We start from the raw sequence: 374,027 nt of genomic DNA, 5'->3' as shown, positions 1-374,027 counted from the left end.
GTGCTGGTATTGGGGCTGGGGGGCGGCCTGCTGTCGGTGTCCGGCGGGGCGTTTATCGGCGCGCTGGGTGCATTTGCGCTGGTGATGTTGCTGGCCGGGCGTTCGCTGCAGGGGGAGTCCACGCTGTTTATTCTGGCCGGGGTGGCGGTGACGCAGCTGCTTTCTGCGTTGACTTCGCTGATCACCCTCTGGCAGGCGGACGCCAACGCCACGCGCGGCGTGATGTTCTGGCTGCTGGGATCGTTCAGCGACGCGCGCTGGCCGCAGGTCGGGCTGTGCGGGCTGGCGCTGGCGGCGACGCTGCTGCTTTGCTGGCTGCGGGCGGGTGAGCTGGACGCGCTGGCGTTCGGCGGCGTGACCGCCGCTTCGCTGGGGGTGGCGGTGGCCCCGCTGAAGCTGCTGCTGTATGTGGCGACCACCGCGCTAACGGCGGCGATCGTCGCGTTCAGCGGCGCGGTGGGGTTTATCGGGTTGACGGTGCCGCACGTCGCCCGGCGGCTGGTCGGCTCGCGGCATCGTCAGCTGTTGCCGGCCAGCGCGCTGTGCGGCGCTTTGTTCGCCGTGGCGGCGGACACGCTGGCCAGAACGCTGTTTGCCCCGCGCGAACTGCCGGTCGGCGTGTTGACGGCGCTATTGGGAGTGCCGGTATTCCTGCTGTTGCTGTATCGGAAGGTCAATGCATGACGGTTGAAAAAACGCAATCCGGTCTGTGCGCCGAGGGGGTAAGTTGGCGAGTGGGCGCGCGCACGGTGCTGGAAAACCTCAGTTTCTGCGCCTTGCCCGGTGAGATCACCGGCGTGCTCGGCGTCAACGGCAGCGGTAAATCCACGCTGCTCAAGCTGTTGGCCGGGCTGCAGCCCGCCGGCGGCGGCCGCGTTTGGCTGGAAGGGCGCGAGATCGCCGCGTTTACCGGGCGGGAACGCGCCAGGCGCATCGCTTTTCTCGAGCAATCCGCCCCCGGCACCTTCGCGCTGCCGGTGAAGGAGGCGGTATTGTTGGGGCGTCTGGCCCATATCGGCCGCTGGCGCGGTTTTGGTACCGAGGATCGCCGCCTCGCCGGGCAGGCGATGGAGCAGGTGGGCATCAGCCACCTGGCCGATCGCGATTGGCAGCGGCTGTCCGGCGGTGAACAGCAGCGGGTGCACCTGGCGCGCGCGCTGGCGCAGCAAACGCCGTGGCTGCTGCTGGACGAACCCGCCAACCACCTGGATATCGCTCATCAGCAGCAGTTTATGGCATTGCTGCGGCGGCTGAAGCTCAGCGTGGTGGTGACGCTGCACGATCTGAATCTGGCGGCCTGTTATTGCGATCGGGTCGCGCTGCTGCAGCGGGGCGGGATCTGTGCGGCGGGCACGCCGCAGCAGGCGCTGACGCCGGAGCACATTCGCGCGGTATACGGGGTGGAGGCCCGGCTGGCGGCGCCCGCCGGCTATGCGCCGCCGCTGATCTATTACCCCGCGGCGGGATGAGATCGGTCAAAAGGGCACGTTTGGCCGATCACAATTTCGCCTCGCTGGCTAAAATAACTCCGGTTTTAGCGATTTTTTTGGGTTAGAATAACCCGATATGCGGTGAAAGGCATTTGCCGCTCAATGGGCAGTTAAGCGAGGCTATCATGTTGGAATTATTGAAAAGTCTGTTATTCGCCGTGGTGATGGTGCCGGTGGTCATGGCGCTCATTCTCGGTCTGATCTACGGTTTTGGCGAAGTGTTCAACGTCTTCTCCAAAGTGGGCCGTTCGAAAGAAAACCGCACCCAGCACTGACCGTTCCCTATCCCGATACCCGTCGGCATCGCCCGGCGGGCATTCCTCAAGTTATCTCACGCTTTGCCGATAAACCGCATGACAAGCTTTCGCGCCGCGTTATATTATTTTTTATATAACGAAGAGTGATAATGCACGTTAACTTGCGGAGAAAAACAATGAAACAGCAATGGACCCAATGGGTTGGCGGGATCGTGTTGGCATCGGGCCTGGTGGCTCAGGCCTCGGCGGCGGAAAAGATCACCGTGTTCGCCGCCGCGTCGCTGACCAACGCGCTGCAGGACATCGCCACCCAATATCAAAAAGGCAAGGACGTGCAGGTGGTTTCCTCCTTCGCGTCGTCTTCTACGCTGGCGCGCCAAATTGAGCAGGGCGCCCCGGCCGATCTGTTCATCTCCGCCGATCAGCAGTGGATGGATTACGCCATCGACAAGCAGCAGATGGTGAAAGACACCCGTTACACGCTGCTGGGCAACGAGCTGGTGCTGATCGCCGCCAAGAGCGATAAACAAGACAAGATCGCCATCGACAAGCAGACCGACTGGGCCAAGTTGCTCAGCGGCGGCCGCCTGGCGGTGGGCGATCCGGATCACGTGCCGGCCGGCATCTACGCCAAAGAGGCGCTGGAGCATCTGGGCGCCTGGCGCACGCTGGAGCCGAAACTGGCGCGCGCCAACAACGTGCGCAGCGCGATGGCGCTGGTGGAGCGCGGTGAAGCGCCGCTCGGCATCGTCTACGGCTCCGACGCGGTCGCCAGCGACAAGGTGAAAGTGGTAGGCGTGTTCCCGGAAGACAGCCACAAACCGGTTGAATATCCGATGGCGATGGTGAAAGATCGTCAAAATCCGACGGTCAGCGCTTTCTATACCTATCTGAAGGGCCCGGAAGCGGCCGCTATTTTTGAACATTATGGATTCACCCCGCGTAAATGATCCTGAGTGAGTACGAGTGGCAGGCGGTTGAGCTGAGCCTGAAAGTCTCCGGTTTGGCGGTGGTCTGCAGCCTGCCGTTCGGCATTCTGATGGCCTGGGTGCTGGTGCGTTGCCGCTTTCCCGGCAAGGCGCTGCTGGACGGCGTCATTCACCTGCCCCTGGTGCTGCCGCCGGTGGTGGTCGGCTATTTGCTGCTGATCGCCATGGGGCGGCGCGGCGTCATCGGCGAGTGGCTGTACGACTGGTTCGGCTTCAGCTTCAGCTTTAGCTGGCGCGGCGCCGCGCTGGCATCGGCGGTGGTGGCGTTTCCGCTGATGGTGCGTGCCATCCGGCTGGCGCTGGAGGCGGTGGATACCCGGCTGGAGCAGGCGGCGCGCACGCTGGGCGCCAACCCGTGGCGGGTGTTTTTCACCATCACGCTGCCGCTGTCGCTGCCCGGCGTCATTGTCGGCGTGGTGCTGGCCTTTGCCCGTTCGCTGGGGGAGTTCGGCGCCACCATCACCTTTGTCTCCAACATTCCCGGTGAAACCCGCACCATTCCGCTGGCGATGTATACGCTGATCGAAACGCCGGGGGCGGAAGCCGCCGCCGCGCGTCTGTGCGTGATCGCCATCGTGCTGTCGCTGGCTTCCCTGATGGTGTCCGAATGGCTGGCCCGCTGGGGCCGCAAACGGATGGGGGTGTAAATGCTGGAGCTGGATTTCTCGCAGCAGCTGGGCGACCTTAATCTCAACGTCCGCGCCGATTTGCCGGCGCAGGGCATCACCGCGATTTTCGGCCTGTCCGGCGCGGGTAAAACTTCATTGATCAACGCCATCGGCGGCCTGACCCGTTTGCAACAGGGGCGTATCGCGCTCAATGGCCGCACGCTGGTGGATACCGCCACCGGTCTCTGCCTGCCGCCGGAAAAGCGCCGTATCGGCTATGTATTTCAGGATGCGCGCCTGTTCCCGCATTATCGGGTGCGCGGCAACCTGCAGTACGGCATGGCGGCCGGCATGCGCGCGCAGTTCAATACCATTGTCGAGCTGTTGGGCATCGGGCCGCTGCTCAATCGGCTGCCGCTGACGCTCTCCGGCGGTGAAAAACAGCGGGTGGCGATCGGCCGCGCGCTGCTGACCGCGCCGGAACTGCTGCTGATGGACGAACCGCTGGCCTCGCTCGATCTGCCGCGCAAACGCGAGCTGCTGCCGTATCTGGAGCGGCTGGCGCAGGACGTCAACATCCCTATCCTCTACGTCAGCCACAGCCTGGACGAGATCCTGCGTCTGGCCGAGCAGGTGATGGTGCTGGATCGCGGCGAGGTGCGCGCGTTCGGCGGGCTGGAAGCCGTCTGGGCCAGCAGCGCGCTGCGGCCGTGGCTGCAGCGTGAAGATCAGAGCAGCGTGCTGCGCGTCAGCGTGATTGAGCATCATCAACGCTATGCTATGACCGCGCTGGCGCTCGGCGATCAGCGGCTGTGGGTCAGCGGCATCGACGCCGAACTGGGCACTCAGCTGCGCATTCGTATCAACGCCGCCGACGTCTCGCTGGTGCTGCAACCGCCGGTCAACAGCAGCATTCGCAACGTTTTGCCGGCCAAGGTCAGCGAGTGTCTGGACGTGGGCGGGCAGGTGGAAGTGAAGCTGGCGGTCGGGGAACACGTGCTGTGGGCGCGCATCACGCCGTGGGCGCGAGACGAACTGGCGATCCGCCCCGGGCAGTGGCTGTACGCGCAGGTGAAGAGCGTGTCGATCAGCCGCGAGAGCCGCTAAGACAGGCCCTCCCGGCGGGAGGGCGAAAAGACTAGAGTACGCGGGTGCGGATCACCTCGGCGATGCCCGGCTGCAGGTTATCGGCGATCACCAGATCGGCGCGTTCCTTGATCGCGTCATCGGCGTTGCCCATCGCCACGCCCAAACCGACCGCTTCCAGCATGCTGATATCATTGTAGTTGTCGCCGAACGCCACCACCTGATCCATGCTCAGTCCCTGCGATTCCACCCATTGGCGCAGGCGCTTGCCTTTGCTGTTGCCGCCTTTGGCGATATCCACCTGATCGTGCCAGGACCATTCGCACGCTAGCCCCAGCTCTTTCTCCACCGTGTCGGCAAACTCGCGCAGCGCCGGAATATCGGCGTGCGAGGTGGCGAATTTCCAGATCGCCTGCGCGTCGTCGGCCGCCTGCGCCAGGCTGCCGACCTGCAGCAGCGTTGGGCGCTGTGCCGCCGGCAGGGTTTCGGCCCAGGCCAGCGAGCGGGTCACGTGGCCGCTCGGTTCCTGATACAGCATGGCGTCGTCAACGTACATCAGCCCGTGAATGTCGGTCTGTTTGAGCATCTGCAGCACCTGTTTGGCCTGATCTTTCGCCAGCGGATCGGCGGCCAGCACCTTTTTCTGCTGAAAATCATACAGGTAGGTGCCGTTGCAGCAGATGGCCGGCGTGTCTATCTGCAGCGCCTGGTAGAACGGATGGATGGCGACGTGATGGCGGCCGGTGACCACCACCACCTGGACGCCGGCGGCGCGCGCCTGCGCCAGCGCTTCCAGCGACTGCGGTAAGATGCGTTTTTGATTGTCCAGCAGGGTGCCGTCAAGATCGAGGGCGATGACGCGGTAGCTCATAGGGTTCTCGTTATCGTTAGCCATAAAATTAATCCGATGGTACACCGGATAGCCAACGGAGAAAACCGCGTGAACATCCGGTGCTAAGCAGGGTTGCCATGCGACGGATGTGCGGTAAGCTAGGAGCAATCGAACGGCCTGAAACCGGTTCCTCTTTTACCCTTTGCAAGGAGAACACATGAAGCAAATCGTTTATGTCGCCAGCCCGGAGAGCCAGCAGATCCACGTCTGGCAGTTGGACGACGCCGGCGCGCTGGCGCTGCTGCAAACCGTTGACGTGCCGGGCCAGGTGCAGCCGATGACCCTTCATCCGGACAAGACCCACCTGTACGTCGGCGTGCGTCCGGCGTTCGGCATCGTCAGCTACCGTATCGAGGCGGACGGCACGCTGCAGCAGGCGGGCATGGCGCCGTTGCCGGGCAGCCCGACCCATATCTCCACCGATCTGCAGGGGCGTTACCTGTTCTCCGCCTCCTACAGCGGCAACTGCGCCAGCATCAGCCCGATCGGCCACGACGGCGTGGTGACGGCGCCTATTCAGCAGATTGACGGCCTGAACGCGCCGCACTCGGCGAACATCGACCCGACCAACCAACTGGTGCTGGTGCCGTGTCTGAAAGAGGACCGCATCCGCCTGTTCAACCTGAGCCTGGCGGGCCAGCTGACGCCGCACGTGCAGGAGGCGGTGGATATCGCCGCCGGCGCCGGTCCGCGCCATATGGCATTCCACCACAACGACAAGTTCGCCTACTGTGTCAATGAGCTGAACGGCACGGTGGACGTGCTGGCCATTTCGGAAAACGGCGGCAAATACACCGTGACGCAGACGCTGGATATCATGCCGGCCGACTTCGACGGCACCCGCTGGGCGGCGGACATTCATATCACGCCGAACGGCCGTTTCCTGTACACCAGCGATCGTACCGCCAGCATTCTGACCCTCTTCAGCGTTTCCGAAGACGGCGGCACGCTGAGCGTGGTCGGCTATTATCCGACCGAAACGCAGCCGCGCGGTTTCAATATCGATCACAGCGGCCGCTTTGTGATTTCGTCCGGCCAGAAGTCCGATCACATCGCGGTGCATGAAATTGACCAGGCCAGCGGCGAGCTGACCACGCTGGCACGTTATCCGGTGGGCAAAGGCCCGATGTGGGTCAGCGTGCTGGCGAAGTAATTCGGCGGTCAGACGAGTATGGAAAAAGCGCGGTTCGGTTGAGCCGCGCTTTTTTATGGGTGGGAGATCAGTTGAACATCACTGTCAGCGTGGCGCTGCCGAGGCTGTGGAAATGCACGTTAAAGCCCACCAGCGCGCCGCTGGAACCTTCATCCACCTCAATGCTTTCTACGTCCAGCGCATGCACGGTGAACTGATAGCGGTGGCTTTCGCCATTCGGCGGCGCTGCGCCGCCGTAACCGGTCGAGCCGAAGTCGGTACGGGTTTGCAGCGCGGCGCTCGGCAGCGGCGCTTTACCGGAGCCTGCGCCCTGCGGCAGCTCACGCACGTCGGCCGGAATATTGGCCACCACCCAGTGCCACCAGCCAGAGCCGGTCGGGGCATCGGGATCGTACAGGGTGACGACGAAGCTCTTGGTGCCGGCGGGCACGCCGTCCCAGGCCAGGTGCGGCGACAGGTTATCGCCGTGGTAGCCCATGCCGTTGAAGACCTGCGTCTGCGGCATTGTGCCGCCGTCCTGCAGATCGTTGCTGTACAAACGAAAAGCCATAATGACTCCCAGTTGTCGATAAACGCGGACCCTTAAGCTAGATCTTTTCGGTGGAACAATACAACCCCTTGCGCCAACGGCGGACGGTTGATCTCGACAGTGACATGCACCAGTTCGGGATGCGTGGCCAACAGTTGGCGCACCCGATCGGCGGTGAGGGCGCGATCGGCGCTGCTCAGGGCGAGGACGCAATGATATTTTCCTTTGCCGATGCGGCCTACATGCAGATCGGTCAGCGTGAGCGCGTGGCCGGAAGCGGCCAGGGCCTGGCGGATGTCTTGCGCCACGGGGGCGTCCATTTCGGCATCCAGCAAAATCTTTCCGCTATCGCGCATCAGGCTATAGGCCCAGGCGGCCACCATCACCGCGCCGACGATGCCCATCAGCGGATCGAGCCAGGCGGCGCCCCAAAGCTTACCGCCGAACAGCGCGATGAGCGCCAGTACCGAGGTGGCGGCGTCGGCGAGCACGTGAACATAGGCGGAACGCAGGTTGAGGTCATGATGAGTGTCGTCGTGGTCATCCCCGTGATGATGATGATGGCCGCCACCGCGCAACAGCCAGGCGCAGAGCAGGTTGACGGCCAGCCCGATCGCGCCGATGGCGATGGCTTCGTTGTAATGAATCGGGCTGGGATTCAGCAGCCGCTGCCCAGACTGAAACAGCATCAGCGCCGCCACCAGCACCAACAACACCGCGCTGGTGTAACCGGCCAGCACTTCGATCTTCCAGGTGCCGAGGCTAAAGCGGCGATCTTTGGCCAGCCGGCGTGCGGCGCCGTAAGCCAGCACCGACAGGCCCAGCGCCAGCGCGTGCGAACTCATGTGCCAGCCGTCGGCCAGCAGCGCCATCGAGTTAAACAGCCAGCCGCCGGCGATCTCGATAGCCATCATACTGGCGGTGAGTATCACCGCCCATCTGGTGTTTCTTTCGGCCAATGGGTTACCATCGTCAAAAACGTGGCTGTGTTCGCGGTGCAAAACGGGCGCGTGAGACGTCATGGTGAAGTTCCTCAGCAAAAGATAGTGTGCTGAAATATACTATACCCCAGTATAGTAAATAACAATCAGGCGGAAATGATGAGCCATACCCACAGAGATCAAAAGAAGCTGTTGGCGCGGGTGCGCCGCATTAAAGGGCAGGCCGAAGCGCTGGAACGCGCGCTGGAGAGCGGCGGCGAATGTTCGGCTGTTCTGCAGCAGATCGCGGCGGTGCGCGGCGCGGTCAACGGTTTGATGGCGCAGGTGCTGGAAGGGCATGTGCGCGAACATCTGGCTGCCGCGGACGCTACGCCGCAGCAGCGCGAGCAGGACATCGAGCAATTGATGACCGTTTTACGTTCTTATATGAAGTAATCATGATTTCACTGAAAAAACGCACGCCGTGGTTCGGCTGGCTGCGCCGTTGGGCCAAAGGCATCAAGCGCGATATTTACGCGCTGTGGCTGGCCGCCCGTGATAAGCGCACCCCGTGGTACGCCAAGCTGATCGCGCTGCTGGTGGCCGGCTATGCGATCTCGCCGATCGATTTGATCCCGGATTTTATTCCGGTGTTGGGCTATCTGGACGATGTGATCATCGTGCCGTTGGGCATCATGCTGGCGGTTCGCCTGATCCCCAAGCCGCTGATGGCCGAGCTGCGCGAGAAGGCGCAAAAACGCGTCGACAACCCCACCGGCCGCATGGCGGCGGCGATGATCATTTTACTCTGGCTGCTGTGCCTGGGGTTGCTGGCCCGCTATCTGGACCAGCATTGGTAAGGCATTAACGCGCGGCGGCGGCCACGGCGGCGGTCAGGCGGCTGAGCTGTTCCGCTTCGATGATGTAAGGCGGCATCAGGTAAATCAGCTTGCCGAACGGCCGGATCCATACCCCGCGCTCGACGAACCCGCGCTGTAGCTCGGCGACATTCACCGGTTCGCGCATCTCCACCACGCCAATCGCCCCCAGCACCCGCACGTCCGCCACCTTCGGCAGCGCCGCCAACGGCAGCAGTTCCTGTTTCAGCTGGGCTTCGATGGCGCTCACCTGCGCCTGCCAGCGATTTTCCGCCAGCAGCGCCATGCTGGCGTCCGCCACCGCGCAGGCCAACGGATTGCCCATAAAGGTCGGGCCGTGCATAAAACAGCCGGCCGCGCCGTTGCTGATGGTCTCCGCCACATGGCGGGTGGTCAGGGTGGCGGACAGGGTCATGTAACCGCCGGTCAGCGCCTTGCCCAGGCAGAGAATGTCCGGCACCACCTGCGCGTGCTCGCAGGCGAACAGCTTGCCGGTGCGGCCGAAGCCGGTGGCGATCTCGTCGGCGATCAGTAGCACCCGATGGCGATCGCACAGCTCGCGCACCCGCTTGAGGTAGGTTGGGTGGTAGATGCGCATGCCGCCGGCGCCTTGCACCACCGGTTCCAGGATCACCGCCGCCACTTCACCGGCGTGCTGCTCCAGCAGCGCGGCGAACGGTGCAATATCTTCTTCACGCCATTCTTCGTCGAAGCGGCACTGCGGCGCGGTCGCGAACAGGTGCGGCGCCAGATAGCCCTGATAGAGGCTGTGCATCGAGTTGTCCGGATCGCAGACCGACATCGCGCCGAAGGTATCGCCGTGATAGCCGTGGCGCAGCGTCAGGATGCGCTGCCGGCGCTCGCCGCGCGCCTGCCAGTACTGCAGCGCCATCTTCAACGACACTTCCACCGCCACCGAACCGGAGTCCGCCAGGAACACGCACTGCAGCGCCTCTGGCGTCATTTCCACCAGCCGACGGCACAACGAGATGGCGGACGGATGGGTAATACCGCCGAACATCACGTGTGACATCTTCTCCAACTGCTGGCTGGCGGCCTGATTCAGGTGCGGATGGTTGTAACCGTGGATCGCCGCCCACCAGGAGGACATGCCGTCCACCAGACGCCGGCCGTCCGCCAGCTGCAGTTCGACGCCGCTGGCCGATTCGATCGGGTAACAGGGTAACGGGCGGCTCATGGAGGTGTAGGGGTGCCAGATATGGCGTTGGTCAAACGCCAGGTCGGAAGCGGTCACAGACATACTTGTAAACCAAATTGAATTAAGATTGGTTGACAGTATATCCACAATATTTAAACTGGCGACACTTTTTCGTTTTGGAGACGCCATGATGGCTGACCGCATTCACTGGACAGTAGGGCAAGCCCAGGCCCTGTTTGATAAACCGCTGCTGGAACTGCTGTTCGAAGCGCAAACCGTACACCGCCAGCACTTCGACCCGCGTCAGGTGCAGGTCAGCACGCTGCTGTCGATCAAGACCGGCGCTTGCCCGGAAGACTGTAAATACTGCCCGCAGAGCTCACGCTACAAGACCGGCCTGGAGTCGGAGCGGTTGATGCAGGTCGAGCAGGTGCTGGAATCGGCACGCAAGGCCAAAGCGAACGGCTCGACCCGTTTTTGCATGGGCGCGGCGTGGAAGAACCCGCACGAGCGCGATATGCCTTATCTGCAGCAGATGGTGCAGGGCGTGAAAGCGATGGGCATGGAAACCTGCATGACGCTGGGCACGCTGGACGGCACTCAGGCCGAACGGCTGGCGGAAGCCGGGCTGGATTATTACAACCATAACCTCGACACCTCGCCGGAGTTCTACGGCAGCATCATCACTACCCGCAGCTACCAGGAACGCCTGGATACGCTCGACAAGGTGCGCGACGCCGGCATCAAAGTGTGCTCCGGCGGCATCGTCGGGCTGGGGGAAACGGTGCGCGATCGCGCCGGGCTGCTGGTGCAGCTGGCTAACCTGCCGAAACCGCCGGAGAGCGTGCCGATCAACATGTTGGTGAAGGTAAAAGGCACGCCGCTGGCGGATAACGACGACGTCGATCCGTTCGATTTCATCCGCACCATCGCGGTAGCGCGCATCATGATGCCGTCCTCTTATGTCCGCCTTTCCGCCGGCCGTGAACAGATGAACGAACAGACGCAGGCGATGTGCTTTATGGCCGGCGCCAACTCGATCTTCTACGGTTGCAAGCTGCTGACCACGCCGAACCCGGAAGAAGACAAGGATCTGCAGCTGTTCCGCAAGCTGGGGCTGAACCCGCAGCAGACCGCCACCGAACATGGCGACAACCAGCAACAGCAGGTGCTGGCTAAGCAGCTGCTGAACGCCGATACCGCCGAGTTTTACAACGCGGCGCTGTGATGAGCTGGCAACAACGTATCGAACAGGCGCTGGCAGAACGGCGTCTCAACGCCGCCTACCGTCGGCGACAGACCACCGAGGGCGGCAACGGCCGCCAGATCCGGCTCGGCGATCGTCTCTATCTGAACTTCTCGGGCAACGACTACCTGGGGCTGAGCCAGGATGCGCGGGTGATCGCCGCCTGGCAGCAGGGCGCGCAGCGTTACGGCGTCGGCAGCGGCGGGTCGGGCCACGTCACCGGCTTTAGCGTGGCGCATCAGGCGCTGGAAGAGCAACTGGCGGCGTGGCTCGGCTATCCGCGCGCGCTGCTGTTCATCTCCGGCTATGCCGCCAATCAGGCGGTGCTGGCGGCGTTGATGCAGAAGGGCGATCGCATTTTGGCCGATCGCCTCAGCCACGCCTCGCTGCTGGAGGCGGCGGCGCAGTCGCCGGCCGAGCTGCGCCGGTTCCAGCACAATCAGCCGCAGGCCTTGGCGGATCTGCTGGCCAAACCCTGCGACGGGCAGCGGCTGGCGGTGACCGAAGGGGTGTTCAGCATGGACGGCGACGGCGCACCGTTGGCGGAGCTGCATCGCTTAACCCGTGCGGCGGGCGCCTGGCTGATGGTGGACGATGCCCACGGCGTCGGCGTGCGCGGTGAGCAAGGCCGCGGCAGCTGCTGGCAGCAGGGCGTGCGCCCTGAACTGCTGGTGGCGACCTTCGGCAAGGCGTTCGGCGTCAGCGGCGCGGCGGTGCTGTGCGATGAGGCGACCGCCGAGTATCTGCTGCAGTTCGCCCGCCATCTAATCTACAGCACCGCAATGCCGCCGGCGCAAGCCTGCGCGCTGCAGGCGGCGCTGGCCTGCATTCGCGAGGGCGATGAACTGCGTGCCCGGCTGCAGGACAACATTCGGCGTTTCCGTCAGGGCGCGGCGCCGCTGGCGCTGACCCTGACGGATTCCGACACCGCCATCCAGCCGCTGCTGGTGGGGGATAATCAGCGCGCGCTCGATCTGGCGACCCGCCTGCGCGAGTGCGGACTGTGGGTGAGCGCCATTCGCCCGCCGACGGTGCCGCCGGGCGGCGCGCGGCTACGCATTACCCTGACGGCGGCGCATCAGCCGCAGGATATCGATCGCCTGCTGGAGGTGCTGAATGACGTCAGCCAATGACACGGTGAACAAACAGGCGGTCGCCTCGGCCTTCAGCCGCGCGGCCGGCAGCTACGACGCCGCCGCCGCGCTGCAGCGTGATGTTGGCGAGCGCTTACTGGGGATGGGGAGTCCCCATCCGGGCGAGCAGCTGCTGGATGCCGGCTGCGGCACCGGCTATTTCAGCCGCCTGTGGCGCGAGCGCGGCAAGCAGGTGACCGCGCTCGATTTGGCGCCGGGCATGCTGGAGGTCGCCCGCCAACGGCAGGCGGCGCACCATTATCTGCTGGGCGATATCGAACAGGTACCGCTGCCCGATGCGGCGATGGACATCTGTTTCAGCAGCCTGGTGGTGCAGTGGTGCAGCGATCTGCCCGCCGCGCTGGCGGAGCTGTATCGCGTGACCCGCCCCGGCGGCGTGATCCTGTTTTCCACGTTGGCGGCGGGATCGCTGCAGGAATTGGGGGACGCCTGGCAACAGGTGGACGGCGAGCGCCACGTGAACGCCTTCCTGCCGCTGGCGCAGATCCACGCCGCCTGTGCTGAATACCGGCACGAGCTGGTCACGGAGTTACGCACCCTGAACTACCCGGACGTGATGACGCTGATGCGTTCGCTCAAGGGCATCGGGGCGACGCATCTGCATCAGGGGCGCGAGGGCGGCCTGATGTCGCGAGGCCGTCTCGCCGCGTTGCAGGCGGCTTACCCGTGCCGGCAGGGGCAGTTCCCCCTCAGCTATCATCTGGCTTATGGAGTGATTTATCGTGATTAAACGTTGGTTCGTGACCGGCACCGACACCGAAGTGGGGAAGACCGTTGCCAGCAGCGCCTTGCTGCAGGCCGCCAACCGGGCGGGCTACCGCAGCGCCGGCTATAAGCCGGTGGCCTCCGGCAGCGAGATGACCGCCGAGGGGCTGCGCAACGGCGACGCGCTGGCGCTGCAGGCCAACAGCGGCGTGGCGCTCCGTTACGACGAAGTGAACCCTTACGTTTTTGCCGAACCGACCTCGCCGCATATCGTCAGCGCCGATGAAGGTCGGCCGATCGACGCGGCGCGGCTGTCCGACGGCCTGCGCCGGCTGGAGCAGCGCGCCGACTGGGTGCTGGTCGAAGGCGCAGGTGGGTGGTTTACCCCGCTGTCGGCGGAGTACACCTTCGCCGACTGGGTGCAGCAGGAACAATTGCCGGTGATCCTGGTGGTGGGCATTAAACTGGGCTGCATCAACCACGCAGTGCTGACGGCGCTGGCGGTGCAACAGGCGGGGTTGACGCTGGCCGGTTGGATCGCCAACGACGTGGCGCCCCCGGGGCGGCGGCATCAGGAATACCTGGCCACGCTGCGCCGCATGCTGCCCGCGCCGCTGCTGGGTGAAATACCACACCTGCCGCAGGCCGAACGGGCGCCGCTGGGGGAGTATCTGGATATCAGCCTGCTATAAACGCTCAATGAGGGGGGGGCTCTCCCTCATCCTTCTTCTTGCCCTGCCAGCCCGGCGCCGATCAGCGCCTCATCCAGCTGCGCCAGCGCGCCGTGCGCCACGGTGCGCCCGCTATCGAGCAGACAAAAACGATCCGCCACCCGGCGCACGAACGGCAGCTGATGCTCTACCAGTAAAATGGTCATGCCCAACTCATAGTTGAGCCTGCGGATCACGTTGCCGATGTCGGCGGCGATTGAAGGGGGCACGCCCGTCGTCGGTTCGTCGAGGATCAGCAGCGCCGGCTCCTGCGCCAGCGCACGACCGATCGCCAACTGGCGTTGAGCGCCTTCGCACAGATCGCCGGCGCGGCGGGTACGCATCTGGCGCAAATTGGGAAACAGGCTGTAGATCAGCGGCGGAATGCGGCGAGGGGCACCGCGCCCGGCCATCTGCGCCACCTGCAGATTCTCCTCCACGCTCAGCTGCGAGAAGAGTTGCCGCCCTTGCGGGACGAGGCTGATGCCGAGTGCGGCGCGGCGCTCCATCGGTTGCAGCAGCAGATTTTGCGGCGGCTGATCCGCGGGCTGCCAGGTCATGCTGCCGCTCACCACCGGCACATGCCCCATGATGCAATTGACCAGCGTGGTCTTGCCCACGCCGTTGCGCCCAAGCAGCACGGTACACTGGCCGCGCGGCAGCTCCAGGTTGATGTCCCACAGGGTATGATTTTGCCCGTAAAATTGATTGACCGATCTCAGGCTCAGCATTTGGCATTCTCCTCATAGACACAGGCGCCCATCCACTCGTTGGTGGGGTGCAACAAAGGCCGCATTGGCGGTTGATTTCCCGAGTGTGGCAATGTCTGGAACAAAATGCCGTCCATCCGATTCACCTGAGCAATGTCTGCGGTGGACGGAAAGACAGTCAGTATGTCGTGAAAAACGACGTTTATGACGACTTGGTGTCGTTCTCGCGCTTTTACGAGGGGTAGCCAGGCGGCGGTTGCACGCCGCATTCGGCAGCGCATTATGCTGTCGCGCCTCGTTCGCACGCTGAAAGATAAAGCAACTCCCAGGCCAGTTTTGCTACTGGCCGAAAAGGGGGGATGTTATCGCTTTGTTAACCCTCTGCCAGGCCTGACGCGCTCTGCCGCGGTGGCCTGAAAATACGCCGAGAAGTTAACCCGGACGTTTTTTGCACTCTTGTGGTGCCCTTTGGTGAGGACATGGTGCAAGGCATTGTGCCGCCGTCAAGAGCGATCCGCGAGAAAGGGGCCGATGCGATTTTGGCAATGGGGATTTTTAGTATTAATCGGCATAAACAAAGCGATATTTTTATGAAAAAATAACTAAAAAAGCCATTTTAGCGGGTGTAAAGGGCGAAAAGCTTTCTTTCCGTAACTCCCGCCCCGGGCGGGACGGTGAGAGTTATCCACTATTCCTGTGGATAACCTTGTGTATTAGATTTAGAAAAACGCTGTAAAGCGAGAGCGGACGCGGGTTCTGTTCGCTTTGCCCGCATTCTCGTCTTTTTATTAAAACTTTTATATATCAATATATTAACTAAAATCAAGACGCAGGGGTATTGATCAGGTCTCTATGTATGATTTTTCGACGCGGTGCTATCAATAAGTTAATTCGCGGCAAGTTCTGGGGATAAATCTGTTATTGACAATAAAAATGTCACCCGGCTGTAACGTCACGGTGCAATGACATTGCCGCAGTGCCGGGTGCAGCGACGAATCCGCTTGAAGCTGGTTTTATATCCAGTATCATGGGCACTGGCGCAAATCGCCGACACTTTCCATAATTAGGGGCCATATCCGGCGCAGAGCCGGCTGGCCGCCTGAGCGCGCGCATCTCCACAGGGTAGCCGAGCAATGAGTAAACTTTTCAAACTGCATTCCGAGTTCAAACCGGCCGGCGATCAGCCGGAAGCCATCCGCAAGCTGGAAGAGGGGCTGGAAGACGGCCTGGCGCACCAGACGCTGCTGGGGGTTACCGGTTCGGGCAAGACGTTCACTATCGCCAACGTGATAGCCGATCTGAATCGGCCGACCATGGTACTGGCGCCGAACAAGACGCTGGCGGCGCAGCTGTACGGTGAAATGAAAGCGTTTTTCCCGGAGAATGCGGTGGAGTACTTCGTCTCCTACTACGACTACTACCAGCCGGAAGCCTACGTGCCCAGCTCCGACACCTTCATTGAAAAAGATGCTTCGGTGAACGAGCACATCGAGCAGATGCGTCTTTCCGCCACCAAGGCGCTGCTGGAGCGGCGCGACGTGGTGGTGGTGGCGTCGGTGTCGGCGATCTACGGCCTGGGCGATCCGGATCTTTACCTGAAGATGATGCTGCACCTGACTCAGGGCATGATCATCGATCAGCGATCCATTTTGCGCCGCCTGGCGGAGCTGCAGTATTCCCGCAACGATCAGGCTTTCCAGCGCGCCACCTTCCGCGTGCGCGGCGAGGTGATCGATATCTTCCCGGCGGAATCAGACGAGCTGGCGCTGCGCGTCGAACTGTTCGATGAAGAAGTGGAACGGCTGTCGCTGTTCGATCCGCTGACCGGGCAGATTGAGCAGGTGGTGCCGCGTTTTACCATCTACCCGAAATCGCACTACGTGACGCCGCGTGAGCGGATCATGCAGGCGATGGAAGAGATCAAGGTTGATCTGGCGGACCGCCGCAAGGTGCTGCTGGCCAACAGCAAGCTGCTGGAAGAGCAGCGCCTGACGCAGCGCACCCAGTTCGATCTGGAGATGATGAACGAGCTGGGTTACTGCTCGGGCATCGAAAACTACTCGCGCTATCTGTCCGGGCGCGCCGAGGGCGAGCCGCCGCCGACGCTGTTCGACTACCTGCCGGCGGACGGCCTGCTGGTGGTCGACGAATCCCACGTCACCATTCCGCAGATCGGCGCGATGTTCAAGGGCGACCGCGCGCGCAAGGAAACGCTGGTGGAGTACGGCTTCCGTTTGCCGTCGGCGCTGGACAACCGCCCGCTGCGCTTTGAGGAGTTTGAGGCGCTGGCGCCGCAGACCATCTATGTTTCCGCGACGCCGGGCAAATATGAGCTGGAGAAATCCGGCGGCGATCTGATCGATCAGGTGGTGCGGCCGACCGGGTTGCTGGATCCGATCGTGGAAGTGCGGCCGGTCGCCACCCAGGTGGACGATCTGCTCTCCGAGATCCGCAAGCGCGCGACGATCAACGAGCGCGTGCTGGTGACCACCCTGACCAAACGCATGGCGGAAGACCTGACCGAATACCTGGAAGAGCATGGCGAGCGCGTGCGCTACCTGCACTCGGACATCGATACCGTGGAACGGGTCGAAATCATCCGTGACCTGCGTCTGGGCGAGTTCGACGTGCTGGTGGGCATCAACCTGTTGCGTGAGGGGCTCGACATGCCTGAGGTGTCGCTGGTGGCGATTCTGGACGCCGACAAGGAAGGCTTCCTGCGTTCCGAGCGTTCGCTGATCCAGACCATCGGCCGCGCGGCACGTAACCTGAACGGCAAGGCGATCCTGTATGGCGATCGCATCACCGATTCGATGGCCAAGGCGATCGGTGAAACCGAGCGGCGCCGCGCCAAGCAGCAGGCCTACAACGAAGCCAACGGCATCGTGCCGCAGGGGCTGAACAAGAAGATCGGCGACATTCTGCAGATCGGCCAACCGGTCAACCGCACCAAGAGCAAAGGCAAGGGCAAGGCGGTGGAGGGCGGCGCTCAGCTGCAGAACCTCACGCCGAAAGCGCTGGATCAGAAAATTCGCGATCTGGAAGCGCAGATGTACACCCACGCGCAAAACCTGGAGTTCGAGCAGGCGGCTGCGCTGCGCGACGAAATCCACCAGCTGCGCGAGCAGTTCATCGCGATTTCCTGACCGTTGGACGGCGCCCGCGCCATGGGCGTCAAAATTCCTTGTCGGCCGCGCCAAAGCTGTTATGGTGTGCGGCCCGATTTGACCACGAAGAGTACCGAACATGAGCCAACACCAGTCTAAAGACCCGCTGCACGGCGTAACGCTGGAGCAACTGCTGAATAAACTGGTGGATCACTACGGTTGGTCCGAACTGGGCGCGCGCATTCGCATCAACTGCTTCCGTAGCGATCCGAGCATCAAGTCCAGCCTGAAGTTTTTGCGTCGCACGCCCTGGGCGCGCAAAGAGGTGGAAGATCTGTATATCGATATGGTCAGCCATCCCGCCCCAGCCAGCGATAATCCCTGGCTGCGCGGGCGAGACGGTTAAATTCGGTCAGCGGCGCGCGGCCAGCCCCACCAGCGCGTGATCCAGCGCCTGGCGCAGCAGCTGGCGATCGTGGCGGTAGGGGATGTCGCTCGCTTCCAGCGGTTGCTGAATCACCACCCGATCCTGCACTTCACTGGCATCCACCGCCGGGCCGACGATCAGCGCATCGATCATCCGGCGGCCGATCTTCTCTTCCATCAGCGTCAGCTTATCCTTTAACGACAGCGCCGCGGCGGCCACGCTCAGCTCGCGGCCGAGGTTGCCGATATAGATCATGCTGGCGCTGCTGCGGCGCAGCGCCTGGGTGAGATCGTCCAGCAGCAGCAGCGGCATCAGGCTGGTGAGGAAGCTGCCCGGCCCGATCAGGATCACGTCGGCCTGTGCGATGGCGTCCAGCGCTTCGCGCGTGGCGTTGACCGGGGGCGACAGCATCAGCTCCTGCGGCATGTGGGCCAGTTGATCGACATTCACTTCACCGTAAACGTGATTGCCTTCGTGATCGTGCGCCATCAAATCCACCGGCTGCTCCGACATCGGGATCAGCGCCGCGTCCACCTTCAGCAAGCTGCGCACCAGATTGATCGCTTCCAGCGGGCGCACGCTCAGGTGATCCAGCGCTTTCAGCATCAGGTTGCCCAGGTTATGGCCGGCCAGTTCGCCGTTGCCGCTGAAACGGTATTCGAACATCGCCGAGGCGACGCTCGGTTCGGTGATCAGCTGGTTGAGACAGTTGCGGGTATCGCCCCAGGCAATGCCGCCTTCCGAACGGCGGATGCGGCCGGTGGAACCGCCGTTGTCGGTGGTGGTGACGATGCCGGTCAGGCGGGAGCCTAAGGACGACAGGGCCGACATCACACGGCCCAGGCCGTGTCCGCCGCCCAACGCCACCACGCGGTCGAGATCGGCCAGGGTACGATTACGCATAAATTTCCTTACAAAGGGTCTGAACTGCCCGCATAAGGTAGCGGATCCGGCATAAAAACGCGATAAAGAGTGTCATTTGCGTGATTCTGGTCAATTCGTCCACGCAAGCGATGTTTATCATGGTTTACCCGAATAGGCGGCGTCTAAAAACGCTGTATAGACAATTATATAGCGAATTAACGCGTTGGCTATCGTTGCCGATTAGCGCTAGAATTCTGCTGAAAACCACGGTTTCATTCCGGCTACTCAAGGTAGCAGGAAGAGAAATCAAACTCCTAGCCCCTGCGCCTACGTTGTTCATCCGGAACGATATGGCGCCTGGGCCGTGGCGAAGTTAGCCACCAAGGTGCAGAGGGGAAACGCTCGCATCTCCCGACTTTGGAAAGGTGTTATGGTACCGCAACTCATTGATGCTTATGAGCGCAAGTTCTATTACCTGCGTTTGTCGATCACCGACGTGTGCAACTTTCGTTGCACCTATTGTCTGCCCGACGGCTACAAGCCGAGCGGCAGCCCGAAAAGCTTCCTGTCGCTGGATGAAATCCGCCGCGTCAGCCGCGCGTTTGCCGAACTGGGCACCGAAAAGGTGCGCCTGACCGGCGGCGAGCCTTCGCTGCGCCGCGATTTTACCGAGATCATCGCCGCCGTGCGGGAAAACCCGGCCATCCGTACCCTGGCGGTCACCACTAACGGCTACCGTCTGGCGCGCGACGTCGCCGCCTGGCGTGACGCCGGTCTGACGGCGATCAACGTCAGCGTCGACAGCCTGGATCCCCGCCAGTTTCACGCCATCACCGGCCAGGACAAGTTCCGCCAGGTGATGGACGGCATCGACGCCGCCTTCAGCGCCGGTTTCAGCAAGGTCAAGGTCAACGCGGTGCTGATGCGCGACGTCAACCACCAGCAACTTGGCGCCTTTCTCGCCTGGATCAAGGATCGGCCGATCCAGCTGCGCTTTATCGAACTGATGGAAACCGGCGAGGGCGGCGAGCTGTTTCGCAAACACCACGTTTCCGGCGAAGTGATTCGCCGGCAGTTGGAGCAGCAGGGCTGGCAGCGCCAGGCGCGCGGCCGCAGCGACGGCCCGGCGCAGGTGTTCAGCCACCCGGACTACCAGGGTGAGGTGGGTCTTATCATGCCGTATGAAAAAGATTTCTGCGCCAGCTGCAACCGGCTGCGCGTTTCTTCCATCGGCAATCTGCACCTGTGTCTGTTCGGCGAGCAGGGGGTGCCTCTGCGCGATCTGCTGGCGGATGACGGCCAGCTCGACGCGCTGAAGGCGCGCATCCAGAGTGGGCTGCTGAGCAAGAAGCAGACCCATTTCCTGCATCAGGGCAACAGCGGGATCACCCAGAACCTGTCGTTTATCGGCGGCTGACAGCCAATAGGAGCTTATTGAACCATGAGCCATGCGAGCAGCGAGTTTATTCCGGCGCATATCGCCATCCTGACCGTGTCCGACAGCCGCGGCGCGGCGGAAGACACCTCCGGCCAATATCTGCAGGACGCGGCGCAGGAAGCCGGCCATCAGGTGGTGGATCGCGCCATCGTCAAAGATGACATTTACCAGATCCGCGCACGGGTTTCCGCGTGGATCGCCGATGACAACGTGCAGGCGGTGCTGATCACCGGCGGCACTGGTTTTACCGCGCGCGACAACACGCCGGAAGCGCTGTTGCCGCTGTTCGACAGAGAGGTGGAAGGGTTCGGCGAACTGTTCCGCATGGTGTCGTACGAAGAGATCGGCACCGCGACGATCCAGTCGCGCGCGCTGGCCGGCCTGGCGAACCGCACGGTGATTTTCGCCATGCCGGGCTCCACCCGCGCCTGCCGCACCGCCTGGGAGCGGATTATCGAAGAGCAGTTGGACGCGCGCCATCGCCCGTGCAACTTCCAACCCCATTTGAAGAAGCCCTGAGTCATGACACAGCTAACCCACATTAACGCCGCCGGCGAAGCCCATATGGTCGACGTATCCGCCAAGGCCGAAACGGTGCGCGAGGCGCGCGCCGAAGCCTTCGTCGACATGCTGCCCGCCACGCTGGCGATGATCGTCGACGGCAGCCATCACAAGGGCGACGTGTTCGCCACGGCGCGCATCGCCGGCATTCAGGCGGCCAAACGCACCTGGGAACTGATCCCGCTGTGCCACCCGCTGATGTTGAGCAAAGTCGAAGTGCAGCTAGAGGCGCAAACGGAGCACAGCCGGGTACGCATCGAAACCTGCTGCCGGCTGACCGGCAAAACCGGCGTCGAGATGGAAGCGCTGACCGCCGCCTCGGTGGCGGCATTGACCATCTATGACATGTGCAAAGCGGTACAGAAAGACATGGTGATCGGCCCGGTGCGCCTGCTGGCGAAAAGCGGCGGCAAATCCGGTGATTTTAAGGTGAACGCATGATCGATATTCTTTTCTTCGCGCAGGTGCGCGAACTGGTGGGCACCGGCGCGCTGTCGATGCCGGCGGATTACCCGACCGTCGAGGCGCTGCGCCAGGCGCTGTGTGCGCGCGGCGATCGCTGGGCGCTGGCGCTGGAATCCGGCAAGCTGTTGGCGGCGGTCAATCAGTCGCTGGTGGCGGCGGATCACCCGCTGCGTGCCGGCGATGAAGTGGCCTTCTTCCCGCCGGTTACCGGGGGGTAAGCATGGAAAATACCCGCATTCGCGTGGGCGAAGCGCCGTTCAACGTCGGCGATGAGTACCAGTGGCTGGCGCAGTGCGACGCCGATGGCGCGGTGGTGACCTTCACCGGCAAGGTGCGCAACCATAACCTTGGGGACGACGTCAGCGCGCTGACGCTGGAACACTACCCCGGCATGACCGAGAAGGCGCTGGCGGAGATCGTGGCCGAGGCGCGCAGCCGTTGGCCGCTGCAGCGCGTGACGGTGATCCACCGCGTCGGTGCGCTGTATCCCGGCGACGAGATCGTGTTCGTCGGCGTGACCGGCGCACACCGCAGCATGGCGTTCGCCGCTAGCGAATTCATCATGGACTATCTGAAGACCCGCGCCCCGTTCTGGAAGCGCGAAGCCACGGGCCAGGGTGATCGTTGGGTGGACGCTCGCGACAGCGATCGCGAGGCCGCGCAACGCTGGCACGACGCGGCTAAATAACGCGTCAACAGCGGAAACAAATCAAGACCTTTGCCGCTTTCGCGCGGCCTATTCTGTGGTACGCTTATAGCAGGCGAAGCCCCGTTCGCGGGGCTTCGGAATCTTGTTTATAACGCAAAAGGTAACCGTCATGGACCGATATCCACGCTCTAATGGTTCAATCGTCGAACGTGCCAACAGCGGCATTCAGGCCTACATGGCGCAGGTTTACGGCTGGATGACCTGCGGTCTGCTGCTGACGGCGTTCGTTTCCTGGTATGCGGCCAACACGCCCGCGATCCTCAACTTCATCTTCTCCAGCCAGATCACCTTCTTCGGTCTGATCATCGCCCAATTGGCGCTGGTGTTCGTGATTTCCGGCATGGTCAACCGCCTGAGCGGCGCGGTGGCCACCTCGCTGTTCATGCTGTACTCGGCGCTGACCGGGCTGACGCTGTCGAGCATTTTCATCGCCTACACCTACAGCTCGATCGCCAGCACCTTTGTGGTCACCGCCGGCATGTTCGGTGCCATGAGCCTGTACGGCTACACCACCAAGCGCGATCTGAGCGGCTTCGGCAGCATGCTTTTCATGGCGCTGATCGGCATCGTGCTGGCCTCGCTGGTGAACATCTGGCTGAAAAGCACCGCGCTGATGTGGGCGATTACCTACATCGGGGTGGTGGTGTTCGTCGGTCTGACCGCCTACGACACGCAAAAACTCAAGGCGATGGGTGAGCAGCTGAACGCCGATGATAAAGACAGCTTCCGCAAGTACGCCATCGTCGGCGCGCTGACGCTGTATCTCGACTTCATCAACCTGTTCCTGATGTTGCTGCGCATTTTCGGCAACCGCCGCTAAATCCCTTGTCTTTCAAGCCTTAGGGTATCTGGCGATCAAAAAGCTCTGCATGTGACATGCAGAGCTTTTTTTATGCGATCTTGCGGCGGAACAGCGCGTAGGCGGCGCTGCCGGTGGTGGCGGTGATCACCAGCAGTGGCCACAGGCTGCGCCAGATAATGCTGAAGCTGGCGTCCTTCAGGTAGATCTGCTTGGTGATGTCGGTGAAGTGGCGTATCGGGTTCACCCAGGTCAGATCCTGCAGCCACACCGGCATATTCTCCACCGGCGAGACATACCCCGAGAGCAGGATCGCCGGCATCATGAACACGAACACGCCGATAAACGCCTGCTGCTGAGTGGCGCACAGCGACGAGATCAGCAGGCCGAAACCGACCAGCGACAGCCCGTAGATCAACATGGTGGCGTAGAACAGCAGCAGCGATCCAGCGAACGGGATCTGATACAGGAAGATGCCGATCAACAGCACGATGCTGGCCTGGAAGCTGGCGACGATCAGCGCCGGCACCGCCTTGCCGATAAAGATCTGCCAGGTGGTGAGCGGCGAGACCAGCAGCTGTTCCAGCGTGCCTTGTTCGCGTTCGCGCGCCACCGACAGCGAGGTGACGATCAGCACGCCGATGGTGGTGATCATGGCGATCAGCGACGGCACCACGAACCATTTGTAGTCCAGATTCGGGTTATACCAGTTGCGCACCACCAGTTCGCTGTTGTTGGGTTTGGCGCGGTTGCCGAGCAGCTCCTTCTGATATTCCTGCACGATCTGCTGTACGTAGTTAGCGGCGATCTGCGCGCTGTTGGAGTTGCGCCCGTCGAGCAGCAGCTGCAGCGGCGCGATGTTGCCGGTGGCGATATCGCGCGAGAACTGCGCCGGGAAGCGGATCAGCAGCAGCGCCCTTTGGTTATCGATGGTGGTCTTTATCTCCTGCGGGCTGCGCAGCAGCAGCACGTGTTGAAAGGCCTTGGCCTTGGCGAAGCGCTGGGTCAACTCCACCGAGGCCTGGCCGCTGTCTTCGCTGTAGACCGCGATGGTGGCGTTGGTGACTTCCAGCGTCGCGGCGAACGGGAACAGCAGCACCTGCAGGATCACCGGCATGATTAAAATGGCACGGGTTTGCGGATCGCGCAGCAGCGCCTGCATTTCCTTGATGATGAGCGTCAACAGACGATGAAACATCGCTCTTTCTCCTCAATCCAGCCGGCGCTGGGTTTTCCAGGCCGTCAGGCCGATGAACACCACGGCGGAAGCAATCAGGAACAACAGATTGATCACCAGCACGGTGCCGACGTTACCCGCCAGGAACAGCGTTTGCAGCGTGCTGACGAAGTAGCGCGCCGGAATGATGTAGGTCACCGCGCGCACGATGGCTGGCATGCTGTCGATCTGGAAGATGAAGCCGGACAGCATGATCGACGGCAGGAAGGCGGCGTTCAGCGCCACCATCGCCGCATTGAACTGGTTGCGGGTGAGGGTGGAGATCAGCAGGCCCATGCCGAGGGTGCTGGCGAGGAACAGGCTGCTGATCAGCAGCAGGATCGGCAGCGAACCGCGATAGGGCACGCCGAGCACCCACACCGCCACCGCCATGCACAGCGCCATGGCGATCATGCCGAGGAAGTAATATGGGATCAGCTTGGAGAGCAGCAGCTCGCTGCGCGTCACCTGGGTGGACAGCAGGGCTTCCATGGTGCCGCGCTCCCATTCGCGGGCGATCACCAGCGAGGTGAGAATGGCGCCGATCACCGTCATGATGATGGTGATGGCGCCGGGGATGATGTAGTGCCGGCTGATGGCCGCCGGGTTGAACCAGTAGCGCATCTGCACGTCAATCAGCGGCTTGTCGCTGCTCCCCCGATCGGCGGCGCGCTGCTGCTGCCAAACTTGCCATACGCCCTGGGCATAGCCCTGCACGAAATTGGCGGTGTTCGGCTCGCTGCCGTCGGTGATCACCTGGACAGGGGCGCTGTCGTGTGGGCGCGCCATGCGCTGGTCGAAATCCACCGGGATCACCACCAGGCCGCGTATCGTGCCGGCCTGCATCTGCTGGATCAGCTGTTGGCGGTTGTCGCTGATGGTCGGTTCGATATAGGGCGAGCCGGCGAACGCCTGGGCCAGATCGCGCGCGTCTTCGCTCTGTTGCTCCATCAGAATGCCCAGATGCAGCTTGCTGGAGTCCAGGTTGATGCCGTAGCCGAAGATGAACAGCAGCATCAGCGGGATAACGAAGGCGATCAGGCCGCTGCTGGGATCGCGCAGTATTTGCCGCGTCTCCTTCAGGCACAGTGCGCGCAGTCGGCGCCAGGAGAAGCCGCCGTCGTCGATTGGGGCTCGGTTGTCGCTCACCGTGGTTCCTCCTCGTCGTAGCCCTGCACCAGTTCGATAAACGCCTGTTCCATCGAGGGGTTGGGGTTGTCGTCGCGCGCTACCTGTTGTTTGAGATCGTCCGGCGTGCCGGCGGCGATGATCTTGCCGCGATACACCAGACCGATGCGGTCGCAGTATTCCGCCTCGTCCATAAAGTGGGTGGTCACCATCACCGTGACGCCCTTGTCGACCATGCCGTTGATGTGTAGCCAGAACTCGCGCCGCGTCAGCGGATCGACGCCGGAAGTCGGTTCGTCGAGGAACAGAATATCTGGTTCGTGCATCAGCGCGCAGGCCAGCGCCAGGCGTTGCTTGAAGCCGAGCGGCAGCGCGTCCGGCGTCTGATCGAGGATCGGCGCGAAGTTGAAGGCGTGGGACATCTCGTCGATTTTTTTGCGCTGCGCCTTGCCGCTCAGGCCGTAGACGCCGGAGAAGAACTTCAGGTTCTGCGCCACCGTCAGGTTGCCGTACAGCGAGAATTTTTGCGCCATGTAGCCGAGGCGTTGGCGCGCTTTGCCGGAACTGGTTTTCAGATCCATGCCCAACACCAGCGCCTTGCCGCCGGATGGCACCAGCAGGCCGCACATCATTTTGAAGGTGGTGGACTTGCCGGCGCCGTTCGGGCCGAGCAGGCCGAAAATTTCGCCGCGCCGCACCTGAAAATCGACGTGATCGGTGGCGGCAAAATCGCCGAATTTCTTGGTCAACTGCACCGCTTCGATCACCGTTTCACCACTTTCTCCGTCAACGGTCGGCATGATCTCCGCCAGCGCCGAGCGATGGTTGGGGCCGCCGCCGAGCAGATCGATAAACGCATCCTCGAAGCGCGGATCCGCTTCGTTCAGTTCGGCGTCCGGCAGATCCAGCGCCTGCAGTAGCTGCCGGTGATCTTCGCCTTCTTTCAGGATCAGGCGCAGGTACTTGCCCTGGATCACGCCGTCGGTGACCACCGGCAGGCAGATCGCCCGCTGCAGCAACGATCGATGGCTGCCGGGGGGCGCGGCGATCAACACCGTGCGCCCGGCCATACGGCGGGTCAGCGCCTGCGGCGCGCCGCTGAACAGCAGCTCGCCCTCGTTGAGCAGCAGCACTTCGCGGCACTGCTCGGCCTCATCGAGGTAAGAGGTGCTCCACAAGATCAACATGCCGTCGTTGGCCAGCTCGTGCACCATGCGCCACAGCTCGCGGCGCGAGATCGGATCGACGCCGACGCCCGGTTCATCCAGCAACAGCACCTGAGGTTCGCCCACCAGCGTGCAGGCCAGGCCGAGTTTCTGCTTCATGCCGCCGGACAGCTTGCCCGCCAGGCGCTCGGTGAAGCGGGTCAGATCGGTGAATTTCAGCAGCCGTTCGAAGGTCTGGCGGCGAAGATCGCCGGTGACGCCGCGCAGATCGGCGTACAGCGTCAGGTTCTCCATCACCGTCAGATCCTCATACAGCCCGAACTTCTGCGGCATATAGCCGAGGATCGCGTGCAGTTGACGATCCTGGGCGATCGGATCCAGCCCGGCGACCCGCAGCTTGCCGCTGCTGGGCTGCAGCAGCCCGGCCAGCATGCGCAGCAGAGTAGTTTTACCGGCGCCGTCCGGGCCGACCAGCCCAATGACCGCGCCGCTGCGCAGGGTGGTGGTCAGGCTGGCGACCGCCGGTTTCTCAAGTGACGGGAAGCGCTTTTCCAGCCCTTCCAACTCGATGGTGTGCGCCTGTTCCATGGCCGGCCTCAGGGTTTGGCGAAGCGCAGGGTGACCGGCATGCCCTGGCGCAGCGCGTCGTCGGCGTCGGTGACGATCACCCGCAGGCGGTATACCAGATCGGTGCGCAGGTCCGGCGTTTCAACGCTTTTCGGCGTGAATTCCGCGGTCGGCGAGACGAAACCGATCTTGCCGTGGTAAGGCTTGCCGGGGCGACCGTCGGTGTAGATCTCCAGCTCGGTGCCGGGCACCGCTTGGTTCAGGCTGGTTTCGTTGACGTAGGCGCGCACCCACACCGGCCGGGTCAGCGACAGGGTGAACACCGTGCCGCCGGCGCCGAGCATGGTGCCCGGCTCCACCGCGCGGGTCAGCACCGTGCCGGCGGAAGGGGAGATCAGCGTGGTGTCTTGCAGGTTCAACTGCGCCTGCGCCAGCGCCGCTTCGCTTTGCGCCACATCGGCCTTGGCCTGTTCAATCTCTTGCGGGCGGTTGCCGCTGCGGTATTGCGACAGCTTGTCCTTCGCCGCCTGCAGGTTGGCCTGCGCCTGATTGCGGGCGGTGCGCGCATCCTCCAGCGCGTCGGCGGAGGTGGCGTTTTTCGCCCACAGCCCCTGCTGGCGTTTCAGGAAGCTGTCGGCATAGGTGAAGGCGGACTGGCGCTGCGCCATTTCTGACTGCACCTGGGCTATCTCTTCGCTGCGGTAGCCGGCCTGCAGCAGCGACAGTTTGGCGCGCGCGCTGCCGACGTTGGCTTCGGCCTGCTGCAGTGCGTTGCGGTAGGGGGCATCGTCCAGCTTGCCAAGCAGCTGGCCCGGCTGAACGGTATCGCCTTCATCCACCGTCAGCGACGCCAGGCGCCCGTCGACGCGAAAGCCGAGGTTGACCGTGCGAATATCGACGTTGCCGTACAGCGTCAGCGGCCGATCCTGCTGCTGTTGGTAATGCCAAACCCCGTATGCGACGGCCGCGATCAGCAGAATTAACAACACGATCAAGGCACTGCGTTTTTTGTTCATAACACTCCCTGCCTGAATTTACGCGCCATGACGTTGGCGCAGCCCAGTAACCAGAATCTCAATATGTTCGCTCAGTACCGCCGCGATTTGCGCCGCTTCGCCCTCGCCAATGTCTTGCCAACCTGCCTGACGGCGGATAGTTTCGCGCGCCACGCGGAACGACAGCACCTCGCCGATCAGCGCATGGGTATGCAATACGAGGCGGGGGGCGTGTTCGTCGATGCCGGTGGCGGCCGACAGCAGGCGGCACAGCCGCTCGTGCATCGGCGCGATCACCTGGCTGTGGATCAGCGGATAGGCCTCGGTCGGGGCGAGCTGTTCGCGCGACATGATTTTGCTCAGGTTCAGCGTGTGCGGTTGGGTCATCAGCTCGCTGAAGGCCAGCAGGCCACGTTGCAACAAGCGCAGCGCCGCGTCAGATGACCGTTGTGCGGCTGGTTCTTGCCGGAAGCGATCGACTTCCGCGACCAGCGGGGCGAACGCCTGCTGAATGAAATCGGCGAGCGACTGCGCCACGGCCAGGTACAGCCCCTCTTTGGAGCTGAAGTAGTAGGTGATGGCGGCGATATTCTGGCCGGCGCGCTGGGCGATGTCGCGCGTGGTGGCGCCTTCCAGGCCATATTCACCGAACAGTTCGGTCGCCGCGGCGAGCAGTTGCCGGCGCGTTTGCTCGCCGCGCGCCCGGCCGGCGGCCTGATGAGGGACGGAAGCTGACATGGGTCACGCTCGAAGTTAATCAATCATATGATTAACTTTATGCCAGATTGTCTAAAACGCAACCGCTAACCACAATGAGTTATGTGATCGGCTTCAGACAATGCTGAATTTACGGCAGATTGTGCTCTAGGTGCGTAAAAGTGCTTTTTATTGCGCGACTTCTGTTACAATCGGCGCCTGGTGCACTGCAGTTTGTGCCAATCCCTCGTGGTCATGCTTAATGCCCCGTCTGATCATCCTCCCAGGAAACTGCACCGAACACCGTTAGGTTAGGGGGGATCTGGAGTTTTTCTCTTTATGTCATTTGAAACCCTCGGCTTAAGTGCTGAAATTGTGCGCGCTGTTGAAGAACAGGGCTATCGCGAACCGACGCCAATCCAGCGTCAGGCTATCCCTGTCGTGCTGGAAGGTCGTGACCTGATGGCCAGCGCCCAGACCGGCACCGGTAAAACCGCCGGTTTTACCCTGCCGCTGTTGCAGCTGCTGAGCAAGCATGACCATCCGGTCAAAGGCCGTCGCCCGGTGCGCGCGCTGATCCTGACGCCAACCCGTGAGCTGGCGGCGCAGATCGGCGAAAACGTCGAGGCCTACAGCAAACACCTGCGCCTGCGTTCGCTGGTGGTGTTTGGCGGCGTGAGCATCAACCCGCAGATGATGAAGCTGCGCGGCGGCGTCGATATCCTGGTGGCGACGCCGGGCCGTCTGCTGGATCTGGAACATCAGAACGCGGTTGACCTGTCCAAAATCGAAATTCTGGTGCTGGACGAAGCGGACCGCATGCTGGACATGGGCTTTATCCACGACATCCGTCGCGTGCTGGCCAAGCTGCCGGCCAAGCGCCAGAACCTGCTGTTCTCCGCCACCTTCTCCGACGACATCAAGGCGCTGGCCAACAAACTGCTGCATAACCCGGCCTCGGTGGAAGTGGCGCGCCGCAATACCGCGTCCGAGCAGATCGAGCAGAGCGTGCACTTCGTCGACAAGAAGCGTAAGCGGGAACTGCTGTCGCAGATGATCGGCGAAGGCGACTGGAAACAGGTGCTGGTCTTTACCCGCACCAAGCATGGCGCCAACCACCTGGCGGAACAGCTGAACAAAGACGGCATCACCGCTGCGGCGATCCACGGCAACAAGAGCCAGGGTGCCCGTACCCGTGCGCTGGCCGATTTTAAAGACGGCCGCATCCGCGTGCTGGTGGCGACCGACATTGCGGCGCGCGGTCTGGATATCGACCAGCTGCCGCACGTGGTGAACTACGAGCTGCCTAACGTGCCGGAAGACTACGTGCATCGCATCGGCCGCACCGGCCGCGCGGAACGCACCGGTGAAGCTATCTCGCTGGTGTGCGTGGATGAACACAAGCTGCTGCGCGACATCGAGCGTCTGCTGAAGCGTGAAATTCCGCGCATTGCGCTGCCGGGCTACGAGCCGGATCCGACCATCAAGGCCGAGCCGATCATCAACGGCCGCCAGGGCGGCGGACGCGGCGCGCCGCGCGGCAACGGCGGTGGCCAGCGTTCCGGTAACGGCGGCGGTCAGCGCAGCGGTAACGCGAACGGCGGCCAGCGTGAAAACCGTGGCAACGGTAACGGTAACGCTCGCCCGCAGGGTGACGGTCAACGCCGTTCCGGCGCGCCGGCCTCGCGTCGTCCACGTAGTCGCAAACCGGCCGAATAAGCCTGATTGCTCAAAGAGTAAGCCGCCGATACGGGCGGCTTTTTTTTTGCCTGGCGGAACGGCATTTTCGTACTAGGCTGGACGGTGGCTAACCCTACATTCCAGGAGACGGAGATGAAATTGAAGTGCGCAATTCTCGATGATTACCAGCAGGTGGCGCTCAAGATGGCGGACTGGTCGGCGCTGGCCGATCGGGTGGAGGTGTCCGCCATCAGCGCGCACTTTACCGATGAGACGGAGCTGGCGGTGCATCTGCAGGAGTGCGACATTCTGGTCATCATGCGCGAACGCACGCCGATGACTGCCTCGCTGCTGGCGCGGCTACCGAAGCTGAAGCTGCTGATCACCTCCGGCATGCGCAACGCGTCTATCGATTTGGCCGCCGCCGCCGAGCGCGGCGTGGTGGTATGCGGCACCAGCAGCGGATCGGCGGCGCCGATGGAGCTGACCTGGGCGCTGCTGCTCGGGTTGGCGAAGCATATCGTGCCGGAAAGCGTCGGGCTGCAAAACAACGGTCCGTGGCAACGGGATCTCGGCGTCACCCTGCAGGGCAAGACGCTGGGGCTGCTGGGGTTGGGCAAGATCGGCGGCCAAATGGCCAAGGTGGCACAGGCGTTCGGCATGCGGGTGTTGGCCTGGAGCCAGAACCTGACGGCGGAACGGGCGGCGCAGGAGGGCGCCCTGCTGGCGCCGTCCAAGCGGGCGCTGTTTGAGCAGAGCGATTTTGTCTCCATTCACCTGGTGCTGAGCGATCGCAGCCGCGGGTTGGTGGGGCGCGACGAATTGATGGCGATGAAGCCCACTGCTTACCTGATCAACACCGCGCGCGCGGGGATCGTCGATCGGGTGGCGCTGGTGGACGTGCTGCAACAGCGGAAGATTGCCGGCGCCGGGCTGGACGTGTTCGAGACGGAGCCGCTGCCGGCCGACGATGCATTCCGTCAATTGCCCAACGTGCTGGCGACGCCGCATGTGGGTTACGTGGCGGACGACAACTATCGCGCCTACTTCACCGAGGCGGTCGAGGACATAGCGGCGTTCCTCGCGGGTCAACCGATTCGCCGGCTAGGCTGACGGCATTTTTAATGCCCGCAGAGGCTTGTCTGGCGCGGGCATTCACCCGTATCATTGCGGGTCTTTTTTTAGCTGGGATTGGTCATGCGCGTATTATTGGCTCCGATGGAGGGCGTTCTCGACTCTTTGGTGCGTGAGTTGCTCACCGAAGTGAACGACTACGATCTGTGCATCACCGAATTTTTGCGCGTGGTCGATCAGCTGCTGCCGGCCAAGTCGTTCTACCGGCTGTGCCCGGAGCTGCGTCACGCCAGCCGCACGCCGTCGGGCACGCAGGTGCGGGTACAGCTGCTGGGGCAGTACCCACAGTGGCTGGCGGAGAACGCCGCGCGTGCGGTAGAGCTGGGCTCTTACGGCGTCGATCTCAACTGCGGCTGCCCGTCCAAGCTGGTGAACGGCAGCGGCGGCGGGGCGACGCTGCTCAAAGATCCGGAATTGATCTACCAGGGCGCCAAGGCGATGCGCGCGGCGGTGCCGGCCCATCTGCCGGTCACGGTGAAGGTGCGTCTGGGCTGGGATTCCTCCAGCCGCAGCTTTGAAATCGCCGATGCGGTGCAGCAGGCGGGCGCCAGCGAACTGACGGTGCACGGCCGCACCAAAGAGGACGGTTACAAGGCGGATCGCATCAACTGGGCGGCGATCGGTGAGATCCGTCAGCGGCTGAGCATCCCGGTTGTCGCCAACGGCGAGATCTGGGATTACCAGAGCGCGCAGGATTGCCTGCAGGCGACCGGCTGTGACGCCATCATGCTGGGGCGCGGCGCGCTCAACGTGCCGAACCTGAGCCGGGTGGTGAAGTATAACGAACCGCGTATGCCCTGGCCGCAGGTGGTTGAGCTGCTGCAAAAATACGTCCATCTGGAAAAGCAGGGCGACACCGGCCTGTATCACGTGGCGCGCATCAAACAGTGGCTGGGCTATTTGCGTAAAGAATATGATGAAGCAACTGAACTGTTCAGCGAAATACGCGCGCTGACGACGTCAGGGGATATTGCGCGCGTCATCTGCCGCAGCTAAAAATAAACCCGCGCGCGGCGGGTTTATTTAAATATGTATTATCAGGCGGCTTTATCAAGACGATTTAATTCTATCTCGATATCCTGAATGGTTTTTTCAAGCCCTTCCAGGCAGGCGCCCTGTTTATTCAACAGGTCGTTAATGGCTTCGGCGAACGCCTTATTTTTGCATTCCCCCTGATCGAAGGCCAGCCAGTGTGCGGAGAGCGTCTCGGTATTCGCCTGCGCATAGTGGCGCATTTCCTTCAGCTGGGAAGCGACGTTGCGTAAATTATCCAGCTGCGCCTGTGCGTTTGCATTGTTGCTCATGAATTTCTCCTTGAGTTGGCCGTTAAATAATTTCGACTGCGGGATTAAGCTTACCCTATCCAAATAAAAATATCACCCTCGGTGGCCTTATTGGTTATTTTTTAATGAATGCGGATGTATTTATTTCTCGGCTGAACAAGGACTTGGGCGGAATTGTAAAAATAGATAAATACGGTTTTTTTTGGCAATTATTTCCGGTCATTCCATACGGAATGACCGTTATTCTAACGCTTAAGGGTGATGCTTATTATGCCGCGTCCGCCAGCATAAACATGCCGTAGGGATGAATTTCCAGATAATAGTGCTCGCCGACGTTCGGCTGCAGGCGGGTGGCGTTAACCTGCAGCAAAATCTGCTGCCCGTGCCATGCCACCGTCACCTCATACTGCGGCCCCATGTAGGCGACATGCTGGATCACGCAGCGCTGGCTTTCATCGCCATGCTCACTCAACGTGATCGCCTCCGGTCGCACGCCCACCGTGCCGGCGCCTTGGGCGGCAAAGTGGGCGGGGCGCGGCAGGCGATAGCCGCTGATATCGACATGATCGACGCTGAAGCCGGCCGGGAACAGGTTGGCGTCCCCCATAAAGCTCGCCATAAAGCGCGAAGCGGGCTGCCGATAGAGATCCTGCGGCGAACCCATCTGCATGATATGCCCCTTGTTCATTACCAGCACGGTGTCGGAGACCGCAAAGGCCTCACTCTGATCGTGGGTGACGTACAGCGAAGTGATATCAAACTGCTTTTGCAGTTCGCGGATCTTTTCGCGCATGCTGCGGCGCAGGTTGGCGTCGAGGTTGCTTAACGGCTCGTCGAACAGCAGCACTTTCGGCTTGAGGATCAGCGCGCGCGCCAGCGCCACGCGCTGCTGTTGGCCGCCGGAGATCTGATCGACATAGCGATCGTCGAACCCCGCCAAATCCACCATCGCCAGCGCTTCCTGCACGCGCGCTTTCACTTCGGCGCGCGGAATGCCGAGCATCTTCAGCCCATAGCCGACGTTTTCTCCCAGCGACATATGCGGGAACAGGGCATAAGACTGAAACACCATGCAGATGTCACGCTGCTGGATGGAACGATGGGTCACGTCTTCACCATCAATGAATATCTGCCCGTCGCTCGGTTTCTCCAGCCCGGCGACCAGGCGCAAAATGGTGGTCTTGCCACAGCCGGAAGGGCCGAGCAGCGTCACCATTTGCCCCCGTGGGATGGTGAGCGTGATGTTATCGATCACCGTGTTGCTGCCGAACCGTTTGGAGACGTTACGCAGTTCAACGAAATTTTTCTGGCTCATCATGGGCTCCATTACGCCTGGTTTTTGGCTTTTGAACGGGAGATGCGTGCCTCACCGATCAGCCAGTCAAAGAGGAAAATAATCGCCAGCATCACCACGATCAGAATTGAACCGTAGGCGATCGCCACGCCGTATTCGCCGTCTTCCACGCGGTTGAGGATGTAGGCGGTGGCCACGCGGGTATCGGGGGTGACCAGGAAGACGATGGCGCTGACGGTAGTGATGGCGCGCACGAAGCTGTAGATCAGCGCCGACAGGATCGCCGGGCGCAGCAGCGGCAGCAGGATGTGCGTGATGGTGCGCAGCGAGCCGGCGCGCAGGCTGAGCGAGGCTTCGTCCAGTGATTTGTCTATCTGGCCCAGCCCGGCGATCCCGGCGCGAATGCCCACCGGCACGTTGCGCATCACCATCGAGATAATCACGATGGCGGCCGTCCCGGTGAGGTACACCGGCGCGCTGTTGAAGGCGAGAATGTAAGAGACGCCCGCCACGGTGCCCGGCACCGCAAAGCACAGCATGGTGGTGAATTCGATGGTCTTTTTGCCCTTGAACTGCTGACGCACCACGATCCAGGCGATCAGCAGACCGAACGCGGCGGTGATCGGCGCGGCGATCCCGGCGTACAGCAGCGTGTCGAGCAGCGAAGGCCACGCGCCGTCGCTCATGCCCTGGCCGAACAGCTTGATGAAGTTATCCAGCGTCAGCGTGTAGTCCACTCCCCAGTTGACGGTGAAGCTGCCGTAGAAAATGCTGCCGTAAAGCAGGGCATTAAAGGCTACCCACACCGCCAGCAGCGCGATCACGCCCCATACCAGCGTGACCGGCAGCGGCTGTACGTCGCCGCGGTAGGATTTGCCGGACACGGTGACGTAGGAACGCTTGCCGATCCACAGGTACTGGATGCAGAACACCAGCAGCGAGAACAGCAGCAGGAAGGCGCCGAGAGTGCTGGCGGCCTGATAGTCGAGCTGCGAGCCGGTGATGTAGAAATAGATTTGCGTCGCCAGCACGTCGAAGTTGCCGCCGAGCACCAGTGGGTTGCTGAAGTCGGCCAGCGATTGCACCACCACGATCAGAAACGCGTTGGCCAGCGCCGGTTTCAGCAGCGGCACGAACACGCCGTTAAAGGTTTGCCAACGGCTGGCGCGCAGGGTGTAGGAGGCCTCTTCCAGCGAAGGATGAATGGTCTTGATCGCGCCGTCGAGGATCATGAACGCCATCGGCGTGAACGCCAGCACCTGCGCCAGCCAGATGCCGGTAAAACCGTACAGCCAGTTGGTGTTGGTCAGGCCGAACCAGGCCACCATCCACTCGGTGATGTAGCCGGAACGCCCCATCATCAGCGTGACGCCCAGGCCGACGACGAACGGCGGCGTGACGATGGGCAGGATGGAGAAGATGCGGCCGATAATGGCGCTGCGCTTGGCGATGCGGGTGGTGTAAATCGCCAGCACCAGGCCGAAGAAGGTGCAGCCGGCACCCACCGCGATCGACAGGGCGATGGAGTTGAGGATCACTTGAACGATATGCGCCTGCGACAGCACGTTCATAAACGCCAGCGGCGCGAATGCCCCCGTCTGGTCGGTGAACATCGGAATGAAAATCGCGATGCTCGGCCAGACGATGAAGACGCCGATCAGCGCCACGATGGTGACCAGCGCACCGATAACGAAACGGTCGCCACCCAGCCAGTCGAGGCGGGTCAGCGCCAGCGTCATGATGGCGCCCAGCGAGGTCAATTGCACCAGGGGGGCGTAGCCTAAACCGCGTCCTGCCACCGTGGCGCTGACGACGATAAAGGCCATGCACAGCAGTGCCCAGCCGGCATCGAACGCGTGGCGGCGCCGCTGCTCACGGCCCGCCGCAGCGTAAGGACGCAGCAGCAGCAGGCTCGGCAGCAGGCACCAAAGCCAGCTGATATTGCGGTGTGACCAGCCGTAGGCCGCGAGGATTTCATCGCCGGTGGACTCCAGCAGGCCGTAATCCAGGCTCCAGCTCGGCAGCAGGGCGAACGCCAGCCAGCCAAGCAAAACCCAAAGGAATATCGCATCTCGTTTTTTCACGAGATGGAGTGCATGTGTATGTGACATAAGTTTCCCGGATGTTCAGGCCGGGTAAGGCGTGAAGCTTACCCGGCAACAGGCGCAGAATGTGGGTTTATTTACCCATCTTGACTTCGCTGACCCATTTATTGATCAGCGCCTTGCGGACCTCGGTCGAGCCGTACTTGTCCATGTCGTAGTTGATCAGTTTCAGATCGTCGAGCTTCAGCGAGTTCGGCGAGGTATCGGCGGTGGTGTTGGTCAGGATCTGATAGGATTTGCCTTTCTTCCACGCCAGCTCCTGCGCCTCTTTCGACAGCACCCAGTCCACGAACAGTTTGGCGTTATCGAGGTTGCGCGCGCCTTTGAGGATGCTGACGCCGCCGATTTCGTAGCCGGTGCCTTCACACGGCGAGATCAGCTCAAGCGGCGCGCCCTGTTCTTTTTCGAGCGAGTAGTCATGCAGGAAACCGATGCCGATCGCCGTTTCGCCGCGGGCGGCGTTGCGCGCCGGGGCAATGCCGGACTTGGTGTACTGCGAAACGTTGGCGTTCAGCTGCTTGAGGTAATCGAACGCCTGATCGTCTCCCCACAGTTGGGCAAAGGTCGCCAGCGCGGTGTAGGCGGTGCCGGAACTTTGCGGATCGGCGATTTGAATCTCGCCTTTGTATTCCGGTTTGGTCAGGTCTTTCCAGCACTTGGGCACCGGCAGGTTTTTCTCTTTCAGGCGCTGGGTATTGACGCCAAAGCCGAGAATGCCGACGTAGACCGCCGAGGAGTAGTTGCCTTTCAGCTTGGCTGGATCGCGGAATTGCGTCATGACTTGTTCGAGGTTGGGCGATTTGTACGGTTGCAGCAGCCCCATTTCACCGGCCTGGGATTGCGGATCGAGCGTGCCGCCGTACCAGACGTCCGCCTGCGGGTTCTTCTTCTCGGCGTCCACTTTTGCCAGCGTGCTGCCGGAACCGTTGCGGATAAACGCGGTTTTCACGTCATATTTCTCGCCGAAGGCTTTGGTTTCCGCTTCGCACATTTCATTGGTGGCGCTGCAGTAAACCACCAGGCGGCCCTTGGCGTGCGCGGCGCCGCTCAGCGTGGCCAGTGCGATGCCGGATGCTATCAGGGTAGTGACCCACGTTTTTTTCATTGTTTTATCCTTCTCTCGGTAGAGGTGGTAACGCTCGCCATCAGCAGCGGCATCAGCAATAAACCCATAAGAACGGCGGCGATCGACAGCAAACTGAACATGCCTGACCAGCCATAGCCTTCGATAACCCGCGACAGCGGCCAGCCCGCCAGCGCCGCCCCCAGATAGGCGAACAGGCCGAGAAAGCCGGTGATGGAGCCCGCGGCGCCTTTGTGCCCGCATTCCACGGCGGCGAGGCCAATCAGCATCTGTGGGCCGAAGACAAAGAAGCCCACCGCGAAAAAACAGCCCGCCAGCAGCGCGTAGTGATGCACCGGCGCCAGCCACAGCGCGGCGACGGAAACCATCAGCCCGAGCGTGAACAGCAAAATCATCGGCGCGCGCTGCCCGCCGAACAGCACATCCGAACCCCAGCCGGCGAACAGCGCACCGAGCAGGCCGCCTATCTCGAACAGCATCACCGTCGCATTGGCGCTGAGCAGGTTGACGCCGTGGCTTTCCGTCAGCCACAGGTTGCCCCAGTCGTTCAACGCGATGCGGATCAGGTAGACCAGCACGTAAGAGACGCCGAGCAGCCAGATCATCGGGTTCTTCAGCATCGTGGTGCGCAACATCTGCCACAGCCCCATCGGCGGGCTTTGCTGTTCCTGGCGCAGCTCCAGCGGATCGTGGCGCCACTGGCCGACCGACGGCAGGCCTTCTTCCTGCGGCGTGCCTGTCAGCTGCCGCGTGAGCCAGATGCCCAGCACCATGCTGACGGCCCCCGGGATCAACATCGCCGCCTGCCAGCCCCAGCGCTGGGCGGCGAAGGCGCTGATCAACGGCACGATCGCGCCGCCGAGGTTGATCGACATATTCCAGCAGCCCCACCAGAAGCCACGCTCATTGCGCGAATACCAGTGGGTCAGCAGCCGCGCGCAGGGCGGCCAGCCCCAGCCCTGAAAGAAGCCGTTCAGCGCCCAGACCGCCAGCAGCAGCGTCAGCGATTCGCCGAAGGCGAACGCCACATTCAGCAAACCGGTGGCGAACAGGCCGATCCCCATAAACCCGCGCTGCCCATGGCCGTCGTGCCACAACCCGGCGGCGAATTTCGACAGGCCGTAGCTCAGATAAAACAGCGAGCCGAGCAGGCCGATGTCCCCTTTATCCAGCCCCAAATCCGTTTGCAGCGCCGGCAGCACGTAATTCACGCTTTTGCGCGTCAGGTAAAAGGCGGCGTACCCGATGACCATATACAGCAGCAGTCGCGGACGCAGCGCGCGGTAACGATGATCGATTTCAGATGCCGAGCGTGCTTGCATAGCCGCCTCCCTGGTGCTGACTATAAGAAGGTGAAAGGGAAAGGGGATGAGAGAAAGTCCGGAGTGGCTAAGACTTTTTCCTAGTTAGTCGGCGGTTTGTTGCAAATTTGTGGGCAGGTTAACAATTACCCGGGTGCCGCGCTGCGTTTCCAGCGTCAGTTCGCCGCCGAGTGCGCTGACCCGTTCGCGCATCCCCTGAATGCCGAAGCCAGGCACCTTGTCCGCACGGATGCCGATGCCGTTGTCCCGCACCTCGAGGTGCAAAAGCTCACCCTGTTGATACAAGACGATGGCGACTTCGCTGGCTTCGGCGTGTTTGCACACGTTGTTGAGCAGCTCTTGCAGCAGCCGGTAGAGGGTGAAGCGCACCGTCTCGCCGGCGGGCGTGTCGATGAGTCGGTAGTCGAAATGGCAACGGATGCCCCGTTCGCTAAAGGCGAATTCATTCAGCAGGTGGTGAAGCGCGTCTTTGAACGCCAGCTCGTCCAGCGCGGGCGGGCGAAGCTGGCGCAGCAGCTGGCGCGTGGAGTGATGAATGCGCCGGGCGAGATCGGCTATCTGGTTCGCGGCGGCCTGGGTTTGCGCCGGATCGCGCGCCCGCTTGACTAGCTGCGACTGGATTTGAATCGCGGTGATGTTCTGGCCGATTTCATCGTGCAGCTCGCGCGCCAGGTTTTTTCGCGTGTCTTCTTCGGTGTGGATCAGTTTTTCGGTCAGCGCCCGCCGCGCCGCCAGCTCTTCTTCCAGGCGTCGGCGATAATGGTGCAGGTTTTGCGCCAGGTGTTGCTGGCGGCTGATGGCGATGCCCAGGCCGATGCCGAGCAGCGCCTGCGTCGCCAGAAAGATTTCCAGCTCGACCAGATTGCCGAACCCCACGCCGACCTGCCGGGCGAGGGTGATCATCATGCTGCCGAGCAGGCCGGACAACACGCCGCCCTGCCAACCGAACTTCCACGCCATCACCACGTTCGGCAAAAACACCACGATCAGCAGCAGGCGCTCGATTTCCGGCGATAGCACCATCTGCGTACCGATGCCGATAACGAAAAACAGGCTGCACCAGATGATTAAGGAGGCGCGCAGCGGCGGATTGGTGGTGTCCAGCCCCAGCAGGTGGTAACGGTGCTGTTGGCGCAGAAATTCAAAGATCAGGTAGACGAACGGGGTCAGCAAAACGCCGCCGGTAAACGACGCCAGGCCGAGCAACATCGCCGGGCTGTGCGCGAAAGGCGACAGCAGGGCGGTATTGAGCAGCGAGGCGGCGGTCACGGTAGCCAGCAGCAGCGTCAGCCGCTGCCAGTAGAGCGGAAAACGGCGCCAGAATCGCTGCGCGAGCGCGGCCGGGAGCAGGGTGATGAACGGCGCGGCCAGCAGGCCGTAGCCGCTCAGCAGGCGTTCGCCGTGCAGCCAGAACAGCAGCAGCACCGGCGGTATTATCAGAGCGGGCCAATAGCGGCGCGCCAGCAAGATCAGCAGCGCGAGATAGGCGCCGTGAGACAGAAACAGCGCTGCCTGATTGCCGTTGTGGGTCAGATAGAAGCCGAGCGTCCACAGCATCAGCCAGCCACTGCCCCAGGCCAACAGGATAAACAGCGAGATAACCCAGCGCCGTGAGCGGAGTGACATCAATGCCCCGCCAGCAGCTGATGTTCGAGGGCGAAATGCACCAGCTCAATGGTGCTGTTGCACTGCAGCTTGCCCAGGACGTTGGCGCGATGTACGTGTACCGTTTTATGGCTGAGATCGAGCTTGAAAGCGATCTCCTTTACGCTATCACCTCTGACCAGCAGATCGAATATTTCACGCTCGCGCGGGGTCAGCACTTCCAGCGCCGTGGCCGGCTGCTCGCCGCCGCGCAGCGCCCGCAGCGCGTCGGCGCACAGGTAATGGCCGCCCATCTCGACGGAGCGCACCGCCTGCACCAGTTCTTCCGGCCCGCAGCGTTTGGTCAGATAGCCGCTGGCGCCGGCGTCCAGCGCACTCTGCACGAAGGTGGGTGAGTCATAGATGCTGAGGATGATTGCGCGGAACTGCGGCTTCTGCGCCCGCAGGCGTTTCAACAGGCTCAGGCCGTTTTCATCCGGCATGGCGATGTCCATCACCGCGACGCTGACGTCGTCGCGCAGCAATGCCGGCCAGGCCGCCGCCGCGCTGCTGTATTGCCCCACCACGTCGATATCGTCCTCGAGGCTGAGCAATTGCGCAAAGCCGGAGCGCACCACCACATGGTCATCCACCAGTATCACACGGATCATTTTTCGCACTCTGTTGCCGAATCATGACCCTATGATGCCTGCCGCCGCGGTGCTGGCAATCAGCCAAGCGCGGTTATGCAATCGATGTAACATAATCGTAATAAAAGGGCGCCGCCCGCGTCGTCAACGATCCAAATCGATGGCGAAATGCTGCCACAGCGCGGCGCGGCGTTCCTCTTCCGAATGCAGCGTCGTTTCGTGGCGCTGGTGATCTTCGGTCACGATCAGCTTCATGTCGCTGAGGGTCACCCGGCCGTGCTCCGTCGGCCGTGAGCACACCAGGCGTTGGGTGAAATGCGACTGCGGCGAAGTGCTGTGGAAGTGGCACATCTCGTCGAACTCAGGCAATTCACGCGGCTGAACGGTAAAGCGATACAGGGTTTTGGCATGCGAGCGTTGGTCGCCGTTGCGGCGCTCCAGCAGGTAATACTCGCCTTCCTGCTCCAGGTGGAAGGTGCCGCTGGCCTGCGGTTGCGGCTCGGCGGCGACGATTTTGAGCGGCGTCAGGAAGGAATCGCCGAAACCGACATCCACCAGCCAGGCCTGGCCCGCCAGATCCACCCGCAGCGCCAGATGGTCGTAGGGCGGGCCGAAATGGCCGTCGCGCGCGCGGATCTCGCCGGAGATGAAGCTCACCTTGAAACCGATCTCCCGCAGCAGCAGGGCAAACAGCGTGTTCAGTTCATAACAGAAACCGCCGCGGTTACGCTCGACCACCTTGCTGAACAGCGCCTCCGGCGACAGCTGAATACCCTGATGATAAATAATGCTCAGGTTCTCGAACGGGACGCTCAGCATGTGGCGATGGTGCAGCTGTTGCAACGTGGGGAGGTCAGGGCGGGCGCCGCCGGTAAAGCCGATATGCTGCAGGTAGCGTTGGGTATCCACAGGGTGTCTCGCATGAGAAAAAGTAGGCATAAAATAGCGGGCTTTGCGGCGTTTGTGAGCGCATTACGTGCTGCGTTGTCGGCATAACTCATAACCAAATCGACTCAGATGTGCAGCATTGCTGCCGTACACTGAATCGAAATGGATAAGGAGTAAGTATGGATTTAACCTTGAAAGCGCAGCGATTTGCCAATGAAGCTCACCATGCCTGCAATCAGCGGCGCAAGTTCACCGGGGAGCCGTATATCGTGCATCCTGCAGCGGTGGTGGTTCTGCTGCAGCGAGCCAAGCCGACGCCAGAAATGGTCGCCGCTGCCTGGCTGCATGATACGGTAGAAGATACGGCGGTGACCCTGGCGGATATCCGGCGAGAATTCGGCCCGACGGTCGAGCGTTATGTGGAAATGTTGACCGACGTGCAGCCTCGCAGCTATGGCGGTGAGCGTCTGCACCGTAAAAATGCCAATCTGCAGCACAGCGCGCAGGCCTGCGCGGAAGCGCAGACCATCAAACTGTGCGACTTGATTGACAACAGCAGGAGCATTACCGATTACGATGTCTCCTTTGCCCGTCACTATCTGGTGGAAATGGCGCGTTTATTGGCCGTTTTATCGGCGGGCGAGGCCGGCCTGTTGGCCCTGGCCCGCCGACAGTGCGCAGAAGCTGTCGAACGCCTCAACCGTCGTTATGGAAACGACGGCTGGTTCGACACGTTGTGGCAGAGGTATGAGGCCCATCTTAAGCTGGATGAGCTGAAAACTGGGTCAGCAGCAAAATAACAGGAATGGTGACCGCCGCCAGTAGCGTTTGAATCGTGATGATGCCGGCCGACAAGCGATAATCGCCGCCCAGCAGTTTCGCCATGATGTAGGCGGAAGGTGTACAGGGTAAGGCGTTAAACAGGACGATAGTCGCCAACACCGGGCCGGAGATGCCCAGGGCGATGCCGATTCCCAGCGTCAATAGCGGTACCAGCAACAACTTGACGAAGGTCGATTGTAGGACGGGGCCCTGCGCCGTACGCGCCGCCTGTATATCCAGCCCTGCGCCGACCGCCAGCAACCCCAATGGCAGAGAGGCGCCGCCGAGAATAGTGAGAATGTTCTCCAGCGCCGCGCCAAGCGACAAGTCACTGGCGTTGAAGGCCAGACCGGCCAAGACCGAAAGGATCACCGGGTTTTTCCCCAGCGCTTTGGCGATCTGTTTGCCGCCGGGGCGGGTACCCTGGCCGTAATGCATCAGTACGACAATCGAGGCCACGTTCAACAGCGGGATGGCGACGGCGATGCTGATGGAGGTCACCGTCAGGCCGGTGTGGCCGAAAGTCGCCGCCGCTGCGGCAACCCCGATGTAGGTATTGGGGCGCAGAGCGCCCTGTATGACCGAAGAGAAAACCGGCCCGGGCTGTTTTAGCCAGATTCGCCAGAGGTACAATGACAAGGCGCCAATCAAGACGGCGCCCAGCACAGACAGGGCAATCGGCCGCACTGGAAACTGGCTGAGGTCGGCTTTGCCGACCTGGATAAACATCAGCGCCGGGAAGAGATAAAAGTAATTCAGCTTTTCGCAGGGCAGCCAGAAAGCCAGATCGATCAGGTTCTTGTGCCGTAGTGTGAATCCCATTGCGATTAAAAATATCACCGGAATCAGAGAAAAGAGAGTCGTCGCCATGGTGATCCTATAAATAGCCTTTAGTGAGGACGACCACGCCATAGAAGGCAATAAAGCCGGTCACCATTTTTTCATAAACGGGAGCGCTGGCTCTCTTGAACAGCAGATTGCCGACGACCAGATACACAAGCAGAGCCAGCGGTGCCGCGGTGAAACCGTCGAGGCTCAGAGCTTGCCATTTAATGCTGGCCAGCGTGGCCAATTGAATTAAACCGAACATCAGGTAGTAACGGGAGACGGTGGTTCTTATCTCCAGTTTCTCTCGATGGCTGGCGGCAGCGTAGAGTGCCAGCAAGGCGCCACCCATGTTGGTGACGCCATGTATCAGGCCCATGATCGCGATATAAGCGCGCTGATGTTTGCCGAGGTAACGTTTCAATGTTTCTTGCAGTGACAGGCGAAAGCGCATCAAGGCGGAAAACAGCAGGATAGCCCCCACCAGCAGATCGACATTCACTTTCACCGTCGAATGCAAAACCAGGCTCAGCGCCAGAATGACGAAAATGGCGCAAATCAGCATATTGATCTTTTCACGAGCGGGAAAAGCAATGCGGCGGGCACCAAGCGTCTGCGTCAGAGAGATCAGCACCGACGACGGCAGCAGCAGCCCAAGTACAGAGGAGAAATCAACGCCCAGCATCAAGAGCGTCGGCGTACCGAACACCAATATGCCCATGCCGAAAACCGATTGGATTACGGCAAATAGCGCAATCACCAGATAGAACAACGCATGATTATCCATCATGCCACCTCTTCGTTCCGGTGAAGCTCCTGCGCCGCGTCAGAGTGCAGGTAGGCCTCGGCGCTGAGCGTGCGCAAGATATTACCGCTGATATGCTGATTGTCTTGCTGGGCGCTGACCAGCAGCAAAACATCATGCCGATTTATCAATCCATTGTCTGACAGGACGTTCAGTGCCAAACGTTCGGTTGCCGGTTGTGTCAGATCGATCCGAGGCAATGTCAGGCCGGTGATACCCGGCAGCATATTCCAACTGCGCACCGTCGCCGCATCGTTGCCGAATGCGACGATTGGGATGCCGATGTTGGCCATGGCGGCGATGCGCACGCTGTAACCCGTGCGAGAAAAAACCACCACCCGGGAGATCGGCAAGGCGCGGGTAAGGGCGCCGATAGCCTGTCGAATATCGTCGGCCTGTGCAGGGGGAGATGAGTGGGGGGCATGCGCCAAATGCTGTTCCGCCAACTGGGCTACGCTGGCGATGCGGGCAACGGCCTCCAGCGGATAACGTCCTACGGCGGTCTCACCGGAAAGCATCACCGCCGCGGCGCCGTCCAGCACCGCGTTGGTGATGTCGCTGACCTCCGCTTTGGTTGGCAGCGGGTTCTCTATCATGCTGTGCAGCAATTCCGTCGCCACGATGGTGGGTTTGCCCGCGTGGGAGGCGGCACGGAGGATCTGTTTTTGGTAGAGGGAAACGTGGTCGATCGAGGTTTCCACCGCCAGATCGCCGCGATCGATCATGATAACGTCGGCGGCGGCGATGACTTCCTCCAGATGTTCTATGCCGCCGCTGTTTTCCACTTTCGCCACGATGCGGGGCGTATCGCTTCCGATCAGCGCTCTGATTGCGTTGATATGTGCGGCGCTTTCGACGAAGCTGATGCCGATGTAGTCCACTTGATGCGCTTTGGCGAAGGCGATCATGTCGCGGTCTTTCTCCGTTATCAGCGCCTGCCCGAGATCGATGCCAGGCACATTGATACCTTTGCGGCTTTTTAGTTGGCCGTCCATGTCGGCCTGCAGATGGATGTCCCGATCGATGATGTTGACGACCTGGAACGAGAGGGTGCCATCATCGGCGAAAACCTTATCTCCCACCGTCAGCCGTTCATGCAACCGGCCATACCCCACCGGGACTTTTTCCTCCCCGTTATGCGAAGTATCGGTCGTGAGGATCAACGTTTGCCCTTTAGTGAACGAGGGTTCGTGTTTCAATTGCAATGTGCGGATTTTTCTACCGGGAATGTCCAGCAGCACCGGCGTATCCGGCAACGTTTTACGCAGCAGCGCGATGGTTTCCGCATGCCAGTCGAGCGTGTTGTGCGAACCGTTCAATCGGGCGACGGACATGCCAGCTTTTTCCAGCGCTGCCAAGGTGTTTATGTGGCGAGAAGCGGGGCCGATGGTAGCGATAATGCGAGTCTTTGCCATGATAAATGCTCCGATAAGTTAAGATGCATTTATCTATGACAGTTTTATGACAGCGAGGAAAATAGGGGTTTAATCTAACTAATATATAAAAAGTTATAATGGGTTTCGTCGTCATGGCTGGCGCGCTTTCCACATTTAATGATGAAAATAAAATGGTTATGCAATTTATTTCCATCGTATATCTAAAATATTGATAATGGTTATACCTTTACTTCTCGTCGTGTTGGACATCGCTGCTGCCGCAAACTGTCACTTGCCGGCGCTAGCCTGTTCCCCTGAGTTCAACGTTACAGGAGAACGGCTATGCAAGATTTCAAACATCGGGTGGCGCTGGTGACCGGCGCGTCCACCGGCATTGGCGAAGCGATCGCCGGCGAGCTGTTTCGGCGCGGCGCCACGGTGGTGATGACCGGCCGCCACGCAGTGCCTCTCGCCGCCGCCGCCGCGCGGCTCGATCCCGACGGCCGACGGGTGATGACGTTGCGGATGGACGTGCGCGATGCGCCGTCGGTGCGGCAGGGTATTGAAGAGATCGTGCGGCGCTGCGGCGCGCTGCATCTGCTGGTCAACAACGCCGGGATCACCGGCCCGCACGAGGTGGATATCGATCGGTACGCGGTCGACGATTGGCATGAGGTGATCGCCACCTGCCTGAGCGGCACGTTTTTCGGCATGAAGTACGGCCTGCCGGCGAGCGTCGCCGGCGGCGGCGGGGCGGTGGTGAACCTCTCTTCCGCCAACGGCGTGGTGGGCATTGCCGGGATCGCACCTTATACCGCCGCCAAGCATGGCGTGCTGGGCCTGACGCGCTCGGCGGCGCTGGAATTCGCCACGCGCGGCGTGCGCGTTAATGCCGTCGGGCCGGGCTATGTGGATACGCCAGCGATGGGGAAACTGCCAGCGTCGGCGCGGGCGCAGATGGCCGCTTCGCACCCGATGGGGAGGATGGCGACGCGGGAAGAGGTGGCGAAAACGGTGGCTTTCCTGCTTTCGGACGACAGCAGTTTCACCACCGGCGCGTTTTACAGCATCGACGGCGGTTATACCGCGCGTTAATGGCAAACAGGCCCCTGACGGGGCCCGTTCGGTTACCAGGATTTACGCGGGTTGCGGGAGACGATGTCGATCTTTTGACACAACAGTTGGGTGATGTCCACCGAGGTGGGCTGAGCGGCGCTGCCGACAAAGTTTTTCAGCACGATGGCGATGCGGGCATAATTGACATAGCCCTCAGGCAACGGCAAATATTCCGACGAGTTAAGCGCAGTGATGCGATCCGAGGTCATCGTTGCCGAAGCGGCCGGCGTTACCGTGCCGGTGCGCCCCCACTGGCAAGCTTTTTCAAGTAGGGTAGTGACGCCGGCATCGCCATTCAGGACATACTTGCCTTGGTAAGTGCCGATGGTGACATCAAGGCTGCTCTGGCCTTTCAGGTTTGCCAGCGTGGCGCGCCACAGTACCAGATCGTTTTTCGCGATTGGGAAGTAGATCTCGACGCGTTTGTCCGTTGTCGTCGCCGTTTTGGTGGTGGCGGTCAGCACGCCGTTTTGCAGCGTCACCGCCAGATCGGCGGTCTCCGTTTGCGAGAGGCGTGTGCCGCCGAAGGCATAGACGTTATTCAATGCCAGCGCGCCGCTCTCTTTCCAGCTCGGCTCCGGCAGATGGTTGACGCCATCGCCCAGATAGAGCAGGCGCCACATGTTGATGTAGCCGGGCGCGACGATCTTTTTCATCTCAATATGGTTGTTGGACCAGCCTTTTTTAATGTCGGCGTTCACCAGATCGAAACCGTCGATATAACATTTTCCGCTCAGATCGCTGGACTTATCGAAGAAGAAATACTCGACGTATTGGTAGGGCACGTTGCTGCCGGCATCGGTGTTGTTGGTCATCACGCTGTGCCATTGGCTGTCTTTGATTTTTACCGTACCGCCGTTGTTGCTGGTAAAGACCGGCCGGTAGTTGCGGCAATTGGCGTTGCCCCATTCGAAGTGGCAATTTTTGAAGTCCAGCGTGCCGCCCTTAAGGTCGAACAAACCATAGTCGGTATTGGCCAACTGTTCGGTTTCATTGCTAAAGCCGCTGTAGTCGAATGAACAATCGCGGAAGGCCAAGGCATGCACCCCCTGATAATAGTTTCTGCTGTCGCCGAACAGGCATTTGTAGAAGACGATTTTTTCGCCGGCGTTAGCGGTGGTTTCAGACCAGATCGGCCAGAAGCAGCCGCGCACCATGATGCTATGCCAGCTCTGAATATAGGCGTTATTGCCAAAGACGATGCCTTTATACAGGTTGGTCAGCCAGACGTTTTGCACCAGCAGTTGGCAGGCCGGCAGGCCGTGCATGTTTGAGGCATCGCTGTAGACGCACAGGCCGCGCAGGTTGGCCGCCGCGCCAGGGGCACCCACGATGCGCAGGTTATAAATCGCCGGCGCTCCCAGCGAATATTGCACGCGTACGCACTCGATGTTGGTGGCGCCGCTGAAGTCCAGAATGGTGCCCTTAAAATCGACGGCGTTTTTCCACAGCTTCAGGTTCGCGGTGGTTTTACAAGAGCGAACGCCGCCGGGGCCAACCAGAGTAATCCCCGCCGGGGTCGTTGGGATAGGCAACTGCCACCACTCTTCGCCTTTGACCTGCAAGAAGTTGCACGCGCGGGTAATGGTCAGCGAGTAATCCAGTTCATCGCCCGGCAGGTGCCACCAATCGATGCTGTAATCGCCGTCATTGATGATGCGCTTCCAGCGGCGGTTTTGCGCGTCGACGAGCAGGGTGACGCCGTTGTCCTGGCTGGTGGTATCCGCATCGTCTCGGGTAAATACGCCGTGATGGTAGCGGTTTTCGAGCATCACCGCGGTTTCGCTACCGGCATAGCTGCGCAGGTTGGCGTAATCATTTAATGAAATCATGGAATAGCCCTCGTTTTGGACAATAAGAGGCCGATGCAATATGGCGATTGCAGGGGCGGCGGCATAGGGAAATGACATTGTGGCCGAAGGGCGAATCGGTTCGCGATCCCGGTCGGCAGAGATAAATTAACAGGCTGAGGTGAGAGGCTTAAGCGTTCAGGGTTGTGCCTGACGCCAGCAAACATCGCCGCCGGGGTTCAGGTTTGGTCTGTAGATACGAGGGTTTGCAACCAGGCCAGAAACGCCGCTGCGCCGGGTTTTTCCAGCGTGCGCGGCGGGTAAACTACGTAGTAGGGTTTGCTGAGCCGCAGCGCCGGTTCGGCCAGGGTGACCAGCTGGCCTTCCGCCAGTTCACGGGCGATCAGCCGCCGCTGGCCGAGCAGCACCCCGCGCCCTTGCACGGCGGCGTCGATGGCCAGCGAGGTCAGGTTATAGGTTAGCCCGCGCCGCGGCGGCGGCGGCCGATCGGCGCCGGTGAACCACTCGTGCCAGCCCGGCAAAAACTGGCTCTCCTTGCCCCAGTCGACGTGGATCAGCGGCAGCTGCGTCCAGTCGCCGCACTCGCGCAGCGCCGGGCTGCACACCGGCTGCACCCAATCCTGAAACAGCTGCACCTTTTCCAGCAGCGGGTAATCCTGATCGCCGAAGCACAGGGCGAAATCCGCCGCCGAATGGGCGAAATCGACCGCCGCATGGGTGGCGTGCAGCCGCAAATCGCCGTCGGGGCACTGCGCCAGCCAGTCGCCCAGCGCCGGATTCAGCCATTTAGACGCCAGCGCCGGCAGGGCGAACACCGTCAGCGCCTGTTTGCCGCGCTGGCGTTCGACGTGCTGCTGCGCCACGCGCAGCGTTTCGAACGCCTCCTGCACGTAGGCCAGGTAGTCCGCGCCCTGTTCGGTCAGCGTGACGCCGCTTTTGGCGCGAATGAACAGCGTGATGCCCAGATGCTGTTCGAGCTGGCGGATTTGCTGGCTGACGGCGGCGGCGGTCAGCGCCAGCACATCCGCCGCACGGGCCAGGCTGCCGGTGCGAGCGGCGGTTTCGAACGCCAGAATGGCGCTCAGCTTGGGCAGGCGAGCACGGGACGGTGGCGGCATGGGCAGGACTATCGCTAAGAATTCGTTAGCTTATCCATAACGTATTTTTGTTATGGCGGCAATGCGCCATTCGCTACAGTGAGAAGCATCCGGCTATCGCACACGAGGGGAACGTCATGCCGCAACTTGCCGATATTATCGATCTGTCCGCCCATCCCATCGACGACGCCGCATTCCGCGACCGTTGCAGGCAAACGCTGGCGCGCGCCGGCGCGCTGGTGCTGCCGGGATTTCTGCGCCCCGCCGCGCTGGCGACGGTAAGGCTGGAAGGTGCCGAACAGCACCACGCGGCGTTTTACACCAGCAGCAAACACAACGTGTATCTACGGCCGCAGGACGACGCGCTGCCGGCCGACCATGCGCGCAACCGGCTGGTGGTGTCATCCAAGGGCTGCATTACCGACGAGGATATCCCATCGCAGTCGCCGCTGCGTGCGCTGTACGATGCTCCGGCGTTTCGCGAGTTTCTCTGCGCGGTGTTGGATGAGGCGCAGCTGTATCCCTACGCCGATCGGCTGTCGTCGATCAACCTGCATTACGCCCACACCGGTCAGGAACTGGGCTGGCATTTTGACAACTCCTCATTCGCCATCACGCTGCTGATCCAGAAACCGCAGGGGGGCGGCCGTTTCGAATACGTGGAGAACCTGCGCGACGCCGACCGCGGCGAGATGAACTATGCCGGGGTCACGCAGGTGCTGGACGGTGAGCGGGCGGTCAAACAGCTGGCGATGGAGGAGGGGGATTTAGTGCTGTTTCGCGGGCGCAACGCCATGCACCGGGTGACGCCGACCGAAGGCGACACCACGCGCATGCTGGTGGTGCTGGCCTACAATGCGCAGCCGGATGTCATGCTGTCGGAAAGCGCCAGAATGACGTTTTACGGCCGGTTATAGCGGATAAAAAAACCGCCCCGGAGGGCGGTTTGTCGATTCAGTGCGGGTTCTGCTCTTCGTGAGCCTGCTGCTCCCGCTTCACTTCCTGCGCGCGCTTGCGCAGGCCGAACCAGCCCAGCGTCAGCAGCACCGCCAGCACCGGAATGGTGGCGATGGTCCAGGTGCCGTTCGGATAATCGAACGCCATCATCACCACGACGACCAGCAGGAACGCCAGCGTCAGCCAGGAGGTGAACGGCGCGCCCGGCATTCTGAACGATACCGGCTGCGCACGGCCTTCGCGCACGGCTTTGCGCAGGCGCATCTGGCAAACGATGATAAACGCCCAGGAGGCGATGATGCCCAGCGAAGCGATGTTTAGCACGATCTCGAAAACCCGCGACGGCACCAGGTAGTTGAGCACCACGCCGATCACGTAGATGCCGCAGGTAACCAGGATGCCGGCGTAAGGCACCTGCTGGCTGCTCATTTTAGCCATCAGCTTCGGCGCGGAGCCGCCCATCGCCAGTGAACGTAGGATGCGGCCGGTGGAATAGAGGCCGGAGTTGAGGCTGGACAGCGCGGCGGTCAACACCACGATGTTCATGATGGTGCCGATGTAAGGCACGCCCAGCTTGCTGAAGAAGGTCACGAACGGGCTTTGGCCGGCCTGATAGGCGTTCCACGGCAGCAGCAGCACCAGCAGCACCACGGAGCCGACGTAGAACAGACCGATACGCCAGATCACGCTGTTGATCGCTTTGGGCATCATTTTAGCCGGATCTTTACACTCGCCGGCGGCGGTGCCGATAAGCTCGATGCCGGCGAAGGCGAAGATCACCCCTTGCACCAGCACCAGCGCCGGCAGCAGGCCGTGCGGGAACATGCCGCCGTTTTCGGTGATCAGGTGCATGCCGGTGGTGTGGCCGGCGACCGGGGTGCCGGTGCCGAGGAAGACGACGCCGACAATCAGGAACAGCGCGATAGCGACGACCTTGATCAGCGCGAACCAGAACTCCATCTCGGCGAACCACTTCACGCCGATCATGTTCATGGTGGCGACGATGCCGAGCGCGCCGAGGGCAAACAGCCACTGCGGCACGTCGGCAAAGGTGCCCCAGTAGTGCATATATAGCGCCACCGCGGTGATGTCGACGATGCCGGTCATCGCCCAGTTGAGGAAATACATCCAGCCGGCGACGTAAGAGGCTTTCTCACCGAGAAACTCGCGGGCGTAAGAAACGAAGCTGCCGCTGGAAGGGCGATGCAGCACCAGTTCGCCCAGCGCGCGCAGGATGAAGAAAGAGAAAATCCCGCACACCAGGTAGACCAGCGCCAGCGCCGGCCCGGCCAACTCGAGACGGCCGCCGGTACCGAGGAACAAGCCGGTACCGATGGAGCCACCGATGGCGATCATTTGGATTTGCCGGTTGCCCATGCTTTTGTGATAACCGGATTCATGAGAGTCTAGCCAGCGTCTTCTGGCGGCGTGTTTGTCATCCGCCGACTTTTTTTGTGAGTGCATTATCCGTCCTGTTTACCTGTCTATGATGAACTCCGCTCTGAGCTGCAGAGCAAACGATTGCCATTAACAATCGTAATGAGAATGAGGTCGTGGCATCATTCCGCTGTTTATTGTGTATACAGCCGCCATTAAATAACGGCGTGGCATGCTACCGTTTCCCGATAAATGTGGCAAAAAAACCTGCGTACAAAGTGTGAACAATGGTGTGTATTTTTTAAACTGAAAACAAAAGCGCATATTATTCAGTAAGATGAGTCTCATTATCAACACGGAAATATCGAACGATAAAAGTGATTGAAATCACAGAATAATAATTACCGTGCAAATTAAAGGGATTTGGAGGTTATTTCGCGTGAGGGGGGAAGGCGGGCGGAAAATAAAGCGATGGCGCCTGCGCGGCAATGAGCGTGCGCAGGCGAATCGGACGAGGAGCAGGCTTAGGCGGATTCACCGGCCGGCAGAGCCGAAGCCGGCAGGCCGAACAGCTTGTCGAACGCCCAGTTAAACAGGAAGGTGTAGCAAGGAATGATGACGATCAGCGCCATATCCAGCAGCAGCGCCTGCCACAGCGTGATGCCCATCCACCAGGCGATCAGCGGGATCAGATACACCACCAGCGTCAGCTGAAAGCCGACGGCGTGCAAAATGCGGCGTTTGAGCGTGCGGGTGCGCGACACCTGGCGGCTTTCCCACCACTCGAATAAATAGTTGTAAATAAAGTTCCAGCTTACCGCGATGGTGGTGATCACCACCGCCAGCGGCCCGGTGCTGCTTGGCGCATGGCCCGACAGCAGCGCCAGCCCCAGCGCCGAGATCGCCATGCCGATGATTTCATAAGCGGTGACATACACCAGTTTGCGTTTGACGCCTTGCATCGTTTTCTCCCGATCTGTTTTTAGTTGCCTCTGTGGCGACGGCGGCTAAGATAACGTCAATCACATTGATAGAAAAAGTCAGGAGCTGTCAGTTTTTCTGACAGGTTGAGCGATGAATTTTTCCAGCGACAACATCGAACTGTTTTTGGCGGTGCTCGACCGCGGCTCATTTTCCGCCGCCGCCCGCGCGTTGCGGCGCGTACCGTCTGCGGTCAGCATGGGCATCGCCAACATGGAGGCGGAGCTCGGTTTCGCCTTGTTCGACCGTTCTCACCGCGAACCGACGCCGACCGCGCTGGCGCTGGCCCTGGCGCCGCACGCCCGCCTGATCGCCGGGCAGCTCAAGCAGCTGCAGGTGCACGCCATCGAGCTATCCCAGGGGCTGGAGAGCCGGCTTTCGATCGGCGTGGCGTCGGATATTAACGGCGCCGGCCTGCTGGCGGCGGTGAAAACGCTGTCGCAGCGTTATCCGCTGCTGAACATTGAAGTGCTCAGCGCGCCGCAGGACGACGTGCTGCACATGCTGCATCAGGAGCGCATCGGCGTTTGTCTGGCGTTCGGCGGGCTGAACGTCAACAGCGCGGAACAGTTTCACTTCGTCGGCGCGGAATCGCTGGTGGCGATGCTGTCGCCGCAGCATCCGGCGCTGGACGGCGCGGCGGGTGAGCTGTTTCTCGAAGATCTGGTCAACGTGCGGCAGATCATGGTGGCCAGCCGCGATCTGCCGATCGGCGATCTGCGTCCGCAGGTGGCGGAGGCGTATTGGCGCACCGACAGCCTACCGATGGCGCTGAACATGGTGGAGGCGGGGCTGGGGTGGGGAAATTTCCCGCTGTCGCTGGCCGAGCCGCTGCTGGCGCAGGGGCGGCTGGTGCGGCTGAAATTCAAAAATACCAAGAACGAACTGCGCTTGCCGATGCATTTGATCTGGCTGAAGAACCGCCCGTTGGACAAGGCGGCGCGCGAGCTGGTCGAGCTGATGCGCACGGCGCCGCAGGAAAGCTGACGCCCGCTGCGTTTGCTTACTCCGGGTGGCGTTTACGCCACCAGAAACGCACCAGCAGGATGGCGGCGATCGCCAGCGCGACAAACAGCAGGCCGGAGAGTTTTTTGTCGAAGCCGGTAACGAAGCGTTCGATCGCCTGGCCACCAAAATAACCGAGCATGACGAAGATCGTCGCCCATAAAATAGCGCCGAGGATATTGAGCGGTACGAAGCGCGACGGCGGCAGGCGGCTGGCGCCGATCAGCACCGGGCCGATGATGCGGAAACCGTACATAAAGCGCACCCCGATAACGAACAGCATCGGGTGGCGAGCGATCAGCCTTCTGGCGCGCGCGATGCGCTTTTCCTGTCCCTTGAGCCGCGAGATGACGCGGCCTTCAAACCGGCGGCCGGCGAAGTACAGCAACTGGTCTCCCATCATGCCGCCCAGCGCCACCACCGCGATCACCCACGGCCAGTGCAGCAGCCCTTCGTGGGCGGCGATGCCGCCCAGCAGCGTGATGGTCTCCCCTTCCGCCAGGCAGCCGATAAACAACGCCCAGTAACCGTAGTCCGTAATGTAGTGGGCCAAATCGGTCATTCCTTACTCCTTATGTGGCTGACGCATAAGGGCAAGTATACGCCCGATCGCTAGCCTTGGGCGATTTGGGCCACCAACGCTCTGCGCCGCGCCAGGCTTTCCGCCATTTGTGCCTGTACCTTGGCGTAAATGTGCGGCGGGGCCAGTTCCGGCGTGCCGCCCTCGAACGGCGGGGCCGGGGCGTATTCCAGATAAAGTTGGATCGTCTGTGCGGTGTCTTCGCCGTGCAGTTCGGCGATCAGCGCCAGCGCGAAATCGATGCCGGCGGTGACGCCGCCGCCGCTGATTACGTTGCCGTCGCGTTCTACGCGAGCAGCGCTGGGTATGGCGCCGAACAGCTTCAGGCTATCGCGCATAGACCAGTGGCAGGCGGCGCGTTTACCCAGCAATAGCCCGGCGGCGGCTAGGATCAGCGAACCGGTACACACCGAGGTCAGGTAGCGAGCATCGGTGCCCAACCGACGGATTTGCCGCATGAATGCTTCATCCTGTAATGCCTGGGTGCAGCCGCTGCCGCCCGGCACGCACAGCACGTCGCAGCGCGCGATCTCCGGCAGCGGGCGCAGCTGAGTGAAGTGCAAGCCTTCCGATTCGACATCCGCGCCGTCTACCGAAGCGACGATGATTTCCGCGCCCGGCATGCGGCGCAGAAACTGCAGCGGGCCGGTGAAGTCGAGTTGGGTGACGCCTTGATAGATGGGAAATACAATCACGAGTGGTTCAGACATGACATTCGCCTCATTTTTATCGTTGGACCTGGGCCATAATAGCCGCCCTGTTTTTGGCTGATATGACAGATAACCCTCAAAAAGCGCCATCATGAAAACGATCGGTTTTGTGGTCTTTCCCGGTTTCAACCTGCTGGACTTTGCCGGCCCGCTGGCGGCGTTCGATAACGTCAACCAGTTTACCGATCCGCCGGCCTACCGCTGCGTGGCGATTTCGCCGCAGGGTGGCATGGTCGCCAGCTCGGCCGGGGTGGAGATCGCCACGCAGCCATGCGGCGACGAGCGTTTCGATACGCTGGTGGTGGCTGGCGGCAGCGGCAACGTGATGGCGGCGCAGTCACCGGCGCTGACGGGGTTCCTGACAACCCACAGCCGGCGTGCGCGCCGCATCGCCAGCGTGTGCACCGGCGCGTTTATTCTGGCGGCCTGCGGCTTGCTGGACGGCAAGCGCGCCACCACCCACTGGTATCACGCGGCGCGATTGCAGCAGAGTTATCCGCGTATCCGTGTCGACAGCAACCGCATTTTCATTCGCGATGGCGATATCTGGACCTCGGCCGGCATCAGTGCCGGCATCGATCTGGCGTTGGCGCTGATCGAAGACGATCTGGGCGCCACCCTGGCGGCGGCCGTGGCGCGGCAACTGGTGGTCTACCACCGGCGCCCCGGCGGGCAGTCGCAGTACTCGCTGCTGCTGGCGCTGAATCCGTCGTCGGATCGCATGCGTGCAGCGCTGTCGTTCGCGCGCGAACATTTGCACTTGCCGCTGTCGGTAGCGGATCTGGCTGACGCCGCCTGCCTGAGCGAGCGTCAGTTCGGCCGGCTGTTCCGCGCCGAAACCGGGCAGACGCCGGCCAAGGTGATCGAGCAGCTGCGGGTAGAGGCGGCCAGGGTACGCGTCGAAGAGAGCGCCGAGTCGCTGGAGGCGATCGCCCGTTCGGTGGGGTTCAGCGATCCAGAACGCATGAGACGGGCGTTTATCCGCGTCTTTGGCCTGTCGCCGCAGGCGATCCGCCGGCTCGGCCGCGCGGGATAATTTTTTGCCACGCCTGGCGGCGGGGCACATCAGAGGAGCAACGGATGTATCAGGACTTTGAGAGCGAATTGAGCTGGGCGACGCGTCATATGCCGCGCACCCGGGCGGCGATGGCGGCGTTGCCGGACCTGCACGGGGTGCGGCTGGCGTGCAACATGCACCTGGATTTGAAAATGGCGCCGCTGGTGGCCGGCCTGCTGGACAAGGGCGCGGCGATCTTCCTGACCACCTGCAATCCCACCACGGTGCAGGACGATGTGGTGGCCTGGCTGGAACGGCGGGGCGCGCAGGCCTATGCCTGGCGTGACATGAGCGCCGGCGAATGGTCGGAATCTTTCGACCGCGCGCTGGCCTGGCGGCCGACCCACCTGTGCGAAATGGGGGCGGATCTGACCACCCGTCTGCACCAGTCGCCGGGTGGCCCGCAGATCGTCGCCGGGCTGGAGGCCACCGGCTCGGGCATCAGCCGGTTGAACGGCGTGGCGCCGCGCTATCCGATCTTCAACTGGGACGATCTGCCGGTGAAAGAAGGGCTGCACAATCGGCATATGGTTGGGCTGACCGCCTGGCATACCTTCTTCCAGACCACCCATTTGACGCTGCACGAGAAGCGCGTGCTGGTGATCGGTTACGGCCTGGTCGGGCAGGGGACGGCAGCGGCGGCCAGGGCCTACGGCGGCCAGGTGATGGTGGCGGAAATCGATCCGGCGCGCGCGCTGCAGGCGCGTTATGACGGCTGGCAGGTGGTGGATCTGGCGAGCGCGATCGCGCAGGCGGACGTGATCGCCACCGCGACCGGCGCGAAAAACGTGCTCTCGGCGCAGCATCTGCAACAGGCGCAGGACGGCGTGTTTATCCTCAACGTCGGCCACGTGGCGGAAGAGATCGACGTCGGCTTCCTCAAGGGCTTGCCGCACCACGAGCCGATGCCTTATGTGAACGCTTACCAACTGAATGAAAAGACGGTCTATTTGCTGGCCAATGGCTCGATGTTCAACCTGACCGCCGGCTATGGCGACAGCCTCAACGCCTTCGACGTGACGCTGGCGGTGATGGCGGCCGGCATCGGCCATATCGTCGGCGCCGGGGCGCGGCAAACGCCGGGGCTGTACCTGCTGCCTCAGTCGGCCTGGCAGCCGGCGCTGTAACTTTTTCTACGCGGGCGTTCATCCCAGAGCGCCCGCGGGCTGCGTCGTTTTTCGGCCGACAGAATTTGTCACAAATCCGCCATACAATCCCAGTGCCAAGCGCTGAACCCTCACATATAATTCGCTGAGTTCAAGCCCCCATTTCAGAGTAATGCCTGTGAAAATACGTGTTTTGGTTCTGACCCTGCTCGCTTTGCAGGCGGGCGCAGGCTTTGCGCCGCGCGCGCTGGCCAGCGACAACGCCGCCGCCGTACACGCCACCCAGCCGGAGCTGGCCTCCGGCAGCGCGATGGTTGTCGATATGCAAACCCATAAGGTGATGTACGCGCGCAACCCGGATGAAGTGGTGCCGATCGCCTCGATCACCAAGCTGATGACCGCCATGGTCACGCTGGACGCGCACCTGCCGCTCGACGAGATGCTGTCAGTGGACATCCACCAGACGCCGGAGATGAAAGGGGTGTATTCGCGGGTACGGCTGAACAGCGAAATCAGCCGCAAGGACATGCTGCTGCTCGCGCTGATGTCGTCGGAAAACCGCGCGGCCGCCAGCCTGGCGCACCACTATCCGGGGGGCTACAACGCCTTCATCAAAGCGATGAACGCCAAGGCCAGGGCGCTCGGCATGACCAATACCCATTATGTGGAACCGACCGGGCTCTCTATTCATAACGTGTCGACGGCGCGCGATCTGACCAAGCTGCTGATCGCCACCAAACAATACCCGTTGATCGGCCAGCTCAGTACCACCACCGAACGCATGGCCAGCTTCAAGGATCCCAACTACACGCTGCCGTTCCGCAACACCAACCACCTGGTGTACAACCCGAAATGGAACATTCAGCTGACCAAGACCGGCTTCACCAACCAGGCGGGGCACTGCCTGGCGATGCGCACCATGATCGGTAACCGCTCGGTGTCGCTGGTGGTGCTGGACGCCTTCGGCAAATATACCCACTTCGCCGACGCCAACCGTCTGCGCAGCTGGATCGAAACCGGCAAGGTGACGCCGATCCCGGCCGCCGCCCGCGACTATCGTCGCCAAAAAGACGCCAGCCTGGCGAAAAACGCCACCGAATGACCCGCCTGGCGGCCTGCTCATTTGCAGCAGGCCGCTATCGGCCCTCGGGCCGCCTGATGACAAATCCCCGCTCGCGATCGCCGTCGAAACCTGCTTTGAGATAAAGCTGGTGCGCGCCGGTGCGTTGCTGCCCCGACAGCAGCATCACCTTGTAACAGCCCTTGCGCCAGGCCAGCTGCAGCGCGTATTCGATCATCGCGAGCGCCACGCCGTGGCCGCGATAGGGCTCCGCCGTCACCACATGCTCAATAACACCGAACGGCTGCGCCTGGTGTGCCAGCCCCGGGATCAGCGCCAGCATGCAGGTGGCGATCGGTTGTTCCTCGTCCGCTGCCACCACCAGACGGATCGCCGGATCGTCCAGCAGACGTTGCAGGGTGCGGCGCGCATCGTCGGCGCGCAGCGGCGCGTCCTGCGGGCGCAGCTCGCGATACAAGGCTAACAGGCCGTTGAGATCGTCCGGCTGCGCCAGGCGATGAATGATGCTCATGGTTGCTCCTTTCCGCCGCTTCAACGGTAATCCGCTATCCTCCATTAATACCACAACGTTTGCCGGAGGGGATGTTATGAGTCAGGTTTCGACCTTTGTCATGTTCCAGGGAGAGGCGCAGCGGGCGATCGATCTCTTCAGCCAGGTGTTCGAGCGTTTTCGGCTCATGCAGGTACAGCATTACGACCCGACGCCGGACGGCCGGCGATTGATCAAGCATGCTGCCATCGATTTCGATCGGCAGAACCTGGTGTTTATCGACAGCCCGATCAGCCATGACTTTAGCTTCACCCCGGCGGTGTCGCTGTTCATCAACCTGCCTAACGAAGAAGCGTTGGAGCGGGCGTTCCACCGGCTGGCGGAGGGCGGCAAGGTGCTGATGCCGCTCGATGACTACGGCTTCAGCGCCCGTTTCGGCTGGCTCAACGATCGTTTCGGCCTTTCCTGGCAGCTCAATGTGCCGGCGGGCGATCTGCCCTGACGCTAAGGGAGAATGTGCAAAAGAATGGTAATTACTGCTGTTATTTCATATTGTTATAACCATTTTGGCGAGGAGCTTTGCCGTAGGAAATACCGACAATATTCATGGAAAGGTGCGCTTTGATTGATTTTGACCGCTATGTTGAGCAAGCGAAGTCTTACGGTGAGTGGCCGGGCGGGCATGTGGACATGTCGTCTGGTCGTATAGATGGGTTGAGCTATCGTCTGTATCGGCACACTGCCGAGAGTGAAGACGTGATCCTGGTCTATCACGGCGGCGGGGTTAACAGCGCCGCCGGGTATGACGTCCTTGCGCGCCAGCTGGCCGCCGAGCCGACGCTCGCGGTGTGTCTGGTCGATATTCGCGGACATGGCGATTCCACGGGAGAGCGGGGGACGGTTGAGCGGCCTGAGCGTATTTGGCGCGATGTCGATATCATCCTGGCAGAAATGCGCCGCCGGTTTCCGCTGGCGCGCAGACACCTGCTTGGCCATTCGAGCGGCGCCGGCATGTTGCTCAACTACTTGACCCGTTACCCTGGCGAACAGCAGGCGGACAGCCTGATCATGCTGGCGCCCGAGCTGGGTCCATTTTCCGGGATGGCCCGCGATCTGGCGGCGGCGGCCCGTTTTGCTAAGGTGCGACAATGGCCGTTTGTCGCCAATGCGCTCAGCGGCGGGCGCTGGTTTGGGCAATCCCGGGCGGTCAGCCTGAATTTTCCCCCGGCTGTGCTGGCCGCCGCCCCCGATTTTGTCTGCCAATACAGCGTCAATATGGCTAACGCGTTGACGCCACGCACCCCGGCAAAGCAACTGGCGGCGCTGCGATTGCCGACCTTGCTGCTGGCGGCAGCGCAGGATGAGCTGTTCAATGCGCAAGCGATGCAGCGCTTCGTCGAACAGCATGGCAGTGCGCATGTTGCCTTTGGCTTGCTTGAGGGCAGTACGCATTTATCGTGCGTTTTTGAGGCCCACGGTCATGTCCTGCGCTATCTCGTGGGCGTATTCGCTATCGCATCCGATTGAGACGTATGCGCGTAGCTGTTTGTTTATTAATCACTTCTTCTCCACTGCTAACTGGACGGAGGAGTGGTGATTAAGATCACGAAATTAGTTAATAAATCTTTATGGATTTGATTGCATAATGTTAACATCCTGCCGCTTTCATTAGGCTTGCTAATGATATTCTTATTGTCAAGGAATGCTCAGGATGGATTACCAAAACGTCTTTCAATTGACGGATCAGGAAAGAAACGAGTTATTTTCGGCATTAGATAAAATTGCTTACGATCCCGCCGGCGGTGACGCGTATATTCACGCTATACGTTCGGCCATGATCACCCACTTACCCCACAGATTAAGCGCTGCATTAAGCCAGCAAAAGGCGTCAATCAAACCACGGCCTTATCTTATTTTAAAAAATGTGCCGGTGGATAAAGAAGTGTTCTTTTCCCCTTGCCCGAACCAATATACGCCTTCGGCCAAATCAGGGAATATCAGTGAAAACCTGTTGGTCGGCATCTCTTCGCTAATTGGTGAACCCTATTCGATGTATTTCGAAGGGAAAGAACTGATTAATAATCTGATCCCCAAACGCGAAGCCAAAAAAGAATATACCGGTCTGGGGTTCGATGTTGAATTGGATTTCCATATTGAAAATGCGGCCCTGAAACACCTGGAGCAGTTCAACGTCTCGCCGATGGGGTTGCTGTTAGCCGGCGTGCGCCGCGATCCGCACAGCCCGATGACGCGTATCTCCGATTCGCGTTTGGCTATCGCTCAACTGAGCCGCGAGGACGTCGAAACGCTGGCCAGCCCGCTGTACAGCATCAAGCTGCCATACCGTTGGCGCCAGTCCACGCAGGCCGGGCGCGAAGAAACCGCGCTGGTGCCGCTGATTTCGCAAAACCATGTTCTGCCGGATGTGAGCGCCGTTTTCTATCCCGGCATGATTGCCGCCAGCACGCCGCGAGCGGAAGCCGCGCTGGAGCGTTTCTACGGGCTGGTGAAAGAAAATGCCATCGGCATCGATATTTGCCCGGGCGATTTGGTGTATATCGATAACCGTTTTGCGCTGCATTCACGCGATAAATTCACGCCATCTTTCGATGAAAGAGATACGCCGTTGCGCTGGGTACAACGCGTCTTCATTTCGGCAAGCTTGTGGAATCACCGCAACCTCAATCAGGTTGAAGAGCGCATTTTCTCGATTTAAGGTTATTATTCATGCTGAACGTTTTTCTTTCTATATTGCCGATTTTTTTGTTAATCGTGCTGGGCTATTTGTCAAAACTCTATGTTAAAGACGTTGCCGTATTTTGGGGCTTTTCAGACAAATTCGTTTATTACCTGTTTTTTCCGGCGCTGTTGATATTGGATATCAGCGAGGCGGATTTTAGCGGCGCGGACAGCTTTTATCCCGTTGTGGCGACCATAGTTTCCACGCTGGCCATCGCGTTGATTATTTTCGTTGGCAAACTGTTTTTCAATACGTCGGCCGATCTGTTTACCTCCATTTTTCAGGGCGGAGTCAGATATAACTCTTATGTATTCATCGCGCTGTCGCAATCGCTGTTCGGCAGCGAGGGGGTGGCGCTGTCCGGTTTCTTCGTGGCCTATATGATCATTCTGACCAACATCATGAGCGTGTTGGTGATGAACCATTACGGCACCGGCAGCAAGAAAAGCCTGAGCGGCGCGCTGCTGGCGCTGACGAAAAACCCGCTGATCATCGGCGCGTTGTTCGGGGTGCTGATGAACCTGTGCAACCTGCACATCACCGGCGCGCTTAAACAGCTGTTCGTTTATCTCTCCAACGCCGCCACGCCGCTGAGCCTGATGTCGGTCGGCGCAGGGTTGATCGTCAGCATGCATATTCGCAAGCTGGTTTCCATCTCTTATGCGACCGTGCTGAAACTGGTGGCCATGCCGCTGATTACCATTGCGCTGGTGCACTATTTCGGCGCCACCGGCGTGCCGGCCAGCATCGCCATTCTCTACTCCGCCGTGCCTTGCGCCGGCAACGCCTATATCCTGGCGCGGCAAATGGGGGGCGATCATGAAGCGATGGCCTCCATCATCACCTGGACGACGCTGCTGTCGGTGATTACCGTCACTTTCATCCTGGGCAGCGTAGCGCTTTAACGCCGGCGCCGGGCGGCAATCGCCCGCCCGGCATTTTCCGAGATCCTCCCATATCCTTTCATGATGTTTTACCGCTATGCTAAACATAGAATGGCCCGTGAATATGAAAAGGATGAATTATTTTGGCAGGAAGTAGCTTACTTACCCTCATCGACGACATTGCCTCGTTGCTGGACGATGTCTCGTTAATGAGCAAGATGGCGGCGAAAAAAACCGCCGGGGTGCTGGGGGACGATCTGGCGCTCAACGCGCAGCAGGTCACCGGCGTTAAAGCCGACCGCGAGCTGCCGGTGGTGTGGAGCGTCGCCAAAGGCTCACTGATCAACAAGGCGATCCTGGTGCCGCTGGCGCTGCTGATCAGCGCCTTCGCGCCCTGGGCGATTACGCCGCTGCTGATGGTGGGCGGCGCCTATCTGTGTTACGAAGGGTTCGAAAAGGTGTTTCACAGCCTGAGCCACGGCAAGGCGGCGCAGGAGGAAAAATCGGACGGGCCCGGCGCCAATGAGGACGCCGCGGCCTATGAGAAGCGCAAGGTGAAGGGGGCAATACGCACCGACTTCGTGCTGTCCGCCGAGATTATCGCCATTACCTTGGGCACCGTCGCCGGCGCCACCTTTAGCCAGCAGGTGATCGTCTTGTGCGGCATCGCCGTTGTGATGACGCTCGGCGTGTACGGCATCGTCGCCGGCATCGTTCGGCTGGACGATCTGGGGCTGTATCTGAGCCGCAAAGGCAGCGCGTTGGCGCGCGCCATCGGCAGCGGCATCGTGCGCGCCGCGCCTTATCTGATGAAAACGCTGTCGATCGTCGGCACTGTCGCCATGTTTATGGTCGGCGGCGGCATCCTGACCCACGGCCTGCCGCCGGTGCATCACCTGTTCGAAGACTGGGCCTCGTACACCACCGTGGTGCCGACGTTTGGCCATCTTTTGCAGGGTGTGGTTCCGGCACTGCTGAACGTGGCGTTCGGGCTGGTGGCCGGCGGCGTGGTGCTGGCGGTGGTGTCGGCGCTGGGCGCGGTACGCGCGCGTTTCAAGGCATGATGAAAAGTCTCGCCCCGGAAGGGGCGGGACGTATGAGACGGATTAAAAGATCAGTTTGAGAACGCCGGTAATCGTCAACAAACCCACGATGAAGATGATGGCGACAATCCACAGAATAATTTTCATTCACTTCTCCCTTACCGGTTAAATGGCGCGCGCGATTGGCGCTAACTCAATGAAATCCCTCTTCACTATAGACGCTAACTTCCTATCGTGCGTCGCCATGCATTCAAGGATGCCGATTGTCGCCGTCACCCAGCGCGCGCTGCATAATCTGCGTGTCACGCCATTCCCCCAGTTTGAACCCCACGGCCTTTAACGTTCCGGCGCTGGTAAAGCCGAGCGACTGGTGTAGCGCCAGCGAGCCGTGGTTGGCGGCGGAATCGCCGACGATCGCCAGCATCTGGCGCCAGGGGCCTTGCTCGCAGCGGGCGATCAGCGCGCTCAGCAGCGCCTTGCCGACGCCTTTCCCCTGTTGCCCTTCGGCGATATACACCGAGTCTTCTACGGTAAAGCGATAGGCCGGCCGGGGGCGATATGGCGTGGCATAGCAGTAGCCCATAACACGGCCTTCGCTTTTCGCCACCAGCCAGGGCAACCCGGCTTCCCGCACCTTGCCTAGCCGCAGCTGCATTTCCGCCAAGGTCGGCGGCTGTTCTTCAAACGAGGCGGCACCGTACAGCACGTGGTGAGTGTAAATTTGCAGCACGGCGGCCATATCGTCCGGCGTGGCATCGAGGAGGCTGAGTACGGGAGCGGAGAGCGTCATGGTAATGCCTGTTTACCTTGGAAATCAGCAGATAAACGCCATTATGCGCGCCGCTCGCCGCCGGGATAAATCGGGTTTTCTTATGGTGAGATAAGAAAAACCTATGGGGTTGTCAGCCGCACAATGCGGCGATCTGTGCCAACTGCTGGTCCAACATGGCGATCTACTGCTCAATCACCGCCGGAAGCGCCGGCCCTGAACGCGCCAGAATTGCCCCCGACTTCCGCCAGTGAAACGCCCATCCGGCGCGCCAGTTCGCCGACTTTCAATAACATATGTAGCTCCTCCCTTGTGCGTGCCGGGATACTAAAGCCTGACGCCACGTAAGGGTCAAGAGCGGGAAGAAAAGATGACGTTTTAAAAATCGGTAGGCGCCAGAGAGGCAAAAGCCCAGCTGGATGGCTGGGCTTCGCAGGTCCCTGAAAGGGAGGGTATAGCATAAGGGCCTTTATCGGCTACGGCGACAATTTCACCTGATTTGTCTGTTTTGTCAACAACAGCGTACTGGTCAGAACAGCATATTTTTGGCATTGATCGACTTAATGACGGCGCGTTGTATGTCAGCAACAAGCTCGCGCGACAGACACTGGGTAAGAAAGCCTCTCTCTTTACGGGCTCTGTTCAGCCGTTGGCGGCTGACTTGCTGCACCAGATCGCCCTTTGCCCAGCGCGTTTGCGGATGAAAGAATCTCATATCTTCGATGAGTTCACGCGTAATTTCGATGTGCAATCCCCGTTCGATCTTGTTCGAATCTCTGGTGGTCGACAGCGGTACGATAATGCAGGCGTTGCCGTTAATTTTGCCGTTTAACACAACAACTAAACGGTTCTTCACCATTTCCGGTGGAATGTGGCCATCATAAAAGCTGGCTTCATGCGGTTGGCAGACTGATAGGGGATAGTTGCCATAGTTGCACTCGAGAATTTCCCCGACCTTGGGGGCAAATTTGATCGGCATCGATACACTCCTTTGTTGTGAACAATCCGTGTTATGGAGGAATGAGCATGCGGGCGTTTTGCTTTTAGAGAAAGGTGTGGCGTAAGGAAACGGGGAATGAAAGTGAAATATTGCGGATTCGTGCGCAGAATCCGCCTTGATGGTGGCCGAATTTACCAGCCTTTCACCGCGCCGCCGTTGAAGATTTTCTCGGCGGCTTTGGCGACTTCGTCCGACTCATAGGCCTTGATGAAGTTCTGTACGTTTGGCGCGTCCTTGTTGTCTTCGCGGGTGACGATGATGTTGGTGTACGGCGAGTCCTTATCCTCGATGAAGATGCCGTTTTTGGTCGGCGACAGGCCGGTCTGGTTGATGTAGGTGGTGCTGATGACGGCGACGGTGACTTTCGGATCGTCTAACACGTGCGGCAGCTGCGCACCTTCCAGCTCCATGATCTGGTAATGATGCGGGTTGGCGCTGATATCCAGCGCGGTGGGCAGCAACCCTTTGCCAGGCTTCAGGCTAATCAGCCCGGTTTTTTCCAGCAGCAGCAGGGCGCGCCCCAGGTTGGTCGGATCGAGCGGGATGGCGATCACCGCGCCGTCCGGCAGCTCTTTCAGCGATTTTATCTTTTTGGAGTAGCCGGCCATCGGGAACACGAAGGTATTGCCGACCGCCACCAGCTTATAGCCGTGATCTTTGTTTTGCTGTTCGAGGAACGGGCGGTGCTGAAACACGTTGGCGTCCAGTTCGCCTTTGTCGGTGGCGTCGTTCGGCAGCAGCGAACCGCTGAAGCCGACCAGCTCGACCTCCAGCCCGTATTTCTCTTTCGCCACCTGCCTGGCGACTTCCGCCACGTCCTGTTCCGCGCCGTTGATGACGCCGACTTTGATATGGTTTTGGTCGGTTTTTTGATCGCAGCCCTGAAGCGCCAATACGGCGGCGAAGGCCGCCGCCAGAGGGGTGATACGCCAGCGTAAGGTCATCGAAGTCTCCCTGAAAAAAACAATAAAATCAGTTGGTTTTTGTCCTTACAGCTAAGCCTGAACCGCCGGTGAAGTCAAACGCTCGTTCAGCATAAACGGCTATAGCTTATAGCCGTTATGCGGCGGTGATTATCGGCTGAGCGAACGCAGCACCACGATGCCCGGCGTAGCCATCACGTAATCCATAAAGGGTGAGTCGACGACCTGCATGTTGGCCTTGCGCGAGGAGGCGTTGCGCAGCACCGGGCCATGGTCGGTCATCACGAAGATGCCGGTGTGGGTCACGTCCAGCCCGGCGAGGTTGGTGTAAATACCGATGTAGTCGCCGGTGCGCAGCTGGGCCAGCACCTTGTCGTCGACGTTGTCGCTGGGAATGTAGGTGACGCTGCGCTGCACGTTGGGCAAGCCGGGCAGGTAGCTGCTGCCGTCCGCCTTTTGATTGAGGTTTTTCACGAGGCTGACGGCGTGCGGGCTGAGCTGGGCGGTGATGTCTTCGGCCACTTTTTTCGGCCGCTGCGCCCAGTCGGTGAAGAAGTGTTTGCGCTGCGGGAAGGCGATGTTGCCGTCGACGTAGCGAATGTCTACCAGGCGCTGAACGAACTCGGCTTCGCTGCGGGCGGTGCTGAGCGCTTCCACATAATCGATGTAGGTGAAGCAATCCAGTCCGCGGAAGTCGATCACCAGCTGCTCGGGCGTGTTCTGCGAACCGATCAGACGGTTGGCGAGATACGGCGTGCCGAGAAACTCGCGCGAAATCAAATCGACGGTGCGACCATGCGGCTGCGCGGCGGGCCAACCGGCGCGCAGCGCGAGGATCTCACGCAGCTTGCTGCGGGTGCTGGCGTCCATCTCCGGCTGCACGCCCGGCGGCGAAACGGTGACGTCGGTCGGCGGCGTCGCGGGGGAGACGGCGGTGGGGCGTTCGGCGCATCCGCTCATAGCGATAGCTAACATCAGTAAAACAGCCTTGTTCTTGTTCATACGGCCCTCCATGGGTGTCGCTGGCTTATCAGAGTAAGTGATAACAGTTCTCATCCGATGGTAGGGGTTAAAAAGTAAACATCACCTCAATGGCAATCGATAAATCAGTAACCGATTTCGCTATTGAACGGCAAATACCAGAACAGCGCGATTTCGTGATCGGCGATCTCCGGTTCGGCGCGGTACAGCAAACGGTCGATGCCGCCGAGGATAAACCCGTAATGCTGGTAACAGCGGCAGGCCGCCAGATTGTTGTTCTGCGTTTCGAGCATCATACCTGAGGTTTCCTGCTGCCGCGCCCACCGTTTGGCGCAGTCCAGCAGTGCCCCGGCGATGCCCTGACGGCGCGCATGAGCGCTGACGGCGATCTCGTCGATCAGGGTGTAACCGTTCCAGTTTTTGCTCAGCGTGATATGGCCAACGGCGTCGTTCTGACGATACGCCAGGAAGGTCACGCTGTCTTCGTTGGCGAACGGCGCCAGCGGATACCGTTTGCGAAATGGCGCCACCGGGCGGGTTGGCCAGCTGTCCACCGGGCTGTCGAACTGCGGCAGGGCGTAACAGGCGATGGTGAAGCTGAAATCGCCGCGGGCCAGATAATCGTCGGGCAACGCCTCAATGGCCGCGATGCGGATGGCCGGGTTCATTACGGCAGCTCCCGCAGCAGACGCGCCGGGTTGCCGGCGTAGATCCCCTTGCGGGTGATATCGCGGGTCACCACCGCCCCGGCGCCGATCACCGCGTCGTTGCAGATCTCTACCGCCAGGATCGTGGCGCCGGAGCCGATGGACACCCGATCGCCGATGCGCGTGCGCCCCCAACTGGCCGGATCGGCGTTGGGCGCGCCGTCCCGGAACAGATCGTTGGCGAAGGTAACGCCGTGGCCGACAAAGCACGCTTCGCCGAGGGTGACGTATTCGCAGATAAAGCTGTGCGACTGAATTTTACTGCGCGCGCCGATGCTGACGTGGCGCTGGATCTCGACGAACGGGCCGACGAAGACATCGTCGCCGAGCCGGCAGCCGTAAAGATTGCAGGGCTCGACAACGGTAACGTTGCGCCCGGCGTCGACGTCGACGATCCCCGCCTGACGGGTGGTGATTACGGATGACATGACCTTCCTCGCAGCCTGGTTTTTATGGTGGGAGTATAAGACAAAGCGCTGCGGCGTTGCGCTTTCCGCACGTTTTTTCGCCGAAAGACTATAATTAGTACAGGGGAGAGAGCCCCGTGGCCGCAATCCTCGCACGGGTAGCAGTCCGTCGGAGGTGTGAAATTCGTTCGCCGATCGCGGCCTACGGCGAGATAGGAGGTGTCTCATGGTCAGTCATGTTTGGGGACTTCTGGCGCATCCCAGCGCCGAGTTCGAACAGATCAAAAGCGAGAATGAAAGCGTCTCGCACCTATACACCCATCACGTGTTGCTCTTGGCAGCCATCCCGGTGGTCTGCGCCTTTATCGGCACCACCCAGTTGGGCTGGCTCTCCGGCGAGGGACATGCCATCAGGCTCGACATGTTTACCGCGTTTTATACCGCCGTGGCGTTCTACCTGCTGATGCTGGCGGGCGTAGCGGCCATGGGGAAAGTCATTCACTGGATGGCGCGGCGTTATGAATCGCGCCCCAGCCTGCACCGCTGCATGGTGTTCGCCGGCTACGTGGCGACCCCGATGTTCCTCAGCGGGGTAGTGGCGCTCTATCCGGTCGTCTGGCTGTGTCTGTTTGTCGGCATTATCGGCCTGTGCTATTCGGGCTATCTGCTGAATCTGGGGATCCCGCACTTCCTGAATATCGACAGTAAGGAAGGGTTCATCTTCTCCAGCTCGACCTTCGCCATCGGCATTCTGTTGCTCGAGCTGCTGCTTGGGGTGACGGTGCTGCTGTGGGGGTACGGTTCCTGGTTGTTCTGAGTTAACGGCTGTTGTTGCCCCCGCGCCGGTGGAACGGCGCGGGGGCTTTTGCTTTTATGCGCGGCGGAAAACCAGCATCACGCCGAGCACGATGCCCGCCATGCCCAGCAGGCTCAGCGCGGCTAGCGCGTGGCCGAGCAGCAGGTAATCCAGCAGGGCGGTGACCGCCGGGATCAGGTAGAACAGGCTGGTCACCTGCACCAGATTGCCGCGCTGGATAAGGCGATACAGCAAGAACGTCGCCAGCACCGAGATCACCACCGCCATCCACAGCAGCGGCAGCACGAACGCCGGCCGCCATTCGACCCGCAGCGGCTCAAACGGCAGTGCCAGCGTACACATCAATAATCCGACGGCATACTGCAGCGGCAAGACCGCCAGCGGCGGCTGCGTCATGCCTTTTTGCAGCAGGGTGCCGGCGGTCATGCAGCCCAGCGCGATAAAGGCGAACAGCATGCCGCTCAGCGAGAAGTGGGCCACCATCAGGCTTTGGTACACCACCAGCGTCAGCCCGACCATCGCCAGCGCCAGGCCGAGTGCCCGCAGCCCGGTGCAACGCCGCTCGGTGATGAACTGGGTGAGGATCGGCTGTACGCCGAGCAGCGTCGCCAGCACGCCGGGCGTAATACCTTGTTCCAGCGCCAGCAGATAGCAGATTTGATAGCTGCCGATCATCAGCACGCCGATCAGCACGACGCGCCAGCGGGTGCCGGGGGCGGGGAGACACTGGCGCTGCCACAGGCCGATGACCAACAGCACCGCCAGCGCGATGGCGCAGCGGAAGAACAGAAAAGCGAAGGCGGAGGCGTGCTCCAACCCCCAACGGGAGAAGATCGCGCCGCTGCTCCAAAGCAGGACGAACAGCGTAGCCAGGCCGGCATTGGCCCAGAGAGAAGGGAATCGCATATCAATTTCACCTGACGTGAAAATTACAGGCTCCGGCGCGCGCGGCGGTCTACGCCTGAACGCAACAGATCAATAAGCCGGAGGTAAAAGTCGGTGTGGCTTAGCGCACAACCACAATGCGTGGCGGGTAAGCGGCAACCGCTGAAACGACAGAGGAAACGGCGGGTGGGGCAGAGGAAGCACACAGCAAAACGACGGCCGGAACGGTCGCGTTTGTCGGATCTGTGCTGTGCGCCAACGGAGTCATAGGGGGTCCTGCAAACCGGGAATAAAACTTATCGCTTCAAACATAGCCAAGTTCAGAGGGGCGTGCAATCGGAAATCACAATGATTTAAATGATAATGTAAATCATTATCATTAATTAAAAGGTATGCTATGTTGCTTTTGCCGCGCAGTGTTGAAGCAGGGGGGCGCGGCTTGCTCCCTACCTCAGTTCACGCAGCGCGTGCGGCAAAAGAGGTTGCGATTCGCTTTTGCAGAAGGCGCGGAATCGTGGTAAAAATATTGATATGTTATAATATAACAATTGACGCATAATGAATTCAGTTCACGACATCCTCCGCGTTGATGGCGTTAGCCTGACCGGCCACGGCGGGGCATTGATACTCGACAACATCCATTTCGCGCTCCGTTCCAGTGAAAAGCTGGCGGTGATCGGCCCTAACGGCAGCGGCAAGTCCAGCCTGTTGCGCGCCCTGATCGGCGAAACGCGGCCGGACAGCGGCGGCATTTACTGGCGAGGGCGCGCCTTGTCCGAGTGGCCGGCGGCGGAACGCGCCAGAAGCATCGCCTTTCTGGCACAAAACGATCTGCCGGATTTGCGGCTGTCGGTTGAGGACTACGTGGCGTTGGGCCGTTTACCGCATGGCGAACGCTCTGCGACGGGAAAGCGCATTGTTGACGAGGCCATCGGGGAAACCGGGCTGGCGCCGCTCAGGCACCGCCCGTTGGGGCGGCTCTCGGGCGGTCAGCGTCAGCGTGCTGCACTGGCCCGGGCGTTGGCGCAGTCTCCCGATCTGTTGTTGCTGGATGAACCGACCAATCACCTCGATCCGCCCGGGCGCTCGGCGCTGCTGTCGTTAGTGAAAAATAAAGACATTGCCGTGATTGCAGTGCTGCACGATTTGCCCGTGGCAGAGGCGTTTGCCGATCGGATCCTGGTGCTCAACGAAAGCCGCCAGGTAGCCTGTGGTACGCCCGAGGCGGTGTTGCAGACCCCGGTGATTTTGCCGGTGTTCGGCATGAACAGTTTCAAGGTGGCGCACCCCGTCAGCGGGAAAACGCTGCGTATTTTTGACGTTCCCCATTGCGCTTGATAAACCAGAGAGAAACATGAACACACGCGTATTCCCCCTGCTCCTGCTGCTGGCCGGCGGGGCGGCGGCGGCCGAAAAATTTCCCGTCACCGTAGAAAGCTGCGGTACGCCGGTCACCTTCAACCAGGCGCCGCAACGCGCCGTCATCAACGACATCAATATGGCCGAGATGGCCTTTGCGCTCCATTTGCAGGATCGCATTGTCGGGCTGACCGGCATCACCGGCTGGTACAAACTGACGCCCGACTTCAAGGCCGCGATGGGCGCCATTCCCGAACTGGCGCCGAAATATCCTGCTCTGGAAACGCTGCTGGCAGCGCAGCCGGATTTCTTCTTCGCCGGCTGGAATTACGGCATGAAGATCGGCGGTGACGTCACACCGGAGACGCTCGCCCCGTTCGGCATCAAAACGCTGGTGCTGAGCGAGAGCTGCGTACAGGCCGGAGGGCGGCCGCAAAAGGCCGATATGAACCTGCTGTATGACGATGAGCTGAAGCTCGGCAAGATTTTCGGCAAGCAGCAAGAGGCCACCGCGTTGGTTACGGGCTGGCAGCGCCGGTTGGCTGCGCTTCCCGCCAGACCGGCGGGCCAGCCACCGCTCAAGGTGTTCGTCTATGACTCGGGGGAGGAGAAGCCTTTCACCAGCGGCAGATACGCTATGCCGACGGCGATCGTCGAAGCGGCGGGCGGCCGCAACGTGATGGACGATTTGCCGGCGAGCTGGACGACGGCGTCCTGGGAAACGGTGGCGGCGGCCGAGCCCGACTTCATTATTCTGCTGGATTACCAGACCGGGTCAGGCGCCGATGCGCTGCGGCGCTTCCTCGAGTCTCACCCGTTGATGAAATTGACCCCCGCCGTACGGCACCACCGTTATCTGAAACTGCAGTATGCGGAGCTGACGCCGGGGCCGGCCAACATCGGCGCGGTGGAAAAGCTGGCGCGGGCGCTGTACGCGCCGGAGGCTGAATGAATTCGCCGACCCGGCGGTTTATGCTGCTCGCACCGCTGGCGCTGTCGGTATTGTGCGGGTTAATGATCTGGAGCCTGCAGCTGGGCAGCGTCGCGTTGTCATGGCGGCAGGCGTTTGCGGCGTTAGGGCTCGGTTCGGCGCCGCTTTCCGGCATGCTGGACACCATCGTCGTGCAACTGCGGGTGCCCAGGGCCTTGTTGGCGGCGTTAACCGGCGCCGGGCTGGCGATGACCGGCGCGCTGCTGCAGACCACCACCCGCAATGAGCTGGCCGATCCTTTTTTGTTTGGGCTCTCCTCCGGCGCCTCCGCCGGCGCGGTGCTGGTCATCACGCGCTTTGGCGATGCGCTGGGCGCGCTGACGTTGCCGCTGTCCGCTTTCGCCGGCGGTATTTTGTCGGCGATGGCGGTGATGATCCTGTTTCGCGTCAGCCGGGTCAGGCGCGCCGAGCAACTGATCGTCTGCGGGCTGGCGGTCTCGTTTTTGTTCAGCGCGCTCACCAGCTACCTGGTGTTTTCCGGCGATCAGCGGGCGGCCGGTTCGGTGTTGTTCTGGTCGCTGGGCGGGCTGGGGTTGGCGCGTTGGGATAATCTGTTCATTCCGCTGGCGAGTTTTGTGCTGCTGGCCGGGTTTACGGCGCTGCGTTGGCGGGCGCTGGATGCGCTGCTGGCGGGCGAGCAAACCGCCCATTCGATGGGGGTCAATGTGGCGCGCCTGCGCACCGAGACCTTTCTGTGTTGCGCACTGTCCACGGCGTTTCTCGTTTCGTTGACGGGCGTGATTGGGTTTGTCGGGCTGATGGTGCCTTATCTGGCCCGGCGCCTGGTGGGCGTGCGCCATCGCTTGTCCGTACCGATGTGCGGCCTGCTGGGGGCGATGCTGCTGACCGGCGGCGACATGCTCAGCCGCAGCCTGATCCCCCATCAGGAGCTGCCCATCGGCATCATTACGGCGGGGCTGGGGGGCGCGTTCATCGTTTCCTTGCTGCTGCGCGCGGAGCGGTGAACACCGCCCTGTCTCAATAGAGTTCCAGGTGCAGGCGCTGCTGCTCGATCAGCGTCTGCCACAGGTTTTCCGCCCCGCAGGCTTGCTCCAGCGCCGTCGCCACGGCATGTTCCAGATACTGACGATTGCCGCACAGGTAGACATGCGCGCCCCGCTGCAGCAGGCCGCTGACGACATCGGCGCGATCGTCGATGGCGTGTTGCACGTAATACTTGTCGGCGGCGTCGCGCGAGAATGCCGTGATGAGCCGTGTGAGTACGCCCGTCGCGTTCAGCGTGACCAACTCCTCGCCATACAGGAAGTCTTCATCGCGCCTTTTCTCACCGAAGATCAGGACGGTTTCACGCCGTTCGCCCTGGGCAGCCATTTCGCGCAGCAAGCCAATCAACGGTGCGATGCCGGTACCGGTACCGATAAGCAGCACCGGCAAGGCGGTGTCGCGCGGCAGGTAAAAGCCGGGGTTGGCGCGGCAGAAAAGACGGAAAGGACCGGGATGCTTGAGCAGCCAGCCGGTTGCCGTGCCGCGCCGTGTGCGGTCGCCGCGTTCATAACGCACGTCGCGAACGCACAGATCGAGGCTCTCTTCCCGCGTTGCCGAAGCGATGGAGTAGGCGCGCGGTAGGCAAACGGGCAGCAGCGCCAACAGGTTCTCCAGCGTGATCGCGTGCGGCGGGCAAAAATCGTGCAGCACGTCCAGCAGATCGGCGCCGTACAGATAACTCTCCAGGGCTTTGCGCTGACGGATCTTCAGCAGGCCTTTGAGCTCTTCGCTGTCGGCCAACTGCGCCAGCTCGCGCAGCGTCGTTTTGCTGAGCTGGCGCAGCTCCCGGCGCCGCAGCGCGTCGACGGCCTCCGGCCTGCCGAGCCAGTCTGCCAGCCGGGACAATAATCCTTCGTCGTTCTCCGGCAACAGATAGACGGTATCTCCCGCCCGGTAAACGATGCCGCTTCCGGCGATATTCAGCCGCAGATGCCAGGCTTGCGGCGTGCGAGCGCTGAGCGGCCGTCGTTCGAGGAGGGCGGCGCTGAACGCATGGTCTTCACCGTAGGCGGTCACGCGCAGATGCAAGTCGCGACCCGCCTGGGCATCGCCGGCCAGCACCTTACCCAGCGTCGTCAGCCAGGTGGTGAAGAACGGTTCGAAGTTAACGTCGGCGTCGACGCGATTGACGATGGCGCGGGCGCCGTATTGCGTTAGGCGCGCATCCAGCGCCTGCGTGAAGCCGCAGAAATGCGGGTACGCGGTGTCGCCGAGACCAAAGATGGCGTAGCGCAACCGGGGGGGATCCGGCCATTGCGCCAGCGCGTCGGAAAAACGCTCGGCGTTGGCGGGCGGTTCGCCGTCGCCAAATGAGCTCGAGACGATCAACAGGATGTCACGCTCGCCCACATCGGCGGGCTGGGTGGCGTTGAGTTCTTTAACCATGGGGCGGTAGGGTTGCAGGCTGCTTTGCTCGCCCAGGCGCATCGCCAGCGCCCGGGCGTTGCCCGACTCCGAACCGTAACCAATCAGGATGCGTTCGATGATGTCGGCCATAGCGGTTACTTGTCGTAGTGGTTGTCGAACTGTTCTTTGGCGAATTCCACCGATTCGAAGTCGGTCATCAGATCGTTGATCACGCGGCGGATGCTGATATAGGCCTCGATATTGCCCTGGGCGTCATACAGCGGCTGCACCGTGGTGTCGACCACGTACAGCACGCCGCCCTTGCCGACGTTCGGAATGATGCCGGTCCAGATACCGCCCGCCTTGATGGTGTCCCACATCGCTTTGTAAACGGCTTTCGGCACGGAAGGGTGGCGCACGATGCTGTGGGGCTGGCCCACCAGCTCTTCCCGGGAAAAGCCGGTCAGCTGACAAAAAAGATCGTTGACGTAGGTGATGGTGCCCTGCAGATCGGTGGTGGAGATCACCATCACTTTATCGAGCGCGGCCAGCAGCTGGGCGGAATCGAGGGTTTGACTCATGGTAGGTTCCTTCTCATTAACTTCGCGGTGAATGCCACGGCGGATGTCATGTATCCGTCATGACAGCTTTGTAATTAATTCTCATTTGCGATGATGGGGTGAATGGTAATCGGGAATTTTATAAGTTGCAATAAAAATGCATCTTTAAAGGCGCAGAAAGATCGCGATGAGGCAGGTAGGGCAGAGGAGGCCCGCGCCGGGTGCGGCGGCGGGCCGATCGTGCGGCGTTTAGCGGGGGTCTTCGGCCCAGCCTTTGCGTTTGCTGGTTTTGCCGATGCCAGGGTTGAAGCTGTTGGTTGGATCGGCGGTGCGGTAGAACGTTTGCAGATCCGGTTTGGCGTGGTACAGGTGGCCAACGTTATGCTCCGCCGGGTACTCGGCGCCGCGCCGGTTGAGGATCTCGAGCATCTTTTCTTTCAGCGCATGGCTGTCCACGCCTTTTTTCACCACGTAGTCCTGATGGAAGACGTGGCACATAAAGTGGCCGTAATACAGCTTATGCACCAGTTGGCTGTCGATTTCCGGCGGCAGCGTTTCAAACCAGTCGGTGTCGTTGCGGCGCAGGGCGATATCCAGCGCCAGAATATCCTCCACCTTGTCGGCGTGCACCGCGTGGTAGCGCACGGCGGCACCGGCGGCGGCGAAGCGGTGCAGGAAGGCCTTTTTGCCTTCGTCAGGCGTGCAGGCGAAGAAGGCGCCTTCGGCCTGGGCGAAATAGTCGGTCAGATAGCGCTGTGCTTCGTCTACGCCGGGGCCGGCCATCTTCAGCAGCAGGTGGTGTTCGAAACGTTCGCGGTATTCCTTCATGCGCTTCGGCAGGTGGCTCGGTGCCAGATGGCTCAGGCCCTGCATCAGCCGATCGGTCAGGTTGTGCGGCAGCAGCGGCAGCTTGCTGAGGCTGGCATCCATGCGGCCTTTCAGGGTGAAGAAGCGCGGCATCTGATCGGTGCCGAGCTTGTCGATCATCATGAAGGTGTCTTTGCCGTACACCTCGGCGATGTCGAAGATATCGCGGTGCATGTATTCACCGGCCACCGGCAGGTTTTCGAATTTGCTCAGCATGTGGCGGCGCAGTTCGGTCAGCACCGCGGTGTGGTTGGTGCCGATATAGAACACCTGCTCTTTGCCTTCTTTCTCGAAGGTGTCGAGCCGCACCGCGAACACCGCCAGCTTGCCGGCGCAGCCGGAAGCTTCGTACAGGCGGCGTTTGTCGGCGTTGAAGCGGGAAGGGGTGTCGGCATCGACGTCGCGCACCCGGCTGGCGTATTCGTTATCCGAGGCGCGCAACTCGCCGTACTCGACGTCTGTCGGGCGATAGTCGCCTTTTTCTAACCGGGTGAGGATCTCTTCCGGCGTGTCGCCAAGCCGGATGCCCAGATGGTTCACCAGGCGCAGCTGGCCGTCTTCCCCTAACTGGGCGTACAGCGCCATTTCGGTATAGGCCGGGCCGCGTTTCACCAGCGAGCCGCCGGAGTTGTTGCATACGCCGCCGATCACCGAGGCGCCGATGCAGGAGGAGCCGATCACCGAATGCGGTTCGCGGCCGTAGGGTTTGAGCAATTTCTCGAGGTGGTGCAGGGTGCTGCCGGGGAAGCCGACCACCTGCTTGCCGTTGTCCAGCACCTGAATATGATCGAGGCGCAGAGTGCTGACGATGACGATGTCGCGGTCATAGTCGTTGCCGCTGGGGGTTGACCCTTCGGTCAGGCCGGTATTGGCGGCCTGCATAATGACGATTTTGTCAGCAGCCACGCAGGCCTGCAAAATGCGCCACAGCTGCAGCAGGCTAGTGGGAAACACCACCGCCAGCGCCTGGCCTTCGCCGGAGCGGAACCCCTTGCGATACCGCTCGGTGTTGCGATCGCCGGTCAACAGCTGCGGGCCGCCGACGATGTCTTTGAGCTGATTGATAAACGTCTGATTGCCTGACTGCATGCTGCCTGTCTCCCTGTCATCTCCGTCGCTTTAACCGCGGCGCCGGAGTGCCGCACATAAGCTAAGAGGTTATCAAGTGAATAACTTATTAAGCCATTAGCTTATTTGGCTAATGGCTTGCGGGTTTAGTAGCGCTCGGCGTAGCCGGCGCGGCGCTCTTCGTCGCGCAGCGTCAGAATCTCCACGCCGTCGGCGGTGACCGCCACGGTATGTTCCCACTGCGCCGACAGTTTTTTGTCGCGCGTCACCACCGTCCAGCCGTCCTTCTTCTGCTTGATGCGGCGGTCGCCCTGGTTGATCATCGGCTCGATGGTGAACACCATGCCCTCTTGCAGCACCAGGCCGCTGCCGGGTTGACCGTAGTGCAATACCGCCGGCTCTTCGTGCATGTCGCGGCCGATGCCGTGGCCGCAATACTCCCGCACGATGCTGTAGCCGGCCTGCTCGGCATGCCGCTGGATGGCGTGGCCGATATCACCCAGGGTGGCGCCCGGTTTCACCGCGCGAATGCCCTGCCACATCGATTCATAGACGTTGTTCACCAGTCGTTTGGCCAGCGGCGTCACCTGGCCGATGCAGTACATCTTGCTGGAGTCGGCGATGTAGCCGCCGTTTTCCAGCGTGATATCTACGTTGACAATCATACCGGAACGCAGGATTTTGCTGGCCGACGGCACCCCGTGGCACACCACGTCGTCGATTGAGGTGTTGAGCACATAGGGGAAATCATACTGCCCCTTGCTGGCCGGGCGCGATTTCAGTTCTTCGACGATAAACGCCTCGGCGCGGTCGTTGATCTCCATGGTGGAGATGCCTTCGACGATGACCTCATCGAGCATAGCAAACACTTTGGCCAGCAGGGCGCCGGAATGGCGCATTTTGGCAATCTCTTCCGGCGTTTTAATCACAATCTCTTTCACCCGACAATCTCCTTCAGCGTCAGCGCGTTATCTTTCATCATTTTTTTTACCAGTTGCGGGTAAGTCAGTTCCGGATGGAACTCCGCCAGCATGCCAATCTTGATCCAGTACTCGGCCTGCGCGTTGATCGAACGCGTCATGGTCAGGCTGGCAAGGCGCAGATCGTCATGCAGCGCGTCCGAAATTTTTACGATGCCCATCGGCGTCTCCATAAGTAAACAATATATGAAGTGTATACGTTTAGGATGGTCGCGATGTGGCATTCCGTGGCGTAAGAAGATTCTGGCAACAACGATTGCCGCCGCCAGGCAATGCGTTTATTGTGATGAACGACTTTTTTGCCATGATTTTTTCAGAAGGATTTAAGGCGTGACTAAACTACGTGTTGGGGTGATTTTTGGCGGTAAATCGGCGGAGCATGAGGTGTCGCTGCAGTCGGCCAAAAACATTGTGGATGCAATCGACAAAGAGAAGTTTGACGTCACGCTGCTGGGGATCGACAAACAGGGGCAGTGGCACATCAACGACGCCTCCAACTACCTGCTCAACGCCGAGAACCCGGCGCTGATCGCGCTGAACCGCTCGAACAAGAACGTGGCGCTGATCCCGGGCCAGGAAAAACAGCAGCTGATCGAAGCGGGCAGCGCCGGTGCGCTGGGCCAGCTCGACGTCATTTTCCCGATCGTACACGGCACGCTGGGGGAAGACGGCTCGCTGCAGGGGCTGCTGCGCATGGCCAATATGCCGTTCGTCGGCGCCGGCGTGCTCGGCTCGGCGGTCAGCATGGATAAAGACGTGACCAAGCGCCTGCTGCGCGACGCCGGGCTGGCGGTGGCGCCTTTCGTCACCCTGACCCGCGCCAACCGCGCCGGGTTCACGTTTGAGCAACTGAGCGAGCGCCTCGGCCTGCCGCTGTTCGTCAAGCCGGCCAACCAGGGCTCGTCGGTCGGGGTCAGCAAGGTGGAAAACCGCGCCGAGTTTGACGCGGCGGTGGCACTGGCCTTCAGCTTCGATCACAAAGTGCTGGTGGAGTCGGCGATCGTCGGCCGCGAGATCGAGTGCGCGGTGCTGGGGAACGACGATCCGCAGGCCAGCGTGTGTGGCGAGATCGTGCTGAGCGATGCTTTCTACTCCTACGACACCAAATACATCAATGAGCAGGGTGCTCAGGTGGTGGTGCCGGCGGCGATCGCGCCGGAAGTGAGCGACCACATCCGTGAGGTGGCGCTGAAGGCGTTCCGCGCGCTGGAGTGCTTCGGGCTGGCGCGGGTGGATGTGTTCCTGACGCCGGATAACCAGGTGGTGATCAACGAGATCAACACGCTGCCGGGCTTCACCAACATCAGCATGTATCCCAAGCTGTGGGCCGCCAGCGGCGTCAGCTACCAGGCGCTGATCACGCGCCTGATCGAATTGGCGCTGGAGCGCCACCAGCAGGATCGCGCGCTGAACAGTTCGGTGTTCGATCGCTAAACGCGGCAGGGGGCGGCGGTGCCGCCCCCGTCCATCACTTCACCGTCACGTCGATATCGCCGAAATACTTCTTCGACAGCGCCGCCACTGTGTCTTGCTGTTTCACTTTGGCGATGGCGGCATCCAGTTTCTTCTTCAGCGCCTCATCCCCTTTACGCAGGCCGAAGGCAATGCCTTCACCGAGGATCTTGTCGTCGCGCACCGCCTCGCCGACGAAGGCGAAGCCCTTGCCGTCCGGCTGCGACAGGAAGCCGCTTTGCCCCGACGGTGCCATCACCAGCGTGGCGTCGAGCCGACCGGCCGCCAGGTCAAGGTAAACCTGATTCTGATCCTGATAAGACACCACGTCCACGCCCGCCGGCGCCCAATGGGTTTTGGCGTAAATCTCCTGAATCGAGCCTTGCAGCACGCCCACGTGTTTGCCCGCCAGCGCTTTGGCGTCCGGCAGCAGGCCGCTGTCGGCCTTGGCGATCAGGCGGTTCGGCACCTGATAGATGGCGTCGGTAAAGGCGATCGCCTGGCGCCGCTGTTCGGTCACGTTCATCGCCGAGTTGATGGCGTCGAACTTGCGCGCCTGCAGCGCCGGGATCAGGCTGTCGAACGAGGTTTCCACCCAGCTGCATTTCAACTGTGCGGCGGCGCACACCGCGTCGCCCAGCTCGATGTCGAACCCTTCCAGTTTGCCGCTGGCGGATTTGGATTCGAACGGCGGATACAGCGCTTCCAGGCCGAAACGCAGGCTGTTTTCCGCCGCCAGAGAAGAGCCGGCGGCCAGCAGGCATCCGGCGGCGAACAGCGTTTTCAAAGCTTTCATAGGCAGTGCCCCTTTCCCATGGTCGGACAAAAAATTACACCTGGCTCAGACGGCGCGCGCCTTCCAGCAGGGTCTCGTTATCTTTGGAAAAACTCAGCCGAATAAGGCCGGTATCGGTGCCGTCGCTGTAGAACGCCGACAGCGGGATCGTCGCTACCTTCGCTTCGCGGATCAAGCGCACGGCGAAATCATTGTCGCTTTCGTGGCTGAAGCCGCTAAAGCGGGCCAGCATGAAGAAGCTGCCGCGGCTGGGCAGCAGCTCAAAGCGCGAATCCTGCAGGGCGCTGGCCAGCAGATCGCGCTTTTGTTGGTAAAACGCCGCCAGCCCCAGGTAGCTCTGCGGATTGGCGAGCGCGGCGGCGAAGGCGTGCTGCATCGGCGTATCGGCGGAGAACACCATGAACTGGTGCACCTTGCGAATCTCGTCCATCAACGCCGCCGGCGCCAGGCAATAGCCAACGCGCCAGCCGGTGACGTGGTAGGTTTTACCGAACGACGACACGATCACGCTGCGTTCCGCCAGCTGCGGATAGCGCGCCATGCTATGGTGAATATCGCCGTCGAACACCACGTGCTCGTAGACCTCGTCGGACAAGATCACGATATCGGTGTCGCGGGTCAGGGCGGTCAGGCGGTCGATATCCTGCGCGTCGAACACCGCGCCGGTCGGGTTGTGCGGCGTGTTGACGATGATCATGCGCGTTTTGCCGTTGATGGCGGCGGCCACTTCGCCCCAGTCGACGCGAAAGTCCTGCAGCGACAGTTTGATCGCCACCGGCGTGGCGCCCTGCAGGCGCACGATCGGCGCATAGCTGTCGAACGCCGGTTCGAAATAGATCACCTCGTCGCCGGGATGCACCAGCGCGCTGATCGCCGAGTACAGCCCTTCGCTGGCGCTGGCGATCACCGTGATTTCTTCGTCGGCGTCATAGCGCGCGCCATACAATCGTTCAGCTTTTTCCGCCAGAGCAGCACGTAATGCCGCCACGCCGCTCATCGGCGCGTATTGGTTATGACCTGCGCGCATGGCTTGTGCCGTTGCCTCGATCAACTGCGGGTCTCCGGCGAAATTGGGCGCGCCCTGCGACAGATTGAGGGCCTGGTGTTCGGCGCTGAGTTGGCCAATGACGGTGAAGATGGTGGTGCCGACGTCCGGCAGCTTCGAGCGGGATGAGCAGGCGCTCTGCATGATGGGCTCCAGGCAAACAGGGAAGTGTTGAGCGATTAAGCATCAGCCGGCGTAGGCGGACAAGGGAAAGTTTGTCATACTTGCCATGCACTACGATCATACCTAATCGAGGCACGCTATGCCGATATCCCTGCCGTCGCTCGACGTATTGAAAACCTTTGTGGTGGTGGCGCAACGCCTCAACTTTACCCATGCCGCCCGGCAGCTGCACCTGACGCAGGGGGCGGTCAGCCGGCAAATTCTCGGGCTGGAACAGCGTCTGGGCTATCCGCTGTTCAGCCGTCAGGCGCGCGGTTTGGCGCTGACGCCGCAGGGCACGCAGCTTCTGGCGCCGGTGCAGCAAGCGCTGGGGCAGTTGGATGAAGCCCTGACGCGGGCCGCCGCCCCGCCGGGGGCGCTGCGCATCAAATGCCCGACCTGCGCCATGCGCTGGGTGCTGCCGCGCATCATTCGCCTGCAAAATGAACGGCCGGACATGCATATCGAGCTGACCGCTTCGGTGTCGCACGGCCTGGATTTCAGTACCGAGCAGTTTGACGCCGCGGTGGTATTCGGCCGGCCGCCGGGTAAAAAGCTGACCGCGCACCTGCTGTTCGATGAAATCCTCACGCCGGTCTGCACGCCGACATTTCTGCCGCCGACGCCTCGGCTGACGGACTTGACGGACAAAACCCTGCTGCACCCGACGCGCGATCGGCGCGACTGGCTGCGCTGGCTGAAGGCGGCGGGCGCCGATGCGTTGCCGTCCGGCAAGGCCCAGCATTTTGATACCCTCGATCTGGCGATGAGCGCCGCGCTGCAGGGGTTTGGCATCGCCATCGGCGATCTGTGCCTGCTGGAGGAGGATATTCAGGCGCAGCGTATCGTGACGCCGTTCCCGCTCTGCGTCAGCAGCGGCGCGGCCTATTATTTGGTCTATCCTGAACGCACGGTGGCGCCGCCGACGTTAACCGCGCTGGTCGATGTTCTGGCGGCGGAGGCCGCCGACAGCCGCGCCCGGCTACAGAATTACCTGCCGATGACCTGTAATGCTTTGTAAACATTAGCGATGCGAATTCCCTTGGCGATGAAACAGAGTGTGGCAAACTGTTTCTTCACTCCGATTAAACCCCGCGGCTTTAGCGGCGGAAACACGCCTGAGATAAAACAAGATGAAATGGCTTTGTGTGGTGAGTATGTTGTCCGGTCTGGCCCTCAGTCCGGCTTTTGCGCAGGAAACGCCGATAACGCAGGGCATTCACGCCCAGCAGCGCGACGCCTTCGTGTCCAATTTGATGAAGCAGATGACGCTGGAAGAGAAGATCGGCCAGCTGCGGCTGATCAGCGTCGGGCCGGATAACCCGAAAGAAGCGATCCGCGAGGGAATTCGCAAAGGGCAGATCGGCGCCATCTTCAATACCGTCACCCGGCCGGATATCCGGGTGATGCAAGATCAGGCGATGCAGCTCAGCCGCCTGAAAATCCCATTGTTCTTCGCCTATGACGTGGTGCACGGTCAGCGCACCGTGTTCCCGATCAGCCTGGGGCTGGCGGCCAGCTTCGATCTGGAAGCCATCGCGCTCAGCGCCCGGGTCGCGGCGCAAGAGGCCAGCGACGACGGCCTGAACATGACCTTCGCGCCGATGGTCGATATCACCCGCGATCCGCGCTGGGGCCGGGTTTCCGAAGGCTTCGGCGAAGACACCTGGCTGGTCTCGAAAATCGCCAAGGTGATGGTCGACGGTTTCCAGAACGGCGATCCGGCCAAACCCGGTTCGGTGATGGCCAGCGTCAAGCACTTTGCATTGTACGGCGCCGTCGAAGGCGGCCGCGATTACAACACCGTCGACATGAGCCCGCTGCGCATGCATCAGGACTATCTGCCGCCTTATAAAGCGGCGGTGGACGCCGGCAGCGGCGGGGTAATGGTGTCGCTCAACGCGATCAACGGCGTGCCGGCCACCGCCAACCCGTGGCTGCTGAAAGATCTGCTGCGCGAGCAGTGGGGCTTTAAAGGCATCACCATCAGCGACCACGGCGCGATCAAAGAGCTGATTAAACACGGCGTGGCCGCCGATGCGCGCGACGCGGTGCGCCTGGCGATCACCTCCGGCGTCGACATGAGCATGAGCGACGAGTTTTACGACAAATACCTGCCGGGCCTGGTGAAAGACGGGCTGGTGTCTGAAAGCGATATCGACCTCGCCTGCCGCGACGTGCTGAACACCAAATACGACATGGGGCTGTTCACCAATCCTTACGTGCATTTGGGCCCGGCGGGTTCCGATCCGCAGGACACCAACGCCGAAAGCCGCCTGCACCGCGCCGAAGCGCGGGTGGTGGCGCGCAAGACGATGGTGCTGCTGAAGAACGATAAGCAGACGCTGCCGCTGAGCAAGCAGGCGACCATCGCGCTGGTCGGGCCGATGGCCGACAGCCAGCGTGACGTGATGGGCAGTTGGTCGGCCGCCGGGGTGGTCAAGCAGTCGGTCACCCTGCGTGAGGGGCTGGAGCGGGCGGTGGGCGACAAGGCGCGCATTCTGTACGCCAAGGGCGCCAACGTCACGCAGGATAAAGGCATCATCGACTATTTGAACGAGTATGAGCCGGCGGTGGCGTTCGATACCCGTTCGCCGCAGCAAATGATCGACGAAGCGGTACAGGCGGCGAACAAGGCCGACGTGGTGGTGGCGGTGGTGGGGGAATCGCAGGGTATGGCGCACGAGGCCTCCAGCCGCGCCGACATCACGATCCCGCAGAGCCAACGCGATCTGATTGCCGCGCTGAAAGCCACCGGCAAGCCGTTGGTGCTGGTGCTGATGAACGGCCGGCCGCTGGCGCTGAGCTGGGAGAGCGAGCAGGCGGACGCGATGCTGGAAACCTGGTACAGCGGCACCGAGGGCGGCAACGCGGTGGCGGACGTGCTGTTCGGCGATTACAACCCGTCGGGCAAGCTGCCGATGACCTTCCCGCGCTCGGTCGGCCAGATCCCAATGTACTACAACCACCTGAACACCGGCCGGCCGTTCGGCAAGGAGAATCCGGGCAAGTACACCTCGCGCTACTTCGATTCGCCGAACGGCCCGCTGTATCCGTTCGGCTACGGCCTGAGCTACACCACCTTCAGCCTGTCGGACCTGAAATTGTCCAGCCCGACGATGGCGCGTAACGGCAAGTTAACCGCCAGCGTCACGCTGAAGAATACCGGCAAGTACGACGGCGCCACGGTGGTGCAGCTGTATCTGCAGGACGTGACCGCCTCGGTCAGCCGCCCGGTGAAAGAGCTGCGCAACTTCAAGAAAGTGACGCTGAAGGCCGGTCAGTCGCAGCAGGTTGAGCTGCCGATTAGCGAAGACGATCTGAAGTTCTACAACGCCAGCCTGAAATGGGGGGCGGAGCCGGGCAAATTCAACGTGTTCGTCGGCCTGGATTCCGACAACGTGCAGGCGCAAAGCTTTACGCTGAAGTAACCTTTTCCCCCTCTTTCACTGCGGTGGGAGAGGGGGCATCCATCCCTTTCCGCTAACGTCACCGGAGCTTGCCTCATGAAACGCTATCTGGACTGCAGCGCCAGCGATCTGGCCGATATCGGCAAAGCCGATCTGCTCTATGCCATCCGCGCCAGCGAAGGGCGCATCTTGGTCAGCGAAACCATCGCGGTCACTCAGCCGCTGCTCAATAACGTCACCAACGCCGAACTGGCGGCCAGCCAGGGCGCCGACCTGCTGCTGTTGAACCTGTTCGACGTCGATCGTCCGCATATCGCGGGCCTGCCCGCCGACGTGTCGCCGCAGGAGGCGCTGCGCACGCTGCAGCGCCTGACCGGGCGGGTGATCGGGGTGAACCTGGAGGCCGTCGATCCGGCTTTCGCCACCGAACATAACGACTTCTGGCAGATGACGGCGGGCCGCGCCGCCACCGCCGAGAATGCCCGCAAGCTGTATCAGCTCGGTGCGCGCATGCTGGTGCTGACCGGCAACCCGAACAACGGCGTCAGCAATCAGGCGATCGCCGCCGCGCTGAAAGCGATTCGTGATGAAGTGGGCGACGAGATGGTGCTGGTGACCGGCAAGATGCACGGCGCCGGCATTGTGCGCGAAAGCGGCAGCCAGCTGATCGGCGAGCAGGACATCGCGCTGTTTGTGGAAAACGGTGCCGACATCGTGCTGTTGCCGGCGCCGGGCACCATTCCCGGCATGTCGCAGGAAAAAGTGGCGGCGCTGATCGCCTATGCCCAGCGGCAGGGAGCGCTGGCGATGACGGCGATCGGCACCTCGCAAGAGGGGGCCGACGTGCAGACCGTGCGGCAGATTGCGCTGATGAGCAAAATGGCCGGCGCGGACCTGCACCATATCGGCGATACCGGCTATCTGGGGCTGGCGCTGCCGGAAAACATCTTCGCCTACAGCGTGGCGATTCGCGGCGTGCGCCACACCTACAGCCGCATGGCGCGTTCGGTGAACCGCTAAGCCTGGGTTTTTTGCGCCGTCACGATGCTGTAGTAGCCGAGCGACGGCAGTAATTGAGCAGGCCCGACGCCGACGTCGAGCAGTTGGTCGGCGATATCCAGCGCCGAGCGAGGGGGGGCAGCGCGGCCAAACGCTGGCCGATCCCACGCTCAGGCTGGGTATGGCGTGGGTAAAACGCCGCATTCTGTCGGCGTCGAGCGTATGCGCTTCGAACAGCTCCTGCTCGTCGTAGATCGGCGAGGTATTTTTTCTGATGGCGTTTTCCAGGTTTTTCAGCGAGAAAATCTCGCTGTTTTCAATCATCAAATCCCAAAAATAACCGAAGTAATGCGGGTTGTTTTTTAACAAAAAGGTTTCCGCTTCCGGCTAGAGAGAGAATGTATCGCCGTCTCTGGCGATCAATTTCAATGCCAATAGCGCCATGGCCAACGTTTCCGCTGGGCGTCTTTCCAGATTGGCCTGAGTGCATATATTGGCCAGGCTGCGGGGGGCTGAGCAATAAACTCAAAGATGCCCAAGCGGTACGCAATAAGCACCGCCGGATAAAGATATAAATTCATCGTGATATCGAGAAGGGTTTTATCGTCGCATTGCGGCGGCCGGACGGAAGGGTTCAAGCGAATCCCCTTCCACTATGGCATGGCGCGTCTTAACAGGCTATGCCACGCCGGGGCGGGTTGGCAAAGTGCGGAACGTGATTGACCGCGGGCCAACGATTTCGTTACGAATAATTCCATGATGAGACTATTTTAAATTTGAATTGAGCGCGGTCAATGTCGAACGTAAAAAACTGACGCCGGGAGGAGGTAATAACCCCACCATGCGTTTTTATTTTATTAGGCGCTAACTTAACCACAGTTATTAACGCGTTAGTGTTGTGTTAATCTAGGCCGCCGTTATATCGTAGCGGTATTCACATTTTTTTGTGAATAATTAAAAATTAACTACTTCATTATTAAAACGAGATAACAATGAAAAAGAGCATTCTGACCGGCATGATTGCCGCGACTCTGGGCCTGTTTAACACCGCCAATGCCGAAGGGATGGATCCTGCCGCGTTGAAGAACGTCTATGACATCACGCGTAATACCGCCGGGCTGATGTCCTACTGCGTCGATAAAGGTTTCCTGAAAGCGGAGAGCATCGACAATGCCAAGAAAATGGTGGCCTACGTGGCGGCTATTCCGGGCGGCGTTGATACCCGCGACGGCGACAAGCGTGAAGCGATGGGGCGTGAAGGCAATGTGCTGAACGACGACGGCAAAGTGGTCGCGTTGGAGAAGGAAGCACCGCAGGGGCTGCAGGCGTGGTGCCAGCAGGCTGACGAAGGGATCCGCCAGGGCCTGACGTCTATCGGCCAATAAGCGCTTTTCACGCGCTCGTTCTGGTGCTCAGGATCTGCCGGCGTTCCGGCGGATCCGTTTCTTTCCCATCGTTATCTCCTCGTTTTTCTTCCTGTATACATGGCATAGGGTTTGATCTCGCTGATTGTTTCGCCATGCTCATCGCTATATTATTAGATATATAACGATAATCAACCGGTCACTGCCATGTTTAGCTTTCTCCCGCGCCTGATGCTGGCGCTCGCGTTGTTCTCTACCGCCGCCCTGGCGGATCGCCAGGTCACCGATCAGCTCAACCGTCAGGTCACGCTGCCCGATCACATTACCCGTGCCGTGGTGTTGCAACACCAGACGCTGAACCTATTGGTGCAGCTTGATGCGATGCCGCAGGTGGTCGGCGTGCTTAGCAGTTGGAAAAAGCAGCTGGGGCCAAACTACCTGCGGCTGGCACCGACGCTGGCAACCCTGCCGATGCCGGGCGATCTGACTTCGGTGAATATTGAAAGCCTGCTCGGCCTGCATCCACAGGTGGTGTTTGTGGCCAACTATGCGCCGCCGGAAATGATTGCACAGATCGAACGGGTGGGCATTCCGGTGGTGGCTATCTCGCTGCGCCGCGAGGCGGCCGATCAGGCGGGCAAAATGAACCCTCAACTGAGCGATGAAGATCGGGCCTATACGCTGGGGCTGCAGGACGGTATTCGGCTGATTGGCGAGGTGATGGAGCGTCAGCCTCAGGCCGAAGCGCTGATTAAGGACGTCACTCAGCAGCGTGCCCTGGTCGCCGAACGGCTGGGCACGCTGCCGGACGATCGGCGGGTGCGGGTGTATATGGCCAACCCCGATCTCACCACCTACGGTGCCGGCAAATATACCGGGTTGATGATGCGGCACGCGGGTGCGCTCAACGTGGCGGCGAAAGAGATCCAGGGGTTTAAACAGGTCTCTATCGAGGATGTCCTGAAGTGGGATCCGGCGGTGATTTTCGTGCAAGAACGCTACCCGGACGTGGTGAAACAGATCCTGACGTCACCGCAGTGGCAGCCGATTGACGCGGTGAAGAATAAGCGGGTCTACCTGATGCCGGAGTACGCCAAGGCCTGGGGATATCCGATGCCGGAGGCGATGGCGTTGGGTGAGTTGTGGATGGCGAAAAAACTTTACCCGCAGCGTTTTGCCGATATCCATCTGCAGCAGCGGGTCGATACTTACTATCAACGCTATTACCGCGCCACCTGTTGCCAGAGCGGGCAATGAAGCTGGGTTGGTTGGCGCTGCTGACGCTGTGCTGCGCGCTGTTTTCGCTCGGTGTTGGCCGCTTTCAGGTGCCGATTACGCACAGCCTGATGATTTTGCTGGAGCCGTTCACCGGGCAGCATTATGCAGGCATCGATGCTGTCCAACGCCAGGTGATCCTGGGGGTGCGCGTGCCGCGGGTGCTGTTGGCGATGGGCGCCGGCGCGGCGCTGGCCCTGTGTGGCGCGGCTTTGCAAGGCGTCTTTCGCAACCCGCTAGTCGATCCGCATATTATCGGCGTGTCTTCCGGCGCGGCCTTTGGCGGTACGCTGGCTATCCTGCTCAGCCTGCCGTTGGCGGCGCTGCTGCTGTCGGCTTTTGTTTTCGGCATGGCGGCGCTGCTGTTGATTTTCACCCTCACCAGCGCCATTGCACGGCGCAATATTCTCTCGTTGGTACTGGCGGGGGTGATCCTCAGCGGTTTTTTCTCCGCCTGCGTCAGCCTGATGCAATATCTGGCGGATACCGAAGAGAAGCTGCCGAGCATTGTATTTTGGCTGCTCGGCAGCTTTGCCACCGCCGATCGGCAAAAGCTGCTGATGCTGTTTTTGCCTTTGCTGTTGGCCGGCGGCTTGCTGCTGGCGCTGCGCTGGCGCATCAATCTGCTGTCGTTAGGCGATGAAGATGCCGGTGCGCTCGGCGTCAACGTTGAGCGCACCCGCTGGCTGATATTGACGCTGTGCGCCGCCATCGTGGCCGCCCAGGTGGCGGTCAGCGGCAGCATCGGGTGGGTCGGCTTGGTGATCCCGCACGTCGCAAGACGGCTGGTGGGGCCGGATCACCGGCGCCTGTTGCCGGCTTCGCTTTGCCTGGGCGCCCTGTACATGCTGTTGATCGACGATTTGGCGCGTACGTTGAGCAGCAGCGAAATCCCGCTGGGCATTTTGACTGCGCTGATTGGCGCGCCATTGTTCGCACTGCTGCTGCGCCGCGCGCAAGTGAGAGGCTGGCATGACTGACACGTTATTGGCCGCCAGGGGCGTGAGTTTTGCCTGGCCTGGCGGGCCCCCGCTGTTCCAACACCTGGAGATTCAGCTGCGGCGCGGCGAAGTGCTGGCGGTATTGGGCCCGAATGGGCGCGGTAAAAGCACGCTGCTGCAACTGCTGTTAGGCAGCCTGACGCCGCAATCCGGCGAGATTGAGCGCTGCGGCGAGATGGGCTTTGTCCCGCAGCACTTTTCGCCGCCGTTTGCCTACCGGGTGCTGGATATCGTGTTGATGGGGCGGGCACGCCATGTCGGCCTGTTCCGTTCACCGTCAGCCAAGGATCATCGGCTGGCCAGAGAAGCGTTGCAGTCGTTGGATTTGCAGCACCTGGCAGAGCGCGAGTTTGGCAGCCTGTCCGGCGGCCAACGCCAGTTGGTGATGATCGCCCGCGCATTGGCAATGCGCTGCGAGGTGTTGATTCTGGATGAACCGACTTCGGCGCTGGATCTGCATTACCAGGATCGGGTGTTGAGCCTGATGGCGCGCCTGGCGCGGGAACAGCAGTTGGCGGTGGTGTTCTCCACGCATCAGCCCAACCATGCACATGCGGTGGCGGATCGGGCTTTGCTGCTGGGCAAGGAAGGGCGCAGCCAGCTCGGTGCCTGCCGCGAGGTGTTAACGGCACATTCCCTGTCACCCTTGTTCGGCCTGGCGATCGAACGGGTGCCGCTGACGGTGGCGGGCCGCCGCTACGCGACGCTGGTGCCGCTGTATCGCAGCCAATTGGAGCGACATGATGAGTGATATCCTGCTGTTTGCCGCCGGCAGCCTGCGGCTGGCGTTTACGCCGCTGCTGTCGGCATTTCAGCGCGACACCGGGCAAAAGGTTTCGGCGGAATTCGGCCCGGCGGGGTTGTTGCGCCAACGGATAGAGAACGGCGAGCGGCCACAGCTGTTCGCCTCGGCCAACGTGGCGCACCCGCAAAGGTTGGCGGATCTCGGGATGGCGGGGGCGGTGCAAGTTTTTGCGCGCAATCGGCTCTGCGTGACGGTTCGCAACGTGCCGGCATTAACCGAGCGTCCGCTTCCTGAGGTATTGTGCGATCCGCGCTGGCGGCTGGCCACTTCGACACCGGGAGCGGATCCTTCCGGCGATTATGCGCTGCAGCTTTTTGAACGCTGCGAGCAATACTGGCCAGGGCAGGGGGAAGCGCTACGCCGCCGGGCGTTACCGTTAGTCGGCGGGATAGATTCTGCCCCGGTGCCGGCAGGCCGACTGGCGGCGGAATATCTGATAGCCGGCGGGCAGGCAGATATTTTTCTCGGCTACGGCAGCTATGCGCCGGCGTTGGCGGCCTACCCGGCGTTGGCGGTGCGGCCGCTGGCACCACCGTTGGATATCGAGGCGGATTATGGTTTATGCCTGTTGGATGACGGTGCGCAGCGGTTGGCCGCATTTATCTTGAGCGAACAAGGGCAGGGCATACTGAGCCGACACGGATTTATGAGGCGTACGGAATGACTCGCCGGGCCTGGCGGCCCGGAGAATCTTACCAGAACAGCGGCGTGGTGTTTTCAGCCAGAAATGCCAGCAGCGTTTCGTTGACCGCCGCCGGTTTTTCCTTGTTACTGATATGCCCGGCGTTGGGGATCAGCACATGTTGGCAGCCGAGAAGATCCGCCATGCGCTGGCCCTCTGCCGGTGGGCGCGGCTTATCCTGTGCGCCGGTAATGACGATGCTGGCGGCGGTGATGTGTTCCAGCAGCGCCAGCTTGTCGGGGCGGCCAAAGATCATCCGGCCCAGCGGTACGATGCTCTCGCGCAGGCGATCGGCAGGCAGGCTCTGGAGCTGACACAACAGCGATTGCAATAAGGCATCGGGGACATCATCGGAATAAAACAGCGACGCGACATGTTCCAGCAGGGGCGACGTGATGGCGCCGGCCTGCTCCACGGCGGCCAACATGCCCATATAGCGCTGCCGCGCTTCTGGGGTTTCGTCGCCCAGGTAGCTGTCCAGCAGCGCCAGCACTTTCACCCGCTCCGGCGCCAGCGCCGCCAGTTCGGCGCCCCACATGCCGCCGACGGACAGGCCGACGATGCCGAACTCTTCGATATCCAAACGATCCATCAGCGCCAAATGGTCGGCGGCGATATCCGACAGGCTGTTTCGCCCGGGCGGCAGCGCCGGTGAATCGCCGTGGCCCCAGAGATCCGGCACGATCAGGCGGTAGCGTTTAGCCAGCGCTTCAAACTGCGGCGCCCACATATTCAGATCGAACAGATAGCTGTGGCCCAGCAGCAACGGAAAGCCCGACCCTACGTCGAGGTAATGGAGGGATTTGCCCATCGTTGGCATCTTATCGGTTCCTTATATAAAGAGAGTCCCGGCTGCTTATATCACACTCATATTCAACCTGCGGTATTAATTTACCTTAAATTACTCAGGTGGAGGCTTATTTTTAATTATCCATTGCTAACAAGACGTCAATGAAAGGTGACATTAAGGATAATATTCTGGTCGATGCCAGAGCCTTGGTTTATGCTGGCGCTCCTTTCGGTATGGAATAGATAAACAGGGCGTCGCGATGAAAAGACTTTTCAGACTATTAATTATTTTGCTTGTCATTTTGCTGCTGGCGGCGGTGCTGTGGTGGTTCTTTGGGCGCGGCAATCCGAATGCGCTGTGGCAAATCGTCAGCCAACAGTGCGTGCCCAATCAGCAGCAAAACCACGATCCGGCGCCCTGCTTAAAGGTTGATTTAACCGAGGGTTATGTGCTGTTTAAGGACAGCAAAGGCCCCTATCACGATCTGGTGATGCCGACCGAAAAGGTCAGCGGCATCGAGAGCCCGATATTGCAAGCGGATCGGACGCCGCCTTATTTCTCCCAGGCCTGGAATAATAGGGAACATATATCCGGCGAGCTGGGTAAACCGTTAAAAGATGCATGGGTTTCTCTGGCGGTCAATTCGAAATATGGCCGCTCTCAAAATCAGCTGCATATTCACGTTGCCTGCTTGCGCCAGGATGTCTATAACGCGCTGGGGGAACAGGCGGAGCAATTAGATCAACAGTGGCGGCCGCTGGCGGTGAAATTAGTCGGCCATCACTATCTGGCCAGAAAATTGGCGGGCACCGATTTAACCCAGGAAGATCCTTTCCGCTTGTTGCAAAACTACGTGGTCGAGCAGGGCGACAGCATAGGCAATTACGGCCTGGCGCTGGCGGTCAGCCCGCAGGGCGAGATGCTGCTGTTGGCAAACCGTTTGAAGTTGACCGATCTCAACCTGGGCTCGGCCGGTGAAATTCAGGACTACCGGTGCAAGGTGGCGGGGAACTGAATTTTTCTTATCGCTCCCCGTCGTGGGGGAGCGTATGCCGTGCGATACGAACTAACCAAGTGTATTAACTCGTTTTTACTTTATTTTCCCTCATCTGCTTGATCCTGTTCTCATGTTCGATCTACTATTTGTTTGCACAAGCAAATAAATAATCGAGAGCAATCCGATATGCCACAACCACGTAAACTCCCTGCTGCGCTGGGCATCCATCTGGATGTGACCAATCGCCTGTGGCGCACGGCGATGGACCAGTCGGTGAAAATGACCAATCTGACGCGCCCGCATTGGCTGGCGCTGAGTGCGATTGCCGACTTGGGGGAGGGCTGCACGTTGAAAGACGTTTCGCAGCATTTGAACGCCGAAGTCTCGACGATGTCGCGCGCGCTGCTGTTTCTGGAAAAAAATCGGCTTATCGCTCGCGATGCTCTGTCCGAAGATAAGCGCGCCAAAGGCGTGAGAATGACCGAGGCCGGGCAGGAGATGCTGGCGCAGTTGGATCATTCCAGCCAACAGGCGCGGCAAAAGCTGCTTAGCGGTATTTCGGCCGACGATCTGGAGGCTTTTTACCGCGTATTGTTTGGCATCAAACATAACGCGATAGCGATGCTCGAACAGGACAATCTGTTGCCGGACGAGTTTGCGCTGTTGGCGGAGGAGCGAGCGGGGGCGATGAAGCCGGAAGGTGAAGCGTGAACGGCCGCTGGCGGAGAGCACAACAGCGGTGCGTTATCGCGTTGGGGATCTTCTCCTGCTCGGTCTTCGCCAGCCAGAATGACCAACAGGTCATCGCACGGGGAAAATACCTGGCTACCGCCGCAGATTGCGCGGCTTGTCACCGCGGCAGCGCCCAACAGGACGCCCCCTATGTCGGCGGTTATGCCATCGCTTCGCCGATGGGCGACATCATCGCCAGTAATATCACGCCCGCCAAAGGAACCGGCATTGGCGACTACAGTGAACCGGAGTTTCGCCGCGCCTTAACGCAGGGCATTCGGCGGGACGGTCAACCCTTGTATCCCGCCATGCCCTATACCGCTTATCAGGGGTTGAGCGATGACGATCTGCACGCGTTGTATCGCTATTTTATGGCCGGGGTCGCACCGGTCGATCGTGCGGTGCCTGAGACCCAACTGAGGTTCCCTTTTTCCTGGCGTTATGCGATCCACGGCTGGAACTGGCTGTTTCTGAAAAAAACGCCCGTCGATGCAGACGAGAAGAAGGCGCGTGGTCGCTATCTGGTGGATGTGTTGGGGCATTGCTCGGCGTGTCACAGCCCACGTAATGGGATGATGGCTGAACGCGACGATCGCTACCTGGCGGGCGGGGAGGCAGGCGGTTGGATCGCGCCGAATATCACCTCGGATCCCGTGAGCGGCATCGGCGGCTGGAGCCGGGAAGAATTGGTGCAGTATCTGCGTACCGGGCGCAATGACAAAGCCCAGGCGGCCGGCGGCATGGCGGAGGCGGTGGAGCATAGCCTGCGTTTCCTGAGTGACGATGATCTCGACGCTATCGCCGATTGGCTTAAACAAACGCCGCCGATCGTCACCGTACAAGGAACGAAAGCGGCCTATCACTATCAGGGAGGCGGCCAAGGCGACCCTGCTGGGCAGGCGCTGTATGCCGCTGCCTGCGCCAGCTGCCATCGCCTGGGCGGCGAGGGGGCTTACGACGGCCATTTCCCTTCTTTGACGCACAACTCCACCGTAGGCAGCGAGCAGGCCAATAACCTGATCATGGTGATGCTGCATGGCGTGCAGCGCCAGGGGGAGACGCTGCAGACCTGGATGCCGGGGTTCGCCGATAGCCTGGATGACCGGCAACTGGCCGAGTTGGGCAATTACGTATTGCAGCAATTCGGCAATCCGGCGGTCAGGATAACGCCGGAGCAAGTGGCTCTGCAGCGGGCGGGCGGTGAAAAACCGTTGTTGATTGCGTCATTGCCTTATGTGTTCTGGGGCGGCGTATTGCTGGTATTGATCGTCATTGGGGCGTGGGTGAAACGTCGGGTGAAGCATTGATCCAAGAGAGGATGGCATGAAGTTCAATTTGAACGGCCAGGCGGTCGAATTTAACGGCGAGCCGGATACGCCGCTGCTGTGGGTGATCCGAGAACATTTTAAGTTAACCGGCACCAAGTTCGGCTGCGGTATTGGCGCCTGTGGCGCCTGTACGGTACATGTCGACGGTAAGGCAGTGCGTTCATGTTGCTATCCGCTGCAATTGGTGCGCGATCGGCAGGTGACCACCATCGAAGGGCTGTCCCTCGATCGCCGTCATCCGGTGCAGCAGGCCTGGATTGCGGAGGATGTGCCGCAGTGCGGCTACTGCCAATCAGGCATGATCATGGCGGTCAGCGCGCTGCTGGCGGAACACCCGAGGCCGGACGATCGGCAGATAGATGCGGGCCTGACCAATCTGTGCCGCTGCGCCACCTACCACCGGATCCGTGCGGCGGTGCACCGCGCCGCGGACAAGGGAGGATCTTGAGTATGGCGATCACCCGCAGAACCTTGATAAAAGGCAGCGCGTTGGCAGTGGCCGCCATGCTGCTGCCGATATCGACGCGCAGCCTGGCGGCCGTGGTTTCACAGGACGTGACGCCACCGGACGGTCAGCATGAATTGAACGATTGGATCTGGATCGATCGCGATGGGCGCATCGTTATCGGCGTGTCGCAATGTGAGGTCGGGCAGGGGATTTACACCGGCCTGGCCGAAGTGGTGGCGGCGGAGATGGATGCCGATTGGGCGCAGGTGACGGTGAAATTCGTCACCGGCCGTGACGCTTATCGTCAGGTTGCCGGGGGCGAGGCTTTCGCACAGTTTGTCGCCGCCTCAACCTCCATGACCAAATTTTATCAGCGTGCCCGGCTGGCCGGCGCACAGGCGAGAGATTTTTTTCTGCGGGCCGGCGCAAAACATTTCGCGCTTTCACCGGCGCAGTGCCGCACGGAGAAAGGCTGGGTGCTTGAGAAAGGCGGGCAGCGCAAGGTCGCCTACGGCGATCTGGTGCGCTATGCCGCCGAGCTGCCGTTGGATCCGCAGCCTGGTTTAAAGAGTGAGGCGCAAGAGCGAGAGAGTGTCATTGGCAAGCCGCTGTTGCGGGTCGATACGCCGGAGAAAGTGGACGGCAGTGCGATTTACGGTATCGATATCGACTTGCCGGAGATGCTGATCGGCGTTCCCTGGATGGTGCCCGATCTCAGCGGAAAGCTGGTCGCCGTGCGCAATGAACGGCAGATTCGGGCCATGCCGGGCGTAGTGGATCTGGTGTTGACCCGGCAGTGGTCGATGAACAACATGGTCGGATTGGATCACGATATGTCGCTCAATACGGTGATCGTGGTGGCGGCGAGCTACTGGCAGGCCAAAAAGGCGGCGGATTTGCTGGAGGTCGACTGGCTGCCGGGCACAGGAAAAGCGCTGACCGATAGTGCGATTGCGGCAGAGAATCTGGCGATGCTGGATGGCGATACGCTGGTGCCGGCGGTCGATCGCGGCGAGGCGTCGGCGTTGATTTGTGGCGCTGAACAAGGTTCACGCTTGCATGAGGCGCGTTACAGCGCACCTTATGTGGCGCACGCCACCCTGGAGCCTTGCAATGCCACCAGCCATTACGGCGAGGGCCGTATCGAAACCTGGGGCCCTTTCCAGGGCCAGGACATGGTACGCAACGTTCTGGCGAAAATGTTCGGGCTGAAGCCGACGGATGTGGTGGTGAATACGACCTATCTGGGGGGCAGCTTTGGGCGCAAATATCTGCCGGATGCCGTGATGCATGCTACCGCCGCCTCCCGGGCGGTGGGGAAACCGGTCAAAGTGATCTATCCGCGCGAGATCGACATGCGGCATGAATACTATCGTCCGGCCTGCATCAGCCATTATCGGGCGCTGTTGGATGAAAACGGCTACCCGCAGGCGCTGTGGGCGCGCTATGCCGGGCAGTCTCTCTTCTGGCAAATGCGGCGCGAAACGGTCAATGAGGCCGGGGGATGGGATGAAAGTATGGTGGAGTGCGTTTACAGCACGCCGTATCGCATCCCACACCTGAAGGTGGAGGCCGGCATCGTCGAACAGCCGATCTCCCTGAGCTATCTGCGCGGTGTCGGCAGCGTCGCCAGTCTGTTCTTTTTGGAAAGCTTTATCAGCGAACTCAGCCATAAGGCCAACCGGGACGAATATTCGTATCGGCGGCATCTGTTGCAGGACAGCCCGGAAGCGTTGCGCGTCCTGGACGCCACCGCGGCGGCGGCCGGTTGGCAGCATGAACCGCCGTCGGGCGTTTATCGCGGTATGGCGTGCAATATTTGGGTCGGCCGCAATAACGCTTTCACCACCTACGTCGGTTTGGTGGTTGAAATCGCCATCCAGGGGGGGCGACTACGGGTGCTGCGCGCGGTATGTGCGATTGACTGTGGCAAGGTGATAAACCCGAACCTGGTGCGTGCCAACGTAGAGGGCGGCATCGGCTTTGCGCTGACCACCTGTCTGCACAGCGAGCTGCATTTTGAACGGGGCGGCGTGGTGGAAGGGAATTTCGATCGCTATCCGCTGCTCGCGATCGCCGAAATGCCCAAGGTGGAGGTCGTGGTGCTCGATAGCGCGCGTGCACCGCAGGGATGCGGGGAAGTATCGACTGCGGTGGTCGCCCCGGCGATAGCCAGCGCGCTGCATAAGGCCACCGGCAAAACCTATCGTACTATGCCGTTCCCACGCGAGTTCTCGTCGGTGTAACGGCAGCCGCCGGTTTGGCCAGCCGGCGGGCCGTGCGGTCAGAGCTTTTTCAGCAGTTCCAGCAGTTGCGCTTCGCTTTTCTCCGCCAATCCGTCGATCGCCAGTTTGATGATGTCGGAACGGGTGATGCGCACGATGCCGTTGCGCGCCGCCTGCACGATCACTTCATCGATAGCCTCAATGTGGTTGTCCGTCAGGCTGACGGAGATCGCCTTATAGGTGCGCTTGCGGCCGGCCGGTTTGGCTTCTGGCGCGGGCGCCGCGACCGGCAGCGTGTGCGAGGTGGCGCTGTTGATGAATTCGTCTTCCGACATGCGGTGGGTGGGGGTGCGTTTTTTCACAGGATCACCTCTTTCACCAGGCATTCAATTTCGCTCTGCGCCTTTTCGTTGTTCGCCTCGTGCACGGTGATGGCTTCACCCCAGGCGTCACGGTAAATCTTGCGGTCGCACAGGCGGTTGCTCACCAGGGTGAACTCCGGGTATTCGCTCAGCACCTGCGCCGCTTCGTTGGCTTCATTAATGAAGATATTGGTCGGGCACATGTTCAATACGATGTAGCCTTTGACCTTCTCGTTGTATTCCTGCGCGGTGGAGAACATCTCCGACAGATAGCCAATGGTGTCGAGATCCATCTGCGAAGGGCGCAGCGGCGAGAGGAACAGATCGGCGGCCAGCAGGCCGGAGCGCAGTTCGGCGCTGTCGCGACCGGCGGTGTCGACGATCACGTAGTCGTAATGGCGATCGAGCTCCAGCAGCGTTTCCTTGATTTTACCCGACGCGGCCACCACCGGAATGTGCGGCAGCCCCTCGACGTTCTGACGGTCGTTGTACCAGGTCATGATCGACTTCTGGTCGTCGGCATCGACGATGATCGCCGTCTTGCCTTGCTTAAGAATCAGATACCCGGCGATGTTCACCGCTTTCGTCGACTTGCCGACGCCGCCTTTTTGCGAGCCAATCAGGACAATCATGCTGCCATCTCTCAAGTTATTAAGCTGATAACTTATTAAGTTAATGTGCTTATTAGGTTGATAATCAAACAGGTTAACAAGAACAACTCGCGAACAATATGCACCAACTGCGGCGGCTTGCCAAGCCAGTATGTTGTTAACTGCGCAGCTTATTTTGCGGTGAATCGGCCGGGTGGGTAAGTAGGAATTCTCTGGGAAGTGGCGGAACGGAAGAGAGTTTTTGTTAATTTAACAGCTTAATAAGTTAGTGGCTCATTAAGCTGTCGATGGCGTTACTTCTTCATCATCGCCTTCAGGTTGGCGAACGGGTTGTGGGTGGCGACGCCGATATCTTTCTGAGCGTCTTCACCGGCCACCACCGTTGAACCGTATTGATCGGCCTCGGTGTATTTCGAGTGCTCGTGGTCGTGACAATACAGGCACAGCATTTCCCAGTTGCTGCCGTCTTCCGGGTTGTTGCTGTGATCGTGATCGATATGGTGCACCGTCAGTTCGCGCAGGTTGGAATAAACGAATTCGCGTGAGCAGCGCCCGCACACCCAGGGGAACAGTTTCAGCGCTTTTTCGCGGTAGCCGGTTTCCAGCTTCGCATAGTTTTTGGGGATATAGGCCATGGTGGTTGTCCGTCGTGAATCGCTATGCGGCAAATAATACCACACTGCGTGCGGCTACAACGTGCGGCTCATCTTGCCGTTGTCAAAAGTCTCCACCGCCCAGTCGATAAACGCCCGCAGCTTGCCGCTGAGGTGGCGATTGGACGGGTAGACCACGTACATTTGCTCCGGCGGCGGCTGCCAATCGTGCAGCAGACTGACCAGCTCGCCGCTGTCGAGGTGCGGCTGCGCCATAAACCGATAGATCTGGATGATGCCCAATCCGGCCAGGCTCGCCGCCAGCAGCGCGTTGCCCTCATTGATGCTGACCGGGGAGCGCTGTTGAATGGCGATCTCTTTGCCGTGTTCGGCATAGCGCTGCGGGTGGATGCGGTCGTTAAGCGGGTGGCGATAGTGCACCATCGGAAAACCCTGTTCCAGATCGCACGGGTGGCGCGGCGTACCGTGAAGCGCCAGGTAGGCTGGGGTGGCGCAGCTGACCCAGTCCAAATCGAACAGGCGCCGGGCGATCAGGCTGGAGTCGGCCAACGGACCGCTGCGGATCACGCAGTCGGTGCTGTCGCTGATCAGATCGATCACGCGGTCGCCGACGCTCAGATCGATCTGTATCTGCGGATAGCGTGCCAGAAAGTCGGGCAGTGCCGGCAGCAGTAAGCGACGTGCGGTGCCACCGCCGGTGTCGATACGCAGCACGCCCTGCGGAGAGCTTTGCGATTCGGTCAGGCAGCCTTCCATCTGCTCCAAATCCGCCAGCCATTTCACCGTATTCTGGTAATAGCATTCACCTTCGCGGGTGACCGACACGCTGCGGGTGGTGCGCTGAAACAGCTTGGTCTGCAGGTGATCCTCCAGATTTTGGATCAGCTTGGTGACCGTCGCTTTCGGCATGCCCAGCGAATCGGCGGCGCGGGTAAAGCCGCCGGTTTCCACCACGCGGTTAAATACCCGGATAGCGAGCAAATGATGGTCCATAGGTTCTCAACACCATGCCCCGGCGGTGGCCGGGGCATGTTTCTGCAGATAGATAATGATTAACACTGTTTAGCGCCAATCGCGCCGGAGCGCAAGCTGAGGCCGAACACCAGCGTGGCGGAGAGGATCAGCGCGCCGCCGAACAGCATCGCGCTGCTGACGCCCTGCCAGTCCACCACTTCACCGCCCAGCAGTGCGCCGGAGGCCAGCGCGATCTGGATGACGCACACCAACAGCGCCTGGCCGGCTTCCGGCGCCTGCGGCACGGCGGCGAACATCCAGTTGGTGGCGCACACCGGGACGGCGCCAAAGGCTAGCCCCCACACCAGCACCATCAGCGTGGCGCCGGCGAGGCCGCTGAGCAGCGGCGAAACGATCAAAATGCCCGCCAGCATGGCGGCGATCAGAATAAAGGTGGCGCGCAGGCTGTATTCCCCCAGACGCTCGCCGAGGAAAGTGCCCAGCAGGCCGATGGCGCCATAGGCCAACAGCTGCAGCGAGATCGCCGACGGGCTGAGCACGAACACCTGTTGCAGCAGCGGCCGCAGGTAGGTGTAGGCGGCGAAGTGGCCGATGAACAGCAGCACGATGGCGATCAGGCCGATGCGCGCCATCGGCAGGCGCAGCGGCAGCACCAGATCGCGCGGCGTGACCGGCCGGGAAGGCGGCACCGAGGTCAGCAAACGCAGCTGCGCCAACAGCACGCCGACCGCCAATGCCGCACCGCCGAAGAAGGCGGCGCGCCAGCCGAACAGATCGCCGATCAGCGCCCCGGCCGGCACGCCGCACACCGCGCCGACCGAGATGCCGCTGAGGATCAGCGCGGTGGCGCGGCCCTGGCTGGCTTCCGGCACCAGATGGCGGCCGTAGTTGGCGGCGAACGACCAGAAACCGCCGACGCAGATGCCCAGCAGCACGCGGCCCAGCAGCATCATCGGGAAGTTGACGGCCAGCGCCGCCACCAGGTTGGACACCATCAGCAGCAGCGACAGCCCCAGCATCAGTAAACGCCGATCCAGACGGCCGGAAATCAGGCTCAATGCGGGAGCGGCCACCGCCGCCACGATGCCGGGCATGGTGACCATCAGCCCGGCGGTGCCGGTGCTGACGCCAAGTGAAGGGGCGATGTTGGTCAGCAGGCCGATCGGCAAGAACTCGGTGGTGACCATGACAAAACAGGCGACCGTCAGCGAAAAGATCGCCGGCCACGGGGATAATGCAGAGTTATCTTTATTATTCAGCATAATGCCGCTCGTCTCAGGTGAATGCGCAGGCCGCGCTCGGGGCGCGGCGTGATCAAAGTCACAATCTACGGCAGGCCGAAGGCGCAGATAAATCCATCTGCGGTGGTTACACTGTTTCTGAAGGGAAACAATCGCGGCGGCGAGTGAAAACGCGGCTCGCGCCGCGCCTAAGAGAAAGGAATAAAACGGCATAAGGTTATGACCGAATGCCGCGTGGCGCTTATAGCCCCGGCGCTTTCCACAGCGAGGTGGTCAGGCCGTTGTCCACCAGCGTCAACTGATCGGCGTAGACCCGCCGCCAGGTTTCTTTCTGTTCCTGATACAGCGCGTGGTGGGTCATGTCCGGCTGATGCTCGCGCTCCCAGCGCACCAATCGCTCGCCGGTTTCGGCCAGCGACTCGTATAACCCGGCGCCGACGCCGGCGGCGATCGCGCAGCCCAGCGCGGTGGCCTCTTTCACCACCGGTACCCGCACCGTCAGCCCGGTGACGTCGCTGAGGATCTGACTCCACAGTTTGCCCTTGGCACCGCCGCCGGCGAACACCAGCGAGCGCGCCTGCACGCCGGAGAAGGCGGCGATCTGCTCCAGATTGCAGGCGGAGACGATGGCGGCATTTTCCTCCAGCGCGCGGAACAGCGTCTGTTTGTTGCAGCGCTCCGGATCGATAGACATGTTGATGAACGACGGCGCCGCGTGATACCAGGTTTTGAAATGCATGGCGTCGGAAAAGATGGGCATCACGCCGTAGGCGCCCGGCGGCACTCTGGCCGCCATCTCTTCCAGCAGGCTATAGGCATCGACGCCCAGCCGCTCCGCCAGCAGTTTCTCTTCGGCGCAGAACGCGTCGCGGAACCAGCGCATGGTCAGGCCGGTAAAGAAGCTGATGGATTCTGCCTGCGCCATGCCGGGAATGACGTGAGGGTTGATGCGGATGTTCATCTCCGGATCGATGGCCGGCTCCGGCAGGTTGACGATTTGCTGCCAGAAGGTGCCGCCGAGCACCGCCGTCTGCCCGGCGCGCACGATGCCAAGCCCCAGGCTGCCGAGCTGCACGTCGCCGCCGCCCATCACCACCGGGGTGCCGCGCAGCAGCCCGCTTTCCTGCGCCGCCTGTTCGGTGACGCACCCCAGCACGCTGCCGGTCTCTTTCACCGGCGACAGAATATCGGCGCGCAGCCCGGCCATATCGAGCAGCGCCGGCCGCCAGTCACGGCTGCTCAGATCCAGCATGCCGGTGGTGCCGGCGTTGGAAGGATCGACCGCCAGCTCGCCGCTCAGCATGTTGGCCAGCCAGTCGCTGATCATGGTCAGCGTCGCCGCCTGGCGATAGATGTCCGGGCGGTGGTGCGCCAGCCATAGCAGGCGCGGCATGGCGCTCAGCGCCAGCGTCTGGCCGGAGTATTGATATACCTCGCGTTCGAAGCCGTGGTTGTGCAGCTCTTTCAGTTCACTGACCTCATGGCTGGCGCGCGCATCGACGTTGGCACAGGCCCAGATCGGCACGCCGTTGCGATCGTACAGAACGATGCCTTCGCGCATCGAGCAGCAGGCCACCGCGCGGATCGCCTGAGCGCTCAATCCAGCGCGTTGCATTGCCTGGCGGATGCACTGGCAGGCCAGCTGCCAGTTGCGGTTGAGGTCAAACTCCATTGAGCCGGGTACGCCCGGCACCGCCAGGTGTTGCCACTCCGCCTGGCCGTGCGCGATCTGGTTACCCGCCAAATCGAAGATCACGGCGCGAATGCTGCCTGTTCCTGCATCCAGCGCCATCAAGTAGTTATCCATAGCCTATGCTCTCAGGGGGAGGAGTGTTAACTATAGATGCCGCCGTCTTCCCTCGCCGGGGGTGGGGTGGGCATCGCCGGTGCGATTTGTGAGCCAGGCGGCAAAATTGCCGTTGCGGCAGGGCAATCGACGGGAATGAACCTATGGTTGGAAAGCGCCATGCTACGGCGCGCCGTTCAAACAAGGAGCTGTCATGCACGTCACATTGGTAGAGATCAACGTTAAACAGGACAAAATCGACGAATTTATCGACGTTTTCCGCGCCAATCATCTGGGGGCGATCGAAGAGCCGGGCAACCTGCGCTTCGACGTGCTGCAGGATGAGCATATTCCGACGCGGTTTTACATCTACGAAGCCTATCGCGACGAGCAGGCGGTGGCGGCGCATAAGCAGACCCCGCATTACCTGCAGTGCGTGGAGAAGCTGGAAGCGCTGATGACCGGCCCGCGCAAGAAAACCACCTTTATCGGCCTGATGCCGGAATAAGCGCCGGCGTTTGCCGGTGTCCATGTCCCCGGTTTGGTTGTAATCTGCAAGGTAAAGCGAATTTTCAATGGGATAAGCGGGGCGAGGATGACATTGCGCGATCGGCTGTTGGCGCTGTTGGTGGTGGTGATCTGGGGTGTGAATTTCGTCGTCATCAAGTTCGGTTTACAGGGCATGCCCCCGTTTCTGCTGGCTGGGATGCGCTTTTTGCTGGTGGCGTTGCCGGCGATCTTCTTTATTCCGCGCCCGACGATCCCGTGGAAATGGCTGTTGCTGTACGGCATGACCATGAGCTTCGCGCAGTTCGCGTTTTTGTTCGTCGCCATCAAGGTGGGCATGCCGGCGGGGCTGGCCTCACTGGTGCTGCAGGCGCAGGTGTTTTTCACCCTGCTGTTGGGTGTCGTGCTGATGGGCGAAAAGCTGCGCGTCAACCATTTCGTCGGCATTGCTATCGCCAGCGGCGGCATGCTGGTGCTGGCGCAGGCCAGCCTGCATAAGCCGGGCAGCGGCGCGGTCCCCCTGGCGGGCCTGCTGCTGACCCTGGCGGCGGCGTTTTCCTGGGCGCTGGGCAACCTGACCAACAAGAAGATCCTGGCCGGTTTCCCGCAGCGCAACATTTTGTCGCTGGTGGTGTGGAGCGCGCCGATCCCGGTCGTGCCGTTCCTGGCCTGCAGCTGGCTGTTCGACGGCCCGCAGGTGGTGCTCGCCAGCCTGAGCCATGTGCAGGTCGGCACCTGGCTGGCAATTGCCTATCTGGCGTTCGCCGCCACGCTGTTCGGTTATTCTGTGTGGGGCAGCCTGCTGGGGCGCTACGAAACCTGGCGCGTCGCGCCGTTGACGCTGCTGGTACCGTTGGTCGGGCTGTTCGCCGCCTGGCTGCTGCTGGACGAAGCGCTGTCGCCGGCGCAGTTCGGCGGCGCATTGCTGGTGCTGGCCGGCATGGCGGTCAACACCTTTGGGCTGCCGCGCCGCCGGGCCGTCGCCGTGCGCTAAATTGAACAGGGCAATTCTGTTCAATACGTTGTCGGCGCGGCCCGGCACTCTGGCACCTGTGAATATTTTCTCAGGTGCCCATCATGAATATCTACTTTTCCATGGCCGCGTTCGCGCTGGCGGCCTCCATCACCCCCGGCCCGGTCAACATCGTCGCATTGAGCGCCGGGGCGCAATTCGGCTTTGGCGCGACCCAGCGTCACGTATTCGGCGCCACGCTGGGGTTTACCCTGTTGCTGTTACTGCTGGGATTGGGCATGCACCAGCTGCTGATCCTGTGGCCGGCGTTGACGCGCTTGATTCAGTGGGCCGGCGTGGCCTTCCTGCTGTTTATGGCCTACCGGCTGGCGTTTGACGACGGCAGGCTGGGCAACGGCGCGGCGCAGGCGCCTTCCTGTTGGTACGGCGCGCTGATGCAATGGCTGAATCCCAAGGCATGGTTGGCGTCGGTGGCCAGCCTCGGCGCTTTTGTCGGCGACGGCGACATCCGGCTGCTGTGGCAATTCGCCGGGCTCTACTTCGTGATTTGCTATGCCTCGGTGGCCTGCTGGGCCTATGTTGGTGCGATGCTGCGCGGCCTGCTCAGGCAGGCGCGCAACGTACAGCGTTTCAACCGCGTGATGGCGGCGTTGCTGGCGGCCAGCGCCTGCTATCTGTTGGCGGAGGGTTTTTGATACTGGCCGGGCGTGGCGGCCAGCAGCTGTTTGAAGGTGCGCTGAAAGTGCGCCTGATCGGCAAAGCCGCTTTCGCTGGCGGCCGCGGCGATCGGCAGGCCGCTTTTCAATAGCCGATGGCCGTGCTGCACGCGGCGATTGACCAGATAAGCGTGCGGCGTCATGCCGTAACGCTGGCGGAAGGCGCGGATCAGGTAAGAGGGCGAGAGCGCGGCGGCGCGGCAAATATCGTCCAGCGTCAGCGGCCGGGTGCAGTGCGCGTCGATAAACGCCGCCGCCGCTTCCAGTCGGGCATGCGGCGGTGTCTCCGGCTGGCGGCCGCTGCCCAGCCCGAGCTGCAGGGCGCTGAAATACTCCACCATGGCGATCTGTTTTTCCAGCGCGCTGCACAGCGGATCCGTCAGCAGCGCATAAAGCCGATTCAGGCCGTGGAACAGCACCGGATCGCGGCTGAGCGGCTGGCTGAACGGAACAAAACGCTCGCCTTCGCCCCCGAGCAGCTCCTGCTGCAGCGCGCCGATCCAGGCGAGATCGAGATAGAACATGATGTATGACCAACGGCGGTCGGCGATCGGATTACAGGCGTGCGCCTGCTGCGGGTTGATGACAACCAGATCGCCGGCGCTAACCTGCATGCGCCGCTCGCCGTTGACATAGGTGCTGACGCCGCCGGTGATGGCACCGATGGAAAAGAATTCGTGGCTGTGCAGGCTGTAACACGCCTGGCGGCCATCCGCGATGGCGCGGGCTTCGACGAACGGCAACTGCGGATCGCGCCAGAACTGCGGCGTTTTTTCACTCATACGCTTTCCTTTTCACTGCGGTGGCATCACAGTGTTATAGCCTGAAAGCGACGAGAGGGGGAATGGCGGATGATGATTTTTAACGTGTTCGGCCGTCTGCTGGGCGTGAAGCGCATCGGGGATGAGTGGCGGCTGTTCCGCGTGACGCTGCCGGAGCGCAAGTATGCCCCCAGCCACGATATCGTGCTGCCGGCCGATCTGCACGAAGAGGAGATCGCCGGCTATCTGGGGGATATTTATCACGAGGCCGCGACGCCGCAGCGGCCGGACGTGTTTCGCGTCGAATAGCGCGGCGCGTTACTCTTCCGCGTTGCGCGCCATGATGCGGCGCTGGTGTTCCTCGCTGGCGGCCTGGATCTCTTCCAGCACCGAGCCGACATCGGCGCACTTCTGGATTTCGCTGAACCGGCCGCTGAGGGCGCTGTCCGGCGTCAGATTGCCTTCCTGATACAGCGCCCAAATCTCTTTGGCGTATTGGCTGTCGCGCAGTTCCGGCGCGAATTGGCCATAATATTCCGCCAAATTGTTGATATCGCGCTCGAACATGCTTTTGGCGTGGTTGTTGGCGGCGGCGTCCACCACCTGCGGCAGATCGATGATCACCGGCCCGTCTTTATCCATCAGCACATTGAATTCCGACAGATCGCCGTGCACCAGCCCGGCGCACAGCATGCGCACCGCGTAGTTCATCATCAGGGCGTGATCGGCCCGCGCCTGTTCCGGCGTCAGGATGACATCGCTCAGGCGCGGCGCCACCAGACCTTCTTCGTCGGTAATTAGCTCCATCAGCAGCACGCCGTCCAGGCAGATATCCGGCTGCGGCACCCGCACCCCGGCCTTGGCCAGCAGATACAGCGCGTCCACTTCGGTGTTTTGCCAGGCTTCTTCCTGCTGCTGGCGGCCGAATTTGGAGCCTTTGCTCATGGCGCGCGCGTCGCGGCTGTTGCGCACCTTGCGCCCTTCCTGATAGTGAACGGCCTGCTTGAAGTTGCGCTTCTCGGCCTCTTTGTACACTTTGGCGCAGCGGATCTCATCGCCGCAGCGCACGATAAACACGTCGGCTTCTTTGCCGCTTTTCAACCGGCGGATGACGTCGTCGATTAACCCGTCATCTACCAGCGGCTGGAGTCGTTTTGGAATTTTCATGCAGCCTTGTACCCTATTTAGGCTCCGGTGTGAATGGCTTGCGCAGTTGATAGCGTAAGTTAGACCCGAAAGGCAAACATTAGTTTTGCCGCCGCGGCATCATTGCACGGCGGCGGGTCCTCACAGGCTGGCGGCCGGCACCCAGACGCTGACGCTGCCGGCGTTGACCGGGAAATGGGCGCTGCCCTGGTCGTCGGTGGTGATTTCCTCCTGACGGTTGCCGAGGAAATCGCGCCAGGCAGTGTGCGCCAAATCGGCGCCCAGCGCGACGGTCTTGCCGCTCTCGCCGCCGTTGGTCAGCACCACCACGCAGCCGGGGGCCTCGGCGGTGCCGGCGCGGCTGAAGGCCACGCAGTGGCTGTCATCGAAGTAGTCGGTTTGCGGGCCGTTGGCGAAACGCTGGCGGGCGGCGATCAGCTTCTCCAGCTCCGGGATCGCCGGCATGTCAATCTGGTACTCGCCGCCGTCGCGCCCCTTGTCGCGGTAGCTGGCGCCATACAGGTCGGGGTAAAACACGCAGGGCACGCCCTGTTCGCGCAGCAGGATCAGCGCGTAGGCCAGCGGTTTGAACCAGGGTTCCACCGGCGCCTCCAGCGATTGCAGCGGCTGGGTATCGTGGTTGGCGACCAGCGTCACCGCGTGGGCCGGATCGGCGGCGGTCAGGGTATCGGTGAAGATCTGCGCCATGTCGAAGCCGTCGCCCTGTTTCGACGCCTGATGAAACTTCAGGTGCAGCGCTACGTCGAACAGCATCACCTTGCCGTCCACCAACTCGATGTATTGTTGCAGCGCGCCGAGATCGTGCGACCAGTATTCGGCAACGATAAACAGGTCGCGCTGCGCGCTGTCGCGCACGTGATCCGCCCACTCTTTGAAGAACCAGGCGGGAATGTGTTTGGCGGCGTCCAGACGGAAGCCGTCGCACGGCAGGCTTTCCAACAGCCAGCGCGCCCAGTATTTGAGCTCCTCCGTCACGGCGGCATTGCGGAACTCCACGTCGGCGCCCATCAGATAGTCGTAGTTGCCTTTTTCGTCGTCGACCTGATCGTTCCAGCCGTCGTCGCCATAGTCGTTGGCGATTTTGAACACCCCTTTGTCGTCCGGCTGCTCAACGTAGTCGACGCCGCTGAAGCATGTGTAATCCCAGATAAACTCGGAATGCACGCCCTGGCGGCCGGGAAAGGTGAAGCGGGTGTAGGCCAGCGCGTCGAAGCCCTGGTCGTCGATGTCGTTGCGGTTGTTGGCGTCCACCTTGAACACGTGTACCTGTTCTTTTTCGTCCGCGCCGAGCTTGTGGTTGAACACCACGTCGTAGAGTACCCCCACGCCGTGTTCGCGCAGTGTCGTGGCGGCGTGTTCGAGCGCCGCTTTGTCGCCGTATTTGGTGGCCACGCTGCCTTTCTGGTCAAATTCGCCCAGATCGAACAGATCGTAAGTATCGTAGCCGACGGAGTAACCGCCGGAAGCGCCCTTGCAGGCAGGGGGCAGCCACAGGTCGGTGATGCCCAGTTCGGCCAGGTGCGGGGCGCGCTCGGCGGCCTCCTGCCACAGTTTGCCGCCGTCGGGGTAGTACCAGTGGAAGAATTGCAGCAGGGTGGTTTTTTTCGTCATGAGCCAGCGTCCCGGTTAGCCAGAAGGAGAGGAGCAGTTAAAGCATGGGCTACTTTTGGCAAAAGGGACAATGGCGCAGGGAGGCGCGCGAAGGCAGGCGTAAATATGTAACCGATATTGACGGGATAGCGATTAAGTTGCTGCTATCAAGTTTTCACGTTTTAGTTTTTATTAACTATTTTTCAAATAGATATTTGCTTTATTTTTTGTTCTGTCAAATTTTGATGTTTTTACTCCCATTTTCATTGGTTTTTTATTTTAATTTTAAATATTAATTTGGATTTAAGTTTTTTAAATAATAAATTAAATGGTTTTAAATTCTGGCTAATGAAATGTTTTGACATATTCAGATGCCCCGTTGGTTATTCATTCGCAATTGTTTATGCGTTATCGTTATGTTCTAAATTAGGTAACACTATCAACCAATAATCCATCCAACGCAGCGTGAAGGTGGAAGTACAGGGGAGCATAACGCCGTGAACATCAGGGATTTCAGAGCATTGGCGCGCAGTTTGGTCAGAGAATTCGGCATGTTGAACAAGCAGAGCAACGGCTCGCGCTTTTCGCCGCTGCAGATCCATCTGATGATCGAAGTCAGCGAGCAGCCGCTGGGCGTCACCGAGCTGGCGGCCCGGCTTTGCATCGACAAGGCCAGCGCCAGCCGGGCGCTGCGCAGCCTGGTCGCCGCCGGCGTGATAGAAACGGTGGATCATCCGGATGACAAGCGGCACAACCTGCATCGGCTGAGTAAACAGGGCGGCAAGGCGCTGGCCGGCATCGAGAGCGACGCCGACGGTTTTATGCAGGCGGCGCTGGCGCAGTTGGATGACGATGAGCTGGCGGGCACCACTGCGGCGATGAAAAAGATGGCCGCGGCGCTGCGCAGCGCGCGCAAACAGCGCGACGCCAACCTGCGGGTGCGGCCGATCGCCGCGCGCGACGATGCGGCGATGGCGGCGATCATTCGCGACGTGTTTCGCGAGTACGGCATGGGCAAGATGGAAGGGGTCAGCCTGCACGATCCGGATCTCGATCGGCTGACCGGCCTGTATCACGACAACGGCGGCCGCTACTGGGTGCTGGAGCGGGACGGGCAGGTGGTGGGGGGCGTCGGCATGGCGCCGCTGGCCGGCGAAGAGCCCGGCTATTGCGAACTGCAAAAACTGTTCTTCAAACCCGGCGCGCGCGGGCTGGGCATGGCGCGCTATATGGTGGTGCAGGCGATGAAGGCGGCGCGGGCGGCAGGGTATCGCTATTGCTATCTGGAAACCACCGAACAGTTGAAAGAGGCGATTGGGCTGTATTACGCGCTGGGTTTCACGCTGTTGACGGAACGGCGCGGCAATACCGGCCACCACGGCTGCAATGTGTGCATGCTGAAAAATCTGCAGAACGACGATATGTGAGCGGTTTCAAGGTTAACGCCTGCGCCTTGTGTCACCCTGTTAACCGTTTGATAACAATCACAACGTTTTATCAGGGAGGAAACTATGTTGGGGGATCCGATGGCGCTGTCCGCGCTGGTCACGCTGGTGGTCATCGCGCTATGGGCCAGCGCCCGCTTGCCGGAGTATTTGGTCGCGCTGCTGTTCTTTGCGGCGGTGATGGTATTGCAGCTGGCGCCCGCCGCGGTGACCTTTTCCGGTTTCGCGTCCTCCGCATTCTGGCTGGTGCTCAGCGGTTTCGTGTTGGGCAGCGCCATCCGCAGCACCGGCTTGGCGGATCGTCTGGCCAACCGGCTCTTGCCGCATCTGGCCGGTTCCTGGCCGCGCCTGGTGGGCGGCGTGGTGGCAATAAGCTACGCGTTGGCGTTTGTCATGCCCTCGAACATGGGGCGGATTACGCTGCTGATGCCGATCGTCATGGCGTTGGCCGAGCGCGCCGGCCTGGCGGAAGGCTCGCGCGGCCGCATCGGTTTGGCGCTGGCGGTGGGGTTCGGCACCTTCCAGCTCTCCGCCAGCATTTTGCCGGCCAACGTGCCCAACCTGGTGATGAGCGGTGCGGCGGAAAGCGCCTACGGCAGCCACTTCGCTTATCTCTCTTATCTGCTGTTGCATGCCCCGGTGCTCGGGGTGGCCAAAGGCGCATTGTTGACGCTGTGCATCTGCGGCCTGTTCCGGGCGCGGCCGCAACCGGTGGTGGCCGAGGCGGGGCAAACGCCGCTCAGTGCCGCCGAGTGGCGACTGATCGCGCTGTTGGGCATTACGGTGCTGCTGTGGATGACCGACAGCTGGCACGGCATCGCCCCCGCCTGGATCGGGTTGGCGGCGGCCTGCGTCTGCCTGCTGCCGCGCCTCGGTTTTCTCAACGGCGAACAGTTCGCCGCCGGCGTTAACGTGCGCACCTGTATTTACGTGGCGGGGATCCTGGGGCTGACCGCGTTGGTCAGCCACTCGGGTCTCGGCGATCGGTTGGGCGGTGCGCTGCTGGCGATGATGCCGGATCTGCACGGCAAGCCGTTTACCGCATTCGGTTCGTTGGTGGGGATCACGGCGTTGCTGAATTTTGTGGTGACCGCCAACGGCGTGCCGGCGCTGTTTACTCCGCTGGCGCAGGCGCTGTCCGCAGGCAGCGGCCTGCCGCTGCTGACGGTGCTGATGACCCAGGTGATCGGTTACGCCACGCCGCTGTTGCCGTATCAGGCCTCGCCGATCGTGGTGGCGATGGGGATGGGCAAAGTGCCGGCGCGTGAAGGGCTAAAGCTGTGCCTGCTGTTGGCCGCGCTTAGCTTCGCACTGCTGGTGCCGTTGGATTATCTGTGGTTCCGGCTGCTGGGGTGGATCCCGTAAACAGCCCCGCACCGCCGGCAAAACAATCTTCGTCCAGCGTCAGGGTGGCGATTTTATGCACCGGCCCGCGCATGCTGACCTGAAAATCGCCGCTGAAGGCGATCTGCAGTTCGCCGCCCGGCATCCGCACGCTAACCCGATCGCCGACTCGTCCCAACTTGCGCATCACGCTGGCGGCTGCGCAGCTGCTGCTGCCGGAGGCAAGGGTAAAGCCGGCGCCGCGCTCCCAGATGCCGATGCGCAGCGTCTGGCGATCGACCACTTCCACCAGTTGTACATTGGTGCGTTTCGGGAACAGCGGATGGCGCTCAATCTGCGGTCCCAGCCGATGCACCTGCGCCAGATCCAGTTTTTCCACCGGCACCACGCAGTGCGGGTTGCCCATCGACACCAGCGAAACGCTTAACGTCTCCTCCCTCAGGGGCAGCGGATAGTTCAGCGCCTCCGGCAGATCGATCAAGGCCGGCAGCGCCGCCGGGCTGAAATTGGCGCGCCCCATCTCTACGGTTATCTGATGCGCGTCTTCCGCCACCTGGCAACGCACGTCGCCGCCGGCGGTGTGCACCAGAAACGGCTGATGCCCTACGCGCTCGCTGTCAAACAGATAGCGCGCGTAGATACGCAGGCCGTTGCCGCTTTTCTCCGCTTCGGAGCCGTCCGGGTTGATGATGCGCAGGGTGGGATTGACGGCGTCACCGCTGTCGATCAGCAGGCCGTCGGAACCGATGCCGTAATGCGGGTGGCACAACAGGCGGATCTGTTCCTGGCTCAGACGATCGGCGACCGAACGGTGACAGACCAGGTAGTCGTTGCCCAGGCCGTGATATTTGTGAAACAGCAGGGGAGTCATGGCGTTGCTCGGCTCAGCAAGAAAAGGTGGCTACAGCTTACAACAGAACGTTGGCGTCAAAACAAACAAAAGGCGGCCTGAGCCGCCCTTTTGCACGATTGCCTATCTGGCCATTAATTGTAGATGATCGCGGTGCCGTGCAGTTTGTTGTCACCGGTGGTGGCGATGATCTGGAAGGATTTGGCGCCCGCCGCGTCGGCTTTGGCCGCCAGTTTGTTTTCCAGGCTGCTCAGGTCGGACGCACCGCTGACGGTGACGACGCCGGCTTTTTGCAGATTGGCAGGTTGGGCGTTCACCAGGTCGGCGGCGAAGCTGCCGAAGGAGACGGAAGCCAGTGCGATGGCTGCGATGGTCATTTTCAGGTTTTTCATGGTCTTATTTCCTATCTTTGTTCTTTACGATGTTTGTTTTGTAAGGTCGTTAAATTGATTAACGATCGATAATTTAATGTTAGATGCCGGTTTGACGGATTGCAAGTATTTTTTTAATGCTCGTTAATTAATTTTTTTACGCCCTGGCGTTGTGAGCAAAAGGACAGGCAATCAGTTGGCTTAATGCTTTGTTATTGATAGATTTCTGCGGTACCATGCAGCTGGTTGTTACCGCCGGCGCCGATGATGCGGAAGGATTTTGCACCGGCCTGATCGGCTTTGGCGGCCAGGCTGTTTTCCAGCGAGGTCAGATCGGATGCGCCGCTGACGGTGATAACGCCCACTTTCTGCTGGTCTGCCGGTTGGTTCTGGACTAAATCGGCGGCGAAGCTGCCGAAGGAAACGCTGGCCAGAGTGAGAGCTGCTAAGGTTAATTTTAAGTTTTTCATGATGTTAATTCCTTTCCGATAACGGTCAATAGAGGGTTTTAATCTGCTTCGTTAAATTATCTTAACGATCGATAACTAAATGCTAATCGGTTCTCGACGAGCGCGCAATATTTTTTTATAATGATCGTTAAGTTATTTGTGCTAAGCCTGCCGTGGAGCGGGATAGGAGAGGAACGATGAGCATCAATGAAGCGGTCTGCGGCAAGAAAAGCCGTGGCAGACCAAAACAATTTGATCGCGACCGGGCGCTGGAAAGCGCGCTCGATCTGTTCTGGCGGCACGGTTATGAAGCCACCTCGCTGGCCGATCTGGTGGAAGTGACCGGCGCCAAGGCGCCGACGCTGTATGCGGAATTCGGCAACAAAGAGGGGATGTTCCGCGCGGCGGTGGAACGCTATCTGCAAAAATACACCACCTGCACCAACCAGCTGTTGGAACAGGATGTGCCGGTGGCCGAGATCGTCGAGGCCTACGTGCGCTCTTCCGTCGAAGTGTTTACCGACCCCGATACGCCGTCAGGCTGTTTTATGGTGTGCGCCTCCGCGGCACTGTCGTCTGCTTCCGACGACGTCGCCCAGATGCTGCGCAAAAAACATCATGCCCAGGAAGCGGCACTGAAAGTCTGCTTCGATCGCAAGGTGCAGCAGGGCGAATTGCTGGCGAAAACCGATACCGCGCTGCTGGCGAAATACGTCATTTGCACCATTGAAGGCATGTCGGTGCAGGCGCGAGAAGGGGCAAGCCGGAGCGAGCTGTTGCGGTTGCTGGAGGCGCTGATGCTGGTGTGGCCGCGGCTCAGCCAGATTGGCAATAAGGTGTAACAACAGGCCCGGTTTTCACCGGGCCGTATAACCTACTACTGATTGACCGGGATCACCGCGCCCTGGTATTTCTCGCGGATAAAGTCCTGAATCGGCTTGGAGTGCAGCACCTTCACCAGCGCCACGATCTCCGGCTTGTTCACGTCGGCTTTGTGCACGGTGATGATGTTGGCGTACGGGTTGTTTTCGCCGCTTTCGACCGCGATTGGATCCTTGGTCGGATTCAGCCCGGCGTCGATGGCGTAGTTGGCGTTGATCACCACCGCGTCACCTTCGTTGTTGTTGTACATCTGCGGCAGCAGCGCGCCTTCAACGTTCGCCTGGAACTTCAGGTGTTTCGGGTTTTCCACCACGTCGGTGATGCGCGCGTCCACCTTGCTCACCCCTGGCTTCAGCTTGATCACGCCTTGCTGTTCAAAGATTGACAGAATGCGGCCTTCTTCCGCCACCGCGTCGCGCATGATGATTTTGCCGTTTTCCGGCAGATCTTTCAGGCTCTTGTACTTCTTCGAGTAGATGCCGATAGGCTCAATATGGATCGCGCCGGCGCTGACGAAGTCGTAGCTCTTGTCGTCGGCGTGGTCTTTCAGCACCGAGTTCAGGTAAGGCACGTGCTGGAAGTAGTTGGCGTCGATGTCGTGGCTGGCCAAGGCGGTGTTCGGCAGAATGTAATCCTGGAAGCGCTTGATCTGCAGATCGATGCCTTCCTTCGCCAGTATCGGTTTGGCCTGTTCGAGGATCTCGGCGTGCGGCACGTTGGAGGCGCCGACCACCAGCTTGGTCGCCGCGGCGGCGCCGTAAGAGGCGAGGGTGGCGACAGAGGCGAAAGCCAACATCAGTAAGTGCTTTTTCATCATCGTTTTCCTTGGTTAATTAACGTTTATCGAGCGTTCTTGTCAGGGTGTCGCCAATGAACTGAATGACGAAAACGATCAGCAGAATCGTCAGCGTCGCCACCAGCGTCACGTCACTGTGGTTGCGTTGGAAGCCTTCCAGATAGGCCAGGTTGCCCAGGCCACCGGCGCCGATCACCCCGGCCATCGCGGTGTAGCTCACCAGCGCGATCAGGGTGACGGTGATGCCGGAAACCAGCGCCGGGGAACTCTCCGGCAGCAATACGCGGAAAATCAGGGTGCGGTTTTTGGCGCCCATCGACCGCGCCGCTTCGATTACCCCTTTGTCGACCTCGCGCAGCGCGATCTCCACCAACCGGGCGTAGAACGGCGCCGCGCCAACGATCAGCGCCGGCAGGGCAGCGTCCGCGCCGAGAATGGTGCCGATCAGCGATTTGGTGAACGGGATCAGCAGCACGATCAGAATGATGAACGGAATGGAGCGGAAGACGTTGACCAGTACGGAGATCAGCGAGTAGACAGCCCGGTTCTGCAGCAGCTGGCCCTTCGAGGTTAAAAACAGCAGCACGCCGAGCACGATGCCCAGCACCAGCGTGGCCAAACCGGCGATGCCGGTCATGTACAGCGTTTCCCAGGTGGCGTCCCACAGTTGGTCCAGACGCAGGTGGGGGAACAGGGATTCAATCATGTTGGATAACCTCGACGGCGATATCTCTTTCGTGCAGCAGGCTGAGCATGTCGGCGACTTGTTGTTCGTTGCCTTCGGCGTGAATGTACAGTTCGCCGAACGAACCGTTGAGGGTGTGGCTGATCTTGCCGTGCAGAATGTTGACGGTCAGGGCGTAGCGCCGGATCACTTCGGAGATCACCGCCTGATGGGTTTGCACGCCCACGAAGGTCAGCTTGAAAATCGCCCCCGGCAGATGAGCGGTGAGCAGTGGATTGAAGCTCTCTTCCGTGTCCGCATACTGCGACACCTGTTTGACGAATTGCCGGGTGATCGGCTGTTGTGGCCGGGTGAACACGTCAAGCACCGGGCCTTCTTCGACGATGCGGCCGTTTTCCATTACCGCCACGCGGTGGCAGATTTTGCGCACCACGTGCATCTCGTGGGTGATCAGCACGATGGTCAATTTCAGCTGGCGATTGATGTCCAGCAGCAGGTCGAGAATGGCGTCGGTGGTTTGCGGATCGAGCGCCGAGGTGGCTTCGTCGCACAGCAGCACGCTCGGGTTATTGGCCAGCGCGCGGGCGATGCCGACGCGCTGTTTCTGGCCGCCGCTGAGCTGCGACGGATAGGCGTTTTCGCGCCCCTGCAGGCCGACCAGCGCGATCAGTTCCGCCACGCGCGGCGCAATCTGCGCCTTGGGCACGCCGGCGATCTGCATGGAAAAAGCGATATTCTGGCTGACGGTGCGCGACCACAGCAGGTTGAAGTGCTGGAACACCATGCTGATTTTCAGGCGTGCCTGGCGCAGATGGCTGCCTTTGGCGCGGGCAATATCGAAACCGCCCACGTCAATGCGGCCGCTGGTGGGCGTTTCCAGGCCGTTGAGCAGGCGGATCAGCGTGCTTTTGCCCGCGCCGCTGTAGCCGATGATGCCGTAAATTTGCCCGGCGTCCACCGCCAGACTGACGTCGTCTACCGCCACGACGCGGCCCTGTGCGCTGTCAAAAGTTTTGCAAACGTTCGAAAGAACGATCATAACGAAGCGGATCCTTATCGATACATCACAGCATTCCGTCCGGAGCGCGTTGCGCCGGACAGGGATCGTTCGGCTTTTCGGCGGGGCACGACCCGGCGGGAAGTGGCGGACGGAACCTCTGTTGCGGGTGAATACCGGGCAATCCTACCGAGGGTTGATAGTGACAGGAAGAATGTAAAATCTATTACTTATTCTGATTTGATATATTAAACGGCGGGCGCCATGGGGGGAGAAAACCGGCCGCTGGGCGGCCGGTGGAGGGCTAGCGTTTTTCCAGCTTCATGTGCAGCAGCGGGAACGGGTTGCCCTGGCCGTCGAGCGGCGAGCGGCCGGTGATGACAAAACCGTAGTGGCGGTAGAAGCCGCTGGCCTGCGGATTTTGCTCGTTCACGTCCAGCTGCAGCTCATCGTGCAGCGTTTCCGCGTGGGTCAGCAGCGCTTTGCCCACCCCTTTGCCGCGCTGATCGGCGTCGATAAACAGCATCTCCACCTTGTTGCCGTTCAGACCGATAAAGCCGCAGGGATGCCCCGGCCGCTCTTCGGCCACCCAAACGTTGACCGCCGGCAGGTAATCGTTCAGCACCAGCGGGAACAGCTGTGCGATGTTGTCTTCGGTTAAAAAGTGGTGAGTGGCGCGCACCGAACGCAGCCAGATATCTGCCAATTGCGCGTTGTCTTCCGCCGCGCGTGCTCTGATGGTAATCATCGAACTCTCTGCTATCTAAGTTGAAGGAAAAGAAACTAGATAGAGGTTTTGTGGGGTTAGTGCCGAATTAACGTGGGTTAACGCCCTGCAAAGCGCCTCTGCAGTGGATCGAATAGGCCCGCCTGGTTGCAAGCGGTATAACAACTGTAATTCAGTAAGTTAATGCTTTCAACCGCCGCAGGGCGCAATGAGGCGCTCGCCGCGTGATACACTGGCCGCTGAATGAGCAAGAGGGCGGCAGGATGGAATCGGTACGTGCAGCGATAGAAAAACAGGTGCTCAGCCTGACCGGGTTGGCGCTCGGCGGCGTCGATTTTGAGAATCCGCCCGGCGATCCGGGGCTGTTCGGCCCGCAGTCGGTCATCTGGCAGGTACACCGCGATTTCACCCCGATGCTGTGCGGCGGCGTCAGCGCCTTGCTGTTGCAAATGCTGCACCCGTTGGCGCTGGCCGGCGTATGGGATCACTCCAACTTCCGCGACGATATGATTGGCCGCCTGCGCCGCACCAGCCAGTTCGTGTCGGTCACCACCTTCGGCCCGACCGCCGAGGCGGAGCGGCTGATCGCCAAAGTCAAAGCCATCCATCTGCGGGTGACCGGCGTCGGCAGCGACGGCACGCCTTATGCCGCCAGCGATCCGGCGCTGCTCACCTGGGTGCACGTGGCGGAGAGCAGCCGTTTTCTGGCCAGCCACCTGCGCTACCGTAACCCGCATCTTTCCCGCGATTTGCAGGATCAATACTACCGCGAAGCGGCGCGCGTGGCCGCCGCGCTGGGGGCGACCGCCATTCCTCAGTCCTGCGCGGAGGTCGAAGAGTACCTGCAGGCGATGCGGCCGCAGCTGGTCTGCGATGAACGCACGCAAGAGGTGGCGCGCATTCTGCTGAAAGCGCCGGCACCTAGCGCATTGGCGCGCCCGCTCGGCGGGGTGGTGATGCAGGCAGGCATCGATCTGTTGCCCGATTGGGCGCAGCGGCAGTTCGGCTTTCATCCGGGCGCACTGCGGCGGCGGCTGGTGCGAACGGGGGCCGCAGGCCTCGGCAAAGTGCTGGGCGCGTCGATGCGCAACGGTTCCTATCAGCGCGCGGTGAGGCGCATTACTCGGCCGTCATGAGCCACAGCCGCTATAATTAGTCTTTGTTTATCTTCGTTTACGGCCGCTTTTGAGACTTTTACGGGTGATCCGGCCAGTAATGCGTTTTACACTTGGGGGCAAAGCCACATTCCATTTTTTGCGCGCAGCCGATTCTGCCGCGCCCTGACCCTATTGAGGTGATATGAACGAGTCATACGTACTTGCTGAAGTCAGCAATGAGAACCAGACGCTGGTCGCGGTGGTTCAGCAAGATCACCGGGCAGCCTATTTTTACATCTATCCCGCCGAAGCCTACAGCGATCGCTATCAGGTGCGCGCCTGCTGGCTGCGCAACCTGGCCGCCGCGCCGCTGCAGGAAGACCGCGCCGCGCTCGAGCAGGGGCAGCCGCCGATGCTGGCGGCGGAATTTTGCCGCAACCTGGAAGGGGAAGCGCCGCTGAACCCGGAAGGGCTGATGGTGGTGTGGAGCGAAAGCGACGACGGCGCGGCCCTGTGGTATTACGGCCAGCTGCTGGCGGTGATCCCCGGCTGGAGCCTGTATATCGACCATTCGGTGTGCTATTCGGCCAGCTGCATCAAGGAGAGCCCGTTGGCCTATCCGCTCGGCTCGGCCTCGACCAACACGCAATATGCGCAGGCGGAAAGCACCCGCCAGTTTTGGCGCAGCTGGCAGCGTGAAGAGGGCAACCCGTGGCCGAAGATGCAGCGCGATTTTCAGGCGCGCTATGAGCCGCATTTCGGCCCGTCGGTAAAATACTACGCCATCGATCAGGGCAAGTGGCCGCCGATGGCCATCACCCAGCATGAGCGCGACGGCATCTATTACTTCCTCACCATGGGCGTCAGCATTCGGCCGATGCCGTGGGTGGAGATTCTGTTCAACGACGAGGCTTCGCGCTATCGCCGCATGGAGATGGCGATCGCCATCGACAGCCAATACATGACCGAAGACAACGCGGTGCAGATGGCCAGCGCGCTGGCCGGTTTCGCGCACGCGCCTTGGGCGCGGCTGACCTGGATCGGCGAAGGGCATACGCTGGAGTCGGACGTGGCGCCGCTGGGCTACGAGGGCTATATTTTATCGTCGTCCTTCTACCCGCATCACGCGCACCTGACTCTGCCGCAGCAGTACGGCGACCCGGTGAACCTGTTTTGGGCCAGCCCGGTGTTTACCGCCGAGCGCCAGCTGGCGCACGCCACGCCGAACGGCGGGCACGATCTGGTGAACCGGTTGCGTGAGCAGGGCGTCGATCATATTTTCCGCCCGCGCCAGCCGGTGTGCTGACGCGGCTTAATCTTCGGGAGCCGCCATGACCACCGCGTTGTTGATTATCGATGTGCAGGAAGGATTGTTTACGCCGCCGCCGGCGGATGCCACGGGCACCGTTACGCGCATTAATCAGCTGAGCGAGCGCGCCCGCCGGGCGGGCGTGCCGGTTGTCGTCATTCAGCACCATACGCCGGACGACGAGCTGCCGCACGGCAGCGCCGCCTGGCAAGTGCTCGCGGCGCTGAAGGTGGCGCCGGGCGACCATCGGGTGGATAAAACCACGCCGGACTCGTTCCTGCGCACTTCGCTTGGCGCGTTGCTGATCGCCAACGGCGTATCGCAGTTGGTGGTTTGCGGTTACTCCACGCCGTTTTGCATCGATACCACGGTGCGCAGCGCCGCGGCGCACGGCTATCCGGTGACGCTGGCGGCGGATGCCCACACCTGCCACGACAAATCCTATGCCGACGGCCTGCTGATCCGTACCCACCATAACGAGACGCTGTCGAATATCGACAGCTTCGGCGTGCCGATCCGCGCCGTGCCCGCAGCGGACATCGTGTTCTGAGAACGGAAAACGGGGGCCAGCGCCCCCGTTCGTTATTTCAGGCCCGCCCGCCGCGCCGCCACCTTGGCCAGCGCGGCCCAGTCCAGATCCGCATCCCCTTGCGCCATCGCGTCGAGGAAGTTGTCCTTCAGCACTCCGGCGAACGGCATCGGCGTATGGCTGTCGGCGCCGGCGGCCAGCGCCAGCCCGACGTCCTTCAGCCCCAGCGCCAGCCGGAATCCGGCGGGTGAATACTTCTCGGCGGCGATCAGCGCACCATAGCCCTGGTAAGCCGGGGCGGCGAAGACGGTGCTGCTCAGCATCTGCAGGTAGTCGGCGCCGGAAACGCCGTAGTTGCGTACCAGTGCGCTGCCTTCCGCCATCGCTTCAATGGCGCTGGCCAGGGTAAAGTTGGTGGCGATTTTGACCACATTGGCCTGCGCCGGGTCGGCGCCGAAGTGCCAGGTTTTCTGGCCGAGGGCATCGAACAGCGGCTGCGCTTGCTTCAGCCGTTCGCTATCGCCGGCCGCCAGAATATTCAGCTTGCCGGCGGCGGCCACGTCGACCCGCCCCAGCACCGGCGCGGCGAGATAGCCGATGCCGTGTTCCGCATGCAGCGTCGTCAAACGCTTGGCGAGTTCGACCGAGATGGTCGCCATATTGATATGCAGCGCGCCCGGTTTCATCCGCTGCAGCAACCCGCTGTCCACCACCACCTGTTGCGTGGCGGCATCGTCGGCCAGCATGGTGATCAGCACGTCGGCATCGGCCAACTGCTCCGGCCGTTCGGCCTGCCGCGCGCCGGCGTTTACCAGCGGCTGCGCCGCCTGCGGCGAGCGGTTCCATACCGTTAAGGTGAAGCCCGCCTGCAACAGGTTGGCCGCCATGGCGCTGCCCATCCCACCCAGTCCGGCAAATCCGATCTTCATCATGCGCTCCTTTTTCAGGTTGAAGGTTTTACCCTAGCGCGCCGTGCCAGGAACGCAAATGCCGGAGTGTAACGCCGTCTTACGCGCCGGCGGCGGGCTATTGACGCGCTGCCGCTGCGGGTATACCTTGATGGCATGAATATATCGATGCACTCCACCCACAATCAGTCATGGTGGCGCCTCTTCTGAGGCGGCACGAGTATTCACATCTCTTTTTAATGCCGCCGGTTTGGCGGCATTATTTTTTGTGGCGTTGATCCGGCGGTCTACAGACCTTCAGGAGCACTGTCATGAGCTACACCATTCTTACCGGCGATCGCGCCACCGGCCCACTGCATTTAGGTCACTTCGTCGGCTCGCTGCGCCAACGCGTCGAACTGCAGCACCAGCATAACCAAACGGTGATGGTGGCGGATCTGCAGGGCCTGACCGACAACGGTAACAACCCGCAAAAAATCAGCGCCAACGTGCTCAACGTCGTGGCCGACTATCTGGCGGTCGGCATCGATCCGCACAAGACTACGATCTGCCTGCAGTCGGCGCTGCCGGCGTTGGCCGAGTTGACGATGTACTACCTCAATCTGGTCAGCGTGGCGCGGCTGGAACGCAACCCGACGGTGAAAAACGAAATCGCCGAGAAGGATTTCGCCCGCAGCCTGCCGGCCGGTTTTCTGATCTATCCGGTCAGCCAGGCGGCGGACATCACCGCCTTCGGCGCCACCCACGTGCCGGTCGGCGAGGATCAGCTGCCGATGCTGGAGCAAACCAACGAGATCGTGCGGCGCTTCAACCACATCGTTGGCCAACCGATATTAACGGAGTGTCAGCCGCTGTTGAGCAACGTCGGGCGTCTGCCGGGGCTGGACGGGCAGGGCAAGATGTCGAAATCGCGCGGCAACGCCATCCAGCTTGGCGCCGGCGCCGACGAGGTTCACAAGGCGGTGATGAGCATGTTCACCGATCCCGGCCATCTCAACGTCAGCGATCCCGGCCGGGTGGAGGGCAACATGGTGTTCACCTATCTGGACGCCTTCTGCGAAGACGCCGCGCTGGTGGCGGACCTGAAGGCGCACTATCGGCGCGGCGGGTTGGGGGACGTGAAAATCAAACGGCTGCTGGAGGATTGCCTGCAGAGCCTGCTCGAGCCGATCCGCACCCGCCGCGCCGAATTCATCGCCGATAAAGGCGAGCTGACGCGCATCCTGCAGCACGGCACCCGCCGCGCGCATCAGGTCAGCCAACAGACGCTGCGGCAGGTCAAGACGGCGCTGGGGCTGGACTTCTTTAGCCTGGAATGATGCGCACGCCGGGGCGGCACGCGTCACGCCCCGGCCATAAAACGATCATCCCACTGTCATAAACTTATCCGTTAATAGGTGCCCATAATGATTAGCCACTGAAACCAGAGAAATCATATGGCTCAGGCACTGTTAAAATTGGCACAGCACGACTTACCAGGGCAGCACGCCGCCGCATCCCGCAAAGTATTATCGGTAAAGGGACTCGGCAAGGCCTACAAAGCGCAGCAGCGCGTGCTGGATGACATCAATTTCGACCTGCACGCCGGCGAATTCGTGGCGGTGATCGGCCGCTCCGGCGCGGGCAAGTCGACGCTGCTGCACACCCTCAACGGCACCATTCCTTCCAGCTGCGGCGAGATGCTGCACTTCGAAGACGATGGCGTGGCGCAGGATATCGCCCAGCTTGCCGGCCGCCAGATGCGCCAGTGGCGCGCACGCTGCGGCATGATCTTCCAGGACTTCTGCCTGGTGCCGCGCTTGGACGTGATGACCAACGTGCTGCTGGGCCGCCTGAGCCACACCTCCACCCTGAAATCCTTCTTCAAACTGTTCGATGACGCCGACCGCGCTCGCGCTATCGAACTGTTGCAGTGGCTTAACATGCTGCCGCACGCGCTGCAGCGCGCCGAGCACCTCTCCGGCGGCCAAATGCAGCGCGTCGCCATCTGCCGCGCGCTGATGCAAAACCCGCAAATCCTGCTGGCCGATGAGCCGGTCGCGTCGCTCGATCCGAAGAACACCCGCCGCATCATGGACGCGCTGCAGAAAATCAGCGAAGACGGCATCGCGGTGATGGTGAACCTGCACTCGGTCGAACTGGTGAAAGAGTATTGCTCGCGGGTGATCGGCATCGCCCACGGGAAGATCGTGTTTGACGGGCATCCTTCGCAACTGAACGAACGGATCCTGCACCAGCTGTATGGCGAAGAAGCCAATCAGATCCATTGAAGCACTTTTGACCTTTACCCTTTACACACAAGGCACACCTAATGAAAAAAGTATTGAGTCTGACCACCCTGATGGCCGGCGCGATGATGGTATTTAATGCTGCCGCAGCGGATGCGCCGAAAGAGCTGAACCTGGGCATTCTCGGTGGCCAGAACGCCACCCAGCAGATCGGCGATAACCAGTGCGTGAAGCAGTTCCTGGACAAGGAGCTGAACGTCGATACCAAGCTGCGCAACTCGTCCGACTATTCCGGTGTGATCCAGGGCCTACTGGGCGGCAAGATTGACCTGGTGCTGAGCATGTCGCCGTCGTCGTTCGCTTCGGTCTACATCAAGGATCCGAAAGCGGTGGACATCGTCGGCATCGCGGTCGACGACGTCGACCAGTCGCGCGGCTACCACTCGGTGGTGGTGGTGAAGGCCGGCAGTCCGTACCAGAAACTGGAAGATCTGAAGGGCAAGGCCATCGGCTTCGCCGATCCGGATTCCACCTCCGGCTTCCTGATCCCGAACCAGGCGTTTAAAAAGCTGTTCGGCGGCACGGTCGACAACAAATACAACAACACCTTCTCCAGCGTCACCTTCTCCGGCGGCCACGAGCAGGACATCCTCGGCGTGCTGAACGGCCAGTTTGAAGGCGCGGTGACCTGGGCGTCGATGATCGGCGACTACAATACCGGTTACACCAGCGGCGCGTTCACCCGCATGATCCGCATGGATCACCCGGACCTGATGAAGCAGATCCGCATCATCTGGCAGTCGCCGCTGATCCCGAACGGCCCGATCCTGGTGAGCAACTCGCTGCCGGCCGACTTTAAGGCCAAAGTGGTCACCGCCATCAAGAAGCTGGATAAAGACGATCACCAGTGCTTTATCAAAGCAATGGGCGGCAAACAGCACATCGGCGACACCACCCTGGCGGAATACCAGAACATCATCGATATGAAGCGCGAGCTGACCAAAGGCGACCGTTAATTCCCGGCTGCCTAGGCCGTCCGAATGAAGGGGTTCAGCGTGCTGAACCCCTTGTTCCATAAAGATGGAAGACCTCTTTTGAATACCGATTTCGCACACTATTACCAACGGATCCGCAGCAAGCAAAAGCGCGAAGCGCTGCTGTGGTCGCTCGGGCTGGTGGTGCTGTACCTGGGCGCCGGCAACCTTGCCGAGTTCAACCTGCACACCGTCTGGGTGTCTATTCCGCATTTCTTCGACTACCTGGCCGAAACCATTCCGACGCTGCATTGGCATTTGCTGTTCGCCGACGGGCGCACCGAGGGCTCGCTGGCCTACTGGGGTTACCGCCTGAATATTCAGCTGCCGCTGATCTGGGAGACCCTGCAGCTGGCGCTGGCGGCGACCATTTTCTCGGTGCTGGTGGCGACCGTGCTGGCGTTTCTGGCGGCCGGCAACACCTATACCCCGGCCTCGGTGCGGCTGGCGATCCGCACGCTGGTGGCGTTTTTGCGCACCATGCCGGAGCTGGCGTGGGCGGTGATGTTCGTGATGGCGTTCGGCATCGGTGCCATTCCCGGCTTCCTGGCGCTGGCGCTGCACACCATCGGCAGCCTGACCAAGCTGTTCTACGAGTCGATCGAAACCGCCTCCAATAAACCGGTGCGCGGGCTGGCGGCCTGCGGCGCCACGCCGCTGCAGCGCATGCGCTTCGGCCTGTGGCCGCAGGTGAAGCCGGTGTTTCTCTCCTACAGCTTCATGCGGCTGGAGATCAACTTCCGTCAGTCGACCATTTTGGGGCTGGTGGGGGCGGGCGGCATCGGCCAGGAGCTGATGACCAACATTAAACTCGACCGCTACGATCAGGTCAGCATGACGCTGCTGCTGATCATCGTGGTGGTTTCCGTGCTCGACTACGTGTCGGGCGAGCTGCGTAAGCGCGTGGTGGAGGGGGCAAAATGATAGCGGGCACTCCGGCATCGGCGGAAACGCTGCGCCAGTTGAAACAGCAGCATCCGGCAATCTTCGCGCAGCAGGGGCGCTACCTGCGCACCGTCGGCCTGATCGCGCTGGCGATCGTGCTGTATTACGTGTTCTTCTTCCTGGTCTTCGGCATTAGCTGGCCGCAGTTTATCAACGGTTGCCAGCAGCTGGGGCGCTATTTCCTGCGCATGTTCGTCTGGCACGACTTCGCCAACTGGCCGTTCATGTACTATTTCCAGCAGATCGGCATTACTATCGCCATCGTGTTCGCCGGCACCATTACCGCGTCGCTGATCGCGCTGCCGCTGTCGTTTTTCGCCGCGCGCAACGTGATGTCGACGCCGCTGCTGCGGCCGATCTCCGTGCTGGTGCGTCGCTTGCTGGACGTGCTGCGCGGTATCGACATGGCGATCTGGGGGCTGATCTTCGTGCGCGCCGTCGGCATGGGGCCGCTGGCCGGGGTGTTGGCGATCGTGATGCAGGACGTCGGGCTGCTGGGCAAACTGTACGCCGAAGGGCACGAGGCGGTGGACAAGTCCCCCAGCCGCGGCCTGACGGCGGTGGGCGCCAACGGGTTGCAGAAGCACCGCTACGGCATCTTCACCCAATCGTTCCCCACCTTCCTGGCGCTCAGCCTGTACCAGATCGAGTCCAACACCCGCTCTGCGGCGGTGCTGGGCTTCGTCGGCGCCGGCGGCATCGGCCTGGTGTACGCGGAGAATATGCGGCTGTGGAACTGGGACGTGGTGATGTTCATCACCCTGATCCTGGTGGTGGTGGTGATGATCATGGACAAGGTCTCGTCGATGCTGCGCAACAAGTACATCATCGGCGAAGACATCCCGCTGTATCAGCAAAAAAGCCAAATCGATTGAGAAACCCCTTGCCGATCCCTATACTGCCGCACATTCAAGGTGTGCGGCCATACCCGTCATACTTGGAGCTGCCTCTTTGTTGGCTGCATTTGCGCGCCCCGGTCACATAGTTAACTATGCTCCGGGGGCTTACAAATTTGCCGCCGCGATGCAACTCCAACTATTTTGGGTATGGGGCATTTTTTTACAATGCGCACGTCCCCGTTAGACAAGTAAAGGCAATGCAATCCCATGATGAACAACGACGTGCTGCGCAGCGTGCGCTATATGCTGAGCATTAACAACGCCAAAATGGTCGAGATTATCAAACTGGACGATTTCGAGGTGGCGGTGTCGGCGATGGACGCTTACGTGATCAAAGAAGGCGAGCCGGGCTATGAAAAGTGCCCGGACGAAGTGATGGCGCACTTCCTCAACGGCCTGGTGTTCTTCAAGCGCGGTAAGGACGACAAGTTCCCGGCGCCGGCGGTTGAGCTGCCAATCACCAATAACCTGGTGCTGAAAAAGCTGCGCGTGGCGTTCGAGCTGAAAGACACTGACATGCACCAGATCTTCACCGCGGTGGACTTCCGCATCTCCAAGCCGGAGCTGAGCGCGCTGTTCCGCAAAGAAGGCACCAAGAACTACCGCCCGTGCGGCGATCAGATGCTGCGCTACTTCCTCAAAGGGTTGGCGCAGCGCGTTCGCGGCGAGTAACGCGCAGCGTTCACCGAGCCTCAGGCGCAATCGCAAGGTTGCGCCTTTTTTATTGCCGCTCTCCCGCCCGCCGTTGTTGTACAGGCCCTCAGCCATTCGCCATCGATGGTGGGCGGGCCGCCCGTCCGGTTACTTTTTCATGGTCAATTCAATCACCCAAACCATGAGGAAAGCAGGATGCCAACCATCACGAAAACCCAATCACTTTACACGTTGACCCGGCCAGTCTGGCTGGATGCGGCAGGCATGAGCAAAGGCATCGATCACGATCGCCAGCACCTGGGCGTCATTCTCGCCGCCGGGCAAGTGCTGCGAGTGCGCCAGACCAACGCGGCGTTTACCGGCAAGTTAACGCTGCGCTTGCTGAATGACGACAGCAAAACGGAGGCGGAATTCAGCGTCGGCGCGAGCTGGGTCGAGGCCCAGGTCAATGCCGTCTCGGTGCCGTTCATCGATACGCCGTATGGGCAGGGCGAGCCGGTGCTGGAGTTCGAGCACCCGGACACGGCGAAAGCGTTGCCGGTTTATCGCCGTGGCGAAAACGAAGCCGCGTTCTTTGCCCGCTGGGACGATCGGGACGCCGAGTTTGCCCTGATCGATGCGGAATACGCGGTGTTGCTGGTGCCGAAAATCAGTAAACCGGCGCTGAAGTCACTGGGCGAAGCGAAAAACATCGACGGACTGATCGCCTACTACGATCGCATTTTCACCTTCTACAATGCGCTGACCGGCGTCTCGTTCGAGGCTGAACACGAATCCGATCGCAATATTCGCAACCGCTACTTTATGAAGGCCGATAAACACGGCGCCGGCGCCGCGTATTACGGCGGCCGCTGGACGGCGGAAACCAGCAGCTCGGTCAGCAGCTTCTGGCTGACGCCGAAAGACAGCAACTGGGGCAGCCTGCATGAGATCGCGCACGGCTATCAGGGGCACTTTATGGGCGACAAATATTTCTCCACCGGTGAGATGTGGAACAATATTTATGCCGCTTGCTATCAGGACGTGATGCTGGGGGAACGTAAATACCAGGAGGGGTGGCTGTATAACTACGGCAACGCGGCCGGCGTCGAGAAGAAAATCATCGATCTGATCGCGCAGGGCACGCCACTCAACCAGTGGGATCTGCGCTCCAAGCTGTTCTTCGCGATGCTGATGGTCGACAAGGCAGGCAAGAACGCCTTCACGCACTTTAATCAGCAGTATCGCCAAAGCTGCAACACGGCGGGTTTCGTGCCGTCGGAACATGCCTTGCTGGATCTGCTGTCGGCAAGCTTCGCCGCAGCCGGCGAGCAAATCGACGTGACGCCGTTCGTCGAGCTGACCGGCGGCGTGATCACCCAAGCGCAGCGCGACCGCAACGCGTTCAGCCACGCCAAGGCGGTGTATCCGCTGTATCAACTGGTGGACGCGCAGAGTCTGCCGGTGGTGCAGGCACAGCTGAAGCTGGATTCCTCGCTGCGGCTGGTCGATTCTTGCCAGCTCAAGGCCAGCGGGCTGAAAGGCGACGTCACCCTGAGTCTGGATATCGATGACTTTGCGCAGATCTACGGTGAAGACCTGATCCTGATGGAAGGGGCGCGCTATGCCCACAAAGTCCGTATCGATGCGCCGACCCTGGCGCTGACTGCGCTGCCGATCGGCGTGTATACCTTGCGGTTGCCGACCGGTAAAGATCGTAAATATCGGCCGACGGCGGGTTACCTGACGGTGAAGCAGGGGAAGAACGCGGTGACGCTTCGCTTCGAGCGCAAAGCCGCTTCGCCGATCGTTTCGCAGGAGATCACTCTGTTGGGCCTGAGCGATGCGGTCTTCGCCACCGTGGTCGTCGATCGCGCCAAAGGAGCGGTGGTGGTTGACGTGACCAGCACCACGCCGCACGCCTACTTCCCCGGTGAAACCTATGCCCGGGTGACGCTGCGCGATCGGCAGGGCGCGGTGCGCTTCAGCAAGGAGATTCAGGGCACTCAGGCTACGTTAAGTCATGACGAGCTGCCGTTTGCCGAGGGCGATGACATCGAGATTTACCATGTGGAGCCGAGCCGGGTGCGTTTGAATCCGGCGGCGGCCGGCGTCATCGATAACAAAAACAAAACCAACGTACTGCGCATCGAAACAAGCGGGCTGAAAAACCCGGCGTTGCCCGGCGATCCCGAACAGGCGCTGCTGGCGCGCCTGGAACAGGCGGCGCAGCGTTTGCGTCGCCTGTTGCCGGCTTACTATGCGCCATCGTCGTCGTTCAAGGACGATATTTATCTGGCGATCGGCGCCTTTGCCGAGCCGCAGCGCGAGTCACTGTTGGCGACCTATCGGGATTGCCTGCCGGCCGACAATACGCCGCCGGGCGCTAACGTCGGCAATGCGTTTACCGTGGCGTGCAAAGGGATTGGCGATCGCCAGTTCCTGACCGGCGCCATCGATCTGGTGAAGAAAACCGTTACCGTCACGCTGGCGGCGGGGATTGCTCACCACTACTTTGCCGACAGCTACGCCTTCCTCAGCGTGACGGATGCGGACGGCAACGTCTTGCTCAGCTACGACGTCATCGGCAGCCAGAATCAACCGGCCAAAACCTGGGTGTTGCCGTTGTCAGGCTACGGCGGTGAAGTGATTCATCTGCGGCATGAAGAGCCGGACAGCCGCCTGGCGATCGTCAACGAAATGCAGCACCTGCGGCTGGCGGAGAAGGGCAAGCAACAGACCTACTGCATTACGCCGGTCGGTTTGAAACGCATCAAGGATTGATCCCCATCGGCCTTCGGGGCGGCGAGTGTCGTCGCCCCGTTTTTTCCTCTGCATCATCCCCTTATTGCACTCTTTTTGTTCTCCCGCTGCGCGCCGCTGGTGCAGGCCGTTCACCTTCGTCGTCATAAGTTTTAATTATAATTTATTGAAATCATGAGATTAAAAATTGGCACGCCGGTTGCTCTGTTGAATCCCATCTTGTGTACCAGATGGAATTCAGTCGATGAGCGAATCTGTTGTAGCGTGCGGTTTTACCCTCAGTGAATGGCAACACCATTACCAAACCCGCCCGGCGGGCGAGCGCCTTGCCTGCGTCAGTGCGACGATCGAAACGCTGGTCGCCGGGCTGAACCCAGACGATAACGCCTGGCTGTATCTCGCCACGCCGGCGCAGCGCGAGCAGCAGTATCGGCAGCTGGCACAGAGGCTCGAGGCGGTCGCTGGCGATCTCAGCCGCCTGCCGCTGTTCGGCGTGCCCTTCGCCATCAAAGACAATATCGACGTCGGCGGCTGGCCGACCAGCGCCGCCTGCCCGGCGTTCACCTATCAGGCCGCGGCGGACGCCACCGTGGTCGCCCGCCTGCGCGCCGCCGGGGCGATCGCCCTCGGTAAAACCAACCTCGACCAGTTCGCTACCGGGTTGGTGGGCACTCGCTCACCGTATGGCGCGGTGGTCAACAGCTTCGACAGCCGCTACGTCAGCGGCGGTTCCAGCTCCGGCTCCGCCTCGGTGGTGGCACGCGGCCTGGTGCCGTTCGCGCTCGGCACCGACACCGCCGGTTCGGGGCGCGTGCCCGCCGGGTTCAACAACATCGTCGGGCTGAAGCCGACCAAGGGGCGGTTGTCCAACCGCGGCGTGGTGCCGGCCTGTCGGTTGAACGATACGGTGTCGGTCTTCGCGCTGACCGTGGCCGACGCCGCGCAGGTGGCGGAGTTGGCGAGCGGGTTTGACGCGGCAGACCCGTATTCCCGCCCCGATCCGCATACCGCGCCGGCGGATATCCCCGCCGCACCGCGTTTCGCCGTTCCCGCCCAGCTGGAGTTTTTCGGCGACGTTCAGGCCGAGCGGGCGTTTCACCGTGCGCTGGCGCAGCTGCAGGCGGGCGGCGCGACGCTGGAACCCCTCGATTTCGCGCCGTTTCGCACTCTGGCGGAACAGCTGTATTACGGCCCCTGGGTGGCGGAGCGCACGGTAGCCATTGAGCAGGTGCTGGAAGCGAGCCCGCAGGCCATCGATCCGGTGGTGCGCGGCATCGTCGGCAACGGCCTCGGCTACAGCGCCTGCGACGCCTACAAGGCGGAATACCTGCGCGCCGAGCTGGCGCGGCAAATCGCCCAGCGGCTGGCGCCGTTCGACGCGCTGGTGGTGCCGACCGCGCCCACTATCCGCACCCTGGCGGAGATGGCGCAGGAGCCGGTGCTGTTCAATTCGCAATTCGGCACTTACACCAATTTCACCAACCTGGCCGATCTGAGCGCGCTGGCGCTGCCGGGGCCGCAGCGCGAAGACGGTCTACCGGCGGGCATCACCCTGATTGCGCCCGCCTGGCATGACCGGGCGTTGGCGGCGTTTGGCCTGCGCTGGCAACGGCAAAGCGCCTTGCCGCTCGGCGCTATCGGCCGGGCATTGCCGCCGCAGCCTGTGCCTGCGCCGTCCACAGGGCACGTGCGTCTGGCGGTAGTGGGCGCTCACCTTAGCGGCATGCCGCTCAACGTCCAGCTGACACAGCGCGACGCGGTGCAGGTGGAGCAAACCGCTACCGCCCCCTGCTATCGCCTGTATGCGCTGGCCGATACCGAGCCGCCGAAGCCGGGGCTGGCGCGCGCGGCGCAGGGGGCGGCGATCCGCGTTGAGCTGTGGGACATCCCGCTGGCCCGTTTCGGCGAGTTTGTGGCGGAAATTCCGGCGCCATTGGGCATCGGCACGCTGCTGCTGGCGGACGGCCGGCGGGTGAAGGGGTTTATCTGCGAAGCCTGGGCGCTGGAAGACGCGACGGATATCACTGAGTTTGGCGGCTGGCGCGACTATCTCGCCAGCGTTAAGGGGGCATGAACATGTTTACTACCGTACTGATCGCTAACCGCGGCGAAATCGCCTGCCGCGCCATTCGCACCCTGAAACGCCTGGGCGTAACCAGCGTGGCGGTCTATTCCGACGCCGACCGCAATGCGCCGCACGTCGCCGAGGCCGACAGGGCGGTGGCGCTTGGCGGCGACAAGGCCGCCGACAGCTACCTGCGCATCGACAAGATCCTCGCGGCGGCCGCGGCCACCGGCGCGCAGGCGATCTACCCCGGCTACGGCTTTTTGTCCGAGAGCGCCGAGTTTGCCGACGCCTGCGAAGCGGCGGGCATCGCCTTTATCGGCCCGACGGCGGCGCAGATGCGCGAGTTCGGCCTCAAGCACCGGGCGCGCGAGCTGGCGGCGTTGGCCGGGGTGCCGATGACGCCGGGCACCGGCTTGCTGGAGAGCGTTGAGCAGGCGGTTGCCGCCGCCGCACGCATCGGCTACCCGGTGATGCTGAAAAGCACCGCCGGCGGCGGCGGCATCGGTCTGACGCGCTGTGACGACGAGGCGGCGCTGCGCGACGCGTACGACAGCGTCAAACGGCTGGGAGAGCAGTTCTTCCGCGACGCCGGCGCCTTTATCGAACGCTTCGTCGATCGGGCGCGCCACGTCGAGGTGCAGATTTTCGGCGACGGCCAGGGGCGGGTGGCGGCGCTCGGCGAGCGCGACTGTTCGCTGCAGCGGCGCAACCAAAAGGTGGTGGAGGAAACCCCGGCGCCGCATCTGCCGGCGGCGACCCGCCAGGCGCTGCACCGGGCGGCGGTGGCGCTGGGCGAGTCGGTGAATTACCGCAGCGCCGGCACCGTAGAATTTATCTATGACGCCGCGCGCGACGAGTTTTATTTCCTGGAAGTGAACACCCGCTTACAGGTCGAGCACCCGGTCACCGAAATGGTCACCGGCCTGGATCTGATCGCATGCATGCTGCAGGTGGCGGCGGGCGACGCGCTGGATTGGGCGGCGTTGCAGCGCGCGCCGCAGGGCGCGGCGATCGAGGTGCGCCTCTACGCCGAAGATCCGCTGAAAAACTTCCAGCCCAGCCCCGGCGTGCTGACCGAGGTGCATTTCCCTGACGACGTGCGCCTCGACGGGTGGGTGGCGACCGGCAGCGAAGTGTCGGCGTTTTACGACCCGATGATCGCCAAGCTGATCGTGCACGGCGCCGATCGGGCGCAGGCGCTGGAAAAATTGCGCGTGGCGTTGGCGGCGACCCGTTTGCACGGCATCGCCACCAACCTCGACTATCTGCGGCAGGTGATCGCCACGCCGCAATTTCAGCGCGGCGACGTCTGGACGCGACTGCTGGACGATGTGCGTTTCCAGCCGCACTGCCTCGAAGTGCTGCAACCCGGTACCTACAGCAGCGTGCAGGATTATCCCGGCCGCCTCGGCTATTGGGACATCGGCGTGCCGCCGTCCGGCCCGATGGACGACTTCGCGTTTCGGCTGGCCAACCGCATCGTCGGCAACCACCCGGCGGCCGCCGGGTTGGAGTTTACCCTGCAGGGGCCGACGCTGCGCTTTCACTGCGACGCCACCCTCGCGCTGACGGGCGCGAGCTGCCCGGCCGATCTGGATGGCGAGGCGGTCGCCTACTGGCGGCCGATCGCGGTGCGGGCCGGGCAGGTATTGACGCTGGGGCGCGCCACGCAAGGCTGCCGCACCTATCTGGCGGTACGCAACGGCTTTGACGTGCCGGTGTATCTCGGCAGCCGCTCCACCTTCGCGCTGGGCCAGTTCGGCGGCCACGCCGGGCGCACCTTGCGGGTGGCGGACATGCTGGCGATCGCCCAACCGGCGCTGGCGGCCAGCACTACGCCGGCGCCGATCGCCGCGCCGCAGGCGATGGACGACAGCCTGATCCCGCACTACGGCGATCAATGGCACATCGGCGTGCTGTACGGGCCGCACGGCGCGCCGGACTTTTTCACCGCTGAATCGATAGAGGCCTTTTTCGCCACCGACTGGCAGGTGCATTACAACTCCAACCGCCTCGGGGTGCGCCTGTCGGGGCCAAAGCCCGAGTGGGCGCGGGAGGACGGCGGCGAGGCCGGTTTGCATCCTTCCAACGTGCACGACTGCGAGTACGCCATCGGCGCCATCAACTTCACCGGCGACTTCCCGGTGATCCTGACCCGCGACGGGCCGAGCCTTGGCGGCTTCGTCTGCCCGGTGACCATCGCCAAGGCCGAACTGTGGAAAGTGGGGCAGGTGAAGCCGGGCGACCGCATCCGTTTCCATCCGATCGGCTTCCGGCAGGCGCAGTCGCTGGAGCAGGCGCAGCTCGGCAGCATCGAAGCGCTGGCGGCGGTGAAGGCCATCACCCTGCCGCCGCCGGATCTGGCCCCGGCGGATAGCGTTTCCGCCGCGGTGCTGGCGGCGCTGCCGGCGGCGGAAGGGCGCCCGGCGGTGGCGTATCGCCAGGCGGGGGACGGCTACATCCTGATGGAGTACGGCGACAACGTGCTCGATCTGGCGCTGCGGCTGCGCATTCATCTGCTGATGCAGTCGCTGCGTGAGGGGGCGATACCGGGCGTGGCGGAGCTGGCGCCGGGCGTGCGTTCGCTGCAGATCCGCTACGACAGCCGGCAGATTAGCCAGGCCGACCTGCTGCAGCGCCTGCTGGCGCGCGAACGGGCGCTGGGGGACGTCAGCCGCCTGAAGGTGCCGACGCGCACCGTGTGGCTGCCGATGGCGTTTGAGGATTCGGCCACGCTGGGGGCGGTGGATCGCTATCAACAGACGGTGCGCGCCTCGGCGCCCTGGCTGCCGAACAACGTCGATTTTATTCAGCGCATCAATGGCCTGAGCCGACGCGAGCAGGTGCGCGACATTCTGTTCGACGCCAGCTACCTGATCCTCGGGCTGGGCGACGTCTACCTCGGCGCGCCCTGCGCGGTGCCGCTCGATCCGCGCCATCGCCTGCTGAGCTCCAAATACAACCCGGCGCGCACCCACACCGCCGAAGGGACGGTCGGCATCGGCGGCATGTACATGTGCATCTACGGCATGGATTCGCCGGGCGGTTACCAGCTGGTGGGGCGCACGCTGCCGATCTGGAACAAATTCCTCAAAAACCCGCAGTTCACCGCCGGTGAGCCCTGGCTGCTGCGCTTCTTCGATCAGGTGCGCTTCTACCCGGTCAGCGAGCAAGAACTGGACGAGCAGCGCGAAGCGTTCCGTGAAGGGCGCATGCAGGTGCGCATCGAAGAGAGCGAATTCGACTTCGCCGCCTACACCCGTTTCCTGGCCGACAACGCCGGGGCGATCGCCGACTTCCAGCATCGCCAGCAGCAGGCGTTCAGCGCCGAAGTGGCGCGCTGGCGCAGCGATGACGACGAGGCCGAGGCGCAGCTGTTGCCGCCGGAGGAAGAAGACGCCATCGACGGTGATCTGGTCAGCGCCGATCTGAACGGCAGCGTGTGGAAGATCCTGGTGGAACCGGGGCAGGCGGTGGCGGCCGGGCAGCCGCTGATCGTGGTCGAGGCGATGAAAATGGAGCTGGCGGTCACCGCACCGCGCGCCGGGATCGTTAAACGCATCAGCTGCCGGCAGGGGCGGCCGGTCGGGCCGGGCGACGCCCTGCTGTGGCTGGAAAAGGCGGTCTGAACGGAGGAGCGATGATGCAAATCACCAACGGAGAGCACAAGGCGCGGCCGGAGGGGCTGGCGGAGCGCATTTATCTGCAGCTCAAGGCCGACATCTTCGAGTTTCGCCTGCTGCCAGGCGATCGCTTCAGCGAAAGCGACGTGGCGCAGCGCATGGCGGCCAGCCGCACGCCGGTGCGCCAGGCGCTGTTTCGACTCGAGCGTGAAGGCTATGTCGAGGTGCTGTTTCGCAGCGGCTGGCAGGTGCGGCCGTTCGACTTCGCCTACTTCGAAGAGCTGTACGACCTGCGCATCGTGTTGGAGCAAGAGGCGGTGAAACGGCTGTGCGAACGCCCGGCCGGGGAAACGCCGGACGCGCTGGCGGCACTGAGCCGTTTTTGGACCGAAGCGCCGCGTCTGGCGGACGGCAAGGCGGTGTCGCAGCACGATGAGCAGTTTCATCAGGCGTTGGTGGCCGCGGCGGGCAACGGCGAAATGGCGCGCATCCACCGCGAGCTGACCGAAAAGATCCGCATCATTCGCCGGCTGGATTTCACCCAGCAGGCGCGGGTGGACGCCACCTACCGCGAGCACGCCGCCATTTTGCAGGCGATCCTGCGGCGGCAAAGCGGGGAGGCGCAAACGCTGCTCGGCGAGCATATCGCCGTCAGCAAGGCAGAAGTGCGAAAAATAACGCTGCACATGTTGCACCAGGCGCGGGCTCAGCAGCCTGCGCGCTCGGCGTAACGATTTTGATTTCACACACATCAGGAGTTTGAACTATGCAACGTCGTCGTTTTATCAAAGCTTTTGCGCTGTCCGCCGCCGCTGTCGGCCTGGGCCTGGCCTGGAGCGCGCAGGCCGCCGACACCATCAAGGTCGGTATTCTGAGTTCGCTCTCTGGCACCATGGCGATTTCCGAGACGCCGCTGAAGGATGTGGCGCTGATGACCATCGACGAGATCAACGCCAAAGGTGGGGTGCTCGGCAAAAAGCTGGAGCCGGTGGTGGTGGATCCGGCCTCCAACTGGCCGCTGTTCGCCGAAAAGGCGCGCCAGTTGCTGAGCCAGGACAAGGTGGCGGCGGTGTTTGGCTGCTGGACTTCGGTGTCGCGCAAGTCGGTGCTGCCGGTGTTTGAGGAGCTGAACGGCCTGCTGTTCTATCCGGTGCAATACGAAGGCGAAGAGATGTCGCCGAACGTGTTCTACACCGGCGCGGCGCCGAACCAGCAGGCGATCCCGGCGGTGGAATACCTGCTGAGCGAGGACGGTGGCGGCGCCAAGCGCTTCTTCCTGTTGGGCACCGATTACGTCTATCCACGCACCACCAACAAGATCCTGCGCGCCTTCCTGCACAGCAAAGGCGTGCAGGACAAGGATATCGAAGAGGTCTATACGCCGTTCGGCTACAGCGATTACCAGACCATCGTCGCCAACATCAAGAAGTTCGCCGCCGGCGGCAATACCGCGGTGATCTCCACCATCAACGGCGATTCCAACGTGCCGTTCTACAAAGAACTCGCCAACCAGGGCGTCAAGGCCACCGACGTGCCGGTGATCGCCTTCTCGGTCGGCGAGGAGGAGCTGCGCGGCATCGACACCAAGCCGCTGGTGGGCAACCTGGCGGCCTGGAACTACTTCGAATCGCTGGATAACCCGACCAACAAACAGTTTGTCAGCCAGTGGAAAGCCTACGCCAAGGCGCACAATCTGCCGAATTACGCCACCGCGGTGACCAACGATCCGATGGAAGCCACCTACATCGGCCTCCACATGTGGGCGCAGGCGGTGGAAAAAGCCGGCACTACCGACGTCGATAAGGTGCGCGCGGCGATGGCCGGGCAAACCTTCGCCGCGCCGTCGGGCTTCACGCTGACCATGGACAAGACCAATCACCACCTGCACAAACCGGTGATGATCGGCGAAATCGAGGGCAACGGGCAGTTCAACGTGGTGTGGCAGACCGAAGCGCCGGTGCGCGCGCAGCCGTGGAGTCCGTATATCGCCGGCAACGACAAAAAACCGGATTATCCGGTGAAAGGCGGCAAGTAACGTCACTCAGCGCCGGCGCGGCTCGACGCGCGCCGGCCCAACAGAAGAGGCAGCTGATGCAATCTCCGTTTTTATCCTCTCTGCGCGCCGGGCTGTGGCTGCTGTGCGCCTGGCCCCTGCTGGCGCAGGCCGGGCCGGCCGATGAGTTCGCGGCGGCCAATCGCGCGCAGCAGGCCAAACTGCTGCAGGCGTGGGCGGCCGAGCCGGACGCCGCGCGCCTGCCGCTGCTGCAGGGGCTGCAGCAGGAAACCGTGGCGATCGACGAGGCGAAGCGCGCCTTTATCCGCCAGGGCGACCGCTATCTGCCGCTTGAAGGTGAGGCGGCCCCGGTTGGCGAGCCGAAGAAAGTGTGGCTGAACAACCGGCTGCGCATTCTGATTGCCAACGCGTTGTCGGCGCAGCGGTTGGTCAGCGCGGACGCGGCGGTGCGGCTGCAGGCGGCGACCGCGCTGCAGCGCGAGGCGCAGGGCGAGCAGTTGCCGCTGTTGACCCGGCGGCTGGCGCAGGAGAAAGACCCGCAGGTACGCGACGCGCTGAGCATTGCGCTGGCGAACCTGCAATTGGCCGACGCCAGCCCGCAGGTGCGCTTCAATGCGGTGCGGCTGCTGGGGGAATCGGGCGAGCCGGAAACCCGCGCGCGGCTGCAGGCGTTGACCGACGCGGCCAATGAGCCGGACGCCGCGGTGCGCGCCGAGGCGCAGCGCAGCCTGCAGCGCGTGCAGCACCGCCTGATGATCGGCGATCTGCTCGGCCAGGCGTTCAGCGGCCTGTCGCTCGGCTCGATCCTGCTGTTGGCGGCGCTCGGCCTGGCGATCACCTACGGCCTGCTCGGCGTCATCAATATGGCGCACGGCGAAATGCTGATGCTCGGCGCCTATTCCGCCTATCTGGTGCAGGGGTTGTTTCAGCAATTTGCGCCGCAGTGGCTGGCGCTCTACCCGCTGGCGGCGCTGCCGGTGGCGTTCGCCATCACCGCCGGGATCGGCATGGCGCTTGAGCGTACGGTGATCCGCCACCTGTACGGCCGGCCGCTGGAAACCCTGCTGGCCACCTGGGGCATCAGCCTGGTGCTGATCCAGCTGGTGCGGGTGCTGTTCGGCGCGCAGAACGTCGAGGTCGCCAACCCGGCGTGGCTGTCGGGCGGGGTGCAGCTGTTGCCGAACCTGGTGCTGCCGTGGAACCGCATCGCGGTGATCGTGTTCGTGCTGCTGGTGCTGGCGTTGACCTGGCTGCTGCTGAACAAAACCCGGCTCGGCATGAACGTGCGCGCGGTGACGCAAAACCGCGCGATGGCGGCCTGCTGCGGCGTGCCCACCGGGCGGGTGGACATGCTGGCCTTCGGGTTGGGATCCGGCATCGCCGGGCTCGGCGGGGTGGCGCTGTCGCAGTTGGGCAACGTTGGGCCGGAGCTGGGGCAAGGTTACATCATTGATTCGTTCCTGGTGGTGGTACTCGGCGGCGTCGGCCAGCTGGCGGGGACGGTGGCGGCGGCCTTCGGCCTCGGCATCGTCAACAAGATCCTCGAGCCGCAGATCGGCGCCGTGTTGGGCAAGATCCTGATCCTGGTGCTGATCGTTCTGTTTATTCAAAAGCGTCCGCAGGGGCTGTTCGCCCTTAAGGGCAGGGTGATTGACTGATGAGCCAACCATTGACCGTAACCGGCGTGCAGAAAGCGCCCCGGCTGGCGTTGAGCATCGGCGGGCTGGCATTGCTGGCGCTGCTGGTGATGCCGTTCATGACGTTGTTGCCGGCGGATCATCCGCTGGCGGTGTCCACCTATACCCTGACGCTGGCGGGCAAGATCCTGTGCTACGCGGTGGTGGCGGTGGCGCTCGATCTGGTGTGGGGCTATGCCGGGCTGCTGTCGCTCGGCCACGGGCTATTCTTCGCGCTCGGCGGCTACGCCATGGGCATGTACCTGATGCGGCAGGCGGCGGGCGACGGGCTGCCGGCGTTTATGGCGTTCCTCTCCTGGAACGAGCTGCCGTGGTTCTGGAGCGGCACCCAGCATTTCGCCTGGGCGCTGTGCCTGATCGTGTTGGTGCCGGGCCTGCTGGCCTTTCTATTCGGCTACTTCGCCTTTCGCTCGAAAATCAAAGGGGTGTACTTCTCGATCATGACCCAGGCGCTGACCTATGCCGGCATGCTGCTGTTCTTTCGCAACGAGACCGGCTTCGGCGGCAATAACGGCTTTACCGGTTTCACTACGCTGCTCGGCTTTCCCATCACCGCCGCCGGCACGCGGGTGGCGCTGTTCCTGGCGACGGTGCTGCTGCTGGCCGCCAGCCTGGCCATCGGCTTTGCCCTGGCGCGCAGCAAGTTCGGCCGGGTGCTGACCGCGGTGCGCGATGCGGAAAACCGCCTGACCTTCTGCGGCTACGATCCGAAGGGCTTCAAGCTGTTCGTCTGGACGCTGTCGGCGGTGCTGTGCGGGCTGGCCGGCGCGCTCTATGTGCCGCAGGTCGGCATCATCAACCCCGGCGAAATGTCGCCGACCAACTCGATCGAGGCTGCCATCTGGGTGGCGCTCGGCGGGCGTGGCACCCTGGTGGGGCCGCTGCTCGGCGCCGGCATCGTCAACGGCGCCAAGAGCTGGTTCACCATGGCCATTCCTGAATACTGGCAGTTTTTCCTCGGCCTGATGTTTATCGTCGTCACGCTGTTTCTCCCGAAAGGAGTGATTGGCCTGCTACGTCGGAGGAAAAGCTCATGAAGGCGATGCAAGTGACCGACGAACTGTTTACTCATCCGCTGCCGGCGGACAAATACCGGCAGCAAACCGATCCGGTGCTGCAGCTCGACAACGTCAACGTCAGCTTCGACGGTTTTCGCGCGCTGACCGATCTGTCGTTGCGCATTGGCGTCGGCGAACTGCGCTGCGTGATCGGCCCCAACGGCGCCGGCAAGACCACGCTGATGGATGTGATCACCGGCAAAACCCGGCCGGACAGCGGCAGGGTGTTTTACGATCAGACCGTCGATCTGACCCGGCTGGCGCCGATGCAGATCGCCCACGCCGGCATCGGCCGCAAGTTTCAAAAACCGACGGTGTTCGAGGCGCTGACGGTGTTCGAAAATCTGGAGATCGCGCAGAAAACCCGCAAGTCGGTGTGGGCCTGCCTGCGCGCCCGCCTAAGCAGCGAGCAGCGCGACCGCATCGACGAGATGCTGAAGACCCTGCGGCTGGGGCATGAGCGCCACCGGCCCGCCGGGCTGCTGTCCCACGGGCAGAAACAGTTTCTCGAGATCGGCATGCTGCTGGTGCAGGAGCCGCACCTGCTGCTGCTCGACGAGCCGGCGGCCGGCATGACCGACGCTGAAACCGACTACACCGCCGAACTGTTCCGCGAGCTGGCGGGCAAGCATTCGCTGATGGTGGTGGAGCACGACATGGGGTTTGTGGAAACCATTGCCGATCGCGTGACGGTGCTGCATCAGGGACAGGTGCTGGCGGAAGGATCGCTGGCGCAGGTGCAGGCCGATGAACGGGTGATTGAGGTATATCTGGGGCGCTGAGGAGGCGTAATCATGCTGCAGGTAGAGGAATTGAATCAGTATTACGGCGGCAGCCACATTTTGCGCGGCCTGTCGTTCGAGGCGCGCATCGGCGAGGTGACCTGCCTGCTGGGGCGCAATGGCGTGGGCAAGACCACGCTGCTGAAATGCCTGATGGGGCTGATCCCGGCGCGCAGCGGCAGCGTCCGTTGGCGGGGCGAAACCATCACCGGTAAAAAGCCGCATCAGCGTGTGCAGGCGGGTATCGCCTATGTGCCGCAGGGGCGGGAGATTTTTCCGCGCCTGACGGTGGAGGAAAATCTGCTGATGGGGCTGGCGCGTTTTTCCGGCGCCGACGCGCGCGCGGTGCCGGATCCGATCTATGAACTGTTTCCGGTGCTGCGGCAGATGAAGGATCGGCGCGGCGGCGATCTCTCCGGCGGGCAGCAACAGCAGCTGGCGATTGGCCGGGCGCTGGCCTGCCGGCCGCAGCTGTTGATCCTCGACGAACCGACGGAAGGGATCCAACCTTCGGTGATCAAGGAGATCGGCGCGGTGATCAAACAGCTGGCGGCGCGGGGCGATATGGCGATCCTGCTGGTGGAGCAGTTCTATGACTTCGCCGCCGACCTGGCGGATAGCTATCTGGTGATGTCGCGCGGCAGCATCGTGCAGCGCGGCGCCGGCAGCGCTATGGAACAGGACGGCGTCCGCGCGCTGGTGGCGATTTAACGTTGGGTCAGCTGAAAAAGGATTGGCTGAGCGGATCGCGGGAATGATGCAGCACTCTGATGATATTCACCTCCCGCCTGTGCTGTCGAAAATAAATCAGGTGGTTGGCGACGGGCAATACCCATAGGCCGGGGCCGATTGCATCGATGTTTCTGCCGAGTTGGTGGTGGCTAAGGTTATCGAAAGCCTGATGCAGGCGGCGCAGATAATCTTCGGCCACCTGCAAGCCAAAGTGCGCCAACCCGTAAAAATAGATCTCTTCCATATCGTCCAACGCTTTTGGACGAACGGTTACTCTCCTGCGCATCCTTTTGCTTTGCTCCGTATTCTTTCCATGAACACATCACGATCCCATTCGACGGCTTCGCCGCTGTTCTCTCCTTCGGCGATCAAGCGCCTAAGCTCTTCCAGTTTTGAGGCGGCGGTACGTTCGCGCAAAGTGCGCACGGATTCGCGGATGACTTCGCTGGGCGTTCGGTAATCGCCGCTGGCCACCAGGTCTTCGACGAAGCTACGCAGTTCGTCACCCAGATCTACCGTTAGTGTTCTGCCCATTGTTCCTCCTCACTTTCGGCTATGCTGCGTCATTGTAAGATTAGTTCTTACATTGTGCACGTCAAACTATCAGGATCTCAATAGCGGTCCCGTCATGAGGACGGGAGCCACCCGTTTATTCATTAAGGATAACCATGAACGAAATCACTGTGTCACGCCTCGGTTGCATCGTCCTGTCTCTGTTTCCGGCTCTGTGGGGGCTGTTCAGCCTGTTGAACAATACGGCGGATTTCGCCGGCACCGCGCGCAATGCAGTGGGGCCGCTGCTTGCCATGCAGGATACTTATCAAACGCCGGGGCTGATGTGGCGCGCGATCCGCGCCGACTGGGCCTGCATGTTGGGGTTGGCGGTCATCACCACGCTGGAAACGCTGGCCGGCCTATTCGCGGCCGCGGGCGTGGTGCTGATGATCGGGCGATTGAAAGGCCCTTACGCCGCCTTCGCCAAGGGCAAAGCCTGGGCGATGCTGGGGGCGCTTTGCGCAATTGCGGTGTGGGGCGTCGGTTTTATGGTGGTCGCCGGCGACTGGTTTATGGCCTGGCAGGCCAAGAAGGATCCGCTGGCGGTGCAGCTGGGGGCGCTGATCTACCTGGCGCCCAATGCGTTTGCCTTGCTGTTCCTGATGCTGCAGCGGGAGCCGCGCTAAACGACGGCGGAGCGGGGCGCGGTTACAGCGCCTTGCTCATATACCAGATGCCTATCGAGCCCTGGGCGCTGGTGTAGCAGGTCTCGCCACAAATGCTCAATCCCTGGCGCTGATAAAAGCGTTGGGCGCCGGTGTTGCGTTGCAGCACCTCCAGCCACAGCGTCTTTTGCCGGCGCTCGATGGCCCGCTGTTGCACCTGTTCGAACAGGCGCTGGCCATAGCCATTGCCGGCATGGCCCGGCAGGAAATAGATTTTCTGCAGCTCTGCGCCACGGGTTTGCGTTGGCGCCAGCAGGCTGTCGACGTTGAGCCGCGCATAGCCGACGAGGGCGTCATTCTCATAGGCCAACAGACAGCACACGTCGGGATCGCGCAGCGTCTGTTCCAGCGCGGAGACGGAAAAATCCTCGGCCAAAAAGGCCTCCAGCTCGTGCGGGTAGTGCCACAGCTCACCGAAGTGGGCGCGGTAGGTGCGGATGCCGATATCGCGCACCAGGGTTAAATCTTCCAGCAATGCCTGACGAACGGTGAACATCAGTGCCCCTTTGAGTAAGAAAAATTACAGCCGTTGTTCCAGATGCCGGTGAGGCACCATCGCCTGATGCAGAATGGCGAGAACGGTGATGCCGGCAGGGCGGTTGCGGTAGTAGATCCTATGGCTGGCGTAAGGAAAACTGCGTATCTCTTCGCCCAGATCGTGGAAGTGAGCTTTACCCGCTTCCGGCATATCTGCCAAATGATGCATGACCTCTCTCAACTGCTCAAGATAGCGGCGAGATTGCGCTTGGCCCCAGTGCTCGATGGTGAAATGACGAATAGCCAGCAGATCTTGTTGGGCCTGCGGGGTGAGGCGAAACGCGGGCATCTCAGTCTGTTTCATCGGTGAGCAGACGGTTGAAGAAGGCATCGCCGTCTACCGCCTTACCGGCGTCTTCCTCGGCGGTAGCCTGCGCGATTTTTTGCTGCAGTGCGCTTAATTTGAGATCTTCCAGCGCCTGGTAATCTTCTACAGACATGACGACGGCGACCGGTTTGCCGTTGCGATTGATTTGCACCGGTTCACGCTGCGCCTTGAGCAGCAAATCGCCGAATTGGGTTTTGGCCTCGTTCGCGGTGAGTGCGTACATTTAATCGCTCCAGTTAATTAAATCGTTCGATTTAACCATTATACGGCGCGATGAAAAAATCACCAATGCTATTCCGGCGGGCAGGTTTCGTTGGACAGATGCCGCGGCGTTTCACGGCGAAAACCCAGGCCGATGATGCGGCCGAACAGGCGCGGCAGCCAGCGGCTGTTGCCGACGCGGGCGATCAAGCGCGAGCCGCCCGCCGCGCGGCGTTCGCCCGGCTTGCGCTGGCTCATTTTGATCTGCAAAAACTGGATGGCGCGAGTGGGGAGTTCGCGCCGGCGCTGCACGCTCAGCAGATGCTTCAGCTGCAGCCGATGCTGGCGCAGCGGCGGGATCAGGGCGTTGGCGGCGGCCACCGCGTCCTGAATCGCCAGGTTGACGCCCACGCCGCCGATCGGCGACATGGCGTGCGCGGCGTCGCCGATGCACAGCACCCCCGGTTTGGCCCAGCGATCCAGACGATCGATGCGAATGCTCAGCAGTTTGACCTGATCCCACTCGACGATCTCCTGCAGGCGATCGTCCTGGAATGGCGTCACCTCGGCGAGGTGCAGTAAAAATTTCTCCAGCCCGCTGTGGCGGATCGCATCGAAGCTGCCTTTGTCGATCGAATAACCGCACTGCCAGTAGTCGCCGCGATCGATCATGATGAAGTTCTGTTTCGGCCCGGTGTGGCCCATCGACCAGGCCGGATCGCCCGGCTGCTTGCTGAGCTTCATCCACACTACGTCGCGCGGCGCGCCGAAGGATCGGCTGCTGAGCGCCGCCTGTTCGCGCACCACCGAGTTGCGGCCGTCGGTGCCGATCACCAACTGGCTGCGCACGCGGATCGGGCCTTCCGGCGTGTCGGCCAGCACGCCGCACACATGGCCGCGGTCGTACAGCAGCTGGTGAACCTGCGTTGAGGTCAGCAGCCTGAAGTTGGGGAAGGCGGCGGCCTGCTGGGCCAAAAAGTTGAGGAACTCCCACTGCGGCATAAAGGCGATAAATTTGCAGCGCGTCGGCAGGCGGGTGAAATCCGCCAGCTTGATGTCGCGCCCGGCGACTTCGGCGTGCAGAGACTCCGCACGCTGGTGCGGCAACGTCAGCAGTTCGTCGAGCAGGCCCAGTTGGTGCATGACTTCCAGCGTCGATGGGTGAATGGTGTCACCGCGAAAATCGCGCAGGAAGTCGGCGTGCTTCTCCAGCACCGTCACGTCGATCCCCGCCCGCGCCAGCAGATAGCCGAGCATCAGCCCGGCGGGGCCGCCCCCCACGATGCAGCAGGTGGTGGCGTAAGGTGTGATTGGTGATGACGACATGACGGTTGACCCCGGAGAGCGGCCCGCATCCCGCGAGCCGCAAATGAATGTTTAATGTTGATAATGATTATCAATATCAAGTTTGGCTGTCAACCCGCGGCGCAGTGTGGTCAAAGGGGGCAGACAGATGGCCGACGCGGAACAGTTGGCCGTTTTGCGGCCCTGCCTGCGGGGGTTCACGCCAGACATCCAGCCGCACTAACCGCCACTCGGCGGGATCGAACGCCACGATGGAGGCTAGCGCACCGGGCGCCACCTGCTGTTGGCGCCGCAGCGCAGGCAGATCGCTGTAGGGGGCGATAACCTGCTCCTGACAGGTCGCCCAGGCGGCCTCGGCCAAATGAGGGCGATCGAAATGCGTCAGCCAGTGATTGACGCGCGGCCAAACGTCGCCAGTACCTGAATCAACATGCACAGGGTAGGCGGCAGCTCGCTTTTTAATCATTAAAGGCAGGGGGTGGCCAGCACCAGCAGATAATTCTTTATAGAATTTTGATAATTTCTGGCTCAGTGCGGAGGGGGGAATGTAAGAACATTTATAAAATATGTCAGATGACCGTATGTTGATTTATGTAGGTTATAAGGAGAACATTGAGATGCATCGAACTTATTAACGTACTACAATAAGATTGTAGCTTATTCTAACGCTAAGCCCCCACAAAAGGAGTTGATATGAAAAGATTTAAGACGAAGTCCTTATTGTTAAGCGTACCTGCATTGTTATTATTAGGCTGCTCAAGTTACAAAGAAAAAGATCAGCTAAAGTATGTAGTTGGGCAGGATAGTTTTACCCTAAGTCATAAATGTGTCGCCACAGCAAAGTTACAAGATAATAAAAAGACTAATCAAACCGGTGTGATTATAAATTTGAGTGACAATGACCAGTGTAAGAAAAAGTTAAACAATTTGATAAACAGCAACGAGGGTAAGGATGTTTCCGTTTATTTTAACGAAACACCAGTAACATCTCCTGTAAGAATTCATTCTAAAATAGATGTTGGCAACGGATATTATCAGTCTGTCACCAACAAAGAACTCGCTATCGACATACTCAGTGCTTACGACCAATAAGGTATAGAATAGCAACCTTATTTATAATAAGGTTGCTTTATGATATCAAGCTAAATTAGTATAAACGTGAACACCTTGTCCCGTCCCGCTAATGCTCTTAAATTTGATTTTATCTTGCCCAGCGCCTCGACAGGCAATTTGAAACGATGCAGGGCCAATAACCGTCACTGTTTTAGGGCCGTTTGGCGCATACCAAATAAATGCCACAAAGGGACCTTCAAGTTGAGAGATAGACTCAAAGTAAACAGTGTATGCTATATCACCAATATGACTTTCAAGATTAACCCAGGGTCCAAAGGCACCTGGCGGTGCCCAGACGTTTTGAGAAATCATAATACCTCCAATTAATTAATGTTCATGTGAGTGCTGTTGCCATTGTTTGTCATTAGATACATCTATAATTGAAACATCGGCACCTTCAAAAGCCTTGAAGAAATAGTCTAGTGCTTGTTCTTTTGTTGCAACAATATCTGACTGGCAACTAATTTCGGTGCCATTCTCATTTTTATAAGAAAAGAGAATGCGTTGTGTTAAAACTGAATTTTCGTTTTCCATAGTACCTCCTGCCTTTAATAGAGGAACTGAATTTAAGATAAATAACTATTGTTATCACCTTATATAGACCTTGTCAGAGATGGCACAACCTGAGCATTACAGGTCGACTCAGAAAGTGTAGTAAAACTTATAAATTAGGTCAGCATAGCATTCTTGATGATTAAGAAGGTCAATCGACTTTTTGGGGTTTCTAACCATGAAACGTAGCGTGACCTATCCGCGGCTGGCGTGAACTAACGATACATAATGTATGAAAATGCCAGTTTCGATGTGTTTTTTAACCTAAAAACCATTTTTCAGGCACATTTATCCAATGCTGACAGCTGCAGTCATCTTTTTTCTCCATCAGATGGCGCTTGTCTGACAACCGGTTGGTGGCATGCACGCCTCGCAGTGGCGCTGCCTTCGCTGCGCTGTGCGTACAAATAGGCTTTGACGATCAGCTGCGGGCAGGCGTCGAGCCGATGGCCGACATCGGCGATGCGGCGGCGGACGATCGCCATGTCGTAATCGGCGGGCAGGGTGAAACGGTATTGCATCGCGAGCATAAGGATTCTCCGGAAAGACATTGACCCGGAGAGCGTGACACGCCATCTTTATCAGTAAAATCGGTATTATTTTGATTGATGGTTCAAAAAATCAGGACGGTCAGCATGGGGCGAATAACGTTCGATCTCGAGGATTTGCGCAGCTTCGTCACCGGCGTCGAGCTGGGCAGCTTCGCCAAGGCGGCTGAACGGCTGGGGCGTTCGACGTCGGCGGTCAGCGCCCACCTGAAAAAGCTGGAACAGCAGGTCGGCGCGCCGATCCTGCGCAAGGCTGGGCGCGGCATGGTGATGACCGAGGCGGGGGAAACCCTGCTCGGCTACGCGCGCCGTCTGCTGGAGCTCAATGACGAAGCCGCCGCCGCGGTGCGCGGGTTGGATCTGCAGGGCACGGTGCGGCTGGGGTTGCAGGAGGATTTCGGCGAGACGTTTCTGCCGCAGGTGTTGGGCAGCTTCGCGCGCGCCAATCCGAAGGTGCGCATCGAGGCGCGCATCGCCCGCAATGCCGAGCTGATCGACTGGGTGCTGAAAGGCCAGCTGGATCTGTCGCTGGCGTGGGATGGCGGTTTGAGCACGCCGTTTCATCAGGCGCTGGGGCAGCGGCAGCTGCACTGGATCGCCTCGCCCGGCTTCGCGCTGGCGCCGTGGCGAGAAGGGGATGAGCCCTTGCCGTTGGTGATGTTCGACGCGCCCTGTCTGATGCGCAGCGCGGCGACGCAGGCGCTGGATCGCGCCGGTATTCCCTGGCGCATCGCCTTTACCAGCCGCAGCCTGAATGGCGTTTGGGCGGCGGTGAGCGCCGGGTTGGGCGTCACGGTGCGCACGGCGGCGGGCTTACCGCCCGGCCTGTCACCGCTGGCCCCCGATCTGCTGCCCGCTCTTGGCCAACTCGGCGTGGTGCTGCACCGCGCCGAGGATCAGCCTTCGGCCGCCGTGCAGCGGCTGGCGCAGATCGTGGTCGAGCGGATCGAAACCTAATCTTGGGCGATTGGCTGCTTGCCGCTCAGCTGGCCCCATTCGCTCCAGGCACCGTCATACAGCTTGACCTGCGGCGCGCCGAGCGACAACAAGCCAAACGCCAGCACCGCCGCCGTCACGCCGGAGCCGCAGCTGGTGATGATCGGGCCGTTGATGTCCACCCCCTTGTCGCTGAAGGTTTGGCGCAGTGCCTCCAGCGATTTGAAACGGCCGTTCTCCAGCAGCTCGCCGTACGGAATGTTGATGCTGCCCGGAATGTGGCCGCGGTGCAGGCCGGGACGCGGCTCCGGCGCTTCGGCATGGAAACGCGGCGCGGCGCGCGCGTCGAGAATTTGCACCGGCGTGCCTAGCGCCTGTTCCACTTGCCGCATATCCACCACCGCGTCGGCGTTGAACCGGGCGTTGAACGTCTGCGGGGCAGGCTGCGCCGGGCCGGTTGCCAGCGCTTGCCCCAGCGCGGTCCAGCCGTTCAGCCCTTCGTCCAGTACGTAAACATGCTCGGCGCCGAAATTGCGGAAGGTCCACCAGCCGCGCGGTGCGGAGAACTGGTTGCCCTCGTCGTAAATCACCAGGGTATCGCGCTCGCTGATGCCCAGTTTGCCCACCGCCGCGCCAAACTCCGCCGCCGTCGGCAGCATGTGCGGCAGCGCGGTGTTTTTGTCCGCCACGTCGTCGATATCAAAATAGACCGCGCCGGGGATATGGCCGCGTTCGAACTCGGCAAGCATGTCCTTTTTCGGCGTTAGCCCCACCGGCGACATCCGAACGTCGATCACCACCAGATTTTCATCGTTGATATGTTGCGCAAGCCATTGGGGAGTCACCAGAAACGGAGAGTTCATCGTTATTGTTCGCCTGTTGTGAAAACGGATTTTCACTATACACCAGGCCGCGCGGGGATGAAGTATGATGTTCGGTCAAAGGCGATGGGCCGGGAGCGGAGAAATCATGACGGACGAGGCGTTTGGCGGGGCCAAGATCGCGCTGCTGTGCGACGATCGCTTGCTGGTTTACCAACGGGACGACAAGCCGGGCATTCCATGGCCCGGTCAATGGGATCTGCCTGGCGGCGGGCGGGAAAACGGCGAAACGCCGCTGCAGTGCGTGCAGCGGGAAACGCAGGAAGAGTTCGGCGTGACGATCGCGGAATGTCAGGTTGTCTGGCGGCGGCGCTACGATGGCGTTCTGCCCGGCTCCCCGCCGACCTGGTTTATGGCCGGCGAGATCGCCCCGGCGCAGATCGCCGCCATTCGCTTTGGCGACGAAGGCCAGCGCTGGCGGATGATGCCGGTGGCGCAGTTTATTGAGCATCCGCAGGGCATCGAGCATCTGCGCCGCCGGGTGGCGGCGTATTGGCGGCGGCGCGGTTGATGACGGTATTTCAGCGCGTCGCCAGTTGATTGATCTGCGGCGGCTCCAGGATGCGCAAGGCGGTTTCCCGGCGCGCCACCGCCAGCATCGCCAGCCCGATTCGTTCGGTGCTGCTCACCTGCGAGGGAAACAGCCGCAATGCGCCGAGCCACAGCGGTTTGAACAGCCGATAAATCAGATCGTATGTACGGACTTTGGAGCGAATGCCGTGCAGTGGCACAATGGCGCCGGGGCGGAACATCACCGCGTGGAACGGCAGCGCCAGCAGCGCGTTTTCGGTGGCGCCCTTGACCCTGGCCCACATGCTGCGGCCGCGTTCGCTGCTGTCGGTGCCGACGCCGGAAACGTAGAGGAAGACCATCGTCGGATTCAGCCTCGCCAGCGGGCGGGCGGCGGCCAGCGTCAGATCGTAAGTCACCGCGCGATACTCGGCTTCGCTCAGGCCGGCGGACGAAATCCCCAGGCAGAAGAAACAGGCGTCGTAGCCGGCGAGCTGCGGCTCCAGCGCCGACAGATCACGCAGATCGGGCACAGAAAGCTGGCGCAGTTTGGCGTGGCTCTGCGCCAACGGGCGCCGGCCGATGCTGAGCACTTCGCTGACCCGCGGATCGCGCAGGCATTCTCGCAGCGCGCCCTGGCCCACCATGCCGCTGGCGCCGAAGATAATCACTTTCATGCTCTGTCCTCCCGATGGTCGGCTGCACGCTGAGTGCGCCAGCGGCTGGGCGTCAGCGCTTCCCACTGAATAAAGGCGCGGCTGAACGAGTTCAGCTCTTCGAATCCCAGCACAAAGGCGATTTCGCCCGGCTCGAGATCGGTATCCGCCAACAAGCGGCAGGCGGTACGATGGCGAGTTTTGTCCAGCAGCTGCTGGTAGCTGTAGCCGTGCCGTTGCAGACGGCGCTGCAGCGTGCGCGGGCTGAGATAGAGCTCCGCGGCCACGCTGTTGACGCTGGGGCGCTGGCCGCGCATGCTGCGGCCGAGGATCGCCATCACCTGCATCGGTAAGTTTTGCTCGGCGCACACCTCGGCCAACTCGGCCTCCAGCTCCGGCAGCAGCTGCGCCAACATGTCCTGGTCGTGGGTGATGAGCGGCTGCTGCATCAGCGCACGGTCAAATACCAGCACGTCCAACGGCGCGTCGAATCGCACCGGGCAGCCGAAGTGGCGCAGCAGCGGTGAGTGGGGATCGCGACGGCGGGTCACCTCAAGCGCCTTGGGCTGCAGCGGTAAACCGGTGCCACGGCGGCACAGGGTGGTGATAGAGGCGAACATGGTGTCTATCAGCAATTCCGGCGTATGGTCCTCGATCATCGTCCAACGCGTATGCAGCCGAACGCTGTCGCCATCTTCCTCCAGCATCAGTTCTTCCGGGCACACCAACCGTTTGTAGCGTGCGACTTTACGCAGCGCTTCGCCCATCGTGGCGGAATGCAGTGCGGCGACTGACGCGATATCGTAATGCTCCGGCGCGACGTCGCCGCCCAGCCGCAGACCAAAGGCGGGATCGTCGCTCAGTTGGGCGAGGGCGCGCCAGACGGCGAAGAACTGGTGGGTGGTCAACCGCACTTTTACGCGCCGCTCGCTGAGCAGCCCGGCGGGCAAACCGGCTAACTGACCGACCCGTTCGAGATCGACGCCTTGCGCCGCGAGGCGCACCGCCAACGCGTTGGAAACCGGAATTTGATCGCTGCTCATGGTTGTTGCCTGCCAGTGATAAGAGAAGGCCTTACTCTAAAACAGCCTGTCCGTGCGCCGATAATCCGATCGCGTCAAGATTTAATCTGATTGCGCCAAACTGCCGTCCGGCATCAGTGCCTGGATGGTGGCGCCGACCCGTTGTACCGCCTGTTCGATCTCCGTCGTCAGCGTCGGCGCATAGTTGATGCGCAGACAGTTGCGGTACTTGCCGGCGGCGGAAAAAATGCTGCCGACGGCGATTTGTACGCCTTGCTGCTCGAGATGGCGGTTTAGCCGCAGGGTATCGAACGCCTCGTCCAATTCGATCCACAGCATAAAACCGCCGCGCGGCCGGCTGACGCGGGTGCCGACCGGGAAGTGTTTCAGGATCAGATCGGTCATGCGATCGCGGTTCTGCTGGTAGCGGGCGCGCATGCGCCGCAGGTGCTGCAGATAGTGCCCGCTGCGGATAAATTCGGCGATCGCCAGCTGCGGCTGGGTGGCGGTGGCGCCGGAGCCGATGAACTTCATGTGTAGCACCCGCTCCAGATAGCGGCCGGGCGCGATCCAGCCCACGCGCAGCCCCGGCGCCAGCGTTTTGGAAAACGAGCTACACAGCAGCACGCGGCCGTCGTCGTCGAACGACTTGATGGTGCGCGGCCGCGGGTAGTGATAGGCGATGTCGCCGTAAACGTCATCCTCGATGATCGCCGCATCGTGGCGTTGCGCCAGCGTCAGCAGCCGCTGTTTATGGGCGTCGGGCATGATGTAGCCCAGCGGGTTGTTGCAGTTGGGCGTCAGCAGAATGGCCTTGATCGGCCACTGTTCAAGGGCCATCTCCAGCGCGGCCAGGCTGACGCCGGTGAGCGGATCGGTGGGGATTTCCAGCGCTTTGATGCCCAATCCCTTCAGCGTTTGCATGGTGCCGTGGAAGCAGGGGGAATCGACCGCCACGATGTCGCCGGGTTGGCAAACGGCGCGCAGCCCGGCGGAGATCGCTTCCTGGCAACCGGTGGTGATCAGCAACTGATCGGCACCGATATGGCAGCCGGAATCCAGCAGCAGACGAGCGACCTGTTCACGCAGCGCGGTCACGCCCTGAATGCTGTCGTAATAAAGGCTGCGCAGGTCGCCGTGGCGGGCGGCGTTGCGCAGGGCGACAATCAGCGGTTTCATCGTCGGCTCGGCGACGTCCGGCATGCCGCGCCCCAGTTGGATCAGGCCTTCGCGCGGCCGGCTGCGCACCAGCTCCAGCACCTGCTCCCATTGCGAAATGTCCACCGGCCGCTGCACCGGCGCCGTCATAGCGGGCAGCTCGGCCTGCGCGCGCCGCGTATGCACGAAGTAGCCCGACTTCGGCCGCGCTTCCACCAGGCGCTGTTCCTCGAGCAGCCGGTAGGCTTGCTGCACCGTGCTGATGCTGACGCCGTGCTCCTGGCTCAATGCGCGCACCGAAGGCAGGCGATGGCCGGCCGGATACAACCCTTGCTGAATGCGTTGGCTGAGAATGGCGGCCAGCGTGGCGTAGCGTGTCATACAGAGGCCTCTCATCGGCGGTAAGAATTAAAAAACCGGTACAGATGCTTTCAAAGTAAACCATTCAGTGGGTTTTTTGGTGCAGCTGTATGAAAAAAATAGCGCCAGCGTGAATCTGTATTGTTTTTCTCTCGGCGAGCATGATGACTGCAACGCGAAAACATCAGGGAGAATAACAAGATGGCTCTGTTTACTGGCGCGCCGCGGCGGCGCTCATTCGGTGGGTCACGCTGGCGTCTGTATCTGCAACGCTACAGGACGCGAAAAGAATTATTATTGCTGGACGATGCGCGGCTGATCGATATTGGTTTGTCGCGTGCAGAAGCGCTGCGTGAAGGATGTAAACCTTTCTGGAAAGAATAGATAAGAGGAAAACCGATGCTGAGAGTCTTGGGCAAGGCTTCATCAATCAACGTGCGCAAAGTGTTATGGACCTGTCAGGAGCTGGGGCTGACGCTGGAACGGGAAGACTGGGGCAGCGGCTTTCGCTCCACGCAGGAGCCGGCGTTTCTGGCGCTGAATCCCAACGGCCTGGTGCCGGTGCTGATTGACGGCGAGCGGGTGCTGTGGGAGTCGAACACCATTTGCCGCTATCTGGTGGGGCGGGAAGGGCGCCGCGATCTGCTGCCGCAGGAACCCGGCGCGCGCGCGGCGGTGGAGATGTGGATGGACTGGCAGGCCACCGATCTGAACGGCGCCTGGCGCTATGTGTTCATGTCGCGCGTGCGCGGGCATGCGGATTACCAGGATGCCGCCAGCCTGGCCGCCGCCGAACGCGAGTGGAATCGGCTGATGGGGCTGCTGGACAGGCGTTTGGCGCAGCACGGCCCTTATGCCGCCGGCGCCACCTTCACGCTGGCGGACGTGGTGCTGGGGCTGTCGCTGAACCGCTGGCTGATGACGCCGTTCGAGCGGCCGAATTATGCGGCGCTGGCGGCCTATCAGCAGCGCCTGCTGCAACGCCCTGGCTACGTGCAACACGGTGCCAACGGTTTGCCGTAATATGAAATAAATGGTTCATTTTATCCCGTCCGGATACGACCAGCCGCGTCCGGGCTTTCCTCATTGCATCATCCCGTCAACGTTTCATGAACGGCATCACGAATATGAACTTTATTTTCCCGCGTGCTTGTTATTGAAATTTATATTCCATATAAACCCGTTATCAATCGGCGCGTTTCATTGAGCCGCGCCTGGTTCTACACAGAATTTCGGTCACGGGAGAAAATGATGAAACAGGTACGCGTTGGGTTAATCGGCACCGGCTATATCGGGCGTTGTCACGCTATCGCCTATGCGCAGGCCCCCACGGTCTTTCCCCTTAAAGGGGATCTGGTGCTGGAGATGCTGGCGGAGGTGACGCCCGAGCTGGCGGCGCAGCGCGCGGCCGAGTTCGGCTTTGCGCGTTCGACCGGCGACTGGCGGCAGCTGGTGGCCGATCCGGCGATCGACGTGGTAGACATCTGCGCCCCTAATTTCTTGCACAAAGAGATGGCGCTGGCGGCGATCCGCCACGGCAAGCACGTATATTCGGAAAAACCGCTGGCGCTGGACGCCGCCGACGCGGCGGAGATGGTGCAGGCCGCCCGCGCCAAGGGCGTGAAAACGCTGGTCGGTTTCAACTACATGAAGAACCCGACCAGCCAGCTGGCGCGCGAGATCATCGCCAACGGCGAAATCGGCGAGGTGGTGCATTTTTACGGCACCCACAATGAGGATTACCTGGCCGACCCGCGCACGCCGATCGACTGGCACTGCCGCCGCGCCAGCGCCGGACTGGGCGCGTTGGGGGATCTGGCGGCGCATATCGTCAATATGGCGCACTACCTGGTGGGCGATATCGTGGCGGTCTCTGGCGATATGCAGACCGTGATCAAGCAGCGCCCGGACCCGCAAGACCCGGCGCGCCTGCTGCCGGTGGAAAACGAAGATCAGGCCAGTGCACTGCTGCGTTTCGCCGGCGGGGCGATGGGCACGATCGAAACGTCGCGCATCGCCTGCGGGCGCAAGATGGGGCTGACCTATGTGGTCACCGGCACTAAAGGCACGCTGAGCTATACCCAGGAACGGATGGCGGAGCTGAAGCTGTATCGGCACGATGAACCGGTGGAGCGGCAGGGGTTCAAGACGCTGCTGGTGGGGCCGAAGCACCCGGACTATGCGGCGTTTTGCATCAGCGCCGGGCACGGCATCGGTTTTAACGATCAGAAGACGGTGGAGATCCGCGATCTGGTCAACGGCATCGCCGCGGGCGATCGCATGTGGCCGGACTTTGAAGAAGGCTGGAAGGTGTCTTGCGTGCTGGATGCGATAGCCGCCTCCGCCGAGCAGCGGCGCTGGCTGGAGATCAACCGCGATTGACAATAAAATGGCGCTCTCCGCGGACAGCGCCATTAATTTGCTACTTTACTAACTTAGTATCTTATTAAGCTAGTTACGTAATAAGTTGCTGGGCTGGCAACTTAGAACGAGAAGCACGAACAGCCGAACGCGCCCCAGAAGGCATTCTCGTCCGACACCGGGATGCTGGAGCGGCGCGCAATGTCATGCTGATGCGCGTGTACACCGCACGGGCCGCAGCATTGGTGCGCCTGGCTCACGACCCCGACGCGAGCTGCCGCCGACGGCGGCGCGGAGCGGTAGTGGCCCGGCACTTGGGTGACCGGTGACCACTCCGGCAGCACCGGCAGCGGCGGTGGCGCCAGCGGCGAGAAGCTGCCAGCGGCGTAGACCACTTTGCCATCCACCATCGTCATCACCGACTCGATGCCTTTGATCTGCTCTTCCGGCACGCTGAAATAGTCCTGCGACAGCACCGCCATATCCGCCAACTGACCGACCTTGATCTGGCCTTTCTTGCCCTGTTCGGTGGAGAACCAGGCGCTCCCTTGCGTCCACAGCATCAGCGCCGTTTCGCGATCCAGCCGGGCGCTGTCGTCGTACATCGCCATGCCGCCGACGGTGCGGCCGGAGACCAGCCAGTACAGCGCCGTCCACGGGTTGTAGCTGGCGACGCGGGTGGCGTCGGTGCCCAGCCCGACCGGCAGCTCAGCCGCCAGCATTTTCGCTACCGGCGGCGTATGTTTGGTGGCTTCGATGCCGTAGCGATCGGCGAAATATTCGCCCTGGAACGCCATGCGATGCTGCACCGCAATGCCGCCGCCCAGCGCCTTGACCCGTTCGATATTGCGTTCGGTAATGGTTTCGGCGTGGTCGAATAGCCAGTGCAGCCCGTTGAACGGAATGTCGCGGTTCACCTTCTCGAACACGTCCAGCATGCGGCTGATGGACTCGTCATAGGTGGCGTGCAGGCGGAACGGCCAGCGGTGCTCGACCAAATGGCGCACCACCCGCTCCAGCTCGTCTTCGGTGCCCGGCGGCAGATCCGGGCGCGGCTGCAGGAAGTCTTCGAAGTCGGCGGCGGAAAACACTAGCATCTCGCCGGCGCCGTTGTGGCGATAGAAATCGGTGCCCTGGCCTGGCTTGAGCATATCAGTCCACAGCTCGAAGTCTTCCAGTTCCTGCTTCGGCCGCTGGGTGAACAGGTTATAGGCGATACGGATGGTCAGCTGCTTTTTCTCGTGCAGCTCGGCGATCACCTGATAATCCTCCGGGTAGTTCTGGAAACCGCCGCCGGCGTCGATGGCGCTGGTGAGGCCGAGGCGGTTCAGCTCACGCATGAACTGGCGGGTGGAGTTGACCTGCTGTTCCAGCGGCAGCTTCGGCCCTTTCGCCAGCGTGGCGTACAGGATCATGGCGTTGGGTTTGGCGATCAGCATGCCGGTCGGGTTGCCGTTGGCGTCGCGCTGGATCTCGCCGCCCGGTGGGTTCGGCGTGTCTTTGGTGTAGCCGACTACCTTCAGCGCCGCGCGGTTGAGCAGCGCGCGATCGTAGAGATGCAGAATAAATACCGGCGTGTCCGGCGCCGCCTGGTTGATTTCGTCCAGTGTCGGCATGCGGCGTTCGGCAAACTGGAATTCGGTCCAGCCGCCGACCACCCGCACCCATTGCGGGCTCGGCGTGCGCAGCGCCTGCTCTTTCAACATGCGCAGCGCGTCGGCCAGCGAAGGCACGCCTTCCCAGCGCAGCTCCAGGTTGTAGTTCAGGCCGCCGCGGATCAGGTGCAGGTGCGAGTCGTTCAGGCCCGGAATGGCGGTGTGGCCGTGCAGATCGATCACCTGGGTTTCCGGCCCGGCGTGCTGCATGACTTCGCCTTCGCTGCCGACCGCCAGAAACTTGCCGTCGCGGATGGCGACCGCCTGTGCGGTAGGATTTTGGCGATCGACGGTGTGAAACTTGCCGTTGGTGATGATCAATGAAGCGTGGTGGTTCATAACATTCTCCCGGCGAACCGCCTAGCGGCGGGTCAGCCATTGATGAAAAACGCGAGTCACGATGGGCATCCACAGGTACACCACCAGGGCGACCACGGTGGCGTCATTGAGAAAATGGCCGAGCAGCGTGCCGTTCAACTGCGGCAGCGCCAGCCCCCAAAACCATGGCACCAGATTGGTGGAAGGGAAGATCACCAGCAGGGTGATGATGAACTGCTTCCACTGGGGCGGCTGGCGCACGTTGGGGTTGGGTGGGGTAAACCAGAACTCCGCGCCGGGGCGGATCTCGATATGGTCGTTCTCCAGCAACAACGGAGTGACTTCTTCGATGTATTGCTTGCGCAGCGGCGAGTTGAGCCAGCGGTAGAGATTGTCGACATTGTCGAAGCGGACCAGCACCGTATAGGCCTGTTCGCTGTCGGATGGGCGGATGACGTTGACGCCCAGATGGCCGGTGAAGCCCGCGGCGTCCGGCATGATGCGGTTCAGCCAGGCCTCATAGGCCTGCTCGTTCCCCGGCGCCAAACGGTGGGTGATCACCAGCGTGACATGCTGCGGATGGGCCATAAAACCGACTCCTGAAAATACCCCGGCGCGGGGCCGGGGCAGGGGGAATTATTTCACCGTGCGGGCCGGTGCGTGGTGCACCATAGTGTAAGCGTAGTCGACGCCCATGCCGTACGCGCCGCTGTGTTCGCGCACCAGCGCCATCACCGCGTCGTAGGTGTCTTTGCGTGCCCAGTCGCGTTGGTACTCCAGCAGCACCTGTTGCCAGGTCACCGGTACGGCGCCGGCCTGCACCATGCGATCGATCGAGCGTTCGTGCGCATCGACGGAGGTGCCGCCGGAGGTGTCGGTCACCACATACACTTCATAGCCGGCTTCCAGCGCCATCAGCGCTGGGAAGGTCAAGCAAACTTCGGTCCACAGCGCGGAGATCACCAGCTTTTTGCGGCCGGTGGCTTCCACGGCTTTAACGAAGGCCGCGTCTTCCCAGGAGTTCATCGAGGTACGTTCAATCGGGGTGATTTCAGGGTGTACCGCCAGCAGTTCCGGCCAGATATAGCCGCTGAAGCTTTCGGTTTCGACCGAGGTGAAAAGGGTGGGGACGTTGAAAATTTTGCCTGCCTTCGCCAAACCAACAACGTTGTTTTTCAGTTGCTGACGATCAATATTAGCCACGCCGAAGGCCATTTGTGGTTGATGATCGATAAAAATCAGTGCGGAGTTGTCTTTATCAAGCAGTTGAAACTTGGACATAATTTACCTTCCCAGTGATATTTCGGTTGAACATCTGATGAGTGTAACGCCGATAAAACCCATGGTAGGCAGAGGGCGATTTCAAAGATACCGCAGAATTTTTGCCGACTTGTTGAGTTTTTTTATACACGGGAGAAAGCATGAGATTAAACCTGGAAGCGCTGCTGATTTTGGACGCGCTGGACCGGCACGGATCTTTCGCCGCCGCGGCCGCCGCACTGTTTAAAACCCCTTCGGCACTGAGCTATATGGTGCAAAAGCTCGAGAACGATCTTGACATCACCCTGCTCGATCGCTCCGGCCATCGGGCGAAGTTCACCGATACCGGCAAGCTGATGCTGGAAAAAGGGCGGGTGTTGCTGCGCGCGGCGCAGGATCTGGAACAGCAGGCGCGCTACGTGGAGAACGGCTGGGAAAGCGAGATCACGCTCGGGATCGACGCCTCCTTCCCGTTTGCCCGCCTGTTGCCGCTGATCGACGAGTTCTATCGGCAGCATCACCATACCCGGCTGCGCTTCAGCCACGAGGTGCTGGCCGGTTCCTGGGAGTCGCTGGTTTACGGCTGCGCCGACATTATCATCGGTGCCATTTGCGAGCCGCCGTCGCGGGTGGGCTATGCGTTCAGCCGCCTGGGGCAGCTGGATTACGTGTTCGCCGTCGCGCCGCAGCATCCGCTGGCGGCGCTGCCGGAACCGTTGCCGAAGGATGAGATCCGTCAGCACCGGGCGGTGGTGGTGCGCGATACCTCGCGCGTCAACGCGCCGCAGAGCCTGAACCTGCTGGAAGAACAGGATACGCTGACGGTCTTCGGCTTTGACGCCAAACTGCAGGCGCAGTTGGCCGGGCTGGGCTGTGGCTATCTGCCGCGCTCTCTGGCGGAACCTTACCTGAACAGCGGCGAACTGGTGGCGAAACGCGTTGAATCTGAGCGCTGCAGCGACGCTGCCTATTTCGGCTGGCGTGAAAGCGCCAGCGGCCTGGCGGCCAAGTGGTGGCGCGAGCGCCTGCAGCGTTACGCGGATGACGGTGAGGCTTACCCAGCGGCGCAGTAAGGGCGCTCGATAAAGATTAATCCCCAATAAGGACATCGGGAATGAAAAAGACACTAGGCCTGTTGGCGCTGTTACTGTTGAGCGGCTGCGGCGCGGGCGCCGGGCGTCAGGCCGGCACCCCCTTGCCGTCGCCGCAGGCCGAGGCGCAGACTGCGATGCCGCTCAGCTATCCGGTGCGGGTGCATAACGCGGTGAGCCGCGAGCTGCGTTTGCCGGAACACGCGCGCGGCCAACGCTGCACCATCAGCATACGGCTGCAGCCGGACGGCAAGCTGGTGAGCAGCAAGATCGTGAGGGGCGATGCGCCCCTGTGTGCGGCGGCCAGCGCGGCGGTGCAGCACGCGCAGTTTCCGCCGATGGCCAACGCCACCGAGTACGCGCTGTTCAACGCCGTGGTGCTCGATTTCGTTCCCTGAAGGGATGTGACCGACGGGCCGCCTGCGCGGCCCGTTTTTTCTCGTTTCGCCGTTTGCGTATTCACGCTTTTCCGCCAATAGTGTTCTCCGGGCATGCACCCAGACAATTTTTCATTGGCCGGCCAACGGGAGCAAAAGACATGAAAGGCGAGCATCATTATCAGGTCTCGGTGACCTGGCAGGGGAATCTGGGCGCAGGCACGGAAGATTATCGCGCTTATGGACGCGATCACCTGATCGGCGCCGTGGGCAAGGCAGATATCGCCGGCTCAGCCGATCCGGCCTTCCGCGGTGACGCGACGCGCTGGAATCCGGAGGATTTGCTGGTGGCATCGCTCAGCGCTTGCCACAAATTATGGTATCTGCATCTGTGCGCCACCTCGGGGATTTCGGTGCTGGCCTATCAGGACGATGCCGTGGGCGTGATGTGCGAAGACGCCGCGCGCGGCGGCTTTTTCACCTCGGTGACGCTGCGGCCGCAGGTCACGGTGCGCGATGGCGACGATCTGCAGCTGGCGCAACAGCTTCACGAGAAGGCGCATCACCTGTGCTTTATCGCCAACTCGGTGAATTTCCCGGTGGCGTGTGAGCCGCATGCCGCGTACGCAACCCGCTGAATTTTAACTTAGCTTTGCCATTTTCGTTATTTTGAACGCCGCAACGGCTCACGGATACTGAGAGAAAATCTCTTACCGCGAGCCGCAGCATGTCCCACGCCCACTATTTGCACCCCGAACAGCGCGAACGAATCAGGCAGCTTTATCGGCGCCGGCATTGGCGGCTGGAGCTGCCCACCTGGGGGATCATGGCGGCGGTGTACGGCGGCTGGTTCGGCGTGGCGTATTCTTGGCAGGCGCTGGGCCCGTGGCTTGGCGCACCGCTGCTGATCCTCCTGACCACCTGGTACCTGTCGTTGCAACACGAGCTGATCCACGGCCACCCGACGCGCTGGCCGCGCGTCAATCAGCTGTTCGGCCTGTTGCCGCTGGCGGTGTGGTATCCCTATGGGCTGTATCGCGATTCGCATCTGCGCCACCACCGCAACGACCACCTGACCGATCCGCACGAAGATCCCGAAAGCTATTACTTCAGCGCCGCGCAGTGGCGGCGTTATCCCCGCCTGTTGCCGCTGTTGGCCGCCGTGCGCAATACGCTGATCGGCCGGGTGCTCCTCGGCCCGGCGCTGGATATCGCCGCGACCCTGGCCGGGGCGGTGAAAGCGCTCGCCGGAGGGGAGCGGCGCGCCTGGGCGAGGTGGTTGGTGCACCTGTCGCTGTTGGCGGTGCTGCTGCACTGGCTGCAGATGCAGGGTATCGGCACGGCGTTTTACCTGTTGGCCATCAGCTACCCGGCGCTGGCGCTGACCAAGGTGAGATCGTTTTTTGAGCATCGCGCCGTGGACGCACCGCAGGCACGTTCTATTATTAATGAGGCGGGCTGGCCGTGGCGGCTGTTGTTTCTCAATTTGAACTACCATTTAGTGCATCACGATCTGCCCGGCCTGCCCTGGTATGGTTTACGCGACGTCTATCTGGCGGAGCGCGAGGCGTATCAGCGGCGCAGTCAGGGATTTGTCACGCAAGGCTACGGCGAGTGGCTGCGCGATTACGCCCTGACGCCGATCGACGTTGGCGTGCATCCGTTGCACGCCGATGAACCGCAGGGGGAAGGCGATGCCCTGCCGACGGAAAAATTTATTGCGCGCTGGAAGCGCGTTTCTCAGGATTTTCCAACCTAACTGGCCCATGAGCCGGAAAACATATAACCAGAGGAAAAGTATGGCAATCACCTTATCACGCGGACGTTCCTTTGCCGTCGCGCTGGCCCTGCTGGCCACCGGCGGCCTGGCGCAGGCGGCCGACTCGGTGCGCGTCGGCTCCAAGATCGATACCGAAGGTTCGCTGCTCGGCAACATCATCGTGCAGGTGCTGGAAGCCAACGGCATCAAGACCACCAACAAGCTGCAGCTCGGCACCACCAAGGTGCTGCGCGGCGCCATCACCTCCGGTGAGATCGACATCTACCCGGAGTACACCGGCAACGGCGCGTTTTTCTTCTCCGATGAGAAAGATCCGGCGTGGAAGAACGCCCAGGCCGGCTTCGAGAAAGTGAAACAGCTCGACTACGACAAAAACAAAATCGTCTGGCTGGACGCGGCGCCGGCCAACAACACCTGGACCATCGCTATTCGCCAGGACGTGGCGGAGGCCAATCATCTGAAAACGCTGTCGGATCTCGGCAAGTGGATCAACGGTGGCGGCAAGTTCAAGCTGGCGGCCTCGGCGGAATTTATCGAACGGCCGGATGCGCTGCCGGCGTTCCAGAGTGCCTACGGTTTCAAACTGAATCAGGATCAGCTGCTGTCCCTGGCCGGCGGTGATACGGCGGTGACCATCAAGGCGGCGGCGGAGCAGACCTCCGGCGTCAACGCGGCGATGGCCTACGGCACCGATGGCCCGGTAGCGGCGCTGGGGTTGCAGACCTTGGCGGACCCGAAAGGCGTACAGCCGATCTACGCGCCGGCGCCGATCGTGCGCGAAGCGGCGCTGAAAGCGCACGCCAATCTACCTGAGCTGCTGAAGCCGGTGTTCGCCTCGCTGGACGGGCCGACGCTGCAAAAACTCAACGCCCAGATCGCCGTGGAAGGCCAGGACGCCAAACAGGTGGCGGCCGCTTACCTGAAAGAGAAAGGGTTTGTTAAGGGATAATGCCGAGGTGCCCCCTCTGCCGTCGGGAGAGGGGGTTAACCGAGGGAGCCGGAGCGTTTCTTTGACTATCGCCGTAAAACATCGCGTCTTGTTGACGCTGTTCATGCTGTTGCTGCTGGCCGCGTTCGGCCTGCCGTTCCTCAGTTATGCCCCCAATCGCCTGTTGTCGGGCAAAAGCCTCTCCTTGTTCTCCCTGCTGCACGGCCCGGCGCTGTGGCTGCTGTTGCCGCTGGCGGCATTGGCGAGCCTCAGCCTGTTGCCGCCGACGCGGGGGCGGGCGCTGCTGGCGGCGCTGGCCGCCTGCGGGGTGTTGACGCTGGCCTTCTGGATCAGTGGGCAGGCCGCCGAACGCCTGGCGCAGGAGGGGTCGCGCCTGGCGCGCACCTCTTGGGGCAGCGGCTGCTGGCTGACGATGGCGCTGAGCCTGCTGATCGCGGCCGACGCCATGGCGCGCCTCACCGCGTCGCACCTGTGGCGCATGCTGGGCAACGCGCTGGTGCTGGTGCCGCCGGCGCTGCTGCTGTTCGGGCATCAGCTCGATCAGCTGTCGCTGCTGAAGGAGTACCACAATCGTCAGGAGGTGTTTGACGCCGCGCTGTTGCAGCACCTGACCATTCTGCTGGCGACGATGGCCCCGGCGCTGGCGATCGGCGTGCCGCTCGGGGTGCTGTGTTTTCGCTCCGAGCGCTGGCAGAGGCCGATTTTTTCCGCGCTGAACATTATCCAGACCGTGCCTTCCATCGCGCTGTTCGGCCTGCTGATTGCGCCGCTGGCGGGGCTGGCGGCGGCGGTGCCCTGGCTGGCGGAGCACGGCGTCAGCGGCATCGGCATGGCGCCGGCGATCGTGGCGCTGGTGCTGTACGCGCTGTTGCCGCTGGTGCGCAGCGTGGTGGCGGGGCTGCAGAGCGTGCCGGCCGGGGTGATCGAATCCGCCACCGGCATGGGGTTGACGCGCGGGCAGATTTTCCTGCGCGTGCAGCTGCCGTTGGCGTTGCCGCTGTTCCTGACCGGCGTGCGCATCCTGGCGGTGCAAACCGTCGGCATGGCGGTGGTAGCGGCGCTGATTGGCGCCGGCGGCTTTGGCGCCATCGTGTTCCAGGGGCTGCTCAGCAGCGCGCTGGATCTGGTTTTGCTGGGGGTGATCCCGGTGGTCATGATGGCGGTCATCGTCGATTCGCTGTTTAAATTTTGGGTTTCAATCCTGGACGTATCGCGCCGATGATTCACTTTGAGCAAGTCAGCAAAATTTTTCAGGGCAAGCCGGCGGTCGACGATCTCACGCTGCACATCGCCGAGGGCGAATTCACCGTGTTGATTGGCACCTCGGGTTCTGGCAAGTCCACGACGTTAAAAATGATCAATCGCCTGATCGAACACGATCGGGGCAAGATCCTCTTTGCCGGCGAAGAGATCCAGTCGTTCAAACCGCAGGATCTGCGGCGACGCATGGGCTATGCGATCCAGTCGATCGGCCTGTTCCCGCACTGGACGGTGGAGGAGAACATCGCCACCGTGCCGCAACTGCTGAAATGGCCGCGTGCGCGCATCCGCGATCGGGTTACCGAGTTGCTGGAGCTGTTGCATCTGGAGCCGGATCTGTTTCGCCGTCGCTACCCGCACCAGCTTTCCGGCGGGCAGCAGCAGCGGGTCGGAGTGGCGCGCGCGCTCGCCGCCGATCCCGAGGTGTTGTTGATGGACGAACCGTTCGGCGCGTTGGATCCGGTCACCCGCGCGGCGCTGCAGGCGGAGATCGCCCGTATTCATCAGATCTCGGGCCGCACCATTGTGCTGGTGACGCACGACATCGACGAGGCGTTGAGCCTGGCGGATCGCCTGGTGCTGCTCGATCAGGGGCGGGTGGTGCAACAGGGCACGCCGCTGACGCTGTTGACCGCCCCGGCCAACGATTTCGTGCGCGATTTCTTCGGGCGCAGCGATCGCGGCATCAAGCTGCTGTCGCTGGGTACGGTGGCGGAGCGGGTGCGGCCCGGCGTCGCTGGGGGCGAGCCGATCGCCGCCGCCATGAGCCTACGCGAGGCGCTGTCGGTGTTCGTGGCGCGCGGCAGCGACTGCCTGCCGGTGGTGGATGAACGGGGCGAAGCGTTGGGGGTGTTGCATTTCAACGATCTGATCGCCGGGCAGGCGCTGTCATGAGCGGGCGCATCGGGCGCCTGCTGCGCGATCCGCTGCCCTGGACGCTGGCGCTGCTGTTGGCACTGGTGTTCGACATGGATCATCTGCGCGGCCTGTTCGCCGCCTGGTTCCCTGATTTGGAGCGGCCCATTTATCAGCAGGACAGCTTTATCGCGCTGGTGGGGGCGCACCTGTCGCTGGTGGCGATCTCCAGCCTGATCGCGGTGGTAATCGGCGTGGCGGCGGGCGTCGCTGTGACCCGACGCAGCGGCCGGGAGTTTCGTTCGCTGGTGGAAACGGTAGTGGCGGTGGGGCAGACCTTCCCGCCGGTGGCGGTGCTGGCGGTAGCGGTACCGGTGATGGGCTTCAGCGAGCAGCCGGCGATCATTGCGTTGGTGCTGTACGGCCTGCTGCCGATCCTGCAGGGCACGCTGGCGGGCATCGAATCGGTACCGCCCGCCACGCGCGAGATCGCCCGCGGCGTGGGGATGAGCGCCTGGCAAATTCTGTGGCGGGTTGAACTGCCGCTGGCGGCGCCGGTGATTGTCGCCGGGATCCGCACGTCGGTGATCATTAACATCGGTACGGCGGCCATCGCTTCCACCGTCGGCACCAAGACGCTCGGCTCGCCGATCATCATCGGCCTGAGCGGGTTTAACACCGCCTATGTGATCCAGGGCGCGGCGGTCGTGGCGTTGTTGGCTATTATCACCGATATGCTGTTCGAACGTTGGGTGCGTTATCTCACCGCCTGGCGCCAGCAGACGCTGGCGACCACTCCGGCGGGGTAAGGGGGAAATGATGCAGGTGTCTCTACCGATGTACGGCGTTGGCCGGGAGCAGGCCGAATCCTTCTGGCAGGTCTTGCGCGGCAAGCTGCTGCGGCTGGGGTTGCCGGCGGCGCCGGAACGGCTTAGCTGGCCGGACGATCTGGCGCAGCATTGGCGGCGCGAGGATCTGCTGCTCAGCCAAACCTGCGGTTATCCGTTGGTCAGCAGCCTGCCGCAGGTGCAGCTGATCGGAACCTATCATTATCGGGTGGAAGGGTGCGACGGGCCAAATTACCGCAGCTGGCTGGTGGTGCGCGCGGGCGACTCCGGCGAACGGCTGGCGGATTTTCGCGGCCGGACGGTGGCGTATAACAGCACCGATTCCCAGTCCGGCTACAACGGCTTGCGCGCGCTGATCGCGCCGCTGGCGCAGGACGGGAAATTCTTCGGTGCGGCTATCGCCTCCGGGGCGCATTACCAGTCGCTGAAGCTGATCCGCAGCGGGCAGGCGGATATCGCCGCCATCGATTCCATCAGCATGGAACTGCTGCGCCGCGCGCAGCCACAGGCGCTGGAGGGGCTGAAAATCATCGGCCGCACGGCGGCGGTGCCCGGTTTGCCGCTGATCACCGCAGCCGGCACGCCACCGGAACAGGTGGACATCCTGCGCGCCGGCGCCCGAGCGATGCTGGATGAGGCGGTCAGCCACCGCCTGCTGATCGGCGATTTCAGCCTGGTGCCGCGCTCGGCTTACCAGATTATCACCGTGCTGGAGCAGCAGGCCGCCGCACAGGGCGTGACGGCGCTCTAGCCGCCGTTACAGCAGGCCGCCGCCGTCGATGTCGATCACGCTGCCGGTGACGAAACCGTTCTCCATCGCCAGCAGGTAACCCGCCGCGACGTCGGCCGCCTGGCCGATCCGGCCGACCGGCAGGCTGCCGCTTACGCGCTCGAACAGCGCCTGACGCTGCGCGGCGCTCATGCCGTCGTAGGCTTCGGTGGCGGTGATGCCGGGGCTGACCACGTTCACCCGCCGCGGCGCCAGCTCCTTCGCCAACTGTTTGCCGACCGCTTCCAGCGCGGCGTTGATGCCGGTTTTGATCAACTGACCGCCAAGGTATTTACGCGACAGTTGGCCGGAGGTCAGGGTGATCGAGCCCTGCGGCGCCAGCGTCGGCAGCGCCGCCTGCACCGCGCGCAAGCTGCCCCAGAATTTGACGTTGAAGTCGGCCTGCGCCTGCTCAAAGGCAGTCTCCGCCAGCGGTTTCGCGTCCACCAACGGCCCGGCGGTGATCACCAGATGGTCGAAAGCGCCGACGGCGGCAAACAGCGCATGCAGTGATGCTTCATCGGTCAGGTCGGCCTGCATCAGATGCAGCGCGTCGTTTTTCTCCCCGGCGTGGGGAAGGCGACGTGAAGCCAGCACCACTTCAGCGCCGCGCGCCGCCGCCGCGTAGGCCACCGCGGCGCCAATGCCGCTGGTGCCGCCCAGGATCACCAGCTTTTGTCGTTTCAGGGGGGAGTCGGGAATCGTCATGTTAAGGCCTCTTTTTAGGTAAGTTTCAACGGGATCTATCTTTCCTGATTGAAAATGAGGAAAAAAGCCCGCCTAATAGCAAACACTTGTAAATTAATATTAATAATTGATTGGGCTAAAAAGAGGGGAAATACATGACCTCATTTGTCGATCTCGAGGTGTTTGTCCGCACGGTGGACGGCGGCAGTTTTTCCGCCGCGGCGCGCGCGCTGGACATGACGCCGGCGGCGGCCAGCATCGCGGTGAAAAGGCTGGAGCAGCAGCTGGGCGCGCGGCTGCTGGTGCGTTCCACCCGCAGCCTGAGGTTGACGGAGGAGGGCGCCCGCTATCTCGACAGCGCGCGCCTGGCGCTGGGCGCGTTGGCCGAAGGAGAGCAGGCGATCCGCGAGAAGCATCAGGGGCTGTCCGGGGTACTGCAGATTTCCGCGCCGTCGGATTTTGGCCGCAATTTGCTGCTCTGCTGGCTGGATGAGTTCCGCCTGCAGCACCCGCATATTCAGCTGCAGCTCCTGATCAACGATCGGCAGGCCGATCTGTTTCGCGAACCGGTGGACGTGGCGCTCCGTTTCGGGCCGTTGGCCGACTCTTCGCTGGTGGCGCTGCCCATTTTGCCGCAGCACCGGCGGCTGATCTGCGCCAGCCCGGATTACCTGCGGCGGCATGGCGCGCCGCAAACGCCGGCCGATCTGGTTCGGCACAGCATTCTGGTGTATCAGCCCAGCGGCAAACGACAGGTGGAATGGCGGCTATGGCGCGGTGAGGAACTGATCGAAGTGCCGTTGAACGGCAGCTATTTTACCGATGACGGCGAGGTGGCGCGGCGCTGGGCGCTGGCCGGGCACGGGGTGGTGCGCAAGTCGGCGATCGACGTGGTGGCCGACATTCGCGCCGGGCGGCTGGTGCAGCTGTTGCCGGAATGGCGCAGCGACGCGGTGCCGATCAATCTGGTCTGCCCGCATCGCTCGCAGGTGTCGGAACGCGTCAGGCAGCTGCAGCGCTTTTTACAGCAGCGCTGTCAGCGTTGGATGGACGATCACTTGGCCTGAAGGGTTTCGGTTTGCGCCGGCGTGGCGGCGCTATCCCCGGCAGGCGCGCTTTCTTCATGCGGGGTGGTGGAACGGGTGTAGATGTTCAACCCGGCGAGGAATACGCCGCCCAGAGAACCGAAGGCGCACAGGGCGATGACGATGAGGAACGCTTTTTTCAGCATAGGAATAATTTCGCAGGTTGCTTGGAACAGCGGGAATTATAGCCCCTTCGCCGGGTGAAACAAGAATCGTTTTTAACGGCGGCCCGCTGACCGCCCTTTGCGATCGCTACCGTTCGCTGTCGATGGCCTGCACGCGGGCCGGGCGGGCGAACAGGTATTTTCCCAGCGTCACCAGCACCACCGCCGCCACGATGATCACCAGCGCCAGCCACTCGCGCGGCGCCAGTGATTCGCCGGCAAAGCCGATGCCGAGCAGCACCGCCACCACCGGGTTGACGTAGGCGTAGCTGGTGGCGACCGCCGGGCGCACATTCTTCAACAAGAACATATAGGCGCTGATCGCCAGCATCGAGCCGAAGACAATCAAGTACCCGAGCGCCAGAAAGCCGCCGGTGCTCGGCATCTGAGCCAGGTGCTCGCCGCTCAGCCGGCTGGCGACCAATAACACCACGCCGGCGACCAGCATCTCCGCCGCGCCGGCCATCGGCCCGGCCGGCAGCGAGATGCGCGATCCCAATACCGAGCCAAAGGCCCAACTGGCCGACGCCAGCAAGATCAACAGCGCGCCGGTCGGGTTGCCCACCAGGTTGTTGCCGGTGTTGAGCAGCACGATGCCCACTAACCCGAGCGCAATACCGGCCCATTCCAGTTTGGTGTTGCGCATGCCCCACAGCAGGCTGAAGCAGAGGGTGAACAGCGGCACCGTCGCCACCATCACCGCGGCGATGCCGGACGGCACATGTTGGTGTTCCGCCACCGTCACCAGGCCGTTGCCTACCGCCAGCAACAGAATGCCAATGGCGCCGGCGGCCAGCCACTGCTTCGGCGTCGGCAGCGCGTGGCCGCGCCAGGCCAGGAAACTGAACAGCACGATGCCGGCAATCAGAAAGCGAATCCCGGCCATCATCAGCGGCGGCCACTGCGCGACGCCGAGGCGAATGACGAAATAGGTGGAACCCCAAACGATATATAACGTGAACAACGCCCCGATCAACGGCAGGACGCTACGGCTTTGTTGGCTAAGCATAGGGATGTGTTTTTGCAGGGATGATTATTATTAGAACGCTCAGTAAACCCGATTGGGCAACCGATAAGCAATGGCTTTCGGCATTATTTTTCCCGACTGCCGCAAGCCGTTCAGCTGTTCCGCCGCTTCCACTGCAGCCAACTGACGGCCGGCAGGTAAATCGACCAGCCGACGGCCAGCAACAGCAGCATGAACTCCGGCGGCACGCCGGGCAGTAACACGCCCAGCTTCCAGGAGACGGCGTAGGCGAAAGGACCGACGGCGGCGCCCAGCACCGCCAGCGGCCAGGGCGCCGCTCTGACCACGTCCAGCAGCCAATACCACCAGCAGCCGAAGCCGATCCACAGCGCGAGGGTCCAGAGCGGCAGGCCGTGTTGCCCGCTGTAGTGCAGCACGCCGCTGTAGCTCCATAGCCCATCCATGCCGATACCGCCCAGGGCAGCCAGAGCCGCGCCCTTACGGCGGGTGGCAGGGGTAAAGATCAGCGCCAGCGCCGCGCCGGCCAGCAGTAGGCCGTTGAGCCGATCGCGAGTCAGCAGCGCCAGCAGCCAGCAAACGCCCAGTCCCAGCGTCGCCAGCCAGAATCCGGCATGCGGCTTCTTCATCGTTCAACTCCCGTGGGGTTACTCTGCCGCTGCGCGCTTAGCGCCGACGGATTTGCCAAGCGGGCGCGAGGCCCGCTGTTTGCCTGAATGTTCGTTAATTCAACCTTAGAAGGGAAGGTGTGGGGTGCACAAGCAGAATAATCTGTACCGGTTGAAAACGTGGGCAAAAACCGGTGTTACAGGAGCGAAATCCGGTAGGCGCAGCGGCGCGAGCCGGCCAGAATGTGTTCGGCGCGCTCCACCTGCGCCTGCAGCACTTCGGTGAAGATACTCAGCTCCGCCCGGCAGAAGCCCTGGCAGACGGTGGCAGCGGCGCAGATCGGGCAGTGGTTTTCCACCAGCAGATAGGCACCGTCCTCCTCCTGGCGCCATTCGGCCATATACCCTTCGCGACAGCGGATCTCGGTCAGGCGCGCCACGCGCTCCTGCAGATCGGCGGCGCCAATCATCGCCTGCTTGTAGTTGATGCGGTTTTCCTGCTCGCGGGTTTCGATCAGCACGTCGAGCGCCTGTTCGCCCAGCTTGTCGCGCACGGTGCGCAGCAGCTGAACCGTCAGGTCCGCATGGGTATCGGGAAAGCGCGCATTGCCGGCCGAGGTCAAATGCCACAGCTGTACCGGGCGGCCTACGCCGCGCGTTTCCGCCACCGCTTCGACCAGCCCCTCTTTCGCCAGCTTGACGAACTGCTGGCGGGCCGCCTCACCGGTGGTGCCGAGCACCTTTCCTGCGTCAGAAGCTTGCTGCGGGCCGCGGGTTTTCAATAGCGTCAGCAAGCGGTCACTGACCGATTGTGCGGTCTTTCCGCTATTTTCCAAGTTTATTCTTGACATATTTCTCCGCCTCGCCCTAACTTATTCCAAGATAACTCTTGTTAAATTTAACGCAATCTTATGATCAACTCAATGCCATTCCTCTGAAAACAGGACGACAACCGTGATAACCCATGACGATAGCCGCTGGAGCGACCTTTTCTCTGGCAAAAATGCGGCCAGTGCGATCGCGCTCTCGCTCGGCGTGGCGCTGCATGCCATCAATATTCTGGTCGCCACCACCATCTTGCCCTCGGTGGTGCAGGATATCGGCGGGCTGGATCTCTATGCCTGGAACACCACGCTGTTCGTGGTGGCGTCTATCCTCGGCTCCGCGCTGTCGGCCCGCTTGCTCAGCGGCTACGGTGCGCGCAGCGCCTATCTGGTGGCTTCGCTGTTCTTCATCGCCGGGGCGGCGCTGTGCGCGCTGGCGCCGAGCATGCCGGTGATGCTGATCGGCCGCACGGTGCAGGGCTTTGGTGGCGGGCTGATCTTTGCGCTCTCCTACGCGATGATCAATCTGGTATTCGAGCAGCGGCTGTGGCCGCGCGCCATGGCGCTCATCTCGGCGATGTGGGGCATCGCCACCCTGGTGGGGCCGGCGGTAGGTGGTATTTTCGCCGAACTGAACGCCTGGCGCTGGGCCTTCGGCATTCTGCTGCCGATCATGGCGCTGTACGCCGCGTTTACCTTCCTGATCCTGCCCAAGGGCAAAGCGCAGCAGGCGGCCGCACCGTTGCCGACCGCACAGCTGCTGTTGCTGACCGTGGCGGTGCTGGTGGTGTCCGCCGGCAGCCTGGCGCACAGTGCCTGGATCAACCTGGCGGGCATCGCGCTCTCGCTGGTGCTGATGGCCTGGTTGCTGAAGCGCGAAGCGCACTCGCGCGCCCGCCTGTTGCCGCACGGCGCACTGCGGCGCGGCTCATCGCTGGCGGCGTTGTACATCACGACCGCGTTGCTGGTGATAGGCATGACCAGCGAAATCTTCGTGCCTTATTTCCTGCAGCTGCTGCACGGCCAGTCGCCGCTGATCTCCGGCTATATCGCCGCCGCTATGGCCGCCGGTTGGACGTTGTCCGAGATCCTCAGCTCCGGCTGGCGCGGAGCGGGCATTCGCCGGGCGATCGTCAGCGGGCCGCTGTTCGTGCTGGTGGGCTTGCTGGCGCTGGCGATCCTGATGCCGATGCCGTCCGGCGGCCACTGGCAGGCGTTGGCGCCGATCGTCATTGCGCTGTTGCTGGTGGGATTCGGCATCGGCTTCGGTTGGCCGCACCTGCTGACGCGCATTTTGCAGGTGGCACCTGAAGCGGACAAAGATATCGCCGGCGCTTCAATTACCACGGTGCAGCTGTTCGCCACCGCATTCGGTGCGGCGCTGGCCGGGATGATCGCCAACCTGGCGGGGCTGAACGATCCGGGTGGCGCGACGGGCGCGGCATCGGCGGCGCGTTGGCTGTTCCTGGCGTTCGCGCTGGCGCCGCTGCTGGCGGTATTCAGCGCCTGGCGCTGCGCGGCGATCGCGCCGCCGGGGGCCGAGACGGGCAATTTTGTACAAAACCCGCCCTCGCGCGAGTGCTAGAATGCCTCTCATTCAGCGGAGGTAGGCAAGATGAAGGCGGAAGGCATAGCGCGCAAAGCATCCCGGGAGCAGGCTCATTTTATGCACGTCGACGATCTTGGCGGGCTGGAAGTGCTGCAGGCCACCTACCGCCGCCAAACCTTCTCGCGCCACAGCCATGAAGGCTTCTGCGTGGGCGTCATCGACGATGGCGCCCAGCGCTTCTACCGCACCGGCGGCGAACACGTGGCGCCGCTGGGCAGCATCATTCTGGTCAACGCCGACGATATTCATACTGGCAGTTCCGCCACCGAAGAGGGCTGGTCGTATCAGGCGATGTACCCGGCGCCGGAGCTACTGGCCTTTTTATCGCGCGATCTGAAAACCGGCGCCGGCGCGACGCCTTATTTTCCCAACCCGGTGGTGCACGACGTCGGCCTGGCTGGCCAGTTGCGCATGGCGTTCAGCCTGCTGCGCAGCGATGAGAACCGGCTGATGAAGGAGACCATGGTGTTCTCGGCGCTGACCTGGCTGATGCTGCGGCACGGCAAAAGCCGTATCGATCCTGCGCCGCAGAGCCGGGCGCAAAGCCAAGTGGCGCGGGTGAAAGCCTTTCTCGACGATTTCCCCGAGGCGGACATTTCGCTGCTGGAGCTGGCGGATCGCGTGGCGCTCAGTCCTTATTACCTGCTGCGGCAGTTTCAGCAGGCCACCGGCCTGCCGCCGCACGCCTATCAAATTCAGGCGCGGCTGCGCAAGGCGCGCGGCATGCTGAAGGCCGGCAACAGCGTGCTGGACAGTGCGTTGAGCTGCGGCTTTCACGATCAAAGCCATTTCCACCGCCATTTTCGCAAGTCGATGGGCGTCACGCCGGGCGACTACGTCAAATCGCTGAAATAGCCGGGCAATCGGGTGCAATACCCGTGTACGCCTGCGCCGTAAGCTGGCTTCTTCAACTCAAGGAGAAGCCCATGACTGATTCAATCCCCCTCATCACGCCGCCCTCCGCCCGCCTGCGCCCCGCGCTGCAGGGCGGGGTGGCTATCTTGCCGCTGTGCCTGGCGGTGGTGCCGTGGGGAGTACTGGCGGGCTCGATGGCCCTGCAAAGCGGCCTGACGCCGGCGCAGGGGCTGGGCATGTCGGCTATCGTGTTCGCCGGGGCGTCGCAGCTGGTGGCGATGGGCATGATCAAGGGCGGTGCCGGGCTGCTGGCGATCCTGCTGTCGACCTTTTTCGTTACCGCCCAGCACTTTCTTTACGCGCTGCGGCTGCGGGAGCGCATCGCGCCGCTGCCGTTGCGCTGGCGGCTGGCGCTGGGATTCTTGCTCACCGATGAACTGTTCGCGCTGACCGGCGAACAGACGCCGGCGCGTTTCAACCGTTGGTATGCGCTGGGCGCCGGGCTGACTTTTTACCTGTGCTGGTTTCTCTCCACGCTGCTCGGCATCGTAGCCGCCGGCAGCGCCGGGGATCTGGACGGTTACGGGTTGGATTTCTCCATCGCCGCCACCTTTATCGCCATCGTGGTGCCGCTGGTGCGCAACCTGCCGGTGTTGGCCTGCGTGCTGACCGCGCTGCTGCTTTCCATCGTGTTGCACCATTTCCAGACGCCGGGCGCATTGGTGATCGCCACCGTGGCGGCGATGCTGGTCGGGCTGCTGTGCAGCGGGGGGCGCCGATGATCTGGCTGACGATCGTTTTGATGGGGCTGGTGGTGTTTTTCAACCGCTACTGTTTTCTGGCGCCCGGGTTGCCGCTGCGTCTGTCGCCGCGCGTTAAAACCCTGCTGAGCTTTTCCGTGCCGGCGGTGCTGACGGCGATCTGCGGGCCGATTGTCGCCTTCAGCGGCGACCAGCTGCGTGCCGCGCCGGATAACCCTTACCTGTGGGGGGCGGTGTTTGCGGTGATACTGGCGTTCTTTCTACGCAATATGCTGGCGGTGGTGTTGCTGAGCATGCTGATTTTCATCGCGCTGCGCGGCATTTTTTAAAATTCGCTTGCCATATCTCTAATTTGAGATTATTTCTCTTATATGGGATTTTTAAGCGGAGTATGAACGATGGATAACGGTTTGGAGATGGCCGACCTGAGGTTGGCGCAGCGGCTGGCGGATTTGCGCCAGCAGCGGGCGTGGTCGCTGGAGGAGTTGGCGCGGCGCACCGGCCTTAGCCGGGCGACGCTCTCGCGGGTGGAGCGCGCCGAGACCAGCCCGACGGCATCGTTGCTGAACCGGCTGTGCGCCGCCTACGGGTTAACCATGTCGCGCCTGTTGAGCGAAATCGAAGACGAACCGCCGGAGCTGCTGCGGCCGCCGCAACAGCCGGTGTGGGTCGATCGCGCCAGCGGTTTTCACCGTCGCTCCGTTTCCCCGCCTGCTGCGCTGTATAAGGCCGAGTTTATCGAAGCCCGGCTGGATGCCGGCGCGCAGATCGATTATGACCTGCCGTCGATTCCGGCGCTGGAACATCACCTTTGGTTGCTGTCCGGGCAGTTGGAATTGACGCTGGAAGGGCGCGTTTTCCGGCTGTCGCCCGGCGACTGCCTGCGCTACCGCCTGTTCGGCGCCTCCCGTTTCCATGTCCCCGGCGATGAGCCGGCCCATTACACGCTCGTTATTAGCAGGCCATAGCCATGATTGAATTGCAACAGTGGGACGCCGATGCGGCGCAAAGTGCCATGGCCGAGTTGGCCGAGATGCTGCACGCCAGCGTGGCGCACGGCGCCAGCATCGGTTTTGTCATGCCTTTTACGGTGGAGCAGGCGCAGGCGTTTTGGCAGGGGCTGCTGCCGGCCCTGGCGCGGGGAGAGCGTGCGATGCTGGTGGCGCTCGAGAACGGTCGGCCGGTCGGCACCGTGCAGCTGCTGTTGGCGATGCCGGACAACGGTCGCCACCGGGCGGAAGTGGTCAAGCTGATGGTGCATCCGCAGGCGCGGCGGCAGGGCATCGCCCGGCTGTTGATGCAGGAAGTGCAGGCGCTGGCGGCGCGTCATCGGCGCAGCCTGTTGGTGCTGGATACCCTGAGCGGCAGCGCGGCGCAGGGATTGTACCGTCAATTGGGGTTCGAGGCGGCAGGCGATATCCCGCAATACGCCCGCGCCAGCGATGGCGGGGCGTTGGAGGCCACCTGCTATATGTACAAACTGCTGTGAGGCTTAGCGCCCGCGCCAGGCTTTGATCGCCTGTTGGCGCACCTGCAGCTTCTGCTGTGGCGTCAGCTTGTTGTAGTCGCGGGCCAGGCCGCTTTCCCAATCGCCGTACAGCGGGTTGGGCAGCACGATGAATTCGGTGCCGAACTTGTTCTGGTTCTCGCTGACGAACGCCCGGCGCTGCGCATTATCCTGGTGGTAAGTCGCGGCGCCGAAGTCGTTCAGGTTGTCGCCCGCGTACACCACGATGTCATAGCCGGCTTGTTTGATGGCGTCGAAGCGCGCCTGCTTATTGGAAGTGTCGGTACTGAGCAAGACGGTCTTTTCCGACATGCCGGTGAAGCCGAGCTTCTGCATGTTGGCCACCGTGGCAGCGTATTCGCTCTGCTTGCGGTTCGAGACGTAGAACATTGTTCCCTGATGAGCGTTAACGTAGCGGGCGAACGACACGGCACCCGGCACCGCGCCGGCCTGTTCGGCCTGCGTCCACTGGGCCCAGGTGGTGCCGTCGTACGGCTGGCCCTGCTGCGCCTGCCAGCCGGAGTAGGCGCTGTTGTCCAGCAGGGTTTCATCCAGATCGACCACCACCGCCTTTTTGCGGCCCGGTGCGGCCTTGGCCTGATCGAAGGCGCGCTGCGCGCTGTTGAACGCCTGATGCGCCAGCGCCTGGTATTCACCGGACTGTTGGAACCAGTTCACCGCCAGCACCGACTGATCCGCCAGCCGCTGCTGGGCCTGAGCGTCGGTATGCGGCGGCTGCGCGCAACCGGCCAGCGTCAGCAGCGCGACGCCAACTGCCGCGCCAAGGGTGAGTTTCCTTGCCTGTTTTCCTGCCATCGTTCTCTCTCTCGGTTTTAGTCTTGTGGGCTGTCCAGCAGCATATCCATCTCGAACTGGCGCAGGGGCTCCTGACGCCAGCCAAGATGCGTAAAGAAGGGGGCGGCCACCTCGGGCACAAAGACGTTGGCGGTCAGCGGCAAAGGGGCGAACTGCGCTTGCAGGGCGGCCAGCAAGGCGCGGGCATGCCCCTGACCGCGGTGCTGCGGGGGCACGTAGATCAGGCGCAGCCAGCAGTGCTCGGCGCCGGGCATCACCACGGCGTAGGCCTGACGATTGAGCGTATAGGCTCGCGGTGTGCCCGGCAGCTTGAACAGCGATTCGGGGGCAATCAGCCAGGGCAGGTCGGTGGCGCCTTCCGCCGTCAGGCGATGGCTGACGGTCAACGTATCGACCGCCTGCAGCACCGCCGTGCCTGGCGGCACTTCCGCCGGCGCCTGGTGGCCGGTCAGGGTGCGCACGATGCGCAGCCCGGCGCGATGGTACAGCGCCAGCGCGGCTTCGTTGCCTTCGATCACTTCCAGCGACAGCCGATGGTCGCCGCGCTGACGGGCATCCGCCACCACCCGCTGCATCAGCGCCTTACCCAGCCCCTGACCGCGCATCTCGGGGCGTATGGAAAAGGCCGCGACCCGGCTGTGTCGGCCGCGACGGGCGATCAGCGCCACCGCCACCGGTTCCTGGCGATGGGTGACGATCAGGCTGTCGTTCAGGCTGAGGTCTTCGGCGCCGAAGCGGGCGGCGAAGGCCGGCCCGTCGAGCACGAAGCGTACAATGTAGTTTTCAAAACAGTGGGTGAGGATATTGGCCAGCTCGTCGCTGCTGTAGCGCACGGCGTTGTGGAAGTCGAAGCGTCCGTCGTTGTGCATGGCTGATTCCGCTCGGGGGAAAGCTATACATGTAGACCCGTTTGTTTTGCAAGGCAAGCGGGGGGATTCGTTGGCGGGGAAAATAAAAACAAAAAAGCCGGACGCAGCCGCCCGGCGAAATAAAACTCTGGGTATCAAGTGACGCTAAAGTTTGCAGTGGTGGTTATTCATTCATCACATCAGAACTGGTAGGTCAGGGCGAGAACAACGACGTCGTCGTTTTTCAGGCCCAGCTTGTTGTCGTCATCGAGCTGGTTGATTTTATATTCGACATAAGTGGACATGTTTTTGTTGAAGTAATAGGTCGCCGCCACGTCGAAATATTTCACCAGATCGACATCGCCGATGCCTTCAATATCTTTGCCTTTCTGCTGAACGTAACCCAGCGATGGGCGCAGACCGAAGTCGAACTGATATTGCGCGACCAATTCAATCCCTTCCGCTTTATTGGCGAAGCCGCTAACGGAAGTCGAATTGTTATTGATGGTGGCGGTGCCGGAAATAGGCGCAATATTGCGGCTCTGCGAATAAGTCGCGGCCAGGTAGACGTTGTTGTTGTCGTATTTCAGACCACCGGCCCAGATATCGGCCTTGTCGCCTTTACCGAAGGTGCCCGCTTTTTGCGTGGCGGTGCGGTTGGAAGAGGCATAGGCGGCACCCACGCTCAGGCCGTCGATGATTTCGTAGCTGGAGGAGAGGCCCCAACCGTCGCCGTTCGCCTTGCTGGCGGAGCGGCCGTCGTTTTCGTTCTTGCCCTGGTACTGCACGGCAAATTTCAGGCCGTCAACCAGACCGAAGAAGTTGTTATTACGGTAGGTGGCGACGCCGTTGGTGCGGCCGTTCATGAAGTTGTCGGTCTTGATATAAGCATCGTCGCCGAATTCAGGGATCATATCCGTCCAGGCGCCGACGTCGTAAATGATGCCGTAGTTGCGGCCGTAGTCGAAGGAGCCGAGATCCTTATATTTCAGACCGGCGAAGCCCAGACGCGTTTTGGTGTCTTTAGTGCCGTCGGATTCAGTATGGTTGGCGGCGATCTGATATTCCCACTGGCCGTAGCCGGTCAGCATATCGTTAATCTGAGTCGCGCCTTTAAAGCCGATACGGACGTAAGTTTTATCACCGTCGTTGCCGGCATCATCGGAGAAATAATGCAGGGCTTTTACACGGCCGTAAAAATCGAGCTTGTTGCCGTCTTTATTGTAGATTTCTGCTGCCTGTGCCGCTTGCGCAAGTAAAAGTGCCGGAATAATAACGGCCAGAAGATTACGTTTCATGGGTTACCCTGCTTTATTCGATTGAAAGACGCTTATCATCAGTTGCATTGCTGTTTCACTGTGCCGCCTGATTGTTGGCGGCGGAGAATTTTTACCGTAGTAATGTGATCCATTTATGACAAAAAATTCATTTTCATGTCGAACGATTAAAAAAGTCGCGCAAAGGGTGAATTTTTTCTTCAGCCGACGGTCGGCGGCTGGTCTACAGTTATCGATACCTTGTTCCGCTGCGGGAGGAATCATGCACGATACTTATACTTTGTTCGGCACGCAGGGTTGCGGTTCGACGATCGTGGCCGCCGCGTTGGCGTTGACCGCGTTCCCCTGGGGCTATGAGGAGGTGGACTACACGCAGGACGGCCCGGAGCGCGATCGCCTGCTGGCGCTAAACCCGCTGGGCCAGGTGCCTACCTTGGTGTTGCCCAATGACGAAGTGATGACGGAGAGCGCGGCGATTATCCTGCTGCTGCACGATCGCGCACCGCATGCTGAACTGGCGCCGCCCGGCGGCTCGCCGCTGTTGCCGCGTTTTCTGCGCTGGCTGCTGTTCATTAACGCGGAGATTTACCCCACCTTCACCTATGCCGACCATCCGCAGCGCTGGCAGCCGCAGGCGGCGGGGGCGGAGCAGCTGAAAAATGCGGTGATGGATTATCGCGAGCGTTTATTGCAGCAGCTGAACGCCGCCGCCGGCGCAGCGGGCCCGTGGTTTCTCGGCAAGAGCTTCAGCGCGTTGGATCTGTACGTGGCGGTGATGTGCAACTGGCGGCCGGGCCGCGCATGGTTCCGGCAGCACTGCCCGCGGCTGTACGCCATCGCCGAACGGGTAGAGCAGCGGCCGGAGCTGAATGCGTTGCTGAGCGCCCATTTCGACGGCGTTGCCCCACTGGAATCGTGAAACCTCCCCGCCGCCCGGCGGGGAACCCTCCCGTTTTTCTGAATCGAGACTGCCGAAAATCCCGATTTTCACTCGCTGCGGCGGCGGGTAGCGTAAGGCTATCCGCAACTGACAGGAGAGTGTGATGCCATCAGAATCCCAGGCCGGGCAACAGGCGTTCGGCGATATTGCCCCCAAGCTGGCGCAGCTCAGCGACAACATATTGTTTGACGATGTCTGGCAGCGGCCAGAGCTGAGCCCGCGCGAGCGCAGCCTGATCACCGTCGCCGCGCTGGTGGCGCTCAACCGCGTGGAACAGCTGCCGTTTCACCTGCAGCTGGCGCAGCGCAACGGCGTGGCGCGTCAGCAACTGGCCGAGCTCATCACCCATCTGGCGTTCTACGCCGGCTGGCCTGCAGCGGCATCGGCCGTGGCGCGCCTGCGCGAGCTGGAACCGGAGGCGCCCCATGCCGTTTAGCCGCATCGCCCTGCATCAGGGCAAATCCGCTGACTACCTGCAAACCTTGTCCGACAGCCTGCATCAGGCGCTGGTAGAGGCGTTCGAGGTGCCGCCGACGGACAAATTTCAGGTGATCGATCAATACCGCCCCGGTGAGCTTATCTACGATCGCGACTATCTCGGCGGGCCGCGCAGCGCGGATTTCGTGCTGTTTTACATCACCGCCGGGCGGCCGCGCGACAGCGACACCAAGCGGCGTTTCTACCGACGGCTGGCGGCGTTGCTGATGGAAAAGCTGCGGCTGAACCCCGAGGATGTGATGGTGGTGATCGCCACCACCCAGTTGGACGAGTGGTCGTTCGGCGGTGGTCGCGTCTCGATGATCGAGCCGCAGGCGTAACTCGGGCTGACGTCGCCGGCGGTCTGTGGGACAATAGCGCTATCATTTCGTTTAGATAAGAGTTGAATGGCGCTCTCCTCCGCAGTTAAAGATCAGATTGGCCAGTGGTACAAAGCCCTGCAGCAGCAAATACCGGATTTCATTTCCCGCGCGCCCCAGCGTCAGATGATCGCCGAGGTGGCGAAGACGTTGGCCGGTGACTACCCGCGCCATCTGGCGATCGAGGCGCCGACCGGCGTCGGTAAAACGCTGTCTTATCTGATCCCGGGCATCGCCGTCGGGCGGGCGGAGAGCAAGCCGCTGGTGGTGAGCACCGCCAACGTGGCGCTACAGGACCAGATCTACAGCAAAGATTTGCCGCTGCTGAAGAAGATTATCCCCGATCTGAAATTTACCGGTGCCTTTGGCCGCGGGCGTTACGTCTGCCCGCGTAACCTGGCGGCGATGAGCACCGACGTCAGTCAACAGGGCGATCTGACGCTGTTCCTCGACGACGAACTGGCGCCGTCCAGCGGCGAAGAGCAGGCGCTGTGCCAGAAACTGACCAAGGCGTTGGCTCGCTTCGAGTGGGACGGGCTGCGCGATCACTATCAGCAGAGCATCGACGATCCGCTGTGGGCCAAGCTGAGCACCGACAAGGCCAACTGCCTGGGGCGCAACTGCCACTACATTCGCGAATGCCCGTTCTATATTGCCCGCAAAGAGATCGAGAGCGCCGACGTGGTGGTGGCCAATCACGCGCTGGTGATGGCGGCGCTGGAGACGGAATCGGTGCTGCCGAACCCGAAAGAGCTGCTGCTGGTGCTGGACGAAGGCCATCATTTGCCTGAGGTGGCGCGCGACGCGCTGGAGATCGACGGGGAAATCACCGCGCTGTCGACCAACCTGCAGTTGGACATGATCGTGCGCCAGGTCGAGCAGTGCATGACGCAGTACCGGCCGAAGAATCCGCCGGGGCTGGCCAACAGCGAACGGCTGAAAAACCATTGCGAGGAGCTGCGCGAGCTGGTGCAGATCTTCGAGCATCAGGTCAGCGCCTACCTGCCCGGCGATAGCGTGGCGGCCGAGCACCGTTTTGAAATGGGCGAGCTGCCTGCGGAGATGGTGGAGAGCTGCGCACGGCTGTTTAAACTGACCGATGCATTACGCGGGCTGGCGGAGTTCGTGCTTAACGATCTTACCGAGCAGACCGGCAAGCACGACATCGTGCGTCTGCATCGCGCGATCATTCAGATGAGCCGCACGCTGGGCTATCTGGAGGCGATGAGCAAGCTGTGGCGGCTGGCGGCGCTCGACAAGTCGTCCAACGCGCCGATCTCCAAATGGGTCACGCGCGAGCTGCGCGATAACGTTACCCATCTGTATTTGCACTGCGTCGGCATCCGCGTCAGCGACCAGCTGGAGAAGCTGCTGTGGCGCAAGGTGCCGCACGTGGTGGTCACCTCGGCCACGCTGCGTTCACTGAACAGCTTCGCGCGTTTGCAGGAGATGAGCGGGCTGAGCGAGAAGGCCGGCGATCGCTTCGAAACGCTCTCTTCGCCGTTCAATCACGTCGAACAGGGCAAGATTGTCATTCCGCAGATGCGCTATGAACCGGCGCTCGCCAACGAGGCGGAGCACCTCGAGGAGATGGCGCGGTTTTTCCGCGCCGAGCAGGCGAGCGGCAAACACAAAGGCATGCTGATCCTGTTCAGCAGCCACCGGGCGATGCAGACTTTCCTCAGCTACGTGACCGATCTGCGGCTGATGCTGCTGGTGCAGGGCGACCAGCCGCGCTACCGGCTGGTGGAAGAGCACCGCAAGCGGGTGGAGAAGGGCGTCGCCAGCGTGCTGGTGGGGCTGCAATCGTTCGCCGAAGGGCTGGATCTGAAAGGCGAACTGCTGACCCAGGTGCATATTCACAAAATCGCGTTCCCGCCGATCGACAGCCCGGTGATCATCACCGAAGGCGAGTGGCTGAAATCACTGAAGCGCTATCCGTTCGAAGTGCAGAGCCTGCCGAGCGCCTCGTTCAACCTGATCCAGCAGGTCGGCCGACTGATCCGCAGTAACCAATGCTACGGCGAGATCGTGATCTACGATCGCCGGCTGTTGACCAAAAACTACGGTTCGCGGCTGTTGGCGTCGCTGCCGGTGTTCCCGATTGAGCAGCGCGCGGTGCCGGAGGCCGACAAGGCGCATCTGGCGGCGCTGAAATCCGCCGCCGACGCGGCCAAAAAAGAGAAGAAGCGCGGCAACCCGTTCGCCCGCAAACGGCGGCGTTGATCAGAGCAGCGGCGGCAGGCGGCGCTTGACCGGCGTGGTTTTCACGATCGAGGTGTTGCTCTGCGCATGCTCGGCCAGCCGATCGAGGGTATGGTCGAGCTGTTCCATCGAGTGCGCCACCAGCCGCACGATAAAGCAGTCTTCGCCGGTCACCTTATCGCATTCGACCACTTCCGGGATCGCCTGAATCAGCTGCTCGACCTTCTTCAGCATGCCCGGCAGCGGCTTGATGCGCACCAGCGACTCGAAGGCATAGCCTACCGCCTGCAGATTGACGTTCAGGGTATAACCCTGGATCACGCCGCTTTCCTCCAGCCGCCGCAGTCTTTCCGACGTGCTCGGCGACGACAGCCCCACCTGCGCGCTCAGCATCTTCAACGATGCACGCGCATCTTCCGCCAGAATGGTCAGGATTTGGCGATCGATATCATCCATAACGCCTCCGTTAGGTATTTTCTTTATTATAGCTGCGAGAAAAAGGCAGTTAAGCATATCTGCCTTTTTTATGCTATGGAAAGCCGCCCCGCGAAGCCGCAAGCTATGTCTCTGGGCAAGCTTCGAGGAATGCAGAATGAATGCAGAGATAAAACGCGGATCGCTGGAGATGGCGGCGGCGATGTTGATTTCCGGCTCTATCGGCTGGTTTGTGTTGATGTCCGGCCAGCCGGTTATCAACGTGGTGTTTTGGCGCTGCGCGGTAGGCGCGCTGGTGCTGCTGGCGGTGTGCGGCGTACTGGGGCAGCTGCGACGCGATGCGCTGACGCGCGCCACGCTGCTGCTGGCGATCGCCGGCGGCGTCGCGCTGGTGATCAACTGGCTGCTGCTGTTTGCCGCCTATTCCTATGCCTCTATTTCCATCGCCACCGCGGTGTATAACACCCAGCCGTTTATGCTGGTGGGGCTGGGGACGCTGTTTTTGGGGGAACGGCTGACCGCCCGCAAGCTGCTGTGGCTGGGGCTGGCGTTCGGCGGCATGATGCTGGTGGTGCTGGCGCAGCCGCGGCAGGCGGGGGAGCAGAGCCATTATCTGGCGGGCATCGCGCTGGCGCTCGGCGCGGCGTTTTTCTACGCCCTGATGGCGCTGGCGGCCAAGCGGCTGAAGGGCACGCCGCCGCATCTCATTGCGCTGATCCAGGTGACGGTAGGGGCGGTGATGTTGTTGCCGCTGGTGGATTTCCATGTTTCGGCTAGCGTTGGGCAGTGGGGGATGCTGGCGACGCTCGGCGTGCTGCACACCGGCCTGATGTACGTGTTGATGTACGGTGCGCTGCAGAAGCTGCCCACCAACCTGATCGGCTCGCTGTCGTTTATCTACCCGATCGCCGCCATGTTGGTGGATCGCCTGGCGTTTGGCCACCGCCTGTCGGCGTGGCAGCTGCTGGGCGCGGCGATCATCCTGCTGGCGGCGGCGGGCATGAACCTGCTGGGCGATCGGCGAGCGCGACTGCTGCCGGCCTCGGACGGCCGGCGCGCCGGCTGATGCTCAGTTCGGTTTTTTCAGCCGGCGCCATAAGGTGGTGCGGCTGATCCCGAGCAACCGGGCGGCGGCGGCGTGGTCGCCCCCGCACCGCGCCAGGGCTTCGTGGGCGGAGATGGGCGCCGCCTGCGTCTCGGGCGGCGTGACCGCCGCCAGCTCCGGCAACAGCCACTGCAGCGTTTCACCGCTCGGCGCTGCGCCGGTGCTCAGCATCAGCGCTACCCGTTCCATCATGTTGCGTAGTTCGCGCAGGTTGCCGGGCCAGGCGTAATGGCTTAGCGCGGCGTAACAGCCGGCCAGGGCGGTGCGCAGCGGCTCCGTCAGCGGCACATCGAGCGCCGCCAGCGACTGTTTCAGAAAGTGTTCCGCCAGCATCGCAATATCGTCGCCGCGCGCCCGCAATGGCGGCAGCTGCAGCCGCAGGGCGCTCAGGCGATAAAACAGATCGGCGCGAAAACCGCCCCGTTGAATCGCCTGCTCCAGGCGGGTGTGGGTGGCGCTGATGACGCGAAAGTCGACCGTTACCGGCTGTTGCCCGCCCACCCGGGTGATAGTTTTCTCTTCCAGCGCGCGCAGCAGTCGCGTTTGCAGGTGCAGCGGCATTTCGCCGATCTCATCCAGAAACAGAGTGCCGCCGTTGGCGGTTTCCAGCAGCCCGCGCCGGCCGCCGCGCCGTGATCCGGTGAAGGCGCCTTCCTCATAGCCGAACAGTTCCGCCTCCAGCAGCGATTCGGCGATGGCGCCGCAGTTGATGGCGACGAACGGCGGCGTCGCCCCCCTGGACGGTGCGCCGCGCCGGGAAAAGTATTCGCGGTGGATTGCCTGCGCCGCCAGCTCTTTGCCAGTGCCGGTTTCTCCTTCAATTAATACCGCCGCCGGCGAGCGGGCGTACAGCATGATGGTGCGCCGGGTCTGCTCCATCTGCGGGGAGTCGCCCTGCAAATCGCCCAGCCCATAGCGTGGCTGCAGGGTATCGCGTGCGGCGTAATCGCCGCCGCGTTTGCCGCCGCTCAGCATCAGGCGCGTTACGTCCAGCGCATCGCTGAAGGCGGCGCGCAGGGTGGCGGCGGAATAGAGAAAAATGGCGGTGAGCCCGGCCTCTTCCGCCAGATCGCTGATGAGGCCGGCGCCGACCACCGCCTGAATACCGGCGGCTTTCAGCTCGGCGATCTGGCCGCGGGCGTCCTCTTCGGTGACGTAACTGCGCTGTTCCAGCGGCAGATCGAAGGTTTGCTGGAACTCCATCAGTGCGGGCAAAGGCGTTTTATAGGTGATGACGCCGATCCGATCGGCGGTTCTGCGCGCCTTGCTCAGCGCCTGCAGCAGGTCGAAGCCGCCGGGCTTGACCAGGATGACCGGCACCGACAGGCGACTTTTCAGGTAGGCGCCGTTGGAGCCGGCGGCGATGATGGCGTCGCACGGTTCGGTCGCCAGGCGTGCGCGGATGTGCTGCACCGCCTCCTCGAAGCCGAGACGGATCGGGGTGATGGTCGCCAGATGGTCGAACTCGAGGCTGATGTCCCGGAACAGATCGAACAGGCGGGTGATGGAGACGGTCCAGATCACCGGTTTGTCCGGCGCGCGGGATGGCGTGATGTGATCGCTCATGGTGGGTTACCGAATGGAAGTGGCTGCATTAGGTGTAGCCCGGTTTCAGTTATGTTTCAAATTTACTGTGTGAAACAACGATTGAAACGTTAACTGAAACGTTTTTTATCCCTTTGCCAGGCCAATGGCGCTGAATATGTTGTAACTCACTTATTTTTATCGTTTTTAATTTTTCCCCTCACCGAAGTGAAACCTGGCCCGCTCCTTGCTCTATCTGTTTCATCTGGCTAATCGGAGAAAACGTCATGACGCTGCGCTCACCCGGGCTCGCCTTTCGTCAGGCCCTGAGTAAAGAAAAACCCCTGCAAATCGCCGGCGCGATCAACGCCAACCATGCCTTGCTGGCTCAGCGGGCCGGATTCCAGGCCATCTATCTTTCCGGCGGCGGTGTGGCGGCCGGTTCGCTGGGATTGCCGGACCTGGGCATTTCGACGCTGGACGATGTGTTGACCGATATTCGCCGCATCACCGACGTCTGCCCGCTGCCGCTGCTGGTGGATGTCGACAGCGGTTTCGGCGCTTCGGCGTTCAATGTCGCCCGCACGGTGCGCTCGGTGAGCAAGGCCGGGGCGGCGGCGCTGCATATCGAAGATCAGGTCGGCGCCAAGCGCTGCGGCCATCGGCCCAATAAGGCCATCGTCTCCACCGAAGAGATGGTGGATCGCATCAAGGCGGCGGTAGATGCGCGCAGCGATCCGGACTTCGTGATCATGGCGCGCACCGACGCGCTGGCGGTGGAGGGGCTGGAGGCGGCCATCGAGCGCGCTCAGGCTTACGTGGCGGCCGGGGCCGACATGCTGTTCCCGGAAGCGATCACCGAACTGGGCATGTACCGCCGTTTCGCCGAAGCGACGCAGGTGCCGATCCTCGCCAACATCACCGAATTCGGCGCGACGCCGCTGTTCACCACCGACGAGCTGCGCAGCGCTCGGGTGGATATGGCGCTGTATCCGCTGTCGGCCTTTCGGGCGATGAACCGGGCGGCGGAGCGGGTGTACCGCGCCCTGCGCGAGGAGGGCACGCAGAAAAGCGTCATCGACACCATGCAGACCCGCAACGAGCTGTACGAAAGCATCAACTACTATTTGTTCGAAGAGAAACTCGACGCTCTGTTCGCTCGCCAACGCGACGAATAGGCGCCATTCACGCAGAAGCCAAATGAGGACAGTATGAGCCAAGCGATCCCCCCGCAAAGCCCGACTGGCGTTAAGCCGAAAAAATCCGTGGCGTTATCCGGCGTGCCCGCCGGAAATACTGCGCTGTGTTCCGTAGGGCGCAGCGGCAACGATCTGCACTACCGCGGTTACGACATCCTCGATCTCGCGCGCCACTGCGAGTTTGAAGAGGTCGCCCATCTGCTGATCCACGGCAAGTTGCCCAACCGCGACGAGCTGCAGGCCTATAAACACCGTCTCAAAGCGCTGCGCGGCCTGCCCGCCAGCGTGCGCACGGTGCTGGAGGCGCTGCCGGCGGCTTCGCATCCGATGGACGTGATGCGCACCGGCGTTTCGGCCCTTGGCTGCACGCTGCCGGAAAAAGAGCAGCACGGCGCGGCCGGCGCGCGCGACATTGCCGATCGGCTGCTGGCGTCGTTGGGATCGATGCTGCTCTACTGGTATCACTACAGCCACAACGGCGAACGTATTCAGCCGGAGACCGACGACGATTCCATCGGTGGCCACTTCCTGCACCTGCTGCACGGCGAGGCGCCTTCCGCCAGCTGGGAACAGGCCATGCACGCGTCATTGATCCTGTACGCCGAGCATGAGTTCAACGCCTCGACCTTCGCCGGCCGGGTGATCGCCGGCACCGGATCCGACGTCTATTCGGCGATCGTCGGCGCCATTGGCGCGCTGCGCGGGCCGAAGCACGGCGGCGCCAACGAGGTGTCGCTGGAGATCCAGCAACGCTATGAAACGCCGGACGAAGCGGAAGCCGACATTCGCCGCCGCATCGACAACAAAGAGGTGGTGATTGGCTTTGGGCACCCGGTGTACACCGTCTCCGATCCGCGCCATCAGGTGATCAAAGAGATCGCGCTGCGCCTGTCGCAGGAAGCGGGCGCGATGAAGCTGTATGACATCGCCGATCGGCTGGAAAGCGTGATGCGTGACACCAAAAAGATGTTCCCCAACCTCGACTGGTTCTCGGCGGTGTCTTACCACCAGCTGGGGGTGCCCACTGAAATGTTCACGCCTCTGTTTGTCATGGCGCGCGTCAGCGGCTGGTCGGCGCACATCATCGAGCAACGGCAGGACAACAAAATCATTCGCCCGTCCGCCAACTATACCGGGCCGGAAGCGCGGGCGTTCGTACCGCTGGATCAGCGCTGAGCGCCGGTCGTTATCGTGTCGTTTTCACTCTGGAGCCTTTGGAAATCATGATGCTTGAGTCTGCCAATACCCGCCGTCCGCCGTTCGATCGCGAAATGGTCGATATCGTCGATTATGTGATGAAAGAGGCCGTCGATAGCCCGGCGGCGTACCGCACCGCTTACTATTGCCTGCTCGACACCCTCGGCTGCGGGCTGGAGGCGCTGAGCTACCCGGCCTGCAAGAAACTGATGGGGCCGGTGGTGCCGGGCGCCGAGGTGCTGAACGGCAGCCGGGTGCCCGGCACCCGTTTCCAGCTGGATCCGGTGCAGGCGGCGTTCAATATCGGCGCCATGATCCGCTGGCTCGACTTCAACGACACCTGGCTGGCGGCGGAGTGGGGCCACCCGTCGGACAACCTGGGCGGGATCCTGGCGGTGGCCGACTGGCTCTCGCGCCAGGCGGTGGCGGCAGGCAAGGCGCCGCTGACCATGCGGCAGGTGATGATCGCCATGATCAAGGCGCATGAGATCCAGGGCTGTCTGGCGCTGGAAAACGCCTTCAACCGGGTGGGGCTGGATCACGTGCTGCTGGTGAAGGTGGCGTCCACCGCAGTGGTGGCACAGCTGCTCGGCCTGAGCCGCGAGGCGATCCTGAACGCGGTGTCGCTGGCGTGGGTGGACGGGCAGTCGCTGCGTACCTATCGCCACGCGCCGAACGCCGGCACCCGCAAATCCTGGGCTGCGGGGGATGCGACCGCCCGCGCGGTGCGGCTGGCGCTGATGGCCGCCACCGGCGAAATGGGCTACCCCTCGGCGCTGACGGCGCCGACCTGGGGATTCTACGACGTCTCGTTTAACGGCAAACCTTTCCGCTTCCAGCGGCCGTACGGCGCGTATGTGATGGAGAACGTGCTGTTTAAAATTTCGTTCCCGGCGGAGTTCCATGCCCAGACCGCCGTGGAGGCGGCCATGACGCTGCACCGCCAGATGCAGGCCGCCGGCAAAACCGCCGCTGACATCGCCAGGGTGAGCATCCGCACCCACGAGGCTTGCCTGCGCATTATCGACAAGCAGGGGCCGCTGGATAACCCGGCGGATCGCGATCACTGCATTCAGTATATGGTGGCGATCCCGTTGCTGTTCGGCCGGCTGACGGCGGCGGATTACGAAGACCGGGTGGCCGAAGATCCGCGTATCGACGCATTGCGTAGTAAGATCCACTGCCATGAAGATCCCGCTTTCACGTGTGATTATCACGATCCGGAAAAGCGCTCGATCGCCAATGCGCTGACGGTGGAGTTCGCCGACGGCAGCCGTCTGGATGAGGTGGCGGTGGAGTATCCTATCGGCCATGCGCGGCGGCGCGAAGAGGGCATCCCGCTGCTGATCGAGAAGTTCAAAATCAACCTGGCGCGCCAGTTCCCAGCCCTGCAGCAGCAGCGCATTCTCGAGGTGTCGCTGGACCGCCAGCGGCTGGCGCAGATGCCGGTCAACGAGTATCTCGATTTGTGGGTGATCTGAGGTGAGCGGCGCTGACAAGCCACGTCGGCGTCGCTATGATGGACGCTCCATCCCCGTCCGTCTTCTTATCAGGTGATTCATGATTGATGCCGCAACGTTGTTGTTGTTTTCCGGTGCCTGCGTGGCGCTGGCGCTGACCCCCGGCCCGGATATGCTGCTGATCGCTTCGCGCAGCGTCAGCCAGGGGCGGCGCGCCGGTTTCGCTTCGCTGGCGGGCATTCAGCTCGGCACATACTGCCACGCGCTGGCGGCGGCGCTGGGGTTGTCGCAACTGTTCGTCGCGGTGCCGCTGGCTTACGACGCGGTGAGAATGTTGGGCGCCGCCTATCTGCTCTACCTGGCGTGGAAAACGCTGCGATCCGGCAGCAGTCTGCAGGCTTCTGCCGGGTTGCAGGCCGTGCCGACGGCGCGAATTTTCCGGCAGGGACTGTTCACCAACATCCTCAACCCGAAAATGGCGCTGTTCGTGCTGGCGCTGTTCCCGCAGTTTATCGATCCGCGTGCCGGCTCGGTGGTGGTACAGATGCTGGCGCTGGCGACGGTGCTGAATCTGGTGGGGTTGCTGATTAACGGCGGGGTGATCCTGGCGGTCAGCGGCATGAAAAGCCGCTTCGCCGGCCGCCGCTTCAGCGCCCGCTGGCCGAACTACCTGCTGAGCGGCGTATTCGCCGGGCTGGCCTGCAAACTCATTTTCGACAGCCGCCGCTAACCCTCGCGCAGCAGCGCTTCAAACGCCGCGCTGGCCGGTTCGTCCTGCAGCGCGCTGTACATCACCAGCCGCAGGTGGTTCTCTTCGTCGACGATGAAAGAGGCGTGGTCAAAGGTGACCGGGCCGATTGCCGGGACGATGAAGCTGCGCCGCCCCTGGCAACGTCCGTGAATGTCATGCTGCCGCCAGAGCTGGCGGAATTGCGGCGATACTTGCTCCAGCGCCTGTACCCGTTGGCGCATCACCTCATCCTCCGGCGCGCGGGCGTAGTCGCGGCGGAAGCTGGCCAGGATTTGCGGCGCCTGCGCCCGCCACTCCAGCAGGCGCGCATTGAGCTGCGGATCGGCAAACAGCATCCACAACATGTTGCGCTCTTGCGCCGGGCGATCGCCGATGGCGAACAGCCGCTGCGCCGCCGGATTCCAGGCGATGATGTCCCAACTCAGGTTCATGACGTAGGCCGGCCGCAGCGTCAAATCGTCCAGCAGGCGCCGCACCAACGGCGAAACCTGGCACCACTGATGCCCAACCGGCACCGGCGGGCGCTGATGCGCCAATAAGAACAGGTGGTAGCGGCCGGCGGCGTCGAGCTGCAGCACCCGCGCCAGATTTTCCAAAAACGTCACCGACGCATTGATTTCCCTGCCTTGCTCCAGCCAGGTGTACCAGGTGAGGCCGACGCCGGCCAGCGCCGCCACCTCCTCGCGCCGCAATCCCGGCGTGCGGCGGCGGCTGCCGCTTGGCAAGCCGACTGACTCTGGTGACAGTTGTTCTCGCTTTTGCCGCAGAAAATCCCCCAGTTCGTGGCGGGTGCGTTCGAGGGTGCGTGGGGGCATGTCGGCCGTCCTGTTGCTGTCAGTAATAGTATAAATGGCTATATAGTAACAGTTTAAACCATGTTCCATACTGCGGCCATCATAATCTCTGGAGGTGGTATGGAACATTCATTATCTCGTGAGCGGCGAGGGCTGCCCGGCCTGCCGGTGCTGCTGTTGGGCGGGTTCGTCACGGTGTTCGATCTGTTCGTGGTCAACGTGGCGGCGCCGGTGATCCAGCGGCAGTTCGCCGCCGATTTCGCCGGGATCGGTTTGATCGTCGCCGGTTATGAGTTGGCGTTTGGGGTGCTGTTGATCGCCGGTGGGCGTCTGGGCGATCGCTTCGGGCGTCGGCGCTTGTTCAGCCTCGGCATGCTGGGATTCACGCTGAGCTCCCTGTTGTGCGGGCTGGCGGGATCGCTCGGCCTGCTGATCGCCGCGCGTATTCTGCAGGGGGCGACGGCGGCGCTGTTGTTCCCGCAAATTTACGCCTTGATGCGGGTCCTGTACGCGCCGCAACAGCGGCGGCGCGCCTTCGCTTGGCTGGGCATGACGCTGGGATTGGCGGCGATCTTCGGCCAGATCCTCGGCGGATTTATCATCGAGGCTAACCTGTTCGGCAGCGGCTGGCGCATGATCTTTTTGATCAATTTGCCGATCGGCGCACTGGCGCTGTGGGCGGCGCGGCGCATTCCCGAATCGCGCGTGGCGCAGGCGCAGCGGCTGGACGGCGTTGGCCTGTGGCTGGTGGCGACCGGCCTGTCGCTGTTGTTGCTGCCGTTGCTGGAGGGGCCGGCGCGCGGCTGGCCGTGGTGGATAGCGCCGATGTTGGCGTTAGCGATGCTGACGCTGTGGGGCTTTCTGCGTTGGGAGCGCCGTCTGGCGCAGCGCGGTGATGATGCGGTGCTCGATCCGGCGCTGTTCCGCCAGGCGGGTTTCGCGCCGGGTATGGCGGTGGTGCTGGCGATTTATGCCACCGCTTCCTCGTTTTTCTTGTGTTTCGCGCTGCTGCTGCAGGCGGGGGCGGGGCTGACGCCTTTTCAGGCGGGCAGCCTGTTCGCCCCGGCCAGCGCGGCCTTCATGCTGGCCTCGATGTTGGCGCCCCGGTTAGCGCTGCGTTGGAGCAATGGCGTACTGAGCGTGGGCGTGGCGATTTACGCAGCCGGGTTGGCGCTATTGATGGCGCAGGCGCTGTGGGGTGAGGCGCTGGCGCACCCTCTGCGGCTGCTGCCGGGGTTAGTGGTGCTGGGGTTCGGTCAGGCGCTGAGCATGACGCCGCTGCTGAATCTGGTGCTCGGTTTGGCGCCGGAGCGGCAGGCGGGCATGGCGGCGGGTCTGGTTGCCACCGTGCAGCAGGTGGGGGGCGCGCTGGGCATCGTGGTCAGCGGCGTCGCTTTTGTGCCGCTGTTGGCGAGCGGCGGCGCAGCGGAGCGCTATGCCCAGGCCTTTGCCGGCGCCATGGTATTTAATCTGTTGGCGATGGGCATCGCCCTGCTGTTGTTAAACCGGATCACTCAAAATACTCAGAAAGCGGATCTTAAGTAGGCCGCCGGCGGGTGCTTTACTGTTGTCATCATAAGAGAGCGATAAGGAGCCACACTGATGTTTCAACCCGCCACATTTCGCGAAGACAATCTGGATGCCCAACTGGCGCTGGTGCGGGCCCACCCGTTGGGGCTATTGGTCAGCCACGGCGAGCAGGGATTGACGGCCGATCCGCTGCCGTTTCTGGCCGATGTCGAACAGGGGCAGATCCGGCTGCGGGCGCACCTGTCGCGCGCCAACGCGCACTGGCGACGGCTGCAGCACGCGGCGGAATGCCTGGTGATTTTTCAGGGCGTGGAGGGCTATGTGTCCCCCGGCTGGTACCCGAGCAAGCGCCAGACCGGCAAAGTGGTGCCGACCTGGAACTACAGCATGGTGCAGCTGTATGGCGTGCCGACGGTGACGGACGATCCGGCCTGGCTGCGCCGCCAGCTGATCGACCTGACGGCACAACAGGAAGGGCGCCGCCCGGCGCCCTGGCGGCTCGACGACGCGCCGGCCAACTATATCGCCGCACAGCTTAAAGGCATCGTCGGTATCGAGATCGCCGTTACCCGGCGCGAAGGCAAATGGAAAATGAGCCAGAACCGCAGCGCCGACGATGCCGGCGGGGTGATCGCCGGGCTGCGCGAGGGCGATGACGCGCAGCGGCGACTGGCGGCGGAGGTTGAGCGGCGGCGCGGATAGGGTATGCTAACCGAAGAGTGAGCTGAGGGAACCTTCGGATGGATTACACCAAAATTATCAAAGAAATAGGCCGCGGCAAAAATCATGCGCGCGACCTGGACCGGCAGACCGCCTTTGAGCTGTATCAGGCGATGCTGGCCGGGGAGGTCCCCGAGCTGGAGCTGGGCGGCATTCTGATCGCGCTGCGCATCAAGGGCGAAGCCGAAGAGGAGATGCTGGGCTTCTATCAGGCGATGCAGCAGCAGGTCTTGCCGCTGCAGGCGCCGCAGGGGCGGCCACTGCCGGTGGTGCTGCCGAGCTACAACGGCGCGCGCAAGCAGGCCAACCTGACGCCGCTGCTGGCGCTGCTGCTCGCGAAAGTGGGCCTGCCGGTGGTGGTGCACGGCATCCTGGACGACAGCACCCGTGTGACCAGCGCCGAGATTTTCCGTGCCCTGGGGCTGCCGTGGTCGGAACAGGCCGCTCATGCCCAGCAGCGCCTCGATAACGGCGAGGCGGTATTCATGCCGGTTTCCGCGCTGTCGGCGCCGTTGGCGCGGCAGCTCGGATTGCGTTGGCGCATGGGGGTGCGCAACAGCGCCCATACGCTGGCCAAGCTGGCGACGCCGTTCGGCGAACAGGATGCGCTGCGCCTCGCCAGCGTCTCTCACCCGGAGTATGTTGGCCGGGTGGCGTCGTTTTTCCGCCAAATCGGCGCCCGCGGGCTGCTGATGCACGGCACCGAAGGTGAAGCCTACGCCAACCCGCTGCGCTGCCCGCAAATTCACCACATCGTCGGCGGCGAACAGCACGTATTGCTGGAGCGCACCTTGCAGGATGAAACGCCGGCATTGCCGGCGGCGAAAGACGCGGAAACCACCGCACGCTGGACCGAGCGCTGCCTGGCGGGCGAGGTGGCGATCCCGCAGGCCATCCAGCGGCAGGTCGCCTGTTGTCTGGTGGCCGCCGGCGAGAGCGAGACGCTCGAGCAGGGGCTGCAGCGGCTGCGTCAGGCCTAAGCGCGACTATACTGGGATATTTCCTCATCGGCTGAGAAGGACGGTTATGCAACAGGCTCTCGATTACTTCAATCAATTGAACCAGGATTACCTCGACGTTCACCGCGCCAAAGAAGAGCTGTTCTGGCAAAACTACATGGGCACCGGCGATGAAGGCGTGTCGGCGCGCTTTTCCGCCGCGGAAAGCGCCTATAAGCGCTTTATCGCCGAACCGCGCCGGCTGGCCGAGATCCGCAATCTGCTGGCCGGATTGGAAACGCTGCCGCAGGAGGCGCAGCGCGATGCGCTGATCCACGGCCTGCAAGGCTGGCTGCGTTTCTTCGACTGTAACGCCATTGAAGATCCGCAGGCGCAGGCGCTGTTGGATCAGATCATTCACGCCGAGTCCGATCTCTACTCGCGCCGCAAGGGCTATCAGGTCACACATCTGAACGCCGACGGCCAGCGGGTGGCGGCCTCGCTCGGCGAGCTGCTGACCAACCAGGCGACCAACCCGAACGAAGACTACCGCCGCAGTTCGCAGCAGGCGCTGCGCGACCTGGAGCAATGGCTGCTGCATAACGGCCTGCCGGAGCTGATCGGCCTGCGCAACCGCTTTGCGCGCCAGATGGGCTATCGCAACTATTTCGACTACAAGGTGAACAAAACCGAGCGCATGACGCCGGAGCAGCTGTTCGCCATTCTGGATCGTTTCGAGCGGGAAACCCGCGAGGCCAACGCGCGCAGCCTGCAACAGCTGGCGGCCGACAAGGGCGGCCAGGCGCTGGAGCCGTGGAACGTCCGCTTCGCCAGCGCTGGCGACGTCACCCGTCAACTGGATCCTTACTTCCCGTTTTCTCGTTCGCTGGAACGCTGGGTCGACAGCTTCAAACGCCTGCACATCGGCTTTGGCGGCGCCGAGATGAACCTCGATCTGCTGGTGCGCAAAGGCAAGTATGAGAACGGCTTTATGCACGGCCCGGTGCCGCCGTTTGTGCGCCAGGGGGAATGGGTGCCGGCGCGCATCAACTTCACCAGCCTGGCGCAGCCGGGGCAGGTGGGCAGCGGCGCTTACGGGCTCAACACCCTGTTCCACGAGGGCGGCCACGCGGCGCACTTCGCCAACATTCGCCAGAATGCGCCGTGCTTCTCGCAGGAGTTCCCACCGACCTCGATGGCCTATGCCGAAACCCAGTCGATGTTCTGCGACAGCCTGCTGGACGACGCCGACTGGCTGAAACGCTATGCGAAAAACGCCGCCGGCGAAGCGGTGCCTGATGCGCTGATCGAGGCCGGCATCGCGGCGCGCCAGCCGATGCGTGCGTTCAACGAACGCCACATCCTGCTGGTGCCGTACTTCGAGTGGGCGCTGTACCAGTGGGATGACGAGCAGCGCACGCCGGAAGCCATTACCGCGCTGGCGCGCGAGGTCGAGCAAAAGATCCTCGGCATCAGCGGCAGCCCGCGTCCGACGTTGGCGATCCCGCACCTGCTGTCGCTAGAATCCGCCTGTTCCTACCAGGGCTATCTGCTGGCGATGATGGCGGTAGAGCAAACCCGTCACTTCTTCCTGCAGCGCGACGGTTACCTGACGGACAACCCGGCCATTGGCCCGGATCTGGCGCAACACTACTGGTTGCCGGGCAACAGCGTCAGCCATGACGACACGCTGCGCAGCCTGACCGGCGAAGGGTTTAATCCTGACTATCTGGCGCAGGCCTGCAACCAGACGGTGGCACAGGCGTGGCATGAGGCGCAGCAGACGATGGCCGCCGCAGCCAAGCGCCCGCAGCCGCCGGCAGATTTCGATTTGCAGGCGCACATCCGGGTGGTGGATGGCGAGACGGTATTGGCGGACAACGCCGAGGGTGACGAGCGGATGTGCCGCGACTTCGCTGCGGCGATAGAGGCGCGCTTGCCTTAAGGCTGACAATAAAATCCACGCCGCGGCGTGGATTTTATTTAATGATAAAAACCGGGCGTTATTTTATTCGAAATAGACGTCGGGATTATCGGCCAGAGACACGAAGCTCTTGGTGTTTCTATCCAGCGTGCGAATTTCGCCGCTTTCGATGTCGTATACCCAGCCGTGTAGGCGCAGCCCACTGTTGCGCAGACCCACCGCCACAGAAGGGTGGGTTTTGATATTATTTAGCTGGGCTATGACGTTTTCTTCCACCATAGCGTTCACTTTGTCTGTTTCGCTATCCCAGGTTTTCTTCTCGACCACCGCTTTGGCCGCATCCGCGTAGTGCAGCCAGTGGGCAACGGCAGGCATGGGATCGAGGCACTGACAGGATGCGATAGCCTTCATGGCGCCACAGTTCGAGTGGCCACAAATCACGATATCAGTCACGCCCAGCGCCACCACCGCGTATTCGATAGTCGCAGAAACCCCACCCGGCTCCGGGCCAAAGGAAGGGACGATGTTACCGGCGTTACGGATAACGAAAAGCTGCCCAGGTTCTTGCTGCGTCACCAGCTCGGGCACCAGACGGCTGTCAGAACAGGAGATGAAAAGCGCTTTAGGATTTTGGCTGGAGGCCAGGCTGCGAAAGAGTTCCTTACGCTGCGGGAAAATCTCTTTCTGGAAACTGAGGAAACCTTCAATGATATGTTGCATACAACGCTCTCTGCATCTGTAGTCTGCGTAACATGATAATCATCCTCTCCCGTTAGTCCAGCAATGGGGTGGTAAAAAAATGTGTGCTTAACTGCCTGCAAACCCCATTAAATAAAGGGTTTCTGCCTGTTGGCGACGGTATTTTCCGGGTCGTTGACGCGTGGGTTGCTGACAAAGTGGACGATAGGAAAATTGCTGTCGTACCCATTCAGCGCTGACGTACGCGAACATAAAAAAAGCCCGCCGGGATGATATCCGGCGGGCTTTTTGACGTCTGGGGCGGCGATTATTTGTAGATAACCGCGGTGGCATGCATCAGGTTATTGCCGCTGGTAGAGGTGATGGTGAAAGCCTTGGCGCCTGCGGCATCGGCTTTGGCGGCCAGCTGAGAGGTCAGGCTGCTCAGGTCGGTTGCGCCGCTGGCGACGATCACGCCGGCTTTTTCGAATTGGGCGGCATCCTGGGCGCTGACGTGTTCAGCGGCAAAAGTGGTGAAAGAAACGGTGGCCAGAGCAATAGCAGCAGCAAAAGTTTTGATAGTTTTCATGTTCGTCATTCCTGTCAAAGTGAATTAGGGAGAAAGGGTTTGCCTTTCGATGGGCAGATTATTGCGCAGTGACAGGCGGGATGAAATCGGAGAGTGTTGATAGTTTTATTCAGAATTTTTGATTGTTAATTGCCCCGTTTATCTTCTGCATAAACGGGGGAAACGATCAGCGTGACGGGCGCGTCAGATCGAAACGGTGCTGTTCGGAAATGCCGTAGTAGGCGGTCGGGCCGCCGGCGCGCAGGATAGGTTCGGCGGCGGCGGTCTGGTAGACGCCGTGTTCATCCAGCAGCGCCGGATCGAGATGCACCGCCACCACCTCGCCCAACACCAGCCAGGTCTCCACCTGTTCCCCGGCGGCGGTTTGCAGTTGGATGCATTGGGTCAGCCGGCATTCGAAGTTCACCGGGCTTTCGGCCACACGCTCGGCTTTGACCCGGCGCCCGGGCAGCGGCGTGACGCCGGCGAAGGCGAATTCGTCCTCACCGCGCGGCAGGGTGATGGAACTGTTGTTCATCGCTTCCGCCAACGGGCGCGTCGCCAGGTTCCAAACGAACTCGCCGGTTTCCACGATATTCGCCACGCTGTCTTTCCAGCCGGTGCTGGCGAAACCGATGATCGGTGGGCGGTAGTTGAAGCAGTTGAAAAAGCTGTAGGGCGCCAGATTACGCAAGCCAGCGGCGCTGCGGGAAGAGATCCAGCCGATGGGGCGCGGGCCGACGATGGCGTTCAGCGGATCGTGCGGCAGGCCGTGGCCGGCGGCGGGTTCATAATAGTAATGAGATTCACGGCTCATGGGGGCCCCTGTGGCAATCGATGAAGCTTTCATTGTGCCGGGTTTCCCGCCGCTGCGCCATTGCGGGCCGGATGTGTTATCTTACGCGCCGGAAATCCCTTCAAGAGAGCCCGTCACGGTGGAAAAAAAGAAAACCTTCCCGCAGCAGAAAAGCGGCCTGCATCCGCGCAACCGTCATCGTTCGCGCTACGACTTCCCGGCGCTGATCGCCAGCTGCCCGGCGCTGGCACCGTTCGTAAAACCGAACGCCTGGGGCGATGTTTCGGTGGACTTCGCCGATCCGGCGGCGGTGAAAATGCTCAACCGTGCGTTGCTGCAACACTTTTACGGCATCGAGCACTGGGATATTCCGGCGGACTACCTGTGCCCGCCGATCCCCGGCCGTGCCGACTATCTGCACCACCTGGCGGATCTGCTGGCGACCAGCAACGGCGGCGAGATCCCGCGTGGCAAGGGCGTGGCGATCCTCGACGTCGGCGTCGGCGCCAACTGCATCTACCCGATCGTCGGCCTGCGCGAATACGGCTGGCGTTTCACCGGGTCTGAAATCGATCCGGTGTCGCTCAACGCGGCCAAGATGATCGTTGAGATGAACCCGACGCTGCGCAATAGCGTGCGTCTGCGGCTGCAAAAACAGCCTGAGCTGATTTTTAGCGGCATCATCGGCGCGGCCGAGAAATTCGACGCCACCCTGTGCAACCCGCCGTTCCACGCGTCCGAGCAGGAAGCGCGCGCCAGCACCCGCCGCAAGCTGCATAAATTGGGCAAAGGGGAAGTGGCCGACAAGCCGGTGCAAAACTTCGGCGGCAAGAACAACGAGCTGTGGTGCGAAGGCGGCGAAGAAGCCTTTGTGCGCAAGATGGTGGAAGAGAGCGTCAGCAAGGCCAACAACTGCCTGTGGTTCACTTCGCTCATCTCGAAAAACACCACGCTGCCGGCCATCTACCATGCGCTGAAAGTGGCGGGGGCGGCCGAGGTACGCACCATCGAGATGGCGCAAGGGCAGAAGATCAGCCGCTTCGTCGCCTGGACCTTCCACGACGCCGAGCAACAGGCCGCCTGGGCAGCCGAACGCTGGCGTTAATCTTCCCGGCGCCGGTTATCCTGCCGGCGCCGACAAAAATCCGCATTTTACCTTTCAATTTTCATCACTTACGTTATTCTCAATACAGTTTTCATAATAAAAATCTTAGGTTGTTGGTTTATTTAAATTCGAATAATTACTTTACTGAATAAATAAATTTAATCCGGTTAAGAGCAATAACCAGAAGGAGCGGCGCTGCCCGTTCCTTCCGCGATGGCACGTCTGCGTGTGGGCGCGGCATGTGGCCAGGAAAAATAAGAAAAGCGCCATCATCTGCCACAAGGACTACACCTTATGCTGTTACGATTCAGTCAGTTAACTACCCACAAAGGCGCCGAGCTGAGCGCGATAGAACACGCCGTTCCGATGATCGTATTTTCGCTCGACGGCACGGTCTTGCGCGCCAACGATCTTTTCCTCAGCACGCTGGGATTTCAACGCGATGACGTGATAGGTCAGCATCACCGTATTTTCTGCGATCCGAACTATGTCGCCAGCCCGTTATATCGCAAACATTGGGAGACGCTGAATAAAGGCCAACCCATCACGGACACCATAAAGCGCATCGCGAAAAACGGCGAGGCGGTGTGGCTGCAGGGCACCTATGCGCCGGTGCTGAATAACCAGGGTAAGGTGGTGGAAATCGTCAAGATCGCCAGCGAAGTGACCGAGCGAGTGACGCAGGCGCAGGAACACCGCAGCCTGCTGGCGGCGTTGAATCGCTCGATGGCGATGATTTCTTTCACGCCGCAGGGCACCATTGTCAGCGCCAACGACAATATGTTGGCGCTGATGGGCTATCGGCTGGAAGAGGCGTGTGGGCAGTCGCATGCGGTGCTGTGCCCGCCGGAGTTCGCCGCTTCCGACGATTATCGGCGGCATTGGCAGCGCCTGGCGCGCGGCGAGTTCATCACCGGGCGTTTTGAGCGCGTCAACCGGCGCGGTGAACGGGTATGGCTGGAGGCCAGCTATAACCCGATCCTCGACAACGACGGCCAGGTGGTGAAAGTGGTGAAGATCGCCCAGGACATCACCCGGCTGATGCAACAGCAGCAGCACGAAGAAGAGATGGTGCGCAACGCGCATCATCTGTCGCTCGATACCGATCGGCAGGCGGCGCAGGGCGCGATCATCGTGCAGCAGGCGGTGAAGGGCATGCAGCAGGTCGAAGCGGCGGCGCGCGAAACCTCAGACGTGGTCACCGAGCTCGGTAAGTGCTCTCAGCAGATCGGCACCATCGTCGAAGCCATTCGTAAAATCGCCTCCCAAACCAACCTGCTGGCGATTAACGCCTCCATCGAAGCCGCCCACGCCGGTGAGCACGGGCGCGGTTTTGCCGTGGTGGCCAACGAAGTGCGCACGCTGGCGGAGCAGTCGCGCAAGGCGGCGACCGAGATCGAACGCATGACCAAGTCTATCCAGCAGGGCGTGGCGGCGGCGATCGCCGGCATGGCGACCTGCGTGGAACAGGCTGGCGGCGGCGTGGCATTGACCCATGACGCCGGAGAAGTGATCAACCAGGTCAACATCGGCATGCACGACGTCGTGAAGCTGATGCAGGCGTTTACGTCGGTGAAGCAGGGCGACGCGCTGCACTGAGTGTGCCGGGCGCCGCTCCTAAAAGCGGGGCGGCGTTTGCCTCTTCCTACCGATTCCTGCGCCGTTGAGCTGCGGTTCAATTTTATCGGTCTATGCTAGACTTGAGAATGAACGAACGTTCGTTCATTTGTTGATGTCAATTTGTGGCGCCAGGCGCCCCTTCACCGTTTCGGGAACTGACGATGGGAAATCGAGAAAAGATTGTCGAGGCCGCGCTGCACAGCTTTACCCATAAGGGATTTCACCAGACCAGCATGCGAGATATCGCGCAGGCAGCGGGCGTCAGCGTCGGCAACCTCTATAACCATTTTTCCGGCAAGGAGGCGTTGATCGGCGAAATTGCGCTGCTGGAAAACGGCATATTCGCCGAGTTCGCCGCCGGATTGCGGGCCGACAGAACGCGGCCGAAACAGGCGCTGTCGGCCTTTTTCACCGCCTATCACGCCTTTGTCGCCGAGCCGGCCAATGTGCAACTGTCGGCGGAGATCGTGGCGGAGGTGGCACGCAACCCGGCGTTGGCCGAGCCGTTCAGCGCCAACCAGCGGCAACTGATTGAGGCGCTGGCGACGACGATCGCCGAGGCTCAGCAAACCGGTGAGATCGCAGCGGCGATAGCGCCGTTACCGCTCGCGCAGCTGGTGCTGGACGTGATCGAAAGCCAGGCCTGGCGGCAGGCGATCTTTGCGTCGCCTGCGCCGGAGGAGACCGCGCCGGTGCGGCTGTTGGAGCAGCTGCTCTACCGCCAACCCTAGACGAGGTTGATATGTTGCATATTGATCCTTATCGCGACGCTGATCGCCTGCAAACGGCGGCGCTGATCTACGCCGCGTTCAGCGACAAGTTTCAGCGCGCGCGCCGTCTCAGCGCCCGCCTTCAGTGGCGTCTGTTCTATCGGCTGTGGAGTTGGCAGCAAAGCGGCAGCCGGGAGCGCAGCTTCGTGGTGAAGCAAGATGAACAGGTGGTGGCGGCCTTTGCGCTCAATGCGGCCGCTGGCGAGAACAACGTCGGGCTGCGTCCGCGCACCTTGCCGATTTGGCGGCTGTGCCGCCGCTATGGCTGGCTGAACGTTTGGCGCATGTATCTGCAAATTGCGGTGCTGCAGCACACTCCGGCGGCCGGTGAGCTGTATCTCTCTTACCTGGCGGTGGCCGAGAACCAGCGCGGTAAAGGGGTGGGCAGGCGGCTGCTGCAGTGGATGAACGACTACGCCGCCGAACAAGGCACAGGCCGGCGTCTGAGCCTGCACGTCAGCCGGCGCAACGTGGATGCGCAGCGTCTGTACCGGCGCTGCGGCTTTCAGGTGCGGCGCGAAGAGCATTACGCCTCGCTGGGCTTACTGTTCGGCCAGGCCGATTGGATATTGATGGAGAAACGCAACGGGGAGGCGACGTGCGCAAAATAGGGCTGTGCCTCGTGGCGCTGGTTTTGGCGGCGTTTGGCTGGGTGATTTACGTCAACGACTTTCGCTTTGTCACCGAACCGGTCGTGGTGACCGCCGGCGGCAACCGGTTGACCGGCACGCTGGTGTTGCCGCAGCATGCGCCGATCAAGCCCGGTATCGTGGTGTTCGTGCACGGCGATGGGCCGGCTAACGCCAGCCGCGACGAAGGCTATTACGGCATTTGGGAGGCGATGGCGCAGCAGGGCTATGCGGTTTTATCCTTCGATAAGCCGGGCGTTGGCGGCTCCGGCGGCAACTGGCTGCATCAGACCATGGCGGATCGCGCACGGGAAACCGCCGATATCATCGACTGGGCCCGGCGGGACGGGCGCTTCGATGCGCGCTGCGTGGGGCTCTGGGGCACCAGCCAGGCGGGGTGGGTGATGCCGGAGGTGGCGCGTTTGCGCCCCGACATCGCCTTCACGCTGGCGTTGGCGCCGGCGATCAACTGGCTGCGGCAAGGGCGTTATAACACCCGGGCAGCGATGGTGGCGGCAGGGGACAATGAAGCGTCGATCGCCGCGCGCGAGGCGCACTGGCGCCACATTCAAACGCTGCTCGAACAACCGGACGGCTACGCGCAGTACCGCCGTGAGTATGGCGCCACCGCCGCATTGAGCGCCGACCGCTGGCGCTTTATTCGCGCCAACATGGCCAGCGATGCGACGGCGGGATTACGAAATTTCAACACGCCGGTACACCTGATACTGGGCGGGCGTGACGTCAACGTGGACACGGACGAAACCGAGCGCGTTTATCGGCAAACGGTCCCGGCCTCGCTGTTGACGGTGACGCGCATCGACGAAGCCGACCACGTGATGATCAAACCGCTGTTCGCGCGCCATCCGTGGCTGATCAACGTGGTGGGCCTGTTTGCGCCGCGCTCGGTGCAATACGATGCCTACCGACAGGACGTGGCGGCCTTCCTGGCCGCTCAGCCCTGCGGGCGCGGGCGCTAACCTCAGATCGCCGCGGGCGGCGCCTGTTCTTCGTGCGGCTGCGGCGCGCGGGAGATCTGCATAGCCTGTTGCGGCATGCCGATACCGGCCCGATCGAAATGGATTTTCACCAGCCGGTCGAGGGCGTATTGCACCACCCACTGTTTCAGCGCCTGCGTGCGCACCGTCACGCGGGTGGTGAACGAGCGATCGCCCAGCGCCACCACGCCGTTGAAGACCGGCTCGCCAATCAGGAAATGCTTCACCTGTTCATCCTGCTTCAGCGCCTCGATGGCCTGATGCAGCACCTCATTGACCCGATCGATGTCCTCGTCGCGGCTGACGGTGTAGTTGGCGCGATACACCCCGAACTCACGCGCATAGTTGGCCAGCGTGGTGATCGAAGAGTACGGCACGATGTGATAGACGCCGTAGTCGTCGCGCAGGCCGATCGAGCGGATGGTCATGCGCTCCACGGTGCCGGTGATGCCGCTGACGGTGACATATTCGCCGGTGTTCATGCCGTTTTCAAACTGGATGAACACGCCGGTGATCACGTCTTTCACCAGCGTCTGGGCACCGAAGCTGATGGCCAGCCCCAGCGCGCCGGCGCCCGCCAGCAGCGGCGCGATGTTCAGCCCGACCTGCGACAGTACGATCATCACGGTGATGGTGCTGATAACGATAGCCAGCACGTTGCGAAACAGCGTCAGCAACGTGCGTTCACGCGCGCTCGGCCGCACGCCGTTGCTCAGTTCCAGCGCCAGGCGGTGTTCGATGATGCTGGCCATCAGCGTCCAACTGAAGACGGCGATCAGCAGGATCAGCAGGATATGCACCAGCCCGCCGAGCGTCCGCTGGCCATTTTCGCTGCCCGCCCACTGGTACAGGTTGATCAGGTGCCAGGCGTCGAGCAGAAACAGTGTCACCGCCAGCACCACCATCACCCGCAGTATCTTCAACCCGTTGGGGATGTAGGAGTTGATGCGCCGCTCGAGCATCGGATAGCGCAGATTGACGTCGGTCGGCAGCGAAATGCGGCGGAAAATCCAGCGGGTCAGCATGCCGGACAGCAGAGCGCCGACGCCGACCACCAGCAGGCTTTTTACCGTGGCGCTCATCATAAAGCGCAGGCTGTTGCCGATGTCGAACTGGGACAGCACGAACAGCACCAGAAAATAGGCGATCGCCAGCAGGTGCCAGACATGCCCCAGCCCGCGCAGGATCACGCTGAAAAACGCCATCGACCGTTCGGCCAGCAGGTTGATCTGTTGCTGTATCGGTTTGCGGTTGTGCAGGATCAGCCAAATGGCGTACAGCGTCAGCGCCAGCATCACCACCAGATTGACGGCGGCGGCGGCCGAATAGCTGATCTGCACCGCCACCACCGGCACCATCACCATCAGGCCATAGCCGATCAGGCCGCTGAGCCAGGCGAGGCGGGTGTTCCAATAGCGCGCGCTCCGATCGCTGAAGGGGAACGGGCGCAGATAGTCGAAGCTGGGGGCGAAAATCAGCCGCAGCACCGCCTTGAAAAATTCAATTACCGCGAAGGCGCTGAGAAACAGGGTCTGCAGCCGCAGGATGGTGGCGCTGTCGGCGTGGACGTGGCGGGCAAACAGGTTGCCTGCCGCCAGCGCCAGCAGCAGCACCAGCAGATCGATGGCGAAAGCGCCGAGAATGGCGGCGGGGCGCTTATACCACGGGCCGCGCTGCAGTCTGGCGTTGTGCCCCCAACTGCCCATGCGCTTGTACAGCGGCGCGATCAGCCGGCGGATCAGGTGGAACAGCGCAAAGGTGACCGCCACCGTCAGCAGAAAGTAGCCCAGCGCGCGGAAAAAGCCGGCGGGATTGAAAACGCGCTTCGGGCCGGAGTCGATCAGCTTTTGCAGCGCGCCGAGCTTCTGGTTAAAGGTGCCGATGCCTTCCTGCGCCAGCGAGTTCAGGCTGTCGCTCAGCGTAGCGGGCGTCGATTCCTCCGGCGTTGCCGGCGCGGCGGCCGCAGCGTCGCCGGCGGTCTGTTTCAGGTGGTCGATGAGTTCCGCGCGCGCTTGGTCGTCTTGCAGCAGATCGGCTAGCGCGGCGTAGGCGGCTTTCTGCTGCTCGCTCTTGTCGGCGGGCGCAGGCGGCGCGTTTTGCGCCAGCGCCGGTGGTGCGAAGACGCTCAGGGTCAGCAACAGCAGCAGGAAAAGCAGGTGTTCTCGCAGATGAGAACCTCGTCGGGAGTATGCGTTTGGCGGCATTGTTCCTCTCTTTGGCGTTCTGTGATCGGCGGATGTCAGAGCAATACGATGAAAACAATGAATATAGTAGGAAAGGAAACGCGATGGGGCGTGGGAACGCGTGCGGAATGAAAGCGGCGGGCGCGTGGCGCGCCCGCCGTTAAACCGCCAGGATCAGGAAACGTGCTGCAGGAACTCCTGCAGACGCGGGCTTGGCGGATGGTTGATCAGGTCGTGCGGGTTGCCGTCTTCGGCAATCCGGCCCTTATCGATAAAGATCAGGCGCGACGCCACTTTTTCGGCAAAGCCGACTTCGTGGGTGACGATGACCATCGTCATGCCTTCCTCGGCCAGATCCTGCATCACCTTCAGCACTTCGTGGCGCAGCTCCGGATCGAGCGCAGAGGTCGGCTCGTCGAACAGCATCATTTTCGGCTTCACCGCCAGCGCGCGCGCAATGGCCACGCGCTGCTGCTGGCCGCCCGACAGTTCGGACGGGTAGTGGTGGGCGCGCTCCGCCAAACCGACCTTAGCCAGCAGCTCGCGCGCCAGCTTTTCCGCATCGGACTTCTTCGCGCCGCGCACGCGGATCGGGCCAAAGGCGACGTTTTCCAGCGCCGTCAGGTGCGGGAATAGGTAGAACTGCTGGAATACCATGCCGGCTTCCTGGCGGATCAACCGATCGTCCACTTTCGGATCGTTGGCTTTTAGGCCATCGACGATCAGATCGCCGCTGGTCACCTCTTCCAGCTTGTTGATGCAGCGCAGCAGGGTGGATTTGCCAGAGCCGGATGGCCCGATGATCACCACCACTTCGCCTTTGTCGATCTTCAAATCGATGTTGTGCAGCACCTGGGTTTGGCCAAAATGCTTGGAGACGTTTTTAAATTCAATCACAGGATTTTCATCCTTCTTTCCAGACGACGCAGCACGAAGCTCAGCACCAGGGTAATAATCAGGTAGATAACCGCCACGGCGCTCCAGATTTCCAGCGCGCGGAAGTTACCGGCAATAATTTCCTGACCCTGACGGGTCAGCTCCGCCACGCCGATCACGATGAACAGCGAGGTGTCTTTGATGCTGATGATCCACTGGTTGCCCAGCGGCGGCAGCATGCGACGCAGCGCCAGCGGCATAATGACGTAGCGGATGGTTTCGCGGCGCGACAGGCCGAGCGCCAGGCCGGCTTCGCGGAAACCGTTATGAATCGACAGCACCGCGCCGCGGGTGATTTCCGCGATGTAAGCGCCGGAGTTGATCATGATGGTCACCACTGCCGCGGTGAACGGATCGATACGCAAGTCGCTAAATGCCATCGGCAGGGCGAAGTAGATGAACATCACCTGCACCACGATCGGCGTGCCGCGGATCACTTCGATAAACACCAACGCGATGTGGTTGGCGATCCATCCGCCGTAGGTGCGGGCAAAGCCGGCGACGAGGCCGATGATCAGGCCGCCAATCAGACCGAGGACCGAAATCCACAGGGTCATTTTGGCGCCCTCTAACAAGATAGGAATGGCGGGCCAGATGGCGCTCCAGTCGAACTGCATGATATTTCTCCCGGTGATCCCAAACGTGGGTATCAGATACAACGAAGCGCAGGGGGTTAAGCGACCCCCTGTGCTTAAGTTAATAGCTTGCCAAATTCACAGCTTACTTAGGTTCGGTACCGAACCACTTCTTGTAGATTTCGTTATAGGTGCCGTTCTCGCGCAGGGTTTTCAGCGCGCCGTTCACCTTCTCGCGCAGCTCGTCGCTGCCTTTAGGGAAGGCGATGCCATACTGCTGCGCTTCCAGCGAATCGCCGACGGTTTTGAACTTGCCGGCGCCGGCCGTCTTGATGAAGTATAGGATGTTTGGCGTGTCGTGCAGCACCGCATCGGCGCGCTTGGTGCCCAGCTCCATGTAGGCGTTGTCGATGTTAGGGAACTGACGCAGATCCTTGGTTTTGATGTGCTGCTTGGCGTAATCCACCGAACCGGTGCCGCTCTTCACCGCCACCACTTTACCATTTAGATCGTCGATGCTTTTCACGCTGTTGTTGTCGGCGTTGACCATTACCAGCAGGCCGCTCTTGTAGTAGCCGTCGGAGAAGTCGATAGCTTTCTTGCGCTCATCGGTGATGGTGATGCCGGCCAGCGCCAGATCGACGTTTTTGGTCTGCAGCGCCGGAATGATGCCGCCGAAGTCCATCGGTTTCAGGGTGTAGTCCAGCTTCAGTTCTTTGGCGACAGCCGCCCACAGATCGATGTCGAAGCCGACGTATTTGTCGCCTTGTTTGAACTCAAAAGGAACGAAAGCGGTGTCGGTGGCAACCACCAGTTTGTCTGCTGCGTGGGAACTTACGGCAAAGGCCAGAGAGAGTGCGGCCAGGGAGACTTTAAAAATCGACTTCATGAGAGGAATTCCTGTACAGGTTGCGGATTACCCATTTTTTATATTGCAGTTGGTGCCATGAAAAAATCGTGCCATGTTTTCAACTACTATAAAAACAAAGAGTTACTTCGTGATGTTGTGCCGAAAAGGCGAATTGTTATGGTTGTGCACCACAATGAGGCACCGAAATGGTGCGTAAGAATTATCTTGGTGCACGGGGCTATCATTAACCAAATTTTGGCTGTGAAACAACCGTTCTTTAACGTTTTTGCTTCAATATTGATAACTAACTCTAACTTTCATGATGCACCGACGGTGCAAGCGGGGGCCGCGAGAGGAGAAAAAGGGGAGCAGATAATGCTAACGCAACTGGCTGTCTTTGCTGCCGCGCCGGTTGTACAGGCTATTGGCCGCGTGTTTTTTGTCTTGTTCTGCCTGGCAGGCGAGACAAAAACGCACGCCTGTTAACGCCTTGCGGCGCGCCTCGGGGATCGGTTCTCCGCATTCCTGGCAATAGCGTTCGCTCTCGCCATGCCCGAGCGCATCACGCGCACGCTGCACCGCATCGTCGACGGTGGAGTCAATCTGATCTTGTACGGCGCCGTCTGCCGCCCAGCCGCTGGCCATCATCACCTCCTAACAAGGGAACCCTACGGTTTAATATGGGCCGTTTTTTGCACAATTCAACGACCGCGCAAAAGAAAACAGGCCGGGCGAAGCCCAGCCTGTTCTGCCCGGCACGACGGGCGGTCTGCAACGCGTTGCGGCGTTATTCGATATTAGATTCGATGAACCACAGGAACTTGTCCAGATCGCGCGATGCGGCGGTGAACATGTCGGCGGTGTCTTCATCTTCCACTTCAGTAATGGCCTTACGGATGTCATTCGCCACCGCGCCGTAGCGATCGGCCAGCGCTTTCAGGTGTTCTTGCACGCTGTGGATATTGGTCGGATAGCTTTTCAGCGGCGTCTGATCGTTAACGACCTGTACGGTGCCCAGCGCCACGCCGCCCAGTTGCACTACGCGCTCGGCGAAGGTGTCCTGATGCTCGATGATGGCGGTACGGAAGCCGTCCAGCATTTCATGAACCGCGATGAAGTTCGCGCCGCGCATGTTCCAGTGCGCCTGTTTGGTGATCAACGAAAGATCGATAAATTGCACGACCTGATGGTTCAGCGCCTTGATGGCGGCCAGTTTGACTTTTTCGTCCAGATCGTTACGGGTATACAGCAGATCAGAAGATTTCGTTTTCACCAGTTTAGCGGTACTCATATCAGATATCCTCTTGATTAGTCGTTGTCCTATTTCGTTACGGGATCAATTATAGCAGGGGTATTTATTTTTGCCGTACGAAAATGGCTATTGCACAAATAGGCTTGGTCTAATGTCAATATTTTAATTTGGTTTGTGTTTCTATGTAATGCAATGAATTTAATTGCTATTTTTATTTTTTTGTTATTGTTTTGGTTAGTGACGATTTATCCCTGTTATCTTATTTTCTGCGGATAGGCTGATTCGACTAAATATCCATATTGTTATCGTGCTGTTAATTGTAAGCCTATTCAGATTGATAGCCGTAATTGATGCGGTTAAAGTAAGGGAATTATCCCAGTTTTTATTGGCGAGTGATGAAAATTAACGTCGTCGGCACCAGCGGCAGCGGTAAAAGCACCCTGGCGCGTCAATTGGCGGAACGGCTTGACGTTCCCTATATCGAGATGGACAGCCTGTATTGGCGGCCCGAGTGGCAGGGTACGCCCGATGACGCGTTCCTGGCGCGGTTAGAGCAGACGCTGGCCGAAGCGGGAGGAGGCTGGGTGCTGGACGGCAACTACAGCCGCACGCAACCGATTAAGTGGCGCGAAGTCGATTATATCCTGTGGTTGGACTACGGCTTCTGCCGCACGCTGTGGCAGGCCGTGCGCCGGGCGTGCCGACGCGCGGCCAGCAAACGTGAGCTGTGGCCGGGCACCGGCAATCGTGAAAGTTTCCGCCGTTCTTTCTTCAGCCGTGAGTCGATCGTGCTCTGGACGATCCGCACTTACTCGAAGAACCGGCGAAAATACCTGGCGGAGATGGCCCGTACCGATGTAGGGCGCCATTTCAAGCGCTTGCGCTCTCCCCGCCAGGCCGCCGATTTTCTACGGGCGCTGCCGCAGGGTCACAGCAGCAGGCGGTGATGGATCCTCACCACCGCTTTCTTAATGTGCTGCGGGCGCTGCCATAGGCAGCCGGTCTTGTGCGGTTCCATCTGGAAAAAGATCGCGAACATACCGTGCGTCATGTGCAGCGTTTGCGGGTGGCGTTTGATGTCCAGCAGCAGCAGATCGCTATTTTCCGCGTGGGGGTATTCACGATGCCCGTTGCCCGCCAGGCCGTATTCGATTCGTTCTTCACCGGTGATCAGCAGATGCAGCGCGATGTATTCCTGATGCATTTCGGCGCGCTTTTCCGCCGCCGGCGCGGTGGTCAGCGTCATCACGTCCATAAAGATGTTGTCGCCGTCGATCGGGTGATGCCCCAGCGCCAGTTCGGGCAGGTCGCATCGGCGCAACTCGGTCAGGGTTGAAACCAGCGCCGGCGCGAGTCCGCGGCCGAAGCGTGGGTTGAACAGGCTGTTGTGAATCACTGTTATTCTCCATGTGAGCGAAAGTCCAAAGAGCCTGCGATACAGGCTAAGGGGAAGTATGCCGACTTGTCACGAGGAAAACAGTTAACCCGCCTGCATTCCGACGTTGCGGTCTGCAGGCGGGTCGGGCGATCAGGAAAGGCTTTCGAGGCGAGGTTTGGGGCGAATGGTGAGGGCGGAGCCCATGGAGGCGGCGATGATCGCCGCCAGCGCCAGCCATTGCACGCCGCTCAGGTGTTCGCCGAGGAACAGCATGCCGGATAACGCCGCCATCGCCGGTTCCAGGCTCATCAAGGTGCCGAAGGTGCGCGCCGGAATTTTGGGCAGCGCGATGATCTCCAGCGAATAAGGCAGCGCGGTGGAGAGGATGGCTACCGCCAGGGCTATCGGCAGAATCTCAACGTTGAACAGCACGCTGCCGGTTTGCCAGGCGCCGATCGGGCAGAACACCAACGCGGCGATCAGCGAGCCGAGCGCCACCGTGCCGGGGCCGTGATCGCCACCGGCCTTCTGGCCGAAGATGATATAGACCGCCCAGCAGGCGCCGGCGCCGAGCGCGCAGGCGGCACCGAAAGGATCGATCCCGCCCACGCCGTGGCCGAGCGGCAGCAGGAACCATAGCCCGGCGATCGCCAATGCCACCCAGAGGAAGTCAATCGGCCGCCGCGAGGAGAACATGGCCACCGCCAGCGGGCCGGTAAACTCCAGCGCCACGGCGATGCCGAGCGGCACGGTGCGCAGCGACAGGTAGAACAGGTAGTTCATCGCGCCGAGCGACAGGCCGTAAATCAGCAGCGGCAAGCGGCTGCAGGCGGCGATGCGCATACGCCATGGGCGGAAGATAATGAACAGAATCAGGGTGCCGATGAAAAGACGCAGCGTCGTAATGCCTTCCGCACCCACGATCGGGAACAGGCTTTTGGCCAACGAGGCACCGCTCTGGATAGACACCATGGCGATGATTAACAGACAGATAGGCAGCAGCGCGGAGGGCGCTCTGCCGGAAGTAGATAACGACATCCTTAACGGGCCTTTTTTGCGCCGTTCCTCAGCCTTGAGAAAACGGTCGAAACGGGGATGCGAGCAGTGTAAATGAAATGGCGAAAATCTGTCTGAGAAAAGCGCGTATCGCGGTGAAATCCGCCGATCCTCGGATGAGATAAGGTGAATTTGGTCAAAAAGTGCGCTTTTTCTTAAGAATTATCTGGATATTAAATTGGTGATTTTTGTCACAGAAAGCCGTAGAATATGGCCGAAAATAGAGCGAAAAGAAGCAGATACACTGTTCTTGAAATCTTCTGTTACACGATATAAAGCATTAGACACTCATTTCAAGGCAGAGTTTCACGCTAATTTTTGTTATATTTTCAAAGCATGAACAAATGGATGTACTTAATAATAAAACGCGTTTGAGGTGGTTATGAAAAAAATTGCATGTCTTTCCGCAGTAGCAGCTTGCGTATTAGCAGTTAGCGCAGGTACCGCATTCGCTGGTCAGAGCACCGTATCCGCTGGCTATGCGCAGGGTGATTTCCAAGGCGTTGCTAACAAAGCCGACGGTTTCAACCTGAAATACCGTTACGAGTTCGACAACAACCCACTGGGCGTAATCGGTTCCTTTACCCACCTGGAAAAGGACGGTTCTCAGGACGGTTTCTACAACAAAGCTCAGTACAACTCTATCTCTGCCGGTCCAGCATACCGCATCAATGACTGGGCGAGCATCTACGGTCTGGTTGGTCTGGGTTACGGTAAATTCACTACCAACGCTCAGAACGGTACTTCTCGTCACGATACCGCTGACTACGGCTTCACCTACGGTGCCGGTCTGCAGTTCAACCCAATCGAGAACGTTGCCCTGGATGTCGGTTACGAGCAGAACCGCATTCGTAGCGTTGACGTTGGCACCTGGAACGTTGGCGTAGGCTACCGCTTCTAAGTGTGTTCGTGCCTGAGGGCATGAACCTGCGACAGCTTTTGTCGCACCGATAAAAAATCCGCCTCCGGGCGGATTTTTTTTATCTGTTATCGGCTGCCGCGCCCCGTCGGCTGTGTCGAAAAGCGCGCGCTGCGGGCATCGCGTTCATAGCCTTGCGGTTCGGTCAACAACCCGTACAGCTCGGGGCGGCGTCCGTAAATCCAGCGGCGGCCGGTGCTGAGCGGGATCAGCGTCAGATCGAGATCGGCGCTGACCAGCCGGTCTTCCGCCGCCCAGGTCTCCGCTACGATGCGGCCGTAAGGATCGAGGATCATCGCGTTGCCGGTGCGTATTTCATCGTCATCTCGGCCCACGCCGTTGCTGAACAGCAAGAACAGCCCGTTGTCGTGAGCGCGCGACGGCAGCCAGCGCATCAGCCAGCCGCGGCCGTGTTCGCCGCGAAAGGCGGCTTCTATCGCCTGCGGATCTTCCACCCGCCGCTGCCACAGCGCCTGCGGGATCGGCTTCATGCCGTGCGGGCTGCGCGAATGGGTGCCGCCGGTCTGGTGCGGGGCGATCAGCACGTCCGCGCCCAGCAGCGCCGTTGCGCGCACATTCTCCACCAGATTGTTGTCCCAGCAGATCAATACGCCCACGCGTACGCCCCAGGGGGTATCGAACACCGTATAGCGGTCGCCGCTGGCGATAGCCGGGTGCTCGAAGGCGTGCAGTTTGCGGTGCACATGCAGTTCGCCGTCCGGCAGACAAACGGCATAGGCGTTGTAACACCGGCCATCATCGCCCAGCTCGATCAGCCCGACGCCAATCGCCATGTTGTAACGCTCAGCCAGCGGGCGAATGCGCGCCAGCGAGGGGCTGCTCACGATCGGCTCCGCCAGCGCCCGCACTTCGGCGTCGGACAGATGGCGCACGTGCCAATAGCCGGTGACGCACATTTCCGGGAAGGCCAGCAGCTGTACCTGCTGCTCGGCCGCCTGAGCGATAAAGCGCTCCATGGTCGACAGGTTGTAATTTTTATCGTTGGCGCGATGCTGGAATTGCACCGTGGCGGCGCGTAATGAGATGGTCATGGTGTCTCTCCGGTTAGGGTCTGCGTTGATTACATCAGGCGAATTGATTACTGTATAATCAATTAAATTCCCTATTCGATAACTTAATGGAATGGATATAAAACAACTGCGCGCCCTGGTGGCGCTGGCCGAGCAGGGCAACTATCGTCAGGCGGCGAGCCGGCTATGCATCAGCCAACCGGCGCTGAGCAAGCAAATTCAGGCGCTGGAAACCCAGCTCGGCGTTCGATTGTTCGAGCGTGGCCGACAGGGGGCGGTGCTCACCGCCAGCGGGCAGCGGCTCTACCCGGAGGCGCAGGTGCTGGTGGCGCAGTACCAGCAGTTTCAGCAGCGCGCTCGGCGGGTGGCGCTCGGGGAAGCGGGGCGGCTGTCGCTGGGATTTGGCCTTTCCAGTTTTCATCTGGCACCGCAGCTGGTGGCCGCCTTTCGCCAACGGTTCCCCGAGGTAGCGATCGGCCTGGAAGACTTGCCGTCCGAACGCCAGTATCAGCTGTTGCTGCAGGGAGAGTTGCAGGCGGGGTTCGTGCGCTTGCCGGTCAATACGCCGCTGTGCGGCGTCGCGTTGTTGAGCGATCGGTTGGTGCTGGCTGCGCCGGGTGCGCTGGCGCTACGTGCCGACGACCTGATGGCGCGTTTCAATCTGCTGCCGCTGTTGCAGTTGACGCCGAAACGCGGGCGCGGGCTGAGCGATCAGTCGCTGCGGTTTATCGCCGCTCACCGGTTGACGCCGAACGTGGTGCAGCAGGCCGGTGATATCCAAACGTTGTTGGCGCTGGTCGCCGCCGGCGTCGGTGTCGCGCTGCTGCCGCACAGCATCACGCATATCGCGCCGGCCGGCATCGACATTTTACCGCTGAGCGGCGAGGAGACGGAGTGGCAGGTCGGTATCGCCTGGGATCCGCAGCGCACCGACGCGCTGCGGGACAACTTCATTCAGACGGCGTTGGCGGTGCAACGCGCTTAGGCATTCAAAGCGGGCAATGCATCACCACGATCGGGCTCTGGTGATACTCGCTGCGGTGGCTTTCGCTGAAGCCGACCTTTTTCGCCAACGCCAGCGAAGCCTGGTTTTCAGGCGAGATGATGCAGACGGTTTTTTCCCCCGGCAGGTGCGTTTTCCCCCAGGCCAGCGCCGCCCGCAGCGCCTCGGTGGCATAGCCTTTGCCGTGCGCCGAACTCACCAGCGTCCAGCCCATCTCCGGCGCATCGAGCGCTGGGGTGATGTCGCGCAGGAAGTCGGAGAAGCCGATGCTGCCGAGATACTCGCCGCTCTGTTTGTCACGCACCGCCCAATACCCGTACCCCAACAGCGCCCAGTGGCCGACGTAGCGCATCAGGCGCCCCCAGGAGTCTTCTCGGTCGCGCGGGGTGCCGCCGATATAGCGTACCACCAGCGGATCGGCCCACAGAGCGGCCAGCGAGTCGAAGTCGTCCAGCGTGTGTGCGTCCAGCCGCAGGCGTTCGGTGACAAGCGTTGGCGCGGTGTTGATTACGGTCATGTTGCTGCTCCTGCACAGGGTGAAAGGCGATGAAAAACAACGGCGTTCAGTATGCCAGAGAAATCACACCGCCAGCCACAATAGCCAGGTGAACAGAAAGCCGCTCAGACCGAGCAGGGTGGTCAGCACCGTCCAGGTCTTCAGGCCATCGGCCACCGACAGCCCCAAATAGCGCGTGACGATCCAAAAACCGGAGTCGTTGACGTGGGAAAGCCCCAGCCCGCCAAAACAGGTCGCCAACGTCACCAGCACCAGCTGCAGCTGATTCAGCCCGCTGACCGCTTCCGACAACAGGCCACCGGTGGTCAGGATCGCCACGGTGGCGGAACCCTGTGAAGCGCGCAGCGCCAGCGAAATGATAAAGGCGGCGGGTACCAGCGGCAGGCCGATGGCCGTCAGTACTTCGGCCAGCGCCTTGCCGACGCCGGATTCCACCAGCACCTTGCCGAACACGCCGCCCGCGCCAGTCACCAGGATCACCACCGCGGCGGTTGGCAGCGCGGCGCCCATCACGTCGCTGGCGTGTTGCAGGCTCCAGCCGCGGCGCAGCGCCAGGAAATAGAAGGCCAGCAGCAGGGCTATCATCAGCGCCACCGCCGGCGAGCCCAGCAGAGACAGCGCATCGCGCAGCGCCGAACCTGCCGGCAACAGCGTGGCGGAGACGGTGCCGAGCATGATGATGGCGATCGGGATGACGATCAGCGCCGCCACCAGGCCGGCGCCAGGCGGGTTGATGCGATCGCTGAGGGGCGCTTGCCCTTCCGGACGCGGCTCCGGCGCAGCCAGCTGCAGCTGTTCCAGCACCTCTATCGATAATGGATAGGTTTTGCGGTTGAGGTAGTTGGCGGCGAAATAGCCGATCACGCCGACCGGGATACAGATCGCGAGGCCGATGATGGTCAGCCAACCGATGTCGGCGTTGAGCAAGCCGGCGGCGGCGACCGGGCCGGGGTGTGGCGGTAGCGCGACGTGTACCGTCAACATCACGCCGGCCATCGGCAGGCCGAACTTCAGCGGTGACACTTTGGCGACCTTGGCGAAGCCGTAAATAATCGGCGCCAGAATGATAAAGCCGACGTCGAAGAACACCGGAATGCCGAGGATAAATGCAGCGAGGGTCAGCGCGGCGACGGTATGTTTCGGCCCCAGCCCCTGGCTGAAGCGCTGCGCCAGCGACTCGGCGCCGCCTGAGTGTTCGATCATGCGCCCGAGCATCGCCCCCAGACCGATGATGATGGTCACCGAGCCGAGCACGCCGCCCATCCCGGCGGTCATTACTTTCATCACTTCACCGGTCGGAATGCCGCTGGCCAACGCCACCAGCAGACTGACCACCAACAGCGCGACAAAGGGCTGCACCTTCGCCTTAATCACCATCAATAACAGCAGCACCACGCCGAGTACGGCAATCAGCAACAGCAGAGAGGTAGACATGAAAAAAGCCTTTCGTTGGGTAAGCGTTGGGCACCGCGATCGCCGCGTGGCGATACGGGTGCGTTTCATTGTTATAAAATCGATTTCCTGGTGTCGGCGTGCGGCTTTAGCGGTAAGGCTTCAGCCAGCCGAGCCCGGCGGCGGTGTCGCCGCGCGGGCGGTATTCGCAACCGATCCAGCCCTGATAGCCGAGCGCATCCAGCTTGTCGAACAGCCACGGGTAATTCAGTTCGCCCTCGTCAGGCTCATGGCGATCCGGCACCGAGGCTATCTGGATATGCGCGTAGCGCCCGGCCAGCGTCTCCAGCAGCCCGCTGATATTGCCGTCCACCAACTGCGCGTGGAAAAAGTCGAACTGAATGAACACGTTCGGTCTTTCGATCGCCGCCACCGCTTCCGCCGCCTGATGTTGACTGGCAAACAGGTAGTCGGGCTTGACCGGCGGGCTGAGCGCTTCGATCAGCACCTTGACGCCGTGCGGGGCGAAGGCGTCGGCGGCATAGCGCGCATTGGCGATAAAGGTGTCGAGATAACGCTGTCGATCAGCGCCCGCGGGCACTACGCCGGCCATCAGGTGCACGCAGGGGCAGGAAAGAGCGATGGCGTAGGCCAGCGCGCGATCGATATCGGCGCGCGCATCCCGCTCGCGGCCCGGCAGCGCCGCCAGCCCCCACTCACCGGTGGCGGCATCACCGGGCGCGGTGTTGAACAGCACTTGTTGCAGGCCGTGTTCGCGCAGCTTCTCGGCCAACAGCTCCGCGGGATGCTCGTAAGGGAACAGGAATTCCACCGCGTTGAAGCCCTGTGCGGCAGCGGCGGCGAAGCGATCGAGGAATGGCACCTCGGTAAACATCATCGACAAATTGGCGGCAAATTTAGGCATGGTTCAGCTCCGTAATTCGGCAATTTCATCATCGGTCAAATAGCGGATCGGACGATCGCCGAGGGTGAAGATCAGTCGCGCCGCATCTTCCATCTCTTCGGCATTGTCCGCCGCCGCTCGCAGGTCTTTACCGGTCACCACCGGCCCGTGGTTGGCCAGCAAAAAGGCACGGTGGGTCGGCGCCAGGCGGGCCAGATCCTGTGCCAGCCTTTCGTCGCCGGGCCGGTAGTAAGGCACCACCGGCACCTTGCCGACGCGCATCACCACATAGGGGGTGAACGGTTTGATGGCGTTGTCGGCGTCCAGCCCCTGCAGGCAAGAGAGCGCCGTGAGGTAGGTGCAATGCAAGTGCACTACCGCTTTGCATTCCGGGTTGTTCAGATAGAGCGCCCGATGAAAGCTGATCTCTTTCGACGGTTTGTCGCCGGAGAGCCAGTCGCCGTTCAGGCTCACTTTAGACAAGCGATCGGCCTGCAGCTCGCCGAGACAGGAGCCGGTCGGCGTCGCCAGCAGCGCGCCGTCCGGCAGCAACAGCGAGAGGTTGCCGGCAGAGCCGGTGGCGTAGCCGCGTTGGAAAAACGAGGCGCCAAGGCGCACCATCTCTTCACGCGCCTGCTGTTCGGTGGTCATGCTCATACTGAAAACTCCGTTTGCGCGCGTGAGAAGAAGGCTTCATCGCCAAAATTGCCTGATTTCAACGCCAGGGAAATGGCCCGATCGCTGGCGCGCACCCAGGGAACGCCGGGGGAAATGCTGGGGCCGATATGGAAGCCGCGAATGCCCAGCGCCTGCGTGACTACGCCGGAGGTTTCGCCGCCGGCGACGATAAAGCGGTTGAAACCCAACTGATGCAGTTGCACCACCAGTTCGGCGAACAAGGCTTCTACCGCTTCGCTGGCGGCGGCGCCATGCCGTTGTTGCGTTTGCTGCAGCGACTCCGGCGATGCAGTGGCGTAGATCAGCGGGGCAAGCGCTTCCCCGGTATGGCGCTGCGCCCAATGCGCCAACTCGGCGGCGTAGGCCGCTCGCGCCTGCGGATCGAGACAGCGGCCGATATCGATGGCCTGCGCCGCCGCGCGTTCACGGTAGTGCGCCACCTGCCGGTTGGTCATCACAGAACACGAGCCCGACAGCACCGCCGCTTTTTCCCCCTGCGGCGCACCGGCCGCCTCTGCCGAACGTTCGCCATTCTGCGCCCATTGACGCGCCAGGCCGATCGCCAGGCCCGAACCGCCGGTCACCAGCTTCATCGTTTTCAACGCTTCACCCTGGGTGAGCAGATGCCGTTCGTTGAGCGTATCCAGCACTGCGTAGCGCACGCCGTCCTGCGCCAATTGCTGCAGCTTCTCGCTGACCGCCTCGGCGCCGCGATCCATTTCTGCCGCCGTCACCAACCCACAGCGTCCGGTGGCCTGGGATTCCATCAGGCGAAGCAGGTTGCTGTCGGTCATTGGTGTGACAGGGTGATGACGCATGCCGGATTCAGACAACAGCTGTTCCCCGACAAACAGGTGGCCCTGATAGACCGTGCGGCCGTTTACCGGCAACGCCGGTGAGACAACCGTGAAATTTTCTCCCAGCGCGGCGAGCAGGGCGTCGGTCACCGGGCCGATATTGCCCTGTGCGGTGCTGTCGAAGGTGGAGCAGTACTTGAAGTAGAACTGACGGCAGCCCTGTTCTTGCAGCCAGGCCAGCGCCTGCAACGACTGTTCGACCGCCTGCTCTGCCGGGCAGGAACGCGATTTCAGGCTAATGACCGCCGCCTGTGCGTTTATTTGCGTTTCGTCTTGCGGCACGCCATTCAGCTGCACCGTCGGCAGGCCATTTTGCACCAGAAAACTGGCGATGTCGGTCGCGCCGGTAAAGTCATCCGCGATTACGCCAAGCAGCATCAGAGCGCCTCCTTTTTTTGCGGCAAATCAATGCCGGCAAAGATTTTGATTACCGCACTGTCGTCTTCTTTACCGTAGCCGGCGTTGCTGGCGGCGGTAAACATGGTGAAGGCGGTGGAGGCCAGCGGCAGCGGGAAATGCAGTGCCTTGGCGGTATCCGCCACCAGCCCCAGATCCTTGACGAAGATATCCACCGCCGATTTGGGCGTATAGTCGCCGTCGACCACGTGGCGCATGCGATTTTCGAACATCCAGGAGTTGCCGGCGGCGTGGGTGACCACGTCGTACATCACGTCCAGCGGGATGCCGGCGCGGGCGGCCAGCGCCATGGCTTCCGCGCCGGCGGCGATGTGTACGCCAGCCAACAGCTGGTGGATGATTTTTACCGTCGCGCCAAGGCCGATCGTTTCGCCGATGCGGTAAACCTTGCCGGCGATGGCGTCCAGCACGGGTTGCAGGCGCTCGAAGGTGGCGTCTGCGCCGGCGGCCATCACCGTCATCTGGCCTTCCTCTGCCTTGGCCGCTCCGCCGGAAACCGGCGCATCCAGCATCGGCAGCCCGTAGTCCAGCAGCCGTTGCTCGATCTGTTTGGCGTCATCGGCGGAAATGGTCGAACAGACCATCACCGCGGTGCCTGGCTTGAGCTTTGGCGCCAGGCCTTGTTCGCCGAACAGGATCTGCTTCACCTGGGCGGCGTTCACCACCAGCAGCAGCACGACGTCCAACTCGGCGGCGAAGTCGCACGCGCTGGAGGACGTTTGCTTAGCGCCGGCCTGTTGCAGCGCCGCCAGTGCCTGCGGATTCAGGTCCGCCCCGTAGGTGGTCAATCCGGCGCGGAGGCACGAGCGCGCCGCGCCCATGCCCATCGCCCCCAGCCCGATAACGCAAACGGCATAATTCCCTGGGTGTGTCATACTGCACTCCTGTTAATTTTAGTGATAATTTGTTTTGTTGTGTTAAATGTAAGCGCTTAGTGGCCGTTTATCCGCGATCGATATCACAATAATTAACAATGTGTGAAACGAATTTTTCGGGTGATTTCTGGTCCGTATCAACATTACTATTATGTTTTTAAATAAGATTATGTTTACCTGACCTAACTGCGCTCGCCGTCACGCCGCGAAAAATTAGGGCTATCGGCGAACGAAAATTGACGTAAAATCACAATTATTATCACCGCAGCAACGAGAGGGAACCGTGATACCTGTAGAACGCCATCAACAAATTCTTGCGCTGGTATCCGAACGCGGCGTCGTCAGCATTGCCGAGCTGACCGAACGGCTGGGGGTGTCGCACATGACGATCCGCCGCGATTTGCAAAAGCTGGAGGAACAGGGCGCGGTGCAGTCGGTCTCGGGCGGCGTGCAGGCGCCTGAGCGGGTGGCAAGCGAACCTTCGCACCAGGCCAAAGAAGGGATGTTCAGCCGGCAGAAAATCGCCATTGGCCGGCTGGCGGCGCGGCAAATTCCCGCCAACAGCTGTATTTATCTGGATGCCGGTACCACCACGCTGGCGCTGGCGAAACAGATCGGTGAACGTGAAGATTTGACGGTGGTGACCAACGACTTTGTCATCGCCGGGTTCCTGATAGAGCATAGCCAGTGCCGAATCATCCACACCGGCGGCACCGTGTGCCGGGAAAACCGTTCCTGCGTTGGCGAAGCGGCGGCGCAGGCGCTGCGCGGTCTGTTTATCGATCTGGCGTTTATCTCCGCCTCTTCGTGGAGCATGCGCGGCCTGTCGACGCCGAACGAAGACAAGGTGATGGTGAAGAAGGCCATCGTCGAGGCCAGCCGCCGCCGCATTCTGCTCAGCGATACGTCCAAATACGGCAAGGTCGCGACCTACCTGGCGCTGCCGATTGCTGCCTTTGACGCTGTCATTACCGACGAGGGGTTGCCCGCCGCCGCGCGGGAGGCCATTGAGCAAGCGGGGATTGCATTGCTGACGGCGGGAGAAGAAGAATAAGGACGAACCGGAATCAGGATGAAAGTTCGGTATCGATGCTACGTGCGGGCGGTTCACTGGCTTCAACGCCGCCGCGTTCACGCCATTCGCGGCGCCTTTGTTCAGCCCATTCTTCGTGGAAGGCTTGCATCTCTTTTTGGTGCCGTTTCTTTATGCTCATAGGGGTTGGGTGGGATTCTGCCGTTAACAGGCGGGATTTCGATGACATATAATCCGTCCTCAATAAGCCCTTGGTTGTACAAATAATGTACGCGATGCGCATGTTTTTTCAAGAGCGAGTCATAAATTCTGGCTAACGCTGGCCTGAGCGGTACGCTGAAAACCAATAATCGCGACGGGGAAGATCCCTCCAGCCGCCGATGAGGCTTATGCGCAGCGCCGCGCAAAACTAAATGCCGCTGAACCAGTTGTAGCCCTGATCTTCCCAATACCCGCCCGGATTGACGTCGCTGACGAAGATCGCGGCGATATGTTTGGCGTTTTTGAACCCCAGCTTGGTTGGCACGCGTAGCCGCAGCGGGTAGCCATAGCCCGCCGGCAGTGCCTTGCCGCCGAAATCCAGCGCCAGGATGGTCTGCGGGTGCAGCGCGGTGGCCATGTCGAGGCTGGAGTAGTAACGATCGGCGCATTTGAAGCCGACGTAACCGGCATTCAGATCCGCGCCGACGTGCTGCAGAAAGGTGCGCAGCGGCACGCCGCCCCATTGACCAATGGCGCTCCAGCCCTCAATGCAGATCAGGCGAGTGATCTGGCTTTGCTGCGGCAGCCGCTGCAGCTGTTCCAGCGTCCAGGGCGCTTTTTTCTCCACTTTCCCCGCGACCTCAAGCCGATAGCCGGCAAGATCGATCTCGGGGACGTTGTATTCCGGGTAAAACGCGTTGAAGGGGAAAGGCTGGGTAATTTGATCGGGCCGGTAAGTTTGCGCCAGCCGCTGACCGCTGAACAGCCAGGCCTGCACCCGGTCGTTCCAGCGCGACATGGCCCACAGCACCTTATCCACCTGATCGCCGTCTTGCAGGTTGCAACCGGTGAGCATGGCGATGCCGCCCAGCGTCAGGCCGGAGCGCAGCATCAGCCGGCGCTGCAGATTGACCAGTTGCTTTTTTTGGTCCGGTTCCAGTTTTGGCGCGGTTGCCCGCTGTTTTTTCTCATTCATGTTTGCCACCCGTTATCATCGCCCACAGCGTTTTGGGCACGACGATCACCATAAAGACGTGGATCGCGACGAACAGGCCGATGCCGGCCATGGCGAAGAAATGCACGTAGCGCGCGAAATCGAAGCCGCCAAACAGGGCGACCAATCCCTGCAGCTGAACCGGCTTCCAAATCGCCAGGCCGGACAGCACCAGTAATAGCCCCAGCGCCAGTACGCCGAGGTACATCAGTTTCTGAATGGCGTTATAGCGGCCATGCCGGTGGCGCAGGCGCAGCGTCAACGCCAGCCAGATATCCTGCCGCAGCGCGCCGAGGCGAAGCGGCAACAGATCGCGGCGAAAATGACCGCTGAACAGGCTCCACAACAGATAGCAGACGGCGTTGAGCGCCAATAGCCACATCACCGCCAAATGCCAACCAATCGCGCCGCCCAGCCAACCGCCCAGCGTCATCTGCGGCGGAAAGCGGAAATCGAACAGCGGCGAGGCGTTGTAGATTTCCCAACCGCTCATGAACATGCACACCATGGCGAACAGGTTGATCCAATGAGTGATTCGAACCGGCCAGCGATGCACCGGCGGCGACGCGTTGGTCTTCATGGCTTTCCTCCGGTTACATCGGCGGCACAGTGCCGTCTTTGCCGGCGGAAATGCGGGTGGCGATGCGTTCGCCCTTATCGTCGGCGGCGGAGAACAGCACGATGTGCACGCCCGGTTTCAGCAGGCTCAGATCGCCCGGATCCAGCGTCACGATCGGCACGTCTTCCGGCACGACGACGGTTTTCTGCTGGTTGCCGTAGGTGACGGTCAGGGTGCGGCCGTTGGATTTCACCAGTTTACCGACGGTGCCGTTGGTCATGGTGTCCACTTTGCCGTCGGCGGATTCCCAGGCCGAGTGCCCTTCGCCGGTGCCGCGCAGGCTGGCGGCGAACACGTGCACTTCCAGCGCTTTGAGCGTGCCGTCCGGCTGCGGCACGGCGGCGGTGCCGATAAAGCTGTCCGGTTTGATATCGTCCAGCGTGGCTTTGGAAACGCTGAGCACTTTGGTCTGATCGTTCAGCTTGACGCTGAGTGTCTCGCCCTTGCGGTCGGTCAGCTGCAGATTGCCGTCGGCAACCTGCGTGATGGTGCCGCGCACCGGCGCAATCACCTTGCCCGGCGGTTGGGCGGCGGCGGCCAATCCGCTGGAAAGCAGTAACGTGGACAACAGTAAACCGGCTATACGATGACGGGTAATCATAACGTTCTCCTGAAATGAGTTTGCCGGTTAAGCATGGTTGACCTACTGGGTCAGCGCCATGGCCGTTTGATGACATTAATGTCATCAAGTTTGTCCGCCGAAGCTGCTAGTATTTTTGCAGACGTAACGAGGTGGTGAGCATGCGAATACTGGTAGTTGAAGACGATATCGGCACAGGGGATTACCTGAAGAAAGGGCTGGGGGAAGCGGGCTACGGCGTCGATTTGGCGCGCACCGGCACCGACGGGCTGTTTCGCGCGTTGGAGCAGGACTACGATGCGATCGTGCTCGATGTGATGCTGCCGGGGCTGGACGGTTGGCAGATCATCGAGGTATTGCGCAAGAAAAGCGACGTGCCGATCCTGTTTCTCACCGCCCGTGATGGCGTGCAGGATCGCATCCACGGCCTGGAGCTGGGCGCGGACGACTATCTTATCAAGCCGTTTTCCTTTACCGAGCTGGTGCTGCGTTTACGCACCTTGCTGCGCCGCGGGCCGGCGCGCGAAGCCGATCATTACGCTATCGCCGATCTGCAGCTGGACGTGCTGCGCCGTCGGGCGGTGCGCCAGGATCAGGTGATCCCGTTGACCAACAAGGAATTCATGCTGCTGCACCTGCTGGTGCGGCGCGAGGGCGAAGTGCTGTCGCGTACGCAGATCGCCTCTCAGGTGTGGGACATGAATTTTGACAGCGACACCAATGTGGTTGACGTGGCGATCAAACGCCTGCGCGCCAAAATAGACCGGCCGTTCGACGTCAAGCTGATCCACAGCGTGCGCGGCATCGGCTATGTCTGCGAGCCACGCTCGTGAGCGGGCGCACGTCACGTCGGCCGGTGTCGCTGACGCTGCGCACCGCTACGCTGTTCGCGCTGGTGGCCGCGTTGGTGGTGAGCGGGACAGGCGGGTATCTGTTTAGCGCCATGCGCCAGGAAATGACACTGCGCAGCGATCTGCAGGTGACCGGGCGCGTAGAGTATTTCCGCCATTTACTGGGGCAGCGCTTTCCTTTGGCGCGCCTGACCGCCAATAACGGCCTGTTTGAAAACATGCTGGGCAATGAACAGGACGTGCTGATTTTCCAAATCCCGGGGCAAAAACCGCTCATCAACGTGAACCCCGCCAGGGTGGCCCTGCCGCCGATCGCGCCGACGCCGCCTGAACAGGCGCAGACGTTGGCCGCCATACGCGGCGGAGAAACGGCGCAGGGGGTGCCGCTGCGCGCCGCTTCGGCGATGGTGCGTCTGGAAGACGGCAGCCTGTTGCAGATCTCCGCCGCGCATGTGATGGCCAACGAGCAGAAGATGCTGGCGCGTTACCTGTGGCGCATCGTCGCGGCGGTCGCGGTGGCTTTCCTGCTGATTGCGCTGCTGGGCTATGGGGTCATGCGGCGGGGATTGAAGCCGTTATGGCGCATGGCGGCGCAGGCGTCGCAGATTGCGCCCAATACGCTGTCGACACGCCTCAGCGAGCAGGGGGCGCCGAAGGAGTTGCAGCAGCTGACCCGTTCGTTCAATGCGATGCTCGATCGGTTGAATGAAGGCTATCAGCGGCTGACGCAATTTTCCGCCGATCTGGCCCATGAGATCCGCACGCCGGTAGGGGCGTTGATGGGCCAGTGCCAGGTGGCGCTTTACCAGCCCCGCAGCGTGGAGGAGTACGAAACCCTGCTGTCGAACAATATGGATGAGCTGGAGCGCATTTCCCGCATGGTGGAAAACATTCTGTTTCTGGCGCGCGCCGGCGAAGCGCAGTCTGCGCTGAACTACAGCCGCCTGGATGTGGCGACCGAGCTGCGGCGGGTGGCGGATTATTTCGAAGGGCTGGCGGAGGAACGCGGCATTGCGTTGAGCTGCGAAGGGGAAGGCGCGCTGGAGGCGGACGCGATGTTGTTCCAGCGGGCGCTGAGCAACCTGGTGGCCAACGCGGTGCGTTATGCCGACGAAAACAGCCTGATCGTCCTGCGGGCTGAACGGCGCGCCGATGCCTGGTGGGTGCAGGTCATCAATCAGGGGCCGCCGATCGCGCCGGCACAGTTGGAAAAACTGTTCGATCGTTTCTATCGCGCCGATCCCGCACGCAGCGCCGGCAATCATGCCAGTGGGCTGGGGCTGTCTATCGTGCGCGCCATCATGACGCTGCACGGCGGTGAGGTGCGCGCCGAATGTATCGGGCGCGCGCCTGTCGCCAACATCCTCTTCAGCCTGCGGTTCCCGATCGCACAATAACCGTTGTGCCGTGTTAACGCGGCGGAATGGCGAAGCGGAAGCAGGCGCCGCTTTGCGCTTGTTCGATCAGCTGAATATCGCTGTCGTGCAGCTGCAGAATACGCCGCACGATCATCAACCCCAGTCCGCCGGAAGGGCGCCGGGCGCCGCTCAGGACAGACGGGCGCACGAACAGATCGGCGCGCAGCGTCTGCGGAATGCCGGGGCCGCTGTCGCTGACCTGGACCATGACCCGATCGTCCTGCCGCCACAGCCGCACGCCGATGTCGCCGCCGGGCGGCGTATGGCGAATGGCGTTGTCCAACAGGTTGGTCAGCACCCGCTCAATCATGCTGAGATCGGCGAACACCGGCGGCACGCCGGGGGCGATGTCGGCGTGCAGCCGCTGGTTGCGCGCCTCCGCCGCCAGCTCGAACTTCTGGAACACGTCCTGCAACAGCTCGCTGAGGGAGAAGGGCTCTTTCTGCGGCTTCACCACGCCATACTCTAATCGAGCCAGCTCGAACAGCTCCTGCGCCAGCTTGCCCACCTTGCGGCTTTGCGCCAGCGCGATCTCCAGATAGCGCCGCCGATCGGCTTCGCTCAGGGTGGCGGCCTTAACCGACAGCGTCTCCAGATAGCCGTGCAGCGAAGTGAGCGGGGTGCGCAGATCGTGCGAGACGTTGGCGATGAATTCACGCCGCAGCCGATCCTGCTGCGCCAGCGTTTGCCATTGTTCGGCCAGGCGCTGCGCCATGCGGTGGAAGGCCTGTTGCAGCTGGCTGACTTCGTCGCGCCCGGCCCGTACCGCCGGCAGCGCCGCGTAGGCCTGCACCGCTTCGATGCCGCCGCTGTCCAGCGCGCTGACCTGCCGGGTCAGGCGACGGATCGGGCGCGTTACCCAATAAAACGCGAAACCGCCGGCCAGCAGGCTGAACAGCACCATCACCCCGGAGGTCCACAGCGCCATCCTGACCGCCGAGTTGAACTGGGCGTTGCTGGCCAGCGCCGTGTACTCTTCGCCGAGCAAGACCACGTACAGATAGCCTTCGACCCGGCCGTCGACCTTCAGCGGCGCGACGCTGAACACCTTGCGCCCGTCCGCGCTGCGCGGATCGTCGCCATACACCGGCATCTGCGCGCCATCGAGCAGCGCCTGCAGCGGCGCCAGCGCGACCCGCTGCCGCTTCAGATGCCCGGCCGGCGCGGCGTTGCCGATAATCGCGCCCTGTTTGTCGAGCAGGTAAACCTCCACGCTGGGGTTCACCGCCATCAGCTGGTCGAATAGGGTATGCACCGCCTGCGGATCCGGCCCGTTCACTCCCAGCAGCGGATTGCTGTCGGCGATATGCTGCGCCAGGTTGCCTGACAGGCGCTGGATCACTGCCTGGCTGTACTGGGTGCTGCTGCGTACCTGCATCCAGCCGGAAAAGGCGCAGCCGATGACGATCAGCAGCGTGAAGATCAGCGTGAGGCGTTGCGCTAACGTCAGGTTTTTCATGGCTTACTCATGCGGCGTGGCCGCGAATTTATAGCCCATGCCCCACACCGTGAGGATGCGCTCGGGTTCCGCCGGGTTGCGCTCGATCTTGATGCGCAGCCGGTTGATATGGGTGTTGACGGTGTGCTCATACCCTTCGTGCTGATAGCCCCAGACCTGATTCAACAGGCTGAGGCGCGAGAACACCTGGCCCGGGTGGCGGACGAAAAAGTACAGCAGGTCGAATTCGCGCGGCGTCAGCTCGACCGGTTGTTGGTGCAGGTGCACCTCGCGGGCGATGGGGTCGATGGTCAGATCGTTGAAGCTGAGCACGCCGGCGTCCATGCGCAGGTTGCGGCTCATGGCCTCCTGGCGGCGAAACAGCGCCTTGACTCGTGCCACCAGCTCCAGCATGGAGAAGGGTTTGGCCAGATAGTCATCGGCGCCCAGCTCCAGCCCCAGCACGCGGTGCACCTCGCTGGAGCGCGCGCTGGTGATGATGATCGGCGTGTAGCGCGTCATGGTGCGCGCCCGGCGGCAAATCTCCAATCCGTCCACGCCCGGCAGCATCAGATCGAGGATGAGGGCATCCCAGCCGCCCTGTTCCAGCATCGCCATGCCCTGATTGCCGTCGGCGGCGTGGCTGATGGCGTAACCCTCGTCACGCAGATGCAGCTGCAGCAGCTCGGCGATGTCGCCGTCGTCCTCGACGATCAAAATTCGTTTTGGCTTGTCCATTCTCATTACCGCTGATTGCCCGATCCTCTCTGAAGTCTACACAACCCCCACCGGTGGAGTTATCACATTTTATTTAACTTTGCGTGAGGTCTTGGGGAACAAATCCGGGGAATACTCGACTCATCGCATCGTTAGCTGGCAGGAATCGTTATGAGCCTCACCCTCACTCCGGAACAACGACAGACCGTACATCCGCTGTGGCTGCGGTTGACGCATTGGCTGAATGCGCTGGCGATGCTGATCATGGTGACCAGCGGCTGGCGCATCTACAACGCTTCGCCGCTGTTCAACTTCAGCTTTTTCAACGAGCTGACGCTCGGGGGCTGGTTGGGCGGCGCGCTGCAGTGGCACTTTGCCGGCATGTGGCTGTTTGGCATCAACGGGCTGTGCTACCTGCTGCTGAACCTCACCAGCGGGCGCTTCAAACGCAAATATTGGCCGCTCAGCCCGAAGCAGTTTCTCGCCGATGTCGGCGCGGCGCTGCGCGGCAGGCTGCAGCACGCCGATCTGCGCCACTACAACATGGTACAGCGCGTGGCCTATCTGTCGGTGATGCTCCTCGGCGTGATAAGCGCGCTGTCCGGACTGGTGCTGTGGAAATCGGTGCAGTTTCCGCTGCTGCGCACGCTGCTCGGTGGCTATGAGGCGGCGCGTTATATCCACTTTTTCGCCATGTCGGCGCTGGTGGCCTTCGTCGCGATCCACCTGGTGATGGTGGCGCTGGTGCCGCGGACGCTGCTGGCTATGCTGCGCGGACGTTAAGGAGTTCACGATGAAAAAGGATAAACAGATCATGACGATCGGCGAAGGGCAGGCGATCGTCAAAGAAGCGCAGCGGCTGTTGAGCGCGCCTTCGCGCCGCCGCTTTTTGCGCAATGGTCTGACGCTGGGCGGCATCGCCATGCTCACCGGCTGCGATCTCAGCGACAACGCCAACGTCGAGCAGGCGCTAAGCCGCATGTCGCGCCTCAATGATCGGGTGCAGGGCTGGCTGTTCAACGGCGATCGCCTGGCGCCGGTCTACCCGGAATCGATGATCACCCGGCCGTTCCCGTTCAACGCCTTTTACGCCGAGGAGGACGCGCCGGACATCAACGGCGACGACTATCGGCTGGAAGTGGCGGGGTTGGTGCAGGACAAGCGCGCCTGGAGCCTGCCGCAGCTGCATCGGATGGCGCAGGTCAGCCAGGTGACGCGCCATATTTGCGTTGAGGGTTGGAGCGCCATCGGCAAGTGGGGCGGTGTGCCGTTCGCCACCTTTCTCAAGGCGATCGGCGCGGATCTGAGCGCCCGCTACGTCAGCTTCAAATGCGCCGATGACTACTACACCAGCATCGACATGGCCACCGCGCTGCATCCGCAGACGATTATCGCGCTGACCTACGACGGCCAGATCTTGCCGCGCAAGTACGGCTATCCGATGAAGCTGCGCATGCCGACCAAGCTGGGCTACAAGAATCCGAAGCACATTCAGGTGATCGAGGTCACCAACCACTTCCCGGGCGGTTACTGGGAAGATCAGGGTTACAACTGGTTTGGCGGCAGCTGAGGCGGCCGCCGGCCATTCTCCGGCACTCCGGTGCCTTTGACATGACGGAAGGAAATACCATGAAAAAGTTATTCGCAATCATGATGTGTAGCGCGCTGATGCTGGGTGTGGCCGGCGCCAACGCCGCGGACGGCATGAGCAAAGACGCGATGAAAAAGGACGGCATGAGCCAGATGTCGCACGACGGCATGGCGAAAGATGGGATGAAGAAAGAGTGCATGGGCAAGGAGTGCATGAAGAAAGACAAGATGGGGAAAGACGCCATGAAAAAGGATGGTATGGCGAAAGACGGTATGGCCAAAGACGGCATGAAGAAAGACGAGATGAAAAAGGACGCGATGGGGCACTAAGCCGCCGCACCCCGCGGTCGCAAGCGGCAAACCGCGGCGGCCGCGGGCAACATAAGGAGAGAGGATGATGCTGGCGACATGGCTGCGGCGCTTTCGGCGCTCGAACGGGGACGTTATCTTTATGCGTGCGGCGTTGGTGGTGATCTTCGCCGCCTTCGGCTACGCCAAATGGTTTGATTACGAAGCGCAGGGGTTAGTGCCTCTGATCGGCAACAGCCCGCTGCTGAGCTGGATGCATCAGGCGTTCGGCATTCGCGGCGCCAGTTATGCATTGGGCGTCGCCGAATGGAGCTTCGGTTTACTGTTGCTGGCGGGGTTCTGGTCGCGGCGGCTGGGTTTGCTGGGGGCGATCGGATCGACGGTGACCTACCTGACCACGCTGACGCTGATCTTTTCCACGCCGGGTGCCTGGGAGCCCTCCGCCGGCGGTTTTCCCGCCATGGCCGGGGCCACCAGTTTTTTAATTAAGGATCTGGTGTTGCTGGCCGGTTCCCTGGTGCTGCTGAAGGCCGATTTACCGGCCGAGCAGGCATAAAAAAGGGCGTAGCCTGGCTACGCCCTGTGGTTATTTCTCGGCCATCACATATCCGGGAAGGTCAGGGTGCCCCCCGGCGCCTCGCGATGAATGTGCAGGAAGTTCAGGTGCTTCTCGTACTGGTCGAGAATGTCACCAATCACCTGTTCCTTGCTGTAGTCCATCAGGTCGTTGCCCTGGGTGCCTTCCATCAGGAAGGTTTCCAGCCGGTAGTAGTGCGATTTACCGGAGCGGGCGCGGTAGGTGAAGCCCGGCACCGAGTAGCGCATCGGCCAGATCTGATAGATGAAGTTCTGTTCCTCGCCCAGGTGCACCAGCAGTTCCAGGTGGTTCAGGCGCTCGTCTTCGGTCGGCGGCACTTCGCTGAACTCCACTTTCGCGCCGCGCAACTCCAGCTCGCGCGCCACGTCCTGCATCGCCGGGCGGCAAACCTTATCCAGCATTTTCTGCGTGTACTGCGTGCCCGGGTAGTTCATCACCCGCGACAGACGCTGTTTCCAATTGAGCACATCGTGGCTGGAGACCGGCACCGGCGCCAGGGTGCTGAGCGCGCTGGCCTTGCGGTAGTCTTCCACCCGCAGCGATTTATACAGCCCGGCCATCACGAAGAAGATCACGAAGCTGAACGGCAGGCCCATGATCACCGTGGTTTTCTGCAGCGCCGGTACGCCGTCGGTCATCAGCATGCCGATGGTCAGCAGGCCGATGGCCACCGACCAGAAAATCCGCAGCCAGTTCGGTGCATCATTATTGATATCGGCCAGGCGCGAGGTGAAGTTACCCAGCACCAGCGAGCCAGAGTCCGCCGAGGTGACGTAGAACAGCAGGCCGGTGATGGTGGCCACCGAGGCGCTGAAGGTGAAGCCGGGGTATTGCGCCAGCAGGCTGTAGAAGCCGCGCTCCGGGAACTGCATCACTTCCTGAGCAAACTCGGCGTTGCCGTGGATGATCTGGTACAGCGCGCTGTTGCCGAAGATAGACAGCCACAGCAGGGTGAACACGAACGGAATGATCAGCGTGCCGACCACGAACTGGCGAATGGTGCGCCCGCGCGAGATGCGCGCCAGGAACAGGCCGACGAACGGCGACCACGCCACCCACCAGGCCCAGAAGAACAGCGTCCAGTTGTTCATCCACTCCACCGGCCGATCGAACGCGAAGCTGTTGAGCGTCATGCCCATAAAGCGGTTGACGTAATCGCCGACGTTAAGCACCAGCGCGTTGAGCAGGAACTCGGTGTCGCCGAAGAACAGCACGAACAGGATCAGGCCCAGCGCCAGCAGCACGTTTAGCTCGGACAGGATGCGGATGCCCTTGTTGACGCCGGAAGTCACCGAGATGGTGGCCATAATCACCGACAGCAGGATCAGCGAGCCCTGCACCGTCAGGTTTTCTGGGATCTCGAACAGCACCTTAAGGCCGTAGTTGAGCTGCACCACGCCGATGCCCAGCGTGGTGGCGATGCCGAAGATGGTGCCGAGCACCGCGGCGATGTCCACGCTGTGGCCGATCGGGCCGTTGATGCGCTTACCGAAGATCGGGTACAGCGCCGAGCGGATGGTCAGCGGCAGATTGTAGCGATAGCTGAAGTAGCCGAGGGCGATGCCCATCAGCGCATACATCGACCAGCCGGTCAGGCCGTAGTGGAACAGCGTCCAGACCATCGCCTGGCGCGCGGCCTCCAGCGTTTGCGCGTCGCCTTCCGGCGGCATCATGTACTGGGTCACCGGCTCGGCGACCGAGAAGAACATCAGGTCGATGCCGATGCCGGCGGCGAACAGCATCGCCGCCCAACTCATCAGGCTGAACTCCGGTTTGGACTGTTCCGGCCCGAGCTTGATGGAACCGAAGCGCGAGGCGGCGATAAACACCACGAACACGATGTACAGCGTCGCCGCCAGCAGGTAGTACCAACCGAAGGTGGTCGACACCCAATTCAGCGTGCGGGTGATCCACTGCCCTGAGAAGTCGGTGAAAAAGATGGTCATCAGCGAGAAGGCCAGGATCAGCCCCGCCGAGGTGAAGAAAACCACAGGGTTGAGGCGGTCCTGCTGCGGTTTGGAGGAGGTTTCGCGTGTTGTCATCGTCATCCTCTGAACTGAGTAAAATCGTGCCGCTCCGCATTTCGGGGCGCGTTGGCGCCGCCGGAAAACGGGCGAATGAAGGCGGCGACCATCCCCATGGGAATGGCCTGAAAAACGCCGCTTTCGCCTGTTGCTGAAGCACCGGAGCGCTTCGTAGCGGGAACCGCTTACAGCCACTGATTTTGGTCAGATTCGTTAATTACCTCACAAAAATCAGCCAGTTCCACAACCAGATAGTACAAATTTTTAACCAGGCGGCAATAAAATATATGCAATTTTTATTGAACGTTCAATCAAAAAAAAGTTTAATAGTCCTCATGATGACCTGAATCACGGGCGAAACGGCAGTGAAATTTGCCCGCTGAGATAAGGCCGAAGTCGGTTTTGTGAGAGTCGAAATATGCCAAAGGTAGGAATGCAGCCAATCAGAAGGCAGCAGTTGATTGATGCCACGCTCGCCGCGGTAAACGAAGTGGGAATGCATGACGCCACCATCGCGCAGATCGCGCGGCGGGCCGGCGTTTCCAACGGCATCATCAGCCATTATTTCAAGGACAAGAACGGCCTGCTGGAAGCCACGATGCGCTATCTGATCAGCCATCTGGGCGAGGCGGTGAAGCTGCGGTTGCAGGCGCTGACCGATAACAGCCCGGCGGCGCGGCTGCAGGCGATCGTCGCCGGCAACTTCGACGACAGCCAGATCAACAGCGCGGCGATGAAGACCTGGCTGGCCTTTTGGGCCAGCAGCCTGCACCAGCCGCAGCTCAACCGGCTGCAACAGGTGAACGGCCGCCGGCTTTATTCCAACCTGTGCGCCGAGTTTCGCCGCGTTATGCCGCAGCCGCAGGCGCGGTTGGCGGCCAAGGGGCTGGCGGCACTGATCGATGGGCTGTGGCTGCGCAGCGCGCTGCGCGGCTCGGCGTTCAATCAGTCGCAGGCGTTGACGCTCACGACCGAATACATCACGTTCCAACTCCGGGGGCAAACGCCGCCCGGAGGTTAACTCAAGGAGATCCTATGTCCCGTTTTGGCTTGCAGAAGCTCTATATTCATGGCGCCTATGTAGACAGCACCGCTGGAAAAACCTTCAACGCCATTAACCCGGCGAACGGCGAAGTTCTGGCTGAAGTCCAGTCCGCCGGCGCTGAAGACGTCGATCGTGCGGTGGCCAGCGCGGCCAGCGGGCAGAAGGTGTGGGCGGCGATGACGGCGATGGCGCGTTCGCGCATCCTGCGTCGCGCGGTGGATATTCTGCGCGAGCGCAACGATGAACTGGCGGCGCTGGAAACGCTGGATACCGGCAAAGCGATGTCGGAAACCACCGCGGTGGATATCGTCACCGGCGCTGACGTGCTGGAGTATTATGCCGGCCTGATCCCGGCCATTGAAGGCGAGCAGATCCCGCTGCGCGACACTTCGTTCGTTTACACCCGCCGCGAACCGCTGGGCGTGGTGGCCGGCATCGGCGCCTGGAACTACCCGATTCAAATCGCGCTGTGGAAGTCCGCGCCGGCGCTGGCGGCGGGCAACGCGATGATCTTCAAGCCGAGTGAAGTTACGTCGTTGACGGCGTTGAAGCTGGCGGAAATCTACACCGAAGCCGGCCTGCCGGACGGCGTGTTCAACGTGGTGACCGGCAGCGGTGCGGAGGTGGGGCAGTACCTGACCGACCATCCGGGCATCGCCAAAGTCTCTTTCACCGGCGGGGTGAAAACCGGCAAGAAGGTGATGGCCAACGCCTCGGGTTCGACGCTGAAGGAAGTCACCATGGAGCTGGGCGGCAAGTCGCCGCTGATTATCTTCGACGACGCCGATCTGGATCGCGCCGCCGATATCGCCATGATGGCCAACTTCTACAGCTCCGGCCAGGTGTGCACCAACGGCACCCGCGTCTTTGTGCCGGCGGCGTTGCAGGCGCAGTTTGAGGCGAAGATCCTCGAACGCGTGAAGCGCATTCGCCTCGGCGATCCGACCGATCCGCAGACCAACTTCGGGCCGCTGGTCAGCTTCGCGCACATGGAGTCGGTGCTGCGCTTTATCGAAAGCGGTAAGAACAGCGGCGCGCGCCTGCTGTGCGGCGGCGAACGCGTCACCCATGGCGAATTCGGCAAGGGCGCTTATGTGGCGCCGACGGTATTCAGCGACTGCCGCGACGACATGGAAATCGTGCGTGAGGAGATCTTCGGGCCGGTGATGAGCATTCTCAGCTACCAGAGTGAAGAGGAAGTGGTGCGCCGCGCCAATGATACCACCTTCGGCCTGGCCGCGGGCGTGGTGACCCACGATCTGGCCCGCGCACACCGCGTGATTCATCAGTTGGAAGCCGGCATTTGCTGGATCAACACCTGGGGCGAGTCGGCGGCGGAAATGCCGGTCGGCGGCTATAAGCAGTCCGGCGTCGGCCGCGAAAACGGCCTGACCACGCTGGAGCACTACACCCAGATCAAATCGGTGCAGGTCGAGCTGGGCGAATACGCCTCGGTATTCTGATCTTCCCGTCGCCTTTCGAGCCGCAGCCGCGTTGGCTGCGGCCGACACTCCTCGAGAGCCAAATACACCGCCTGCTGCGGATCAGCGCTTCGCGTTTTCGCATCGTGCAGGCCTATAAAGTAAGGAGATAATGAATGGAATTTGACTACATCATTATCGGTGCCGGTTCCGCCGGCAACGTGTTAGCCACCCGATTGACCGAGGACGCCGACGTCAGCGTGCTGCTGCTGGAAGCCGGCGGCCCCGATTACCGGATGGATTTCCGTACTCAGATGCCGGCTGCGCTGGCGTTTCCGCTGCAGGGCCGCCGCTATAACTGGGCGTATGAAACCGATCCTGAGCCGCACATGAACAACCGCCGGATGGAATGCGGCCGCGGCAAAGGGCTGGGCGGTTCGTCCCTGATCAACGGCATGTGTTATATTCGCGGCAACGCGATGGATTTCGACAACTGGGCCAAGGCGCCGGGTCTGGAAGACTGGACCTATCTGGACTGCCTGCCGTATTTCCGCAAGGCGGAAACGCGCGATATCGGCCCGAACGATTACCACGGCGGCGATGGCCCGGTGAGCGTCACCACGCCGAAGGCCGGTAACAACGAACTGTTCCACGCCATGGTGGAAGCCGGCGTGCAGGCGGGCTACCCGCGCACCGACGATCTGAACGGTTACCAGCAGGAAGGCTTCGGCCCGATGGATCGCACCGTGACCCCGAAAGGGCGCCGCGCCAGCACCGCCCGCGGTTATCTGGATCAGGCGCGTTCGCGGCCGAACCTGAAGATCGTCACCCATGCGCTGACCGACCATATCGTGTTCGACGGCAAGCGCGCAGTGGGCGTCAACTATCTGCAGGGCGACAGCAATCAGCTGACCTATGCCAAAGCGCGCCGCGAAGTGCTGCTGTGCGCCGGCGCCATCGCCTCGCCGCAAATTCTGCAGCGTTCGGGCGTCGGCCCGGCGGCGCTGCTGAAAAGCCTGGACATCAACGTGGTGCACGATCTGCCGGGCGTCGGGGAAAACCTGCAGGACCACCTGGAGATGTACCTGCAATACGCCTGCAAGAAACCGGTGTCGCTGTACCCGGCGCTGCAATGGTTTAACCAGCCGAAGATCGGTGCGGAGTGGCTGTTCAACGGCACCGGCGTCGGCGCCAGCAACCAGTTCGAGGCCGGCGGCTTCATCCGCAGCCGCGCAGAGTTCGCCTGGCCGAACATTCAGTATCACTTCCTGCCGGTGGCGATTAACTATAACGGCAGCAACGCGGTGAAAGAGCACGGCTTCCAGGCGCACGTCGGCTCGATGCGTTCGCCGAGCCGCGGCCGGGTGCAGGTGAAATCGAAAGATCCGCGTCAGCACCCGAGCATTCTGTTCAACTACATGGCGACTGAACAGGATTGGCAGGAGTTCCGCGACGCTATCCGCATCACGCGCGAAATCATGGCGCAGCCGGCCCTGGACGAATACCGCGGCCGCGAGATAAGCCCAGGGCCAGAGGTGCAGACCGACGAGCAGCTGGACGCCTTCGTGCGCGAGCACGCCGAAACCGCCTTCCACCCGTCCTGCTCGTGCAAGATGGGCGAGGACGAGATGGCGGTGGTCGACGGCCAGGGCCGGGTGCACGGCATGGAAGGATTGCGGGTGGTGGATGCGTCGATTATGCCGCTGATCATCACCGGCAACCTGAACGCCACCACCATCATGATCGCCGAGAAGATCGCCGATCGCATTCGCCAGCGTGCGCCGCTGCCGCGTAGCACCGCCGACTACTACGTCGCCGGCGATGCGCCGGTGCGCAAGCAGTAACCGACACGCCCTCTCGCCGTTGAGGGGGAGGGCCGCCGTAGCAAGCAACCCCTCTCCATATGCTCTTCCCCAAGGCGAGGGGGCAACTCTCTTTTTATCCCTTATCCCATCATGCCGCCGGCAGCGAGATCGCCTGATCGAAACTGTTGGGCGTCGCCATGCGCCACATGCGGGCGTAGAACTCGCTTTTGATCTCCGGCTGCAGCAGCGCGCCCGGCTCCAGGTAGTAATAGATATCGGCATACACCTTGATCTCGGTCGGCGTGATGCGGCGCAGCATATGGTGCGAGGTCAGCTGCTCCGGGCGGCTGACGCCGGCCGCCGCCAGCATGTCCGCCAGCGCTTTCACCGTATTTTGATGGAAGTGATAGACGCGCTCCGCCTTGTTCGGCACCACCAACGCCTTCTGACGCAGCGGATCTTGCGTCGCGACGCCGGTCGGGCAGTGGTTGGTGTGGCAGCTTTGCGACTGGATGCAGCCGACGGCGAACATAAAGCCGCGCGCCGAGTTCACCCAGTCGGCGCCGAGCACCAGTACGCTGGCGATGTCAAAGGCGCTGATGATCTTGCCGCTGGCGCCAATCTTGATTTGGTCGCGCAGGCCGCAGCCCACCAGCGTGTTATGCACGAACAGCAGCCCTTCGCGCAGCGGCATACCCATATAGTTGGAGAGTTCGAGCGGCGCGGCGCCGGTGCCGCCTTCCTTGCCGTCCACCACGATAAAGTCCGGCAGAATGCGGGTGTGCAGCATCGCCTTGACGATGGCGACGAACTCCCACGGGTGGCCGATGCACAGCTTGAAACCGACCGGTTTGCCGCCTGACAGCTCGCGCAACTGCTGGATGAAATGCATCATTTCCAGCGGGGTGGTGAAGGCGCTGTGCGAAGCCGGCGAGATGCAATCGACGCCTTCCGGCACGCCGCGGGTGGCGGCGATTTCCGCATCCACCTTCTTCGCCGGCAGAATGCCGCCGTGGCCCGGTTTGGCGCCCTGGCTGAGCTTGATTTCAATCATTTTCACCTGCGGGCTTTGCGCCTGTTCGGCAAAGCGGCGCGGATCGAAATGGCCGTCGGCGGTGCGGCAGCCGAAATAGCCGCTGCCCAGCTCCCACACCAGATCGCCGTTGTTTTCGCGGTGATAGCGGCTGATGCTGCCCTCGCCGGTGTCGTGGTAGAAGTTGCCTTTGGCCGCGCCGAGGTTGAGCGCGCGGATGGCGTTGGCGGAGAGCGCGCCGAAGCTCATCGCCGAAATGTTGAAGATTGACGCGGAGTAGGGCTGGCGGCAGTCGGCGCCGCCGATGGTGACGCGAAAACTGGTCGGATCGGCGGCTTCCACCGGCCGCATGGAATGGCCGATGCACTCATAGCCGGTTTGGTACACATCCAGCAGGGTGCCGAACGGCTTGTCGCCCATCTCGTTTTTCGCTCGGCGATACACCAGCGTGCGCTGGGTGCGCGAAAACGGGATTTCTTCATTGTCCTGCTCGAGGAAATACTGGCGCAGTTCCGGGCGGATGAACTCGAAGAAGAAGCGCAAGCGGCCGATGATCGGGTAGTTGCGGCAAATGGCGTGGCGTTGCTGCGTGAGATCGTAGATACCCAGCACCATCAGGCAACCGCAGGCCAGGGCCGGCAGCCAGAACCACGGATGATTGTGCATCATGATCAAGAAAACCAGGGTGAGCAAGATGCTCAGCACAAAGCAGGTATAGCGGCTGAATAAGGACGACTTCATAACATCTCCTGATGTTTATTTTAATCCACACGACATGACTCACGGATAATCCGTGTGCAAATCGTAACCAACAGGAGGGGATGTTGTGTGTCTGTTGCTGCTTTGTCGCCAGTTGTTACATTAATTTAACGTGACGGAAGGGGGGGCGGGTTGCCGCGCGGCGAACCGCGCAACAAGCCTGGGTATTTATTTGCCTGCGACGAAGATGGTGCTCATGCTGCGCAGCCGCAGTTTTTTCATCGCGCTGTATTTCTGCGAGAAGATGGTTTTCGGGTGCGTGCCGCGCTTTTCCGCAATGTGCAGCAGGCTGTCGCCACGCAGCAGGTTGAAGATCACGTCGCTTTCCGCCGGACTGAGCTCGCGGGTTTTCTGCACCCGGATACCGCCCGGTTCCTTGCTTTCCAGCAGCCGCTGGATTTTTTCCTGCAGCGAATAAAGCGGAATGCGGGTGGAGACCAACTCGACGGAAATCCCCAGGATCGACAACAGTTTCACTACCCGCTCGTCGTCATAAAACACCAGCAGGCGCGTCTTGCTGTTGTACTGCTGATGCAGGGACACCAGGCTTTCGATCACGTTGACGCTCTGTTCCAGGTTTTGCGAGGTGAAAATCAGCGCAATATCGTGCTTGGTGATCTTCTCTGCTTTGGCGCCGCCGTGCATGAAATCGGAAAACAGGCGGATATCGTACGCGCCGTAGTGTTTCTTTAGCAGCACCGACAGGCCAACATAGCTGTACTTACACTCACTAATCACAAGAACGTTGTTTTTAGACATAGGGCAAACACCAATACCGAGTTAAAAGTATTCAGCTGTAAGAAGCGAGTTCAAATCCTTGATGCTGGATTCCTTCCACAGCTTTCCCTGCAGTGCGTAATATGGCATTTCATCCAGCCATTTCTTGTGTTCGGGAGTTTCAACTCCTTCGATAATTACCTTGTAATGATTAAGGTAAAAAAAGCGCAGTAACGCGCGCATCAAGCCCTCGCCGCCGGACTTTTTCATGAAGTCCCAAAGCAGAAAACGGTCGAGCTTAACGAAGCGGAACTGGCTGTTGTACAACGCGGAAAAACCCGCATAGCCAGAACCAAAATCATCGAGCCAAAATGAATAACTATTCAATGACGGATCGCCGTGCACGCGATCTTTCACCAGCCGGGTTGAATTCTCGCTGATCTCAAAATGAATACAGCGCAGGGCATTAATTCTTTCGGCAAAGTGAGTATTCGCCAGCGATTGCAGGGAATAATCGTCAACATTCAAAGTGGCTATCACTTGGTTTTCATGAAACCAGTGTTTGTATTTATCGATCAGATTGATCTGATCCATCAAAATCTCAATCCGGGTGGCGCTGTCGGCGTGACGAAAGAACTGTTCAGGAGAAAAATGGGCGTATTCGCTATTAAACGTAAAGCGAGACAGGCATTCAACGGCCAGCAATTGTCCCGATTTCGCGAACATTGGCTGAAAAACATAATTAATGCCGTTATTTTTCTCTCTGAAAGAACCGCTCATTTCCCAATCCTTGGATTGATATTTAACTTGTTGATTTTAAATGCTTAAAAAGAAAGTTACTCCAAGTTTATTGGTAAATTTCTTATTTAAAACGTCAGGATGGCCGAAGCGTGTCGACAGACCATTGAACGCGTAATTCGTGCCAAATTCCAAACGTCGCAATATGTTACTAAATGTAAATATTTGGGATAATATTCTGATTTTCAGGCCTTAATGCAAAATCTTGAACTCTGAAGCTTTCCCAAACACAGATTATTCCTATTCATATGAATCGTCAACATCGATCGATAGGTATCCTCCGATAGTTTATTCCTATCAAGAGGGGCCTTATGAATGTTTTAAACGATTTAACATTAAGAATATGCTTAGTCTATATTTCGTCCGGCAATGGATTCATCGGGCTTCATTCCTGACAAGGAGTAGCATCGCTGAATGTACTTTATAAGCGTATTAATTCATCGAGAGTCTAAATATGAAAATCTCTAAACTGTCTGCTGTATTGGCATTGGCTGTAAGCACTGCTGCTATTTCTTCTTTCTCTGCTCAAGCTGCTGACGGGACTATTACTTTCAACGGTAAAGTGACTGACCAAACTTGTACTATCAGCACCCCAGGCGGTAAAGATTTCACCGTAACTCTGCCAACTGTTTCTGCTTCTACTCTGGCAACTCAGAGCGCAACTGCTGGCCGTACTCCGTTCGCGATCAACCTGACCAAATGCTCTAAAGGCCAGGTAGCTACTTATTTCGAACCGGGCGCTACTGTTGATTTCAATACTGGCCGTCTGAACAACCAGGCGCAGACTGATGCTGCAACTAACGTGCAGATCCAGCTTCTGGGCAGCAACAACCAATTCCTGCCTATCCTGGCTGCTGGTGCTAATGGTGCGCAGAATAACTCCCAGTGGGTTACCGTTGCTAACGAAGGCGACTCTGCTGACCTGAACTACTACGCTGAATATTACGCTACCAACGCTGCCGGCGCTGGTGATGTGACTTCTAGCGTTCAGTACACCATCATTTACCAGTAAGTAATATTTCTTTAAGTAATATTCTTATTCGGGTGGGGGAATTATGCCCCCACCGTTTTCCCTTACCGTAGCGATAAGATAATGAAGAACTCATTTAAAAAATACAGCATATTGCTGAGCGCCATGCTTTTCAGTAGCAGCGTTTTTTCCAGTGTCATTATTAACGGTACTCGTATTATTTATCCGGGAAAGCAACGGGAAGTTACCGTCCAATTATCAAATAATGGTGCTTCACCGGCACTTATTCAGTCTTGGATTGATGAAGGCGACGCAAAAACCACACCAGAAAACAGCAAAGCGCCATTTATCGTTTCACCGCCAATCAGCCGTGTTGAACCGGCTACCGGCCAAGCGCTGCGCGTTTCATTGACCACGGCGAGTTTGCCGCAAGACAAAGAATCCTTGTTTTGGTTGAACGTACTGGAGATCCCGCCAGCACCAACCGGGGCAAACAATGGCGCACCTGAAAACTTTTTACAGGTGGCATTCCGTACCCGCGTAAAACTGCTGTATCGGCCGACCGGTCTGGCGGGAGAAGCGAATGATGCGCCGGAAAAACTGCAGTGGAGCTTCAGCGCTGGGGGCGTCAGCGTGAAAAACCCAACGCCGTACTATGTGTCATTTACCGAGATTAATGCTGTCGTGAACCAAAAACGTGTGCCGTTGGCCCCGCACGGCGACATGCTGGCACCCGGACAGGAAAAGACATTGTCGTTCTCCGGCGACAGCGCGCGCATTGCTGACATTGCCTACACCACTATTAATGATTTTGGCGGACGCGTGTCCCGTACTAAGAATAAGCAAAAGTAACTCTTGGAACAGAGCCTCAGGCCCAGAGCAATTTATTTCAGAGGGCGAGCTTAATTTGGTAAAGGAATGCTTTATATGAAAGAGTTACCTATCTCTGCAGCTGTTAAAATGGCGCTGTCCAATTATAAATCGATTCTGCTGTTAACCGGTAGCGCGCTCTGTCTGGCGGCCCCTGCGACGTCTTGGGCGGAGGGGGTTGCCGATAGCAAAAAGCCGGCAGCACCGGTTGAAGCGACTTTTAACAGCAGCTTCCTGATTGGGGAAGCGCAGGGCGTGGATCTTTCACGCTTCCGTGATGGTAACCCGATCTTGGCGGGAAAATATTCGCTCGACGTGTATGTGAACGGCGAGTGGAAAGGCAAAAAAAGTATCGACTTTAAAAACGTGCCGGGGAAAAACAGCGCCGATACCTGTTTTAGCTTACTGTCGTTGGATGAGTTCGGTGTGGATACCGCCACAATGAGCGGGGATCCTGCCGTTAATACCGAGACGTGCAAAACGCTGACTCAATGGGTACCGGAAGCCTATTACCGCTTGGACACCAGTACGCTGCGCATGGATATCAGCATCCCTCAGGCGGCGCTGCGCCGCAGCGCTCGCGGTTATGTCGATCCGCGCTTCTGGGATCGCGGTATTACCGCCGGCAGCCTGTCGTATAATTTCAATGCGTTCAATACCCACAGCTCTGCCAACGGCAGCAACTCCGATTCAACTAATGCATATTTAACGTTGAATGCCGGGTTAAACGTGGCGGGTTGGCAGCTGCGTCACGATTCCAACGTGAACTGGCGTTCTAACGACAGCACCCATTGGCAAAACACCGCGACTTACGCGCAGCGGGCAATGCCGTCTATCCGCGGCATGCTGACGTTGGGCGACAGTTACACCAGCGGTGATTTCTTCAACTCCATCGGTTTTCGCGGCGTGCAGATCGCCACGGACGATCGCATGCTGCCTGATTCATTGAACGGGTATGCGCCGGTTGTGCGTGGGGTCGCGCAAAGCAACGCCCTGGTGGAAGTACGTCAGAATAACCAGCTGATCTACCAAACTACCGTCGCTCCGGGCGAGTTCATCATCAACGATCTCTACCCTACGGGTTACGGCGGCGATCTGAATGTCACCATTAACGAGGCCGACGGCAGCAAACGCCAGTTCAGCGTTCCCTATGCTTCGGTAGCGCAGATGCTTCGTCCAGGTATTCAGCGTTATGCCATCACTGCGGGTCGAGTACGCGATGATAATTTAAGCAAGGAACCCGACATGTTCCAGGCGACTTATCAGCGCGGTTTTACCAACATTCTTACGGGATACACAGGCGGGATCGTCAGCGATGGCTATGGTGCAGTGCTGGTGGGCAGCGCGGTCGCGACACCGGTTGGCGCATTTGCGCTGGACGTCACGCAGTCCAATACCCGCTTGAAGCAGGGCGACCAATCAGGCCAGAGCTATAAGCTCAGCTATAGCAAGTTGATGACCGAAACCAACACCAACTTCACGATCGCTGCTTATCGCTATTCGACTTCCGGCTACCTCTCTTTGCAGGATGCCGTCTACTCCCGTGACAATGAGCGCAAGGGTTTAAGCGCAGATGCGGTTAACCGCCAGCGTAGCGAATACCAGCTGACGCTGAACCAAGGGCTGGGCGACAATTATGGTTCCTTGTACATCACCGGTTCGGTACGCGACTACTGGAACCGTGGCGGGAGCACCAAGCAGTACCAGGTGGGCTATAACAACTATTATGGTCGCGTGACCTATGGCCTTTCCGCCATGCGCACCTCGGATATGTATAACCGAGATGAGACTCGTTATTACCTGACACTGTCGATTCCATTCAGCGTCGGTTCGCAAACCCTGAGCCTGAACAGTTCACTGGGCTACACCGACAACGGTTACGACAGCAGCCGTGTTGGCATGAATGGTTCAACCGGCGAAGACAACAACATCAGCTATAGCGCTACGTTAGCCAACGATCGTTCAGGCGGCACCAACAGCAGCGTGAGCGGTGAATACCGTAGCCGTTTCGCCACGATGAACGGGTCCTACAGCTATGGTAAAGATTACCGTCAGTCGTCGATCGGTGCATCGGGCAGCGTGGTTGCCCATAGCGGCGGCGTCACGCTGACACCGCAACGCGGACAGACCATGGTGCTGGTGGAAGCGCCAGACGCCGCTGGCGCGATTGTGACCAACTCGCCAGGCGTTCGTATCGATGACAACGGTTATGCTGTGGTTCCTTATGTTGCACCATATCGCATGACGAGCGTAACGCTCGATCCGAGCGGCATGTCACGCGATGTTGAATTGGAAAGCAGCAGCCAACAGGTTGCGCCATATGCCGGCGCGGTTGCCCGGTTGGAATTCAAAACAACGAAAGGCCAGGCATTGATCATTCATGCGCTCGGCCCTGATGGCAACGCGCTGCCGTTTGGCGCTGAAGTGCTGGATACCCGTAATCAGGTGGTCGGCATTGTTGGGCAGGGCAGTCGCATCTACTTGCGTACCGAAGCTAAGAAAGGTTTGTTGCAGATTAAGTGGGGCACACAGCCAACGCAGCAGTGCTCTGTCAGCTATAGCGCCAAGGCGCAAAGCAATAATCCTGACTACGAAATTATTGAAGCGAGTTGCAAATGATAAAGTTTACGCGTGTTCCACCGCTGAATAAAGCGCCAGCGAAATGCCTGATGCTGCTCGGACTGCTGATGGCGGGCGGCCAGAGCGCTTACGCCGCCTGTTACGTTAATAATGGTTACAAGGCGCAGGTGATCAACATGAAGCTTGGGCGCGTGCTGGTTACGCCAAGCAGCCAGGTTGGAGACACCTTGGTCACCGGTCAGTTCGCGATTAACCCGGTCTCCGGTTATGGCCGTTGTTATAACGGCGGTAGCGCGATTGGGCAGATCCTCCAGGGCAGCCGGACGAGCTTCAGCAATGTATGGAGCACCAATATTCCAGGTATCGGGATTCGTTTATACCGTGAAGCGGGGACAATAAGTACTTATTATCCCCACACGTTGGCATTACGGGGTAATACAACCGTCAACCTGAATGGCGGTTACTTTAAGATCGACATTGTGAAAACCGCCGCGCAAACCGGCACCGGCCAACTGGTCCCAGGCAAGTACACGACTTACTATATGGATGGTTCCGGTCAGGGATTGCCGATGCTGGAATCGATCGTCGATGCCAACAGCCTGACGATCGTGACGTCGACTTGCAACGTGGACAGCGGTTCCAAGAACAAGGTGGTTAATCTGGATACTGTCACTGCAGCCTCGTTTGGCGGCGTAGGTTCAACGCAGGGTGAAAAAGCATTTGATATCAATATCAATTGCGTTGGCGGCGTTGGTGAGGATCTGTTGCCAGGCAGTGCGGGACAAGGGATCGTCAATGTGCGTTTTGACTATACGCAGGATGCTTCCAATGCACCTGGGGTGATCAAATCCGAGCCTGGCGCCAACACAGCATCCGGTGTTGCCGTCCAGCTGTTGACCGGCAATACGACCCAGCCGATCAAAAATGGCGATGCGGTCAATGCCGGACGTACCATTCCCAACCAGGCCAATACCTTAACGCTGCCGCTGAAGGCACGCTACTATCGCACCGGTTCGACGATTAAAGGCGGCAATATCAAGTCGACCGCCACCTTTACCATCGAGTACAACTAAGTCGCGTTCCGACGAAAAAGCCAATGGGTTTTATCCATTGGCTTTTTTGCGTTATCGATTAACGCAGCCCCATCCAGCTGGTGCAAACGCCTTCCGGCGGTTTGCCGGCGTACCAGCGTGGCAGCGTGGGGGCATCATGGTGCGATTCAGCCTGCGCCTCTATCGGCTGTGCCGGCCACTCCGCAACATCCCAGCGGGTGGTACGGCGATACACCGCCGGGGTTTTACCGAACTGTTTCTTGAAGGCGCGTGAGAACGAAGGCTGAGAATCGAAATGGTATTGCAGGGCGATATCCAGGATCGGACGCGGGGTGGAGCGCAGCGCCTGCGCCGCCTGCGACAGGCGCCGCTCGCGGATATAGCTGCCGAGCGCGTGGCCGGTGGTGCTGCGGAACATGCGCTGCAGGTGCCATTTGGAGTAGCCCGACTTGGCGGCGACGTTATCCAGCAGCAGCGGTTGGTCCAGATGAGTTTCAATCCAGTCTAGTAAATCGTGAATGATATTGACGCGATCCATGGTTTTAGTTCTCCCGCAAAAACGACATTCAGGTCACAGTGACTTAGCTTAATTATCCAAGAATATGCTTTGATAATAGGCGTGAGTGCGCCGTTACGCAAGGGTAAACCGGGGGTAAAAAGGTGGCCAAAAATGCTCTTTGAACGGCAGGGGGATAAAAGAAAGGCCGCATAAAGCGGCCTTATCAGTAGGAAGCGATGGAAAATCAGTTAGTTTCCGGTTTCACTTCAATGTAGTTCAGACCCAGCACGCTGCTGGTGTAACCGCGGATCTTGTTGGTCATCTCGATATCGCCGTTCAGCTTGTGGCCGTAAGACGGGATGATCTCTTTCAGCTTGCTCTGCCATTCCGGCGTCGCCACTTTGTCTTTGAACACGGTTTCCATCAGATGCAGCATGATCGGCGCAGCGGTAGAAGCGCCCGGCGAAGCACCCAGCAGAGCGGCGATGCTGCCGTCTTCAGAGCTGACGACTTCGGTGCCGAACTGCAGCACGCCGCCTTTATCCGCGTCTTTCTTGATGATCTGTACGCGCTGGCCTGCGGTCCACAGCTTCCAGTCTGCCTGCTTGGCGTCCGGGAAGTACTCTTTCAACGCGGCGAAGCGATCGTCGTCGTTCATCATCAGCTGGCCGACCAGGTATTTCACCAGATCGAAGTTATCCAGACCGACGTGGGTCATCGGCATCAGGTTCGAGGTGCTCAGCGAGTGCATCAGATCGAACAGCGAACCGTTCTTCAGGAACTTGCTGGAGAAGGTGGCGAACGGCCCAAACAGCAGCACGCGCTTGCCGTCCAGCATGCGGGTATCCAGGTGCGGCACGGACATCGGCGGCGAACCTACGCTGGCCAGGCCATACACTTTGGCCAGGTGCTGGTTGGCGATCTCCGGATTGGTGGTGACCAGGAACTGGCCGCCGACCGGGAAGCCGCCGTAGCCGTCGGCTTCTGGGATGCCGGATTTCTGCAGCAGGGTCAGGGACGCGCCGCCTGCGCCGATGAACACGAACTTGGCGTTAACGGTGGTTTCTTTACCGTCGCGGTTCAGATCGGCAACGGTCACGCTCCAGGTTTGGTCGGCGTTGCGCTTAATGTCGCGCACTTCGTGGCTCAGGTTCAGCTTGAACTTGTCGCTGGCGCTCAGCGCGTCAACCAACTGGTGGGTGATCACGCCGAAGTTGACGTCGGTACCCAGCGGCATGCGGGTCGCGGCGATTTTCTGCGCCGGATCGCGGCCGTTCATCACCAGCGGCGCCCACTGCTTGATTTGCGCAGGGTCTTCGGAATATTCCATGCCGCGGAACAGGGTGCTGTGCTGCAGCGCCGCGTAGCGTTTACGCAGGAAGTTGACGTTGTCGTCACCCCACACGAAGCTCATGTGCGGCACGCTGTTAATGAAGGATTTCGGATCTTTCAGGACAGCGTTTTTCACCTGATAAGACCAGAATTGGCGAGAGATTTCGAAAGACTCGTTGACCTTCACCGCCTTGCTGATGTCGATGGTGCCATCGGCTTTTTCCGGCGTGTAGTTCATTTCGCTAAAGGCGGAGTGGCCGGTACCGGCGTTGTTCCAGCCGTTGGAGCTCTCTTCCGCCACGCCGTTCATGCGCTCGTACATGTCGATGGTCCAGGTCGGCTCCAGCTCATGCAGATAGGTACCCAAAGTGGCGCTCATGATGCCGCCGCCGATCAACACCACGTCGACGGTTTTATTCTTCTCTTCAGCCGCCGCCTGCTGCGTAACGCTAAACAGGCTGAGACTGAAAATCAGGACGAGTAATTTTCTCATTGAATTAAATCTCTTGTGTGTAAATTCTACTCATTGCAGGTGAAAGAATTTAGCGGGAGTTACCCTGGAAAATAATGAAGCCGACCGCCCGGCGTGAGCCGATAGGCAGCGATAATGCCTTTTTGTTAATAGGGTATTTAACGAAAAGTGAACTATTGCAGGCCGTCCGGATGCAAATTGATCGGTTCACGTTACTGGCGGGGTATTATTGTTTGCGAGAATGTTAAAAACTACTTTTGTAACTAAAAAAAATGAATATAAGCAAAAATAGGGCGGTTGCTGTCGCAGGAATAAACAGAGAGGGAAGAAAGGCTGTATAACCGCGTTATTTTAAGGGGTTAATTGTCACGCAATTAAACGTTATTTCGTTATCACACAATAATTGCGGTTAAATTGCAAATACCTATCGGTAACCAATCATAAATGGCCGCCGTTGCGAGCGGCCATCGTTCAGCTGGCGGTTACTTGATGCCCATCGCATCGCGCATGGTGAAGAACAGATCGGTCTGATCGGTCAATCCCACCACGTTGGCGGCGTGCGGGCCGTAGGCCGCGACGCGCAACTGAGTGCCGGTATGCCCCTGCGACTCTTCTTCCGAGTTGCCGTAGCTGAGGGTCATCGGTGCGCCGTCTTTGGTGGTCAGTATCTGGGTCAGGCCCGGCGCTTTGGCGTCGGCGGCGACGATCTGGCTGGAGTGCGCGTGGTCGGCGGTGACGATCACCAGCGTGTTGCCGTCGGCGCGCGCGAAGGCCAGCGCTTTTTGCACCGCTTCGTCCAGATCGACGGTTTCACCAATCTGCCCGCACGGGTTGGCGGCGTGATCTTGCTTATCGATCGACGCCCCCTCGACCTGCAGGAAGAAACCGTTCGGGTTGTCTTTCAGCAGCGCGATCGCTTTGTCGGTCATCGCCGCCAGCGTTGGCGTGGCTGCGGTGCGCGCCGGGTTGTTTTCACAGGTTACCGCCGGCTTGTCGAGGTTGCCGTGATAGCTGGCTTTCGGCCCCAGCCAGCGCACCGGCATGTTGCCGTCGGCGAACAGGCCCAGCAGCGGTTTTTGCTGATTGGCCAGGGTAACGGCCTGCAGTTCATCTGCGTTGCTCACCCACTGATAACCCTGTGCCGCCGCCTGGTCCTTCAGCGATTTTCCTTGCCATTCGCCGCTTTTCGCCAGCTGGTTGAAGGACTTCGCACCGCCTCCCAGCGTGACGTCGGCACGGGTTTTCAGCAGTTGCTCGGTGATCGAGCCGCGGCCGCCGTTTTCCAGCGCGTTAGCGGCACATTTCTCGCTGGTTTCTTCCGGGCCGTAGCATTTGCGAGGTGACGTGCGACACCAGCGCCGCCGGCGTGGCGTCCTGCAGTTCGGCGGTGGAGACGTTGCCGGTGGCCTTGCCGGCCGCCTTGGCGATCTCCAGCAGCGTTGGCTGGTCTTTACCGTTCACGTCCACGCCGAGCGCACCGTTATAGGTTTTCACCCCGGTGGCCCAGGCGGTGGCCGAGGCGGCGGAGTCGGTCACGTAATCCGGCTTGTGGGTTTTCTTGTCCAGCGAGTAGTGGGTGTATTGCCCGGTCAGCGGCAGGGCGTCGATGCCCTTGAAGTAACCGCCTGCGCCTTCAGCGTAGTTGCGCGCGGCGGTGATCTCGGAATCCCCCATGCCGTCGCCGATCAGCAGGATCACGTTTTTCACCGTTTTGTCCGACAGCGACGCCTTCAGCGCGGCGGTCTGATCGCCGGCCAGGCGACGGGCGCCGCCCGGCTCGGTGAGGGTACCGCGCGCGGCGCGCTCGGTCAGGCCATCGGCATTGGCCGAGGTTTCCGCCGCGATGGTGGAGGAACAGAGCAGGGCGGACAGCACGGCGCCGGCGATCAGGGATACAGCAGGTTGCATGGGTAAGCTCCTTGTCGTAATACAACAATGTAAATAACATCAAATTGTTACGAAAGGAGAGTAGAGCAGGGGGATGACAATTTTATGACAATGAAAGACGGGACGGTCCGATGGCCATCCCGTGTGACGATCAGGCCGCGCGCGCCGGGATAGCGAGCCCACGCTGCACCGCCGGCCGCGCTAAACCGCGCTCCAGCCACTGCGCGACGCGCGGGAAGCTGTCGAACTCCACCAGATCGCGCGCCTCATAGAAGCCGATCAGGTTACGCACCCAGCCCAGCAGCGAGATATCGGCGATGGTGTAGTCTGCGCCCATGATCCAGTCACGGCCCTCCAGGCGCGTTTCCAACACACCAAGCAGGCGTTTCGATTCGTTTTTGTAACGCTCCAGCGGCCGCTTGTCTTCATATTCGCGCCCGGCGAATTTATGGAAGAAACCGAGCTGGCCGAACATCGGGCCGACGGCGGCCATCTGGAAGAACACCCACTGAATGGTTTCATAACGCTGGGCTGGATCCTGCGGCAGGAAGCGGCCGCTCTTTTCCGCCAGGTAGAGCAGAATGGCGCCGGATTCGAACAGCGGCAGCGGCCGGCCGCCGGGGCCGTCGGGATCGATGATCGCCGGGATCTTGCCGTTCGGATTCAGCGCCAGGAATTCCGGCATCCAGGTTTCGTTGTTGCCGATGTCGATTAGGTGCGCTTCATAAGGCAGGCCGATCTCTTCCAGCATGATGGAGACTTTGACGCCGTTCGGCGTCGGCAGAGAGTAGAGCTGCAGCCATTCCGGATGCTGAGCCGGCCAGCGTTTGACGATCGGGAATTGGGTGGAATCGAGCATGGAAACTCCTCGGGTTGGCGGGGTCGCTTAAGCGTACCCCTAGAGTATTGCAGTAAAACTACCCTGTCGCCGGGTTACACCGTGAGGTCAAAATGTGCGGCCAGCGCTTTTTTACCGGCGGGGGTCAGCTGCAGCTCGCGGCTGTCGAGCCGGCGAAGGATCCAGCCGCGTTGGATAAAGGCGGCCAACAGCGCGGCGCCCAGCGCGCCGCCGAGGTGAGATCGGCGCTCGCTCCAGTCCAGACAGCCGCAGGCGAAACGGCGGCGAGTGGGGGCGGGAGAGCAATCGACGCCCAGCCGCGTCAGCGCGGCCTGACCGGCGTCGCTTAATCGGTAGTCTTCCTCACCGGCCAGCCAGTTCAGCGCATGCAGCCGATCGTGCAGCTTCACCGCTACCTCGCCCGCCATATGGTCGTAGCAGGTGCGAGCATATTGCAGCGTGGTGGGCGTGCTGCTTTTCACCGACGGGCGCGGTACGCCCGCCAGCGCCATCAGGCCTTCCAGCGCGTCGGCCACCGGCTGACCGGCCAGCCGGAAATAGCGATAGCGCCCCTGTTTGACGCAGGCGATCAGCCGCTGCTCCAGCAGTTTCGCCAGATGCGCGCTGGCGGTGGACGGGGCGACCTCGACCGCCGCGCTGAGCTCGGTGGCGGTGTAGGCGCGCCCGTCCATCAACAGGCACAGCATGCGCGCCCGGGTGCGGTCGGCGATGGCGGCGCTCAGCGCCGCTAAACGATCTTCAATGTCGATGTTATGCATACTTCGAGGTTAGACGAAGTATGACTGCGCGTCCATCGCTAACCTGTGGTTATCGCACTCTGGTGCAGTGCGTCTGCGTTCGCTGGATATTGATGAGCGGGCGTTGGAATCGGTGCGGTGGCGCCATTCTTACCATGCGCGCGTACCGGAATTTTACCGTGAGAGGAGACGATAATGATCGCCGTGATTTTTGAACTGCAGGCCGCTGATGGGCAGCGTGATACCTATCTGGCGCTGGCGGCGGAGCTGAAGCCGCTGCTGGCGCAGATCGACGGATTCATTTCCATCGAGCGCTTTCAAAGCCTGGCCGATCCTGCGCGCCTGCTGTCGCTCTCCTTCTGGCGCGACGAGGCGGCGGTGCAGCAGTGGCGCAATCTCGAGCAGCATCGCGCGGCACAGGCGCGCGGCCGTGGCGAGGTGCTGGCGCAGTACCGGCTGCGGGTGGCGGAGGTGGTGCGGGATTACGGGCTGGAGAGACGCGACCAGGCGCCGCAGGATAGCCGTTGCTATCACCGCACCTGAAAAAAGCCCGCTGACGGCGGGCTTTCACCCGTTTATTTCGCTTCGCTGCCCACCTTCATCGCCCCGGCGTAGCGGGCGCCCATTCCCCAGGCGGCGCCGTGGTCGCGGGCGATCTGCAATACGCCCCCCGCCGTGGCCTTGCGGCTCCAGTCCTGCTGCCATTCCAGCATCAACGCCACCCAGTTGATAGGGGTGGCGCCTGCTTGTACCAGGCGCTGCATGGCGTTGTTTTGACTATCTGGCGTAATGTCGCCGGTGACGTCCGACAATATGTAGACCTCATACCCCTCGCCCAGAGCGGACAGCGCCGGCAGCATCACGCAGCTGGCGGTCCACAGCCCGCCGATGATGATTTTCTTGCGGCCGGATTGTTTGATCAGATCCACCACGCGCCGATCCTGCCAGACGTTGATGGCGGTGCGATCGTACACCTGCAGATCCGGGCGTGCCTGCGTCACCTGCTGGAATACCGGCCCGGCGAAGCTTTTGGCGTTGGCCGAGGCCAGAATGGTCGGCACGTTGAACACCTTGGCGGCCTTGGCGATGCCGGCGGCGTTATTCACCAGGTTGGTTTGATCGATAGAGGAAATGGTCATGCCGAACATGTCCTGCAGATCGACCAGCAGCAACAGGCTGTTGTCGGCGGTCAGCGGTTGCACATAACCCGCCTGGCGGCTATCGGCGGCGGGGGATTGCGCCAGCGCGGCGACGGGGGCGGTGGCGGCGCTCAGGCCGAGCATCAGGGCGATTAGGGTCTTTTTCATTATTAACTCCATGATTATCAGTAGATTAAATTCACGTCCCACTCAGGGAAGCGGTTGAATGAAGTCTACTGATATTTATTTGGTTAATAATCTATGGTTTATTGAATTAATAATTAACCTGAAGGACGTAATATGGACGTGCTACTGACGATGCGCGCCTTTCGCCGCGTGGTTGAGCGCAACAGTTTCTATAAGGCGGCGGAGGATCTGGCGATCACGCCGGCGGCATTGAGCAAGCAGATTAAGCAGTTGGAAAGTCGGTTGGGGACGCTGTTGCTGGTGCGCACCACCCGCAGCATGAGCCTGACCGAAGCCGGGCAGCTCTATTACCAGGAAGCCTGCCGGTTGCTTGGCGAGTTCGACGCGCTGGAGCAGACGGTTGCCGCCAGCGCGCAGCAGGTCTCCGGCACGCTGCGGGTCAATGCGCCGCTCTCGTTCGGCCTGACGGTGCTGTCGCCGCTGCTGCCGCCGTTTATGCAACGTTATCCGCAGCTGCAGGTGGAACTGACGCTGGACGACAGGGTATTGGACGTGGTGGCGGCCGGTTTCGATATTTCCTTGCGCATTCGCCGACGACTGCCGGATTCTTCCCTCAGCGCCCGGGCGCTGGGTGACGTGCACCAGCGAATTTGCGCCGCGCCCGGCTATTTGGCGCAGCACGGCGTGCCGCAAACGCCCAATGAATTGCCGCGGCACAGCTGTCTGGCCTATTCCCTGGCGGAAAAACCGGGGCAGTGGCAGTTCACCGCCGGCGAGGAGAGCCTGAGCGTGACGTTCACTCCCCGGCTGATCGCCAACAACAGCCTGATGCTGCGGGATATGCTGGTGGCGGGACTGGGCATCGGTTCGCTGCCGTCGTTTGTGGCGGATCCCGAGATTGCTGCCGGCAGACTGGTGCAGCTGTTCCCTGAACAGATTGCCGACGTGCATCAGGTCTTCGCGGTTTACCCGACGCGCCGGCATGTGCAGCAGAAAGTGAGTTTATTCACCGAGTTTGTGCGAGAACAGGGATTGATGACGGCGAATTGACAACGGTGCACGGTTGTCATATTCATTAGCTATGAAAAAATCCTACCGCCCATTCGCGCAAATTATTATCACCCTTCTCCAGAGGGTGGGATAGCGCGTGTGTCGCCAATAAAAACCCGCCGGCAGGCGGGTTTTTTTATCCCCTTCCGGCAACGACCGGAGAACGTCATGCAAACCTACCCTGCAGTTTTACACCTGATGTGCGGCAAGGCCGGCGCAGGCAAATCGACGCTGGCGCAGAGTTTGGCGCAGCAACCGCAAACGCTGTTGCTGAGCGAAGATGCGTGGCTGGCGACGCTGTATGAACAGGAGATGGCCAGTCTGCAAGACTACGCGCGCTGTTCCGACCGGTTGCGGCGGGCGCTGGGCGGGCACCTCGTTCAGCTGCTGCGCGGCGGTTGGTCCGTGGCGCTCGATTTTCCGATGAATACGCCGGACAGGCGGCGCTGGGCCAAAGCCTTGGCGGAGGAGGCCGGCGTCGCACACTGCCTGCACTTTCTCGATGTCAGCCATGCGCAGTGCCTGAGCCGGATAACGCTGAGAAATGCGCGCGGCGAGCACCCGTTTGCCCTGAGCGAAGCGGAGTTTGAGCGCCTGGCGCAGTACTTTGTTCCCCCGGCGGAAGAGGAAGGGATGACCGTCTTGCGTTATGGCGAACGGGACTGAAAACCGGCGCCATGACGGCGCCGGCAACAGGGTTAGGCCTCGGCGTTAAACGCGTTGTGGAAGGTGACCTCCGCGCACGGCAGCGCGCCCTGGAAGGCGATGGCGCGGAAGTAGTCTTGCGGCACGCCCGGCAGGGCCAGCGCGCACTGCGCCTGGAAGCCGAAACGGCCGTAATAGTTCGGATCGCCCAGCACTACGCAGCCTGCGGCGCCGCGTTCCTGCAGCTCGGCCAGCAGCCGGCGGATCAGCCGGCTACCGATCCCCTGGCTCTGATAGGCCGGCAGCACCGACACCGGCGCCAGCCCGTACCACCCGGCGGCGCCGTTGCTGAGCACGATCGGCGAGACGGACGCGTGCCCGATCGGTGTGCCATTGTGCTCGGCGACCAGCGACAGGGTGAGAGCGCCTGCCGCGCGCAGCGCGCTGACGATAAACTGCTCGGTGTGGCTGCTGTGCTCGGCATGCAGGAACGCGGCGGCGGTCAGGGTGGCGATGGCGCCGACGTCGGCCGGCGTTTCGTGGCGTAACGTGATGTTCATGGTTGTATCCTGATTAAATAAGGCTGTGCCGACCGGGCTGCCTGCTCGGCCGGTATCGATGATTAACGGTTATCCAGCTGCGCCCGCACGGCCTTGAGCCCGGCGAAGGTGACGCGATAAGGGCGCCCCTGGCGAGAGAGGATCAGGCGTTTGGTTTTGAGCTTGGTGAAGACGGCCAGCGAGCAGTCGGCCAGGCCGAGCCCTTCGCGGGTGTAGCATTCGACGTGGGTGACGCGACCGGCGTCGTTGCGGGTGAAGGCGATATAGCCGCCTTTGGCCAACACGTGCAGCACGCGTTGTTCCGCTTTGGAAATGTTCATGTTGGGAGATCCTGTAATAACCCCAGATACGCGCATCCCCGCGCAAACGCGCGTCGGATACGTCAGAGTCCCTCGCCATACGGCAAGGAAGCGACTATCGGGTGGTTACAATCTCCAACATACAGGCCTCGGGCAGTGAAAAACGCCAGGGCGGCGTTTAAGCGCAGTTAATGTAGCCAATGGCAGGTTGGCTGTCAATTTGCCGGCAGCGCGGGCCGCCGGCGAAAGGCCAATTAGAAAGGCTTGGTTGGCAGGTATTTGCCGTCCAGGGTGATCACCGCGCGTTCACCACCTTCGGGATCGGCGACCTTCTTGATATCCAGCTTGAAGTTGATGGCGCTGATGATGCCGTCGCCAAACTGCTCGTGCACCAGCGCTTTCAGCGTGGAACCGTAAACCTGCAGCATTTCATAGAAGCGATAAATGGTCGGATCGGTTGGCACGCCGCCGGGAATGCTGCCGCGCAGCGGGATGGTTTGCAGCAGCAGCACCGCTTCTTCGTCCAGCCCCAGCTTGGCCGCTACCGTGCGCGCCGCCGGTTCCGGCAGCGCATGCTGCCCCAGCAGGGCGGCGGTGACAAACGCCAGGCTGAGACCGGTGCCCTCGGCCAGCGCTTCGAACGTCAGATTATGGCGGATCTTGGCGGCCATGATGGTGTCGGTGAGCGCTTCGCGCGGGGCGGTGTTGTGCAGAGAGTGTGTCATGTTGACTCCTTTTGTGGGCTTAAAAACGGGCGATCGCCGGGGTGGCGGTCACCTCGGGATGGGTGGCGAGCGGCACGAAGCGGCGGGTTTCGCCGTCCAGCGCCTCGATAGCGCCGCTGGCGATGTCATAGACCCAGCCGTGCAGCGCCAGGCGACCCTGATCCAGCGCCAGGGCGACGGAAGGGTGCGTTTTGATGTTGTTGAGCTGGGCGATGACGTTTTCGCGCACCATCGATGCGACCCGGGCTGCGTCGGAGGCGTGCGGATAAGCCTGGTTGACCGCCTTGGCGGAATCGGCGTAACGCAGCCAGCCGGCGACCGTCGGCAGGTGATCCAGACACTGGCAGGTGGCGATGGCGGTCATCGCGCCGCAGTCGGAATGGCCGCAGATCACGATGTCTTCTACGCCCAGCGCAGCGACGGCGTACTCGACCGAGGCGGTCACCCCGCCGGGTTCGGGGCCAAAAGAAGGCACGATGTTACCGGCGTTGCGGATCACGAACAGATCGCCCGGCTCGCGCTGGGTGACCAGCTCCGGCACCAGGCGGCTGTCGGAACATGAGATAAACAGGGTGCGCGGGTTTTGGCGGGTCGCCAACTGCTGAAACAGCGCCGTGCGTTCAACAAAGGCTTCGCGCTGGAACTTCAGGAAGCCTTCAATCACCTCTTTCATCCGTTTCTCCATTGGGTGTCGTTATGCGATGGCGGCATGATGAACGCTTCTGGCTATAGGGTCTAAGACCCATTTATAATGCTGGCTATAGGTTTTACTAATAGCTGGGGCGCTATGCTGCTGCGACACATCCGTTATTTTCTGGCCGTTGCCGAACAGGGCAACTTCACCCGCGCCGCCGAAGCGTTGCACGTCTCGCAACCGACGTTGTCCCAGCAGATCAAACAGTTGGAAGACGCACTGGGAGCGCCGTTGTTCGATCGCAGTGGCAGAGCCGTGCGCCTGACCGACGCCGGTGAGGCGTGGATGCGCTATGCGCGGCTGGCGCTGCAGGATTTGGACGCCGGCGCGCGGGCGATCCATGACGTGGCGACGCTGGCGCGCGGCCATTTGCGGCTGGCGATGACGCCAACCTTCACCGCCTATCTGGTGGGGCCGACGATCGATGCGTTCTACCGCCGCTACCCGGGGATTACCCTGAGCATTGAGGAGATGGCGCAAGAGCGGATCGAGGCGCTGCTGGCGCAGGATCGGCTGGACCTGGGGATCGCCTTCGAGATGGCGCAGTCGGCGGAGGTAGAAGCCACGCCGTTGTTCAGCGAGACGCTGGAGCTGATGGTCGGCGCCGATCATCCCCTGGCGGCGCATCGCCGGCCGCTGACGCTGGCGGAGTGGCAACATCTGCCGCTGGCTTTGCTGAGTGGCGACTTCGCCACGCGGCAGTTTATCGATCGCTACTGCACGCAACAGGGGTTTCGGCCGCAGGTGGCGGTAGAGGCCAATGCGCTGGGCGCCATCGTCGAGATCGTGCGGCGCGGGCAGCTTGCCACGCTGCTGCCAGCCGCCATTGCACGCGAGAACCGGCAGTTGAAAAAAGTGGCGTTGGCCAACGCCATGCCGGTGCGACAGGCGGTATGGCTGCAGCGCAAAGGCGCTTACCGCAGCGCCGCCGCGCAGGCGTTTATCGCCGTTTTGCAGCAACAGGGCGTTACGCCAACGCACTCCAGCGTTGCGTCATCCCCAGCAGATGCACCAGCCCGAAGCCGAGGCAAATCAGCGAGCTGACGACGATAAAACGCTGGCTGCGGCCGGTATCGCGCAGGGCGAAGGGGCCGGCGACGCCGCGCAACAGGTAGATGAAGGTAATGATAAACAGCACGGGCCGCAGCAGTGGCAGCGGCGCGATCAGGCCCGCGCCGGAAAGCGCATACAGCGCCCAAATAAACAGCATCAGCGCGATACCGGCGGTGACGACAGCCGGGAACTTTTTACCCGCTTCCGCCGCCTTAATGAAGCGATCGCCGGCGCCGCACAGCCGATAGCCGCGCGGCCCGGCGGCGATCACCCAAATATGCAGCAGGGCGGCGATGGTGCTCAGCGCGGCGCCGATCAGCAGTGCGGTGTTATAGAGGTGTGGCATGGTAAGGCTTCCCTGTCAGAAACGTGATTGGCATGAAGCGTAGACCAGAAAAGACGAATTAACCGAACGCAACAGGGAAGAGGAGCAAGTGATGAGAGTGGCGACAGGCATGCTGAGCGTATTGGCGCTGTGGAGCGGGTTGGCGATGGCGCAATCTGCAGCGCTGACGCTGCCGCGGGAGGATGGTTCGAGTATTCATTACTATCTGGACGCTGCGGTGCCCGGGCAATCGTCGGCGGCGCTGTTGGTGATCCTGCAAGGTTCGGATTGCAACAGCGTGCGGCATATCCGCCTGGTCACGCCGATGCGGCAGGTGTTACCCGCCGCAGACCTGCTGACGGTGGAGAAATACGGCATCGACGACACCTTGCCGTACCGCGAAGAGGTGCCGCGGCAGGATTGCCCGGACGCTTTCGTGCAGCATGATACGCCGCAGCGGCGGGTGAGCGATGTCACCCAGGTGCTGCAGGCGGTGAGTGCGCGCAACGGCTATCAAAAGGTCGCGGTGCTGGGGGGCAGCGAAGGGGCGGTGATCGCCAATCTGGTGACGGCCTCCTCGGGCCTGGTTGACGCCACCCTCGCGTTCAGCGGCGGCGGACGCTGGTTTATTGACGATGTGCGCCACAGCGTGGCCGACGCGCCAAAAGAAGAGAAAGCCGGGCTGAACGCATTTTTACAACAGGTGCTGACGGCGCCGCCGTTCCCCCTGAACGCCAGCGATCATGGCTATGCCTGGTGGCATGGCATGCTGAACATCGATCAGCTTGCCTCCCTGCGCAGCATCAAGACGCCGGTGCTGATCGTGCAGGGTGACCAGGATCGCGCCGTTTCGCCGGGGGCGGTCGGGAAAATGATCGCCGAGCTGCGGGCCGACGGCAAAACGAATATCACTTACCTGAATTATCCGGCTTTAGACCATGTGATGCGGCGCGAAAATGGCGAGAGTGAAATGACGCGGGTGCTGGCGGATATGCGCGCGTGGCTGGAGCAGCAGCTGCACTGAGCGTCGGTATTAGGACAAACTATGTAATAATTGACGCGAGTTTCTTGGGACTGAGTGATCTGCTGCTCAATTGAACACAATGTTATTTAATCAGGGCTTCCGTCGTGTATTTTTTTAACCGCAAACCTGAAAATGAAATACCCTAAGAAAATTCCAGCTATGGAGGTCGCAACCCACAGATACTTAAAACTGTCGTCGGAATAAAACATGAACCAGACAATGGCTAACAGCGAGAGGGCCACAACGCCGCACCCAATGCCCTGAATAATTCTGGATAAAGCCGCCAGCATAAAGTTCTTCATACGTTAACCTTTGCAAAAAAGTACTGACAAATTTGGCTGAATTTCTTTCGATCTTTTTCCCAAACCGAGACGGCATCCTCGAATGGTCGGACTTTGTTTTCTAACAGAAAGTACAGCAGATCGAGGTTTCCCAGGCGTCTGAGTTGATCATACATCCGTGAGTTTCTTGCCCTCAAGTCGCGTGATGTATAGACAGAGCGCGATATGCTTGCCCCAGCGGTGAGAATTGAGCCAACGGCAACACCGGAGACAAGCCGTGGGATGATTTGTTTAGAGAATATATATCCCATGTTTGCGGTGGCTAACTGATTAAAGGCGAATTTGCCGATGAGTTTGCCTGATGTTCTTATGGTCATGTCCTTAACATCTTCAAACTTGACCTTACTGGCGAAGTTTTCGATGAAGATATGAGCCACTTTCTCGATGCTTGCTTTATTGGCCAGGCCTGACTTGATGAGTCTGATAAATCGCTCTTTATCTTGCGAGTTTAACCATCTGTTTTCAGTATCAATATAGTCGTAGCCCAGGTAGTAGAAATCGACCGGTACGCTGATAAAACCTTGTGCAAACCCGCGCACTGAATTGCTGTCAATGTTTACGGCATCCGCCATGTCGTTGGCTATCTGCTTTACGCTTTTCATAGAAATCCTTTTCAATATGAACCGCCGAATCTAGCAGACTTTTTGTACGCAAGCCAATGCCCACCGGCAAACGGCACCAGCCTGACGCTCAAAATGTCACCGAAACTTCCCGCGATCTCTGCACCCCGTTGTGGCATAATGCGCGCCAAATCACATTCCCTATGTATAAAGAGCGAGCGCTGTGTTAAGCACTAACAACATCACCATGCAGTTCGGCAGTAAGCCGTTGTTTGAAAACATCTCTGTTAAATTCGGCGGCGGCAACCGTTACGGCCTGATCGGCGCCAACGGCTGCGGCAAGTCCACCTTTATGAAAATCCTCGGCGGCGATCTGGTGCCGAGCGGCGGCAACGTGTTCCTCGATCCGAACGAGCGCCTGGGTAAACTGCGTCAGGATCAGTTCGCCTTCGAGCAGTACAGCGTGCTGGACACCGTGATCATGGGTCACACCGAACTGTGGGCGGTGAAGGAAGAGCGCGACCGCATCTACGCATTGGCGGAGATGAGCGAAGAAGACGGCTATAAAGTAGCCGACCTGGAAGTGGCCTACGGCGAAATGGACGGTTATACCGCCGAAGCGCGTGCCGGCGAACTGCTGCTTGGCGTGGGCATTCCGGTGGAACAGCACTATGGCCCGATGAGCGAAATCGCGCCGGGCTTCAAGCTGCGTGTGTTGCTGGCGCAGGCGCTGTTCTCCGATCCGGAAATCCTGCTGCTCGACGAACCGACCAACAACCTGGACATCGACACCATTCGTTGGCTGGAGCAGGTGCTGAACGAACGCAACAGCACCATGATCATCATCTCGCACGACCGTCACTTCCTGAACATGGTCTGCACCCACATGGCGGATCTGGACTACGGCGAGCTGCGCGTCTACCCGGGCAACTACGACGAATACATGACCGCCGCCACCCAGGCGCGTGAGCGTTTGATGGCGGACAACGCTAAGAAGAAAGCGCAGATCAGCGAGCTGCAATCGTTCGTCAGCCGCTTTAGCGCCAACGCCTCCAAATCCAAGCAGGCCACGTCGCGCGCCCGCCAGATCGACAAGATCCAGCTGGAAGAGGTGAAAGCCTCCAGCCGCCAGAACCCGTTCATCCGTTTCGAGCAGGACAAAAAGCTGTTCCGTAACGCATTGGAAGTGGAAGCGCTCACCAAGGGCTTCGACGAAGGCCCGCTGTTCAACAAGCTGAACCTGATGGTGGAAGTGGGCGAGAAGGTCGCGGTGCTGGGTGCCAACGGCATCGGTAAAACCACCCTGCTGAAAACGCTGGTGGGCGACGCGCAGCCGGACAGCGGCACCGTGAAGTGGTCGGAAAATGCCCGTATCGGTTATTACGCGCAGGATCACGAATACGAGTTCGACGACACCCTGACCGTGTTCGACTGGATGAGCCAGTGGAAGCAGGAAAAAGACGACGAGCAGGCGGTGCGCAGTGTGCTGGGCCGTTTGCTGTTCAGCCAGGACGACATCAAGAAGCGCGTGAAGGTGCTGTCCGGTGGTGAGAAGGGCCGCATGCTGTTCGGCAAGCTGATGATGCAGCGCCCGAATATTCTGGTGATGGACGAACCGACCAACCACCTGGATATGGAATCCATCGAATCGCTGAACATGGCGCTGGAGATGTACGAAGGCACGCTGATCTTCGTCTCCCACGACCGTGAGTTCGTCAGCTCGCTGGCGACCCGGATTCTGGAAATCACCCCGAACAAGGTGATCGACTTTACCGGCAACTACGAAGACTATCTGCGCAGCCAGGGCATCGTGTAACCCTCGCGGTAACGCATCAGGGCGGGAATTATCCCGCCCTTTTTTTATCCGTCACGCCCCGCCGCACACTTCGCAGTGCGGATCCTTCGGCAGCTTCATCTCGCGGAACTGCATGCTCATCGCATCGAACATCAACAGCTTGCCGCGCAGCGGCTGACCATAGTCGGCCAGCAGCTTGATGGCTTCCATCGTCTGCAGGGTGCCGATGGTGCCGACCAGCGGCGCCATCACGCCTGCTTCTACGCAGGTGAGGGCGCTGTCGCCGAACAGCCGGCTCAGGCAGCGGTAGCAGGGCTCGCCCGGCTGATAGGTGAATACGCTGAGCTGGCCTTCCATACGGATCGCTGCGCCGGAAACCAGCGGCTTGCGCTGTGCGTGGCACAGGCGATTCAGGGCGTCGCGCGCCGCCACGTTGTCGGTGCAGTCGAGCACCAGATCGCAGGCGGCGATCTCTGCCGCGATCGCGTCATCTTCCAGACGGCCGTCGATGGCGTCGATGCGAATATGCGGATTGATGGCGCTCAGTTCCTGCCTGGCGGAGGCGACTTTGCTCTGGCCGATGCGATCGTCGCGGTGCAGGATCTGGCGCTGCAGGTTGGAGAGCGAGACGGTGTCGAAATCCACTAGCACCAGATGGCCGACGCCGGCCGCCGCCAGATATGGCGCAGCGGCGCAGCCCAGCCCGCCCAGCCCGGCGATCAGCACGCGGGCGGCCTTCAGCTTCTCCTGGCCGTCGAAGTCAAAGCCGCGCAGTACGATCTGGCGGTTGTAGCGCAGCGCTTCGGCGTCGGTCAATTCCGGCAGCATATTCAGCTCCTCAGCAGGGCGTTGAACGGCTCGATCTCCACCGTTTCACCCACCGCCACCGAACCGCGTTCGCGTTCCAGCACGATGAAACAGTTGCCTTGGCTGTAGGAGCTGAAGACGTGCGAGCCCTGGTGGCCGGTAGTGCTGACCTCCAGTTCACCCGTGGCGTTGCTGCTGAACACCCCGCGCTGGAAATCGAGGCGGCCCGGCGATTTCTTCAGCGGGGTTAGCGCGCATGCGCGCAGGCGGGGCGGCAGGCGCCAATCGCTGTGGCCGGCCAGTTTCGCCAGCAGCGGTTGCACCAGTTGGTAGAAGGTCAGGGCGGCGGAAACCGGGTTGCCCGGCAGGCCGCAGAACCAGGCGTGGCCCAGTTTGCCGAAGGCGAACGGTTTGCCGGGTTTGATCGCCAGCTTCCAGAAGCTGACCTGGCCCAGTTCGTCGAGCATCTGTTTGGTGTAGTCGGCCTCGCCGACCGAGACGCCGCCGCTGCTGATCACTACGTCGGCCTGGCTGTCCGCCTGTGTGAAGGCGTCGCGCAGCGCATCGCGATCGTCGCGGATAATGCCGAGATCGAGCACTTCACAGCCCATCTGCTCCAGCATCAGGCGCACCGCGAAGCGGTTGGTATCATAGATTTGGCCCGCCTGCAGCGGCTGGCCGACCGGCTGCAGTTCGTCGCCGGTGGAGAACACCGCGACCTTCAGCTTACGCATTACCTGCACTTCGGCGACGCCGAGCGAAGCCAGCAGCGGCAGCTGCGCGGCGCCCAGCTTCACGCCGGCTGGCAACACGCTCGCGCCTTGGCGAATGTCTTCACCCGCCAAACGGATATTCTGGCCGGCTTCAACCGGTGCGGTAAAACGCACGCCCTGGTCGCTCACTTCGGCCTGCTCCTGCATGATCACCGCGTCCGCCCCGGCCGGGATCGGCGCGCCGGTCATGATGCGCACGCAGCTGTTGGCCGGCCATTCGCCGTCGAACGGCGAGCCGGCGAAGGCTTTCCCGGCGACCGGCAGCGGCGCATTGGCCGCCAGATCGGCGAGGCGCACCGCATAGCCGTCCATCGCCGAGTTGGCGAACGGCGGCACGTCGAGCGGCGAGACCGCCGGCGCGGCGGTGATGCGGCCGGCGGCGGCGGTCAGGGCGACGGATTCGGTCTGCTGCAGCGGGGCGATCTGCCCGAGCATTTTTTCCAGCGCTTGCTCCAGGGAGATGAGATCGGAAGTATGGCAATGATCCATAAGGGGAACTCCGTAATCAGGGTGCGCATTGATAGCGACAAAGTGCGGGTATTATGGCAGAGAACGCCGGGGGGGAGAACGGGTTATGCCCGCCATCTTTCGCACTGCGCCGGAAGCGCGAACGGGTATAAACTGGGTAAAACAGAGGAGAATCATGATGCATAAACAGGTTATCGAGTTCTGGTTCGACGAGATCGAACCGGTGATGTGGTTCAAAAAGGACGACGATTTCGATCGTCTGCTGCACAGCCGTTTCGGCGAAATCTGGCGGGCGGCGGCGGCGGGGGAGCTGGCGCACTGGCGCGACACCATCGAAGGACGCCTGGCGGAGGTGATCGTGCTCGATCAGTTCAGCCGCAACCTGTTCCGCGGCACGCCGCAGTCGTTTGCCTGCGACGGCATGGCGCTGGTCCTGGCGCAGGAGGCGATCCGCAGCGGCGAGTGCGAACGGCTGAGCCGCGAGCAGCGAGGTTTTCTCTATCTGCCGTTCATGCATTCGGAATCGCCGCTGATCCACCAGCAGGCGCTGGTGCTGTATACCGAGCTCAATAACGGTGACCAGTTGGAGTTCGAGCTGCGGCATAAGGCGATCATCGATCGTTTCGGCCGCTACCCGCATCGCAATGCGATATTGGGGCGCACCAGCACGCCGGAAGAAGAGGCCTTTTTACAGCAGCCAGGATCGGGTTTTTAATCGTTGGATTATCTGCGCCCGGCCGGGTAAAAACAGCAGGCCGGGCGCCGCAATAAGCGTGACTCAGCGCGAACGTTTATTTCATTACGCTCTACCGCTATTTCCTCTCGCGAAATTACCAATAATCCCGGCCGCACTACCAGCGGTTTACTGCTTTTTATAACCTGCTGTTTTTATTCCAATAAGCTATTTCAAGGTGCGAAATGGTCTAAGCGCGCTACGCTAAAAGCGGGGTGTGGACGTTATGCTGTACTTCCACTGTAGGACTAAATAGAGTCGAAAAAGACTGAATAATAATGATACCGCGCTCAGCTTATTCGCTGCGCAACGGCGGGATTAACACAGGGTGTCAGGCAAATGAGCAAACCAGTGATTGCCATTCATGGCGGCGCGGGCGCAATTACCCGGGCGGCGCTGAGTGCGGAAAAAGAACGGCAGTATATCCAGGCGCTGTCCGAGATCGTGGCCGCCGGGCAGGCGGTATTGGCACAGGGCGGCAGCGCGCTGGATGCGGTGACCGAAGCGGTGCGGCTGCTCGAAGAGTGCCCGCTGTTCAACGCCGGCAAAGGCTCGGTGTTTACCCATCAGGGCACCCACGAACTGGATGCCTGCGTGATGGACGGCCGCACCTGCGACGCCGGCGCTGTCGCCGGCGTCAGCCATATCCGCAACCCGGTGCTGGCGGCGCGCGCGGTGCTGGAAAACAGCGAACACGTGCTGTTTGCCGCCGAAGGCGCCGAGAAGTTTGCCGCCGCCCACGGCCTGGAAATGGTTACTCCCGACTTCTTCTTTACCCAAGAACGCTTTGATCAGCTGCACCGCGCCCAGGCGGAGCAGGGCCGGGTATTGCTCGATCACGACGGCGCGGCACAGGCCGGCGATCCGCTCGATCCCGATCGCAAATTCGGCACCGTCGGCGCGGTGGCGCTGGATGCGCTGGGCAACCTTGCCGCCGCCACCTCCACCGGCGGCATGACCAACAAGCAGGCAGGGCGAGTGGGCGACACGCCGATTATCGGCGCCGGTTGCTATGCCAACAACGCCACCGTGGCGGTCTCCAGCACCGGCACCGGCGAGATCTTCATGCGCGGCGTGGCGGCCTATGACGTCTCCGCCCTGATCGAATACGGCGGCCTCAGCCTGCAGGCGGCCAGCGATCGGGTGGTGATGGAGAAGCTGCCTGCACTGGGTGGCAGCGGCGGCATGATCGCCGTCGATCGCCACGGCAATATCGCGCTGCCGTTTAACTGCGAGGGGATGTATCGCGGTTTTGGTTATGTCGGCGATGCGCCGTCCGTCGGGATTTATCGCTAAGCGTTCACCGGGAGGGTGTATGACCGACGTTTCATTCCGGCCCGCCGGCGACGGGTTGTCATTGCCGCCGCAGCGGGTGCTGACGGTGCGCGATCTGAGCATCCGTTTTCCTCAAGCGGACGGCGCCGTGGAAGCGGTGCGCAACCTGTCGTTCGATCTCGATCGCGGCGAGACGCTGGCGATCGTCGGTGAGTCCGGCTCTGGCAAATCGGTGACTTCACTGGGACTGATGCGGCTGGTGGAGCAGGGCGGTGGGCGCATCGTCAGCGGCGCCATGACGCTGCGCCGGCGCGACGGCGCGTTGCTCGAGCTGGCGCATGCCTCGCAGAGCACGCTGCGCACGGTGCGCGGCGCCGACATGGCGATGATCTTCCAGGAGCCGATGACCTCGCTCAACCCGGTATTTCCGGTCGGCGAGCAGATCGCCGAATCGCTGCGCCTGCATCAGGGCATGGACCACCGCAGCGCGCGTCAGGAGGCGCTGCGCATACTCGATCTGGTGCGCATTCCTGAGGCCAAAGAGGTGCTGGGGCGTTACCCGCATCAGCTTTCCGGCGGCATGCGCCAGCGGGTGATGATCGCTATGGCGCTCTCTTGCAAGCCGGCGTTGCTGATTGCCGATGAACCCACTACCGCCCTCGACGTCACCATTCAGGCGCAGATCCTGCAGCTGATCCGCGTGCTGCAACAGGAGATGCAGATGGGGGTGATCTTCATCACTCACGACATGGGCGTGGTGGCAGAGATAGCCGACCGGGTGCTGGTGATGCGCCGCGGCGAGCAGGTGGAACAGAATCGGGTGCGTGAATTATTCGCCGCGCCGCAACAAGCCTATACCCGGGCGCTGCTGGCGGCGGTGCCGAAGCTGGGGGAGATGGCCGATCGGCCGCTGCCGGCGAAGTTTCCGCTGGCGGATGGCGAGGGGGATACGGCGCCGCAGGATACCGTGCCGCCAGACGCTGCGCCGATCCTGCGGGTGGAGCATCTGGTCACGCGTTTTGATCTGCGCGGCGGGTTGTTCAATCGGGTCACTCGCCGGGTGCACGCGGTAGAAAACGTCAGTTTCGATCTTTACCCTGGCGAGACGCTGGGGCTGGTGGGCGAGTCCGGCTGCGGTAAGTCCACCACCGGGCGCGCTTTGCTGAAGCTGGTGGACAGCCAGAGCGGCACCATCACCTTCGCCGGGCGGCGGATAGACCAATTGAAGGGGTCGGCGCTGCAGCATCTGCGGCGCGATATTCAGTTCATCTTTCAAGATCCTTACGCCTCGCTCGATCCGCGCCTGACGGTTGGTTTCTCCATCATGGAGCCGCTGTTGGTGCACAACGTGATGCGCGGCCGTGAGGCGGAACGGCGGGTGGCCTGGCTGCTGGAACGCGTCGGTCTGCAGCCGGAGCATGCGCGCCGCTATCCGCACGAATTTTCCGGCGGCCAGCGCCAACGCATCTGCATCGCGCGCGCGCTGGCGCTGAACCCGAAAGTGGTGATCGCCGATGAAGCGGTCTCGGCGCTGGACGTGTCGATTCAGGCGCAGATCGTCAATCTGCTGCTCGATCTGCAGCGTGAGTTCGGCATCGCTTTTCTGTTCATTTCACACGACATGGCGGTGGTGGAGCGTATCAGCCACCGGGTGGCGGTGATGTACCTCGGGCAAATTGTCGAGATCGGCCCGCGGCAGGCGGTATTCGACAATCCGCAGCACCCCTATACCCGCAAGTTGATGGCGGCGGTGCCGGTAGCCGATCCCGCTCATGCCCACAAACGGCAGCCGCTGCCGGCCGATGAGATCCCGAGCCCAGTGCGCGCACTGGGCGATGAACCCGTTACCGCACCGCTGGTGCAGGTTGGCGCCGGGCACTTTGTCGCCCGCCACCCGATCGCCGGTGCTTTTTAAAGACCTCAGGAGAGACAAGCGACATGAAGCACACATTCAAACGCAATGCGCTGTTGGCCGCCATACTGCTGGCGGCGGGAACCGGCCCGGTTTGGGCGGCGAAGGACGCGGTGATTGCCGTGGCGTCCAATTTCACCACTCTTGATCCTTACGACGCCAACGACACGCTGTCGCAGGCGGTGGCCAAGTCTTTCTATCAGGGGTTGTTCGGCTTCGACAAGGACATGAAGCTGGTGAACGTGCTGGCGGACAGCTATGAGGTCAGCAAAGACGGCCTGACCTATACCGTCAAACTGCGTCAGGGCATTAAATTCCACGACGGCACCGCGTTCAACGCCGAGGCGGTGAAGGCCAACCTCGATCGCGCCAGTAACCCGGACAGCCACCTCAAGCGCTACAACCTGTTCAAGATGATCGACAAAACCGAGGCGGTGGACGCCAATACGGTGAAGATCGTGCTGAAGGCGCCGTTCTCGGCGTTCGTCAACAATCTGGCGCACCCGGCGGCGGCGATCATCTCCCCGGCGGCGCTGAAGCAATACGGCAAAGAGATCGGTTTCCACCCGGTCGGCACCGGGCCGTATCAGTTCGTGACCTGGAACCAGACCGATTTCGTCAAGGTGAAGAAGTTCGACGGCTACTGGCAGCCGGGGCTGCCGAAGCTCGACAGCATCACCTGGCGCCCGGTGGTGGATAACAACACCCGCGCGGCGATGCTGCAGACCGGCGAGGCGACCTTCGCCTTCCCGATCCCTTACGAGCAGGCCAAGGTGCTGGAGGGCAACGCCAAGCTGGACGTGGTGGCTGCGCCGTCGATCCTGCAGCGTTACATCAGCATGAACGTCACTCAAAAGCCGTTCGACAACCCGAAGGTGCGCCAGGCGCTCAACTACGCGATTAACAAGGACGCGCTGATCAAGGTGGCGTTCGCCGGTTATGCGGTGCCGGCGGAAGGGCCGGTGCCGCCGGCCATCGATTTCGCCGCCCGCTACAAGCCGTGGCCGTACGATCCGGCCAAGGCGCGCGAGCTGTTGAAAGAGGCCGGCTACCCGAACGGCTTCACCACCACGCTGTGGTCGTCCCACAACCACAGCACCGCGCAGAAAGTGCTGCAGTTCACCCAACAGCAGCTGGCGCAGGTGGGGGTGAAAGTGACGGTGACGGCGATGGATGCCGGGCAGCGCGCGGCGCAGGTGGAGAGCGTCGGGGTGAAAGACACCGGCGTGCGGCTGTTCTACACCGGCTGGTCGGCCTCGACCGGGGAAGCGGACTGGGCGCTGTCGCCGCTGTTCTCCACCCAGGCGGCGCCGCCGAAGCAGTTCAACACCGCGTTCTACAGCAACCCGCAGGTGGACAAGGATCTGACCGACGCGCTGGCGACCACCGATCGCGCCGAGAAGCAGAAACTGTATCAGGACGCACAGGATCGCATCTGGGCCGACGCGCCCTGGATCTTCCTGGCGACCGAACGTCTGTTGTCGGCCAACAGCAAACAGCTGAGCGGCTTCTACGTGATGCCGGATACCTCGTTCAACTTTGATAACGCCGATCTGAAATAAGGCGCCCATCCCCGCCTGCGGCCAGACGGCGGCAGGTGGGGGAAGGAATGAGATGCTCAATTATTTTCTGAAACGACTGCTGGGCCTGATCCCGACGCTGCTGATCGTGGCGGTGCTGGTGTTCCTGTTCGTCCACCTGCTGCCGGGCGATCCGGCGCGGCTGGCGGCGGGGCCGGAGGCCGACGAGGCGGTGGTGCAGCTGGTGCGCAAGGATCTGGGGTTGGATAAGCCGCTGCCGCAGCAGTTCGCGCACTTTTTCGTCAACGCGCTGCGGGGCGACTTCGGCATCTCGATGGTGTCCAAGCGCCCGGTGAGCGAAGAGATCGCCTCGCGCTTTATGCCGACCTTCTGGCTGACCGTCGCCAGCATGCTGTGGGCGGTAGCGTTCGGCCTGGCGATCGGCGTGGTGTCGGCGGTGTGGCGTAACCGTTGGCCGGATCGTCTCGGCATGACGCTGGCGGTATCGGGGATCTCGTTCCCGGCCTTTGCGCTCGGCATGCTGCTGATGCAGGTGTTCTCGGTCGAGCTGGGGTGGCTGCCGACGGTGGGCGCCGACAGCTGGCGGCACTACATTCTGCCTTCTATCACCTTGGGGGCGGCGGTGGCGGCGGTGATGGCGCGTTTTACCCGCGCTTCGTTCGTCGAGGTGTTGCAGGAGGACTACATGCGCACCGCGCGCGCCAAGGGCGTTCGGGAAAGCGTGGTGGTGATGAAGCACGGCCTGCGCAACGCGATGATCCCGGTAGTGACCATGATGGGGCTGCAGTTCGGCTTCCTGCTCGGCGGTTCGATCGTGGTGGAGAAGGTGTTCAACTGGCCGGGGCTGGGGCGCTTGCTGGTGGACTCGGTGGAGATGCGCGATTACCCGGTGATCCAGGCCGAGGTGCTGCTGTTCTCGCTGGAGTTCATCCTGATCAACCTGCTGGTGGATATGTTGTACGCGGCGATCAACCCGGCGATTCGTTACCAATGAGGAGGCGGCATGATTAAGCATTGGCGGCGCAACGCCGCACTGAAGGCGATGCCGCTTATCGACCCCAACGCGGTACGCACGCCGTGGGGCGAGTTTTGGCGGCGTTTTCGCCGCCAGCGGGCGGCCCTGGTCGCCGGCCTGTTGGTGCTGCTGCTGATTGCGGCGGCGCTGCTGGCGCCTTATCTGGCGCCGTTCGATGCGGAAAACTATTTCGATTACGACCGGCTGAACGAAGGGCCTTCGCTGATGCACTGGCTGGGGGTGGATTCCCTCGGACGCGATATTTTCAGCCGCATCCTGATGGGCGCGCGCATTTCGCTGGCGGCCGGGGTGTTCTCGGTGCTGGCGGGCGGGGCGATCGGCACCCTGCTGGGGCTGCTGGCCGGTTACTATGAAGGCTGGTGGGATCGCCTCACCATGCGCGTCTGCGACGTGCTGTTCGCGTTTCCCGGCATTTTGCTGGCGATCGGCGTGGTGGCGATCATGGGCAGCGGCATGGCCAACGTGATCGTCGCGGTGGCGATCTTTAGCATTCCGGCCTTCGCCCGCCTGGTGCGCGGCAATACGCTGGTGCTGAAGCACCTGACCTATATCGAGTCGGCGCGCAGCATCGGCGCCTCGGACTGGACCATCATCCTGCGGCACATCCTGCCAGGCACCCTGTCTTCGATCGTGGTCTATTTCACCCTGCGCATCGGCACCTCGATCATCACCGCCGCCAGCCTGTCGTTTTTGGGCCTGGGCGCCCAGCCGCCGACGCCGGAGTGGGGGGCGATGCTCAACGAAGCGCGCGCCGATATGGTGATCGCGCCGCACGTGGCGATCTTCCCCAGCCTGGCGATATTCATCACCGTGCTGGCGTTCAACCTGTTGGGTGACGGATTGCGCGACGCGCTCGATCCGAAATTGAAGGGGTGAGGGCATCGCTGAATTGGCATACCCCTGTTTTACGAGTATAATTGATGAAAATTTGACCCGTGTATATTACAGGGATGAGGTATGGATATGGCAAATAGCAATGTGACGAAAAAGACCGTCAACGTAACCATCGATCGCGATCTTTTCCAGCGCGCAAAATCCCTGGGCGTCAATGTGTCATCCGTATTGACGGACGCATTGAGCGTCCGCGTCAGGGATATTGAGATTCAACAGTGGCGCGAGCAAAATCGCGCGGCGTTAGAAGAACTTAATCGTATCACTGAAGAAAATGGTTTGTTGTCTGATGAATATCGGACATTTTAAATATGCAATTTACCGTATATGACAATACGTATCCGGCATCAGCCTATCCCTACTTACTGGACGTTCAAAGCGATCTTATTGATGTCCTCTCGACCCGGTTAATGATCCCCCTTTATGCTTTGGATAACGTCAGGGTTAAAATTTCTGCACGTTTATGCCCGGAGATTGAGGTCAACGGCGAAAAGTTTCTTGTTATGACGCATGAGATGGCTGCCATACGTATTTCGCAGATTGGGAAGGCCGTTGGTAATGTCAATGAGCACAGGAATCAAATTAAAGCCGCTATCGATTTTCTGATTGATGGCTTTTGAATAAATCCGGACGGGTTAATAACCGCCCGGATTTTTTTATTAGCGGAACAGGTGCTCGGCGTGGAAGCGCAGGTGATCTTCCACGAAGGTGGCGATGGTGAAGTAGCTGTGATCGTACCCCGGCTGAATGCGCAGCGTCAGCGGCCAGTCGCGCTGGCGCGCCAGCTCGGCCAGCCGCGCCGGCTGCAGCTGATCGGCCAGGAACTGGTCGTCATCGCCCTGGTCGATCAGGACCGGCATTTTTTCCGCGCCGCTGGCCAGCAGATGGCAGCTGTCGTACTGCAGCCACTGGCTCTCGTCGCTGCCCAGATAGGCGGTGAACGCCTTGCGGCCCCACGGCACCTGGCACGGGTTGACGATCGGCGCGAACGCCGATACCGAGCGGAAGCGCTGCGGATTGCGAAATGCCATCATCAGCGCGCCGTGGCCGCCCATCGAGTGGCCGAAGATCGACTGACGATCGCTGACGCTGAAGTGCTGTTCGATCAGCGCCGGCAGTTCGGCGCTGATGTAGTCGTACATGCGGAAGTGGCGATCCCACGGCGCCTGGGTGGCGTTCAGGTAGAACCCGGCGCCCTGGCCCAGATCGTAACCTTCGTCGTTCGGCACCTCGTCACCGCGCGGGCTGGTGTCCGGCATCACCAGCACCAGGCCCAGCTCGGCGGCGATGCGCTGCGCGCCGGCTTTCAACGTGAAGTTCTCGTCGTTGCAGGTCAGCCCCGACAGCCAGTACAGCACCGGCGGCGGGTTGTCATCGCGCGGCGGCGGCAGGTAGATGCTGAATGTCATGTTGCAATTCAGGCTCTGCGCCGCGTGGCGATAACGCTGTTGCCAGCCGCCGAACATGCGGTGCTCTTCGAGAAGTTCCAATGACAGCGTCATCTCTGCCTCCTGGCTTATTTGTCGAAGTGGATGACGGAACGGATCGATTTGCCTTCGTGCATCAAATCGAACGCTTCGTTGATCTGCTCCAGCCCCATGGTGTGGGTGATAAAGTCGTTCAGCGCGAATTCGCCGTCCAGATAGCGCTCGACGATGCCCGGCAGCTGCGAACGGCCCTTGACGCCGCCGAATGCCGAGCCGCGCCAGACGCGGCCGGTGACCAGCTGGAACGGCCGGGTCGAGATTTCTTCGCCGGCGCCCGCGACGCCGATGATCACCGATTCACCCCAGCCCTTGTGGCAGCACTCCAACGCGGAACGCATCACGTTGACGTTGCCGATGCACTCGAAGGAGAAGTCGACGCCGCCGTCGGTCAGCTCGACGATCACGTCCTGAATCGGTTTGTCATAGTCTTTCGGGTTGATCAGATCGGTAGCGCCCAGCTTGCGCGCCAGATCGAACTTGCTGGTGTTGATGTCGATGCCGATGATGCGGCCCGCGCCGGCAATCTGCGCGCCGATGATCGCCGACAGGCCGATGCCGCCCAGGCCGAAGATCGCCACGGTGTCGCCCGGCTGCACTTTGGCGGTGTTCATCACCGCACCCATGCCGGTGGTGACGCCACAGCCCAGCAGGCACACTTCTTCCAGCGGCGCTTCCTTGTTGATTTTCGCCAGTGAAATCTCCGGCACCACGGTGTATTCGGAGAAGGTGGAAGTGCCCATGTAGTGGAAGATCGGCTTGCCGTCCTTGAAGAAGCGGGTGGTGCCGTCCGGCATCAGGCCTTTACCCTGGGTGGCGCGGATCGCCTGGCACAGGTTGGTCTTGCCGGATTTACAGAATTTGCACTCGCCGCACTCCGGGGTGTAGAGCGGGATCACGTGATCGCCGACCGCCACGCTGGTGACGCCTTCACCGACCGCTTCCACCACGCCGCCGCCCTCGTGGCCGAGGATTGCCGGGAACACGCCTTCCGGATCTTTGCCGGACAGGGTGTAGGCGTCGGTGTGACAAACGCCGGTGGCGACGATCCGCACCAGTACTTCGCCTTTTTGCGGTGGCATCAGCTCGACTTCTTCGATCTTCAGCGGCTGGTTCGGGCCCCAGGCAACGGCGGCGCGGGTTTTGATCATCTCCATCATAGTCTCCTCAGTGGTTTTCTTTTTAAATCAGGCGATATCGACAACGTCTGATAAATCGTTGGGGGTGCTTTCATCAACAGCGGCGGTCTCCGTCTGTTCAATAATCAATTCTTTCAACGCGCGCACGTTCGGCCCGAACGCGTCGCGGCGCCACAGCAGCCAGGTGGCGGTGTCGGCCACGTCCGGCGGCAGGGTGTGAACCCGGACCCGCTCATGGCCCGGCAGCAGGCTGAGCACCGAATGCGGGATCATCGCCAGCCCGGCGCCGCTGGCGACGCAGGCCAGCATGGCGTGATAGGACTGGATCTCCATGATCTGCCCCGGCCGTGCGCCTTCGCGCTTGAACCAGGCCTCCAGCCGCAGGCGATAGGAGCAGCTGGCGCGAAAGGCGAACAGCGTTTCGCCGTTGGCGTCTTTGGCGCTGTGGATCGGCGCGTGATCGAGACAGGAGATCACTACCATATGTTCAGGATAGGCGATGCAGCCGTTCAGCTCGTCATAGGGCACCGGGCCGTCGACCAGCGCCGCCGCCAGCGTGCCGGCGCGCACCCGATCGGCGATTTCGCCGGAGGTGCCGGTAGTCAGCGACAGAGACACCTGCGAGAAACGCTGGTGGTAAGCCGCCAGCAGCGAGGGCAGGCGGGTGGCGGCGGTGCTCTCCATCGAGCCGAGGGCGAAGTTGCCCGCCGGTTCGCCGGCGTGGGTGATGCTCATCGCCTCGTCGCTCAGCGCCAGGATGCGGTTGGCGTAGCACAGAAAGTTATGGCCCATCGGCGACAGGCGCAGGCGCTGTTTTTCGCGGATAAACAGATCGGCGCCCAGCTCCTGCTCAAGCTGGCGCAGCCGGGTGGTCAGGTTCGACGGCACGCGGTGCAGCTGCTCGGCGGCGCGGGCGACCGAGCCGGTTTCCGCTACGCAGCAGAACATGCGAAGCTGGGTCAGATCCATAATATTCTCGTTTCGTGATGAACTTGATAACTATTATTCAGTTTTTGTGAGTTTAATACTGCGGCATGATACTGGCAACTTTCTTTTAACCTTTTGGATACCGGTATGGCTTTACGTATTGCCTTGAGCGGTTTTGCCGCGCTGATCGTCGCGATGGGCATTGGCCGCTTCGCTTTCACCCCGCAGGTGCCGCTGATGATCGCGGAACATCAGTTCAGCCTCACCGGCGCCGGGCTGGTGGCGGCGATCAACTATTTGGGCTACCTGTGCGGCGCCTACGACGCGATGCGCGCCACGCGCCACGTCGAGCGGCGCCTGTGGCTGGGCGTATGGGGCGCGATGGCGCTGACGCTGCTGTCGGCGCTGGCGCAGGATGCATGGACGCACGGCGCGCTGCGCTTCGTCATCGGCTGGGCCAGCGGCTGGGCGATGGTGCTGGTGGCGGCCTGGACCAACGAGCGGTTGGCGCACTACGGCCGGCCGGCGCTGAGCGCGGCGGTATTCGCCGGGCCGGGCGCCGGCATCTTCCTTAGCGGCATGCTGGCGGTGGGCATCAACGCGCTGGGGCTGACGGCGGCGCAGGCCTGGCTGGTGTATGGCGGGCTGGCGCTGGTGCTGGTCGGGGGGATTAGCGCCTTTCTGCCGCGCAGCGGCGAGCTGCATCGCCCGGACGTGGCCCCGGAGCCGCTGCTGCTGACGCCGGCGCTCAAACGCCTGGTGTGGAGCTATAGCCTGGCCGGCTTCGGCTACATCCTGCCGGCGACCTTTTTGTCGCAGATGGCGGCGGCGCGCTTTCCCGCCAGCCTGTTCGCGCAGTTTGTCTGGCCGGTGTTCGGTGGTGCGGCGGTGCTGGGGATTGTCATCGGCATTCTGACCCGCCATCGGCTAACTACCCAGACCCGGTTGGCGATCACGCTGTGGATACAGGCGTTGGGCGTGCTGAGCGCCGAAGCGGTGCCGGGCGTGGCCGGCCTGGCGCTCGGGGCGGTGCTGACCGGCGGCGGCTTCCTCTGCGTGGTGCAGCTCGCCCTTCAGCACGGCCGTGAACTGGCGCCGCGCCATGCGCGCTACATGGCTGGATTGCTGACCACCGGTTATGCGATCGGCCAACTGGTCGGGCCGATGCTGTCGGCGCTGTCGACCGCCATGATTCATCGGCTGGAGCCGGCGCTGTACGTGGCGGTGGCGGCGCTGTTGGTGGCCGGTGCGCTGGTAGTGAATACCCCGGCGCGGCGATTGGCGCAAAAAACGGCGATGCGCTGATTAAAATCCATACAAAAAAAGCGGGATCCCGCAGCCGGTCTGATTGTGCTAAATGCGAATATTTCACCTGCGGATGAAGCACAATCACTGGATAATCGCCGCGCTCTCATCTACAGTGGGGCAAAATCTTGACCGGGTTCACGTTATCCATCACGAAAACTCTGCCGTCACGAGAGCAAGCAATTCGCCGGCCGCACGCCCTACCAGGCCGCCGGCGGGTTCCGTCCGCAGGAGAACAAATACATGACATCATTAAGTAAAGAAGCCGCGCTGGTGCATGCGGCACTGGAAGAGCGTGGTCTGGAGACACCGCTGCGCGGGGAAGTGCTGGATCGCGAAACGCGCAAGCGTCGCATCAAAGAGCACATGACTGAAATCATGCAGCTGCTGAATCTCGATTTGTCTGACGACAGCCTGGCGGAAACGCCGCATCGCATCGCCAAAATGTATGTCGACGAGATCTTCTCCGGGCTGGACTACGCCAACTTCCCGAAAATCACCGTCATCGAGAACAAGATGAAAGTGGATGAGATGGTGACGGTGCGCGATATCACGCTGACCAGCACCTGCGAGCACCACTTCGTCACCATCGACGGCAAGGCTACCGTGGCCTATATCCCGAAAGACTCTGTGATCGGTCTGTCGAAGATCAACCGCATCGTGCAGTTCTTCTCCCAGCGTCCGCAGGTGCAAGAGCGTCTGACCCAGCAGATCCTGGTCGCGCTGCAGACCCTGCTCGGTACCAATAACGTGGCGGTATCGATCGACGCGGTCCATTATTGTGTCAAGGCGCGCGGCATTCGCGACGCGACCAGCGCCACCACCACCACCTCGTTGGGGGGGCTGTTCAAGTCCAGCCAGAATACCCGCCAGGAGTTCCTGCGCGCGGTGCGTCATCACCAGGGGTGATGGCGTTGCGGGGCGACTCGCAATAGCATAACAGGCGCCTGCGGGCGCCTTTTTCATGAGCGGAAGACAGCGATAAAAAATGAACAGTCATCCTCTGCCGCGCATCGCTACGCTGGACTGCGTGCGCGGCATCGCCATCCTCGGCATCTTATTGCTGAACATCAGCGCCTTCGGCTTGCCGAAGGCCGCCTATCTCAACCCGGCCTATTTGGGGATGCCGTCGTCGCGCGATGCCTGGACCTGGGCGCTGCTGGATCTCTTCGCCCAGGCCAAGTTCCTGGCGATGTTCGCGCTGTTGTTCGGCGCCGGGTTGCAAATGCTGCTGCGGCGCGGCAAAAGCTGGATCCGCGCGAGGCTGTCGTGGTTGGTGCTGTTCGGCCTCGCGCACGCCATCTTCCTGTGGGACGGCGATATTCTGCTGGCCTACGGGCTGATCGGCCTGGTGTGCTGGCGCATGATCCGCGAGGCCAAAGAAACTTTCCAGCTGCTGAAAACCGGCGTGGTGCTCTACCTGATCGGCGTGGCGGTGCTGCTGCTGCTCGGTTTTATCTCGCACGGTGAACCGGGCAGCTTCTGGCAGCCGGGCGTGGCGGAGTTGCAGTACGAGAAGTTCTGGAAGCTGCAGGGCGGTTTCGAAGCCTGGCGCAGCCGCGCTGATCTGCTCTCGTCCAGCCTGCTGGCCATCGGCGCGCAGTATGGCTGGGAGCTGGCGGGGCTGATGCTATTCGGCGCCGGGCTGATGCGCAGCGGCTGGCTGCGCGGCAGCTACTCATCCGGCTATTACCTGAGGCAGGCGGCGTGGCTGCTGCCGCTTTCGGTGCTGATCCAGCTGCCGGCGGTGGCGCTGCAATGGCAGGTGCAGTGGGACTATCGCTGGAGCGGTTTCCTGCTGCAGGTGCCGCGTGAGCTGGGCGCCCCGCTGCAGGCGATGGGCTATCTGGCGCTGTGTTACGGTTTCTGGCCCGCACTGTCGCGCCTGCGCATCGCCCACTGGCTGAGCCAGGTGGGGCGCATGGCGCTGAGCAACTACCTGCTGCAAACGCTGATCTGCACCACGTTGTTTTATCGCTTCGGTCTCTATGAGCAGTTCGACCGGCTGCAGCTGTTGGCGTTCGTGCCGCTGGTCTGGCTGGCCAACCTGGCGTTTTCCGTACTGTGGCTGCGTTATTTCGCTCAGGGGCCGATGGAGTGGCTGTGGCGCAAGCTGACGCAGCTGGCCGCCGGCGAAGCGGAGCCCAAAACGCTGAAATGAGTGCCCATCGGCAGGTTAAAAAAATGTATGTAAACGTTTTCTTTCCTGTGACGTAATTCACGCGAGCAGCGGGCCAATCGGGGTAGGATAGCGCCACCGGCCACTACCCCGATTTCAGGATCCCGCATGCCTCCAGTTCATCCGATCACCATTCGCGACGTGGCGAAACGCGCCGGGGTCTCCGTGGCGACCGTCTCCCGCGTGTTGAACCACAGCGCGCTGACCAGCAAGGAGACGCGCGAGCAGGTGCTGCAGGCGGTGGCGGATCTGGGCTATCGCCCCAACGCCAACGCGCAGGCGCTGGCGACCCAAAGCAGCGATACCCTGGGCGTGGTGGTGATGGACGTCTCCGATCCGTTCTTCGGCGCGCTGGTGAAAGCGGTTGACACGGTGGCGCAGAAACACCACAAATACCTGCTGATCGGCAACAGCTATCATCAGGCGGACAAAGAGCGCCATGCGATCGAAGTGCTGATCCGTCAGCGCTGTAATGCCCTGATTGTTCACGCCAAAGCCCTGAGCGACGCCGAGCTGATCGGCTTTCTGGAGCAGGTGCCGGGCATGGTGCTGATCAATCGGATTATCCCCGGCTATGAGCCACGCTGCGTCGGGCTGGATAACGTCTGCGGCGCGGAAATGGCAATGCGTCTTTTGCTGTCGCAGGGCCATCGGCGCATCGGCTACCTGGGCTCCAATCACCCGATCGAAGACGGGCCGCTACGCCAGCGGGGCTATGCGCAGGCGATGGCCGCCGCCGGGCTGGCCACGCCGGACAACTGGCGCGCGTACGGTTCGCCGGATCTGCAGGGCGGCGAGGCGGCGATGGTGGAACTGCTGGGGCGTAATCTACAGCTGAGCGCGGTGTTCGCTTACAACGACGCCATGGCCGCCGGCGCCATGGCGGTGCTGAAAGAAAACGGTATCACGGTACCGCAGCATTTCTCGCTGATCGGCTTCGACGACATTCCCATCGCGCGTTACACCAGCCCCAAACTCACCACGGTGCGTTACCCGATCGTTTCGATGGCCACGCTGGCCACCGAGCTAGCATTGCAGGGCGCAGCAGGCCTGGCGGAGCCGCAGGCCGCTCATCTGTTCATGCCGACGCTGGTGCGGCGCCATTCTGTCGCCCCCTGGCAAAGTGAGGCGACGGTCACTCTCTGACGATTTAATCCTGTGTAACCGTTTTCAATCTGTGAGAAAATTCACAGAATATTAACATCACGCCGTCTATGCTCTAGGCGTTTTCCGGCGCAAAGGCCCTTGCCGCTGCAACCTTTATCTCGCGCTGACACAGCATTTCTCGGAAATAACAAGATCCACGGACGACAGGTGTTGAGTGGAAATCGCCTGGCCTGGGGTGTGCGCACTGCCGGTGACCATTGGCTCAAAGACGAGTAATACCCTACACAGAACCGGAGACTGACAATGAATAAGAAGGTTTTCACCCTGGCCGCCATGGCCGCAGCCATGATGTTTGGCGCCGCAGCCCATGCTGATACCCGTATTGGCGTCACGATTTACAAATACGACGACAACTTCATGTCGGTGGTGCGCAAGGCGATCGAGAAAGATGCCAAGGCTTCGCCGGACGTCACTCTGCTGATGAATGACTCGCAGAACGACCAGTCCAAACAGAACGATCAGATCGACGTGCTGCTGGCCAAGGGCGTGAAAGCGCTGGCGATCAACCTGGTCGACCCGGCCGCGGCACCGGTGGTTATCGATAAGGCGCGCGCAAACGATATCCCGGTGGTGTTCTACAACAAAGAACCTTCCCGCAAGGCGTTGGACAGCTATGACAAGGCATATTACGTCGGCACCGACTCCAAAGAGTCCGGCGTGATCCAGGGCGAGCTGATCGCCAAACACTGGCAAGCCAACCCGGCCTGGGATCTGAACAAAGACGGCCAGATCCAGTTCGTGCTGCTGAAGGGCGAACCGGGCCACCCGGATGCCGAAGCGCGCACTACCTACGTGGTGAAGACGCTGAACGAAAAAGGCATCAAGACCCAGCAGCTGCAGATGGATACCGCGATGTGGGATACCGCGCAGGCGAAAGACAAGATGGACGCCTGGCTCTCCGGCCCGAATGCCAACAAGATTGAAGTGGTGATCGCCAACAACGACGCCATGGCGATGGGCGCGGTGGAAGCGCTGAAAGCGCACAACAAGACCAGTATCCCGGTGTTCGGCGTCGATGCGCTGCCTGAAGCGCTGGCGCTGGTGAAATCCGGCGCGATGGCGGGCACGGTGCTGAACGACGCCGACAACCAGGCGAAAGCCACCTTCGAGCTCGCGAAAAACCTGGCGGCAGGCAAACCGGCCACCGAAGGCACCCAATATAAAGTCGAAAATAAAGTCGTGCGTATCCCTTACGTCGGCGTAGATAAAGACAACCTGTCTCAGTTCGTTAAATAAGAATTGAGATCCCGCTAAGACCCCGCCTGCGGCGCCAACACCAGGGATACCGCCGGCGGGGATGTTTACGACTGCAAGATCGTTAAGCCAGGTGTATTTATGGCCGATAGCTCACGCGAATTTTTGCTGGAAATGACGGATATCTGTAAGTCATTTCCCGGCGTCAAAGCTTTGGACAATGTCAATTTACGCGTCCGTCCGCACTCGATTCACGCCCTGATGGGGGAGAACGGGGCGGGGAAATCGACGTTGCTGAAATGCCTGTTCGGCATTTATAAAAAAGACAGCGGCAGCATTGTGTTTCAGGGTCGGGAAATCGATTTCAAGAGCTCGAAGGAAGCGTTGGAACACGGCGTTTCGATGGTGCATCAGGAGCTGAACCTGGTGCTGCAACGCACCGTGATGGACAACATGTGGCTGGGGCGCTATCCGACCAAAGGCCTGTTCGTCGATCAGGACAAGATGTTCAAAGACACCCAGGCGATCTTTGACGAGCTGGATATCGACATCAACCCGCGCGAAAAGGTGGGCAACCTGTCGGTGTCGCAGATGCAGATGATCGAGATCGCCAAGGCGTTTTCCTACGACGCCAAGATCGTCATCATGGATGAACCGACCTCTTCGCTGACGGAGAAAGAGGTCAATCATCTGTTCACCATCATCCGCAAGCTGAAAGAACGCGGCTGCGGCATCGTCTATATCTCGCACAAGATGGAAGAGATCTTCCAGCTGTGCGACGAGATAACGGTGCTGCGCGATGGCCAGTGGATCGCCACCCAGCCGCTGGAAGGGCTGGATATGGACAAGATCATCGCCATGATGGTCGGCCGCTCGCTGAGCCAGCGCTTCCCGGACAGGCAAAACACGCCGGGTGAGGTGATCCTTGAGGTGAAGAACCTGACATCGCTGCGCCAGCCTTCGATCCGCGATGTGTCCTTCGATCTGCACCAGGGCGAGATCCTCGGCATCGCCGGGCTGGTGGGCGCCAAGCGCACCGACATCGTCGAGACGCTGTTCGGCATTCGTGAAAAGGTGGCGGGCACTATAAAGCTGCACGGCAAGGCGATCGACAACCACAGTGCCAACGAAGCGATCAACCACGGGTTTGCGTTGGTGACCGAAGAGCGCCGATCCACCGGGATTTACGCTTACCTCGATGTGGGTTTCAACTCGTTGATCTCCAATATCCGCAATTATAAAAACAAGCTCGGCCTGCTGGATAACGCGCGGATGAAGAGCGACACCCAGTGGGTGATCGACGCCATGCGGGTGAAAACGCCGGGGCATCACACCCATATCGGCTCGCTGTCCGGCGGCAACCAGCAGAAGGTGATCATCGGCCGCTGGCTGCTGACGCAGCCGGAGATCCTGATGCTGGATGAACCGACGCGCGGCATCGACGTGGGCGCCAAGTTCGAGATTTATCAGCTGATGACCGAACTGGCGAAGAAGGGCAAGGGGATCATTATCGTCTCGTCCGAAATGCCGGAGCTTTTGGGGATCACCGACCGTATTTTGGTGATGAGCAACGGTCAGGTTGCGGGCATCGTTAACACCAAACAGACCTCGCAAAATGAAATCTTACGTCTCGCCTCCCTGCACCTTTAAGGATCGGAATTATGAACGCGCTAAATAAAAAAACCTTATTTACCTATTTCAAGGAAGGCGGCATTTACGTGGTGTTGCTGGTGCTGTTGGCCATCATCATCATTCAGGATCCTACCTTCCTTAGCCTGATGAACCTGAGCAACATCCTGACGCAGTCTTCGGTGCGCATCATCATCGCGCTGGGCGTGGCGGGATTGATCGTGACTCAGGGCACCGACCTGTCTGCCGGGCGGCAGGTGGGGCTGGCGGCGGTGGTGGCGGCCACGCTGCTGCAGTCGATGGATAACGTCAACAAGGTATTCCCGCACATGGAAACCTGGTCGATTCCCCTGGTCATCTTGCTGGTGTGTGCGGTCGGCGCGGTGATCGGCCTGGTTAACGGCCTGATTATCGCCTATCTCAACGTGACGCCGTTCATCACCACCTTAGGCACCATGATCATCGTCTACGGCATCAACTCGTTGTATTACGATTCGGTCGGCGCGTCGCCGGTCGCGGGTTTCGATCCGAAGTTTTCCACCTTTGCCCAGGGCTTCTTGCGCTTCGGCGACTTTAAGCTGTCGTACATTACTTTTTACGCGCTGATCGCCATCATATTCGTCTGGATCCTGTGGACCAAGACCCGCTTCGGCAAGAACATCTTCGCCATCGGCGGCAACCCGGAAGCGGCTAAGGTGTCCGGCGTCAACGTGCCGTTGAACCTGATCATGATCTATGCGCTGTCCGGCGTGTTCTACGCCTTCGGCGGCTTGCTGGAAGCGGGACGCATCGGCAGCGCCACCAATAACCTCGGCTTTATGTATGAGCTGGACGCCATCGCCGCCTGCGTGGTGGGGGGCGTCTCGTTTGCCGGCGGGGTGGGTACGGTGTGGGGCGTGGTGACCGGGGTGATCATCTTTACCGTCATCAACTACGGCCTGACCTATATCGGCATCAACCCGTACTGGCAGTACATCATCAAGGGCAGCATCATCATCTTCGCCGTGGCGTTGGACTCGTTGAAATACGCCAAGAAGAAGTAGAGCTACCGCAGCACAGACAACAAGGCCGGCCTATTGCCGGCCTTGTTGCATTCTAGGAGGCAGGGCGCAGCAAAACAGTAAGGCATTATTTGGCAATGGCTGGCTGGGTTGTTTCGGGTAAGGGAATTGCCCGATCTTGAGGTTGGGTTGGTTACAGCGTGACACAGTTTTCGGGCTACCCACATGACATGAAGCCAGTAAACTGCTTTTATCTACCGTTCTCAGGGAGCAAACTATGCCTGTATTTACCATTACGCTGAAAAGTCGTAATACGCTTGATAAGAAAAGAATTTCATCAGCTATTCACGCGGCGGTAGTAAAAACCGGCTATCCTGCGAACGATCAATTCCAGCGCTTTATCCGTCTTGGGGAAGACGATTTATATGTGGACCCCACTTATCCCGATCTGGAATCCCCCCGCAGCGCTAACTTCGTGTTGATTGAAGCCATGCTTTCCTCTGGTTCCCCTGATGCCCGCAAACAATTGCTCTTGCAATCACTGGTACAGGAACTCGCCCTGATTGGACTGGACAGCAATGATCTGATGGTCCTTTTCATTGAACTGGATCGTTTGAATAGTTCATTCGGCGGCGGCAGAAGGGCATCGCCGCTTTCTATGTCGCAATAAGCTGTCAACGTACGTAGAGAGTGCTTTACGCAAATCATCCGGTATTCGTTAACACTGCGTATTTCTCGGATAATACGCCCTTTTAGCGTATTGCTGGGGACGCGTGTAAAACCCTCTGCCGGATGATTAAGGCTGTTTGGCTTTTTGCTTCTCTTCTTTCAGCTTGTGCTCCAGTTCCACCAACTGTTCCGGTGACACGGCGGGATAACCCTGGGCGTCTTCCGGCACGGTGTGCATGGCGGAGATCGGGATCAGCGGGCCGAGGAAGCGCGGCTCGCGCTTGAGGATGTACAGATCGGTCAGCGCGCCCAGGCGAGCGAAGATCTCGCGGGCGCGCACCGTCATCATGTCCTTCGGCGACGGCACCGCGTAGCACTGCGCCTGAATGCCCATGTGCAAGGCGATGAACAGCGCGCGCTCGCAGTGGAAGCGCTGGGTGATGATGATGAAATCGTTGGTGTCGAACACCTTGCGGGTGCGCACGATGGAGTCTAGAGTGCGGAAGCCGGCGTAGTCCAGCACGATATCGCTCGGCGCCACGCCGGCGGCGATCAGATCGCGACGCATGGTCATCGGTTCGTTGTAGCTTTGCTGGGCATTGTCGCCGCTCAGCAGCAGGTATTTCACCTTGCCGCTGTTATAGGCGTTGATCGCCCCTTGAATGCGGTAACGGTAGTACTGGTTGATCACCCCGGTGCGGTAATACTTGGCCGTGCCGAGCACCACGCCAACCTGGCGGTGCGGCAGCTCCTGCAGTTCGTCGTAGACGTAAGGCGCGGTTTTCCAGCTGATCCAGCGATCGAGCGCAATAGCCGAACCCATCAACACCGCAATGATGATGAACAGGCTGATGATCAGGCGTTTCCACATGTTGTTGCCTTACGCGCGCCGGGCTGAAAAAGATGGATCAAGGCTACTTTACCTGACCGATCGACGCAAGACGCGAAACGCCTGAAGCACGCGCAACGCCGCATTTTTCGGCGGTTCAGGCTGAAAAAAATGTTGATCGGTCTGGTGTTGAAAGACACGCAGAAGGAATGGATAGATAACAATGAAAAGGCAACCCTGAAACTCAGTGCTCAGGGCTGCTTTTGAGTGACGTTTTAAAAGTAAGAGAAAATAAATCTGGCTAAAGTTTTTTTCCTAACACTCATCCAGCCAATATCTTTGATGACGTTCAGGTACTCTTTTCTCATTTCTTTCGGGATACGCGTGAAACAAGCTCTGGCGTCGTTCAGTGATGAGCTAACACAATGAGAAATAAAACTATTTAAGCAAACGTTCAGTTCATCATCCGTTTGAGAACGTAATGCGGTCATTTTTTTTGCTACCGTTAAATAACCAATGGCATTTCGTTCACTTTTCTTTGATGTCATGACTGAATTCGGGCGTATGCGCCTTCTGTACAGAATATCATTTATACAAATAATATTGGATTTCTGCGATAGCAGGATCTTGGTAGTAAATAAGTTATCTTCATGCACTATGCCAGGATAAAATGGATTATCTCTTACAAGCTGAGTCCTGGAAACGAACATGCACGGACTTACCGTATAGTTTTTTAACTTCCATGACCTTTTGAAAAATGTATAACTATCCATCGCTTCTTCGCACAATTGGGTATTTCTAATGTACTTAGGAGCATAACTTGCTGTAAGTTCATCATCTGCATTATCGTAAAAGCTTTCACCATTGAAGAAAACGATGTCGCTATTAGTCACATTGAGTGCCGAGATGCATTTTGATATCAATGAGTTATCAATGGTATCATCACTATCGAGAAAAAGGACGAACTCGCCTGTAGCCAGCGTTAGTCCATTGTTTCTGGCGACTGACTGCCCCTGATTTTTTTGCGTCAAAATTTTCAGTCTAGTGTTATTGCGAGCAAGTTCAGATAGTAACGCTTCAGTATTGTCTGTTGATCCATCGTTGACAACGATGACTTCAATGTTTTCGTAATCCTGCCCAAGCGCAGAGTCTACACACTCAACAATGTATTTGTCCGTGTTGTAACTTGCTATAATAATGCTAACTTTCGGGGTCATATTGATTAAACTCAATCGGGATTAGTTTTGATAAGACTACCATGGAAATCAGCGGTTTTAAACATAAAAAACGAACCAACTTAATTTTTACAGGCAGAAAAACGGGCTGGTGACTCATTTATGATAAATGGATGACGCTGAGGTGACTGATTGATTTTCTATTTCATAGAAGCAGATCCAAGAACTCGTTCTTGGATCTGTTGAGTTAAATTATTCCTTATTAAATACAGCCTTCTTGAAGTAAACAATTCTGTCACGTAAGAAAATCATGGATGCGAGGAGATATACAAAGGCGCCGAACAATGATATGCAAACCAATGAAAATACGCTATTTATCACGATATTTAAGTGAGAGGCATGTAATAGCCAGTAGAGCGCAGCGAACATGATTCCTGAACAAATTCCCGGCGCAATGAGTCTGGCAATAACCTCAAAAAGGTTACCTCCTAATAGTCGCATTGTGATGGACATTGCCGGAACGAAGTTTATTATGTTGGCGACGAAATAAAGCATGGTGAGTGTAATAATGTCGTATTGCACACCGATGATAAATGCACTTAATAGCAGGAAAGAGCCCAGGAAACCAAGCATCAATAATATCCCTGCACGTCCCTTAGACATTAAAACCGCACCGCTAGAGCTGGTCACTGCTTGAACAATCCCTGTCGGCGCCAGCCAGAGCATAATTGTCGCACTCAGTGCCCATTCAGGTCCGAAGACAATATTAAAGAACGGCTCTCGTAACGTTGCCAGACCTACCATCAGAGGAAAAACAAGGAATGTGATGACATCAATCGATTTCAGAAATAGTTTTTTGACCTCTGCTTCATTATCTTGCTGACGGCTCATTATAGGAAACAGCGATCGGGATGCGATGAAAGTTAAGTTTTGAAGCGGGAACAACATGATTCTGTAGGCCAGAGAGTAAGAGCCGAGAATGTTGGCACTCATATAGCGGCCGATAAGCATGCTGTCGGCATTTCTGGAGAAGTAATTAACAAAATTGAATAATGTAAGATTGCTGCTAAAGGAAAAAATTAACTTCAACTCATCTTTATTGAAAATTTTCTTTATGTTCGGGCGCCAATCACTTTTTATCCAAAGTAGAGTCGTTGATATAATTGCTGTCAGTAAGTTTGATATGACAAGGCTATAAACGCCAGCGCCCATATATGCCAGTATAATCGCAGCAATAAGAGATATAATACCTGCCGACAACTCAATCAAAGAGACTGTCATGAATTTTGAATTTCTTTCCAATAACGCTAGGTGGGTAGAGCCGCTGCTGGCAATAGGAAATGAAATAGATAGGAGAAGTAAAACGTCGACTAGTCGAGGTTCCTTGAATAAATGTGCGATTAGCGGTGACAAAATTACAATTGCAATGGCGATGATTGTCCCCATTGTAATGTTGAGACCGAAAATAGCGTTAATTGTGCTGTTCTTTAACTCTCGATGTTGAATGATGGCCGCAGAGGTACCCAAATCCCTGATCAAAAGGGAAAAGTTAATCACTACGTAAGCCATGGCCATTAAACCGAACTCCCCCGGAGGAATCAGCCTTGCCAGAACGAGCATGCTCATTAGCTGGGTGAAAACCTTACCCAGTTGTGACAGAGTTACCCACTTTGCATTACTTAATGCGTTCATAAAAAACCTTAAAACTAATTCAGACCCTGAAAATAATGCCCACATTTAAACAATAATCAATAAGGACATCGTAAATAAGTAAGTTGCTGAATTTACATCAATTTCAAAATGTTGTTAAAAATGCGAAATATCGTCAAAAATAATACTGTGTTCTTTTATTTTTCAAAATCATATGCCTTAAAAATAACTTATGGGGTATTTAGACATAGCAAGTCACATTTTTCAAGGATTCTGTAGGCGAAGAGAGCATTATCAGAATAAGTTGAGACTGACAGGAGGGCCAACGTCAAAGTCGAGCCGTGAAGTTTACTGGCTAGGTGGTTAAAATCCATTCATAGCTGTGAGGGCGTCGGCATTACAACTGTAATGCAAGTATACTGAAGGATGGTACGGCAATAATAACTTGGCACTCAGGCGGTGTACTCTGATAGAAAGCCCTTGGCAGAACCACAAGGGCTAAGAAAAATTGCAGGCCTATCATTACAGACGCAGGGAAGTTCGCGATAGGCTTGGCTAATTTAGAACGAGGTGCGCTTGTAGCTGCGGTACTGCGGCCGCCAGAAGTTGTGCTCGATGGCTTTCGACAGCGCGTCTTCGGAGGTAACGATCGCCACACCCTGCAGCTGCGCCGCTTTACCCACTTCCATGGCGATGCACTTCGACACGCCCTGAATATCGTCGATATTCGGCAGCAGTGCGCCGTGGCCGTCGGTGGCCAGCGGCGAACAGTCCGCCAGCGCGCGGCTGGCGGCCATCAGCATAGCGTCGGTGACGCGGGTGGCGCCGGAGGCCAGCACGCCGAGGCCAATCCCCGGGAAGATGTAGGAGTTATTGCACTGGGCGATCGGGTACAGCTGCTCTTTATAGCTCACCGGTGCGAACGGGCTGCCGGTCGCGACCAGGGCGGCGCCGTCGGTCCAGTTGATGATGTCTTCTGGGCGGGCTTCCACGCGCGAGGTCGGGTTGGACAGCGGCATCACGATAGGGCGTTCGCAGTGTTTGTGCATTTCGCGGATCAGCTCTTCGGTAAACAGCCCCGGCTGGCCGGAAACGCCGATCAGAATGGTCGGCTTGGCGTTGCGCACCACGTCCAGCAGCGAGATGGCGTCGCTGGCGGTTTCCCAACCGGTCAGGTTGTCGCTCTTCTGTACCAGCTTGCTCTGGAAATCGAGCAGGTTCGGCAGTTTGTCGGTCAGCAGGCCGAAGCGGTCGACCATGAATACGCGGGCGCGCGCTTCGTCTTCGCTCAACCCTTCGGACTTCATCTGCGCGATGATCTGCTCGGCGATGCCACAGCCGGCGGAACCGGCACCGAGGAAGGTGACGGTCTGATCGCGCAGCTGGCTGCCGGCGGCGCGGCTGGCGGCGATCAGGCTGCCGAGGGTCACCGCGGCAGTGCCCTGAATGTCATCGTTGAAGCAGCAGATCTCGTCGCGATAGCGGTTCAACAACGGGGTGGCGTTGTTCTGTGCGAAGTCTTCGAACTGCAGCAGCACGTTCGGCCAGCGGCGTTTGACCGCCTGAATAAACTCTTCGACGAAGGCGTGGTACTCCTCGCCGGAGATGCGCGGATGGCGCCAGCCCATGTACAGCGGATCGTTGAGGCGCTGCGGGTTGTTGGTGCCGACGTCCAGCACCACCGGCAGGGTATAGGCCGGGCTGATGCCGCCGCAGGCGGTGTACAGCGACAGCTTGCCGATGGGAATGCCCATGCCGCCGATGCCCTGGTCGCCCAGGCCGAGGATACGCTCGCCGTCGGTGACCACGATCACCTTGACGTTCTGCTTGGTGGCGTTTTGCAGCATGTCATCGATGCGATCGCGGTTCGGGTAGGAGATGAACAGCCCGCGCGCGCGGCGATAGATATCGGAGAAGTGTTCGCAGGCCTCGCCGACGGTCGGGGTGTAAATGATCGGCATCATCTCGCTCAGGTGCGAGTCCAGCAGGCGGTAGAACAGGGTTTCGTTGGTGTCCTGGATGTTGCGCAGGTAGATGTGCTTGTCGTTATCGTTCTTGAAATCCTGATACTGACGGTAGGCGCGTTCCACCTGTTCTTCGATGGTTTCCACCGCCTCCGGCAGCAGGCCGTGCAGGTTGAAGTGGCTACGTTCTTCCTCGGTGAAAGCGCTGCCTTTGTTCAGCAGCGGAAATTCCAGCAGAATCGGGCCGGCGTAAGGGATATAGAGCGGGCGTTTGCTTTCGTATTCTAGTTCCATCAGTTTTACTCTTCACGTATCAGATAACTTTATTGCCGACGATCCTAAGAGATAAAGAGAAGATGTACAGCATTTGTTGCCAGATGATGAACCAGGTTGGCGTAATTATCGACAATCAAATGATTTTTTAACTAAAGAAAGTGTTTCTTGCGGCGTCGGGGCATTGTATTTGGCGGGCGGGGCTGTTAACGGCGGAACCGGATGGCCCCGCCGTGGTGCGCTTAGAAAGTGGCGCGGCTGACGTTCTGGCAGCCTAGCGCCGCCAGGGTGGCGCGGGTGGCGTCCCACTGGCTGAGGATCGCCTCCTGCGGCTCGACCAGTACGGCGCGGCGAATGTTCAGGCAATCGTCGCCGGAGAGGTTCAGCAGGATCAGCGCGGCCTGCAGCGGCGGCAGGCTAGGGTTGAAGGCGGCGTTTTCCGCATAACGGCCGGCATAGATAATGCCGTCTGTCGTTTCCAGCGCCACGCCGCTGTGGGCGTTGCTGTACGGTGCGTGACTCTGATTGGCCGCCGCCAGTGCCGCCTGTGTCAGTGCGTCGTCCAGCGCCAGCTGGTGACCGTGATCGACCTTGTCCATCAGCAGCGAAGCGATATCCAGATCTTTCGGGCCGAAGGCGTCCGGCAGATAGTCCGCCAGCGTAGCCGGCGCGCGGCCCGGCAGACGGATCTGCAGTTCGCCGCCGCTGTTCAGCTCATTCATAAACTGGCGGCAATGACCGCACGGCGTGTAATTGACGGTGACCGAGGCCAGCGCCGATTCACCGCGCAGCCAGGCATGGGTAACCGCGCACTGTTCCGCATGCACGGTTTGCTGCAGCGGTGCGCCGCTGAATTCCATATTGGCGCCGAAATAGAGGTTGCCACTTTGCCCGCGCGCGATGGCGCCGACGTGGAAATGCGATATCGGGGTTAACGAGCAGGCCGCCGCCAGCGGCAGCAGCGCGAATGCCAGCGCATCATCGTCCAGCCCGCAACCTGTGCGGATCGCCGCCGCTTGCTCGGCCGTGAACATCGCCGGAAAGTCAGGCGCGTCCAGATAGGGCCGCAGGGCGGATTGCAGTGTCGCGGGCAGTGCGCTGAAAGCGGTGTGAAAACGCGGATGCATAGAAGGTCTCTCTACGAGTTAACGGGGTAACATTCTAGGCAGGCCAGAGACATTAAAGTGTGATTAATGTCTCTTAATTGGTGAAATTAATGCAATGAAATAAATAAATGCGAGATGTATCGCAAGTTTCGCCGTATTCAGCCGAACAGATGCAGCAGCACCGGGAACAGGAACGGCGCCAGCAGTGAGGTGATGATGCCGCAGATCACCAGCGCCAGCGAGCCGAATGCGCCTTCCTGGTAGTCCATCTCCGCGCAGCGTGCGGTGCCCAGCGCGTGGGATGCGGTGCCCATCGCCAGGCCGCGCGCAGAGTGGGTGGTGATTTTCAACAGGTTGAACAGCGTATGGCCGAACACGGCGCCGAGGATACCGACGAAAATGACGCAGACTGCGCTGATCGCCGGAATACCGCCGAGCGAGTCCGCGACGGCCATGGCGATTGGCGTAGTGACCGATTTCGGCAGGATAGAGGCGGCGATTTCCGGCGTGGCGCCCAGCCACAGGGCGATGGCGCCGCCGCTGATCATGGCGGTCAGGCTTCCGATGAAGCACACCGCGATAATCGACTTCCAGCGCGCGCGGATCTGGTGCAGCTGTTCATACAGCGGGAAGGCCAGTGCGACAACCGCCGGCTGCAGCAGATCGTTGAGGATTTTGCTGCCCTGAAAGTAGCGCTCATAGGGGATGCCGGTGAGCAGCAGCAGCGGGATGATCACCGCCATGGACACCAGCAGCGGATTGAGCAGCGGCATGTTCAGCTTGCGCGCCAGCCAGCGCGCGGCGAAATAGACCGCCAGCGTCAGCGGCAGCGACCACCAGATTTCATGGATCATGGGTTGCCCTCCGTGTCGTCGGGCTTACCGGCGATGCGGCGCTCGCGGTGAAAATAGTGTGAGGTATAGCCGACCACCACCAGCACCATCAGCGTGCTGATGAGGCAAGAGATGACCAGCGGGCCCAGATGCGCGACGATCTGATCGTAGTATTTCATCACCCCGACGCCGATAGGCACGAACAGCAGCACCATATAGCGGATCAGCAAATGGCAGCCGGGTTTAACCCATTTGGCCGGCATAATCTGGGTCGAGAGCAGGGCGAACAGCAACAGCATGCCGAGAATGCTGCCGGGAATGGCGAACGGCAGCAGCGCCGCCACTGCATTGCCGACGAACAGACACAGGTAGATGAGGAGCAGGGCTCTCAGGTATTTCCAGCACAGTGTGAGCACGTTGGCCATTGTCTTTCCCCGTTTAATTGCTGCATTCATCATACAATTAAACTGTGAGCCATGCCACAGATCGCACCATGAATTATCGCTATGGGTGCCATACCCGATCGGCGGGTTGACAGCCTGCAATGGCTACCACGCGCGGGTTCAGCGCGTGTCTTCGGCCGCTGCCGCCGCGTGTTCTGCCAGCCGGTGGCCGAGGAAGAAAAACAGCAGGCTGAGCAGCGCGGCGACGATCAGCATCACGAACATCAGCGGCGGCGCGGCATAGCTGAGCAGCACCCCGCACAGTACCGGGTTGATGGCGCCGCCCAGCGCGCTGAGATTCTGTACTCCATAGTAGCTGCCTTTCAGGTGCGGGGGCGCGATAAAGTCGATGAACATGTATTCCACCGGGATCACGATGATTTCGCCGAGGGTAAACACCGCCATCGCCGCCAGCCACAGCCAGACCGCCTGGCCGGCCGCCATGAAACCGAGCAGCCCGACGATGAAAAACAGCGTGCCCAGCACCAGCCAGCGCAGCATGTTTTCCTGGCGCATACCGCGGCTGAGCAGGTATTGCAGGGCGATAACGATGCTGGCGTTGACGATCATCACCAGCCCGATGATTTTGTAGGCGAACTCGGCGCTGGAGACGGTGATCAGATACTGCGACAGATAGCCGGTGAACTGACCGAACACCACGGCGCCCAGGGTGCTGCCGAGGGTGAAGTAGATAAGCCGCCGATCGCTCCGCAGGATTGTCAGCGTCTGGCGGAAGTTGGGGAGCGCGGCCGGTGCGGCGGCTGGCGTTGCGCGCTGTTGCCGACCGCGCAAGCGCAGGCTTAGCGCCGCCACCGTCGCCAGCGCCAACCCGCCCGACAGGTAAAACGGCAGCAGCGGGCTAAGCCCGGCCACCAGAACGCCGAGCGCAGAACCGATCGCCCAGCCGACGTTGACCAGCGTGTAGTTGATTGAAAAAGCCTTGATGCGCTGCTCAACCGGCAACCCGTCGGCGAAGCAGGCCTTAATGGTGATGCTCAGCACCGAATAACAGGTATGCAAGATGGCCAGCACCACGATCACGCCGCCGGGGCGCGGGATCCAGGGAATGGCGAAGAAGCTCAGCGCAAACAATACAATCGACAGCAGGATCAGGCGGTTCTTGCTGAATTTGTCCACTAGATAGCCGCCGTACAGGCTGGCAAGGATGCCGAGGGTCAGGCTGACGCCCAGGATCACGCCCACGCTCTTCGGCAGCAGATGGAAATGCTCGGTGAGGTAGATGGTAATGAACGGCAGCGTCACGCCGCGGCCGATGGTCAACACCAGCGAACTGGCCAGCAGCATGTTAATCAGCGAGGGGAATCCCTTCATTCGAAGCCTGTTTATGCATACAGTTATTGGGCGATGCAGATAACATAGCGTATTTTGGCGAGGACGGAAGGGGGAAGCCGAAAATTAGTTTAAAAACAGAGGCTGCGTCGGCAGCCTCGTCAAAAACAGCATTATTTACCGTGTTCGGCCTGCAGCGTGGCGAACCACGGTTGCACGAAGTCGCTGCTGCTGCCCCAGCCGGGGATGATCTTCGCCAGCCCGGCGACGTTGACCGGCCCCGGCTGCGCCAGCAGCAGCGCCTGCGGAATGACCGTCGCTTTGAACTGATAGCTGTCCGGCGTGCTTTCCCCGGCGATCTTGTTGGCCACCAGGCGCACGTTGACTGCGCCGATAAGCTTCGGATCCACCGCCACGCTGACCTGCCACGGGCTGCCGGCTTCGCGCATCAGCTGCAAGTCCTGGTTGGAGATATCGATGCTGTACAGCTTGATCTCGGTGCGGCCGTTCTCTTTCAACGCTTTGTAAGCGCCCTGAGTGAAGGCGTCCCAGGTGCCCCAGATGGCGTCGATCTTGCCTTTCGGGTATTTCGCCAGCACCGCGCCCACCTTGTTGGCGGTATCGCCCTGCACGTCGGATGAAACCGCGCCAATCGATTCCAGCTCGTGAATGCCCGGATGCTGTTTCAGCAGCTGCTGATAGGCGGCCTGGCGGCGTTCCATTGGTGGGAAGCCGGCTACCCAGAGTTTGATGATGTTGGCCTGGCCGTTGAAATCCTTCACTAACTGGCCGAAGGAGGCGTTGGCCAGCGAAGCGTCGTCCTGCTGCGAGACGGTGACGCCGGGAACGCTGCCACTGACGTCGGTATCGAACGCCGCGACGGCGATGCCGGCTGCCGCGATGCGTTTAACCAGCTCGGTGGAATAGGGGGCTCGCCCCTGTGAGAGAATGATGCCGTCATATTTCTGGCTGATAGCCTGGTTGACGAAGTCCTGGAAGCGCGCGTCGTCGCCGTTGCTGAGGAAGGTGTCCACCTTGAAGCCCAGCTTGCGTCCTTCCTGGATGGCACCCGCCAAAAATTGCGTGGTGTTGTCGTCGGAACCGAGGTTGCGGATCACCGCGATGCGCACCGGCCCCTGATGCTGAGCGATGGCAGCTGGCACGGCGGCGTTTTCCGCTGCCTGCAGCGGCAGGGCAGCCAGCAGGCTGAGGGCGAGCAGCGAAGTCTTGACGTTTTTCATTATTATAGGCTCCAAAAAGCAGGGAAACGATCCCGGTGAAGGTCTGTTATAGCAGTCTTTCTGTCTGGACGTCTATTTGTTGTTGCGGAGCATCATAGCGAGATGCGGCAGGCGAGGGAATCAGAGCGGTTATGACTTTTTCTTACTGCTTATAACGTCGGGTTTGAGACATTAAAAAAGGGCCGAGCAAGCTCGACCCTCGATGTTACGCACCGGTGCGGTTATTTGACCTGCATACCAGGCTGCGCGCCGCTGTCCGGGCTCAGCAGGAAGATCTCTTTCCCGCCAGGGCCCGCCGCCATCACCATGCCTTCCGAAACGCCGAAACGCATTTTGCGCGGCGCCAGGTTGGCGACCATGATGGTCAGACGGCCTTCCAGCGCTTTCGGATCCGGGTAAGCGGAGCGAATGCCGGAGAAGATCTGGCGCAGTTCGCCGCCCAGATCCAGCTGTAGTTTCAGCAGCTTGTCGGAGCCTTCGACAAAGTCGGCGCTCTTGATCAGAGCGATGCGCATGTCTACCTTGGCAAAGTCGTCGAAGGTGATGGTTTCCTGAATAGGATCATCGGCCAATGGACCGGTCACCGGTTTGGCGGCGGCCATGTCTTCCTTCGAGGCGTTGACCATCTCGCTGACCTTATCCAGATCGATACGGTTGAACAGCGCTTTGAATGCGTTCACCTGGTGGCCCAGCAGCGGTTGCGGGATTGCGTCCCAGCTCAGCTCGGCGTTGAGGAACGCTTCGGCGCGTTCGGTCAGCGAAGGCAGCACCGGCTTCAGGTAAGTCATCAGCACGCGGAACAGGTTGATGCCCATCGAGCAGATGGCCTGCAGATCGGCATCGCGGCCTTCTTCCTTCGCCACCACCCAAGGTGCCTGCTCATCCACGTAACGGTTGGCCAGATCGGCCAGCGCCATGATTTCGCGGATCGCGCGGCTGAACTCGCGGCTGGCATAAGCTTCGGCGATGCTCTGCGCCGCGTCGACGAAGGTCTGGTACAACGCCGGATCGGCCAGGCTGTCGGCCAGCTTGCCGCCGAAGCGCTTGTTGATAAAGCCGGCGTTGCGCGAAGCGAGGTTCACCACCTTGTTGACAATGTCGGCATTCACGCGCTGCACGAAGTCTTCCAGATTGAGATCGATGTCATCAATGCGTGAAGAGAGCTTGGCGGCGTAGTAATAGCGCAGGCAGTCGGCGTCGAGGTGCTGCAGGTAGGTGCCGGCCTTGATGAAGGTGCCGCGCGACTTGGACATCTTGGCGCCGTTCACCGTCACGTAACCGTGCACGAACAGGTTGGTCGGTTTGCGGAAGTTGCTGCCTTCCAGCATCGCCGGCCAGAACAGGCTGTGGAAGTAGACGATGTCCTTGCCGATGAAGTGATAGAGCTCGGTGGTGGCGTCTTTGCGCCAGAACTCGTCGAAGTCCAGATCGCCGCGTTTGTCGCACAGGTTCTTGAAGGAACCCATGTAGCCGATCGGTGCGTCCAGCCAGACGTAGAAGTATTTGCCCGGCGCATCCGGAATTTCGAAGCCGAAGTAAGGCGCATCGCGGGAGATGTCCCACTGCTGCAGGCCGGATTCGAACCACTCCTGCATCTTGTTCGCCACTTGCTCTTGCAGCGCGCCGGAGCGCGTCCACGCCTGCAGCATTTCGCTGAAGGCCGGCAGATCGAAGAAGAAGTGCTCGGAGTCGCGCATTACCGGCGTCGCGCCGGAAACCACGGACTTCGGATCGATCAGTTCCGTCGGGCTGTAGGTGGCGCCACACACTTCGCAGTTGTCGCCGTATTGGTCCGGCGATTTGCATTTCGGGCAGGTGCCCTTCACGAAACGGTCCGGCAGGAACATGCCTTTCTCCGGATCGTACAGCTGAGAAATGGTGCGGTTCTTGATAAAACCGTTTTCTTTCAGGCGGCTGTAAATCAGGGTGGACAGCTCACGGTTTTCATCGCTATGGGTCGAGTGATAGTTGTCATAGCTGATGCCAAAGCCGGCGAAATCCTGTTGGTGCTCCTGGCTCATCTCCGCGATCATTTCTTCCGGTTTTACGCCCAGCTGCTGCGCTTTCAGCATGATCGGCGTGCCGTGCGCGTCGTCCGCGCAAATGAAATGCACTTCGTGGCCGCGCATTCGTTGGTAACGCACCCAGATATCCGCCTGGATGTGCTCGAGCATGTGGCCGAGATGGATGGAACCATTTGCGTACGGTAGCGCGCACGTCACCAATAATTTTTTCGCGACTTGAGCCATAGTGAGAACTTGCTTTCTGTAATGAATAAAAGGGCCTTCGATGTTAACCGATCGCGCCCTTCGCTGCTAGGGCGGTTTCTTGCAGGTTATACGCGCCAGCCGCCGGGCAGTTCTGATATGCTTAGCCGGAAGCTACCCATTCAAAATCAAGGAGCCGGGATGAACGCAAAATCCCCTGAGCAGACCAATCCCGAAGTTCTGCGCGCCCTGGTGACCGGTGTACTGGCCGCCTTTGAACACCCGACGTTGAAAAACAACCTGACCGCATTGAAGGCTATCCATCACTGCGCGTTGCTGGACGATGTGCTGCATATCGAACTGACGATGCCGTTTGCCTGGCTGAGCGGCTTTGAAGCGCTGCAGGCAAGCGTTGGCCCCGAGCTGCTGCGCGTGACCGGCGCCAGCGCCATCGATTGGAAGCTTAAACACGATATCACGACGCTGAAGCGTGCCAACGGCCAGGCCGGTATCAAAGGCGTGCGCAATATCATCGCCGTCAGCTCCGGTAAAGGCGGGGTGGGGAAATCCACCACCGCCGTCAACCTGGCGCTGGCGCTGGTCGCCGAAGGGGCCAAGGTCGGCATTCTGGACGCCGACATATACGGCCCGTCGATCCCCAATATGCTGGGCACCGAACACGAGCGGCCGACTTCGCCGGACGGTCAACATATGGCACCAATCATGGCGCACGGCCTGGCGACCAACTCTATCGGCTATCTGGTGACCGACGACAATGCTATGGTGTGGCGCGGACCGATGGCCAGTAAGGCGCTGATGCAGCTGTTGCAGGATACGCTGTGGCCGGATCTGGATTATCTGGTGCTGGACATGCCGCCGGGTACCGGCGACATTCAGCTGACGCTGTCGCAGAACATTCCGGTGACCGGCGCACTGGTGGTTACCACCCCGCAGGATATCGCTTTGCTGGATGCCGCCAAGGGCATCGTGATGTTCGAGAAAGTGCATGTGCCGGTGCTGGGCATCGTGGAGAACATGAGCGTGCATATCTGCAGCAACTGCGGTCACCATGAGCCGATTTTTGGCACCGGTGGCGCCGAGAAGCTGGTGCAGAAATACAACAGTCGTCTGCTGGGGCAGATGCCGTTGCATATTTCGCTGCGCGAAGATCTGGATCGCGGTACGCCGACGGTGATCAGCCGACCGGACAGCGAATTCGCCGACATGTATCGTCAATTGGCCGGCCGTGTGGCTGCGCAGATGTATTGGCAGGGCGAGGCGATCCCGACAGAGATTGCGTTCCGCGCGCTGTAATCAGCCTATCGCAATGCAAGAACCCGGCTTAAACGCCGGGTTTTTTTATAGGATGCGGGCAGGGTTGTGCAAATCTGCCCGGGTATAAGGACGTTCGATCTGTGCCAGCGTTTTGGCGATATGCTCCAGCAATCCCTGGGTGGGAGCCGGCTGCCGCTGTCCCATCAGCGCCAATGGCAAGGCCAGCGCGATGGCGAAGTGCGGCCAAGAGAGATGCGGGCGCGTTTTGCTCCGCTGCAACCACAGGAACAGTGCGCTGGCCAGGTAGCCTAAAATCAGCCCGCTGATCACCTCGGATACCGAGTGCACGCGAATTTCCAGCCGCGAAACGCCGATGGCGAAAGGTAATATCCACCCGGTCAGTAAAGCGATGCTACGTATGGGGTGGGAAAAGCGACCGGTCAACGTCCAAAGCAATGGCGGCCAGATGCTTGCCGCGAGGGCTGAATGGCCGCTGAATCCGGTGAAGTCATAACTTGCGCTACCAATGCCCCAGCCCATAAAGGCCAGTTTGGACAGGCAGACCAGCCCGCCGGTGAAACCGAAGATCAGCGCCCATTGCCAGCCTGCCGCGCGAGTGGCGGGAGACGCGATCAGCAACAAAAACAGAATCAGCGCGCAGGGCAGCAGCAGCATGCTGTCGCCGAAAAAAGTCAGAAAATACCAATCCAGCACATCAATCTCCGATGAAAGGGGACGGGGAGCAAAAGTCAGCGCCGTGGAGTGTAACCCGTTACGGCGCGTTGCCCTAGGCGTGAGATTCTTAAAATGCCGCTTGCCCGTGGCGTGACAGCCCGAATTCGCCCGCCGTTGCGCAATATACAGTGGCGCAAACCCCGGCGACTCCCTATAATTGTCGCGTTTTAGTTCCCCCCTTCACACTATGAAATCAGGTCTTTAATTTTATGACTGACAATCCGCATCAGTGCGTCATTATTGGTATAGCTGGCGCATCTGCCTCCGGAAAAAGCCTTATCGCCAGCACGTTGTACCGCGAACTCCGCGAGCAGGTCGGCGATGAGCACATCGGCGTTATTCCAGAAGACAGTTACTATAAAGACCAGACTCACCTGACCATGGAAGAACGGGTCAAAACCAACTACGACCACCCGAGCGCCATGGATCACAACCTGCTGTTCCAGCATCTGCAGATGCTGAAGGCCGGTAAGGCGATCGAGCTGCCGCTGTACAGCTACACCGAACACACGCGCAAGAAAGAAACTGTCCACCTGGAACCTAAAAAAGTCATTATTCTGGAAGGGATCTTGCTGCTGACGGATATCCGCCTGCGCCAGGAAATGAACTTCTCGATCTTTGTCGACACGCCATTGGATATTTGCCTGATGCGCCGCATGAAGCGCGACGTCAACGAGCGCGGCCGCTCGATGGATTCGGTGATGGCGCAATACCAGAAGACCGTGCGCCCGATGTTCCTGCAATTTATCGAACCTTCCAAACAATACGCCGATATCATCGTCCCGCGCGGTGGCAAAAACCGCATCGCGATCGATATTCTGAAAGCCAAAATCAGCCAATTCTTTGAATAATGCCCCTTAATGGCCGGAAATGTGCATTTCCGGCCGGCGGCCAACTATTTGCACCCCGGCGTAGACCTTTCGCCCGTTGTGTGGCAATTTTTGTTTAGTTATGCGTTTTGATGGAGAAGAGAGACATGAGACTGTGTGACCGCGATATAGAAGCCTGGCTGGATAGCGAGAAACTGGTGATTTCCCCGCGCCCGCCGCTCGAACGCATCAACGGGGCCACAGTAGATGTCCGCTTGGGCAATCAGTTCCGCGTGTTCAGTGGCCATACCGCGCCTTTTATCGATCTTAGCGGACCGAAAGACGAAGTCAGCGCCGCGTTGGATCGCGTGATGAGCGACGAGATTGTCCTGCCGGAAGGCGAAGCGTTCTTCCTTCATCCCGGCGAGCTGGCCCTGGCGGTGACGTTCGAATCCGTGACGTTGCCGGACGATCTCGTGGGGTGGCTCGACGGCCGTTCTTCTCTGGCGCGCCTGGGGCTGATGGTACACGTCACTGCGCACCGTATCGATCCGGGCTGGCATGGGCGCATCGTGCTGGAGTTTTACAACTCCGGCAAGCTGCCGCTGGCGCTGCGGCCGGGGATGCTGATTGGCGCCTTGAGCTTTGAGCCGTTGTCCGGCCCGGCGGCCCGGCCTTATAACAGCCGGCAGGACGCAAAATATCGCGATCAGCAGGGCGCAGTAGCCAGTCGAATCGACAAGGACTAACGGCGCGGGATGCACCGTCGGTGTGGCGCTGACAAGAGGGTGGCATGAGAAGATTACTGACGACATTGGCGATTTTATTGGTGGTCGTGGTGGCGGGGATGTCCGCGCTGGTACTGCTGGTCAATCCGAATGATTTTCGCGGTTACATGGTCAAAAAGGTCGAACAGAAGAGCGGCTACCAACTGACGCTCGAAGGCGACCTACGTTGGCATATCTGGCCACAGCTCAGCATTCTGGCCGGGCGCATGACGCTGACCGCGCCGGGTGCCAAGGCGCCGGTAGTGAGCGCGGAAAACATGCGCCTCGATGTCAAACTATTGCCTCTATTGTCGCATCAGCTGTTTGTTAAACAGGTGATGCTGAAAAATGCCGTCATTCGCCTCACGCCCGACAGTGAAGAGCACTCTCAGGTGGACGCCCCGATCGCACCCGCCGGTAGCGGTACTGACGCGGCAGACGCGGCCTGGAAGTTCGATATCGACAACCTACGGGTCGTGGACAGCCTGCTGGTTTGGCAGCGCGCCGACAACGAGCAAATCAATGTCCGGGATATCAATCTCACTCTGCAACAAACGGAGAAACGGCAGGCGCAGCTGGAACTTTCCAGTCGGGTTAACCGCGATCAGCGTGACCTGACCTTCAGCATGGCGGCCGATGTCGATCTACAGCAGTTCCCACGCCAGATCGGCGCCAAAGTGACTCAGTTCAATTACCAACTGGTGGGCGCGGATATTCTTAATGGCGGTATTCAGGGAGAGGGCAATGCACAGGTGGTCTATCAGCACACGCCAGCGCAGATTGCCATCAGCCAACTGAACGTCAGTGCCAATAACAGCCAATTGGCCGGCGATATCAGCGCCAGCCTCGGGACGGTGCCTGGCTATGTGGTGAATCTGAATTCGGCTAATCTCGATCTCGACGCGCTTTCCGGTTGGCAATCCAGCACTAATACCGCCGAGCAGTCCGCCGTGACCGCCGCGCCGGTGATCGCCAGCCAGGTTGACGATCGGCAGCAGAACCTGGAAGCGCTGCGCAATTTCAATGCACAGTTGAATCTGCAGGCGGCGCAGTTGACCTACCGCGGTATGAACGTTACCCAGTTAGCCGTCGCGGCGGATAATCAACGCGGCCTACTGACGCTGCATAAACTTGTCGGGCAATTGGCCGGCGGTGATTTCTCCTTGCCGGGCTCGCTGGACGCGCGCGGTAATAAACCGGTGATCAGCGTGCAGCCGACGTTGAACCAGGTTGAACTCGGCACGGTGCTCAAAGCCTTCGACATGCCGCAGATGCTGACCGGCAAATTCAGCATGAAAGGGGATCTGACCGGCGATCGTCTTTCTTCACAGTCATTTGAGCACCGCTGGCGCGGTACGGCGCAGCTGGCGATGCAGGATGCGCAGTTGCACGGCCTGAACATTCAGCAACTGATCCAACAGGCGGTGGCGCGCAACGATAACAGCGTGCGCGGGCAAGACAGCTATCAGCGCTATACCGAGGTCAAAAGCGTCTCTGCGCAGGCCAGCCTGAATCAAGGCACGGTCAAGCTCAGCGGTCTGACGGCGGATTCTCCTTTGCTGGCGCTGACCGGCGCCGGCAGCATCGATATGCCGGGCAAGCAGTGCGATATGGCGCTTAACGTGCGAGTCACCGGCGGATGGCAAGGGCGCGGCGAGCTGATCGAACAACTGCAAAAAACGCCGATTCCGCTGCGGGTTTACGGGCCTTGGCAACAGCTGAATTATCAACTGCAAGTCGATCAAGTGCTGCGAAAAACGCTGCAGGATCGGGCCAAGGATGCGTTGAACAAGTGGGCTGAAAAGAACAAGGATTCGCGCGAAGGCCAGGATCTGAAGAAGCTGCTCGACAAACTGTAATCCCTACGACGCGGGCCACATTGTGGCCCGCGTCAATATCGAGATTCCCGCGGTAATTTCTCTCCGTTACCTTGATGAAGGTCATGAAGGCTCGCGCGCAGTTTGTGCAGAGTAAGGGCTGTTCTGCTATGACTATGCGCCTGAGCGCGAAAACATGACGAGTTGAGGAAACATGATAGAGCTTCTTATTGGCGCCGCAGTCGCGGCGGGCGTGGGCCGTTACATCATCAAGGGATATTCCGCTACCGGCGTTTTGTTGGTGGGGGGGCTGCTGCTGCTCGGCATCAGTGCCCTGATGGGGAAAACGCTGTTGCCGTCCGGCGCCACCTCAACCGGCTGGCGCGCGACCGACATGATCGAATACGTCAAGATTTTGCTGATGAGCCGTGGCGGCGATCTGGGCATGATGATCATGATGCTGTGCGGCTTTGCCGCGTACATGACGCATATCGGCGCTAACGACGTGGTGGTCAAGCTGGCCTCGCGCCCGTTGCAGATGATCAACTCGCCTTATCTGCTGATGGTGGCGGCATACTTTGTCGCTTGCCTGATGTCATTGGCGGTCTCTTCCGCCACCGGCCTCGGCGTATTGCTGATGGCGACGCTGTTCCCATTGATGGTGAACGTCGGCATTAGCCGCGGGGCGGCGGCGGCCATTTGCGCTTCGCCGGCGGCGATTATTCTGGCACCAACCTCCGGCGACGTGGTGCTGGCAGCCAAGGCGGCGGAGATGCCGCTGGTGGACTTTGCGTTCAAAACCACGCTGCCTATCTCGATTGCCGCCATCGTCTGTATGGCCGTGGCGCACTTTTTCTGGCAGCGCTACCTCGACAAAAAGAACAATGAACAGCATCACATCATGGACGTCAGCGAAATCAAAACGCATGCGCCGGGGTTCTACGCGATATTGCCGTTTACGCCGATCCTTGGCGTGCTGATCTTCGACGGAAAATGGGGGCCGGAGCTGCACATCATTACCGTGCTGGTAGGGTGCATGCTGCTGGCGGCCGTGATCGAGTTTGCGCGCAGCTTCAGCGCCAAACAAGTGTTCAGCGGCCTGGAGGTAGCCTATCGCGGCATGGCGGATGCTTTTGCCAGCGTGGTGATGTTGCTGGTGGCCGCGGGTGTCTTCGCGCAGGGGCTGAGTACCGTCGGCTTTATCAGCGGGCTGATTGGCCTTGCGCAGTCGTTTGGCACCGGCGGTTTGATCATGATGCTGGTGCTGGTGGTGATCACCATGCTGGCGGCCATGACCACCGGTTCCGGCAATGCGCCGTTCTATGCGTTTGTCGAACTGATCCCGAAACTGGCGGCGCAGATGGGCGTGAATCCGGCCTATCTGGTGATCCCGATGCTGCAGGCGTCTAACCTCGGCCGCACGCTGTCACCGGTCTCCGGTGTGGTGGTAGCGGTTTCCGGCATGGCGAAAATCTCGCCGTTCGACGTGGTAAAACGCACTTCGGTGCCAGTGATTGTCGGGCTGGTGGTGGTGATCGTGGCGACGGAACTGCTGGTTCCCCAGTAAAAGAAAGGCCGGGGGATGCCCGGCCTCAATGCTAAACCTCGTAGTCCTCCGGTGGAGGCGGCGGGGTGATCTTCACCTTCAGGATACGGTGGCTGTTGACCTCCAGCGGTTCGAACAGGTAGTCACCGATTCTGATTTGCTCGCCTTCTTGCGGCACACGCTGGCTGTGCTCCATCAGCAGCCCCGCCAGCGTGTGGTATTCGCGCTTTTCTTCCAGCGGCATCGGCAGGTACAGCACCAGATCTTCCAGCGGCATATAGCCGTTGGCGATCCAGCTGCCGTCCTCGTTTTGCTGAATGTCGTGGCGTGCGTCCACCTCTTCGCCGGCCTCCGGCAGGTTACCGGCGATGGTTTCCATCACGTCCGTCAGGGTGACGATGCCTTCGACGGAGCCGAACTCATCAACCACAAAGGCAAAGTGCGTCTGCGCCTGACGGAATTGTTCCAGGGCGCTTAACAGCGTGAGCTGCTCCGGGAAGATCAGCGGTTGACGTATCAGCGCACGCAGATCCAGCGGCGCCTGCGCCAATTGCTGTTTGAGGACGTCGATAGTATGGATAACGCCCAGCGGTTCGTCGCTGGCGCTGCTTTCCACCACCACGATGCGCGTGTGCTGATTACGCTCCAGCAACTGCGTCAGCTTCTCCTGCGGATCGTTTAGCTCAAGGTATTCGACGTCGTGACGCGAGGTCATGATGCTGCTGACCGTGCGCTGCGCCATGCCGAGTACGCGTTCGATCATGCGCCGTTCCTGCTGATTGAAGATCTCGCCGCTTTCGCTGTCGCTATCGGCCAGCAGGTTCGCGGAGTGGCTGTCGACCTCTGCTTCTTCATGTTTGCCGCTCAGCATACGCAACACCGCCTCGGCGGTGCGTTCGCGCAGTGGCCGCACCTTTGACAGGAAGCGACGGCGGTTGAACTGCGCCAGCTGGTTCAGCGCCTCGATCATTACCGAGAAGCCGATCGCTGCGTAGAGGTAGCCTTTCGGAATATGATAGCCGAAGCCCTCCGCCACCAGGCTAAAGCCAATCATCAGCAGGAAGCTCAGGCACAGGATAACGATAGTCGGGTGAGCGTTGACGAAGCGTGTCAACGGCTTGCTGGCCAGCAGCATCAGACCGATGGCGATGCAGACCGCGATCATCATCACCGCCAGATGATCGACCATGCCGACCGCGGTGATCACCGAGTCGAGCGAGAAGACGGCGTCCAGCACCACGATCTGCGCCACGACCGGCCAGAAACGTGCGCCTTTGCGCGCGCCATGCTGCTCTTCATCCTTGCCTTCCAGCCGCTCATTGAGCTCCATGGTGGCTTTGAACAGCAGGAATATCCCGCCGACCAGCATGATCAGATCGCGGCCGCTGAAGGGGTGCTCCGCGACGATGAACATCGGTTTGGTCAGCGTCGCCAGCCACGATATGGAGGCGAGCAGAGCCAGACGCATGACCAGCGCCAGCAACAGACCGACGACACGGGCCTTATCTCGTTGTTGTTTCGGTAGTTTGTCCGCCAGAATGGCGATGAAGACAAGGTTGTCTATACCCAGCACGATTTCCAGCACGACCAAAGTGGCCAGGCCGGCCCAAATTGTTGGATCAGCGATCCATTCCATACGCCCAATTTCACCTGTAAGTTCTACGGCTTATACCGCACGGGAATGATGGGCGTTGAGGCGGCAAAATTCAACTTTAATCGGGAGGACGTGGATCAGCACAGGCGTATTGCCGTAAACATCGATCGGCGCCGAGTGGCCCAAGGAATCAAGGGCCGAGGGAGCAAATATCTGCCGGGATGCCATGCGCTCAGAAAAGAAACGTCTTATTAAATATATTTAAATCAAAATATTAAAAAAATTTTCTTCAACTATGATTCTTATCGGTATGTGGCATGAGTAGTCTTATTCTGAAAACGGCTGACTGGGGGGATCTAAGGCTTGTATCACTTAGGCATTAGTATAAGAATCTTAGTCATATAACGGCAGTAACTAGCATCGTTTGGTTATAAAGGCACCGATTTTTTTATTTTTTTGTGAACAGCATGACAGTTCAAACGAAGAATGAGTGCCGTTTTGCATAAAAATTACTGGCTCATACAATGACGTGGTTGGATGCGTCAATACAGTACTTTGGTAGCTGCAAGCCAAGGGCGGTAGCGTGCCTGATTGAATCCCCTTGTTCACGCTGCACAGGTGAGTGCAGCGCTACGATGAATTGGAATGAAAATGCAAACAAGACTTAAGGCAGTGATCCCCGTTGCGGGCTTGGGAACCCGTATGTTGCCAGCGACCAAGGCTATTCCTAAAGAAATGTTGCCCGTGGTCGATAAGCCCTTAATCCAGTACATTGTTGCTGAATGCGTCGCGGCGGGGATTAAAGATATCGTATTGGTCACGCATTCATCGAAAAACGCGATTGAAAACCATTTTGACACTTCTTTTGAGCTGGAGGCCATGCTCGAAGCGCGCGTGAAGCGTCAGCTCCTGAGTGAAGTGCAAAGTATTTGTCCGCCGGATGTTACCGTGATGCAGGTGCGTCAGGGACAGGCGAAAGGGTTGGGGCATGCGGTGCTTTGCGCCAAACCAATGGTGGGTGATTCTCCTTTCGTTGTGCTGTTACCCGATGTTTTATTGGATGATTCTACGGCGGATTTGCGTAAAGAAAATCTGGCTAAAATGATCCAACGTTTTGATGATACGGGTTATAGCCAAATCATGGTTGAACCGGTGCCGGAACAAGATGTGTCCAAATATGGTGTGGTAGATTGCGCAGGCGCGACGATCGCTGCTGGAGAAAGCGCACCGATGACGGCGGTGGTTGAGAAGCCGGCCCGTGAGGATGCACCTTCCAATTTAGCGGTTGTCGGCCGGTATGTACTTTCAGCAGAAATTTGGCCGCTGCTTGAAAAGACCGCTCCTGGCGCAGGCGACGAGATCCAACTGACCGACGCGATCGCGATGTTGATGAAAGAGCAAACGGTGGAAGCGTTCCATATGAGCGGTAAATCCCATGATTGCGGTGACAAGCTTGGTTATATGAAGGCGTTTGTGCAATATGGTCTGCGTCACGGTTCGGAAGGTGAGAATTTCAGCCACTGGTTGAAGCAGACGTTGGGAAAGTAACAGGTTGTCGCCACCGCGGCTGAGAGCGAACACGAGAATGAATGAGGTTTACCATGACGAAGTTGAAAGCGGTTATTCCCGTTGCCGGATTGGGCATGCGCATGCTGCCGGCGACCAAAGCGATTCCGAAAGAGATGTTGCCAATCGTTGATAAACCGTTGATTCAATACATTGTCAACGAATGCGTCGCGGCAGGGATCAAAGAGATCATCCTGGTGACGCATTCTTCCAAGAACGCCATCGAAAACCATTTCGATACCTCATTCGAGCTGGAGGCGATGCTGGAGGCCCGTGTGAAGCGGCAGCTGTTGGATGAAGTGCAGTCGATAACGCCAAAAGGCGTGACGCTGATGCACATTCGCCAGGGGCAACCAAAAGGACTGGGACATGCCGTTCTCTGCGCTAAACCGTTGGTCGGTGATTCGCCATTTGTTGTTCTGTTGCCAGATGTTTTGCTTGACGATGCCAACGCTGACCTGAGAAAAGATAATTTGCCGCATCTTATTTCTCGTTTCGAAGAAACGGGCCATAGCCAGATACTGGTTCAAACGGTCGACGAGCATACTCTGCGTGAGTATTCTGTTGTCGAATGTGAGAATAACGCACTGCAACCTGGCGATTCTTCACGTATCAGTTCAATAATCGAGAAGCCGGGCCGCGATGTTCCGCTAAAATCAAACTACTCAGCCGTTGGGCGATATGTGCTATCTGCGGATATTTGGCCTATTCTCGAGAAAATTGAGCCGGGCGCTTGGGGACGCATTCAGCTGACAGATGCTATTGCTGAGCTGACTCAGCAGCAAATAGTAGAGGCCACTGAATTGGTTGGTGAGTCGTTCAATTGCGGTGAGAAGATGGGCTATCTGCGGGCATTCGTGACTTACGGATTGCGCCATCCTACGCAGGGTAAAGCCTTCCGCGAGTGGGCAGAAGAACTTTCTTTGTAAGGCTTCTCTCGATACCTCCATGGCTGTCGTGGCACAGTATTGAAGCGATTGTGGCTAAGTTTAAGGCAAAACGATGGGACGGTCTTTTTTTTTAGAACTATGCAATAATGCTCCGAGAGTCTAAGCCTAACAAATCTGAATTCAACGCTTGCTCAATGAAAGTGTCTTTTAAAGCGACTTGCGCAAGTGTTGATAACTCATTTTGCTAAGTGCCATGGTTGGCCTGGGGCTTGGCATTGCATGCATTTTTTACTTTGAAAGTGATGATAACTCGATGGCAAAAAAACAATGGAAACTGATACCGCTCTTGGTATCCATCAGTGTGGTTAGCGGCTGTACTATCGTGCCGGGCTCTCATCTTTCAACCAGTGGTAAAGAGGTTGTCAAACAGCAAGATAGCGATTTTAACCTTGATAAATTGGTTAATATTTACCCTATGACGCCAGGTCTGGTTGAAAAAATGCGGCCTAAACCTGTTGTAGCACAAACTAACGCTTCACTTGAACGTGAATTGCAGACCTACGAATATCGCATCGGTATCGGCGATGTTTTAATGGTCACGGTTTGGGATCACCCGGAATTGACGACGCCGGCGGGGCAATACCGCAGTGCTAGCGATACAGGGAACTGGGTAAATTCCGACGGTACGATTTTCTACCCTTATATCGGGAAGGTTAAAGTCGTCGGTAAAACTATGAGCCAGGTTCGTAATGAAATCGCTAACCGATTGGCTCAATATATTGAAAGCCCACAGGTAGATGTTAGTATTGCCGCCTTCCGCTCACAAAAAACTTACGTCACTGGTGAAGTTGCCAAGTCAGGTCAACAACCGATAACGAATGTACCATTAACAGTAATAGATGCGATCAACGCCGCAGGAGGGTTATCGGAAAATGCGGATTGGCGTAACGTAGTGCTAACACATAATGGTAGAGAGCAGCGTATTTCTCTACAGGCATTGATGCAACGTGGCGATTTGACGCAAAACCGTTTGCTCTATCCTGGCGATATTCTCTATGTACCTCGCAATGACGATCTTAAGGTATTCGTCATGGGAGAAGTCAAAAAGCAGGCTACTCTGAAAATGGACCGTAGCGGAATGACCTTGACCGAGGCATTAGGTAACGCTGAAGGAATGGATCAAAGTTTCGCTGATGCTACAGGGGTATTTGTCATTCGTCCTCTTCGAGGAACTGAAGGTCAAAAACTAGCTAATATTTATCAGCTTAATGCTTCAGATGCAGCAGCTATGGTTATGGGAACTGAGTTCCAATTACAACCCTATGACATCGTATATGTTACTACTGCACCTGTAGTTCGTTGGAACCGCGTTATTAGCCAATTAGTACCAACAATCACTGGATTCAACGATCTAAGCGAAGGATCGTTGCGTATTCGCAACTGGCCTTAGTCGTTTGGGAGAGGCTTATAATGTTTGATTCAGTTCTAGTTATATGTGTTGGCAATATATGCCGCTCCCCAACTGGGGAGCGTTTGCTACAGCGTGAGTTACCCGAAAAAAAAATCCATTCTGCAGGTATCAGCGCGGTTGTTGGCCATGGGGCAGATAGCAGCGCAGAAGAGGTCGCAAGATCTTATGGATTAAGTTTAGATGGGCATGTAGCAAAACAGCTAACAAAAGAAATGTGCAGAGATCATGATTTATTACTTGTAATGGAAAGGAAACATATTGAGGCCGTATGCCAAATTGTTCCTGAAATGCGAGGAAAGATAATGCTCTTCGGCCACTGGGATAATCACAGAGAAATAGCCGATCCTTATAAGCAAAGTCGAGAAGCATTTGATTTTGTATATCGATCACTTGAAGCCTCATCGAAACTGTGGGCTACGGCGTTAAAGAACTGAATTGGAATAGTTATGTCAGATAAAAAGAAATCGGTTCCATCTTCGGATGTCTTGAGTGAGTTGGATATAACTCGATTGATGGCTACTTTAGTTGATAGTCGATGGTTAATTTGTGCGGTAACAGCATTAATAACCATGATTGGGATTATGTATGCATTATTCGCAACGCCAATATATCGTGCAGATGCATTAGTTCAGGTTGAAAAAAATATCGGTAGCTCATTGTTGAATGACATATCATCAATGTTACCGACAAACTCATCAGCTTCCGCGTCTGAAATAGAACTCATTCAATCACGTATGGTTATCGGTAAGACAGTCGATGATCTGAATCTAGACATTGAAACAAACCCGGACTATTTTCCGGTATTCGGGAAAGGATTTAGTAGACTTGTTGGTGACAAACCTGCAGAGATTGCTGTATCGCGTCTTTCTTTGCCCGAAGCTTGGTCTGAAAGAGACCAGAAAATAAAGATTACTGTTCTTGATGAAAATAATTATGAAGTGTCTTCTGATGGCAAGGGTTTATTTAAAGGGGTAGTTAATAATTTTGAGTCTCATAGTGGTGTGAGTTTATTAATCAGTGGCATTAATGCTCCAGCAGGTACGACTTTCACCATTGAGAAACATACACGCTTAGAGTCTATCAACGATGTTTTGGACAGGCTTACTGTTTCAGATAAAGGAAAAGAAACAGGTGTATTAGAGATATCTTTAACTGGTCAAGATCCTGTCCTTATTCGTAAAATTGTTGATGGGATTAGTCAAAACTATTTGCGTCAAAATGTTGAGAGAAAATCTGAAGAAGCTGCTAAAAGTCTTGAATTTCTTAAAGAGCAGCTACCGATTATTCGTGCCAATCTTGATAGCTCGGAAAATAAGCTTAATAGCTATCGCCAGCAGAATGATTCAGTTGATCTATCTCTGGAGGCTAAGTCTGTCCTTGATACAATGGTTTCAGTTGAGTCGCAGCTGAATCAATTGACATTTAGCGAGGCCGAAATATCAAAGCTTTATACTAAAGAGCATCCTGCATATAAAGCTCTTTTAGAAAAAAGAAAAACGCTTGAAAATGAAAAGGAAAAACTGAACAAACGAGTCAGTAGCATGCCAAAAACTCAGCAAGAAATCTTGCGATTGACACGTGATGTTCAATCAGGACAAGAGGTTTATATGCAGTTGTTGAATAAACAACAAGAACTGAATATAAACAAAGCAAGTACTATTGGTAATGTTAGAATTGTTGATAATGCAATAACACAACCTAAACCTGTAAAACCAAAGAAAACAATCCTAGTATTAGCTGCGATGATAGCTGGCTTAGTTCTATCATCTGGCTACGTTGTTCTTATGAGTTTGTTACACCGTGGCATTGAAAGTGCGGAGCAGCTTGAAGAAAATGGCATAAGTGTATATGCAAGTATTCCTCTTTCGGAATGGCAGGTTAGTCAGGCTACGAAGAATCTGGCTAAGATGAAGTTCTCCAAGAATCAGGTTGGCAATGACTTACTTGCGATGGGCAATCCAGCTGACTTGGCAATGGAAGCCATTAGAAGCCTTCGGACAAGTTTGCATTTTGCTATGATGGAGGCAAAAAACAATGTAATAGTTATCTCCGGTGCCAGTCCTGGAATCGGTAAAACATTTGTCTGTGCCAACTTGGCTGCAACAGTGGCGTTAAGCGGATTACGCGTGCTTTTCATTGATGGTGACATGCGTAAAGGCTATTCTCATAAACTGTTTACGGACGGAAAAAATAATACCGGACTATCATCTGTGTTATCCGGTAAAGACTCGATTGAAAATGCAATCACAAAAACGAAAATTGACGGACTAGATTTTATGGGGAGAGGGCAAGTCCCTCCAAATCCATCTGAATTACTGATGCATAAGAATTTCGAACAGCTGGTAAAAGTAGTCTCTGAAAATTACGATATTGTATTAATTGATACACCACCAATATTGGCTGTTACCGACGCAGCTATCATTGGCAAGCAAGCTGGAACATCATTGATGGTCGCTCGTTTTGATGTAACGCCTCTGAAAGAGATTGAGGTGAGTATTCGTCGGTTTGAGCAAAGTGGTGTGGAAATTAAAGGAGTCATCCTCAATGCCGTGCGCAAAAAAGCGTCAGGATATTATGGCTATTATCAATATGACTACAAGTCATCGAATACATAATCTTAGTGGCTAAATGGCTCGTTAGTTTTTATCAGGTTCTGACCTTGTTCAGAACCTGATCTTAATTCAGAGTGTGAATATGAATAATGCGCTGATTTCAGTATACATCCCCACGCATAACCGCAGTGAAATGCTTAAACGGGCAGTATTTTCAGTTATTAAACAGACCTATAAAAATGTCGAGATAATCATTTGCGACGATGGATCATCTGATAATACAGAGCAAGTGGTTATTGCACTGCAAGAAAAATATAAAAACATTCGCTATCTAAAAAATGACACTCCGAAAGGAGCATGTGCTGCCCGAAATCTAGGCATATTCGAGGCAAAGGGAGAATATATCACAGGTTTAGATGATGATGATGAATTTTCCGATAATAGACTCGAGGAGTTACTTAACTTTTTTTGTTTGGCCAGTGGAAGATATGCATTTGTTTGTAGCGGTATTGAAATGAGAGAGAGAGATGTCACCTCATTTGGCTATACAAAACCCGGAGCAGTTAACCTGGATGACTTGCTTAGCTCAAATGTAGTAGGGAATCAAGTCCTGACTAAAACGAAATATCTGCAAGAGATTGGTGGTTTTGATACGACATTCCCTGCTTGGCAAGATTATGATTGTTGGGTTCGGCTCTGTAATAGGTTTGGTAGCGGGTATAGAGTAGGTAACGTAAGTTATATCATGCATATGGAACATGAGCAGCAAAGGATTTCTACCAGCAGTAAAGTGAGAAGTGGCTATGAACGTTTTATCAGTGCTCACTCAGTACTGATGAGCGCAAGACAGAGAAAATCCCTCTATGTCAACTTTAAACTGGGACAAAACGAAAAGTTTTCTTTTGCTGAAATAATAAAATTTACTTCTTATAAAACACTCCCTTTAGTTTTCAAAGCGTATTTAAAAAAGCGGTTGTTTTTTATTAGAAAGTTGTACAATTATGTACGGGCACAACAGCTATCAAATAGACAAAATTCTTTAGAAGAAAAGGACTGATAGTGTTAACTGAATATGAAAACAGGACGATAAAGACGGATGCCAGTCTGATATTTTTCTTAGGTTCGTTTCTTCTATGGGGGATTGCGGCATTTTCTCCATTATTAGGTTTCTATTGCTCACTGATCTATCTCGCTGCGCAGGGATTCTCATTGAGGGTTCTTCGGGTTAATGTGGCTATTATAGCCATAATAAGCGGTTCATTTATTGCTGCATCCCGTAATACGTTGATGGTCTTGGGTGATGACTTCAATGTAAATTATTATGTATATCAACTGATGCAACATGGAGAGTCAGTTTTTTATCATGACTTTTCAGGTGGTATTGAGTTTATACTACCATTGTATTTTAAGATAATTGGTTTTGTTTTTGGTATTGAAAACCCTGTTTATATCTTCTTTGCGGTTACGGCACTTTGCCTGACGTTATTCTATATTTGGCTGGAGAAGTATGGGCTGAAGAATATTGAAGCTGATAAGAGAGCATTATGTGTTGCTGCGTCTTTGGGATTGTTTGTTCTATTTAGCACTACACAGTTAATGCGACAGATGATCTCCACCGTTTTTCTTTTATATGCCCTATCACTTTGGTTTGAAAGAAAAAAAACACCTTTCCTCATATTCTTTGCTTTGGCGATATTTTCTCATTTGAGTTCAGTTTTATTGTTTTTTATCATCATAACTCTTATGGGAGAGAGTCGGTATAAAAAATACATGGTGCTAATGATAAGTGCAGGTTTTGTTTCCTTATTTACAATATTCTTATCATATGTATTGGGAAGTAACTTGCTAGGGGCTGCAACCTATAAATTTAATTATTATGCATCCACAGAATTATCAGGATTTAATTTAGATTCATTTTTCAAGTTTCTTGTTATTATGTATTGCGGGGCTATCTTTTTTAGAGACAAAGCTAACGCCAAATGGAATAGCTTGTTGGTATATGGTGGTGCATTATATGTCATATTCCTTCCACTTCCGTTAGCATCGGATCGGATTTTAATGCTGATGGTTTCGTACCTTCCTGGTTTCCTCATGTTTATTGCCTTTTATAGGGCTGCCTTGGTTTTTAAAGTAATACTTATTACTTTTTTTACTCTGAAGATATTGCTTTTGGGGCCATTGTACAGTGGTGGCGCTTTAGAGGGTATGGAACTATGGAAAAGTTATCCTTGGTTTAATAAAGAGTTTTTCTATTATCTTGTTTGACTGATCAGGGATGGGAATTTATTTATGAAAGTAGTTATGATTGTACAATGTGTTCATAAAATTGGTGGAACAGAGAAAGCAACGATTGAATTAGCTAATCTTTTACAATCGAATGGTCATGATGTCACAATTGTTAGTCTTTATAAAAAAGTTGAGAATGCAGATTTAGATCTAAGTCTCGTTCAAGGAATTAATATTTGCTACGTGTTTCCTCATGTAGTTCTCTTTAAGTATAATGATAAGTTTTACCGCCTGCACGATCTTTTACTAAAAAAAAATATTAACAGATGTGTAGATTCTTTTTCTCCAGATGTGGTATTCCATACCAGTATAAAGAATGTAGACTTCAACAATAATAATCATAAGAAAATATTGATGGTTCATTTTTCTCTAGAACATTATTTAACCGGAAAAGTAACGTCAACACTATTGAAGAAAAAACACCGATTCATTGATAAAATTGTTTTTCTGTCGAAAAAAGATGCAGAGCTGTATCATGAAAAATTCAATACCAGCAATGGAACTTATGTGCCTAATAGTACTGCTGTCAAGATAGTTGATAGGCAGAGTTCTGAAAGTAATAAGAGGATCATATTTCTTGGCCGTATCGATGAGGGGCAAAAACAACTCTCCCACGCTATAGACATAATTGGTTCCCTTAAAATTCACAATAAATTAAATGGCTGGCGGCTTGATATATATGGCAGTGGGCCTGATGAAAAAGCACTTGCTGAATTGATAGATAGTAAGAATTGCAGTGATGTGATTACTATGCACGGTTTTTCAAATGATATAGGTAATGTTCTTAGAACTGCTGATATTATGATTTTGACGTCAAGGTATGAGGGCTTGCCCATGTGCTTGATCGAGGCTGCTGCTAGTGGAATGCCACTAATCAGCTATGACTGTGCACCTGGTATTCGTGATATTATAATTGATGGCTATAATGGATACATTATAGCCCAGGATGATAAGGAGGCATTTATTGAAAAATTATCATGCCTTATTAATGAACCAGCACTACAGGCTACGATGGGAAAGAATAGTAGAGAAGTTGCTGATTCTAAGTTTAGTCAATCGAGCATTAAACTGCGTTGGAATGAAATATTGGAAAGCGTGGAAAAGAATTTTTGAAAATTAAGGAATTAAAGACTGTGATATATATAAATGGACGGTTCCTTACTCAAGAACTTACAGGTGTCCAGCGCTTTGCTGAAGAAATATCCCGTCATTTACAAAAGATTCGTAATGATATAGTAATCTTGTGCCCTCCTAACATTGACCAGTCAAGAATTGCTCAGCTTGATAATGTTGAAATAATTGGTAAAAACACAGGGCATATTTGGGAGCAATATGATCTCCCTATTTATTTAAGAGCGAAAGGTGGCTCGCTGCTAGTTAACCTAAGCAATACCGCTCCTGTTTTTTATAAGAATAAGTTAGTAACTCACCATGACATAACTTATAAGCGGTACCCAAACAGCTATTCATTAAAATTCAAGTTATTTTATAACTCAATTATACCTGTTATCTTAAAAACTAGTAGAGCACTAATTACTGTCAGTGATTTCTCTAAAGGTGAAATCTGCGAAGCATATAATTACGATCCTAAAAAGACACATGTTATATATAACTCGACTAGCAATAAATTTTCCCCTAAGATTAATGATGAAAACTCTGAGTCGTACTTTCTAGCTGTGTCCTCTTCTAATTTTCACAAAAATTTTCACGGGCTTATAAAAGCCTTTGAAAAAATGTCTAATGAGCAAGGTGTACAATTAAAAATAATTGGTGGTTGGAATAAAAACTTTTCCAACCCAGAATTGGATTCGATACTAGAAAATGGCGATTCGAAGGGGATAGTTTTTTTAGGAAGAGTGTCTGACGAGGAATTGGTTAAGCTTTATTCAAATGCATTGGCGTTTATATTTCCGTCATTTTATGAAGGCTTTGGTATACCTCCATTAGAGGCTCAGGCTTGTGGGTGCCCTGTAGCGTCATCAAATAGAGCATCGTTGCCAGAAGTTTTGTCTGATAGTGTGCTATATTTCTCCCCAGATAATGAGGCGGAGATAATAACTACAATGGAGTTGCTCATCGCCAGTCAGTCCATAAGGAATGACTTAATTGAACGTGGTTATAAAAATGTTAAAAGATTCTCTTGGGATAATTCAGCAACAAAGTTAAATAATTTAATTAGAGGCCTAGAGTGATCTCAATATTTATTGAGATGTCTTTTTTGTGATTTTAAGGTGATAAGATGAATAGTAGTCAAATGAATATAGGCGTTGTTGCTGACTGGCTCGTTACTTTTGCAGGTGCAGAAAAGGTTATTCAAGAAATTATCAATATATATCCGGCAGCTACACTATATTCAGTTGTCGACTTTTTGTCAGAAAATGCACGTGGCAAGTTACAAGGTAAGAAAGCAAACACAACATTCATACAAAAGCTTCCAAAGGCAAAAAATTCTTATCAGAAATACCTACCTCTAATGCCTTTTGCGATTGAGCAATTAGATGTTTCTTCCCATGACGTCATTATTTCTAGCAGTCATGCTGTTGCTAAAGGAGTACTGACTGGTCCGGATCAATTGCATATTAGTTACGTGCATTCTCCGATCCGTTATGCTTGGGATTTGCAACACCAATATTTGAAAGAAGCTAATTTAGATAAAGGTATTAAAGGGCATCTTGCGCGATGGATTCTACATAAAATGAGAATGTGGGACTATCGTACTGCTAACAGTGTTGATCATTTTATCGCTAACTCGAAATTTATTGCTCGAAGGATTAAGAAGGTTTATGGACGAGATGCAGACGTAATATATCCACCAGTTGATGTTGAGCGTTTCAGTTATCGAGAAAGTAAAGAGGAATTTTATTTTACGGCTTCACGAATGGTTCCTTATAAACGAATCGATCTGATCGTTGAGGCGTTTAGTCACATGCCTGATAAAAGGCTTGTTGTGATCGGTGATGGTTCAGAGATGGCTAAAGTTAAGTCAAAGGCCAAAAGTAATATAGAGATTCTCGGCTATCAATCAAACGAGGTAATGCTTGAATATATGCAGAAAGCTAAAGCATTTGTTTTTGCGGCCGAAGAGGACTTCGGTATTACCCCCGTTGAAGCTCAAGCCTGCGGTACACCTGTGATCGCTTTTGGAAAAGGAGGGGCTTTAGAAACTGTGCGTCCGTTTGGTACGTCGAAAGCGACAGGATTATTCTTTGCTACTCAAGATATAGCCTCAGTTGTTGATGCGGTTTCTAGTTTTGAGAAAGCCAGTACCTCTATTCTTCCTCACGATTGCCGCGACAATGCTTTACGGTTTTCTGTTTCTCGTTTTCAGCACGAAATGGAGCAATACGTAAATAATAAGTGGGGAGCCTTTAGTAGCTCAAAAATTATCAGTTATTGATTTCACTAGTTTATTTATATACAGCGTATTGACTTTATGAATAAGGTGTCATCATGAAAAAAATAGTTCACCTCTTTGCGATTGTTTCTATTTACATGGTTTCAGGTCTTGGATATTCATACGCTTTTTATCCTGGAGTCGGAGTTCACCCCAATGAATTCAAGGGGAGCGCTGAAGAACTTGTTGGTTTAATGAAAAAATATCGAATAGAGTCGTTCAGAACTGACTATCCGTGGAGTAACGTAGAGGTTCAGAAAGGAATATTGGCGAGTTCAAACGATACTACAGACAAAATTATTAGTATTGCCAAGGATAATGGAATTTATCCATTAATTATATTAGATTATGGCAATAAAAACTATGGTGGCGGAAAACCCCTCTCATCATCGGCGATTGAAGCCTTTGTAAATTATGCAGCATGGACAGCGAGACATTTTAGAGAGAAGGCTGACATTTTTGAAGTTTGGAATGAATGGTCTCATCGTAGTGGGCAATCTCAAGATGCGGCTAGTAATGCTTCAGCGGAGGCTTATTTTCAACTAGTTAAAGCAACTTCGCTGGCTGTGAAAAAAGAAAATCCGAGGGCAATTGTTATTGCTGGCGGTTTCAATCCTCTAGACAATACAGATAAAAACTGGGGTATAACACTCGTAAAATTAGGCATACTTGACTATATCGACGGAATTTCTCTGCATCCTTATTCTTACCAGAATAGAACTGTTGCAGATCCTATGTTTAATCTTAAAAGAATTGATCTTTATCAAGACGAGTTGGTTAAAATTACAGGAAAAAAAATCCCGTTCTATATTACAGAGGTTGGCTATCCAGCATATGATGGTGGGGCTAATCTGTCTGATGAAGAGGTTGCTAAGTACGCCTACGAATATATGACGTTGGCCAGTAAAATGGATTATGTGGTAGGTGTTTGGTGGTATGATTTTATCGATGATGGTGTTGATAAGAGAAATAGAGAATATAATTTTGGTATCTTGAAAAATGATCTTTCTGAGAAGTTGATAACTAAAGAGTTTAGCGGTGCGCTGCAAGAAATTACGAGAGATGCCAACAGGTAAAATGTAGCAGTTTAAGTTTTATCAAACTTAGTAAAAGGCCAAATTTGATTTTCAAATTTGGCCTTTTTTATTACTAGGTTAAAACCACGGCCTTCGGTCGTGGTTTTCGGCTAGGTTTTGGCTCTGCCTGTAAAAACTACTCATGCCAAAATCCCTATCTGTTGTCCTCAAAATTGATAAGGAAACTAAATATGAGTAGGTTTCAAAGAGATCCCAGCGTACTATGGCATTGTCAATATACTATAGTCTGGAAGCCTAAGTGCATTTTCAGAATTCTCTAGGTAATATTGATAATGAAGTGTGCCGACAGGTATGGATACTCAGTGAGCGACTGAAGATTCAAATTACTGAATTAAAATTGCAGTTAGATCATGTGTATCTTTTGGTGAATATAATGCCGAAGTTGTCAGTATCAGAAATGATGGGTACTTGAGGATAGGACAGCAATAAGGCTCTTCAGCAAGCTTCCCTGCTTACGTAACAAAGACAATGGGAACACACTTCTGGACAAAAGGATACTACGTAGACACGGTAGGTGTGAATGCAGAAATGTTCCGTAGATACGTTGAGTATCAAGAAAAGCATAAGCGGATGATAAGCAGCTATCACTGCATGAAGTGTGAAGGGAGAGCTCTATGAGTCCGAGATTAGAGCGCCCCTCTGAGCCGTAATCGAAGCCGCCTTCTATGAAGGTATGCAGGCAGATTTTTACTGATCAAGTAATGAATTTATGACTGTGTTACCATTTTTATTATCTGCTTTTCACACTGAGTATGGTTGGGGTAATGATTCAGTTTATCGTGGCTGTAGGTTTCATGCTCTTAATCTCGAACTTCGTTTTTGATTTGTATTGACGCTGAATCTATCTTTCTCATTCTTATCATGCTAAGAATATTGTTGTATTTAAAATTTGTGAGCTAGTACCTAAATATTAATAACAAAACTGGACGTTTTAATGTGGTTAGAGTAGTATTTTTTTATGTTTCTTCCCCCAATACTATACTTCACTATGTCGATAGTGGTTTAGTTGTTTTATGAGGGTGTATGTTGAAAGGTAGGAAGGTCGCAGTTATTTTCACAGCATCAATCCTCGGAGGCCATGAAGTTATGGCTGTTTCCCATCTAAGTCGATATATTAAAAAAGATGTGAGAGTAACGTGCTACATTCCATCAGGGAGTAGTAAGCTAGCTGAATTATTGATAGCTTCTTCCATTTGTTATGAGTTTCATGATGTTCGTCATAACAATATGGAGATAATTCATTCATTCTTTAACCCTGGTCATATTTTTCGTGCTGCTAGTTTTCTTATTTCAATAAAAGAAAGATTTGATTTTATTTTTATAATTCAAGGTGATATAGAGTTTGGTTCTGTTTTTATCAATGTGGGGAAAATGCTAGGAATAAAAAACATCATTAGCTATCTTCCCTATACTCATAGTTTTAGAAAAATGGAAAGTTGGGCCCCCTCTATTAAAGACTTTCTTGCAAAGTTTGTATATAGAAATTGTGACTCCTTTGTTACCATCTGCGAGACGACAGCTAAAGATATCATTGCCAAAAATAAAAATGCTTCTGTTAGGGTTCTTGAAAATTTTGTTGCCAAGCCGCGATGCTCTGAAATAAGAGGCATTGGATATGAATTTTCACCTTCAAATGAAACATTGAAAGTTATCATGGCAGGAAGGGTCCTTTTCCGTCAAAAAGGGCAGGATATATTGTTCAATGCTTTGAAATATATAGACTTTCCTATTGAGTTGCAGGTTTTCGGTGACGGCCCAGATCTTAAACGGCTCAGAGAACTTGCCGCTAATCTCTCGCCGAATATTAAAGTTGTTTTCTTGGGGTGGAGAAATAATGTTTGGGAGAACTCGAGAGATATTGATTTCATTGTTGTTCCATCCAGATATGAAGGTGTTCCATTAATAATGCTTGAGTCTTTAGCAAGAAATATACCAGTTATTTCGCCAGCCAGAGATGGAATGGTTAATTATTTAACAGCCGAGTCGCTTTATAATACTGGTAGTGCGGATTTTGAGTCTCGAGAATTAAGTAAGAAAATATCTGACTTTTTCTTTAAAAGAGAAGGTGAAAAATGATGTGGGTGGATTATACCTTTCTATTTTTATGATGTGAGAAAATTTTCCTGTTCTCCAAGATGTGATGCGAGTGAACGATAGAGGGGAAAGGTATGAATAATAGGCGAATAATGCTACTTAATTCTTTTGCTTTATATGGTCGAACGTTGATATTGATGTTTGTCACTTTGTATACCTCGCGTATGGCGCTAAATTCTCTTGGCGTCTCTGATTTTGGTCTCTATAGCCTTGTTAGTAGTGTCATCTTTTTGTTTACTTTCATTCAAAACGTTTTTTCACTTTCAACGCAAAGATTTCTTACTGTTGAGGTGGCAAAAGAAAGTGAGCAATTTGAAAAAAGGTTTGCCTCTATTATTATTATGTACTTGGGGATCTGTATCCTTGTCTTTTTTTTGGCGGAAACGGTAGGCTTATGGTTTGTTTTGTCGCAAGTGAGTTCTTCAACTGTAAGCACTAACGATATCTTCCTGTTATACCAATTCACAATAATAACCCTCCTTTTTCAAATTATGCAGACACCCTTTATGGGATACTTTCTTGCCACGGAAAAGATGTCTGTTTTTGCTAAGGTTGGAGTATTTGATGCCTTTCAACGTTGGTTGATGGTTTTTATATTCTCGTCTTTCGACTTTCAAAACAAAGTTGTTTCTTACTCTTGCCTTGTTCTCATTGGATTTGTTTTTGTTTTTATTGTGTACGTTTATTTTTGTTCAAAATACGTTCGGTTATATAGAGGATTTTTCTCAAGAGATATTGACATGATCTTTTTAAAGGAGGTTCTGTCGTTCTCTCGTTGGCCATTGTTAGGTGCGTTCAGTATTGTAAGCGTTTCCCAATCAATTGCATTCTTAGCTTATTACTTTGTAGGGTTGGTCGCTAATGCTTCTATCTGGTTAGCTGAACAGGTCCTGAACGCCTTTAATCGGGTTACTGGTGCTTTGCAAATGGCCTTTGCGCCGAAAATAATTAAGAGTGGCTCTTTGGGGTATTATGATGAGATGAATGACTTAATTTTCCTATCTTGCAAGCTGACTGCATTTGTCACGATATTGTCAGGTGTGCCTGTTTTTGTTTTTGCTGATTTCGTAAGTACTGTATGGCTTGGTGATGTGCCTGATTATCTTCCCAGTTTCATTCGAATTATCATTGTTTATGTGTTCATTGATTCCTTATCCAATCCTTTTGTTACTGCTATATATACAAAGGGGGAGTTAAAAAGATATCAATTGGTAATATCTCTTATTCTTGGGTTTTCCGTTCTTTTGATGTCCGCTTTGTTTTTCTTGCATTATTCAATCTATTTTGTTCTTTTGATAAGGGTGTTGTGCGTGCTGGTGCTGCTCGTGTTGAGGGTTTTGTGGACGCAAAGTATTTTTCCTCTCTGTAATCTGAATGTTTTTTTGGTTAAGATTTTTCCAAAGTTTTTTATTGTGGCAATAATTTCAGTTTTGACTTGTCTTTATATTAAAAATGAGGTTCTTGATGGTTATTTTTCTTTGTTAATGGTTTCTTTTTTTAACTTGCTTCTTGTTGTTGTAATGTTCTTCTTTATCGTTTTTGATGCTGATGATAGAGCATCATTTCTCAAGTTGCTTAGGAAACTGAAGTACAGTTAGAGGGGGTTGTAATGACAAAGTATGGGTTTCTGACTTACGAAAGTGATCTTTACCGTAAAAGAGGATGGATTAATTTAGGTGATTATGTACAAACTCTTGCCGCCAGGCAGTTTCTCCCCTCGTGTGATATCCCAATTCCACGTGATGCTATAGGTAGTTATCATGGGGAACCTGTGAAGGTGATAATGAATGCATGGTATATGGACTCACCAGAAAATTTCCCTCCCTCCTGTAACGTTTTTCCCTTTTATACGTCTGTGCATATCAATGCTTCGGTAGAAAATAAAATATTTTCTGCTGAAACTATTTATCACCTGAAGCAACATGCTCCTATAGGATGCCGGGATTTCTATACGGTAAGCTTGCTCGAGAAATATGGTATACCTGCATATTACTCAGGGTGTATGACTTTGACATTAGGTAAAACATATAAGCGAAATTCTTGCTCGAATGATATTTATTTTGTTGATGTTATGTATGATGCCCTAACACCATTCGAACTAATGCGACAACCTTTGCGCTTGGCCAAACGAATTCTTAATGGACGTGCGGCAGAGTTTTATCATAAGAAAAAGGTTCTTAAGGAATGCTTCGATGCGGAACTATTAAGGAAAGCCAAAGTAATAACTCAAATAGTTCCTTACGTTCCCTATGAAGTCGGTATTGAAATGGCTCATGATTTTTTAATAAAACTTTCTTCGGCTAAGTTGGTTGTCACGTCACGTATTCATACCGCATTGCCTTGTTTAGCGATGGGGACACCTGTCATTTTCATCAATGGCGGCTTTAAAAACAAGATAGATAATTGCCGCTTTGATGGTCTGCTTGATTTTTTTAATCGAATTGATGTTGATAATAGAGGAAGGGGGATGCGAAATTTTGGTTTGCCAAATGATAAAATAAATAGTGATACGGTTGTCACGAATGGCGATAAGCATCTTGATTATTCATATTCTTTGATTATGGATTGTATGAGATTTATTGGTTAATGTTTTTTAATATTATTGTAGAGGGTTTATTTTCTTTTTTAAGCATGGTCTATACTGTTTCGCATGTTATTATTAACATGTTAATTTATTGATTGTTAAGTAAATGTTTATGTTAATTGTTTTCCTTCATTAATTTTTTTCTTTTAGGATTATCTTTATCTTGCTTCTTTTTGTTGTTTGACAATCCTGCTTTTTTGATCTTTCCTTAACTGGCATGCATTCGCATGCTTATTTTTTGATTTGTGTTAACTTTTTGATATCTGAAATAATTTTTTAATTTTGAGGATATACTTATGGCTTCTCAAGTTTTGCTGTACCAGAAAGTTGTGGCAGCGATTCAATATGCTGTTCTGGGTCATAGTACTTTTACCGGTCCAGCGGCTTTTGATGCTGATGCTGGCCAAATTCGGACGGGACAAATTACTGCGCAGACATACGTGGGTAACCTGCTGGCTTCTGCTGAAGGGCAAGCCTTGTATGGTTCAAGCACTTCATTGGATATTTTGAGAACGGTTTATGCCAAGGTTTATGGCACCGCCCCGGCTGACAGCGTTCTTCAGGGCATCCTGGGTACTACGTCGCTGAATAGTGCTATCTATAGCGCAATCGATAACTTATTAAACTATAAGCAGTTCGATAGTACTAACCTGGCTGCACAAGCCAACTTCGACAACCACGTTGATGCTCTGCTGTATAGTAATTACGGTACCGCCGCGTGGAATCAGTGGAGTGTAGCGCTGGCTAATCAAGAGCAGGTTGCCTCGCTTTATTTAGCTGCTCCTTATCGAGCTGCCGACGCCAGTGGTTTGAGTTTTTGGACTACTTACTTATTGCAGCCAGGAAATACATTCGCGCTTCTGACTAAAAAACTTCTGGCTTCCTCCGAGTTTCAGCAGAAAGGGGCCAATTTGACCGGTGATGCGTTCATTCAGCACATTTTTAATGGTGTGTATGGTGTGAACGCGACTGCTTCTCAACTAGCAACGTATAACGCCTTGGGAACGGACAAGTCTGTCATTACGCAGGCTATCATCAATGACTTACGTAACTCGACGGCTACCGATGCCACTACGGTTACACAACAGCATGCCTTTGAGTACCAGATTGGTACCAGTCTGGTTTACAACACTGCTGCAGCCTTGTCGTCATCTGCTTCCGGTGGTAATGCCATTGGTACGGTCAATTCGGGGCTGTCCCACCAGATCAGCAACGCCGAAACGGCGGTACTGACGGATGTCCAACTGAATGCCAACGCCGCCAGCCTGGTCAACCTGAAGTTCGCCGATCACCTGGCTAACCTGACCATCAACGGCACCAGCGCAGCAACGGTGAACCTGTCCGATAACGGCGTCAACCCTGGCGTGGCGGTGACTGTCAACAACGGCAACGTCATTCTGAACGCCAGCTCCGGTTCAGACAACGTGGTCGTGACTTCGACGGCCAACATCGCGACCGGTACCGCACAGTTCAACCTCGGCGCCGGCAACGACAGCCTGCACTGGGTGGGCAACGGGGTTTCCGGTGGGGCGAACACTGTCGCGAACACGGTTAAGGCTGATGGTGGTGCGGGTACGGACTCCATCTCCGCCAACTTCATCACCAAAACTGTAGTAACCAACCAAAACGCCCTGGGCGTTCGCACCAGTACCGTGACCAGCAACGCCAACAACTTCTCGAACTTTGAGAAAATTGACCTGACCGGCTATATCGGCAAGTCCGTCGGTACGCTGATTACGACTCCGCTAATCGGTTCACCGACCACCACCAGCGTCACAACGCCGACCCACACCTTTGACTTTGGCCTGACCAACGGCACATCTACGGTGGAAGGCACCACGGGCGGCACGGTTACGCAGAACGCGGCGGCCACCAACCTGGGCTCACAAGGTTTCGTGATCTCCGGTCTGGCTAACGTCAACGTCATTAACGCCGCCGGCGGCAACGCCGCGCAGTTGGAAGTGAAAGGGGACGCGACTTCCGCCAGTACGCTGAACTTCACCTTCGTGCAGAACGCCACCGATCATTTCAATATCAACTTTGATGCGGTGAGTTCTTCCAATGTGAATGCCGGCGCCATTACCCTTAACAGCAGCAGCAGCGCCTTGTTGGGCACCGCTCTGACCACGGTGAACGTGGCCTCAGGCGGTACCGGCAGCTTTGACAACATTCTGTCACTGGCCGGCACCAATGCGCAGGTTCAGACCATCAACGTGACCGGTGATCACGCGCTGGATCTGACGCTGGGCAGCGGTTTCAGCAACGTGCGTGATATCAATGCGTCCACCAACACCGGGGGGCTGAATCTCGACTCCAGCCATGGCGGTACCGGTGACGGTATCATCGTTCAATTACTGAACATTCTGCCGCTGAGTGTCATTACCACCAACCTGTTGGCGCCGGTGTTGACGGCGTTGGGCCTGAACGGTTACCAGATGACCGTAGAAGGCTCCAGTGCTGCCGATACCCTGGGCGTGATTGGCAACACCACGCTGACCGGTGGCGCAGGTGCCAACACCTATGACATCAAGGCGAGTAACACGCAGGCGGGTGTGACCATCAAGGACTTTAATAGCCTCAAGGACTCGATTGTCGACGTGAACCATGGCGGCCTGACTATTTCCGATGACGCCAGCGGCACTGCGGTAGCGAACTACGGTACGCGCTCTGCCGACACGTTGGATGCGTTGTTGGGGACACTGGTGGGCGGTTTGACCAACGGCGTTATCGGCCTGTTGGGTGGTATCTTGGGTCTGGATAGCAGCAACTCGCTGACGGCGAAAGTGGGTGTGGCATCCGTTGTATTCAGCGGTGGCGGTAACACTGCAAGCTCGTATGTAATTATCGACAACAACGATAACCACACGCTGGACCTCAACGATACCGTGGTATACCTGACAGGGCAAAACCACCAGCAATTGGTGGATACTCTGCACTACGCGTAAGGATGAATTCCAGTGGGTTATAATGCCCATTGAAACTGTTAGTCAATCAATAATACGGGGTGTGTAAACACCCCGTATTCTTTGAAAATTGTGAACTACGTCATTATCTCTAATTTATTCCCTTTCGTACTAAACTCGCGTTGCCTTGTCTACTATTTACCTCACTGTTTTCATTTGTTTTTTTCTGTAGTTCGTGAGGCGATTTTTTTTGCTTACGGCCTTGCTGATATCCGCTTTCTCTACCTATAGTTAGAAAAAGTATCTGCAGTCTCGAGCATGTCTGGGGTGGGGGTTCTTTAGGATTTATTTTATTTTTCCCTTTTTAGGATTTTCCTTATAAGAGTCCAATGCGGATTTTGACTGACAGTGCACATGATGTAAGGGCAGAAAGTGAATCAATTTATACCGCGCAATGAAATTGCGGATGTTATACGGACTCGCAGTAAGGTTTTTTGGACCGTTGGCATATTTACCGCATTTATTAATTTATTAATGCTAGTTCCTTCTATCTATATGCTCCAGGTTTACGACCGGGTGCTTCCTTCGCGTAATGAAATCACGCTGTTGATGCTGACGCTGATCATGCTGGGCATGTTCGGCATGATGTCGCTGTTGGAATACGTGCGCAGCATGGTGGTGATCCGTATCGGCAGTCAGCTGGATATGCGTCTCAACACGCGAGTCTACACTGCGGCCTACGAGGCGAATCTGAAAAACGGTTCTTCTGACGCCGGCCAGATGCTGAGTGACTTGACCAATCTGCGCCAATTCCTCACCGGCAGCGCGCTGTTCGCCTTCTTTGATGCACCGTGGTTTCCGATCTATCTGTTGGTGATATTCCTCTTTAACCCTTGGTTGGGGCTGTTCGCCCTGGTCGGTGCACTGTTGTTGATCGCATTGGCGGTGATCAACGAAATGGTGTCGAAAAAGCCGCTGGCGGAAGCCAGCAAGCTGTCGATTATGTCCGGTACGTTGGCCAGCACCAATCTGCGAAATGCCGAAGTGATCGAGGCTTTAGGGATGTTGCCTAACCTGAAACGCCGGTGGTTCGGTCTGCACCAGCGATTCTTGAACAGCCAACGAATCGCCAGCGAACGCGCATCGCGGGTCACGTCGATCACCAAGTTTGTGCGCATGTCGCTGCAATCACTGGTGTTGGGGCTGGGGGGGTGGCTGGCTATCGATGGGCACATCACGCCCGGTATGATGATTGCCGGCTCCATTCTGATGGGGCGAACGCTGGCGCCGATTGAGCAGGTTATTAACGTCTGGAAGAGCTACAGCGCGGCGAAGCTTTCTTATGGCCGGTTGGTTAAGCTGCTGGAAACGCACCCGCAACGTGGTACCGGTATGTCCTTGCCGCGTCCGGAAGGGGTGCTTGCCGTAGAAGGCGTCACCGCCACGCCGCCGGGATCCAAAGGCGATGCGGTATTGCATAACGTGAGTTTTGCCATTCAGCCTGGTGACGTGCTGGGGATCATTGGCCCGAGCGCATCGGGGAAATCGACGCTGGCTCGTTTGCTGGTCGGCATTTGGCCGGTCAGTGAAGGGATTGTTCGGTTGGATAATGCTGACATCTATCAGTGGAACAAGGATGAGTTGGGGCCGTATATCGGCTATCTGCCGCAGGACATTGAGCTGTTTGCCGGGACTATCGCCGAGAATATCGCTCGCTTTAACGAGATCGACTCAGAGAAGGTCATTGAAGCCGCTAAGTTGGCCGGTGTGCACGAACTGATCCTGCGTTTCCCGAACGGCTACGATTCGGTGCTCGGCAACGGTGGCGCTGGGCTGTCCGGTGGGCAGAAACAGCGTATCGGCCTGGCGCGCGCACTGTACGGCGACCCTTCGCTGGTGGTTTTGGATGAGCCTAACTCCAATCTGGATGATGCGGGCGAGAAAGCGTTGAACCAGGCCATTATGTTCCTCAAGCAACGTAATAAAACGGTGGTTCTGATTACCCATCGCACCAATTTGCTGTCGATGACCAGCAAGCTGTTGCTCTTGGTGAATGGCAACGTCAACGCGTTCGGCCCGACTCAACAAGTGCTTCAGGCGTTAGCCAATGCGCAAAAAGCGCAGACGCAACAGCCTCAGCAAGCGGTGAGGGCGGTAAATTCTGAGCCAGATGAAGGCAATATCCCAAAAACGCAAATTAATTAAGCCGTGAATTGCCTATGGCTTTATTGCCGTCCGCAGTTTAAAGGAGTTGGTATGTCGACGCACATTGGCGAGCCGCAAGACTCGTATATTGAAGAGATCCCACAGGATGAACGGCGGTTTACCCGGATGGGCTGGCTGGTCGTGGGAATTGGTCTGTTCGGATTTTTGGCTTGGGCAGCGTTCGCGCCCCTGGATAAAGGGGTGGCATCACCGGGATCGGTAACCGTTTCCGGCAACCGCAAAACGGTGCAGGCTCCGGCCAGCGGCATCATCAAAAATATCGCGGTGAAAGAGGGCGACAAGGTGAAAGCCGGTGAAGTCCTGGTGCAGTTGAGCCAGGTGCAGGCACAGGCGCAGGTCGATTCCCTGCGCGACCAGTACTACACCACGCTGGCCACCGAAGGGCGTTTACTCGCCGAACGCGATGGTTTGAGCAGCGTCACTTTTTCTCCCATTTTTACCCAGATCAAGGATCAGCCGCGTGTGGCTGAAATTATCGCGTTGCAAACGCAGCTGTTCGCTTCCCGCCGCCAGGGGCTGCAAAGTGAAATTGACGGTTATAAGCAGTCGATGGACGGGATTCGTTTCCAATTGAAAGGCCTGCAGGATTCACGCGTCAACAAGCAGATCCAACTTTCCAGCCTGCGTGAACAGATGAACAGCATGAAGCAGCTGGCTGCGGACGGCTACCTGCCACGCAATCGCTATCTGGAAGTTCAGCGTCAGTTCGCCGAAGTGAATAGCAGCATCGATGAAACTATCGGGCGGATTGGCCAATTGCAAAAGCAGCTGCAAGAATCTCAGCAGCGTATCGATCAACGTTTCGCCGACTATCAACGCGAGGTCAGAACGCAACTGGCACAAACCCAAATGGACGCCAGTGAGTTTCGCAATAAGCTGCAAATGGCCGATTTCGATCTGGGCAACACCGCCATCACCTCACCGGTGGACGGCACCGTGGTCGGATTGAATATCTTCACTCAGGGGGGCGTCGTGGGAGCGGGTGACCACCTGATGGACGTTGTACCCAGCCAGGCGACGCTGGTGGTGGATTCTCGCCTGAAAGTCGATCTGATCGATAAGGTGTACAACGGGTTGCCGGTGGATCTGATGTTTACCGCCTTCAACCAAAACAAAACCCCGAAAATTCCAGGAACGGTCACATTGGTTTCCGCCGACCGTCTGGTCGACAAAGCCAACGGTGAGCCTTACTACCAGATGCAGGTTACGGTCTCACCGGAGGGTATGAAGATGCTCAGTGGCGAGGACATCAAGCCGGGGATGCCGGTAGAGGTGTTCGTGAAAACGGGGTCGCGCTCACTGCTGAGCTATCTGTTTAAACCTATTTTGGATCGCGCTCATACTTCATTAACCGAGGAATAATTTTGATTCAATCAAAACGACAGGCTGCCGGTCTGGTTATCGGCACCCTTTTGTTTGCGATATCTGCGCCGGTTTATTCGATAGGGATTTTAGACGCATATTCGCTGGCATTAGAAAAGGACCCGACCTTTCGGGCGGCTATAAAAGAGAAAGAAGCGGGAGATGAGAACGAAAACATCGGCAGGGCGGGGCTGCTGCCGAAAGTGTCGTTGAACTATCAGAATTCGCCGCGCAATTGGCAGACGCAAAAATACCCGCAGAGCGACTTTTTCGGCAATGTTTCGGAGGTCACCCGGCGGCAACAATATCGTAGTTATTCAAGTTCGATCACGCTGACACAGCCGCTGTTCGATTATGAAGCGTACGCGCGTTACAAAGCCGGCGTAGCGCAGACGATGATGTCGGACGAGCGCTATCGCAGTAAGTTGCTGGATCTTGCGGTTAGGGTGATTAACGCCTATGTCGAAGTGGCCTATTCCAAGGATCAAATCGCGTTGGCCGAAGCGCAAAAGGCGGCTTACAAGGAACAGTTGACCTTGAACGATCGCCTGATGAGCGCCGGTGAAGGCACCATTACCGACGTATCGGAAACCCAGGCGCGCTACAGCCTGGCCGAAGCGCAGGTAATCGAAGCGCGCGATGCGCTGGATGCCGCCCAGCGCGAATTGGAAGTGATTATCGGCATACCGCTGAACCAACTGGATGAATTGCAGGTTTTGCGACCGGGCAAGTTTAAGGTGGCGCCGCTGATCCCGTCCAAATTTGAAGAGTGGCAAAAGATCGCGCTGGAGAACAACCCGGTGCTAGCCGCCTCGCGTCATGGCGTGGATGCCGCTAAGTATGACGTCGAAAGGAATCGGGCGGGCTTTATGCCGCAGGTTCAGCTGTATGCTTCGCATTCGGAAAACGATTCCAGCAGCGATAACACGGTTAACCAGAAATACCGTACCGACAGTATCGGCGTGCAGGTCAGTATGCCTATTTATTCCGGCGGCGGCGTTTCGGCGTCGACCCGGCAGGCGGCGGCGCGCTATGGCCAGGCGATGTATGAAATGGATGCGCAGACGGGCACCACGCTCAACGATCTGCGCAAGCAGTACAATCTGTGCATCAGCAGCCGCGCCAAGGTGGCGGCCTATGAGCTGGCGGTACAGTCTGCCACCACACAGGTGACGGCGACCCGGCAAAGCGTGCTGGCCGGGCAACGTGTCAACGTTGACGTGCTCAACGCCGAACAGCAGCTCTATAGCGCTCAGCGCGATCTGGCCTCCGCCAAGTACGCCTACATCAAGTCCTGGATTACCTTGCTGAGCGACTCCGGGACGTTGGACGAGAAAGATGTTATGCGGGTAGCGCAGTATTTTTCTGCTGCGCGTTGAACAATAATTCGACGAACAGCTCCGCTACCCTAAGTATAAATCTGAAAGAGCAGCTCAAAGCTGCTCTTTTTTGTGTTTATACGCTATGTTAACGCTTAAAAGATGGGGTGAGATAGAAATGTCCTACCTCTCTTTTATAAGAGCAATGGCGTTAAGTGACGTAACACGCTCTCTCATTTTTCATCACTTGCCGCGCGGTGTTTGTGAAAAGCAAGGTGTAGTAATGAACAATAATGATGACAAATTAGGGTACGGATCAGGGATTGGTAACTGGAAGCCAGGGGCGGTAGCGTGCAAGATGCAAATGTTTCTTTTAACTTATTGATTTTAAATTGATTTTTATTTGATTTCATTATGAAACTATAAGAATTTCTGGAAGGGGCGACTATACTTCATAGTATGATATATTCCCCTCCATTTGGTAATATTATGATTAAGACACATCTGGTTGATAATTTCGGTGTGTTGCCGATTTTTATATTTTATGTGATCTTGGATTTAGTTCAGTGTGGAAGGTGATGTGATTAATTCCGCCTGCTGCTTTACAGCTGAAGATAAATTTAAAGTTTATTTAAAATAATAGGTTAATGAAGGGTTTAATTATGTCTAAAATAGTTCCGGTAATTATGGCCGGAGGAACAGGCAGTCGCCTATGGCCTTTGTCCAGAGAATCTTTTCCTAAACAATTCCTATCTATTGACGATAGTGGATTAAGCTTGCTGCAACAAACGTTAGTGCGATTGGAAAATACCTCCAACCTAGAAGTTGCATCTCCATTAGTGATTTGCAATGAAGAGCACCGTTTTTTGGTCGCCGAGCAGTTGCGAGAAATTGGTCAACTTGGCTCAAATATTATTTTGGAGCCTATTGGTCGGAATACGGCGCCGGCGGTGGCTTTAGCGGCGCATCTTGCCGCAGAAGAGACTCCTGACAGCATGTTGTTGGTATTAGCTGCCGACCACTTGATTACCAAAGTCGATAGATTTCATGATGCAATCAATACGGCAGCCCGGTTTGCAGGGCAAGATCGCTTGGTAACGTTTGGCATCATACCTGAACATCCTGAAACGGGATATGGATATATCAAACGAGGGGCCAGCCTCTCGAGGGAATGTTTTGAAGTTGACTCTTTTGTTGAGAAGCCGTGTCTGGAAAAAGCAAAGGAATACGTAGCCTCCGCTGAGTATAGCTGGAACAGTGGCATGTTTATGTTCAAAGCTGATAAGTTCCTCAGCGAGCTGGAAAAATTCAGTCCTGACATTTATCAGTCTGCGAAGGAATCCGTTATTAAAAGCCAACGGGATATGAACTTCATTCGCGTTGAGCCAGAAGCTTTTCAACGTTGTCCGAGTGACTCCATTGACTATGCGGTTATGGAAAAAACTCAAGATGCCGTCGTGATCCCCATCGATGCTGGGTGGAGTGATGTCGGGTCGTGGTCATCACTGTGGGATGTGTCTGTAAAAGACAATTTAGGTAATGTGAGCGTTGGTGAAGTTATTTCCATTGACTCAAATAACAATTACATTTCCTCCGATTCAGCGCTAGTCGCAACGATCGGATTGAATGATATGGTTGTTGTCACTACCAGTGATGCCGTACTTATTGCTACCAAAGATAAAGTACAAGAGGTGAAGAAGATCGTTGAGGAGTTAAAAAAACGCAATCTTCATCATTTCCGTCAGCATTCTGCGTCCTATCGTCCCTGGGGCAAGATTTGCGACATCGACAGCGGCACGCACTTCCAGGTGAAGAAAATCATTGTCCGGCCAGGTGAAGGCTTGTCAGTACAACGCCATCTCCACCGTGCTGAACATTGGGTCGTCGTGAGTGGGACAGCAAGAGTTAACGTTGATGACCAAGAGTTCTTCTTGTCGGAAAATCAGTCTACCTTCATTCCTGCGGGCAGTGTCCATACGCTAGAAAACCCGGGAAAAATCGATTTGGAAATGATCGAGGTCAGGTCGGGGCACTATCTGGAAGAAGATGATATTGAGCGTTTGCAAGATCGCTATGGCAGAGTTTAATAGGGTTTGGTAATGCAAAAATTGACGTGTTTTAAAGCTTATGACATTCGGGGAAAGCTGGGCGAAGAGCTGAATGAGGACATCGCGTATCGTATTGGACGCGCCTATGGCGAGTTTTTAAAGCCCAAAAATATCGTGTTGGGCAGCGATGTGCGGTTAACCAGTGAAAGTCTGAAGTTGGCGCTGGCGAAGGGTTTACAGGATGCGGGTACTGATGTGATAGACATCGGTTTAACCGGTACCGAAGAAATCTATTTCGCCACAACCTATTTAAATACTGATGGTGGCGTAGAAGTCACCGCCAGCCATAACCCTATTGATTACAACGGCATGAAGTTAGTGCGTGAGGGCTCTCGCCCGATTAGCGGCGATACCGGGTTACGGGCGATCCAAGAGCTGGCGGAGAAAAACCAGTTTCAGGCGCTAGCAGCAACAGCAACGCGCGGCAGCTACGTACGCCAGGACGTATTAGGGGCTTATGTAGAACACATTCTGTCCTATGTAGACGTGAAAAATTTCAAACCGTTGAAGCTAGTGATCAACTCGGGCAACGGTGCTGCGGGGCATGTGATCGATGCTATTGAAGCGCAACTGAAGGCGCGGGGGGTGCCGCTGGAGTTTATCAAGGTGCATCACCAGCCGGACGGCTCTTTCCCCAACGGCATTCCAAATCCACTGCTGCCTGAGTGTCGTGCGGATACCGCCGATGCGGTGCGAGAGCATGGCGCTGATATGGGCATTGCGTTCGACGGCGATTTTGATCGCTGCTTCCTGTTCGATGAAAAAGGCGATTTCATTGAGGGCTATTATATCGTCGGCTTGCTGGCGGAGGCCTTCTTGCAGAAACAGCCGGGCGCGAAGATAATCCACGATCCACGCCTGAGTTGGAACACCGTCGATGTGGTCACCGGTGCCGGGGGCGTACCCGTGATGTCGAAAACCGGTCATGCTTTCATTAAAGAACGCATGCGTGCGGAAGACGCCATTTATGGCGGCGAGATGAGTGCTCACCACTATTTCCGTGATTTTGCTTATTGTGATAGTGGCATGATTCCATGGCTGCTGGTCGTTGAGCTGGTCAGTGTGAAGGGACAAACTCTGGGGCAACTGGTACAGGATCGCATTGCCGCCTACCCGTCTTCCGGTGAAATTAATATCAAGTTATCGAACCCAGAAAGTTCGATTGAAGGTGTTAAAAGCCATTATGTTTCTAAAGCAAATTTAGTCGACTATACCGACGGCATAAGCGTTGAATTCCCTGAGTGGCGTTTCAACCTTCGTTCATCAAATACGGAGCCCGTAGTTCGGCTTAACGTTGAGTCTAGAAATAATAAGGAATTGATGGAAGAGAAGGTTAAGGAAATTTTGAATCTGTTAAGTTTATAATTTAAAGAATACGCTTTTCTTCTTTTTATAGGGGGGCGTATTCTTTTAATAAGAGTGCTTTTATTATGAAAATACAGCATCAGCGGGCGCATTCCAAAGCAAATGCATCTCTCATATCTATGGTTCAGCGTTTTTCTGATATCTCTATTATTTTCTTCGGCGGATTTGTTGCAAGTAAAATAAATGGCTTTAACTTTAGCTATGAGAGTATTTTGGTTGCGCTCATAGCTTTGGTTGCATTTCAAATGATAGGCGGGATAACGGATTTTTATCGCTCTTGGCGCGGTGGGAAATTTTCATCGGAGCTCCGGCTTATACTTAAAAACTGGACACTAAGCTTGGTGGTGACTGCCGGAATAACTTCGTTCATGCCGAATTCCAGCTTTACCTTCGAGTTTTTTTCATACTGGTATATTTCGGTGTGTATCGGATTTACATTCTGCCGCTCTTCCATTCGCTTTTTGGTAGGAATGATTAGAAATCTGGGGTATAACAATCGTAAGGTGGCTGTTGCAGGGTCGATGCCTATTGGTGTTAAGTTGCTGAAGAATTTTAAAGAAGAACCCTGGTTAGGATTTATTGTTGAGGGTATATACGATGATATACAAAGTTACGAAGATAATGAAATAAAGTATTGTGGTGACTTGGATAAGTTAGTTGAGGATGCTCGCCAGGGGCGACTAGATTATGTATATATCGCGATGAAAATGAGCGAAGAACATAAATTCAAGAAAATACTGAGTCAATTAACAGACACCACGTGTTCTGTCATGTTTATCCCTGATGTCTTTACGTTTAATATTTTGCAGTCAAGAACTGAAGAGGTTAATGGGGTGCCTGTTGTTCCATTATTCGATACACCACTAAATGGGATAAATAAAGTTTTCAAAAGAGTTGAAGATATTTTATTGTCAACTTTAATATTGATATTCATCTCTCCCGTACTTGCTTTGATCGCTTTCGCCGTCAAGTTCACATCTCATGGACCGATTATATTTCGTCAAACACGTTACGGCATGGACGGAAAACCTATTATGGTTTGGAAGTTCAGATCTATGACTGTCATGGAAAATAATGATGTAGTTATCCAGGCAAAAAAAGGAGATACCAGAGTGACTAAGGTAGGTGCATTTTTGCGACGTACCTCTTTGGACGAGTTGCCGCAATTTTTCAATGTGCTGATTGGTGGGATGTCGATCGTTGGGCCTAGGCCGCATGCCGTGGCGCACAATGAACAATATAGAAATCTTATTGAAGGTTATATGCTCAGGCACAAAGTCAAGCCGGGAATCACCGGTTGGGCACAAATTAATGGGTGGCGGGGTGAAACGGACACGTTGGATAAGATGCAAAAACGTGTTGAATATGACCTCGAGTATATTCGTGACTGGAGTATTTGGCTCGACTTAAAAATAATTTTCCTCACTGTATTTAAAGGTTTTATACACAAGTCGGCTTATTAGTTGATATACTCTATCACCCGGTTGTTCAAGTGGTGGCTAGTTGTTGGCCATCACTTTGATCCTAAACGTTAGAAATTCGCCTCCTGATTATCCCTTCCTTGTTTTTTTCTTTCTTTCTTTCTTTCTTTCCTTACTTTTCCGTGGCTTTTCCCAATGCTCATTTTTTGGATGGAATTCATTGGTGCATGCACAAGAGGGATTTAAAGAAAAATGGATACCATTATGTGAGTGGAGTTTAATTTTTAGTCTGTTTTCCGGTTTAAAGAGGTCGCATAGTACGGCAAGCTATTTCATAAATTAGACTGCCCCACGGCAGTAGACAAATTCTGTCCTCACGACGAGGCCTGTTCAAAGGCCTCCAGACTGGCGCCGCGGAGGTGACTGTGACGCCGGGCCCGGTTGTAGAACACTTCAATGTAATCGAAGATATCCGCCCGGGCCAGATCCCGGGTTTTGTATATTCTCTTCCTGATACGTTCTTTTTTCAGTGAACTGAAGAGCGATTCGGCCACCGCATTACCCCAGCAGTTGCCACGCCGGCTCATGCTCCGAGCCAGGTTATTGGCCCGGCAGAAGCGCTGCCAGTCGTCACTGCCATACTGGCTACCCTGATCACTATGTGCGATGACCTCACCGTCCGGTTTTCGACGCCAGACGGCCATCATCAGCGCGTCGAGCGTCAGTTCACGTGAGAGAGTGGGTTTCATCGACCAGCCGACCACGTTACGGGCGAAAAGATCGAGTACGGCTTTATCAGGTTCAGTTGCATAATACGACCCACCCGGTTTTTGCCGAAGGTTTCCCCGATTTCGTTCAGATCACCATGAACCCGCCGATAACCGTATACGCCTCCGTTCAGTGAATGTGAGTCGCGGATAAGCATCAGCAGACGCTGGTTATCTTTATCACGCACCGAAAATGGGTTGTGAAGCCACGCATAGAACCCGGCCCGGGCGACATTCAGTACCCGACACATCGTCATCACATCCCATACAGTACGGTGCTCATTGATAAAGCGGTACTTCAGTCGGGCTTCCTTGCAAAGTACCGCGCGGCCTTTTTCAGGATATCCCGTTCTTCTTCGGTACGTTTTAGCGCGCCCGAAGTTTCAGGATCTCGCTTTTGGCTTCCAGTAAATCCTGGGCATGCTGTTCGCTGTTATCAGGCTTGATAGCCCGTAGCCACTGTAGAGGCTGTGCGCAGAAACGCCCAGACGGTCAGACACTTCGTCAACGGAATAATAGCGTTCCGTTATCTGACGGACGGCTTCTTCCTTAAATTCAGGTGTAAATCGTGGTGTGCTCATGCGCTCCCCCTATGCTCAAACTATAGGGCAGGATCGTCTACCGGGGTGGGACAGTCCGAAGTACATGGGACTAAAACAGGTGTGTTTACATTAGTATTCATAGTGACGGCAGTTTTGAAGGTTTAGGGGCGAATACAAACCCAAACGTTCTGACTGCCGTTTTCTATTGGTTCATGCTAAGACGCGGTGGACCAATATTTTAGCCTCTTTGTAGGGAGCCAGGTCAAAGCCTCCTGGCAGGTCGATTGTTTACTTGCTGGCCAAAACGAGTGTACCAAGGGAACTCTGGGGACATATGGATGGTCAATTATGATCGAAAAGGCGTGCGTGAGTCCAAGCTTCGTTTAAAATCAATTGATTGCTTAAAGAAGACAGTTCATCTTGAGCGCCAGTGGCGCGAGTAAGGAGTTTTTATGGCGGTTTTAGTCACCGGTGGGGCCGGTTATATCGGTTCTCACACTGTTCTGGCTTTGTTGGAACATGGCGAAGATGTCGTAGTGTTAGATAATTTATCGAACTCTTCCGATGAGTCTCTGCGTCGCGTTGAGAAACTCGCGGGCAGAAGTGCTCAATTCTACCAAGGCGATATCTTGGATGCTGAGTGTCTGCACCGTATCTTCGAGGCTCACGCCATTTCGGCCGTGATCCATTTTGCTGGGCTAAAGGCTGTCGGAGAGTCGACGCGCAAGCCGCTAGAGTATTATCAGAACAATGTCACTGGCACGTTGGTATTGTTGGAGGAAATGCGTCGTGCGGGTGTGCATAAGTTTATCTTCAGTTCTTCTGCCACGGTGTACGGTACTCCAGAGCAAGTTCCTTTGACTGAGACGTCACGCGTTGGCGGTACGACGAATCCTTACGGCACGTCGAAGTTGATGGTAGAACAAATTCTGCAAGATTTCGCTAAAGCAGAACCGCAATTCTCCATTACCGCCTTACGTTACTTCAACCCGGTCGGTGCGCACGAATCTGGCATGATCGGTGAAGATCCAAATGGTATTCCTAACAATCTGATGCCTTATATTGCTCAGGTGGCAATCGGAAAATTGGAGAAACTGTCAATTTTTGGTGACGACTATCCGACACAGGATGGCACGGGTGTCAGAGATTACATTCATGTCATGGATTTGGCTGAAGGTCATCTCAAGGCGATTGAACACATCGATGAACATCAAGGTTTTACGGTCTATAATCTGGGGACTGGGGTAGGGTATTCGGTGTTGGAGATGCTCCATGCTTTTGAAAAGGCTTCAGGTCGCAATGTAGCTTACCAAATTGTACCACGTCGAGAGGGCGACATTGCAGAATGCTGGTCCGCTCCAGAATTGGCGTTCAAAGAATTGGGATGGAAGGCTACCCGTGATTTGGATGCCATGATGCGTGATGCGTGGAATTGGCAGAAGAACAACCCTCGGGGTTATCGTTAAAGTAACCCGAAACAGGTGTGATTTTTTATTACACCTGTTTTACCTAAATTATATGAATGCTTGTTTTTTACATTATATTTAAGTCAGTCTCATGTATTAAAAAATTTATTATCACCATCAGAGTTATCCTATATTAAGTTTTGTCGAGTAAATGTTACTTTTAACAAAATTTTTTAAAACTAACTTTATCTCGATGAGATTAACGAGGAATGGTTTTTTCGCGTTGTTAGCGTCCGCTATCATCATTAGCCAGCTATCATTTCTATGTCAAGCCGGACATTATAACGCTTAACGATTTGATATGTTAGAGTATTGTTATTACTAATGCGGTCGCTAGAGGTAGGTTGAGTGCATGCTGGAGGATGCTTTAACGGAATGAGGAAACTGTGCTATCCTGCAATGTCTTCAATAGCGAACTATCTGAAGTTGATTTAGAGGGCGTTTAGACCCATTTAAATATAGTTCAATGTGGGGTGTTCTCGGCTTATTCAGGATGACGCAGCGCTAGGGAGACACTGGTTGGGTAGGAAATTCCGAGTGAGTGAGTAGTCAAATGAAAGTAATTGATACAAAGATTGCCGGCGTCAAAGTGATTGAACCTAAGATTTTCGGTGATCAGCGTGGCTTCTTTTTCGAAACGTTCCAAAAGCAACGCTACCGAGAACTACTTGATATTGAACATGATTTTGTTCAAGACAACTATTCTCGTTCGACACATGGTGTGCTGCGAGGTTTACACTTTCAGACCTCTCGCCCTCAGGGGAAGCTGGTCTATACCCTAAGAGGGGAGGTCTATGATGTCGTGGTGGACATCCGTCCAAATTCACCTTCTTTCAAACAGTGGTTAGGGATCAATCTGTCTGAGGACAACAAGAAACAGCTTTGGATCCCACCTGGCCTTGCTCATGGTTTCTTGGTGTTAAGTGATGAAGTCGACTTTGCTTATAAATGCACCGATTACTATGATCCGAAGAACGAGCACTGCTTGAGCTGGAACGATCCTGAACTGGCGATTGAATGGCCGATAGAGCATCCTCAGCTTTCTGAGAAGGATCTTAAAGGCAAATTATTCAGCGAGCTTTTTTAAATGCGCATACTGGTAACTGGCGGTAATGGCCAGCTAGGCCATTGCTTGGCGGATACATTGCCTGACAATTGGCAGATCATTAGCCTAGACCACAAACAACTTGACATTGCTGATTGGCCTGCAGTTCAGCAAACTGTCGCGGCGTTGAATGTAGATTTCATTGTAAATGCAGCAGCTTATACGTTAGTGGATAAAGCTGAAGAAGAAATCATCGCTGCGGAGGCTGCAAATGTTATCGGTCCAGCTAATCTGGCTATGATTGCTGAGAGCCTAAGCATTCCACTGATTCATATTTCGACAGACTATGTTTTTAGTGGCGCAGAAAAAGGTATTTCTTTGTGTGAAAATTCACCAACGGGGCCGCTAAACGTCTATGGACAAACCAAACTGCTTGGCGAACAAGCCGTACTAACCACGTGCTCACGCGCCGTGGTGATCCGCACATCCTGGTTATTCAGTGAGTATGGCAGCTCTTTTGTGCATACCATGCTTAAATTGGGAAAGACACGTAAATCGCTTGCTATTATTAACGATCAATTTGGCCGTCCTACCTATGCTGGTGATTTAGCTAAATGTATTCTCACTATTATTAGCCAAGGGGTTAATGAACCCAAGCTATATCATTTCTGTGGAGATAAGATTGTCTCGTGGTATGAGTTTGCTGCGGAGATTTTTTCTTTAGCTAAGTTGTTTGATGATAGTTATAGATTTATGGTTTTGTCTTCTATTAACAGTGAGCAATATAAATGCGCGGCCAAAAGACCTAAGCATGCGATACTTAACTGCGAAAAAATATATCGTGAACGTGGGATCTGCAATAGCAATTGGCGAATGAGCCTAGACAAAGTAGTTCCGAAAATTATTTATCAGATGAATAATTAATATGAAGACATTGTTGAAAAATACAGGTTTGATTTTTAATCTTACTAAGCGGGATGTTGAGAGCCGCTATCGTGGGACCAGTCTTGGTATAGTATGGTCACTGCTAAATCCTGTGATTATGCTTTCTATCTATAGCTTTATTTTTGGTTTTGTGTTTAAAGCCAAGTGGGGGCTGACAACGACAGAGAATTACACGTTGATTATGTTTACCGGTCTACTGACGCATGGTTTTATTGCTGAGTGTCTTGGCAAGGCGACAACGATATATGTATATAATGTCAGCTATGTAAAAAAAGTTTTATTCCCTCTTGAGTCCTTGTGCTGGGTGTCTGTTTTTGGCGCATTATTCCAATTCTTTATGGGATGTATTGTTTTCGCCATTTTTTGTGTTTTATTAAAACAACCTGTTAGTCTAATGGCATTATTGGTCCCTATTGTCATTCTGCCATTGGTTTTATTATCATATAGCATTTCATTATTCTTGTCATCGCTAGGTGTTTATATTCGTGATATGGGGCAGGTTGTCTCAGTTATCATTGCCTTAATGTTATTTATGTCACCTATATTTTATCCTATCACTGCTGTTCCAGAACAATATCGCATGCTGATTTATATTAATCCGTTAACGTTTATTGTCGAAGCTTTACGCGATGTTGTATTGTACGGAAAGTTATTCAGTCTTGAAGGGTATGCACTCTATTGGGGCATCAGTATTATGCTGTACGTATTAGCTATAACTTGGTTCAAAAAGGTAAAGAGGGGCTTTGCTGATGTCCTCTAATGTTGTTGTCTCTGCGCAAAATTTGCGTAAAGTTTATCAGATTTATTCCAGCCCGATGCAGCGTCTGGGGGCTTTGCTGGGTTATCGGGGGGCTAAGGGCAGGGAGTTTGTCGCTCTGGATTCCGTTAACTTTGAGATTAGAAAAGGTGAAACAGTCGGTATTATTGGTGTCAATGGTTCCGGTAAATCAACTTTGTTGCAAATGATTTGTGGGACTTTGGCGCCTACAAGCGGCAGTGTATTTACTAAAGGGCGTATTGCACCTTTGTTAGAGCTTGGTGCTGGGTTCAATCCAGAATTTACAGGGCGTGAAAACGTTTACCTGAACGCCTCTCTTCTGGGCCTAACGCGTAAAGAAATTACGGAGCGTTTCGATAAAATAGCCAGCTTTGCCGATATTGGTGAATTTCTCGAACGGCCGGTTAAGACTTTTTCGAGCGGTATGTTTGCACGTTTAGCCTTTGCAACAGCCATTCATGTCGATCCTGAGATATTAATTGTAGATGAAATTCTTGCTGTCGGAGATTCACGTTTTCAGCGAAAATGTGTAAAGAAGTTTAATGAAATCAGAAACGATGGGTGTACAATCCTGTTCGTTTCACACGATGATTATCAGGTTCGCAATATTTGTAATAGTGCACTATATCTTGAAAAAGGTGTGCAGCGTTATTTTGGAAATGCAGATGTTGCTGTTCAGCATTACCTTTCTGATATGCAGAAGAGTGTGGTGGAAGCTCAAGATGCAGAAAATAAAGCTATTGAAAATGAAATAAGTAGCAGATTGGTAAAAATAGCTAATGTCTCTCTTCTCGATCAGTCTGGAAATTCAGTAACAGAGCTGGCAAGCGGCGACAATGTTAAACTGTCTTTCGATTATAAATATGAAGGAAGTGACGGGGAATTCGATGGGCTGACCTTTGTCTTTAATCTTTATCGTAAAGATGGAGTATATATCTGTGGGACGACTACAGCAATGCGTGGCTTAGAACCATTTCCCCTTAGTCGGGAAGGTCGAGTGACCATTGATTTCCCCGCATTGAAGTTGTTATCAGGTATTTATAACTGGCGAGTAGCTGTCAATGATCAAGATGGGATACAGATAATTAACGAAGCTGTACCGGTCTGTGAGTTTTCTGTAGCCGATAACTTCAGTGCCGTTGGAATTTATGATATTGAACATAGCTGGTCTGTGGTGGCCAAGGGGTAAGTATGGAACGGATTGAGAACGATCTTCTTAAGTTGCAGTTTTTAAGAGAAGAACATCACCAGCGTTATCAGTACGTTGCCAGTTTTGCCAAGGGAGTTGTGGTTGACTGTGCATGCGGTATCGGATATTCGGCACCTATTTTCTTGTCTAACCCTGCTGTAGTTAGTTATACAGGGTTGGATGTTGATCGTGAGGCGATCGCCTATGCAAAAGAGCATAATACGACGAATTCTCGTTTTGAGCACGGTTCGATTTTAGCCTTGCCGTTCGATGACTGTAGCATCGATACATTTATCTCATTAGAAACGTTGGAGCATCTTGAGCAACCTGAATTAGCGATTGCAGAAGTCAAACGCGTGTTGAAACCAAATGGGGTATTTATTTGCTCGGTGCCAACTAAAGATTACGAGAATTTTTGTGTCAGTTTGTATGGGCCGAACCCGTACCATATTCAGGCCTTCTCTTTGGATGCCCTGAAATCATTGTTGCAAGCCCAATTCGCGCATGTTGATATTGCTGTTATCGCTCAAGAACTCGTCTCTATAGTGCATACGTTTCAAGATCAACAGATGCCGCTTACGGTATTTGATGCAAAAAACAAGAACGTAATGAATGGCTCTTTCATTGCGATTTCATCTAATGCTGATGCTATTTATAATAAGAATACGCTATTTACAGGTATGAGTCGCATAGAATATGATCAAGAATTGGTCTACCCATTGCGCCAAAGTTTAGAGTTTGCAGAACGCTTGGCTGAACAACGTTGGCAGTTGTTACTTGAAGCTGAAGAAAGAATCAATGAAGTAACACGGTATAAAGAACAGGCAGAGCGCATCTCTGAAGAAAGAATGCAAGCATTCAGGGACACGGAAGAGATGGTCCGTTCTCGTGATCAAGCTTTGTCTGAGGCAGAGCGGATTATTCAGTCGCTTAAGGAACAGCTGGAAAGCGTTTCAAAGCAAAATTCGAACCAATAACTCTGTGAATGGATTATATCTACAATGATTGTCACGATTGCCGATAATATCGAAACCATTCTGGTCGACTTTTTTGATACTGTAGTCGAGCGTAGTTGTCACCCTGAGGTCGTGAAACGTAAGTGGGCTGCTGCTCTCGTGGATTCATATCGTCTTTCTCTATCCGTAGAGGAGCTATATACGCTACGTTTAAGAATCGAAGCGGGATTGTGCGCCAGTAGTCAAATGCAAGGCGATGACGCTGAGTTCCGTTACGACGATATGTCTCTTGCCCTGTATTATGAGCTTCAACGTGCACAGATTGTGGTTCGCTTGCCTGAAAGTGAGCCCTTCGTCGCTTTTTGCCGTGATCTAGAGTTGGCTATTGAACTATCGGTGCAAAAACCGATAGTAGCAACGTTGGATATGCTGAGAGCTGAAAAAGAGAAAGGTAGACGTATTTATCTGGTTTCTGATTTTTATTTGGACCAACAGTCAATTATCTATTTCGCCAAACATCATGGATTCTATGATATTTTTGATGGATTCTTCGTTTCTAGCGAAAATAAGCGAACGAAGAAAGAAGGGCGAGCTTATGACGTGGTTATTGCAAGATTAGGTTTGGATGTTAAAAAGACGATCATGTTGGGGGATAATGCGCACAGTGATGTGGCGATGTCGGTAGCCAGAGGGCTGTTTGCGCATCATTTACCTGTGGAACAGCACCGATATGATGAGAGCCTACGGGCGGATCGTGAGCGCCTTGCGGTAGAGAATAAAGTTAACCAAGTGATCGCTGAAGATAATTTCAGCTTCAACTGGATAAGTAGTGCTATTTATTTATTCACTCGTCGGCTTTATTGGTCTTTGGTGATGAATAACGCTAAAAACGTTTATTTTTTTGCAAGGGAAGGCGAGTTTCTTCAAAAGGCATTTGATAAATTTCAAGCTAGCTTGCCGAAAGATTTTTCGCGTATTACTAGCCATTATATGTATGTGTCGCGTCGATCAACCTACTTACCTTCATTAGGGCCTTTGGGCGGTAGCACATTCAACAAATTATTATATCAGTATGGTTCATGTAGTCTGGCTGCCTTTTTGAAAAGCATTAATCTCGATGATTATGTATCTGAGTTTAAAGTGCGTTTCCCTCAGGTGGACTTTGAAGAGCAGCACTTGAATATCGCCGGGTTACCAGCGTTTTCTGCGTTAATGGATGATGAATTCTTCAAGACTATCTACGAGCGTGAGCGTAAAGAGCAGAATGTCTATCTTAATGACTACTGTGACTCGTTGATGACGGAAAAGCATGATGAATGGGTTCATGTAGTTGATGTTGGCTGGAAGGGCAGTATTCAAGATAATTTGGTAAAAGCGACCCAGCGCAATATTTCTGGTTATTATTTCGGCATTTTGGATGGGGCAGAAACCCATAAGAATAATATTAAAGAGGGGTTGCTGTTTGACCATCAGTGGGGGCAACGCCTCGGTGATGGTATGTTTAACGAGTTCCGCGCCGGTTTTGAAGTTTTTATGGGAGCATCGCATGGCAGTCTGAAGCGATATGGCGACAGTATCGATAATTTTGTTTTCGACCACAACGATTCAGAGCTCGCTTTCTTCTATGAGCAAATAGCGCCATTCCAAGAGCGTGCGTTGCATCAGTTCAATGGTTTTGCAAAAATAGAGCGTGCTTATTCGCTATCTGATCATGAGATCAGCAAAGCGGTTAAAAAATTTTACTTTCGTGGTGTGATGTTGCCGAGCCGGGTCGAACGAGAAAAGTTTTCGTTAATCAAACACTATGAGAATTTTGGAGTATTCAACTTTAGCTCCTTTGGGCAGAGCAGACGCTCCCCTCTGTCTTATTTTAAGCGCTTGGTGAGAAATCCTAGACATACCCTTGGTTCTGCTTGGTGGAAACCTTTGGATTTTCATGCGAATGGCGTGTGGTACTTGAAATATCCTTATTTTTTGGTGAAAAGAATAAAGTTTAAAGGGGCTAAATAATGAGTAAAATTGCTTTTTTACTATGGAGTCCGGATATCAGTGGCGGCACTAATGTCATTTTTGAGCATGCTACACGTATGCGAAAGAATGGTGACGATATCACGATTATCACTGAGGATAAACCGAACGATAAGCGATTGCAGTGGTTTCCAGGTGCAGAAAAAATGACCTGGATGGATTATTCTGAAGCTGCTGACAAACAGTTTGATCTGGTTATTGCGACCTGGTGGCGTACTGTATTTTATCTTCATAAAATCAATGCGAAGAAATATGCATTTTTTGTTCAATCCATCGAATCGCGTTTCTATCCGGAAGGTGAGGTAACTTTACGCACGCTTGTCGATCTTACCTACAGTTTGCAAGTTAATTTTATCACTGAAGCAACATGGATTAAAGAATACCTTAAAGAGCATTTTGACCAAGATGCGTTATTGATCCGAAATGGGATAAGCAAGGATTATTTTAACGATGGGATTAAACCCAAAGTGCCTCGAGCGCCTGAAAAGCTGCGTGTATTAGTGGAAGGTCCGTTAAACGTTAGCTTTAAAAATACGGAACTTGCGGTGGAGTTATGCCGACAGTCTCGCGCTGATGAGGTCTGGTTTGTCACATCTACAGAAATTGGCGCTTACCCGAATGTTGATCGCCTGTTTAGCCGCGTGCCAATTTCTGAGATCGGTAGTATTTACGCCTCTTGCGATGTTTTGGTTAAACTTTCCACTGTTGAAGGAATGTTTGGCCCACCGTTGGAGATTTATCATACCGGTGGAACCTCTATCAGTTATGATGTGACCGGCTACGACGAATATATTGAGCATAATGTCAATGGACTGGTATCTTTCAGTCGCCAAAACCAAGAAATCATCGAATTTATAAATCGCCTTAAGGATAACCCTAATGAGCTGGCTCAATTGAAAGCAAATGCTTTGGCTACCGCTGAAAAGTGGCCGGATTGGGAAAGCAGTTCCAAAGAGTTTGCAGCAGCATGCGAGCAGCTTATTGCATCGGGAGTTATTACCTCGGTTACCTTACTTAAGGCGCAGACCGAGCGTTTTTGGCTCTTCTATGAGGAGTCTTTGCGTCAGGTACCGTTGAGTGGGCAGGTGGGAATTCCCTCTCTAAATCGGTATGCACATTTTCGTCAGCGTGTTATCAATAAATTGCATCGTGAGTATCCTGCGATTTTTTCCTTGCTTCGAAAAATAAAATGGACGGTAAAATCTTATCTGCCGGGAGCTCGATAAGTGTTTGAGTACGAAGTTGTAGTTTGTACTTACAACGGTGAACGCTACATTGTCGAGCAGCTTGCCTCGATTGTAAGCCAGACAATCTGTCCGCAAAGGATCATTGTCAGTGACGATGGTTCTACGGACAATACGCTTAAATTGGTTGCTGATTTCGCTGCAACGACATCAGTTCAGTTCGATGTACAGCAGCGTGTTGCGGGTCCAAAAGGACCCGCGCATAATTTTCTGCATGCGCTTTCTTTGACGACGGCAGCTAACGTCTTTTTAAGCGATCAGGATGACGTTTGGGTAACTGATAAGATTGAACATTATCAGCGCGTAGTAAGCCAAATCGGAGATGATTCTCAGCCTTTATTGATCTTTTCAGATGCTGAATTAGTTGATAGCGAACTTCGTTTCTTGAACGCTTCTTTTTTACAAAATGAGCGTCTTAATCCTGTACAGCAGTTGGTGTTCCCTCGCTTGATTTTCCAAAATTGCATCCAGGGTGCAACAGTGATGGTGAATCGAGCATTGCTTAAGCATCTTCGCCCTAGTCAGCATATGTTGATGCATGATTGGTGGCTGGGATTGCTGGCCATCACTTTTGGACGCTTGGTATTCCTTCCTGAACGCTTGATCAAGTATCGGCAACATGCGAATAACGTTGTTGGCAGCAGTGGCTATGGATTGAAACGTATTCTGGCGAAATTTATGCGACTGTCCTCAGTTGCACATCAGAATCGGCTAGTGATTGAGCAGGCGATAAGTTTCTATGAGATTTACGGTAAGGGGCTAAAAAAAGAGGATAAGAAATTTTTGGAGAGGATGTTAAGATCCCGTCGCTTTATGCTTTGGCAGCTTTTCTTGCTAAGATTTGCGGTTGCAAGAACAACCATTACGAGAACTGTTTCCTTGTATTTCTTATATTAGAGTTTTTATGCCTGAATCTTTAGTTAAGCCATGTCGGTGCTTCATTTCAGTTATATCTCACGGTCATGGCAGCATGATCATTGCCGATGGATGCCTAAAACTGCTGGCTTCAAAAAATTACATTGTTGTTTTGAAAGATAACAAGCCACAGCGTGAACTTCAGGAATATTGTCAGGACTCTGGCATTCATTATCTTGTTGATCAGCCTATGGGTTTTGGCGCAAACAATAACTATATTTTCACTTGGTGCCAGCAAGAGCTTGGAATGCGAGATGAGGATCGCTTTCTGGTGCTTAACCCCGATGTTTTTATCGAACCGACCGTGCTGGCAGCGCTGCTGTCGCATGCGGAACATAACTCATACCCGATAGTTGCGATCAATCTTTTCAACGATAAAAATTTTACTTTTTATGACAAGGGGATAAGGCATTTTCCAACCATTAGCAGCTTTGTCGTTTCATTCTTGGTGCAGAAGAATAAGTCTATCTACGACAAGAATAAAATTACCCAGGATACCGAAGTTGAATGGGCGGCAGGCTCATTTTTGCTGTTTAGTGCCCAATGTTATCGAGAGCTGGGAGGATTTGATACGCGCTACTACATGTACTGTGAAGATCTTGACATTTGCTGGCGAGCGAGGCGGGAGTTAGGGATAAACGTCGTTTATTTGCCTCAATTTAAAGCATTGCATCTTGCTCAAATGCGCAGTCGCTCACTTTTTTCTAAACATTTTATCTGGCACGTTACCAGCGCTTTGCGTTTTTGCTTGAAACAAGCGTTGAATAGATAAAATTGTCTTATCAACCTCACGAGAGTGTCGACCTATCGCACCAATCACTACCCACGCGGCTCAATCCTGAGTTAACATGTGTGCCACATCACAAAACCTGCTGGCCGACGTTGCCGGCAGGGTCATCCTCAGACAGGAGTTCCTAAATGTCCAAGCAACAAATCGGCGTTGTCGGCATGGCGGTAATGGGCCGCAACCTCGCGCTGAACATCGAGAGCCGTGGTTACACCGTTTCCATTTTCAACCGTTCTGGCGACAAAACTGACGAAGTGATCGCTGAGAACCCGGGCAAGAATCTGGCGCCGTATTACACCGTAGAAGAGTTTGTCGAATCGCTGGAAAAACCGCGCCGCATCCTGCTGATGGTGAAAGCGGGCGAAGCGACGGATAAAACCATTGCCTCGTTGACTCCGCACCTGGACAAGGGCGATATCCTGATCGATGGCGGCAACACCTACTATCAGGACACCATCCGTCGTAACCGCGAACTGTCCGACCAGGGCTTTAATTTCATCGGCACCGGCGTTTCCGGCGGTGAAGAGGGCGCGCTGAAAGGGCCTTCCATCATGCCTGGCGGCCAGAAAGAAGCTTACGAGCTGGTGGCACCGATCCTGGAGAAAATCGCTGCGGTCGCGGAAGGCGAGCCTTGCGTGACTTATATCGGCGCTGACGGTGCCGGCCACTATGTGAAGATGGTGCACAACGGCATCGAATACGGCGACATGCAGCTGATTGCCGAAGCCTATTCCCTGCTGAAGCAGGCGCTGAACCTGAGCAACGAGCAGCTGGCCGAAACCTTCGCCGAATGGAACAAGGGCGAACTGAACAGCTACCTGATCGACATCACCAAAGACATCTTCACCAAGAAAGACGAAGAGGGTAAATACCTGGTCGATGTGATCCTGGACGAAGCCGCCAACAAAGGCACCGGCAAGTGGACCAGCCAGAGCTCGCTGGATCTGGGCGAACCGCTGTCGCTGATCACCGAGTCGGTGTTCGCACGCTACCTGTCCTCGCTGAAGGACCAGCGCGTTGCCGCGTCTAAAGTGCTGACTGGCCCGAAAGTGGCGCCGTTCAGCGGCGACAAAGCCGAATTCATCGAGAAAGTGCGTCGCGCGCTGTATCTGGGTAAGATCGTGTCCTACGCACAGGGCTTCTCACAGCTGAAAGCCGCTTCTAAAGAAAATAACTGGGATCTGCACTACGGCGAAATCGCCAAGATCTTCCGCGCCGGCTGCATCATCCGCGCCCAGTTCCTGCAGAAGATCACCGACGCTTACGCGGCGGATGCCGATATCGCCAACCTGCTGCTGGCGCCATACTTCAAGCAAATCGCTGACGAGTACCAGCAGGCGCTGCGTGACGTGGTGGCTTACGCCGTGCAGAACGGTATCCCTACGCCAACCTTCTCCGCCGCGATCGCCTACTACGACAGCTACCGTTCTGCGGTACTGCCGGCGAACCTGATCCAGGCGCAGCGCGACTACTTCGGTGCGCACACCTACAAACGTATCGACAAGGAAGGCGTGTTCCATACCGAATGGATGGAATAAGCCCGCTCGTTGAACGATAAAAAAAGCCGCCGAGGTTAACGCCCGGCGGCTTTTTATTGCGCGTGATTTAACGTCACGCTTTTTTCTGATGCCTTTCGCGCAGCCGGCCGATCACCGCGCTCAGATCCAGATCCTGGTCCTGCAGCAGCACCAGCAGGTGATAGATCAGGTCCGAGGCTTCGTTGGTCAGCTCTTCGCGATCGTTGACCGTGGCGGCCAGCGCGGTTTCCACACCTTCTTCCCCGACCTTCTGCGCGATGCGCTTGGTGCCGCTGGCGTACAGGCTGGCGGTGTACGAGCTGTCCGGGCTGGCGTGCTTGCGCTCCGCCAACAGCTGCTCCAGCTGATAGAGGAACGTCCAGTCGCTGGCGGCCGGGTGGAAGCAGCTGCTGTTGCCGAGGTGGCAGGTCGGGCCGATCGGGTTGGCCAATACCAGCAGCGTGTCGTTATCGCAGTCCGGCGTGATGCTGACCACCTTGAGGAAGTGGCCGGAACTTTCGCCTTTGGTCCACAGGCGTTGCTTGGTGCGCGAGAAGAAGGTGACGTTACCGCTCTGCTCGGTGGTCGCCAGCGCTTCCGGCGTCATGTAACCCAGCATCAGCACTTCGCCGGATACGGCGTGCTGCACGATGGCCGGCATCAGGCCGTCGGTTTTTTCCCAGTCCAGCTGGTTTCTCTGTTGTTCTGTCAGCACACGCGAATCTCCACGCCTTGTTCGACCAGGAACCTTTTCAGTTCGCCGATATTGATGATTTGTTTGTGGAACACCGACGCCGCCAGCGCGCCGTCGACGTCCGCATCGCGGAACGCTTCCAGGAAATGCTCCATGGTGCCCGCGCCGCCGGAGGCGATCAGCGGCACCTTGCAGGCCTCGCGCACCCGGCGCAGCTGCTGCAGATCGTAACCGTTGCGCACGCCGTCCTGGTTCATCATGTTCAGCACGATCTCACCGGCGCCGCGGCGCTGCACTTCCTGTACCCAGTCGAGGGTTTCCCACTGGGTGATGCGGGTGCGGCTCTCGTCGCCGGTATATTGGTTGACGTGATACTTGCCGGTTTCACTGTCGAACCAGGTGTCGATGCCTACCACGATGCACTGCACGCCGAAGCGTTCCGCCAGGCGGCTAATCAACTCAGGATCGGCCAGCGCCGGCGAGTTGACCGAAATCTTGTCGGCGCCGAAAGACAGGATCTGGCTGGCATCCTCGGCGCTTTTAATGCCGCCGGCGACGCAGAACGGAATATCAATCACCTCCGCCACGCGCGATACCCAGCTTTTGTCCACCACCCGGCCGTCGCTCGAGGCGGTGATATCGTAAAACACCAGCTCGTCCGCACCTTCTTGCGCATAGCGCTGCGCCAGCGGCACGATGTCGCCGATGATTTCGTGGTTGCGGAACTGCACGCCTTTTACCACTTGCCCGTCTTTAACATCCAGGCACGGGATTATCCGTTTTGCCAGCATGCGATCGCCTCCTCAACGCTAAATTTACCTTCCAGCAGGGCGCGCCCTACGATCACGCCGGCAACGCCGCTGCCACGCAGCTGGGCGATGTCGTCCAGATTGCCGATGCCGCCCGAGGCCTGGAAGGCCACCTGCGGATAGCGGCGGCTGATCGCCTGATACAGCGCCACGTTGGAACCGGCCAGCGTACCGTCGCGCGAAATATCGGTGCACAGCACGTGTTTGAGCCCGTAGGGCAGGAACTGCTCCACCACCTGTTCCAGCGTGGCGTCGGAATCTTCCTGCCAGCCGCTGATGGCCACGCGTTTCACGCCCTGCGGGTCGATACGCACGTCCAGCGCCAGCACCAGCGCGTCGGCGCCGTAGCGCTCGAACCAGCTCTGCACCAACTGCGGTTGTTTCACCGCGGTAGAGCCGATCACCACGCGTGTGGCGCCGGCCTCCAGCAGGGCGCTGACGTCTTGCTCGTTGCGGATGCCGCCGCCGACCTGCACCGGCACGTTAACCCCCGCCAACAGCTTGCGCAGCAGCGGGATCTGGCGTGCGGCCGGATCCTTGGCGCCGGTCAAATCGACCAGGTGCAGTACCTGCGCGCCCTGTTGTTGATAGTCCTGCAGACGCAGCAGCGGATCGTTGCCGTAGTCGCGCTGCTGGCCGTAATCGCCCTGATGCAAGCGCACCACGTTGCCGTCGATCAAATCCAAAGCCGGAATAATCATGCTGCCTACATCTCCAGAAAGTTTTTCAACAGTTGCGCGCCGGCCGCTCCAGATCGTTCTGGATGAAACTGCACGCCGAAGAAGTTGTCTTTTTGCACGGCGGCGGTGAAGGGCTCGCCGTAGTTCGCCTGGGCGATGGTGCTGGGGCATATCGGCATCGCATAGCTGTGTACGAAATAGAAGTAGGCGCCGTCATCGATGCCGCGGAACAGATGGTGGCCCGCTTGCGCGGACACCTGGTTCCAACCCATGTGCGGCAGTGGCAGGCCGAAGTCGGTCATCTGCTTTACTGGCGTATCGATGAGGCCGAGCGTCGTCACGCCGCCGTTCTCTTCGCTGCTGGCCGCCAACAGCTGCATGCCGAGGCAGATGCCCAGCACCGGCTGAGTGCAGGCCCTGATCAGTTCGATCAGATCGCGTTCGCGCAGCTGATCCATCGCCGCCTGCGCGGTGCCGACGCCCGGCAGGAACAGCTTGTCGGCGCGCAGCACGATCTCCGGATCGCGGCTCACTTCCGGCTGATAGCCCAGGCGCCGCACCGCGTAGGTGACGGAGGCCAGGTTGGCGCAGCCGGTATCCAAAATCACCACGTTCATCACAGCACTCCTTTCGAGCTCGGCAGGGTATTGCCTTCGACGCGTATCGCCTGGCGCAGCGTACGGCCAAACACTTTGAACAGGCTCTCGACCCGGTGGTGGTCGTTTTTGCCCTTGGTCTTCAGGTGCAGCGTGCAGCCCATGGTGTAAGAGAGCGAACGGAAGAAGTGCTCGACCATTTCAGTGCTGAGATCGCCGACGCGCTGATAGTTGAACTCGGCCTTGTACTCCAGGTGCGGGCGGCCGGAGATATCCAGCGCGCAGCGCGCCAGACACTCGTCCATCGGCAGCACGAAGCCGAAGCGGGCAATGCCGCGCTTGTCGCCCAGCGCCTTGTTCAGGGCTTCACCCAGTGCCAGGCCGGTGTCCTCTACGGTGTGGTGATCGTCGATATACAGGTCGCCTTTGACGTCGATCTCCATGCGGAAGCCGCCGTGGGTGGCGATCTGATCCAGCATGTGGTCGAAGAAGCCGACGCCGGTTTTGATTTTGCTGCCGCCTTCGCGATCCAGCCAGACGTTGACATCGATCTGCGTCTCTTTGGTCACGCGGTTAACCCGCGCATGACGGTCGCGCAGGGTCAGCTGGCGCACGATCTCTTTCCAGCCCAGCACGCCGCGCTGGTAGCGCAGCCCCTGAATGCCCATGTTTTCTGCCAGCTGCACGTCGGTCGGCCGATCGCCGATCACGTAGCTGTGGGCGGTATCGAGCACGCCGGGTTTGAGGTAACCCTTCACCAGCGCGGTCTTCGGCTTGCGGCAGTCGCAGTTGTCCGCCGGCAGGTGCGGGCAGATCAACACATCGGCGAACTGAATGCCCTGCGAGCTGAGGATCTGCATCATCAGGTTGTGCGGCGGATCGAAGGTTTCCTGCGGGAAACTGGCGGTGCCGAGCCCATCCTGATTGGTGATCATCACCAGCTGATACCCCGCCTGTTGCAGCGCCAGCAGGGAAGGGATCACGTCCGGCTCGAGCGCCAGCTTGTCCAGGCGATCGACCTGGAAATCTTCCGGTGGCTCGGCGATCAGCGTGCCGTCACGATCGATAAAGAGGATTTTTTGGCTCACATTGGCTCCTGGCGAGTCTGGTTGGCGCCGGGCAGGGCGGACAAGGCGTCCACCACGCGTTGACATTCGTCGCGGGTGCCTATGGTGATGCGCAGGCAGCCGGACAATCCGGGCTGTTTGTTTTGGTCTCGTAAGATAATGCCCTGATCCCACAAGCTTTTAAACACATTACTTGCGGCGGTGAAGCGGGCCAGCAGGTAATTGCTGTCGCTGGCGAAAACCTGCTCGACGCAGGCGCATTTCTCCAGCTGTTGCTGCAGCCAGCTGCGGGTGGCGGCGATGTCGGTGACGCGCTGACGCATGGCGCGGATGCCTTCTTCGCTCAGCGCCTGCGCGGCGATATCCGCCACCGGCGTCGAGAGCGGGTAAGGTGCGATCACCTTCAGCAGCAGGGCAATCAGATCTTCGTTGGCGAGCGTAAAGCCGCAGCGCAGGCCGGCCAGCGCAAAGGCCTTCGACAGCGTGCGCAGGATAGCCAGGTGCGGATAGTCGCTCAGCCACCCGGCCACCGAGGCCTGCGGGCAAAACTCGATATAGGCTTCGTCCACCGCGACGATCGCTTTGCCTTTGGCCATCTCCAGCAGGCTGCGTAGAGAGTCCGGGTCAATCAGGTTACCGGTTGGGTTGTTCGGGCTGCAGACGTAGATCAACTTCACGTTGTCCAGGCTGTCCGCGATGGCCGGCAGATCCAGCTGCCAGTCCTCTTTGGCGGCTACGGTGCGGCGCTCCACGCCAAAGGTTTCGGCGCTGACGGCGTACATGCCGTAGGTCGGCGGGCAGAACAGAATGGCGTCTTTGCCCGGCTCGCAGAAGGCGCGGATCAGCAGCTCGATGCCTTCATCGGCGCCGCGGCTGACCAGCACCTGCTCTTTCTTGACCCCGGCATAGGCGGCGTAGCGTTCGATCACCTGCGCCGGCTGGCACTCCGGATAGCGGTTGAAGGTTTGCGCGGTCAGTTGGAATTCCGGGGCGATCGGGTATTCGTTGGCGTTCAGCCATACGTCGCCCTTGCCGCCGAGGCGGCGCGCCGATTGATAAGGGGTCAGCTCGCGAACGTTGGCGCGCGCCAGTTTTTCGATGCTCATGCTTGCTCCTTCAGGGCGGCGACGCGCAGGGTCACGGCGTTCTTGTGGGCGATCAGCTGCTCGGCGGCAGCCAGCGTCTCGATGGTGGCGGCCAGGTTGCTGAAGCCCTGCGGCGTCAGCTCCTGCACCGTCATGCGTTTTTGAAAATCGGCCAGTCCGAGGCTGGAGCAGGTGGCGGTGTAGCCGTAGGTCGGCAGCACGTGGTTGGTGCCGGAGGCGTAATCGCCGGCGGACTCCGGCGACCAGTCGCCGAGGAACACCGAACCGGCGCTGGTGATGCCGTCCACCAGTTCGCGCGCATTACGGGTCTGAATAATCAGGTGCTCCGGGCCGTAGCGGTTGCTGATCGCCACGCACTCAGTCAGATCGCGCGCTACGATCAGGCGGCTGCTCGCCAGCGCCTGGCGTGCGGTGTCGGCGCGCGGCAGCTCGGCCAGCTGGCTTTCCACCGCTTCGGCCACCGCCTGCGCCATCGCCGCGTCCGGCGTCAGCAGGATCACCTGCGAATCCGGGCCGTGTTCGGCCTGCGACAGCAGATCGGAAGCGACGAACGCCGGGGTGGCGCCGGCGTCGGCGATCACCAGCACTTCAGAAGGGCCGGCCGGCATGTCGATGGCCGCGCCGTCGAGGCGCTGGCTGACCTGCCGCTTGGCTTCGGTCACGAAGGCGTTGCCCGGCCCGAAGATCTTCGCCACGCGCGGCACGCTTTCGGTGCCGAACGCCAGGGCGGCGATCGCCTGCGCGCCCCCGACCTGAAACACTTCCTGCACGCCGCACAGCTGCGCCGCATACAGGATCTCATCGGCGATCGGCGGCGGCGAGCACAGCACCACCCGGCGGCAACCGGCGATGCGCGCCGGCGTCGCCAGCATCAGCACGGTAGAGAACAGCGGCGCCGATCCGCCGGGAATATACAGGCCCACCGAGTCGATTGGGCGGGTCACCTGTTGGCAGCGCACGCCCGGTTGCGTTTCGACGTCCACCGGCGGCAGTCGCTGCGCGTTGTGGAAGGTTTCCACGTTGGCGACGGCCACCGCCATCGCCTGTTTGATGTCATCACCCAACCGCGCGGCGGCGGCGGCGATCTGCTCGGCGCTGACGCGCAGCGCCGAGACTTCCGCCTTGTCGAAACGGGCGCTGTAGTCGCGCAGCGCCCGATCGCCATTGGCCTTCACGTTGTCGAGGATCTCACTCACCGTGCGGGTGATGCTGTCGGAGGCGGCAATCGCCGGGCGCATCAGCAGCTCAGCCTGGCGTTCGGCGCTGCACGTTGCCCAATCGATCGGCGTGTTGAAGGTCGACATGGCGTTACTCCATCATCTTTTCAATCGGTAGCACCAGAATCGAGCTGGCGCCGAGCGCTTTCAGTTTTTCCATGGTTTCCCAGAACAGGGTTTCGCTGCTGACCATGTGCATCGCCACGCGATTCTGCGCGCCGGCCAGCGGCAGAATGGTCGGGCGTTCGGCGCCCGGCAGCAGCGCGACGATCTCGTCCAGCTTCTCGCTCGGCGCGTGCAGCATGATGTATTTGGATTCGCGCGCCTGGATCACGCCCTGAATGCGGGTCATCAGGCGGTCAATCAGCTGCTGTTTGGCTTCAGGCATTTCGCCGTCGCGCTGGATCAAGCAAGCTTTGGAGCGGTAGATCACCTCCACTTCGCGCAGGCCGTTGGCCTCCAGCGTGGCGCCGGTAGAGACCAGATCGCAGATGGCGTCGGCCAGGCCGGCGCGCGGCGCGACTTCCACCGAGCCGTTCAGCAGGCAAGATTTGAAGCGCACGCCTTGTTTGTCGAGGTATTGCTTCAGCAGGTGCGGATAAGAGGTGGCGATGCGGGCGTCCTGCAGGCTTTGCGGGCCGGCGTATTCGGCGTCGAGTGGGGTGGCCAACGACAGGCGGCAGCCGCCGAAATCGAGGCGGCGCAGGGTGAAGTAACGCGGGTCTTCACCCTGGGCGCGGCGGCTGAGCAGCTCTTCTTCCAGCACGTTCTCGCCGATGATGCCCAGATCGACCACGCCGTCCATCACCAGGCCCGGGATGTCGTCGTCGCGCACGCGCAGGATATCGATCGGCATGTTTTCGGCGAAGGCGATCAGACGCTGCTGCTGCAGGTTGATCTTGATGCCGCAGCGTGCCAGCAGTTCCTGGGATTCATCGCTCAGGCGGCCCGACTTCTGCATTGCGATCCGTAAACGTGTCTTGTCCAGCATGGTAACCTCTGTTTAATCTGTAATTTTATGAATTTATTGTAAAAAACTTTCTTTTCTGTCTGTCCGGAGCCAAAAAAAAACCCTCGGAAGAAATCTTCCGAGGGCTCTCTCTTGCGTTCTGCGCGCCACTGGAAGATTAACAAACCGTCTTCCAGCACACATCGCCTGAAAGACTAGTCAGGGTGATGGTGATGATGGTGGTTGAACTGAACGCGTGTCATGGTGTTTTTCTCTAATCAAAAGCCGGTAAAAACCGTATGCCAATTAAGCTAAACTATCCGCTGTCCACCGTGCAACCCTTTTTTAACGTCATAAATTTAATTTATTGAAACAGGTTGAGTTATTAGCCACACACGGCTTTACCTAACCTTAAGCCGGGCAGATTGTATCGCCGTGTACAGTGGCGTAGCCTTAGGGGCAGGGCGCTGCGATCTTCAGGAGAGGAAGAGGATGAAAAAGGTAGCCATTATTGGTTTAGGTTGGCTGGGCATGCCGTTGGCGTTATCGCTGATGGGCCGCGGGTATGATGTGGTCGGCAGCAAAACCACGCCGGACGGCGTCGAGGCCGCGCGCATGAGCGGCATTGAATGCTATCAACTGGAGCTGACGCCGGAGCTGGTGTGCGATCCGGACGATCTGGAATCGCTGCTGCGTGTGGATGCGCTGGTGGTGACGCTGCCCGCTCGCCGTACCGTCGAAGGCAGCGAGAATTATTTCAATGCGGTGCGCATGCTGGTGGACAGCGCGATGGCCTTTGGCGTGCCGCGGGTGATCTTTACCAGTTCCACCTCGGTGTACGGCGAAACTGCCGGCACGCTGCGCGAAGAGTCGCCGCTGCGGCCGGTCTCGCCGTCGGGCCGGGTGTTGGCCGAGCTGGAGCGCTGGCTGCATGAATTGCCGAACACCTCGGTGGACATTCTGCGGCTGGCGGGGCTGGTGGGCGCCGATCGTCACCCCGGCCGCTTCCTGGCGGGCAAACTCGACGTGAAGGGCGGGTCGCAGGGGGTGAATCTGGTGCACCAGGACGACGTCATCGCCGCCATCCAACTGCTGCTGAAGCTGCCGAGGGGCGGTCACGTGTACAACCTGTGCGCGCCGCATCATCCGGCCAAACGCGAATTTTATCCTGCGCTGGCCGAACAGCTGCACCTGGCGCCGCCGCAGTTCGCCGACGAAGCGGATCAGGATGAGCGGCTGGTGGACGGCAACCGCATCTGCAACGAGCTGGGTTTTGAGTACCAGTATCCCGATCCGGCGCGTATGCCGGTCAGTTAAGGCGGCATACGTTGTTTAAAGCGGGAAAAGGTGGCTCGTCACAAAGTCGACGAACAGCCTGATTTTGACTGACAGGTGGCGGCCCGACGGCCAGAGGACATGAAAAACCATGTTCTCGCGGTCGTAGTCATCCAAAACCGTCACCAGGCTGCCCTGTTCCAGCTGTCTGCGCACGGCGATCTCCGGCAAATAAGCGATGCCCAGCCCTTGTTCGGCGAAGCATACCTGCGGATCGAGGGTATTTGTCACCATGCTGGCCGGCCGTTCGGGGATCATCTCCGTCTTGTCTCCCAGCGGCCAGACATCCAGTTTGCCGGTGCTGGGAAAGCGATAATGCAAACGGGCATGGCTTGTCAGATCCTCGGGCTTGCGCGGCATACCCACTTTGCTGAAATAACCCGGGGCGCCAACGAAAACCTTGCGGCAGGTACCCAGCCGGCGGGCAACCAGCCGTGAATCGCTCGGGGTTCCGCTGCGGATAACGGCATCGAAACCTTCCTCAATCACGTCAACCAGCCGATCCGAATAATCAATATCCAGCTCGATCTCAGGATAGCGGCGCTTGAAGTCCCCCAGTTTTGGCATGAAAAGCGTGCCCAGCGACGGGAGACTGATGCGCAGCTTGCCCTGAGGTGTTCCCCGCGTTTGCAACAGTTCGGCTTCCGCCTCTTTCACCTCACTCAAAATGCGTCGGCACCTTTCCAGAAACAAGGCCCCTTCCGGTGTCAGGTTGACCGTGCGGGTAGAGCGGTGAAACAGGCGCACGCTGAGTCGTTCCTCCAGCCGGGCGATGGTCTTGCTGACCGCCGAGGCGGAGATCCCCAGCTGTTGCCCGGCCGCCGTGAAACTTCGGCTTTCACTGACCCGCACGAAAACGTCGAGAGAACCCAGACTTTCCATAGGCTTCCATTCTATTGATGAACTTTATGTCATGAGTGTTGTTCACTTTAGCCTGTTTTTCTTTTATCAGCGAGTGGGCAGCATGATGCAAACGTCATCCGCGATGGGCGGAAACATCTTTGAATGGGGAGTGATTAATGAATCAAACGACGATATCTGCGCCTGCCGAGGGCATCGATCGGTTGCCGCTGGGCGGCCTGCTGGCGTTGGCGATGGCCGCTTTTATCACGCTGCTGACCGAGATCATGCCGGCGGGCGTGCTGTCTTCGATCGCGGGCGATTTGAACGTATCTGAAAGCCTGGCGGGGCAGTTCATCACCGCCTATGCGGTGGGCGCGTTGGTCGCCGCTATTCCGCTCACCGCATTGACGCAGGGCATGCGGCGCCGCCCCTTGCTGTTGAGCGCGATCGGCGGTTTTGCCATCGTTAACCTCGTCACGGCGCTGTCGAACGATTATCACGTCTCATTGGCGACGCGTTTCTTCGCCGGCGTTTTCGGCGGCATCGTTTGGTCCTTGCTGGCCGGTTATGCGGTGCGCATGTCACCGGCCCACCTTGGCGGCCGCGCTATTGCGATCTCCGGCGCCGGCGCCACTTTGGCGTTGGTGCTTGGCGTACCGCTCGGCACGTTGCTTGGCCGAGCCATCGGCTGGCAGGGCGCCTTTGGTCTGATGACGTTGATGGCGCTGGTGCTCGTGGTGTGGATCATCGCCATCGTGCCGGATTTCCCCGGCCAGGCTAAGGCGCATCGGCCGTCTCTGAGCGGCGTATTCTTGCAACGGGGGATCCGCGCCGTGCTGTTCGTGGTGTTCACCTTTATCGTTGCCCATAACATTCTGTATATCTACCTGGAGCCTTTTCTCAAGCCGTCGGGGTTGTCCGAGCGGGTTGATATCGTTCTGTTTATCTTCGGGCTGGGCGCGATTGCCGGATTGGGCGTCGCCGGGATGCTGGTCGATCGGCGAGTCCAATCTCTTACGGTGATGAGTATCGTCATCTTTGCTCTCGCTGCCGTGCTGCTGGGGAGTGGGGGACGGATGATCCCGATGGTCTATCTCTCCGTGGCTTGTTGGGGCTTGGCTTTCGGCGGTTTCGCCACCCTCACGCAGACGGCATTGTCACGCCTTTCCGGTCGCGCGGCCGACGTGGCGCAGTCCATGTATACGACGGGCTGGAATACCGCCGTGGCAGCCGGTGGCGCGGTCGGCGGCATGTTGCTCGACAAGGGCGGGGCGCCCTCTTTCGCCTGGGCCATCATCGGATTACTCGTCCTGTCTTTAACCGGCACGCTGTTTGCCATGAATCGGGCGCTGGCCTCTCAGCGATGAGGTGATGGGCGTGCGGCGCGCGCCAAATCCTCCAGCAGCGCGTTCAGCGCCTCGTCGGGCTGGACGGGGCGGCTGACCAGGCTGAGCGTGGCGCGGTATGAGAGCGCCGTACCGCCCAACTGCCGAAGCAGCCCCTGTTCCACCCAACGCGCCGCGTAGTGGGTGGGCAAATAGCCGAGACAGGTGCCGCTCAGCACCAGATGGGCGACGCTTTCCATATGGTTGGCCACCGCGGCCAGATGCGGCGGCGCGATCGGGCACAGCTGCTGCGCCAGCAGGTAGCCGCGCTTGACCCAGCGCGCGTTTTCAATCTGCTCGCGCCCCGGTTCTTCTACCGCGAACAGCGGGTGATCCCTACTGCAGTAGATCGCCTGCGTCTCCTCCAGCCACGGCTGATAACGCAACGCCTCCAGCTGCTGGCCGAAGTAGCCGATGCCCAGATCGAGCTGCCGGTGCAGCAACCCTTGTTCAATCTCGTTCGGCGAACAGATGCGGCACTGCAATTGCACGTCCTGATGTCGGCGTTGGAAGTGTTGGATGGCCTGACTGAACGGATTGCCCGGCAGCGAAACCAGATTATCAACCAGACCGATCTGCAGATCGCCGGTCAGCAGGCCGTTCAGCGACTGGCTGACCCGGGTGAAGTCGCGGGCGGCGTTGAACAGCGAGCGGCAGGCGATCAGCATGCGTTCGCCCTTGGGCGTCAGCCGGAAGCCGGAGCGGCCGCGTTGACACAGGCGAAAACCCAGCCGGGTTTCCAGCGAGGCCAGGTGGGTGCTGATGGTGGATTGGTTCATCAACAGCGCTTCCTGTGCGGCGCTGACGCCCTGGGCTTCCGCCACCGCGACGAACACCCGCAGCAGTTTCAGATCGATATCGCTTAGGTTGGTGAGCATCGCTCCCTCCGCAGAACGTCGGCCGGTTAACCCATTTTTAACATCGAAGAAATAGGTGCGGCGCTGAAGATATGGTCTTCCTTATGGCATGAATTTGAAATAAAAATCAATACTTCAATAGGTTAGTTGCATCGCGTTTTCCGATGTTTACATGCAAAAGCGGGAATGGTAGCCGAGGCGGCCAACGGGGTAGTCTGCGAATGTTGCTCAAATGTTTCAATTCATCGCAGATCAAGACAAGGATACGCCATGCTGAACCAACCCCAAAGCGGTAACGACATGCCGCGCTTTGCCGGTATTCCCACCATGATGCGCCTGCCCGCCGCCGAACAGGCGCACGGTCTGGACGCCGCCTTTGTCGGCATTCCGCTGGATATCGGCACCTCCAACCGCAGTGGCACCCGCTATGGCCCGCGCCAGATCCGCCAGGAATCGGTGATGATCCGTCCCTACAACATGGGCACCGGTTCCGCCCCGTTCGAACGGCTGCAGGTGGCCGATCTGGGGGATGTCGCCATCAACCCTTACAGCCTGGCGGACAGCGTGCAGCGCATCGAGGCGGCTTATCACGAGATCCTGGCACACGGCTGCATGCCGTTGACGCTCGGCGGCGACCACACCCTGACGCTGCCGGTGCTGCGCGCCGTCGCCCGCCGACATGGCCCGGTCGGGCTGATCCACGTCGATGCGCATTCCGATACCAATGAGGAGATGTTCGGCGAACAGCTGGCGCACGGCACCACCTTCCGCCGGGCGTTTGAGGAGGGGCTGCTGGCGCCCGAAAAGGTGGTGCAGATTGGCCTGCGCGGCAGCGGCTATGCGGCGGATGACTTCGATTGGTCACGGCGCCAGGGCTTCCGCGTGGTGCCGGCCGAGGCCTGCTGGCACCGGTCGCTGACGCCGCTGATGGCGGAGATCCGCGAGCAGATGGGCGATGCGCCGGTTTACCTCAGCTTCGATATTGACGGGTTGGATCCGGCCTTTGCGCCGGGTACCGGCACGCCGGAGGTCGGCGGGCTGTCGGTTTGGCAGGGGCTGGAGATCGTACGCGGTTGCCGCGGGCTGAACCTGGTGGGCGGCGATGTGGTGGAAGTGTCGCCGCCTTACGATCGCTCCGGTAACACGGCGCTGCTGGCCGCCAACCTGCTGTTTGAAATGTTGTGCGTGCTGCCGGCCCGCTGAGGCCGGCGTACTGACCCTACCGGCGGAGCGGTTGCGTCGGGCCCCCTGATAACAATAACAACGGAGTGGAGGTACCCATGAATCTCGATCTGCTGGTTGTGGTGATTTACTTTCTGGTGATAGGCGCGGTGGGATGGATGGGCATTCACCGCGCCAATTCCAAAGAGGCGTATCTGGTGGCCGGGCGCAACCTGGGGCCGGGGCTGTATCTGGGCACGCTGTCGGCGGTGGTGCTCGGCGGCGCGTCGACCATCGGCAGCGTCAAGCTCGGCTACACCTACGGCATCTCCGGTGTCTGGCTGTGCGGCGCGCTCGGGCTGGGCATCGTGGTGTTGAGCCTGGCGCTGGCCAAGCCGCTGCTCAAACTGAAGCTGTATACCGTCAGCCAGGTGCTGTCGCGGCGTTATCACCCGGCCGCGCGGGTCACCAGCGGCGCGATCATGCTGGCGTATGACCTGATGGTGGCGGTGACCTCGATCATCGCCATCGGCAGCGTGATGCAGGTGATGTTCGGCCTGTCGTTCAGCGCGTCTATCCTGCTTGGCGGCGGGCTGGTGGTGCTGTATTCAACGCTGGGGGGCATGTGGTCGCTGACGCTGACCGACATCATTCAGTTCATCATCATGACCGTCGGCATGATGCTGGTGCTGATGCCGATGAGCATCGTCAAGGCCGGCGGCTGGGAGGCGTTCACCAGCCTGCTGCCCGCCGGTTACTACCAGCTGTCGTCGATCGGGCTGGACACCATTCTGGTGTTCTTCCTGATCTACTTCTTCGGCATTCTGATCGGCCAGGACATCTGGCAGCGGGTGTTCACCGCCCGCAGCGCCAATGTGGCGCGCTTCGCCGGGCTGGGCGCGGGCGTCTATTGCGTGCTGTACGGCGTGACCGGCGCGCTGATCGGCATGGCCGGCAAGATCGTGCTGCCGTCGCTCAGCAACACCGACGGCGCCTTCGCCGCTATCGCGCAGGCGGTGTTGCCGGTCGGCGTCAGCGGGCTGGTGGCCGCCGCGGCGTTGGCGGCGCTGATGTCTACCGCCAGCGCCTGCTTGCTGGCGTCTTCCACTATCGCGCTGGAGGACGTATTGCCGGCCATCCGCCGCAAACCTTCCGGCGGGCTGGCCGCCGGGCGCTTCACCACGCTTTTCATGGGTGTGGTCATGCTGGGGCTGGCGTTTGTGGTGCGCGACGTGCTGGCGGCGCTGACGCTGGCTTACAACCTGTTGGTGGGGGGCATGTTGATCCCGTTGGTGGGGGCGATCTTCTGGCCGCGCGCTACCAGCGCCGGCGCGATTGCCAGCATGCTGACCGGCAGCCTGTGTGTGGTAGGGCTGATGATCTGGCACGGCATCGATGCCAACAGCCCGATCTACGGCGGTCTGCTGGGCGGCGGCGTCGCCTTCGTGTTGGGCAGCCTGTTGAGCCGCCCGGCAGCGCAGCTGCAGCCGCAAACCGAGCGTTGAAACGACGAGGTGGGACATGAACAATCGCAATGTGGCGTCACGCCCAAAAATTGAAGTGCGCTCGATAGACTATGTGCCCCGTCACGAGCGGCATGGCAAGGTTTGGCATCAGGCGCCGTTTTGGTTTACCGGTAATTTCGTTTTGACGACGATGGTGGTCGGTTTCAGCGGCCCGGCGTTGGGGTTGGGCGCGCTTTATTCGATGCTGGCCATTGCCGTCGGCGTGGGGGTCGGCACGTTCTTCATGGCGTGTCATGCCAATCAGGGGCCGCGCATGGGGCTGCCGCAGATGATCCAGTCACGGGCCCAATTCGGCCTGCGTGGCGCCATCGTTCCCTTTGCCGCCGTGGTGTTTGTTTACATCGGTTTCAATGTGTTCAACGTTATTCTCGCGACCGATGCGATCAACACGGTGTTGCCGGGCCACCGTCTGCCTTGGTATGCGTTGCTGATCGCGGTGGCCGTGCTGTTGGCGATCGTCGGCCATGACATGCTGCATGCGGTGCAGCGCTGGCTGACCTATGTGATGATGGCAGTGTTCGGCGTGCTGACGGTCGGCGCCGTGTTGTCGCTGCGGATGGACGCCGTCGTCGGCGCCGGGCATTTTTCGTGGGCGGCCTTTTTGATTCAGCTGTCGGCCGCCGCCGGCTATCAAATCAGCTATGCAGTGTACGTTTCCGACTACTCGCGTTATTTACCGCATGAAACGCCGTCGGCCAACGTGATCTTTTGGACTTACCTGGGGGCGGCCGGATCGGCGCTTTGGCTGATGTCGCTGGGCGCGTTTCTGGCTTCAGCCTTACCGGCCCCCGATGCGATCGGCAGCGTACAGGCGGTGGGTAATGCCGTCTATCCTGGGTTTGGTACGTTGGCCGTGCTGATCGCCGTGCCCTCGCTGGTCGGTATCATGGCGGTCAACTGTTATGGCGCAATGCTGACCAGCCTCAGCGCGATTGACGCGTTCCGTAAAGTGACGCCAACGTTGAAATTACGCATGGCCGGCATTGGCGTCGTCGCTATGACGGTGTTTGCGGTGGCGTTGGCCATCCCGGCGAGCTATCTCGCCAGCTTCAATACCTTCGTACTGCTGATGCTGTATTTTCTGGTGCCCTGGACGGCGGTGAACCTGATGGACTTTTACGTGGTGCGCGGCGGGCATTACGCGATAGGTGAAATCTTCAACCCGTCGGGGATCTACGGCCGCTGGGGCGGCTCCGGTCTGACGGCTTACGCGGTCGGTCTGCTGGCGATGGTGCCGTTCATGACGTTGGGCTTTTACACCGGTCCCTTTGCTGTTTTACTGGGTGGCGCGGATATCGCTTTTCTGATCGGCCTGCTGGTGGCCGGGAGCGTTTATGTCGTAATGTGCCGTAAGCTCGATCTTGAAGCCGAACGGCGGGTGGCGTTGCGCTGCGAGGGGTTATTGGAAGGAGAACCGGAGTGAAGGAAAAAATCAGCGTCGCATGCTGCCAGTTAGCGTTGCGGGTAGGGGAAGCGGAGCACAATCGGGCGCTGTCCGCCCAGGCTATCCGCCGGGCGGCGCAGCACGGCGCCAACGTCATCGTGTTACCGGAGTTGGTGAACAGCGGCTACGTGCTGCGCGATAAGGCGGAGGCGCTGGCGTTGGCCGAGGCCGAAGACGGGCCTAGCCTCAGCCTGTGGGGGGGACTGGCGCGTGAGCTGGATGTGGCGATCGTCGCCGGTTTCTGCGAGCGCCTGCCCGAGGGTGAGGTGGCCAACAGCGCGGCATTGATCGATGCGCAGGGGGTGAGGGCGATTTATCGCAAGGCCCACCTGTGGCATGAAGAGAGCACGATCTTTACCGCCGGCGATCGGCCACCGCCGGTCGTCGAGACCCACTTTGGCCGCTTGGCGGTGATGATCTGTTACGATCTCGAATTCCCTGAGTGGGTGCGGCTGCCGGCGTTGGCCGGTGCTCAACTGCTGTGCGCGCCGGTCAACTGGCCGCTGGCGCCGCGCCCGCAGGGTGAACGGCCGGCGGAGATGGTGAAGACGCAGGCCAACGCCGCCGTCAATCGGCTGTTCATCGCGGTGTGCGATCGCTGCGAAACGGAGCGCGGCGTTGCGTGGATCGGCGGATCGGTGATCGTCGACGCCGATGGTTATCCGTTGACGCAGAGCCTGGAGGGCGAAGGCATGGTGCTGGCATCGATGGATCTCGGCACAGCCGATGACAAGCACATTGGCCGCCACAATCACGTGCATCGCGATCGGCGGCCGATGCTGTATTGAAGCGGCGGGGCGGTCGGTGGACCCGGCTGCCCCGCAGAGCGTCTTTGCCGGCGGGAAAAGCCGCCGTTTGGGCGCTACAGCCAGCCCGATTTCTTCAGCTTCTGATACAGGAAAATGCAGCCGACGGCGGTCACTCCCAGCGTGGCGTGGTAGGCCCACGGGAACTTCAGCTCCGGCATATCGGCGAAGTTCATGCCGTACAGGCTGAAGACCACCGTCGGGATGGCCAAAATCGCCCCCCAGCCCGCCAGCCGTTTCACCACTTCGTTCTGTTTGACCGTCACCAGCGCCAGGTTGACGTGCATGGCGTTGGTCAGCATTTCGCGCATGTCGTCGATGTTGCTGACCACTTGATGCGCGTGATCCTGCACGTCGCGCACGTAGGCGCGCAGCTCTTTCGGGATCACCTCTTCGTGCAGGCGGATCAGCTGATTGCAGATTTCATCCATCGGCAGCGCGGCGTTGCGCAGCGCCAGCAGGTGGCGGCGCAGGGTATAGACGTTCTCGATCGCCGCCTGATCGAACTCCGACTGGAACATGTTGGCTTCGATGTTCTCGATGGTGCTCTCGAAGCGCGTCACCACGCTGCGGTAGTTATCCACTACGAAGTCCAACACCGAATAGAGGGCAAAGCCCGGCCCGCGGCACATCTGCTTGTGGTTCTCTTCCGCCTTGGCGCGGATCGGCGCGTAGCTGGGCGAGGCGCCGTGGCGCACCGTCACCAGAAAGTTTTTGCCGACGAAGAAGTGGGTTTCGCCGTATTCGATTTCGTCGTGTTCGCCCCACTGCGCGGTTTTCACCACGATGAACAGCGAGTCGCCGTAGGTTTCCAGCTTCGGCCGCTGATGCGCGCACAGCGCGTCTTCGATCGCCAGATCGTGCAGGCCAAACTCCTCCTGCACCTTGCGCATAAACGCCGGCTCCGGCTGCCGCAGCCCCAGCCAGACGAAGGTGTCCGGCTGTTTGACCACCTCGCTGATATCGTCGATGGTCACTTCGCCCAGCCGTTGGCCGGCTTTGTACGCTACACAGTTCACCACCATGCTTTTGCTGTCCATCCGTCCATCCATTAATCAGTCAGGGTTTTGGTGAGAAAATAACACTCATGTTCCACCGGATAATCTTTCAGCGTCATTTGCAACTGATAGCCGAGTTTTTCGTAGAACGGCCGCGCCTGGAAGCTGAAGGTATCCAGGCGAGCGTAGCGGCAGCCGCGCGCCTGCGCCTCGCGTTCGGCGGCGCGCATCAACCGGCCGCCGAGGCCGCTGCCGCGCTGGGTATCCGCCACCCACAGCCACTCGACGCTCAGCCAGTTGCCCCAGGTTTCGGCGGTCAGGCCGCCGATCACCGTACCGGCTTCGTCGCGCGCATAGACGCTGAGCGGCTTGCGGTGGCTGGCGTCGATATGCGGCAGGTTGTAAGCGCGCAGCCCTTGCCTGATCGCATCGAGGGTTTGTTCGTCAATCGCGTCGGTAACGGTAATGTCCATTTTTCCTCCTGGGTGATGCGTTAACTTAAGCACACTACGGCCAAAAGGCAACCTATTGAAATGTAATGCAAACGACCACATCCGCTGAGTGGGCTACACTAAACGGGTCATTTCACCCCAGGAGGACACCATGCCCCGATTGACTCTGCTGGCCGGTTTGCTGCTGTGCAGCGGCCTGCTGCACGCCGCGCCGACGGTCAGCCAACTGCAGGACGGCCTGGAACACCCCTGGTCGCTGGCCTTCTTGCCGGCGGATCAAGGCCTGCTTATCACCGAACGGCCCGGTCGGCTGCGGCTATGGCAGCCGGGCAAAGGCCTGTCGGCACCGATCGCCGGCGTGCCGCAGGTCTACGCCGAGGGGCAGGGCGGCCTGCTGGAGGTGTTGCCGGCCCCCGACTTCGCCGCCAGCCGCCGGGTGTACCTCAGCTTCGCCGAACCGGGTGACGGCGGCAAAGCCGGCACGGCGGTCGGCTACGGCCGTTTGAGCGACGACGGCGCGCGGCTGGAAAACTTCAAGGTGATCTTCCGCCAGCTGCCCAAGCTGTCGGTCGGCAATCACTTCGGCGGCAAGCTGGCGTTCGACCGGCAGGGCTACCTGTTTATCGCGCTGGGCGAAAACAACCAGCGGCCGACGGCGCAGGAGACTGACAAGCTGCAGGGCAAGCTGGTGCGGCTGACCGCCGAGGGCGTGGTACCGCCGGACAATCCCTGGGTCGGCCAGGCCGGCAAACGGCCGGAGGTCTGGTCTTACGGCCACCGCAATCCGCAAGGGCTGGCGTTGAACCCGTGGAGCGGCGCGATCTGGGAACACGAGCACGGCCCGCGCGGCGGCGATGAGCTCAACATCCCGCTGCCGGGTAAAAACTACGGCTGGCCGCTGGCCACCTACGGCATCAACTATTCCGGCCAGCCGATCCCGGAGGCGAAAGGAGAGCGGGTGCCCGGCACCGAACAACCGCTGCACTATTGGCGAGTCTCGCCCGGCCTCAGCGGCATGGCGTTCTATGACGGGCAGCGCTTCCCTGCCTGGCGTCACTCGCTGTTCATCGGCGCGCTGGCGCAAAAGGAACTGATTCGCCTGACGCTGGAGGGTGACAAAGTGGTGGCGGAAGAGCGGCTGCTGGGCGATCGCGGCGAACGCATTCGCGAGGTGCGCAGCGGGCCGGATGGCTACCTGTATCTGTTGACGGACGAACGGGACGGCAAGCTGCTGAAGGTCGGGGCGTCGTAACGCCCCGCACGCATCAGGTGAGCTCGCTCATCACGCCGCGCTGATAGGCCGGGCGAGCGCGCAGTTGCTGATACCAGCGCTCCATGTTCGGCCGTGGGCGGCGGGCGATCGGCATCTCGAACCAGCCGTAGGCGAAGCTGCCGAGCGGGATATCGCCGAAGCCGAACGCGTCGCCGGAGAGGTAAGGCTGGTGCGCCAACGTCTGTTCAATGATATCGAAGTGTTTTTCCAGCGTGGCGATCGCCGCTTCTATTTTCGCCATGTCGCGCAGCTCCGGCGCGGTGCGGATCAGGCCCCAAAAGACGATGGTGAAGGCCGGAACGATGGTTGAGGTGGTCCAGTCCATCCATTTCTCGGCGGCGGCGCGCGCCTGCAGATCTTGCGGATAGAACGTCGCGTCGCCGAATTTCGCCGCCAGGTAGCGCACGATAGTGTTGGACTCCCACAGCACGAAGTCATCGTCCTGCAGCAGCGGCACCAGGCCGTTCGGGTTCAACGCGCGGTAACTCTCTTCGTTGACCTTGCCGAACGCGCCGCCGGCGTTGATGTGGGTATAGCTCAGCCCCAGTTCGGCGGCGCACCACAGCACCTTCCTGACGTTGTTCGAATTCTCACGACCCCAAATGGTCAGCATGGGATAACTCCGTTAGCGGATTAAAGACCCTTAATACCTACGCCACAATGCGCTTTTTGTCACACCGCAGGGCATTTTTTGTCTGCCGATCAACGCTCCCAGCGGCACACTTCCCAGCCGTGCTCCGCCGCTAGCGCGCTCAGTTCGCTGTCGGGGTTGATCACCGTGGCGCTGTCGACGAATTGCAGCATCGCCTTGTCGTTGAGAGAGTCGCTGTAGCCGTGGCTGTGCTCGAACTTCAGGTGCGGATGCTGCGCAAGCCAGTGCTGCAGGCGGATCACCTTGCCCTGTTGGTAGGTCATGGTGCCGTAGGTGTGGCCGGTGAAGCGACCGTCGCTGATTTCCACGCCGATTGCCAGCGCATCGTCGGCGCCGAGCTGTTCGGCGATCGGCGCCACCAGGTGCTCGCCGGTGGCGGAGATCACCAGGATGCAGTCGCCGCGTTCGCGGTGCCACTGCAGGCGCTCACGGGCGGCGGGATAGACGCGCGGCAGGATATCGCGGCGAATGTAGCGTTGCACCCAGCCGGCCACGGTTTGCACGCTCAGGCCGGTCAGCGGCGCCAGCGTGGCCTGCATGTAGTCCTCCATCGACAGCTTGCCCTGATAATAGAGCTGCATCAGCTGCTGCTCCTGCAGTTCCAGCTCCGCCGGCGCGAAGCCCTGGCCGACCAGCCAGCGGATCCACAGGCTGGCGCTGTCATCGTCAATCAGGGTTTCATCCAGGTCGAATAAGGCTAAATCCATCAGTATTTCTCCGGCAGGCAGGGTATGAAGTCGTTTACAGGATAGCGGATAGCGCCCATCGCCAGCCAGCGGCGTCGGCGAAATTGCGCAGAGCATAAGAAACATTGATGACGGTTTTGCGACAGTTTGTTGAACGTTTGCATAACTTAGAACGCAACAATATTGGCCGCTCCGGCGAGCGCGGTGATAACTATGGGGCAAATGCAGCTACCCGCTGGGGAGTGACAATGTTGATTATTCGTCTGTATGGCAGCCCGATCGTGATCGGGGAAGAAGAGGAACCGCATGATGACGCATCTGACGACGCTGAAGACGCTGCCGCTGCTGGATCTTTCGCAGCTTGACGGTGATGCGCGCCAGCGGCACGCCTTTCTCGACGATTTGCGCGCGGCGGCCCGCGACGTCGGTTTTTTCTATCTGCGTGGGCACGGCGTAGACGGCGCGTTGAATGCGCGACTGCAGCACGCCGCGCGGCAATTTTTCGCCCTGCCGGAAGCCGACAAGCTGGCGGTGCAGATGGTGCATTCGCCGCACTTTCGCGGTTACAACCGGGCGGCGGCGGAGCTCACGCGCGGGCAGCCTGACTGGCGCGAGCAGTTCGATATCGGCGCCGAACGCCCGGCGCTGACGTTGTCTGACGACACGCCACGCTGGGCACGCCTGCAGGGGCCAAACCAGTGGCCGGCAGCGCTACCGACGTTGAAACCGCTGCTGCTGCAGTGGCAACAGGCGATGACCGCCATGTCGCTGCGGCTGCTGCGCGCTTTCGCTTTGGCGCTGTCGCTGCCGGAGCAGGCGTTCGATCGCTTGTACGGCGAGAAGCCCAACGAGCACATCAAACTGATCCGCTATCCGGGGCGGGAGGCTACCGGCAGCGCACAGGGCGTTGGCGCACACAAGGACTCCGGGTTTCTCAGCTTCCTGCTGCAGGACGCGCAAAAAGGGCTGCAGGTGGAGGTGAGCGAAGGGCGGTGGATAGACGCGCAGCCGCATGAAGACACTTTCGTGGTGAACATCGGCGAGCTGCTGGAGCTGGCGACCAACGGCTATCTGCGCGCCACGGTGCACCGGGTGGAGACGCCGCCGGCGGGGCGCGACAGGTTGTCGATCGCGTTCTTCCTCGGCGCACGGCTGGACGCGGTGGTGCCGCTGTATCAACTGCCGCCGCCGCTGGGGGCGCAGGCTCGGGGCCCGGCCAGCGATCCGCTCAACCCGCTGCTGCGCGACGTGGGGTATAACTACCTGAAAGGTCGCATCCGTTCCCACCCCGATGTGGCACAGCGCTTTTATCGGGACGTCATCGGCGTCTGAACATCAGGCACAAAAAAGCCCGGCGCGCCGGCCGGGCTGATGGCGATTGATTCAGGCGATTATTCCGCCAGCGCCTGCTGCAGATCGGCGATCAGATCTTCCACATCCTCAATCCCTACCGACAGGCGCACCAGCTGCGGCGTGATGCCGGTTGCCAGGCGCTGTTCCAGCGGAATGGAGGCGTGCGTCATGCTGAACGGCTGGCTAATCAGGCTTTCCACGCCGCCCAGGCTTTCCGCCAGGGTGAACAGGCGCGAACGCTGGATGACCCGACGCGCATAGGCGTCGTCGCCTTTCAGCCGTACCGAGATCATGCCGCCGAAGCGCGTCATCTGGCGTGCCGCCAGCTCATGCTGCGGATGGCTCGGCAGGCCAGGGTAATAGACGTTTTCCACCTGCGGCTGGCTCTCCAGCCACTGGGCGATGCGCAGCGCGCTGTCGCTGTGGCGCTGCATGCGCAGTGCCAGAGTGCGAATGCCGCGCAGCGTCAGGAAGCTGCTGAACGGATCGAGAATGCCGCCGACCGCGTTTTGCAGGAAGCCGAGCTGTTCCGCCAGCGCCGGGTTATCCCCCACCGCCGCGACGCCCGCCACCACGTCGGAGTGGCCGTTGAGGTATTTGGTGGCGGAGTGCACCACCACGTCAAAACCCAGATCCAGCGGACGTTGCAGATACGGCGAGGCGAAGGTGTTGTCCGCCACGCTGATGAGCTGATGCTTTTTGGCGATCGCGGCGATGGCGCTCAGATCCGCCAGCTTGAGCAGAGGGTTGGTCGGCGTTTCGACCCAGATCATTTTGGTATCCGGTTCGATCGCCTGTTCCAGCCCGGCGAGATCCGCCGGCGACACGTAAGTCACGCGCAGGCCGGCGGTGCGACTGCGCACTTTTTCCAGCAGGCGATAGGTGCCGCCGTACAGGTCGTCTACCGCGATCAGGTGGCTGTCTTTATCGAGCAGCTCCAGCACCGTGGAGCAGGCCGCCAGACCGGAGGCGAAGGCGTAGCCGCGGCTGCCGCCTTCCAGTTCGGCGATGGCGCTTTCCAGCGCGGTGCGCGTCGGGTTGGCGCTGCGGGAGTATTCGTAGCCGGTATGCTCGCCCGGTGCCGGTTGGGCGTAGGTGGAGGTGGCGTAAATCGCCGGCATCACTGCGCCGGTCGCGTCCGGGGTGTAACCGGCGTGAACGGTCAACGTATCAAACTTGGCCATAATGGGTCCTTATTAACGTAATTTTTGGCGCCAGGCGTTAAGCACGTCTGTGCGGGTAATCAGGCCGAGGAAGCGCTCGCCGTCGAGCACCACCGCGACGTGGCCATGGTTGAAGGTGGCCTGTAATTCCTCGTAGCCGGCTTCCTTTTGCAGCGTCTGGACCTGCTTGGTCATCGCGCTGCCGGCCGGCAGGCTGAAGTGGGCGGCGTCGGCCTGGACGGCGTTCAGCAGATCCCACTCATCGATCAATCCGACCACCCGATCGCCTTCCAGCACCGGTAGCTGCGAGATGTCGTACAGCCGCATGCGGGCGTGCACGATCGCCAGCGTGTCGTCCGGCGCGGCGGAAACGGCGGCGCCTTCGTCGTGGCGATAGGCGATCAGATCGCGCAGATCGCCGTGCTGCGGTTTGCTCAGCAGGCCCTGCTCCAGCATCCAGTGGTCGTTATACATTTTAGACAGGTATTTGTTGCCGCTGTCGCAAACGAAGGTCACGACCCGCTTGGGTTCGGTTTGCGCACGGCAGTAACGCAGAGCGGCGGCCAGCAGGGTGCCGGTGGACGATCCCGCCAGCACGCCTTCCTTGCGCA

Annotated in this window: 367 protein-coding genes, 5 pseudogenes, 1 riboswitch and 1 other annotated feature (1 of these 374 only partly in view); of the genes and pseudogenes, 207 read left to right on the top strand and 165 right to left on the bottom strand. The window is 59.0% G+C overall.

Annotated elements, in window-relative coordinates; all coding sequences use genetic code 11:
• The 6 genes from BVU99_RS21905 to modC form a co-directional block, all read left to right on the top strand.
• On the top strand, window positions 1–684 hold a 684-nt coding region (locus tag BVU99_RS21905; protein WP_099817763.1), incomplete at its 5' end, for an iron ABC transporter permease.
• The gene (locus tag BVU99_RS21900; protein ID WP_025301908.1) at window positions 681–1,469 is read left to right on the top strand and encodes an ABC transporter ATP-binding protein; all 789 of its coding nucleotides are present in this window, start codon (window positions 681–683) and stop codon (window positions 1,467–1,469) included. The genes BVU99_RS21905 and BVU99_RS21900, both read left to right, overlap by 4 nt.
• A 146-nt stretch (window positions 1,470–1,615) precedes the next feature.
• The gene (locus BVU99_RS21895) at window positions 1,616–1,765 is read left to right on the top strand and encodes an AcrZ family multidrug efflux pump-associated protein (RefSeq protein WP_004939813.1); all 150 of its coding nucleotides are present in this window, start codon (window positions 1,616–1,618) and stop codon (window positions 1,763–1,765) included.
• Between the two features lie 158 nt (window positions 1,766–1,923).
• On the top strand, window positions 1,924–2,697 hold the full coding sequence (gene modA / locus BVU99_RS21890; protein WP_043136653.1) for a molybdate ABC transporter substrate-binding protein: 774 nt from the start codon (window positions 1,924–1,926) through the stop codon (window positions 2,695–2,697).
• Window positions 2,694–3,383, top strand: a complete 690-nt coding sequence (modB, locus tag BVU99_RS21885; protein WP_015377003.1) for a molybdate ABC transporter permease subunit — start codon at window positions 2,694–2,696, stop codon at window positions 3,381–3,383. The genes modA and modB overlap by 4 nt, the downstream gene beginning before the upstream one ends.
• Window positions 3,384–4,451 (top strand): molybdenum ABC transporter ATP-binding protein ModC, encoded by a 1,068-nt coding sequence (gene modC, locus BVU99_RS21880; RefSeq protein ID WP_049203786.1) that lies wholly within the window; start codon window positions 3,384–3,386, stop codon window positions 4,449–4,451.
• Between the two features lie 31 nt (window positions 4,452–4,482).
• Here modC and BVU99_RS21875 read toward each other — a convergent pair whose 3' ends face one another.
• Window positions 4,483–5,301 (bottom strand): pyridoxal phosphatase, encoded by an 819-nt coding sequence (locus tag BVU99_RS21875; protein WP_025160025.1) that lies wholly within the window; start codon window positions 5,299–5,301, stop codon window positions 4,483–4,485.
• 178 nt (window positions 5,302–5,479) lie between these two features.
• Between BVU99_RS21875 and pgl the strand changes: the two genes are divergently transcribed.
• Window positions 5,480–6,475: a 6-phosphogluconolactonase gene (gene pgl / locus BVU99_RS21870; protein WP_025301912.1), complete on the top strand. Its 996-nt coding sequence runs from the start codon at window positions 5,480–5,482 to the stop codon at window positions 6,473–6,475.
• A 67-nt stretch (window positions 6,476–6,542) separates the two neighbouring features.
• Here pgl and BVU99_RS21865 read toward each other — a convergent pair whose 3' ends face one another.
• Both BVU99_RS21865 and dmeF read right to left on the bottom strand, forming a co-directional pair.
• A complete protein-coding gene (locus BVU99_RS21865) occupies window positions 6,543–7,025 on the bottom strand; it encodes a kinase inhibitor (protein WP_099816705.1) in 483 nt (160 codons plus the stop codon).
• Between the two features lie 32 nt (window positions 7,026–7,057).
• The gene (dmeF, locus tag BVU99_RS21860; RefSeq protein ID WP_099816706.1) at window positions 7,058–8,026 is read right to left on the bottom strand and encodes a CDF family Co(II)/Ni(II) efflux transporter DmeF; all 969 of its coding nucleotides are present in this window, start codon (window positions 8,024–8,026) and stop codon (window positions 7,058–7,060) included.
• A 78-nt stretch (window positions 8,027–8,104) separates the two neighbouring features.
• Here dmeF and BVU99_RS21855 point away from each other — a divergent pair, with 78 nt between their 5' ends.
• Window positions 8,105–8,380, top strand: coding sequence for a metal/formaldehyde-sensitive transcriptional repressor (locus BVU99_RS21855; RefSeq protein ID WP_025301915.1), 276 nt, complete (start codon window positions 8,105–8,107; stop codon window positions 8,378–8,380).
• Between the two features lie 2 nt (window positions 8,381–8,382).
• The gene (locus BVU99_RS21850; protein ID WP_025301916.1) at window positions 8,383–8,784 is read left to right on the top strand and encodes a YkvA family protein; all 402 of its coding nucleotides are present in this window, start codon (window positions 8,383–8,385) and stop codon (window positions 8,782–8,784) included.
• A gap of 4 nt (window positions 8,785–8,788) precedes the next feature.
• Here BVU99_RS21850 and bioA read toward each other — a convergent pair whose 3' ends face one another.
• Complete coding sequence (gene bioA, locus BVU99_RS21845; RefSeq protein ID WP_049208971.1) at window positions 8,789–10,063, bottom strand: adenosylmethionine--8-amino-7-oxononanoate transaminase; 1,275 nt, start codon at window positions 10,061–10,063, stop codon at window positions 8,789–8,791.
• A gap of 88 nt (window positions 10,064–10,151) precedes the next feature.
• Here bioA and bioB point away from each other — a divergent pair, with 88 nt between their 5' ends.
• The 4 genes from bioB to bioD are packed head-to-tail and all read left to right on the top strand — an operon-like array spanning window position 10,152 to window position 13,758.
• On the top strand, window positions 10,152–11,189 hold the full coding sequence (gene bioB, locus BVU99_RS21840; protein ID WP_025301918.1) for a biotin synthase BioB: 1,038 nt from the start codon (window positions 10,152–10,154) through the stop codon (window positions 11,187–11,189).
• The gene (bioF, locus tag BVU99_RS21835; protein WP_025301919.1) at window positions 11,189–12,340 is read left to right on the top strand and encodes an 8-amino-7-oxononanoate synthase; all 1,152 of its coding nucleotides are present in this window, start codon (window positions 11,189–11,191) and stop codon (window positions 12,338–12,340) included. Before bioB ends, bioF begins: the two co-directional genes overlap by 1 nt.
• Window positions 12,324–13,091 carry a malonyl-ACP O-methyltransferase BioC gene (gene bioC / locus BVU99_RS21830; RefSeq protein WP_099816707.1) on the top strand — a complete coding sequence of 256 codons (768 nt, stop codon included), beginning with the start codon at window positions 12,324–12,326 and terminating at the stop codon, window positions 13,089–13,091. Before bioF ends, bioC begins: the two co-directional genes overlap by 17 nt.
• Window positions 13,084–13,758 carry a dethiobiotin synthase gene (gene bioD, locus BVU99_RS21825; protein ID WP_049208969.1) on the top strand — a complete coding sequence of 225 codons (675 nt, stop codon included), beginning with the start codon at window positions 13,084–13,086 and terminating at the stop codon, window positions 13,756–13,758. Before bioC ends, bioD begins: the two co-directional genes overlap by 8 nt.
• Window positions 13,759–13,784: 26 nt before the next feature.
• On the opposite strand, the gene BVU99_RS21820 is transcribed toward bioD, so the two are convergent.
• On the bottom strand, window positions 13,785–14,507 hold the full coding sequence (locus BVU99_RS21820; protein WP_049295191.1) for an ATP-binding cassette domain-containing protein: 723 nt from the start codon (window positions 14,505–14,507) through the stop codon (window positions 13,785–13,787).
• Window positions 14,508–14,965: 458 nt separating this feature from the next.
• Here BVU99_RS21820 and BVU99_RS25365 point away from each other — a divergent pair, with 458 nt between their 5' ends.
• From BVU99_RS25365 to BVU99_RS21805, 3 genes are all read left to right on the top strand, one after another.
• Window positions 14,966–15,088: a hypothetical protein gene (locus BVU99_RS25365; RefSeq protein ID WP_256376328.1), complete on the top strand. Its 123-nt coding sequence runs from the start codon at window positions 14,966–14,968 to the stop codon at window positions 15,086–15,088.
• Window positions 15,089–15,619: 531 nt separating this feature from the next.
• Window positions 15,620–17,632 (top strand): excinuclease ABC subunit UvrB, encoded by a 2,013-nt coding sequence (gene uvrB / locus BVU99_RS21810; protein WP_025301925.1) that lies wholly within the window; start codon window positions 15,620–15,622, stop codon window positions 17,630–17,632.
• 100 nt (window positions 17,633–17,732) lie between these two features.
• A complete protein-coding gene (locus BVU99_RS21805) occupies window positions 17,733–17,999 on the top strand; it encodes a VF530 family protein (RefSeq protein ID WP_004939783.1) in 267 nt (88 codons plus the stop codon).
• Between the two features lie 6 nt (window positions 18,000–18,005).
• On the opposite strand, the gene yvcK is transcribed toward BVU99_RS21805, so the two are convergent.
• A complete protein-coding gene (yvcK, locus tag BVU99_RS21800) occupies window positions 18,006–18,923 on the bottom strand; it encodes a uridine diphosphate-N-acetylglucosamine-binding protein YvcK (RefSeq protein ID WP_049203797.1) in 918 nt (305 codons plus the stop codon).
• 260 nt (window positions 18,924–19,183) lie between these two features.
• Window positions 19,184–19,328, top strand: a riboswitch (molybdenum cofactor riboswitch).
• On the opposite strand from yvcK, the gene moaA reads away from it, so the two are divergent.
• From moaA to BVU99_RS21770, 6 genes are all read left to right on the top strand, one after another.
• Window positions 19,315–20,301: a GTP 3',8-cyclase MoaA gene (gene moaA, locus BVU99_RS21795; RefSeq protein WP_004939778.1), complete on the top strand. Its 987-nt coding sequence runs from the start codon at window positions 19,315–19,317 to the stop codon at window positions 20,299–20,301. Its footprint overlaps the riboswitch before it by 14 nt.
• Window positions 20,302–20,325: 24 nt before the next feature.
• A complete protein-coding gene (moaB, locus tag BVU99_RS21790; protein ID WP_025301928.1) occupies window positions 20,326–20,841 on the top strand; it encodes a molybdenum cofactor biosynthesis protein B in 516 nt (171 codons plus the stop codon).
• A 3-nt stretch (window positions 20,842–20,844) separates the two neighbouring features.
• Window positions 20,845–21,324, top strand: a complete 480-nt coding sequence (gene moaC, locus BVU99_RS21785) for a cyclic pyranopterin monophosphate synthase MoaC (protein ID WP_025301929.1) — start codon at window positions 20,845–20,847, stop codon at window positions 21,322–21,324.
• Window positions 21,321–21,566, top strand: coding sequence for a molybdopterin synthase sulfur carrier subunit (gene moaD / locus BVU99_RS21780; protein WP_004939768.1), 246 nt, complete (start codon window positions 21,321–21,323; stop codon window positions 21,564–21,566). The genes moaC and moaD overlap by 4 nt, the downstream gene beginning before the upstream one ends.
• 2 nt (window positions 21,567–21,568) lie before the next feature.
• Window positions 21,569–22,036 carry a molybdopterin synthase catalytic subunit MoaE gene (moaE, locus tag BVU99_RS21775; RefSeq protein ID WP_004939764.1) on the top strand — a complete coding sequence of 156 codons (468 nt, stop codon included), beginning with the start codon at window positions 21,569–21,571 and terminating at the stop codon, window positions 22,034–22,036.
• Window positions 22,037–22,166: 130 nt separating this feature from the next.
• Complete coding sequence (locus BVU99_RS21770; RefSeq protein ID WP_033637508.1) at window positions 22,167–22,877, top strand: Bax inhibitor-1/YccA family protein; 711 nt, start codon at window positions 22,167–22,169, stop codon at window positions 22,875–22,877.
• 70 nt (window positions 22,878–22,947) lie between these two features.
• On the opposite strand, the gene BVU99_RS21765 is transcribed toward BVU99_RS21770, so the two are convergent.
• The 5 genes from BVU99_RS21765 to cecR are packed head-to-tail and all read right to left on the bottom strand — an operon-like array spanning window position 22,948 to window position 28,666.
• Window positions 22,948–24,054, bottom strand: coding sequence for an ABC transporter permease (locus BVU99_RS21765; protein ID WP_099816708.1), 1,107 nt, complete (start codon window positions 24,052–24,054; stop codon window positions 22,948–22,950).
• A gap of 12 nt (window positions 24,055–24,066) precedes the next feature.
• The gene (locus tag BVU99_RS21760; RefSeq protein WP_099816709.1) at window positions 24,067–25,221 is read right to left on the bottom strand and encodes an ABC transporter permease; all 1,155 of its coding nucleotides are present in this window, start codon (window positions 25,219–25,221) and stop codon (window positions 24,067–24,069) included.
• Complete coding sequence (locus tag BVU99_RS21755) at window positions 25,218–26,954, bottom strand: ATP-binding cassette domain-containing protein (protein ID WP_099816710.1); 1,737 nt, start codon at window positions 26,952–26,954, stop codon at window positions 25,218–25,220. The genes BVU99_RS21760 and BVU99_RS21755 overlap by 4 nt, the downstream gene beginning before the upstream one ends.
• Window positions 26,955–26,962: 8 nt before the next feature.
• Window positions 26,963–27,949: a secretion protein HlyD gene (gene hlyD / locus BVU99_RS21750; protein ID WP_099816711.1), complete on the bottom strand. Its 987-nt coding sequence runs from the start codon at window positions 27,947–27,949 to the stop codon at window positions 26,963–26,965.
• Window positions 27,950–27,967: 18 nt separating this feature from the next.
• On the bottom strand, window positions 27,968–28,666 hold the full coding sequence (gene cecR / locus BVU99_RS21745) for a transcriptional regulator CecR (RefSeq protein ID WP_049208961.1): 699 nt from the start codon (window positions 28,664–28,666) through the stop codon (window positions 27,968–27,970).
• 297 nt (window positions 28,667–28,963) lie between these two features.
• Here cecR and rhlE point away from each other — a divergent pair, with 297 nt between their 5' ends.
• The 3 genes from rhlE (at window position 28,964) to dusC (ending at window position 32,434) form a co-directional block, all read left to right on the top strand.
• Complete coding sequence (gene rhlE, locus BVU99_RS21740) at window positions 28,964–30,343, top strand: ATP-dependent RNA helicase RhlE (protein ID WP_025301932.1); 1,380 nt, start codon at window positions 28,964–28,966, stop codon at window positions 30,341–30,343.
• A 114-nt stretch (window positions 30,344–30,457) separates the two neighbouring features.
• Window positions 30,458–31,417: a D-2-hydroxyacid dehydrogenase family protein gene (locus tag BVU99_RS21735; protein WP_060432621.1), complete on the top strand. Its 960-nt coding sequence runs from the start codon at window positions 30,458–30,460 to the stop codon at window positions 31,415–31,417.
• Window positions 31,418–31,501: 84 nt separating this feature from the next.
• On the top strand, window positions 31,502–32,434 hold the full coding sequence (gene dusC / locus BVU99_RS21730) for a tRNA dihydrouridine(16) synthase DusC (RefSeq protein ID WP_025301934.1): 933 nt from the start codon (window positions 31,502–31,504) through the stop codon (window positions 32,432–32,434).
• 41 nt (window positions 32,435–32,475) lie between these two features.
• Here dusC and BVU99_RS21725 read toward each other — a convergent pair whose 3' ends face one another.
• The 8 genes from BVU99_RS21725 to BVU99_RS21690 all read right to left on the bottom strand — a co-directional run bounded on the left by BVU99_RS21725 (window position 32,476) and on the right by BVU99_RS21690 (window position 41,669).
• The gene (locus BVU99_RS21725; protein ID WP_004939738.1) at window positions 32,476–32,742 is read right to left on the bottom strand and encodes a hypothetical protein; all 267 of its coding nucleotides are present in this window, start codon (window positions 32,740–32,742) and stop codon (window positions 32,476–32,478) included.
• Between the two features lie 247 nt (window positions 32,743–32,989).
• A complete protein-coding gene (gene fbpC / locus BVU99_RS21720) occupies window positions 32,990–34,036 on the bottom strand; it encodes a ferric ABC transporter ATP-binding protein (protein ID WP_099816712.1) in 1,047 nt (348 codons plus the stop codon).
• An 11-nt stretch (window positions 34,037–34,047) separates the two neighbouring features.
• On the bottom strand, window positions 34,048–36,126 hold the full coding sequence (locus BVU99_RS21715; protein ID WP_099816713.1) for an iron ABC transporter permease: 2,079 nt from the start codon (window positions 36,124–36,126) through the stop codon (window positions 34,048–34,050).
• Between the two features lie 67 nt (window positions 36,127–36,193).
• Complete coding sequence (locus BVU99_RS21710) at window positions 36,194–37,225, bottom strand: ABC transporter substrate-binding protein (RefSeq protein ID WP_043136733.1); 1,032 nt, start codon at window positions 37,223–37,225, stop codon at window positions 36,194–36,196.
• Complete coding sequence (uhpC, locus tag BVU99_RS21705; protein WP_227257841.1) at window positions 37,222–38,550, bottom strand: MFS transporter family glucose-6-phosphate receptor UhpC; 1,329 nt, start codon at window positions 38,548–38,550, stop codon at window positions 37,222–37,224. The genes BVU99_RS21710 and uhpC overlap by 4 nt, the downstream gene beginning before the upstream one ends.
• Before the next feature lie 60 nt (window positions 38,551–38,610).
• Window positions 38,611–40,152 carry an MASE1 domain-containing protein gene (locus BVU99_RS21700; RefSeq protein WP_099816714.1) on the bottom strand — a complete coding sequence of 514 codons (1,542 nt, stop codon included), beginning with the start codon at window positions 40,150–40,152 and terminating at the stop codon, window positions 38,611–38,613.
• Window positions 40,152–40,781 (bottom strand): response regulator transcription factor, encoded by a 630-nt coding sequence (locus BVU99_RS21695; RefSeq protein WP_049203928.1) that lies wholly within the window; start codon window positions 40,779–40,781, stop codon window positions 40,152–40,154. Before BVU99_RS21695 ends, BVU99_RS21700 begins: the two co-directional genes overlap by 1 nt.
• 123 nt (window positions 40,782–40,904) lie before the next feature.
• A complete protein-coding gene (locus BVU99_RS21690) occupies window positions 40,905–41,669 on the bottom strand; it encodes an arylamine N-acetyltransferase (RefSeq protein WP_099816715.1) in 765 nt (254 codons plus the stop codon).
• A 158-nt stretch (window positions 41,670–41,827) separates the two neighbouring features.
• On the opposite strand from BVU99_RS21690, the gene BVU99_RS21685 reads away from it, so the two are divergent.
• Window positions 41,828–42,448: an HD domain-containing protein gene (locus BVU99_RS21685; RefSeq protein ID WP_043136747.1), complete on the top strand. Its 621-nt coding sequence runs from the start codon at window positions 41,828–41,830 to the stop codon at window positions 42,446–42,448.
• Here BVU99_RS21685 and BVU99_RS21680 read toward each other — a convergent pair.
• Genes BVU99_RS21680 through pyk form a run of 3 tightly spaced genes read right to left on the bottom strand, consistent with a single transcriptional unit; the run spans window position 42,408 to window position 45,515 of the window.
• Window positions 42,408–43,292, bottom strand: a complete 885-nt coding sequence (locus tag BVU99_RS21680; protein WP_244590513.1) for an AEC family transporter — start codon at window positions 43,290–43,292, stop codon at window positions 42,408–42,410. The two genes, BVU99_RS21685 and BVU99_RS21680, sit on opposite strands and share 41 nt — an antisense overlap.
• Window positions 43,293–43,347: 55 nt before the next feature.
• On the bottom strand, window positions 43,348–44,085 hold the full coding sequence (locus BVU99_RS21675; RefSeq protein ID WP_230203376.1) for a TSUP family transporter: 738 nt from the start codon (window positions 44,083–44,085) through the stop codon (window positions 43,348–43,350).
• Window positions 44,082–45,515 (bottom strand): pyruvate kinase, encoded by a 1,434-nt coding sequence (gene pyk / locus BVU99_RS21670; protein WP_043136757.1) that lies wholly within the window; start codon window positions 45,513–45,515, stop codon window positions 44,082–44,084. Before pyk ends, BVU99_RS21675 begins: the two co-directional genes overlap by 4 nt.
• A 303-nt stretch (window positions 45,516–45,818) precedes the next feature.
• On the opposite strand from pyk, the gene BVU99_RS21665 reads away from it, so the two are divergent.
• On the top strand, window positions 45,819–46,571 hold the full coding sequence (locus BVU99_RS21665) for an SDR family NAD(P)-dependent oxidoreductase (protein WP_099816717.1): 753 nt from the start codon (window positions 45,819–45,821) through the stop codon (window positions 46,569–46,571).
• A gap of 32 nt (window positions 46,572–46,603) precedes the next feature.
• Here BVU99_RS21665 and BVU99_RS21660 read toward each other — a convergent pair whose 3' ends face one another.
• Complete coding sequence (locus BVU99_RS21660; protein ID WP_060447603.1) at window positions 46,604–48,424, bottom strand: hypothetical protein; 1,821 nt, start codon at window positions 48,422–48,424, stop codon at window positions 46,604–46,606.
• Window positions 48,425–48,621: 197 nt separating this feature from the next.
• The gene (locus BVU99_RS21655) at window positions 48,622–49,521 is read right to left on the bottom strand and encodes a LysR substrate-binding domain-containing protein (RefSeq protein WP_099816718.1); all 900 of its coding nucleotides are present in this window, start codon (window positions 49,519–49,521) and stop codon (window positions 48,622–48,624) included.
• Between the two features lie 116 nt (window positions 49,522–49,637).
• Between BVU99_RS21655 and BVU99_RS21650 the strand changes: the two genes are divergently transcribed.
• Complete coding sequence (locus tag BVU99_RS21650; protein ID WP_089195631.1) at window positions 49,638–50,417, top strand: 2OG-Fe(II) oxygenase; 780 nt, start codon at window positions 49,638–49,640, stop codon at window positions 50,415–50,417.
• A 37-nt stretch (window positions 50,418–50,454) separates the two neighbouring features.
• Here BVU99_RS21650 and ansP read toward each other — a convergent pair whose 3' ends face one another.
• Both ansP and BVU99_RS21640 read right to left on the bottom strand, forming a co-directional pair.
• A complete protein-coding gene (gene ansP, locus BVU99_RS21645) occupies window positions 50,455–51,921 on the bottom strand; it encodes an L-asparagine permease (RefSeq protein WP_025301945.1) in 1,467 nt (488 codons plus the stop codon).
• A 437-nt stretch (window positions 51,922–52,358) separates the two neighbouring features.
• Window positions 52,359–52,796 (bottom strand): PACE efflux transporter, encoded by a 438-nt coding sequence (locus BVU99_RS21640; RefSeq protein WP_004939694.1) that lies wholly within the window; start codon window positions 52,794–52,796, stop codon window positions 52,359–52,361.
• 112 nt (window positions 52,797–52,908) lie between these two features.
• Between BVU99_RS21640 and BVU99_RS21635 the strand changes: the two genes are divergently transcribed.
• Window positions 52,909–53,802, top strand: coding sequence for a LysR family transcriptional regulator (locus tag BVU99_RS21635; protein ID WP_025301946.1), 894 nt, complete (start codon window positions 52,909–52,911; stop codon window positions 53,800–53,802).
• A gap of 16 nt (window positions 53,803–53,818) precedes the next feature.
• On the opposite strand, the gene BVU99_RS21630 is transcribed toward BVU99_RS21635, so the two are convergent.
• Together BVU99_RS21630 and BVU99_RS21625 are read right to left on the bottom strand one after the other, a co-directional pair.
• Window positions 53,819–54,382 (bottom strand): DedA family protein, encoded by a 564-nt coding sequence (locus tag BVU99_RS21630; RefSeq protein ID WP_025301947.1) that lies wholly within the window; start codon window positions 54,380–54,382, stop codon window positions 53,819–53,821.
• A gap of 50 nt (window positions 54,383–54,432) precedes the next feature.
• A complete protein-coding gene (locus BVU99_RS21625; RefSeq protein WP_025301948.1) occupies window positions 54,433–55,110 on the bottom strand; it encodes a DJ-1/PfpI family protein in 678 nt (225 codons plus the stop codon).
• A gap of 91 nt (window positions 55,111–55,201) precedes the next feature.
• On the opposite strand from BVU99_RS21625, the gene BVU99_RS21620 reads away from it, so the two are divergent.
• The 3 genes from BVU99_RS21620 to pbpG all read left to right on the top strand — a co-directional run bounded on the left by BVU99_RS21620 (window position 55,202) and on the right by pbpG (window position 58,375).
• Window positions 55,202–56,146 (top strand): GlxA family transcriptional regulator, encoded by a 945-nt coding sequence (locus BVU99_RS21620; protein WP_099816719.1) that lies wholly within the window; start codon window positions 55,202–55,204, stop codon window positions 56,144–56,146.
• A gap of 44 nt (window positions 56,147–56,190) precedes the next feature.
• A complete protein-coding gene (locus BVU99_RS21615) occupies window positions 56,191–57,294 on the top strand; it encodes an adenosylhomocysteinase (protein WP_025301950.1) in 1,104 nt (367 codons plus the stop codon).
• A gap of 151 nt (window positions 57,295–57,445) precedes the next feature.
• On the top strand, window positions 57,446–58,375 hold the full coding sequence (gene pbpG, locus BVU99_RS21610) for a D-alanyl-D-alanine endopeptidase (protein ID WP_025301951.1): 930 nt from the start codon (window positions 57,446–57,448) through the stop codon (window positions 58,373–58,375).
• Between the two features lie 34 nt (window positions 58,376–58,409).
• Here the strand turns inward: pbpG and BVU99_RS21605 are convergent, their stop codons facing one another.
• The gene (locus tag BVU99_RS21605; RefSeq protein ID WP_016928647.1) at window positions 58,410–58,865 is read right to left on the bottom strand and encodes a GNAT family N-acetyltransferase; all 456 of its coding nucleotides are present in this window, start codon (window positions 58,863–58,865) and stop codon (window positions 58,410–58,412) included.
• A gap of 76 nt (window positions 58,866–58,941) precedes the next feature.
• On the opposite strand from BVU99_RS21605, the gene BVU99_RS21600 reads away from it, so the two are divergent.
• The 5 genes from BVU99_RS21600 (at window position 58,942) to BVU99_RS21580 (ending at window position 63,532) form a co-directional block, all read left to right on the top strand.
• Entirely contained in the window at window positions 58,942–59,346 is a 405-nt protein-coding gene (locus BVU99_RS21600) for a VOC family protein (RefSeq protein ID WP_099816720.1), read from the top strand.
• A 119-nt stretch (window positions 59,347–59,465) separates the two neighbouring features.
• Window positions 59,466–60,371 carry an alpha/beta fold hydrolase gene (locus BVU99_RS21595; protein ID WP_099816721.1) on the top strand — a complete coding sequence of 302 codons (906 nt, stop codon included), beginning with the start codon at window positions 59,466–59,468 and terminating at the stop codon, window positions 60,369–60,371.
• A 184-nt stretch (window positions 60,372–60,555) separates the two neighbouring features.
• Window positions 60,556–61,560, top strand: a complete 1,005-nt coding sequence (locus BVU99_RS21590) for a TauD/TfdA family dioxygenase (protein ID WP_025301958.1) — start codon at window positions 60,556–60,558, stop codon at window positions 61,558–61,560.
• Between the two features lie 11 nt (window positions 61,561–61,571).
• Window positions 61,572–62,489 (top strand): AEC family transporter, encoded by a 918-nt coding sequence (locus BVU99_RS21585; protein WP_025301959.1) that lies wholly within the window; start codon window positions 61,572–61,574, stop codon window positions 62,487–62,489.
• A 122-nt stretch (window positions 62,490–62,611) separates the two neighbouring features.
• A complete protein-coding gene (locus BVU99_RS21580) occupies window positions 62,612–63,532 on the top strand; it encodes a DUF808 domain-containing protein (RefSeq protein WP_004939666.1) in 921 nt (306 codons plus the stop codon).
• 229 nt (window positions 63,533–63,761) lie between these two features.
• Here the strand turns inward: BVU99_RS21580 and BVU99_RS21575 are convergent, their stop codons facing one another.
• From BVU99_RS21575 to BVU99_RS21550, 6 genes are all read right to left on the bottom strand, one after another.
• On the bottom strand, window positions 63,762–64,301 hold the full coding sequence (locus tag BVU99_RS21575) for a GNAT family N-acetyltransferase (RefSeq protein ID WP_025301961.1): 540 nt from the start codon (window positions 64,299–64,301) through the stop codon (window positions 63,762–63,764).
• Window positions 64,302–64,809: 508 nt separating this feature from the next.
• A complete protein-coding gene (locus BVU99_RS21570; protein WP_049295208.1) occupies window positions 64,810–65,259 on the bottom strand; it encodes a type II toxin-antitoxin system PemK/MazF family toxin in 450 nt (149 codons plus the stop codon).
• A gap of 152 nt (window positions 65,260–65,411) precedes the next feature.
• Window positions 65,412–66,224: a MetQ/NlpA family lipoprotein gene (locus BVU99_RS21565; RefSeq protein ID WP_049295209.1), complete on the bottom strand. Its 813-nt coding sequence runs from the start codon at window positions 66,222–66,224 to the stop codon at window positions 65,412–65,414.
• 129 nt (window positions 66,225–66,353) lie between these two features.
• Window positions 66,354–67,205, bottom strand: a complete 852-nt coding sequence (locus BVU99_RS21560) for a DUF1460 domain-containing protein (RefSeq protein ID WP_025301964.1) — start codon at window positions 67,203–67,205, stop codon at window positions 66,354–66,356.
• 104 nt (window positions 67,206–67,309) lie between these two features.
• A complete protein-coding gene (locus tag BVU99_RS21555; RefSeq protein ID WP_043136785.1) occupies window positions 67,310–67,852 on the bottom strand; it encodes a GNAT family N-acetyltransferase in 543 nt (180 codons plus the stop codon).
• The gene (locus BVU99_RS21550; RefSeq protein WP_099816722.1) at window positions 67,852–68,319 is read right to left on the bottom strand and encodes an acyltransferase; all 468 of its coding nucleotides are present in this window, start codon (window positions 68,317–68,319) and stop codon (window positions 67,852–67,854) included. Before BVU99_RS21550 ends, BVU99_RS21555 begins: the two co-directional genes overlap by 1 nt.
• Window positions 68,320–68,524: 205 nt before the next feature.
• On the opposite strand from BVU99_RS21550, the gene BVU99_RS21545 reads away from it, so the two are divergent.
• Window positions 68,525–69,115 carry a Yip1 family protein gene (locus tag BVU99_RS21545; protein ID WP_019453944.1) on the top strand — a complete coding sequence of 197 codons (591 nt, stop codon included), beginning with the start codon at window positions 68,525–68,527 and terminating at the stop codon, window positions 69,113–69,115.
• A 54-nt stretch (window positions 69,116–69,169) separates the two neighbouring features.
• On the opposite strand, the gene BVU99_RS21540 is transcribed toward BVU99_RS21545, so the two are convergent.
• Window positions 69,170–70,021: a DMT family transporter gene (locus tag BVU99_RS21540; RefSeq protein WP_099816723.1), complete on the bottom strand. Its 852-nt coding sequence runs from the start codon at window positions 70,019–70,021 to the stop codon at window positions 69,170–69,172.
• Between the two features lie 600 nt (window positions 70,022–70,621).
• On the opposite strand from BVU99_RS21540, the gene BVU99_RS21535 reads away from it, so the two are divergent.
• Genes BVU99_RS21535 through BVU99_RS21525 form a run of 3 tightly spaced genes read left to right on the top strand, consistent with a single transcriptional unit; the run spans window position 70,622 to window position 73,315 of the window.
• Window positions 70,622–71,338, top strand: a complete 717-nt coding sequence (locus BVU99_RS21535) for an ABC transporter ATP-binding protein (protein ID WP_049203840.1) — start codon at window positions 70,622–70,624, stop codon at window positions 71,336–71,338.
• Between the two features lie 16 nt (window positions 71,339–71,354).
• Window positions 71,355–72,311, top strand: a complete 957-nt coding sequence (locus BVU99_RS21530; protein WP_099816724.1) for an ABC transporter substrate-binding protein — start codon at window positions 71,355–71,357, stop codon at window positions 72,309–72,311.
• Entirely contained in the window at window positions 72,308–73,315 is a 1,008-nt protein-coding gene (locus BVU99_RS21525; RefSeq protein ID WP_060432641.1) for an iron ABC transporter permease, read from the top strand. Before BVU99_RS21530 ends, BVU99_RS21525 begins: the two co-directional genes overlap by 4 nt.
• Before the next feature lie 13 nt (window positions 73,316–73,328).
• Here BVU99_RS21525 and BVU99_RS21520 read toward each other — a convergent pair whose 3' ends face one another.
• The 5 genes from BVU99_RS21520 to BVU99_RS21500 all read right to left on the bottom strand — a co-directional run bounded on the left by BVU99_RS21520 (window position 73,329) and on the right by BVU99_RS21500 (window position 78,338).
• A complete protein-coding gene (locus tag BVU99_RS21520) occupies window positions 73,329–74,852 on the bottom strand; it encodes a sulfite reductase flavoprotein subunit alpha (protein ID WP_099816725.1) in 1,524 nt (507 codons plus the stop codon).
• 5 nt (window positions 74,853–74,857) lie between these two features.
• Complete coding sequence (locus tag BVU99_RS21515) at window positions 74,858–75,283, bottom strand: PAS sensor domain-containing protein (RefSeq protein WP_023447580.1); 426 nt, start codon at window positions 75,281–75,283, stop codon at window positions 74,858–74,860.
• Window positions 75,284–75,511: 228 nt separating this feature from the next.
• Window positions 75,512–77,218 (bottom strand): D-lactate dehydrogenase, encoded by a 1,707-nt coding sequence (gene dld, locus BVU99_RS21510; protein ID WP_099816726.1) that lies wholly within the window; start codon window positions 77,216–77,218, stop codon window positions 75,512–75,514.
• Window positions 77,219–77,343: 125 nt separating this feature from the next.
• Window positions 77,344–78,138: a type I methionyl aminopeptidase gene (map, locus tag BVU99_RS21505; protein ID WP_043136821.1), complete on the bottom strand. Its 795-nt coding sequence runs from the start codon at window positions 78,136–78,138 to the stop codon at window positions 77,344–77,346.
• Window positions 78,135–78,338, bottom strand: a complete 204-nt coding sequence (locus BVU99_RS21500; protein ID WP_006324220.1) for a ParD-like family protein — start codon at window positions 78,336–78,338, stop codon at window positions 78,135–78,137. Before BVU99_RS21500 ends, map begins: the two co-directional genes overlap by 4 nt.
• Window positions 78,339–78,507: 169 nt before the next feature.
• On the opposite strand from BVU99_RS21500, the gene ddlA reads away from it, so the two are divergent.
• Complete coding sequence (gene ddlA, locus BVU99_RS21495; protein ID WP_015377061.1) at window positions 78,508–79,611, top strand: D-alanine--D-alanine ligase; 1,104 nt, start codon at window positions 78,508–78,510, stop codon at window positions 79,609–79,611.
• Between the two features lie 34 nt (window positions 79,612–79,645).
• Here ddlA and BVU99_RS21490 read toward each other — a convergent pair whose 3' ends face one another.
• Together BVU99_RS21490 and BVU99_RS21485 are read right to left on the bottom strand one after the other, a co-directional pair.
• Window positions 79,646–80,425: a transporter substrate-binding domain-containing protein gene (locus BVU99_RS21490; protein WP_099816727.1), complete on the bottom strand. Its 780-nt coding sequence runs from the start codon at window positions 80,423–80,425 to the stop codon at window positions 79,646–79,648.
• A 34-nt stretch (window positions 80,426–80,459) separates the two neighbouring features.
• Complete coding sequence (locus tag BVU99_RS21485) at window positions 80,460–81,614, bottom strand: methionine aminotransferase (protein ID WP_099816728.1); 1,155 nt, start codon at window positions 81,612–81,614, stop codon at window positions 80,460–80,462.
• 118 nt (window positions 81,615–81,732) lie between these two features.
• Between BVU99_RS21485 and BVU99_RS21480 the strand changes: the two genes are divergently transcribed.
• From BVU99_RS21480 to BVU99_RS21440, 8 genes are all read left to right on the top strand, one after another.
• Entirely contained in the window at window positions 81,733–82,653 is a 921-nt protein-coding gene (locus tag BVU99_RS21480; RefSeq protein WP_099817762.1) for a LysR substrate-binding domain-containing protein, read from the top strand.
• Between the two features lie 112 nt (window positions 82,654–82,765).
• A complete protein-coding gene (gene bglX / locus BVU99_RS21475; protein WP_099816729.1) occupies window positions 82,766–85,063 on the top strand; it encodes a beta-glucosidase BglX in 2,298 nt (765 codons plus the stop codon).
• A gap of 75 nt (window positions 85,064–85,138) precedes the next feature.
• Window positions 85,139–86,062: a PEP phosphonomutase gene (locus BVU99_RS21470; protein WP_043136840.1), complete on the top strand. Its 924-nt coding sequence runs from the start codon at window positions 85,139–85,141 to the stop codon at window positions 86,060–86,062.
• Window positions 86,063–87,033: 971 nt separating this feature from the next.
• Window positions 87,034–87,426, top strand: coding sequence for a hypothetical protein (locus BVU99_RS21460; RefSeq protein WP_025301979.1), 393 nt, complete (start codon window positions 87,034–87,036; stop codon window positions 87,424–87,426).
• A gap of 186 nt (window positions 87,427–87,612) precedes the next feature.
• Window positions 87,613–88,662, top strand: coding sequence for an ABC transporter substrate-binding protein (locus tag BVU99_RS21455; protein ID WP_099816730.1), 1,050 nt, complete (start codon window positions 87,613–87,615; stop codon window positions 88,660–88,662).
• Window positions 88,659–89,660 carry an iron ABC transporter permease gene (locus tag BVU99_RS21450; RefSeq protein ID WP_099816731.1) on the top strand — a complete coding sequence of 334 codons (1,002 nt, stop codon included), beginning with the start codon at window positions 88,659–88,661 and terminating at the stop codon, window positions 89,658–89,660. Before BVU99_RS21455 ends, BVU99_RS21450 begins: the two co-directional genes overlap by 4 nt.
• Window positions 89,653–90,432, top strand: coding sequence for an ABC transporter ATP-binding protein (locus tag BVU99_RS21445; protein ID WP_099816732.1), 780 nt, complete (start codon window positions 89,653–89,655; stop codon window positions 90,430–90,432). Before BVU99_RS21450 ends, BVU99_RS21445 begins: the two co-directional genes overlap by 8 nt.
• Entirely contained in the window at window positions 90,425–91,150 is a 726-nt protein-coding gene (locus BVU99_RS21440; protein WP_080433003.1) for a substrate-binding domain-containing protein, read from the top strand. The genes BVU99_RS21445 and BVU99_RS21440 overlap by 8 nt, the downstream gene beginning before the upstream one ends.
• Before the next feature lie 28 nt (window positions 91,151–91,178).
• Here BVU99_RS21440 and BVU99_RS21435 read toward each other — a convergent pair whose 3' ends face one another.
• Complete coding sequence (locus BVU99_RS21435; protein WP_099816733.1) at window positions 91,179–91,979, bottom strand: alpha/beta fold hydrolase; 801 nt, start codon at window positions 91,977–91,979, stop codon at window positions 91,179–91,181.
• Window positions 91,980–92,217: 238 nt separating this feature from the next.
• On the opposite strand from BVU99_RS21435, the gene BVU99_RS21430 reads away from it, so the two are divergent.
• The 5 genes from BVU99_RS21430 (at window position 92,218) to BVU99_RS21410 (ending at window position 97,709) form a co-directional block, all read left to right on the top strand.
• Window positions 92,218–92,973: a CDP-diacylglycerol diphosphatase gene (locus BVU99_RS21430; RefSeq protein ID WP_043136850.1), complete on the top strand. Its 756-nt coding sequence runs from the start codon at window positions 92,218–92,220 to the stop codon at window positions 92,971–92,973.
• Between the two features lie 168 nt (window positions 92,974–93,141).
• Entirely contained in the window at window positions 93,142–93,666 is a 525-nt protein-coding gene (locus BVU99_RS21425; protein WP_049208938.1) for a MarR family transcriptional regulator, read from the top strand.
• Window positions 93,663–94,994, top strand: a complete 1,332-nt coding sequence (locus BVU99_RS21420) for a cytochrome c (RefSeq protein ID WP_233494384.1) — start codon at window positions 93,663–93,665, stop codon at window positions 94,992–94,994. The genes BVU99_RS21425 and BVU99_RS21420 overlap by 4 nt, the downstream gene beginning before the upstream one ends.
• Window positions 94,995–95,010: 16 nt before the next feature.
• Window positions 95,011–95,463: a (2Fe-2S)-binding protein gene (locus tag BVU99_RS21415; RefSeq protein WP_043136855.1), complete on the top strand. Its 453-nt coding sequence runs from the start codon at window positions 95,011–95,013 to the stop codon at window positions 95,461–95,463.
• Between the two features lie 2 nt (window positions 95,464–95,465).
• Window positions 95,466–97,709, top strand: coding sequence for a molybdopterin cofactor-binding domain-containing protein (locus tag BVU99_RS21410; RefSeq protein ID WP_099816734.1), 2,244 nt, complete (start codon window positions 95,466–95,468; stop codon window positions 97,707–97,709).
• 38 nt (window positions 97,710–97,747) lie between these two features.
• On the opposite strand, the gene BVU99_RS21405 is transcribed toward BVU99_RS21410, so the two are convergent.
• From BVU99_RS21405 to lsrK, 6 genes are all read right to left on the bottom strand, one after another.
• Complete coding sequence (locus tag BVU99_RS21405) at window positions 97,748–98,050, bottom strand: hypothetical protein (protein ID WP_025301990.1); 303 nt, start codon at window positions 98,048–98,050, stop codon at window positions 97,748–97,750.
• Window positions 98,047–98,682 carry an AAA family ATPase gene (locus BVU99_RS21400; RefSeq protein WP_025301991.1) on the bottom strand — a complete coding sequence of 212 codons (636 nt, stop codon included), beginning with the start codon at window positions 98,680–98,682 and terminating at the stop codon, window positions 98,047–98,049. The genes BVU99_RS21405 and BVU99_RS21400 overlap by 4 nt, the downstream gene beginning before the upstream one ends.
• Before the next feature lie 272 nt (window positions 98,683–98,954).
• Complete coding sequence (yajD, locus tag BVU99_RS21395; RefSeq protein ID WP_004939576.1) at window positions 98,955–99,296, bottom strand: HNH nuclease YajD; 342 nt, start codon at window positions 99,294–99,296, stop codon at window positions 98,955–98,957.
• A gap of 54 nt (window positions 99,297–99,350) precedes the next feature.
• Window positions 99,351–100,268: a LysR family transcriptional regulator gene (locus BVU99_RS21390; RefSeq protein WP_099816735.1), complete on the bottom strand. Its 918-nt coding sequence runs from the start codon at window positions 100,266–100,268 to the stop codon at window positions 99,351–99,353.
• Window positions 100,269–100,327: 59 nt separating this feature from the next.
• Window positions 100,328–101,512 carry an MFS transporter gene (locus BVU99_RS21385; RefSeq protein WP_049295219.1) on the bottom strand — a complete coding sequence of 395 codons (1,185 nt, stop codon included), beginning with the start codon at window positions 101,510–101,512 and terminating at the stop codon, window positions 100,328–100,330.
• A 220-nt stretch (window positions 101,513–101,732) separates the two neighbouring features.
• Entirely contained in the window at window positions 101,733–103,298 is a 1,566-nt protein-coding gene (gene lsrK / locus BVU99_RS21380; RefSeq protein ID WP_025301994.1) for an autoinducer-2 kinase, read from the bottom strand.
• Between the two features lie 193 nt (window positions 103,299–103,491).
• Here lsrK and lsrG point away from each other — a divergent pair, with 193 nt between their 5' ends.
• From lsrG to BVU99_RS21365, 3 genes are all read left to right on the top strand, one after another.
• The gene (lsrG, locus tag BVU99_RS21375) at window positions 103,492–103,785 is read left to right on the top strand and encodes a (4S)-4-hydroxy-5-phosphonooxypentane-2,3-dione isomerase (protein ID WP_033642299.1); all 294 of its coding nucleotides are present in this window, start codon (window positions 103,492–103,494) and stop codon (window positions 103,783–103,785) included.
• Between the two features lie 87 nt (window positions 103,786–103,872).
• The gene (locus tag BVU99_RS21370; RefSeq protein ID WP_049295220.1) at window positions 103,873–104,778 is read left to right on the top strand and encodes an EamA family transporter; all 906 of its coding nucleotides are present in this window, start codon (window positions 103,873–103,875) and stop codon (window positions 104,776–104,778) included.
• A gap of 83 nt (window positions 104,779–104,861) precedes the next feature.
• Window positions 104,862–105,452 (top strand): LysE family translocator, encoded by a 591-nt coding sequence (locus BVU99_RS21365; protein WP_049295221.1) that lies wholly within the window; start codon window positions 104,862–104,864, stop codon window positions 105,450–105,452.
• On the opposite strand, the gene BVU99_RS21360 is transcribed toward BVU99_RS21365, so the two are convergent.
• Entirely contained in the window at window positions 105,428–106,255 is an 828-nt protein-coding gene (locus BVU99_RS21360) for an AraC family transcriptional regulator (RefSeq protein ID WP_099816736.1), read from the bottom strand. The two genes, BVU99_RS21365 and BVU99_RS21360, sit on opposite strands and share 25 nt — an antisense overlap.
• 69 nt (window positions 106,256–106,324) lie before the next feature.
• On the opposite strand from BVU99_RS21360, the gene BVU99_RS21355 reads away from it, so the two are divergent.
• Entirely contained in the window at window positions 106,325–106,543 is a 219-nt protein-coding gene (locus BVU99_RS21355) for a hypothetical protein (RefSeq protein ID WP_049203872.1), read from the top strand.
• 9 nt (window positions 106,544–106,552) lie between these two features.
• Here the strand turns inward: BVU99_RS21355 and BVU99_RS21350 are convergent, their stop codons facing one another.
• A complete protein-coding gene (locus BVU99_RS21350) occupies window positions 106,553–107,401 on the bottom strand; it encodes a PA4780 family RIO1-like protein kinase (protein WP_099816737.1) in 849 nt (282 codons plus the stop codon).
• A gap of 120 nt (window positions 107,402–107,521) precedes the next feature.
• Complete coding sequence (gene amyA / locus BVU99_RS21345) at window positions 107,522–109,012, bottom strand: alpha-amylase (protein WP_099816738.1); 1,491 nt, start codon at window positions 109,010–109,012, stop codon at window positions 107,522–107,524.
• 500 nt (window positions 109,013–109,512) lie between these two features.
• Between amyA and BVU99_RS21335 the strand changes: the two genes are divergently transcribed.
• Window positions 109,513–110,418, top strand: coding sequence for a helix-turn-helix domain-containing GNAT family N-acetyltransferase (locus tag BVU99_RS21335; protein ID WP_099816739.1), 906 nt, complete (start codon window positions 109,513–109,515; stop codon window positions 110,416–110,418).
• An 84-nt stretch (window positions 110,419–110,502) separates the two neighbouring features.
• On the top strand, window positions 110,503–111,801 hold the full coding sequence (locus BVU99_RS21330; protein ID WP_043136891.1) for an SLC13 family permease: 1,299 nt from the start codon (window positions 110,503–110,505) through the stop codon (window positions 111,799–111,801).
• On the opposite strand, the gene dapF is transcribed toward BVU99_RS21330, so the two are convergent.
• The 3 genes from dapF to BVU99_RS21315 all read right to left on the bottom strand — a co-directional run bounded on the left by dapF (window position 111,737) and on the right by BVU99_RS21315 (window position 113,471).
• Window positions 111,737–112,651, bottom strand: a complete 915-nt coding sequence (gene dapF / locus BVU99_RS21325) for a diaminopimelate epimerase (RefSeq protein ID WP_099816740.1) — start codon at window positions 112,649–112,651, stop codon at window positions 111,737–111,739. The two genes, BVU99_RS21330 and dapF, sit on opposite strands and share 65 nt — an antisense overlap.
• A 113-nt stretch (window positions 112,652–112,764) precedes the next feature.
• Window positions 112,765–113,022 carry a YdgH/BhsA/McbA-like domain containing protein gene (locus BVU99_RS21320; RefSeq protein ID WP_099816741.1) on the bottom strand — a complete coding sequence of 86 codons (258 nt, stop codon included), beginning with the start codon at window positions 113,020–113,022 and terminating at the stop codon, window positions 112,765–112,767.
• Between the two features lie 191 nt (window positions 113,023–113,213).
• A complete protein-coding gene (locus BVU99_RS21315) occupies window positions 113,214–113,471 on the bottom strand; it encodes a DUF1471 domain-containing protein (protein WP_016928600.1) in 258 nt (85 codons plus the stop codon).
• A 176-nt stretch (window positions 113,472–113,647) separates the two neighbouring features.
• On the opposite strand from BVU99_RS21315, the gene BVU99_RS21310 reads away from it, so the two are divergent.
• Window positions 113,648–114,292: a TetR/AcrR family transcriptional regulator gene (locus tag BVU99_RS21310; protein ID WP_049203879.1), complete on the top strand. Its 645-nt coding sequence runs from the start codon at window positions 113,648–113,650 to the stop codon at window positions 114,290–114,292.
• 35 nt (window positions 114,293–114,327) lie between these two features.
• On the opposite strand, the gene BVU99_RS21305 is transcribed toward BVU99_RS21310, so the two are convergent.
• From BVU99_RS21305 to BVU99_RS21290, 4 genes are all read right to left on the bottom strand, one after another.
• The gene (locus BVU99_RS21305; protein ID WP_043136906.1) at window positions 114,328–115,146 is read right to left on the bottom strand and encodes a MetQ/NlpA family ABC transporter substrate-binding protein; all 819 of its coding nucleotides are present in this window, start codon (window positions 115,144–115,146) and stop codon (window positions 114,328–114,330) included.
• A 19-nt stretch (window positions 115,147–115,165) separates the two neighbouring features.
• Window positions 115,166–115,834 (bottom strand): methionine ABC transporter permease, encoded by a 669-nt coding sequence (locus tag BVU99_RS21300; protein WP_004939505.1) that lies wholly within the window; start codon window positions 115,832–115,834, stop codon window positions 115,166–115,168.
• Window positions 115,827–116,852, bottom strand: coding sequence for a methionine ABC transporter ATP-binding protein (locus BVU99_RS21295; RefSeq protein WP_025302007.1), 1,026 nt, complete (start codon window positions 116,850–116,852; stop codon window positions 115,827–115,829). The genes BVU99_RS21300 and BVU99_RS21295 overlap by 8 nt, the downstream gene beginning before the upstream one ends.
• Window positions 116,853–117,114: 262 nt before the next feature.
• Window positions 117,115–117,558 carry an acetyltransferase gene (locus tag BVU99_RS21290; protein WP_016928596.1) on the bottom strand — a complete coding sequence of 148 codons (444 nt, stop codon included), beginning with the start codon at window positions 117,556–117,558 and terminating at the stop codon, window positions 117,115–117,117.
• Window positions 117,559–117,800: 242 nt separating this feature from the next.
• On the opposite strand from BVU99_RS21290, the gene BVU99_RS21285 reads away from it, so the two are divergent.
• The 3 genes from BVU99_RS21285 (at window position 117,801) to BVU99_RS21275 (ending at window position 120,493) form a co-directional block, all read left to right on the top strand.
• The gene (locus BVU99_RS21285; RefSeq protein ID WP_099816742.1) at window positions 117,801–118,673 is read left to right on the top strand and encodes an oxygenase MpaB family protein; all 873 of its coding nucleotides are present in this window, start codon (window positions 117,801–117,803) and stop codon (window positions 118,671–118,673) included.
• Between the two features lie 163 nt (window positions 118,674–118,836).
• Window positions 118,837–119,940, top strand: coding sequence for a suppressor of fused domain protein (locus BVU99_RS21280; protein WP_025302009.1), 1,104 nt, complete (start codon window positions 118,837–118,839; stop codon window positions 119,938–119,940).
• A gap of 25 nt (window positions 119,941–119,965) precedes the next feature.
• On the top strand, window positions 119,966–120,493 hold the full coding sequence (locus BVU99_RS21275) for a cysteine hydrolase family protein (RefSeq protein ID WP_049295228.1): 528 nt from the start codon (window positions 119,966–119,968) through the stop codon (window positions 120,491–120,493).
• A 32-nt stretch (window positions 120,494–120,525) separates the two neighbouring features.
• On the opposite strand, the gene BVU99_RS21270 is transcribed toward BVU99_RS21275, so the two are convergent.
• Window positions 120,526–121,401 carry an NAD(P)-dependent oxidoreductase gene (locus BVU99_RS21270; protein WP_099816743.1) on the bottom strand — a complete coding sequence of 292 codons (876 nt, stop codon included), beginning with the start codon at window positions 121,399–121,401 and terminating at the stop codon, window positions 120,526–120,528.
• Between the two features lie 290 nt (window positions 121,402–121,691).
• Between BVU99_RS21270 and trpS the strand changes: the two genes are divergently transcribed.
• The 15 genes from trpS (at window position 121,692) to urtE (ending at window position 141,835) form a co-directional block, all read left to right on the top strand.
• On the top strand, window positions 121,692–122,699 hold the full coding sequence (trpS, locus tag BVU99_RS21265) for a tryptophan--tRNA ligase (RefSeq protein ID WP_099816744.1): 1,008 nt from the start codon (window positions 121,692–121,694) through the stop codon (window positions 122,697–122,699).
• Window positions 122,700–122,816: 117 nt separating this feature from the next.
• Window positions 122,817–123,650, top strand: coding sequence for a phosphonate ABC transporter ATP-binding protein (phnC, locus tag BVU99_RS21260; protein ID WP_099816745.1), 834 nt, complete (start codon window positions 122,817–122,819; stop codon window positions 123,648–123,650).
• A 41-nt stretch (window positions 123,651–123,691) separates the two neighbouring features.
• Window positions 123,692–124,624: a phosphonate ABC transporter substrate-binding protein gene (phnD, locus tag BVU99_RS21255; RefSeq protein WP_019454696.1), complete on the top strand. Its 933-nt coding sequence runs from the start codon at window positions 123,692–123,694 to the stop codon at window positions 124,622–124,624.
• A 78-nt stretch (window positions 124,625–124,702) separates the two neighbouring features.
• On the top strand, window positions 124,703–125,566 hold the full coding sequence (gene phnE / locus BVU99_RS21250; protein WP_019454695.1) for a phosphonate ABC transporter, permease protein PhnE: 864 nt from the start codon (window positions 124,703–124,705) through the stop codon (window positions 125,564–125,566).
• Window positions 125,563–126,462: a phosphonate ABC transporter, permease protein PhnE gene (gene phnE / locus BVU99_RS21245; RefSeq protein ID WP_025302015.1), complete on the top strand. Its 900-nt coding sequence runs from the start codon at window positions 125,563–125,565 to the stop codon at window positions 126,460–126,462. The genes phnE (BVU99_RS21250) and phnE (BVU99_RS21245) overlap by 4 nt, the downstream gene beginning before the upstream one ends.
• A 231-nt stretch (window positions 126,463–126,693) precedes the next feature.
• Entirely contained in the window at window positions 126,694–127,158 is a 465-nt protein-coding gene (locus tag BVU99_RS21240; RefSeq protein WP_004939471.1) for a DUF1456 family protein, read from the top strand.
• Between the two features lie 177 nt (window positions 127,159–127,335).
• Window positions 127,336–129,903: a putative mucin/carbohydrate-binding domain-containing protein gene (locus tag BVU99_RS21235; RefSeq protein WP_099816746.1), complete on the top strand. Its 2,568-nt coding sequence runs from the start codon at window positions 127,336–127,338 to the stop codon at window positions 129,901–129,903.
• A 223-nt stretch (window positions 129,904–130,126) separates the two neighbouring features.
• Window positions 130,127–131,956, top strand: a complete 1,830-nt coding sequence (gene atzF, locus BVU99_RS21230; RefSeq protein ID WP_099816747.1) for an allophanate hydrolase — start codon at window positions 130,127–130,129, stop codon at window positions 131,954–131,956.
• Between the two features lie 2 nt (window positions 131,957–131,958).
• On the top strand, window positions 131,959–135,579 hold the full coding sequence (gene uca / locus BVU99_RS21225; RefSeq protein WP_099816786.1) for an urea carboxylase: 3,621 nt from the start codon (window positions 131,959–131,961) through the stop codon (window positions 135,577–135,579).
• 14 nt (window positions 135,580–135,593) lie between these two features.
• On the top strand, window positions 135,594–136,304 hold the full coding sequence (locus tag BVU99_RS21220; RefSeq protein WP_049203931.1) for a GntR family transcriptional regulator: 711 nt from the start codon (window positions 135,594–135,596) through the stop codon (window positions 136,302–136,304).
• Between the two features lie 35 nt (window positions 136,305–136,339).
• Window positions 136,340–137,608 (top strand): urea ABC transporter substrate-binding protein, encoded by a 1,269-nt coding sequence (gene urtA, locus BVU99_RS21215; protein WP_049203893.1) that lies wholly within the window; start codon window positions 136,340–136,342, stop codon window positions 137,606–137,608.
• A gap of 56 nt (window positions 137,609–137,664) precedes the next feature.
• Window positions 137,665–139,245 (top strand): urea ABC transporter permease subunit UrtB, encoded by a 1,581-nt coding sequence (gene urtB, locus BVU99_RS21210; RefSeq protein WP_099816748.1) that lies wholly within the window; start codon window positions 137,665–137,667, stop codon window positions 139,243–139,245.
• Window positions 139,245–140,321, top strand: coding sequence for an urea ABC transporter permease subunit UrtC (gene urtC / locus BVU99_RS21205; protein ID WP_025302022.1), 1,077 nt, complete (start codon window positions 139,245–139,247; stop codon window positions 140,319–140,321). The genes urtB and urtC overlap by 1 nt, the downstream gene beginning before the upstream one ends.
• A complete protein-coding gene (urtD, locus tag BVU99_RS21200) occupies window positions 140,318–141,124 on the top strand; it encodes an urea ABC transporter ATP-binding protein UrtD (RefSeq protein ID WP_015377102.1) in 807 nt (268 codons plus the stop codon). The genes urtC and urtD overlap by 4 nt, the downstream gene beginning before the upstream one ends.
• A 12-nt stretch (window positions 141,125–141,136) precedes the next feature.
• Window positions 141,137–141,835 (top strand): urea ABC transporter ATP-binding subunit UrtE, encoded by a 699-nt coding sequence (gene urtE / locus BVU99_RS21195; protein ID WP_046686646.1) that lies wholly within the window; start codon window positions 141,137–141,139, stop codon window positions 141,833–141,835.
• 7 nt (window positions 141,836–141,842) lie between these two features.
• Here the strand turns inward: urtE and BVU99_RS21190 are convergent, their stop codons facing one another.
• Window positions 141,843–142,142 carry a type II toxin-antitoxin system RelE/ParE family toxin gene (locus BVU99_RS21190; protein ID WP_049295232.1) on the bottom strand — a complete coding sequence of 100 codons (300 nt, stop codon included), beginning with the start codon at window positions 142,140–142,142 and terminating at the stop codon, window positions 141,843–141,845.
• On the bottom strand, window positions 142,127–142,390 hold the full coding sequence (locus BVU99_RS21185) for a type II toxin-antitoxin system ParD family antitoxin (RefSeq protein WP_004939442.1): 264 nt from the start codon (window positions 142,388–142,390) through the stop codon (window positions 142,127–142,129). The genes BVU99_RS21190 and BVU99_RS21185 overlap by 16 nt, the downstream gene beginning before the upstream one ends.
• A gap of 134 nt (window positions 142,391–142,524) precedes the next feature.
• Here BVU99_RS21185 and BVU99_RS21180 point away from each other — a divergent pair, with 134 nt between their 5' ends.
• Window positions 142,525–143,037 (top strand): DUF2165 family protein, encoded by a 513-nt coding sequence (locus BVU99_RS21180; protein ID WP_004939438.1) that lies wholly within the window; start codon window positions 142,525–142,527, stop codon window positions 143,035–143,037.
• Window positions 143,038–143,059: 22 nt separating this feature from the next.
• Here BVU99_RS21180 and BVU99_RS21175 read toward each other — a convergent pair whose 3' ends face one another.
• The 5 genes and pseudogenes from BVU99_RS21175 to BVU99_RS21155 all read right to left on the bottom strand — a co-directional run.
• Complete coding sequence (locus BVU99_RS21175) at window positions 143,060–143,572, bottom strand: GNAT family N-acetyltransferase (protein ID WP_099816749.1); 513 nt, start codon at window positions 143,570–143,572, stop codon at window positions 143,060–143,062.
• Between the two features lie 24 nt (window positions 143,573–143,596).
• Window positions 143,597–143,944 carry a type II toxin-antitoxin system RelE/ParE family toxin gene (locus BVU99_RS21170; protein ID WP_049203897.1) on the bottom strand — a complete coding sequence of 116 codons (348 nt, stop codon included), beginning with the start codon at window positions 143,942–143,944 and terminating at the stop codon, window positions 143,597–143,599.
• Window positions 143,904–144,164, bottom strand: coding sequence for a type II toxin-antitoxin system Phd/YefM family antitoxin (locus BVU99_RS21165; RefSeq protein ID WP_016928576.1), 261 nt, complete (start codon window positions 144,162–144,164; stop codon window positions 143,904–143,906). The genes BVU99_RS21170 and BVU99_RS21165 overlap by 41 nt, the downstream gene beginning before the upstream one ends.
• Window positions 144,165–144,232: 68 nt before the next feature.
• Window positions 144,233–145,468, bottom strand: coding sequence for an FAD-dependent oxidoreductase (locus tag BVU99_RS21160; protein WP_099816750.1), 1,236 nt, complete (start codon window positions 145,466–145,468; stop codon window positions 144,233–144,235).
• Window positions 145,469–145,544: 76 nt separating this feature from the next.
• A pseudogene (locus tag BVU99_RS21155) lies at window positions 145,545–145,853 on the bottom strand (DUF4865 family protein); the annotation flags it as partial.
• A gap of 287 nt (window positions 145,854–146,140) precedes the next feature.
• Between BVU99_RS21155 and BVU99_RS21150 the strand changes: the two are divergent.
• On the top strand, window positions 146,141–146,539 hold the full coding sequence (locus tag BVU99_RS21150; RefSeq protein ID WP_049203899.1) for a hypothetical protein: 399 nt from the start codon (window positions 146,141–146,143) through the stop codon (window positions 146,537–146,539).
• Window positions 146,540–146,584: 45 nt separating this feature from the next.
• On the opposite strand, the gene BVU99_RS21145 is transcribed toward BVU99_RS21150, so the two are convergent.
• The 3 genes and pseudogenes from BVU99_RS21145 to BVU99_RS21140 all read right to left on the bottom strand — a co-directional run.
• On the bottom strand, window positions 146,585–146,872 hold the full coding sequence (locus BVU99_RS21145; protein WP_072269807.1) for a colicin Z C-terminal domain-related protein: 288 nt from the start codon (window positions 146,870–146,872) through the stop codon (window positions 146,585–146,587).
• Between the two features lie 15 nt (window positions 146,873–146,887).
• Window positions 146,888–147,094, bottom strand: a complete 207-nt coding sequence (locus BVU99_RS25040) for a hypothetical protein (protein WP_072269808.1) — start codon at window positions 147,092–147,094, stop codon at window positions 146,888–146,890.
• Window positions 147,095–147,492: 398 nt separating this feature from the next.
• A pseudogene (locus tag BVU99_RS21140) lies at window positions 147,493–147,642 on the bottom strand (DUF4865 family protein); the annotation flags it as partial.
• A 105-nt stretch (window positions 147,643–147,747) separates the two neighbouring features.
• Between BVU99_RS21140 and BVU99_RS21135 the strand changes: the two are divergent.
• Window positions 147,748–148,617, top strand: coding sequence for a LysR substrate-binding domain-containing protein (locus BVU99_RS21135; protein ID WP_025302028.1), 870 nt, complete (start codon window positions 147,748–147,750; stop codon window positions 148,615–148,617).
• Here BVU99_RS21135 and sseA read toward each other — a convergent pair.
• Window positions 148,614–149,459, bottom strand: coding sequence for a 3-mercaptopyruvate sulfurtransferase (sseA, locus tag BVU99_RS21130; RefSeq protein ID WP_043136964.1), 846 nt, complete (start codon window positions 149,457–149,459; stop codon window positions 148,614–148,616). The two genes, BVU99_RS21135 and sseA, sit on opposite strands and share 4 nt — an antisense overlap.
• 106 nt (window positions 149,460–149,565) lie before the next feature.
• Here sseA and BVU99_RS21125 point away from each other — a divergent pair, with 106 nt between their 5' ends.
• Entirely contained in the window at window positions 149,566–149,988 is a 423-nt protein-coding gene (locus BVU99_RS21125; protein ID WP_049203903.1) for an NUDIX hydrolase, read from the top strand.
• Window positions 149,989–149,998: 10 nt separating this feature from the next.
• Here the strand turns inward: BVU99_RS21125 and BVU99_RS21120 are convergent, their stop codons facing one another.
• From BVU99_RS21120 to BVU99_RS21110, 3 genes are all read right to left on the bottom strand, one after another.
• Window positions 149,999–150,664 carry an epimerase gene (locus BVU99_RS21120; RefSeq protein ID WP_043136971.1) on the bottom strand — a complete coding sequence of 222 codons (666 nt, stop codon included), beginning with the start codon at window positions 150,662–150,664 and terminating at the stop codon, window positions 149,999–150,001.
• The gene (locus BVU99_RS21115) at window positions 150,661–151,686 is read right to left on the bottom strand and encodes an AraC family transcriptional regulator (protein ID WP_099816751.1); all 1,026 of its coding nucleotides are present in this window, start codon (window positions 151,684–151,686) and stop codon (window positions 150,661–150,663) included. Before BVU99_RS21115 ends, BVU99_RS21120 begins: the two co-directional genes overlap by 4 nt.
• An 81-nt stretch (window positions 151,687–151,767) precedes the next feature.
• Window positions 151,768–153,204, bottom strand: coding sequence for a PLP-dependent aminotransferase family protein (locus BVU99_RS21110; RefSeq protein ID WP_099816752.1), 1,437 nt, complete (start codon window positions 153,202–153,204; stop codon window positions 151,768–151,770).
• A gap of 180 nt (window positions 153,205–153,384) precedes the next feature.
• Between BVU99_RS21110 and BVU99_RS21105 the strand changes: the two genes are divergently transcribed.
• The 3 genes from BVU99_RS21105 to BVU99_RS21095 all read left to right on the top strand — a co-directional run bounded on the left by BVU99_RS21105 (window position 153,385) and on the right by BVU99_RS21095 (window position 155,565).
• A complete protein-coding gene (locus BVU99_RS21105) occupies window positions 153,385–153,567 on the top strand; it encodes a DUF1127 domain-containing protein (protein ID WP_016928567.1) in 183 nt (60 codons plus the stop codon).
• A 15-nt stretch (window positions 153,568–153,582) separates the two neighbouring features.
• The gene (locus BVU99_RS21100; protein WP_099816753.1) at window positions 153,583–154,206 is read left to right on the top strand and encodes a glutathione S-transferase; all 624 of its coding nucleotides are present in this window, start codon (window positions 153,583–153,585) and stop codon (window positions 154,204–154,206) included.
• Between the two features lie 228 nt (window positions 154,207–154,434).
• Complete coding sequence (locus BVU99_RS21095) at window positions 154,435–155,565, top strand: Gfo/Idh/MocA family oxidoreductase (protein ID WP_099816754.1); 1,131 nt, start codon at window positions 154,435–154,437, stop codon at window positions 155,563–155,565.
• Between the two features lie 101 nt (window positions 155,566–155,666).
• Here the strand turns inward: BVU99_RS21095 and BVU99_RS21090 are convergent, their stop codons facing one another.
• Genes BVU99_RS21090 through BVU99_RS21080 form a run of 3 tightly spaced genes read right to left on the bottom strand, consistent with a single transcriptional unit; the run spans window position 155,667 to window position 158,798 of the window.
• Window positions 155,667–157,538 carry an amidohydrolase gene (locus tag BVU99_RS21090; RefSeq protein ID WP_099816755.1) on the bottom strand — a complete coding sequence of 624 codons (1,872 nt, stop codon included), beginning with the start codon at window positions 157,536–157,538 and terminating at the stop codon, window positions 155,667–155,669.
• A gap of 21 nt (window positions 157,539–157,559) precedes the next feature.
• Window positions 157,560–158,105 (bottom strand): antibiotic biosynthesis monooxygenase, encoded by a 546-nt coding sequence (locus tag BVU99_RS21085; RefSeq protein WP_099816756.1) that lies wholly within the window; start codon window positions 158,103–158,105, stop codon window positions 157,560–157,562.
• 48 nt (window positions 158,106–158,153) lie between these two features.
• A complete protein-coding gene (locus BVU99_RS21080; protein WP_004939390.1) occupies window positions 158,154–158,798 on the bottom strand; it encodes an isochorismatase family protein in 645 nt (214 codons plus the stop codon).
• A gap of 140 nt (window positions 158,799–158,938) precedes the next feature.
• On the opposite strand from BVU99_RS21080, the gene BVU99_RS21075 reads away from it, so the two are divergent.
• From BVU99_RS21075 to BVU99_RS21035, 9 genes are all read left to right on the top strand, one after another.
• On the top strand, window positions 158,939–159,850 hold the full coding sequence (locus tag BVU99_RS21075; protein ID WP_025302038.1) for a LysR substrate-binding domain-containing protein: 912 nt from the start codon (window positions 158,939–158,941) through the stop codon (window positions 159,848–159,850).
• Between the two features lie 41 nt (window positions 159,851–159,891).
• Complete coding sequence (locus BVU99_RS21070; RefSeq protein WP_099816757.1) at window positions 159,892–160,266, top strand: cell envelope integrity TolA C-terminal domain-containing protein; 375 nt, start codon at window positions 159,892–159,894, stop codon at window positions 160,264–160,266.
• A 140-nt stretch (window positions 160,267–160,406) separates the two neighbouring features.
• On the top strand, window positions 160,407–160,883 hold the full coding sequence (locus BVU99_RS21065; protein WP_099816758.1) for an OsmC family protein: 477 nt from the start codon (window positions 160,407–160,409) through the stop codon (window positions 160,881–160,883).
• An 89-nt stretch (window positions 160,884–160,972) separates the two neighbouring features.
• Window positions 160,973–162,004 (top strand): fatty acid desaturase, encoded by a 1,032-nt coding sequence (locus BVU99_RS21060; RefSeq protein WP_099816759.1) that lies wholly within the window; start codon window positions 160,973–160,975, stop codon window positions 162,002–162,004.
• Between the two features lie 40 nt (window positions 162,005–162,044).
• The gene (locus BVU99_RS21055; RefSeq protein WP_025302041.1) at window positions 162,045–162,974 is read left to right on the top strand and encodes an ABC transporter substrate-binding protein; all 930 of its coding nucleotides are present in this window, start codon (window positions 162,045–162,047) and stop codon (window positions 162,972–162,974) included.
• Between the two features lie 61 nt (window positions 162,975–163,035).
• Complete coding sequence (locus BVU99_RS21050; protein WP_099816760.1) at window positions 163,036–164,196, top strand: ABC transporter permease; 1,161 nt, start codon at window positions 163,036–163,038, stop codon at window positions 164,194–164,196.
• The gene (locus tag BVU99_RS21045; protein ID WP_049208912.1) at window positions 164,193–165,128 is read left to right on the top strand and encodes an ABC transporter ATP-binding protein; all 936 of its coding nucleotides are present in this window, start codon (window positions 164,193–164,195) and stop codon (window positions 165,126–165,128) included. Before BVU99_RS21050 ends, BVU99_RS21045 begins: the two co-directional genes overlap by 4 nt.
• Window positions 165,125–165,898, top strand: a complete 774-nt coding sequence (locus BVU99_RS21040; RefSeq protein WP_043137004.1) for an ABC transporter permease — start codon at window positions 165,125–165,127, stop codon at window positions 165,896–165,898. Before BVU99_RS21045 ends, BVU99_RS21040 begins: the two co-directional genes overlap by 4 nt.
• 28 nt (window positions 165,899–165,926) lie before the next feature.
• Window positions 165,927–166,688 carry a PhnD/SsuA/transferrin family substrate-binding protein gene (locus BVU99_RS21035; protein WP_099817761.1) on the top strand — a complete coding sequence of 254 codons (762 nt, stop codon included), beginning with the start codon at window positions 165,927–165,929 and terminating at the stop codon, window positions 166,686–166,688.
• 6 nt (window positions 166,689–166,694) lie between these two features.
• On the opposite strand, the gene BVU99_RS21030 is transcribed toward BVU99_RS21035, so the two are convergent.
• Window positions 166,695–167,414: an SDR family oxidoreductase gene (locus BVU99_RS21030; RefSeq protein WP_025302046.1), complete on the bottom strand. Its 720-nt coding sequence runs from the start codon at window positions 167,412–167,414 to the stop codon at window positions 166,695–166,697.
• Between the two features lie 134 nt (window positions 167,415–167,548).
• Between BVU99_RS21030 and BVU99_RS21025 the strand changes: the two genes are divergently transcribed.
• On the top strand, window positions 167,549–168,460 hold the full coding sequence (locus BVU99_RS21025; protein ID WP_025302047.1) for a LysR family transcriptional regulator: 912 nt from the start codon (window positions 167,549–167,551) through the stop codon (window positions 168,458–168,460).
• On the opposite strand, the gene BVU99_RS25185 is transcribed toward BVU99_RS21025, so the two are convergent.
• The 4 genes from BVU99_RS25185 to BVU99_RS21010 all read right to left on the bottom strand — a co-directional run bounded on the left by BVU99_RS25185 (window position 168,448) and on the right by BVU99_RS21010 (window position 171,086).
• The gene (locus BVU99_RS25185) at window positions 168,448–168,624 is read right to left on the bottom strand and encodes a hypothetical protein (RefSeq protein WP_165698097.1); all 177 of its coding nucleotides are present in this window, start codon (window positions 168,622–168,624) and stop codon (window positions 168,448–168,450) included. The genes BVU99_RS21025 and BVU99_RS25185 overlap by 13 nt on opposite strands.
• A 106-nt stretch (window positions 168,625–168,730) precedes the next feature.
• Entirely contained in the window at window positions 168,731–169,651 is a 921-nt protein-coding gene (yedA, locus tag BVU99_RS21020) for a drug/metabolite exporter YedA (protein WP_049203915.1), read from the bottom strand.
• A 110-nt stretch (window positions 169,652–169,761) separates the two neighbouring features.
• Window positions 169,762–170,256 carry a DUF2878 domain-containing protein gene (locus BVU99_RS21015; protein ID WP_025302049.1) on the bottom strand — a complete coding sequence of 165 codons (495 nt, stop codon included), beginning with the start codon at window positions 170,254–170,256 and terminating at the stop codon, window positions 169,762–169,764.
• A 176-nt stretch (window positions 170,257–170,432) separates the two neighbouring features.
• Complete coding sequence (locus BVU99_RS21010; RefSeq protein ID WP_025302050.1) at window positions 170,433–171,086, bottom strand: metalloregulator ArsR/SmtB family transcription factor; 654 nt, start codon at window positions 171,084–171,086, stop codon at window positions 170,433–170,435.
• 103 nt (window positions 171,087–171,189) lie between these two features.
• Between BVU99_RS21010 and BVU99_RS21005 the strand changes: the two genes are divergently transcribed.
• The 6 genes from BVU99_RS21005 (at window position 171,190) to BVU99_RS20980 (ending at window position 175,773) form a co-directional block, all read left to right on the top strand.
• Complete coding sequence (locus BVU99_RS21005) at window positions 171,190–172,644, top strand: MFS transporter (protein ID WP_025302051.1); 1,455 nt, start codon at window positions 171,190–171,192, stop codon at window positions 172,642–172,644.
• Between the two features lie 30 nt (window positions 172,645–172,674).
• Window positions 172,675–173,523, top strand: coding sequence for an AraC family transcriptional regulator (locus BVU99_RS21000; protein WP_025302052.1), 849 nt, complete (start codon window positions 172,675–172,677; stop codon window positions 173,521–173,523).
• Window positions 173,524–173,594: 71 nt separating this feature from the next.
• Window positions 173,595–174,305 carry an AzlC family ABC transporter permease gene (locus BVU99_RS20995; RefSeq protein ID WP_099816761.1) on the top strand — a complete coding sequence of 237 codons (711 nt, stop codon included), beginning with the start codon at window positions 173,595–173,597 and terminating at the stop codon, window positions 174,303–174,305.
• Entirely contained in the window at window positions 174,302–174,613 is a 312-nt protein-coding gene (locus BVU99_RS20990) for an AzlD domain-containing protein (protein ID WP_043137027.1), read from the top strand. The genes BVU99_RS20995 and BVU99_RS20990 overlap by 4 nt, the downstream gene beginning before the upstream one ends.
• Before the next feature lie 69 nt (window positions 174,614–174,682).
• A complete protein-coding gene (locus tag BVU99_RS20985) occupies window positions 174,683–175,252 on the top strand; it encodes an XRE family transcriptional regulator (RefSeq protein WP_099816762.1) in 570 nt (189 codons plus the stop codon).
• 2 nt (window positions 175,253–175,254) lie between these two features.
• Window positions 175,255–175,773 carry a GNAT family N-acetyltransferase gene (locus BVU99_RS20980; RefSeq protein ID WP_025302056.1) on the top strand — a complete coding sequence of 173 codons (519 nt, stop codon included), beginning with the start codon at window positions 175,255–175,257 and terminating at the stop codon, window positions 175,771–175,773.
• Between the two features lie 3 nt (window positions 175,774–175,776).
• Here BVU99_RS20980 and BVU99_RS20975 read toward each other — a convergent pair whose 3' ends face one another.
• The 3 genes from BVU99_RS20975 to ompC all read right to left on the bottom strand — a co-directional run bounded on the left by BVU99_RS20975 (window position 175,777) and on the right by ompC (window position 178,753).
• A complete protein-coding gene (locus BVU99_RS20975) occupies window positions 175,777–176,607 on the bottom strand; it encodes a 5'-nucleotidase, lipoprotein e(P4) family (protein WP_025302057.1) in 831 nt (276 codons plus the stop codon).
• Between the two features lie 17 nt (window positions 176,608–176,624).
• On the bottom strand, window positions 176,625–177,476 hold the full coding sequence (locus tag BVU99_RS20970; protein ID WP_099816763.1) for a GNAT family N-acetyltransferase: 852 nt from the start codon (window positions 177,474–177,476) through the stop codon (window positions 176,625–176,627).
• A gap of 179 nt (window positions 177,477–177,655) precedes the next feature.
• On the bottom strand, window positions 177,656–178,753 hold the full coding sequence (gene ompC / locus BVU99_RS20965; RefSeq protein ID WP_025302059.1) for a porin OmpC: 1,098 nt from the start codon (window positions 178,751–178,753) through the stop codon (window positions 177,656–177,658).
• 241 nt (window positions 178,754–178,994) lie between these two features.
• Here ompC and BVU99_RS20960 point away from each other — a divergent pair, with 241 nt between their 5' ends.
• The 4 genes from BVU99_RS20960 (at window position 178,995) to dinG (ending at window position 182,755) form a co-directional block, all read left to right on the top strand.
• Entirely contained in the window at window positions 178,995–179,651 is a 657-nt protein-coding gene (locus BVU99_RS20960; protein WP_025302060.1) for a glutathione S-transferase family protein, read from the top strand.
• Window positions 179,652–179,775: 124 nt separating this feature from the next.
• Window positions 179,776–180,108, top strand: coding sequence for a carboxymuconolactone decarboxylase family protein (locus tag BVU99_RS20955; RefSeq protein WP_025302061.1), 333 nt, complete (start codon window positions 179,776–179,778; stop codon window positions 180,106–180,108).
• Window positions 180,098–180,490, top strand: coding sequence for a tautomerase family protein (locus BVU99_RS20950; protein WP_089195663.1), 393 nt, complete (start codon window positions 180,098–180,100; stop codon window positions 180,488–180,490). Before BVU99_RS20955 ends, BVU99_RS20950 begins: the two co-directional genes overlap by 11 nt.
• Before the next feature lie 66 nt (window positions 180,491–180,556).
• Window positions 180,557–182,755, top strand: a complete 2,199-nt coding sequence (gene dinG, locus BVU99_RS20945; protein WP_025302063.1) for an ATP-dependent DNA helicase DinG — start codon at window positions 180,557–180,559, stop codon at window positions 182,753–182,755.
• On the opposite strand, the gene BVU99_RS20940 is transcribed toward dinG, so the two are convergent.
• Window positions 182,756–183,190, bottom strand: a complete 435-nt coding sequence (locus BVU99_RS20940) for an Lrp/AsnC family transcriptional regulator (RefSeq protein ID WP_049295246.1) — start codon at window positions 183,188–183,190, stop codon at window positions 182,756–182,758.
• 136 nt (window positions 183,191–183,326) lie between these two features.
• On the opposite strand from BVU99_RS20940, the gene BVU99_RS20935 reads away from it, so the two are divergent.
• On the top strand, window positions 183,327–184,235 hold the full coding sequence (locus BVU99_RS20935; protein ID WP_099816764.1) for a DMT family transporter: 909 nt from the start codon (window positions 183,327–183,329) through the stop codon (window positions 184,233–184,235).
• A 3-nt stretch (window positions 184,236–184,238) separates the two neighbouring features.
• On the opposite strand, the gene prpR is transcribed toward BVU99_RS20935, so the two are convergent.
• Window positions 184,239–185,840, bottom strand: a complete 1,602-nt coding sequence (gene prpR / locus BVU99_RS20930; protein ID WP_025302066.1) for a propionate catabolism operon regulatory protein PrpR — start codon at window positions 185,838–185,840, stop codon at window positions 184,239–184,241.
• Window positions 185,841–186,085: 245 nt separating this feature from the next.
• Here prpR and prpB point away from each other — a divergent pair, with 245 nt between their 5' ends.
• The 4 genes from prpB to BVU99_RS20910 all read left to right on the top strand — a co-directional run bounded on the left by prpB (window position 186,086) and on the right by BVU99_RS20910 (window position 190,384).
• Window positions 186,086–186,976 (top strand): methylisocitrate lyase, encoded by an 891-nt coding sequence (prpB, locus tag BVU99_RS20925; RefSeq protein WP_016928535.1) that lies wholly within the window; start codon window positions 186,086–186,088, stop codon window positions 186,974–186,976.
• A 33-nt stretch (window positions 186,977–187,009) separates the two neighbouring features.
• A complete protein-coding gene (gene prpC, locus BVU99_RS20920; protein WP_049208902.1) occupies window positions 187,010–188,173 on the top strand; it encodes a 2-methylcitrate synthase in 1,164 nt (387 codons plus the stop codon).
• Between the two features lie 50 nt (window positions 188,174–188,223).
• Window positions 188,224–189,675, top strand: a complete 1,452-nt coding sequence (locus BVU99_RS20915; protein WP_099816787.1) for a bifunctional 2-methylcitrate dehydratase/aconitate hydratase — start codon at window positions 188,224–188,226, stop codon at window positions 189,673–189,675.
• Window positions 189,676–189,754: 79 nt separating this feature from the next.
• Window positions 189,755–190,384, top strand: coding sequence for a LysE family translocator (locus BVU99_RS20910; RefSeq protein ID WP_025302070.1), 630 nt, complete (start codon window positions 189,755–189,757; stop codon window positions 190,382–190,384).
• On the opposite strand, the gene BVU99_RS20905 is transcribed toward BVU99_RS20910, so the two are convergent.
• Window positions 190,381–191,220, bottom strand: coding sequence for a helix-turn-helix transcriptional regulator (locus BVU99_RS20905; protein ID WP_043137060.1), 840 nt, complete (start codon window positions 191,218–191,220; stop codon window positions 190,381–190,383). The genes BVU99_RS20910 and BVU99_RS20905 overlap by 4 nt on opposite strands.
• A 99-nt stretch (window positions 191,221–191,319) precedes the next feature.
• Between BVU99_RS20905 and BVU99_RS20900 the strand changes: the two genes are divergently transcribed.
• The 4 genes from BVU99_RS20900 to BVU99_RS20885 are packed head-to-tail and all read left to right on the top strand — an operon-like array spanning window position 191,320 to window position 196,332.
• On the top strand, window positions 191,320–192,744 hold the full coding sequence (locus tag BVU99_RS20900; protein ID WP_099816765.1) for an MFS transporter: 1,425 nt from the start codon (window positions 191,320–191,322) through the stop codon (window positions 192,742–192,744).
• A gap of 57 nt (window positions 192,745–192,801) precedes the next feature.
• On the top strand, window positions 192,802–193,431 hold the full coding sequence (locus BVU99_RS20895) for an FMN-binding negative transcriptional regulator (RefSeq protein WP_043137069.1): 630 nt from the start codon (window positions 192,802–192,804) through the stop codon (window positions 193,429–193,431).
• A 38-nt stretch (window positions 193,432–193,469) separates the two neighbouring features.
• Window positions 193,470–194,429, top strand: coding sequence for a DNA-binding protein YbiB (ybiB, locus tag BVU99_RS20890; RefSeq protein WP_025302074.1), 960 nt, complete (start codon window positions 193,470–193,472; stop codon window positions 194,427–194,429).
• 46 nt (window positions 194,430–194,475) lie between these two features.
• Window positions 194,476–196,332: a M3 family metallopeptidase gene (locus BVU99_RS20885; protein WP_025302075.1), complete on the top strand. Its 1,857-nt coding sequence runs from the start codon at window positions 194,476–194,478 to the stop codon at window positions 196,330–196,332.
• 63 nt (window positions 196,333–196,395) lie between these two features.
• On the opposite strand, the gene BVU99_RS20880 is transcribed toward BVU99_RS20885, so the two are convergent.
• The 3 genes from BVU99_RS20880 to BVU99_RS20870 all read right to left on the bottom strand — a co-directional run bounded on the left by BVU99_RS20880 (window position 196,396) and on the right by BVU99_RS20870 (window position 198,374).
• Entirely contained in the window at window positions 196,396–197,031 is a 636-nt protein-coding gene (locus BVU99_RS20880; protein ID WP_025302076.1) for a carbonic anhydrase, read from the bottom strand.
• A gap of 286 nt (window positions 197,032–197,317) precedes the next feature.
• Complete coding sequence (locus BVU99_RS20875) at window positions 197,318–197,578, bottom strand: YdgH/BhsA/McbA-like domain containing protein (protein WP_060432705.1); 261 nt, start codon at window positions 197,576–197,578, stop codon at window positions 197,318–197,320.
• A 166-nt stretch (window positions 197,579–197,744) separates the two neighbouring features.
• On the bottom strand, window positions 197,745–198,374 hold the full coding sequence (locus tag BVU99_RS20870) for a flavin reductase family protein (protein ID WP_099816766.1): 630 nt from the start codon (window positions 198,372–198,374) through the stop codon (window positions 197,745–197,747).
• 118 nt (window positions 198,375–198,492) lie between these two features.
• Here BVU99_RS20870 and rlmF point away from each other — a divergent pair, with 118 nt between their 5' ends.
• The 5 genes from rlmF (at window position 198,493) to BVU99_RS20845 (ending at window position 203,457) form a co-directional block, all read left to right on the top strand.
• Entirely contained in the window at window positions 198,493–199,458 is a 966-nt protein-coding gene (rlmF, locus tag BVU99_RS20865; protein ID WP_167325058.1) for a 23S rRNA (adenine(1618)-N(6))-methyltransferase RlmF, read from the top strand.
• A gap of 294 nt (window positions 199,459–199,752) precedes the next feature.
• Window positions 199,753–201,057, top strand: a complete 1,305-nt coding sequence (locus BVU99_RS20860; RefSeq protein WP_099816767.1) for a PAS domain-containing methyl-accepting chemotaxis protein — start codon at window positions 199,753–199,755, stop codon at window positions 201,055–201,057.
• Window positions 201,058–201,239: 182 nt separating this feature from the next.
• Window positions 201,240–201,809: a TetR/AcrR family transcriptional regulator gene (locus BVU99_RS20855; RefSeq protein WP_025302081.1), complete on the top strand. Its 570-nt coding sequence runs from the start codon at window positions 201,240–201,242 to the stop codon at window positions 201,807–201,809.
• A gap of 11 nt (window positions 201,810–201,820) precedes the next feature.
• A complete protein-coding gene (locus tag BVU99_RS20850) occupies window positions 201,821–202,459 on the top strand; it encodes an N-acetyltransferase (RefSeq protein ID WP_025302082.1) in 639 nt (212 codons plus the stop codon).
• Window positions 202,447–203,457, top strand: coding sequence for a CocE/NonD family hydrolase (locus BVU99_RS20845; RefSeq protein WP_099816768.1), 1,011 nt, complete (start codon window positions 202,447–202,449; stop codon window positions 203,455–203,457). The genes BVU99_RS20850 and BVU99_RS20845 overlap by 13 nt, the downstream gene beginning before the upstream one ends.
• Window positions 203,458–203,459: 2 nt before the next feature.
• Here the strand turns inward: BVU99_RS20845 and ybiO are convergent, their stop codons facing one another.
• The 6 genes from ybiO to dps all read right to left on the bottom strand — a co-directional run bounded on the left by ybiO (window position 203,460) and on the right by dps (window position 209,310).
• Entirely contained in the window at window positions 203,460–205,679 is a 2,220-nt protein-coding gene (gene ybiO, locus BVU99_RS20840; protein ID WP_099816769.1) for a mechanosensitive channel protein, read from the bottom strand.
• 153 nt (window positions 205,680–205,832) lie between these two features.
• A complete protein-coding gene (glnQ, locus tag BVU99_RS20835) occupies window positions 205,833–206,555 on the bottom strand; it encodes a glutamine ABC transporter ATP-binding protein GlnQ (RefSeq protein ID WP_004939230.1) in 723 nt (240 codons plus the stop codon).
• The gene (gene glnP, locus BVU99_RS20830) at window positions 206,552–207,211 is read right to left on the bottom strand and encodes a glutamine ABC transporter permease GlnP (protein WP_019454487.1); all 660 of its coding nucleotides are present in this window, start codon (window positions 207,209–207,211) and stop codon (window positions 206,552–206,554) included. Before glnP ends, glnQ begins: the two co-directional genes overlap by 4 nt.
• Window positions 207,212–207,314: 103 nt before the next feature.
• Window positions 207,315–208,058: a glutamine ABC transporter substrate-binding protein GlnH gene (gene glnH / locus BVU99_RS20825; RefSeq protein WP_004939223.1), complete on the bottom strand. Its 744-nt coding sequence runs from the start codon at window positions 208,056–208,058 to the stop codon at window positions 207,315–207,317.
• A gap of 339 nt (window positions 208,059–208,397) precedes the next feature.
• The gene (locus tag BVU99_RS20820) at window positions 208,398–208,664 is read right to left on the bottom strand and encodes a DksA/TraR family C4-type zinc finger protein (protein ID WP_049208895.1); all 267 of its coding nucleotides are present in this window, start codon (window positions 208,662–208,664) and stop codon (window positions 208,398–208,400) included.
• A gap of 142 nt (window positions 208,665–208,806) precedes the next feature.
• Window positions 208,807–209,310 (bottom strand): DNA starvation/stationary phase protection protein Dps, encoded by a 504-nt coding sequence (gene dps, locus BVU99_RS20815; protein WP_025302086.1) that lies wholly within the window; start codon window positions 209,308–209,310, stop codon window positions 208,807–208,809.
• A 356-nt stretch (window positions 209,311–209,666) separates the two neighbouring features.
• Between dps and BVU99_RS20810 the strand changes: the two genes are divergently transcribed.
• Window positions 209,667–210,218 (top strand): shikimate kinase, encoded by a 552-nt coding sequence (locus BVU99_RS20810; protein WP_025302087.1) that lies wholly within the window; start codon window positions 209,667–209,669, stop codon window positions 210,216–210,218.
• On the opposite strand, the gene nanQ is transcribed toward BVU99_RS20810, so the two are convergent.
• Window positions 210,200–210,667, bottom strand: a complete 468-nt coding sequence (gene nanQ, locus BVU99_RS20805; RefSeq protein ID WP_099816770.1) for an N-acetylneuraminate anomerase — start codon at window positions 210,665–210,667, stop codon at window positions 210,200–210,202. The two genes, BVU99_RS20810 and nanQ, sit on opposite strands and share 19 nt — an antisense overlap.
• A 132-nt stretch (window positions 210,668–210,799) precedes the next feature.
• Window positions 210,800–211,687, bottom strand: a complete 888-nt coding sequence (gene rhtA, locus BVU99_RS20800; protein ID WP_099816771.1) for a threonine/homoserine exporter RhtA — start codon at window positions 211,685–211,687, stop codon at window positions 210,800–210,802.
• 400 nt (window positions 211,688–212,087) lie between these two features.
• Here rhtA and ompX point away from each other — a divergent pair, with 400 nt between their 5' ends.
• Complete coding sequence (ompX, locus tag BVU99_RS20795; RefSeq protein ID WP_019454480.1) at window positions 212,088–212,606, top strand: outer membrane protein OmpX; 519 nt, start codon at window positions 212,088–212,090, stop codon at window positions 212,604–212,606.
• A gap of 86 nt (window positions 212,607–212,692) precedes the next feature.
• On the opposite strand, the gene BVU99_RS20790 is transcribed toward ompX, so the two are convergent.
• The gene (locus BVU99_RS20790; protein WP_025302090.1) at window positions 212,693–213,676 is read right to left on the bottom strand and encodes a nitrilase family protein; all 984 of its coding nucleotides are present in this window, start codon (window positions 213,674–213,676) and stop codon (window positions 212,693–212,695) included.
• A 91-nt stretch (window positions 213,677–213,767) separates the two neighbouring features.
• Here BVU99_RS20790 and BVU99_RS20785 point away from each other — a divergent pair, with 91 nt between their 5' ends.
• A complete protein-coding gene (locus tag BVU99_RS20785) occupies window positions 213,768–214,640 on the top strand; it encodes a LysR family transcriptional regulator (protein ID WP_099816772.1) in 873 nt (290 codons plus the stop codon).
• 4 nt (window positions 214,641–214,644) lie between these two features.
• On the opposite strand, the gene BVU99_RS20780 is transcribed toward BVU99_RS20785, so the two are convergent.
• The 6 genes from BVU99_RS20780 to ltnD form a co-directional block, all read right to left on the bottom strand.
• Window positions 214,645–215,175, bottom strand: coding sequence for a GNAT family N-acetyltransferase (locus BVU99_RS20780; protein ID WP_025302092.1), 531 nt, complete (start codon window positions 215,173–215,175; stop codon window positions 214,645–214,647).
• Window positions 215,176–215,238: 63 nt separating this feature from the next.
• Window positions 215,239–216,609: a GntP family transporter gene (locus BVU99_RS20775; RefSeq protein ID WP_048795956.1), complete on the bottom strand. Its 1,371-nt coding sequence runs from the start codon at window positions 216,607–216,609 to the stop codon at window positions 215,239–215,241.
• A gap of 106 nt (window positions 216,610–216,715) precedes the next feature.
• Window positions 216,716–217,492 (bottom strand): 2-oxo-tetronate isomerase, encoded by a 777-nt coding sequence (gene otnI / locus BVU99_RS20770; protein ID WP_025302094.1) that lies wholly within the window; start codon window positions 217,490–217,492, stop codon window positions 216,716–216,718.
• A 3-nt stretch (window positions 217,493–217,495) separates the two neighbouring features.
• Entirely contained in the window at window positions 217,496–218,128 is a 633-nt protein-coding gene (locus tag BVU99_RS20765; protein ID WP_038629064.1) for an aldolase, read from the bottom strand.
• Window positions 218,125–219,384 carry a 3-oxo-tetronate kinase gene (otnK, locus tag BVU99_RS20760; protein ID WP_099816773.1) on the bottom strand — a complete coding sequence of 420 codons (1,260 nt, stop codon included), beginning with the start codon at window positions 219,382–219,384 and terminating at the stop codon, window positions 218,125–218,127. Before otnK ends, BVU99_RS20765 begins: the two co-directional genes overlap by 4 nt.
• Entirely contained in the window at window positions 219,384–220,298 is a 915-nt protein-coding gene (gene ltnD / locus BVU99_RS20755; protein WP_099816774.1) for an L-threonate dehydrogenase, read from the bottom strand. The genes otnK and ltnD overlap by 1 nt, the downstream gene beginning before the upstream one ends.
• Window positions 220,299–220,581: 283 nt before the next feature.
• On the opposite strand from ltnD, the gene ygbI reads away from it, so the two are divergent.
• Window positions 220,582–221,352 (top strand): DNA-binding transcriptional repressor YgbI, encoded by a 771-nt coding sequence (gene ygbI, locus BVU99_RS20750; RefSeq protein ID WP_025302098.1) that lies wholly within the window; start codon window positions 220,582–220,584, stop codon window positions 221,350–221,352.
• Between the two features lie 13 nt (window positions 221,353–221,365).
• Here ygbI and BVU99_RS25180 read toward each other — a convergent pair whose 3' ends face one another.
• From BVU99_RS25180 to BVU99_RS20730, 4 genes are all read right to left on the bottom strand, one after another.
• Window positions 221,366–221,560 carry a hypothetical protein gene (locus BVU99_RS25180; RefSeq protein ID WP_153266254.1) on the bottom strand — a complete coding sequence of 65 codons (195 nt, stop codon included), beginning with the start codon at window positions 221,558–221,560 and terminating at the stop codon, window positions 221,366–221,368.
• Between the two features lie 180 nt (window positions 221,561–221,740).
• The gene (locus tag BVU99_RS20740; RefSeq protein ID WP_099816775.1) at window positions 221,741–222,508 is read right to left on the bottom strand and encodes a molybdopterin-dependent oxidoreductase; all 768 of its coding nucleotides are present in this window, start codon (window positions 222,506–222,508) and stop codon (window positions 221,741–221,743) included.
• Window positions 222,501–223,106, bottom strand: a complete 606-nt coding sequence (locus tag BVU99_RS20735; protein ID WP_099816776.1) for a cytochrome b/b6 domain-containing protein — start codon at window positions 223,104–223,106, stop codon at window positions 222,501–222,503. Before BVU99_RS20735 ends, BVU99_RS20740 begins: the two co-directional genes overlap by 8 nt.
• A gap of 13 nt (window positions 223,107–223,119) precedes the next feature.
• Window positions 223,120–223,746, bottom strand: a complete 627-nt coding sequence (locus BVU99_RS20730; RefSeq protein WP_099816777.1) for a hypothetical protein — start codon at window positions 223,744–223,746, stop codon at window positions 223,120–223,122.
• Between the two features lie 140 nt (window positions 223,747–223,886).
• On the opposite strand from BVU99_RS20730, the gene BVU99_RS20725 reads away from it, so the two are divergent.
• Window positions 223,887–224,558 (top strand): heavy metal response regulator transcription factor, encoded by a 672-nt coding sequence (locus BVU99_RS20725; RefSeq protein WP_021504273.1) that lies wholly within the window; start codon window positions 223,887–223,889, stop codon window positions 224,556–224,558.
• Window positions 224,555–225,973, top strand: a complete 1,419-nt coding sequence (locus BVU99_RS20720; protein WP_099816778.1) for a heavy metal sensor histidine kinase — start codon at window positions 224,555–224,557, stop codon at window positions 225,971–225,973. Before BVU99_RS20725 ends, BVU99_RS20720 begins: the two co-directional genes overlap by 4 nt.
• A gap of 13 nt (window positions 225,974–225,986) precedes the next feature.
• On the opposite strand, the gene BVU99_RS20715 is transcribed toward BVU99_RS20720, so the two are convergent.
• Together BVU99_RS20715 and BVU99_RS20710 are read right to left on the bottom strand one after the other, a co-directional pair.
• The gene (locus BVU99_RS20715) at window positions 225,987–227,453 is read right to left on the bottom strand and encodes an ATP-binding protein (RefSeq protein ID WP_099816779.1); all 1,467 of its coding nucleotides are present in this window, start codon (window positions 227,451–227,453) and stop codon (window positions 225,987–225,989) included.
• Window positions 227,454–227,456: 3 nt separating this feature from the next.
• The gene (locus BVU99_RS20710; RefSeq protein ID WP_099816780.1) at window positions 227,457–228,170 is read right to left on the bottom strand and encodes a response regulator transcription factor; all 714 of its coding nucleotides are present in this window, start codon (window positions 228,168–228,170) and stop codon (window positions 227,457–227,459) included.
• Between the two features lie 150 nt (window positions 228,171–228,320).
• Between BVU99_RS20710 and BVU99_RS20705 the strand changes: the two genes are divergently transcribed.
• The 4 genes from BVU99_RS20705 (at window position 228,321) to BVU99_RS20690 (ending at window position 230,604) form a co-directional block, all read left to right on the top strand.
• Window positions 228,321–228,932, top strand: coding sequence for a cytochrome b/b6 domain-containing protein (locus BVU99_RS20705; protein ID WP_099816781.1), 612 nt, complete (start codon window positions 228,321–228,323; stop codon window positions 228,930–228,932).
• Between the two features lie 10 nt (window positions 228,933–228,942).
• A complete protein-coding gene (locus tag BVU99_RS20700; protein WP_049295259.1) occupies window positions 228,943–229,719 on the top strand; it encodes a molybdopterin-dependent oxidoreductase in 777 nt (258 codons plus the stop codon).
• Between the two features lie 59 nt (window positions 229,720–229,778).
• On the top strand, window positions 229,779–230,069 hold the full coding sequence (locus tag BVU99_RS20695) for a pentapeptide MXKDX repeat protein (protein ID WP_099816782.1): 291 nt from the start codon (window positions 229,779–229,781) through the stop codon (window positions 230,067–230,069).
• A gap of 64 nt (window positions 230,070–230,133) precedes the next feature.
• Window positions 230,134–230,604, top strand: coding sequence for a DUF417 family protein (locus tag BVU99_RS20690; protein WP_004939115.1), 471 nt, complete (start codon window positions 230,134–230,136; stop codon window positions 230,602–230,604).
• Between the two features lie 44 nt (window positions 230,605–230,648).
• On the opposite strand, the gene BVU99_RS20685 is transcribed toward BVU99_RS20690, so the two are convergent.
• A complete protein-coding gene (locus BVU99_RS20685; RefSeq protein WP_004939112.1) occupies window positions 230,649–232,688 on the bottom strand; it encodes a choline transporter in 2,040 nt (679 codons plus the stop codon).
• Between the two features lie 400 nt (window positions 232,689–233,088).
• Here BVU99_RS20685 and betI point away from each other — a divergent pair, with 400 nt between their 5' ends.
• From betI to betA, 3 genes are all read left to right on the top strand, one after another.
• Window positions 233,089–233,691, top strand: coding sequence for a transcriptional regulator BetI (gene betI, locus BVU99_RS20680; protein ID WP_025302109.1), 603 nt, complete (start codon window positions 233,089–233,091; stop codon window positions 233,689–233,691).
• Between the two features lie 14 nt (window positions 233,692–233,705).
• Entirely contained in the window at window positions 233,706–235,178 is a 1,473-nt protein-coding gene (betB, locus tag BVU99_RS20675) for a betaine-aldehyde dehydrogenase (protein WP_016928486.1), read from the top strand.
• Window positions 235,179–235,312: 134 nt separating this feature from the next.
• Complete coding sequence (gene betA / locus BVU99_RS20670) at window positions 235,313–236,980, top strand: choline dehydrogenase (RefSeq protein WP_099816783.1); 1,668 nt, start codon at window positions 235,313–235,315, stop codon at window positions 236,978–236,980.
• A gap of 109 nt (window positions 236,981–237,089) precedes the next feature.
• Here betA and BVU99_RS20665 read toward each other — a convergent pair whose 3' ends face one another.
• The 3 genes from BVU99_RS20665 to BVU99_RS20655 all read right to left on the bottom strand — a co-directional run bounded on the left by BVU99_RS20665 (window position 237,090) and on the right by BVU99_RS20655 (window position 240,230).
• Window positions 237,090–238,715 carry an FMN-binding glutamate synthase family protein gene (locus BVU99_RS20665; RefSeq protein WP_099816784.1) on the bottom strand — a complete coding sequence of 542 codons (1,626 nt, stop codon included), beginning with the start codon at window positions 238,713–238,715 and terminating at the stop codon, window positions 237,090–237,092.
• A 186-nt stretch (window positions 238,716–238,901) separates the two neighbouring features.
• A complete protein-coding gene (locus BVU99_RS20660) occupies window positions 238,902–239,492 on the bottom strand; it encodes a LuxR family transcriptional regulator (protein WP_004939094.1) in 591 nt (196 codons plus the stop codon).
• 21 nt (window positions 239,493–239,513) lie between these two features.
• Window positions 239,514–240,230 carry an EAL domain-containing protein gene (locus BVU99_RS20655; RefSeq protein ID WP_016928483.1) on the bottom strand — a complete coding sequence of 239 codons (717 nt, stop codon included), beginning with the start codon at window positions 240,228–240,230 and terminating at the stop codon, window positions 239,514–239,516.
• 472 nt (window positions 240,231–240,702) lie between these two features.
• On the opposite strand from BVU99_RS20655, the gene BVU99_RS20650 reads away from it, so the two are divergent.
• The 4 genes from BVU99_RS20650 to BVU99_RS20635 all read left to right on the top strand — a co-directional run bounded on the left by BVU99_RS20650 (window position 240,703) and on the right by BVU99_RS20635 (window position 245,741).
• Window positions 240,703–241,260, top strand: a complete 558-nt coding sequence (locus BVU99_RS20650; RefSeq protein ID WP_041034152.1) for a fimbrial protein — start codon at window positions 240,703–240,705, stop codon at window positions 241,258–241,260.
• A gap of 81 nt (window positions 241,261–241,341) precedes the next feature.
• On the top strand, window positions 241,342–242,070 hold the full coding sequence (locus BVU99_RS20645) for a fimbria/pilus periplasmic chaperone (RefSeq protein ID WP_025302114.1): 729 nt from the start codon (window positions 241,342–241,344) through the stop codon (window positions 242,068–242,070).
• A gap of 75 nt (window positions 242,071–242,145) precedes the next feature.
• On the top strand, window positions 242,146–244,707 hold the full coding sequence (locus tag BVU99_RS20640) for a fimbria/pilus outer membrane usher protein (protein ID WP_025302115.1): 2,562 nt from the start codon (window positions 242,146–242,148) through the stop codon (window positions 244,705–244,707).
• Window positions 244,704–245,741: a fimbrial protein gene (locus BVU99_RS20635; protein WP_025302116.1), complete on the top strand. Its 1,038-nt coding sequence runs from the start codon at window positions 244,704–244,706 to the stop codon at window positions 245,739–245,741. The genes BVU99_RS20640 and BVU99_RS20635 overlap by 4 nt, the downstream gene beginning before the upstream one ends.
• Before the next feature lie 58 nt (window positions 245,742–245,799).
• Here BVU99_RS20635 and BVU99_RS20630 read toward each other — a convergent pair whose 3' ends face one another.
• The 5 genes and pseudogenes from BVU99_RS20630 to BVU99_RS20610 form a co-directional block, all read right to left on the bottom strand.
• The gene (locus BVU99_RS20630) at window positions 245,800–246,258 is read right to left on the bottom strand and encodes a helix-turn-helix domain-containing protein (protein ID WP_025302117.1); all 459 of its coding nucleotides are present in this window, start codon (window positions 246,256–246,258) and stop codon (window positions 245,800–245,802) included.
• A gap of 205 nt (window positions 246,259–246,463) precedes the next feature.
• Complete coding sequence (mqo, locus tag BVU99_RS20625; RefSeq protein WP_049203423.1) at window positions 246,464–248,044, bottom strand: malate dehydrogenase (quinone); 1,581 nt, start codon at window positions 248,042–248,044, stop codon at window positions 246,464–246,466.
• A 461-nt stretch (window positions 248,045–248,505) separates the two neighbouring features.
• Window positions 248,506–249,931: pseudogene (gene phoA, locus BVU99_RS20620) on the bottom strand (alkaline phosphatase).
• Window positions 249,932–250,061: 130 nt separating this feature from the next.
• Window positions 250,062–250,769, bottom strand: a complete 708-nt coding sequence (locus tag BVU99_RS20615) for a glutathione S-transferase N-terminal domain-containing protein (protein ID WP_089195678.1) — start codon at window positions 250,767–250,769, stop codon at window positions 250,062–250,064.
• A gap of 74 nt (window positions 250,770–250,843) precedes the next feature.
• On the bottom strand, window positions 250,844–251,527 hold the full coding sequence (locus BVU99_RS20610; RefSeq protein WP_049208883.1) for a metalloregulator ArsR/SmtB family transcription factor: 684 nt from the start codon (window positions 251,525–251,527) through the stop codon (window positions 250,844–250,846).
• A 174-nt stretch (window positions 251,528–251,701) separates the two neighbouring features.
• Between BVU99_RS20610 and BVU99_RS20605 the strand changes: the two genes are divergently transcribed.
• Window positions 251,702–252,049 (top strand): antibiotic biosynthesis monooxygenase, encoded by a 348-nt coding sequence (locus BVU99_RS20605; protein WP_025302122.1) that lies wholly within the window; start codon window positions 251,702–251,704, stop codon window positions 252,047–252,049.
• Between the two features lie 32 nt (window positions 252,050–252,081).
• Here the strand turns inward: BVU99_RS20605 and BVU99_RS20600 are convergent, their stop codons facing one another.
• Window positions 252,082–252,813, bottom strand: coding sequence for an isochorismatase family protein (locus BVU99_RS20600; protein ID WP_025302123.1), 732 nt, complete (start codon window positions 252,811–252,813; stop codon window positions 252,082–252,084).
• 132 nt (window positions 252,814–252,945) lie between these two features.
• On the opposite strand from BVU99_RS20600, the gene BVU99_RS20595 reads away from it, so the two are divergent.
• Together BVU99_RS20595 and BVU99_RS20590 are read left to right on the top strand one after the other, a co-directional pair.
• Window positions 252,946–253,842 (top strand): LysR family transcriptional regulator, encoded by an 897-nt coding sequence (locus BVU99_RS20595; RefSeq protein WP_025302124.1) that lies wholly within the window; start codon window positions 252,946–252,948, stop codon window positions 253,840–253,842.
• 168 nt (window positions 253,843–254,010) lie between these two features.
• Window positions 254,011–254,508, top strand: a complete 498-nt coding sequence (locus BVU99_RS20590) for an ATP-binding protein (protein WP_049295266.1) — start codon at window positions 254,011–254,013, stop codon at window positions 254,506–254,508.
• A 32-nt stretch (window positions 254,509–254,540) separates the two neighbouring features.
• On the opposite strand, the gene BVU99_RS20585 is transcribed toward BVU99_RS20590, so the two are convergent.
• From BVU99_RS20585 to BVU99_RS20570, 4 genes are all read right to left on the bottom strand, one after another.
• Window positions 254,541–255,047, bottom strand: coding sequence for an N-acetyltransferase (locus BVU99_RS20585; protein WP_049203428.1), 507 nt, complete (start codon window positions 255,045–255,047; stop codon window positions 254,541–254,543).
• Between the two features lie 62 nt (window positions 255,048–255,109).
• The gene (locus tag BVU99_RS20580) at window positions 255,110–255,367 is read right to left on the bottom strand and encodes a YjhX family toxin (protein ID WP_004939031.1); all 258 of its coding nucleotides are present in this window, start codon (window positions 255,365–255,367) and stop codon (window positions 255,110–255,112) included.
• A 233-nt stretch (window positions 255,368–255,600) separates the two neighbouring features.
• Complete coding sequence (gene cynS / locus BVU99_RS20575; RefSeq protein WP_049203430.1) at window positions 255,601–256,071, bottom strand: cyanase; 471 nt, start codon at window positions 256,069–256,071, stop codon at window positions 255,601–255,603.
• A 19-nt stretch (window positions 256,072–256,090) separates the two neighbouring features.
• Window positions 256,091–256,744: a carbonic anhydrase gene (locus BVU99_RS20570; protein WP_049203432.1), complete on the bottom strand. Its 654-nt coding sequence runs from the start codon at window positions 256,742–256,744 to the stop codon at window positions 256,091–256,093.
• A gap of 114 nt (window positions 256,745–256,858) precedes the next feature.
• On the opposite strand from BVU99_RS20570, the gene cynR reads away from it, so the two are divergent.
• Window positions 256,859–257,809 (top strand): transcriptional regulator CynR, encoded by a 951-nt coding sequence (gene cynR, locus BVU99_RS20565; RefSeq protein WP_049295267.1) that lies wholly within the window; start codon window positions 256,859–256,861, stop codon window positions 257,807–257,809.
• On the opposite strand, the gene BVU99_RS20560 is transcribed toward cynR, so the two are convergent.
• Entirely contained in the window at window positions 257,733–258,164 is a 432-nt protein-coding gene (locus BVU99_RS20560; RefSeq protein ID WP_025302130.1) for a hypothetical protein, read from the bottom strand. The two genes, cynR and BVU99_RS20560, sit on opposite strands and share 77 nt — an antisense overlap.
• A gap of 91 nt (window positions 258,165–258,255) precedes the next feature.
• On the opposite strand from BVU99_RS20560, the gene BVU99_RS20555 reads away from it, so the two are divergent.
• Complete coding sequence (locus tag BVU99_RS20555; protein ID WP_072070332.1) at window positions 258,256–259,167, top strand: prolyl oligopeptidase family serine peptidase; 912 nt, start codon at window positions 258,256–258,258, stop codon at window positions 259,165–259,167.
• Between the two features lie 86 nt (window positions 259,168–259,253).
• Here BVU99_RS20555 and BVU99_RS20550 read toward each other — a convergent pair whose 3' ends face one another.
• Complete coding sequence (locus tag BVU99_RS20550) at window positions 259,254–259,469, bottom strand: hypothetical protein (protein ID WP_025302132.1); 216 nt, start codon at window positions 259,467–259,469, stop codon at window positions 259,254–259,256.
• A complete protein-coding gene (locus BVU99_RS20545) occupies window positions 259,466–260,110 on the bottom strand; it encodes a hypothetical protein (protein ID WP_049295268.1) in 645 nt (214 codons plus the stop codon). The genes BVU99_RS20550 and BVU99_RS20545 overlap by 4 nt, the downstream gene beginning before the upstream one ends.
• Before the next feature lie 181 nt (window positions 260,111–260,291).
• On the opposite strand from BVU99_RS20545, the gene BVU99_RS20540 reads away from it, so the two are divergent.
• Window positions 260,292–261,884, top strand: a complete 1,593-nt coding sequence (locus BVU99_RS20540; protein ID WP_025302134.1) for an ABC-F family ATPase — start codon at window positions 260,292–260,294, stop codon at window positions 261,882–261,884.
• Window positions 261,885–261,935: 51 nt separating this feature from the next.
• Here the strand turns inward: BVU99_RS20540 and moeB are convergent, their stop codons facing one another.
• Together moeB and moeA are read right to left on the bottom strand one after the other, a co-directional pair.
• Window positions 261,936–262,691 carry a molybdopterin-synthase adenylyltransferase MoeB gene (gene moeB, locus BVU99_RS20535; RefSeq protein ID WP_099817588.1) on the bottom strand — a complete coding sequence of 252 codons (756 nt, stop codon included), beginning with the start codon at window positions 262,689–262,691 and terminating at the stop codon, window positions 261,936–261,938.
• Window positions 262,692–262,693: 2 nt separating this feature from the next.
• Entirely contained in the window at window positions 262,694–263,932 is a 1,239-nt protein-coding gene (gene moeA, locus BVU99_RS20530; protein ID WP_060447545.1) for a molybdopterin molybdotransferase MoeA, read from the bottom strand.
• Between the two features lie 157 nt (window positions 263,933–264,089).
• On the opposite strand from moeA, the gene BVU99_RS20525 reads away from it, so the two are divergent.
• The 8 genes from BVU99_RS20525 to BVU99_RS20490 all read left to right on the top strand — a co-directional run bounded on the left by BVU99_RS20525 (window position 264,090) and on the right by BVU99_RS20490 (window position 271,919).
• A complete protein-coding gene (locus BVU99_RS20525; protein ID WP_038629078.1) occupies window positions 264,090–264,626 on the top strand; it encodes a DUF924 family protein in 537 nt (178 codons plus the stop codon).
• A 357-nt stretch (window positions 264,627–264,983) separates the two neighbouring features.
• Complete coding sequence (locus tag BVU99_RS20520) at window positions 264,984–265,940, top strand: isoaspartyl peptidase/L-asparaginase (protein WP_025302138.1); 957 nt, start codon at window positions 264,984–264,986, stop codon at window positions 265,938–265,940.
• A 19-nt stretch (window positions 265,941–265,959) separates the two neighbouring features.
• Complete coding sequence (locus BVU99_RS20515) at window positions 265,960–267,834, top strand: dipeptide ABC transporter ATP-binding protein (protein ID WP_099817589.1); 1,875 nt, start codon at window positions 265,960–265,962, stop codon at window positions 267,832–267,834.
• Window positions 267,835–267,857: 23 nt separating this feature from the next.
• The gene (gene gsiB, locus BVU99_RS20510; protein ID WP_025302140.1) at window positions 267,858–269,393 is read left to right on the top strand and encodes a glutathione ABC transporter substrate-binding protein GsiB; all 1,536 of its coding nucleotides are present in this window, start codon (window positions 267,858–267,860) and stop codon (window positions 269,391–269,393) included.
• A 52-nt stretch (window positions 269,394–269,445) separates the two neighbouring features.
• Complete coding sequence (gene gsiC, locus BVU99_RS20505; RefSeq protein WP_025302141.1) at window positions 269,446–270,366, top strand: glutathione ABC transporter permease GsiC; 921 nt, start codon at window positions 269,446–269,448, stop codon at window positions 270,364–270,366.
• A 9-nt stretch (window positions 270,367–270,375) separates the two neighbouring features.
• Complete coding sequence (gsiD, locus tag BVU99_RS20500) at window positions 270,376–271,284, top strand: glutathione ABC transporter permease GsiD (RefSeq protein WP_169540348.1); 909 nt, start codon at window positions 270,376–270,378, stop codon at window positions 271,282–271,284.
• A gap of 87 nt (window positions 271,285–271,371) precedes the next feature.
• On the top strand, window positions 271,372–271,608 hold the full coding sequence (locus tag BVU99_RS20495) for a type II toxin-antitoxin system CcdA family antitoxin (RefSeq protein ID WP_025302143.1): 237 nt from the start codon (window positions 271,372–271,374) through the stop codon (window positions 271,606–271,608).
• Window positions 271,609–271,610: 2 nt separating this feature from the next.
• Window positions 271,611–271,919: a CcdB family protein gene (locus BVU99_RS20490; RefSeq protein WP_049208872.1), complete on the top strand. Its 309-nt coding sequence runs from the start codon at window positions 271,611–271,613 to the stop codon at window positions 271,917–271,919.
• Between the two features lie 39 nt (window positions 271,920–271,958).
• Here the strand turns inward: BVU99_RS20490 and fghA are convergent, their stop codons facing one another.
• Genes fghA through BVU99_RS20475 form a run of 3 tightly spaced genes read right to left on the bottom strand, consistent with a single transcriptional unit; the run spans window position 271,959 to window position 274,891 of the window.
• Window positions 271,959–272,801, bottom strand: coding sequence for an S-formylglutathione hydrolase (fghA, locus tag BVU99_RS20485; RefSeq protein ID WP_015377214.1), 843 nt, complete (start codon window positions 272,799–272,801; stop codon window positions 271,959–271,961).
• 14 nt (window positions 272,802–272,815) lie between these two features.
• Window positions 272,816–273,940: an S-(hydroxymethyl)glutathione dehydrogenase/class III alcohol dehydrogenase gene (locus BVU99_RS20480; protein ID WP_168186806.1), complete on the bottom strand. Its 1,125-nt coding sequence runs from the start codon at window positions 273,938–273,940 to the stop codon at window positions 272,816–272,818.
• Window positions 273,941–273,970: 30 nt separating this feature from the next.
• Window positions 273,971–274,891, bottom strand: a complete 921-nt coding sequence (locus BVU99_RS20475; protein WP_016928453.1) for a LysR family transcriptional regulator — start codon at window positions 274,889–274,891, stop codon at window positions 273,971–273,973.
• A 105-nt stretch (window positions 274,892–274,996) separates the two neighbouring features.
• On the opposite strand from BVU99_RS20475, the gene BVU99_RS20470 reads away from it, so the two are divergent.
• The 8 genes from BVU99_RS20470 (at window position 274,997) to BVU99_RS20435 (ending at window position 283,994) form a co-directional block, all read left to right on the top strand.
• Window positions 274,997–276,154 (top strand): YbfB/YjiJ family MFS transporter, encoded by a 1,158-nt coding sequence (locus tag BVU99_RS20470; protein WP_099817590.1) that lies wholly within the window; start codon window positions 274,997–274,999, stop codon window positions 276,152–276,154.
• Window positions 276,155–276,397: 243 nt separating this feature from the next.
• The gene (gene folE, locus BVU99_RS20465) at window positions 276,398–277,063 is read left to right on the top strand and encodes a GTP cyclohydrolase I FolE (RefSeq protein ID WP_004938969.1); all 666 of its coding nucleotides are present in this window, start codon (window positions 276,398–276,400) and stop codon (window positions 277,061–277,063) included.
• Window positions 277,064–277,142: 79 nt separating this feature from the next.
• Window positions 277,143–278,315, top strand: a complete 1,173-nt coding sequence (gene yeiB / locus BVU99_RS20460; RefSeq protein ID WP_049208870.1) for a DUF418 domain-containing protein YeiB — start codon at window positions 277,143–277,145, stop codon at window positions 278,313–278,315.
• A 126-nt stretch (window positions 278,316–278,441) separates the two neighbouring features.
• Window positions 278,442–279,479, top strand: coding sequence for an HTH-type transcriptional regulator GalS (gene galS, locus BVU99_RS20455; protein WP_025302148.1), 1,038 nt, complete (start codon window positions 278,442–278,444; stop codon window positions 279,477–279,479).
• Window positions 279,480–279,743: 264 nt separating this feature from the next.
• On the top strand, window positions 279,744–280,736 hold the full coding sequence (mglB, locus tag BVU99_RS20450) for a galactose/glucose ABC transporter substrate-binding protein MglB (RefSeq protein WP_025302149.1): 993 nt from the start codon (window positions 279,744–279,746) through the stop codon (window positions 280,734–280,736).
• Between the two features lie 99 nt (window positions 280,737–280,835).
• A complete protein-coding gene (gene mglA / locus BVU99_RS20445; RefSeq protein WP_004938959.1) occupies window positions 280,836–282,344 on the top strand; it encodes a galactose/methyl galactoside ABC transporter ATP-binding protein MglA in 1,509 nt (502 codons plus the stop codon).
• Between the two features lie 11 nt (window positions 282,345–282,355).
• A complete protein-coding gene (gene mglC, locus BVU99_RS20440; protein ID WP_004938953.1) occupies window positions 282,356–283,366 on the top strand; it encodes a galactose/methyl galactoside ABC transporter permease MglC in 1,011 nt (336 codons plus the stop codon).
• Window positions 283,367–283,601: 235 nt separating this feature from the next.
• Window positions 283,602–283,994 carry a tautomerase family protein gene (locus tag BVU99_RS20435; protein ID WP_043142430.1) on the top strand — a complete coding sequence of 131 codons (393 nt, stop codon included), beginning with the start codon at window positions 283,602–283,604 and terminating at the stop codon, window positions 283,992–283,994.
• A 126-nt stretch (window positions 283,995–284,120) separates the two neighbouring features.
• Here the strand turns inward: BVU99_RS20435 and sanA are convergent, their stop codons facing one another.
• The 10 genes from sanA to metG all read right to left on the bottom strand — a co-directional run bounded on the left by sanA (window position 284,121) and on the right by metG (window position 297,046).
• Entirely contained in the window at window positions 284,121–284,864 is a 744-nt protein-coding gene (gene sanA, locus BVU99_RS20430; RefSeq protein ID WP_004938948.1) for an outer membrane permeability protein SanA, read from the bottom strand.
• 233 nt (window positions 284,865–285,097) lie between these two features.
• On the bottom strand, window positions 285,098–286,039 hold the full coding sequence (locus tag BVU99_RS20425; protein ID WP_099817591.1) for a glycosyltransferase: 942 nt from the start codon (window positions 286,037–286,039) through the stop codon (window positions 285,098–285,100).
• A 210-nt stretch (window positions 286,040–286,249) separates the two neighbouring features.
• On the bottom strand, window positions 286,250–287,689 hold the full coding sequence (locus BVU99_RS20420) for a lipopolysaccharide biosynthesis protein (RefSeq protein WP_099817598.1): 1,440 nt from the start codon (window positions 287,687–287,689) through the stop codon (window positions 286,250–286,252).
• Between the two features lie 518 nt (window positions 287,690–288,207).
• Window positions 288,208–289,905 carry an NAD-dependent malic enzyme gene (locus BVU99_RS20415; protein ID WP_025302151.1) on the bottom strand — a complete coding sequence of 566 codons (1,698 nt, stop codon included), beginning with the start codon at window positions 289,903–289,905 and terminating at the stop codon, window positions 288,208–288,210.
• A gap of 221 nt (window positions 289,906–290,126) precedes the next feature.
• Entirely contained in the window at window positions 290,127–291,011 is an 885-nt protein-coding gene (gene cdd, locus BVU99_RS20410; RefSeq protein ID WP_089195688.1) for a cytidine deaminase, read from the bottom strand.
• Window positions 291,012–291,148: 137 nt separating this feature from the next.
• On the bottom strand, window positions 291,149–291,844 hold the full coding sequence (locus BVU99_RS20405) for a CidB/LrgB family autolysis modulator (RefSeq protein WP_019454415.1): 696 nt from the start codon (window positions 291,842–291,844) through the stop codon (window positions 291,149–291,151).
• On the bottom strand, window positions 291,841–292,248 hold the full coding sequence (locus tag BVU99_RS20400; RefSeq protein ID WP_025302154.1) for a CidA/LrgA family protein: 408 nt from the start codon (window positions 292,246–292,248) through the stop codon (window positions 291,841–291,843). The genes BVU99_RS20405 and BVU99_RS20400 overlap by 4 nt, the downstream gene beginning before the upstream one ends.
• A 138-nt stretch (window positions 292,249–292,386) precedes the next feature.
• Window positions 292,387–293,598 carry an MFS transporter gene (locus BVU99_RS20395; protein ID WP_049205818.1) on the bottom strand — a complete coding sequence of 404 codons (1,212 nt, stop codon included), beginning with the start codon at window positions 293,596–293,598 and terminating at the stop codon, window positions 292,387–292,389.
• Between the two features lie 131 nt (window positions 293,599–293,729).
• On the bottom strand, window positions 293,730–294,797 hold the full coding sequence (locus BVU99_RS20390) for a sugar ABC transporter substrate-binding protein (RefSeq protein WP_049205821.1): 1,068 nt from the start codon (window positions 294,795–294,797) through the stop codon (window positions 293,730–293,732).
• A 221-nt stretch (window positions 294,798–295,018) separates the two neighbouring features.
• Entirely contained in the window at window positions 295,019–297,046 is a 2,028-nt protein-coding gene (metG, locus tag BVU99_RS20385; RefSeq protein ID WP_049208866.1) for a methionine--tRNA ligase, read from the bottom strand.
• Between the two features lie 159 nt (window positions 297,047–297,205).
• Here metG and apbC point away from each other — a divergent pair, with 159 nt between their 5' ends.
• Window positions 297,206–298,318, top strand: a complete 1,113-nt coding sequence (gene apbC, locus BVU99_RS20380; RefSeq protein WP_043142439.1) for an iron-sulfur cluster carrier protein ApbC — start codon at window positions 297,206–297,208, stop codon at window positions 298,316–298,318.
• Between the two features lie 45 nt (window positions 298,319–298,363).
• Here apbC and BVU99_RS20375 read toward each other — a convergent pair whose 3' ends face one another.
• Entirely contained in the window at window positions 298,364–298,993 is a 630-nt protein-coding gene (locus BVU99_RS20375; RefSeq protein WP_025302159.1) for a phosphatase PAP2 family protein, read from the bottom strand.
• Between the two features lie 230 nt (window positions 298,994–299,223).
• Between BVU99_RS20375 and udk the strand changes: the two genes are divergently transcribed.
• The 4 genes from udk to dcuC all read left to right on the top strand — a co-directional run bounded on the left by udk (window position 299,224) and on the right by dcuC (window position 303,974).
• A complete protein-coding gene (gene udk, locus BVU99_RS20370; protein WP_004938922.1) occupies window positions 299,224–299,865 on the top strand; it encodes a uridine kinase in 642 nt (213 codons plus the stop codon).
• Between the two features lie 125 nt (window positions 299,866–299,990).
• Window positions 299,991–300,572 carry a dCTP deaminase gene (gene dcd / locus BVU99_RS20365; protein ID WP_019454407.1) on the top strand — a complete coding sequence of 194 codons (582 nt, stop codon included), beginning with the start codon at window positions 299,991–299,993 and terminating at the stop codon, window positions 300,570–300,572.
• A 44-nt stretch (window positions 300,573–300,616) separates the two neighbouring features.
• On the top strand, window positions 300,617–302,449 hold the full coding sequence (asmA, locus tag BVU99_RS20360) for an outer membrane assembly protein AsmA (protein WP_089195689.1): 1,833 nt from the start codon (window positions 300,617–300,619) through the stop codon (window positions 302,447–302,449).
• 172 nt (window positions 302,450–302,621) lie between these two features.
• On the top strand, window positions 302,622–303,974 hold the full coding sequence (gene dcuC, locus BVU99_RS20355; RefSeq protein WP_099817592.1) for an anaerobic C4-dicarboxylate transporter DcuC: 1,353 nt from the start codon (window positions 302,622–302,624) through the stop codon (window positions 303,972–303,974).
• A gap of 31 nt (window positions 303,975–304,005) precedes the next feature.
• Here dcuC and BVU99_RS20350 read toward each other — a convergent pair whose 3' ends face one another.
• Window positions 304,006–305,589 carry a TerC family protein gene (locus tag BVU99_RS20350; protein ID WP_025302162.1) on the bottom strand — a complete coding sequence of 528 codons (1,584 nt, stop codon included), beginning with the start codon at window positions 305,587–305,589 and terminating at the stop codon, window positions 304,006–304,008.
• Between the two features lie 609 nt (window positions 305,590–306,198).
• Here BVU99_RS20350 and galU point away from each other — a divergent pair.
• The 22 genes and pseudogenes from galU (at window position 306,199) to wcaJ (ending at window position 336,227) form a co-directional block, all read left to right on the top strand.
• Window positions 306,199–307,095 (top strand): UTP--glucose-1-phosphate uridylyltransferase GalU, encoded by an 897-nt coding sequence (gene galU / locus BVU99_RS20345; protein ID WP_049205978.1) that lies wholly within the window; start codon window positions 306,199–306,201, stop codon window positions 307,093–307,095.
• A gap of 53 nt (window positions 307,096–307,148) precedes the next feature.
• On the top strand, window positions 307,149–308,042 hold the full coding sequence (locus tag BVU99_RS20340) for a sugar phosphate nucleotidyltransferase (RefSeq protein WP_099817593.1): 894 nt from the start codon (window positions 307,149–307,151) through the stop codon (window positions 308,040–308,042).
• Between the two features lie 274 nt (window positions 308,043–308,316).
• Window positions 308,317–309,453 (top strand): polysaccharide export protein, encoded by a 1,137-nt coding sequence (locus BVU99_RS20335; RefSeq protein WP_099817599.1) that lies wholly within the window; start codon window positions 308,317–308,319, stop codon window positions 309,451–309,453.
• 20 nt (window positions 309,454–309,473) lie between these two features.
• Complete coding sequence (locus BVU99_RS20330) at window positions 309,474–309,908, top strand: protein tyrosine phosphatase (RefSeq protein WP_089194467.1); 435 nt, start codon at window positions 309,474–309,476, stop codon at window positions 309,906–309,908.
• Between the two features lie 12 nt (window positions 309,909–309,920).
• Complete coding sequence (gene wzc / locus BVU99_RS20325; protein ID WP_099817594.1) at window positions 309,921–312,089, top strand: tyrosine-protein kinase Wzc; 2,169 nt, start codon at window positions 309,921–309,923, stop codon at window positions 312,087–312,089.
• A 79-nt stretch (window positions 312,090–312,168) separates the two neighbouring features.
• A complete protein-coding gene (locus BVU99_RS20320) occupies window positions 312,169–313,083 on the top strand; it encodes a glycosyltransferase (RefSeq protein ID WP_099817595.1) in 915 nt (304 codons plus the stop codon).
• Window positions 313,084–313,085: 2 nt separating this feature from the next.
• On the top strand, window positions 313,086–314,291 hold the full coding sequence (locus BVU99_RS20315; protein ID WP_168186805.1) for an EpsG family protein: 1,206 nt from the start codon (window positions 313,086–313,088) through the stop codon (window positions 314,289–314,291).
• A gap of 24 nt (window positions 314,292–314,315) precedes the next feature.
• Window positions 314,316–315,425: a glycosyltransferase gene (locus tag BVU99_RS20310; protein WP_099817760.1), complete on the top strand. Its 1,110-nt coding sequence runs from the start codon at window positions 314,316–314,318 to the stop codon at window positions 315,423–315,425.
• Window positions 315,422–316,504 carry a glycosyltransferase family 1 protein gene (locus BVU99_RS20305; RefSeq protein WP_227255597.1) on the top strand — a complete coding sequence of 361 codons (1,083 nt, stop codon included), beginning with the start codon at window positions 315,422–315,424 and terminating at the stop codon, window positions 316,502–316,504. Before BVU99_RS20310 ends, BVU99_RS20305 begins: the two co-directional genes overlap by 4 nt.
• Before the next feature lie 47 nt (window positions 316,505–316,551).
• Window positions 316,552–317,709, top strand: coding sequence for a glycosyltransferase family 4 protein (locus tag BVU99_RS20300; protein ID WP_099817666.1), 1,158 nt, complete (start codon window positions 316,552–316,554; stop codon window positions 317,707–317,709).
• A gap of 53 nt (window positions 317,710–317,762) precedes the next feature.
• Window positions 317,763–318,782, top strand: a complete 1,020-nt coding sequence (locus BVU99_RS20295; RefSeq protein ID WP_099817665.1) for a cellulase family glycosylhydrolase — start codon at window positions 317,763–317,765, stop codon at window positions 318,780–318,782.
• 191 nt (window positions 318,783–318,973) lie between these two features.
• Window positions 318,974–319,421 (top strand): annotated as a pseudogene (gene tnpA, locus BVU99_RS20290) (IS200/IS605 family transposase).
• 405 nt (window positions 319,422–319,826) lie between these two features.
• Complete coding sequence (locus tag BVU99_RS20285) at window positions 319,827–320,879, top strand: glycosyltransferase (RefSeq protein ID WP_099817664.1); 1,053 nt, start codon at window positions 319,827–319,829, stop codon at window positions 320,877–320,879.
• A 110-nt stretch (window positions 320,880–320,989) separates the two neighbouring features.
• A complete protein-coding gene (locus tag BVU99_RS20280) occupies window positions 320,990–322,495 on the top strand; it encodes a hypothetical protein (protein WP_099817663.1) in 1,506 nt (501 codons plus the stop codon).
• 11 nt (window positions 322,496–322,506) lie between these two features.
• Window positions 322,507–323,484 carry a polysaccharide pyruvyl transferase family protein gene (locus BVU99_RS20275; protein WP_099817662.1) on the top strand — a complete coding sequence of 326 codons (978 nt, stop codon included), beginning with the start codon at window positions 322,507–322,509 and terminating at the stop codon, window positions 323,482–323,484.
• 293 nt (window positions 323,485–323,777) lie between these two features.
• Window positions 323,778–326,426 (top strand): DUF4214 domain-containing protein, encoded by a 2,649-nt coding sequence (locus tag BVU99_RS20270; protein WP_099817586.1) that lies wholly within the window; start codon window positions 323,778–323,780, stop codon window positions 326,424–326,426.
• Window positions 326,427–326,816: 390 nt separating this feature from the next.
• Complete coding sequence (locus BVU99_RS20265; protein ID WP_025302175.1) at window positions 326,817–328,589, top strand: type I secretion system permease/ATPase; 1,773 nt, start codon at window positions 326,817–326,819, stop codon at window positions 328,587–328,589.
• Window positions 328,590–328,640: 51 nt separating this feature from the next.
• On the top strand, window positions 328,641–329,972 hold the full coding sequence (locus tag BVU99_RS20260; protein ID WP_099817585.1) for an HlyD family type I secretion periplasmic adaptor subunit: 1,332 nt from the start codon (window positions 328,641–328,643) through the stop codon (window positions 329,970–329,972).
• A 2-nt stretch (window positions 329,973–329,974) separates the two neighbouring features.
• A complete protein-coding gene (locus BVU99_RS20255; protein WP_049207878.1) occupies window positions 329,975–331,351 on the top strand; it encodes a TolC family outer membrane protein in 1,377 nt (458 codons plus the stop codon).
• Between the two features lie 602 nt (window positions 331,352–331,953).
• Entirely contained in the window at window positions 331,954–333,378 is a 1,425-nt protein-coding gene (locus BVU99_RS20250; protein WP_049295292.1) for a mannose-1-phosphate guanylyltransferase/mannose-6-phosphate isomerase, read from the top strand.
• Between the two features lie 12 nt (window positions 333,379–333,390).
• Window positions 333,391–334,764, top strand: a complete 1,374-nt coding sequence (cpsG, locus tag BVU99_RS20245; RefSeq protein WP_099817584.1) for a phosphomannomutase CpsG — start codon at window positions 333,391–333,393, stop codon at window positions 334,762–334,764.
• 65 nt (window positions 334,765–334,829) lie between these two features.
• Window positions 334,830–336,227: an undecaprenyl-phosphate glucose phosphotransferase gene (gene wcaJ, locus BVU99_RS20240; protein ID WP_099817583.1), complete on the top strand. Its 1,398-nt coding sequence runs from the start codon at window positions 334,830–334,832 to the stop codon at window positions 336,225–336,227.
• Window positions 336,228–336,559: 332 nt separating this feature from the next.
• Here the strand turns inward: wcaJ and BVU99_RS20235 are convergent.
• Window positions 336,560–337,533 (bottom strand): annotated as a pseudogene (locus BVU99_RS20235) (IS3 family transposase).
• Window positions 337,534–337,946: 413 nt separating this feature from the next.
• Between BVU99_RS20235 and galE the strand changes: the two are divergent.
• From galE to gndA, 11 genes are all read left to right on the top strand, one after another.
• Window positions 337,947–338,960 (top strand): UDP-glucose 4-epimerase GalE, encoded by a 1,014-nt coding sequence (galE, locus tag BVU99_RS20230; protein ID WP_049295295.1) that lies wholly within the window; start codon window positions 337,947–337,949, stop codon window positions 338,958–338,960.
• A gap of 553 nt (window positions 338,961–339,513) precedes the next feature.
• A complete protein-coding gene (gene rfbC / locus BVU99_RS20225; protein ID WP_049295296.1) occupies window positions 339,514–340,047 on the top strand; it encodes a dTDP-4-dehydrorhamnose 3,5-epimerase in 534 nt (177 codons plus the stop codon).
• Window positions 340,048–340,929 carry a dTDP-4-dehydrorhamnose reductase gene (rfbD, locus tag BVU99_RS20220; RefSeq protein ID WP_049295297.1) on the top strand — a complete coding sequence of 294 codons (882 nt, stop codon included), beginning with the start codon at window positions 340,048–340,050 and terminating at the stop codon, window positions 340,927–340,929.
• A 1-nt stretch (window position 340,930) separates the two neighbouring features.
• Window positions 340,931–341,710, top strand: a complete 780-nt coding sequence (locus BVU99_RS20215; RefSeq protein WP_049295298.1) for an ABC transporter permease — start codon at window positions 340,931–340,933, stop codon at window positions 341,708–341,710.
• The gene (locus BVU99_RS20210) at window positions 341,700–342,917 is read left to right on the top strand and encodes an ABC transporter ATP-binding protein (protein ID WP_072070345.1); all 1,218 of its coding nucleotides are present in this window, start codon (window positions 341,700–341,702) and stop codon (window positions 342,915–342,917) included. Before BVU99_RS20215 ends, BVU99_RS20210 begins: the two co-directional genes overlap by 11 nt.
• A gap of 2 nt (window positions 342,918–342,919) precedes the next feature.
• Window positions 342,920–343,894, top strand: a complete 975-nt coding sequence (locus BVU99_RS20205) for a methyltransferase domain-containing protein (RefSeq protein WP_049295300.1) — start codon at window positions 342,920–342,922, stop codon at window positions 343,892–343,894.
• 24 nt (window positions 343,895–343,918) lie between these two features.
• Complete coding sequence (locus tag BVU99_RS20200; RefSeq protein ID WP_099817582.1) at window positions 343,919–345,883, top strand: HAD family hydrolase; 1,965 nt, start codon at window positions 343,919–343,921, stop codon at window positions 345,881–345,883.
• The gene (locus BVU99_RS20195) at window positions 345,883–347,127 is read left to right on the top strand and encodes a glycosyltransferase family 4 protein (protein WP_049295302.1); all 1,245 of its coding nucleotides are present in this window, start codon (window positions 345,883–345,885) and stop codon (window positions 347,125–347,127) included. The genes BVU99_RS20200 and BVU99_RS20195 overlap by 1 nt, the downstream gene beginning before the upstream one ends.
• Window positions 347,128–348,042 carry a glycosyltransferase family 2 protein gene (locus BVU99_RS20190; RefSeq protein WP_099817581.1) on the top strand — a complete coding sequence of 305 codons (915 nt, stop codon included), beginning with the start codon at window positions 347,128–347,130 and terminating at the stop codon, window positions 348,040–348,042.
• 73 nt (window positions 348,043–348,115) lie between these two features.
• Window positions 348,116–348,832 (top strand): glycosyltransferase, encoded by a 717-nt coding sequence (locus BVU99_RS20185; protein ID WP_080350752.1) that lies wholly within the window; start codon window positions 348,116–348,118, stop codon window positions 348,830–348,832.
• Between the two features lie 146 nt (window positions 348,833–348,978).
• A complete protein-coding gene (gene gndA, locus BVU99_RS20180; RefSeq protein WP_025302186.1) occupies window positions 348,979–350,385 on the top strand; it encodes an NADP-dependent phosphogluconate dehydrogenase in 1,407 nt (468 codons plus the stop codon).
• Window positions 350,386–350,458: 73 nt separating this feature from the next.
• Here the strand turns inward: gndA and hisIE are convergent, their stop codons facing one another.
• The 9 genes from hisIE to hisL all read right to left on the bottom strand — a co-directional run bounded on the left by hisIE (window position 350,459) and on the right by hisL (window position 357,745).
• A complete protein-coding gene (hisIE, locus tag BVU99_RS20175; RefSeq protein ID WP_015377251.1) occupies window positions 350,459–351,079 on the bottom strand; it encodes a bifunctional phosphoribosyl-AMP cyclohydrolase/phosphoribosyl-ATP diphosphatase HisIE in 621 nt (206 codons plus the stop codon).
• On the bottom strand, window positions 351,073–351,849 hold the full coding sequence (hisF, locus tag BVU99_RS20170) for an imidazole glycerol phosphate synthase subunit HisF (RefSeq protein ID WP_025302187.1): 777 nt from the start codon (window positions 351,847–351,849) through the stop codon (window positions 351,073–351,075). The genes hisIE and hisF overlap by 7 nt, the downstream gene beginning before the upstream one ends.
• Entirely contained in the window at window positions 351,831–352,568 is a 738-nt protein-coding gene (gene hisA, locus BVU99_RS20165; protein ID WP_025302188.1) for a 1-(5-phosphoribosyl)-5-[(5-phosphoribosylamino)methylideneamino]imidazole-4-carboxamide isomerase, read from the bottom strand. The genes hisF and hisA overlap by 19 nt, the downstream gene beginning before the upstream one ends.
• A gap of 5 nt (window positions 352,569–352,573) precedes the next feature.
• Window positions 352,574–353,164, bottom strand: a complete 591-nt coding sequence (gene hisH, locus BVU99_RS20160) for an imidazole glycerol phosphate synthase subunit HisH (protein WP_004938803.1) — start codon at window positions 353,162–353,164, stop codon at window positions 352,574–352,576.
• Window positions 353,164–354,231, bottom strand: a complete 1,068-nt coding sequence (gene hisB / locus BVU99_RS20155; protein ID WP_099817580.1) for a bifunctional histidinol-phosphatase/imidazoleglycerol-phosphate dehydratase HisB — start codon at window positions 354,229–354,231, stop codon at window positions 353,164–353,166. Before hisB ends, hisH begins: the two co-directional genes overlap by 1 nt.
• Window positions 354,228–355,316, bottom strand: coding sequence for a histidinol-phosphate transaminase (hisC, locus tag BVU99_RS20150; RefSeq protein WP_099817579.1), 1,089 nt, complete (start codon window positions 355,314–355,316; stop codon window positions 354,228–354,230). The genes hisB and hisC overlap by 4 nt, the downstream gene beginning before the upstream one ends.
• The gene (gene hisD, locus BVU99_RS20145) at window positions 355,313–356,620 is read right to left on the bottom strand and encodes a histidinol dehydrogenase (protein ID WP_025302191.1); all 1,308 of its coding nucleotides are present in this window, start codon (window positions 356,618–356,620) and stop codon (window positions 355,313–355,315) included. Before hisD ends, hisC begins: the two co-directional genes overlap by 4 nt.
• Window positions 356,621–356,624: 4 nt before the next feature.
• On the bottom strand, window positions 356,625–357,524 hold the full coding sequence (gene hisG / locus BVU99_RS20140; protein ID WP_015377256.1) for an ATP phosphoribosyltransferase: 900 nt from the start codon (window positions 357,522–357,524) through the stop codon (window positions 356,625–356,627).
• A 71-nt stretch (window positions 357,525–357,595) separates the two neighbouring features.
• Window positions 357,596–357,722, bottom strand: a sequence feature (His leader region).
• Window positions 357,698–357,745, bottom strand: a complete 48-nt coding sequence (gene hisL / locus BVU99_RS25035) for a his operon leader peptide (protein WP_100396937.1) — start codon at window positions 357,743–357,745, stop codon at window positions 357,698–357,700. It overlaps the preceding feature by 25 nt.
• A 229-nt stretch (window positions 357,746–357,974) precedes the next feature.
• Here hisL and BVU99_RS20135 point away from each other — a divergent pair, with 229 nt between their 5' ends.
• A complete protein-coding gene (locus BVU99_RS20135; RefSeq protein ID WP_043137858.1) occupies window positions 357,975–358,799 on the top strand; it encodes an SDR family oxidoreductase in 825 nt (274 codons plus the stop codon).
• A gap of 15 nt (window positions 358,800–358,814) precedes the next feature.
• Here the strand turns inward: BVU99_RS20135 and BVU99_RS20130 are convergent, their stop codons facing one another.
• The gene (locus BVU99_RS20130) at window positions 358,815–359,699 is read right to left on the bottom strand and encodes a LysR family transcriptional regulator (protein WP_043137856.1); all 885 of its coding nucleotides are present in this window, start codon (window positions 359,697–359,699) and stop codon (window positions 358,815–358,817) included.
• 137 nt (window positions 359,700–359,836) lie between these two features.
• On the opposite strand from BVU99_RS20130, the gene BVU99_RS20125 reads away from it, so the two are divergent.
• Window positions 359,837–361,027: an MFS transporter gene (locus BVU99_RS20125; protein WP_025302194.1), complete on the top strand. Its 1,191-nt coding sequence runs from the start codon at window positions 359,837–359,839 to the stop codon at window positions 361,025–361,027.
• Here BVU99_RS20125 and BVU99_RS20120 read toward each other — a convergent pair.
• Window positions 361,018–361,923, bottom strand: coding sequence for a LysR family transcriptional regulator (locus tag BVU99_RS20120; RefSeq protein WP_099817578.1), 906 nt, complete (start codon window positions 361,921–361,923; stop codon window positions 361,018–361,020). The genes BVU99_RS20125 and BVU99_RS20120 overlap by 10 nt on opposite strands.
• A gap of 249 nt (window positions 361,924–362,172) precedes the next feature.
• On the opposite strand from BVU99_RS20120, the gene speB reads away from it, so the two are divergent.
• From speB to BVU99_RS20100, 4 genes are all read left to right on the top strand, one after another.
• Window positions 362,173–363,105, top strand: a complete 933-nt coding sequence (gene speB / locus BVU99_RS20115; RefSeq protein WP_043137848.1) for an agmatinase — start codon at window positions 362,173–362,175, stop codon at window positions 363,103–363,105.
• A gap of 77 nt (window positions 363,106–363,182) precedes the next feature.
• Window positions 363,183–364,568, top strand: coding sequence for a sodium:solute symporter (locus BVU99_RS20110; protein ID WP_049205893.1), 1,386 nt, complete (start codon window positions 363,183–363,185; stop codon window positions 364,566–364,568).
• Between the two features lie 16 nt (window positions 364,569–364,584).
• Window positions 364,585–366,012 (top strand): cytosine permease, encoded by a 1,428-nt coding sequence (locus BVU99_RS20105; RefSeq protein WP_099817577.1) that lies wholly within the window; start codon window positions 364,585–364,587, stop codon window positions 366,010–366,012.
• Entirely contained in the window at window positions 366,009–366,821 is an 813-nt protein-coding gene (locus BVU99_RS20100) for a nitrilase-related carbon-nitrogen hydrolase (protein ID WP_099817576.1), read from the top strand. The genes BVU99_RS20105 and BVU99_RS20100 overlap by 4 nt, the downstream gene beginning before the upstream one ends.
• A 74-nt stretch (window positions 366,822–366,895) precedes the next feature.
• Here BVU99_RS20100 and BVU99_RS20095 read toward each other — a convergent pair whose 3' ends face one another.
• A complete protein-coding gene (locus BVU99_RS20095; protein WP_025302200.1) occupies window positions 366,896–367,879 on the bottom strand; it encodes a magnesium and cobalt transport protein CorA in 984 nt (327 codons plus the stop codon).
• A gap of 11 nt (window positions 367,880–367,890) precedes the next feature.
• Window positions 367,891–368,310, bottom strand: coding sequence for a GNAT family N-acetyltransferase (locus tag BVU99_RS20090; RefSeq protein WP_025302201.1), 420 nt, complete (start codon window positions 368,308–368,310; stop codon window positions 367,891–367,893).
• 130 nt (window positions 368,311–368,440) lie between these two features.
• On the opposite strand from BVU99_RS20090, the gene BVU99_RS20085 reads away from it, so the two are divergent.
• Entirely contained in the window at window positions 368,441–369,541 is a 1,101-nt protein-coding gene (locus BVU99_RS20085; RefSeq protein ID WP_099817575.1) for a PQQ-dependent sugar dehydrogenase, read from the top strand.
• Window positions 369,542–369,554: 13 nt separating this feature from the next.
• Here the strand turns inward: BVU99_RS20085 and BVU99_RS20080 are convergent, their stop codons facing one another.
• Window positions 369,555–370,175, bottom strand: coding sequence for a glutathione S-transferase (locus BVU99_RS20080; protein ID WP_025302203.1), 621 nt, complete (start codon window positions 370,173–370,175; stop codon window positions 369,555–369,557).
• 89 nt (window positions 370,176–370,264) lie between these two features.
• Entirely contained in the window at window positions 370,265–370,921 is a 657-nt protein-coding gene (locus BVU99_RS20075) for an HAD family hydrolase (protein ID WP_025302204.1), read from the bottom strand.
• 107 nt (window positions 370,922–371,028) lie between these two features.
• Here BVU99_RS20075 and BVU99_RS20070 point away from each other — a divergent pair, with 107 nt between their 5' ends.
• Both BVU99_RS20070 and BVU99_RS20065 read left to right on the top strand, forming a co-directional pair.
• Window positions 371,029–371,265: a hypothetical protein gene (locus BVU99_RS20070; protein WP_072008235.1), complete on the top strand. Its 237-nt coding sequence runs from the start codon at window positions 371,029–371,031 to the stop codon at window positions 371,263–371,265.
• On the top strand, window positions 371,210–372,232 hold the full coding sequence (locus tag BVU99_RS20065) for an isopenicillin N synthase family oxygenase (RefSeq protein ID WP_099817574.1): 1,023 nt from the start codon (window positions 371,210–371,212) through the stop codon (window positions 372,230–372,232). Before BVU99_RS20070 ends, BVU99_RS20065 begins: the two co-directional genes overlap by 56 nt.
• Before the next feature lie 59 nt (window positions 372,233–372,291).
• Here BVU99_RS20065 and BVU99_RS20060 read toward each other — a convergent pair whose 3' ends face one another.
• Window positions 372,292–373,437: a PLP-dependent aspartate aminotransferase family protein gene (locus BVU99_RS20060; RefSeq protein WP_025302206.1), complete on the bottom strand. Its 1,146-nt coding sequence runs from the start codon at window positions 373,435–373,437 to the stop codon at window positions 372,292–372,294.
• Between the two features lie 12 nt (window positions 373,438–373,449).
• Window positions 373,450–374,027 carry the 3' end of a cystathionine beta-synthase gene (locus BVU99_RS20055; protein ID WP_043137826.1) on the bottom strand. Its footprint extends 790 nt past the window's final position, so the window shows 578 of its 1,368 coding nt (coding positions 791–1,368); its start codon lies beyond the right edge, outside the window — the gene reads right to left on this strand; it ends in the stop codon at window positions 373,450–373,452.

The sequence above is a fragment of the Serratia sp. OLAL2 genome, assembly GCF_002752475.1.
In the GTDB taxonomy this organism is placed as follows: Bacteria; Pseudomonadota; Gammaproteobacteria; order Enterobacterales; family Enterobacteriaceae; genus Serratia; species Serratia bockelmannii.
The sequence above is the reverse complement of the archived record's forward strand: the minus strand, read 5'-3'. Positions and strand labels throughout refer to the sequence as shown.

Coding starts and splice junctions, on each gene's coding strand:
- BVU99_RS21900 (WP_025301908.1), top strand. CDS start 681: ATGACGGTTGAAAAAACGCAATCCGGTCTGTGCGCCGAGGGGGTAAGT.
- BVU99_RS21895 (WP_004939813.1), top strand. CDS start 1,616: ATGTTGGAATTATTGAAAAGTCTGTTATTCGCCGTGGTGATGGTGCCG.
- modA (WP_043136653.1), top strand. CDS start 1,924: ATGAAACAGCAATGGACCCAATGGGTTGGCGGGATCGTGTTGGCATCG.
- modB (WP_015377003.1), top strand. CDS start 2,694: ATGATCCTGAGTGAGTACGAGTGGCAGGCGGTTGAGCTGAGCCTGAAA.
- modC (WP_049203786.1), top strand. CDS start 3,384: ATGCTGGAGCTGGATTTCTCGCAGCAGCTGGGCGACCTTAATCTCAAC.
- BVU99_RS21875 (WP_025160025.1), bottom strand. CDS start 5,301: ATGAGCTACCGCGTCATCGCCCTCGATCTTGACGGCACCCTGCTGGAC.
- pgl (WP_025301912.1), top strand. CDS start 5,480: ATGAAGCAAATCGTTTATGTCGCCAGCCCGGAGAGCCAGCAGATCCAC.
- BVU99_RS21865 (WP_099816705.1), bottom strand. CDS start 7,025: ATGGCTTTTCGTTTGTACAGCAACGATCTGCAGGACGGCGGCACAATG.
- dmeF (WP_099816706.1), bottom strand. CDS start 8,026: ATGACGTCTCACGCGCCCGTTTTGCACCGCGAACACAGCCACGTTTTT.
- BVU99_RS21855 (WP_025301915.1), top strand. CDS start 8,105: ATGAGCCATACCCACAGAGATCAAAAGAAGCTGTTGGCGCGGGTGCGC.
- BVU99_RS21850 (WP_025301916.1), top strand. CDS start 8,383: ATGATTTCACTGAAAAAACGCACGCCGTGGTTCGGCTGGCTGCGCCGT.
- bioA (WP_049208971.1), bottom strand. CDS start 10,063: ATGTCTGTGACCGCTTCCGACCTGGCGTTTGACCAACGCCATATCTGG.
- bioB (WP_025301918.1), top strand. CDS start 10,152: ATGGCTGACCGCATTCACTGGACAGTAGGGCAAGCCCAGGCCCTGTTT.
- bioF (WP_025301919.1), top strand. CDS start 11,189: ATGAGCTGGCAACAACGTATCGAACAGGCGCTGGCAGAACGGCGTCTC.
- bioC (WP_099816707.1), top strand. CDS start 12,324: ATGACGTCAGCCAATGACACGGTGAACAAACAGGCGGTCGCCTCGGCC.
- BVU99_RS21820 (WP_049295191.1), bottom strand. CDS start 14,507: ATGCTGAGCCTGAGATCGGTCAATCAATTTTACGGGCAAAATCATACC.
- BVU99_RS25365 (WP_256376328.1), top strand. CDS start 14,966: ATGGTGCAAGGCATTGTGCCGCCGTCAAGAGCGATCCGCGAGAAAGGG.
- uvrB (WP_025301925.1), top strand. CDS start 15,620: ATGAGTAAACTTTTCAAACTGCATTCCGAGTTCAAACCGGCCGGCGAT.
- BVU99_RS21805 (WP_004939783.1), top strand. CDS start 17,733: ATGAGCCAACACCAGTCTAAAGACCCGCTGCACGGCGTAACGCTGGAG.
- yvcK (WP_049203797.1), bottom strand. CDS start 18,923: ATGCGTAATCGTACCCTGGCCGATCTCGACCGCGTGGTGGCGTTGGGC.
- moaA (WP_004939778.1), top strand. CDS start 19,315: ATGGTACCGCAACTCATTGATGCTTATGAGCGCAAGTTCTATTACCTG.
- moaB (WP_025301928.1), top strand. CDS start 20,326: ATGAGCCATGCGAGCAGCGAGTTTATTCCGGCGCATATCGCCATCCTG.
- moaC (WP_025301929.1), top strand. CDS start 20,845: ATGACACAGCTAACCCACATTAACGCCGCCGGCGAAGCCCATATGGTC.
- moaD (WP_004939768.1), top strand. CDS start 21,321: ATGATCGATATTCTTTTCTTCGCGCAGGTGCGCGAACTGGTGGGCACC.
- moaE (WP_004939764.1), top strand. CDS start 21,569: ATGGAAAATACCCGCATTCGCGTGGGCGAAGCGCCGTTCAACGTCGGC.
- BVU99_RS21770 (WP_033637508.1), top strand. CDS start 22,167: ATGGACCGATATCCACGCTCTAATGGTTCAATCGTCGAACGTGCCAAC.
- BVU99_RS21765 (WP_099816708.1), bottom strand. CDS start 24,054: ATGTTTCATCGTCTGTTGACGCTCATCATCAAGGAAATGCAGGCGCTG.
- BVU99_RS21755 (WP_099816710.1), bottom strand. CDS start 26,954: ATGGAACAGGCGCACACCATCGAGTTGGAAGGGCTGGAAAAGCGCTTC.
- hlyD (WP_099816711.1), bottom strand. CDS start 27,949: ATGAACAAAAAACGCAGTGCCTTGATCGTGTTGTTAATTCTGCTGATC.
- cecR (WP_049208961.1), bottom strand. CDS start 28,666: ATGTCAGCTTCCGTCCCTCATCAGGCCGCCGGCCGGGCGCGCGGCGAG.
- rhlE (WP_025301932.1), top strand. CDS start 28,964: ATGTCATTTGAAACCCTCGGCTTAAGTGCTGAAATTGTGCGCGCTGTT.
- BVU99_RS21735 (WP_060432621.1), top strand. CDS start 30,458: ATGAAATTGAAGTGCGCAATTCTCGATGATTACCAGCAGGTGGCGCTC.
- dusC (WP_025301934.1), top strand. CDS start 31,502: ATGCGCGTATTATTGGCTCCGATGGAGGGCGTTCTCGACTCTTTGGTG.
- BVU99_RS21725 (WP_004939738.1), bottom strand. CDS start 32,742: ATGAGCAACAATGCAAACGCACAGGCGCAGCTGGATAATTTACGCAAC.
- fbpC (WP_099816712.1), bottom strand. CDS start 34,036: ATGAGCCAGAAAAATTTCGTTGAACTGCGTAACGTCTCCAAACGGTTC.
- BVU99_RS21715 (WP_099816713.1), bottom strand. CDS start 36,126: ATGTCACATACACATGCACTCCATCTCGTGAAAAAACGAGATGCGATA.
- BVU99_RS21710 (WP_043136733.1), bottom strand. CDS start 37,225: ATGAAAAAAACGTGGGTCACTACCCTGATAGCATCCGGCATCGCACTG.
- BVU99_RS21700 (WP_099816714.1), bottom strand. CDS start 40,152: ATGTCACTCCGCTCACGGCGCTGGGTTATCTCGCTGTTTATCCTGTTG.
- BVU99_RS21695 (WP_049203928.1), bottom strand. CDS start 40,781: ATGATCCGTGTGATACTGGTGGATGACCATGTGGTGGTGCGCTCCGGC.
- BVU99_RS21685 (WP_043136747.1), top strand. CDS start 41,828: ATGGATTTAACCTTGAAAGCGCAGCGATTTGCCAATGAAGCTCACCAT.
- BVU99_RS21680 (WP_244590513.1), bottom strand. CDS start 43,292: ATGGGATTCACACTACGGCACAAGAACCTGATCGATCTGGCTTTCTGG.
- BVU99_RS21675 (WP_230203376.1), bottom strand. CDS start 44,085: ATGATGGATAATCATGCGTTGTTCTATCTGGTGATTGCGCTATTTGCC.
- pyk (WP_043136757.1), bottom strand. CDS start 45,515: ATGGCAAAGACTCGCATTATCGCTACCATCGGCCCCGCTTCTCGCCAC.
- BVU99_RS21665 (WP_099816717.1), top strand. CDS start 45,819: ATGCAAGATTTCAAACATCGGGTGGCGCTGGTGACCGGCGCGTCCACC.
- BVU99_RS21660 (WP_060447603.1), bottom strand. CDS start 48,424: ATGATTTCATTAAATGATTACGCCAACCTGCGCAGCTATGCCGGTAGC.
- BVU99_RS21655 (WP_099816718.1), bottom strand. CDS start 49,521: ATGCCGCCACCGTCCCGTGCTCGCCTGCCCAAGCTGAGCGCCATTCTG.
- BVU99_RS21650 (WP_089195631.1), top strand. CDS start 49,638: ATGCCGCAACTTGCCGATATTATCGATCTGTCCGCCCATCCCATCGAC.
- ansP (WP_025301945.1), bottom strand. CDS start 51,921: ATGCACTCACAAAAAAAGTCGGCGGATGACAAACACGCCGCCAGAAGA.
- BVU99_RS21640 (WP_004939694.1), bottom strand. CDS start 52,796: ATGCAAGGCGTCAAACGCAAACTGGTGTATGTCACCGCTTATGAAATC.
- BVU99_RS21635 (WP_025301946.1), top strand. CDS start 52,909: ATGAATTTTTCCAGCGACAACATCGAACTGTTTTTGGCGGTGCTCGAC.
- BVU99_RS21630 (WP_025301947.1), bottom strand. CDS start 54,382: ATGACCGATTTGGCCCACTACATTACGGACTACGGTTACTGGGCGTTG.
- BVU99_RS21625 (WP_025301948.1), bottom strand. CDS start 55,110: ATGTCTGAACCACTCGTGATTGTATTTCCCATCTATCAAGGCGTCACC.
- BVU99_RS21620 (WP_099816719.1), top strand. CDS start 55,202: ATGAAAACGATCGGTTTTGTGGTCTTTCCCGGTTTCAACCTGCTGGAC.
- BVU99_RS21615 (WP_025301950.1), top strand. CDS start 56,191: ATGTATCAGGACTTTGAGAGCGAATTGAGCTGGGCGACGCGTCATATG.
- pbpG (WP_025301951.1), top strand. CDS start 57,446: ATGCCTGTGAAAATACGTGTTTTGGTTCTGACCCTGCTCGCTTTGCAG.
- BVU99_RS21605 (WP_016928647.1), bottom strand. CDS start 58,865: ATGAGCATCATTCATCGCCTGGCGCAGCCGGACGATCTCAACGGCCTG.
- BVU99_RS21600 (WP_099816720.1), top strand. CDS start 58,942: ATGAGTCAGGTTTCGACCTTTGTCATGTTCCAGGGAGAGGCGCAGCGG.
- BVU99_RS21590 (WP_025301958.1), top strand. CDS start 60,556: ATGGATTACCAAAACGTCTTTCAATTGACGGATCAGGAAAGAAACGAG.
- BVU99_RS21585 (WP_025301959.1), top strand. CDS start 61,572: ATGCTGAACGTTTTTCTTTCTATATTGCCGATTTTTTTGTTAATCGTG.
- BVU99_RS21575 (WP_025301961.1), bottom strand. CDS start 64,301: ATGACGCTCTCCGCTCCCGTACTCAGCCTCCTCGATGCCACGCCGGAC.
- BVU99_RS21570 (WP_049295208.1), bottom strand. CDS start 65,259: ATGCCGATCAAATTTGCCCCCAAGGTCGGGGAAATTCTCGAGTGCAAC.
- BVU99_RS21565 (WP_049295209.1), bottom strand. CDS start 66,224: ATGACCTTACGCTGGCGTATCACCCCTCTGGCGGCGGCCTTCGCCGCC.
- BVU99_RS21560 (WP_025301964.1), bottom strand. CDS start 67,205: ATGAACAAGAACAAGGCTGTTTTACTGATGTTAGCTATCGCTATGAGC.
- BVU99_RS21555 (WP_043136785.1), bottom strand. CDS start 67,852: ATGAACCCGGCCATCCGCATCGCGGCCATTGAGGCGTTGCCCGACGAT.
- BVU99_RS21550 (WP_099816722.1), bottom strand. CDS start 68,319: ATGTCATCCGTAATCACCACCCGTCAGGCGGGGATCGTCGACGTCGAC.
- BVU99_RS21545 (WP_019453944.1), top strand. CDS start 68,525: ATGGTCAGTCATGTTTGGGGACTTCTGGCGCATCCCAGCGCCGAGTTC.
- BVU99_RS21540 (WP_099816723.1), bottom strand. CDS start 70,021: ATGCGATTCCCTTCTCTCTGGGCCAATGCCGGCCTGGCTACGCTGTTC.
- BVU99_RS21530 (WP_099816724.1), top strand. CDS start 71,355: ATGAACACACGCGTATTCCCCCTGCTCCTGCTGCTGGCCGGCGGGGCG.
- BVU99_RS21525 (WP_060432641.1), top strand. CDS start 72,308: ATGAATTCGCCGACCCGGCGGTTTATGCTGCTCGCACCGCTGGCGCTG.
- BVU99_RS21520 (WP_099816725.1), bottom strand. CDS start 74,852: ATGGCCGACATCATCGAACGCATCCTGATTGGTTACGGTTCGGAGTCG.
- BVU99_RS21515 (WP_023447580.1), bottom strand. CDS start 75,283: ATGAGTCAAACCCTCGATTCCGCCCAGCTGCTGGCCGCGCTCGATAAA.
- dld (WP_099816726.1), bottom strand. CDS start 77,218: ATGCAGTCAGGCAATCAGACGTTTATCAATCAGCTCAAAGACATCGTC.
- BVU99_RS21500 (WP_006324220.1), bottom strand. CDS start 78,338: ATGGGCATCGTAAAAATTTCGGACGCGCTGCATGACGATCTGCGCCTT.
- BVU99_RS21490 (WP_099816727.1), bottom strand. CDS start 80,425: ATGAAAGCTTTGAAAACGCTGTTCGCCGCCGGATGCCTGCTGGCCGCC.
- BVU99_RS21485 (WP_099816728.1), bottom strand. CDS start 81,614: ATGCAGAGCGCCTGCTCATCCCGCTCGAAGCTGCCGGACGTCGGCACC.
- BVU99_RS21480 (WP_099817762.1), top strand. CDS start 81,733: ATGCCGATATCCCTGCCGTCGCTCGACGTATTGAAAACCTTTGTGGTG.
- bglX (WP_099816729.1), top strand. CDS start 82,766: ATGAAATGGCTTTGTGTGGTGAGTATGTTGTCCGGTCTGGCCCTCAGT.
- BVU99_RS21470 (WP_043136840.1), top strand. CDS start 85,139: ATGAAACGCTATCTGGACTGCAGCGCCAGCGATCTGGCCGATATCGGC.
- BVU99_RS21460 (WP_025301979.1), top strand. CDS start 87,034: ATGAAAAAGAGCATTCTGACCGGCATGATTGCCGCGACTCTGGGCCTG.
- BVU99_RS21455 (WP_099816730.1), top strand. CDS start 87,613: ATGTTTAGCTTTCTCCCGCGCCTGATGCTGGCGCTCGCGTTGTTCTCT.
- BVU99_RS21450 (WP_099816731.1), top strand. CDS start 88,659: ATGAAGCTGGGTTGGTTGGCGCTGCTGACGCTGTGCTGCGCGCTGTTT.
- BVU99_RS21445 (WP_099816732.1), top strand. CDS start 89,653: ATGACTGACACGTTATTGGCCGCCAGGGGCGTGAGTTTTGCCTGGCCT.
- BVU99_RS21440 (WP_080433003.1), top strand. CDS start 90,425: ATGAGTGATATCCTGCTGTTTGCCGCCGGCAGCCTGCGGCTGGCGTTT.
- BVU99_RS21435 (WP_099816733.1), bottom strand. CDS start 91,979: ATGGGCAAATCCCTCCATTACCTCGACGTAGGGTCGGGCTTTCCGTTG.
- BVU99_RS21430 (WP_043136850.1), top strand. CDS start 92,218: ATGAAAAGACTTTTCAGACTATTAATTATTTTGCTTGTCATTTTGCTG.
- BVU99_RS21425 (WP_049208938.1), top strand. CDS start 93,142: ATGCCACAACCACGTAAACTCCCTGCTGCGCTGGGCATCCATCTGGAT.
- BVU99_RS21415 (WP_043136855.1), top strand. CDS start 95,011: ATGAAGTTCAATTTGAACGGCCAGGCGGTCGAATTTAACGGCGAGCCG.
- BVU99_RS21410 (WP_099816734.1), top strand. CDS start 95,466: ATGGCGATCACCCGCAGAACCTTGATAAAAGGCAGCGCGTTGGCAGTG.
- BVU99_RS21400 (WP_025301991.1), bottom strand. CDS start 98,682: ATGATTGTCCTGATTGGCTCGCAAAAAGGCGGCGTCGGCAAGTCGACG.
- yajD (WP_004939576.1), bottom strand. CDS start 99,296: ATGGCCTATATCCCCAAAAACTATGCGAAGCTGGAAACCGGCTACCGC.
- BVU99_RS21390 (WP_099816735.1), bottom strand. CDS start 100,268: ATGGACCATCATTTGCTCGCTATCCGGGTATTTAACCGCGTGGTGGAA.
- BVU99_RS21385 (WP_049295219.1), bottom strand. CDS start 101,512: ATGCTGAATAATAAAGATAACTCTGCATTATCCCCGTGGCCGGCGATC.
- lsrK (WP_025301994.1), bottom strand. CDS start 103,298: ATGGATAACTACTTGATGGCGCTGGATGCAGGAACAGGCAGCATTCGC.
- lsrG (WP_033642299.1), top strand. CDS start 103,492: ATGCACGTCACATTGGTAGAGATCAACGTTAAACAGGACAAAATCGAC.
- BVU99_RS21370 (WP_049295220.1), top strand. CDS start 103,873: ATGACATTGCGCGATCGGCTGTTGGCGCTGTTGGTGGTGGTGATCTGG.
- BVU99_RS21365 (WP_049295221.1), top strand. CDS start 104,862: ATGAATATCTACTTTTCCATGGCCGCGTTCGCGCTGGCGGCCTCCATC.
- BVU99_RS21360 (WP_099816736.1), bottom strand. CDS start 106,255: ATGAGTGAAAAAACGCCGCAGTTCTGGCGCGATCCGCAGTTGCCGTTC.
- BVU99_RS21355 (WP_049203872.1), top strand. CDS start 106,325: ATGATGATTTTTAACGTGTTCGGCCGTCTGCTGGGCGTGAAGCGCATC.
- BVU99_RS21350 (WP_099816737.1), bottom strand. CDS start 107,401: ATGAAAATTCCAAAACGACTCCAGCCGCTGGTAGATGACGGGTTAATC.
- amyA (WP_099816738.1), bottom strand. CDS start 109,012: ATGACGAAAAAAACCACCCTGCTGCAATTCTTCCACTGGTACTACCCC.
- BVU99_RS21330 (WP_043136891.1), top strand. CDS start 110,503: ATGTTGGGGGATCCGATGGCGCTGTCCGCGCTGGTCACGCTGGTGGTC.
- dapF (WP_099816740.1), bottom strand. CDS start 112,651: ATGACTCCCCTGCTGTTTCACAAATATCACGGCCTGGGCAACGACTAC.
- BVU99_RS21320 (WP_099816741.1), bottom strand. CDS start 113,022: ATGAAAAACCTGAAAATGACCATCGCAGCCATCGCACTGGCTTCCGTC.
- BVU99_RS21315 (WP_016928600.1), bottom strand. CDS start 113,471: ATGAAAAACTTAAAATTAACCTTAGCAGCTCTCACTCTGGCCAGCGTT.
- BVU99_RS21310 (WP_049203879.1), top strand. CDS start 113,648: ATGAGCATCAATGAAGCGGTCTGCGGCAAGAAAAGCCGTGGCAGACCA.
- BVU99_RS21305 (WP_043136906.1), bottom strand. CDS start 115,146: ATGAAAAAGCACTTACTGATGTTGGCTTTCGCCTCTGTCGCCACCCTC.
- BVU99_RS21300 (WP_004939505.1), bottom strand. CDS start 115,834: ATGATTGAATCCCTGTTCCCCCACCTGCGTCTGGACCAACTGTGGGAC.
- BVU99_RS21295 (WP_025302007.1), bottom strand. CDS start 116,852: ATGATCGTTCTTTCGAACGTTTGCAAAACTTTTGACAGCGCACAGGGC.
- BVU99_RS21290 (WP_016928596.1), bottom strand. CDS start 117,558: ATGATTACCATCAGAGCACGCGCGGCGGAAGACAACGCGCAATTGGCA.
- BVU99_RS21285 (WP_099816742.1), top strand. CDS start 117,801: ATGGAATCGGTACGTGCAGCGATAGAAAAACAGGTGCTCAGCCTGACC.
- BVU99_RS21280 (WP_025302009.1), top strand. CDS start 118,837: ATGAACGAGTCATACGTACTTGCTGAAGTCAGCAATGAGAACCAGACG.
- BVU99_RS21275 (WP_049295228.1), top strand. CDS start 119,966: ATGACCACCGCGTTGTTGATTATCGATGTGCAGGAAGGATTGTTTACG.
- BVU99_RS21270 (WP_099816743.1), bottom strand. CDS start 121,401: ATGAAGATCGGATTTGCCGGACTGGGTGGGATGGGCAGCGCCATGGCG.
- trpS (WP_099816744.1), top strand. CDS start 121,692: ATGAGCTACACCATTCTTACCGGCGATCGCGCCACCGGCCCACTGCAT.
- phnC (WP_099816745.1), top strand. CDS start 122,817: ATGGCTCAGGCACTGTTAAAATTGGCACAGCACGACTTACCAGGGCAG.
- phnD (WP_019454696.1), top strand. CDS start 123,692: ATGAAAAAAGTATTGAGTCTGACCACCCTGATGGCCGGCGCGATGATG.
- phnE (WP_025302015.1), top strand. CDS start 125,563: ATGATAGCGGGCACTCCGGCATCGGCGGAAACGCTGCGCCAGTTGAAA.
- BVU99_RS21240 (WP_004939471.1), top strand. CDS start 126,694: ATGATGAACAACGACGTGCTGCGCAGCGTGCGCTATATGCTGAGCATT.
- BVU99_RS21235 (WP_099816746.1), top strand. CDS start 127,336: ATGCCAACCATCACGAAAACCCAATCACTTTACACGTTGACCCGGCCA.
- atzF (WP_099816747.1), top strand. CDS start 130,127: ATGAGCGAATCTGTTGTAGCGTGCGGTTTTACCCTCAGTGAATGGCAA.
- uca (WP_099816786.1), top strand. CDS start 131,959: ATGTTTACTACCGTACTGATCGCTAACCGCGGCGAAATCGCCTGCCGC.
- BVU99_RS21220 (WP_049203931.1), top strand. CDS start 135,594: ATGCAAATCACCAACGGAGAGCACAAGGCGCGGCCGGAGGGGCTGGCG.
- urtA (WP_049203893.1), top strand. CDS start 136,340: ATGCAACGTCGTCGTTTTATCAAAGCTTTTGCGCTGTCCGCCGCCGCT.
- urtB (WP_099816748.1), top strand. CDS start 137,665: ATGCAATCTCCGTTTTTATCCTCTCTGCGCGCCGGGCTGTGGCTGCTG.
- urtC (WP_025302022.1), top strand. CDS start 139,245: ATGAGCCAACCATTGACCGTAACCGGCGTGCAGAAAGCGCCCCGGCTG.
- urtD (WP_015377102.1), top strand. CDS start 140,318: ATGAAGGCGATGCAAGTGACCGACGAACTGTTTACTCATCCGCTGCCG.
- urtE (WP_046686646.1), top strand. CDS start 141,137: ATGCTGCAGGTAGAGGAATTGAATCAGTATTACGGCGGCAGCCACATT.
- BVU99_RS21190 (WP_049295232.1), bottom strand. CDS start 142,142: ATGCGCAGGAGAGTAACCGTTCGTCCAAAAGCGTTGGACGATATGGAA.
- BVU99_RS21185 (WP_004939442.1), bottom strand. CDS start 142,390: ATGGGCAGAACACTAACGGTAGATCTGGGTGACGAACTGCGTAGCTTC.
- BVU99_RS21180 (WP_004939438.1), top strand. CDS start 142,525: ATGAACGAAATCACTGTGTCACGCCTCGGTTGCATCGTCCTGTCTCTG.
- BVU99_RS21175 (WP_099816749.1), bottom strand. CDS start 143,572: ATGTTCACCGTTCGTCAGGCATTGCTGGAAGATTTAACCCTGGTGCGC.
- BVU99_RS21170 (WP_049203897.1), bottom strand. CDS start 143,944: ATGCCTTCTTCAACCGTCTGCTCACCGATGAAACAGACTGAGATGCCC.
- BVU99_RS21165 (WP_016928576.1), bottom strand. CDS start 144,164: ATGTACGCACTCACCGCGAACGAGGCCAAAACCCAATTCGGCGATTTG.
- BVU99_RS21160 (WP_099816750.1), bottom strand. CDS start 145,468: ATGTCGTCATCACCAATCACACCTTACGCCACCACCTGCTGCATCGTG.
- BVU99_RS21150 (WP_049203899.1), top strand. CDS start 146,141: ATGAAAAGATTTAAGACGAAGTCCTTATTGTTAAGCGTACCTGCATTG.
- BVU99_RS21145 (WP_072269807.1), bottom strand. CDS start 146,872: ATGATTTCTCAAAACGTCTGGGCACCGCCAGGTGCCTTTGGACCCTGG.
- BVU99_RS25040 (WP_072269808.1), bottom strand. CDS start 147,094: ATGGAAAACGAAAATTCAGTTTTAACACAACGCATTCTCTTTTCTTAT.
- BVU99_RS21135 (WP_025302028.1), top strand. CDS start 147,748: ATGGGGCGAATAACGTTCGATCTCGAGGATTTGCGCAGCTTCGTCACC.
- sseA (WP_043136964.1), bottom strand. CDS start 149,459: ATGAACTCTCCGTTTCTGGTGACTCCCCAATGGCTTGCGCAACATATC.
- BVU99_RS21125 (WP_049203903.1), top strand. CDS start 149,566: ATGACGGACGAGGCGTTTGGCGGGGCCAAGATCGCGCTGCTGTGCGAC.
- BVU99_RS21120 (WP_043136971.1), bottom strand. CDS start 150,664: ATGAAAGTGATTATCTTCGGCGCCAGCGGCATGGTGGGCCAGGGCGCG.
- BVU99_RS21115 (WP_099816751.1), bottom strand. CDS start 151,686: ATGAGCAGCGATCAAATTCCGGTTTCCAACGCGTTGGCGGTGCGCCTC.
- BVU99_RS21110 (WP_099816752.1), bottom strand. CDS start 153,204: ATGACACGCTACGCCACGCTGGCCGCCATTCTCAGCCAACGCATTCAG.
- BVU99_RS21105 (WP_016928567.1), top strand. CDS start 153,385: ATGGCTCTGTTTACTGGCGCGCCGCGGCGGCGCTCATTCGGTGGGTCA.
- BVU99_RS21100 (WP_099816753.1), top strand. CDS start 153,583: ATGCTGAGAGTCTTGGGCAAGGCTTCATCAATCAACGTGCGCAAAGTG.
- BVU99_RS21095 (WP_099816754.1), top strand. CDS start 154,435: ATGAAACAGGTACGCGTTGGGTTAATCGGCACCGGCTATATCGGGCGT.
- BVU99_RS21090 (WP_099816755.1), bottom strand. CDS start 157,538: ATGAACCACCACGCTTCATTGATCATCACCAACGGCAAGTTTCACACC.
- BVU99_RS21085 (WP_099816756.1), bottom strand. CDS start 158,105: ATGGCCCATCCGCAGCATGTCACGCTGGTGATCACCCACCGTTTGGCG.
- BVU99_RS21080 (WP_004939390.1), bottom strand. CDS start 158,798: ATGTCCAAGTTTCAACTGCTTGATAAAGACAACTCCGCACTGATTTTT.
- BVU99_RS21075 (WP_025302038.1), top strand. CDS start 158,939: ATGAGATTAAACCTGGAAGCGCTGCTGATTTTGGACGCGCTGGACCGG.
- BVU99_RS21070 (WP_099816757.1), top strand. CDS start 159,892: ATGAAAAAGACACTAGGCCTGTTGGCGCTGTTACTGTTGAGCGGCTGC.
- BVU99_RS21065 (WP_099816758.1), top strand. CDS start 160,407: ATGAAAGGCGAGCATCATTATCAGGTCTCGGTGACCTGGCAGGGGAAT.
- BVU99_RS21060 (WP_099816759.1), top strand. CDS start 160,973: ATGTCCCACGCCCACTATTTGCACCCCGAACAGCGCGAACGAATCAGG.
- BVU99_RS21055 (WP_025302041.1), top strand. CDS start 162,045: ATGGCAATCACCTTATCACGCGGACGTTCCTTTGCCGTCGCGCTGGCC.
- BVU99_RS21045 (WP_049208912.1), top strand. CDS start 164,193: ATGATTCACTTTGAGCAAGTCAGCAAAATTTTTCAGGGCAAGCCGGCG.
- BVU99_RS21040 (WP_043137004.1), top strand. CDS start 165,125: ATGAGCGGGCGCATCGGGCGCCTGCTGCGCGATCCGCTGCCCTGGACG.
- BVU99_RS21035 (WP_099817761.1), top strand. CDS start 165,927: ATGTACGGCGTTGGCCGGGAGCAGGCCGAATCCTTCTGGCAGGTCTTG.
- BVU99_RS21030 (WP_025302046.1), bottom strand. CDS start 167,414: ATGACGATTCCCGACTCCCCCCTGAAACGACAAAAGCTGGTGATCCTG.
- BVU99_RS21025 (WP_025302047.1), top strand. CDS start 167,549: ATGACCTCATTTGTCGATCTCGAGGTGTTTGTCCGCACGGTGGACGGC.
- BVU99_RS25185 (WP_165698097.1), bottom strand. CDS start 168,624: ATGCTGAAAAAAGCGTTCCTCATCGTCATCGCCCTGTGCGCCTTCGGT.
- yedA (WP_049203915.1), bottom strand. CDS start 169,651: ATGCTTAGCCAACAAAGCCGTAGCGTCCTGCCGTTGATCGGGGCGTTG.
- BVU99_RS21015 (WP_025302049.1), bottom strand. CDS start 170,256: ATGAAGAAGCCGCATGCCGGATTCTGGCTGGCGACGCTGGGACTGGGC.
- BVU99_RS21010 (WP_025302050.1), bottom strand. CDS start 171,086: ATGTCAAGAATAAACTTGGAAAATAGCGGAAAGACCGCACAATCGGTC.
- BVU99_RS21000 (WP_025302052.1), top strand. CDS start 172,675: ATGAAGGCGGAAGGCATAGCGCGCAAAGCATCCCGGGAGCAGGCTCAT.
- BVU99_RS20995 (WP_099816761.1), top strand. CDS start 173,595: ATGACTGATTCAATCCCCCTCATCACGCCGCCCTCCGCCCGCCTGCGC.
- BVU99_RS20990 (WP_043137027.1), top strand. CDS start 174,302: ATGATCTGGCTGACGATCGTTTTGATGGGGCTGGTGGTGTTTTTCAAC.
- BVU99_RS20985 (WP_099816762.1), top strand. CDS start 174,683: ATGGATAACGGTTTGGAGATGGCCGACCTGAGGTTGGCGCAGCGGCTG.
- BVU99_RS20980 (WP_025302056.1), top strand. CDS start 175,255: ATGATTGAATTGCAACAGTGGGACGCCGATGCGGCGCAAAGTGCCATG.
- BVU99_RS20975 (WP_025302057.1), bottom strand. CDS start 176,607: ATGGCAGGAAAACAGGCAAGGAAACTCACCCTTGGCGCGGCAGTTGGC.
- BVU99_RS20970 (WP_099816763.1), bottom strand. CDS start 177,476: ATGCACAACGACGGACGCTTCGACTTCCACAACGCCGTGCGCTACAGC.
- ompC (WP_025302059.1), bottom strand. CDS start 178,753: ATGAAACGTAATCTTCTGGCCGTTATTATTCCGGCACTTTTACTTGCG.
- BVU99_RS20960 (WP_025302060.1), top strand. CDS start 178,995: ATGCACGATACTTATACTTTGTTCGGCACGCAGGGTTGCGGTTCGACG.
- BVU99_RS20955 (WP_025302061.1), top strand. CDS start 179,776: ATGCCATCAGAATCCCAGGCCGGGCAACAGGCGTTCGGCGATATTGCC.
- BVU99_RS20950 (WP_089195663.1), top strand. CDS start 180,098: ATGCCGTTTAGCCGCATCGCCCTGCATCAGGGCAAATCCGCTGACTAC.
- dinG (WP_025302063.1), top strand. CDS start 180,557: ATGGCGCTCTCCTCCGCAGTTAAAGATCAGATTGGCCAGTGGTACAAA.
- BVU99_RS20940 (WP_049295246.1), bottom strand. CDS start 183,190: ATGGATGATATCGATCGCCAAATCCTGACCATTCTGGCGGAAGATGCG.
- BVU99_RS20935 (WP_099816764.1), top strand. CDS start 183,327: ATGAATGCAGAGATAAAACGCGGATCGCTGGAGATGGCGGCGGCGATG.
- prpR (WP_025302066.1), bottom strand. CDS start 185,840: ATGAGCGATCACATCACGCCATCCCGCGCGCCGGACAAACCGGTGATC.
- prpB (WP_016928535.1), top strand. CDS start 186,086: ATGACGCTGCGCTCACCCGGGCTCGCCTTTCGTCAGGCCCTGAGTAAA.
- prpC (WP_049208902.1), top strand. CDS start 187,010: ATGAGCCAAGCGATCCCCCCGCAAAGCCCGACTGGCGTTAAGCCGAAA.
- BVU99_RS20915 (WP_099816787.1), top strand. CDS start 188,224: ATGCTTGAGTCTGCCAATACCCGCCGTCCGCCGTTCGATCGCGAAATG.
- BVU99_RS20910 (WP_025302070.1), top strand. CDS start 189,755: ATGATTGATGCCGCAACGTTGTTGTTGTTTTCCGGTGCCTGCGTGGCG.
- BVU99_RS20905 (WP_043137060.1), bottom strand. CDS start 191,220: ATGCCCCCACGCACCCTCGAACGCACCCGCCACGAACTGGGGGATTTT.
- BVU99_RS20900 (WP_099816765.1), top strand. CDS start 191,320: ATGGAACATTCATTATCTCGTGAGCGGCGAGGGCTGCCCGGCCTGCCG.
- BVU99_RS20895 (WP_043137069.1), top strand. CDS start 192,802: ATGTTTCAACCCGCCACATTTCGCGAAGACAATCTGGATGCCCAACTG.
- ybiB (WP_025302074.1), top strand. CDS start 193,470: ATGGATTACACCAAAATTATCAAAGAAATAGGCCGCGGCAAAAATCAT.
- BVU99_RS20885 (WP_025302075.1), top strand. CDS start 194,476: ATGCAACAGGCTCTCGATTACTTCAATCAATTGAACCAGGATTACCTC.
- BVU99_RS20880 (WP_025302076.1), bottom strand. CDS start 197,031: ATGCAACATATCATTGAAGGTTTCCTCAGTTTCCAGAAAGAGATTTTC.
- BVU99_RS20875 (WP_060432705.1), bottom strand. CDS start 197,578: ATGAAAACTATCAAAACTTTTGCTGCTGCTATTGCTCTGGCCACCGTT.
- BVU99_RS20870 (WP_099816766.1), bottom strand. CDS start 198,374: ATGAGCCGTGAATCTCATTACTATTATGAACCCGCCGCCGGCCACGGC.
- BVU99_RS20860 (WP_099816767.1), top strand. CDS start 199,753: ATGCTGTTACGATTCAGTCAGTTAACTACCCACAAAGGCGCCGAGCTG.
- BVU99_RS20855 (WP_025302081.1), top strand. CDS start 201,240: ATGGGAAATCGAGAAAAGATTGTCGAGGCCGCGCTGCACAGCTTTACC.
- BVU99_RS20850 (WP_025302082.1), top strand. CDS start 201,821: ATGTTGCATATTGATCCTTATCGCGACGCTGATCGCCTGCAAACGGCG.
- ybiO (WP_099816769.1), bottom strand. CDS start 205,679: ATGCCGCCAAACGCATACTCCCGACGAGGTTCTCATCTGCGAGAACAC.
- glnP (WP_019454487.1), bottom strand. CDS start 207,211: ATGCAGTTCGACTGGAGCGCCATCTGGCCCGCCATTCCTATCTTGTTA.
- glnH (WP_004939223.1), bottom strand. CDS start 208,058: ATGAAGTCGATTTTTAAAGTCTCCCTGGCCGCACTCTCTCTGGCCTTT.
- BVU99_RS20820 (WP_049208895.1), bottom strand. CDS start 208,664: ATGGCCAGCGGCTGGGCGGCAGACGGCGCCGTACAAGATCAGATTGAC.
- dps (WP_025302086.1), bottom strand. CDS start 209,310: ATGAGTACCGCTAAACTGGTGAAAACGAAATCTTCTGATCTGCTGTAT.
- BVU99_RS20810 (WP_025302087.1), top strand. CDS start 209,667: ATGAAAATTAACGTCGTCGGCACCAGCGGCAGCGGTAAAAGCACCCTG.
- rhtA (WP_099816771.1), bottom strand. CDS start 211,687: ATGTCGTTATCTACTTCCGGCAGAGCGCCCTCCGCGCTGCTGCCTATC.
- ompX (WP_019454480.1), top strand. CDS start 212,088: ATGAAAAAAATTGCATGTCTTTCCGCAGTAGCAGCTTGCGTATTAGCA.
- BVU99_RS20790 (WP_025302090.1), bottom strand. CDS start 213,676: ATGACCATCTCATTACGCGCCGCCACGGTGCAATTCCAGCATCGCGCC.
- BVU99_RS20785 (WP_099816772.1), top strand. CDS start 213,768: ATGGATATAAAACAACTGCGCGCCCTGGTGGCGCTGGCCGAGCAGGGC.
- BVU99_RS20780 (WP_025302092.1), bottom strand. CDS start 215,175: ATGACCGTAATCAACACCGCGCCAACGCTTGTCACCGAACGCCTGCGG.
- BVU99_RS20775 (WP_048795956.1), bottom strand. CDS start 216,609: ATGTCTACCTCTCTGCTGTTGCTGATTGCCGTACTCGGCGTGGTGCTG.
- otnI (WP_025302094.1), bottom strand. CDS start 217,492: ATGCCTAAATTTGCCGCCAATTTGTCGATGATGTTTACCGAGGTGCCA.
- BVU99_RS20765 (WP_038629064.1), bottom strand. CDS start 218,128: ATGAGCATGACCACCGAACAGCAGGCGCGTGAAGAGATGGTGCGCCTT.
- otnK (WP_099816773.1), bottom strand. CDS start 219,384: ATGCTGCTTGGCGTAATCGCGGATGACTTTACCGGCGCGACCGACATC.
- ltnD (WP_099816774.1), bottom strand. CDS start 220,298: ATGACACACCCAGGGAATTATGCCGTTTGCGTTATCGGGCTGGGGGCG.
- BVU99_RS25180 (WP_153266254.1), bottom strand. CDS start 221,560: ATGTCATCGAAATCCCGCCTGTTAACGGCAGAATCCCACCCAACCCCT.
- BVU99_RS20740 (WP_099816775.1), bottom strand. CDS start 222,508: ATGAATGAGAAAAAACAGCGGGCAACCGCGCCAAAACTGGAACCGGAC.
- BVU99_RS20735 (WP_099816776.1), bottom strand. CDS start 223,106: ATGAAGACCAACGCGTCGCCGCCGGTGCATCGCTGGCCGGTTCGAATC.
- BVU99_RS20730 (WP_099816777.1), bottom strand. CDS start 223,746: ATGATTACCCGTCATCGTATAGCCGGTTTACTGTTGTCCACGTTACTG.
- BVU99_RS20725 (WP_021504273.1), top strand. CDS start 223,887: ATGCGAATACTGGTAGTTGAAGACGATATCGGCACAGGGGATTACCTG.
- BVU99_RS20715 (WP_099816779.1), bottom strand. CDS start 227,453: ATGAAAAACCTGACGTTAGCGCAACGCCTCACGCTGATCTTCACGCTG.
- BVU99_RS20710 (WP_099816780.1), bottom strand. CDS start 228,170: ATGGACAAGCCAAAACGAATTTTGATCGTCGAGGACGACGGCGACATC.
- BVU99_RS20705 (WP_099816781.1), top strand. CDS start 228,321: ATGAGCCTCACCCTCACTCCGGAACAACGACAGACCGTACATCCGCTG.
- BVU99_RS20700 (WP_049295259.1), top strand. CDS start 228,943: ATGAAAAAGGATAAACAGATCATGACGATCGGCGAAGGGCAGGCGATC.
- BVU99_RS20695 (WP_099816782.1), top strand. CDS start 229,779: ATGAAAAAGTTATTCGCAATCATGATGTGTAGCGCGCTGATGCTGGGT.
- BVU99_RS20690 (WP_004939115.1), top strand. CDS start 230,134: ATGATGCTGGCGACATGGCTGCGGCGCTTTCGGCGCTCGAACGGGGAC.
- BVU99_RS20685 (WP_004939112.1), bottom strand. CDS start 232,688: ATGACAACACGCGAAACCTCCTCCAAACCGCAGCAGGACCGCCTCAAC.
- betI (WP_025302109.1), top strand. CDS start 233,089: ATGCCAAAGGTAGGAATGCAGCCAATCAGAAGGCAGCAGTTGATTGAT.
- betB (WP_016928486.1), top strand. CDS start 233,706: ATGTCCCGTTTTGGCTTGCAGAAGCTCTATATTCATGGCGCCTATGTA.
- betA (WP_099816783.1), top strand. CDS start 235,313: ATGGAATTTGACTACATCATTATCGGTGCCGGTTCCGCCGGCAACGTG.
- BVU99_RS20665 (WP_099816784.1), bottom strand. CDS start 238,715: ATGAAGTCGTCCTTATTCAGCCGCTATACCTGCTTTGTGCTGAGCATC.
- BVU99_RS20660 (WP_004939094.1), bottom strand. CDS start 239,492: ATGTCTAAAAACAACGTTCTTGTGATTAGTGAGTGTAAGTACAGCTAT.
- BVU99_RS20655 (WP_016928483.1), bottom strand. CDS start 240,230: ATGAGCGGTTCTTTCAGAGAGAAAAATAACGGCATTAATTATGTTTTT.
- BVU99_RS20650 (WP_041034152.1), top strand. CDS start 240,703: ATGAAAATCTCTAAACTGTCTGCTGTATTGGCATTGGCTGTAAGCACT.
- BVU99_RS20645 (WP_025302114.1), top strand. CDS start 241,342: ATGAAGAACTCATTTAAAAAATACAGCATATTGCTGAGCGCCATGCTT.
- BVU99_RS20640 (WP_025302115.1), top strand. CDS start 242,146: ATGAAAGAGTTACCTATCTCTGCAGCTGTTAAAATGGCGCTGTCCAAT.
- BVU99_RS20635 (WP_025302116.1), top strand. CDS start 244,704: ATGATAAAGTTTACGCGTGTTCCACCGCTGAATAAAGCGCCAGCGAAA.
- BVU99_RS20630 (WP_025302117.1), bottom strand. CDS start 246,258: ATGGATCGCGTCAATATCATTCACGATTTACTAGACTGGATTGAAACT.
- mqo (WP_049203423.1), bottom strand. CDS start 248,044: ATGAGAAAATTACTCGTCCTGATTTTCAGTCTCAGCCTGTTTAGCGTT.
- BVU99_RS20615 (WP_089195678.1), bottom strand. CDS start 250,769: ATGCTCGATTCCACCCAATTCCCGATCGTCAAACGCTGGCCGGCTCAG.
- BVU99_RS20610 (WP_049208883.1), bottom strand. CDS start 251,527: ATGCATAACATCGACATTGAAGATCGTTTAGCGGCGCTGAGCGCCGCC.
- BVU99_RS20605 (WP_025302122.1), top strand. CDS start 251,702: ATGATCGCCGTGATTTTTGAACTGCAGGCCGCTGATGGGCAGCGTGAT.
- BVU99_RS20600 (WP_025302123.1), bottom strand. CDS start 252,813: ATGAAAAAGACCCTAATCGCCCTGATGCTCGGCCTGAGCGCCGCCACC.
- BVU99_RS20595 (WP_025302124.1), top strand. CDS start 252,946: ATGGACGTGCTACTGACGATGCGCGCCTTTCGCCGCGTGGTTGAGCGC.
- BVU99_RS20590 (WP_049295266.1), top strand. CDS start 254,011: ATGCAAACCTACCCTGCAGTTTTACACCTGATGTGCGGCAAGGCCGGC.
- BVU99_RS20585 (WP_049203428.1), bottom strand. CDS start 255,047: ATGAACATCACGTTACGCCACGAAACGCCGGCCGACGTCGGCGCCATC.
- BVU99_RS20580 (WP_004939031.1), bottom strand. CDS start 255,367: ATGAACATTTCCAAAGCGGAACAACGCGTGCTGCACGTGTTGGCCAAA.
- cynS (WP_049203430.1), bottom strand. CDS start 256,071: ATGACACACTCTCTGCACAACACCGCCCCGCGCGAAGCGCTCACCGAC.
- BVU99_RS20570 (WP_049203432.1), bottom strand. CDS start 256,744: ATGAAAGAGGTGATTGAAGGCTTCCTGAAGTTCCAGCGCGAAGCCTTT.
- cynR (WP_049295267.1), top strand. CDS start 256,859: ATGCTGCTGCGACACATCCGTTATTTTCTGGCCGTTGCCGAACAGGGC.
- BVU99_RS20560 (WP_025302130.1), bottom strand. CDS start 258,164: ATGCCACACCTCTATAACACCGCACTGCTGATCGGCGCCGCGCTGAGC.
- BVU99_RS20555 (WP_072070332.1), top strand. CDS start 258,256: ATGAGAGTGGCGACAGGCATGCTGAGCGTATTGGCGCTGTGGAGCGGG.
- BVU99_RS20550 (WP_025302132.1), bottom strand. CDS start 259,469: ATGAAGAACTTTATGCTGGCGGCTTTATCCAGAATTATTCAGGGCATT.
- BVU99_RS20545 (WP_049295268.1), bottom strand. CDS start 260,110: ATGAAAAGCGTAAAGCAGATAGCCAACGACATGGCGGATGCCGTAAAC.
- moeB (WP_099817588.1), bottom strand. CDS start 262,691: ATGCTGCCGGAATTGACCGACGCCGAAGCGCTGCGCTACAACCGCCAG.
- moeA (WP_060447545.1), bottom strand. CDS start 263,932: ATGGATCATTGCCATACTTCCGATCTCATCTCCCTGGAGCAAGCGCTG.
- BVU99_RS20525 (WP_038629078.1), top strand. CDS start 264,090: ATGCATAAACAGGTTATCGAGTTCTGGTTCGACGAGATCGAACCGGTG.
- BVU99_RS20520 (WP_025302138.1), top strand. CDS start 264,984: ATGAGCAAACCAGTGATTGCCATTCATGGCGGCGCGGGCGCAATTACC.
- BVU99_RS20515 (WP_099817589.1), top strand. CDS start 265,960: ATGACCGACGTTTCATTCCGGCCCGCCGGCGACGGGTTGTCATTGCCG.
- gsiB (WP_025302140.1), top strand. CDS start 267,858: ATGAAGCACACATTCAAACGCAATGCGCTGTTGGCCGCCATACTGCTG.
- gsiC (WP_025302141.1), top strand. CDS start 269,446: ATGCTCAATTATTTTCTGAAACGACTGCTGGGCCTGATCCCGACGCTG.
- gsiD (WP_169540348.1), top strand. CDS start 270,376: ATGATTAAGCATTGGCGGCGCAACGCCGCACTGAAGGCGATGCCGCTT.
- BVU99_RS20495 (WP_025302143.1), top strand. CDS start 271,372: ATGGCAAATAGCAATGTGACGAAAAAGACCGTCAACGTAACCATCGAT.
- BVU99_RS20490 (WP_049208872.1), top strand. CDS start 271,611: ATGCAATTTACCGTATATGACAATACGTATCCGGCATCAGCCTATCCC.
- fghA (WP_015377214.1), bottom strand. CDS start 272,801: ATGACGCTGTCATTGGAACTTCTCGAAGAGCACCGCATGTTCGGCGGC.
- BVU99_RS20480 (WP_168186806.1), bottom strand. CDS start 273,940: ATGGAGATGATCAAAACCCGCGCCGCCGTTGCCTGGGGCCCGAACCAG.
- BVU99_RS20475 (WP_016928453.1), bottom strand. CDS start 274,891: ATGGATCTGACCCAGCTTCGCATGTTCTGCTGCGTAGCGGAAACCGGC.
- BVU99_RS20470 (WP_099817590.1), top strand. CDS start 274,997: ATGGCTTTACGTATTGCCTTGAGCGGTTTTGCCGCGCTGATCGTCGCG.
- folE (WP_004938969.1), top strand. CDS start 276,398: ATGACATCATTAAGTAAAGAAGCCGCGCTGGTGCATGCGGCACTGGAA.
- yeiB (WP_049208870.1), top strand. CDS start 277,143: ATGAACAGTCATCCTCTGCCGCGCATCGCTACGCTGGACTGCGTGCGC.
- galS (WP_025302148.1), top strand. CDS start 278,442: ATGCCTCCAGTTCATCCGATCACCATTCGCGACGTGGCGAAACGCGCC.
- mglB (WP_025302149.1), top strand. CDS start 279,744: ATGAATAAGAAGGTTTTCACCCTGGCCGCCATGGCCGCAGCCATGATG.
- mglA (WP_004938959.1), top strand. CDS start 280,836: ATGGCCGATAGCTCACGCGAATTTTTGCTGGAAATGACGGATATCTGT.
- mglC (WP_004938953.1), top strand. CDS start 282,356: ATGAACGCGCTAAATAAAAAAACCTTATTTACCTATTTCAAGGAAGGC.
- BVU99_RS20435 (WP_043142430.1), top strand. CDS start 283,602: ATGCCTGTATTTACCATTACGCTGAAAAGTCGTAATACGCTTGATAAG.
- sanA (WP_004938948.1), bottom strand. CDS start 284,864: ATGTGGAAACGCCTGATCATCAGCCTGTTCATCATCATTGCGGTGTTG.
- BVU99_RS20425 (WP_099817591.1), bottom strand. CDS start 286,039: ATGACCCCGAAAGTTAGCATTATTATAGCAAGTTACAACACGGACAAA.
- BVU99_RS20420 (WP_099817598.1), bottom strand. CDS start 287,689: ATGAACGCATTAAGTAATGCAAAGTGGGTAACTCTGTCACAACTGGGT.
- BVU99_RS20415 (WP_025302151.1), bottom strand. CDS start 289,905: ATGGAACTAGAATACGAAAGCAAACGCCCGCTCTATATCCCTTACGCC.
- cdd (WP_089195688.1), bottom strand. CDS start 291,011: ATGCATCCGCGTTTTCACACCGCTTTCAGCGCACTGCCCGCGACACTG.
- BVU99_RS20405 (WP_019454415.1), bottom strand. CDS start 291,844: ATGATCCATGAAATCTGGTGGTCGCTGCCGCTGACGCTGGCGGTCTAT.
- BVU99_RS20400 (WP_025302154.1), bottom strand. CDS start 292,248: ATGGCCAACGTGCTCACACTGTGCTGGAAATACCTGAGAGCCCTGCTC.
- BVU99_RS20395 (WP_049205818.1), bottom strand. CDS start 293,598: ATGAAGGGATTCCCCTCGCTGATTAACATGCTGCTGGCCAGTTCGCTG.
- BVU99_RS20390 (WP_049205821.1), bottom strand. CDS start 294,797: ATGAAAAACGTCAAGACTTCGCTGCTCGCCCTCAGCCTGCTGGCTGCC.
- metG (WP_049208866.1), bottom strand. CDS start 297,046: ATGGCTCAAGTCGCGAAAAAATTATTGGTGACGTGCGCGCTACCGTAC.
- apbC (WP_043142439.1), top strand. CDS start 297,206: ATGAACGCAAAATCCCCTGAGCAGACCAATCCCGAAGTTCTGCGCGCC.
- udk (WP_004938922.1), top strand. CDS start 299,224: ATGACTGACAATCCGCATCAGTGCGTCATTATTGGTATAGCTGGCGCA.
- dcd (WP_019454407.1), top strand. CDS start 299,991: ATGAGACTGTGTGACCGCGATATAGAAGCCTGGCTGGATAGCGAGAAA.
- asmA (WP_089195689.1), top strand. CDS start 300,617: ATGAGAAGATTACTGACGACATTGGCGATTTTATTGGTGGTCGTGGTG.
- dcuC (WP_099817592.1), top strand. CDS start 302,622: ATGATAGAGCTTCTTATTGGCGCCGCAGTCGCGGCGGGCGTGGGCCGT.
- BVU99_RS20350 (WP_025302162.1), bottom strand. CDS start 305,589: ATGGAATGGATCGCTGATCCAACAATTTGGGCCGGCCTGGCCACTTTG.
- galU (WP_049205978.1), top strand. CDS start 306,199: ATGCAAACAAGACTTAAGGCAGTGATCCCCGTTGCGGGCTTGGGAACC.
- BVU99_RS20340 (WP_099817593.1), top strand. CDS start 307,149: ATGACGAAGTTGAAAGCGGTTATTCCCGTTGCCGGATTGGGCATGCGC.
- BVU99_RS20335 (WP_099817599.1), top strand. CDS start 308,317: ATGGCAAAAAAACAATGGAAACTGATACCGCTCTTGGTATCCATCAGT.
- BVU99_RS20330 (WP_089194467.1), top strand. CDS start 309,474: ATGTTTGATTCAGTTCTAGTTATATGTGTTGGCAATATATGCCGCTCC.
- wzc (WP_099817594.1), top strand. CDS start 309,921: ATGTCAGATAAAAAGAAATCGGTTCCATCTTCGGATGTCTTGAGTGAG.
- BVU99_RS20320 (WP_099817595.1), top strand. CDS start 312,169: ATGAATAATGCGCTGATTTCAGTATACATCCCCACGCATAACCGCAGT.
- BVU99_RS20310 (WP_099817760.1), top strand. CDS start 314,316: ATGAAAGTAGTTATGATTGTACAATGTGTTCATAAAATTGGTGGAACA.
- BVU99_RS20300 (WP_099817666.1), top strand. CDS start 316,552: ATGAATAGTAGTCAAATGAATATAGGCGTTGTTGCTGACTGGCTCGTT.
- BVU99_RS20295 (WP_099817665.1), top strand. CDS start 317,763: ATGAAAAAAATAGTTCACCTCTTTGCGATTGTTTCTATTTACATGGTT.
- BVU99_RS20285 (WP_099817664.1), top strand. CDS start 319,827: ATGTTGAAAGGTAGGAAGGTCGCAGTTATTTTCACAGCATCAATCCTC.
- BVU99_RS20280 (WP_099817663.1), top strand. CDS start 320,990: ATGCTACTTAATTCTTTTGCTTTATATGGTCGAACGTTGATATTGATG.
- BVU99_RS20275 (WP_099817662.1), top strand. CDS start 322,507: ATGACAAAGTATGGGTTTCTGACTTACGAAAGTGATCTTTACCGTAAA.
- BVU99_RS20270 (WP_099817586.1), top strand. CDS start 323,778: ATGGCTTCTCAAGTTTTGCTGTACCAGAAAGTTGTGGCAGCGATTCAA.
- BVU99_RS20260 (WP_099817585.1), top strand. CDS start 328,641: ATGTCGACGCACATTGGCGAGCCGCAAGACTCGTATATTGAAGAGATC.
- BVU99_RS20250 (WP_049295292.1), top strand. CDS start 331,954: ATGTCTAAAATAGTTCCGGTAATTATGGCCGGAGGAACAGGCAGTCGC.
- cpsG (WP_099817584.1), top strand. CDS start 333,391: ATGCAAAAATTGACGTGTTTTAAAGCTTATGACATTCGGGGAAAGCTG.
- wcaJ (WP_099817583.1), top strand. CDS start 334,830: ATGAAAATACAGCATCAGCGGGCGCATTCCAAAGCAAATGCATCTCTC.
- galE (WP_049295295.1), top strand. CDS start 337,947: ATGGCGGTTTTAGTCACCGGTGGGGCCGGTTATATCGGTTCTCACACT.
- rfbC (WP_049295296.1), top strand. CDS start 339,514: ATGAAAGTAATTGATACAAAGATTGCCGGCGTCAAAGTGATTGAACCT.
- rfbD (WP_049295297.1), top strand. CDS start 340,048: ATGCGCATACTGGTAACTGGCGGTAATGGCCAGCTAGGCCATTGCTTG.
- BVU99_RS20215 (WP_049295298.1), top strand. CDS start 340,931: ATGAAGACATTGTTGAAAAATACAGGTTTGATTTTTAATCTTACTAAG.
- BVU99_RS20210 (WP_072070345.1), top strand. CDS start 341,700: ATGTCCTCTAATGTTGTTGTCTCTGCGCAAAATTTGCGTAAAGTTTAT.
- BVU99_RS20205 (WP_049295300.1), top strand. CDS start 342,920: ATGGAACGGATTGAGAACGATCTTCTTAAGTTGCAGTTTTTAAGAGAA.
- BVU99_RS20200 (WP_099817582.1), top strand. CDS start 343,919: ATGATTGTCACGATTGCCGATAATATCGAAACCATTCTGGTCGACTTT.
- BVU99_RS20195 (WP_049295302.1), top strand. CDS start 345,883: ATGAGTAAAATTGCTTTTTTACTATGGAGTCCGGATATCAGTGGCGGC.
- BVU99_RS20185 (WP_080350752.1), top strand. CDS start 348,116: ATGATCATTGCCGATGGATGCCTAAAACTGCTGGCTTCAAAAAATTAC.
- gndA (WP_025302186.1), top strand. CDS start 348,979: ATGTCCAAGCAACAAATCGGCGTTGTCGGCATGGCGGTAATGGGCCGC.
- hisF (WP_025302187.1), bottom strand. CDS start 351,849: ATGCTGGCAAAACGGATAATCCCGTGCCTGGATGTTAAAGACGGGCAA.
- hisA (WP_025302188.1), bottom strand. CDS start 352,568: ATGATTATTCCGGCTTTGGATTTGATCGACGGCAACGTGGTGCGCTTG.
- hisH (WP_004938803.1), bottom strand. CDS start 353,164: ATGAACGTGGTGATTTTGGATACCGGCTGCGCCAACCTGGCCTCCGTC.
- hisC (WP_099817579.1), bottom strand. CDS start 355,316: ATGAGCATCGAAAAACTGGCGCGCGCCAACGTTCGCGAGCTGACCCCT.
- hisD (WP_025302191.1), bottom strand. CDS start 356,620: ATGTCGACCTTCAACACGCCGATCGATTGGGCAACGTGCAGCGCCGAA.
- hisG (WP_015377256.1), bottom strand. CDS start 357,524: ATGCTGGACAAGACACGTTTACGGATCGCAATGCAGAAGTCGGGCCGC.
- BVU99_RS20135 (WP_043137858.1), top strand. CDS start 357,975: ATGAAAAAGGTAGCCATTATTGGTTTAGGTTGGCTGGGCATGCCGTTG.
- BVU99_RS20130 (WP_043137856.1), bottom strand. CDS start 359,699: ATGGAAAGTCTGGGTTCTCTCGACGTTTTCGTGCGGGTCAGTGAAAGC.
- BVU99_RS20125 (WP_025302194.1), top strand. CDS start 359,837: ATGAATCAAACGACGATATCTGCGCCTGCCGAGGGCATCGATCGGTTG.
- BVU99_RS20120 (WP_099817578.1), bottom strand. CDS start 361,923: ATGCTCACCAACCTAAGCGATATCGATCTGAAACTGCTGCGGGTGTTC.
- speB (WP_043137848.1), top strand. CDS start 362,173: ATGCTGAACCAACCCCAAAGCGGTAACGACATGCCGCGCTTTGCCGGT.
- BVU99_RS20110 (WP_049205893.1), top strand. CDS start 363,183: ATGAATCTCGATCTGCTGGTTGTGGTGATTTACTTTCTGGTGATAGGC.
- BVU99_RS20105 (WP_099817577.1), top strand. CDS start 364,585: ATGAACAATCGCAATGTGGCGTCACGCCCAAAAATTGAAGTGCGCTCG.
- BVU99_RS20095 (WP_025302200.1), bottom strand. CDS start 367,879: ATGGACAGCAAAAGCATGGTGGTGAACTGTGTAGCGTACAAAGCCGGC.
- BVU99_RS20090 (WP_025302201.1), bottom strand. CDS start 368,310: ATGGACATTACCGTTACCGACGCGATTGACGAACAAACCCTCGATGCG.
- BVU99_RS20085 (WP_099817575.1), top strand. CDS start 368,441: ATGCCCCGATTGACTCTGCTGGCCGGTTTGCTGCTGTGCAGCGGCCTG.
- BVU99_RS20080 (WP_025302203.1), bottom strand. CDS start 370,175: ATGCTGACCATTTGGGGTCGTGAGAATTCGAACAACGTCAGGAAGGTG.
- BVU99_RS20075 (WP_025302204.1), bottom strand. CDS start 370,921: ATGGATTTAGCCTTATTCGACCTGGATGAAACCCTGATTGACGATGAC.
- BVU99_RS20070 (WP_072008235.1), top strand. CDS start 371,029: ATGACGGTTTTGCGACAGTTTGTTGAACGTTTGCATAACTTAGAACGC.
- BVU99_RS20065 (WP_099817574.1), top strand. CDS start 371,210: ATGACGCATCTGACGACGCTGAAGACGCTGCCGCTGCTGGATCTTTCG.
- BVU99_RS20060 (WP_025302206.1), bottom strand. CDS start 373,437: ATGGCCAAGTTTGATACGTTGACCGTTCACGCCGGTTACACCCCGGAC.